This window comes from uncultured Cyclobacterium sp. (genome assembly GCF_963977555.1).
In the GTDB taxonomy this organism is placed as follows: Bacteria; Bacteroidota; Bacteroidia; order Cytophagales; family Cyclobacteriaceae; genus Cyclobacterium.
Map to the genome: position 1 here is coordinate 1 of NZ_CAXBPD010000005.1, position 351,370 is coordinate 351,370.

270 protein-coding genes and 1 tRNA gene are annotated in these 351,370 nt (G+C 37.4%); 106 read left to right on the forward strand and 165 right to left on the reverse strand.

Annotation, left to right across the window (positions count from 1 at the left end; genetic code table 11):
- Positions 1-860 precede the first annotated feature (860 nt).
- Both AAC073_RS07280 and AAC073_RS07285 read left to right on the forward strand, forming a co-directional pair.
- A complete protein-coding gene (locus tag AAC073_RS07280; protein WP_339923191.1) occupies positions 861-1,748 on the forward strand; it encodes a glycoside hydrolase family protein in 888 nt (295 codons plus the stop codon).
- A gap of 233 nt (positions 1,749-1,981) precedes the next feature.
- Complete coding sequence (locus tag AAC073_RS07285; protein ID WP_339923192.1) at positions 1,982-3,505, forward strand: sulfatase; 1,524 nt, start codon at positions 1,982-1,984, stop codon at positions 3,503-3,505.
- A 467-nt stretch (positions 3,506-3,972) separates the two neighbouring features.
- Here AAC073_RS07285 and AAC073_RS07290 read toward each other — a convergent pair whose 3' ends face one another.
- On the reverse strand, positions 3,973-4,725 hold the full coding sequence (locus AAC073_RS07290; protein ID WP_339923193.1) for a hypothetical protein: 753 nt from the start codon (positions 4,723-4,725) through the stop codon (positions 3,973-3,975).
- Positions 4,726-7,424: 2,699 nt separating this feature from the next.
- On the opposite strand from AAC073_RS07290, the gene AAC073_RS07295 reads away from it, so the two are divergent.
- Positions 7,425-7,568, forward strand: coding sequence for a hypothetical protein (locus AAC073_RS07295; RefSeq protein WP_339923194.1), 144 nt, complete (start codon positions 7,425-7,427; stop codon positions 7,566-7,568).
- A gap of 304 nt (positions 7,569-7,872) precedes the next feature.
- Here the strand turns inward: AAC073_RS07295 and AAC073_RS07300 are convergent, their stop codons facing one another.
- The 3 genes from AAC073_RS07300 to AAC073_RS07310 all read right to left on the reverse strand — a co-directional run bounded on the left by AAC073_RS07300 (position 7,873) and on the right by AAC073_RS07310 (position 10,184).
- Entirely contained in the window at positions 7,873-8,868 is a 996-nt protein-coding gene (locus AAC073_RS07300) for a polysaccharide deacetylase family protein (RefSeq protein ID WP_339923195.1), read from the reverse strand.
- Positions 8,869-9,153: 285 nt separating this feature from the next.
- Complete coding sequence (locus tag AAC073_RS07305) at positions 9,154-9,999, reverse strand: LPO_1073/Vpar_1526 family protein (RefSeq protein WP_339923196.1); 846 nt, start codon at positions 9,997-9,999, stop codon at positions 9,154-9,156.
- Positions 10,000-10,013: 14 nt separating this feature from the next.
- Positions 10,014-10,184, reverse strand: a complete 171-nt coding sequence (locus AAC073_RS07310) for a hypothetical protein (RefSeq protein ID WP_157466609.1) — start codon at positions 10,182-10,184, stop codon at positions 10,014-10,016.
- 386 nt (positions 10,185-10,570) lie between these two features.
- Here AAC073_RS07310 and AAC073_RS07315 point away from each other — a divergent pair, with 386 nt between their 5' ends.
- Both AAC073_RS07315 and AAC073_RS07320 read left to right on the forward strand, forming a co-directional pair.
- Positions 10,571-10,867: a hypothetical protein gene (locus AAC073_RS07315; RefSeq protein WP_339923197.1), complete on the forward strand. Its 297-nt coding sequence runs from the start codon at positions 10,571-10,573 to the stop codon at positions 10,865-10,867.
- Entirely contained in the window at positions 10,843-11,040 is a 198-nt protein-coding gene (locus AAC073_RS07320) for a hypothetical protein (RefSeq protein ID WP_339923198.1), read from the forward strand. Before AAC073_RS07315 ends, AAC073_RS07320 begins: the two co-directional genes overlap by 25 nt.
- Positions 11,041-11,637: 597 nt before the next feature.
- Here AAC073_RS07320 and AAC073_RS07325 read toward each other — a convergent pair.
- From AAC073_RS07325 to AAC073_RS07350, 6 genes are all read right to left on the reverse strand, one after another.
- Entirely contained in the window at positions 11,638-13,623 is a 1,986-nt protein-coding gene (locus tag AAC073_RS07325) for a GNAT family N-acetyltransferase (protein ID WP_339923199.1), read from the reverse strand.
- A 799-nt stretch (positions 13,624-14,422) separates the two neighbouring features.
- Positions 14,423-14,836, reverse strand: coding sequence for a hypothetical protein (locus AAC073_RS07330; RefSeq protein WP_339923200.1), 414 nt, complete (start codon positions 14,834-14,836; stop codon positions 14,423-14,425).
- 827 nt (positions 14,837-15,663) lie between these two features.
- Positions 15,664-15,969: a helix-turn-helix transcriptional regulator gene (locus tag AAC073_RS07335; protein WP_339923201.1), complete on the reverse strand. Its 306-nt coding sequence runs from the start codon at positions 15,967-15,969 to the stop codon at positions 15,664-15,666.
- Positions 15,953-16,291: a type II toxin-antitoxin system RelE/ParE family toxin gene (locus AAC073_RS07340; protein ID WP_339923452.1), complete on the reverse strand. Its 339-nt coding sequence runs from the start codon at positions 16,289-16,291 to the stop codon at positions 15,953-15,955. The genes AAC073_RS07335 and AAC073_RS07340 overlap by 17 nt, the downstream gene beginning before the upstream one ends.
- 267 nt (positions 16,292-16,558) lie before the next feature.
- Entirely contained in the window at positions 16,559-17,893 is a 1,335-nt protein-coding gene (locus AAC073_RS07345) for a hypothetical protein (protein WP_339923202.1), read from the reverse strand.
- 30 nt (positions 17,894-17,923) lie between these two features.
- Positions 17,924-20,374: a TonB-dependent receptor gene (locus AAC073_RS07350; RefSeq protein WP_339923203.1), complete on the reverse strand. Its 2,451-nt coding sequence runs from the start codon at positions 20,372-20,374 to the stop codon at positions 17,924-17,926.
- 361 nt (positions 20,375-20,735) lie between these two features.
- Here AAC073_RS07350 and AAC073_RS07355 point away from each other — a divergent pair, with 361 nt between their 5' ends.
- Positions 20,736-21,779, forward strand: a complete 1,044-nt coding sequence (locus tag AAC073_RS07355) for a c-type cytochrome (protein WP_339923204.1) — start codon at positions 20,736-20,738, stop codon at positions 21,777-21,779.
- 6 nt (positions 21,780-21,785) lie between these two features.
- Positions 21,786-23,147 (forward strand): hypothetical protein, encoded by a 1,362-nt coding sequence (locus tag AAC073_RS07360; RefSeq protein ID WP_339923205.1) that lies wholly within the window; start codon positions 21,786-21,788, stop codon positions 23,145-23,147.
- A gap of 181 nt (positions 23,148-23,328) precedes the next feature.
- Here the strand turns inward: AAC073_RS07360 and AAC073_RS07365 are convergent, their stop codons facing one another.
- From AAC073_RS07365 to AAC073_RS07375, 3 genes are all read right to left on the reverse strand, one after another.
- The gene (locus AAC073_RS07365) at positions 23,329-25,359 is read right to left on the reverse strand and encodes an LruC domain-containing protein (RefSeq protein ID WP_339923206.1); all 2,031 of its coding nucleotides are present in this window, start codon (positions 25,357-25,359) and stop codon (positions 23,329-23,331) included.
- A gap of 557 nt (positions 25,360-25,916) precedes the next feature.
- A complete protein-coding gene (locus AAC073_RS07370) occupies positions 25,917-26,726 on the reverse strand; it encodes a DUF6503 family protein (protein WP_339923207.1) in 810 nt (269 codons plus the stop codon).
- Between the two features lie 224 nt (positions 26,727-26,950).
- Entirely contained in the window at positions 26,951-27,697 is a 747-nt protein-coding gene (locus tag AAC073_RS07375) for an RNA methyltransferase (protein ID WP_339923208.1), read from the reverse strand.
- A 5-nt stretch (positions 27,698-27,702) separates the two neighbouring features.
- Here AAC073_RS07375 and AAC073_RS07380 point away from each other — a divergent pair, with 5 nt between their 5' ends.
- From AAC073_RS07380 to AAC073_RS07390, 3 genes are read left to right on the forward strand one after another with little or no spacing between them, the layout of a single operon-like run.
- A complete protein-coding gene (locus tag AAC073_RS07380; protein ID WP_339923209.1) occupies positions 27,703-30,132 on the forward strand; it encodes a BamA/TamA family outer membrane protein in 2,430 nt (809 codons plus the stop codon).
- Between the two features lie 22 nt (positions 30,133-30,154).
- Positions 30,155-31,063 (forward strand): oxygen-dependent coproporphyrinogen oxidase, encoded by a 909-nt coding sequence (gene hemF, locus AAC073_RS07385; RefSeq protein ID WP_339923210.1) that lies wholly within the window; start codon positions 30,155-30,157, stop codon positions 31,061-31,063.
- Between the two features lie 3 nt (positions 31,064-31,066).
- Positions 31,067-31,651 (forward strand): phosphatase PAP2 family protein, encoded by a 585-nt coding sequence (locus tag AAC073_RS07390; RefSeq protein ID WP_339923211.1) that lies wholly within the window; start codon positions 31,067-31,069, stop codon positions 31,649-31,651.
- On the opposite strand, the gene AAC073_RS07395 is transcribed toward AAC073_RS07390, so the two are convergent.
- Positions 31,638-32,225: a riboflavin synthase gene (locus AAC073_RS07395; RefSeq protein WP_339923212.1), complete on the reverse strand. Its 588-nt coding sequence runs from the start codon at positions 32,223-32,225 to the stop codon at positions 31,638-31,640. The genes AAC073_RS07390 and AAC073_RS07395 overlap by 14 nt on opposite strands.
- Positions 32,226-32,518: 293 nt before the next feature.
- Between AAC073_RS07395 and AAC073_RS07400 the strand changes: the two genes are divergently transcribed.
- From AAC073_RS07400 to AAC073_RS07425, 6 genes are all read left to right on the forward strand, one after another.
- Entirely contained in the window at positions 32,519-33,175 is a 657-nt protein-coding gene (locus AAC073_RS07400; protein ID WP_339923213.1) for a protein-L-isoaspartate(D-aspartate) O-methyltransferase, read from the forward strand.
- Between the two features lie 11 nt (positions 33,176-33,186).
- Positions 33,187-33,726: an acyl-CoA thioesterase gene (locus AAC073_RS07405; protein WP_339923214.1), complete on the forward strand. Its 540-nt coding sequence runs from the start codon at positions 33,187-33,189 to the stop codon at positions 33,724-33,726.
- Between the two features lie 32 nt (positions 33,727-33,758).
- The gene (locus AAC073_RS07410; RefSeq protein WP_339923215.1) at positions 33,759-34,319 is read left to right on the forward strand and encodes a hypothetical protein; all 561 of its coding nucleotides are present in this window, start codon (positions 33,759-33,761) and stop codon (positions 34,317-34,319) included.
- 1 nt (position 34,320) lies between these two features.
- Positions 34,321-34,644, forward strand: a complete 324-nt coding sequence (locus AAC073_RS07415) for a DUF3817 domain-containing protein (RefSeq protein WP_339923216.1) — start codon at positions 34,321-34,323, stop codon at positions 34,642-34,644.
- A 21-nt stretch (positions 34,645-34,665) separates the two neighbouring features.
- Positions 34,666-35,688, forward strand: coding sequence for a hypothetical protein (locus AAC073_RS07420; protein ID WP_339923217.1), 1,023 nt, complete (start codon positions 34,666-34,668; stop codon positions 35,686-35,688).
- Positions 35,689-36,296: 608 nt separating this feature from the next.
- On the forward strand, positions 36,297-36,791 hold the full coding sequence (locus AAC073_RS07425) for a DNA starvation/stationary phase protection protein (protein WP_339923218.1): 495 nt from the start codon (positions 36,297-36,299) through the stop codon (positions 36,789-36,791).
- A gap of 41 nt (positions 36,792-36,832) precedes the next feature.
- Here AAC073_RS07425 and AAC073_RS07430 read toward each other — a convergent pair whose 3' ends face one another.
- The 7 genes from AAC073_RS07430 to alaS all read right to left on the reverse strand — a co-directional run bounded on the left by AAC073_RS07430 (position 36,833) and on the right by alaS (position 46,857).
- The gene (locus AAC073_RS07430) at positions 36,833-39,283 is read right to left on the reverse strand and encodes a leucine-rich repeat domain-containing protein (protein WP_339923219.1); all 2,451 of its coding nucleotides are present in this window, start codon (positions 39,281-39,283) and stop codon (positions 36,833-36,835) included.
- Positions 39,270-40,109: a hypothetical protein gene (locus AAC073_RS07435; RefSeq protein WP_339923220.1), complete on the reverse strand. Its 840-nt coding sequence runs from the start codon at positions 40,107-40,109 to the stop codon at positions 39,270-39,272. Before AAC073_RS07435 ends, AAC073_RS07430 begins: the two co-directional genes overlap by 14 nt.
- Positions 40,106-40,684 (reverse strand): hypothetical protein, encoded by a 579-nt coding sequence (locus AAC073_RS07440; protein WP_020889401.1) that lies wholly within the window; start codon positions 40,682-40,684, stop codon positions 40,106-40,108. The genes AAC073_RS07435 and AAC073_RS07440 overlap by 4 nt, the downstream gene beginning before the upstream one ends.
- Positions 40,685-40,712: 28 nt before the next feature.
- Positions 40,713-41,180 carry a nucleoid-structuring protein H-NS gene (locus AAC073_RS07445; protein ID WP_339923221.1) on the reverse strand — a complete coding sequence of 156 codons (468 nt, stop codon included), beginning with the start codon at positions 41,178-41,180 and terminating at the stop codon, positions 40,713-40,715.
- Positions 41,181-41,541: 361 nt separating this feature from the next.
- Positions 41,542-42,660: a TlpA disulfide reductase family protein gene (locus AAC073_RS07450; RefSeq protein WP_339923222.1), complete on the reverse strand. Its 1,119-nt coding sequence runs from the start codon at positions 42,658-42,660 to the stop codon at positions 41,542-41,544.
- A 4-nt stretch (positions 42,661-42,664) separates the two neighbouring features.
- A complete protein-coding gene (gene gatB, locus AAC073_RS07455) occupies positions 42,665-44,149 on the reverse strand; it encodes an Asp-tRNA(Asn)/Glu-tRNA(Gln) amidotransferase subunit GatB (RefSeq protein WP_339923223.1) in 1,485 nt (494 codons plus the stop codon).
- A gap of 71 nt (positions 44,150-44,220) precedes the next feature.
- Positions 44,221-46,857, reverse strand: a complete 2,637-nt coding sequence (gene alaS, locus AAC073_RS07460; RefSeq protein ID WP_339923224.1) for an alanine--tRNA ligase — start codon at positions 46,855-46,857, stop codon at positions 44,221-44,223.
- A gap of 155 nt (positions 46,858-47,012) precedes the next feature.
- Between alaS and AAC073_RS07465 the strand changes: the two genes are divergently transcribed.
- The 4 genes from AAC073_RS07465 (at position 47,013) to AAC073_RS07480 (ending at position 50,345) form a co-directional block, all read left to right on the forward strand.
- A complete protein-coding gene (locus AAC073_RS07465) occupies positions 47,013-47,990 on the forward strand; it encodes a M23 family metallopeptidase (RefSeq protein WP_339923225.1) in 978 nt (325 codons plus the stop codon).
- A 158-nt stretch (positions 47,991-48,148) separates the two neighbouring features.
- Positions 48,149-48,502 (forward strand): MerR family transcriptional regulator, encoded by a 354-nt coding sequence (locus AAC073_RS07470; protein ID WP_339923226.1) that lies wholly within the window; start codon positions 48,149-48,151, stop codon positions 48,500-48,502.
- Positions 48,483-49,613, forward strand: coding sequence for a DNA-processing protein DprA (gene dprA / locus AAC073_RS07475; RefSeq protein ID WP_339923227.1), 1,131 nt, complete (start codon positions 48,483-48,485; stop codon positions 49,611-49,613). The genes AAC073_RS07470 and dprA overlap by 20 nt, the downstream gene beginning before the upstream one ends.
- Positions 49,614-49,685: 72 nt before the next feature.
- A complete protein-coding gene (locus AAC073_RS07480; protein ID WP_339923228.1) occupies positions 49,686-50,345 on the forward strand; it encodes a hypothetical protein in 660 nt (219 codons plus the stop codon).
- A gap of 167 nt (positions 50,346-50,512) precedes the next feature.
- Here the strand turns inward: AAC073_RS07480 and AAC073_RS07485 are convergent, their stop codons facing one another.
- From AAC073_RS07485 to AAC073_RS07560, 16 genes are all read right to left on the reverse strand, one after another.
- The gene (locus AAC073_RS07485) at positions 50,513-51,883 is read right to left on the reverse strand and encodes a M23 family metallopeptidase (protein WP_339923229.1); all 1,371 of its coding nucleotides are present in this window, start codon (positions 51,881-51,883) and stop codon (positions 50,513-50,515) included.
- 13 nt (positions 51,884-51,896) lie between these two features.
- A complete protein-coding gene (locus tag AAC073_RS07490; protein WP_339923230.1) occupies positions 51,897-52,460 on the reverse strand; it encodes a type 1 glutamine amidotransferase domain-containing protein in 564 nt (187 codons plus the stop codon).
- 353 nt (positions 52,461-52,813) lie between these two features.
- On the reverse strand, positions 52,814-53,938 hold the full coding sequence (gene dnaN, locus AAC073_RS07495; protein ID WP_339923231.1) for a DNA polymerase III subunit beta: 1,125 nt from the start codon (positions 53,936-53,938) through the stop codon (positions 52,814-52,816).
- 234 nt (positions 53,939-54,172) lie between these two features.
- On the reverse strand, positions 54,173-55,852 hold the full coding sequence (gene gldG, locus AAC073_RS07500; protein WP_339923232.1) for a gliding motility-associated ABC transporter substrate-binding protein GldG: 1,680 nt from the start codon (positions 55,850-55,852) through the stop codon (positions 54,173-54,175).
- Complete coding sequence (locus AAC073_RS07505; RefSeq protein WP_339923233.1) at positions 55,845-56,567, reverse strand: ABC transporter permease; 723 nt, start codon at positions 56,565-56,567, stop codon at positions 55,845-55,847. Before AAC073_RS07505 ends, gldG begins: the two co-directional genes overlap by 8 nt.
- A 4-nt stretch (positions 56,568-56,571) precedes the next feature.
- Positions 56,572-57,480: a gliding motility-associated ABC transporter ATP-binding subunit GldA gene (gene gldA, locus AAC073_RS07510; RefSeq protein ID WP_339923234.1), complete on the reverse strand. Its 909-nt coding sequence runs from the start codon at positions 57,478-57,480 to the stop codon at positions 56,572-56,574.
- Between the two features lie 325 nt (positions 57,481-57,805).
- Positions 57,806-59,005: a phosphoglycerate kinase gene (locus tag AAC073_RS07515; RefSeq protein WP_339923235.1), complete on the reverse strand. Its 1,200-nt coding sequence runs from the start codon at positions 59,003-59,005 to the stop codon at positions 57,806-57,808.
- A 38-nt stretch (positions 59,006-59,043) separates the two neighbouring features.
- Positions 59,044-60,006, reverse strand: a complete 963-nt coding sequence (locus AAC073_RS07520) for an L-threonylcarbamoyladenylate synthase (protein ID WP_339923236.1) — start codon at positions 60,004-60,006, stop codon at positions 59,044-59,046.
- On the reverse strand, positions 60,006-60,719 hold the full coding sequence (locus AAC073_RS07525) for a tetratricopeptide repeat protein (RefSeq protein WP_339923237.1): 714 nt from the start codon (positions 60,717-60,719) through the stop codon (positions 60,006-60,008). The genes AAC073_RS07520 and AAC073_RS07525 overlap by 1 nt, the downstream gene beginning before the upstream one ends.
- 82 nt (positions 60,720-60,801) lie before the next feature.
- Entirely contained in the window at positions 60,802-61,353 is a 552-nt protein-coding gene (locus AAC073_RS07530) for an NUDIX hydrolase (protein ID WP_339923238.1), read from the reverse strand.
- Positions 61,354-61,356: 3 nt separating this feature from the next.
- Positions 61,357-61,944: a hypothetical protein gene (locus AAC073_RS07535; protein ID WP_339923239.1), complete on the reverse strand. Its 588-nt coding sequence runs from the start codon at positions 61,942-61,944 to the stop codon at positions 61,357-61,359.
- On the reverse strand, positions 61,941-63,863 hold the full coding sequence (locus AAC073_RS07540) for an ATP-dependent DNA helicase RecQ (protein WP_339923240.1): 1,923 nt from the start codon (positions 63,861-63,863) through the stop codon (positions 61,941-61,943). Before AAC073_RS07540 ends, AAC073_RS07535 begins: the two co-directional genes overlap by 4 nt.
- Before the next feature lie 65 nt (positions 63,864-63,928).
- Complete coding sequence (locus AAC073_RS07545) at positions 63,929-65,905, reverse strand: ComEC/Rec2 family competence protein (RefSeq protein WP_339923241.1); 1,977 nt, start codon at positions 65,903-65,905, stop codon at positions 63,929-63,931.
- 358 nt (positions 65,906-66,263) lie between these two features.
- Complete coding sequence (locus AAC073_RS07550; protein ID WP_339923242.1) at positions 66,264-66,830, reverse strand: DUF3575 domain-containing protein; 567 nt, start codon at positions 66,828-66,830, stop codon at positions 66,264-66,266.
- A gap of 35 nt (positions 66,831-66,865) precedes the next feature.
- Positions 66,866-67,315, reverse strand: coding sequence for a GNAT family N-acetyltransferase (locus tag AAC073_RS07555; protein ID WP_339923243.1), 450 nt, complete (start codon positions 67,313-67,315; stop codon positions 66,866-66,868).
- Positions 67,312-68,274, reverse strand: coding sequence for a PhoH family protein (locus AAC073_RS07560; RefSeq protein ID WP_339923244.1), 963 nt, complete (start codon positions 68,272-68,274; stop codon positions 67,312-67,314). Before AAC073_RS07560 ends, AAC073_RS07555 begins: the two co-directional genes overlap by 4 nt.
- A 100-nt stretch (positions 68,275-68,374) precedes the next feature.
- Between AAC073_RS07560 and AAC073_RS07565 the strand changes: the two genes are divergently transcribed.
- Together AAC073_RS07565 and AAC073_RS07570 are read left to right on the forward strand one after the other, a co-directional pair.
- Positions 68,375-69,145, forward strand: a complete 771-nt coding sequence (locus AAC073_RS07565) for an SAM-dependent chlorinase/fluorinase (protein WP_339923245.1) — start codon at positions 68,375-68,377, stop codon at positions 69,143-69,145.
- A gap of 166 nt (positions 69,146-69,311) precedes the next feature.
- Positions 69,312-69,393, forward strand: a tRNA-Leu gene (locus AAC073_RS07570).
- A gap of 78 nt (positions 69,394-69,471) precedes the next feature.
- Here AAC073_RS07570 and AAC073_RS07575 read toward each other — a convergent pair.
- Together AAC073_RS07575 and AAC073_RS07580 are read right to left on the reverse strand one after the other, a co-directional pair.
- A complete protein-coding gene (locus tag AAC073_RS07575; protein ID WP_339923246.1) occupies positions 69,472-69,768 on the reverse strand; it encodes a hypothetical protein in 297 nt (98 codons plus the stop codon).
- A gap of 1 nt (position 69,769) precedes the next feature.
- Complete coding sequence (locus tag AAC073_RS07580; protein ID WP_339923247.1) at positions 69,770-69,940, reverse strand: hypothetical protein; 171 nt, start codon at positions 69,938-69,940, stop codon at positions 69,770-69,772.
- Between the two features lie 603 nt (positions 69,941-70,543).
- Here AAC073_RS07580 and AAC073_RS07585 point away from each other — a divergent pair.
- The gene (locus tag AAC073_RS07585) at positions 70,544-70,993 is read left to right on the forward strand and encodes a hypothetical protein (RefSeq protein WP_339923248.1); all 450 of its coding nucleotides are present in this window, start codon (positions 70,544-70,546) and stop codon (positions 70,991-70,993) included.
- A gap of 102 nt (positions 70,994-71,095) precedes the next feature.
- On the opposite strand, the gene AAC073_RS07590 is transcribed toward AAC073_RS07585, so the two are convergent.
- The 3 genes from AAC073_RS07590 to AAC073_RS07600 all read right to left on the reverse strand — a co-directional run bounded on the left by AAC073_RS07590 (position 71,096) and on the right by AAC073_RS07600 (position 73,996).
- Positions 71,096-71,824, reverse strand: coding sequence for a DUF4197 domain-containing protein (locus tag AAC073_RS07590; RefSeq protein WP_339923249.1), 729 nt, complete (start codon positions 71,822-71,824; stop codon positions 71,096-71,098).
- 89 nt (positions 71,825-71,913) lie between these two features.
- A complete protein-coding gene (locus AAC073_RS07595) occupies positions 71,914-72,873 on the reverse strand; it encodes a hypothetical protein (protein ID WP_339923250.1) in 960 nt (319 codons plus the stop codon).
- A 4-nt stretch (positions 72,874-72,877) separates the two neighbouring features.
- The gene (locus AAC073_RS07600; RefSeq protein ID WP_339923251.1) at positions 72,878-73,996 is read right to left on the reverse strand and encodes an MBOAT family O-acyltransferase; all 1,119 of its coding nucleotides are present in this window, start codon (positions 73,994-73,996) and stop codon (positions 72,878-72,880) included.
- Positions 73,997-74,583: 587 nt separating this feature from the next.
- Between AAC073_RS07600 and AAC073_RS07605 the strand changes: the two genes are divergently transcribed.
- A complete protein-coding gene (locus AAC073_RS07605) occupies positions 74,584-75,681 on the forward strand; it encodes an AI-2E family transporter (RefSeq protein WP_339923252.1) in 1,098 nt (365 codons plus the stop codon).
- A 119-nt stretch (positions 75,682-75,800) separates the two neighbouring features.
- On the opposite strand, the gene AAC073_RS07610 is transcribed toward AAC073_RS07605, so the two are convergent.
- The 3 genes from AAC073_RS07610 to AAC073_RS07620 all read right to left on the reverse strand — a co-directional run bounded on the left by AAC073_RS07610 (position 75,801) and on the right by AAC073_RS07620 (position 80,545).
- Positions 75,801-78,449 (reverse strand): HEAT repeat domain-containing protein, encoded by a 2,649-nt coding sequence (locus AAC073_RS07610; RefSeq protein ID WP_339923253.1) that lies wholly within the window; start codon positions 78,447-78,449, stop codon positions 75,801-75,803.
- 125 nt (positions 78,450-78,574) lie between these two features.
- A complete protein-coding gene (locus AAC073_RS07615) occupies positions 78,575-79,267 on the reverse strand; it encodes a phosphoadenylyl-sulfate reductase (protein WP_339923254.1) in 693 nt (230 codons plus the stop codon).
- 117 nt (positions 79,268-79,384) lie between these two features.
- A complete protein-coding gene (locus AAC073_RS07620) occupies positions 79,385-80,545 on the reverse strand; it encodes an MFS transporter (RefSeq protein WP_339923255.1) in 1,161 nt (386 codons plus the stop codon).
- Positions 80,546-80,820: 275 nt separating this feature from the next.
- Here AAC073_RS07620 and AAC073_RS07625 point away from each other — a divergent pair, with 275 nt between their 5' ends.
- The 4 genes from AAC073_RS07625 to AAC073_RS07640 all read left to right on the forward strand — a co-directional run bounded on the left by AAC073_RS07625 (position 80,821) and on the right by AAC073_RS07640 (position 87,216).
- Positions 80,821-81,582 carry a spheroidene monooxygenase gene (locus AAC073_RS07625; RefSeq protein ID WP_339923256.1) on the forward strand — a complete coding sequence of 254 codons (762 nt, stop codon included), beginning with the start codon at positions 80,821-80,823 and terminating at the stop codon, positions 81,580-81,582.
- Positions 81,575-82,525: a glutamate--tRNA ligase family protein gene (locus AAC073_RS07630; protein WP_339923257.1), complete on the forward strand. Its 951-nt coding sequence runs from the start codon at positions 81,575-81,577 to the stop codon at positions 82,523-82,525. Before AAC073_RS07625 ends, AAC073_RS07630 begins: the two co-directional genes overlap by 8 nt.
- A gap of 631 nt (positions 82,526-83,156) precedes the next feature.
- Complete coding sequence (locus AAC073_RS07635) at positions 83,157-86,240, forward strand: PVC-type heme-binding CxxCH protein (RefSeq protein WP_339923258.1); 3,084 nt, start codon at positions 83,157-83,159, stop codon at positions 86,238-86,240.
- An 88-nt stretch (positions 86,241-86,328) separates the two neighbouring features.
- On the forward strand, positions 86,329-87,216 hold the full coding sequence (locus tag AAC073_RS07640; RefSeq protein WP_339923259.1) for a TIM barrel protein: 888 nt from the start codon (positions 86,329-86,331) through the stop codon (positions 87,214-87,216).
- 159 nt (positions 87,217-87,375) lie between these two features.
- Here the strand turns inward: AAC073_RS07640 and AAC073_RS07645 are convergent, their stop codons facing one another.
- The 12 genes from AAC073_RS07645 to AAC073_RS07700 form a co-directional block, all read right to left on the reverse strand.
- A complete protein-coding gene (locus tag AAC073_RS07645) occupies positions 87,376-88,542 on the reverse strand; it encodes an MraY family glycosyltransferase (protein ID WP_339923260.1) in 1,167 nt (388 codons plus the stop codon).
- Between the two features lie 84 nt (positions 88,543-88,626).
- Positions 88,627-89,679: an NAD-dependent epimerase gene (locus AAC073_RS07650; protein ID WP_339923261.1), complete on the reverse strand. Its 1,053-nt coding sequence runs from the start codon at positions 89,677-89,679 to the stop codon at positions 88,627-88,629.
- Between the two features lie 37 nt (positions 89,680-89,716).
- Positions 89,717-91,390, reverse strand: a complete 1,674-nt coding sequence (locus tag AAC073_RS07655) for a capsule assembly Wzi family protein (protein ID WP_339923262.1) — start codon at positions 91,388-91,390, stop codon at positions 89,717-89,719.
- A 9-nt stretch (positions 91,391-91,399) separates the two neighbouring features.
- The gene (gene pssE / locus AAC073_RS07660; protein WP_339923263.1) at positions 91,400-91,861 is read right to left on the reverse strand and encodes a PssE/Cps14G family polysaccharide biosynthesis glycosyltransferase; all 462 of its coding nucleotides are present in this window, start codon (positions 91,859-91,861) and stop codon (positions 91,400-91,402) included.
- Positions 91,858-92,355, reverse strand: a complete 498-nt coding sequence (gene pssD, locus AAC073_RS07665) for a PssD/Cps14F family polysaccharide biosynthesis glycosyltransferase (RefSeq protein WP_339923264.1) — start codon at positions 92,353-92,355, stop codon at positions 91,858-91,860. The genes pssE (AAC073_RS07660) and pssD (AAC073_RS07665) overlap by 4 nt, the downstream gene beginning before the upstream one ends.
- The gene (locus AAC073_RS07670; RefSeq protein WP_339923265.1) at positions 92,355-93,221 is read right to left on the reverse strand and encodes a glycosyltransferase family 2 protein; all 867 of its coding nucleotides are present in this window, start codon (positions 93,219-93,221) and stop codon (positions 92,355-92,357) included. The genes pssD (AAC073_RS07665) and AAC073_RS07670 overlap by 1 nt, the downstream gene beginning before the upstream one ends.
- Before the next feature lies 1 nt (position 93,222).
- A complete protein-coding gene (locus AAC073_RS07675) occupies positions 93,223-94,410 on the reverse strand; it encodes an O-antigen ligase family protein (RefSeq protein WP_339923266.1) in 1,188 nt (395 codons plus the stop codon).
- Positions 94,411-94,421: 11 nt separating this feature from the next.
- Positions 94,422-95,378 carry a glycosyltransferase family A protein gene (locus AAC073_RS07680; RefSeq protein ID WP_339923267.1) on the reverse strand — a complete coding sequence of 319 codons (957 nt, stop codon included), beginning with the start codon at positions 95,376-95,378 and terminating at the stop codon, positions 94,422-94,424.
- On the reverse strand, positions 95,371-96,501 hold the full coding sequence (locus AAC073_RS07685; protein ID WP_339923268.1) for a Wzz/FepE/Etk N-terminal domain-containing protein: 1,131 nt from the start codon (positions 96,499-96,501) through the stop codon (positions 95,371-95,373). The genes AAC073_RS07680 and AAC073_RS07685 overlap by 8 nt, the downstream gene beginning before the upstream one ends.
- Before the next feature lie 24 nt (positions 96,502-96,525).
- Positions 96,526-97,413 (reverse strand): glycosyltransferase, encoded by an 888-nt coding sequence (locus tag AAC073_RS07690; protein ID WP_339923269.1) that lies wholly within the window; start codon positions 97,411-97,413, stop codon positions 96,526-96,528.
- Between the two features lies 1 nt (position 97,414).
- The gene (locus AAC073_RS07695; RefSeq protein WP_339923270.1) at positions 97,415-98,308 is read right to left on the reverse strand and encodes a glycosyltransferase family 2 protein; all 894 of its coding nucleotides are present in this window, start codon (positions 98,306-98,308) and stop codon (positions 97,415-97,417) included.
- Between the two features lie 134 nt (positions 98,309-98,442).
- Positions 98,443-101,064, reverse strand: coding sequence for an SLBB domain-containing protein (locus AAC073_RS07700; protein ID WP_339923271.1), 2,622 nt, complete (start codon positions 101,062-101,064; stop codon positions 98,443-98,445).
- Positions 101,065-101,097: 33 nt separating this feature from the next.
- Here AAC073_RS07700 and AAC073_RS07705 point away from each other — a divergent pair, with 33 nt between their 5' ends.
- Positions 101,098-101,226: a hypothetical protein gene (locus AAC073_RS07705; RefSeq protein WP_339923272.1), complete on the forward strand. Its 129-nt coding sequence runs from the start codon at positions 101,098-101,100 to the stop codon at positions 101,224-101,226.
- Between the two features lie 375 nt (positions 101,227-101,601).
- On the opposite strand, the gene gmd is transcribed toward AAC073_RS07705, so the two are convergent.
- The 3 genes from gmd to AAC073_RS07720 are packed head-to-tail and all read right to left on the reverse strand — an operon-like array spanning position 101,602 to position 104,736.
- On the reverse strand, positions 101,602-102,741 hold the full coding sequence (gmd, locus tag AAC073_RS07710; RefSeq protein WP_339923273.1) for a GDP-mannose 4,6-dehydratase: 1,140 nt from the start codon (positions 102,739-102,741) through the stop codon (positions 101,602-101,604).
- A gap of 41 nt (positions 102,742-102,782) precedes the next feature.
- The gene (locus AAC073_RS07715; protein WP_339923274.1) at positions 102,783-103,736 is read right to left on the reverse strand and encodes a GDP-L-fucose synthase; all 954 of its coding nucleotides are present in this window, start codon (positions 103,734-103,736) and stop codon (positions 102,783-102,785) included.
- Positions 103,737-103,740: 4 nt separating this feature from the next.
- The gene (locus AAC073_RS07720) at positions 103,741-104,736 is read right to left on the reverse strand and encodes a sugar phosphate nucleotidyltransferase (protein ID WP_339923275.1); all 996 of its coding nucleotides are present in this window, start codon (positions 104,734-104,736) and stop codon (positions 103,741-103,743) included.
- A gap of 349 nt (positions 104,737-105,085) precedes the next feature.
- Here AAC073_RS07720 and AAC073_RS07725 point away from each other — a divergent pair, with 349 nt between their 5' ends.
- Entirely contained in the window at positions 105,086-105,586 is a 501-nt protein-coding gene (locus AAC073_RS07725; RefSeq protein ID WP_339923276.1) for a UpxY family transcription antiterminator, read from the forward strand.
- 127 nt (positions 105,587-105,713) lie between these two features.
- Positions 105,714-107,501: a glycoside hydrolase family 15 protein gene (locus tag AAC073_RS07730; RefSeq protein ID WP_339923277.1), complete on the forward strand. Its 1,788-nt coding sequence runs from the start codon at positions 105,714-105,716 to the stop codon at positions 107,499-107,501.
- Here the strand turns inward: AAC073_RS07730 and AAC073_RS07735 are convergent.
- Positions 107,491-107,889 carry a hypothetical protein gene (locus AAC073_RS07735; protein WP_339923278.1) on the reverse strand — a complete coding sequence of 133 codons (399 nt, stop codon included), beginning with the start codon at positions 107,887-107,889 and terminating at the stop codon, positions 107,491-107,493. The genes AAC073_RS07730 and AAC073_RS07735 overlap by 11 nt on opposite strands.
- A gap of 188 nt (positions 107,890-108,077) precedes the next feature.
- On the opposite strand from AAC073_RS07735, the gene AAC073_RS07740 reads away from it, so the two are divergent.
- On the forward strand, positions 108,078-108,422 hold the full coding sequence (locus AAC073_RS07740) for a single-stranded DNA-binding protein (protein ID WP_339923279.1): 345 nt from the start codon (positions 108,078-108,080) through the stop codon (positions 108,420-108,422).
- Between the two features lie 110 nt (positions 108,423-108,532).
- Here the strand turns inward: AAC073_RS07740 and AAC073_RS07745 are convergent, their stop codons facing one another.
- The gene (locus tag AAC073_RS07745) at positions 108,533-109,519 is read right to left on the reverse strand and encodes an aldo/keto reductase (protein WP_339923280.1); all 987 of its coding nucleotides are present in this window, start codon (positions 109,517-109,519) and stop codon (positions 108,533-108,535) included.
- 153 nt (positions 109,520-109,672) lie between these two features.
- Between AAC073_RS07745 and AAC073_RS07750 the strand changes: the two genes are divergently transcribed.
- Complete coding sequence (locus AAC073_RS07750) at positions 109,673-109,969, forward strand: Dabb family protein (protein ID WP_339923281.1); 297 nt, start codon at positions 109,673-109,675, stop codon at positions 109,967-109,969.
- Positions 109,970-110,014: 45 nt separating this feature from the next.
- Here the strand turns inward: AAC073_RS07750 and hslV are convergent, their stop codons facing one another.
- Positions 110,015-110,557 (reverse strand): ATP-dependent protease subunit HslV, encoded by a 543-nt coding sequence (hslV, locus tag AAC073_RS07755; RefSeq protein WP_339923282.1) that lies wholly within the window; start codon positions 110,555-110,557, stop codon positions 110,015-110,017.
- A 90-nt stretch (positions 110,558-110,647) separates the two neighbouring features.
- The gene (locus AAC073_RS07760; protein WP_339923283.1) at positions 110,648-112,303 is read right to left on the reverse strand and encodes a pyruvate dehydrogenase complex dihydrolipoamide acetyltransferase; all 1,656 of its coding nucleotides are present in this window, start codon (positions 112,301-112,303) and stop codon (positions 110,648-110,650) included.
- Positions 112,304-112,425: 122 nt separating this feature from the next.
- Between AAC073_RS07760 and AAC073_RS07765 the strand changes: the two genes are divergently transcribed.
- From AAC073_RS07765 to AAC073_RS07775, 3 genes are read left to right on the forward strand one after another with little or no spacing between them, the layout of a single operon-like run.
- Complete coding sequence (locus AAC073_RS07765) at positions 112,426-113,394, forward strand: alpha/beta fold hydrolase (protein WP_339923284.1); 969 nt, start codon at positions 112,426-112,428, stop codon at positions 113,392-113,394.
- An 18-nt stretch (positions 113,395-113,412) separates the two neighbouring features.
- Positions 113,413-114,111, forward strand: a complete 699-nt coding sequence (locus AAC073_RS07770) for an SOS response-associated peptidase (protein WP_339923285.1) — start codon at positions 113,413-113,415, stop codon at positions 114,109-114,111.
- Entirely contained in the window at positions 114,111-115,013 is a 903-nt protein-coding gene (locus AAC073_RS07775) for an MBL fold metallo-hydrolase (protein WP_339923286.1), read from the forward strand. The genes AAC073_RS07770 and AAC073_RS07775 overlap by 1 nt, the downstream gene beginning before the upstream one ends.
- A 92-nt stretch (positions 115,014-115,105) precedes the next feature.
- Here AAC073_RS07775 and AAC073_RS07780 read toward each other — a convergent pair whose 3' ends face one another.
- Positions 115,106-115,906 (reverse strand): WecB/TagA/CpsF family glycosyltransferase, encoded by an 801-nt coding sequence (locus AAC073_RS07780; RefSeq protein ID WP_339923287.1) that lies wholly within the window; start codon positions 115,904-115,906, stop codon positions 115,106-115,108.
- A gap of 1,064 nt (positions 115,907-116,970) precedes the next feature.
- Here AAC073_RS07780 and AAC073_RS07785 point away from each other — a divergent pair.
- Positions 116,971-121,905 carry a malectin domain-containing carbohydrate-binding protein gene (locus tag AAC073_RS07785; protein ID WP_339923288.1) on the forward strand — a complete coding sequence of 1,645 codons (4,935 nt, stop codon included), beginning with the start codon at positions 116,971-116,973 and terminating at the stop codon, positions 121,903-121,905.
- 258 nt (positions 121,906-122,163) lie between these two features.
- Here AAC073_RS07785 and AAC073_RS07790 read toward each other — a convergent pair whose 3' ends face one another.
- The 9 genes from AAC073_RS07790 to AAC073_RS07830 form a co-directional block, all read right to left on the reverse strand.
- Positions 122,164-123,294, reverse strand: a complete 1,131-nt coding sequence (locus tag AAC073_RS07790) for a glycosyltransferase family 4 protein (protein WP_339923289.1) — start codon at positions 123,292-123,294, stop codon at positions 122,164-122,166.
- A 118-nt stretch (positions 123,295-123,412) separates the two neighbouring features.
- Positions 123,413-124,009 carry a hypothetical protein gene (locus tag AAC073_RS07795; RefSeq protein ID WP_339923290.1) on the reverse strand — a complete coding sequence of 199 codons (597 nt, stop codon included), beginning with the start codon at positions 124,007-124,009 and terminating at the stop codon, positions 123,413-123,415.
- Positions 124,010-124,294: 285 nt separating this feature from the next.
- Positions 124,295-125,212, reverse strand: a complete 918-nt coding sequence (locus tag AAC073_RS07800; protein WP_339923291.1) for a glycosyltransferase — start codon at positions 125,210-125,212, stop codon at positions 124,295-124,297.
- Positions 125,213-125,219: 7 nt separating this feature from the next.
- Positions 125,220-126,284 carry a glycosyltransferase gene (locus AAC073_RS07805; protein WP_339923292.1) on the reverse strand — a complete coding sequence of 355 codons (1,065 nt, stop codon included), beginning with the start codon at positions 126,282-126,284 and terminating at the stop codon, positions 125,220-125,222.
- A 142-nt stretch (positions 126,285-126,426) separates the two neighbouring features.
- Positions 126,427-127,755, reverse strand: coding sequence for a glycosyltransferase (locus AAC073_RS07810; protein ID WP_339923293.1), 1,329 nt, complete (start codon positions 127,753-127,755; stop codon positions 126,427-126,429).
- A 38-nt stretch (positions 127,756-127,793) separates the two neighbouring features.
- Positions 127,794-129,092 carry a hypothetical protein gene (locus tag AAC073_RS07815; RefSeq protein ID WP_339923294.1) on the reverse strand — a complete coding sequence of 433 codons (1,299 nt, stop codon included), beginning with the start codon at positions 129,090-129,092 and terminating at the stop codon, positions 127,794-127,796.
- Positions 129,093-129,279: 187 nt separating this feature from the next.
- Positions 129,280-130,647: an oligosaccharide flippase family protein gene (locus tag AAC073_RS07820; RefSeq protein ID WP_339923295.1), complete on the reverse strand. Its 1,368-nt coding sequence runs from the start codon at positions 130,645-130,647 to the stop codon at positions 129,280-129,282.
- A 729-nt stretch (positions 130,648-131,376) separates the two neighbouring features.
- Positions 131,377-133,668, reverse strand: coding sequence for a polysaccharide biosynthesis tyrosine autokinase (locus tag AAC073_RS07825; RefSeq protein WP_339923296.1), 2,292 nt, complete (start codon positions 133,666-133,668; stop codon positions 131,377-131,379).
- A gap of 7 nt (positions 133,669-133,675) precedes the next feature.
- On the reverse strand, positions 133,676-134,470 hold the full coding sequence (locus AAC073_RS07830; RefSeq protein ID WP_339923297.1) for a polysaccharide biosynthesis/export family protein: 795 nt from the start codon (positions 134,468-134,470) through the stop codon (positions 133,676-133,678).
- A 1,389-nt stretch (positions 134,471-135,859) separates the two neighbouring features.
- Here AAC073_RS07830 and AAC073_RS07835 point away from each other — a divergent pair.
- The 12 genes from AAC073_RS07835 (at position 135,860) to AAC073_RS07890 (ending at position 149,126) form a co-directional block, all read left to right on the forward strand.
- Positions 135,860-138,199 (forward strand): GNVR domain-containing protein, encoded by a 2,340-nt coding sequence (locus tag AAC073_RS07835; protein ID WP_339923298.1) that lies wholly within the window; start codon positions 135,860-135,862, stop codon positions 138,197-138,199.
- Between the two features lie 72 nt (positions 138,200-138,271).
- Positions 138,272-139,675, forward strand: coding sequence for an oligosaccharide flippase family protein (locus AAC073_RS07840; protein WP_339923299.1), 1,404 nt, complete (start codon positions 138,272-138,274; stop codon positions 139,673-139,675).
- 143 nt (positions 139,676-139,818) lie between these two features.
- Positions 139,819-140,958, forward strand: a complete 1,140-nt coding sequence (locus tag AAC073_RS07845) for a hypothetical protein (RefSeq protein ID WP_339923300.1) — start codon at positions 139,819-139,821, stop codon at positions 140,956-140,958.
- Positions 140,955-141,980: a glycosyltransferase family 2 protein gene (locus tag AAC073_RS07850; protein WP_339923301.1), complete on the forward strand. Its 1,026-nt coding sequence runs from the start codon at positions 140,955-140,957 to the stop codon at positions 141,978-141,980. Before AAC073_RS07845 ends, AAC073_RS07850 begins: the two co-directional genes overlap by 4 nt.
- Before the next feature lie 30 nt (positions 141,981-142,010).
- A complete protein-coding gene (locus AAC073_RS07855; RefSeq protein WP_339923302.1) occupies positions 142,011-143,117 on the forward strand; it encodes a glycosyltransferase in 1,107 nt (368 codons plus the stop codon).
- A gap of 8 nt (positions 143,118-143,125) precedes the next feature.
- Positions 143,126-144,109 carry a glycosyltransferase family 4 protein gene (locus tag AAC073_RS07860; RefSeq protein ID WP_339923303.1) on the forward strand — a complete coding sequence of 328 codons (984 nt, stop codon included), beginning with the start codon at positions 143,126-143,128 and terminating at the stop codon, positions 144,107-144,109.
- A 51-nt stretch (positions 144,110-144,160) separates the two neighbouring features.
- Positions 144,161-144,649 carry a PssD/Cps14F family polysaccharide biosynthesis glycosyltransferase gene (gene pssD, locus AAC073_RS07865; RefSeq protein ID WP_339923304.1) on the forward strand — a complete coding sequence of 163 codons (489 nt, stop codon included), beginning with the start codon at positions 144,161-144,163 and terminating at the stop codon, positions 144,647-144,649.
- A 35-nt stretch (positions 144,650-144,684) separates the two neighbouring features.
- Positions 144,685-145,164 carry a PssE/Cps14G family polysaccharide biosynthesis glycosyltransferase gene (pssE, locus tag AAC073_RS07870; RefSeq protein WP_339923305.1) on the forward strand — a complete coding sequence of 160 codons (480 nt, stop codon included), beginning with the start codon at positions 144,685-144,687 and terminating at the stop codon, positions 145,162-145,164.
- Between the two features lie 39 nt (positions 145,165-145,203).
- Complete coding sequence (locus AAC073_RS07875) at positions 145,204-146,229, forward strand: Gfo/Idh/MocA family oxidoreductase (protein WP_339923306.1); 1,026 nt, start codon at positions 145,204-145,206, stop codon at positions 146,227-146,229.
- A gap of 12 nt (positions 146,230-146,241) precedes the next feature.
- The gene (locus AAC073_RS07880) at positions 146,242-147,102 is read left to right on the forward strand and encodes a hypothetical protein (protein ID WP_339923307.1); all 861 of its coding nucleotides are present in this window, start codon (positions 146,242-146,244) and stop codon (positions 147,100-147,102) included.
- A gap of 36 nt (positions 147,103-147,138) precedes the next feature.
- On the forward strand, positions 147,139-147,987 hold the full coding sequence (locus AAC073_RS07885) for a polysaccharide deacetylase family protein (protein ID WP_339923308.1): 849 nt from the start codon (positions 147,139-147,141) through the stop codon (positions 147,985-147,987).
- 182 nt (positions 147,988-148,169) lie between these two features.
- The gene (locus AAC073_RS07890; RefSeq protein ID WP_339923309.1) at positions 148,170-149,126 is read left to right on the forward strand and encodes a beta-1,6-N-acetylglucosaminyltransferase; all 957 of its coding nucleotides are present in this window, start codon (positions 148,170-148,172) and stop codon (positions 149,124-149,126) included.
- Positions 149,127-149,172: 46 nt separating this feature from the next.
- On the opposite strand, the gene AAC073_RS07895 is transcribed toward AAC073_RS07890, so the two are convergent.
- On the reverse strand, positions 149,173-151,770 hold the full coding sequence (locus AAC073_RS07895; protein ID WP_339923310.1) for a malectin domain-containing carbohydrate-binding protein: 2,598 nt from the start codon (positions 151,768-151,770) through the stop codon (positions 149,173-149,175).
- A gap of 428 nt (positions 151,771-152,198) precedes the next feature.
- On the opposite strand from AAC073_RS07895, the gene AAC073_RS07900 reads away from it, so the two are divergent.
- The 5 genes from AAC073_RS07900 (at position 152,199) to AAC073_RS07920 (ending at position 157,371) form a co-directional block, all read left to right on the forward strand.
- Complete coding sequence (locus tag AAC073_RS07900; protein WP_339923311.1) at positions 152,199-153,197, forward strand: beta-ketoacyl-ACP synthase III; 999 nt, start codon at positions 152,199-152,201, stop codon at positions 153,195-153,197.
- The gene (locus tag AAC073_RS07905; RefSeq protein ID WP_339923312.1) at positions 153,170-153,787 is read left to right on the forward strand and encodes a hypothetical protein; all 618 of its coding nucleotides are present in this window, start codon (positions 153,170-153,172) and stop codon (positions 153,785-153,787) included. The genes AAC073_RS07900 and AAC073_RS07905 overlap by 28 nt, the downstream gene beginning before the upstream one ends.
- A 158-nt stretch (positions 153,788-153,945) precedes the next feature.
- The gene (locus tag AAC073_RS07910) at positions 153,946-155,529 is read left to right on the forward strand and encodes a hypothetical protein (RefSeq protein WP_339923313.1); all 1,584 of its coding nucleotides are present in this window, start codon (positions 153,946-153,948) and stop codon (positions 155,527-155,529) included.
- 45 nt (positions 155,530-155,574) lie between these two features.
- Positions 155,575-155,745: a Lacal_2735 family protein gene (locus AAC073_RS07915; RefSeq protein WP_339923314.1), complete on the forward strand. Its 171-nt coding sequence runs from the start codon at positions 155,575-155,577 to the stop codon at positions 155,743-155,745.
- A 159-nt stretch (positions 155,746-155,904) separates the two neighbouring features.
- Positions 155,905-157,371: a DUF6600 domain-containing protein gene (locus AAC073_RS07920; protein WP_339923315.1), complete on the forward strand. Its 1,467-nt coding sequence runs from the start codon at positions 155,905-155,907 to the stop codon at positions 157,369-157,371.
- A gap of 190 nt (positions 157,372-157,561) precedes the next feature.
- Here the strand turns inward: AAC073_RS07920 and AAC073_RS07925 are convergent, their stop codons facing one another.
- A complete protein-coding gene (locus AAC073_RS07925; RefSeq protein WP_339923316.1) occupies positions 157,562-158,485 on the reverse strand; it encodes a sugar phosphate isomerase/epimerase in 924 nt (307 codons plus the stop codon).
- 441 nt (positions 158,486-158,926) lie between these two features.
- Here AAC073_RS07925 and AAC073_RS07930 point away from each other — a divergent pair, with 441 nt between their 5' ends.
- Positions 158,927-160,423 carry a hypothetical protein gene (locus AAC073_RS07930; RefSeq protein WP_339923317.1) on the forward strand — a complete coding sequence of 499 codons (1,497 nt, stop codon included), beginning with the start codon at positions 158,927-158,929 and terminating at the stop codon, positions 160,421-160,423.
- Here the strand turns inward: AAC073_RS07930 and AAC073_RS07935 are convergent.
- On the reverse strand, positions 160,412-165,406 hold the full coding sequence (locus AAC073_RS07935) for a C25 family cysteine peptidase (RefSeq protein WP_339923318.1): 4,995 nt from the start codon (positions 165,404-165,406) through the stop codon (positions 160,412-160,414). The genes AAC073_RS07930 and AAC073_RS07935 overlap by 12 nt on opposite strands.
- 46 nt (positions 165,407-165,452) lie before the next feature.
- Positions 165,453-166,559, reverse strand: coding sequence for a PorV/PorQ family protein (locus tag AAC073_RS07940; RefSeq protein WP_339923319.1), 1,107 nt, complete (start codon positions 166,557-166,559; stop codon positions 165,453-165,455).
- A gap of 392 nt (positions 166,560-166,951) precedes the next feature.
- On the opposite strand from AAC073_RS07940, the gene AAC073_RS07945 reads away from it, so the two are divergent.
- From AAC073_RS07945 to AAC073_RS07980, 8 genes are all read left to right on the forward strand, one after another.
- Positions 166,952-167,290, forward strand: a complete 339-nt coding sequence (locus AAC073_RS07945; RefSeq protein WP_339923320.1) for a PadR family transcriptional regulator — start codon at positions 166,952-166,954, stop codon at positions 167,288-167,290.
- Positions 167,291-167,340: 50 nt separating this feature from the next.
- Entirely contained in the window at positions 167,341-169,245 is a 1,905-nt protein-coding gene (locus AAC073_RS07950; protein ID WP_339923321.1) for a PspC domain-containing protein, read from the forward strand.
- Positions 169,246-169,588: 343 nt separating this feature from the next.
- Positions 169,589-170,989 carry an MBL fold metallo-hydrolase gene (locus AAC073_RS07955; RefSeq protein WP_339923322.1) on the forward strand — a complete coding sequence of 467 codons (1,401 nt, stop codon included), beginning with the start codon at positions 169,589-169,591 and terminating at the stop codon, positions 170,987-170,989.
- A 50-nt stretch (positions 170,990-171,039) separates the two neighbouring features.
- Entirely contained in the window at positions 171,040-171,510 is a 471-nt protein-coding gene (locus AAC073_RS07960; RefSeq protein WP_339923323.1) for a carboxypeptidase regulatory-like domain-containing protein, read from the forward strand.
- Positions 171,511-171,641: 131 nt separating this feature from the next.
- A complete protein-coding gene (locus AAC073_RS07965; protein WP_339923324.1) occupies positions 171,642-172,214 on the forward strand; it encodes a sigma-70 family RNA polymerase sigma factor in 573 nt (190 codons plus the stop codon).
- The gene (locus tag AAC073_RS07970; protein ID WP_339923325.1) at positions 172,204-172,965 is read left to right on the forward strand and encodes a hypothetical protein; all 762 of its coding nucleotides are present in this window, start codon (positions 172,204-172,206) and stop codon (positions 172,963-172,965) included. The genes AAC073_RS07965 and AAC073_RS07970 overlap by 11 nt, the downstream gene beginning before the upstream one ends.
- Before the next feature lie 16 nt (positions 172,966-172,981).
- Positions 172,982-174,007 (forward strand): hypothetical protein, encoded by a 1,026-nt coding sequence (locus AAC073_RS07975; protein ID WP_339923326.1) that lies wholly within the window; start codon positions 172,982-172,984, stop codon positions 174,005-174,007.
- 21 nt (positions 174,008-174,028) lie between these two features.
- Positions 174,029-174,946, forward strand: a complete 918-nt coding sequence (locus AAC073_RS07980) for a DUF4097 family beta strand repeat-containing protein (protein ID WP_339923327.1) — start codon at positions 174,029-174,031, stop codon at positions 174,944-174,946.
- Positions 174,947-175,002: 56 nt separating this feature from the next.
- Here AAC073_RS07980 and AAC073_RS07985 read toward each other — a convergent pair whose 3' ends face one another.
- Positions 175,003-175,488, reverse strand: coding sequence for a hypothetical protein (locus AAC073_RS07985; protein ID WP_339923328.1), 486 nt, complete (start codon positions 175,486-175,488; stop codon positions 175,003-175,005).
- Between the two features lie 26 nt (positions 175,489-175,514).
- Positions 175,515-176,612, reverse strand: a complete 1,098-nt coding sequence (locus AAC073_RS07990) for a ferredoxin--NADP reductase (RefSeq protein WP_339923329.1) — start codon at positions 176,610-176,612, stop codon at positions 175,515-175,517.
- A 325-nt stretch (positions 176,613-176,937) separates the two neighbouring features.
- On the opposite strand from AAC073_RS07990, the gene AAC073_RS07995 reads away from it, so the two are divergent.
- Together AAC073_RS07995 and purB are read left to right on the forward strand one after the other, a co-directional pair.
- On the forward strand, positions 176,938-177,684 hold the full coding sequence (locus AAC073_RS07995; RefSeq protein ID WP_339923330.1) for a DUF4397 domain-containing protein: 747 nt from the start codon (positions 176,938-176,940) through the stop codon (positions 177,682-177,684).
- Positions 177,685-177,817: 133 nt separating this feature from the next.
- On the forward strand, positions 177,818-179,161 hold the full coding sequence (purB, locus tag AAC073_RS08000; protein WP_339923331.1) for an adenylosuccinate lyase: 1,344 nt from the start codon (positions 177,818-177,820) through the stop codon (positions 179,159-179,161).
- Between the two features lie 161 nt (positions 179,162-179,322).
- Here the strand turns inward: purB and AAC073_RS08005 are convergent, their stop codons facing one another.
- The 5 genes from AAC073_RS08005 to AAC073_RS08025 form a co-directional block, all read right to left on the reverse strand.
- On the reverse strand, positions 179,323-181,371 hold the full coding sequence (locus AAC073_RS08005) for an alginate lyase family protein (protein ID WP_339923332.1): 2,049 nt from the start codon (positions 181,369-181,371) through the stop codon (positions 179,323-179,325).
- 100 nt (positions 181,372-181,471) lie between these two features.
- On the reverse strand, positions 181,472-182,014 hold the full coding sequence (locus AAC073_RS08010) for a HEAT repeat domain-containing protein (RefSeq protein WP_339923333.1): 543 nt from the start codon (positions 182,012-182,014) through the stop codon (positions 181,472-181,474).
- 168 nt (positions 182,015-182,182) lie between these two features.
- Positions 182,183-182,353 (reverse strand): Arc family DNA binding domain-containing protein, encoded by a 171-nt coding sequence (locus AAC073_RS08015; protein ID WP_339923334.1) that lies wholly within the window; start codon positions 182,351-182,353, stop codon positions 182,183-182,185.
- A gap of 5 nt (positions 182,354-182,358) precedes the next feature.
- Positions 182,359-182,841, reverse strand: coding sequence for a hypothetical protein (locus AAC073_RS08020; protein WP_339923335.1), 483 nt, complete (start codon positions 182,839-182,841; stop codon positions 182,359-182,361).
- 3 nt (positions 182,842-182,844) lie between these two features.
- Positions 182,845-183,693 carry an SPFH domain-containing protein gene (locus AAC073_RS08025; protein WP_339923336.1) on the reverse strand — a complete coding sequence of 283 codons (849 nt, stop codon included), beginning with the start codon at positions 183,691-183,693 and terminating at the stop codon, positions 182,845-182,847.
- A gap of 436 nt (positions 183,694-184,129) precedes the next feature.
- Between AAC073_RS08025 and AAC073_RS08030 the strand changes: the two genes are divergently transcribed.
- From AAC073_RS08030 to AAC073_RS08045, 4 genes are all read left to right on the forward strand, one after another.
- Complete coding sequence (locus tag AAC073_RS08030; RefSeq protein WP_339923337.1) at positions 184,130-185,359, forward strand: MFS transporter; 1,230 nt, start codon at positions 184,130-184,132, stop codon at positions 185,357-185,359.
- A gap of 159 nt (positions 185,360-185,518) precedes the next feature.
- The gene (locus tag AAC073_RS08035; protein WP_339923338.1) at positions 185,519-186,637 is read left to right on the forward strand and encodes a mechanosensitive ion channel family protein; all 1,119 of its coding nucleotides are present in this window, start codon (positions 185,519-185,521) and stop codon (positions 186,635-186,637) included.
- A gap of 945 nt (positions 186,638-187,582) precedes the next feature.
- Positions 187,583-192,154 (forward strand): malectin domain-containing carbohydrate-binding protein, encoded by a 4,572-nt coding sequence (locus AAC073_RS08040; protein ID WP_339923339.1) that lies wholly within the window; start codon positions 187,583-187,585, stop codon positions 192,152-192,154.
- Between the two features lie 954 nt (positions 192,155-193,108).
- Positions 193,109-197,746, forward strand: coding sequence for a malectin domain-containing carbohydrate-binding protein (locus AAC073_RS08045; RefSeq protein ID WP_339923340.1), 4,638 nt, complete (start codon positions 193,109-193,111; stop codon positions 197,744-197,746).
- A gap of 214 nt (positions 197,747-197,960) precedes the next feature.
- Here the strand turns inward: AAC073_RS08045 and AAC073_RS08050 are convergent, their stop codons facing one another.
- The 24 genes from AAC073_RS08050 to truA all read right to left on the reverse strand — a co-directional run bounded on the left by AAC073_RS08050 (position 197,961) and on the right by truA (position 226,831).
- Positions 197,961-199,067, reverse strand: a complete 1,107-nt coding sequence (locus AAC073_RS08050; protein ID WP_339923341.1) for a glycosyltransferase — start codon at positions 199,065-199,067, stop codon at positions 197,961-197,963.
- A 14-nt stretch (positions 199,068-199,081) separates the two neighbouring features.
- Complete coding sequence (locus AAC073_RS08055; protein WP_339923342.1) at positions 199,082-200,044, reverse strand: hypothetical protein; 963 nt, start codon at positions 200,042-200,044, stop codon at positions 199,082-199,084.
- Positions 200,045-200,115: 71 nt separating this feature from the next.
- The gene (locus tag AAC073_RS08060) at positions 200,116-201,219 is read right to left on the reverse strand and encodes a glycosyltransferase (RefSeq protein WP_339923343.1); all 1,104 of its coding nucleotides are present in this window, start codon (positions 201,217-201,219) and stop codon (positions 200,116-200,118) included.
- A 21-nt stretch (positions 201,220-201,240) separates the two neighbouring features.
- On the reverse strand, positions 201,241-202,002 hold the full coding sequence (locus AAC073_RS08065; protein WP_339923344.1) for a WecB/TagA/CpsF family glycosyltransferase: 762 nt from the start codon (positions 202,000-202,002) through the stop codon (positions 201,241-201,243).
- A gap of 88 nt (positions 202,003-202,090) precedes the next feature.
- The gene (locus tag AAC073_RS08070; protein WP_339923345.1) at positions 202,091-203,296 is read right to left on the reverse strand and encodes a delta-aminolevulinic acid dehydratase; all 1,206 of its coding nucleotides are present in this window, start codon (positions 203,294-203,296) and stop codon (positions 202,091-202,093) included.
- 317 nt (positions 203,297-203,613) lie between these two features.
- Positions 203,614-204,702 carry a glycosyltransferase gene (locus AAC073_RS08075; RefSeq protein ID WP_339923346.1) on the reverse strand — a complete coding sequence of 363 codons (1,089 nt, stop codon included), beginning with the start codon at positions 204,700-204,702 and terminating at the stop codon, positions 203,614-203,616.
- Positions 204,703-205,092: 390 nt separating this feature from the next.
- Positions 205,093-207,255, reverse strand: a complete 2,163-nt coding sequence (locus AAC073_RS08080; protein ID WP_339923347.1) for a bi-domain-containing oxidoreductase — start codon at positions 207,253-207,255, stop codon at positions 205,093-205,095.
- 27 nt (positions 207,256-207,282) lie between these two features.
- Entirely contained in the window at positions 207,283-208,290 is a 1,008-nt protein-coding gene (locus AAC073_RS08085; protein WP_339923348.1) for a hypothetical protein, read from the reverse strand.
- Position 208,291: 1 nt separating this feature from the next.
- On the reverse strand, positions 208,292-209,623 hold the full coding sequence (locus AAC073_RS08090) for a glycosyltransferase (RefSeq protein ID WP_339923349.1): 1,332 nt from the start codon (positions 209,621-209,623) through the stop codon (positions 208,292-208,294).
- 44 nt (positions 209,624-209,667) lie between these two features.
- Positions 209,668-210,705 (reverse strand): hypothetical protein, encoded by a 1,038-nt coding sequence (locus AAC073_RS08095; RefSeq protein WP_339923350.1) that lies wholly within the window; start codon positions 210,703-210,705, stop codon positions 209,668-209,670.
- Positions 210,706-210,742: 37 nt separating this feature from the next.
- Positions 210,743-212,008: a hypothetical protein gene (locus AAC073_RS08100; RefSeq protein WP_339923351.1), complete on the reverse strand. Its 1,266-nt coding sequence runs from the start codon at positions 212,006-212,008 to the stop codon at positions 210,743-210,745.
- Positions 212,009-212,011: 3 nt separating this feature from the next.
- The gene (locus AAC073_RS08105; RefSeq protein WP_339923352.1) at positions 212,012-213,301 is read right to left on the reverse strand and encodes a glycosyltransferase; all 1,290 of its coding nucleotides are present in this window, start codon (positions 213,299-213,301) and stop codon (positions 212,012-212,014) included.
- Positions 213,289-214,665, reverse strand: coding sequence for an MATE family efflux transporter (locus AAC073_RS08110; RefSeq protein WP_339923353.1), 1,377 nt, complete (start codon positions 214,663-214,665; stop codon positions 213,289-213,291). Before AAC073_RS08110 ends, AAC073_RS08105 begins: the two co-directional genes overlap by 13 nt.
- Before the next feature lie 37 nt (positions 214,666-214,702).
- Entirely contained in the window at positions 214,703-217,069 is a 2,367-nt protein-coding gene (locus AAC073_RS08115) for a polysaccharide biosynthesis tyrosine autokinase (protein WP_339923354.1), read from the reverse strand.
- Positions 217,070-217,162: 93 nt separating this feature from the next.
- A complete protein-coding gene (locus AAC073_RS08120; RefSeq protein ID WP_339923355.1) occupies positions 217,163-217,963 on the reverse strand; it encodes a polysaccharide biosynthesis/export family protein in 801 nt (266 codons plus the stop codon).
- A 456-nt stretch (positions 217,964-218,419) separates the two neighbouring features.
- A complete protein-coding gene (locus tag AAC073_RS08125; protein ID WP_339923356.1) occupies positions 218,420-219,127 on the reverse strand; it encodes a sugar transferase in 708 nt (235 codons plus the stop codon).
- A 328-nt stretch (positions 219,128-219,455) separates the two neighbouring features.
- Positions 219,456-220,148, reverse strand: a complete 693-nt coding sequence (locus AAC073_RS08130) for a sugar transferase (protein WP_339923357.1) — start codon at positions 220,146-220,148, stop codon at positions 219,456-219,458.
- Positions 220,149-220,360: 212 nt separating this feature from the next.
- Positions 220,361-221,404: a uroporphyrinogen decarboxylase gene (gene hemE, locus AAC073_RS08135; RefSeq protein ID WP_339923358.1), complete on the reverse strand. Its 1,044-nt coding sequence runs from the start codon at positions 221,402-221,404 to the stop codon at positions 220,361-220,363.
- 118 nt (positions 221,405-221,522) lie between these two features.
- On the reverse strand, positions 221,523-222,062 hold the full coding sequence (locus AAC073_RS08140) for a hypothetical protein (protein WP_339923359.1): 540 nt from the start codon (positions 222,060-222,062) through the stop codon (positions 221,523-221,525).
- Positions 222,063-222,204: 142 nt separating this feature from the next.
- Positions 222,205-222,741, reverse strand: a complete 537-nt coding sequence (locus AAC073_RS08145; RefSeq protein WP_339923360.1) for a hypothetical protein — start codon at positions 222,739-222,741, stop codon at positions 222,205-222,207.
- 55 nt (positions 222,742-222,796) lie between these two features.
- Positions 222,797-223,321 (reverse strand): hypothetical protein, encoded by a 525-nt coding sequence (locus AAC073_RS08150; protein WP_339923361.1) that lies wholly within the window; start codon positions 223,319-223,321, stop codon positions 222,797-222,799.
- A 2-nt stretch (positions 223,322-223,323) separates the two neighbouring features.
- Positions 223,324-223,914 (reverse strand): hypothetical protein, encoded by a 591-nt coding sequence (locus AAC073_RS08155; RefSeq protein ID WP_339923362.1) that lies wholly within the window; start codon positions 223,912-223,914, stop codon positions 223,324-223,326.
- Between the two features lie 373 nt (positions 223,915-224,287).
- The gene (locus AAC073_RS08160; RefSeq protein WP_339923363.1) at positions 224,288-226,063 is read right to left on the reverse strand and encodes an ABC transporter ATP-binding protein; all 1,776 of its coding nucleotides are present in this window, start codon (positions 226,061-226,063) and stop codon (positions 224,288-224,290) included.
- A gap of 12 nt (positions 226,064-226,075) precedes the next feature.
- Positions 226,076-226,831, reverse strand: coding sequence for a tRNA pseudouridine(38-40) synthase TruA (gene truA, locus AAC073_RS08165; protein WP_339923364.1), 756 nt, complete (start codon positions 226,829-226,831; stop codon positions 226,076-226,078).
- Between the two features lie 101 nt (positions 226,832-226,932).
- Here truA and AAC073_RS08170 point away from each other — a divergent pair, with 101 nt between their 5' ends.
- Both AAC073_RS08170 and AAC073_RS08175 read left to right on the forward strand, forming a co-directional pair.
- Complete coding sequence (locus tag AAC073_RS08170) at positions 226,933-227,412, forward strand: DUF4293 domain-containing protein (protein ID WP_339923365.1); 480 nt, start codon at positions 226,933-226,935, stop codon at positions 227,410-227,412.
- Positions 227,413-227,470: 58 nt separating this feature from the next.
- Entirely contained in the window at positions 227,471-228,580 is a 1,110-nt protein-coding gene (locus AAC073_RS08175; RefSeq protein WP_339923366.1) for an aminotransferase class I/II-fold pyridoxal phosphate-dependent enzyme, read from the forward strand.
- A 9-nt stretch (positions 228,581-228,589) separates the two neighbouring features.
- On the opposite strand, the gene AAC073_RS08180 is transcribed toward AAC073_RS08175, so the two are convergent.
- The 5 genes from AAC073_RS08180 to AAC073_RS08200 all read right to left on the reverse strand — a co-directional run bounded on the left by AAC073_RS08180 (position 228,590) and on the right by AAC073_RS08200 (position 234,948).
- A complete protein-coding gene (locus AAC073_RS08180) occupies positions 228,590-229,051 on the reverse strand; it encodes a polymer-forming cytoskeletal protein (protein WP_339923367.1) in 462 nt (153 codons plus the stop codon).
- 131 nt (positions 229,052-229,182) lie between these two features.
- Positions 229,183-230,721: a YifB family Mg chelatase-like AAA ATPase gene (locus tag AAC073_RS08185; protein WP_339923368.1), complete on the reverse strand. Its 1,539-nt coding sequence runs from the start codon at positions 230,719-230,721 to the stop codon at positions 229,183-229,185.
- Between the two features lie 56 nt (positions 230,722-230,777).
- Positions 230,778-231,131 (reverse strand): hypothetical protein, encoded by a 354-nt coding sequence (locus tag AAC073_RS08190; protein ID WP_339923369.1) that lies wholly within the window; start codon positions 231,129-231,131, stop codon positions 230,778-230,780.
- A gap of 34 nt (positions 231,132-231,165) precedes the next feature.
- A complete protein-coding gene (locus AAC073_RS08195; RefSeq protein WP_339923370.1) occupies positions 231,166-232,998 on the reverse strand; it encodes an ABC transporter ATP-binding protein in 1,833 nt (610 codons plus the stop codon).
- Positions 232,999-233,277: 279 nt separating this feature from the next.
- Positions 233,278-234,948 (reverse strand): hypothetical protein, encoded by a 1,671-nt coding sequence (locus tag AAC073_RS08200; protein WP_339923371.1) that lies wholly within the window; start codon positions 234,946-234,948, stop codon positions 233,278-233,280.
- Positions 234,949-235,159: 211 nt separating this feature from the next.
- Between AAC073_RS08200 and AAC073_RS08205 the strand changes: the two genes are divergently transcribed.
- The 9 genes from AAC073_RS08205 (at position 235,160) to AAC073_RS08245 (ending at position 243,356) form a co-directional block, all read left to right on the forward strand.
- On the forward strand, positions 235,160-235,405 hold the full coding sequence (locus AAC073_RS08205) for a type B 50S ribosomal protein L31 (protein WP_020894084.1): 246 nt from the start codon (positions 235,160-235,162) through the stop codon (positions 235,403-235,405).
- A gap of 72 nt (positions 235,406-235,477) precedes the next feature.
- Positions 235,478-236,683: a putative sugar nucleotidyl transferase gene (locus AAC073_RS08210; RefSeq protein ID WP_339923372.1), complete on the forward strand. Its 1,206-nt coding sequence runs from the start codon at positions 235,478-235,480 to the stop codon at positions 236,681-236,683.
- Positions 236,684-236,695: 12 nt separating this feature from the next.
- Complete coding sequence (locus AAC073_RS08215) at positions 236,696-237,817, forward strand: hypothetical protein (RefSeq protein ID WP_339923373.1); 1,122 nt, start codon at positions 236,696-236,698, stop codon at positions 237,815-237,817.
- 56 nt (positions 237,818-237,873) lie between these two features.
- Positions 237,874-238,308, forward strand: coding sequence for a RimK/LysX family protein (locus tag AAC073_RS08220; protein ID WP_339923374.1), 435 nt, complete (start codon positions 237,874-237,876; stop codon positions 238,306-238,308).
- Positions 238,309-238,314: 6 nt separating this feature from the next.
- Positions 238,315-239,223, forward strand: a complete 909-nt coding sequence (gene rimK / locus AAC073_RS08225) for a 30S ribosomal protein S6--L-glutamate ligase (RefSeq protein WP_339923375.1) — start codon at positions 238,315-238,317, stop codon at positions 239,221-239,223.
- Positions 239,223-240,161, forward strand: a complete 939-nt coding sequence (gene hemC / locus AAC073_RS08230; RefSeq protein WP_339923376.1) for a hydroxymethylbilane synthase — start codon at positions 239,223-239,225, stop codon at positions 240,159-240,161. The genes rimK and hemC overlap by 1 nt, the downstream gene beginning before the upstream one ends.
- On the forward strand, positions 240,154-241,005 hold the full coding sequence (locus AAC073_RS08235) for a peptidylprolyl isomerase (RefSeq protein WP_339923377.1): 852 nt from the start codon (positions 240,154-240,156) through the stop codon (positions 241,003-241,005). The genes hemC and AAC073_RS08235 overlap by 8 nt, the downstream gene beginning before the upstream one ends.
- Positions 240,980-241,927: an SDR family oxidoreductase gene (locus AAC073_RS08240; protein ID WP_339923378.1), complete on the forward strand. Its 948-nt coding sequence runs from the start codon at positions 240,980-240,982 to the stop codon at positions 241,925-241,927. The genes AAC073_RS08235 and AAC073_RS08240 overlap by 26 nt, the downstream gene beginning before the upstream one ends.
- A gap of 40 nt (positions 241,928-241,967) precedes the next feature.
- Complete coding sequence (locus AAC073_RS08245) at positions 241,968-243,356, forward strand: sodium-dependent transporter (protein ID WP_339923379.1); 1,389 nt, start codon at positions 241,968-241,970, stop codon at positions 243,354-243,356.
- Positions 243,357-243,552: 196 nt separating this feature from the next.
- On the opposite strand, the gene AAC073_RS08250 is transcribed toward AAC073_RS08245, so the two are convergent.
- Together AAC073_RS08250 and AAC073_RS08255 are read right to left on the reverse strand one after the other, a co-directional pair.
- Positions 243,553-244,113, reverse strand: coding sequence for a polymer-forming cytoskeletal protein (locus tag AAC073_RS08250; protein ID WP_339923380.1), 561 nt, complete (start codon positions 244,111-244,113; stop codon positions 243,553-243,555).
- Between the two features lie 4 nt (positions 244,114-244,117).
- Positions 244,118-245,161: a ParM/StbA family protein gene (locus tag AAC073_RS08255; protein ID WP_262485380.1), complete on the reverse strand. Its 1,044-nt coding sequence runs from the start codon at positions 245,159-245,161 to the stop codon at positions 244,118-244,120.
- 338 nt (positions 245,162-245,499) lie between these two features.
- Here AAC073_RS08255 and AAC073_RS08260 point away from each other — a divergent pair, with 338 nt between their 5' ends.
- The gene (locus tag AAC073_RS08260) at positions 245,500-246,087 is read left to right on the forward strand and encodes a porin family protein (RefSeq protein ID WP_339923381.1); all 588 of its coding nucleotides are present in this window, start codon (positions 245,500-245,502) and stop codon (positions 246,085-246,087) included.
- Positions 246,088-246,103: 16 nt separating this feature from the next.
- Here the strand turns inward: AAC073_RS08260 and AAC073_RS08265 are convergent, their stop codons facing one another.
- The 11 genes from AAC073_RS08265 to rpsT form a co-directional block, all read right to left on the reverse strand.
- On the reverse strand, positions 246,104-246,676 hold the full coding sequence (locus AAC073_RS08265; protein ID WP_339923382.1) for an AraC family transcriptional regulator: 573 nt from the start codon (positions 246,674-246,676) through the stop codon (positions 246,104-246,106).
- Positions 246,677-246,868: 192 nt separating this feature from the next.
- Positions 246,869-247,447 (reverse strand): hypothetical protein, encoded by a 579-nt coding sequence (locus AAC073_RS08270; protein WP_339923383.1) that lies wholly within the window; start codon positions 247,445-247,447, stop codon positions 246,869-246,871.
- 546 nt (positions 247,448-247,993) lie between these two features.
- Positions 247,994-249,181, reverse strand: a complete 1,188-nt coding sequence (locus AAC073_RS08275; RefSeq protein ID WP_339923384.1) for a hypothetical protein — start codon at positions 249,179-249,181, stop codon at positions 247,994-247,996.
- A 223-nt stretch (positions 249,182-249,404) separates the two neighbouring features.
- A complete protein-coding gene (locus tag AAC073_RS08280; RefSeq protein ID WP_339923385.1) occupies positions 249,405-252,506 on the reverse strand; it encodes an efflux RND transporter permease subunit in 3,102 nt (1,033 codons plus the stop codon).
- Positions 252,507-252,766: 260 nt separating this feature from the next.
- The gene (gene rny / locus AAC073_RS08285; RefSeq protein WP_339923386.1) at positions 252,767-254,332 is read right to left on the reverse strand and encodes a ribonuclease Y; all 1,566 of its coding nucleotides are present in this window, start codon (positions 254,330-254,332) and stop codon (positions 252,767-252,769) included.
- 71 nt (positions 254,333-254,403) lie between these two features.
- Positions 254,404-254,688: a cell division protein ZapA gene (locus AAC073_RS08290; RefSeq protein WP_339923387.1), complete on the reverse strand. Its 285-nt coding sequence runs from the start codon at positions 254,686-254,688 to the stop codon at positions 254,404-254,406.
- A 1-nt stretch (position 254,689) separates the two neighbouring features.
- Positions 254,690-254,977 carry a hypothetical protein gene (locus AAC073_RS08295; protein ID WP_339923388.1) on the reverse strand — a complete coding sequence of 96 codons (288 nt, stop codon included), beginning with the start codon at positions 254,975-254,977 and terminating at the stop codon, positions 254,690-254,692.
- A 1-nt stretch (position 254,978) separates the two neighbouring features.
- Positions 254,979-257,390 carry a phenylalanine--tRNA ligase subunit beta gene (gene pheT / locus AAC073_RS08300; RefSeq protein WP_339923389.1) on the reverse strand — a complete coding sequence of 804 codons (2,412 nt, stop codon included), beginning with the start codon at positions 257,388-257,390 and terminating at the stop codon, positions 254,979-254,981.
- Positions 257,391-257,444: 54 nt separating this feature from the next.
- Complete coding sequence (locus AAC073_RS08305) at positions 257,445-258,062, reverse strand: DUF1684 domain-containing protein (protein ID WP_339923390.1); 618 nt, start codon at positions 258,060-258,062, stop codon at positions 257,445-257,447.
- A gap of 6 nt (positions 258,063-258,068) precedes the next feature.
- Positions 258,069-258,764, reverse strand: a complete 696-nt coding sequence (radC, locus tag AAC073_RS08310) for a DNA repair protein RadC (protein ID WP_040417010.1) — start codon at positions 258,762-258,764, stop codon at positions 258,069-258,071.
- 173 nt (positions 258,765-258,937) lie between these two features.
- Positions 258,938-259,189, reverse strand: a complete 252-nt coding sequence (rpsT, locus tag AAC073_RS08315; RefSeq protein ID WP_020892768.1) for a 30S ribosomal protein S20 — start codon at positions 259,187-259,189, stop codon at positions 258,938-258,940.
- Between the two features lie 164 nt (positions 259,190-259,353).
- Here rpsT and AAC073_RS08320 point away from each other — a divergent pair, with 164 nt between their 5' ends.
- Positions 259,354-260,424: a zinc dependent phospholipase C family protein gene (locus AAC073_RS08320; RefSeq protein WP_339923391.1), complete on the forward strand. Its 1,071-nt coding sequence runs from the start codon at positions 259,354-259,356 to the stop codon at positions 260,422-260,424.
- On the opposite strand, the gene AAC073_RS08325 is transcribed toward AAC073_RS08320, so the two are convergent.
- Positions 260,315-261,646: a pyridoxal phosphate-dependent aminotransferase gene (locus AAC073_RS08325; RefSeq protein ID WP_339923453.1), complete on the reverse strand. Its 1,332-nt coding sequence runs from the start codon at positions 261,644-261,646 to the stop codon at positions 260,315-260,317. The two genes, AAC073_RS08320 and AAC073_RS08325, sit on opposite strands and share 110 nt — an antisense overlap.
- Before the next feature lie 356 nt (positions 261,647-262,002).
- Positions 262,003-263,682 (reverse strand): energy-dependent translational throttle protein EttA, encoded by a 1,680-nt coding sequence (gene ettA / locus AAC073_RS08330; RefSeq protein ID WP_339923392.1) that lies wholly within the window; start codon positions 263,680-263,682, stop codon positions 262,003-262,005.
- A gap of 129 nt (positions 263,683-263,811) precedes the next feature.
- Between ettA and AAC073_RS08335 the strand changes: the two genes are divergently transcribed.
- Both AAC073_RS08335 and AAC073_RS08340 read left to right on the forward strand, forming a co-directional pair.
- Positions 263,812-265,062 carry a DUF349 domain-containing protein gene (locus tag AAC073_RS08335; protein ID WP_339923393.1) on the forward strand — a complete coding sequence of 417 codons (1,251 nt, stop codon included), beginning with the start codon at positions 263,812-263,814 and terminating at the stop codon, positions 265,060-265,062.
- A 76-nt stretch (positions 265,063-265,138) separates the two neighbouring features.
- Positions 265,139-265,360, forward strand: coding sequence for a DUF2795 domain-containing protein (locus AAC073_RS08340; RefSeq protein WP_010855875.1), 222 nt, complete (start codon positions 265,139-265,141; stop codon positions 265,358-265,360).
- Positions 265,361-265,406: 46 nt separating this feature from the next.
- Here AAC073_RS08340 and AAC073_RS08345 read toward each other — a convergent pair whose 3' ends face one another.
- The 5 genes from AAC073_RS08345 to AAC073_RS08365 form a co-directional block, all read right to left on the reverse strand.
- Positions 265,407-266,150 (reverse strand): LytTR family transcriptional regulator DNA-binding domain-containing protein, encoded by a 744-nt coding sequence (locus AAC073_RS08345; protein ID WP_339923394.1) that lies wholly within the window; start codon positions 266,148-266,150, stop codon positions 265,407-265,409.
- Entirely contained in the window at positions 266,147-267,190 is a 1,044-nt protein-coding gene (locus AAC073_RS08350) for a histidine kinase (protein ID WP_339923395.1), read from the reverse strand. The genes AAC073_RS08345 and AAC073_RS08350 overlap by 4 nt, the downstream gene beginning before the upstream one ends.
- Positions 267,191-267,204: 14 nt before the next feature.
- Positions 267,205-267,942, reverse strand: coding sequence for a DUF5668 domain-containing protein (locus AAC073_RS08355; RefSeq protein ID WP_339923396.1), 738 nt, complete (start codon positions 267,940-267,942; stop codon positions 267,205-267,207).
- A gap of 107 nt (positions 267,943-268,049) precedes the next feature.
- The gene (locus AAC073_RS08360; protein WP_339923397.1) at positions 268,050-268,742 is read right to left on the reverse strand and encodes a 2-C-methyl-D-erythritol 4-phosphate cytidylyltransferase; all 693 of its coding nucleotides are present in this window, start codon (positions 268,740-268,742) and stop codon (positions 268,050-268,052) included.
- An 8-nt stretch (positions 268,743-268,750) separates the two neighbouring features.
- Positions 268,751-269,401 carry a metal-dependent transcriptional regulator gene (locus AAC073_RS08365; protein WP_339923398.1) on the reverse strand — a complete coding sequence of 217 codons (651 nt, stop codon included), beginning with the start codon at positions 269,399-269,401 and terminating at the stop codon, positions 268,751-268,753.
- A 202-nt stretch (positions 269,402-269,603) separates the two neighbouring features.
- Between AAC073_RS08365 and AAC073_RS08370 the strand changes: the two genes are divergently transcribed.
- Entirely contained in the window at positions 269,604-270,422 is an 819-nt protein-coding gene (locus AAC073_RS08370) for a ZIP family metal transporter (RefSeq protein WP_339923399.1), read from the forward strand.
- 4 nt (positions 270,423-270,426) lie between these two features.
- Here AAC073_RS08370 and AAC073_RS08375 read toward each other — a convergent pair whose 3' ends face one another.
- The 11 genes from AAC073_RS08375 to AAC073_RS08425 form a co-directional block, all read right to left on the reverse strand.
- Positions 270,427-271,410 (reverse strand): D-glycerate dehydrogenase, encoded by a 984-nt coding sequence (locus tag AAC073_RS08375; RefSeq protein WP_339923400.1) that lies wholly within the window; start codon positions 271,408-271,410, stop codon positions 270,427-270,429.
- Between the two features lie 74 nt (positions 271,411-271,484).
- Positions 271,485-272,552 carry a M42 family metallopeptidase gene (locus AAC073_RS08380; protein ID WP_339923401.1) on the reverse strand — a complete coding sequence of 356 codons (1,068 nt, stop codon included), beginning with the start codon at positions 272,550-272,552 and terminating at the stop codon, positions 271,485-271,487.
- Positions 272,553-272,793: 241 nt separating this feature from the next.
- Entirely contained in the window at positions 272,794-274,422 is a 1,629-nt protein-coding gene (locus AAC073_RS08385) for a long-chain fatty acid--CoA ligase (protein ID WP_339923402.1), read from the reverse strand.
- 579 nt (positions 274,423-275,001) lie between these two features.
- Positions 275,002-275,466, reverse strand: a complete 465-nt coding sequence (locus AAC073_RS08390; protein WP_339923403.1) for a hypothetical protein — start codon at positions 275,464-275,466, stop codon at positions 275,002-275,004.
- A 54-nt stretch (positions 275,467-275,520) separates the two neighbouring features.
- Entirely contained in the window at positions 275,521-276,072 is a 552-nt protein-coding gene (locus tag AAC073_RS08395; RefSeq protein ID WP_339923404.1) for a TetR/AcrR family transcriptional regulator, read from the reverse strand.
- 71 nt (positions 276,073-276,143) lie between these two features.
- A complete protein-coding gene (locus tag AAC073_RS08400; protein WP_339923405.1) occupies positions 276,144-277,127 on the reverse strand; it encodes a serine hydrolase in 984 nt (327 codons plus the stop codon).
- A gap of 3 nt (positions 277,128-277,130) precedes the next feature.
- Complete coding sequence (locus AAC073_RS08405) at positions 277,131-277,271, reverse strand: hypothetical protein (RefSeq protein ID WP_339923406.1); 141 nt, start codon at positions 277,269-277,271, stop codon at positions 277,131-277,133.
- A gap of 80 nt (positions 277,272-277,351) precedes the next feature.
- Positions 277,352-277,750, reverse strand: a complete 399-nt coding sequence (locus AAC073_RS08410) for a hypothetical protein (RefSeq protein ID WP_339923407.1) — start codon at positions 277,748-277,750, stop codon at positions 277,352-277,354.
- Positions 277,751-278,050: 300 nt separating this feature from the next.
- Complete coding sequence (locus tag AAC073_RS08415; protein WP_339923408.1) at positions 278,051-278,356, reverse strand: EthD family reductase; 306 nt, start codon at positions 278,354-278,356, stop codon at positions 278,051-278,053.
- Between the two features lie 180 nt (positions 278,357-278,536).
- Positions 278,537-279,313 carry a hypothetical protein gene (locus AAC073_RS08420; protein ID WP_339923409.1) on the reverse strand — a complete coding sequence of 259 codons (777 nt, stop codon included), beginning with the start codon at positions 279,311-279,313 and terminating at the stop codon, positions 278,537-278,539.
- A gap of 132 nt (positions 279,314-279,445) precedes the next feature.
- Entirely contained in the window at positions 279,446-280,642 is a 1,197-nt protein-coding gene (locus AAC073_RS08425; RefSeq protein ID WP_339923410.1) for a hypothetical protein, read from the reverse strand.
- Positions 280,643-281,042: 400 nt separating this feature from the next.
- On the opposite strand from AAC073_RS08425, the gene AAC073_RS08430 reads away from it, so the two are divergent.
- The 10 genes from AAC073_RS08430 to AAC073_RS08475 all read left to right on the forward strand — a co-directional run bounded on the left by AAC073_RS08430 (position 281,043) and on the right by AAC073_RS08475 (position 301,305).
- Positions 281,043-281,672 (forward strand): sigma-70 family RNA polymerase sigma factor, encoded by a 630-nt coding sequence (locus tag AAC073_RS08430; protein ID WP_339923411.1) that lies wholly within the window; start codon positions 281,043-281,045, stop codon positions 281,670-281,672.
- Positions 281,673-281,705: 33 nt separating this feature from the next.
- A complete protein-coding gene (locus AAC073_RS08435) occupies positions 281,706-282,746 on the forward strand; it encodes a FecR family protein (protein ID WP_339923412.1) in 1,041 nt (346 codons plus the stop codon).
- Positions 282,747-282,872: 126 nt separating this feature from the next.
- The gene (locus AAC073_RS08440) at positions 282,873-286,418 is read left to right on the forward strand and encodes a SusC/RagA family TonB-linked outer membrane protein (RefSeq protein WP_339923413.1); all 3,546 of its coding nucleotides are present in this window, start codon (positions 282,873-282,875) and stop codon (positions 286,416-286,418) included.
- Positions 286,419-286,435: 17 nt separating this feature from the next.
- Positions 286,436-288,217 carry a RagB/SusD family nutrient uptake outer membrane protein gene (locus AAC073_RS08445; RefSeq protein WP_339923414.1) on the forward strand — a complete coding sequence of 594 codons (1,782 nt, stop codon included), beginning with the start codon at positions 286,436-286,438 and terminating at the stop codon, positions 288,215-288,217.
- Positions 288,218-288,253: 36 nt separating this feature from the next.
- Positions 288,254-291,277, forward strand: a complete 3,024-nt coding sequence (locus tag AAC073_RS08450) for a SusC/RagA family TonB-linked outer membrane protein (protein ID WP_339923415.1) — start codon at positions 288,254-288,256, stop codon at positions 291,275-291,277.
- Positions 291,278-291,295: 18 nt separating this feature from the next.
- Positions 291,296-293,002, forward strand: a complete 1,707-nt coding sequence (locus tag AAC073_RS08455; RefSeq protein WP_339923416.1) for a RagB/SusD family nutrient uptake outer membrane protein — start codon at positions 291,296-291,298, stop codon at positions 293,000-293,002.
- A gap of 26 nt (positions 293,003-293,028) precedes the next feature.
- On the forward strand, positions 293,029-294,093 hold the full coding sequence (locus tag AAC073_RS08460; RefSeq protein WP_339923417.1) for a DUF1735 domain-containing protein: 1,065 nt from the start codon (positions 293,029-293,031) through the stop codon (positions 294,091-294,093).
- Positions 294,094-294,367: 274 nt separating this feature from the next.
- Positions 294,368-296,815 carry a right-handed parallel beta-helix repeat-containing protein gene (locus AAC073_RS08465; RefSeq protein ID WP_339923418.1) on the forward strand — a complete coding sequence of 816 codons (2,448 nt, stop codon included), beginning with the start codon at positions 294,368-294,370 and terminating at the stop codon, positions 296,813-296,815.
- 209 nt (positions 296,816-297,024) lie between these two features.
- Entirely contained in the window at positions 297,025-299,511 is a 2,487-nt protein-coding gene (locus AAC073_RS08470) for a right-handed parallel beta-helix repeat-containing protein (protein WP_339923419.1), read from the forward strand.
- A 93-nt stretch (positions 299,512-299,604) separates the two neighbouring features.
- Positions 299,605-301,305: a right-handed parallel beta-helix repeat-containing protein gene (locus tag AAC073_RS08475; RefSeq protein ID WP_339923420.1), complete on the forward strand. Its 1,701-nt coding sequence runs from the start codon at positions 299,605-299,607 to the stop codon at positions 301,303-301,305.
- Between the two features lie 232 nt (positions 301,306-301,537).
- Here the strand turns inward: AAC073_RS08475 and AAC073_RS08480 are convergent, their stop codons facing one another.
- Positions 301,538-303,982, reverse strand: a complete 2,445-nt coding sequence (locus AAC073_RS08480; protein ID WP_339923421.1) for a hypothetical protein — start codon at positions 303,980-303,982, stop codon at positions 301,538-301,540.
- Positions 303,983-304,735: 753 nt separating this feature from the next.
- Here AAC073_RS08480 and AAC073_RS08485 point away from each other — a divergent pair.
- The 3 genes from AAC073_RS08485 (at position 304,736) to AAC073_RS08495 (ending at position 310,818) form a co-directional block, all read left to right on the forward strand.
- Complete coding sequence (locus AAC073_RS08485) at positions 304,736-306,874, forward strand: exo-alpha-sialidase (RefSeq protein ID WP_339923422.1); 2,139 nt, start codon at positions 304,736-304,738, stop codon at positions 306,872-306,874.
- A gap of 265 nt (positions 306,875-307,139) precedes the next feature.
- The gene (locus AAC073_RS08490) at positions 307,140-308,582 is read left to right on the forward strand and encodes a nucleoside hydrolase-like domain-containing protein (protein ID WP_339923423.1); all 1,443 of its coding nucleotides are present in this window, start codon (positions 307,140-307,142) and stop codon (positions 308,580-308,582) included.
- 148 nt (positions 308,583-308,730) lie between these two features.
- Positions 308,731-310,818 carry an acetylxylan esterase gene (locus AAC073_RS08495; protein ID WP_339923424.1) on the forward strand — a complete coding sequence of 696 codons (2,088 nt, stop codon included), beginning with the start codon at positions 308,731-308,733 and terminating at the stop codon, positions 310,816-310,818.
- A 94-nt stretch (positions 310,819-310,912) separates the two neighbouring features.
- On the opposite strand, the gene AAC073_RS08500 is transcribed toward AAC073_RS08495, so the two are convergent.
- From AAC073_RS08500 to AAC073_RS08510, 3 genes are read right to left on the reverse strand one after another with little or no spacing between them, the layout of a single operon-like run.
- Positions 310,913-311,377, reverse strand: coding sequence for a hypothetical protein (locus tag AAC073_RS08500; protein WP_339923425.1), 465 nt, complete (start codon positions 311,375-311,377; stop codon positions 310,913-310,915).
- Between the two features lie 53 nt (positions 311,378-311,430).
- Positions 311,431-312,090, reverse strand: coding sequence for a hypothetical protein (locus AAC073_RS08505; protein WP_339923426.1), 660 nt, complete (start codon positions 312,088-312,090; stop codon positions 311,431-311,433).
- Positions 312,074-312,565: a sigma-70 family RNA polymerase sigma factor gene (locus AAC073_RS08510; protein ID WP_339923427.1), complete on the reverse strand. Its 492-nt coding sequence runs from the start codon at positions 312,563-312,565 to the stop codon at positions 312,074-312,076. The genes AAC073_RS08505 and AAC073_RS08510 overlap by 17 nt, the downstream gene beginning before the upstream one ends.
- 204 nt (positions 312,566-312,769) lie before the next feature.
- Here AAC073_RS08510 and AAC073_RS08515 point away from each other — a divergent pair, with 204 nt between their 5' ends.
- Positions 312,770-314,293 carry a sulfatase gene (locus tag AAC073_RS08515; protein ID WP_339923428.1) on the forward strand — a complete coding sequence of 508 codons (1,524 nt, stop codon included), beginning with the start codon at positions 312,770-312,772 and terminating at the stop codon, positions 314,291-314,293.
- 149 nt (positions 314,294-314,442) lie between these two features.
- Here the strand turns inward: AAC073_RS08515 and AAC073_RS08520 are convergent, their stop codons facing one another.
- Positions 314,443-315,732 (reverse strand): sialidase family protein, encoded by a 1,290-nt coding sequence (locus AAC073_RS08520; protein WP_339923429.1) that lies wholly within the window; start codon positions 315,730-315,732, stop codon positions 314,443-314,445.
- A 314-nt stretch (positions 315,733-316,046) separates the two neighbouring features.
- Between AAC073_RS08520 and AAC073_RS08525 the strand changes: the two genes are divergently transcribed.
- Both AAC073_RS08525 and AAC073_RS08530 read left to right on the forward strand, forming a co-directional pair.
- A complete protein-coding gene (locus tag AAC073_RS08525) occupies positions 316,047-317,231 on the forward strand; it encodes a crosslink repair DNA glycosylase YcaQ family protein (RefSeq protein WP_339923430.1) in 1,185 nt (394 codons plus the stop codon).
- A 215-nt stretch (positions 317,232-317,446) separates the two neighbouring features.
- Positions 317,447-318,433, forward strand: a complete 987-nt coding sequence (locus AAC073_RS08530; RefSeq protein WP_339923431.1) for a metallophosphoesterase family protein — start codon at positions 317,447-317,449, stop codon at positions 318,431-318,433.
- A 153-nt stretch (positions 318,434-318,586) separates the two neighbouring features.
- Here the strand turns inward: AAC073_RS08530 and AAC073_RS08535 are convergent, their stop codons facing one another.
- The 13 genes from AAC073_RS08535 to AAC073_RS08595 form a co-directional block, all read right to left on the reverse strand.
- Positions 318,587-320,116: a DUF4394 domain-containing protein gene (locus AAC073_RS08535; RefSeq protein ID WP_339923432.1), complete on the reverse strand. Its 1,530-nt coding sequence runs from the start codon at positions 320,114-320,116 to the stop codon at positions 318,587-318,589.
- Positions 320,117-320,361: 245 nt separating this feature from the next.
- On the reverse strand, positions 320,362-321,009 hold the full coding sequence (locus AAC073_RS08540; protein WP_339923433.1) for a helix-turn-helix domain-containing protein: 648 nt from the start codon (positions 321,007-321,009) through the stop codon (positions 320,362-320,364).
- Between the two features lie 311 nt (positions 321,010-321,320).
- Positions 321,321-325,697 carry a PAS domain S-box protein gene (locus tag AAC073_RS08545; protein WP_339923434.1) on the reverse strand — a complete coding sequence of 1,459 codons (4,377 nt, stop codon included), beginning with the start codon at positions 325,695-325,697 and terminating at the stop codon, positions 321,321-321,323.
- A gap of 554 nt (positions 325,698-326,251) precedes the next feature.
- Positions 326,252-327,649 carry a M56 family metallopeptidase gene (locus AAC073_RS08550; RefSeq protein WP_339923435.1) on the reverse strand — a complete coding sequence of 466 codons (1,398 nt, stop codon included), beginning with the start codon at positions 327,647-327,649 and terminating at the stop codon, positions 326,252-326,254.
- Complete coding sequence (locus AAC073_RS08555; protein ID WP_339923436.1) at positions 327,646-328,017, reverse strand: BlaI/MecI/CopY family transcriptional regulator; 372 nt, start codon at positions 328,015-328,017, stop codon at positions 327,646-327,648. The genes AAC073_RS08550 and AAC073_RS08555 overlap by 4 nt, the downstream gene beginning before the upstream one ends.
- 910 nt (positions 328,018-328,927) lie before the next feature.
- A complete protein-coding gene (locus AAC073_RS08560; RefSeq protein ID WP_339923437.1) occupies positions 328,928-330,280 on the reverse strand; it encodes a TolC family protein in 1,353 nt (450 codons plus the stop codon).
- 4 nt (positions 330,281-330,284) lie between these two features.
- Positions 330,285-333,455, reverse strand: coding sequence for an efflux RND transporter permease subunit (locus AAC073_RS08565; protein WP_339923438.1), 3,171 nt, complete (start codon positions 333,453-333,455; stop codon positions 330,285-330,287).
- Positions 333,456-333,511: 56 nt separating this feature from the next.
- Positions 333,512-334,630: an HlyD family efflux transporter periplasmic adaptor subunit gene (locus AAC073_RS08570; RefSeq protein ID WP_339923439.1), complete on the reverse strand. Its 1,119-nt coding sequence runs from the start codon at positions 334,628-334,630 to the stop codon at positions 333,512-333,514.
- 5 nt (positions 334,631-334,635) lie between these two features.
- The gene (locus AAC073_RS08575; protein ID WP_339923440.1) at positions 334,636-335,109 is read right to left on the reverse strand and encodes a MarR family transcriptional regulator; all 474 of its coding nucleotides are present in this window, start codon (positions 335,107-335,109) and stop codon (positions 334,636-334,638) included.
- 332 nt (positions 335,110-335,441) lie between these two features.
- Positions 335,442-335,606 carry a hypothetical protein gene (locus tag AAC073_RS08580; protein WP_339923441.1) on the reverse strand — a complete coding sequence of 55 codons (165 nt, stop codon included), beginning with the start codon at positions 335,604-335,606 and terminating at the stop codon, positions 335,442-335,444.
- 16 nt (positions 335,607-335,622) lie between these two features.
- Complete coding sequence (locus tag AAC073_RS08585; RefSeq protein ID WP_339923442.1) at positions 335,623-336,036, reverse strand: hypothetical protein; 414 nt, start codon at positions 336,034-336,036, stop codon at positions 335,623-335,625.
- 226 nt (positions 336,037-336,262) lie between these two features.
- Entirely contained in the window at positions 336,263-337,183 is a 921-nt protein-coding gene (locus tag AAC073_RS08590) for a mechanosensitive ion channel domain-containing protein (protein WP_339923443.1), read from the reverse strand.
- Positions 337,184-337,310: 127 nt separating this feature from the next.
- A complete protein-coding gene (locus AAC073_RS08595; protein ID WP_339923444.1) occupies positions 337,311-337,883 on the reverse strand; it encodes a lipocalin family protein in 573 nt (190 codons plus the stop codon).
- A 290-nt stretch (positions 337,884-338,173) separates the two neighbouring features.
- Between AAC073_RS08595 and AAC073_RS08600 the strand changes: the two genes are divergently transcribed.
- The 3 genes from AAC073_RS08600 (at position 338,174) to AAC073_RS08610 (ending at position 341,552) form a co-directional block, all read left to right on the forward strand.
- Entirely contained in the window at positions 338,174-339,139 is a 966-nt protein-coding gene (locus AAC073_RS08600) for an exopolyphosphatase (RefSeq protein WP_339923445.1), read from the forward strand.
- A 75-nt stretch (positions 339,140-339,214) separates the two neighbouring features.
- The gene (locus AAC073_RS08605; protein WP_339923446.1) at positions 339,215-340,288 is read left to right on the forward strand and encodes an Ldh family oxidoreductase; all 1,074 of its coding nucleotides are present in this window, start codon (positions 339,215-339,217) and stop codon (positions 340,286-340,288) included.
- Between the two features lie 13 nt (positions 340,289-340,301).
- Entirely contained in the window at positions 340,302-341,552 is a 1,251-nt protein-coding gene (locus tag AAC073_RS08610) for a divalent metal cation transporter (RefSeq protein ID WP_339923447.1), read from the forward strand.
- Between the two features lie 311 nt (positions 341,553-341,863).
- Here AAC073_RS08610 and AAC073_RS08615 read toward each other — a convergent pair whose 3' ends face one another.
- Together AAC073_RS08615 and AAC073_RS08620 are read right to left on the reverse strand one after the other, a co-directional pair.
- Entirely contained in the window at positions 341,864-344,056 is a 2,193-nt protein-coding gene (locus tag AAC073_RS08615; RefSeq protein WP_339923448.1) for a Na-K-Cl cotransporter, read from the reverse strand.
- 255 nt (positions 344,057-344,311) lie between these two features.
- Positions 344,312-346,069, reverse strand: coding sequence for a DUF5060 domain-containing protein (locus AAC073_RS08620; protein WP_339923449.1), 1,758 nt, complete (start codon positions 346,067-346,069; stop codon positions 344,312-344,314).
- Between the two features lie 271 nt (positions 346,070-346,340).
- Between AAC073_RS08620 and AAC073_RS08625 the strand changes: the two genes are divergently transcribed.
- Together AAC073_RS08625 and fdhA are read left to right on the forward strand one after the other, a co-directional pair.
- A complete protein-coding gene (locus AAC073_RS08625) occupies positions 346,341-348,407 on the forward strand; it encodes a M13 family metallopeptidase (RefSeq protein ID WP_339923450.1) in 2,067 nt (688 codons plus the stop codon).
- Positions 348,408-348,859: 452 nt separating this feature from the next.
- A complete protein-coding gene (fdhA, locus tag AAC073_RS08630; protein WP_339923451.1) occupies positions 348,860-350,050 on the forward strand; it encodes a formaldehyde dehydrogenase, glutathione-independent in 1,191 nt (396 codons plus the stop codon).
- Positions 350,051-351,370: the final 1,320 nt, after the last annotated feature.

Consider the following 351,370-nt stretch of genomic DNA (forward strand, 5'->3'; position numbering starts at 1 on the left):
CCGCCAAAATCGATTGGCGTTTTTTTCACTAATCCAGTGGCTGAAGCCACTGGCTACAAAAATATCACCCCTGCCGGGATTTTAGTTGGCGTAAAGGTTAATGTGTGGTTTCAGTAGAGACCAGTTCCGTTGTGATTTTGTCAGAATTGTTGCGGAAAAATGACAATAATGCCGCCAAAATCCATTCACGTTTGGGCTTTCGGTTTCCGTGGGTTGACACCACACGGTTATTATTGTTGAAGCCCTGTAGGCTTCTCTGGGTGTGATAATATAAAGGCGATACTTTTACTATAAGCCTAAACACGAGTCCACTGCCTGAAACCCGTGACTGTAATATTGTGTCTCCTCAGGGCTTGTGAAGAAGGAAACATTCTATGACAGCAGGATTTATGCAAAAAAAGAATTGATTAGAAGGAAAAAATTTGATTGAATTTCCTGTAGCAGAAGAAGAACAAAAAATTTACCTTGCAACCGGCAAGGTATAAGCGGAGAAAATTGAGATTTAAGACATTGAAATTTGAAAACTTTTGATGTAAAGTTTGCTAATTGTAATGTCAGACCTCCCTAATTATTGAAATAGACTTCCTAATCGGCTTAAACTTTTAAAACCTATGAAAGGAACTTAAAGCCTAAATGAAAATTGATTATAAAAACTTCAAAAAAATAATAAAACACTCAATAATGCGCTTTAGCAAATACGCCTAACTCTTTTTATACTCTTTTTACTGCACTTACAAGCCACAAAGGGGCAAACTTCTCAAAAGATCAAAGGTCAGCTCAAAACCATTTCAGAGGACAATATTTTTCTTTCTGAGGAATACTTCAATTGGGGAGGCTCCATTCTGAAAGGGGAAGACGGCATGTATCACCTGTTTTATTCCAGGTGGCCAAAATCCAGCCAATTTACCGGATGGTTGCTTTACTCAGAAATAGCCCATGCAGTTTCTACTAAGCCTAGTGGCCCGTGGAAATACAAGGAAACAGTACTAAAAGGACGAGGTAAAGGGCATTGGGATGCTATAACAGCCCATAACCCTAAAATCAAAAACTTTGGTGGCAAGTATTATTTGTACTATATCTCTACCAATATGGGAGAAAATGACAGCTATTCCGACAAAGAACTCCAAGAAACCAGTACAACCGGCTATACTCATCCCAACTGGAAAATCTTACGCCCAAACCAAAGAACTGGTGTTGCCGTGGCTGAAAGCCTTGACGGGCCATGGGAGCGATTTGACAAGCCGTTGATAGAGCCATCAGGTCCTATCAGCACACTAACGGTCAATCCTGCTATTGACCAGGGGAAGGATGGAAGGTATTACCTCATTGTTAAGGGGGACAAACCCAATGATGAAAATTTTGTCCGCAATCAAGCCATGGCCATAGGCGATAGTCCCACAGGGCCATTCACCATTCAAAAAAAGCCTGTAATCGATTATATGGATACTGAAGACATGTCTTTATGGTATGACCAAACCAGAGAAAAATACTATGGGATTTTTCATTCCCACACTTTTATAGGTTTGGTAAATTCTGAAGATGGAATTCACTGGGAAAAAGCTGAGGAATATGAAATCATGACCAAAGCCATCCCAACTCAGAAAGGAGAAGACATCAAGCCCGACAGAATGGAAAGGCCTTTTGTGTACCAAGAACAAGGAATAGTGAAGGTATTGGGACTGGCCTGCAAGTTGGGAAACGACTCCTTTATTGTAACCATTCCTGTAAAAGAAAATGCTCAATATTAAAATGTATTTATTAACATTATTTCGGTATAATTTACTTTCCTATATTGGTAAGACGGATCCATTGCATTCTATGAAATTTTAAATGTAGCCGGTACCCGCCAAGCCCAGTTCAATAGGCTAATGGTCAATAAGCAGGGGTTGCGTATTCATTTGGATTAACCCCATTCGTAACATTGAAGGCACAGTTAAACGCATTCTATACTTTTTATTCCAACCCAAATAGCTATTGAATAATGATTAAACTACCGGTAAAAAAGATTCTATTAGGCCTTCTACTTGTAATGTCCTTCAGTGTACTAGAAGGATCGGATATTCCTACAAAGAAAAAACAACCGAATATCGTGTTCTTCTTTGTAGGGGACATGGGCTGGCAAGACACTTCGGTGCCATTTTACAAAGAAGTGACTGCACTCAACCAAAGGTATCAAACGCCAAATATGGAGCGCTTGGCCAGAGAGGGAATGAAATTCACACAAGCTTATGCCAGTGCAGTCTGTACTCCCTCCAGGGTAAGTTTAATGACGGGGGTAAATGCTGCCAGACACAAGGTTACCAATTGGACCTTAATAAAAGATGAATCCCCTGACAGTGACCACAAAGTGATAAAGTCCCCCGATTGGAATCTAAACGGCCTGAGCCCAGTCCCAAATATTCCTCATACCTTCTTTCATTCAGAGAATTTACCACTGCTATTAAGTCAAAATGATTATAGGACCATTCACGTGGGAAAAGCACATTTTGGGGCCTTGGGTACTCCGGGAGAGGATCCTCTAAACTTGGGTTTTAACCTTAACATTGGTGGGAATGCGGCAGGTGGACCCGGGAGCTATCTGGGTATCCATAACTTTAGCGGCGCTTGGAAAGGTTCCGGCAACCCTTTATTGGATTTGCCCGGCCTGGAAGCTTACCATGGGGAAGCCATTTACCTGACTGAAGCACTGACCAGAGAAGGGCTAAAAGCAATTTCAAAGGCAGTTGAGGATGACAAGCCTTTTTACCTGTACCTATCACATTACGCCAATCACCCACCTAGGGAAAAGGATGAACGTTTTTACCAAAATTACATCAATCAGGGACTAAATGAATTGGACGCCACTTATGCATCAATGATTGAAGGCATGGATAAATCCTTGGGAGACATTATGAATCACCTGGATAAACTTGGCGTGGATGACAATACAATTGTCGTTTTTATGTCAGACAACGGGCCCCATCCGCAGGTACCTCAGAACCTACCCTTGAGAGGACATAAATTAGGTCCATATGAAGGAGGAATCCGAGTACCGCTTTTGGTCAAGTGGCCGGGGGTAACCCTTCCGGGGAAAGTTTCAGAGGATTGTATTATCATTGAGGATATTTTCCCAACCTTTTTGGAAATGGCAGGATTGAATAGCCTGATAAATAAAAGTATAGATGGTCAAAGCTTTGTTCCTCTTTTGAAAGGGGAGCCTTCTAAATCCGCAGACAGAACACTACTTTGGCACTTCCCAAACACCTATTTTAGCCCACCGTATAGTGTGGTTAGAAAAGGGGACTGGAAGCTGATCTACTACCATGTGGATCAAAAATTTGAATTGTTCAATTTAGAAGATGACATCAGTGAATCCACAGAACTAAGCAGTTCCAACAGGGATAAAACCAAAGAAATGGCCGTGTTGATGACAGAATTATTGAAAGAAACCAAAGCACAAATGCCAACATTAATTGCTACAGGACAATTGGTACCCTATCCTGATCAGGTATATAGCCTGCGTTAAGAAGATTTTGTCAGCATTGTTGCAGAAAAAAGGGCAACAATACCGCCAAAATTGATAAATGTTTAATTCAATAATCCGGTGGCTGAGGCCACCGACTATAATCATATCACCCCTGCCGGGGTTTTTGGTTTGTCATAAAAGCTGATGCGTAGATTTGGTATAGGGCTATAACGTTGTGATTTTGTCAGCATTGTTGCAAAAAAAAGGCAACAATACCGCCAAAATCTATGACGTTAATTTCCACAATCCAGTGGCTGATGCCACTGGCTACAAAAATATCAACCCTAAAGGGGTTTTCTGTTGGCGCAAGGATTAATACGTGTTTTCGGTAAGGACCAGTCCCGTTGTGATTAATATCCTTTTGTGTTTGGCAGCTCGTGCCCATTTTTTAGAAAGCCTTAAAGGTTAATTTATGATAGTAAGATTAAAATCAATCCTCTCAGAAGTAAAGGGTGTTTTATAATTGGTTAAAAAGCCCGAGCAGCACGAATATAAGTTTTGATGGACTTGCTACCAATTGCCTGATGTCCATTTTCGAAGCCATGGGCCCAAGCAGTATAGCCATTTTGCTCAGTAGAACTCCAGTAATAATCAGCTGCAAAACCACCATAACCATTTAGATGTAGATTAGTGTACATCAAATATAACTCAGCCCGTGATGGTAAAAACCACTCGGTGCCAAGGGCTCGACATACTTCTGTGGCGGTACCTTCCATATTATCGCATTTAATTTGCATCGTGTTAGCCATCCCATCACCTACTCTTGCTCCTTCTATTGTTTCTGCATTACTATCCATAGGATCGTTCTCAACGTTATTTAACCCCTCAAAATCTATTCGGTGACAACCCCATTCTGAAGCCTCGCTCTGATCTGTCTTAGCTGCTACCATTCCCGTTCCATCAGTGGTGTTTAGGTAGAAGATTAATCCCTCTTTATAAGTCTTTCCATATAGACTATCTAAGAGAATCCCCCCATCAATCAATTTTTTTGGTGTTTGGCCTCCATCCAATAATGTTTGAATTTGAGTCGGATCAAATGAATCACAACTTGACCCGAGAAAGCCAATTGGACAGTCACAAAAGCCTCCATTACAAATACCTCCATTTTGACAGGTAAGCTCAGCGCAAGCATCTTTTTCGAATAGACTACAAGAAGGTATGGATAGGGTACCTATAAACAAGAGAACCATTGGCATATAACTCAATACGCTACTTTTCATGTGTTTTTATTATTTTTGAAACTGCCTATTTTGCTTTTTATTTTCAGCAGTCTACATTCATCTGACCTTCACATTTACCGAAACTCCTCTTAGAATAAAATTCTTTCTCGTTTATAAAATTGTGTAGGGCATAGAGATTCGTACCTGGTGGATTTTACACGCTAAAACTAACTAAGAATTTATTAACATTTAGCACATAAAAGTAATTGTTTTTTAAAACAGGTAATTTATTTCAGACACCAAGCAATGTAAAATACAAGTATAAAATTAATCCGATGCCGAATAAACACGACTAAAAGTTAGAAGATTTTGTCAGCATTGTTGCAAAAAAAAGGGCAACAATACCGCCAAAATCGATTGATGTTTAATTCACTAAACCAGTGGCTGAAGCCACTGGCTACAAAAATATCACCCCTACCGGGGTTTCTGGTTTCGTAAAGGTTATTATTGGTATAATTAGAGAATGGAAACGTTTTAATTTTGTCAGCATTGATGCTGGAAATAGGCAACAATGCCGCCAAAATCCATTTACGTTTGGGCTTTCGGTTTCCGTGGGTTGACACCACGCGGTTATTATTGTTGAAGCCCTGTAGGCTTCTCTGGGTGTGATAATATAAAGGCGATACTTTTACTATAAGCCTAAACACGAGTCCACTGCCTGAAACCATTGACTGTAATATTGTGTCCCCTGAGGGCTTGTGAAGTAGGAAACATTCTATGACAGTATGATTTATTAGGCATTTTCGGCCTTCAAAGATTATGGTTTTTGGTGCAGGATGGAAGATGTTAAGAAAATGAATTAGCTCCAACAAGGAAATCCACTCATTTTTAGCCTGGAGTCCTGCACCAAAAATCAAATGATGGTGATGTAAATGAAATATATTCCATACACCTTGTCCATCATTTGAAATGAGATTTGACAGCCTTGATTTTTTTGGTTCGTTTTTTTATCAAGAAAAAAATGAACAGTGGATATACAGAAAAATCACCCCATCCACCTACATTTCAGAAGGCAAGTCCAATCCATTATTATAGAAAACGATCATATGAGAGATTTTGTCAGCATTGTTGCAAATAAATGGCAACAATACCGCCAAAATCGATTGATGTTTAATTCACTAAACCAGTGGCTGAAGCCACTGGCTACAAAAATATCACCCCTTCCGGGGTTTTAGTTGGCGTAAAGGTTATTAAGTAGCTCAAAAAATGAATGAGTACGTTGTGATTTTGTCAGAATTGTTGCAGAAAAATGGCAACAATGCTGCCAAAATCCATTTACGTTTGGGCTTTCGGTTTCCGTGGGTTGACACCACACGGTTATTATTGTTGAAGCCCTGTAGGCTTCTCTGGGTGTGATAATATAAATGCAAAAATTCTATTATGAGACTAAATACTAACCCTCTGCATGAAATCCGTGCCTGTAATATTGTGTCCAGTCAGGGCTTGTGAAGCAGGAAGCCTTCTATAACAGCATGATTTATTAGGCATTTTCGGCCTTCAAAGCTTATGGTTTTTGGTGCTGGATGGAAGGCGTTAAGAAAATGAGTTAGCTCCAATTAGGAGATCCACTCATTTTTAGCCCGGAGTCCAGCTCCAAAAATCAAATGATGGTAATGTAAATGAAATATATTCCATGCACCTTGTCCATCATTTGAAATAAGATTTGACAGCCTTGATTTTTTTGGTTCGTTTTTTTATCAAGAAAAAAATGAACAGTGGATATACAGAAAAATCACCCCATCCACCTACATTTCAGAAGGCAAGTCCAATCCATTATTATAGAAAACGATCATATGAGAGATTTTGTCAGCATTGTGGCAAATAAATGGCAACAATACCGCCAAAATCAATTCATGTTTAATTCACTAAACCAGTGGCTGGTGCCACTGGCTACAAAAATATCACCCCTACCGGGGTTTCGGGTTTCGTAAAGGTTAATATTATCTTAATTAGAGAATGGATACGTCCTGATTTTGTCAGTATTGTTGCGAAAAAAAAGGCAACAATGCCACCAAAATCGATTGGCGTTTGGGATTTCTGTTTCCGTGGGTTGACACCACACGGTTATTGTTGTTGAAGCCCTGTAGGCTTCTCTGGGTGTGATAATATAAAGGCGATACTTTTACTATAAGCCTAAACACGAGTCCACTGCCTGAAACCATTGACTGTAATATTGTGTCCCCTGAGGGCTTGTGAAGTAGGAAACATTCTATGACAGTATGATTTATTAGGCATTTTCGGCCTTCAAAGCTTATGGTTTTTGGTGCAGGATGGAAGGCGTTAAGAAAATGAATTAGCTCCAATTAGGAGATCCACTCATTTTTAGCCTGGAGTCCTGCTCCAAAAATAAAATGATGGTAATGTAAATGAAATATATTCCATACACCTTGTCCATCATTTGAAATAAGATTTGACAGCCTTGATTTTTTTGGTTCGTTTTTTTATCAAGAAAAAAATGAACAGTGGATATACAGAAAAATTACCCCAGCCACCTACATTTCAGAAGGCAAGTCCAATCCTTTATTATAGAAAATGATCATCCGAGAGATTTTGTCAGCATTGTTGCAAATAAATGGCAACAATACCACCAAAATCGATTGATGTTTAATTCACTAAACCAGTGACTGAAGCCACTGGCTACAAAAATATCACCCCTACCGGAGTTTCGGGTTTCGAACAAGTTATTAAGTGGCTCAAAAATGAATGAGTACGTTGTGATTTTGTCAGAATTGTTGCAAATAAATGGCAACAATACCGCCAAAATCAATGGACGGTTGGGATTTCTGTTTCCGTGGGTTGACACCACACGGTTATTGTTGTTGAAGCCCTACAGGCTTCTCTAAACTTTGTAAAAAGAACGTTACAATATTGCTAAAATCGAGAACATTATTTTCTCGAAGTTGGAAAAATAATAAAAAAACAATCCAAGTGATTTTGTCAGTTTTGTTACAGAAAAAGGCAACAATACCGCCAAAATCGATTGATGTTTGGGTTTTCGGAATCCGTGGGTTGACACCACACGGTTATTATTGTTGAAGCCCTGTAGGCTTCTCTGGGACCGTTAAATTTGCTATTTCTACAATTTTGAAATTTGAAAACGAATTGCTGCCTCATTTAGGTATAATGAGCAATTATACCTCTTCCGGATTAAGGATTGAAACGCTTCATGATTTCTTTCCAGTTGGTGAAGATAATGCCTTCTTCTTCGAAAAACTGCTTCATGTCCGGATCAGCAAACATTTCCGCTTCCCAGATCCTTTGTTGCCAAGAGCCGGTAATGGTTTTCAACTGTTCGGTATCTGCGGAAGGGTGGAAAATAATTTCTGTCAACCCCGGTCTTAGGGAGCGGATCAATTCTTTAAAAGCTTCCTTTTTCTCTTCATAGGTATCTGCCTTTGGTGCACTGGTAAAGAAATCCAATTTGGGCAAGGTGTAAGTAGCCATAAAATCAACCACCTCATCGGTGATGGGGTAACCTCCTTGTCTAAAAATCTCCACCACTTCAGGGTTTGAAAGGTCGATGGCATTTGCAGGAATGCCATATTCCATGGCCATTTTAAGGTAAACGATGGCATATTTGGGATCTCCATACAAAGTACCCATATGGGTATCGATATGGTCTGGACGATATCCCAAGGCAAGGGATTTTTCAATCTGGGCCCTAACTTCTGTGGCCACTTCTTCGGCAGAAGCATGGGCAACCACTTCTTCTACAGAGCGCCATAATTTGCCCTCATCGTCAATAAGGCCTGGTACTTCCTCCGCAGGAGCCACAGATGACCAACGCCAGGTTTTCCATTCACTGGTCAATGCCAGATGCAAACCAAGGTCTATTTCAGGATGTTCTATGGCCCAGGCAATGATCTCTTCAAAATTAGGACAAGGAGGCATGGCAGCAGCAGATTGGATATCTCCGGCCAACAGCATTTCTTTGGCTGCAGTATTGGCTTCAGGACTCATACCAATGTCATCTGCATGCAGCATGATGACTTTTTTTCCTTCAGGATAGCCAAGTCTTTCCGCCCAATTGGCCGGGGTTTTGGCCTCTGTTTCTTGTACTTCTGCAGAAGTATTATTTTTACCACATGAACTTATTAGTAATAAGGATGCCAAAAAGAGGCTGGAAAACAACTTGATTTGCATAACTTTTTCTTTTTACTACTCAAAAAGAGGTATTTATGACTAGTTGAGGGAGGGGGAAAGTGAAATTGTTGTAATTCATGTAAGCCAAATATTCTTATTGTAATTTCTCTTCTGAGAAACTCTTCTAAAATTCAAATATCGATAGAATCTAATAACTTTGTATAAATTCAGCGTTTAGAGTAAATAGTCCAATTTCCATGCAACAAATACCAAATTTAATTATCGGAAATTTGAAATTTCAATACATTAATCAATAAGTTTAATCTTTTTAGCTTTTTAGTATGCTTAAAATAGCTTTTTAATATCTACATTAGAAAATTTTGAAAGATTTAACCACCCAATTAATTTACCAATTGCCATTAGGTGAAAATGATCAACAGCACATTTCTCGATTAAGTCTATTAATTTAAGTATACTTTCTAAATTATTTTCAGAACAATATACCTTAATATCATCTAATTTCATTCCTTTTAATTCAGGAGATTTCTTTAGGATGCTAGGAACCAACCTCATACCTTTAATACTAATGCCTCTCGATTCTATAGCACCCTTACATGCAATATATTGAATATCACCAGCTGTTACAGTTTCAGAATCTGAAATATGTTTTAAAGTAGATTGCAGGGTTAAATTTATTTGTACCGCAGAATTGTTACCCATTGAAGCATTACTCGATAAAACCATTAAACTTAAATAATCAATATGCTTTTTACTAAGCATTGGTATAATTTTTAGTGATTCACTTGAAATCAATTCAATGAGTTCTGGGCAATCTCTTGATGCGACTGTACAAAGAAGTTCAGTCAAAAGCTTGATATTACTTTTCTCACCTCGCCTAGCAACATTAATTGCAATTGATTGCATTTCATACTGAAGTGAAGGATCGGTAAATTTTTCCGCATCGATAACATCTTTATGCTTTCTAAATGAATACTCTAATTCTTCTAACAGTTTTTCAACCCTTTCATCGGCGGTTTTAGAAGCAATTTCTTGAACTTTTGGAAAATTTAATTGAAATAAATCAAGAAATATTGCTCTGATATCAGTATAATTTGGACCCAATACCAAATCTCTCTGAACTTGAATCCCTGTAGAATTATTACCTATTTGTTGTTTCTGTTTTTCCAGCATAATCAATATTTAACCTATGAAGAATAATCTCCTCCTACCTGAATTCCTTTACTATTTTTTCCGATTTTTTGCTTTTGTTTTATTGCTTTCTTAAACCCATTTCGTTGTCCAAGAAACCAAAATATAAATCCAGAAAATACTCCAGAAAACATCCATTCATAATTTGTTGAGAAAAATTCTATCATAATTTCAATACTAAGTTCATCCTATTCTTAAATTTTACCCGCAACGCAAATATTAGAGCGAAGATCCATTTTATTAATTAACCACAAAATTAACAAAGTTCTCCCTACTTTAAAAGCCTCGGAGGTGTAAAATTGAAATTTTCTTTCGTTATATAGAATTTAGTAATACATACTACCAAAGAAAGGGTACAAAAACATATATAAACTAATAATTCTATCAATATACAAATAGCAACTCACAAACAACCTTAAAACTACCCAAAAACGACCAATACAGTTCAACAATTAACCCTTTAGTATTTTTTACACTATAAAATTTGCATTTTATAAAACTAAAAAGTATTTTCATTGTAGTCATTTATATATATCCCAAAAAATTATAAGATATGAGCACAATGAACTCAGTTTCCATCAACATTCCGGAAGAAGACCTAACGGAAATTAATAATGCCATTGCTACTCTTAAAGCCAAACTGTCGCCTTACCTAATCGCCATTACTCCTGCAGAGCGGCAGACGGTACCCAAAATGAGTGATGGCACCATTCCCTTTGTGGAAAAAGCCATGGACTATGCACGGGAAGACGCACAGTTTCTCCCCCCTACACTGATTTGGATGAAGTCCATAAAGATTGGAATGCGGTTAAGAACTTGGTCCCAATGCTTAGGGATATCCAGCAAGTAGAAAGCAGCCTCAACGACACGGTGATGGTGGCTGGATCTGAAGCCTATTTGGGCGCACTCAGCTATTATAATTCCGTGAAATATGCCACCAAATTGAATGTGGCCGGTGCCAAAATCATCTATAAGACCTCAAACAGCGCTTCCAAAAATCCAGAACGTCCTCCACCAATGTAGCTGAAGGTTAACACGTAAAATCCGCAGCTTATTTCTCGAATTAATTGGTATTTATAGGGATAAAACCTCCCAGTTTTCACTTGACTAGTTTTAACGTCAGGTTTAATTTCAATAAAACCTGTAAGGTTTTCGGATTTGAGGGATTAATGAAAAGTTGCTAGACATAAAACCTTACAGGTTTGACTTGCCTAGTTTTAACGTCAACCTGAGTTGGATAATAAAACACAAAGCTATTAAAGAAAATATTAGTGACGGTTGCGATAAAATCCCCCTTAGTCCCCCTTTGGAGAAAGGGGGATTTGCCTTATCTGCTTTTACTGTGTCTATTTCAAGGAGGGAACTGCTTGACTCAATAACCCTAATTTTACCAGAAAGTATTCAAATCGAACTCAGGTGGTCAGATTGATTAGGAACAATACCTGTAAGGTTTTCAGATTTAAGGTGATGAATCAAAGGTTGCTACATATAAAACCTTACAGGTTTAACTTGCCTAATTTTATCCTCAGGTTGATTTTAACTAAACCTGTAAGGTTTGCGGATCTAAGTCAATTAATGAAAAATTACTAGATATAAAACCTTACAGGTTTGGCTTATCCATTATTTATTCTGGTTACCGGTATTGATTTGTTTGTTATTGATCAGGTTGATGTGCCTGATATTTTTCATTATCTCTATGCGGTTGATCAGGGAATCGATGATCATGTGGTAAAGTTGATCTCCCAGCACCTGGTCCTCCACCCCAAAGTCGATATTAGGGTTATCATTTACCTCTATTACATATACTTTGTCCTCCACAAATTTGAGGTCCACGCCATAGAGTCCGTCCCCAATAAGGGAAGAAGCTTTCACTGCCAGACTTACTATTTCCTCCGGCACCTGATCTATGGCTATTGTTTCATGGTTGCCAGACTTATCCTCTGCTTCACTGTTCCAGTTATAGATCTGCCAGTGATCCTGCGTCATGTAATATTTGCAGGCATAGATCGGTTTATTGTCCAGTATCCCTATCCGCCAATCGTAGGCAGAATACAAAAACTCCTGGCAAATTACCATATCGGTTTTCTTGAAGAGCAAGCCCAGTTCACGCTTTGCCTCCTCCTTATTGTTTACTTTTATCACGCCGAGAGAAAACGCACTATCGGGTTGTTTGAGTACTGCCGGGTACCTGATATTGTCCAGCAGCTTGTCTTCAAACATGTTCTTGGTCAAAGTGAAAGATTTAGGGGTGCGGATTTTATTTTTCTTAAATAATTCATCCTGGTAAATTTTATTGGAGCAGCGCAGAATAGACCAGGGATCATCTATCACCACCAGGCCTTCAGCAAAAGCAAGGCGGGAGAGTTCATAGGTATAATGGTTTACATTGGTGGTTTCCCGGATAAACAAAGCATCAAATTCGTTAATTTTATTGATGTCTTCTTTACCAATAAAAGAAACATACACCCCTTTTTTGTTGGCAACCTTACGAAATTTCTCAAGCGCTTCCTTATTTGAAGGCGGGTTAGCTTCAAAGGGATTGATCAAAATAGCCAAGTCATACCGGTAATTATTCAACTTGGGAAAATTGTACCGCTTTTTGTTAAAGTGACGCTGGGCGGCATAAAACAAGGTTTCTTTTTGTACATCATCCAGGCCTTTGAAGGTCAGCACCTTAATGTTTTTTATGATCCATTTATCTACCTTAATAAAGTTAATGGTAAACAAGGGCACCTCAAAAACCTGATACAACCTTGCAGCCAACACCTTATAAGCCTTCAGTGGCGTTTGTCCAAAATACAAATCAAGAGACAGGCTATTGCCTTCTTCTTTGCTAAGGATTTGGTTTACCTGTTCATTCAACTCAAAGGAAAGTGACTGCACCACATTGGCGATTTGCACATCTTTAATGGTAGAGGTACTTGGTATCACCCTTTGGCCCCGAGCAGAGGCCAAAAGAGAGACGTAGTAACCATAGCTTTGGTACTTGTAAGAACTACAGAGGTTAAAGACCCTGAAATTGGCATTGTTTTGATAGAGAGGATTATTTATATAGTCTTTGACAGATACTACTGTTGCTTTTAGCCCCGCATTTTGCCAGACGTAGGGCTGGTCGATCACGATCAGGTTTTTATTACCCTTATCTATTGCTTCTGCCCTAATTTTCATGCCCATCTTCAAGGCATCTTCACCGTTCTGATAATAGTTCTTCAATGTTTTGATCACTTCAAAACCCCTGGACAAATACCAGCCCGTGAGCTTGCTTTGGCCTTCCCTCACTTCCAGGGTAATACTCCTAAAATTATTAGAAAGGGCAAAAGCCTTGATGTATTCCAGAAATGCATTGCCTATCCCTTCCTGCCGGTATTGAAGTGCTACACTGATGGAATACAAGCGTAGCATGTGCTTGTACTTAAACAATACGGCCGAAGCGACAGGCTGATTATCGGCTGCATTCTCAGCAATAATCAGCTCCTGAAAAGAACTGCTCAGTCCTTTTTTGAGGTTTGCAGCTGAGGTTTGTTGGAATTCAGGAAATGATTCCTTCTCAAGGCTCAGGAGAAATTCCAGGTCTCCTGAACCGGCCTTACGAAAATTTAATTTCATGGATCCTATTTATGCTTGGCTACAATACATTCCCAAATTAACCCCAAATTATGCAAAAGCCCTTTTAATACTTACTAAGACCGCTTCAACCAAACTGATTGTCTTTCGTTTAGCAGTCTCCCGCAAATCTTGGTGGATAATGTGGGATAATGTAATAAAAGGTAAACAATTACTTACATACACTAGCGGAAAAGTTCATGCTCAGCTAAGTACGGATACCCCGATGAAGTGTTGTATAATTTCGAAATATTATGCGTCTTTGACCCAATTATTGAACGCCCCAAAAGCCGGCGTGAGGAAAAAGCACATCAACCTGCATATAACTGCTCGACGGAACTCTATCTTTAAACAGGAAACGACTCCCCTGTTCAATGGTACGGTTAAAAGCAATAAAGCCACATTCTAATTTATTGCCCTAAAATATGGGAGATTGCACCGGGTAATCATAAAGTTTTCGGGTTCCAAATATTTTAAGCGATTATTTTTATAAAACGCTTTATTTTAGCCCTTTACCCTTGTCAGTTTTTGGTCGAAAACATGAGTTCGGAGGTGGAAAATATAAGGTTTTACCTGCAAGGATCCATAAAAAACATTCAAGCCTGTCAGTTTTAGGTACTCCCCAGCAGTTCTCTATCAGTAATTTGGTGTTAGAAAGGGGTTAGGGGTACTTCGGAAGTACCTTTGGGTAGTTTGAGAATAGCTGGTTGGGGTTCGTAAATATCTGATTTGGGCTTTTTAACCCCGGACAAGATTAATACCCGAGAGCCATTATGAAACCTTTTAAAAGCATTTAGAAATCTTATCTTTTGATCACGCCTAACCAAAAGACAATAGCAATGGCCAAATGCCACCAGACACCTGGTTGCCACCACCAACTGATTATAATTTTATTCCAGCCCAATTCCCAAATCAAATTGGTATTTGGGTAACCATTATCAAACCCTTGAAAAATATTGACTAGAAATTCAATAATTACCGAGAAAAAAGCGCCGCAAAACGTTCCTAAAAATACAAAAATCACAAAAGGTGTCCTGACAAAGGTTGAAATAAATCCAATGTTCTGATTTTCAAAATCAATTTCAACAGTTTCTGTTTGTTCTTCTTGCGCTTCCTCCAGAGGGCCATTCCTTTGCTGTGAATATCCGGGCCTGGACCCAAGAAAGGCCCCAAACATAAGCAATACAATGAAAATTTTATTCAGCCTTGTATCCATTTTATAGAGTGGTTAATTGAATAATGCTATTGTTAAAATCAAGCACACAACTCTTCAATATAAATCGTGGCCATTTGAGAAACTATCAAGTAAAAATATAACCAAATATACACTTTGAGTAAAATTTCAGTACACATAGATGGATCTACTAGCATTTACCAACCCTTATTCTATACCGCTTATTTTCTGGTGTCCATGTTACTCCATTAATAAAGAATTTGGAATATTCATACTTGTCTAAGTTGATGAGGATATTCCAGAAGCATTGGCGGAGATTTTGTTAGCATTGTTGCGAAAATAGGCAACAATGCCGCCAAAATCAAGATATAATCATTTCACACCAAGGGCTGACACCCTTGGCTGGGATATTTCGCCCCTTCAGGGCTTAGTAGCATCATAAAAAATAAAATACGTATTCCTTAAAGAACGGTAGTTTTAAGAATCAAAATCCAATCAGTGAAATATCGATTTGGAATATAAGAACATTATGACAACATGATATATTAGGCATTTTTCAGCCTTCAAAGCTTGTGGTTTTTGGGGATGGATGTAGGGCGTTAAGAAAATGAGTTAGCTCCAACTAGGAGATCCACTAGGACTTGGTGTAATTTGCAATTATACCTTGCTATCTATATGGTTGAACTATAGAAAAATTATTTTAAAAAGGCCAATTGTAATGAACTGCTTCTAAAGTATCTCCAAAAATCATCCTTGCGCTAACATTGGCATTCTTCTATAAATACAAGGAATGTACACTGAAAAAAATAGCCGCAGAAATTAATAGTTTGGTCCAACTACTACCAGCACATTTTTTCATAAAGTACTGGTTAAAGTTTTACCGATAGCTCTATCGTCCCGCCCAATCCATTTTCAATAATTCTCTTGAGCGTTGATATTTTCACCTCTTTTAAATTATTCTCAATCTTAGATATATAGGATTTGGTAGTCCCGACTTTATCGGCCAATTCTTGTTGTGTCATTCCTTTATCAATTCTTGCTTGATGAAGCATTGCCCCGATTTTGAAAGACTTATACCCTTCTTCAAGCGCGTCCCTTTTTTCTGTTCCGGTTTTACCATAATGCACATCCTTAAACGCTTCAAGTGTCATTAAATCATTATTTTTCGTTTTCATAAGCTGCCTTGATTCTAAGTACCCTAGTTATCTCGTTCTTTGGCGTTTTTTGAATCTTTTTTTGAAATCCATTCATCAATACAACAAGTTTACCTGTATCAAAAAAACAAAATATTCTGAAAATATCGTCTCCATTTTGAACTCTAATTTCATAAAGTCCATCCGTATTTTTGATAAATTTCAGATACGTTTCCGGTATCCTTTCCAACTCTTCAATTAAGCCTAAAGCCCAAATAATTTTATCCTTAACTTTCTGATTTTGCTTGATGAAAAATTCTTGAAAGTGGTTTTTGTAAAAGACTATTTGGCGCTTTTTACGTATGTTTCAAATTTACCAAAAGTAGCCCTTTAGAGCAATATTATTTATACACACCTTATAATAGTAATTATCTGAGCAAAACAATAATTACGAGCTCAAATGAAGATTTTGTCAGCAATGTTGCATAAATAAGCAGCGATTCCTCCAAAATCAGGACTCAAGTTTAATTCCTATAGTTACTTAAAAATGTCTTCGAATTTGATTTAAACAAAAAATCCCCTGCACTTTCTTAAAGAAAATGCAGGGGATTTGAAAAAGTGCGGTTTTTATCTAGAATACACCGATGAAGTGATTTCCTGGTTTGTTGATTATTTTGGCGCCGATTGAAACCTCGTTGGTTTGGCTGTGAAGGACGTAGATATTTCCATCCTGCCCAAGAGGTGAAATAGGCAAAAGCAGATCGTCACCACTTACCAAGAATCCTTGGAATTGGTTGAACCTTACATCAGGATCATTCGGTAAACCCTGTACTATAGATGCTGTTTTCTGGTTAAGGTCCATGCGAACGACATATCCCTGATCTTCCTCACCATGACGGATCAGTGCATAACCAATACCATTGCTAACGTATTTCCATGCGTCCACATAGGTATCTGTTAATCCAAGTGCATCATCAAGACTCAACGCATAAGTATTATCATATTCGTTATTAGATCCAATTCTCAAGATATGAGAGCCATTGCTATCTCTGGTAGTGGCTTGGTAAATATAACCATCGTCAGCCAATTGATTGACATTACTTCTATAACCGGAACAGTCGCCATCGGCTTGAGTAGAAGTAATAAGAGTAGGATTTTCCAAAGAAGGGTAATCTACAACAAGTGTTTTGGAACCCAATCTATCCCATTCCGTTTCTCTCTCACCTGTCGAAGGATTGTATTTCCTCATCCAAGTACCGATCAGTAGTTTGTCTCCTGCCTGGTTTAAAACAGGGGCATCCAATCTGAAGATTGTGTGACCCGCAAGTTCTTCTTCAGTCGACAAGGGAAGTTCATATGATTTGTAACCCGAAATAAGTGTCTCTTGCATATCCAGGCCCAAAACAGTAGCTGTTCCTCTGTAATACTGATAATCAGCTGTAGGATCTGTAGCATTATTGGCCGCTATATTTGCTACGTTTACGGCAATACCTGTCTTATCACCATCATATAGTTTACTCCATCTTGGAGAAGTCCCAGCATACTGAGAAATATTGACTGTAACATCTTCCTGAACATAATTGCTACCTCCTCGGATATCAAACTTGGCATATTCACCACCATTCTCACCGCCATAGGCAATGTTAAACAAAGTACCTCCATCTTCAGAAACCTGCAATCTGGCAGTACGGTTTGATTTTACAGGTTCACCATCATCAAATACATCAAATTCCATTTCTGGGTCAATGGCATCTTCATAGCTTATCGCATATATATTGGTACCACCATTCCCATCTCCGGGAGCATCCCCCATAAATGCACCAACCAATGTCACCCATCGATCCGCTTCCAATTCATCGTCTTTTAATATCGGCTCATCCTCTTCAACACAGGCTCCAGTAGCGATCAATGCCACAGCCATACCTAAAGAAAGCAATTTTTTGTTTAAAATAAATTTTCTGAACATTGTTCTATATGTAATTGTATTTAACATGATTTATTTAAAATTACCTATTGTATAATTGAGCTTGACATAAAATGCTCTTCCCGGCTTTTGCACGGCAAAATTGTCATATACTTGTTTATCAAACATATTTTTGAGGTCAAGACTTACGGCTAATTTCCGATTTGGAAATGTGTAGGTTGCCCCAATGTCATTGATGTACTGCCTGGGCGTTCTAAAGTCTTCTATTTCCAGCCAGGTGGTGTAAAACCTATCAACAAACCCGAAATAATGGGACAACCTTAACAAGGAACCTGGCTCCAAGACATCTCTGAAAGTGTAATCCAATGAACTATTTATAGTAAAGAAAGGCTCGTTAGGGATCTGCTGCTCATAATTTGCAAAAACATTTCCGTTAGGGTCAAACTCAGTATTGAATTGAGAGTTGAATTTAGAGACGTTGGCAATAAGCCTAAGGGCATCTCCGTAAGCATACTTCACTTGCCCCTCAAACCCAATGGATTTGGTTTTACCCAAGTTTTCAAATGGATTGGTCTGGACAGCATCATTGATCCTTGGGTTTATCTGTTGGATAATTTTGTCTTTGGTATCTCTGATAAAGCCTGTACCGGAAAAAGAAAATGCATGAGACTGATGTTCAAACTCACCTAGTATAAAGCCGATGTTTAGGTTATTGCTTATCTCAGGTCGAATGCCAAGATTTTCAACAATATTATCACCAGGACTTCCAAAAATCTCTCCTTCAGAAGGCATTCTCACCGCCTTTTCCGCTGAGGCAAGTAGGGTCAAAGGTCTAATAACCCTGTAAGAGAAAGCCGCTCCATAGCCACTTGTGTTTCTACTACTGTTGGAACGGTCTTCCACTCGAGTTGTACTACCATTTTCTTCTACCAACAAGGGATCCATCTTCGCTATACCTTGAACATAGTACTTACCAAAAACACTCCCTTTTAATTTGGACTGCAAAATATCCAGTTCATAGCTAAGAGAAGTTATTGACTTCTGAAGATCACGGGTACCTATAAATTCTCTTTCAACATCACTTTTCATAAAGTCCTGTTGGTCTCTATCAATAGCGTAAAAAGATTGACCTAAAAAGACTTTGTGATTTGGGTTAATTGCATAAGAAGCCCCTGCACGAAAAGTAGCTATATTTCTATTAATATGGTTTAAGGTTGGTGCATCCTGCTGAGCACCGCCTGGCCGTAAAATCGGATCACCATTCAGTCCCAAACTTTTTTCGCCAAACCAATTGTAATTCCATTTGACAGTATCTGAAACAACCTCATTTCTTTTACTCAGAGAACCATTGAAATTGACATCAAAACCTTTTATACCAAAATTTTCTTTCAAATAAGTCAAGCCTAAAACATGTGACTGAGAAGTCCCGAAACGCCCTTTGTATGGTATTGACATATAAGTGCCATGTTGGATTTCATTGTAATCGTCGGATCCTGTATAGCTTACAAAAAATTGATCGGCCCATTTCACGTTGGTAAATCCAAAATCAACCTTTCCTCCAATCGAACGGTAAGCATCATTGAATCGCTTCGCCCTTACATAGTCATACCTTCCATTGGGAAGTATGTTTCTTACAAACTTTCCCCATACCTCATAATCATTGTCAGAAGAATTGGAGAAGGCGGACACCTTGGTAGTAAAACCTGTGGTCTCATCTCTATAAGCGGCATTCACATTACTCTGAAAGGTATTAAAAGAGCCATAGGAAACTGAGGCTGAAAGATTATTAACCACTCCCTTTTTCAAGATCACATTGATGGCACCGCCCAAGGCGTCATCTGCCAAGTGTGCTGGTATTACCCCTTTGTAAACTTCAATCCGCTCAATTAGTGCTGGAGGGATACTGTTTAAACTAAAAGAGGATCCATAGGTAGAGATAGAAAGTCCGTCAATAAAAATTTTTACGGAGTTACCGGACATTCCATTCAGATTATAGTCCACCCGAGAGCCCAATCCGCCATTTTGTCTAACGCGGATTCCAGCAGTCCTATTCAGTAAGTCATTGGTTTGTATGGATTGAAGTGCCGCTTGCTTTGTTTCTACAACTTCTACCGCAAAACCTGCGGTCTCTATTTCAGTCTTGACTGACTTTCCTTCCACAACGATCCCTTCAAGGTCAGTAGTAGATGCTGACAAAGAAAAATCAAGTTGTATTATAGTTTCTACTCTATCAATACTTATATTCTTGCTTAACTTCTCGTAGCCCATACTAGATAGCAAAAGCTCAAAATTACCTTTTGGTACATCCGAAATTTGATAGCTTCCATCTAAAGCGGAAATTGAAGTAAACGGGCTATCTTTTATCCTCACGATTACTCCAGGAATTGGATTGGATCCGGCATCAAGAATTCTACCCTTAACCGTTGCAGCTTGTGAGGATTGAGCAAAAGAAAATGTGCTATATATAAATAGAAAGGCAAGTACCCTTATTTGTCTTTCTAGTAAAAATAATAATTTTCTCATGCTAATTATTGAATTATTCTAAGGGTAAATAAATAAACCAACCCTTAATTTTTTCTCGTATTCGTTTTAATCTCCGTTAAAACGTTCGCGCTATTTAGACTTAGTCTAATCGAACACAATATTACAAAAAGGGATTTTTGATAGCAATACTTATTTAGATTAATTTTTAATAACAAGAAAGAAATTTTTAAAATCCAGAACAAGGCTTGATATTCATTGAATTAAAAAGTACCTAAATGCCATCCCTTCAGGCCTCATTTTAAAAGCCTTATCCTAGGTATCCATATTTCCTTATTGTGATATTAATCACCTTTTAAGGGAGGGACAAAGAATATATTTGTGTAAGGTTAAAAATTAAAATGTGAAAAAATCTTCCAAACCCATTATTGAATTACTGCGCAGCCTATATGGCTTGTCATTACTTTTATTTATTTTGATTTCATTTATTGCTGCGCTTCTAGTTGTAAGCCAATGGGAAATACCATCCCCTCCTCAGGAGAAAAAACCGGTGGCTCTGGTAAAATCTCCTAAAGCAAATTCCCGACTTATAAAAGAAAAAGGAATCTGGCAGGCGCCAGATTGGGCCAGCGTGGAAATAGCACCCAACACGGAACAAATTCGCTATGGCAGAGAATTGGTCGCACATACTTCGGAATACCTTGGCCCTAAAGGAAAGGTACAACAAATTTCAAATGGGATGAATTGCCAAAATTGTCATTTATCTGCCGGAACGGTAGCGTTAGGCAATAATTTCAGTGGGGTTGCAGCCAATTATCCAAGAATAAGGGCCAGGTCAGGCCTTACTGAAGACCTACCCAAAAGGATCAATGATTGTTTTCAAAGAAGCTTGAACGGAGAAGGACTCGAACCTGATAGCAAAGAAATGAAAGCCATGGTTGCCTATATGGAGTGGCTTGGCAAGGATGTTCCAAAAGGGGTAAAACCTTTGGGTGTAGGATTGTATAAAGTACCATTTCTGGAACGCTCCGCAGATCCCATTAGGGGCAAAACCGTTTATGACCTACAATGCTTCAGTTGCCATGGAAACGAAGGGCAGGGCTTAAAAAATCCTGCAGGAACAGCCTACCTCTACCCTCCTCTTTGGGGGTCGGGAAGTTATAATGACGGCGCAGGATTGTTTCGTTTATCTAAGTTCTCTGGCTATGTAAAGGCCAATATGCCTTTAGGAGCCACCTATGAAAAACCGCTATTAAGTGATGAAGAAGCCTGGGATTTGGCAGCCTATGTCAATTCCATGAGTAGACCTTCTAAGGATCTTTCGGGAGATTGGCCGGACATAAGCAAAAAACCGATGGACCACCCTTTCGGTCCCTATTCGGATGATTTTCCGGAGACACAGCATAAGTACGGCCCTTTCCAACCCATACTGGCAGTAAAAAAATAGGGCAGCATGAAAAAATTAATTCCGCTACTGATAGCTATATCCTTGTGGGCACCGGTTTATGGGCAACAAGATACTACCCTTTGGAAACCTTCGGTGAGCGTAGGGCTTCGCTCCTATTTCATGAGCACCTCCTATTGGGAGGATTATAAAAATGACTATGCCTTGGGCCAAATGGCCAGAATTGCTCTTACTTCGAAGTTGCCCTATCATTTTCAAGTAAAGGCCGAATACCTGGGATTTCTCAAGGTACTTGGCTCAGACTTTAGCGCGCTGGATACTCGCGTACCAAATCTAAACCGATATGAGGTAGGCTTATTTGATGTCAATCATTTGGATAGAACTGTTTTCGGCAAAATAGGAAACCTCCACCTGAATTATTTGCGAGACAACTTTCAGGCAAGTCTTGGGAGAATGGAAATAAACACCTCTTTTATCAATGCCCAAGATGGGCGTTTGAGTCCTACTTATATTGAAGGGATCTACTGGAATTTTCAGGTCAATCCTCAGGTTTCTATTTCCCACCACCTTATCACGGGGATTTCTCCACGGTCTACGGGTAACTGGTTCAGTGTAGAAGAAAGCATTGGTATGTACCCTGTTGGACGCGATGAATCAGGCCAACGTTCCGACTATTTCGGAAATACTCGGTCGGATTTCGCCAATATTATAGACGTGAAATTAAACCTTAAATCAGCCTCTTCACTGCTTTTAAACCATACACTGGTAAATAATATTTACAGTACCTACTTGGCCCAATGGGACAAAAACTGGGAGTTTCCTAACAGGACCTTTCAAGGAATCACAGGCCTTCAGGCTACTGTTCAACATGGCATAGGAAATGGCGGGAATGAAGATGTCGCCTTGAGGTACAAAAATCCTGAAGATTTCCACTGGATAATAAGTAGCAGAATCGGGGTAAAATCTAAAAAGAGCTTGTGGCATTTAAATTACAGCAAAATGCAAGGTAACGGGCGCTATTTAAGTCCAAGAGAATGGGGGAAAGACCCCTTCTATACCTTTATACCGAGAGAAAGAAATGAGGGACTCGGGCAAGTGGATGCGATCAGCACCTATTTTCAGTATGCTTTCCCTGAAAAATCATTACAATTGTACAGCTACCTAGGTGTGTATTTTTTACCTGATCCTGCTGATGCAATAAAAAACAAGTACGCTATGCCAAGTTATGCACAGGCTAACCTTGGCGTTCGGTACAATCCTAAAAAATGGATTAAAGGCTTCAACATGCATTTGATCCTGATGAGTAAAACGGCCTTGGACCAGCAAAACCTCCGCCCTGCTTGGGTATATAATAAAGTCAACCTATTCCACACCAATCTAATTCTGAATTACACATTTCCCAGCAATTAACATCCATACCCTTTAATCCGGCATCCTGCAAGTCCAGAACTTCATTTAAACGCTACATGTAGAAACACAAGGATCTTCTAGGATATTATCGGCGGTTAGAATCCTTTTTACTAAGGCAATAAAAACGCAAAAAGGCCTTCCCATATAAAGGGAAGGCCTCTTGTTAATGTTTATATTTGTTTTACTTTTTATAAATGGCATCTGAGTTAACCTGACCATTAGTATCCAAGTACCAATCTAGGTAAGACATTCCCCCAGATTTTGCCCACTCAGAAAACCTTGTATATGCTTTTGTGAAATCGACTTTTTCCTGTGTATAAGATATACTTTGAGGAATATGGAGCGCCCAATTGAACCCATTATTGCTTGTGAAGTATTTTCCTTCACCAATTGCACTAATATCATCGGCGGTATTGAACCATTCTGTGTCCATCAGGTCTGTTGGCTCTTTATCCATAAGGTGAACCTCTCTACCCCTATCCTGATTGATGATCATAAATGGATTATAAGGAGCAGCACCCAGGTCAGCTTTCCTAACTGATTCTTTGAATACTATTTTCACAACTATTGTATCTGCTTCATGTTGCGCATTTCCCGCATTGACATTGGCCATGATTGGTAGTTTATCATTTACATCATCCATAATTATTACGGTGGCCAATCTCTGCCCTTGCTCTACACCATTTGATAAAGTTTTGATTGTTCCAGTTTTCAACCTGGTACCCTCTACACTCAAAACCTGATCAGAAGACACTCCTAACTGTATGCCGAACCCATTTCGGTAGCCAGCACCTGTGGCACGCACTACTGTAATCAATTCAATCTCTTTGATGCGGTTATTCGCATTTGATATTTCATTGATATTGTAGTCTAGCACCAAATCATTCAAATCATAGTCACCAAAGCTTGGCCACAAGTCTTCAAATAACAAGGTTCCAAAGGTGTTTTCTCCGAGTGAATAATTATTAAAAGCCCTTTCAGGGTCTTCAGGGTATTCATCCTGACTGTCTGCTACGCCATCACCGTCTTTATCCTTCTCATCAGAGTCTATAGGAACGTAATCAGATAAATCTACACTTGTAATTGGATTCCAGGAAGCATAAAACATCACATCATTAAAGTCATGATCACAGCCATTAAAATCCCTGCGTATATCTTCCCATCCCATTAGTAATATTTGCTCTGTAGGATCGTACAAAAATACCATTTGATCCCTTACTGCCTCCTTCTTATTGTCTGTATTCAAATCTTTATCTGCATAAAAAACACCATTACCATAGGTTAAACTATTTTGCCAGCCATTTGAGATCAAAAACCAACCGATATAAGTATCTTTCTCAAAAGCTCCGTCTTTGGGTCCTGTTAATTTAACTTTGTCTCCAGGGCTCAATACACCCGCCTGAGCATTTGGGAAAATTATAGTCTTGTTTTTGATATCAGCTGCAGTTTTAGGTGCTTCCCCCTCTTTGTACCAATAATAACCAATGGCATTTCGATAACTTCCACCTGTATGGACATAAGTAACCCAAACTTCAGCATCTTCACTTACAAACAATTCTCTTTTATACTTCTCATTCAAGGCTTCAGGATTTGAGGACCTAATATCTATTCTTTCTGGAAGACTCGAGTTGATATTCTTCAATAACTGCTCAGAAATTTTATCTGCTTCTATCAAATACTCAGGCTTTCCATTGCTCTTCCAAGATCCAAGCGTTAGGAAATCATCATTGATGGAAGCTGTTCTTGCATTAATGTTCTCTTGATCAGTAGAAAAATATTCTTCAGGTAAAATACTAGGATTGGCAGCATCATAATGATAGTTAACCCGTCCACCTGAAACTGGCACAATTGCCATTGGTTCTACACCTATATAGTCAGAAGTTACAAACACCTGTTTTACATAGCTAGGAAGGTCCAATGTAATCGCCACACTTCCCTGCTCATCTAAACGGACAGTTTGCAATAATTTCCCGTCTTTCTGAGGGTTGCCATTGTATATTTTATATACCACATTTGATATAGGTGATTTATCTCTGCTTGCAGCAGAAAGATTAAAATCAACTGAAGAAGTAGTGGAAAAATCAAAATTTGCTGGAATATTAAGTCCAAGATTGTCTTCCTGAATTACTGTTTCAGAGATTTCATTGATTGGATCGCAGGCAAATAATGTTGCCACAATTCCAAGGGTCAGAAATAAGCTATTATTTTTCATATCTATTTAGTTTTAAAAATTTCTCTTTTCGTATGATACAAATGTATATACAATAGTAAAGAGACAGGGATATACTCGATAGACAGCGGTTTTCTATAGGTAAAATCAATATTTTAGTAGTTGAATTGGTTTCCAACATTTGATAGATTTAACCCGAATTAGGTTTAATCGTTCTTGTAGATGCATGAAGTAGTGCAAGGTATATGGCCCAGCCACTTGGGCCTCCAGTGACCAATCTCAATACCTTACTGACAATGTGGGAAAAATGAATTTTATGAAAATTAAACTTAGACCTAATATAAAATGGCACACATTAAAACCTGACCCTAACTAGCTCCTGAACCACAGGCCGACCTTGAACATGGGCTATCGCCTTCTGAGTAAATTACGTTAGTTCGGACTGCTTTCATAAGGCTTCGACCTTCACAAATCTATATATAACTAAATTGAGATAAATAGCAAATCAGAGCTATAAACATAAAAAAAAACCAGTCTGAATTCTCTACAGGCTGGTTTAAAGCTGAAAATCCAATTGGATTTTCAGAAAGTATTGCTATCTATTTTTCATCTTGCACAACAACAGCATTGGCTGGTACGGAATAAAAACCTTCTGGTTTGGCCTCTTTGGATAGACTAATATTGTTAAAATTAACCCTGTTCCTTTCCTCTCCTACAACACCTTCTTCAACTGTATGCCAAGCCACTGAGGTGGGAAGTAGAATACCATCCACCAAATCCCAATTATCATAGCTGATAAAATTGGCCCATTCAGGCTTTTTCTCCGACCCAAAAGTGGCTTTATATGCAAGCCAAGTCATTTGGTACGTTTCCTTATCATAGTACAAGTAATATTCATCGCTAGAAGAATCACCTACACCTGAATTAAAAGTAACTTTTATACCACTGTAACTTGTACCCAATATTTCTTTGTCCTCTGTTGCTTCATAATTCAAACCAGGATCTGCAAGAACAAATGGCATGGCATAAAAATAAAACATGAGGTTATGCCTAAAGAGTGGGTTTCCTTTGTATTCTCCTTCTTTGTTTAGAGACCAGGCCTTTTCGCCATCAAACCCCAACTCATAATCTGTAGTGATCGTTTTGTCCATTCGACGGTGCAGGTCAATAATTTGTTGTTCCCCTTCGCCAGGAGCCCCTATTTCATACCTCAATGTCTTTTCCTTTCTCCATTGATCGATGCCGCCATGCGCCTCTAGTACTTTCGCAAAATCCACAGGATATTCCTTCAAGGTCATTTCCTGCATCGGAACGTCAAGAGATCCTTCTTCATTGGTTTTTTGTTTTTGAGACTTTTCTTGACAGGCCACAAAGGCAAAAAGGAGAACCAATATAACTAACTTGTTCATAACTTCTAATTTGGTTTTATTTAATCAATGGATTTTGATTTCGGTTTAAAGTCCACGGCTTGGGCATCGTCGTTTGACCGAAGAAAGTTTACGTTTATTGCTACTTACCCTGTTGACAAAAAAGTCGCATGTATAAATATAGGGTATTTTTGTTCCCTGTTGTAATATTTAAAGACGAGTGTTTTTTTAGTCTGCTGTACCTACATACCTAGAAATGGATTCCCTTAGGGCATAATCCGCCTTAGGTTGTCACAAAGGACAGCAGTGGCAATGGCCACATTTAAGGATTCAGCCTTCCCAAAGGCAGGAATGGTTAATTTTTGGGTTACGATACCTTCGAGCTGGGTAGAAATACCATTGGATTCATTCCCCATCAGCAAAACCCCTTCAGCAGTACCCTTAAGCTGGTGCACATTCATTCCCTCCAAGAAAGCTCCATAGATAGGAACACCTAAACCTTGGAGTTTTTTTGTTAAATCTACATATTCAAAATTCATCCTGGTAAAAGATCCCATACTGGCATTCAACACTTTAGGATTGTAAATGTCGGCTGTATTGATTGAAAGCAACAATTTACTAATCCCATACCAATCTGCAATTCGAATGATTGTCCCTAGGTTTCCTGGATCTCTTATGTCATCCAAGGCTAGTATCAGTTCCCCTTTTTCTAATTCTACTGCGCTATTTTCTTTTATTTCTGCTACTGCCAGTGCTTGATCATTGGTAGAAAAAGTACCCAAAGATTCAAGTTCTTTAGGCTTCAATAGAATCTTAATACCTGTATAGTGGCTAAGCAGGGATGCGTTTTCGTCCTGGTACTTTTCTGTACAAAGCAAATGACTTACAGTGAAATTTGACAGCAACAATTCCGTTACATTCTTTGCACCTTCCACAAAAAAAGCGCGTTCTTGCTTACGGAATTTTTTCTGGTGCAAGGATTTAATAAACTTAACTGTATTTTTGCTTAGCATTAGTAATGAGTGTTGTTGTGAAGAAGACCAAATATATAAATTTTCTTTTCTTGATCCATTTAATGTGGAGTTGTTCCTTGACCAAAGGACTCCACGAAAATGAGCTATTGCTAACAGATGTAAATACTCAGGGCATTGACAAAAGCAATGCTGAAGCAATCAAAAACCTTATTCAGCAAAAACCCAACACCCGAATTCCATTATTGAATATTTCGCCAGGGGTAATGGTTTACAATTTAGGTAATGCATTTTATGACAGCAGCAAACTTGCCGAAAAACAATACCAAACGAAAAAGGTACTGCAAGAAACAGCAGAAAAAATTCGTCAGGGAAACACCTCAGGAAAAGTACAAAAAAAGTACAATAAGCTAAGCAGCAAGGTAAATAACCTGGAGAAAAAGATTGAATATGGCAATTGGTTTATGCGAACTGGGAACCCGAAAGTGATCTTGGACAGCGCTAAAACTGCCTCCTCTAAACAGCAAATAAATGTTTACCTGCAAAACAATGGCTTCTTTGATGCAACTGTTGACACAGAAGTTAAAAGCAAGTCAAACAAGGCGAAAGTAACTTATTATATAGCGGAAAAAAGTCAATATAAAATCGACAGTTTAATCAACACAACTTCCGACACTGTTTTAAATGAACTATTAAAAACACACCATAAGTATTCCCTACTGAAAAAAGGTGCTCGGTACAGTCAGTCCAATGTAACGAATGAGAGACAAAGGATAGAGGATTTGCTTAAAGCCAATGGTTATTACACTTTTGCCAAGTCCTTTATAGAATACAATGTTTACAAAGACACCCTTGAAAAACATGTAGTAATCGAACAGGTCATTAATAAACCAAAATCAGGAGAAAATCACCAAGTATATACGATTGACTCAATCACCTTTTCGATTGCACCTGCAAATGACCTGATTAGAGACAATCAAGTTATCACAACCTGGCAAGACATTCGCTTTTCGATGTATCAGGATAATTATTCAGAAAAAATCATCAGCTCCAGGATTTTTCAACATAAAGGAGAACGCTATAATAAGAATGCAGTCATAGAAACGCAGCGTCAACTGGCTAATCTTGATATGTTTCGTTTTGTAAATATCTCTTTTGATACTTTAGGGAATGGTATCACCACAAAAATTTTCACCCGACCCAACCAGAAATTTCAGATAACCAACCAATTGGGTGCAAGTGTAACCGAACAGCTTCCGGGGCCATTCTTCAGTCATTCCCTTCGCAATAGAAATATTTTCAAAGGCTTAGAAATTTTTGAATTTAATTTTAGGGCTGGATTAGAAGGGGTGGCTTCTGCCACTACTGAGGGGGGTGTTTATAGAAGTCGTGAATTGTCGACCTCTGCCTCCATCTTATTTCCTCAGTTTTTGATTCCCTTCAATTTTGGGACTTTGGAGAAATTCGGCCGATACAATCCCAGAACTCGTACCCTTCTTGGGTATAGCTATGTCAATCGACCGGAATATGTGAGAGAAGCTTTGAATACTATTTTGGCCTATACCTGGGCCACTAGAAATTTAAAGCAACAGTTTACATTCAACCTACTTGACGCTAACCTTATTCGTTCCTCTTTAGATTCATTGTTTAGGGTACGTTTGGAAGAAATTCAAGATCAAGGTAATAACCTGATTAACTCATTCTTACCCTCGTATGTAAGTAGCATTTCAGGGCAGGTTATCATCAATTTTAATCAGTATGGCTTATTCCAGAAAAAAGAGGCCTCACTTTGGCGACTATTCGCCGAGAGTGGTGGGACTACGTTCAATTGGATAGATCCTAAACGCTTTGGAGATAAAGATTTAAATTACTTTCAGTTTTTAAAATTTCAATCTGATTTCAGGAAATACATCCCATTGAGCAATAAAAGCACCTTTGCTTACCGCTTAAATCTTGGCCTTGCTAAGCCCTATGGTATTAGCGGTGGCGTATTGCCCTATGAGAAGTACTTCTTCGCAGGTGGAAGCACAAGCATCAGGGCATGGCAGCCCCGACGGCTCGGCCCAGGAAGTTTTACTCCTGAAACAAATGAAGATGGAACCTTCGATTATCGATTTGAGCAACCTGGAGAGATATTATTTGAAGCGATGTTCGAATACCGGAGAAAATTATTTGGCTACTTTGACGGTGCAATTTTTGTAGATGCCGGTAATACCTGGACCTTTGCAGTGGACCCTTCACGAGAAGGTGCCGAATTCAATGCCAATCGATTTTATAAGGAAATTGCAGTTGGAACAGGCATAGGTTTAAGAATGGATTTCGAATTTTTGGTCCTGAGACTGGACATGGGCATTAAAGCTTATGACCCTGCTAGGCCAGAAAAGGAAAGGTTTATTCTAGATAAACTTTCCCTAAAAAACCCTTTGGGAGAGAGCGGACAGCAAGTATTTAACATAGGAATAGGTTATCCTTTTTAACACCCCCAATTACCCTGTTAACATGGAAAAAGAGAACAAAGAGATTATAGCGAAAAGGTTCCGTAAGATACAGCAACACATATGTGAGGCTTTAGAAAAAGGCGATGGTATAGGCAAATTTGAAACAGATAACTGGGAACGAAGTCAAGGTGGTGGTGGAGCCACTAAGGTATTGGTCGATGGTGAAGTTATAGCTAAAGGAGGGGTGGCTTTTTCCGCTGTTCACGGCCCTACTCCGGAAAAAATTCTTAAAAAATTAGCTTTGGAGAAAGCTGATTTTTTCGCTACCGGCGTTTCTATCGTAATTCATCCTAAAAACCCAATGGTCCCTATTATTCACATGAATATCAGGTACTTTGAAATGAGCAATGGCACTTATTGGTTTGGGGGAGGTATAGACCTAACCCCTCACTATGTAGATCCAAAAGATGCGCAATATTTTCACAAGCAGCTTAAAGACCACTGTGACAACTTCGATGCTTCCTTTTATGGTAAGTTTAAAAAGTGGGCAGATGATTATTTTTACATACCCCACAGAGAGGAAACGAGAGGAATTGGAGGAATCTTTTTTGACAGGCTTACCGCCAATGACAAAATGTCCTTCGACGCTTTACTTTCTTTTGTTGAAGGGGTAGGCTATTTATTCCCTAAAATCTATTGCCACTTTATGGAGAAAAACCACAAGCTGGCTTATGGAGAACAAGAACTCAAGTGGCAAGCACTGAGAAGAGGCCGATATGTTGAATTCAATTTGGTTTGGGATGCTGGAACTAAGTTTGGGCTGGACACAAATGGTAGAACGGAAAGCATTTTGATGAGCATGCCTCCCATGGCAAACTGGGTTTACAATCAGGTACCTGAATTAGGGAGTAAGGAATCAGAAACCCTGCAACTGTTAAAAAAGGACATAAACTGGGTTAAAGAAGCATAATAAATGATCGAAAGTATTTTAAACTGGGATGAACAACTGTTTCTTTTTTTAAACCAAATTCATGCTTCTTGGCTTGACCCATTAATGTTGGCCATTACCGGCAAGTACATCTGGATACCTTTATATGCATTCCTATTGTACCTCATTTTCAGAGAATACAAAGGCAATGGACTTTGGTACCTAGTGGGATTGATAATCGTAATATGGATGGCGGACCAATTTACTTCTGGATTTATGAAACCTTATTTTGAAAGGCTGCGCCCCTGCCACGATCCCCGCTGGCAAGACATCATCTTAAATTATTCCGGATGTGGAGGCAGGTATGGTTTTGCATCCTCCCATGCTGCAAATACTTTTGCCTTGGCAGCATTCCTTTATAAAGTAGGTAAAAACAGAATCCCAGGGTTTAGTTGGTTATTCCTTTGGGCTGCTATAGTCTCCTATTCAAGGATTTATCTTGGTGTACATTACCCTCTTGATATTCTCGTAGGGGCATCAATTGGCGTATTTATCGGTTGGTTGATCTATTGGGCAACAGTCAAAGTAAAAACACTTTGGGAAAACCGAGCCAGCCTCAATACCCCTTGAGTACCCTATGAATGTACTTTCCTATAATGTCAAATTCAAGGTTAACGATATCTCCTGGTTGTAATAAGTGAAAATTTGTATTTTCATATGTATAGGGTATGATCGCTACACTAAAAAGTCCTTTTTTGGAATCAAAGCAAGTCAAGCTGGTGCCATTGACACAAATTGATCCTTTTTCTACAGTTACGTTTCCTATTTGAGCATCATAAGAAAAGGTAAAAACCCAACTTCCGTCTACAGTATCAACTGATTGCAATACTCCTGTTTGGTCCACATGTCCTTGAACAATATGCCCATCAAAGCGTCCATCTGCAGCCATGCACCTTTCCAAATTCACCAAAGCACCCTCCGTTAATTTTCCAAGGTTGGTTTTCTGAAGGGTTTCATCTATGGCCGTTACCCTATATTCATTTGCATTCACAGCTACTACAGTTAAACAGACACCATTGTGACTTAAGGATTGGTCTATTTTCAGCTCTGATGCAAGGCTACTAGTAACATCAAAGTGGATATTGCTCCCTTCTTTTGTTATCCTCTTGACTTTTCCTAATGATTCGATAATTCCAGTAAACATTTTTCTATTTCTTACGTGATGCTATAAAACGAACAGGTCGCGGATAATCAAATTTCCTTTAATTAATTTGAAAATTGGGCTTAGCTTTCTTCCTTCGCAGGATACCCCGCTGTAAATTTGATTTAGTATCTGAGCCAGCTCGTATTTATGTCCTTTCCCTCTTTGTTTAGCAACCCTTCCTAAAATCCGAACTAAACTAGAATACCAACGGATAAATTCCTGTTTCAATGACAAAGTAAGGCATTTTTAGCATTAACTTAGCAATTCAATCAGTATATGACAGGCCCAAACAAATGTTAAAACTGGAAGACAGCTACTTACATAAAGGCAAACGAAGAGAGTTAATTAAAACATTGCGAAACAAAGGCATTAGCAATAAGGCAATCTTGGAGGCATTCAACAATGTTCCCAGGCATTTCTTTTTTGATTCCGCCCTACTTAGCCATGCCTATGAAGACAAGGCATTCCCTATAGGAGAAGGCCAAACCATTTCCCAACCTTACACAGTAGCCTTTCAAAGTGAACTCTTAAACATAGCACCTGGAGAAAAAGTACTTGAAATAGGTACAGGTTCTGGATATCAGGCAGGGATTTTGTATTGTCTAGGAGCAAGGCTTCACACCATAGAATTTAATAAAGTATTGTACGAAAGGACGAAAAGATTTTTACCTAAAATAGGGGTAAAAGTAAAACATTATCATGGAGATGGAAGTCTGGGATTACCAGAGCAGGCTCCTTTTGATAAAATTATAGTGACCGCAGGTGCTCCGGTGGTTCCAAAAGCATTGTTGCAACAATTGAATATTGGTGGGGTATTGGTAATTCCAGTTGGAGACCGGAAAAAACAGCAAATGCTAAAACTCACGAAACAAACTAATAAAAAGATTTTAAAAGAGACCTTTGACAACTTTTCATTTGTCCCTCTATTGGGAGATGAAGGTTGGGAATAAACCCAGGGCTTATGAAAGAAACACACAAGCATGTTAAGGATTCGGAGGTCATCAAGACAGAGATGGTATTACCGAATGATACCAACACGTTGAACAATTTAATGGGTGGTAAATTAATGCATTGGATGGATGTCGTGGCTGCTATAGCTGCACAACGCCATTCTAACTCCATCGTAGTGACAGCTTCAGTGGATAATATTTCATTTAAAAGCCCTATAGCCTTGGGCAATGTAGTTACTTTACATGCTCAGGTTACCAGGGCTTTCAGTACCTCCATGGAAGTATACATAGAGGTAATAGCTGAAGACATTCCCGCCAACAGAAAATATTCCTCTCACAAAGCATTTTTCACCTTTGTGGCAGTAGACTCTGATGGAAAGCCTGCAAAAGTACCTGAACTGAGACCTCTAAATGAGCAAGAAGAAGAGCTTTATAAAGGCGCTTTAAGACGAAGGCAATTGAGGCTGATACTGGCTAAAAGGATGAATCCACAGGATGCAACGGAATTGAAATCGCTTTTTGACTTAGAAGAGATCAGTCAAAAGGAATAGTTTTTGTAATTTGATATGAAAATTCCTATAAAATGAATTTAAAAGAACTGTCTTTATTTCTGACGGATGAGCTCTTTGTGATCAAAGGAGAAGTCAATGAAAAACTTGCCGTCAATAAAATGGCCTCCAGATTAGATTTGAATACCTCAACGGATCAGGTTGTAGCGAGTGAACCAGATTTGCAGCCTATAGTAGTAGAGCACGATCCTGAACCTATCCCCTACGAAGGAGGATTCCAAAAATCAATTCTGATAATTTATGAAGGAGAGGAATTAAAAGAGAGCAACAGGGCTTTTCTACTCAAAGTATTTAGTGCTGTAAACCTTTCACTGAAGGACATTGCTTTGATGTCGGAGCATTCCTTAAAAGGCAGTAATGAGGACCCCTTGGAGCAATTAAACCCAGACAAGCTGATCGTTTTCGGGACCATTTACCATCACTTGATGCGTCTGAAAAAAGACAATTATCACATCACACAAGAGTCACTGGATTATTTCTTTGCGGATGATTTGGAAGGATTAGAAAAAAATGTATCTCTGAAAAGAAAACTATGGGATACCCTACAAGTATTTTTCAATATTAAACAAAAGTAAAATGACAAATGAAGAACGATTGGGCATCTTGCACCGATTTAGAATAGTAAGTATTACAGAAGGTATCTCCATGTTGGTACTGATTTTTATTGCAATGCCATTAAAATACATTTTTGATTTACCAGCAATGGTCACCTATGTAGGTTGGATTCATGGGGTGCTTTTTGTTCTGTATATTTTGGTCATGTTCCCTACTTCGCGGAAATTAAAATGGCCTTTCAGAATTGCTTTGATGGGGCTGATTGCCTCTATACTTCCATTTGGCCCTTTCTTATTTGACAGAAAACTAAAAAAACAAGAACGAATAATAGAAGATAAAATGTAATGGCCATCTAAAAAGTTAAATATGGCAGTTATTAGCAAAAAAAAGATCGTTTACCCCATAAGTGAAAACCTGAGGAAATACCTTGTTAAATATGGCCGTGAAGTAGATATTCCCATACACTACAAGGAATTGCTCAGGTATACTAACTCCATTGCCCTCTATGACTTTAAAGACAATGACACCTTATGGGAAACGGTATTTTACGATGAGTCCGACCGAAATGAGATCCATTATAAAGTAAAGAAAATTTACGCCTTGCTAAAAGCAGATGGTGACATGACTGTCATGCAGCACCTATATGTGGACAGGATAGACCTATGCACTTACGGAAATACACAACCCTTTAGGGTAAGGATTGTCAACCGTATCAATGATAATTTTGATTATTTCTATATCAAAAATGCCGATGCGTCTAGGGTATATGGCCTGGGATTAGAGCACCTATTGTCTCCCAATAGAATTGGCTACCTGGTATATAGGGATACCCTTATTGAAGAGCATATAGCAGGGATTCCTGGTGAGCAATTTATGAAGCAACAGCTTCATGACCCTCTGCTTAATCCAATCAGGTTGTCAAAAGAATTTGTAAAGTTCAATGAACGGTGCTTTGTTCGTTTATTGGGAGACATGCATTCTTCAAATTTTGTAATAGATGTAACTCCAGATTTTGAAGAAACACATTACAGAATACGTTCTATTGACTTTGACCAACAGTCCTATGAAGGCAAAAAGTCCATTTATCTACCACAATTCTTTAAACAAAACAACGCACTCATTCAACTGGGAATCAAGCACATTACCAAAGAATCCATGGCGCAATATCAAAAAGAAGAGCGAGCGCTGATTGCCACCAGGCTTACAAGTTCACCTAAAGAAATTACGGATATTTTGAATAGTATGGAGAAGGATGTTCTTTCTAAAGAGTCAAATATTGAAACCCTTAAAAATGAATTGGCCAGACATTATAATAATCCTGCCTTTCTACGCTGCAAAAACATGGGAGGGATTTTAAGAATGAGTCTAAATCAATTAATCCACAAGTAATATCTAGCCAGTTCTCACACTTCATAGCCCTTCTATTGTGGGACACAAAAAAATTTAAATTTAGTATTAAAGCAGTAAGGCCTGTTTTTACTGAATCGACAAGTCCAATGTGCATTCTATTATTGATCAACCAATTTAAAATGTAGCCAACTAGCAACTTTTTAATTAAGTCTTAAATTTGGCTGATTAGCTATTGGTCACTACTTCCAAATAATAGACGCCATTTTAATTCTAATGGACAGCCTAGGTTAGGGAATTAGCATTCCCTAAGAAAATTCTAACCTGAGTTCGACCTATTAACATGGAGAATCGTCTTCGGTAGGCTAATGAAGGGCTTTATGGGGAGAAAGCCTAAGAATACCCAGCAAAAGGTGACTGCCTCCCCCTTTCCAACCTCAGAAACCCTTTCAACAGAAATCGCGGTGACGCTATAGCCGCTTTTTTAGGAGGATTTTAAATCAAACTCAGGTTTATAGATATTAAAGCACTATAAAAGATAATTTCTTAGGCAAATTGAAATTTATCAAGGAAATATTATCGGATTGGCATAGTTTATGGGCATAACTGTACAAGAAAATTGAATAACTTATAAAGTAAAATCGAATATTATGAGCGATAAAGGAGAAAAACGAGTTTTTAAAAAACTAGGTTACAACAAGGACGATTCCGAAAAAATAGTGGCTTCGTTGAATCAACTTTTAGCCAATTATCATGTCCATTATCAAAAACTAAGGAATTTTCACTGGAATGTAACTGGTGGCGATTTCTTTGATCTTCATGAAAAATTTGAAGAACTATACGATGAGTCATTTGCAAACATTGACTTGATAGCTGAACGTATTAGAGTTTTTGGAATGACTCCTTACAGTCTTATGAAAGTTTACCTAGAAAAAGCTGACATTAAGGAGGTTGGTACGGACTTAAGCTCTAAAGAGATGGTTGAAGAAGTGCTTAGGGATTTTCAAATGCTAGTAGACAGCATGGATGAGTGTGCTATTAAAGTAGCTGATTTGGGTGACAAGGCTACTGAGGATATGCTCGTTGCATTTATCAAAAGTTTAGAATTACACCACTGGATGCTCACATCCTTCTTAAAGGAATAAAAAAAATCCCCGATTTAGTCGGGGATTTTTTTTTGTCATATTTAATAGTACCTCACTTCACAGTTTGGTAATTCATTTTGAAATTTTTCAACTGATCGAGAACTCAGCCTTGTATTAAAACAAACCAATCTTTCCAAATTCAGGAGATGGGTAATTTGCTTAACACTTCTCACCCCAGTACTGGCAATATCCAAGGTCCGAAGATCATAGAGCATTTCGAGTCCTTTAAGATTCGATATATTGGTACCTGACAAATTCAAATGCTTTAACCTCTTTAGGTCGCTTATAGGCTCAAGCTCGCTTACAGCAGTATTGGATACATTAAGTGTCTCAAGCACTAACAGTGGGCTTACTACAGTTAAATCTCTAAAAGGTGACTCTGTAATTTCAAGCAACTCAAGCTTCTCTAATCTGGCAATGGCTGAAGGATCCTGGAGCGGTACATTATTGATTTTTAATTCTCTTATATTAAAAAATACAAGAAGCGGTTCTAAATTTGATATATTATCCCCACCAATGTCCAGTTTGGCACTTGAAGTGGCTTTATGCAATGCCCAGGTATCGGGATTTTCTTTAAGATCATAATACCTTGAAAACAAACTTTTCCATTCGGGAGTCAAATTTTCCCACCAGGTCAACAAAGCTTCTGTTCTAAATATTACATTGGTTTGTGGCAACAAGCTAGCGAGCTCTTGTACATCCCAGTCTGGAACTTTCGTATTGTCCAAGTTAATAAAATCCAAAGAAGGTAGATTTTTAAGGGGCTCGACAGATTCTATGCTGGTTCCCTGAAAGGAAAGCCTTTTTAGCCCTGTAAGTTCTTGCAATGCATTGAGGTTATTTACTGCGCTATAATCGCCATCAATATGCAACAAATTCTTCATTTCTGCCAATGGAGAAAGGTCTTCTATCATGGTGTTTTTAAGTGATAAAAAGGTAACACTTTTAAACTTAAGCGCAGGCCTTAGATTTATCACTTTGCTATTGTCTAAATTCAGGGAATCCATGTTCACCAAAGCAGAGAGCGCTTCAATTGTAGGTTTGCCTTGTCCTAGAGCTGGTGATTTTTCAACAAAAACCTGGTTCCACCCATCAGGAAGTGTTTGCCACCAGGTCTGAAGATTTTCAACGTTGTGAATCAACAAAATGCCTCTATTGCTTCTAGCAAATATTTCCGCAGCATTCTCAGAGATACTGGTTCGGTCTGCATAGATCCTTTTTACAGATTTAGATCCATTTATTGGATTTAGCTGGCTGACTTCCGTTCCATTGATATTTACACGCCAAAGTGAAGGCAAAGAAGACAAAGGAGAAAGGTCAAGAATATTGGTTTCCTCAAGGTTAATCTCTTCCAATTCTTTCAACTCGGACAAAAACCCAAAATTGATCAGGTAGTTACCTCTAATATTCAATTCCTTTAGCTGAGATAGGCTTTTTAAGTTTTCTATATTATTGAAACCACTTTCATCAAGATCCAGCGTTTCGAGCTGAGTAAAGTGCTCCAACACTCCAAAACCTCTTAGTGGCGCTTTTGCGGCTTTGAAAGTCTGTAGATTTTTAAGACTGGTTAGTTCATCAATATTGGTCACTTTTGTACCTGAGATATCAAGGTATTTAAGCTTGTCGGAATATTTGATAAATTGAATATCAACCGTAGGTGTATTGGATATGTCCAAATAGGAAAGAAACGTGATATTGCTGATTGGGCTAAGTTCCTGAATCTGTGTATGACTAATGTCTACATAGGTTAAATCCCTAAACACATGTATAGGGGCTATATCTACCAACAACTTATTCCCTGAGAGGTCAAGTGTATCTAGCGCCGATATTTTGTACAACATATCTAGCTGAACAGAATCGTCGGTAATCGCAAATTTTTCTCTTAGTAATGTTTCCCATTCAAGAGAAAGGCCACTCCACCATTCCAACAGCTCATCATCTCGACTTAGTTTGGTCGTATAAATACTTGCGATTTTAAGTTCGTTAGAATTTCTGTCCAGATTAATTTCTACAAAACGCCGTTTGGTGTTTTCGATGCTCTCATTCTCGAGCCCCAGACCAGTTAGCGTTCTATCCAACGAAATCTCAAAAAACAGGTCCTCGTTATCATTTACTTTTGGTTTTACCTCTTTGATCTTAAACTCGAATGCAGCATCTTTGAAGAAAAACTCAATGTCTTTTAAATAAGCTACTACACTTTTATTGGTAATAACTTGCCTATCCAGTAGCAAATCGTCCTCTATCTGTACGTTCTCATCTCGGAAGATTTTTTTATAGCTTTCCCTAATAATAACATCTTTATCCCTGGCAGAGGTTTCACCACTACCTACGGTATTAAGAAAATATTGTAAGAATCGGACTTGATCTTCAGCCTGTTGGCTAAAATCTTTAATCTCCTGTTTGGTGTACCCTCCAAGATCCTGAGCCAGGACTTTTGGAGCATAACAAAAAAATAAAATCAGGAGAAATGCATTTACTTTAATCCCTGTCATAGATGTAGTTCAATATAATTTCTTTGTCGCCTTCCTCCAATTTAACCAAATTGGCAATCAACCACCCAGTATTAAAACCAGGCCTATTGAATTGTCCTAACTCAAAATACCATTTGTCAATTTGAAAAAAGTGGAATTTAGTATCTTTCACTGTCTCAAATTTCAATCTTTTACTTTTTATTTCAAATAGAAACAATGTAAGGTAATCTGGTTCAAAACCATCTGGGGTATAAGACTCCGGTTTAGGATTGTCTACAATCGCCCTCCTTAGGTTCATAAAACCCAATTCATGACTCAAAGGGTGAAGAAACTTTTTCTCGTCGCCTTTTGGTTTATCAAATGCGGCAGTAAATGGAGGGAAGTTTACATTTTCTATGACCCATTCGTATCCCAGTCCTTGAGGTTGTAACTTCAAAAACAATACCACATCTTGTCTTTTACCATTATAAGTAAAAACAGTATTAAGTTCAGCGAACCATTCTCCTCTGTGGAAATTAAGATATTGGGGGTAGGTTTCGGATGTTACAAAACCTATAAAATCTCTCTTTAGGTCATTGCTAATCCCTGAGGTTTCATTGTCGAAAAGAATATTAATAAAAGACTTCCTTAAGGCTAGATCATGGTATTTCTCATCACCTGGGTAATATCTTACATCTCCTTCTTTGCTTTCCTCTGCATTAAATCTTCTGAAAAATTGATTAACTTGTTTGGTAGCGGCAGCAAACCTGCCATCATCAACAATCCGGCCGGAGCTATTGAAAGTCTGCCCCGGCGCGGAAAAATTTGATAAGATTATGGTAATTAACGTAACAAATACTATTCTCATGCTGATGTTTCAGTCACTCTCACATCTCCCAACAACACATCCCAGAATTCAATAGTTCTACCTGAAATCTGAGTTTGTTTTTTCTCTACATAGATTGTAATGTCCTTCTTAGTGGTATCTCTGTAGTTTAACCCTGCTTCTTGTGAAGTTCCTTCAAACCTTTGGTAGATGGTAATAACACCTACGTACCTGCCATCAGGTTGTCTCTCCAAGTCAGAGATATAATGAATATCATACCAGCTGATGTTCACTCTGTCATAGTTCAAGGCCATTAGTCTTTCAAAATACCTTCTGATTTTGTAATAAGCAACCTCGTTGGTATTGACAGATGAAACACCCATCTCAGCATCAGGAGCGAAAAGCTCTTCGGCTCTATCCATGACCCTAGTAGCTTCAGAAAACTGCGTTTCTTTACTTCCGATGATACTGATGTATTTACTTAAATCTTTAACTTTTTCTAATGCAAGGGAATCAATTGCTTGCTTTCTTTGCGGGCTGATGCTTTCATCCTGTGCGAAAACGGAAATACTTGTTGCCAGGAAAAAGATAAGCAGGGATAAAATATATTTTTTCATAATAACTTACTTTCTATAGTTTTTTAAATTATCTTCTTCTTAATTCTAACTCGGTAACTTTTCCGGATCCATCCATTCTGATATCGCTGATAAAGTTCAGGTTCTTCTTGGTGTCTTTAAGATAGTTAAGGTACCTTTCAATCGTAGTAGGCTCATCGTAATCTTTCCTTCCAGATTCTTCATGAATCACAATTAAAACAGGTGTATCTTGATTAGAAAACATACCTAAGGCTTCTCTTATAGTATTGTTAGCACTTTGCAAACTTGAAGCATTGGCTACTGCATTAAAGTAATTTTCCAATTTCCCAACTGCTACCTCTTCAGCTGATGGCTGTGGAACAGGTTTTGGGGCTGGTGCAGGCTCTTCAACTGGTACAGGTGCAGGCGGGGCCTCAACCACTTTTTTCTTGCTTTTACAAGCTCCCATAGCTAATAGGACAAATAGCATTACAGTCAATGACCGCGTAAAGGGGAATTTTAGGTTCCTTTTTTTCATATGAATTGAATGGTTTTTAAGTTAATTGTAAAAGCCTTGTCTAAGGGTGGTTCTATTTACGTAATTCCACAGCTCCCAAGATTTTTACGATGTAGTAGATGATTGATTTAAGTGTTTTTTTAAGAATAGTTTGATTTTTTTAATCTGCACAATTTAACTAATGAACGGCACTAAAGTTGGTTTGTATTTAAATTTATCAAAATTAACGATCTGCGTTTTTTATGTAAACCTCCTCAATTATAGGTAATAATTTCTTAAAACGCACAAAAAGCTAAGAATTGATGATGTATTCATACAAAATGCTAATATATCATTATATATCGAAATGTATGAAAGTTTTTTTTAACGGTGAATACACAATTTAATCGAAAAGCTCAGACAACTTTTTTTCCAAAGATTTTCCTCTTAAATCCTTGGCAATAATGTTACCTTCAGGATCAAGCAAGTAAGTGGCTGGAATAGCATTGATTTGATACTTGGCTGCTGCTTCCGAATTAAAATATTTTAAATCAGAAACCTGAGTCCATGTTAGCCCATCTTCGGCTATGGCTTTCGTCCACATTTCTCTGGTTCTATCAAGAGAAACACCAAACACTTCAAATCCATCTTCCTTGTATTGGTTATATAGTCTTAACACATTTGGGTTTTCATCGCGGCAAGGTTTGCACCATCCAGCCCAAAAATCAATCATTACATATTTCCCCTTTAAATCAGATAAGTTCACTACTTTTCCTTCAGGGTTGGGAAGGGAAATTTCAGGTGCTGGCTGACCGATAGATAGCGCTCTCATTTCGTTCAGCTCCTGCTTCCATGTACTGATCAATTTCATATCTGGGTACTTGTCCCCAAGCGCAACTACTACACTGTCCATGAAATTAAAATCTTCTCCAGGGTCCAACATTCCTAACCCTGCCAATGCTGCAAAGCTTCCTTCCGTTTTCGAAATAATACCCTTCACTTTCTCGGCATGATTCATTCCCATAACCATCGCCTGTTCACGGATTTCCTGAACTTTGTCTTGGTCTTTCGCCGTCATTGCTTCGTAGAAAGCGGAATTCAACTCATTGGTCTCTTCCTGATATTTTACAGTCAACTCATCGATTTCAAACAGTAACTGGCTGTCTTTGGAGCCAGTAACATTGAGCTCCTCAGAATCAAAATCATAGTTTACTTCAACATCTTCCTCAAATAACGCCAATCGAATCGTCTTTTCTCCAAACAAATCTAGGTCATAAAAATTAGGATTGTCGACATTAACTTCATGGCTAAAGGAACCTCCATTACCAACTTTTATGGTATCAATTACTGAGATTTTATCCACATCATATTGGGATAGAATTACATCTCCTTCTGGCATATTTTTTAATTCCCCAGAGATGGTTACTTTGCCATCGAAGACTTCTTGCTTTCCTTCTCCGCATGCATAAAGCAGCATGGTTGACAACACTATCGAAAATACACTTTTGGTTAAGAATCTCATAACATTAATTATCCAATAATTCTGTTAAAATTTTGCTGGCAAGTTTAGGATCTGCTTTTCCTTGAGACTTTTTCATTACCTGCCCCATAAACATGCCCATAAGCCCTTTTTTACCAGACCTGTACTCTTGTACTTTTGCTGCGTTCTGGGTTAAAACCTCTTCGATCAAAGGTCTTATCGAATCCTCATTACTATCTTGAATTAAATTTAATTCCTTTGCAATCTCGTAGGGCGTTTTATCTGGGTGAGCGATTAACTCAGGGTAAACTTTTTGAGATGCTACTGTATAACTTACTTTCCCTTCGTCAATCAAGGCTATCAATTCAGCAATTTTTGATTCACTTAAAGGGAAATCCTCAATTTTTAAAGTCAATTCATTCAAATAAGACTTAATTGGACCCATCATCCAATTTGAAGCTGCTTTAAAATTATTGGTTTGCTGACACAACGATTCAAACCATAAAGCTATTTCCTTTTGATCAGTCAATACTCCTGCATCATATTCAGGAAGCCCGTAAGTATTCACAAATTTATCAAACAATTCGCGAGGTAACACTGGTAGCTCAGCCTTAATGGAGGTCAACCATTCTTCAGAGATGACTACCGGACTCAAATCCGGCTCAGGGAAGTACCTGTAATCGTTTAGGTCTTCCTTGGTCCTCATGCTTGCTGTAAGTCCAGTGGTCGCATCAAAAGTTCTGGTCTCTGAAATTATATTTTCACCATTTTCAAGTAATCCTATTTGCCTGTCGTATTCGTGTTCAACAGCTCTTACCACATTTCGGAAGGAATTCATGTTTTTCACTTCCACTTTCTTACCTAGTTCTTTATCTCCTTTAAGTCTCACTGAAACATTGGCGTCACACCTCAAAGACCCCTCTTCCATGTTCCCATCACACACATCCAGATAGACTACCAATTTCTTGATTTCTGATAAGAGGTTGTAGGCTTCTTCTGAAGAGCGCATATCAGGCTCCGTCACGATTTCTATCAGTGGTACACCTGCCCTGTTAAAATCTACGAGGGTGTCCACTTCTCCTGCTAAGTGCATGGATTTACCCGCATCTTCTTCCATATGGATTCGGGTTAGTGCCACTTCTTTTTTCTCTCCACTACTTAAAGTAATTGGGACGAATCCCCCTACACAGATAGGGTTTTTATCCTGAGTCAGTTGGTATCCTTTAGGTAGATCAGGGTAAAAATAATTTTTACGGGCAAATACATTTTTCCTAGTAATGGAAGAATTACATGCCAATCCCATCTTCACAGCAAATTCTACCGCTTTTCTATTTACTTTAGGCAAGGTACCAGGGTGCCCTAAAGTAATCACCGATATATTGGTGTTTGGCATCTTCCCATAGCTATTTGCATCAGAAGTGTACATCTTACTTTTAGTAAGCAACTGTGCATGGACTTCCAGTCCTATCACCATCTCATACTTATTCTTGAGGTTTTCTGCCGTTAAGGTAGTGGACTTCTCTTCAATCATCTTTAAATTATTACAGTTATCGTTCCAAAATGTCAGGGCATTGCCCAGAACAAAAATTGAATTCCGCTAAATTATTTTAAGGCCTGGTGAATTAACGTTTCAGCTTTGTCTAAAGCTATCGGTAAACCTGAGGAATCTTTTCCTCCTGCTGTTGCATAAAAGGGCTGGCCTCCTCCCCCTCCTTTGATCTCAACCGCTAATTCCCTCACCATCTTACCTGCATGTAACCCTTTGTTTTTTACAAGCAAATCGTTTACCACAATTGCTAATTGAGGTTTGCCATCAATATCTGCTGCCAATACAGCTACTAAATCTTCAATTTCATTTTTTAATTCAAAAGAAAGCTTTTTTAAGGCCTCAGCATTAGGCAATTTAATCAATCCTAATATTAAGTTGTAACCGTTGAAGGATTTTACCTCACTTTTTAACGTTTCTTTTATTTCATCGGTAGCTTTTAGGTTCAAAACATCGATTTCCTTCCTTAAAGAAGCCCTCTCTGTCATTAATCCTTCTATAGCAGCCACAAGATCCCTGGGATGCTTTAGCGTTTCTTGGATGTTTTCTAAAAGCTCAAACTGCCGTCTGACATACTCTTCAGCTCCAGAAGCCGTCACAGCCTCTATTCTTCGAACCCCTGCAGCGATTGAGCTTTCGGAAATAATTTTAAACATTCCTATCTCACCTGTGGAAGTCACATGGGTTCCTCCACACAATTCCACAGAAAAGGATGGGTCAAAAGTAATTACCCGCACCTGCTCTCCATATTTCTCTCCAAAGAGTGCTGTTGCACCCATTGCTTTCGCCGTAGCTATAGGTACATTACGTTTCTCGTCCAATGGTATATTTGTCCTCACTCTGCTATTAACGATATCTTCCACCTTAAGTATTTCTTCTGGTGTTAATTTTGCAAAATGAGAAAAGTCAAACCTTAAAACTTTATCATTAACAAGCGATCCTTTTTGTTGCACATGATCTCCTACTACCTGCTTCAAAGCCGACTGTAAAAGGTGAGTGGCAGTATGATTGCTTTTAATTAAACCACGCTTTTTCGCATCTACCTTACCAGTGAAGTCTGCTTCGGGGTTATTAGGTAATGTTTCTACCCAGTGAACAATCAAGTCATTTTCTTTAGTGGTGTCTACAACCACAATGGTTTCTTCATCATTTGAAAGGGTCCCAGTATCTCCCACCTGTCCACCACTTTCGGCATAGAAAGGCGTTTCTGTCAAGACCAGCTGAAACCTGTCCTTGTTTTTATCTTTGATCTTACGGTATTTAATGATTTGAGCTGTAGCACTTAAAGTATCATAGCCCACGAATACAGAGCTCTCTTCATCATTCACATTGATCCAATCACCCGTCTCAAGTTTGGATGCTGACCTCGACCGGTCTTTCTGAGCTTTCATGGCTACTGAAAAGCCTTGTTCATCAACGCTGAGGCCATTTTCCCTAGCTATCAAAGAAGTAAGATCCAATGGAAATCCGTACGTATCATACAACTCAAACGCCACCTCACCAGAAATGGTATTCTCATTTTTTGTTGCCAAGGTCTTTTGAATGTTTTCAAGGTTTTTTAATCCTTTATCCAAGGTCCTTAAAAATGCCAGCTCTTCTTCCTGAATAACTTTACCGATAAATTCTTGTTGCAAATTTATTTCAGGATAAAACTCTCCAAATTTCTCTGCCAATACCGGTACCAATTGAAACAAGAAAGGAGTTTTGAGGTCTAAAAAAGTATAGCCATATCGTACTGCCCTCCTTAGAATCCTTCTAATTACATATCCTGCTTTGTTATTAGATGGCAGCTGTCCATCTGCAATGGTAAATGATATCGCTCTTATATGGTCTACGATTACACGAAAAGCAATGTCAATTTTCTCAGCATCCCCATAAGTGAACCCGGAGATATTTTCCATTTTAGCTATAAATGGTGCAAATAAGTCAGTGTCGTAGTTAGAAGACTTTTGTTGGATTACCCTTACCAGTCTTTCAAGTCCCAATCCAGTATCAACATGCTTGGCCGGCAATTCTTTCAAATGGCCGTCTGCGAATCGGTTATACTGCATGAAAACCAAATTCCAAATTTCTATCACCTGAGGGTGGTCTTCATTGACCAGTTCCCTTCCTGGTGTCTTTTGAATTTCTTCTAAAGACCGCATGTCAAAATGAATTTCTGAACAGGGTCCACATGGACCTGTTTCTCCCATTTCCCAGAAATTGTCTTTTTTAGAACAATAAAGAATACTGTCCTTGTCTACTAATTCTTCCCAATAGCCAAAAGCTTCGCTATCTTCTTCTAATTTATCGTCTTTATCACCACCAAAAACGGTGATGTACAACCTATCTTTAGGCAATTGGTAAACTTCAGTCAGTAATTCCCAGGCCCAATTGATTGCTTCTTTTTTAAAATAATCACCAAAAGACCAATTGCCCATCATTTCAAACATGGTATGGTGATAAGTGTCTACACCTACTTCTTCCAAATCATTGTGCTTTCCGGAAACTCTGAGGCACTTTTGACTGTTAGTAACCCGAATATGATCTGGGTTTTCGTTCCCTAAAAAATAATCCTTAAATTGATTCATTCCAGCATTGGTAAACATCAATGTTGGATCGTTTTTCACAACTATTGGAGCAGATGGAACAAACTGATGCGCTTTAGATTGAAAAAAATCAATGAAATGGCTTCTTATTTGTTTGGAATTCATGTTTATTTACCTTAGAATGAATTACTTGGAATATTTAAAGTTTTTGAATTATCTTTGTAACCAAACTCCCAACTATCTACTTCCCTACAAAGTAGCTTAATCTCCTGGGTTTTTTCGGATTACAAAATTAGAAGTTTTAACGTACTATTTGTTAAATGAGTAGAATAAAATATTATTACGATCCCAAAACCTGCAAATACGAAAGGTATGTTAAGAGTAAATGGGATGTAACATTGAATGTATTAGGATTTCTATCCCTCTCCTCAATATTAGCTGTCGGAATACTTATCGTTTTCCATTATTATTTTGACAGTCCCAAAGAATTGATCCTGAAAAGGGAAAACAGAGAGCTCAATCTCTATTATGAACTCCTTGAAAAGGAAGTCGCTCAGTTAAATTCCATGATGGGGGATCTTCAGGAGAGAGATGATAACCTGTACCGCGTTATTTTCGAATCTGAGCCCATCCCAAGTTCTGTCAGAAATGCTGGATATGGGGGATCTGACAGGTTTAAAGAAATAAAAGAAAAAGGCCTTAACCAAGGTAAGATGATAATCTCTGTTTCCAACAAGGTGGAAACATTAAAAAAACAGCTTTTCATTCAGTGGGAATCCTATAATGAATTATCTGAAACGGCATTAAACAAGGAAGAGTATTGGGCTTCTATCCCCGCTATCCAGCCGATTCACAATGAAGAATTAAAAAGACTTGCTTCGGGCTATGGCATTCGACTACACCCTATTCTTAAAGTGAAGAAGATGCACACAGGGATTGATTTTTCTGCACCTAAAGGCACTCCTATTTATTCTACAGGAGATGGAGTGGTGGAACAGGTAAGAACAGATTTTGGAGGCTATGGCAAGTCTATCGTTATAGATCATGGCTTTGGTTTTAAAACCAGGTATGCCCACATGAATGATTTCAACGTGAAAGTCGGGAACAAAATTAAAAGAGGAGACAAAATAGGAACTGTAGGCAATACGGGCTCCTCCACAGCTCCCCACGTTCATTATGAAGTTATAAAGGAAGGGAAGTACGTCAATCCTGTTAATTATTTCTTTAAAGACCTAGAACCAACTGAATTTGATAAAATTCTGGAACTGGCCTCAAGAGAAAACCAATCGCTTTCTTAAGTCATTAAAACCAATAATAAAAAGCCCTTTCCTCACTATTTGGGGAAAGGGCTTTTTGCCTTAAATTAAGTTTGGCTGGTTTTATAGAATTATTAGCGGGAATTGTTTTCCAAATAAGGGATAATTTTTATATTTTTGATTGAAAAAATACCAAAGAATTGCCATACAAGGAAAAAGATATCGAAAAAAAATATTACTCTATCGGCGAAGTGGCTGAGAGATTTAAGGTAGCAACCTCATTGATTAGGTATTGGGAAGGGGAATTCGATATCATCAAACCCAAAAAAGACAAAAAAGGAAACCGCAGATTTACTATAGACGACATTGAAAAAATTCAGTTAATTTTTCACTTGGTAAAAGAAAAAGGTTACACGCTCACAGGTGCCCAGGAGATTATTAAAAGGGACATGCATAAGGTTCAGGACAAAGCAGCAATGATCCAAAGACTACATGAAATCAGAGGTTTTTTGACGGAAATCAAAAATAATCTGAATGAGCAGCAAGCAGAATAAGGATTACTTATACCAAGTAGCTCTCAGTTTGATTCCCAAACTGGGACCCAATATCTACAAGAAAATAATTCTACACTGTGACTCTGCAGAAGGATTTTTCAATTTACCCCGAGGCAAACTAGAAAGAATCCAGGGTATCGGTCCCAAGTTACTTGCTTACCGAAAACATAGAACCAACTATCTTAGCGAGGCAGAAAAGATAATAGATGCCGCAAACCAACATGAAATCCAAATTCATTGTTTCATGGAGGAAAATTATCCTAGTCGGTTAAAAGCCATTCCTGATAGCCCTCCACTTCTTTTTAGCAAGGGTAATTTATGTCCCAATCCAAATAGGACAGTTGGAATAGTAGGCACTAGAAAAGCCACCCAATATGGTAAAAATGTAACGCAACAAATTACGGAGGAACTGTCGAGGTTTCAGCCAACTATTATCAGTGGACTTGCCTACGGGATAGACGTGGAAGCCCATAGGGCTGCTTTGGCTAGAAACCTACCTACCATAGGGGTCATGGGTTCTGATCTTAACACCATCTATCCATCGATTCACAAAAAAATCGCCGAACAAATGAAAGAGAATGGCGGCTTGCTCACTGAGTACAAACTTGGGACAGAAATGAGCCCAGGCAATTTCCCCCAAAGAAACCGCATTATAGCAGGATTGGCAGATGCTTTAATAGTAGTAGAAGCGGCTAAAAAAGGAGGCGCTCTGATTACAGCAGAAATAGCTTACAGTTATAACCGAGAAGTATTTGCCGTTCCAGGAAACCTTCAGTCTAAATACAGTGAAGGTTGCAATGATCTTATCAGAAATATGAAAGCTGGGATTTACATGAGCTCAAAAGAAATCGTTGACTCCTTGTCGTGGAATATGGCTTCAGGCGAATCACCGGCTCAGCAGGTTTTTCCTGACACTTCCTTACTCGACCCACTTGAGAGCAAAATCCTGCAAAGAATATTTGATAAAAAAGAAGTAGAAGTAAATTGGCTCAGCCATGATTTAAATTTACCTATTAGTACGCTGGCCGTTAAGCTTCTCAATTTAGAATTCCTTGGTTTTGTTAAGGCTTTCCCAGGCAAAAAGTACCAATGGCTCCACAATAAACAATAAAAAAAGCTACCACCAACCGTAGCTGGAGATTAATGCTTATATTAGTCTATACTGACCAAAACAAATAAAACAATGAAAAAGGCACTTTACTCGATAATATTCTCCGTAATTGTCCTTATTGGATGTAATAATGAAAAAAGTGTAAACACCGATGATCTCCCCATGCAGATCGCTCAAGCCTACGGGTATGATCAATTAGATGAGGTTCAATCAATCTCCTATACCTGGAATGTGAGAAGAGACAGCGCGACGGTGATGGTTAGAGACTGGAAATGGGACCTTGTAAAAGGAGAGGTCAGCTACACTGATGCTGATACCAGTGCAACTTACCTTATTTCAGAAAAATCTGATCAAATTAAAGGAATTGATCATAAGTTTATCAATGACAAATACTGGCTTTTATTCCCTTTCCAACTGGCATGGGACGAAGGGTTTTCAACAGAAATAGCTGAAGAACAAAGTTCTCCTATCAACAATGAAACGACCACAAAACTTACCATACTTTACAACAATGAAGATGGTTATACCCCCGGAGATGCATATGACGTCTATGTGGACGACAATAAAATGATCAAAGAATGGGTTTTCAGAAAAGGGAATGCTGCAGAAGGACGTGCATTTACCTGGGAAAACGAGAAAGATTTTGGAGGCATCAAAATAGCCCTCGACCATAGCATGAATAATGGAGAAAAAATCATCTGGTTTACAAATGTTGAAGTAAATAAAAAGTAAGAGAGGTAGCCTTTCATTTAGTCTTACGAGCTTTTTGACAGTCACTTATTAACAGGCCCTTGAAGGGGTGAGATACCTCTTTAAGGGCCCTTTACATAAACTTAGGCTAATCTAATTTACAGTTAGAGGTCTCTTCACCGACCCCAAATAAAAACTATGGGTAAATATTAATTTGCCTGTATCCATATTTTTGCCCCTGTCTTTAACTGAACATGTACCATGTCTTTGAAATAACCCAAAACATTTCCCCTGCCAATAAAATAGTCGGCAGAAATAGGCCAAGATTTACTCCAATCCTGAAACACCAAGTCGACGGCTTTAACCTCTATTTCAGGGCTACTTTTTTCAGCTATATTAACAATAGTCTGATGTGCAAAGCCTATAGTCTGATCTGGCAACTTTACTCTAAACCAGGCACCACTTTTGCCCATGATATCGAAATACGTGTTTTGAGAATAGGTACCAATGATTTTTGAATTGAGCGCAGGCGAAGCGCGCAAATTTCCGGCTTTAACAGAAATCACACCATAATCCTTCAATGAAACAGTATCTGAAACGCTGATTTTTTGAGTGTTTTTCGGCGACTGTAAAAATGGCAATGGGTTTTTGGCTCCCCTTCCTTTCCTGTAAATACCGAAATGTAAGTGAGGGGCAGTTGTTCTCGCATTGCCGGTATTCCCTACCAATCCTAAAGTGTCACCTAGCTTGACACGTTGCCCAATATTTACCAACTGACTATCAAGGTGCGCGTAATAGTAGTTATAGTTACCGCTATTGAGCCAGATTACCTTACCTCCCAGTCTATTTTGATCAGATCTATTCACCCTGCCATCAGCAACAGCACGCACCGGTGTACCTCTTTTAGCGAATACATCAACTCCTTCATGTCTTCGACCGCCCCCTCTGGCATCTCCCCAGAAACTAGCAATTTGACCTGCATCCATGTTTGAGATGGGGAAAACGATGGATCCGGAGACTTTGATATTGACTTCAAGCATCCCTCCTCCCAATAGTTCAGGTTGAATTCTTAGTAAATGATTGGCATTTTCTTGTGCAGTATAGACTATGGTTCGCTGGTTTTGAGAGAATACATAAGGGGAATAACCGCTCAGTGAACTCCTGAATACATCTAAAAAGTAAACAGTACTACTATCGCTAAGTGCTTTGGCATTGATTGAGATCTTACTTCCCTCTTCAACTTCATATAGATAAAACACTGCCTCAGCTTTAGTAGGGTCAAAATAAACCATCTCAGTGTGAGGTAAATTTTGAGCTTGTAAATTACCTGCAACAGTAACCTGTCCATTTCTCATCCATTGCTGAATAATTTTGTATTCCTGAAGGTCAGATTTCTTTAAAGCATCAGAGTAGGCCACATAAGGATTTTTACCTTTAAAGAGTTTTTCGGTATGACAGGATCCAAGAATAAAAGTCAGCACGAACAAGGTGAAGAAATAGTGTAAACGCCAAGGACTAGACTTTGAATAATTTAACAACCGAAAAAGGAGTGACCTTTTATCGATTGTTAAATTAAACATAGAAATACGCTGATTACAATGTTTTCTGACCTTCATGCTTGCCTTCCTGAATTTCTTCTATCATCTTTCTATTAAATGCTTCCAGGTCTTTTGGTGATCTTGAGGTAACCAAGGCCTGGTCGCAAACACATTCCCGATCAATCCATTCTGCCCCTGCATTGATAATGTCTTGCTTTATAGATGGAAAAGAAGTCATTTTCCTTCCTGCCAATGCACCTGTCTCTAACAATACTTGAGGGCCATGACAGATCGATGCAACTGGTTTTCCCTTAGCAAGAAAATCCTTAATGAATTCAATGGCTTTTTTATTGGTACGCAGTTTATCTGGGTTCAGCACTCCACCGGGAATCAGTACTGCATGGTAATCGTCAGAATTTGCCTCATCGATTGTCTTATCTACGGTAAAATCTTCTCCCCAATTACCCTCTTTCCAAGACTTAATACTTCCTTTATTTGGAGAAATGACCTCCACAATAGCACCTTCATCTTCCAGTGCCTTTTTGGGAGAGGTAAACTCTATTTCTTCAAAACCATTTTCAGTAATTAAAGCTATTTTTTTATCAGATAATCTATTCATAATTATTGTTAGTTAGTTTTTGGCCTAAATTTTAAATGAAAAGTTCAAATTTCATGCTAAACTATTCCAATTGAAGAATAGTTTACTTACTAGGAGTAGTTTTGAGATGAATACAATTGGGATAAGTCCTGTATTGAACTATGGGACGATGTCAATTTCTCTAACAATCCCTTAAAAAAGTTATTCATTTGTAATGAATTGGAGTAGAAATGGAAAGCCGGTCTGGTTTTCTGATGAAGTGATTTTTTGGGCAAGGCTGAAATCCTTGGTAACAGATCACCAAGGATTTTAAAAAAAGCCACAAAAAAAGCCCGGATAAAACCGGGCTTTCAATAATCAAAAAGATTGTATTTTTATACGTAGTTACTCAACATCACTGGCATAACCAACATCAAAATGTCTTCATTTTCATTTAGATCAGAAGGTAAAATCAAGCCAGCCCTGTTTGGCGCGCTAAATTTCATTGTTACTTCCTTCGCTGAGATATTATTTAGCATTTCTACTAAAAACTTGGCGTTAAAACCAATCTCTATATCCTCCCCTTCGTGTTCGCAGGACAGTCTTTCGTTGGCTTCATTAGAAAAGTCCAGGTCTTCAGCTGAGATCTGTAATTCACTTCCTGTAAGCTTCAACCTAACCTGATGCGTAGTCTTATTGGCATATATGGCGATCCTTCTTAAAGAGCCCAAAAACTCTTGTCTATTGATCACCATGTCATTGTTATTGTCGGCAGGAATTACATTCTCATAATCTGGGAAGCGTTCATCAATTAACCTACAAATCATCTTGATGTTGTTGAACTTAAAATAGGCATTGCTGGTATTGAACTCAACACTAACAGGTACATTCTCCGTAGGAAGAGTAGACTTAAGAAGGTTCAAGGCTTTCCTAGGTACAATAATACTGGTCGCTTCAGGAGAAGCAATATCAACTCTTCTATAACGAATCAAACGATGTCCATCCGTGGCTACAAAAGTAGTATTGGTACTGCTCAGGTTTATAAATACCCCAGTCATGGCAGGTCTCAACTCATCGTTACTTGTAGCGAATATAGTATTGGCAATTGCACTACTCAAAACATCTGTAGACATTTCTACAGTAGATGCGTTAGTTACGCTCGGGATCCGTGGAAAGTCAGTTGCATTTTCTCCTGCCAATTTATAGCGCCCATTGTCAGAACTGATCTCTATACTATAGGTCTCCTTATCGATACTAAAAGTAACAGGTTGCTCAGGGAGATTTTTAAGCGTTTCAATCAATATTTTTGCAGGTACTGCAATATTGCCATCTTCCTTTGCCTCCACCTCAATCTCCGTCATCATTGAAGTTTGCAAATCAGAAGCCGTTACCGTAAGCTTACTATCCAATATTTCAAAAAGAAAGTTCTCTAAAATTGGCACAACAGGGTTGGTTGTTACCACCCCATTTATTGCGGAGAGATGCTTCAAAAGTGAGGAAGAAGAAACAATAAATTTCATATGTATGGTTTTTATAATTCAGTCACATTAAAAATTATCGTAGAATCCACGATACAATTCTGTAAAGCCAAATTTAGCGTTTTTAATCATTGCTTTGAACCAAATAAGACACAGATTCTAATTTCGATGGATTTAACAGGGTAAAGTTATAAATAAAATTACAAATGCCCTCATTAGGTTTTGATTTGATAGGATAAAATTAAATTGATTTTTAAAAATCGGCTTCAATCCCCATCATTTAGCGTATTTTCTTTTTCTAAGAAACTGTTTGAACCAACCAATCAGTATAACTACAATCACAGGCATGGCAACATTGATTACCTGCCACATCGACTTCTGTTGTTTTACTTTCACTTTATTTAGTGGCCTGATTTCAAAACTTTTGGATTTACTTGCAATTATTCCATTGGGAGCCACCATGTAATTTATGGTATTTTGTAAGAAGGTTCTATTAGCCGTTTTACTCTCAGCAAATGGATTGTTACCCAAAGGCAAAGGCCGATCGTCTTGAGGCCGTATCCAGCTTTTAATAACATCTGCATCGCCACTAATCAAAATCTTCCCCCCATTGCTTTCAGGAAGAAACTTATTCTTATCAAATTCGTCTGGTGCAAAACGATTTTTGAAAAAGGACGTGAACTTCCCTTCCAATAAATAAACCAATGGGAGACTTCCGCTATTGAACGCCCTTACATCAGGTTCATTGGCCATATCTTTAAAGGCAACTCTGGCCGGAGCACTTTCTCTTCGCGTGTAATCGCTGGAAAAAATCAAAGGCGTCTTTAAGACATTATCCGCTTTTACCGTATCTATAGAACTCACAAAACGAAACTCAACTACATCTAAACCTTTGGTGATCGGATGGTTGGCCATCTTTCCTGCCTGAACATAAAAAGGCCATGGCAAGGGAACTATCTGAGGTTGATTGCCATACTCTCCTGAAACTACCGGATAATATCCGAAATTCAAATCCTGAACAAGGTCCTTATTGATCCTAACCCCATACCGAAAAAGCAAGTCATCCAATCCTGTATCGAAAGGCATGGCCACAGTACCATTCCCGCCTGCATTTTCTAGATTTACGGCCATCTCATCCATTAGGAACAGTATATTCCCCCCATACATCAAAAATTGGTCTAGGAGGTATTTTTCTCTCACTCCATAGGCATTTTTGGGGCCAGCCACGATCAACACTTCAAATGTCAATAGGTCTTCAACATTTTTGGCCTGGTCAAATGGCACTTTATAAACCTCAAAATCTTCGTTAAGTGCTTCCACCATGCCATAGCCCTCATCCTCATCCATTTCACCCTGCCCGATAATTATTCCTATCGCCCGCTTATTTCTGGTGTATAAACGTTTTATCGCCTGTCCTATCTCAAACTCAAGATTCTCTATGGATAAGTTCAGGGTTTCCTCTGGCCCCATACCCAATTCTCCTTTCAATAACAACACACCGATTTCCCTGGTAGTGGACCTTAAAACAATGCCTGGAAATATAAGCTGCGTTGACTGAGCCCCATTCTGAGTGCTATGTAGGTTGGTAGGGTTAATGCCATAATCAGCAAGTTTTAGAACATAACGCTCACTGCTATCCGAGGCAACTTGAAGTGGATCCAGGTAATTGATAACAATCCCCTCTCGGCTATAGGAGCGGAAGGTTTTTAGAATCTGTTCTATATTTCTTTGAAAACGAATCATCCCAGGAGGAAGATCTCCTGCCAATAAGACATCTATTTCTAATGGGCCATCCATATCCTCCAGCACATCCAGACTAGCCTGGCCTATGCTGTATTTTCCTTCTTCGGTCATGTCCACTCTAAAGGAATACCATTTCTCTAGATTGGCAACCAAAAACCATATCAACACCAAAGCGAATGTCCCAAATATTATGGAGCTGTATTTCCTATTCATCCCTATCGATCAAAATCCAAGAACAAACCAAAAACGAAAGTATCATCCCCATAAAATAGTAAATGTTTTCAGAGACAATAACTCCTCTACCCATCTGTTCATAATGAAAATCGGTACCCAATCCTGCTAATAAAACTGCCAGATCGCCTGAAGCCACTACCGCCAATGCGCTTATTCCACCATAAAGCAAGAAGGATAAGAACACGGCTACAACAAAGGAAACGATCTGATTGGAGGTAATGCATGAACTAAACAACCCCACTGCAGCAAACAATGCTCCGACTAAGAACAATCCGATGTAGGCTCCAAAAAAACCCGCACTGTCAATATTCCCTATTGTGTCTCCCAATTGAACGATACTGAAATAATAGACTAGTGTAGGAATCAAAGAGAAGAATAGAAGGACCAAAGCAGCCAGGTATTTGGCTATTACAATTTGGTAATTTTTTAATGGGGAAGTTTTTAGCAATTCCCAGGTCCCCGTTTTCCGCTCTTCTGCTACCATCCTCATGGTGATGGCAGGCAGCAAAAAAATAAAAACAAAGGGAGTATAACTAAACAGTGGATCAAGATCAGCATAGCCATAGTCCAGAACACTAGTACCAGGAAACACCCATACTATTAAACCCAATGAAATTAAAAAAATAGAAGTAATCAGATAAGCAGACAGGTTACTGAAAAAAGCATTGACTTCTTTTATAAACAGGCTGTACATATCTTTAACTTTTGGTTAAGCTGTGAAAGACTGATTCCAGGTTTTTTTCTTCTAGCCTGATGCTTACCAAATTTAGGTTGTACTTTTGAATCATTTCAAAAATCTCAAGTCTCAGTTTTTTAGGATCTTTGCATGAAAAGACAATCAATCCTGGTCCTTTCCTATCTATGGTATTGTAAGAAAGACCTTTTAACCATTCCTCCACTATAGTCTCCTCTGTTTCTAATAAAATTACAGATTTTCCTGCGGATGCCTTTAGGTTTTGAAGAGAATCTTGGGCCACTACCTTGCCTTTATTGATAATAACCACTTTGTCACACAGAATTTCGACTTCCTGCATGATATGAGTACTCAAAACAAGTGTTTTATTCTTGCTAATCTCTTTGATAAGTTGCCTGATTTCTACCAGTTGGTTTGGATCCAATCCAGTGGTAGGTTCATCTAGTATAATGATTTCTGGGTCATGCACAAGACTTTTTGCCAAGCCAACCCTTTGCTTGTATCCTTTAGAAAGGTTTCCTATTCTCTTGTATCGCTCCTCAGTAAGCCCACACTGCGCCATCACGAGTTTCACCCTTTCATTTCGCAGACTTTTCTTCATCTGATAAAGCCCCCCTATGAAAGATAAAAACTCAGGAATGTACATTTCATCATACAAAGGATTGTGTTCAGGCAGGTACCCTATCAATTTGCTGATGGCAATGGGATGATCTTTTACAGAAATGCCATTGACCAGGGCTTCACCCGAATCAGCCTGCAGAAAACCCGTTATGATTTTCATCGTAGTCGATTTCCCAGCACCATTCGGCCCCAAAAAGCCCAACACCTGTCCAGGGTTTGCCTGAAAGCTGACATTATTGAGGACTTGCTGATCCCCAAAACGTTTTGATAGATGATGAATCTCTATGGACATAATTCAAGATGTAAATCAAGCCAGAAACAGGCAATCCTAATCCTATAAAGGGCAACAATTATGTATACGCTTCCAACGTTACCTTTTCAAAACCTGAAACGGGTATGCATTCTTGGATAGGTAGGTGATTACTCCAATTGCTACTGCAATAACAATGCTAGTGGAAAACTGAAATAAATAAAGCCGACACTATTAAAATTGGTAACGGTGTCACTTCAATTTCATTATATCAATAATCCTGAAAGTGTAGATTTTGCATAAAAAACCTTCACTTTCAGGATTAATTTACTCAGAAAGTGGTTCCTGAATAATTGTATTCGTTTTTTTAGGGCTCTAAAGCTTTTACACCTGGCAAGATTTTACCTTCCATCAATTCAAGCAGTGCACCTCCACCTGTGGATACAAATGAAACTTGTTCGCCATAGCCGAATTTATTAACAGCAGCAGCTGAATCACCACCACCTATAAGTGAAAAGGTTCCTTTTTCAGTAGCCTCCACAACTGCCTCTGCAATTGCTTTGGTACCTTTCTCAAAGCTACTCATTTCAAAAACGCCCATTGGACCATTCCATAATACGGTCTTGGAATCTTTTATTATTTGTGCAAATTTAACACAAGTTTCAGGCCCAATGTCTAAGCCCATCCAACCATCAGGAATCTGTCCTTTTTTTGCTGTACTTTGTTCAGCATCATTGGCGAAATCAGTGGAGATAACTGTATCATCTGGCAAAATCAGGTTCACATTTTTTTGCTTGGCTTTTTCTAACAGCTCTAAAGCAAGTGGCATTTTATCCTCCTCCAATAAGGAATCACCTATAGTGCCACCCTGTGCTTTCGCAAAGGTGTAGGACATGCCACCACCAATGATCAGGTTGTCAACCTTATCGAGTAATTTATCGATAAGAAGGATTTTATCTGAAATCTTTGCTCCTCCCATTATGGCTGTAAATGGCCTTTCTGGTGAACCCAATACTTTCTCAGCATTTTCCAATTCTGCTTGCATCAGGTAACCAGCCACTTTATCGTTGAAGAATTCAGCTACAATGGCAGTGGAAGCATGTGCTCTGTGAGCTGTTCCAAAAGCATCATTAACATAAATGTCCCCAAGTTTTGACAATTTTTCCGCAAAATCTTTGTCCCCTTTTTCTTCCTCTTTGTGAAAACGAAGGTTTTCTAAAAGCAGTACTTCACCTGGGTTTAAACTGGTAGCTAGCTGTGCTGCTTCACTTCCTATGCAATCCCTGGCAAACTTTACTGACAGCTCTAACTCTTTATTCAATTCCGTGACAATGTGTCTCAACGAAAACTTGTCTTCTGGACCAGATTTGGGCCTTCCAAGATGAGACATAAGAATGACAGCACCTCCATCCTTTAGGATTTTTTTAATTGTAGGTAATGCTGCATCTATTCTAGTATTGTCAGTTATCGTAAATTGATCGTCAAGAGGTACATTAAAATCCACTCTCACAAGTGCTTTTTTACCTTTAAAATCAACGTTATCTACTGTTTTTATTCGATTGTTCATGTTTTGTAGGTTTAATATATGCGTCAAAAATAAACATTTTATTTGGCAGCAGCCCGCCTTAGCCTATCATTTATTGCTTTTCCTAAATGTATTTCTGGCAATTCTTCAGCTAATATTAAGGTAGCATTGGTTTCATCCAATTTGCGCATGGCAGAAAAAAGATTTCTGGCTGCTTCGTCATAATCTCCAGAATTGCTTAAGGCTACTTGATGAGAGGCTGGCACTTCGGGAAAAGAACGCCTAAAGGACAAGATAGCAAGTCCTTCCTTTTCTTGTTGATACTGCTGCATTAATTCATCCAAGTCCCCTAAAACCATGGGCTTTCTAGGGGCATAATGACTTTTTAGCATTCCGGGAGATTGCGGATTACTACTTGATTGAGGCAAAATTAAAACTTTCCCAACAACCTCCTCAATGGCCCCAACGGAAACTCCCCCTAAGCGATAAATGATAACCTGCCCCTGCTCCATTCCAACAATGGTACTTTCCAGCCCCACTTCACAAAGCCCTCCATCCAAAATATAAGCCAATTTCTCTCCAAGATGGTGCTGGACATGGCTGGCGCTAGTAGGGCTAATGTATCCGAATGGGTTGGCACTTGGCGCAGCCAAGGGGAAATCTAACAATTCCAACAGGCTCTTGGTGAGCGGATGACTTGGCACCCTAACCCCTACCCTCCCCAATCCGCTAGTTACCAAATCGGGGATAATATTTTTTTTAGGGAGTAGTAAAGTAAGCGCTCCAGGCCAAAAGGTTTCAGCCAAGGCTTTTAATTCATCAGGTATAAATTCCACGTAATCATATAACTGTTCGATTCCTGCCAGATGAACAATTAAAGGGTCAAAACTTGGTCTGTTTTTAGATTTGAAGATTTGTAAGACTGCTTTTTCGTCCAGCGCATTCCCCGCCAATCCATAAACAGTTTCAGTAGGTATGGCTACGAGTTCCCCCGATGTCAATAATGCTGCTGATTTTATAATATCTTTACCAATCTCAGCCATTACTCATTACAGAATTCGTCCAACCAATCTTTCGCTTGGGTATATCCTAAGGAAAGTGCCGTTTGAAGGTGTTCACAACCTTCCGATTTTTTACCCAGTGCGCTCATTTCAGTTACTCCTAAAAGGTAAAAGGCCGCTCCGTTTCGTGTATCAATGGCCGTTAATGCTTCAAGTGTTGCAATTGCATTTAAAGGATCATTGTTTCCAAGAAGCGCTTTGGCCTTGTTAAACAATACTTGGGGTTGCTGAGGATCAGCATGCAATGCTTTATCAAAATCGATGAGGGCATCATCGTACATTTCAAGACCTAAGAGTGCAAGTCCACGATTGTAATAAATGTCTATCTGATTGAAATCAAGTCCATTTGCACGATTATAATCAATCAGTGCTTTTTTGTACTCCTCCTTTTCCATGTATACATTCCCTCTGTTGAAAAAGGGCTTGTAATTATTTTCATCCACTTCAATAGAGCGGGAAAAGGACTCAACGGCATCATCTAATTTGCCTGTTTGGAAAAATATCACTCCTCTGGCATTCCATGCAGGCGCATGTGCCGTATCTTTTTCAACTAATCTATTTAGGTGCTCAATTGCGGTATCAAAATCCTGTTTATCTAAAGCTCCAATACCAGCTTCAAACAATTCTTCTGAAGATGGCTGACAGGAAACAAGAAAAAATAGGGCTATGATGCTACTCCATATATTTTTATTCATTTCATTTTTTTTGCAAAGATAAGAATTACTTAGACCACAACCCACATAAGGATTGAACAAAATACAAGTACATCAAAATACCCTAAATGAGTATTTCAGATTTACTGGTTTTTTCTAACATTCTTAATATCGATTCGTTAAAACCTACCAATTCTGCTGTAAGGTCAAACCCTACCCAGGCGAGGTCCTTACTTTCAGGACTAATAATAAGAGGCTCATCCATTTCTGCCTCTATAAGAAACCTCACATCATAATGAAAATGCCTTTCATTTTTATCATTTGCAGGGATTACGTGCCTGTCTAGGTCAAAAATAGACTTGTCCACCAACCGTATGGACTGCAAACCACTTTCTTCCTCGGCTTCTTTAAGTGCCACTTCAACAAGGTTTTCATTTCCGTCTGCATGACCTCCCAACTGCAACCAACGTTGAAGTTTCTTATGTAGGGTTAACAGGGTATGGGTGCGCCGTTTATTGACTATCCATGCTGAGGCCGTAAAATGCCCGTTAATTCTTTCTCTTTTAAAGGCGTCAGGGTCATTTAAAAGATCCAAAAAGGCAGGAACCATGGCTTTTTCTTCCTCAAATGGTGTCCTGTAATTTTCTATCAAGCACTTTAGATTTTCTCTGTCCATATACTAATCTGCTTTGAATAATTTATCCATAAACTGGTCAAAAGATTTGGCTTCATGGTATTGCCTATCGGAATACAATGTAACCAGAACTTTAAGATAGTTGGGTTTATTGTCAAGGGAAATCTTCTCTATACTAACATTGCCAAATAGCTGATTTATTTTACCTGATAAGTCATCCACTGAGACAAGGGGTTTGAAATACAACTTTTCAGTAGTTCTTACCTGATCATTTACTTCATCAATTTTACGATCCATGCTTACCATTCTATAGCCCATCCCCAGCATTTTTTGGCCTAAACCAAAAAAGAGTTTAGTGAATGTACCTCTATATAATGGAGGTGTGTAGCTAACTGCAAAACCATTGGCATAGGAAGTATGATAATAATGAACCTCGGGATCTTTATTAATTCCAGCGCGTTTAAAATGATAATTGTCGTAAATCATTTTCAAAACATTTACCCCCTCTTCTCCAGCCAACCACAAGGACACTTCCTGCTCCTCAGGTTCAGTGCGGGTAAAATTCTCCCGGATTACGGCCCGATTGCTATTACCTGTAAATAATTTATCTAATAAATTGTCAATAAATTTCATTTCTTCTTGATAACACCATTTTTTTCGCTGGAAATCAACCCTTCGTCCTCCATTTCTCTGATCAAACCTACAGAAAAATCATCTAAAGTTTCATCGATCTCATAAAACAATTCCTCTAATGAAAACGCCTCTCCCTGTTCTAAAGTTTTAAGTATTTTTTGAATAAGATTTTTACTAATAATTGCCCTATTATTATCTTTTTTGTTTTGTATACAATTGTCACAAATACCGCAGTATAAATCATTTTTTTCTCCAAAATAGTTTACAATTTGAAGCGTACGACAAATTTTATTATTTTTAGCATATTCAATAATTTTCTGAGCTTTTCCAATTGCTTGTAGTCTTCTTTCTTTAATTCTTTTTTTATTTAATGGTAAAGATCCTGCGTCAAGTCTTGGTGTAATAAAGGTTATTTGGGGTTGGTCCTTTTTGCCAGAAAAATCCACCAATCCAAGTTCATCCATCTTTTTTAACATCCCAACCACTTCTTTCTCTGAAGTATTTAACAATTGTGCAATCTTGCTCTCTTTGATTCTGATATAACTCACAAATAGTTCTCCTCCATGCAATCTTAGCAATAGCTTTATCAAGTTATCCAATTTTGCATAAGCAATTTGCGCTTCATAAAGTTTGCTTTGCGAAACCAAAAAATGTAAAGAAGATGGAAGAAAAACGCTTTCTGAAAAAAGTAGAAAGGCTTCTTCCTGCAGTACTTTTATGGAGTTGTACGTTAGCGGTATAGCCAAATTATAAGACCTGGTAAAATCCAGAAAGTCAAAATCAAAACTTGTCATCTGGGCGCTACCAACCGCTAACCTATAATAATTTGCCAAGCATTGGTAAACCTTTTTGAGCATCTCCTCAGGGGGGTAGGCTATTTCTGCCATTTCTTCCAATGTAATACAATCTTGCTCCCTTACCAATAGCACAGCAAATGCCTTTATCCCATCTCGCCCTGCCCTTCCAGCTTCCTGATAGTAATTCTCCAGGTTTTCAGGAAGGTCAAGATGAATCACTGCCCGCACGTCGGATTTATCTATCCCCATTCCAAAGGCATTGGTGGCAACCATTACTCTTACCCCTCCCCTTATCCAATCCATTTGGCGCTCATTTCTAACATGCTGATCCAAGCCCGCATGATAGTAAGTCGCTGACAGGCCTAGTTGTTGTAGGTGCTGGGCCGTTTCTTTAGTTCCCTTTCTACTTCTGGTGTAAATAATAGCACTCCCTGGTACCTTTTGAAGAATCTCGACTGCTTTCTCTAATTTATTTTCGGCCCATCTAACAGCGTAAGACAAGTTATCTCTCCTAAATGATTTTACAAAAACGGAAGGTTCTTTAAGTTCAAGTTTTTCGATAATGTCTGTTCTCACATTAAGGGTAGCAGAAGCAGTTAATGCAACCACAGGCACCTTTGGAAAAAATGCTCTAATGTCAACTATTTCCAAATAGGAAGGTCTAAAATCATACCCCCACTGAGAAATACAATGGGCTTCATCCACAGCTATGAGGTTTATATTCATCTTTTTAAACCGTTCTAAAAATATTTCGGTTTTAAGCCTTTCAGGCGAAACATATAAAAATTTATAATCACCATATACGCAATTGTCCAGAAGGGTGTCAATTTCCCTTTTCCGAAGACCAGAATGGATAGCCATGGCTTTAATTCCGCGACCTTTCAACTGGTCAACCTGATCTTTCATTAAAGCGATCAAAGGGCTCACAACTAGACATAAGCCTTCTTTCATCATGGCTGGAACCTGAAAGCAAATGGATTTCCCTCCACCTGTAGGTAGCAATACCAATGCATCCTTTCCTTTAGCAATAGCTTCCACTATCTCACCCTGAAGGGGACGAAAGTCTTGGTACCCAAAATACTTTTTTAAAATTGCCAGTGCTGAAGTATCTAGCTTATCCATATTGTGGCAATGAGTCCTTTAGCATGAATGAAATTTTCATCCAAATTACGCTTCATCAAACCCAATCACAAGGGGGATTCCTTATTGTTGAAAGTTATTTTAACGGCTCCTTCAGAAATAGTACTTTCAAAGGGGAATTCTTCCTGGCCCCGCCATTTTCCATCCTTCCAAATACGCATTTGAATCCCTGTCAAATCAACAGGAAGAAAAGTGTCTTTATCCAAAAAAATATTCCTTTTTCCTGGTAGTAAAATTTTATAGTTTTCACCATCCTCCATAAGAGCAAGACGATTGATTGGCATCCCCATTTCCTTGATCCTGTGAGGCGTAATGCTGTATTTCAATTCAGTTGAATCAACCTCACTTTCAAATGTATACAATTGACCTTTGTGAAGATAATCAAATACACCTCCTTTTTTTAGGTTGTAAATGACCAAATAATCTTTCGAAACCCTTTCTATCCCAGCATAAAGTCTATAAATCCCAAATGCGAAAACCAAAATAATAATCGCCCTAAGGTGGTACTTTTTCCTTCCATCAATCCAATGAAAAAGAAAAAAGAGAATGCTCCAAAAAAGAATCATTTCAGGTAGGTGCAAAAAGAGGTTATCCATTTTAGCAAAGGGAAGGGCTTGCAGCCCAAAAATTCCAAAATTCAATAGGCGAATAGCCATCTCCATCAGCCAACCAAGAATTGATGCCAAAAAGGGTATAGCAGCAAACAACAAAAATGGAACACCAATGGACATGATAACAAATGCTGCAGGTATGGCCAGTAAATTGGTTAGAATAAAATAAGTAGGGAAAATATGGAAATAATAAACCGCAAGGGGAAAAGTGGTTAACTGAGCCGCTAGCCCCACACTGGTGATGTCCCAAAGGTACCTTAGCCATTTCTTTTCAGGGTGCCATAGTTTTCTGATCAGAGGCTGAAACAACAATATTCCCATTAAAGCTGCGTAACTCAACTGGAACCCTACAGCGTAAATTAAAAAGGGATCATAAATCAACAATACCAAAGCCGACAATGCCAAGGGATTAAATATCGAAGGGCTTCGAGATTTCATTTGAGCGAAGCAGATAAAAGTAAACATGGTCGCAGACCTTAGCACAGAAGGGGAAAGGCCGGTTAGGATTGCATAAAGCCAGATGATAATCATGATTGCACTTAGTAAGAGCACTCTTTTAAGTCCTTTCTTTTGGCTTGGCTTGAAAACGAGGAAGAAAAAGCCATATATAATCCCGACATGCAAACCAGAAACGGCCAAAATATGCATGGCCCCAGCAGTAGCATAGGCATCCTTTAAATTGGTGTCCATGTCAAATTTTTGCCCGAGCAATAAAGCTGTTGAAATCTGAACAGCATGAGGGTCATTAAGATAGGTGCTTATCTTATTTGCCAGGTATCCTCTCCAGGCGATGACTGTTGAGGACCATGAGGCTTTTTCAGGTACTGATAAAACGGTGAACTTCTCTCCTATAAAATGGGTAAAGTAAACCCCCTTTCTTTCCATATAAGTCGAATAATCAAACATCGATGGATTGGTAGGTGACGGAATTATTTGTGGACCTCCATTAATTAGAATGGTAGTCCCCGGTAGTAGTGGTTTTGAGTGTTGATGATAAATTTGAACTTGCCCACTGGCGGGCTTCCAACCTTCACTATTTTCTATGGCATAAACAAAAACCAAATTCCCCTTGCTATTTGGTTTGACTTGATCAGCCTCCTGGACTTCTGCTAAATAATTTTTTATTTTTGGGAAATGAACTAAGTGATCAGGCATTAATTCAACATCTCTGGAGGACGCCACAAACATGCCTGAAAAAACCAAACTTAGGTAAGCTAAAATAGGAAGAGTAACTTGAAAAAACTGCTTTCTTTCTGGTAGGTAGATAAAGGTTAAAAAGAAATATGCTGCTAAGCATAACAACAAGGCTGGCAAAAGCATTGTCCCCAGTGTTTCCTTAGTTAAGGGATAAATAAAAACTCCCAAAACAAAGAAAATAGTATACCTTATAAAAGGAAATTCATTGAATTTCATGAATTAAACCAAAATCGGTTAAAATCCTACTGCATACAATATCCTCTGATGTATCAATTCAGAAGCGCTGCCTATCTGCCATTAGAGATAGCCTTATTTCATCTATCTGCCCTAAAATAGGGATGGAGTAATAATAGGACCAATTCCATTGGAAGCAATTGAAAACAGTACAATTTTGGCTAAATCATTGTCACTCACAAATAGCAACAAAAAGGACAAAAAACAATTGTACTTGCAACTTCCCTTTCTCCTTGGTCAAAAATTCAGCCCAAAGTTTCAGAAAATAATTTAACCAACTTTGATCATAAAATCAACAAAACAAAAAAATTCAGGTGATTGACACCTGAAAATCAACTAATTAAAACCTAAATCCAACTGTAAATCCAGCATTGAACTCAACAGGATCAAATCGGTCAGACACTTCGTTATTAAACCCTCTGGCTATGCTAACATAAGGTCCTAAAGCAAATTTATCATTGTGCACCCATTTGTAACCACCACCAAAGCCGATGATAAAACTATTTAAAGAAGTTTCAATAATCTGATCATCTTCAAGTACCTCAGTAAATGTTCCGCTTCTGTACTTCAAAAAAGGAAATACATAAAATCCTGATGGGTTGGATTCTGTCACAAAATAGTAGTTGTATGCTAGCGTAGCACTTGTGGATTTGAAATCCTGTCCGTCACCTGAGTCAGAAACATAAGCAAATCGATCCATGAAAGTCATCCCGAAACCTATGGATTGATTTCGATCCAGAAAATGCTCGTACCCCAATTCAAGTGATCCTATAAAAATAGTGTTAAAAATATTTAACTTCACTTCATTTTCAGGAAGTCTCGGGTCTTCGATTGTTTGTGCATTAGCTTGAAAACTTCCCAAACCTACAACTACTACCAATACCAGGGCACCTATAAAATTTTTCATAAAAAAACTGTTTGCTTAAAAGTAAATATCTCTGTTTAAAATTTCTCTCCTGAGTTATACTGCATCAGGTAATGCTCAATCTCGCATTCTAGAAAAAGCTCGCCTTTTTTCTCAAAACCAAATTTCCCATACAAGCCTACCGCAGTCACTTGAGCGTGCAAATATATCGTTTTATTCTTATTTGATGGATTGGACAAAACATCTTCTAATACAGCTTTCACTAACATGCTACCAACACCATGACTTCTGTAAGGTTTTAATACAGCAAACCTTTCAAGTTTAATGCCAGTATTTGTATACCTCCATCTGGCCGTTCCCACTCCTTGTTCCCCTTCTTGAACAATAAAGTGGGTAGCCATGGTCTCAAATTCATCATACTCTTCCTCTGCCGCTACATTTTGTTCTTTTACAAAAACCTGTTCACGTATATGAAAAGCTTTTTCCAATGAAAGCTCATCTGTAATTTTGCTTATGGTTAAACTCATTTCGATGGAGGAACTTCGACTTCATTTTTCTCATAGGCTTCAATGATAGACTTCACAAGCTTATGCCTTACAACATCATTGCCCGAAAGATTCACCACGCCTATGCCTTTCACCCCTTTAAGAATTCTTAGCGATTCCCGAAGACCTGATTTTTGACGTGAAGGTAAATCCACTTGCGATTGATCTCCTGTGATAATCACCTTAGAATTAGGCCCCATTCTGGTTAGGAACATCTTGATTTGTTCCGCTGTAGTATTCTGTGCTTCGTCCAACAGAACGAAGGCATCGTGAAGTGTTCTACCTCTCATATACGCCAGCGGTGCTATTTCAATCACCCTATTTTCTTGGTAAAACCTAAGCTTTTCCGTAGGTACCATATCTGCCAGGGCATCATAAATAGGCCTTAAATAAGGGTCAAGCTTTTCTTGCAAGTCCCCTGGTAGAAACCCGAGATTTTCCCCAGCTTCTACAGCAGGTCTCGTTATAATAATCCGTTTAACCTCTCTATTTTTTAGTGCCCTTACGGCTAATGCCACAGCGATATAAGTTTTCCCAGTTCCTGCAGGTCCTAACGCAAATACAAGATCATTTTTAAAAGAGGAATCCACCAGTTTTTTCTGATTGGGCGATTTTGGCCTTACGATCACTCCTTTATTCCCATAGAGAATAATGGAGTTATTGCTTTCGGCCTTCACTTGAGGATTACCTTCTAACTCAATGTATTCTTTAACATTCTCTGGCGTGACTTGACCATAACGGCTAAAATGCTCCAGAAGCATGTTTAAGATGTCGTTAATCTTAAGAATTTCAGGTGCTCGCCCTTTAATTCTTATTTCATTGCCCCGGGAAACAATTTTGCTTTGGGGAAAGGCCGCAGAAATCTGCCTGATATTTTCATTTTCCGATCCTAAGAAGTCCAGGAGGGAAATATTTTCCAATGTTATGACTTTTTCTACCAATATATTTTCTTCTGTTTAGCTAATTCTAATAACAAATTAAAAATACCTATTTTTGTGCATCCTTAACGCAAAAGTACGAATTTTTAATTGACTTACTTATATGGCTTTGGTAACATTCATTTCGGATTTTGGTAACTCAGACTACTATGTACCAGTAGTCAAGGCTAAAATGCTATCCATTAATCCCCAATTGTCTATTGTAGACATAAGTCATGATATTGCCTTATACGACATTGCGCATGCCGCATTTTTACTTCGTTCTACCTTTAACGATTTCCCAAAGGGAACTGTTCACCTTGTTGCGCTAAATACTACAAGTAGCATAACAGATGGCTATATTGGCATCAAGCTAAACGAACATATTTTTGTAGGACCAAACAATGGAGTCCTAAGTATGTTGGCAGATCATGACCCTGGAATTATTGTGAAATTTTCAGACATCCACGTTAAAAACAGTTCCTTTCCTGCCAAGGATATTCTTGCGCCAATAGCTGCTAAAGTGGCTAGTGGCGCAGCCATACATGACTTTGGTGGTCCTTTGCAGGGCATCAAAAAAATGATGGGGCGTCACTTCAAGGCAAGCAAAAAACAAATCGTCGGCTATGTGTTACGTGTGGACATATATGGCAATTTAATCACCAATATCCCTAAGGAGGTTTTTGAAAAATTAAGTCCTGGAAAATTCGAGATCGTTTTCGGTAGAGAATCCGTACAACAACTCCAGACCAATTACAATGAAGTAGAACCAGGTGATTGCTGGGCTTTCTTCAATAGTTTAGGTTTACTGGAAATCGGAATTAACCATGGCCATGGGGCCGATTTATTAGGCTTGCGGTATGACAGTCCTATTTTAATCAATTTTGAAGTTTAATTTTTCAAATTTCTGATTAATTAAACCTTTAAAAATCAGCAGTTAGCCGAGAAAGGTCACGAAAAAGGCGAAAAATTCACAGTTGCAAGCTGTCATAATACTTGTTTGTGAAAAATTCTTTGCACATATTTGCATCCCAATCAGCAATGAATGGATAATGCCACAAGCCCAGGTGGCGGAACTGGTAGACGCGTTGGTCTCAAACACCAATGCCTTCGGGCGTGCCGGTTCGATTCCGGCCCTGGGTACAAAGGCTCACAGAAATGTGAGCCTTTTTTGTTGACTCCACCAACTTGGCTCTATTTACTGATGTAATTAATTAGTTTTTATTTGGGAGAATCTTTCCTTTTGGCTTTATCGAAATACACCCCATCCGTTTCCATATCAGAGATGCTGCGTTTTATAATTCTTTTTAGCTTCTCTCTATCCTTGCTGGGAACTTTATCCTCTTCAAAAAGCGCGCTCAAAGCGTTGAACAAAGCTGCCCTGCTTGGGCCTGTTGCCTTTTCATATTCCCAAGACTCTTCTTCCATTCGAATAAATTCCTGGACTGAAGTAATAATAAATACCACAAAGGATACCACTACCACTATTGTTAGAATAATTACATCTAAATTTTCCATTTTATCTTTTCATTTTAAATAGGATCAAAAAGCCAAGAATGGTAGGGCACCACAAACCAATGAAAATGGCCTTGAGGGGTTCATTTTCTACGAGAAAATAGTACTCTGATACCCCGATCAAAACTACTACCAATACGATAAGTACGATTTCGGACTTTTTAAATTTTTTCATGAATTTAAATATTGATTAACAAAGAGTTGCTTCCCTGATCAGACCAGAGCATAATCACTAAACCTAAGCCCATCATCAATATCCTGTGCTGGAATTAGTGCTTGAGTGGTATTAACAACTGAAAAGGAATAAAGTTTTTTACTGTACCCGATTAACAGTCAACAACTTCTCACTTAATAATTGTACTAAAGGAAAATGACTGCTATTTCAGCATCAATTAATTAAATGAAAAAACACGGCAAGCCTTCGTCTATAGGGTGGATAGTTTCAGTGGCAGACTTAGCCATAATAACTGTTAGAATTTCGTCTAAATCTATATATTTCGGAGTTTCCGAAAATCTTCTCATCTCTCAAAAAATAACACCAACCCAGTAATGATAAAGAATAGGATTAAAAACATTCTTGGTAAAACTGATGCTTATCCATCATCAGGCATATGGTCAAGACATGTTTAGATTCAGATCAAGAACTTGGAAATGCCAATACCTCTAGGTTCTGATTCCAGGTCATTTCAATTTTTAACGCTAGATAAAGGATGTTTTCTAATTTTCTTTCAATATTGCAAAGGGAATGGATTCCTCATCAAATAAATGAAAGTGAAGTATGAAGCTACTCAATCAATTTTGCCTTCTTCTAATACTATTTGCAGCAATGGGTTGCAATGGGTCTAGTAATTTGTCTTCAGAGCAATTGGATGGTTTTGAGGCCAAATTAACGGCATCAGATTTTTTCTGGCAAAGCAGGTATGGAAGCTACATTGATTTTCAGTTCCGAGAGAACGGAATCGTAAACGCACTTATCAATGGAAAGGCTGATTCCAAAGTAAGTGGAAAATGGTCATTTGACAACAGTATTGGAGAATTACAGATAGCCTGGGAAGGAGGAAGGCAATACACTTCATTTGTAAAGCATATTGATGATAATTGGGGCAAGATTACTTTTGAATCTAAAATCCATGAGTATGGAGACAAAACAATAACAAGGCTGAAGCTTTTGGACGACAGGTTTAGTGATCCCAAATTACTGGATATATCCCTCAATGGCGTTCGTTAACCTATTTTTGAACCAAAATAAAATCAGGTGTATTTATGTTGTTTATACTGCATAAATACACCTGTCTTCTTGAAAAATGAGATCACGTCTAACTTTTTTCTTTTACTCACTTGCACTATCCTGGGCAGAAAATACTCGCTTAAGCAAAGCGGTAGTTCTTTCTGCAGGGTTTTCACGGATGGCTTTTTCTTCTTGGGCTACCAATTGAAAAAGTCCCTGAATGGCCATTTGCGTTACATAAGCATTCAAATCAGGATCCAACTTTCGGGAAGTCGTGGGAAAGGAATTGTACCTTCCTACCAAATCTCCATAATAACGTGTGGCCCCTACCTGATCAAGAGATTCCTGGACATGAGGTTGAAATAAAGCGGTTAATTTTTCTGTTGTAGTCCTTTGGAGATATTGGGTGGCGGCATCATCCTGACCTTTCAAAATATCCCAGGCATCTGTAATGGTCATCTGCTTAATGGCTGCTATAAAGATAGGTTTCGCCTCCTTGGCAGCACTTTCTGCCCCCCTATTTATTGTCATTATTACCTTATCCACTTCAGATCCTAAACCAATATTTCTCAAGGTAGACTCTACACGCTGAACATCTTCTGGAAGAGCTATTCTTATCAAGTCATTTTTGAAAAAACCATCTTGGGTTGAAGCAAGGTTAGCCCCTTCTGTTACTCCTTTGATCAATGCCTCCTTTAATCCATTCCCAACTTCATTCTCTGTAAGTGCAGATTCACTGGCTGCGGCCAAAAACTTATTCACTTCAGCTGTAGTACAACCCACCATTGAAAAGATAAACATTACATAAAATATGTTGGATAAACGCTTCATTTTTATTTATTTAATTGAAAGTATTTTCAAGATCTCAGAAAGTCAATTATTATGCCAGAAGTTTAACATCTAAAACCTGAAAAAACCTTTTATTGTTTCACCTGATCCATTTTAGCTTTAATCTCCCGAATTAAAATCTCTTGTCCCTTGAGGCTCAAATGTCCATGGTCAATATAGTTGGACACATCTTTAGAAAAATCGGAAAATTCAGGACTATTGAAATTATAAGTGCTCATTAGCTCACTCTTTTCTACATTGGTCCCATCCAGAATATCCTCCCAATAATGATTCATTTTATCGCTATGAGCTTGGTATATAGGATACGGAACTGGGTGAAAATAAATGAAAGTTTGAATCTTATTTTGTTCTAATAAAGTCAATAACTTTTTGAAATCCCTTCTGTGATTGCTTCCGATTTCAAATTCATTTACTTTGACATTATTAACTTCCTCTGCTATTCTCCCAGCTACATCCTCCACCTTAAAGAGCGCTTCAAATGCATTGCTTCCATTTGTTCTATATTGATTTTTAGGATATTTGTTAGGCCATAAGTCAAAATCCCTGATGAGCCCCAGGCCATAGACCCTAAGAAGATTGACTGAACCATACGCCTTCCAGTAGGTATCGAGGTTCATAAAACCTGTCTCTTCAACCTTTGTATTTGCTGTCACATATGGATGAATACATACTATTGCCTCTTTAATGGTGCCATTGTTTTCCAATACGTTTGTTGCCAATGCCAAAACATTATTCATCCTTGCCCCCATTAAACTTACATTAAAATAATTTTTATCGGGGATGGATTCCGGATTGAGGTTGGCAGAAAGTGAAGGCCCAAGAATCATCCCATCAAAATGCTGTGGAACATGATTGAAAGTCATAAGGTATTTTGAAAACCGCTCTTCTCCATAAACCCGTACGTTATCTTTATCTCTGAATCCATACAAGCCAAAAACATCCAAGAAAACATTTAGAAAGACAAAAACCATTAAGGCCCCAGCAAAACTAAGCCGTAAAATCAGAAGATATTTTTTGAATTGTTTTTCCATCAACTTAAAAATCAAAGTATAAAAAGTCATTTTCGACAATGGAATTTAGGTAAATCACATTGATCAAAAACAACAATACGTTTAATATCAAATAGGTAACCGAAGGCTTAAGTCTTCTACCCATTTCTATGGCATTCGGCACAAAAAGCAACACTACACCAGCAATCCAAACGGGGAGGTCATAGTAGTTACTTACCAAATAAAAGTCAGCCACGCCAGTTACTTTACTAAACATTCTGTAAAGCATGGCTAAAGAATCGGCCCAGGAATCAGCCCTAAAAAATACCCAGGTAATGTTTACAAATAGAAAAGTTAACAATAGTGCTGGGATTTTCGGTAATGCCAAACCCATCTTAGACCATTCACGGTGAACTACAAGTGCAAGACCGTGTAAAAACCCCCAAAATAGAAAAGTCCAACCAGCACCATGCCAAATACCTCCTAATAGAAAAGTAGCCATTAGGTTTACTCCTGTTCTGAAATTCCCTTTCTGATTCCCTCCCAATGGGATGTATACATAATCCCTAAGAAACCTGCTTAAGGTCATGTGCCAATTTCTCCAAAAATCCTTAATACTAAGTGATTTATAGGGAGAGTTGAAATTTTGGGGAAGCCTTATATTAAATAAGAGCCCAAGTCCGATAGCCATAGCCGAATAGCCACTAAAATCGAAATAAAGTTGTAATGAATAGGCCAGGGATGAAGCCCATGCTTCCATTGACCCTAAGGAGGTAACATTGGCATATCCTTTGTTAGCTATTTGAGCGAAACTATCAGCTATTACTATTTTCTTAGCCAACCCCATCATGAAAATAAATATTCCTCTGGAAAGGTTGTCATAATTTAAATAAGTCAGGCGAGGATTCCTGAACTGTCCCATCATTTCAGTATGATGTACAATGGGTCCGGCTATTAATTGCGGGAAAAAAGAGACAAATAAACCGTAAGAAAACAAGTTTTTTTCCTTCTTCGTACCCTTATAACTGTCTACGAGGTAAGCTATTTGTTGAAAAGTATAAAAAGAAATCCCAAGGGGAAGTACCAAGTTAAGGTAACCTAAAGAAAGGTCGGGTATAAAATTAAGGTTATAAATTAAAAAGTCGGTGTATTTAAAGATTATCAACGCTAATAAATTAACGGTTATGCCAAAGACAAGCGTTTTTTTCTTTCCGGGGAAAATCTTTTTTGAGATTAAATAATTGAATGCTATGGAAAAAAAAATTAAAATAAGGTAGGCAGGGTTCCACCATCCATAAAAAAACAGCGAGCAAAGCAATAGCCAAAGACCTGTGAAGGGTGATTTAAGCTTAGGACCGAAAAAATAAAATACAAATAAGGTGATTGGTAAAAAACCTAAAAGAAATTCGAAAGAATTAAATAGCATTTTATTTGACGTTCAGCTAAAAAGTCTGGAAAATATAAAAACGTTCAACATTTTCAATACCGAGATGTAATTGAAGGTCTCGGCTTGAATTAGTAAGTATTAACTTGAAGAGAATCCATTTGGAGACCATCTTGACCTCAAATTGTCATTCAATTCAAACCTACTTACCTTATCACAAACATATTGATCAATTGTTAACAATAGGAGTAAATCTAACTAAATGTGGTGATTTCTTGAAATAAATTAAAAAAAAATAAATTTTCAGTTATAAAAATTACTTTGGCCTAAATATAAATATTTAATTATAAATTGAAATAAAGATACTTATGCAACTCTCCTTCCAAAAAGCCTTTTATCCGCTTGCTTTTGTTTTCCTCCTTTTATTTGCCATGGTATTGGCAAAGAGTGTTTTAATATCTTTATGTTTTGCCCTTTTACTATCCTTTATTCTCCACCCATTGCATAACATGCTAATGCGGAAAGGGATTCCCATTATTGTAGCTGCGTTTCTTGTTCTACTGACTTTTTTTCTTATAATAATTGGAGTGTTTACATTTTTCTCCGCAGAAATTATTTCACTTTCAGATGAATTGAGCAATTTTGGAGACAAATTGATGACGTTATTTACGGATTCAATAGGTTACCTGAACGAAAATGTGAGCTTTTTAGGTAATTTGGAAAAAGAAAAAGTCCTTGAAGACGCCAAAGCCTGGGCCAAGGACGGCGCATCTGAAATGTTGGGTACTACTTTTAGTAGCACAACCAGTTTTTTCACTGGCCTCTTCACCACAATTATATACACCTTTCTTTTTCTAATTTACAAAGAAGGACTGGTATCAGCCTTTAAACGTTTTGCCCCGGAAAACCATAAATCGGAATACCACCACATGCTTAAAAAGATTCAGTTGGTTGGCCAAAAGTATTTGTCTGGAATGCTTACCTTGATCATCATTCTAGGGTTTGCCAATAGTACCGGTTTATGGATTATTGGTCTTGACAATCCCTTTCTTTTTGGTTTTCTGGCAGCTTCTTTATCCATCATTCCTTATGTAGGCACTACAATTGGCGCCAGTATTCCAGTTCTTTATGCTTTTATGTCCAAGGATGAACTTTGGGTGCCATTGGCTGTGGCTATTATGTTTTGGCTTATTCAGGTAATCGAAAGTAATTTCCTAAGTCCGAAAGTAGTAGGGAATAGTGTCAACATAAATGCCCTTGCAGCTATTTTAAGCTTAATAATAGGTGCCTCTGTATGGGGTGTGGCGGGTATGATTTTATTTCTTCCATTTGCAGCCATGCTTAAAGTAGTATGTGATCATTACGAACCGCTCCAACCTTTAGGCATGTTATTAGGAGATGATCAATTCAATGATAAGGACAGCAATTCACCCTCTTGGTTTTCTAAGATTAAAGAAAAGTTTTAACCAGGCATTTGCTCGTTCATTAACTCCATCTCACAAAAAATAAAAATCAACCCTCTCAACGTTTGACATTTTAGCCAAATGCTGAGAGGGTTGATGTTTTTCTGGCCTATAGGTATTCCTTATTTTTGCTCAGAGAGATAGGTAATCAATGAAGCGAACTCCTCATAAGAAAGCGAATTGGCCAATCCTACTGGCATCATAGAGTTTTCAAGTTCCGTGCGCTCCTTTATATTATCCGTCAAAATAGTAAATGCTTGCCCAGCAATATTTCGGATAACAATACGTGCTGCACTTTCAGCTGTGACGAAGCCTACATAAGATTTGTCATCTTTGGTAGAAATCATTACTGTCGCAAAACCCTGAGAGATGGAAGCGTTTGGCTTTAAGATGGATTCAGCAATTTGCTCCCTGCTCATAATGCTTCCAATTTGCCCCATAAATGGCCCTTTCATTTGCTCATCAGCAGAAATACTGTGACATGCCTTGCAACCCTGTTGTTTAAAAATTGCCTCTCCTTTGACCGCCTCGCCTTTTACTTCCTGCATCGCCAAAAGAATGTCCTCTATGGATGATGCTCCTACCTGACCTTTTTGATTTTTTATCTTTTCTAAATCGACCTCAGGCTCTTCTATAATTTCAGTAACAGAAAATTCCCCTCCAAATTCGGTAATTCCCATCCTATTTTTCTCGTTAAGCATTGCAATCAAATCTTTCTCACTTTGAGAACCATTGTCCCAGAGTTTCTTGAATAGTTCTTTAATTTGTGTCGACTCCGACCACAATACTGATTTATAATAGGGACCATGTGTATCAGGCCTAGTTCCCCACCACCACGAACCATTATAGGGTGCTTCTTGGGTATAAAGTCTTGCCAAAGTAGTCATTATCCCTTGTTTCAATTCAAGTTCTTCCGTGCCAGCTCCATTGAATTTGGCGATCAAACCAGTTACAACTGATTTGGTATGCATATAACGCAAAGCCCATAGTCCTAATTTAGAATTTCCCGAACCTACTGCAGCTAAACTTTCTTCGTCCGCCTCTAAATTCACCAATGCTCTAACCGCTAAATGTGGCAAAATTATAGCAGCATTAGGTGTGGCATGAGGCCCTTCTTCCCCATATTTAGGAGCTTGGAAGGAGTCAGGAACTTGTGTATTTAACAAATGAGGAATAGCCGTTTTATCACCTATGCGGCCTAAGGCAATTATAGCAGCTGCTTTTACTCTTACAGAGGGATCTTTCAAAGCCTCCACAAATGGATCGATGGTTAACTTGCCTATAAAATCTTTGCGGTCAGTGATCGCTCGAATTACATATTCTTTGAGCTGCTCATCATTCATTAATGTCAACAAATCAGGGACAGCAGCTTGTCCTTTGAGCTGGGTATAAGCATACATGGCTGCAACTCTCGAATAATCAGCAGCTTTTTGATCGTTAGCCAATTCCCAAACCTCATTCGCAGCACTTTCAGCACCTCTTTTTATCAGTTCCTGTTGGGCATAAATCCTAAGTGTTGCGCTATTCTCTCTAAGCAAATCCACTAAATCATCAACATCTAAAGTAGGAAGATCTGGCACTTCACTGAATTCCAATACCTTAGGAACAACCCTGATCACATATCCTTTACCATCATTTCCTGAATAACCTGCTCCATCCCAGGCGGCCATAAACATTCTACCAGATCCATCAATGTCCAAATCTGTAACTTGAGGTAATTTAAAGAATGGTTCTTCTGCCTGTGTATAAGATGGGCCGTCTTCGGTCACCTTGTGTATGTAAACTTGACTTCTGCCCCAATCTGCCATCAGTGGGTTATTGGTGTATTTGGAAGGCCAGTGATCATCCTGAAGATATAAAGCTCCAGTGCCTGATCCACCTCCGACATCTACAAGTGCCGGTATAATTTCTTCAGTGAAATTTTTGAACAAGACAGGGTATCCATATTCCCCGGATTGAATTTGGTGAATAAAACGAATGTTCCATCCCCCCCCGTCATTGGTGTTTCCACGGGTAAACATATTCATGTAAGGATCTATGGCAACATCATAAATGTTTCTTAACCCATGGGTGTATACTTCCATTTCGGTACCATCTGGGCGAACCCTTAAAATACCGCCACCTAACATGGTTAATTCGGTGCCATCCCTATCAACTGCCCTATGAAAACCAAAATCACCAACTGCTATGTAAATCCATCCATCTATTCCTAGACGAATTCCGTTGGTAGCATGATCAGTCCCTCTACTTTGTAAAAATTTTGGCGAGCTAATGTGCTGTATTAAAGGCTTTGAAGGACCATCTGCAATTCCATCGCCATCTTTGTCTTCAAACACTACCAGGTCCATACCAGTTGCTAAACTGTCTTGCTTAGAAAACACTGTATGTAAAACAAACAGTTCATCTCCCAATGAAATAATCCCTCTTGGATTGTCTACCGTAGCAAAAACAGTATGTGTATCCGCCTGACCATCGTTGTCACTGTCTATTAATTTCACTATGCTCCCTTTACCTGGTGTTTTACCAAGGGAGCCAATGGCATCCACTCCTACATATACTTCTCCATAAGGAGATACAGCTAAACAAGCCGGACTTGGCGTAATGTCCGGCCCAGAAAAAAACTGTATGGCTAAATCTTCAGGCCAACCTAAAGCTTGGCTCAGAGAGTCCAAAGAGGAAGAGGTTTGGGATTCTATAATTTCAACTTTCTTTTCCGGCTTACAGGCCAAAAAAACCACCAGTAGAGAAAGTAATTGTAAAGATTTTTTCATTGGGTTTAAATTTTTATTTTAAAACCAAAATTATACAAAAAGCAAAGCCCATCCAATAGTAGGAATGGGCTTTGCGTTAAAAATACATTTATTAATATTATACAGAACCGATTAAAAGCCGATCCCTAAAGGTGAAGCCCACATTCGGTTTTCGGACTGTTGTTCCATCGTCCACTTCTATCTGCTCCCGGCACGGTACAATGCTTACACCCAATAGAATGATATCCAAAAGCAATTAGCGGATGAAAAGGCAATTCGTGTTTTTTGATATAAGCATCTCTTTCCTCCTCAGTAACATCTAATAACGGGTAAAACTTGAGAATCCCTCCTCGTTCTTCAAAAATGTCCAAAGTGGATCGGTGATCACTTTGCCAACTCATTAAACCAGAAACCCAGACTGAAAACCTACTTTTAATTAGCTCAAGTGGTTTCACTTTATTAATAGAGCAACACAATTCTGGATCAGTTTTCCATGTTGTATTCTTACTCGTAAATTCATGATCTTCTTTACCAGCACTGACGGATTCGACATTCAATCCGTACAATTCAGTTAATTTTTCTCGATACTCAAGGGTTTCAGAGAAATGATAGCCCGTATCAATAAAATAAATCTTTTGCTCAGAATTGCCTTTAGAAAATACGCTCAACAATAAAGCGGAGGTTGCCGCAAAAGAACTAGTGAGCATCACATCACCAGCGTCAAAATCATTGTATAACTGTTTCACGCGCTCCTCTACCGATAAATCTCGGTACTTTTCATTGAGGAATTTTATTTCTTCCTTAGAATAAATTTTTTTTGAAATCAAGGATTCCTGCATGCCAGGTATTTTTATTATTCTACAAAACCTACCGATTTGGTAGGTATTAATTTTTTGGTAAAAATAGTGATTAAATCCTAAAAAACAATAGCCTGAATTTTAAAAAATAAAAAGACCTTAAAAGGCCGCCTTAGGCATAAAACTTTTTTTACTTAAATAAACTAAAATGGAAACCATTAAGCCTACCAAAGACATCAATGCGAAAGAAGCCTTTAAACCTGTCCACTCAGCAATGAAACCAATTAATGGTGGACCTAGCAAAAAACCGAAAAAGGAAATGGTAGAAACCATGGCTATGGCAATCCCAGTTGGCAAGGAGGTGGAATTTGCCGCTAGGCTAAAACAAAGTGGCACGATCGCTGCCGTTCCTAACCCAACCATTAAAAAGCCGATAATGACCGTATAGACATAAGGATAAACTATAGATAAAACCAATCCAGAAAAAATCAATAGCCCAGAGCCTTTTAATACACTGATCATACCGAAACGATGTGCCAATTTATCTGCAGCAAACCTACCGATGGCCATAGACCCCATATAAGCAATGTATCCGGCAGGAACCAAATAGGCTGGCGCTAGTACAACCTTGTTCATATAGACCCCGGACCAGTCGAACATACAGCCTTCACACATCATTCCACAAAACCCTACCATTCCTAATTTAAGTAGCGTTTCATCAGGTTTCCTCCATACGAGTCCTTTTACCGAATTCGTTTTATCTTGTACTTCAGGCACAAATCCATTTCGGAAGGTGAAGATTACAATAACACCTACTAAGGAAACTATAGAATAGTGATGGAAAGGGGACATTTGCAAATAAACCATTAAGCCACCGATACCTGCTCCTGCAAAGCCTGCCAAACTCCATAAACCATGTAAGGATCCTAAAATATTCCTACCATAATCTTTTTCTAAGTTTAATGCCTGGGTATTCAATGAAATATTCATCATGTTCCCTATCATGCCAAAAATAAACACCATCACGGTCAGAAAAAGGGCATCCATTGAAAAGCCTATACCTACTAACACCAAAATATACATGGATAAGCCTACTATCACCACCATCCTGCTACCAAATTTGACTACCGCCCAGGCAGCGATAGGTAAAGCAAGCAAGGAGCCAAGAGGAAGTCCTAATAAAACGGAACCAAGTTGCCCTTCACTCAAGGAGAATTTTTGCTGAAAATCAGGAATCCTAGACGCCCAAGATGAAAAGCAAAGTCCTGTAAGGAAAAAGAAAGCGCCTGCTGAAATTCTTCTAGTTTTTAATTGCACCATGGATTCTAAATAATTCACAAAGGTAATATAGAAACCGAATGAATTGCAAAGGTCAAATTTAACTTTTTATGAAGCTTTAAATAAACCATAATTACTATTTTAAGGTTACTTGATTAACTAATCCATTATCAATTAATTCTTGAGATTCCACTCAGGCATTCCAGTTGGTACTATAGTACACATCTCAAAACCAAAATAAGATATGGAATTCGTAATTGCAGGCACCACCATTGCCATGGCCATCTTATTAATTAGAATTATTATTAAAAAAGTTTTTGATTGACACTTATGGATATCCAAAAGTGCTTGATTATACTTGTAAAAATGAATGCTGCATCGAATTAATTCGACCTATCCATGCCATGAATGTAACCAAGGAAATCGTATCTATTACTTTTTTTCAATATTCAAAAAGAAATCGCTGGTGGGCCTTTAACCAAATGCAATTGGCCCTTTCACCATTAAAAAAAGCCAAGGGCAAAAAGTTCTTTAAATTAATGGGGACAGGCGGAGGTTTTGGATTTTCTCTAAAGCCTGACCTCTCAACCTATGCTTTGCTAATGGTATGGGAGGATTTGGAAGCTGCTAAAAGCTTTAGTTTGTCTGAAAGTTACCTAAGATTTAACCAACAATGTGTAAGTAATTTCACTTATTGGATGCGCTGTATTCAAAGCCATGGCACTTGGTATGGAACCAAACCATTTACTCCCACAAATGAAACTACAAATGGGCCCATAATGGTGATTACCAGAGCCCGTGTTAAATTTAATAAAGTGTTCAGATTCTTAAATTATGTCCCTAAAACAAGCATTGCCATTGAGAAGGCTAAGGGATTGATTTATACAAAGGGCATAGGCGAGTGGCCAATAATTGAACAAGCTACATTCAGCTATTGGAACAGCCGTGAGCAAATGGAAAATTATGCCTACAACTCTGATCATAGAGAAGTTGTCAAAAAAGTTAAAGACGAAGGCTGGTATAAAGAAGAACTATTCGCGAGATTTATCCCGATTAACTTAAACGAAACACATGAATAAGGAGCCAACGAAATTCAATAAAACCAGATTGGCTCCTACCCCTAGTGGTTACCTTCACTTGGGAAATATTATTTCATTTTTAATCACCGTTAGCTTGGCGAAAAAGCATGGTGCCAAAATCCTTCTTCGCATTGATGACTTAGATCAGAAACGGGTTAAACAGGAGTACATAGAGGACATTTTTGACACAATCGATTTCTTAGAAATACCCTATGATGAGGGCCCAAGAAATTTAAAGGATTTTAACCAAAACTACTCTCAAGTTCATAGGCAGGCCTTGTACCATGCCGTTATCGAAGAATTAAAGGATAACAACTTTGTCTTCCCCTGTGATTGTTCTCGGAAAACGCTACTAAAAAGACACCCAAAAAGATGGTGCACAGGAACCTGTCTTCAACGCAACTTACCTTATAAGAAAAACCATACTTCATTAAGATTAGTAAGCCAAAAGGAGGTCCCTATCTTTTTAAACCGCTATCCAAAAGGTCAAACAAAATATCATTTACCTGGTGAAATGGAATTCTTCATGCTTCAAAAAAAAGATGGCTTCGCAAGCTACCAATTGGCGTCCTTGACGGATGACTTAAGCTATGGTGTTGACCTTATTGTTAGAGGCATGGATTTATTGCCTTCCTCTATAGCACAGGTATATCTCTCAGATCGTTTAAAGGACAAAAGCTACAGTAACTGTTCATTCTACCATCACCAGTTAATTAAAGAAGGAGGAAAAAAACTATCCAAATCCAATGGGAGCTATTCCATTCAGCAAATGCGCAATGCAGGAATGAAAAAAGAAGCCATTTATCAATTGGCCGCCAAAAACCTTGGAATGGAAGAGCCTATTTCAAACATCGAGGAATTTTCAAGTCATTTTCTTCTCCATTTCAACCAATCGTCAAAGTCAGGAATCATTAACCATTCACCACCATTCAAAGAGGATTGATAGCCTAGACCGCTAACTTTTTTACCTTCCCCCTGTAACGCTTATCAACATAGGGGTGCAATGCGTAGGATAATTAATAGGTGCATAGCCATGCCTCCAAGTGGCTTACTATCCTCAAACTAAATTACTTCAAGAAGAGGATGGTTGTATACTACTGCATCGCTAAAAACCTCTCCAAAACGACCCTCCTTATTAAACTATCCGGCAGAAACCGTCCCATGCATGTAGAAACTGGTTTCGGCCACTATAAGATTTTGGCCAGTATTCAATTCTGACCACATTACTTTCTGACTTTCTGCTATGGACATACCTAAGAGTACCGACCAAGGTACATGTTTCCCAACTTCCAAAATTGCAATTGCATTCCTGGCATAATTTGGAGCTGGAGTTGCTAGGAAAACAGCTTCTATTTTAGTCTTTTTATGACTTTTCTAGGAAATTACAGCCTTTTCAGCCACTATTAAATAACCATAAAAGGATGATCAAAATAACAAAGACAATGGAAAACCAAACAACTATTTGTATGAATGGTAAGCAAACCACAAAAAAATCACTTTAATTATTGGGTAAATAATATAAATTTCTCTTTATTAAAAGATTGTAATTAACAATAGACAATCCCACTTTACTAATGATAGCCAAAAAACGCCAATTAAGATTATCAGGGCTGCTTCTACTCCTATTCTTGGGGGTTTCCTGTAAGGAAAACAAAAAAGATCCTGAATCAATACGCTCTTTTGATATGCTATCAGAAGAAGAAAAACGAAATCCTGAAAATGCACTGCTAGGCATTACGGTGAATGAACAATTAGAGGCCAAACTCTTTGCCGCTGAGCCTACCCTTACAAATCCCACAAATATTGACATTGACCACAAAGGTCGCGTGTGGATCTGTGAGGCTTACAATTACAGACCAGCATTAACTGGAAATGAAACCAAACCAGAAGGGGATAGAATATTGATCCTAGAGGATACTGATGGAGATGGTGCTTCGGACAAAAGCACCGTTTTTTACCAATCTCCAGAATTAAATGCGCCTTTAGGTATATGGGTAATGGGTAATCAGGTAATTGTTTCCCAAAGTCCCTATGTATGGCTTCTAACGGATACGGATGGGGATGACAAGGCAGATAAAAAGGAAGTGATTTTTAAGGGAATAGGTGGAGAACAACATGACCATGGCATGCATGCTTTTGTATTTGGACCTGATGGAAAATTCTACTTTAATTTCGGAAATGCTGGAGGAACCATCACCGATAAAAATGGCGCTATTCTAAAAGATAAAAACGGCAAAGTCATTAATACTGAAAATTATAAACAGGGACTTGTCTTCAGAAGTAACCCTGATTTTTCAGAGATTGAAGTTCTTGGACAAAATTTCAGGAATAATTATGAAGTAGCTGTAGACTCTTATGGTACTATGTGGCAGTCAGACAATGATGACGATGGCAACAAAGGTGGTCGGATCAATTATGTAATGGAATATGGCAATTTTGGTTATAAAGATGAAATGACCAATGCAGGCTGGCGTGCTAATAGAACAAATTTAGAAAAAGAGGTTCCCTTACAGCATTGGCATTTAAATGATCCAGGTGTTGTGCCAAATTTATTACAAACTGGCGCAGGTTCCCCAACAGGCATGGTGGTATATGAAGGTAGGGCTTTACCAGAGGTTTTCTGGGACCAAATGATCCATACTGATGCAGGACCAAATGTGGTAAGGGCTTATCCTGTTCAAAATGACGGTGCTGGATACAAAGCCACCATAGAAAACATTATGAAAGGTGACAAGGACCAATGGTTTAGACCATCCGATGTAGGTGTAGCTCCAGATGGATCTTTAATGGTAGCTGATTGGTATGATCCAGGAGTTGGTGGTCACCAGGCTGGTGATTTAAACAGGGGTAGAATATTTAGAGTTTCTAGCCCTGGTGAGGATTATAAGGTTCCCACTTATGACTTAAACACCTTAGACGGGGCCATTGAAGGCTTATTAAACCCAAACCTATCTATGCGCTATCAAGCTTGGAAAAACCTTAAAGCAATGGGTAAAGATGCTGCACCAGCATTAGAGAAAGTTTTCAATGAAAACAAAAATCCAAGATTCAAGGCCAGGGCATTATGGTTACTTGCTAAAATAGAAGGAGCTAATAAGAAGTATATAGAAAAGGCATTGGAAAATGAAAATCCAAATCTAAGGATTACAGCATTTAGAGCAGCGAGACAAACGAACATTAACCTTGGGCCTATAATTCAAAAATTAGTTACTGATAAAGATCCACAAGTAAGGAGAGAAGTTGCTATAGCTTTGAGGAATTATGATGGAGAACAAGCAGCTTCCTATTGGACCACTTTGGCCTTGCAACATGATGGTGAAGACAGGTGGTATCTAGAGGCTTTGGGAATAGGTGCTTCAGGCAATTGGGATAAATGCTACACCACATGGCTGAATAAAGCAGGTAAAGAAATAATTAATAGTAAAGAAGGACAAGATATCGTTTGGAGATCCAGAACGGGGGAGGCAATCCCAGAACTAGCCCTTTTGGCATCAGATGCTAAGAAACCTTTGGAAGACAGGCTAAGGTACTTCAGGGCATTTGACTTTAACCCTGATCAAAAAAGAAAATCAAGTGCTTTATTAAAAATGCTAGAAAAAGAAAAAATAGCGAAAGAAGGTAAGGAAACAAATAAGGAGCTGAGAAAACTTGTTTTAACCCACATTGACCCTTCTAATTTTAAAGGATCACTTCTTGCACAAGAAGCCCTTAATAGCACATTGAATGAGACCTATGGCACTGAAGCTTACCTTGATCTGGTTCAAAAATTTAAAGTCACCTCAGAAAATCCACGTGTATTAGAAATGGCAATCCAAGAAAAAGATAACAACAACGGGAAAACTGCTGCAACCTTACTTCTAAGCCAAGGGGGGAAAAATTTAATCTTAAAAGCACTATATAGTGGAGATGAAAAGAGAATTTATCCAATAATTACAGCTTTAAAAGGAATTGGAACCAGCGAATCATTGTCTATTATCGAAGAGATCGCCTTTAACTCTGAATTACCTATCATCATCAGAAAAGAAGCAACTTCAGCAATTGGCGGTAGTTATAGTGGAGAAGATCGGGTGCTGAAATTACTAAGAGAGGACAAACTACCAGAAGACCTTATTGCATCGGCTGTTTCGGGAGTTAGCCGTGCTTGGAGGAAAGATATCAGATCAGAGGCGGCAAGTTATCTGGACAATTCGATGGATGAAGACAACCCACTTCCTTCTATGAACGAATTAATGGCGATGGAAGGTAGCGGAGAAAAAGGGCTTGTGGTTTTTAAAAACAATTGTGCCGTATGTCACCAAGTAGGAAGCACAGGTATGGATTTCGGTCCGAAACTATCTGAGATTGGCAGTAAGCTGTCTAAAGAAGCTCAATTCATTTCTATTATTCATCCTGATGCTGGAATTAGTTTTGGATATGAAGGATACCTTATCAATATGAAAGATGGAAGTACTTTGGGTGGAATCATTAGCAGTCAAACAGAAACTGATATTGATATGAAACTACCCGGAGGCAGCTCAGTGTCCATTAAAACAAGTGACATGTCTTCCATGAAACAAATGGAGAGTTCCATGATGCCATCCGGATTAGAGAAATCGATGAGTACTCAGGAGTTGGTAGATTTAGTAAGCTACTTGATGTCTTTAAAGAAGGCCAGCTAAGTATGATATTATTAGTAAGCAATAAATTTAATCCAGACTAAAACGACTTTATAAAAAAAACAGGGCGATTGTTCTAAAAAAAAATGACATGAAAAATCTTAAAAATAGACGAAAGGTGTTAAAAAAAATAGCCAGTACAGGGCTGGCAAGTATGCTTGTACCTTCATTATCCCATCGACTATCAGCGGCGGAATCAAGTTTACCGATGACCTTAAAAGGAAATGTTAATCATTCTGTATGCCGATGGTGTTACAATGACATTGAATTTGAAGACTTGTGCAAGGCTGCTGTAGACATTGGTTTGAAATCAATCGAACTCGCAGGGCCTGAAGAATGGCCAATTTTATCCAAATATGGACTTTACTGTGCCATGCCATGGGGAGCTGGCTTAGGCATAGAGAAAGGTTGGAATAATCCTGAATTACATGATGAATTGATCCAAAGTTATTCAGAAGTAATTCCGAAAGTAGCTGCCGCTGGTTACAAGCAAATTATTTGTTTTTCAGGCAATAGAAATGGCTTGCATGATAATATTGGCATTACAAATTGCGCCATGGGCCTGAAAAAAATCATGCCTATTGCAGAAGAACATGGCGTAATAATGTGTATGGAACTGCTCAATAGTAAAGTAAATCACAAAGATTATCAGGCTGATCATACTGCTTGGGGAGCTGAATTGTGTAAAGAAGTGGGCTCTGACAACATGAAATTACTGTATGACATTTACCACATGCAAATTATGGAAGGTGATGTAATAGCAACGATAAAAGAGTACCACCCCTATATCTCCCATTACCACACAGGCGGAGTACCTGGTCGAAATGAAATTGATGAGAGTCAGGAATTATTCTATCCTGCTATTGTGAAAGCAATTTTGGACACGGGCTATTCAGGCTACATCGGACAGGAATTTATTCCAAAGAGAACTGATAAATTGGCTTCTTTAAAACAAGGTGTTGAAATTTGTGACCTTTAATTTCGCTGAGAAGTAAAATAGAGTTACGGCAGAAGCAGTTTCTTTGCCCTATTACTGCTGAAATTTTAAAATAATCAGAACCTAAAAAAATTGTTTATAAACAAAAAAAGGCGTTGAATTATCAACGCCTTTTTTGGAAATTTAAAAAAAATTTTAGAATTAATTCATGTTAATTTTATTGTTGGAAAAGATATTCTTTGCAATAGACGGTTTGCGTTTGTTTTGACGTCGTTTAACTTTATCGGCATTTTTACCGGAAACTGAAGGTGAATTTTTACAATTAATTTTCACTTTCTCTAAAGTCTTCCTATCCATCCAAATGCCTAAAACGGTGGCGATGATTGCAATAGTAGGTAGCAAAACGTGGTCACTAAGTGAATATCCGAAAAACACTATGGAAATAAATGATAATTTGACAACCACCAAAACCAAGGATACCTGGTCATGATGCAATCCCATTCTAATCAAAAAGTGATGAACATGACTTTTATCTGGCTTAAGAGGGGATCTACCATTCATCGTCCTTTTAATAAATATCCTAACAGTATCATATACCGGGACAATTAAAAAAGCAAGACCTGCTGAAAATGGTGCATTTAACTTTAATCCTTCCCAGGGAGCCATCAGTCCAGTTTTATCTACAAATAAAATAACTAACACAGTAAGGCTAAATCCAACACTAAGGGAGCCGGTATCCCCCATAAATATTTTAGCCGGGTGCCAGTTAAATACTAAAAATGCTAAAATCCCACCTACTAAAGTAAAAGAGATTAGGCTATACGAAATCATCCCTGCAGTATAAAACCAAAATCCAAGAATACTCAATGTTACCAGACTTAAAGAACCCGCTAAGCCATCTGCACCATCTATAAGATTGAATGAATTGGTAAGCACTAATATCGCGAAGAAAGTAATCGCAACACTAATAAGGTACGGAATTTCATATACCCCCATAAAACCATACAAGCTTGAAATCCTGATATCGGCCATTACAATCACAAAAAAGGCTGGAATTGATTGCCCAATCAGTTTCTGCAGGGCTGTTAATTCTATAAGGTCATCTCTTAAACCAACTGAAAACATAATCGCAAGCCCTACTAAGAAATAGCGTGTTTCAACGATTTGATCAAAACTAAGCCAAGCGAACAGGCCAACGAAGGTGGCGAAAACAATGGCTATACCCCCCATTGATGGGATACTTCCAGCATGGATTTTCCTTCCACCCGGTGTCTCAGTAAATTTGATTTTTTTAAGAATCAAAATCAGGACTGGCGTCATTAAAAAACCAAAGAAAAATGAAGTAACTGTTGCCAGAAAAATATTCATAGGAAAAAGATTTTCACAAAAATACACATTAAGACCTTACAATATTAAAATTTTGTGATAAAATTTCATAAACACCATAAAACCTCAAACCTTATAATAACTTCTATACCACTCAACAAATTGCCCAACGCCATAATTTAATGGCGTATCAGGCTTGTAGCCAAGCTCTTTCTCTAGAGGAGTTGTATCTGCGAAAGTAGCAGGCACATCTCCCGGTTGAAGTGGAAGCAAATTAACATTTGCCTTAACCCCCAAACAATCCTCTATTTCCTTAATAAAATCCATTAATCGAACAGGATTAGCGTTTCCAATGTTGTAAATTGCATATGGAGCTTTAGATTTGCTTACATCCCCTGTTTCCAAATTCCAATTCAAATTAGGTTTTGGAGGATTATCCAACACATTTAAAACGCCATCTACTATGTCTCCTACAAAGGTAAAGGCCCGACGCATCTCTCCATAATTAAAAACCTGAATAGGTTTTCCTTCAATTATAGCTTTAGTAAACAGAAATAGTGCCATATCTGGTCTACCCCATGGGCCATATACTGTAAAAAATCGTAAACCGGTTGTAGATAGACCAAAAAGATGACTATAAGTATGCGCCATTAACTCATTTGACTTTTTAGAAGCAGCATAAACAGAAACAGGGTGATCTACATTTTGGCTGGTAGAAAAAGGCATTTCTGTATTCAGACCATAGATGGAACTGGAGGAAGCATATGCCAGGTGCTGGATTTCATGATGCCGACAAGCCTCCAAAATATTACCAAAGCCAACTATATTGGATTGTATGTACACGTCAGGATTAGTCAACGAATACCGGACCCCGGCCTGTGCCGCCAGATTGACTACTTTATCAAATTTTTGCTCCTTAAATAGTTGGAATAAACCCTCTTTATCTTCAAGTTTTAACTGAACAAAAGTGTAATTAGGATATTTGATACTACCTATAGCCTTACCATAACTAATGTTATTTGGCTCAATCCCAGTCACTCTTAGCCGATCATTCTTCAGACTTACGTCGTAATAATCGTTAATACTGTCTAATCCTACTACCTCGTCCCCCCTCTCAATAAGCTTTTTCGCCAAATGCATGCCAATAAAACCTGCGGTCCCCGTCACCAAAATTCTCATTATACTTTCTTGTAATTTAAATTAAGAACAGGTTGTCTTACTTCTGACCACCCAATAAATACACCAAATTAATTGTTCCATGAAAAGACATTAAGTCTTGGCCTTTAGGGAATGACACAGTGCTTGCAGGATCACTTTGCCACTGGTAATTTGTTCCATTCACTAATTGAAATTGGGACCCTAATAAAAAATTCTTCCATTGCTTATTTGCCAACAGCCCAATAGTCAGGTCAACCCATGGGAGCATTTCTTCATCCTGCCCAAAAGCTCTATAATAAAAATCTTGATGATTGGCGATCCGCTCCACCATTATACCCAATTTGTTGAAACCTTCAACAACGGCAACTTCAATAGTTTGACTGTTACTTCCAGTGCCAATTCCTGCCCCAAGGGCTTTACCTCTATTGGTAAAACCTCTTACTTGGTAATGGGTGGCCCAAGAAGTTCTTCCTCCGAGCGCTTCATAGCGTATATACCTATTCACAGATTCCTGCTGGTTAAGAATTTCACCTCGGATTTGAAGGTAGTTGTTTTCTTTACTTAAAGAGAACAACTTTTGGAATCCCAGTAAATAAGCTCGCGAGTGCTCTGGATTTAGGATTGCATCTCGCCAATTTAAGGCATGGTCTCTTCTTCCGTATTCAGCATAGATTTCAAATTTCGCTTTTTTATTAAGAAACCTTAGGAAAAGTGTCGCCTGCTGGTCTCTTGCCTCACTATCAAATGCCACAGAGTTTCCGTCTTCGAAATACTCTATTTTCTGAAAAGCATCGAATATCGGTAAATAGTCTCGGAACTGAGTTCCCCTTTTAGCACTGTACTGTTGAAAAGTTCTTATAAAACCCAGGTACAACCCAGGAACCCACTTGGGTTGATAATTTATAGTAATTGCATTTAAGTAACGCCAATCCTCATCCAAAGGGAGGAAGTAACTTTCATTGAGCATTTCATTTTGGGAGGCATTCATGCCTGAACTCTCTAGTCTACCTGCTATCAATTGCCCTTCAAAATGTCCTAAAAAGGTTTTCAAAGGGCGATGAGAGTTTAGTGTCAGGTGGGGAAAACTTTCCGCATTTCCAGAAAAAGTCAAGGAGTTCCACTGACCTGGCCCCCACCAGATGGTACGCGTAGAAACGCCCGTTTCAAAACCACCAAATCTTGCAGTTATGCTAGATTGTCCCCACCAAGCCCTATTGGAATTGCCATTTCCAAGCAGCTCAGGTCTGTCATTATTATTCCAATAGTGAAAACGATCCTTTAAAACCTGGCTGGAGAAATTACTACCAAAGCCCTGGTAACTTTTATTTTGAGCAAAAACATATTCAGGCTGGAGTTGCACATGAAGAAAACCCACACGACCATAGATTCCAGTGCTGATGTATTGTTCATACCCTCTACCATTGGGCATCCCATACCCTCCATACCCATAAGGCCTTTTGCTATTGTAGCCCATATTAAATTGCACTGGTAAAAGCGAAATTTCATAACTCTTTTTTGAGTTATTTTCAGGGTGAGAAAATAAACTATTAACGGAAAGGTCTGGCCTTAAGCCTGCTTGCTTCAAGGAGTCAATGTCATTAGAAAGCAATTGTTTCCTTCTTCCATATTCTTCCAGTAAAGGACTCCCTGGTGCTAATTGCTGAGAGAAAGAATGCCCTATGCCCAAAAACATAAAAAGGGCAATTAGCCAGCAGAGATTTAGGTTTTTCATTGTCATTAATTAATTATCAAGTTTACCTAAGCTAAACAACATAATTTCCCTTGTTTTATCAAAATCATATTTTTCAAAAGGAACTAATTCTGTTTCAGTAACTTTTTTAATTGATTCAGCCAATAAAGAAAAATCCTTCACAGTTATAGCGTATCCACGACTCCCCATATGATCGGCAATATCCAATTGATGATTATCAATCCTTTCAGTGTTAGGAACAATTATAATTTTCTTATTGATTTCCAACAATTTATAAATGGTCCCTGCTCCAGCATGACACACCACTATATCGCTTTCATTGTAATAGGTATCGATGTCTGATTTAAAAGTATAAAATGGGAAATTTTTAGGCTCATATTTCCCACCTGCTATTTGGAAGGTGAACTCGATAGAGCTACTGGCAAAGGTTTCATCAATATACTTAATTAGGGAATCAAATCTAGTTGTCCCTACTGTAACTAAAATTTTCATAACAATCCCGAGTATATTGCTTTAGGGTAAAATTTTACAAGTGATTTATTTTGAATATAGAATTTATCAGCAAGCCTATACATTACTTTTCCTGCATATGATTGTGTTTCAAACCGAGACCAAGTTTCAATAAAAATAATTTTTGAATTTCCCCTTTTAAATAAAATTGAAAATGGAATAGCCAAACCTGGGCCGGTTGAGATGACTGAAAGGACCTCGTATTTCTTCCTTATCTTTAAAAAACAAGCAATGAAATTATAATACTTTTTAGGGATTTTCACCAGGCTCATTAATGAAAAATACTTGTTTCTAAAAGCTGGTTGCTCAAAGGATTCTATGATTTTGGAATTATTTATGGATACGCCACTTTCTGTAATCCCAATAAAACTTATATTTAAATCCAAACCTTCCTTAGCAATATTATCTAAGAACTTTTCCATTTGAGTTTTATGTCCTCCTGAGCCGTAAATCAATAATATTACTTTAGATTTCATTACTTCCCTATTATTTTATAAAAAAACCTATTTTTAAAATATTTAATGGCCAAGGGATCTTCTATTCTACTGATTTTTTGCCGTTTTGAGTCATTATAGCCATTGATGTATTGTTTGGCATCAGCTTTCTTGCCCTCAAGGTACATTCTGGCAGCACCAGCTAAAACATACAGGTAAGGCACATGCCTCATGTATGCCGACTTTCCATAATACTCATAACCAAACTTAGCTCCCCGCTGCCTGAGACTCACTTCAAGTTCAGGGAAGGATTGTACTTTCCACCCCATCATTATGGCCTTAGCAGCAGATACGGAATCCTGGGAAACAGAAATTGTATAGTCTGTTTGATCTAAGCATTCCCTTTTCCATATCCTAAACCCACTAGGTGCAAAACTTTTATTAACATAACTTGTGATAATTTCAGTACCATAATCCTCTTGCTGTTTTGCAGCAGAGGCGATCCCTAATTTAGGATTAGCTTCAAATTTATCAAGTATAGCCCTATAGTAAGCCACTTCCGGAACAACGTCGCTATCAAGTATGCCTATATAATGAAATTTTTCATCTTTCTCATGAGCATAAATTTTGTTTAGTCCGAATTTGATAATCCTGCTGTACTTTGGCCCGAGGGCGTAAGACTTGTCCTTATCTTCATAGTCAACCACGAGAATTTCCGTATTAGCAAGCGCTTTTCCATGCTTTTGCTTCTCTTCATTGAAAACCCTGACAGTATCATCGGTACTACCATCATTTATAAATACCCAAAGATCAGGTTTTCTGGTTTGTCCAGCCATTCCTTTTACCAAATTGGGGATATTCTTGGCTTCATTCTTTGCCGGTGTCACTATTGCAAGTTTACCTTTCATTTTACTTTAACACTTTTGATTCCTTTTGCTTATCTCCTTTGTGGATAATGGCAATAATTGACAATAACAACCACCATAATGTACTTAATACGACAATATTACCTACAATCATACCTAAAAATATAGCTGCTAAAGCAGCATAAATGGCATAATAAAAATGTGAATGTTCCTCATCCGCATTTTTCTTCACCCTATTCAGACCATAAAACATGGCAAATAAGAATAAAACTAATCCAAATAAGCCAAATTCTAATAAAATGCGAACGTAATCATTGTGTGGCTCCCGAATACTACTCTCCAAAAAATACGGACTAATTAAGGAGGCATACTCTAAGCCCATCCCTGTGTAAAGTCCATCTTTTTCTAAAAGTTCATCGTACATTAACTTCCAGGTAACTATCCTCCACACCAACGAACTACCGCCTCCAGCTTGATTCTCTGCCAACCTATCTGAAATGGTAGTAACATCTGTTAATTCTTTTACTCTATTTTGCATTAAAAATCCAGCCGCCCCAATAAAAATAGGGAATAAAAATATGGCAACTATCTTTTGCCATCGTTTGGCATAATGTGATAAAAAAAGGAAAACGACTAATAATAAACTAATCACCCCCCCCATTCCTCCTAAGAAAGAGGATAGAAGAAACACAAAGAGGGCAGGCAAGTACTTTTTGTATATGATCAATAAGATCGAAAAATATGGAACAAGAAAATAACTAAAATGATTTGAGTTTATAAAGGTTCCACTTGGCCTGGCCATTCCTAAGACCAAAAATTGGTAGATGGCTAAGGTACTCTGGATTATTACAATAACCGTATAGAGATTAAAAATTTGCTTAAAGGATACTTTGCTATAATAGGCTACTATAAAAATCGAAAAGTAAGAAAAATACCTAATAACTCCTCTAAAAGTGAAAATCGGTTCACCATGCAAAACCACCGCATTCAAAAATGCATAACCGACGAGCAGGAAAAATAGGGATGAATAGAATAATAGGTATTTTGGAATCTTAAGTTTAAAAACGAGAAGGAGGAAAAACCCACCGAGTAAGGCCAGGCCAATGATGGCACCAAGACCGGACCTATCCATAAATACCCTCAAAAAAAGCAGTGCCATCAATAGCACAGAAAAGAAATCCCATTTTTGGATTTCTTTAAGTGATACTTTGTTAGGAATTGAAAATTTCAATAGGTTGATAATTAATCGTATTTACCCTTACTAGTCAATCGGTAAAGATTCTTGGTTAGTCTTGACGGAAGAAATGAAAAGAAGGTGATAACTACGCCTTTTTTTGTAAGAAATTTCCATTTCACCTTTCCCCATAAAGACTCGGGTTGCTGCCCTACACGTAAAGTTTGCAACCACCTGCTAACCACTCTAGCATTCAAAAATTGATACAAAAGTCGGACTATTTTCTTATCGGTAGCATTTTCAGCTAGTCTTGCTACGGTGGCGAATTCACAACCTAACTCAAACTTTTGTGATTTAGTAACCATATTCACAGAATCTCGATGATAAATTACGGTTAATTCCGGAGACCAAATAGCAAGCTTACCATAATAAATAGCTCTTAACCAAGTATCCACATCCCCACCTCTTTTACACCTTCCTTCAGGAAATCCTTCAATTTCACGGAGAAGGTCGGCTCGAAATCCAACGGCTCCAGTCCAAAAAGGTGGTGCTCCATTGATGCTATTCTGTAAGAAAATAGGGAGAGTTATTTCATGAATCCCTTTTGTGATGTGCTTTAAATTATAAGCGTTTGGGAAAAATCTACCCGCCTTACTCTGTTCAAAATTATCGGTCCACGAAGTTGCAATAATTTTAGCCTTAGGTTGTCTGTCAATTAATTCTTTGAAAGTGGACAAATGATTGTCCAACCATTCATCATCCGCATCCAAAAATGCAACCCATTCGTATTTGGCCTTCGTTATCCCTAAGTTTCTAGCAGCATAGCCTCCAGGACCTGGCTCGGTTCTAGAAAACAACTGTATCCGTCCATCTGGATATGATTTTGCTTTTTCATAACTCCCATCAGTAGACCCATCGTCTACCAATATTAGTTCCCACTCTTCGAACTTTTGATTCAATACCGAAGTTATGGTTCGATCTAAATGAGGAGCTTTATTATAAATTGGGATTATAATGCTAAACATGCGAAAAATGAATTATTAGCATTCTTACTACCAAGAGGCCAAAAAAGAACAAAACCCCAACAATCCCTCCTAAGACAAGAAAGACAATGCTCAATAAAAAAAACTTGGGTTCACTAGGAGAAGTAGGTAATTGTGGTTTTTGAAAAACCGTCATTAAAGGGGTAGCATTTTGCACTTTAATTCTTGTTTGTTCCATCTGCTGTGCTAGGGAATTATAAAGACTAAATTCCAAGTTAAAATCTGCCAAAAGTCTGTCCTCCTCCGTTTTTAACAACTGGGAATTTATCCCTCGATTTCCATCCCTGAAATTTGCCAATTTTTTCTGGGTCTCTTCCACCCTACTTTTTGCTTCTTGGGTTCTTTCTTTTATAAATTCAAAGTTCTTAACCTCCTTATCTAATATTATCTTAGTTAAATATTCTTTAAGAAATCGACTTAGAATCTCATTAAGCTGGGCACTAGCCAATGGTTCTGGCATCTTTGTTTGTATAATTAATAGTCGTTCTTCTTTTTCAACCTCAATCCTCGTTTTTAGTTGGGCTATGGTTTTTCTTTCCTTTGTATCGAATGCTAAAATAGCTTCATCTTCATGAGAAATTGGTTCCTCATTATTATCAACGTCCAAATTCTCATTGGAAGAAAAAATTGATTTCAATTTATTCGGAAACCTAGCCAAATGATAATAAAAATTATGTTTTTCATATTCGTTAACGAAATGAACCAAGGAGATGCTATCATTAACCTCTTGCAGAAAAACTTTTTCATACAAAAGCTGCTTTAAAAAGTCACTTTCCATAACAAGCTCTGGGATCAATTCCGGAGGTAAGGCTTCGTTATTCTGATTTCCTATGCCTAGATTTCCTAAGCCAGTAATAGACGCTAACCCACCTAGTGCTTTAGAATTTATACCATTTGACTGCTCCATTAATAACTTGGAAGTTGTGGTATACTCGTCAGGGGAGGTTAGAATGTAAGTCAAGCCTAAAGCGAATATAATCATGGCCACGACAATAATCCACTTTTTAAAAGCAATGATTTCATTGATCAAATCCTTTATTAAGATTTCTTCTTCATGGAGGGATTTTCTGATAAAGCTATCCATGTGGGAAATATTTTTTTTCATTAGAAGCAATTTTGCTTGGTTTTATTATTTTTTATTGGCCCACTGCAGCTTAAGTAATTGTTTGACGCCAACCAATTCAACGTACCAACGAATCATCAGCACTTGAATGTAATCAGAGATAGATTCAAACTTAATATAATTTATTCTCAAAACTGGAGGCATGACCCGTTTAAATAGTATTATCAGCTGTTTTCCAAATGCAAGGGAAGAATACGTTTCTTTATAATAACCTAAAATTGTGCGTTGCTTTTTGATGGCTATCTTCATTATTGATTCTCGGGAAGGGTGGTGTATTGTTGCCAGCTCAGCATAAGCTATTTTTTCACCCAAAGCACTCAATTTAAGATTCCAAAAAAAATCCCCTCCGGACATTAATCTTTCATCGAAATAACCATATTTATCAAAAAGCAATTTCTTAGCGAAGAAATTACCTGTTACTGACTTTTTAAATACTTTAACATTTCTCTCTTGTTGAAAGGCAAGGTATTTTTCATAAATGAAAGCGTAACGGCTTCCATTTTCAGGTTGAAATATTTCTATCTTTCCTCCAACCCGAGAAGCCCTAGATCTTTCTAATTCTTTTACACCTTCGAAAAGCCAATCTTTATCTGGAATACAATCTGAATCAGTAAAAGCTAGAATACTCCCTCTCGCTTTTATAATACCTGCATTTCTAGCGGCATAGGAGCCTGGCTTTTTCTCTTCTATAATTTTATATCCTTTGAATGATAGATCAGAAGGCAGGAGATCATCGGGGTCATTATTAACTATTATTACCTCAAATTTATGTGAAGGATAGCTTTGCTGCTCCAATGCTTCCAAACAAAGCCTTAATCTATTCCAATCTCTATAAGTTGGAATAACTACGGAAACAATTATTTCGCATCCAACAATTTCTTCTAAATCCTCCATTTCATTTTTCTACGCTACGCTGTTTAAAAAACATCTTATTAAGAAATAATGAGCTAAGTAGCATGGAAGATTTAAAAACAAATTTGACTGACCTTTTTCGGAAAAAGGATACAATTAAATGTGAAATTAATCCTCGATATGCTTTGAAAATCAATCCTGCATATTGCCTCCCAGCATTTTGAGATAATTTGCTATAAAAAAAATAAGAGGATTTAGATTGGTCTAAATCGGATAATTCTTCATGTTGCTTTTTAATTGAAGAATCATGAATTCTTCTTCGGGACAAAACTTCATTAATCACTAAATATTCTGGTCCTGTCAGCATTATTCTAGTATAAAACTCACGCTCTTGTCTTCTGTCAAGACTTGTATCAAACTTTAACTCAAATCCATCCAAAAATTCCCTGCGAAACAATGGCCCAGGTGTTAGGAAATACACCCTATACCTCATGAAATTCCAAAGGTTATCTTTTGGTAATTTCAGTTTATACTCCGGAGTAGGCAAATTTCCTTTACTGTTAAACTCTCCCATTTTTGCTACAACGAAAGAAGCAGTATGATTTTCTTCAAGAAAACTCACTTTCCGCTGTAGCATGTCACGCAACATTAGGTCATCAGAGTCAAAAAACTGTATGTACTCTCCTATTGACAAATCTATCCCATAATTCCTACAGGAGGGTGCTCCTTTATTAAGCGATAAAGGTCTACAATATACCTTTATTCTTGGATCTGAAATAGCAATGGACTTTATAACTTGGATACTTTTATCCGAAGATCCATCATCTATTAAAATGCATTCCCAATCACTAAAAGTCTGATAGATAATACTCTCTAGTGTTTCTTTTATCAGTTTTTCCCTATTATAAACTGGGATAATTATGGATACTTTGGTCATAATTATTTAAAAGTGTCTCTGTCCTTCATTTCCATGTGCCCAATCATCTATTGAAACAATACCTGATGACTTTTTATATTATAAAAAGTGAGTTACACAATGTGTCGCACAAAACTGAGAAATTTACTTTTAACCTATCTGGAAAGTCTATCAATCAAAATACCTAAAGTAGCAAGACTTGAAGCGATACCTATCCAGGCCTGAACAGACATAGGCTCCCGTTTAGGTTTCTGAGGCACAATGATTTCAGCACCAGGTTCTATTTTTGGGAAAAAGTTGAAAAATAGAAATTTATTTGTTCTGTGAACGTCTCCATTTGCATAAACAACATAGGACCTGGATTTTCTAGCTTGCTCCGTAAATCCCCCTGACCTTGAAATGTAATTTCTAAAACCTCTTGAGATGTCATACCTAGCCGTAGTAGGATACAAGACTTCCCCTCTCATCCTTACCGTTTGTAGCTCCTTAGGAATACTTATAACATCCCCATCTTGCAAAATTAAATCATATTTAGAGCCAGGTTGAGAAAGAATCTTTCCCAAATCTATACCAATTAATTCTTTGTCCCTAGTTGCAACCTCCATTACAGTGCTGTCTGCCTCCTCAAGAAACTGGTACCGATCTTCGGAAAAACTATCCGCTTTATTAGCAATTTCATTTTTTTTCATTTGCTCCAAGCTTAGTAATTTCATCCTATCATCTAGTCTTTCCAAAAGTTTACCTTCCGCTTCGGCATTTTCGATCTCATCCTCACGGATTGTGTTTTTATACAATGATTCTAACTGGTCAAGTTTTATATTTTCTTCCGTTTTGGTTTTATAAAACTCAGTTCGCCTAATCAATGTCGCTCCTTTGGGATAAGCATAATTATTCAAACCTCCGGCCCTTTTAAGTACATCTGAAATTCTTTCATCTCGTTTTTCGAGTGTAAACCCTCCAGGATAAAAAACCTCCCCTTCAACATAGGCTACTTTTTCCACTTGGAAGCCAGGACTTTTCCTAACAAATACATGGTCAAATGGCGCTAAAATAACTTTCTTCTCCTCCTCACTTATTCGTAAATTTTCATCGATAGAAATTGTTAAAATCTCAGCAATTTGTCCACCTACCTCATCCTTTACTCTTCTCGCTATTTCTATATTGGCATTGGAAGCCGATTCTTTAAATCCTCGGGCTTTTATTATCAAATCAGCCACGGTCATATTTTCACCAAACTGAAAAACCCCTGTCCTATTTACTTCACCAGAAATCTGAACATAATATTCCTCCTTTAGGTCATATTTACTAGGCACATTAAGTATGTCTTCGCGCATAAGTAAAACGTCTTCCGCTTGTCCAGAAATAATCGCTCCCAAGTCAAGGGTAAGTACTTCCATTGTGAAATCAGGATTGGTCCTATACAAGGTTCCTCTGTTAGAAAAGGCATCACCTCTCAACCCTCCTGCTATTTCAATAAGTGCCTTAACTGTCATGCCCTCGGAAATTGCAAATTCACCTGGTCTGAAAACCGCCCCTGAAACTTGGGCACGATTGTCATAGCGATCAAGAATCTCACCTACTGTGAATAAATCTCCGTCTTTGACAGCAAATGTTTCGAAATCTTTGCTGTAAACATTGTCTACTCTCAAGTCTTTATCTGTGGCTCTCTTAACGACTAGAAGCTCTTTGTAGGCATCACTCTTAAATCCACCTGCAAAACTTATAAGGTCTTGGATGCTTTCGTTACTTTTAATTTCAAATAAACCAGGGCGACGAACAGGGCCTTCAAGTTCTACTCTGATTTGAACAGGTGGAACAATTACTACATCATTGTCTTGTAAAATAATGTTGCCCTTTTCATTGCCCCTCGCTAAAAATTCGTAAATATCTGCCTGTCCTATTAATTTACTTTCTCTATACACTTGAATGTTTCTAAAAGAACCTGTTTCATTAGGCCCTCCTGCTAAGTAAAGTGCGTTAAATACGTTAGCGAAAGACGGCAAAGTATAGGTCCCAGGTTGATTCAACTCTCCAGCCATTGTTACCTGTATACTACGAATATTCCCCACTCTCAATTGCAAAAACGTGTTAGGGTTTTGACCAACTAATCCTGAATAAATTTGACCTAATGATTTTTTAATTCTTGACTTGGCACTTTCTACAGAAGCTCCACCAATGTTCACCGGCCCTACATTCGGTACCAAGACCGTACCCTCAGGAGATACTGTCAAATCAAATGCAGCTTGGGAAGCGCCATAAACGTCTACCAAGATCTGATCACCTGTACCCAATACATAACTTTCGGGAGTGGGTATATTTAAATTGGGATTAAAGTTTAATTCCTGATTATGAAACAAGGTATATCCGTAAATTTTCTTTTGTTGTGGACTGAGATTATAGTAAGGATCTGAAGTCCTTAAGCTGTCGAATACGTCACTTTGAATCCTTTCCCCTACAACTTCCCTCTGGTTCGCCTTTCCTGCGCTTCTTTTTCCAGTATCTTCAATATTCCCAGATTTTAACGCTGCAATACGCATTCTCAACTTATTGATTTCTGAAGCAGGCATCCCCTTTTCTCTGGCCATAGCCTCCAGTTGAAGTTCATTCATACCAGATGACTCGGCTCGTGTGATCAATTGCTCAATTTGAGCATCAGAAAGTTCATCTACTTTAAGGTTTTGAATATTTTGGATAGACTGACTGAAACCTATAGAACCAATAAAAAAACATAATATTATTGGTGTAAATTTTAAATTTTGGATGAATTTTTTAATCATCTTCTAGAATCTTTTATTTAAAACGAGGGGAATATGGCTGACTATACCAGTAAAACCTATTACCAAAAACATACAGCTTCGCCACCTCAATTACATGAAGTAATAGAACATCCACTAAACGAGACGGCCCAATTGCTCGAATTTTTAGGCAGTTTCATTTAATACCACAAAAGTAAGCAATACCTATGGAATTAACCTAACGAGCAATTTTTAAATCCATAGTCATGTAATTTGAATTTTAACGTTAAAGCATAACTATCATTTTCTAAAATAAAGACTATGAACGGTCAACAAAAGCTTTTAACAGTACTCCTGTTAATGTTTTGAAAATATTGACCCAGCTTACATTAAAGAATTTCTAGAAGACTTGTCTTTACACTGTCACAACAATATTTTATTTCATGGAAAAAAAATGCTTGTTACTAATTATTGTAAATGTAATTAAGCAAAAAAATAAAGCTGAAATTTCAAAAAAAATGAGCAAAACAATAAATGCTTTGCCCATTAAGTTCACAAATTACTTTTTATTATAAATTATTATTCAGCCTGATTTAATATTTTATGACCGCCTTTCATAAGGTGAACGTCTCGCTTGAACAAACCTACATCTGAAAGCACCATGTCTTCTACCAACATCTTAAGGTCATACTTTGGTTTCCAATTTAATTTTGTCATTGCTTTGTTTGGGTCGCCAATTAGCAAATCTACTTCTGTTGGTCTAAAATAAGCAGGATCGACATTGACTATAACATCACCTACTTTCACTTTAAAGTCTGTAGTTCCTAGAACTTCAAAAGCTTTATCTTTGTCAATCGACTCCAAAATACCTTTTTCTTCTAAACCTTCTCCCTGAAACTTCAAGGTAAATCCTACTAGCTCAAAAGCCATTTTTATAAAATCCCTCACTTTGGTAGTTACACCAGTAGCAATCACATAATCTTCCGGCTCCTCTTGTTGGAGAATTCTCCACATGGCATCAACATAATCTTTGGCATGTCCCCAATCTCTTTTAGCGTCCAAATTACCCATAAATAGGTCTTTCTGAAAACCTAGTGCTATTTTGGCTACTGCTCTTGTAATTTTTCTAGTAACGAAAGTTTCACCCCTTAGAGGGGACTCATGGTTAAACAAAATACCGTTACAAGCATACATTCCGTAAGCCTCTCTATAGTTTACAGTAATCCAATAGCCATAAATTTTCGCTACAGCATATGGAGATCTTGGATAAAATGGTGTAGTCTCAGATTGTGGAACCGCCTGCACCAAACCATACAATTCAGAAGTAGAAGCTTGGTAGATTTTGGTGGTTTTTTCCATCCCCAACAGTCTTACTGCTTCCAAAATTCTCAAAGTCCCAATACCATCAGCATTTGCAGTATATTCAGGGGTGTCAAAGCTTACTTTTACGTGACTCATTGCCGCCAAATTATATATTTCATCAGGTTTGGTTTCCTGTATAATCCTTGTCAAATTCATTGAATCTGTAAGGTCACCATAATGAAGAAATAGACGTTTGTTTTCTTCATGCGGATCTTGATACAAGTGATCAATCCGTGCCGTATTGAATAAAGAGGCTCTCCTTTTTATTCCATGAACAATATACCCTTTAGACAATAATAGTTCCGCAAGATAAGCCCCATCTTGCCCTGTAATACCTGTGATTAACGCCGTTTTCATAGACATCTAAATTAATGACATGTTAAAAATATATTTTGTAGTTATAGTTTGACCTGTTTATACTGGCCAATATTCTTTAAGAACCAGTCGTAGGTTTCCGTGATACCTTCTTCAAGTCCAATCTTAGCTTTCCAGCCCGCATTAGCCATTTTACTTACATCCATAAGCTTGCGTGGCGTTCCATCAGGCTTTTCACTGTCCCAATTTATCTCTCCTTTATGGCCAGTGATTTTCTGAATTAATTCTGCAAGGGATTTGATTGTCATATCTTTTCCCGTTCCAACATTGTACAGGTTATCCTTAAAGCTATTCTCAACTGCAAAAACAACAGCTTCTGCCATATCATTTACATGCAAAAACTCTCGCATAGGAGATCCAGAACCCCAAAGGGTAACTGGCGAATTCCCATTTTCTTTGGCTTCATGAAATTTTCTAATCATAGCAGGCATCACGTGAGAAGTTTCTAAATCAAAGTTATCAGAAGGCCCGTAAAGATTGGTAGGCATAAGACTAATAAAATCCTTACCAAATTGCTTTCTAATAGCATCACAAGCTTTAACACCAGTAATTTTAGCCAAGGCATACCATTCGTTCGTGGGCTCAAGGGAAGAAGTAAGTAAACTTTCCTCTTTTAGTGGCTGAGGAGCAAGTTTTGGATAGATACAAGAGCTTCCAAGAAAAATGAATTTCTCGACACCAAATTGATGTGAATAATTAATCAGGTTGTTTTGGATCAACATATTATCCATAAGAAAGGTATAGGGATAATCATTATTGGCCAAAATACCTCCCACCCTGGCTGCTGCATCAATAACTATTTGTGGTTTCTCTTTTTCAAAAAAGGCCTTTACAGACAATTGGTTAGTTAAATCCAAATCCTTACTACTGTAGCCGATTAAATTTTTATAGCCTTCACTTTCAAGAGATCTTTGAATTGCAGAACCTACCATACCTCGGTGCCCCGCTATATAAATTTTAGCATTTTTATCTACCATGTCTTTAATTTAGTAATCCAGGGTTTTCCTTTTCTAATCGTTCATAAACTTTTTTAACATCCTGAGCATTACTTCGGTTCAGCACAAGGATAGCATCCTTAGTTTCTACCAAGACAACATCTTCCAAACCTACGAATTCAACGTGCTTATTAGAACCCACTACAAGATTTTCACCTATTCTTTCTTTGCTTCCGACAGGATAATAATCAAATAGTGCTTCGAATGAACCCATATCTGACCATGAAAAACTTGAAGGTACAACTTTAATCTTTTCAGAACGCTCCATTACAGCATAATCTACACTTATTGAAGGTATTTCCATACTTAAATCTAGAGGTAAAAACCCATTAGTTGAATTTTCCACGGCTAACTTTGAAGCCTTTAACACCTCTGGCTCATATTTCCCCAACTCAATTAAGTAAGTACCTGCTGAAAAACAAAACATCCCACTGTTCCATAAAAAGTTACCTTTTTTCAAATAGGCTTGAGCTTGCTCTAATTCAGGTTTTTCTCTGAAGCCAAGCACATTATTCCCTTCATGCTCGATATAACCAAAACCTGTTTCGGGCTTATTAGGGATTAACCCAAAAGTAACCAAAAATCCATTTTTTGCCATATTTACCGCTTGGTTGAGCGAATCATTGTAAACTTCCTGATCTCCAATCAAATGATCGGAAGGTGTTACCAACATTATCGCATCTTCCGGAAGAGACAAGGCTGCAAATGCAATAGCTGCAGCTGTGTTTCTTGGTGCAGCCTCTATAAGCTCAATATAACCAGAAGTGCCTATATTATTTAAAATTTCTCGAGAAAGCTTATAATTATCTACTCCCCCTACCACCATAACCTGATTACAGACTTCTGAATTTCTAACAACAGTTTTCTCAAAAAGTGACTTTCCTTCGAAAATTGGTAAATATTGTTTTGGTCTACTCTTTCGGGATAGGGGCCACAATCGACTGCCTACGCCTCCCGATAATACCACATTGACGACTTTCATTTATTTGCATTTTGACTGTTATTGGCAGAACATGACCTCTTCACCTGTCTGACCACAAAATATAATCTATTAAAACTTAATATTGGTTCTTTAATCTTTTTCAAAAATAGGTGTTAGCAATAAAAATACCAAATAAAACTAGGTTCTTTTAAATAATCTCACAAAAGTAAATAAAAAAATCAACAGTGTAAAATATAATATAAATCACATTTTTTATCAATCAAAAAACATTAATAGTGGTTCAAACCTTACTTAACTGGTGTTGGTTTTAAAAAATCAATAATTTTATAAATGTATATTTGAACTATGCCCGATATTTTCGGTACTTTCGGATTTTAACCCTCAAAGTATGACCGAAAAGCTTAATTGGTATGTTATGTATACCGCCCCAAGAGCAGAAAAAAAAGTTGCGCTTAGGCTCCAAGAAAAGGGTACCGAAGTATACCTGCCGCTGATCGAAGAGATAAGGCAATGGAGTGACAGAAAGAAAAAAGTTCAAAGACCGCTCTTTAATGGCTATATTTTTGTACACACTAGCAAAGAAAGATTGTGGGAATCCCTACAGGTAACGGGTGCTGTAAAGTTTATCAACTTTTCCGGAGAGCATTCTTATATTCATCAAGAGGAAATTGAAACCATCCGCCGAATTATTGAAACTGGCGTTTCTGTGGAAGTGGAGACTGATACTATTGAGAAAGGCGAGATGGTGAAAATACTAGGGGGCCCATTGCAGGGTTTCCAAGGAGAATGTATAAAAAAATCAAATCAGGATTATTTTATCATCAGAATTCCAAGTATTAATCAAAGTGTACTCGTGAACGTCCCAAGGAAATATTTAGAAATCATCTGACAATATATTACCACATCACTAAAAAAAACACAATATTTTTAATAACTTGTCTCTTCTAATGGGGTTTTTAATTTCATTTTGTTAAAAAACACATTAATCCGATCATTTTAAAACATACCGCAATTATATGGAAAAGCATACCTATGGCACCGGACTTATTGGCAATTGCAGCTACATCGCTCATATTGAAAAAAATACGAACATAAGCTGGCTATGTATGCCTAGGTTTGATAGTGATTTTTTATTTGGTAGTATGCTCGATAAAAATCGGGGAGGTGAATTTACGGTATTGCCTCCTCACGATAATTATACTTCACGACAGGAATACCAAGAGAATTCAAATGTTCTGGACACTTACATAGAGACTGCTGAAGGCGAGGCTTACAAAGTCACGGATTTTGCTCCCAGGTTTTTTAATTATGATAGGTATTTCAAACCTTCAATGTTAATTAGAAAAATTCAACCGCTAAAGGGAGAACCCAAAATAAAAATCAATTGCAAACCAGTATCCGATTATGGTAAGAACACTTTAAAAGCAATTCCAGAGAGCAATCACATACAATTTTCAGGAAGGGACCAAGAAATAAGACTTACGTCAAATTGCTCCATAACTTATATTATGGAGGAGCAGGCTTTTCATCTTCAAAAAACAATTTACCTGGTACTTACCTATGGTAGTCCATTGGAAGCACCAATAGAAAGCACTGTCGAAAACTTTTTAATCGCCACCCTAAAATACTGGAGAAACTGGGTTAAATCTACTAGTATACCCAATTTCCATCAGCGATTGGTCGTCCGTTCATCTTTAGTTTTAAAAATTCATCAATATGAAGATACAGGAGGAATCATAGCCTCCTCCACCTCTAGTTTACCAGAATCTCCAGGTTCAACAAGGAATTGGGATTACAGGTATTGTTGGATGAGGGACGCCTATTACACCCTGAACGTGTTTAACCATCTTGGTCACTTTGAGGAATTGGAAAGGTATTTTGAATATTTGCAAAATCTACCAACAGACAAAAGGGGTAGGTATCAGCCATTGTATGCCATTTCGGGATCATCCAAACTTATCGAGGTCATTTCTGATCTGGACGGTTATAGAGGAGAGAAACCTGTTCGGTTTGGCAACGATGCTTACACACATATCCAAAATGATTTATACGGACAAGTACTAGTAAGTCTTCTTCCACTTTACGCTGATAAAAGATTTGTTGAGTCTGAAAAAAGCCATTCTAAACCTTTTATACATAACCTTCTTAGCAAGATAGAAGAAACCATGGATGAAAAGGACGCTGGACTATGGGAATTTAGAAATTTAAAACAAGAGCATTGTTACACTTTTCTTTTCCACTGGGCTGGCTCATGTGCTGCCATTAAAATTGCAGAAAGAATGGGAGATACGGAAATGAGAGACAAAGCCCTAGAACTTAAAAACAAAGCCATTCAAAAGATAGAAGCCTGTTATATTCCTGAAAGAAAAGCCTACGCGCAAGCCATTGGCACCAAACACATGGATGCAAGTACTTTACAGCTGATCACTATGGGGTATTTTGGAGATGATATTGAAAAGGCAAACAATCACCTCAAAGCTCTGGAAGAGGACTTACTAGCCAAAAACTTTTTGTTTTACAGGTATAAACATCAAGATGACTTTGGCGAGCCTGAAACAACTTTCTTGATTTGTGCATTCTGGTATATTGAAGCTTTGGCTTGTGTCAATCGTCTTGATGAAGCAATGGAAGGCTTTGAAACACTCAGCAAATATTGTAATCATTTGCAACTCTTTTCAGAAGATGTAGACCAGCACACTGGTAGCCAATGGGGCAATTTCCCGCAAACATATAGCCATGTAGGCTTACTTAATGCAGCTTATAGAATAGACAAAAAACTGGACAAGCCTAATTTTATCCTTTGATAAAATTAGGCTTGTCCAATGGCTCACTTTTCAGTCTAACAACCAAAATTATATCCTGATCTAGTTTTAAATACCCATAATCATAACAATAAATATAAATGTTGCCCTTTTTATTGGTATAGGAATGCGTTCCATATTTAAATAAAAACCCGCTTTCCAAAAGCTTTTCTCGTGAAATTTTAGCGGTATCGTCCTCCTCATTGAGAATTCCGGCAAGAATATTTCTGTTCTTTTTTAAGGCATTGTTAATGTTTCGAATCAGGTTATTACTTCCCGACTTCATTTTATTATTGTAGTGATTCCGGCAATAATCATCGCAAAAGCGTTTGTCTGACCTCCCACTCAATGGGGCGCCACAGTCAACACAATTCTGATTTTGATTCGACATCCTTTTTAAATATGCTTAAACAAACTTAATATAAGCATAAAAAGGATTAAAAAAACGTTTGTAAATGTTTACAAACGTTTACAAACGGAAATAAACGAATACTATCGGATTAAATTTAAGCCTGCTGGCCAACTTTGTACTGTTCCAAATCGGGATATGTTTTATCAATAACGCTAAACAATAAAATCATGAACAGTATCAGAAACAATGTACAATTGATCGGTAGACTCGGTGCAAAAGCAGATTACAAAACAGTAAAAGGTGACACGCCAATGGTGAAATTAAACCTTGCTACAAATGAGGTGTATAAAAACAGTAAAGGTGAAAAAATTGAAGACACTTACTGGCACAATTTGGTGGCTTTTGGAAAACCTGCTGAAATCATCCATAAGTATACCGACAAAGGATCTGAAATATGCATCCAGGGAAAATTAGTCAATCGCTCCTATGAGGACAAAGAAGGACAGAAGAAATACATCACAGAAGTCCAGGTAAATGATATTTTGCTTATGGGCGACAAACCCCATACCTGAATAATTTTAAAAACCCAAAATATGCAATAGGTAAACTATTGTATATTTTGGGTTAAACCATTTTAACGGATGATATAAATCAAACCAGATTCCTTATTGTTACTTAAACTTTACCATTGACCATGAACTTCAGACCTGAAGTACTTGTCATAAATAGCTTTTACGCCATCCATTTCCTCTGGCGTTAATTCTGGTAGAGCTTGGGCTAGAACATTTGACTTAACCTGATCAACCCTTGAGGCGCCTGGAATAACCGTTGAAATGGCATCAAACATCAAAATCCACCTTATAGCCAATGAGGATAAATTCTTATCGGCTCCTAAAAGCCCCTTTAACTCTTTGACAGCTTCAAGTCCTTTACGGAGTTCCACACCTGAAAAAGTCTCCCCTTTGTCAAATGACTCCCCTTTTCTATTAAAAGTCCTGTGGTCTTCTGGATGAAACACCGTTTCAGATGTAATTTTACCTGACAATAACCCACTTGCCAAAGGCACCCTTGCAATAATCCCACAATCTTTTCGAAGAGCCAATTCAAAAAGTTCTTCAGTTGGTTTTAACCTAAACATATTAAAGATTACCTGTATTGTTGCCACATTGGTATAATCCATTGCCTTTATGGCTTCAGTAACCTTCTCTACACTTACGCCAAAATGCTTTATTTTTCCTTCCGATTTCAATTCTTCAAAAAGGCCGAAAATTTCTGGCCTATCAAAAACCATTGTAGGTGGGCAATGCAATTGGATCAGATCAAGCGCCTCTAATCCTAAATTTCTTAAACTTTTCTCAACAAATGTTCTTAAGACTTCTGGCGTATAGCCTTCATTGTTATGCGGCTGAATTTGACGTCCACATTTTGTTGCCACATAAACATTCTCAGTCCTTTCTTTCACCACCTTCCCTACTGCCTGTTCACTTAGACCAGCATCATATACATCCGCAGTATCTATAAAATTAATTCCTTGGTCAATTGCCTCATTGAGAATTTTGTAAGCTTGTTTATGATCAAATCGACCACCCCATCCGCCTCCTACTTGCCAGGTTCCAAGAGAAACTTCAGAAACTTTCATTTCAGTCTTACCAAGTTTTCTATATTTCATTATTCCTTAGTTTCAGTATTTTTTAAACTTATCTATTTATATTTATTACTTAATTAAGGAGAATATGCCAAATTGCATGACATAACCTTATAATTCAATGAGGTTAATTTAGCAACTTGCTCCTATGTTACCCAATACAAACAAAAAAACATTATGATTGTACACCAAGTATATTTCTGGCTACACCAGCCAGAAAAAGATTTGAACGCTGTAATAGACGGCTGCAAAAAAATAGCGCTAACCAAAAGTGTAAAAAGCCACTCTATAGGCAAACCTGCCGCTACTGAGAAGCGTGAAGTGATCGATGACAGTTACGATATCGCCTTGATGGTTAACTTTGACAGCATTGAGGACCATGACGCCTATCAAGAGGACCCTATCCATCTTCAATTTATCCAAGACCACAAAGACAAATGGGCCGCTGTTAAAATATACGATTTCGAAGTATAAAAAAAGGGAGGATTTCTTAATTTTAGAAGTCCTCCCTTTTTCTTTTTAATTGGTCACTCTCTCAATTATCAAATTGTGATTGGTGTAAATACAAATATCAGCAGCAATTGTTAAGCTTTCTTTAACCATTTCCTCTGCTGTTAAATTTGGCGCAAATTTCTTCAAAGCCCTCGCTGAAGACTGTGCATACATGCTTCCAGATCCTATCGTGGCTATACCCATATCGGGTTCCAAAACATCTCCTGTACCTGAGATGATAAGGATATCCTCAGCATCCGCCACTATCATCATGGCTTCCAATTTACTTAGCATTCTATCGGTACGCCATTCTTTAGCCAACTCCACAGCAGCTCTTTTCATATTATTACTGTAGGCGCCCAATTTTTCTTCAAATTTTTCCAATAAAGTAAATGCATCTGCAGTAGATCCAGCGAAACCTGTAACAATTTTTCCACCCTGTAATTTCCTTATTTTATTGACACTGCTCTTAGCTATAGTATTTCCCATTGTGGCTTGACCGTCAGCTCCTATAGCCACTTTACCATTGTGCTTTATTGCGACCACTGTGGTCGATCTAATTTTTCCCATTTTAGTTTTTAAAGTATTTCTCAATAACCGTACTAAAAACAAAAAGTCCTATTTCTAGGACTTTTTGACATATTTTATTAATCAGAAATGTCAGATCAACAATCTAACAGGCTCTTCAAGTAAACTTTTTAACGTTTTAAGGAATGAAGATCCAACAACGCCATCTACAACCCTGTGATCACAAGAAAGGGTAACTTTCATCACATTACCTATCTTAATTTCTCCATCTTTCACTATTGGTGTTTGTTTTATTCCTCCAATTGCCAAAATACAGGCATCAGGTGGATTAATAATGGCCGTAAACTCTTCTATTCCAAACATACCAAGGTTAGAAACAGTAAAGGTATTTCCTTCCCAATCCTTAGGTTGCAATTCTTTATTCTTGGCTTTACCAGCCAAAGATTTTGCCTCTGTAGAAATCTGAGAAAGTGATTTGCTGTCTGTGAATCGAATAACTGGAACCAATAGGCCATCATCAATTGCAACAGCCATACCGATATGAACATGATCATTGTACCTGATCTTGTCTCCCATCCATGCCGAATTCACTGCAGGATGTTGTTTAAGCGATGCTGCAGCTGCCTTAATAACCATGTCATTGAATGAAATTTTGACCGGAGCAACTTCGTTCATACTTTTCCTAGCCTCTATTGCGCTGTCCATGTTGATTTCCATGGTCAGATAGAAATGAGGGGCCGTAAATTTACTTTCGGCAAGTCTCTTAGCAATTACCTTTCTCATTTGAGAGACTTTCACATCGGAGTAAGACTCTTGACCAATGGCCGCCCCACCACTTGGTGCTGATTCAGTAGAAACTTTAGAAGGAACAAAGTTCTCGATATCTTTTTTAATAATTCTACCACTATCACCTGATCCTTGAACCTGTGAAATATCTATCCCCTTTTCACTCGCCATCTTTTTAGCTAGTGGGGATGCTTTGATTCTTCCATTATCAGCAGAATTTGCATTGGTATTAGCCGATGCATTATCTTTTTTACCTTCATCTACTTTAGGTGTAGCTTTCTCTTCTTTTGGAGCTTCAGTCGAAGCCGCCTCACCACTGGAAGTTGATTTTTGTTGGTGAGCTTTAAGTAAGGTTTCAAAATCAGCACCTTTCTCACCAATTATGGCAATTACACCATTCACTTCAACAGCATCTCCCTCCGCTACTCCTATGTAAAGGAGAGTACCATCATCGTAGGATTCTAATTCCATGGTGGCTTTATCAGTCTCCACTTCTGCCAGAACATCGCCAGATTTGACCTCGTCACCTTCTTTCTTCAACCAGCTGGAGATAGTCCCTTCCTGCATGGTATCACTCATTTTCGGCATTGTGATTACTGTAGCAGCAATTCCAGAAACGTCTATATCAGTAGCCTCAGCTTTAGGTTTTTCTTCAGCCTTATCTTTAGAATCACCATTAGAGTCATCATCACTATTATCATTTGGCGCAGTTTCACCATTACCTCCTGATTCTACATCCTTTAAAAGATCATCTATATTTTCGCCTTCTTCACCCAATATAGCAATGACTCCGTTGACAGGCACAGCATCTTTTTCCTTAACCCCTATAAAGAGCAAGGTACCTTCATCGTAAGATTCTAGTTCCATGGTCGCTTTGTCAGTCTCCACTTCTGCCAGAATATCTCCGGGTTTTACTTTATCACCTACCTTTTTCAACCATTGTGCGATTACCCCTTCTTCCATGGTATCGCTCATTTTGGGCATTCGTATTATCTCGGCCATAAGTTAAATTATTCGAATTCATATTTTCAGCAATTCAAAAATAGTTCTTAAAATATGTTTATTCAAATTTAATAATAGTATTTTCACGTAAGATAGATTTTTAGATTGAGTAAAACCAAAGAATGCCAGTAGTTAAACCATCAAATTACAACCGTAACCAGCTCCTTTTCAATGGTCATCTACAAACCATTTATCCAGCTATTTTTAGAAAAAAAGTTGTATTACCGTTTAAAAGAGAAAGAATTAAAACTCCTGACGGTGATTTTCTAGACCTAGACTGGCTTAAAAAGGACAATGAAAGGTTGGTCATCCTAAGTCATGGGCTTGAAGGCAATAGCCAAAGACCCTATATGGCAGGTATGGCCAAGGCCTTTTTTGACTCAGGCTATGATGTCTTAAATTGGAATTTAAGGGGTTGCAGTGAATCAATGAACACCAGGCCTATTTTTTACCATTCAGGAGCAACCTATGATTTAGATTTGGTGGTGTCACATGCAGCTAAAAGGTATACTTCTATCAATCTAGTGGGATTTAGCTTAGGTGCGAATATTACGTTGAAATACTTAGGGGAGGAGAATTGGAAAAGTAGGCACAATATTAAAAAAGCAGTCGCGATTTCTGTACCGATGGACTTAGGGGGATCATGTGATAAGATAGATAGCTTTACAAATAAACTATATGCTTTTAACTTCTTGCTATCTTTAAAACAAAAAATAAAACTGAAAGCATTGGTCTTTCCAGATAAATTTTCAATTAAGAATCTTTCTCATATTAGAACTATCAGGGCTTTTGACAATGAATTCACAGCTCCGCTTCATGGTTTTATCGACGCCGATGATTATTACAATCGATGTTCAGCTCTTCATTTTTTGTCAAAAATAAAGCATCCTACTTTGATTTTAAACGCTCAGAATGACCCATTTTTAAGTAAATCTTGTTTTCCTTCAATGAAGGATGGGAATTTTGAAAATCTATTTACGGAATACCCGAAACATGGAGGACATGTAGGTTTTAGTCCAAGATCAGGACAAGAGCGTTTTTGGTCAGAAACCAGAGCATTGGCATTTATCCAAAGTGAAAAATTAAATTAGGATTTTGAAATAATAATTATGTGTGGAAGATATTCGCTCGCAAAATCAAAAATAGAACTTGAAGATAGGTTTCAGGCAGAAATGCTGGAAGATTTCAAGCCTAGGTACAACATTGCCCCTTCGCAATTAGTACCTGTAATCACTTCAGATAGCCCGAAAGGGTTTTCACATTTTTATTGGGGAATCACTCCGGCATTCGCCAAAAATAAACCTGTCGCCAATAAGCTCATCAATGCTCGGTCAGAAAGTATTACGGAAAAAATATCCTTTAAAAATGCTTTTAAAAAGAATAGGTGCCTAGTACCGGCAGATGGTTTCTATGAATGGAAAAAGGTAGGTAAAAAAACCAAGGTCCCCTACAGGTTTGTCTTTCTAAATGAATCTTTGTTTTCTTTTGCTGGGATTTGGGAGGAATATGAAACCGAAAAGGGAGAAATAGCCCATACTTTTACGATACTAACGACTCGCCCTAATCTCTTGACTTCTGAAATTCATGATAGAATGCCAGTTATACTAACGAAAGAAAATGAGGATAAGTGGCTAAATCTAAAAAGCAGTGAAGCGGAACTTTTAAGTATGCTAAACCCTTATCCTGACGACCAAATGACCAAATACACAGTATCTCCTATGGTTAATCAAGTGGTCAATGACAGTCCTTTTGTGATCAGAAAAACGCTACCTATGGATCAATTTGGCAACTATACTCTTTTTGGTTAATGAATTCTATTGAAATTATCGACTTGAAATTTCAGCAAGCTGAAAAAACAATTGCAAGCTTTCTTATCAGAGGAGCAGGTAAACCAGTATTAGTAGAAACAGGCCCACACAGTACTTGGGGTGAATTAAAAAGTAGCCTTGATAGATTAGACATAAAGCCAGGTGATCTTGGTGCATTGCTTCTTTCTCATATCCACTTTGATCATGCGGGTGCCGCATGGGAGCTAGCTAAAGAGGGCGTAAAAATTTACCTCCACCCTATGGGGCTACCCCATTTAGCAAATCCAGAAAGGCTTTGGAAATCTGCAGCTAAGATTTACGGAGATGACCAAATGGACAAGCTATGGGGGCCAATGGAAACAATCGATGAACGCTTGCTGGTTCCTTTGGAAGATGGTGAAATGGTAACAATTGGCGATCTGACTTTTACTGCCATACATAGTCCAGGCCATGCGATTCATCATATTGCATGGAAGTTGAACGATGTTATTTTTACTGGTGATGTAGGAGGCGTTAAAATAAACAATGGGCCGGTGGTGCCGCCCTGCCCACCACCTGATATTAACATTGAGGACTGGAAATCATCCGTTGAAAAAATCCTTGATCATCATCCAAAAAAGCTGTACCTAACCCATTTTGGCGAAATCACTAATCCACAGGAACATTTAGCACAACTTATTGAGGTACTTGACGAATGGGCAATGTGGATGAAGGTACAATTTGATAAAGGCAGAGATCTCGAAGAAATCACGCCAGATTTCATGAATTACACATCGCAACAATTAAACCGTCACGGTGCGAGTAAAGACCTTCAATCCCTCTATGAATACGCAAACCCTAGCTGGATGTCAGTGAGTGGATTGATGAGGTATTGGAAATTGAAGGCTGAAGGGAGGATTTAATTGGCAATAGACGCCAATTCATTTTTTACTAATATATAATCGGATGAGATTTTTTAGAAAAAGAAAAATTATCCATTTTTATTTGGCTTTTATTATTCCATTTTATCCGAGAATTCCTTCATATTTTTAAAGCGACCTTTTTCTTCTTTTTTGCTAATAGTCCTGCTAAAGTATTCAAGAAAAAGGTCTTTGAAAAAAATAGGCCCATAATACCCGTACCTAACCCACATCCTACTTGGCTCTTTGGCAAAACGTACCAACCATTCCAACCCACAGTTTACCCATAGTTTACTTGGTCTTCTAACTGTTCCTGCATAAAAATCAAATACAGCACCAATAGAACAAATGACTGGGACATTGAGAAACTCTTTATTGGCAAATGCCCACTTTTCTTGTTTGGGTGCTGTCATTCCGACAAACAAAATGTCCGGATTAAAATCATTAACAGCATCAATCATTTGTTGATTTTCTATCGAGTCAAAAGAAGATTTAAAAGCAGGGGAGAAAAGTCCCACCTGAATATTCGGGTATTCCACATTACTTTTAATTTTAATAATATTTAAGGTGTTTTCTGTAGATCCCAAATAGAATACTCTTCCTCCTTTGGAATTAAGTTCACCTAATAAATATTGGTGCAAATCGGCTCCAGCAATCTTTTTAATTATAGTTCCATTAATTAGCCAATTAGCCAATACAATAGCAATGCCATCGGGTAATACAACATCAGCCCCTAGCAAGGATGCTTTAAATTCAGGATCTTCTTTTGTTAAACAATATGAATATTGATTTAGGGTTTGAATCAGCATTTTTTTTTCGCTGGGCAAATTGACTAATTCTTGACTAAATATTTGATACTCGTTAATTCTATTTTTCGGGTACGCCAGTTTTATCATAGGTAGAAAATTTAGCAAATAAACTGAGGGATTTGAATCCTTATTGTATATCACTCATCTATTTTATAATTGCAGTATACTTTCATTAGTAAATCAGCAATTTTTTAGTTGGTCTTCAAATATATAAAAATTCCTTAAACAATTCGTTTTACACACTTAAAAATGTAGAATAAATGCCTAAAAATGTTTCCTCAATATTCCTGATTGATCGAAATTAACCATCACTCAGCTTGAGTCTAACACAATATTCAAATTTAAGGACTTATTTCCCTCTTTATTGATCATTTCTATATCCTAAGTTTGACATGAACTGCTCATTACATTAGCCCTATTTTGTTATACTTTAAAATGGAAACATTCAAAAAACATTCACTTATATTCTAAACCATTAAAAAGAGCGCTTGCTATTTGAAGCTTTCCACAACAGTGATTTACTTAGGTTTTTGAATCAGGTTATAAAACCCCTTTTTTCTTCTTGGTAAAAAACTACCTTGTTAATTTTCTCAAATCTAATATTAAGATTAAAATGTTTGAATTGCCTTATATATTCTAAGAACATTAAAGTACATTATTCTTCGAATTCGGCATTTCCTAAACATTGAAAGAAAAGGAAATGGTTAAAATTAGCAAGATCATCATTTCCATTTCCTAGGTTCTACCATTTGGAAATGGTAGAACCTAGGATTGAAGAACTAAACTAATTATATATTTCGCTTATAAATTTAAATTAGTTTCTAGGAAAGGATTTCATCAGTTACAATAAAAAGGGGGTATAATGCAATTAATAAATCATTAGTAATAATTCATGATTTTAGAAGATAAATCATAAATTTATTTAACAATAATTATTTGCTTAAATCGAATTTTATAAATTATATTATAGGTATAAACTATTTAAATAGAATTACATTTTGCACAATACAAGATGCATTATTTTTATTTCTTTTGATTAAAATACTATTTTTAAATGATGAAGATCAAAAAAGGTGTGACGTAATTGGATTCAAACCAACCTGCTTGAATTAATATTTTCATGATCCAAATGGTCTAATAATAAGCGAAAAATGAAAAATATTTTAAAAATATCACTTACTCTTTTAATTCATTCTTTAGTTGCAACTTTTTCAATGGCAGCAGATTTTCACTTTTCCGAATCCATAGGTGATGATTCTAGAAGTTACGCCGAGGCTCAAAATCCAAATACACCCTGGAAATCCATTGAGAAACTAAATAAAATCTTTACCTCTCTAAAACCGGGTGATCAGGTACTTTTTCGAAGAGGAGAAACTTTCAAAGGTAGCATCGAAGTAATTCAATCTGGTGAGCCAGGAAAGCCCATTGTTATTGGAGCATATGGTAATGGCAGTAAACCCGTTGTTACTAGCATGGTAGAAATTAAAAACTGGAAATCTAAAGGCAATAATCTTTATGAAGCTCATGTTGAAGGAATTTCTGGGGACTTGTCTATACTTACAATTGCAGGAACACCACACCCTTTAGGAAGATACCCTAATTACACCGAGAAAAATGCTGGATACCTGAACATTGATTCCCATAATGGGGAGGATAAAGTTTCTACAAATAAACTAAATACTCAAAGCAACTTCACTGGTGGAGAAATAGTAATTAGAAAAAACCGTTGGATAATAGACAGGCATCTTATTACTTCTCATTCTTCATCAACATTTCAATATGATCCCAAAGGAAGCAAATACAAGCCACAAGTTGATTATGGTTTTTTTATTCAAAACCATCCTGCTACTCTGGATGAGAAAGGAGAATGGTATTTTGACAAAATTGCTAAAAAGCTACTGTTGTACTACCCAAATGACAACCCCTCAAAAGCCCTCGTGAGCATTGCTACTGAGGATTTTTTAGTAGATATCCGGAACAAAGTCAGGTATATTGAAATAAAAGGGCTGATTTTTGAAGGTTCAAATCAAAACAACATTGTATTAGAGAATACGGAGAGTATCAGCATTACGAATTGCGAAATAAGATACAATGGAAAAAACGCGGTCCACATCATAGCGAGTCCCAATTTCACTTTACAAAATTCCCTATTACAACATAGCTACAACGGTGGTGTTTTTTTACATTGGAGCGACAATTACTCAAAAAAGAATAATAACGCGATTATATCAAATAATGTAATTGAAGACACCTTTAAATTTCCTGGAATGGGAAGAAACAGTGATTCAAACGGGATTGCAATTTATATGAGCGAATCAGCGAATAATGGACTAATTGAATTTAACAAAATTTTTAATACTGGGTATATTGGAATAAATTTTAATGGCAACAACACCATTGTGAAAAATAATCTTTTAGATACATTTTGCACGAATAAAGATGATGGTGCCGGTATTTACACATGGACAGGTTCGCTTAATACGAAAAATACCAACAGAGAAGTAAAAGACAATATCATCATGAATGGTATTGGCGCGAATGACGGAACTAATAATGCAAACTCTCTAAACAATGGGGTTGTAGAAGGCATATACTTGGATGACAATACTAACGGGGTGGAAATTACAAGAAATTCTATTTCCAATATAGCTAATAGTGGAATATATATTCATAATGCCAGTAATCTTAAAATATCAAATAATCATGTTTATAATACCCTAAAATCATTATGGATTGTTCATGATCATATGGGAGAGCCTATCAGAAACCTTCAAATTAACGGAAACCAATTTCTAGCTGTTAATCGGGATCAAAAAATGATCCAAATAAGGTCAAAGGAAAACGACATATCTAAAATGGGCATATTTGAAAAAAATGTCTACGCTCATCCCCTTAGTCAAAACAATGCATTTTTGGTTCAATCGACCAATTCTTCAGGTAAAGTAATCTGGAAAGAATTTGATTTAGAGCTATGGGGAGAAATTTTTCAACATGACCAGAGTTCTAATACTGGCCCTGTTGAAATCCCTAATTATATTGTCAAATCATTAAGTGGAGTTAGTAAAATGTCAAATGGTGATTTCAGATCACCTTTAAAAGATCTCTATTGTTGGTCTCCTGATAATAATTGTAATATCCAGATAGAGGAAAAAGGCACGGAGGGAGGAAAAGCATTAAGGATAGATTTACCGAGTGCAGGTATTGTTGCTTTCAATGCTGGATCAGTAACTAAAGGAAAAGTATATCAATTTACATTAGGGGGAGTAGGTTCTTCAACAGGGTTAGTAAAAACCTATCTGAGACAAAGTCATAGCCCTTATCATATCATATCAGAGAGCCATACTATTAAGATCACTGAAATTCAATCAGATTATTCGGTTTTGTTTACCAAAATAGAAAATGAAGACGACGCTGTCATCGTAATTGAAAGCCAGGATTCCCAGAATTCATTTTGGTTAGAGAACATGGCTCTTCAAGAAGTAGAAGCCCAGATTCCAAATCCCAATGAATACTTTCTATTTGAATTCAATGAAACTTCTCAGCCTAAAATGGTATCAGTCCCAGGTTCCTATGTGGATTTAAAATCAAATTTAATATCCGAAACATTGACACTTGCCCCTTACTCATCTATTATTTTAATTAAAAAATCTGATAAAATTTCAGAAGTGTCAATTCCCAATATTATTTCAAACATAGAATGGATTAATCCAACCCCCGATTTGAATATAGTTGAAGGAGATTCTATTACTTTAAAAGTAGAAGTGGATAAGGATAAAAGGGATGAAGTGGAAAAAATTAATTATTTCTTTGGTGAAAAACTAATCATTACAAACTCACAGGATCCTTTTTCCTACACTTGGAAAAATGTACCCCTAGGTAAACATTTCCTTTATGTAGAAGTCTTTGATAAATACGGAAGAGTTATCACCTCTGACAGCACTTATGTGGAAGTCAGAAAAGAAAATGTAGCACCTTTAATCATTATAGAATCTCCTACTCAAGACACTACCATTTTGGAAAAAGAGTCCTTCGAAATCAAAGTTTCTGCAATAGATTTAGATGGCGAAATAGAATTAATTGAATTTTATGCCAATAATGAACTACTCGGCAGCACGAGCAAAACCAACTACAATTTTAACTGGAACGCAATTCCGGAGGGGAATTATGAAATTACAGTAAAGGTTACAGATAATGAAGGCCTAGAAAGTATTACTGAACCCTTAAACCTTTCTGTACAGAAACCATTAATTATTTCTTCAGATGAAGGAAACTCATCAACAGAGTATAGTTTGAATGTCAATTTGGGATCCAATGCTGAATTTAACTGGGAATCTTTAAATTTCAATGGAGAAAAGATCATTTCTAATCTAATAGATGGAACAACATCCACTTTTTCGGTTTCAGGTAATAACCAAGAGCAAATCTTTCAAACAGAACGATTTGGTAAAAACTTTACCCTATCTATTCCTGTACCCAACGGAACCTATACAGTAAAAACCTATCACAGTGAACTCTGGTTTGGAATTGGAGGACCGAAAAGTAATTCGGGACAGCGAGTTTTTGACATTAGCCTTCAGGATGAAGTAGTGAAAGAGAAGTTTGATCTCTTTAGTATTAACAAGAATCAACCCATAACTCTTACTTTCAAAAATGTAAAAGTAACTAATGGAAAATTACTACTAGGTTTGAATGCTCATGTGAACAACGCCAGTATTAGTGGTTTATCCATTTACAAAGAAGGCGAAATTGACCTTGAAGTTCAAGAATATTTGAAGCCAATGCTGAGATTAAATACAGGACATGTAGACAACGTATCCTATAAAGGTGACATTTATACATCAGACTATAAATTCTCAAATTATTATGAGAAGTCGTACACCTATCATAACACTCAGGCTAGTGAGATAAAACTCTTCCAATCGGCGAGAAACGGATCAAATCTAAAATTTTCCATACCAATACCGAATGGGACTTATACCATAAAAACCTACCACAATGAATTGTACTTTGGATTTTTAGGACCTGAAGCAGAAGAAGGCAGAAGGGTATTCGACATAAATATTGAAAATGAAACCGTAAAGAAAGGATTTGATTTGTTTCTAGAAAATAAAAATCAACCGACTAGCCTAACATTTAAAAAAATAAAAGTTACAGATGGACTTTTAAATATTGATATTTTAGCAAGTAAAAACAGGGCTACTATTTCGGGCTTTGCTATTTACCAACACAAAGAGGAAGAAGAAGAAATAGCGACTAAAGACTATACGTTTTTTCTAAACACAGGTGGTAAATCTAATGAAAAATTTAGCGGATATACATTCATAAGCGAAACAACTAAAGATAGTACGTTTCATAACTCAACTTCTTCGACTTATTCTAATAGCAAGGCAACCGAAAATAAGTTGTTCCAAACAGAAAGAAATTCTAAAAACCTAACTTATAGAATACCTGTTCCGAACGGTTCTTATTCCATTTTCACGATGCACAACGAATTGTACTTTGGTCATGCCGGCGATTATGCTAGAGCGGGAAGAAGGGTATTCGACATCAGTATAGAAGGGGAATTGGTTGAAAAAGCTTTTGACATTTACGTGAAAAATAACAACCAACCTACAGTGTTAGAATTCAATGAGATCCATGTAACAGATGGAATCCTTGATATAGAAATGTTAGCTTCTCAAAACAGAGCTTCAGTGTCAGGCATTGCAATTATGGCCGTACAGGAAGGCAATAACTTACAAGCAGAAAATCTTAGAAGTAACTGGGAATTAAACAATTTTGAGATCCCAAGTAAATTGACAAATAACAAAATTCAGAATGAATCCTCAAACACAGAGAACTTAATATACCCTAACCCAGCAAAGGATATGTTAAACATATTATTGAATTCTGAAATAACAGAAGGAAGGATCATGATTCACGATATGAACGCAAAACTAATAAGTCATTTTGAACTCAATTTGTTAATTACGGATAAAAATAGGTATATCATTCCCTTAGAAAATTTATCTGCAGGAATGTACCTAATAACAATTTCGGATAGACTGGAAGTAGTTAAAAGACAACGTTTTACAGTAAGTCCATAAAGAATAAAAAATTAATGTAGAAAATCAACTATTTATCTAAAATTAAATTTAAATGGGATTAGATCGAAATTTTAATCGTTAATTACATTTAACTTACTTTTAACGTTGATAGAAATTTTAAATAATTAAAAGAAAAAAATTAGTGAAATTATAAATTTAATATAGAAGATAAAACGTTATTTATATATCAGTCCTATAAAAAATTCTATTTGTAAAAGTATTTGCGGAAAAAAATCATTAACATTAAATAATCAATATTTATGATTTTTGTAAAACATCTTTCAAAATCTTTAAAAGTCGGTTTTGAAATATTTTATCGGTAAATTCTTTTTCATACTTACTTCTACCAGCCTTTCCCATTCGTTGACGTAAAATTGGATTTTCAACCAAAGATTCAAGCGAGATAGCTAATAAGTTGGGATCCTTTTGAATTGTTAGAAATCCGTTTACCTCATTCTCAACGATATCCTTAATTCCTCCTTCATAAGTGGAAACAATTGGTAATGAATAACTCATTGCCTCTAATAAAACTAATGGAAAACATTCATTATTATAATAGGTAGGGAATGCAAAAATATCTGCATCTAAAAAAGCTTGTATTTTATCTGATCCATATTTTTTCCCCTCGTAACTTACCAAATCTTCTAATCCTAATTTAGCTTTTCGTTTATTAAATTGGGAGGACGACACATCTCCTTCGCTACCAATTACAACACATTTGAATGCAACACCTTTTTTCTTTAATATTGATAATGCCTCCATCAAAATAAATACTCCCTTTGATTCAATTAAATTTGACAAGAATAATATTGAAACAATTGGAAGTTTATCAACTGAAATATCTTTATTTAAATTATGACAAATGTTCATATTTTCATCTTTTACACCATTTGGGCATACATGAACATTTGAATTTGGGACAAAAAGACTTATATCAGAATATAGATGTTGAGATAAAATAATTACATCAGATCCTTTAAATACATAATTATAAACAAAACGATGTATAACATTATCTTTTTGACTAATTACACCTTTATTGTGAAGATGATAAAGTGGTTTTACAGAAAACACTTTCAATAATAAAACTAAAATAAAATCTTTATATAACGCAGCTCCAGTTACAGTCAGTGCAAAATAACAAATCTTAGGACGATGAATAAGTAGATACTTAAAAACCCTAAAAAAGGTATTAAAAAAAACTAAAATTTTACCTAAACTAATTTTACCTGACTCAGTTACCTGATTGGATGCAAGTAGATTAATGTAGAAACAATCATATAACCTATTAATTACAGCATTACTTTTAATATTCAGACCAACAATTGAGGAACCATGAAAGGGAGGAGGAAGATGAAGAAGAAAAAGAATTTTTGGATTATTTTTCATAAATTATCATGAATAATATACTTAAAGGAAAACATATAGAAGAGAATAAAGAAGCATTAATCATCACTTAGAAACAAATATAATTAAAGACTATTAAAAATTATCACATATACCAGGTTTAACTAAGAATAATCTTTCGATCCCCATTTACATATTCTTTTATTTTTTTAGCAGGCATCCCTCCTATCAAAATATTTGGTTCAGTAAAGCTTTTGGTTACAACAGCCCTAGTAGCTAACACAGAATTATCAGATACACTAACGCCTTTAAGTACAGTTACATGAGAGGCAATCCATACATGATTTCCTATATAAATATCTTTTGCAAAGTTAATTCTTTTATTTGAAATTGAATTAATAATAGAGTGTGAGTCCCCAGTTCTTAAATCGATATCATATGCAAACATACAATCACTTCCTATACAAATTTTTGAGTAAGGTTCTGTTATGGCAATATGGGAATCCTCAATAGTAGTAGAATCTCCTATAATACCTTCACAAAATTGGCCCTCGACCCAAATCAAACCGGATCGATTAAATCTAACTTTATTGTTAATAAACACAGTATTGTTATTACCTCTATTATAGAATTTAACATTATTTAAAACAGATAAATCACCAATAACTACTTTGTTATTATTACCAATTATATCGAATGAACAATTATATAATATAGATAAATTTGCAATATTTATAATATTATCTTTACCTTTCAAAACTATTTTAGATGTAGAAATTTTCTGATCAATGAATATAATTCTCAAATATTTTTCGAAAAAAGGGTGTTTTTTAGCGAATTATTTTACACGTTCCTTCATATTAATGCAGAAAATTTTATACTAATTATAAACGAAGATGAAGTTTAATTGAATAATAAATAAAACCTTAAAAATATTAACGAATAGAAAAATAAAATTAATATATAAAATTATTTAAAAATAAAAATGGATACAAACAATAATCTAACAGAAGATATCAAACCAAAAAACAAAATTGAGAGATTAATATTTGGTAATTAACATATCATTAATTGTATTAAGAATTTTCCTCCTAGTTAATTGGGGTAAACTAAATGGTCTTCGCATTTGTCGTTGCAAGCTGGGAACGATTACTTCCGGAGAACAAAAAACAAAATCAAAATTTTGCCCATTATCCTGTGGAGTTTTTGTAAAATCAATTCCAGATGTATTAGTAGACTCGACATCAAAACCAATATTCTTGGTTTTGGAAATGACAGGATAAATAACTTTTAAGTTACTTTCAGAAACGTGTACTTGCATCTGAATATCCCAGGTTGAAATTTTTCCACTAATTTGCTTTTTCAGCATCCTATACAAATCATATCCCTCACTATTTAAACGGCGCTTGAATCCAGGCGAAGATTGCATTAAACTAATCAATCCACTTTTGTCCCAAATTACATCTTTCACCCTATTAGACCAGCTAGCCCACCCATAGGAGCAAAATCTTTTGAAAACCATGCTATCATATTTATAATTGCCCTTATGAATAGCATAACTGAAGCCTGATACACAAAAAACAGATTCTTGATCTTGATAAAAAGTTAACGCCTCAAGCATATATTTCAAGAAATTGGGAGTAACAACTATATCATCCTCAACTACAATAAACTCATCAAAATTATTACATAAATAATTAAACGCAGTAATAAAATTAGGACCAGTAGTCATATTTTTCTCTCTAAAGCACTTGTGAACTTTTTTAAACCCAGTGATTGAATCAATAAACGATCTGGTTTCAAGAACAGCCTGTTTGTCCTTTTCATTTTTATAACCATCACAGAAAAAAACAACTTCAAGAGAAGCACATTCTGAATTCTTGAGCAATGCTTCAATACTAGCTTTTAGTTTAGCTGCACGCTTGTAACAAAACACTGCAATAACTGTAGATTTATTCATAGTGGTATTATTCTCTGTTGATACTATTTTCCAGGTAATATCTATCAATTGAATTTTTCATCTTTTGATAGTTTTTTATCCAATTGTGATTTTCTAAAATAAAATTATATGAATGATTGATCTTTGATTCGACTAATTCAGGATTAGTTTTGATAAATTCGATAACATCAATTAATTCATTTAAATTTTTATAAGTAAAGTATCCATTTTTCAAACTCTTGAAAGCATACATATTATGTTCTAATCCTACTACAATTTTTTGGTGGGCCATAGCATCTAACACTTTGTTAAGAATTCCACATTCCTTTCTAAGCGTAGTGATGTAAATATCAATTCCGTTGAAGAAATCCCACAAATCATCAATTTCACCAAGATGTTCTATATTGTGTTGTTTGAAGAGATTAAGCGTAAAATCATCGGCACCACGTCCTGCGGTAATAATCTTTAGACCAGGATAAATTTTCTTTAATTCTGGTAGATAGTCCGTAAAAAACCAATTTACATCATTATAATTACCAGCTCCCCAGTAAGAAAGTATCCCCAAAGTGAAATTAAAAGTTTTAGATTGTTTTTTTGTCAAATCAGGGAAATCCGCTCCATTAGTTATTACTTCAATATTGGAACAATTGAATTTATTTTCTAAATAAGATGCATCATGTTCTGAAACAACAATTACTTTATCAAAACTACGAATTACCCTTTTTTCTACAAAATAGTATTTCACATAACGCAGGCTAGCTCCAATTAAAAATTTATTAAAAAATAATTTACGTTGAATATAAAACCTCATCATGCTAGCAAAACATAAGGTGGTAGAATCCATAAGAAAGGTTATTTCTCCCTTTCTAAACCTTTTCAAATAAAGATTAGAAGCTACAATTCCGAAAGGAATAATTTTATGATTATCTTTTACTTCTTCTAAGGAGTTAATTGTTTTTACATTATCAAAGACATCCTTAACTTTATCTATAATCTTCGAAAACCCTGGAAATTTTTCATTCACTTTGTCCACGAAAAAATAGTACGCCGAATCATAACCATCAGATACCTTTATTTTTGATTTTATATTCATTTTACCCATGACCAATTTTATTATTAAAATTTAATACTATAAATTTATATTAGAAATTTCCATATCAAATAAAATTCATGCATTGACAAAAGTTAAAATGATAAGATAATTATGAAATTGATTATATTAATAAGAATAAGTTTTAAAATTTAATTAAAGAGCAAATAAGCTGTTTAAATTGTTTTGTCACTATATTAGAATCATGATTTTTTTCAGCTACATTGATTGCATTTTGAGCAATCCTTTCTCTCTCTTTCTTATTTTCAACCAAGTTTATAATTCCATCACTCAACAAAGCAACATCATTTTTCGTAAATACCTTTGCCCAATTAAATTCTTGAGCATATTTAACCATAGCTGTTTCTTCAGGAGCGAGAACTATAATCGGTGTACCACTTATCATATACTCAGAAACTTTTGTTGGCATAGAGTACTTAATATACCTTATAGAATTTGACATAAAATCATAGGGTAGCACAAGAAAATCGGCTTCAGAAAATTTTCTTGGCAAATCATTATATTGGACAAAGGATCTATGTTCGACACACATATATTTATCGAACCAATTTAACTTTTCTTGAGTCTGTAGGACAAATCTCATATTAATACCAAGTTCTATATTTACTTTAGTTACAGCCTCAGCAATTAATTCTAATGAACTTTCTATACCAACTCCCATTCTCCCTGCATACAAAATTTCACATGATTCATTTATTTCATAATTACTTCTTTGATGTTGTTTCCAAAATTCAATATTAATAGGATTATGAAATGTAATAAAATTTTTGTCGTATCTCATTTTATACTCTTTTGCCATTTCATCACTGATACCCATTAGAACATCAGCTCTATTGAATAATAATTTCAACTCATCATCAATTTTATTATGCCAATACTTTTTAAAAAGCCCAGTTGAACTTATAAATGATGGCCAATCATCCATAATATGAATTATCAAAGGTATTTTCAAGTAGGTATGAAGCTCTTTTGTGAAAAGAATTTCATCCCTTGCTTGAACCTGTATATATAGAATATCTGGATTGAATTCTTTTAGCCAAAGACTAAATTCATCTGAAATGTTAATGGATGAAAGTTTATGGAAAATTCCAAAATATTTTAACAATGGATAAAACAAAAGGTCAACAATACTTTGTCTTAAGTTAGGTTTTTGGTAAATATTTGGCGTATGTTTAGAATTATTAGTTTCCAAATTTTCTTTATCAATATCAATTATCCCAGAGCTGAATTTTCGCTGAAATTTATTGAATGGAAAGATCCATTTATTTTCATTAATTCCAAGTTGGTAATATGAATCGCATATGTCAGTATTTAGGTTCCTAAGCATATGCCCAGTTCCTACAACAGCAATTTTGTTTTTATCCCATCCACGAAAAAGATTTGATAAGGTAATTCCACCTCCTGTATTTTGATTGAACGGTTGACCGAAAATTAAGACTTTAGGCAATCCCATAGCATTAGCAAGGTTAATAATTAATAAAGTACTCTGTTTTAGATTGAAAAAATTACTTTTCTTTTTCTAATCAGACTATCATTCGATAGAATTCTTAATAAAACACTTTCAGGTATCTTTCGAATCGATTTTGAATAGCAAATTCCTACCGATATCCATACTAATATATGATTTAAGCAAAAACTATAGACATTAGCCGGATACAATTCCAATACCCAAATTAAAATCCAAATAGCAGCAGCCTTAGAAAGAAGATTATTTGAATAAAAAACACCTTTCACTATTGCAGGAATTAATATAAGCAATAAAAGTCCGAGACTAATCACTCCTCCCTTTAAAATAATATTTAAATACTCTGTTTCAATCATTTTCCGATATCCTGAATTATCATTTAAATCTATACCAGAACAATAGTATTTTCCATTAATTCCTTTACCTATAATCCAATCGATATTATTCATATCTTCATAGAGACAATCTTCGACATTAGTTCGTGTATCTTCATAAACCCTTTCGGTTAACAAACTAAAGACACCATTTTTATTTTCATTATAAATTTTAATCCCGTACAAAAATATAGAGGATCCCAATATAAGAGAGAAAATTAATATTAAGAATTTCCTCTTCCCTATACTAAGGTAAAACATGAAAGTAAAAAGTAGTGGGGTTATATTCATGAATAATAATGTTCTACGTGCACGTATTATTGCAAAAACCACACTTAGAGTAATTATTAAAGCAGCAAAAATTTTCTTTCTATTAGAATGATATAAAAACGTAAGAAATATAAACCCAATTGGCACACTTAAAATTTTAGTGAAGTGTTCAAAGGTAAACTTTGTATCGTTATTTATATAATTTAAATTCATTAAATTATTAAAGAACAATACAGTATAAATTATAAACAAAATTCCTAAAATAAAGATAACATTATAAATTTTCTTATAAATAAAAATATTTTTTGGAAATAGCAATATCAGTGGGACAAAATAACGAAATACACCTCCATCCACATCAAATAAATAACTCTTTAAATCCTCATATTCAAAGGAAAATCCTCTGGAAATAACAGATAATTGCCAAGAGCAATAAATAATAAAAACTATTTTCAAATATTTATTATCAAACTTCCAGTGGATTAAATTTATAGCGGTTGGTAAAAATAATAAAATGCCCAATAATTGGGATAATTGACAAATAATATAGCTAACGGTAGTTGTTGTAGATAGAGTGAATCCAGCAAAATAAATAACAACACCTAGCCAAAATAGATCAAGGGTTTTATTAATTTTATGATTAAAAATTAAATCTAAAAATTTTACTGAATTATTTAACATTTAAATTATTATTTATGACAGCTAAGATATTTAAAGTTGCAAACTTATTAATTAATTTAAACATAGAATTAATTATAGTAAAATAATAAACAGAAGTTCTAATAGATAGGTTTATTCGAAAAAATAAATTTGCTTAAATACAATTTTTAAAATAACAACAATTATCGAATAATAAAATCATTTATTCTTATCTTATCCAAATACCCTTTTTATTTTTAATTATAACTTGGTAATATTGTACTGGTGCCATTATCATACCATTCAGGTTAGCGACAACTGAAGCTATAAATAATGAATAAACACCCATATTATAGTGATGAATAAATATATAAGCAGTAATCAAATATATAAATGGACTAAACAGACATATTAAAAATTGGATCCTTAAAGCACTAATACCATTTAAAAAGATTACATATTTGAGTCCAAATATATGAGTATTTACAAAAATAAAGCCCCAAAATGAAAGAGAAAAACTTATATCCACTTTACCTTTCCCTAGCCATAACTCATAAAAATTATTTGAAAAAATCAGCATAAAAACAGATACTAAAAACACAAGTACATTGAGATAATTATATTTTCTAATACCATTTTTAATCCATTCAAGATCTTTGTTAAAATATGCTTCAGTTGATGCAGACCAAAATGGAGTTACAAAAATTATAAAAACCATACTAAGTATCGAAAAAAATTTATATACAATATTGAACGAAGTCACCTCTGCTGGTCCAAAATTTCTTGATATGAGAATATTTGCAGTTTCGAGTTGCACCACTACTGCAAATTGAATAACGAAAAAGGTTAACCCTAAATTAAAAAGACCTTTTGCGTAAGAAAAATCTATTTTAGAAAACCTAGGTTTATATTTTTTATATTTTTTTCTGAATAAAATTATATTAGCAGAAATTAATGTAATGATTGGTGATAAACATAAGGCAATACCAAGGTAAACCAAAGAGCCTTCAGTAGTTCGAAGTAAAACAAAAATTATCCCTAGTGAAAGTATTTGAGGAATAGCATCTATTAGTGAAGCTTTTGCGGGCTCTTGGTCTGCAAGAATAATGGCATTAATTACTTTTAAAATGAAAGACAAACAAAAATAGGTCACCACAATAATAACCAATAATGATAATTCTGGTTCAATTGTGGCAGATAAGTTAAGCATTTTAGTCCAACTCAAATAAGGATTTAACAATAGAAATAAAATCCAAAGTCCACTGAAAATTAAGGCCAAAATTGCATAGGTTGTACTTACATAAATCTGAGCAGTTGCGGTATCCCCTTTGGCTTTTGCCTCAGCAAACTTATTCCGTAAACCATGAGTTAAACCAATATCAAAAAAACTAAACCAACCGATTATAGAACTAATTGTCAGCCATATACCATACTGGGATGAATTAACGTAATTAATCGTCAATGGTATTAAAACTAAGCTTGATCCAACACTCATCCCTTTAATAATAAATGAAGCCAATATGTTTTTCTTGGCTTTAACACTTCGTTCTTTGCCCTTAATAAAAAATTTTGTAAAAAACTGAAAAATATTTTTCATGAAAATAAAAGAGATATTTTAAACTAAATTATGTATTAACTTTAATGTATTTGCGGATTAAAACACAAATCCAAAACTTATTATTAATTTATGTTATTGGAACTTTTGATATTTAATCTAAGTACTATGTCTTATGACATGATATAAAGATTAGCTCAAATTATAGTAAATCAAAAACGAATTATTGCAAACTTTGATATTAAATGATATAGGAATCTTTCTAAAGATCACCCCTACATAATCAATTAATTTTGAAATAATTAAAATTTTCGAAATTTATTTTGTTAAAAATTATATACTACAATAAATAATTCTTTCTTTGATGAATATAGTAACTTAGTTCTAAATATATCTTAGAACTAAGTTATCCCTCTTAAAATTGATTTGTTGTAGATATATTTTAATAAGTAACAGTTCTCAATTAATAAATTGTTAAAAAATAAAACGTTTATAAAAAGTTAAATACCATGTCTTTATTCCATAATATCATGCTAGATAATAACTATTTTGTTGGTAGAATCTATTTAATTTTTAAAACTTAGTCCTTTAAATTTCGTGATAATCATAATAAATTAGTGGCAATTATTTAACACTTTTTAAACAGAAATAACCAATATTTACATGCCTATTAGTTAACTACAATTAATTCTAAAGATATATTTAGCAATTACTATTTATATGCTTACATTCCCTTATGATTAACACTAGATTGTATGTGAATTATAATATTTACCTTTTATTATATCCATATCCCATCTGTTCGCTAATCAACTTATTATCGTTTAAAACAATACTTAAATTATTGATATTTTTATTTTTCAATTCACTTAAAACAACCCTGAGTAATCGTTTTTTAGTGATATTGCAACGTGCAATAATCAAATTTAAACTAGCGAATTTGAAAATAGTTAGTGCATCTGACACCTGAGCTAAAGGTGGTGTATCAATAATAATATATTCGTAATTCTTTTTGAGGAAATCAAATAGGTCTTTTATAATTTCTTTTTCCATCAAATCCAAAGGATTTGATGGAACTGGTCCCGAATGGATAATATCGAGATTTGCAAACTCACTACCATGAATTATTTCATCCATCGTTATTTCATCGTTTAAAAATAGACTTAATCCTGCGGAATTTTGTGTATCCCCTATAATCGAGTTAGGGTTGCGCAAATCGAAATTAAGTAAAATGGTTTTCTTTCCCATTTGTGCGTATGAAGCGGCAATATTGAGCGCATTAAATGTTTTTCCTTCACCAGATACACAGGATGTAACCAAAATTATTCTGTCGACACTGCTTCTAAGTGCAAAATTAATATTAGTGCGCAATGTTCGAAATGTTTCTGCTGTTTTGTCATCGGGAGAAGTAACGAATACATTATTCTCCTGTTTGTTGTTGTGATGAAAAACTTTGCCGAGAATCCTAGCATTTGTAATAGCTTCAACATCCTCCTGTGAAGAGATTGTGTTTTTTAGACTTTCCTTTGCATAAATTAATCCAGCAGGAAAACCCAAACCGAGCATAATGGCTATAGCTAATATTATTAATTTCTTTGGGGACTTTTCTGTACCTGAATAGGCACTATCTATTATCCTGGCATCTGTTAATGTAGCTGCATAGCTTAATGATAATTCCTCCTTTTTTTGTAACAAATAAATATAAAGATCTTCTTTAATTGTTTGTTGCCTTTTTATGCCGATCAATTGTCTTTCCTGACTGGGAATACTCCGTATTGAAGATTCATATTTTAAATTAAATGATTCTAATTCCTGCTTAATATTAACTAGGGCTAATTTAGTATTGACAATATTATTTTTTATTGCCTCCCTTGTAGCATTGATTTGACGATTTAAGGGATTAAAAACAGGATTGTTTTCTGGAGTAGTGGCTAGAAGTTCAGCCTTTTTATTTTGGAGTTGGGATAATTGTTGAATAAGTTGATTTAGGCCTGGGTCTGAAATCCCTACTACTGAGGGTAAATTTTCAGCTTTTTCAGAAGTGTTTAAAAAAGTTTCTATGCCATCTATTACATTTAGTTGCACATTGACTTCATTCAACCGGGTATCATTTGCTTGAACATTTTCAAGGTAAACTTCTGATTGAGAAGTTATGTTTGTTAACCCCCTGCTTTTTCTAAAATTCTCAACTTCTGCTTCTGAGGTATTCAATTCTCCAGAGAGGGATGCTAATCTTTGGTCTATAAAGTTAAGAGTACTTTGGTTTTTTGTTGCCTTCGCAGCTATAGACGCAGAGTTGTAATGCTCGATCAGAGTATTGAGAAAATCTTTTCCCCTTTGCGCTAATTCATCCGAAACCATTAAGCTTACTACTGGTGCATCTTCATTTAACATTTGGACTTCCAAGTTTTCCTGAAAAAAATTCGCAGTTCTTTCAGGACTTGATACTGAAACTTTTATTGTTTCTCCAATGAAATCCTCTACATTGTTAACAGCCTCAAGTTTCCAAGCACCAAATTCATTTTTATAATCCTGATTAAAATTATACTCCTTATTTTTGTCGATAGCGTCATGTAAAATAAAAGTTTTATTATTCTTTATTAAAATCTCAAATTCTACGTCTTCATCACCCACTAATTGATTCAACATTTTAAGTTGAACTGGACTTTCTGAATACAAATCCCTTTTTTTATAGCCACTTTTTATTTGATACCTTGTTGCTAATTCTAAAGCATTCACAACCTGAAGAATCAAATTGCGGGACTTTAATACCTCAATTTCATTTTCAACTAGCTTAGAAGATTGGTTTACTTCGATTTCCTGTAATGATGCTTTTTCATTACTTGCTTTCCTCTCATCCTGGATTAGTAATGTCGCCTTAATTTCATATTCTGGTTTGTAAAAATAAATATAAACGATGGCCAACGAAACTGTCACTAAAAGACTGATCATAAAATATCGCCAATGAAACATATACTTGGTCAAGAATTGGCGAAAATCAAACGAATCTTCATGTTCAAAATTATTGAGATTGGAATACATATCGTTTTCTTTGATACTCATTTAATAACTATCTGTAAAGGGTAGAAAAGATGATTGCCACTACAGACATGGCAGATAATAAAATAGTAGCATTTCTGTATCCCCGATCCACGGTGGCAAACTTTGTCTTATCAGGCTGTACATAAAGCACGTCATTATTTTTTAGGTAATAATAAGGGGATTCAAACATTTTCTTTGAAGTCAAATCAACCGGGATATATTCCCTTTTTCCTTCAAACTCTCTAACAAGCATAATTTGACGTACTGCAGTAATTTGAAGATCTCCTGCTAGACTTAAGGCTTCGGCAATCGTGATTCTTTCGTTCTGAACATCGTAAACCCCTGGTTTCAAAACATCACCAAATACCGAGATTTTGAAATTGAGTATCCGTATATTTACTACTGGTTCGCTGAGATAAGTAAGTAAAAGGTTTTTTAAATTATTCCGAATCTCTGCAGTGGTAAGCCCTGCTACTTTCATGCTGCCAATTAGGGGAATTTCGATATTCCCTTGTTGATCCACCAGATACCCAACTACAGGATTGTCTGCAGAATTATCAAAATTATTCCCATTGACTCTATTTAGGTTATAATTGAAAATTGCAGATGCTTCCGGATTTAAACTACTTACATTTATACCCAAAATATCCTCTGGTTGGATGGTCAGTGGTGAATAATTTTCGATTTGTTCAATGGTAGGATTTATTTTATCCAAATCATGAAAATAGGGTATTTTTCTATAAGTACTACAGGAACAAATAATCCACAAAAGAATAAATGCGTAGAAATTAATTCGTTTTCTAATAATTTTTTGGATAAACATTTCTTTTGTTTTTCAAAATAGGTATTTAATTAACAAAGCTTCGCCCGGTCAGTCACACAATATATGCTGACTTCGGAATAGGTAATATGACTCCAATTCTTACTCAGAATGATGGAATGAACACTATATTTAATAGCTAACAGGTTTTTACATTCCAATAGGCAGAATCTCCAGAAGATTCTTAACCTTTTCACTAAATAAACATAAAAATTTGTTGATATTTAACGTTTTTTTATATTTGAAAAGCATTATTCTAGGTGTTTAAGTCATAAATGTATAAAAAAACTTTTTAACCTGAAGCCTTTCTTTTTAAAAAATTTTAAAGAATCCTGATTTTTTCAATAGTGTCCAAGTTACACTTTAAAAATGTAAGTAAATTATTTAGCAGACAAGGCTAGCATGGTCTTTATTATCCGAAAAACAAGTAAATCCATGATTAATTTTCAAATTAAAAATGATAGCTATTCTTAATTAAATATAGGATAGAAGTGAAGTCAATCTGAACTTAATCTAAGGAAATTCACTACTTAAAACCCTAAAGTCATTTAACCTTTCTTTACAATTAATAGCTATAATTTACTCCGCGAAACTTCATTAAGGCTATTAGTCAATACTTATATACCTTATTTATTAAGCTATTAATCACCTCATTTATAGTAGAAATACAATCTGCCATGAGCCACCGGAATCTTAACTAAAAAGACTTTTTTATCGGAAAAAATTAAACTAATGATTGTATTTATGATCCTTATTACACCACACTATATATTGCAACCATTCCTACCCACAATTTTCAAACTAACCCGAATTTGAACCGTAAATATAAAAATTATTAAAGAAATTACTTTTGAAATAAAATATATAATTTATCATAAAAAGTCTATATACAGATAGTAAATAATACAAATTTTATTTTTAATTATAATTTAAAGATAATGACTTTATATCAATTAATCATTTAAGGGTTAAATATGGATTATTTTAACAATTTAATATTTATTTTATTCGGCTATTAAACAATACACAACCATATTTAATGGTTGAATCATCATCTTCAAATTCTTTTTATTGTAAAATAAAATAAATTAAGAATTTAATTTCTTTTATCATTCAAAAGTTTGTCATAAATTGAAATGTATTTCACATGCACAAAATTGAAATTTGCAAACCTTTGTAAGGTATATTGAAATCGGCATCACAAACAACCGCTTTTTTTAAAAATTCTATAATTAAAGTATACCCTTCTATTCAAGATTAACAAATCAGTTTTGATAGAAGCTATCTTTTAATCAAAAATTTAAATCACATTTCTGTGATTGACCTGACGAAGTTGTATCCATTTGAAACAAATCGATTCGAATTGTATAAAACATTATTTTAATAAATAATATGAACATAAAAGAGTTTTTATCTCTAGAGGTAGATTTAAATAAATCCACAAGCCAACCTTTAGAATTTTACTTAAAAAAATATTTGAGGCTTTGGTATTTTTTTATTTTAAGTGTATTCATATGCATCACTATAGGAATTATTCACTTATACCTAACTCCCAGTCAATTCGAAATTGCATCTACATTACTAATTAACTCAGTTGGAGAAAATAAAAGTGGCCTAACCTCAAATGCTGTTTTGGATGACCTAGATGGCTATCAAATTTCTCATATTGTTGAAAATGAGGTCGAGGTACTGACCTCAGTGTCTTTAATTCACAAGACACTTCAAGAATTGTCAATGTATATTAACTTTTATGTAGAAGATAATTTTCATCGGAATAAAGAAATTTATGGAAAAGAAGTACCTATAAACATTATTTATCATCAATTAAGTGATCGTCCAAAATCACCTAAGGACATGGTTGTTTTGGATATAATTGATAAAGAGAAGTTTATATTAGAGATAGATGGCATTAAAAACCAGTATTTCTTCGGTGAAAAAATTCTGGTTTTTTTTGGTGAGATCACAATTTACCTTAAAAATGATTTTGATTCCTCGTATCCAAGGTCTTTGCTATTGTCCTATAATAACCTGAGAAAATTGTCTTACGAATACCAGGATTATATCAATGCTACACCTACGAATAAGTTATCGACAGTTATTTCACTTTCCCTATTAGAACCTAGCCCAGAAAAAGGTGAACAAATTCTATCAAAATTAGTAGAGGTTTATAATACTGAAGCTTTAAAAAAAATTAATTCAACAGCTGCAAACACCTTGACTTTCATTGACCAACAATTGGTTAAGCTAACTTCAGAATTAACGGAAATAGAAAGAGATGTTGAAAATTACAAAAACAAAAATGCTATTTCTGATTTAAGTGCTGAAGCAATGCTATACTTAGAAAATTCAAATGAAGCCAAGCAGAAACTATCAGATTATGATATAAATTTAGAGGTATTACAGAATCTTGAGGAGAATTTAAGCATAAATAATCCATCAGTAATGGTTCAGGGTTCCTTATTAATTGATGATACTAATCTGTCCGATCTTGTCAATAAATACAATGAGTTATTAAGGGAACGCAAGAGGCTACTTACTGGGATAACATCAGACAATCCTTTGGCAAAAACTATTGACAACCAAATTTCAAATCTAAAAATAGACTTAGTAGAAAACATTAAAAGTAATAAAAACAGCATTCAGATTGCTAAAAAAAGACTCGAAAGCAATGAATCAGAAATTGAACAACGCGCCAACAGAGTTCCTGAAATAGAGAGGGAACTACTTGAGATTACCAGACAGCAAACATCAAAACAAGAAAATTACCAGTTTTTGATGAAAAAAAGAGAGGAGGCCATCTTATCGCTAGCTGCCACTTCCGTATCCAATGCTAGAATCATTGACCCTCCTATGGCTAGTCTATACCCTACTAAACCTAAAAAGAAACTAATTTTTATGCTCGCATTATTTATCGGTGTTAGTTTTCCAATTGGATTTATTTTTCTTATTGAACATTTCGTTGAAAAAATCCGCATAAAAGAGGACTTGGAGTCGTTAACTAAGGTTCCAATAATGGGTGAAATTTCATCTTTAAAAAAACAAAAAAACCGTCACAACAGCCCTTCTAGTAATTTTTTAGTCAGAGAACAAATAAGCCTCATCTGGTCTAATATGAAATTTCTGTCCAGTGATCAGGAGAATCAAACAATACTGGTTTCTTCAAGTGTAGGGGGAGAAGGGAAAACATTTTTCAGCATTAATTTAGCAAAATCTATTGCCAGTTCCGGTAAACGAGTAGTAATCTTAGAATTTGATTTAAGAAAGCCAGCTACTTTTCAGCAGTTAGGAATGAGAAAACTCAAACCTGGTATTGCTGAATACCTATTGGACGATAAGTTTAAAACTCATGATATATTACAACTTGCAGATGACTATGCAAATATCTTCCTGGTTAATGCTGGAAAATCTTTGAGTGACTTGACTCAAATCATGAACAGCCCAAGATTGGCTAATCTATTTGAAGAGTTGAGAGAAAAATTTGACCACATAATCATTGATAGTGCTCCAATTGGCTTAGTTGCAGATGCTTTCGCTCTTTCACCATTCATAGATATGCTCGCATACGTAGTTAGGTATTACCAAACAAAGCCGAGCCATATTAAACTAATAAACAACATCTCTCAAAAAGACAAGTTTAAAAACGCTGTCTTAATTTTAAATGATGCTAAATCTGAACACACCTATACCTACGAATACGGTTACTATTATGATAAAAAATATGCGAAAACTTGATTGATCGCTCCCAAAAAAATAAGTTATTGTTTACAATGGATGGCATAATTAAGTATTCTAAGCAGTTTTTTCATGATTGAAAAAATTATTAAAAACAAGGTTTTTCAAAACTTCTCATTCCTTACTATTGGAAGCATACTTTCCCAGCTGATCGGTTTACTAACTGTACTGAAGATTACCAAAATTTTACACCCTGATGATTACGGGCTTTATACGTTCATATTGGCTCAGGGTACATTACTATTAACAATTGGGGACCTAGGTATACGCAACATCATTATCAGATCAATAGCTCGTGATCCCTTGCAGTCAAAAGACCTGGTATATAACGGTGCAATTCTACGGACAATGGCGCTTTTAATACTCGGCAGTTTTTATTTATTGTATAATCATTTTCTGGGAAACCTCAGTAACCAGGAATTTATTTTTGTGCTGTTGTTTGCTTTTGTATCCTGTTTTGGAAAACTATTTGAAACTGCTTTTTTGGGACACCAGAAAATGTTACCTCCATCGATTATCAACCTTGTATTTAGCATCTTATGGTTTCTTTTTGTTTTTCTATTACCTGCACATTTTATATCAATAGCATCATTGTTTTATTCCTTTTTATTCTTAAACCTATTAAAAAGTCTGGTATTTATTAATATCCTAAAAAAGCAAAACCTTATTCTAGGAAAAATGAGAGGCTTCCTCCCTTCCTCCATTGCAACGCTTAAAGAAAGCTGGCCTTATTTGGCATTGGTTTTGGTAATGTTGCCCTATACCAAATTAACAAACAACTTTTTAGACATCAACTCGAATAGAGAACAGATAGGTTATTTCAACCTCTCTGAAAGACTTACGGGACCAATCTCATTTGTAATGGATTTTGGATTAGTAGCAATATTTCCCAACCTATCTGCATTATGGTTTAGCAATAAAGATAAATTCAAAAAGTTCATTATTACTGGTTTTCAATATTATATGCTATTGGGAATGGTTCTATGCTTTTTATTCACTCTTTTCTCCAAAGATTTTTTTATAATAATTTTTCCTGAATCTTACCTTCCTGCGGTTACGGTTTGCCAACTGATGGTTTGGTACTTATTCTTAACCTCTGTAGATAGTCTAATTGGTACTGTTCTAGGCGCTACAAATAATGAAAAAACTATTCTACGCCTAGGTATTGTTCATTCCATTTTGTCTACACCTGTTTTATTCTTTAGCAGTCAATTCGGTGCCTTCGGTCTTACCGCTGGAATGGTTTTATCATTTACGGTTTTTCAGTTTTATTTATGGTATGTTTTAAAGAAGACCCTCTCCATAAAAATCGAGAAAAAAAACCTAATGTGGGTAATAGCAGGAATATTGTTTGGTTTTTCCTATTTCCTTGCTAGGGACTTTGGGTTCGTATACAAACTTATTATTAGTACTATTGTTCTGAGTTTGACGGGTATTTATCTATACAGGAATTTCATAACATTTAGGTCTGCATGAAATCTAAATTGATTGTACTATTCCTTTTTTTATTGACTATTATTAGTCTAAATTTTTTTGACGCGAAATTCTTAAACCCAAAGATTCTAAATTATTTGGAATTTTTGGCCGTGATGAGTACCGTATCAGTATCTAGCTATTATATGTTTGATAGAAAAGGTGGTTTTGTCTTACCTGTCCAATTGATCTCTTTTTCCATCTTTTTCGCTATCGTAATGGCCTATTACTCTTGGGATCAGAGCTTTAAAGTTAGTCTATTAGAAACCTCTCAATATCTACTATGGCCTTTATTCTTTTTTTTGCTACATGTAAAAGTGCCAATTAACACCTTGGAAAAAATAGTAATGACTTTAGGTATGGTTTACGTAATGCTATATTTCTTCCAATTTTCAAACCCATCTACGGTCTATTTTGGCAAGCCTATTTCAGGTGGAGATGAATTCTCGGAACAAAGAGGTGTTGTTAGAATTATTTTCCCCGGTGCTGGTATTTTTATACTTTCTATCTTTATTGCAATTACTAAAATCACCCAAAATTCAAAGAAAAAATGGTTTTATATCGGTTTTGCTGTTTTGGGATTAATCATTCCTGTCATGCAAGTAACAAGACAGTTTATTGCAGGTGTTTATTTGATCTATTTCTATCATTTTTTTAAAGGGCAATCACTTGCCAAAAAGTCAATTATAGTGGCTGCATTTGTGGGTGGTACTGTATTACTAATTAACTCGGACATCCCAATGATTAAAGGTGTCATAGAAACGCAGCAAAGAGATACCAAATTAGGTGAAGACTATATCCGGGTACAGGCAGGTAAATATTTTTTAACGGATTTCTCACCAAATACTATAAGTAAGTTTTTTGGGAATGGTCCACCAAGTTGGGGAATTTCAAAGTATGGTAAATTTGAAGAAAGGTTAAGTAACACCCATGAATATTTTCTTTCTGATGTAGGAATAATAGCTGTATACGCGATGTTCGGAATTTTTGCCATTATTGGATTTATACTGATGTGGTACCAAAGTTTTGTACTTGATGTCCCAAAGCAATTTGTATACGCTAAATACTATTTATGGTACCTGTTATTCACAAGTTTCACCTGGTACTCTGTTTATCATTACCATTATGTTATAGCAAACATTTTTGCACTATACATCTATCATAAATCCTATATGGATCAAAAAAAATGGGATCTGATTAAAAATTCATTAATTAAAACACCAGAGTTGGCAAAGGAGAAATATATAGTGGAATACCAAAAAGGTAAAAACCCGCTAAAAATTTGAATAAACTGATTTTATCTGTAGTCATGCCTGTATATAATGGAGAAGCACATTTAAAAGAAGCAATTCAAAGTGTACTTAACCAATCCTTTACAGATTTTGAATTGATTATTATTGATGATGGCTCCGTTGATACATCAGCTAGTATAGTTAGTGAAATTTCTGACCCAAGAATTCGCTACATTAAAAATGACTGCAATAAAGGAATTTCCTATTCAAGAAATAGAGGAATAAAAGAAGCAAAGGGAGATTTTCTGGCATGGATGGATTGCGATGACCTTATTTCTCCAAATAGGTTTGAAATCCAACTAAAATTCATGACACAAAATCCATCGGTAGGTATTTGTGGCACATGGCTTACTAGATTTGATTCGCAGTCAGTTAATACAGCAAAATCACCTGCTGACCATAACTCTATAAAAGCCTTACTCTTGTTCAAGCCCGCAATCTGGAATGCAACTGCTATTAACAGGCTAGATTGGATAAAAAAAGCAGGACTTACTTTTGACGAAAGGCTTACAGTTGCTGAAGATTTTGACTTCTACTGGAAGGCATGTAGGGAATTCCCAGTAGCAAATATACCTAATGCGCTTTATCAATATCGAGATTCGGAATCCAGTATAATGAAAAGCTTTGATAGCAAAGAAGAGCAAAGCTTTGCCATCCACAAAATTATTTATCAAAGATCTTTGGTCGAATTAGGTATAGAAGTTGAAGAAAAACACCTAAGAATGCATAGAAACATCGGGTCTACCCATCTGTTTGATTCAACATCAGAATTTAAAAATGCATTTTATTGGTTAATTTATCTTCAAGAAAACAACCGCAAAGCAAAAATTTATGAACCACAAGCTCTTGCAAAAACGCTAGGGCAGATCTTCTATTTCACAGGAAAAAAATCTTCCCAGGCAGGGTTACCTGTATTTTTCTTTTACTTAAAAAAGAGAAACCTTTTCACCCCTATGGGATTTACACCTACACTAAAGCTTTTCATTAGATGCCTGATCAAATACAATAGGTTTTAATTCTTTATTTAATTATTCCATAAGAATTTAATGAAAAAAATATTATTCGTAACCAAATCACAATATGGGTATCATATTGATCCTTACAAGTTTGGTTGTTATTTGAAAAATGACTTTCAAATCACCCACATCAGTTGGGATTTTGGCCTTCCAAAAATAAAAACCAATGGAATTAATACACTATATATTTCCAGAAAGGGGTATAAGCTTATAAGATTAAAACGGTTTTTAATACAATTATCCAAAGAAATAAAAACCCAAAAGTATGATCTTGTTTTTCTAGTATATTTTCCTGGTTGTTCTTATTTATTATGGAATAATTCTAAAGTAATTTTTAACATTGACATTCGAACAGCAACTGATACGAAAAGCAATTTTACAAACTTCTGGAAAGATGCAATTTTGAAATGGGAGTGTTCACAATTCAAACACCTTTCTATCCTGAGTTATGGTCTTGCTAAGAAACTGGCCTTTAAAAAATTTCACTATTTACCGCTAGGAGGGGAAAAGTTTTGTTATAAATATAAAACTTTCGACCAACTTAACATGCTTTATGTGGGCACTTTGGAAAATCGTGATCTACTGACTTTCGTTAAAGGGCTTCACCGATTTATCCGATCAACAAATAAGGTATCTCCAACTATTTCTTTCACAATTATTGGAGATGGACCAGGAAATGAGCGTCAGGAAATTGAGGATTACATCAAAGAAAACCATCTAAATGAAACAATTAGAACATTAGGATATATACACAATGATCAATTGAATGCCTATTTCGAAAAGGCAAATATTGGGGTATCCTACATTCCCATCACTCCCTATTACACCCATCAGCCTCCCACCAAAACTTATGAATATTTATTATCTGGTTTACCAGTATTAGCTACTGCAACTAATGAAAACATTAAAATCATAGATGAATCTTGCGGTATTCTTATTCAAGATCATGAAGAGGATATAGCTCAAGGTATTAATCGCCTGACAAGACAATTAAAACATTACGAATCTGAAAAAATCATGCAAATATGCCTTAACCAGTCATGGGTAAATATCAGCAGAAACAATCTTAGACCCTATTTAGAGTCGATCATTACTAAGCGCGAATATCAAAGTAAGTTAACCTCAAGATATATTTAGAAATAGTAATGATTAAAACCCTTTATATCACTAACATGTACCCTACACGGAATCATCCTGTAGATGGTATTTTTATTCAAGAACAAATCCTAGAAATCGCTAATTTTATTCCATTAAAAAAAGAAATTTTCTTGATTGATGCTGTTCACAAAGGGAAATTAGAATACATTAAATCAATTTATACTATCTCAAAAACCATTCAATCAAAAACTTTCGATATCATTCATATTCATTATGGCATATCAGGACTATTCCTTCTTTTCTTCAAGCCTAAACCCAAAGTATTTTTAACCTTACATGGAAGCGATATCCAGAGAAGAAAAACAAATAAATGGCAAGTATGGCTAACAAAAATAATCCTGCCAAAAATCGACAAAGTATTTGTCCAGAATCAGTTCATGAAAGAATTGGTAAAGCCATACAACTCAAATGTAGAAGTGATTACTTGTGGCGTAGACACATTTTTTTTTAAACCCGACTCCCAAGCTAATAAGCAGAAAAACTATAAATTAATTCTTTTCCCTAGTAGCCCAAACAGGGAAGTAAAAAACTATCCATTATTTATTAAAATATTTAATAGGATTAAAGAAAAGAGTTCCTTCCCCGTTGAATTTGCCTGTATAGACAAACTTAATAGGACGGAGGTTAGAAATTTATTAAGTAGGGCCGACTGTTTACTACTTACTTCAAAAACAGAAGGATCTCCCCAGGTAGTCAAAGAAGCACTCTCCTGCAATTTACCAGTTGTATCGGTCCCTGTGGGTGACGTAAATGAAATTATTAGCGGGATACCTAACTGTTATGTTGGCGCTTCTCATCAAGTAGAAGAAATGTCTGACCTAGTTATTCGAGTATTTAAAGCTGAGAAAAAAGACATAAGAAATGTTTTTTTACAAAAGGAAGAATACGATTATAAGTCAATAGCGCACTCCATATCGGCTCACTATTTACAAAGTTTAGAGAAAACAAAAATCCCTAAATCAAGGATCTAAGCACTCTGATTTCATTGGGCATTATTTTAAAGATTATTAATTGCGGCAATCATGATTCCAACCAACAATAAAAAGAAAATAATACTCATTTGTTCAGATGGCGGTCATCTGGCACAGATTATGGAATTAAAGGACTGGTTTATTAATTATGACTATTTAATTGTAACTGAAAAATCTCCTTCCACTCTCTCCTATTCCAATCATTACAACATAAAATTTCTCAAAGGAAGATCTAAAGGAAAAAAAAGAAACCTTTCGTTTTACTTACATTTATTTATTAATTTTTATCATACGGTAAAGATAATTTTTGGACATTTTCCAAAAGCAATCATTACTACGGGAAGTCACACAGCAGTGCCCATGTGCTTGGTTGGGAAAGCTATGGGAATAAAAGTAGTTTGGATTTTATCCTACGCCCGAATAAAATCCCGAGCAGCCTCCGCAGACTTCATCTACCCCATTGCTGATAAGTTCATTATTCAATGGCCAGAGCCTCAGAAATATTACAAAAAGGCAATCTATTTAGGTGGAATCTATTAATCCCAGTCAAAAAGTCTTCAATAAACCCCAAACCAATGATATTAGTACTGCTAGGAACATTTCCTGCCCAATTTGTACGCCCTCTTCAAGCCATCGATTTATTATGCAAAGAAGGAGTAATTAAAGAAAAAGTGATCGTTCAAAGTGGTTTTACAGAATTCTCATCGGAACACTTAATTTTCAAGGCTTTTTTACCTGTTGAAAAGCTGGATGAGCTCTATAAGGAAGCGCGAATTATCATTACCCACGCTGGATCAGGGTCCATCATTAAAGGACTTAAATTAGAAAAGAAAGTCATTGCTATCCCAAGATTATCCAAATATGGTGAAGTTGTGGATGAGCATCAAATGGAAATATTGACCGAATTTGAAAAGGAAAATTATCTTTTAGGGTGGAGAGAATCCGACAACCTGGAAGAACTATTAGCTAAAATTGAAGATTTTGAACCTCAACCATTCATATCAAAAAAACAAAATATCATTGACTTTTTAGACGAATACATAGGTAACCTATGAAAACCCTTAAATAATTTAATAATTAAAACCCAAAATTAGATGATAAGAACCGGAATCATTGGCTTAGGTAAAATGGGGATTTCCCATTGTGCTATACTTGGAGCTCATCCAAATGTGGATCTAGTGGCCGTTTGTGACAATTCTTCACTTGTAGTTGAAGCCTTTAAAAAACACACTAATTTCCAGTGTTTTTCAGATTACAAAAAAATGATTACCCAGATGAATCTGGAATGCATCGTAATTGCTTCTCCGACAAAATTTCATGCGGAAATGGTTCATTATGCCCTTGATAATAATCTCCATGTTTTTTGCGAAAAACCCTTAGTATTGAACCCTGATGATGCTGAAATTTTAGCCGACAAAGCAGAACAAAAAAGCCTTGTAAATCAGGTAGGATATCACAACAGGTTTCTGGGAACTTTCAACGAGGCTAAAATCCTATTGGAAATGAATGTGCTTGGAGAAGTGTATCATTTCACTGGAGAATCTTATGGTCCTGTAGTTCTTAGAGAAAAAGGCAGCACATGGAGATCACAGAAGGGACAGGGCGGAGGTTGTTTATATGACTATGCTTCTCATACCATAGATCTTATCCATTTTATATTGGATAAACCTGTCAAGGTTTCAGGAACTCAGTTAAAAAATATTTTTTCTAAAGACGTTGAAGATGCAGTTTATTCTAACCTAACGCTCAGCAATGGAATTTCTGGTCAGTTATCAGTTAACTGGAGTGATGAAACTCATCGTAAAATGAACACTCAGATAACGATACTAGGAAAAAAAGGTAAAATTATAGCAGATGCAACAGAAGTCAAAATCTATTTAAAAGAGTCCAATAAACTATTCGACTTACAGAAAGGATGGACCATTAAATCTCTTACGGAGCTTACCAATTCTGTGGAGTATTACTTAAGAGGTGAAGAATATTCTTCCCAAATAGATCATTTCATAAAATGCATCAAAAACGCCCAATCTTCCAACCACAGCACCTTTCGCAGTGCTTCTTTTACAGACCAACTTATATCTAAATTAATTATTGACAATAATTTACAAACCCAACATTAATCAACAAGCCTTATGGAAAGAATAATTTTCGGTGACAACCAATTTTTTGGAGTCAACCACAGTTCGGACGAAAAAGCAAGAGCACAGACCTTCAAGTTTCAGGAAGATCTTGCCATTATGAATGTTTTGGATATCGCTTTAGATGAAGGCATAAACACATTTATGTGTACTACCCACGATAGAATAGGCGCTATATGTGACGTAGTAAGAAATAATGAGAAATATAAAGACTTTAAAATGTATCCATGTATGCCTTATGCTCACAAATATGCCAATGCTGTAACGGAGTTAGGCTATGTAGGAACTATAAAACAATTTGTTCCAGGTAATATTTTAAGCACTTTCGCAAAGGGAGGGTTGGCATTTATGAAAAAGGATTTTAATGAATTGGCCCGGCTAATGATTGATGCAGAAATGAAAATGTTTCACGGTATTAACACACCGATTATATGGGTACAAAACATTATTACTGACTTGTTACTTGGGTTAGGCATGACCGATTTTCTGGTTACTTTTTACCATCACATCAGAGAGAAACATCAAGCTGAACCTGGGTTCATAACAATGAACTTACCATTATTACTAGACACTCTTGAGAAAGCAGGGATTCAAAACCCTATTGTGTGTGCATCTATAAATAAAATGGGCTTCCGAATGCCTGGTGGCATAAAGAAATACGAAGAAGTCATTGCCCAGAAAAGGTGTCGATTAGTGGCCATGCAAGTACTGGCCGCAGGATCAATCCCTCCACAAGAAGCTTTTGATTATGTATGCTCACTTGAAGGAGTAGATTCCATACTTTTCGGTGCTTCATCCCAGAAAAACATCCATCAGTCAAAATCCATTATTGATAACCATTCTGTTTTGGTTTGATTTTTAAAAGAATCTATTAAAACCTATAATATAGTTATGAAGAAACTCCTTTTTGCTGTGTTAAGGTATTCTGGACTTCCAGCTTTTTATCGACAATTTATTCAAAAGAGAAAGGTATCTGTATTGGTATTTCATGACATTGATTTAGAGACTGCTGAACTTACCTTCGAATACCTTTCTCAACATTATAATTTCATCCCTTTAAATGATTTAATACAGGCTATTGAAACAAACGAGGAGAATATCCTTCCTAAGAAAGCGATGGTAATAACCTTCGATGATGGGCATGTTCGCAATTACCAATTGCTTCCAGTATTTAAAAAATACCAAGTTCCAGTTACAATATTTCTATGTTCAGGAATTATTGACACCTTTAGGAACTATTGGTTTTTGCACGAAAGGGATACAAAAATCCAGAAGCACTTAAAAACCATTTCCAATAAAGAACGGTTGGATTTTTTAAGTCTTTCAGGATATTCCAATGAAAAAGAATATAAACATCAAAATGCCTTGTCAGCTAGCCAAATTTCCGATATGACACCCTATGTAAATTTCCAATCCCATACCGTATTTCATCCCATTTTAACCCAATGTGATGATGAAGAGTCAAATTGGGAAATAACGAAGGCAAAATTCGCTTTAGAAAAAAAATTAGAACGCCCAATTAATGCAATCGCTTACCCTAATGGCAACTATACAAAACGAGAAATATTATTCTCAAAAAATGCAGGATACCAATGTGGATTAACAGTAAAAGCAGGATTTAATTCTATAAAAAGTGATCCATTTGAATTGAAAAGACTAGACCTAAATGACTCAAATGACATTAATGAGATCATTGTAAAATCTTCAGGTATCCACAGTCTTTTCAATTTTTCAAATTAAACCCGAAACTTATATTGAATCATCTATTTCATGAATTAACCAACTGAAATAAAACGTTTTAGTTGATTTTTTGGTCCAGGATAAAGCCACGGTTTTATACAGTCTCCAAATAGACAAATTTTCTTCTGGTTACATCAGCTACTGCGAATCCAGTCTACGATTCCTATTTACACCAACTATTAATGAATATAAACTATATAGTTCTTGTTCACAAAAACCCCTACCAAATTAGGAGTATAATTACAAAATTAAATCATAAGGACACCTGGTTTTACGTTCATGTGGATCAGAAAACAAACATTGCCCCTTTCCAAGCTTTGTTACAAGAAATACCCAACGTTACACTTATTCCTGATGAATTGCGGGAAATTTGTAATTGGGGAGGAATAGGAGTTGTGAAAGCATGCCTTGCAATATTTCGTATGATAATTGATAATGGAAGGGAAGGATATGCCGTACTCCTCAGTGGCCAAGATTACCCAATTAAATCAAACACCTACATTGCTGAATATTTTAAAAAACATTCTGGAACAGATTTTATTACTTGCTTTTCGCTTCCCAGCTCAAACTGGTCATTTGAAGGTATGAATCGGTTGTCACATTATAAAATAGATTTATCGAACAAAAGGGGGGATTTTATCCAATTACCATCTATATGGTCTAAGGAATTTTATAATTTCCAGTCTTTTAAAAAGCTCTTAAAATTAACCCTAAGTAAAAAAGGTCGATACTTATCTAAACTATTACGTAAGAAAAAATTTCCAAGTTATATCAAACCATACGGTGGTGATACTTGGTGGGCATTGTCCACAAATACTATTGACAAAATCCTCCAGTTTCTGGAGATACACCCGGACCTGTTGAATTTTATGGCTTTTTCAAATTTACCTGATGAAATGATATTTCAATCAATTGTCATAGAGTTATATGGGGAAGATTATAAGAACATTAAAAATTCAGTTACCTACTCAAATTGGTCTGGACTGGATAAGTCTTCACCGGAAATCTTTACTCCCGAGGGTTTAGGGAAAATTAAATCCATTTCTCCAGACATATTATTTGCTAGAAAATTCGATTTGGAAAAACACCCCAATATCTACGAATTAGTAGAAAATACCACCTCAGAGCTTAAGGAGTAAAGTAAGCAAACTGCTCACTCTACTCCTTAAAACACCGATTCCATTTTTATTTCTCAATAATAAACCGCAATCTTTCAACTGAATTATCTGTGCCTATTATGCTTAAAAAATAAACACCTGCTTTAATTCCTGATAAAGAGTAAACATAGCTATCATTCACCATAGTAAGTTCCATAGGGCTTATTTGTTGTAATAGATTACCAAATGAATCATGAATATAAAACTCTTTGAAGTTCTCGATATCCCCTCCGACATAGATCTGATCTCTAGCTGGATTAGGATAAATACTAGTTGCAATTTTTAAAATACTAGAAGTATTTTTCTCCGAATTATCAGCTAAATACTCCTCTAATGGCACCATACGGAGATTATTCTCAGCAGATAAAGAAACTCCTATTATACTAATTCCTGAAATGGTTGCTCTATTTGAAGAGGCTTTAAGTGAGATATTAAGCTCACCGTCTATCACTTCTACCACATCAAAATTAAGTTCAATAGGTTGGTTTTTACTTTCAATAAAAAGATCAAAATTATCCTTTACTAACTTCCCTTCTAATTGGATATCAAAAACTCTTTTCCCTGCCTGACTTGGTGGCCCCCCTTTCCCATACCATAGCTCATTGTGAAATGTTTTCACTTTATAAGTTCCATTTGGAACTTCTATACTATAATTTAACTTTTGTCCGTGTCGCTCAGTTTGAAATAAAGCGTCTTTACTTGCAGAGGTGTTTTCATAGGTAGTAGGTGAATCAAAAAAGTCATACTGCCCAACCTCTGCTTGAAATTCATTCGCTTCGTAAGTAGCTGATATTGCAGAACCAGTGTTTAACAATAATTCAAAGTTATTTTGTCCTGATAAAGCAGTTGATGGCTTTTCATTCTGAGGAATTAAAGATATTCCTGAAATAGTAGCATTATTAGACTTGGCTTTAAGCCTGACATCCATGTATCCATCAAGAACCTCTACCTCCAAAAATTCAATTTGTGTTGGTTCATTGTTGTTAACTTTAAACAAGTCTACACCTTCTTTCGCAAGATTTCCTTCTAAATAAATATCAAAAACCCTTTGCCCAGCCTTAGGTGAAGGACCTTTTTGCCCAAACCATAACTCATTATGGTGAGATATTACCTTATATTTTCCATTTTCCACAGGAATCTTTAAGTTTAAATCAGATGAAAACCTTTCATTCTGATAAAGCTTCTCACTTCCTGCATCTATATTACTGTAAGTACCAGATGACCCCACGATAACCTCATTCCCAGGATCTGCCATAAAAACAACATTCCCTAAAGTGGTAGATAAATTACCTCCGAAATTATAAAATATGCCATCTAATACATTTCCTTCCTGACCTTCTAGATTGGACTCTTCTTGTTCTCTCGGTAATGGAATTACTTCTTCAATGACAGAAATTGTAACTTCTTCTGAGTTACTAAAGGAATTTCCAGAATCCCATACTTTTGCTCTAATTTTATACTCTCCTGCCTTTAACTCTGAGGTTGTAAAATTATAAGGCGTTTCACTTGTAGCTCCTAACCATGTATTATTACCAAAAAATTCTACTTTTGAAACCGAAAGACTTGGATCAGAATTTGCCTCTGCTTTAAATGTTATGGTCTCTCCTTCTGTAATTTGGAAAGATGCTGAAGGTGAGACTATTTTCACCTTTGGACCTATAACTGGGGTAGGTTCAGTTTCAACAATTTCAGCAGGAAAATTAATCGAAAGATCGTCAATATAAATATTGGTAACTTGAGGATATGTTTTATCTGAATAAGCATTAATACTATACATATTGACATCCACTTCCGGTCTAAGGGTATTTCTAAGTCCTGTGTCAATAATTAAGTTATCATCCTGCCAAACCAGAACTCTACCCTTTTCGCCTCTATCTTGTATAATTCTAATCTGAACTTTCACCCATTTATTTACAGGTAAATCAACTCCTTCTTGAGCCTTCCACACCTTATCGGAATTACTTCCCCAAAACTTTTGGAGGTCTGATAAACTTAAATAATTAGCCCCTCCACTACCTGCTCCACCTCGAACTTCAAGGCCGAGGACAAAATGCGGCAAGTTGATTTGATCAGGACCAGTTCCTGCACCACCTTTAGCAAATTTCACTCCTTTGGTTTGAATTAAATTAAACCAATCATTATTTCTATCGAAATCTATCCTTTTAGGAAAATAAAAATATTGCGTAAAAATTAAATCTTTGTGATCAGATATTTCTTCCCACCTATAATTTCTTGTAGCATGACCTCCACCATTTGAGGTATTAATAGACATTTTTAGTGCATATTTTCCAGACTTAGCAACATCAGAACTTACGACACTATTGCCATTATTACTATTAAACTCACCTCCTCCTCCATTAATAAGCCACTCGCTCTGGTCACCCTTTTCATGCCCTGAACTCCATAATTTGCTTCCTAAGGCATTTGTCAATGAATCTTTTCTATCAAAAAAATCAATCGTACTGTAATATTCATTTTTCAAGCCATTTTTAATTAAAAAGTCGCTGCCAAATGAAATATTAATGAAATACACGGTCAAAAAAGCCGTTGCTACACTTATTAAAAAATAATTTTTTACTTTCTTAAATACGCTCATATTATTTTCTTTTTCTAATTTACCTGACACTTTCTGAAATTTGGCAGAAAAAATGATCCTTACAAATCAATTATTGTATTTTGGATATTGGAATAATATATTTTGCATTTTATATACACCAAATTTACCTTCTGTCAAATAGCTAATTCTCACTAATAAACAGTATTTTATTTCATTTTACAAAATACCAAAAATTACCAAGCATCTTTTTCAACATTTTTACTTATTTATTTCACAAGTTTTAAAGTCATATAACATTTAAGGAATTGTGAAGATCAAAAAACAAGCTTCATTTGACACCAATATTATTTCATTAAAAGGGTGATTTTTTTTTCAATCTATGGGAATTATTTACTGGGATTAAGCTGGGTGCTACCATTCCGTATTCACAATTGATACCAAAATTGATTTTTCAATTAAATTCAACATATTTGTTACCAAATAATATCACTTACAAAATGCTGAAATCAATTATAGCAGGTGCTGGACATTATTTACCGGAAAGAATTGTAACCAACGATGATCTTTCCGAAATGATGAATACCAATGACGAATGGATAGTAGAAAGGACCGGAATACACGAAAGAAGGTGGTTTACTCCTGGCGTTGATACTGTTACCAGTATGGCAAAGAACGCCTCCATTATGGCCATTAAAAATGCTGGAATAGCAACCAAGGCAATTGACTTTATCATTTTCGCCACTATTACTCCTGATTATTTTATTCCTGGTAATGGCGTATTGCTTCAGAGGGAACTTGGTCTTCAAGGAATAGGCGCTTTAGATGTGAGAAATGCCTGTTCGGGCTTCATCTATGCCCTCTCAATAGCCGATCAATTTATTAAAACCGGCATGTACAAATACATATTGGTTGTAGGGGCTGAAATTCAATCTTCCGCTTTAAATAAGAATGATGAAGGAAGATCTAGTGCTGTTATTTTTGCCGATGGAGCGGGTGCTGTGGTTTGTAGCGCATCTGAAGATGAAAATAGAGGTATTCTCTCAACCCATTTGCATGCAGATGGAGATTTTGCGGAAGAACTTTACGTAAAGGATCCTGGAAGTAGTAGAGAAGTAAGGCTTTCCCAAGAACTAATAGAAAGTGGTTCTTTTAATTTATCGATGAATGGCAATACTGTTTTTAAACATGCTGTTTTAAGATTTAAGGAAGTAATAGAAGAAGCTTTAGTAGCCAACAATATTGAAAGCAAAGACATTGATTTATTGATCCCTCACCAAGCCAACCTAAGGATAAGTCAATACATTCAAAATAAAATGGGGCTAAAAGACGATCAGGTTTTTAACAATATTATGTATTACGGCAATACCACTGCTGCAACCATTCCAATTGCGATAAGCGAATCGCTTCAACAAAACAGAATTAAAAAGGGTGACCTTGTTTGTTTGGCAGCTTTCGGAAGTGGATTTTCATGGGCTTCTGCGCTAATGAAATGGTAGAAAACAATCAAATTAGCGCTCCTTTTGACCAACTCTTAAAACTTACCGAAGACCGGGAAATATTCCAAAAAATTAGCCAAGCCAAGAAAGAATTTGTTGCGATTTTATCTGTGGTAGGCAATGGAATTGCTTATGCTACACTTGATGGTATCCATAAAAACCATAAAGGAATAAAGATAAGTCAAGGAAATGAATTAGAAAATTGCCCCTACCAGGTTCTTGATGTTTTTCGTGATTTTGACATTAACCATGGATTAAATATTAGGGTTTTACATTGGTGGGGAAGAGGAGCCTATATATTGGTTTACCTTGGAGCCAACCACCCAATACTTCAAGCTCCAGGTGATTTGGTCCATTGGATAAAAGTTAATTCCTATGAGCTAACCAATACCAAACTCTTTGGCTACAAGCAAATCATTGATGAAGGACAAATAATATCAGGCGAAAAACTCGAGTTGAAACAGTTAATTAATCACCTGAGCGGCGGCAAACCTTTTCAAATTTTTAAAGAAATCCCTGTAAAGGACAAGGTATCTCTCGTAAACCACCTGGGAAAAGAGATTGAAAAAATATTAAATTGGATGAGTTGAAAGTCAATTCTTTCTCAGGTTAATTCATCCTATAATGTTACAAATTGAAATAATATTAAACTTTCCCCTATCTAAATATAATTTTTTAACTATATAATGTAAATTGGAACCAAGATTGTGTGCATTCCGTATGACTTTATAAAATTGATAAAATACTCATGAAATATACATTTTCCTGGCTTTTGGTGATTTTTTACGTGTCTTCTTCTTTTGGACAAGGCCAAGTGGTGAACCTGTACAACAACGATTCCACCCTGATGGGCAATGGTGTAATGCTCAACAGTAAAATGGATGGGTTATGGAAGTTTATAAATCCTAAAACCAATAGCTTAATCCAGCAGGGCAATTTTAAAAATGGCTTAAAGGACGGGCAATGGATTATTTATTTCTCCAACAAACAAAAACACATAGTCGCTGATTATAAAGACAACAAAAGAAATGGGTCCTTTTTAGAATATGATCTTGGTGGTGCCTTAATAAAAAATGCGGTCTACCAAGACAGTGTACTAGTAGGCCCTTATAAAGAATATTACGGCAATCAAAGTAATTCGGGTTATGCAAACCCTAAACAAGTAAAAACTGAAGGGAATTATTTGGATGGTAAAAAATCTGGAAAATGGATGTTTTATTATGATAATGGAGAAACTGCGGTAGTAATAAATTACAGAGAAGGTTTAAAAGAAGGCTCCTATAAAGAATACGATCCCTTTGGACAATTAATCGTAGATGCCAATTATTCTGATAACCAGCCTGACGGGGAGTTTAATAGATTTTCTCCTTCAGGACGAATTCAGGAAACAGGTGAATACAGTTCTGGCAGAAGAGTAGGCAAATGGGTGAGCTATTTCCCTGACTCAAATATAACAGAATCGGAAAAACTCTACGATGAATCAGGTCATAAATCTGGCACTTGGAATTATTATTACGAGAACAGAAGGATGGCGAGAATTGAGCGCTACGAGAACGATATTCCTGTTGGAAAATGGGAAGAGTTTTTCACAGATAAATCTGTTTCCAAACAGGTAACTTATGATTTGGGTGTCCCAGTAGGAGATTACATTGAAAACCATGTCAATGGAAAACCTTCTGTGAGAGGGCAGTACGAAAATGGCTTTAGATCTGGAGTCTGGAAAAGCTATTACCCTGAGGGCAATATTTATTCGTTAGGAGAATATAAAAATGATTTGAAATCAGGCCTGTGGAAATATTTCAACAAAATTGGAATACTGATAGCTGAAGGAAGCTACCAACTCGGCAATGAACAAGGTCAATGGTTTTATTACTATGATGGAGGTCAATTGAAATCAGTGGGGAGTTATTTACTTGGTCAGGAAGATGGCATGTGGGGTCTTTTTTATGACAACAAGCAACTAACTCAAGAGGAGACCTGGGATTTTGGCCGACTATTAAATGTAAGTAATTACAACAGTTTTGATGGAACCAAAACATTAAACTCTGGTACCCTTTCGGATGGAAATGGGACTAGAATTACTTATTATGTCAATGGGGCAAAGGAATCTGAGGGTAACTATAAGTCTGGAAAACCTGATGGCACATGGAAATATTACCATGACAATGGTAGACTTGCCTCTGAGGGCAATATGGAAGAAGGTAAAAAAGAAGGATCTTGGAAATATTACACGCGTTCAGGTAACCTTGAAGACATTTTAAAATTTGAAAATGATGAGATTTTAGCTGAGGAAGCTCCGGAAGCCAGTGACCTTTTTCAAGATTTTAATTAAATAAAAAACAAATCAGTGTGTAGAAGGTTAGATAAATAAAAAGATATGTTTGGCCTATTTAAAAAGAAATCACCGATTGAAAAACTTCAGGAAGAATATAAATCCTGTATGGAAAAAGCACATAAAGCCTCCCATCACGACCGGAAGCTCTCAGACAGTCTAATGGCTGAAGCTGAAGTCATTGCAAAAAAAATAGATGCTTTAAAGGCTAATTAACGATTATATTCGATAAAATATCCCAATCTAGGCTCAGAAAACATTTTTAATTGGGAGTATTACCTTTTTCATTTGGCTTCAAAGCCTATCATGATCTTGATAATTAAAAACTTGGAACACTTATTGCCAATGTATAGTTATCACAAATAATGATGTGCCATGAAAAATTCAAAAAGTAACCGGACACCATTTTCAGTTTCATTCAAATTCCTAACCCTAGGTTTGTTGATGTTCATTGTAGGCAGTAAGCAGAATGTTGATGCTAATCCTATTTCTGTTTCATTTCAAGTATTTTATGATGAGTTAAGTCCCTATGGGGATTGGATAGAAGACCCGAATTATGGATTTATTTGGGCCCCATATGTAGACCAATCTTTTCAGCCCTACCGGACAAATGGACATTGGGTAATGTCTACTTATGGCAATACTTGGGTATCTCAATATGATTGGGGTTGGGCACCATTTCATTATGGAAGGTGGTTTTTCAGTGACTTTTACGGATGGGCATGGATTCCAGGCTATGATTGGGGACCTGCTTGGGTCAATTGGAGATCAGGTAGAGGTTACTATGGCTGGATGCCACTTGGGCCTCAAACTTATTTCTATAGCACCGCAGGCTATTATAACCATTCGCATTGGGTATTTGTGCCAAGACGTAGGTTATTGAGTAGAAGGATCAACAGGTACTATATGCACGGAAGGAATGTTAATGTGATTTATAATCAAACCACAATTATTAATAATACCTTTGTGCATAATAATAACAGGTACATTTCTGGACCTAGTCGTTCCGAATTGCAACAGGTAACAAGAGGTAATGTCCCAGTTTTCGAGGTGAGACAAGGCAGAAGGCCTGGAAGAACTTCCTTGGGCAGAAATAGTATTAATGTCTACAGGCCTCAAGTCTCTACAAGATCCTCTTCGAGAAATGGGGCTAGTGTTAGACCTAACAAATACGTGAACGCTAAAGAGTATAGCAAAACCCGAGCGGCATCGGCTAGGCCTTCGAATAGCAGGTCATCAACGGTAGTTTCTCCAAGAAGTTCGAACGTACGGTCTGAAGCCTTGAGAAATAGCAATACGCCTTCAACACGTTCAGCTCGAAGTGCTGTAAATGCTAACACCGAAAGGAACAACACGCCACAGAGAAGCGTTTCACCTTCAACGAACAGTAGGTCAAATAGTAATATTGGCAATACTAACTCCAGAAGTAGAAATAGTAATGCCAGCCCGAATAGCGGTGTCATACAGAGGAGGCCAACGACTGCTCCTTCAAGAAATGAACAACGTACCGTTACTCCAAATTATCAACAAAATAGAATGGCTACACCAGTACCTTCTCAGAGAAACAGCGGGGTAAATACTCAAAAAAGGGAGACGAGACAAAGTACGCCTACACAAAGGAAGGTTATAAAAAGTACACCTAGCCGTAGTAATGCTAATACCCGAAAAGTGACTCCTACAACAAGGAGCACGAATAGGGTTAAAAGCGCACCACAAAGATCCAATTCAAGGGTTAATTCAAGTAGCAGTCGGACTCAAACAAGAAGTACCCCAAGAAGTACTACAAGAAGTTCGGGAAATACTTCTACTACGAGGTCAACCAGATCTTCTAGAGGCAATTGAAAGGTATAAAATATGGTTAAACATATTTGACTTGAAACAGATAAGCTATTAAAGAATTAAATCTCTTCCTTAGAGATGGTAAATCAAGCAAAAACTTACCCTAAAAGAATCATATAAACCATTTAAAAACGATAATTAAAAAGGCAGCTTAAAAATAAGCTGCCTTTTTAATTATAAATCAATGTGAAATTCACGAAGCTGCTTTGACTATCGCTTTCATTTTAGCCAGGCCAGTTTTGGCTACATGTAGTGGCTCTTCTTTCCAATATTCCCGGTTGAAAAGCTCTAATGACAATACTTTATCTCCTCCCATCTCTTTAAGGTCTTTGACAACCTCAACCAATGGACCTATTCCATCACCAGGGTAAATCCGGTCTTTGTCTTCCTGTTCTTCCCTTGGAATGTCTCCTAAAAAATCATTCATATGAAAAATCTCTATGGATTTGCCATTAATTAATTTTAGTCCGTTAAATCCTGAACCTCCTCTGAATAGATGGTATATATCTGGAAGCAAACGGACATCAGGGTCATTGGCTACAGCAGCCACCATAAGTATCTGCCCTAAATGATAGAAAGGCTTAAACGCACCCCAAAATTCCAACTGAGGCATCACTCCTGTTTTACGACCTAAATCCAACAAATCCTTGTATTTATTCCCTGCCAATACCAAATCTACAGGTGCTTCAGCTCCAAAACCAGGTGCAGCAACCCGATGACAACCAATGGCTGATAACAAATTCATTTCTTCTTCCATTTGCAGAAAGCCTTGCTTGCTTTTTTCTTCATCTGCCGCCATCCAAGGGGCAAAACCTATGGCATTTTCAACCTTGAGACCACTGTCCTTAATAATAGAAGATAAAGCCGCAGTGCTATTCCCTTCAGATAGGTATTTTTTCAAATCCTGAATCCAAATCTCAATCCCATCATATCCAGCTTCTGCCGCTATTTCTATGTACTTGACTATTCCAGGGTCCTGGCCTCTAATAGTACTAGTATTCAAACAATAAGTAAACTTACCTTTCTTTTTAGGTGCAGCGAAAGTAGAAACAGGGTGGATGGCAGCCAAAGATCCCAATCCCAAAGTTTTGATTACATTTCTTCGATTATTTTCCATTTTTTTGTTTCTTAATTGATTGGGCATTTCAAATTACAATGTAGAAAAGTGCTTTTGTTCTCAAAAGGCCTCCTAAAACTACAAAAATATATGGCAATTAGTAGGAAAAAGATGCGTAGAATACTTGCCCAAAACACAAGGCTTTTAAAATAAATGAAATAACCTATAATCACCTAACAACCGATGCTGAAATGCGCTCCAAAATCATCATCCTTATACGCGGCACAAAATTGGTCATTAGCTGGTGTTATAAAATCTATTTTTTTCCACCTGATTAATATTAATAACTTTAACGGGAATTGATAAACGAATTTAGAAGCAATGATTAAAAATCAAATGTCCCCAATGGTATTCGCATTCATCACAATGGAAATATGGATTAACCCAAATTAATGTACTTCATGAAATTTCACAAAACCTCATTTCATCAAAAAAATAATTATGTGTGAAATAGATCCAAATGCGGAAAAAAATCAATCCAAAAGTACAATTTACCCTATATTATTCCTTTTTTCAGCTATTTTATTGGGTGGTATTCTCGACTTCTGGAAATATGGACCTTATATAACTCAGGACACCATTGGTTACTTTAATATGATCCAAGGAAAGGGTGCTGATTTAACAACATTATCCCCTTTTTACGGCTTTATCCTCTCAATATTTCCCTTTACTCTTATTTCTATTTTCGATAGAATAATAGCATCAAGTGTACTTGTGTTTTTTTTAGCATTTTACCTGATTATAAAAATCTCCAATAAATCCGAACAGAATAGTACTAGTTATATGCTGGTTTTTGGAATCAGCCTATTTTCTTGGTGGTCCTTTAGGATTTTGGGAAGTGCGCATGCTGACAGCCATTTTTACATTATGTTTTTGCTTTGGGTATATCTTTTTGTTTGGAAAAAAGAAAAAAGCAAAAGGCACTTTTTATTCCTCTGCGGCCTTTCTGCATTAATGGTTTGGGTTAAACTAAACACATTGTTTCTAATTCCGCTGCTAACCCTATGGGTATTTATAAGCAAAGAAAAGTGGTGGATTTATGTTATCGGGTCAATAATTATTTCATGGCTTACCTACAAGTGGATCTTCCCTGAAAACATTTTAGACCTACACCTATCCCACCAAGTAATTCTTCTCCCTGATCAAGTATCTCCTATGGTTCTTCTTTATGAAAACATATCTTCTTGGTTTCAGGTGAATATTGGAATCATTCTTTCGGATCTTGTTACCGAACGTTTACCATTACCGTTCGCCTTTTCCCTTGGCTGTTTAAGCATTGTTTTACAATCATTTTACCTAACAAAATATCGGGAAAACTATGACAAACCTATTTTCAAGCTTCTTTTAATTAGCCTTGTTTACAGCTTGTTTTTCATCAGTTTTCAGCAATTCATTGGCTACAAGGAAATTAACTTTAGAACCTTATTCCCTCACCTTTTAGTACTTTCCATGGCTTTCTGGATGTACCTGATTCAGAACCATAGAAGAAATGCGATTTTAATAATTGCATCACTCATTACTTTCCATACCTTGGTAGGTCACTATATGATTTGGCAAAGAAATGATGTTTCTTCTCTTTTCTTGGCGAAAGAATTTGATAGGAGTAGTGAAAAAAAATCAATAGAAGAAATATTGGGAACTCAGCATCAACAGATTACCACTGACTCGCCTGAGAGAATTATGCTATCATTTTCAACGATGGATGTTTTCCAAATAGCACCCGAAAACCAATTCATCGAAGGGAAGAATTATCCACTTAATGAAAAAGAAAAAAAAGCAGAATACCAAAAAAACATTACCTCCCTATTAAAAGGTTCTGCAGTTATAGTTCTTTTTCATACAGACAGTCTTAAAATAGAACTAAACAATACCCCACAGATCAGTTCGATTACGGAAAATAGCATGGTGATCTTTTATCTAGATCAATCAGCGAAGTAAATACATTTTGCCATAGCCCTTCTTAAAGGCTTTGTCTGCTGAAGTATTTCTATGCTCCATGAATTGGCCATTTCTCCTAACCAGAACCCTATATATATAGACACCATTGGCCAATTGATCCCCAAACTCGTCTTTTCCATCCCATGCATAGTCTGTAATATTGTTTCCTATAGTAATTGGGCCAAGTTCGTCTTGAAAAATTTCTTTCACCACTTTGCCTGTTATGGTCATAATTTGAACCTTAATTTCATCAGGAATCTCTGCTCCAGTAAGGGTGAATACGAACCTCACACTACTGCTAAAGGGATTTGGATAGGGATAAAAATTAGTAATCTGACTTTCATTAATTACTTCGAAACTAACCTCATAAGGGACTGTACCCGCACTATTTCCTGCTCCATCGCTGGCATTAATTCTCAATGTATAAACACCATCAGCTAATGGACCAGGCTGAAATTCTATGGTGAAATCTGAAGTCTCCGTTGCTTCAAACCATTTAACCCTAGCATTGCTAAAACTTACTTTCTCAAAATCGCAGCCTTCACAAGGCTCTCGGAGCATTAATTCCATCCCCAAAGTATCCTGTTTTAAAGCAATTTTGTTCTCATCCTTTACTTTAGTAGAAATAATGACTGTTGGAGATACTATGTCTCCATTCATTATATATTTCCCATCAAAGTTCACATCCAAAACAGGGTTTAAATCGTCTCCTTTCACCTTAAAAAACTTGGGCAAATCCATTACATTATTCGTATAAATTTGCTCTGTTAATATTCTAGGATTGACAAATACGTTCAATGAATTATCTCCTGACTTACCTTTTGAATCAAAATCAATCGTGAAAACCGATGACTCACCAGCTCTCACAGCGGGTATTTTAGTCGTCTCCCGGGTTATCTTTCGCTGATCAATATTATAAAAAGAGTAATCTACCTGTATGGAATCAAAGAAATCATGTTTAGAAATATTGATAAATTCAAATGCCAACTGATCCTGCTCCCCTTCATTTAAAATCACTTCTTTCCGTTGATCTTTTAATATCAATACACCTTCAGCAACTCCGGTATAGGCCACCTGCCATTTAGACAACTGGGGCAATCTTTTGTCAGGTAAGTCTTCCAAGGAATAGCGTAACCTTAGGAAGGGATAGCTTGAGGCATCAAAGCTAGAAAGGTCTACAGTTTCGACATCGACATCTTGCAGCAAAGGCACTTCTCCACCATCTGGAGTCACCCCTACCACATCCATAGCACTTAGTGAAGGCTCAAACAAGTCTTTACTTTTCACCTCATTAAAAAAACTTACCCAATCAGACGCTGGCCCTACTTTTGGGGATAAAATGCTACCTGTAGGGAAGTAACCTTGAATATCTGTCTCAAAGGAAATTACCTGAGCATCTCGTGATATATCATTATCAATTGTGGGTACAACCTCAATCGCCTCTCCTGCTTTCATCCCTTTTCTTCCAAAAAGTATATAGGGATCACCCGTTTCTAAATTCCTCAAAGTTGCTTCGTTTGCACCTAACTCCTTTAACTTTATATAGGCTTCATCTGGCCAATCTGAAAAAGTCACGCGTCCAACAGAAAAAATAACGACGTAATCATCCTCTTTCATGCCATCCACAAAATCGAGAAGCATCGTTCTCCCCTCTCCCGTAATGTTTACATTGGAAATACTTTGAATAACTTGTGGCACCCTTCCACAAGATCGAGAATCTAACACATCAATGGTAACCAAAGGAACAGGTAAATAGGGCTCCAAAGTCCGGTGATCAAAAGCCATTAAGCCAAGCGTACCATTAGGGCAAAAACGATTAAAAGTGTCTAAAATATAAGCCACCCCATCGAGCATAATTTGTGTATTCTCCACACTGTATCCATCATTTTCTGATCCAAAGGTAAAAATATCGATATTTAGAGCTGTCTCTTGAAACTTCCAATTTTGATCAGACAAAGAGATATTCACATTGTAAAGTTGATTGTCCAAAAACTGCGGTAATTTCCTTTGTGTCCACCCTTCAGGACCTTCCTCAATATAAGAAAAACTGCTTTCCTTCCATGAAACATCTTCCCCTTCTCTAGGCGCTGAAAATTTTGTGCGCCAGTAATAAGTTAGTGAATCTACTTTAGGAATACCTTCGAATAAGTTCACTTCCCACCGGGCCAAGTTATTAGTCGTTATTCTGACTTCTTGTCTCTTGGGACTGGAAAAGTCGGAGGCAGTATCTAACTGAATTACTAAATTCCTTTGTTCAGTAGCCAAACCAGGGATTTGAGCAATTAATTCTAAATTGGTCTCATTTACGATACCAAAATCTATCGGAAATAAGTTTAGGGTTCCACTCAATGGAACAAAAAACGTTACGGAAACAGTGTTATTGGCATAAGTCATTTCTTCAATCTCCCGACTTTTATTCACAGTAATAGTAAACACATTGTCTCCAAATGAATTTATACCAGAATTAGGGATGGCAAGAAACAAAGTATCCAGCCTAAATATAGGCTCAATAGCACTTACTGGTAGGGTTATGACTGAGCCGTCAGGCAATTGACGCCTGACATCAATGCCCACTTCTCCCAAATCAACAATACCTAAATTTCTAATTGGGATGGTCAATTGCAAAGTGTCAGAGAGCGAATTCAGGACTTGATCATTGACACCGCCCAATTCTACTTCCTCTGCGTAAATGGCATAGTCAGCCTTATTTGCCGGGAAAATTCTAGCGGCAGGATCCCCCAACATAATTATTTGGTTGGCATGTGATTGGTTAACTTCCGAAGAGCCATACCTGGAGTAGAACAATTTTTCTGCTTTAAGCTTAACTTTACCCAAATTCTGGTAAATCATACTTGAATCCGCAAATGCAGTATTGTAAAAAGATTCGCTAAACCTTCTCAAATAAACATCTATGCCTATATCTGCATGTGCCAAAAAGTTAGAAGCCCCACGATCTGGGGTAATGATCCAATCCTCACCAAAGGTATAAGCATCGCCAAATGCATTTCCTGCATCGCATCCATTTAGAAGTAAAACTGGATATTTACCTTTATTCCTATACCCCATCTCACTGACACTCGCAAAACCAATGTCTATATCAGTGGTAGAAGGGGCTGCATGCCCGAAAAAAGTCACAAGACTGACCCCATCATTTACCTGTTCTGAAATATTAATCAATTCTGTGGTTTCATTTGACCTTTTTCTAATGGTCTCGACATTTCCTCCTAAATAAACATCCTCTGCGGTCACTTTAAAACCATTAAGAAAATTATAAAACCGCTCTAGCTCAAAAGCTGACCTCCCACCACTTAGGTGCATCAGGTTTTTTTGCCATGTTTCAGAAACGCCAAGTGCATCTTTTTCCTTTATTTTATCCAGGTAGGCGGCAACATCATTGGGAGTCCTGGCAGGTATCCGGCCTACGCTTATTTTTCTCTCCAGAGGTTCGGAGGAGTCCAAACCTATCACAAAACGATTGTCAGAGTAAGGAAACCCAAAAGTTGGAACGAGTTCTTGAAATGTGAAAACAGCAGGATTATTCCTATAATAATAGGTGATACCTGAGGACCTTCTTGTATTAATCATCCCATAAGCCCTTCCAATCAACAGAAGGTTTTCAGGGACATATTTTTTTTGATAGCTTTCCAAGAAGCGCCTAATTCCTAAGGGAGACTTTTCTCCAAAGGAGAACTGATCATATAAATCCTGAACATTGACAGTAAGTGTGTCAAAACCTCCCCCTAAAGGCGTAGCCCTATAGGAGGCATATGCGCCTACCGGATCTCCATAATTGTCCGCTGGCTTTCTTAAGATTTCATGGGATACAATAATAAAGTTGGCTTGTTGATTGAGCAAATCTCTAAACCTTAGCTTTTTTAAAACATTTAATTCGATTATATTTTTTTGATTTTGGACAAAAACCTTACTTGGCCCAGCGCCAGTTGGAATTCTTAATTCATTGCCTAACTGTCTAATTTCTAACCTTATAGGATTATTAATATCTGTAATATTGAAGGCATTATAATCCTCATCTGCCTCTTTTATAACTAATTCTTTATCTCCATCCTTAAATTCAAAGGTCTTCGTTTCAAATTCTCCCGAAAAATTCGCTGAACTATAATTTACTTGGGCATAGTTAACAGAAAGGTTATCAAGACCATTGTCCACTCCCATAGCAGTTATTTTAATAAAAAAATCACCGGTTTCAGAAAAATCAGTTAATTGAAGCGCTTCTGTCACCACTAGATTTTCATAATCTTCAAAAGTAAATTGCCCTATTTCTCTCAAGCTGTTTGCTGTAGGCCCTATGGAAACAGAGGCCTTGTGAGAACTTTCAGACCGACCAACCAAACTAAGGGATAACTCGGCTGGTGAATCTCCATTCACTACTTGTCCAAGTTTATCAAATATTAAAGTTCTACTTCGTCCCCTAGAAATTATTGTTGAAGTCCAACCCTGCCCCTGGTCATATTTAGACAATCGAACACCTGGAAAATACTCCCTTCCCATGGTATATTGTTCTGAAAATTGCTGGAGGGCTTCTAACCTATAGTTGTTTACTTGGTCCATTCCTTCTCCTGCCGAAGATAAGACCATGCGTTTCCCCACTTCTCCAGGAGCGATGGTAAGAAAATAAGCAGTAGTATCATTATAAGTATTATAATGAGGGTTTGTCATCCAAGATTCATCCTCATACAATAGTTTATCCAAGGTTCCATCATTCCTTTTGCCTACAAACTCCAAATAATCATTTTGATCAAAGGAACCGTCTTGCTGACCACTAACATACACAGCTACTTCCTCACCCCTATGAAAAACCTTAATTTCTCGAGGATCCAAACCCTCCATGGAAACCCCTGAGGCAGAAAGAGTGGTATAGCTCAACCTGTAAACACCATCAGCGTAAGTGGGTATTTTATAATAATCACGATCATAATTCAACCATTGACTAGACTGCCCATTTACAAAAAAATGCGCAAACATACACGCCAGCAATAAGGCAGTGCGGAATATCCTGGTTTTGTTTTTTCTACAAGCCATCATACAACCTAAAACCAGGCTTTAAGGGATTAAGAGAAACTTTCACGCTAAAAACATGAGAATAGGGAGTTTCTGATATACTTCCAATATCGGTAAGCGCATAGTCTACTAAAACGGCTTCACTTACCCTGAATCCTAGCCCAAACCCAGGTTGGACCGAAGTATATTTAGTGCCATCAAAATCTTTCAAGGATTGCATATTCCCAACCCCAACTCTAAAAAAAGCGGATTGCCGATAATCCAGCTCCACACCAAACTTGGGCGACAAATTAAAGAGATCGCTACCATATAAGGTATTTCTTTGTCCATCAAAAGTAAGATCCAAATCCAGCACGGTCAATAAATCAACCTCGCTAGTAAGCTCGAAACTCCGAGATAGGCTTAAAGTGGCTCTGGGCAGCGTCAGCTCTATACTATTGATAGGTATTTCATTTTGTGTTTGAGCGTAAATTTCCCTCACCAGTTCAGCATTGTGAGACCAAGCGTTGAAGGTGGTGGTAATGTCTCTGGCCATCAATCCTATTCGCCAACCATTTTCTATATAAATGGCGCCGAAATCTAATCCAAACCCCCAAGCTTTGGCAAATTTTCCGACATTCCGGTGAATCACCTTGGCATTAACACCCATTTTAAAATAATCGCTTATGTCACGTGCAAAAGACAGCACCAAAGCATAATCAGCAGCATTAAAAAACTGTATATTATCATAATTCAATGCCCCATTGGCATCGTATAAAAACCTCGTGTCAGGAATATCATCTACACCAAACCTAATAAGAGAAATAGCTATCTGATTGTCTTCTTGAATATTTGTGGAATAACCTGCAAAATCAAATTTTGCAATTCCTGCAAAATATTCTGCATGCATTAACGAGAATTCGTGTTCATGCTTGATACCCAATAAGCCGGCAGGATTCCAATATGCAGCTGTGACATCGTTCACTGCAGACACCTGGGCCCCTGCCATTCCTAGAGCCCGGGCCCCAATTCCAATGTTCATGAATTCGTTGGAATATTTGGGAGCAATTCCCTGTGCACCTACAGCTCCAGACAGCAAAATCCCCACCAACACACAAAAATTTGCCCTACTAAACATGAGTTTAAATAATAATTCTTTCGCAAAGTAAAAAGAAAATACCATTGTAAATATTTTGAAATTGAAAAATTATGGAGGGTTTTGTTCGGGATTGTCCAATTGCGAACAATAAACTGTTCGATGCCATCACTATCACCTCGGAATTATTGAGGAGCCTTTTTAAATTAAAAAAAAAGGAAATAATTACCACATTAATTAATTCTACTGTAATCTGCTTTTAAAACGAAAAATAACGCATTTTAACACAATTACTGACATAAGATTCACCTTAGAATACATTGGAATTTGGTATTACCCACTAGTCAATAATAAGTTGGTATTATTTTTCTAACTGAAATTTATAATTATCAAAAAAGTGACTTTAACAAAAACATTTCTTTTAATAAAAAAACATGAAAGCTTCAAACACCCAAACCCAGATGCGGAAAGGGATATTGGAATTCTGCATATTACATATCATCTCTCGAGGAGAAGTCTATGCCACTGATTTGATAGAAGAGCTAAAAACTGCTCAAATGTTAATTGTAGAAGGAACCTTATATCCCGTATTAAATAGACTTAAAAACAGCAACCTGGCTTCATACAAATGGGTGGAATCTGATTTAGGTCCTCCCCGAAAATATTATTCTATTACGCCTGAAGGATTGGCGTTTTTAAATGATCTTCAAAAAACATGGGCAGCTCTGGATACCTCCGTCAATCAAATTATTACGAAAGCTAAAAAGGAATAGCTTCTATCAAGCTATTACAATTTATTTTCTTGACCTTAGTCATTTAAATCATGAAAAAGACAATCAGCATAAATATCAGTGGCATCCTTTTCCATATTGAAGAAGATGGATATACTGCATTAAAGAACTATTTAGATGCAATCAACCAACATTTTTCTCATTATGAGGGCAATCAAGAAATCATTACCGATATCGAAAATAGGATTGCAGAAATTTTCCTCAGCAACCTAAAAAACAACAAGCAAGTTATCACAGCAGATAACGTCTCCAATCTTATCCAGAAAATGGGTACAATAGCAGATTTCAAGGCTATTGAACAAGATATGGGGACAGAAGAGCCCCAAGCGGAGGAATCGGGCAATGACTTTTATAAATATGTAACGCCCCCAGAACAAAATGCAGGTAAAGGATATAAAAAGTTAACAAGGCTCGTCAATGGCAAAATTCTGGGTGGCGTTTGTGCAGGGTTTGCGCACTACTTCTCCATCGACCCATTATGGACAAGGCTCATCACCATATTATTATTATTTAGCGGAGGCTTACATTTTAATGGACTTCATCTTCCATTTTTTTCGGAAGGATTTGAAATAGACACAGCAATTGGCTGGTGGACAATAATAGCTTATATATTATTATGGATCATACTCCCTGTTTCCTATGACAAACCGGAAGACAAAAACATAAAAAAGCTATACAGAAACCCAGATGACAGGGTCTTAGGAGGTGTGGGTAGCGGTTTATCTGCCTATTTTGATATTGATGTGATTTGGGTTCGCCTGGCCTTTGTAGGATTAACCTTTGCTGGTGGGTCTGGGTTCGTACTTTATTTTATCCTATGGATTATCACGCCCATGGCCAAGTCCATTACTGAACGAATTGAAATGAAGGGAGGAGCGATAACTTTGAGCAATATTGAAACTACCATTCAGCAAAATTTATCCACTGAAAATCCTAAGGAGGAATCCACCTCAAAAAAATTATTGCTCGCTCCTTTCCGGTTTTTAGGTCGCGCAATAAATCTATTGGGAAAGGCCCTTGGACCATTCGGCGCATTTTTATTGGCCATCGTCAGGGTTATTTTTGGCCTTTTCATTTTCACCTTGGGAATGATTATTTTAATTGTCCCACTTGCCTTTTTGGGGCTTTATACTGAGATGCTTTCCAACAACGATTGGTCAGGTATGTTTGACGGGTTCCCGATCAATACCATTGCCGAACTACTCCCTGTATGGCTGGCCATTGCACTATCCATAATTGTGTTTATTCCGAGTATCGTATTGGTACTATTAGGAATAAGTGTTTTGATTAAGAGGAACCTGATAGATGGTAGGTTTGGCTTGGTGATCTTTGGTATTTGGATTATGTGTATCCTAGCAGGGGCTTTCCAAGCACCAAAAATAATAGGCCAGTTTAAATCTGAGGGAAGTTTCACGGTAGACCAAACAATGGACATGCCTGAGGAAATTCTTGTATTGACCGCGGATAGGAGTGGAATCGACGAAGGTGAACTTGGCCTTGTAAAACTCCAGCTGAAAGGGCATGAAAAAAATGAAATGCTTGTCAATCAGAAATTTATTTCAAAAGGCTCTAATAATAAGGATGCCATTGAGAATGCTTCAAAAGTGTCTTATGAATTAGTCCTTACAGATAGTGTACTGGTTTTTGACAAGAGCCTTTCTTTTCCTGATTCGACCAAATTCAGGATGCAGCGTTTGGATCAAACCTTGTACATTCCTCAAAATAAAGCTTTTGTTGTTGACCGAAAACTACTGTCAATAATTAAATACAGCTTTGGCCAGGATGGGTACAAAAGCAGGGATGTCAACAACCGGAACTTTTGGGTGTTCAATGAAAACGGACTACTTTGCTTAAACTGTACCAATGACCATAAGCAATCGCCAGCTGACAGTGTCTCCCGGTCCATTTATAAGAATAGTTATTTTATGGAAAAATAGTCATCCAGCTGTTTGACTAGTGGAAATTGCCGTAAAAAGTTATCCTTAAAATTTGCCCGCCGGATTATTTTATGAGGAAGAAAGAAACAAACCCCTATTGAACATTGACATTCAAAACAAGTAGCTAATTTGTAGTGAATTAGCCGCTTGTGTTTAAGTATAACATACATTCCTATAGACCGTCATTACTACAGCGACACCAGTAAAAAACAGTTTTAGAGTTAGCCAGTAACTTCCTTCCTTTAAACTTAGGATTAAAAAGAATAAAATTATATTTTACATAGGAAACATAGCCTAACCCAAGAAATGATATAGGCCGACAAAAGCTCAAATTGTTAAAACCATGGATGTAAAAGTAAAATTCCTAGGAGCTGCTGGCACAGTTACAGGTTCAAGATTTTTCTTAGAAATAGGCGCACTTAAAGTTCTTGTGGATTGCGGTTTGTTTCAGGGCATAAAAGAGAACCGGTTAAGAAATCGAGAAACTTTCCCAATAACACCAGATTCAATAGATGTAGTCTTATTAACCCATGCTCATATTGACCATTCAGGATACCTGCCCAAACTTATAAAAGATGGCTTCAAAGGCCCAATTTACCTTACTGAAGCTTCACTTGAATTGGTGAAGATCTTGCTATTGGATGCTGGGAAATTGCAGGAAGAAGAGGCCAAGTTTGCAAGAAAAAAGGGGTACTCCAAACATGAAAATCCCGAGCCATTGTTCACCAGAGAAGATGCGGAAAACGTCTTTCCTAACTTGCACCCCATATCTTTCAACCAAGAAGTAAAAATCAATGAAAGCTTAAGTTTAGTTGCCTATAATGCGGGGCATATCCTTGGTGCAGCCATATTAAAATTGCAAATCAAAGGCGATCAACAGGAAAAAAGCATAGTATTTTCGGGCGATCTCGGACGGTTCAAAGATCCAATTTTAAATCCCCCCGCTGAAATCCCATTTGTCGATGTATTGTTTTTAGAGTCCACATATGGGGACCGAGTCAATGAATCAAGCGAAATAGACAGGCAGTTGGGAAAAGTAATTCGAGAAACTTGTAATAATGGCGGCGTTGCCCTTATACCTTCTTTTGCTGTTGGTAGAACTCAAATGATTCTTTTCTACCTCCATCGTCTGCAGCAAAAAGGGTTTATACCTCAGGTACCTATTTATATTGACAGCCCTATGGCCATTGATGTTACAGGCTTATACAAGAAATTTCCAGAATACCACCATTTAGCACCCTCTTTGGAAAACCATGAATCCAATCCATTTCATCACAAAAACCTCCATTATTATAGGGACCAGGAATCCTCTATTAGCTTAAACAATGTAAAAAGCCATGCTATAATCATATCTGCAAGCGGCATGGCAACTGGAGGCAGGATTTTACACCATCTTTACCACCGTTTACCAAACAAACAGGACAGTGTAGTGTTTGTAGGCTATCAAGCCGAAGGCACCAGAGGCCGTAAAATCCTAGAAGGAGATGAAACATGTTGGATTTATGGCATAGCCATTCCTGTCAAGGCGAAAACTTATTTTATTGATGGATTATCGGCACATGCTGACCAAAAAGAGTTGGTAGATTGGTGCGACAATTTCATTACAAAACCAAAATTCACCTTCTTAATTCATGGTGAGCCCAAGGCCCGTGAAGAATTGGCCGGAATTTTGAAAGAAAAATATGATTGGAACACCATAAATCCAGAATACCTGGAGTCCTTTGTATTATTCACAGGTATTTAAAGATAAGGTCTGCATTTCAATAATGGTAAACGAACTTTAATTGAGTCCTGATGAATAAATTTTCTAGTTTAATATATGTCTGTATTCTGTCCTTATTTTTATTCAGTTCATGTAAAACCAATAAAATAAGTACCCAGGGAATTAAAGGGCAAATTTTTTGGGTAGAGGGAAATCAAATGCCTCAGGCTACAAGTGAGGGCTCTAAATCTGTTTCTCCTGCGGCTAAAAAGCCCGTTAAAAGAACAATTCAAATCCATCAACTCACACACATTAATGAGGCTAGTTTAGGTGATTACCTATTTGGAAACATTGAGACCCCTCTAGTTGCCTCGGTGGAAACTAATAATGAGGGTGAATTTTCAGTAAAACTTCCGCCTGGCAAATATTCGATTTTCACTGTAGAAGAAAAGGGGTATTTCGCTAGTATCTTTGACCTAGACAGCTATATTCACCCAGTGAAGGTGGAAGAAAACGAATGGAGTAAAATTGAAATAACCATAGATTATAAAGCTTCTTTCTAAATTTCAATTTATTGATTATCAAATTTTTACCTTAATAAAACTTTAATTATTTAATTTTTGTTAATTTTTACACCTTTGGCATGCAACCTTTTTTAACTCAAAGGTATCTACCTTATTGAAAGCAAAAAAAAATGTCGTCCAAAGAAAACTTTACAGATAAAGAGATCGCTCTGATCAAAGGTTGCCTTAAAGGAGACAGAAAAAGCCAAAGAGGTTTATACGACCAGTTTTCTGGAAAATTTCTAAGTATTTGTTTGCGTTATATTAAAGACCACGACCTGGCTCAGGACGTGATGGTGGAGGGATTTATGAAGATATTTCAAAATTTAAACACTTACAGGAGTGAGGGAAGTTTTGAAGGATGGATGAAAAGAATAATGGTAACACAAGCTTTACTTACCCTTAGAAAAAACAAGAAGTTGCTTATGGAAGTGGATTGGGAGGATCAAAACCATATTGCTTCTCCAAATCTGATTCTTGGTAATATAGAAGCGGAAGAGTTGTTAAAACTAGTTGCCTCCCTTCCTGTTGGCTATAGAACGGTTTTCAACCTCTATGCCATAGAAGGTTATACACATAAAGAGATTAGCGAGTTATTAGGAATCGCAGAAAATACCTCCAAGTCTCAACTAAGCAGAGCCAGGTCACTTCTACAAAAGCAAATAGCTCCCAGTTCATTAAAAATAAAAAGCGATGGCAGATAAAATAAATAATTTAGACAAATTGTTTAAAAGCACTTTAGCCAATCATGCCGTTACTCCTAACCCGGAAGTTTGGGATAAATTGTCTTGTCGGTTGGACAATAAAGAAAAACCTGTCATGCTCATCTGGTGGAAATGGGTAGCAGCTGCGGCTGTGGTTTTAATTTCATTTTGGTTGATGTATAACCCTTTAGATCAAAATTTGAAAAACATCGCTACTTTATCCGTAAGTGACACCAAGTTAATTGAAAAAGCACCTTTCAGTATCCCTCCTATTAGGAAACTCATAAAGAAAGATAATATCAATTCAATAGATGCAAATTTACAAACACATGCCAATAAAATAGAAGCACAGAAAAGCTCCACTGCCAAAAGAGATGAATCTTTAGCTGTGGTAAAAAAGGCAGAACCAAAAAGTGACCGCTCTAGGGAGCAACTTCATCAGGTTTTAGAAGACATTGACATTCCAAAAAGGAATGTTTTAACAACAGCCTCTATTGATCAACATACTTTTGATCCGAACATAGCTTTGGTGGAAGAAGAGAAAAAGGATACCAAAATTGATTATAGCGTAAAGATAGTCTCGAATGGCTATGCTATCCAGCCAGAAAAAGAAAAGCTGGTGGAAGAGCTTGAGAATAAAATAGGTGGCTTTTTCACAAAAGTCGATGAGGGTTTTGGAGGCTTACAAGATGCCAAAAACAATCTATTCGCTTCTCTTACAACAAAACGTGATAAAAGAAAAACTAACTAACTATATATTTAGAAATATGAAAAGATATTTAATGCTCTCAATACTTATTGCATTGGTTCAGGTGGCATTCGCATTCCCGACAATTCCAGAGGACAAACCTCTGAATGACAGCATCATTGTTGAGTTTGGAAGCTCAGGAAAAATGGTATTTGTAATTGATAATCCTGATGATTTCGAAAGATTAAAAAAAATGGACATCAATCAAATAATAAAAGAGCTTGATTTGCCAACTTCCTCGAAAAATGGTGAGCTCACTGTTGTGGAGATTAAACAAAAAGACGGCCATAAAGAAATAGTAACCATTTATGAAGACACAGACGAGACCGAAGTAACTGTAGGAAGATACAAGGTAATTGTGGATGAATCAGGTAACCGTACCAAAGTAAAAATAATCACCGGTCCTAAAAAAGAAAAAGATCCTGACTTCCGAACTTATATCAATACAGATATAGGTATTAATACACTATTTGAAAATGGAAATATTCCAGGAGATGGGAATGCTTACAGCCCAAAAGGCTGGGGCAGTTGGAACATTGGTTGGAACTGGATGGCCAGTCAAAAACTATCCAAAGGTAAATATTGGGATTTCGGCCTTGGGTTGAGCTGGTACAATTTCAAACTTGACAATCCCAATTATCAAATATTGGGAACAGAAAACGGTGTAGCTTTTGTCAACCGAACAGACGTCAATGGTTTTAAAAGTAAGGTATCGGCTTCGTATTTAAATGTGCTTACCATGTACAGGTTAGACTTTGGTAAATTAAATGATAGTGGTCGAGATGGCCTTCGCGTGGCCATTGGCCCTTACGCTGGATATAGATTGGGAGGAAGAAGTAAATTTGTCTACAGAGAAATCGGTGGTTCGGGTCGTAAAAAAGACAAAACATCTGCTGGAGGCTATTTAAACAATGTCAGGTTTGGAATCAGAGGTGAAATAGGTTTTAGAAGCGTAACTTTCTTTAGCACCTATGACTTTAACCCTTTGTTTCAGCAACCTTTAAACCCAAATCTTCATCCCTTTAGTTTTGGGCTAGTATTTTAATAACTCACAACCCAAATCACCATGAAGTCACACAATAAATATTTCTTTCTATTCATTACTTTATTATTTATAGGCATTGAATCTTCTAAAGGTCAGGAAATTATTAATAAGTCTTTTTCAGAAATTCAAAAACTTGAAATAAAATCCGGTGCCATTGAAATTCAATATGAAGGAAAAGAGAATGCCAAGCAACTCGATCTTGAGGCTTTTCTAGGCCAAGAAGAAAATGCAGATAAAAATCTTGTTATGATAACGGTTGGCAACACTTTAAAAATTGCTTACAATGGCTCCAATGAACACAGAGGCAGTAAAAAGTACATCAAAATAGACGGCCCTGCTAGCATGCAACTGTCTGTTAAATCAAGCTCAGGATCGGTAGTAATATCTGGGGTAAATGCCCCCTCCCATCAAATTGAAGCAAGTTCAGGACAAGTAAAAGTTTTTGATGTCAAAGGCGACATCCTTTTGAAAGCATCTTCTGGGAATATCCAATTGGCCCATTTAATGGGAAACGTGGATTGCAAGGTCTCTTCTGGAAATGCTTCAATAGAAGATGTAAGAGGCAATTTGAATTTCAAAGCTACTAGCGGACAACTAAAGGCCAATGCCATTTCCGGACTGCTTAATGCACAGCTTACATCTGGAAACATGAAATTGAACCAAATAGGAGAACTTGGTCAACTGGAAATAACTTCCGGTAATATTAAGGCAGAACATGCCGGACTTGGAACAACCACAAGTATGAACGGATCATCGGGCAACATTCATATCACTACCTCAAGTGATTTGAATGATTATAATTTTGAGATGAGAGCCGGAAGCGGAAACATTAAGGTGGGAAATCGCTCAGGCAATAAGTCTATCCACATTCAAAATGGTAAAAGCTCTACGATTAGCGGCAAGGTAGGATCAGGCAATATTTCCATTCAACAACTTTAAATTGAAAATCGCCAATCCTTTGTAAATGTAAAACAAAAGATTGGCGATTGAATTTATCAGTCCTGTTCATCCCTTTTCTGGATATCCATCACCATTTCCTTCTCTTCTCCTTTTAAATGTAACGCATTTACCACCCTATTGGGCATGGGTTTAGACAAGGAAACAAATATTAAGGTTACCGCATAAGCTATAGTGAACCCTTGATTTTCATAAAAAAATAGCCCAAAAGCACTCAATAAGCCTATCCAAAACAAATGCCAATACTTCAAAAAGATAGCTCTGCCATAACCCTTGACTTTCTGATTGATGTCATCAGAAGTTTTTCTAATGGCCTTAATGCGATTGGTATAGGCAACTTGCTGCATTAAAAGCATTGCACTAACAAGCCCTAAAATCACATAGTTAAATACTTGGGGAAGCTCTGGCAAATTAAATTCCAGGTTACCACTTGAAACGTACATATACGCAAAAGCAAATACGGGCAAGGGGATAGCTATTAATATCAAAACATTCCGTTCTAAAACACGGAAGTCTTTTTTCATTAATTTAACTTGATTTTCTGAATTCATCAATCGATTTGAATCTTTACCTCCGAATTAATTGGTTTGGCTGAACAGCAAAGTACATAACCTTCTTCAATTTCATTTTCGCTTAATCCCGCATCCTCATCCATTTTCACTTCACCGGAAAGCAATTTCCCTCGGCAGGCAGTACAAAGCCCACTCTGACATGAATAAGGCATGTTCAAGCCCTCATCCAATCCCGCTTCCAAAATGGTTTTACCAGGGGTTACATCGAAGGAATATTCTTCCCCTTCTAATACTATTTTAACAGGTCTGTCAATTACGCCCTGAAGAGATTCCTCCTCTAAGTTTTCCACTTTATCCAGGTGGAAATTTTCGCTGTGTATAAATTCCTTTTTCACCTCAAGGCGAGTCAAACTTTCCTGAGCAGTTTTCATCATCCCTTCTGGTCCACAGACAAAAAAGCGTTGATTTTCAGAGAAAGAATTAAAATGGGTGGTAAAAAACGCATTCACTTTCGCTTGATCCAGCCTTCCTTTTTCACCTTCCCATCCTGGTTGAGGCTGTGTCAGATTGTGAGATACATGAAGTTTCTCAGGATATTTTTCAGCAAGTGCCTTTAATTCCTTATCAAAAATAATCATGTCCTGTGACCGACTGCAATACAATAAGTGTACAGTAGATTTTGGTTCATTGACCAGAATCGATTTGATTATACCCATAACAGGCGTAATTCCACTACCACCAGCAAACATCCCATATTTTCTCTGGTTTTGAGAATGGTAATCTGAAACAAAATGCCCCAATGGCTTCATTACCGTAACCCTCTTACCAGGAACAAAGGTATCATTAACAAGGTTTGAGACCAGGCCTCCTTCCAGTCTTTTAACAGTTATGCCTGGAAACGGGTCAATAAAGGGTGAAGTTGATAGACTGTATGATCTCCTCTCCTGTTTCCCATTAATCTCAACAATAAGGGTAAGAAATTGACCTGGTAGGTATTCCATGATAGGATCCGGCTGATCAAAGTAGACAGTTACCGTATCAGATGTTTCTTTTACAGTTTCTCTAATTCTAAGCGTAAGGTAATGATCATCTTTTTCGAGATCATTTTTTTTATTTTTAAAGAGTTTAAACAGCATTCTTATATTCGGAATAGTTTGTAAAGCAATTCATGCAAAATTAACATACTCTTTTCCAATTACCTATTAGGAGAAAAAATACTTAGCAAACTTTAACCTGAAAAAAAGCATTAGCTGATATTAATCATGTCTATTACCCTTCAGAATCAGTTAATATTTGCCTTTGTCAAGCTCATCCCACAAATTCCTTTATAGGATTAAGTTTACCTCATCGATGCTCCCAGATAATTAATTGACCAATTACCTTTAACTTTTTTTCAGCACGATGTAGCACTTGAATACTTCTTCTCGTACTGGCATTACAAGACTAAACAACTATAACAGTATGAATGCAAAAATAAATAACTTGAAGAAATGGCCAAGGTTAAGGGGAAAACAATTCCTAATGTTGTTGATGATTCCGTTTACTTTTTCTTGCTTGGACGTGAACGATGATGACCTTAATCAATCTCCGAATACCCCCACCGCATATGTTTCCTTCTACAATGGAACCAATGCCACCGCTGACATCAAAATCAAAGTAGACAGTACGGTTTATGATAGAAAACCATTTGATTTTGGCAACTATATTGACTATTGGTATTTTTATACCGGTGACCGAAATTTTTCATTTATTGACATTGAATCGGGCCAATCGGTATTGGATACAGCAGTGAAACTTGAAGTAGAAAAGGTATACTCTTTTTTCATGGCAGAAAAAGAAGATGACTTTACTACGCTATTTGTAGAAGACAGCCTAGAATTGCCTGTTAGTGGAAAAGCACTTGTTCGGCTTGTTCATTTGGCATCAGATGGGCCGGAAGTAACTTTATACCAGAGAGACAAGGAAGACGCTATCATAGAAGGCCTTCCCTACATGGAAATCACTGATTTCATCAATGTTGATCATGGTGAAACAGACTTAATCCTGAAATCTCCTGGCAATGACCTTGATGAACTGGTACGCCTAAATGATGTAAACTTGAGGGAGGGAAGAATTTACACCCTTGTGGTCAGAGGGAAAGTTCAGGCAGCCAGCAATTCATCTGAGGCACTCCGAATTCAATTGATACGAAACTATCCCAACTATTAATTAATACAACAATGTTTATTTTAAGGGACTTCTGGAGACAGAAGTCCCTTTTATTTTATATTAATTCAATGATAGCCTCGTCTTTTGAAGAATAACAATTATTTTTGTCCCTCAATTGAATTATACACCTATTATGAAACTCAATCCTCTTACCGCAATCTCTTCAATAGATGGCAGATATGCCTCTAAAACCAGCCCTTTAATGGCCTATTTTTCTGAATATGCATTGATTCGGTACAGGGTGAAAGTTGAGATTGAATATTTTATAGCACTTTGTGAATTACCGCTGCCTCAGCTAAGCAGTGTAAAACCGGAACAATTTGAGCGAATCAGATCTATAGAAAAGGAATTTACTGAAGCTGATGCGCAGGCCATCAAGGACATTGAAAAAGTAACCAATCATGATGTCAAAGCAGTAGAGTATTTTTTGAAGGATAAATTCACAGCTTTGGGACTAGAAGGTGTAGTAGAGTTTATTCACTTTGGCTTGACCTCTCAAGACATCAACAATACTGCTGTGCCCATGATGTACAGGGACGGCATTAAGGCGGTCATAATGCCTGCATTGCTACAGGTTCAAGAAAAAATTCAAGCGCGTGCTGAAGAATGGAAAGCCGTACCGATGTTGGCCAAGACACATGGGCAACCAGCATCCCCTACTCGACTAGGCAAGGAATTTGAAGTATTTGTTAGCCGCCTATCTGCGCAATTGGAATTGCTAAATGCGATCCCTTTCGCTGCGAAATTTGGTGGCGCAACTGGCAATATGAATGCACACCATGTCGCTTTCCCAGAAATTGATTGGAATAACTTTGCAAACGATCTGGTTTCTAAAAACTTGGGATTGAGTAGAAGCTATCCAACCACCCAGATCGAGCATTATGATCATTTTGCGGCACACTTTGATGGCCTGAAAAGAATCAATACCATACTTCTTGATTTTAGTAAAGACATTTGGCAGTATGTTGCCATGAATTACTTCAAACAAAAGATAAAAGCTGGAGAAGTAGGCTCATCTGCTATGCCACACAAGGTCAACCCTATAGATTTTGAGAATGCAGAAGGCAACTTAGGAATAGCCAATGCTTTGTTAGAACACTTATCTGCTAAACTCCCCATCAGTCGTCTGCAAAGAGACTTGACGGACAGTACTGTATTGCGTGTTATAGGAGTACCGTTGGCACATATGCAAATTGCTTTCCTATCCCTTGACAAAGGAATTGGAAAACTGGAATTGAACCAGTCGGCCATAGAAAAAGATTTGGATGAGAATTGGGCAGTAGTAGCTGAAGCAATTCAAACGGTTCTCAGAAGAGAAGGATTCCCAAAGCCTTATGAGGCACTTAAAGCACTCACTCGAACACACGAAAAAATCACACAAAATTCAATCAGCGAATTCATTGGTGGCCTTGCTGTTTCGGAAGAAGTAAAGACAGAATTAAAGAAAATAACGCCATTTAATTATACTGGACTTTAATCCATTAAACACTGTATTAAATTTTCGATTTCCTTTAACCCGCTGATTTCTATCAAATTACACAATAAAGGCTTGTTTCTACCTAAGAAACAAGCCTTTATTGTATTGGAATTAAGTCACTCTAAAAAAACGTACAAACAATTCTTCTAGCAAATCAATGCTTATCGTTTTTCAAATCTTAAATCTTCACTCTTTTCAAAAGGAACAGTGAGGTCCCAGGTATCGCCCTTAAAATTTACTTCTAATTTCAACCCACTATTGGTTTCAGCTACAATTTTTGCTCGCGTCACGAGCCTATCACCATTGCCAGCCGAAGGGATTAACAACCACACGAAAGTTGAGCCTTCCGCTATATCACTGGTATAAATACTAGCAATATTTGGTTCGTACAGGTTGTATTCAGGACTATACCAGCCTTGAATTTCCGGTTTTTCCTGACCTTTAATCATCTCTATGTCAAATGAGGTATTGCCAACAGGCATCACCTCAAGGCTTCCTTCAGCATAACTTCCTACTACAGAATTGCCAAATTGTTTGACCTCCGCATCAGGATGCCAATGCCACAAAGTACTGATTGACCTTGCTTGGTCGGTAGAAATTTTATCTACCACCACCCAGAATTCACCTCTAACATAAAAAAGGCTCCTATTATGGTTTGCTTGTCCTTCCAGTCCAATGAATTCTCCAAAGGAAGAAGAGGCAAAATCATACTCCTCGGTGATTTCTACTGTATTGCTGTCAACTGGCTTCTCTACCAACCGAGGTCCATCCTTTTGAACTTTACCGTCAATTAAAACTAAATTATGTCCTTTACTACTAAGGGCATAAGGACGGAATTTTTCAGCAACTTCACCGGTATAGGCATACCTTCCTGCATCTACAAGAAAGTCTTTTCCAAAAGCTGAAACGGACAAATGCAATTTATCATTGTGCTGGTGACCGCTTCCCCAAGGACCAATGTCAAAAAAGGACCAATGAGCCATGGAATCATAACCACTCCTGGAAATTAGTTGACCTGCCCAAGGCAACAAATAGGATGGCCCCTCCATTGGTTTTTCACCCTTACTCCCATTACTAGCCAAATAGGCCCATTCTGGGTGATTGTATTTTTCAGCAGCGCTTAAAATAATAGCGCGATCACTACCTCTGTCACCATCGTTATTCAATATTCTATGTCCATCTGGCCTAATCGCTTTTGCAATGTACCCGTACATGTCTTCAATCGTTTGGTTAAAATATTCCGGAAGCTCCCTTCCGGCTTCATCACACAGGGTCTTAAACAATTCAAAACTTACCATTGACACATTGTGATAATGGGAAGAAAGTTCTGTTTGAACACCATCTGGGTAAATCTGCCCTCTCATACTTTCAGTCATTGTTTCTACTGCATAGTCCATCCACTCAGTAGAAGCTTTGTACTCCGGAAAGTAAGCGACTACGGTAGCGAGGGAGGATATTTCCATTGTCAACCAATTGTTCCCTCCATGGAAATTCCTATTGTAATGGGCATGATCAGGAAGGCTACTTAAGATTAACAACCTGGTGGCTGGAGAGATATAATCACTTTCAAGCATGCCGTAAAACACCCTTGACCAGACCTTTACTCGGGCGGCTACCTCAAGTCCTCGCCAAATAGATTCTCCTTTTTTTTCAGCTGGATAAGGCATGCTGGCCAAAATAAAATCTCTTAAAAACAGGTCCATGTATTCGGCATATTTCGGGTTTCCGGTTTCAAAGTATGCCCCCATCACATTGGAAAGTTGGGTATGGCGATTTGAAAGCCAGGCCCATTCTTTGTCATTGTTCGGTCCTTTATAATACCAGTCCCGATGGCCATTCTCAAGTAAGGGTACTTTTCCTTTTACATTTTGAATTGTAAACACATCATTTAAAATAGTATCAGTCCCGGTTATATTATTAGCAGTTACTTTAGGTAAAGCCTTGCGCAAGCCTAATGCATTCTGAGATGTTTTATAATAGGCCAATAATTCGTTTGCAGCTCGCTCCCAATCCCCTTTAGCGCTTGCCGCTTTAACTTTCTCTAAACCCTTTAGGTCTAAATCCAAATGATCAAATATTCCTTTTACTGTCTCAGGATAAGACTGGTATAAATCTTTCACTGTTGTAATGTCTTTCCAGTTTTGCTGTGCAAAGGACACCTGAAATACTAGTGAAAATAAAATCAAAAAAAGGCAATTCTTGGTTTTCATTGGGTTCATTATTTTTCAAATTAGGTAAAACTTCACTATAGTGATTTAAGCATTAACGGAAGTAGTAAATGCTTAATTACTCAGAAAGTTGGGGATATTACTACTCTTCTTCTTCAAGGATTTCCTTCAATTCTTTTAAGATTGTTCCAGCTTCGGCTTTTATCAATTCAAATCCATCATTATTTGAGGCATTGTTAAGAAAATGATTCCAATGCTTTTCTGCTTTTTTTAAGGTTCTAGGAGTAATGTCAAACTCTGCATAGTCAAGGTGGACCTTTGCGAGTGATGAGGATTTAAAATTCCCAAAAATGTAAATGCGAAATAGGTCTACAAACTTATCAATGATATCAAATTCTTCTACCAGAGACACCAACCCCCCATTGTTTTGCTGATTGGCAGGAAGATGAATCACTTCAAAAAGGGCATCCAAAGTAGCAGATTTATTGTCCATCATGGCAAGCACTCTTGTAGCCAGAAAAGCGTCATCCATATCACCGGTTTTTAGCACATGAATCAATTTTTCATGTACTTCACTACCACCAATTCTAACCAGTTGATCGCCATATTTCATGGGTTCTTCCTTCGCTTTATCAAGAAGGTTGTCTATTAATTTATAAATATTACTTTTTTCAACACTTTCCATATACGTGTAATAATTCGTTCATAACGGTAGCAAGCTAAACAACCTACTTATCTCCACTGCTGTACTCTTTAATTTCGTTTTTCAATGAAGTATTTAATACCCTTTCAACAAGTGTATTAAAAAATCATATTTGTCATTACGGTCCTATTTATTTAAAAACTTTCGATTTCACTTGTCTTCCTCTTTTGATTTCGGTAACCTGCCTGCTTTTTTTAAAGCGTCATGAATCAACCATTCCAATTGTCCATTAGTGCTTCTGAACTCGTCTGTAGCCCATTTTTCCATGGCTTTCATCAGCCGTTCATCTATGCGCAGTGCAAAAGGTTTTTTCTGTGCCATAAATATTACCTTTCACGTCTCCATTCTTCCCAAGCCTCCAGAATTTTACCTGGATTACGGGTACTCCATACAAAACTACTACCTTTCACTGAGACCCTCACTACATGTGGGGTACTGAATAAGTATTTCCACTCCCCTTTTAGATCATAATGAAAGCCCAAGCCTCCGCCTGCCCATATTGAGGCTTTCTTAATTTGTTGAATATCCTTTATCTCCTCCCACTTGTACTTTCTCCAGGTATTAATAAAAGGAGGACTTTTATAAGAAAGACCAATGGCGTCTAACCTGATCACAAGCTTCATACTAACGATCAACCAACCAATAAGAAAAGAAGCAGACATAACAATCGCCAATCCCATATAAATCGAAGGATCTCCTGCCTCCACCAAGCCATTTAGTAAAGCCACGACAATTACCAACAGATGGATACCAAAGAATAAAGGAACAAACCAAGTGTCCTTTAATGCTTGCGACTCATTGTATACCATAGCCTAATGATTTAATGAGCCTACATTTACAACTGGACTTGCGTTTTTATCCGAACACAATACCACCATTAGATTACTTACCATTGCTGCCTTTTTATCATTTTCAAAATCGACAATCCCTTTTAGTTTAAGATCCTCCAGAGCCATCTCCACCATCCCCACTGCTCCATCTACTATCATCCTTCTGGCAGCCACAATTGCGGTTGCCTGCTGACGCTGCAACATGGCAGATGCAATTTCTGATGAGTAGGCTAAATGAGAAATTCTAGCCTCAATAACCTTGATACCTGCATGCTGCAACCTAGCACTTATCTCATCTTCAAGGGATTTGTTAACATCTTCAACTCCTGAACGGAGGGTCACTTCTGCATGCTCGTCTTCAAAATTATCATAAGGATAAGTTCCTGCCATTTTCCGAACAGCAGCGTCAGCTTGCAAATGCACGAAATTCTCATAATCATCAACATCAAAAGAGGCCTTAAAGGTGTCAGCGACTTGCCACACCACAATGGTACCTACCATTACTGGGTTACCGATTTTATCATTCACTTTTAAAGGTTTATTCTCAAAATTACGAACCCTTAAAGAGATTTTCTTTTTCGTCATGAAAGGTATTACCCAAAAAAAACCGTCGTTTTTTACCGTTCCCTTGTAGGAGCCGAAAAGCAAAAGTACCATTGCCTTATTTGGTTCAACAATAAAAAACCCTGGTAAAATAAAAATCAGTACGATTACACCAGGCACAAAAAGAAAGGGGATTTTACCCATAAATGCAAATACAAGGAAGGCCAGCACGCAGAAAGCCAGGAATACCATAAAGTATCCAGATTGAGGTTTAATTGTCTTTTCCATATTGTTTAGATATTATTTTGATATCATTTCAAATTTAAAAAAATAAGTCATAAATACAAAAAATATTTCCGTACGGCTTTTTCTTACAACCTGATTTACAAGCATAAAAAAAATAGAAAATAGGCAAAGACTATTCTTAAATCTCCATAACACCCAGAATCCAACGGGTAGAAAATTCCATAAAAACACAATCATCAAAGATAAAACCTTACAGTTTATGGAAAGAAATAGCCACCACATAAAAGCTATTCGAATAGAAAAAAGAATATCAAACATGTAAGACACATACATTCAAGCGATTAAATGTATATTCAGCAAAATTTTAATGATAATTTATACAAAAGGACAGAAGGTAGATTCATTTTTTTTTATATTGTCCAATTATTTTGAACAACCATCTAAAAAAAAAGTATATAAACTTCTAAACCCAAATTCAATGAACGAAAACATTAACAAAAGCGCACTCTTTAACGGGAGTTGCTTTGCCCTGATTACCACCGCTTTTACCTTTAGTATTCGAGCTGGTATTCTACCTGAGCTTGGCGAAGAATTCGGATTATCCGCAACCCAATTAGGATTTATTAATTCAATGTGGTTTTTAGGTTTTCCTATTTCCATGATTATTGGTGGTATTGTTTACCACTCTTTTGGACCTAAAAACATAATGAGAGTGGCATTTGTAGCCCATACTCTAGGTATTTTATTGACCATTTATGCTGGTGGCTATACCACCTTATTGATTTCCACTTTATTCATAGGATTTGGAAATGGTTGTACGGAAGCAGCATGTAATCCTATGATTGCCGACATGTACTCCGGGGTGAAAATGAATAAGATGCTCAACAGGTTCCACATGTGGTTCCCAGGTGGTATAATGATAGGCGCCTTAATTTCTACTTTCATGACTGGATTGAACTTAGGATGGGAAGCCCAAATGTGGATCACCATGGTTCCAACTGTTATATACGCTTATTTATTCTTTGGGAAAGCATTTCCAAAAGCAAAAGTGGAAGGTTCAACCTCTCTCCTTAATAACTTTAAAGCTTTATTTAGCCCAGTTTTCTTATTCCTCTTCGTTTGTATGGCACTTACTGCCATTTCAGAATTTGGACCTCAACAGTGGGTGAATATCATTTTGGCCAACAGTGGTGCAAATGCCATGATCATATTGGCCTTGACTACCGGAGTAATGGCAGTAGCAAGGTTCTTTGCAGGACCTGTTGTAGCCAAACTTGGTCAAACTGGTGTTTTATTATTAGGAGCTATTTTAGCCACAATAGGCATATACCTTTTCAGTATTGTAACTGGACCGGCAGCCTATTTCGTAGCTGTAATATTTGCCCTGGGAGTAGCTTATTTCTGGCCTGTCATGGTGGGTGCAGTTGCGCAAAGAGTTCCACTTAGTGGCGCATTGGGCTTATCTATCATAGGTGGTGTTGGTATGTTTTCTACTGCGATATTCCAATCTATAATCGGTGGGTGGATTGATTCAGCCAGAGCTGAATCAAGTGCAGAAGGTTTAACTGGAGATGCTTTAGAACTAGCCGCCGGACAAGCCACGCTTCAAAACATGGCTTTCTTCCCCATAATACTAATTGTTCTCTTTACAATTTTCTTTTTCTGGCAAAAAAACTCTAAAAAGACAGATGCAGTAAGTCCTGTATAATCTCAGGAAATTCATTATAAAAATAAAAGGAGTCACAATATTTGTGACTCCTTTTATTTTTACCAAAAACCATATTTAAAGTGCTTTTTTTGAACCATTCCTATGAAATATACGGTTATACTACTTTAAAATTCCATAAACCACCAAACCACCACCAATATGTTAGACGATTACCTATCAATAGAACTCTGGAACAATACTACAAAGGATTATTTAATGGCGATGGGCTTTATTGTTCTTGGTATTCTAATTGTTCGAGTATTTAAAAAAACCTTATTAAAGAAACTCAAAAAGCTGACTCAAAGGACGGATACGCATTTCGATGATTATTTGGTTGAAGCCATAGAAAAATTTGTTATCCCTGCCCTTTATATTTCTATTGTATTTTTCGGAATAAAAACCCTAACGATTTCTGATAATTTAAGAAACATTATTTCCAATACTCATACAGTAGTACTTGCCTATTATATTATAAGGCTTGTTTCCAGGGTTCTGATATTATTGTTAAAAACCTGGGTAAGCGAACAAGAAAATGGCCAAGAAAAAGTAAAGCAAATAGGCGGCATAATCCTTATTATCAACGTATTGATATGGGGAATTGGTTTTTTATTCCTCTTTGATAATCTAGGCTATGACGTCACTGCTATAGTCACAGGTATGGGTATTGGCGGTATTGCTGTAGCTTTAGCTGCACAGAATATACTAGGTGATTTATTCAACTATTTTGTAATCTTTTTCGACCGACCTATCGAAATTGGAGACTTCATTGTTATAGATGATAAAAACGGAATTGTAGAGAAAATTGGCATTAAAACAACCCGAATCAAAACACTTTCCGGGGAACAACTTGTCGTCGCCAACAGTGATTTAACAAGCTCTAGAATTCACAATTATAAAAAAATGCAAAGGAGGAGAATCCTTTTTGCCGTAGGAGTTAGTTATGAAACCAATACAAACGATCTAAAACAAATACCAGAGATACTTAAGGAAATCGTTAACCATCAGAAACCCATAACCTTTGACAGGGCTCATTTTAAAGAATTTGGAGATTCCAGCTTAAACTTTGAAGTGGTTTATTTCATAGAAGATGCTGCCTACAACACTTATATGGACATTCAACAACAAATCAACTTTGAAATTTTTGACAAATTCCAATCTATGGGTATATCCATTGCCTTCCCTACACGTACCTTGTATCTCCGAAATGAAAATGATCAAAAACTTAAAATAGAATCGGCGTCAAATAACGTTAGCAAAAGCACGGAAATGGATAATTAGTTTGAATGGAATCCTAAAAGGAACAGTGGGAGGTGCGATTTATCATTGCTTAAATAATCAACTTAAGCTTCTATTAGAACTATTATTCCGCTAACGATTGATCATAGGTTAACACCTCCAATAATTCAAGTGATTAACCTCAAAATAAATTAAAAAATTAGGCAAGAATTAAATCGATAAGGGCTGTAAAGTTTTAAAAGTTAAATGAATTTAATTCTAATATTTTTATTCGAATGGCGGAGCTATTATAATGGCTTGAAACATTCTGTAAGGTCACCAACAACCTCAAAATGTCCATCCCTACTTCTAATTGGATTGCCACTACTTGTTTTAATTAACAAACTGTTAAACTAAATAGGTATGATTTCCAAAGAATATTATAAACTAATCCGTTAATACAGCAATACAAAAATTTGCTTAATATTTTTTCGCCAAATGTTTATTCTTTCACCAATAATTTCATAAACTTGTTGAAGAAATAAACAGTTTGTGGGAACTAACCCCACATACTTAAATAATTAATTGCCCAACAATCAAATCTGAAAAAATAATTAAAATAATCAAACATTATTAATTTGCATGTTAAATGCATTTTAATTAGTATTACATGCTTAAATATAGATGTGAAATTAATTATAAGCCAATTTACGTCTCTAAAAGCAGTATTTGAAATTATTTTATTTAGACATAAAGCCAAAAGTAAATTTTTGGTACGAAATTTCATTGCACAATCATGCCATCGCAAACATTTAATTACCCAAGCGATAGCAAAAAATAGAGTGAGAATAATCAAGTTAGAAGAGAGGGTTCATGTGGAGAAGGCCAACTATTATATTCCACTTGAATTACCTGCCCGAATCTTAGGATTTCGGGTGATAATTTATATTTATTTTCAAACCTAAGTTGCTTATATATTAACCAACCACCAATTAAATACGATTACAAATGAATACCACTTTACCAAAACTAATTCTGTGTTTCGGTCTTTTCCTCCTGAGCATTATGGCCAATGCTACAAACTATTATTTTTCCAATCAAAGCGGAAATGACTCCAGGAGTGCTACAGAAGCTCAAAACCCCGACACTCCCTGGAAGAGTATTAACAAATTGAATGCCATTTTCTCTAATTTAAAGCCTGGTGACGGTATTTATTTTAAAAGAGGAGAAGTATTCTATGGCACTATCAAAGTAAAAGAAGGAGGTTCTCCCGGTAACCCCATTAAGATTGATGCTTATGGCTCTGGAGCGAAACCAATAATTACCTCCTTCGAAAAAGTAACAGGATGGAAATCTATTGGAAATGGCCGGTATGAAAGCACAAACGCTTTTTCAAACTTTGAATCTAATATAGTTACGATAGGCGGGCAAATTTATGAAAGAGGAAGGTACCCAAACAGCGATGCTTCAAACGGTGGGTACTTAACAATCTCTTCCTCATCAGGTAACTCTTCGGTCACTAGCAATGAACTGTCTTCGGGATCGAACTACAGCAACGCTGAAGTAGTAATTAGAAAAAACCAGTGGATTCTGGACAGGCATCAAATCAACTCCGTTTCTGGAGGTAAAGTAAATTATAATGGTTCAGGGGCATATTCTCCTTCAGAAGGGTATGGATTCTTCATACAAAACCACCTTTCCACCTTGGATAAATTTGGCGAATGGTTCTATAATAGCAGCAGAAAATTAAACGTCTATTTTGGAAATACAAATCCAAATAACAGAGAGGTTTTGGTAAGTACCTTAGAAAATCTGCTTGTCAAAGACTACAATGTAGATCATATTTTAATCCAAAACCTTCACTTTAAAGGTGCCATAAAAGATGCTATCTATATTGGTGAAGGCAAGGACATTGTTCTAAACAACTCTGAAGTCGAATTTTCTGGAGAAAATGGTATTACTTCGTTGAACATTAGCGACTTGGTTATAAAAAATTGCAGAGTTAATTATTCATTGAATACTGGATTGAATTTGAGGTACGGGAATGACAATGCCGTCATAAGAGACAATATTATTGAAAACAGTTTCCCATTTAATGGTGGTAGCCAAAATCAAGACAATAATGGTAATGGTATTTTGATATCTGGGAATAACATTCTTATTGAAAATAATACTATTAAGCAAACAGGTTTCAATGGCATTCACTTTAGTGGAAATAATATTTCAATTAAAAACAATTTAATTCAGGAGTTCTGTCTTTTGAAGAATGATTGTGGTGGTATCTATACTTTTGGAGGCAAAACGATTACTAACTTCAGCAATCGGGTCATTGAAAGCAATATAATTTTGGATGGTCTATCAACGAATAATGGCACTCCCCACCACGAATCTGCAACCCATAATCCACAGGGTAGCGGAATTTTCCTAGATGACAATGTAAATGGTGTAACAGTAATTAAGAATACCATCGCCAATACAAATTACTCAGGTATTAAGGCTTCTAATAACTTCAATGTTACCGTTAAAGAAAATACATTTTACAATTCCTATATTCAAGCCCTTGTTGGCAACAGCGATAGAGGAGCCGACACCAGAAATGTGAATTTTCATGAAAATGTATTTTTCTCCAAATATTCTGATCAATATTCTTACCGAATTAATTCCTTTAAGGACGATTTAGCTAGTTTTGGTAGTTTTAATAATAATTATTTTGCCAGACCTCTTGGTGACAATCATAGTATTTATCTTTCTTATTATAAAAACAATGAAAGAGAAATCAAGATTCAGGATTTGAATGAGTGGAAAAAAAGTTTCAATAAAGACCTTACTTCTTCTATATTCGAGCAAAATGAAGTCAAACCATTTAGCCTCATTAAGTTTTTAGGAAGTTGGCTTTATGATAATATATCATTTAGCAAAAGTATTGATGATTTTAACTGTAACGACTGTACCCAGTCATGGGATTCGAATGGAATATCAGGTGGGTCCATTAAAATCAAGAGCCCTGATTATTCCTCAGCATTGGTGAGGATAGGAAGCGTTAAACAGGACAAAAGTTATGTTGTAAAATTTAAAGCAAAAAGCAATAAAAGTGGATCTTTAAGAGTTGTTTTAAGGTATGCAGGGTCCCCATGGGAAGTTATTTCACCCAGTACAGCGGTGGAGTTAGGCACAGATGTTAAAGAATATTCTGTATTAATTAAACCCTATGCAGATGTTGAAAGTCCGGTAGTTATGTTTATTTCAGATGTTGGTAATTGGGAATACTGGATTGATGATTTACAAATTAAAGAAGCCGATGTAAAGGTTACCAATCCAAATGATGTGTTTTTGTTTGAGTACAATGCATCTAAATCCTCAAAATCTTTGACTTTGGACGGGACTTTTAAAGATACTAAAGGCAAGTCTATTTCAGGAAATATTCAAATAGCGCCTTATTCGTCTGTTTTATTATTAAAAACATCAGATATAAGTACAACCCCACCAGCTACTTTACCTCCACCTGTTGAACAAGAAATAAAAATATCCTCGCCAAGCACCAACAGTAGTTATATTTTAGGAGAAGAGATAAATATCGGAGCTGAAGTAACTCCAGATATTGAGAATATAAATAAGATTGAATTCTACAATGGGGATAAATTAATAGGCCAGACTACAAATCATCCTTATAAATTCACATGGAAGAATGGTACTGAAGGAACCCATCAAATAAATGCTGTTTTGATTAATAATAACAATAATAAAATAGCAACTTCATCTCCTATTTCCATTAAAATAAATAGTGCTGAAGCCGATGGAACTCCTCCTTCTGGTGATGCTTTTTCCCTTCATATAAATATGGGTTCAAACGATAGTAAATCTTTTGATGGAAAAGAATTCACCAATTTAAGTGCTACCGATATTAAAACGGGAAATTACAATAGCCGAGATTTAGATGGAAGTATATATGGTTCTGCCGATTTCAATGAAGAACTTTACTATAGAATACCTGTTCCCAACGGCACCTATACCCTCCAAACATATCACCAAGAGATCCATTTCGGATTAGATGGAGTAAGCGGAGGAAAAGGGAAACGAGTTTTTAGCATTAGCGTTGAAAATCAAACTAAATACGATAAACTAGATTTATACACCTTAAATGGCAATAAAGAGGTTTTACTAACTCATGAAAACATAGTGGTTACAGATGGCTACATGGACATAAGCCTTACAGCCTCTACGAACAATGCTATAATATCTGCGTTTTCCATTATTGAGAAAGGCGTTTCCAATCCTGTTCAGCCTGTCGAAGGAGCGAAATACATAAACGTTGGAGGGCTACTCGATGTAATGCATGAAGGCAATAAATTTGTATCTGATTATTCCACAAAATATTATTCTAATTCTGGAACTTCAGAAAACACCTCAGCAACGGATTTCCCAATATTTGAAACGATTAGATTTGCGGAAAACTTGACCTATAACATACCTGTAGAAAATGGAGTGTATAGAGTAAAAACCTACCACATAGAGAATTATTTTGGTGCCGCCCACCCAGATGGAAAACCTGGTTTGCGAGTGTTTGATATATTCTTGCAGAATCAATTGGTTAAAAATAACCTTGACCTTTATGAACTAAGTGGTAATAAGGAAACCATTTTAGTTTTTGATGAAATAATCGTAAGCAATGGAGAACTTAAAATCGAACTTAAAGCCTCTGTCAACAATTCACTATTATCAGGAATAGCCATCATACCTATGAGCGGCTTATATGATCAATTGGAAAAAGATTCTTTCTTTGTAAATGTAGGGGGTGAAGTGGATACCTATTATAAAGATATAAATTTCGTTTCTGAAAGTAGCATTACGCAAATACCTTCAAATTCACTTAAATACAATGTACCTGAATCTAGTTCAGACCAGCTTTATCAATCTAATCGCTATGGAAAGGAATTAGGTTATAAATTCCCGGTTTCAAACGGTACATATACTGTGGTCACCTACCACAATGAAAATTATTTCGGAGAGATTTCTAATTTCACTGGACCAAACAATAGAGTCTTTGACATCCATATAGAAAACATTAAAGTAAAAGACAATATTGACCTTTACTTAGAAAACTCAAACCGACCAGTTGCGCTTAGATTTGAAAACATTAAAGTATCGGATGGTATTTTAAACCTTAACCTAAATGCCATCAAAAACAATGCTTTGCTATCAGGAATAGCCGTATTCCCAAGTACTAAGGAAAATGCTGGCAATTTGAATTTAAGACAGATTGTAAGTGAAACGGAAGAAATTTCTTCACTTAGTGAATTGAGGGAAAACGCAGTTACCTCCAATTCCTTCAAGAACAAACTGTATCCCAATCCAGCTGTTACTTCTACTACATTAGAATTAGGACAGGATCTGGGTAGGTTCTACATCAGCATTCATAACTTCAACGGTCAATTGATTGATTACTTTGATTCTGAAACGCTTGTAAATACGGATGGTAATTATAACATACCTGTCCACCAGCTTAAGCAAGGTGTATACATTGTAACCCTTTCTACAGAAAGCGAAGTATTGGAGAGGATGAAACTCTCTGTAACACCATAAAAAAACACTTTTTCTTTAAAAGGCCTTGAAAATTTCAAGGCCTTTTTTTTTGCCTATTTTTTTAAACTGGACAACATGCAAAACATTGTTTCAGATTTCCAGCATATACCCTTTGAGTTTGGCAATAGCACAGCCTCTAGGCCTTACGCTAACAAACTCAAACATGCAATAGACCATCTATTATGTGCTGATCCGAGGCGGTAGAGAAAATTAGCTACTTCGTTCCTGTTTTTAATTTCACCATAGCGATGCTATGCTAAACCTCCAACAAGCCTGATTTTCTTGTGGCTTCAACCCTCCCCGTAAACACAGGACAGGCGCCACAATTCCTATTGCATAACCCAGGTTTGAACTCTCCCAAACTCCAAAAGGCCGTTGACTACATAGAAGACGCCCACCATCTTTTTGAATACATAACCATTACTTATCCACTCTGTACAAAGCAGTTACACCACATTTTTATACTTTAAAAAATAGAAACTTTTATTAAATGCGCTTTTCTTCCCTGTTAAATTGATGAATTCCTTCATCCTCATCAGATGGATTGGACGAAATTTACCTACTTCTCTTCCATTACGGAAAATAATTTAAGGAAGTGAAAAAAAACTTAAAAAATTTTCCACTTCCATTTTTTAGATCATCGACAAAATTTAGAATTCCAAAAGCAATATTCAATTCACCTATTGAAATTATTCAATATTTCCTTTCCTCTAGATGATTTCCGGAAACACTTAAAGTTTGTATTTAAGAATTTTATACCGTTTATTATTGAAATGAGATTCATATTTAGAATTTCATTTTGATATATATGAAAATCAAAAAACAAGATTCTTTTAATCGAAATGCCGTTTTAAGACTTCATAAATCAAAAAAAGTAGGATAAAATTAACAAACACCTGAAGAATAAGGTGGATGCAAAAATTGAAAAGAATATAAACTTTAAAATAGAATAAAATGAAAGCGTTATTTTTCTCCATTTCCTTTCTTATTTCCCTAGCCTTATCTATCACGCAAGGGTATGCTACAAATTACTATGTTTCTCAAGAATCAGGAAATGATTCACGATCATTGGCAGAGGCACAAAACCCTGCCACACCATGGAAATCGATTGACAAAATCAATTCTCTTTTCCCATACTTGAAAGCTGGTGATGCTGTTTTTTTTAATAGAGGGGATATTTTTTATGGCACCTTACACATTCAAGCATCAGGATCTACCACCTCTCCTATTAAAATCGGAGCTTACGGGTCTGGAGCAAAACCAGTGATCACTTCTTTGAAAACTGTGAATGGTTGGAAGTCTATTGGAAACGGCGTTTATGAAAGTACTTCATCCATTAACACCAATACGGTAAAGGTTCTTTTAATCAATGGAGAAATTCATGAGATGGGAAGATACCCTAATAGTAACATTGCAAATGAAGGTTATTTAAACATCGAGGAAACAAGTGGTAATTACTTAATTTCCAGTAGCGATTTGAGTGGTTCATCTAGTTGGAATGGCGGAGAAGTTGTCATCAAAAAGAATCAATGGATTATTGATACTCATCAAATCTCTTCACATAGTGGAAATCAAATTCGTTACGATGGTTCAAGCAGCGCATATAAAGCTGAAAAAGAATTTGGTTTTTTCATCCAGAACCACATTAAAACGCTAGATACTTTTGGAGAATGGTATTTTAACCCATCCACTAAAAAAATAAATGTTTATTTCGGTAATAGCAATCCTTCTTCCTTGAAAGTAGAAGTAAGTACTTTACAGAACTTACTGATCAAAGACTATAGGGACGAAAACATTCATATTGAAAACATTCAGTTTAAAGGGGCAAACAACGATGCAATAGAATTAAAAGGCGGAAGAAATATAAGAATAAGTGATTCTGAGATTAGTTTTTCTGGTGAAAATGGCATCCTTGCCTTAAGTGTATTGGACTTGATAATCGAAAGAAATAAGGTCACTAATACCTATAACAACAGTATGTACCTTAGGTATGGCAATGATAACGCAATTATCAGAGACAATGAGATAAAAAAGACTGCTTTGATCGCTGGTAGAACTCAAAATGAAGACGCTGCAGGAATTGGCATATTTGCTTATGGTGAAAAAATATTGGTTCAAAACAATGCCATTATCAATTCTGGATTCAATGGCATACAATTTAATGGTAACTATACGGTAGTAAAAAATAACTTTGTAGATACTTTCTGTCAGATCAAAGGTGATGGCGGTGGGATATACACTTTCGGTGGAGTTCAATACCAAGGTTATAGAGGCAGAAAAATCGAAGGTAACATCGTTGTTAACAGTATCGGAAGCAAAGGTGGCATTCCTGATAAGGGAATTAATTACAAGCCTTTAGCTGAAGGTATATTCCTTGATGACAATTCCAACAACATTGAGATCACTGGCAACACCATTGGAAACACTGAAAACTCTGGTTTGAAAATGTCCAATTCCAACCAAGTCTTGGTTTCAAACAATACATTTTTTAACTCTCATTCTTCCATTACTGTTGGTAACAGCGTAATCGGTGAAGACACAAGGGATGTCAGTATCTTAAATAATCAGTTTTTTGCAAAGACTTCTGATCAAAACTCATATGCTATCAAAACCTACAAAGATGACATTCAATCAATGGGTAGTTTTGATAAAAATTACTTTTTTAGGCCTCTTGGTGATGAGTTCAGTATCCAAAATGAATATGTGAAAAATGGCAAAAAAGAGGCTGCCATAGACAACCTTGAGCAGTGGAGTGATAAATTTGGTAAAGATAAAAACTCGGTAAGTAATTCAGTAGCGCTATCTACTTATACTGTCAATAAAAAAATCGGTTCTAGCTTATATGCTAATTCTTCCTTCGATCGAAGTGTAAGCGATGTATACTGCAGCAATTGTACTAGAGAATGGGAAGTCAATAGCAAAACAAATGGTGGCGCCCTTAAGATCAGCGGTTCAGGATCTAGCGCAGTGAAAGTCAACCTAGGACAATTGAAAAAAGACAAAACCTATTTATTGAAGTTCAACGCTGTGGCCAACAAAGTAGGAAACATTTCGGCTTATTTAAGGTATACTGGTACTCCTTGGGAGAAATTATCTGCCATGACCACTTTCGAAGTAAATACTAGCCTTAATGGTTTTGAAGTGCTTGTTTCTCCCTATGCTGATGTAAATGAAGTATCTCTGTTGATCACCACTACTGAAACGAACTTAACCTATTGGATGGATGATTTGGAATTTGTAGAAGTTGAGGCTTCTTTTATCAACCCTGAAGAAGAAATCGTATTTGAATACAACCCTACTAAAAGCAGCAAAACTATCGCCTTGTCTGGTGAATATGTAAACGCAAAATTAGAAAAATTCTCAGGACAAGTTACGATTCCTGCTTATGGTTCAGTAGTGCTCATCCGAGTTGCCAAAGGGACTGAGATTGAAGATAAAATTGAGATCATCAAAACGCCAAGTATCGATTTGGCCGTGAAGGAGGACCTGGGTCAGATTACTGAAGGAGACAAAATTACTTTGACCAGTGAGGTAACTAACCTAGACAACAATATCGCAAAAGTAGACTTTTATTGTGGTTTAAAATTGGTAGGTTCTTGTGATGAACTACCTTTCGAAGCAGTTATAGCAGAAATTCCTGCTGGAGGAAACTATGTTTGGGCTTCTGTTACAGATAAAGATGGAAATGTTAGTACTTCTTCGGAAATTGAATTTACGGCTGAAAAGAAAGCAGTAGCCATTGTCGAAAGTACACCTATAGAAAGTGGGTCAAGCCAAGTATTGGAAGGGTTTTATTATCATGTTGGTTATGAAGAAACAATAGCTTTCAATGGTCAGGACTTCGAAAAACTAAACAATGAATATTTAGTGACTTCAGGATCAAATGTGTCAGTAAACAATAATGCTAGTGATGACGTTTTATTCCAATTTGGAAGATTTAACAAAACGCTTTTATTTAAAATACCTCTAGAAGATGGGTTATATACGATTAAAACGTATCACAATGAATTGTACTTTGGCCAAAATGGAAGATCCGAAAGGGCTGGACAAAGGGTATTTGATATTGCCATCGAGGGAAAAGTAGTCAAAAACAATCTTGACCTTTACCTGGAAAACAAAAATCAGCAAACTATTCTTTCTTTTAGTAATGTAGAGGTCACTGACGGATTCCTTAACCTGGACCTTAATGCTTCGGCAAACAACAGCCTCATATCTGGAATTGCTATTCTTCCTATGGTATCAGAGACTCCTAAAGCGCCTGAAAAAACCCAATTTACTAAATACCTTAACACTAGCTATCAGGATGCTGTTACTTTTCAAAACAACGTTTTTGTAGCTGGAAGTGAATACATAGACTCACCAAATTCGAAGACTTACACCAATGTAAGTGCTAGCAGCGAAAAAATCTTTCAGTCAGAGCGATATGCTTCTTCATTGAAATTCCTAGTACCAGTAGAGAATGGGACGTATACGGTAAAAACCTTACACAATGAGTTGTATTTTGGAAAAGGTGGGGCTTCAGCCAGAGAAGGCAGAAGGGTGTACGATATCCTGTTGGAAGACAAGGTAGTTAAAGACAATTTCGATCTTTTTACCTACAACAATAACCAACAGACAACCCTTACTTTTGAAGGAATCGAAGTAAAAGACGGCGTATTAAACCTGCAATTGATCGCAAGCGAAAACAATGCTTCCATCTCTGGTATATCGATAATTCAGGAAAGCAAAGAGGCCGCTGAGACCTCTGGTTCTGAACACCTTTTCTTTTTAAATACTGGTGGAAAATCAAATGCAACTTTAAATGGCATCACTTACCTTGCTGAAGCAAATACGGAACAATATTACAACCAAGGGACTGGCCGTTATGATAATTCTAAAATAGCTGTAGAACCTCTTTTCCAGTCGGAAAGAAGTGGTAAAAATCTGAAATACACCATCCCTGTCCCCAATGGCACATACACTGTCTTTACCATGCACAATGAAGTATGGTTTGGATATGCTGGAGGTACTTCTAAAGCGGGTCAGAGAGTCTATGACATTTCTCTTCAAGGCGAGGTATTAAAAAGCAAATTTGACCTATTTGTTGAAAACAACAATGAACCAACTTTATTGTCCTTCGAAAATATCGAAGTAACAAATGGTGCTTTAACCTTGGAATTAAATGCTACAGCAAACAATGCAAGTATCTCTGGAATAGCAATCATTGGAAGTGAGGCAAAAAGTGGGAGTATAGCTACTAATTTAAGAACTGCTCAAAACTCCTTTAATAGAGGCTATAAAGAAATGTACAAAAGGGGTTATAAAGAAATGAATGTCTTCACTGAAACAGTTACTTCTGATGAAATTCGTATCTTCCCTAACCCTGCTAAAGGAAGAGCTACTTTGGAACTTAATGCTGAAATTGGTCAAGGAAGAGTTCTTATTCACAATATGAACGGTCAATTGGTTAGCCATTTCGATCTAGGCGGGATCCAAACTTCAACCAATCAGTTCAATATTCCACTTGACAATCTTTCTCAAGGCGTCTATCTCGTAAGTATTAGCAACGAGCAAACCATCATTAATAAGCAAAGGCTAATCGTCAATCCTTAATAAAGCAATTACCATAAAAAAGGTCTCTGAATAAATTTCAGAGACCTTTTTTTTTGATCATAAAGAAACCGGTATAAAAGGATTAATTAATGTTAGTCGGTTGAGCTGAGCACCATTTCAAATGGCTGTAAAGTCGAAAGTAATAATTTGTCTACTGAGATAAAATATTAGTAATAAAACCAAAACACAACTAGGTAAATCCACAAGTTGAAAATTATTTTCGCTTTAGAACTGTTTTAAAAACCTCCGCCATTTGATCGGCGAAATTTTGAATATTGTATTTTTCCAGATGGAGCCTTTTCGATGTTTTGCCCATTTCATCAAGGTTTATTTCCCCACCAATCATACGCTTCAGTTTTTTGTTCCACCCATCAGCCGTATTATCATTTACCCAAAGTCCTATTTTTTCTTCCTCTATATCGATATCCAAAAAGGAATGCTTCGTCATCAACACTGGTTTACCAACAGCCATTGCATCTAATAAAACAGTCAAGCCATAAGTGTTGCCTTTCTCTCTTATCTCCTCTTTTAGTGGGATGATTATAAATGACGAATTCACATAGGCCTTTAAAAGCTGATCATAGGGCACCCAAGTCGTGTCTACAGAAACATTTGAGGGTAAATTTACCGATGCCGGTATGGTTTTAGGAGTACAGTAAATTTTCAAATTAAAGGGCAATCCTTCGAAAGCCTTTATAAGTATATCGTAGTCCCGGTCAGCAGTACCAGCACAAACAGCATAAGGTAACGCTTCACTATTCTTATCCGCTTTAATCCCCTCATAAAAGGCTACATCTGCCCCCCAACTGACTGAAAAACATTTATTTTCCTTTTCATCCTTATCATAGTTCAAATCCCTTTGGGTTTTTTTCATCAAATTTCTTGAGAAAAATGCAAAAGCGTCAAATTGTCTGAGTTGCTTTATTCCTAATTTATTAAGAATTGAATCCTTTTTTTTATAATAAATGAAATTTTGATGCGCTAAGCCTACAAGTGGTATTTTCACAACCCCAATCATACTCAATAAGGTCAATAACCTGTTGGTAGAAACTGGATAAGGCATGTACACCAAGTCATAATTTTTCAAAATCGCCAAAGCCCTTACCTGTTGATCCAAGAAAGAAATTTTAAGATATTTACCAATTTTGTCAAGCCACTGGTGCTTTTGGTGTTTGTGGATATCCACAATAAAATCTCCTGATTTCTCTAATTCAATCTTCCCCATTAGGTAATGACTTGGATTGATTCCCTTTTTCCAGTTGTCATAGATTTTCTCAAAGGAATAGGAGTTGATTAAAAGTATTTTGATCTTATTCTCCATGAATATAATTCAAATTATGTAAGCTCCAATTCTTCAATCTTGTTCACAATATATTGGGCAGTAGCTTTTTCGGAGCATTTTTCCTCCCACCATAAAAGTGTTTCTTGATGTAGCGCCTCAAGCTTTTTTTCATCTTTCAATAACTCCCGAGCAACTTTACACCCCTCTTCCCAATCTTCAATCTGAATCAAGGGAGAATTGGCATAAAAAGGAGTATCCGGTAATGGTTCAGAAATAATGACACAGCCCGCTCTCATGGCTTCAAAATGCCTGAAACATTCCGTCATGAAATAACCCTTTGGACACAATACTATTTTAGAGTCAGCAAGAACTTCCCCATATTTTTCAGGAGAGAAACCGGCCTTAAAACCGTTGTTAAAAATTACAATCGATTTGGAGAAAAATGAGCTGAAATCACTTCCAAGTTTCAGCAAAAATTTCCTGTAGTAATCATGTGTTAAAAGGTTTTCAGATGGCAAAATAGAACCCCATTTCGAAAATACACGGTAAAAATTAATTCTGTTCATGTTAAGGTTACCCCTAAAAAAAACATTGTATTTTCTTTTATTGATTGGTTTATTTGGGAGTTCAGGAACTGCATTTACATAACCCAAAGCCATAGGAAAAACATTCTTTGCTACGGCTTTCATGCCAATATAAGATTTAAAAATGGCGAAGTATTTATCAGAAAAAACACTGGGGTCTAAGGCCCTTTCATCCGAAAAATAAAGCAAGATTTTTTTCTTGTTTGACTTATATTCTCCACTAGGTGGCATAATATCGGTGCCAGAATCAGGATTCTTCTTATTCACACGGTGTTTAGAATAAATGAAGAATTCGAATTCATCAAACCTTTGAAGCATAATACCTCTTAATTCATCAATTACTTTCTTGATGAACTTCGATTCATTCAACTCCTCAAATCTATAATCTGATTTGTCCTCCATTGAAACATTGGTGAGACCAAATAATTTCATATCTTAAATATATATTTAATAGTATAAAATGATAAATAGATTTAAAAAATCAAAATATTAACCTAATATAACTAACTTAAACGAATTTTAAACACTGCCTTTTCTAATTTTTCCCCAAATAATTCCGAATTAAACTTTTGCAAGTATACCCGACGAGCATGGTCACTCATTTGGCGAAACATTTGTTTGTCTTTCGCTAAAAGCTCAACTGCATCCACCCAACCATCTACATCTCCTTTATTAACAGTAATTCCAAAACCTTCTCTTGCAGCATCAATATTAATCATTGGGTTTTCTGTAATTATCGTTGGCTTTCCTAAAGCTACCACATCTTGTAAACTTGTCATCCCTTGGCAACCCTCTTGGCTCTCAGGGTACTTAAGGGGTATTAATATAGCTATAGATTCCTTGTAAAACTTAAGCAATTCCTCATAGGGTATAAACGAAGCATTAATGGTTACGTTAGCAGGTAGCTCCTTTACATCTGGTTTGGAATTAGGCGTGCAAAATATCCTTAGTTGATGGTCCATTTTCCTAAATGCCTCGATTAATGTCACATAATCCCTAGCAGTATGACCTGCACTTATAAAATAAGATAACCTATCTTCTTTGGAACTTACGACTTTATCATAAAACCTGGTGTCTGGCCCCCATTGTGCCGTCTCAATTTTATCTAAATCATACTTATGCGTAACATTTAGTGCCTTTACTGTGTGTTCCATCAGCTTTTCGCTAAGGAAAATAATACCATCATATTGAAACAAAAACTTCTTACTTAACCACCTTAAAAATGAATTTGAAGAATTCATTTTCATAAAAGGTTGGTGTATGGTTACTAAAATTGGCTTCCTATATAAACCCACCATTTTCAAGAGAATTAAGAGCCTCGTGTTTGACCAGGAATAGGGCGCATACAATATGTCAAAATGCTTGCCATAGTTCAATAATCTCAACTGCTGGTCTAAGTGTTTAACGCCAACCCAATTACCTATCCGATTAATAAAAGGGTATTTTTCATGTTTAAAAATTTTAACTTCGACCTTTCCTCTTGCTTCCAGCTCCACTTTACCCCACACATGGTGACTGCCACTTTTGCCCTGTTCCCAAAGCGTATAGGCATTCTCCATGCTATAATTGTTGACCAACAGTAACCTTGGTTTTCCCTTGTTTTCCAAAATTTTAATGGTTAGGTTAAATTAGGTTTTTCTTTTATTACTAGGGAAAAACCTTTCTGTAAGTAGCAACTTCACAAACGCGATATTTGTCGTAAGGTAACGCTTCCACATTCTTCCAGGCTCCTGCATTGTTCGATAAAACCACTCGAGACAAATGTTTTGCATCCATACAGGTGCTCTTTTCACTTTACCCGATACCACATCGAAACTACCTCCCACTCCCATTATAAAGGGAACATCCATAACCCCTTTGTATTTATTCAAGAAGATCTCCTTTTTAGGTGAACTCATTGCAACAAATAAAATATCAGCTTTTGAAGCTTTTATTTGCTCAGCGATACCTAGTTCTTCTTCTTTTCCAAAATAACCATTTCTATAGCCTCCTATAATATCGGAATTGTATTGTTCGGTGTAAATTTTAACAACCTTGTTTACCACATCTTCCTTCGCTCCAAGAAAAAAGATTTTATAGTTTTCTCTGGCAGCTAAGCCAACCAAATTATCCATAAGGTCTATTCCCGCTACTCTTTCTGGCAAGTCTTCACCAAGGAAACGTGCTGCCCAGACGATAGATTGTCCATCTGCATTAATTATATCACACTCAACTATAGAAGCTTTCAGTTCCGCATCTTTTTGCGCATTCACTAGTTTCGCTGCATTTACTACCACATGGTGTAAATTCTCATTTTTTTTTATGCTATGATCTATTAATGCTACTGTTTCTTCCATGGTCAAGGAATCTACAGGCACATTACAAATACTAATTCTTTTTACCTCTTTCATCAGGTTGCTCTTTATGTAAACTTAACAAGTTATATTCTTTAATTATTATCATTAAAATCACCTCCTAAAACCTCCACTTATTTGGGTATCAGGATCCCTTATTAGGGTTAGCATTTTTATAAAAACCAGGCTCCTTTTTAAATAAGACGGTAAATGATAAAAACATCCATGCTTGAGCCCAACGCATATAGGGGATTTTAGATGTGAAGTGTTTATTGATTTGATAATAAAAATACCCTTTTGGGGACTGCATGTTTTCAATGGTCCACTCCATCACTTTCACAGCCATTTCTCTGTGTTTATCAAACTTCCCTAGCTTATCGAGCGTAATTAGTAACTGGGTAGGGGCATGAATATCCACTGGAAAAGTACTGTTGTTATAATACTTTGAAATACCTTCTGATGTAAAAAAAGTCTTGATATAGTAATCAAATCCTTTATTCCTATACTCATCAAATGAATGGTCACCCGTAAAGCGAGCATAGTCTGACAAACACTCAAGGTTATAGCCTGTATGAAAATTATCAATCCAATGATGAAAAGGCAAAGTGCCATAACTCCAAGCTCCATTTTCCTTCTGGTAGCCACAGGCAAAATTAACTGCTTTTTTGGCCTCGTCAAATAATTCTCCCTCCTTTGAGATTGAATAGACCCTGCTCAATAAACGGGCTCCCAAAAGTGAAGCATTGAAAACAACGCTTTTATCTAAAGGAGAATAGGAAAAAGAAAAATCACCCTTATCATCATAAGTACGGTAAAGATCTTTCAATACAAAATCACAAGCACTTCTTGCCGCTATGTAAAATTCTTCTCGCTTTGTGATAGCATAGGCATCAAGTAAAGCGCAAGCGATGAATGTTGTAGCAACAACCGTAGGGGTATATTTCGGTTGAAAAAAAGCCCTAGCCTGCCAGTCAAAATTGTATCCCCAACAACTGCCACTCCACCCTTTGGTTTGGAGGCTCAATATTTTATCACCGAAGAAATTAATCTTACCCAAATATTCAGACTGAGGATCAATTTCATACAAGTTACAATAGCTGGTCAAAAACAAGCCCAATGCCTTGGGATTAAACTCCTTAGGAACTCCTACAAGTGGCCTAAGATTCATAGGTGCTCGTTTGAAAAACTGGGTCCAGGCCAGTTTCGCAATGCGAGATTTCGATAGTAAAGGGATGGACTGAAACAGTTTGCTATTCAAACTGTCATAAGGATCGTACCCCTTGTATTCCTCCTGCGAACAAAAAGCGGCCAATTGCTCAAAGGAATTAAAAAAATCGTTTGCTTGACTCATTTTTACTTTGTTTGATGGCATTTATATATTTATTTCAATTGGCATTGTTCTAAAACCAGTGCTTCTGTATGGATATTTTTTTTTGAAGTACAATTCAACCTTAATCATGAATTCATCCCAATTGAATCAGTGGAGACAAATCGATAAATAGGGTTTAGAAAACCTTCAACCTTAGCACAAAAGTGGTACAAGGAGGAAAATAGGTTTATCACAATTGAAACTTTATACCAATTGATGCTGGAAATGGACAAACCACTCAGCCTAGTAACTACCCCCTCACGTCCATACCACATTTAAGCGCTACTTTCTACAAATTATTAATAATACTTCTCTATATACCCTAAAAGTTGATCCACCCTTTTACTCCAAGAATTATTTGCAGCAATTGCGATTCTTTCCTTAATCAACCCTTCATTGTTGTCGCCAAATGCCTTTTTCACAAAAGACACAAACTCCTTGTCATTATTGGCTTTATATACCGTTCCTTCAGGGAATTCCCAATGCCTCACATTCGGTAAATTTGTTATTACTGCAGGTCTACCTGTTGCCAGGTATTGCCACATTTTATTTGGCGTTCTTCCCGTATTAGGATCGTCCATATAATAGGGAGCAATGGCGACATCCATTTCTAACAACTTGAGACTTAAAGGATCTCCAGCCATAATCCCGTGAGCGATCACCTTGCTAGACAAAGGCAAGTGATCAAGGAAATCATCCTTAATTGGCCCAATCAAATGCAATTCCACATTATCGATCTCCAATATTTTATTAATCAAGGCTAAAGGCGTCTTTTTCTTATCGATAAAGCCAAGCAAAACCACCCTTATCTTTCCATCCCGCTTATTCAATGTCAAATGGGAGGCATCCACCTTTGGGAACTCTGGGGCGCCAAGAGGTAACTCATAAGATTTAGGATTAATCTTACTAAAGTCATCCACTAATTTCTTTGCCGTAGCCAATGAAAAGGTAGACGTCTTAATCAAGCGTGTCTGTGTAAATGTAGCATAAGCTTTCATCCATCCAGGCACTTTTACGTTGTTAATGAAATCATCATTGGCCATGTAAATAAATTTCTCAAAATATTGACCAACTAGGTGTCCACCGAATTCGGTGCAAATAAAAATCACATCCCTGCCCTTAAATTGTTTTCTAAGTTTCGTGAATAACCAAACCTGATAAGCCTCATTCAATACAGGCATCCTATACCTTAGCCTAAAACTTGCTGGGAAAGATGGTGTAACCAATTCAAAGTTATCATTTACCTGAGTGCTTTTTAATCCAGGAATCCCAATGGTATTTGATGACACAAAGGTAACCTTAAATCTTTTTGCAAGTGCATGGGCCAATTGGTGTCTTGATCGAGGTGGTCCGTCCCATTCTGTGTTGGTATAAACAATAAATTCCATTGATCTTGTTATTATTTTCTTCTAAAAAATATTCAACCGTTCTACAATTATGTTACTTATAAGCGCATTAAATTAAAGGCGTTTGAAAACTCGGTTCAGCTTTTAGCCTCCAGCGGTTCGACCCAATTCAGAAAATTTAACCCCAAACAAGTTAATTCAACTCAATTCTGTAACAAAGCACTTTCTGAGTTAAGTCAGTAAATACGACGATAAACCATAGTGCAAAATTCGAGCGAATGTCTTTTATCTTTTATTTAAATTTCAAAAACCTATGGATGCGCCCCCTAATAGGCGACACATCCTTTGATTTTTTGAAATGATTTAAGTCTAAAATAGAATTGCGATAAGCTTAGTAATGCAAGCCTATCCTATTTTGCTTGTATTATTAATTTAAGAATAAACCTCTTCCAGTTTAATCTCTTGAGGCAAACCTGTAGAAAGACTATCCAAAATTTTAAATGTAGTCAAGGTAGTCAAGCAAATTGATTCAAAAGAAATTGGACTTTCCTTACCTTCTTTTACATTATTTAAGAAGTTATGCACCTCTTCTAAATGACCTTTTCCACTAGATTTTAGCTTGATTGGTTTGTTTTCTTTATGCAAAGTTCCTGCTCTGAAATCCTGAATGATTCCCACTTTCCCACCAGAGAAAACTTCAATATTCTCTTTTGGAAGTGACTTATCACCATTACCAACATAAGTAAGGTTACCAACAGATCCATCACTGAATTTGATGGTTACTGCCATATTATCAGCTGAAGTAATTTGCTCATTTGAAGTATTGATCGATTCTGCGTAAACTTTAACAGGATCTGAATCAGTGAAATATTGCATTAGGTCAATAAAGTGGCAAATTTCCCCTACAATGCGTCCTCCTCCAATTTCTGGAATCTGGGACCAATGATCCTTAGGAATAAAACCTGCGTTTACTCTTATATTAATGACAAGTGGCTCTCCCGTATTTGTAAATTCTTTCTTCAATTCCTCCGAAATTGGGGCAAAGCGCCTGTTGAACCCTACCATCAATGACTGATTGGCTTTCTTTTTGGCCTGAACAACTTCCTTCAGTTGTTCCATATTCATAGCCAAAGGTTTTTCAACAAAAACATTTTTACCCGCTTTAAGGCTGTCTATTACATAGGGAGCATGAGACACATGGGGGGTCGCTATAAAAACGGTATTAATTTCCTTTTTATTGAATATATCCTTCGCGTCTGAAGAGCAGAAATTGAATTTAAATTTATCTGAAACGCTTTTAGCGGTTATTCCTTTAGAGGTAACTACTCCATCTAAAGAACCACCCCATGATTTGACATTTGGTATCAGGTAACTTTGAGCAAAACTCCCAGCTCCTATGAATCCAGCATTTATATCCTTTAAAGGTTCATTATTAACCTTTGTTATAGATTGAAACTTGGATGCTGATTCCTGATATTTAAGGAGTATGCCGATATGTGGCTCCTGAACTTTTCCCATTACGATATCGTAAGCTTTTTCAGCTTCGTCGATATCAAACAAGTGAGTTATTAGAGGTTTGATGTTAATCGCTTTCGCAGCAATAAGATCCAAGAAAGCTTCCATATTTCTTTGCTCCGTCCAGCGAACATAGGCAAATGGATAATCCTTCCCTAATTCCTCATAATCCACATCATACCTACCTGGGCCGTAAGAACATGATATTTTCAATTCCAACTCATTTTTGTAGAAATAAGGCTCCCGGGGAATATCCATCTTCACAGCACCTACTACGATAATTGATCCTTTCTTACGGGCAATTTCAGTGGAAAGTACGATAGGGTCATTTGTAGGTGTTGCTGCAGTTATGATAATCGAATCAAAACCTCTTCCATTTGTAAAGTTCTGACAAGCAGCAATCAAATTTGAATCGTTTCTATGCATGGATTGCCCAGCACCAGATTCTTTTGCCAAGGCGATAAGCTTCTCAGACATGTCTATACCAAAGACAGCACAACCATTGGCTTTTAAAAGTTGAACAGTAATTTGGCCAAGAAGTCCCAAGCCTATAACGCAAACTTTTTCTCCCAATTTCGGATCTGCTTGTCTTACCCCTTGCAGAGCAATTGCACCCAAAGTGGTGAAGGCAGCTTCATCAGAGCTTACATTATCTGGAATTTTTGTGACTAGATTTTGAGGTACAGAAATCACCTCTGAATGGGAGGCATAATCAGCACCTGCACAGGCAACCCTATCACCAGGTTTAAAAGTACCATTGCTATCCATGGACGCAATAACCTTTCCAGAAGTGCTATACCCTAATGCCTTTAATGAATCTAGCTTGGTTTTCACCTTCTCCATTGTGGCTTTAAAACCCTCTTTTCTAATATTTTGAATCACCTGAGCAACCAAGTCAGGTCTTTGTTTGGCTTTCCCTATCAGACTTGCCTGAGCTACCTTTACCGTACTTCTTTCAGTACCGGCACTGATCAGTGAATATTCGTTTTCAACCAATACCATACCCTCAGAAATTGCTGGTACAGGAACCTCGTCCACATAAAGCTCTCCAGTCTTAAAATTTTGAATTACTTGTTTCATCGCTTTAAAGAATATATTAAATAATGTTTAGATACCTGTGATTTTTTCTATTTTCTCTACAAAATTATACCAGGTGTTTTGCTTCATAAAAGTATTTCTATCCGCTTCTATTTGCGCATCAGCTGGGTCAAATTCGGATATTATCTTGGGTATTTCATTAAAATCTTTGTAGGTGTGCATAAAAGCCAGGTTCTCCATGTCTTTGAAAGCGCCGTGATCTGGCCCTAACACTACGGCACCCATTCGGATGCTATCCACTAAAGATCCCGAGCTAATTACGGTTTGGGACTTGTAAGTAAATAATGTAAATCGAGATTGATCAGAATAAACAGCGATCTCCTCTAGACTTAGCAATTCATCCTTATAATCAGCACTTTCAGGCAATATAGAAAGAATTTTACTTTTATATTCCTGATCCGTACATCTTCCTATTATTAGTACTTTTGCCTCTCTAAGCTCTGGTGTACTTTGTAAGTAGGACAAAAAACTATCTATGCCCTTATATGGGAAAATACTTCCCCAAATAAGGAAATCATACTTTTTCTCTCCTATACTGTAATCCCTCAACTTCTCTGTAAATGGATGTGGAATTACATGAATTTTCGCTAAAAAGTTCGGATAAGTCAATGCCACAAAATCCTTACCCGCATTAGAATGGGTAATGATATAATCTGAATGTCTCATCAGTTTATTGAACATGTCCCTAGTGACTTCATTTTCACCCTTGTGGTGAGAACCTTTATTATGCAAAACCCATACAATCTTTTTTGAAAACAATTTCGCCATCCCCAAAAACACACTGAAAAGCGATTTCTGAAAGCCACCAAACTTTTTCTCTGGTATGGTTTCTGCCCAATTAAGAATAAATACTTCAGCCTTAAAGAAATGAGTGAAGAAACTAAGGATTCCACGATTAGGAGCCTTGGCATTAACTACCTGGTGTTTTTTAGACAGCGCTTCCTGGAAATTGAAAATATAAGGATTGGGAGATCCTATTACCTTATCTATTTTTGGATATAAAAAAATGGCTGCCATTTTAAGCTGTTTTTACGTTATTGTCCAGCGCTACTAATTCAGATAGCTCATCTTTAAATTGCTTTCTCACTTTGCTGGCATCATGTCTTTCCTCCGCCAATTTTATTGCTGCTTCAGCTATTTTCTTCCGCAAATCTTTATTGTTGATCAGTTCCATTAAGCCATTTCGTAATTCCTTAACTTCATTTTTTGTCACAACCTGTGCCCAATTATAATCCTGAGCATAAGTAACCAAAGCTGTGTCCTCAGGTGCAAAAACCAAAATTGGGGTACCACAAATCATGTATTCTGATGCTTTGGTAGGCATAGAGTATTTTATGAAGGCATTGGCAGATGGCGTGAAATCATAAGGCAAAAATAGCAGGTCCGCCTCTGCAAAACGACTTGGCAAATCTTCATAAGGGACAAACCCTCTATGAACAATGCAATTGTATTTTCCAATCCAGTCAGGCTTCCTGCCTACCTGAAGTACCAATTCTATAGGAGTAGTTAATTCTTTGTTCAAATCCTCCAAACATTTGGCCATTGTTTCTAGAGAGCTCTCTATGCCAAGGCCCATTCGCCCTGCATACAGGATTTGAACTTTATCTCCTAACTCATAGGTTCGGCGTTGACTTTTGCTCCAAAATGAGAGTTCAATGGGATTATGATAGGTGGAAAAAGTAAAGCCATACCGCTCTTTATAAGCCACTGCCATGGGCTCACTTATACTAAAATGTCGGGCGCAATGAGCCAACATTTCTCTAAATTCTTTATCTACCACATTGTGCCAGTATCCACCTATAAGACCCGAACCTGGCAATACCTCTAACCAATCATCCATCATGTGAAACACCATTGGTTTCTTCAAGTAACGCTGAACGAGAGTACAAAAAGTAACGGCTTCTCGTCTCTGGGCCTGAGCATAAATAACATCGGGATTGTACTCATCAAGCCAAGCTTTAAGCTCGGGGGAAAGTTGTATCGTCGAAGCCCAGTTCAAAACTCCCATCCAGTTTAATGTCGGATTGATGTAATTATTAAGCAGCGTAACGCGAAGAGGCGATTTCTCTATGGTTTGAATATTTTCCTTCTTCTTGTCAATTTTTATAGTGCCTGAGGGGTATTTCCTTTTCAATAAACTCAGTGGAAACTTCCATACATGCTCTTTATGCCCCAATTGATAGTATTTGTCACAAATATCCAGTTGCGTTTTTTCATTAAAAAGATGACCTAAGCAAACTACTGCAAGGTGATCCTTTTTCCAACCTTTGAATAAATTTGACAATGTTATCCCACCGCCGGAAACATTATTAAATGGTTGGTTAAGAATTAATACTTTTGGAAAAGGCATAAATTGATCAACTGATTAAAAATAATAAATGTGTTCTAGATTTTTTAAAGCTCACCGCTTTGTAATTTTTTCATGAACTGATTAAATTCGGTCTTATTCCCCGTATAATAGTCTGAATAATGATCCATGAAAACTTTAAAAACTTCCTTTGGCGAATTTTGTAAATCATAATTTGATTTATAATGCAGAAGTTTTTCCTGTAATCCTTCTTGCCCCTCATATACAACGAAACAATCAGCAAGCTCTCCAGGACCGTGCACCTGAACGTCATCATTTAACCTCCAAGCCATCGCCCAAGACGTATCAGGAGTAAAAACATATACACCACAACTCAGGCACTCAGCAATAGGCAGACCAAAAGACTCAGGAAATTGCAAAAAATAAAACGTCGCTTTTTTATACACTTCCCTGATTTCATCGATGGTATAATTACCCGACAATTCAAGGTAAGGTATTCCTACGGCTTTTAAGGCCTTTATCTGTTCATTTCTAGCCTCTTCATACCCTTCTCTATAAAAATCTATAATGGCTAGCAATTCTTTTTTTGGAGTAGGAACCAAGCCGGTACTTTGCAAATTTATCCCAATTTGACTCCACGGTGCCTTAGGCTTACTTCTTATCTCTGTCACTTCCGAAACAGACAAATGCCAATCAAATATATCTTCCAAGTGGTGACCACCCTCTCCTAGATAGGAAATCATAGTCGGCGCATTACCTAAGTAATAAACCCCATGATATATCATAGGTATTCCCTTAAGCTTTTTCTTTAGCTTTACAAAATCGTAAGTGTAACTGAGGTAACACTTAGGACTGGTTTCCACTATTACAACTGCATCGTACCCCTTAAGTTTTCGCAAAAAGAGCTGATCTTGAATATAATTTAACATTTGATAAGCCTTCCAGGAGAAAAAATTGTAATTTTTAGCCACCTGAGCATGTTTCAAAAGCCTTTTGAATACAAATATTTTATGAAAAACCTCAGACTGAATGCCTTCAAGCTGAGAAAAAGAACTTTGTAGGCAATCTGCCAATATTCTAGGACTTGAATAATTAGGTTTTGTAACTATCGCTATCTTTTTCATAATAAAAATTAAATATTTTCAATTAAACGCCTCAATATTAACCAAAAGGTTTAAAATAGGCCACCATTGTTTCCTCTGAAATACCTCGTATAAAAGGAGAATAACAAACACCTGCTCCTAACCATACCAAAAAATAATTCATGGTAAAAACTTGAACCGTTGAAGGATGGGTATTTATTAGCCAGAATAAAATCCAAAAAGCAAAACCTTTAGTCAAATTGTTTTTAGAGTGAAAAATCCCTAAAAATATGGCAGGAATTATAATTAACAATAATAGCACCAAGTTTACCATTCCCCCTTTTAAAATCATATTGAGGTAATCCGTTTCTACAGTACCCCTGTAATTTCCTTCTCCCATGGTAGGACAATAATATTGTCCTTGCATACCCCTTCCTACTATCCAATCTAACCCTTCCATGTCTTTATAAAAATAAAGTTCTATCCCCCCTCTAGTATCCGTAACTCCCCGATCCTGAAGGTAATATAAAGCTTCCATTTCAACATTCAAAAAGACATAAATACCTCCTATGATGGCTATAAAGAGCATTCCTATAATTATTGATCCTGAAAGAATTTTGGATTTCGAATTAAGAAAATAAATAAGCCCTGCTATTAACAATCCAAGCACACACATTAACAGCAGGCCTCTTCTAGCTCTAATAACCCCAAGTAACAGCATAACCAATATTGAAATTACAGCTATTAGGTTTTTGGTCTTGGAATGGTACATGAACGTAAAAAGGATAAACAAAACACTTATCCCCAAGGATTTGGTAAAGTATTCAACCACACTGCGATTTCGATTGTCAGGGATCACTTCGGTCAGAATATCTCTGAACATCAAACTGAATAATAAAAAAATAACCCCTAAAATAATAATCGCAGAAAAGGTTTTTTTGTAAAGTAAAAAGCTCTTCCTGAATAAGACCAAAAATGGCACGAAATAAAACATCCCGCCAAACCATGGGTTTAAAAAGATTAGTTTTAAATCATCCTTATTGAATGAAAAGCCCCTAAATAATATTACCATCGCCCACAAGGCAAATAGAAAGAAGAATATTTTAAAGTATTCCGATTCAAAAGCAGGCTTGAGCAGATAGGCTGCTGAAGCAAATATGGCTGCCAGTCCCAATAATTGCAGGGGCTGAAATATCATGAATGGCATTTCTTTCGTAGAAAGAATCGTCGAACTAGCTATGTAGGCAATAAAGCCTAACCAAAAAACATTAATAGCTATCAGTTCATACCTGTCATAATGTAAAAACCGCTTTAATGAAGCATTATTTTTCTCTACTTTTTCCACAGATCAATCCTTGGTGGCTTCTTTCATTAAGGCCAGGTGCTGGTTTACAATTTCACTTTTTTGAAATTCAGGTAGCAAGTATCCTTCCAATTTATTTGATAGACAATACTTCAAACCTATAGAAAGATCTTTTTCATCTTTGTATTTCGCTAAATATCCATTTTTCAAGTGATCAATCATATCAGGAATACCTCCAACGTCGAAGCCAACAACTGGAGTACCACATGCAAGACTTTCAAGAATGGTGGTGGGAAGATTGTCTGCAAGGGATGGGGCGACAAATACATCCGATGCATTGTATACCAAGTTTGTGGTATAATCATCCCTAATAAAACCCATAAATTCACAAGGGAATGGAATAGATTCCTGTATCTCTTTGTTTGGACCACTACCGAAAATCAGCAAACAAATGTTAAGATCCGGATGATTTTCTTTTAAATCTTTAAGTGCAGCCATAAGGTATTTCCAACCTTTATAAGGACTAGTGATTTTATTGGCACCAAAGGAAATAACATGCTGATACTTATCAATATTTAGAATTTTCTTGGCCACCTGTTTATCGAATGGCTTAAACAAATTGGTATCCAAAGGATTAGGAATTCTAAATACGGGTTTGTCTTTTAACAAAGCACCTTCATTGGCAAGATTAAACAACCACTTACTCGGTGCTACGAAAAACAAATTGTCGTATTTATGATAAAATTTAAACTTTTCCTCAAACTGTTTATAAGAGAGGTCTTTTTCCTTATCGTCTGGGAACATGGGACAATTTCCACAGTGACTCAAAAATTTTTGACATTCAAAGCTATGAAAACAACCTCCGGTGATGGTCCACATATCATGCATGACCAAAATCATTGGTTTATTTAGTTTAGCGATTTTTTCTAATCCTTCAATACTTAAAAATCCACCTAAAATCCAGTGAACGTAGATGTAGTCAGCATTTTGAATCCATTCATGAGTGGTCACATCACTTCCAAAAAGAGATAGTGCAAAACCACCCGAATTTTTAGCCATTTTTCTGGTATAAAAATCCTGAATTCTCTGGTTTAGTTTTCGAATAAAGATGCCTTTTTTACCAATACGCTGGATTTTTGGATCTCCCGTAACATTGGAAGTCAAGGATAGTACAAAAGAATCAAGCCCACGTTCCAAAAATGCTTCATGGTACCGCAATACATAATTCCCAGAAGGACTCGAGCCGTATTGTAAATGAACTACCCGTTTCTTTTTTTCAATGTTATGCAATTGATCTGAATTTTCAATAACCTTATTGCTGTCTACCTGATCCATATCCCTTTCTTTTTCCTATAAATGATGAAGTAATATTGGAGTGGGGCAATAATTATTCCATTAAAACTGGCAATAAGGGAGGAAATAAATAGTGCATGCACCCCCATACCATAATAATCTATAAGTAAATAAGCGGAGGCAACAAAAATCACCGGACTTATTAAACTTGCCCAAAATTGAATTTTTAAGGCACTAATTCCATTAAGGAAATTCACAAAAATACTAGCAAACATAAAAGAAGAGAAAAACACTAAACCCCATATTGACAAGGTAAAGTCAATATCCACTTTTCCTTTCAACCAATATGTATAAACAGTATCAGATATAAATAACATGACAACTCCTGCTAACACAAATAAAACACCTATCTGCAAGTATTTAATTGTTGCCTTTTTTATCCAACTGATATCATTTTTAAAAAAGGCATCTGTAGAAGCTGACCAAAATGGTGTCAAAAATATCCCAAACCCCATACCCAAAACGTTAAAATACTTATAAACTACATTGTAAGTAGTTACCTGATAAGGGCCAAAACTTTGGGCAATAATAATGTTTGAGGTTTGGTATTGGACCAAACTCGCTATTTGAATAACAAAAAATACCAACCCCAAACTAAAAAGGTTTTTGGATTGGGAAAAGTTAACATGAGAAATAGAAGGTTTTAAATTTTTATAATTCGTCTTGAAAAAATAAATATTAGCGAAAATTAAAACGGCTACAGGTGCAACACATAGTGCCATTCCTAAATTAATCAGTGAGCCTTCTGTTGTTTTCACTAAAACTACTATGACCAATAAAGAAATAATCTGGCCGAAAAAATTAATTAATGACGCCTTGGCTGGCTGTTGGTCAGCAGTAACCAATGTATTAATTATTTTCAATACGAATTGAAGACAAAAATAGGTAAATATGATGATTGCAAGTATGGACAATTCCATTCTCATCTCTGAGGATGCATTTAAAATATTTACCCAATCTAAAAATGGGTTAACTATCAAGAAGACGAGCCACACCGCCGAAAAGACAATTGTCAACACAGCGTAAGTAGTACTTATGTACATTCTTGCAGCTTCATTGTCTCCCCTGGTCCTAGCTTCAGCAAATTTGTTTCTCAAACCATGCGTCATCCCAACATTAAAAAAGCTAAACCAGCCTACAATAGAGCTCAAGGCCAACCAGATACCATAGCGAGTTGGGTTTATATAATCGATGGTCAAAGGTACCATAACCAAACTAACCGCAATACTCCCCCCCTTGATAAAAATTGAGCCAACAATATTTTTTTTCGCAAGAACGGTCCTTGCGTTACCTTTGATAAGGTGCTTCTTCAAATACTGATAAATGGATGAAAACAGTTTATTCATTTGTTATGGAAAAATATAAATAACAGGCTAAAAATAATTAAGCATTGCTTTTTGACGACTTTTTATCTTGGCCATAGTAACCATAAGAATAGCCGTAATACCCATTTGTTTGTTTTGCATCATTCATTACCAATGAGGTATTTCTAAGCTTATTTTTGATATCAATATCCTCCATAAACATTAGGTTTTCCTTTTTGGTATAATTGTATCGAATCAAAAACAATGTTCGATCACAGTACGGTGCCAGATTAAAAGCATCTGTGACTGTACCTACAGGGGCGGTATCTATGATAATGTAATCAAACTGCTCTTTTAACTCATCTATAAGCACCTTAACCTTGTCTCCTAGGGTCAGCTCTGCTGGATCCTCGGGGATATTACCACAACCTATTAAATACAGCCCGTCTACCTTTTTGAAGTCGAGGATAATGTCTTCGATTTTCACATCATCATTGGACAAGAAATCGGCTATCCCTAGATTGGTTTTCATTTTTACACTCTTAAGAAGGGCAGGCTTGCGAAGGTCAAACTCCAAAACCACTACTTTCTTTTTGGCTATACTTAAGCTAGCTCCAAGGTTAAGGCTAAAGAAGGTCTTACCTTCCCCGCTAATACTTGATGTAACCATAAGGACCCTATCATCCTTACCTTCCGAAACAAATTTTAAATTGGTTCTTAAAAGCCGAAATTGCTCCGCTATAGGTGTCCTTCTTTTTTCAGAAATAGCTAATAATTCACCTCCATTTGGATAGTTACTTATTTCTGACAAAATAGGTATTTCCGTGATGTCCTGAACTTGAGATTTATGTACAATTTTACTATTTAGCGTATTTTTAATGTATATAAATCCAAACGGACAGATAAACCCTACTATCAAGGCCATCCCCATAATTACCATTTTATTGGGTTTTACTGGGGAACCGCTAGAGGCTGCTTTATCTATAACTCTGGCATTTGATACAGTTGTAGTGGCTAGAGATAGGTTGGATTCCTCCTTTTTGGATTGCAAATAGTTATATTGTTCTTGCTTTCTGTTTTGTTCTCTTGTTAACTCTAAAAGTCCTCTCTCAATTTCCGGAACATTAGATATTCTAGCATTAATTTGTGCCAGATCACTTTTTAAATTTTGACTTTCAATCCTCAGCCCATTTTTAATATTGGCAATATTGGTTCCAATATTGTTTTTTAAAGACTCAAGCTGTCCAATGATCGTTGCCACAACTGGGTTATTGGGCTGAACAGTCCTTAATAGACGCTGTCTTTCGTTTTGAAGTCGGTTAAATTCAACTACCAAACCTGTTAGTGTCTCATCGATAATGGAGAGGTTAGAAGCCACTTCAATACCGGTACTTTCCGGATCTTGCAGATAATCTTCTAGATAATTCAAAACTTCTGTCTGCGTCTTAATTTCCGAAAGCTGCGTTTCAATGTCCTTACTCGCTTGAACCATGAGGGAATTTTCTGTTCCCATATCTGAAATATTATTCAATCTCCTATATTCCTCAACACGTCTTTCAGTATTATTCAAATCCTTCATTAGGGTATCTAACTGGGAATTAATAAAATCAATCGTATTGCTGGCAGTTACGTTTTTTTCTTTTACGGCTTGAAGATTGTATTCTTCTATTAACTTATTAAGAATCTCTTCCCCTTTTTTCGGCACTGCATCTACCAATGAAATATTGAATACAGAGGCAAACCTCTGTGAAAGATTCACTTGGATCCTTCCTCTATACATTCCCGCTACCTGATCTTTATTCTTAAAATAAATGTGTAGTAGTTCCGGCATTTCGCCTAGGTATGATTCTGCTTTATCGATTTTGATCTCTCCATACCAGTTGTCAATAAGTTCACCGTACTTGTAGACCTTTTCACTATCATTTTTCTGAAGCAAAATAAAGTGATCGTCAAATAACTTTACAGTAACTCTAACCTCTTCAGGATATTGGCCAACATCTGGCTTTTTTAATAAAGTTTTTACAGATACAGGTACATCTTCTCCATACAATTCCCTCATTCGGGAATACTTATCCTCGGTGTAGAAAAAATAATCCAATGGCAACTCCTCCACGGCATCTCTCATCAAACTGTAGGAGCCAAGGATCTCCATTTCATTTTCTACTAGTTTATTCGATTCGTAAGCCTCTAACTCACTATAAACGGTATTTTGCGCAAAATCAGAGCCTCCATCTACCTTGATAAGGATTGAGCTGGACACGCTGTACAATGGGGTGGAAAAGAACAAGTAAGCTAAAGCCAAACCCACAAACAAAATAATGGATAGCACAAACAACCACCAAAATTTCACATAGCTTAAAATTATTAATTTAAAATCCATAGGTCTTGCGTCTTGGTCTATAAATCCATCCAGTAATAGGTCAGATAAAATATCAGATTTTTTCATAAGGTTCATTATTTGAACCAATGGTTTATAACCAGGTTAACTAATTTAATTATTCTATTAAAAAAAGCTCATCCAAGCTTTGTTCAAATCATATTACTCGTTAAAAATATAACGCAAATTGAACATCAATGAAACGCCGAATGAAACTAAAATACTCAAAACTGTCAGCGATCGCTGGTTAGTACTGGCCTGAACAGACTTAATTTTGTCAGGCTCTACATACAAAACATCGTTTTGTTGCAACATAAAATAGGGTGAATTTAAAATTGCCTTGTCATTTAAGTTTAATCTTATCGCTTTCCTTGTACCATTTTGGTCACGAATCAGCAACACATTCTCTCTTTTGCCATATTGCGTCATGTCTCCTGCAAGACCTAAGGCTTCCAGGATACTGATTCTATCAGTTGAGAGCGTAAAAGTATTTGGGTTGGCAACTTCCCCAATCACGGTGATTTTAAAATTCAAATATTGAATATTGATAATTGGATCCTTTACATACTCTTCAAGTATTTCTGTCATTTTATTACCGGCCTCTTCTCTTGTGAAGCCTGCAATATCAATTTTACCAACAACAGGGAAATTGATTTGTCCATTTTTATCCACCAGATACCCTTCATTTGTAGGCAATTCTTGGTTCATCATTCTATTCTGAGAATCATTAGATATTACCCCTGAATTAAAAAGTAAATTTGATTCTGGACTTTGTGTACTAACAACGATTTTTATTAAATCACCTGATTGGATAATTGGTTCTTCTACTTGACTAATATCAGTAGTGTAACTGCTACCTGACTCTATATCACTAAAATACACAAGGTTTCTTTTCGCACATCCAAACAACCCTGAGAAGAGTAGAATAAAAGCCAAACTAGAGAATAAATTATTGTTTTTCATTTTAAATAAAACTGTTTAATAGATTTAACCTGCTGAATGATTTTTTTGGGGAAAAAGTAAAAAGTTATAATAGTTCGATATTTCCTTAAACACCGCGCAAGTTACTTAATTATCAGAACAATAAGAACTGAGATGAATAAATTTAATTGAATAAAATCTGGTTGCAATGTACCAAACACCTACTTGAAGCTTTAAAAAAACATCAAATATCTACCCTTTTAAGTTCATCAATTGTTATGTTTTTCGAGATACAATCAATTTATAATCAGATAAAACCCAAATAAATGCATTTTATCTGCTTGAGGTGAAAGCCTCACCTTTTATGATTGAATATTAAATATCCCTTAAAAAAACTTACAATTTAAATCTGTTATTGTACTTAAAACTGCTAACTCAATTGATAAAAACAGTTTAGGACTGAAGCTGTCATTTCCTTATGCTGCCATTAAAAAGAACTTAATATGCTTTATCGCTCTTGGTCATCAATGAAACTGCTGTATCAATAATAATTTTAATATCAAATATAAGACACCATTTTCCTACATAAAAGTAATCCAATCTGAACCTAGAATGTAATTCATGAAAACTAGAAATCTCACCTCTAAAACCTTTGCTTTGAGCAAGTCCAGTGATACCAGGTTTTACCTGATGACGAGCCATGAAATTATCGATTTCTTTTGCAAATTCTAAATTCATGGGTACTGCCTGAGGTCTTGGACCTACAATTGACATATCCCCCAATATTACATTGAAAATCTGAGGCAATTCATCAAGACTAGACTTTCTTAAGATTTTACCAACTCGAGTAATCCTTGAATCATTAACGGTAGCCTGCTTGATATCCGCATCCTTATTTTTGACCATTGTTCTGAATTTATAACAATAGAACAACTGATTGTTTTTGCCGTGTCTCAATTGCTTAAAAAACACACTGCCATTTGAATCCAATTTAATCAAAATAGCAATGATTGGAAATAACCATGACAATACAAAAACCAGTGTAAAAAAAGAAAAGGCTAAATCAAAAATCCTTTTTAATAAATTTTTACTGTAATTATCGTTTTGACCATACAGAATGTTGATTTCTCTTGCCTGCTGATCATTAACAAAATTTTCCTCTTCTAGGGTTCGACCAAATTTTTGGTCTACTAAAACATTTTCCATCTCTAACAATCTTTACGAATCCTCTCCAAAAACTTATTACCTATCTAAAAAACATTTATGTATATCTGAAATACATTTTTACAAATATATAAAGCATTTTTCACAATGCAAGGATTTGAGAGAAAAAAATTAATTAAAAGTCTTTTTTTTGTATTTAAAATTCATTTTTGTGACTCTAAAAGTATTTTGACAGGCCCATAACTTTAATTTGATTTAAAAAAACGCGTGAATTTGTGAATTGGGGTATTGAAGAAAAATAAGTCATAAACTTATTTGACACCTTTGTAAAATTGTATCAGTATAAAATCAATATTTAGCTAGCTACAAATTAGTAGCCAGCTCCATCCTTACTAAAAATAGCACCTGCTGTCAAGAAAAGTATTTTGAAATCTAAGGCTAAAGACCAATTTTTGACATAAAAGTGATCTAACTTAATCCGACCATAGATATCATGAAAGCTCAATATCTCTCCCCTAAAACCTCTAATTTGGGCTAGCCCTGAAATACCTGGCTTTACTGAATGCCTAAACATATAATTATTAATGTTTGTAGAAAACATGTAATTCATCGGTACAGCGTGAGGCCTTGGCCCTATTACTGACATGTTGCCTAACAACACATTGAAAAACTGAGGAATTTCATCCAAACTAGATTTTCTTAAAAATTTACCAACCCTTGTAACTCTCTTGTCATTTCTTGAAGCTTGTTTGGTGTCTGATTCAAGATTTTTAATCATTGTCCTGAATTTGTAACACCTAAAAGTTTTATTCCCCCTACCATGTCTCAACTGCTTATAAATAATAGGGCCTTTAGAGTCAAGTCTAATTAGAATCGCAATTAATGGAAACAGCCAAGGCATTACAAGAACAATAAACAGTAAAGAAATGATCATATCAAATCCCCTCTTAACCATTAAATTAAAATTATCACTTAGAAAGATTTTACCCTCAGGAGTAATATAACCGCTGAGTCTATTTGATAAAAATTCAGGCTCATCGCTTTTTTGTAAAAATCTCTCCATTATAATGAACTGTGAATCACCTATATAAAAACTATAACTCGTTTTACTGTATTTAAAATACAATAAAGCAAATATATTCAGCAAAAACGAAATTAACAAATATTTTGACAGATTTATAATCAGACAGTTAGGCTATTAAACAACAAAAAAGGTCCGCCAAGGAATTTAATCCGGCGAACCTTATTTTTTTGAAAAGGTATTGCTATTGCACTTTATTCCCTATCTTTTGCCTTCTTATAATCTTTTACTGTTTGAATAAATAGCCTCACTTTATCTGGAGAAATATCTGGATATACGCCATGACCCAAATTGGCTATATGCCTATTCCCCTCGAATTGATCAAGCATCTTGTTGGTTTGTGCAACCAAGACCTCATCCGCAGCATATAAAGCAGCCGGGTCAAGATTACCTTGCAAAGTCTTCTCTCCATTCAACTGTTTGCTAACAGTAGCAATGTCCATATTCCAATCAAGTCCAACTACCTCACATGGGAGGTCTTTTATATCTTCCATTGCAAAATAAGCACCTTTAGCAAACACAGTCACCGGAGCTTCTGTAATGGCCTCACAAATACGTCTAATATATTTCATGGAAAACTCACGGTATTGATATGGAGGCAAAACACCAGCCCAACTATCAAATACCTGAATCACGTTCGCTCCTGCTTGCACTTGAGCTTTCAAGTATTTGATTGTGGTTTGAGTAATCATTTCTAATAATTGATGTGCCAGGACTGGATTTTGATACAGCATTGCCCTTGCTTTGGAGAAGGTCTTGCTTCCTGATCCTTCTACCATATAAGCGAAAATAGTCCAAGGAGCACCTGCAAACCCTATTAAAGGAACTCTGCCATTTAACCCTTTTTTAGTCAGTCTGATGGCTTCCAATACGTAGTTTAAAGATTCAGCTGGATCTGCTATTTGCAAACGTTTTAAATCCTTTGCAGATCCAATGGTATCAGGAAACCATGGCCCCTTCTTCTCGATCATTTCATATGGCAATCCCATGGCTTCGGGAACAACCAGAATATCTGAGAAAATAATTGCTGCATCTACTCCTAAAAGATCCACGGGTTGGATGGTAACCTCAGCCGCCAATTCAGGCGTTTGTGCCAACTCAATAAAACCACTTACACTTTCTCTAACAGCTCTGTATTCTGGTAATATACGTCCTGCCTGACGCATTAGCCATACTGGAGTTCTTTCTACTTTCTCTCCCTTGATGACCCGTAAAAGTAAATCATTCTTTATTTGCATACCGCAAATATAATCCAACTTACCACAAAAAAGAAAAACCTGACTTAAACAATGAAGGCCATTCCTGAAAACGCAGAAATGGCCTTAACTTCTATAAAACTATTAATGTTAGAATTCCTTAATCCAGTTTTAAAACATCCGCTTCACTCACCCCTAAAGCGCTTGTAACTGCCTCATAATCGTTCAGGTCTATTTTAGCATTGCTTTGTAAGAAATCACCAGGCAAATAAACGATTCTTAGATAGTGATTTAATGTCCAATCTTCCGGAATCTCAGTCAAATTGGTATTTGCAGTCATAAATACACTGAAAAAATCTGCGGTATATTGGTAGTTATAACTTAAAGTAATTCCATCAGCTAAAAAAACAGTATTTGGAAGTGGTCTCCAAAGTGGTTTATCCTCGATAACGTTCCATAGCATGAATACAAGCAGGTTGTCAGCATCTCCAATTTCAAAGTCAAACCCTGCAGAAAAATTATTCTCTTCAGTGAAGTCAACCTCAGCCTCAACAACTAAATTTAATAATGAAAGTCCAGGTTCTCCGTCCTCTCCATCAACTCCTGCAACACCAGGAGGTCCTTCTGGTCCTGCAGGACCTTCACATGCAGGTAAAACCATTATGGCTACCATAGCAAATAGGTATACAATTTTTCTCATAAAATTTTATTTTTCTTATAAATTACACCATGCATTTTATGAAAGATAATGTGTAAAATCCCTAATTACAACAAAACATAAAAAAAACAGCCTACTTAAAAGTAAACTGTTTGAATAAGTTAACAATGAATTTCAACTGATTTTAATTCAATCGCTTTCGTTGGATATCCTTTTCTTCTACACCCAACATCTCCAAAACTGCATTATGATCTGAATAATCCATTCTCAGGTCTATTCGATCAGCTGGTAAAATTAATATCCTAAAAACTTGACTGTCTGTATAACCTGACTCCAACGTATTTAGATTGAAATTACCATTCAGGAATATGGCATAATCATATAAAGTGAAATCAAAATCATAAGTAAATATTCCATTGTCATGAAATACTACCTGAGGCATTAATCTCCACACATCATAATTATCTTGGTTAACCTCTGCCAACCTGTAAATCAGCACTTTGTTAGATTCCAGTATGTCAAACCCATATTCTCCACTAATTCCAAAATTTCCAGATTGATTAAAATCTCCCTCTATTTCAAAAACTTCCCCAACGATGTATGTCCCATCGGCACCAGTAGGTCCTACTGGTCCTACAGGACCTTCACAGCTCCACATAAAAGAGGCTGCTGTAAGAACCAATACTAACTTCATGCTTAATAAACGACTGTATCTGTTCATAATTATTAATTTAAATGCTATTTTTTTTTATGAAACCAAAACCATACCAAATCTTTTATTCTATGGAAAAATCAACAGGTGCCCAAACCTCCACATGATTACTCGATATTATTTTATCAATAAAAATTCCAGTAACAGATAATCCATTTTCTTGAGCAAACGCTTCAATAGCCTTCTTCGTTTTTTCCGGCCCAGGCATAACAAAACGACTCATTTTTAATGAAGCAACAATCACTTTTTGACATTTCACCGATAGCTGCGTCCATGGGATTGATCCTTTTTGATCCACCACGCCTGACTCATACCCAATAAAAACATGTAGGGAATCTCTTTTTCCCTCAGGTTCTATATAGTAAATGGTATGCAAAGGCTTGTTTTTTCTCGCTGCCTCTACTTCTCGAAAATATTCGCCTATAGTTTCGTCTTGAGGAATACCTAAATAATCCAAGCCTACTAAATTCAAATCGGAACAATTATTCAGCTTTAACTCAATGGGGTTAAAACCTCCCAAATAAAAATAAACTGAAATAAGTGCAAGCACTGAGGCACCTAAAAATGGTAAAATAATTTTTCTTTTCATTATTAATTCCCAAATAAATACCTGGCACCTATGGCACCCTGAGCTTTTAGATGAAGTCTATCTACAATTTCAGTCATAAAACCCACTTCTAAAAAAATACTTATTGGCAGATCCTTAAAATAATAGGCCGTTCCCAGGAAAACTTCAGGACCGAAATCCATATTGGTGCGACTTTCTATCACTTCAGGTGTATTGGGTGATGCATTTGGTGTGGTATAAAAGTAATCTATATTAACCGATCGAAACTGTAATCCCAAACCGGCGTACACAGTGAGATCCCCTTCCGAAATATTAAAATCATCGCTAAAAGACTCCTCATATATCCCACGGGCATGAAGGGAAAATGCACCAGATACCTGATGCCCAAAATAACGGGCGGAACTTACAGGCCTATTGTTTTCAAAAGTCCTTCTATAATATTGACTACTGTTCTGACTTCCTCTTCCCAAGATAGCTTCAAACGAAAACTTGTCTTTTACAGGTGTTTTATAGGTAATACCATAAGGATCCCCCATTCTAATTCCCAATTGATGTTGTTGCGCATAGGAAGCAAATGAAAACAATATTAAAAGTAATGATAATGCGTATTTCATGTCCATTAACTAATTTTGAATTACTGTAAACCTAAACAAGCGGTAGCCAAACTATTCATATGGACAGTTTAACGAGAAAAGCCAGGAAGGACTACAAATGCTATTGCGAAATCTTATTTTTAACGATGTCATACAAACGCTGATACAATGAATTAAGTTACATTTTAGCCTGTTTTAAACAAAAGGATTTGAAACAATTGACCAAATCATATGAGCCTCAGACCTATTGCAAATTGAGTTAAACAACAAGGCAAAGTTCAGCTTGTGAAAAATTACGTTTTCAAATCTTGGCTTTTCAAACCTTCTAATCACATCTCATCATATAAGCGTTTTTTACGAAAGAAAGGTGAGAAGAAATCTTATGGTTTCAGGATCAATCTACGACAGCAGATTTTAATTGCATTTGATGTAACTGGGAATAGTAACCTTCTTTCTTTAACAAAACATCGTGCGTGCCTTGCTCAACTATCTCCCCTTTATTCAATACAATAATTTTATCCGCCTTCTGGATTGTAGACAATCTGTGGGCAATGATAATCGAAGTTCTACCTTGCATCATTTTCTCGATAGCTCCCTGAATCAGTTCTTCTGTCTCAGTATCCACAGATGAAGTGGCTTCGTCCAAGATAATAATCTCTGGATTATACACCATTGCCCTTACAAAAGAGATCAATTGGCGTTGGCCTACAGATAAAGTCCCTCCTCTTTCCTTCACATCATACTCCAATCCACCAGGGAGTCGCTCAATAAATCTTCTCGCTCCTACTAGTTCTGCCGCATATAGCACTTGTTCCTTTGTGATGTCGGGATTACCCAGCGTTATATTATGAAAAATAGTATCTGAAAACAAAAACACATCCTGTAGAACTACACCAACATGTTTGCGCAAGGTTGCTAAATCATAATCTTTTACAGGACTTCCATCAATGGTTATAGATCCTTTATTAATGTCATAAAACCTACTGATGAGGTTTATGACAGATGATTTGCCCGCCCCTGTAGCACCAACAAGCGCTACAGTTGTTCCATGTTTGACCTCAAAGCAAATGTCCTTTAACACCCACTCTTCCTCATTATAGGCAAACCAAACTTTATCAAATGCAATATCCCCTTTTACGCGCTCAGGCCAAATATTTCCTTCATCGGGAATTTGATCATTGTTTTCAAGAATACTGAAAATCCTAGATGAACTTACCACTCCCATCTGAAGGGTATTAAATCTATCAGCAATCATTCTTATAGGTCTAAAAAACAACTGCAAGTACATTATAAATGATATAAGTACCCCAACTTTGATTTCCATATCAAAAACACCAGTGGCTCCATACCAAACCACCATACCGATACCCATTGCCTGAATTATTTCAGATACCGGGTAGTAAATAGAATAGTACATAACAGACTTAAGATGCGCCTTCCTATGTTCCTTATTGATGGACTGAAATTTTTGGTATTCCCGCTGTTCCCTATTGAATACTTGAATAATATTCATTCCTGTAATGTGCTCCTGCAAGAAAGAATTGAGGTTGGAAACAGCGTTTCTTACATCATTAAAGGAAACTTTTACTTTTTCTTTAAAAATATACGTGGAAATAATAAGTAGCGGCAGCGTACATAAACTTACAAGAGTAAGTTTCCAATCTACCCAGAACATCACAGCTAAAATAGCAACCAATTGCAACAAATCGCCAATAATCTCAGCCAGTCCCTGACTAAAGACATCTGAAAGGGTTTCTACATCAGAAATATTTCTGGTCACCAACCTCCCTATAGGCGTATTATCGAAATATTTTAAGCGCATTTTCAGCAAATGCTTGTATAACTTCACCCTAATGTCCCGGATGATAACCTGACCTATCCATCCAGATAGATACGTGTGACCAAATTGAACTAATGCATGTAATACCAATAAACCTATTAGCAAGTACATCATCTTTAATAGACCAGGAGCGTCACCGAGCGTAACGTAATCATCAATGGCCATTTGGATCAACAAAGGCCGAGTGGGAGCCAATACTGCTAATAGAAGCGTAAGTGATACCAAAATATAGAACCTTTGTTTATAAGGCGTTACAAAACTGTAAAGCTTTTTTAAAACTTTGGTGTCAATTATATCACCACTTTTTACATTTTCTTTGTCAAGTCCCAATATGCTTAAAGTTTACTTATTTATTTGGTCTGTATAATTCACCTTACTCAGAAACAAACCTTGAGGAGGGGCAGAAATCCCTGCTAAGTTCCGATCTTTATTGACGATTATTTCTGTGACCCCAGCACTGTCAAGGTGCCCTCTGCCTACTTTGATCAGAGTTCCTACTATTGCCCTCACCATTCCTCTTAAGAACCGGTTGGCCTGTATATGAAAGACCAAACCGTTACTTGTTTGTTCCCAATAAGCATGATTAATTTCACAAATAAATGTTTTAACATTCGTTTTCCTCCTACTAAAGCACTCAAAATCCTGTTTGCCAAGGAGTAATAAAGCTGCCTTAGACATGGCTTCAAGGTCCAAATCATAATAACAATGCCAGGCTTTTCCTGTCATAAAAGGGTCTTTTCTAAAAGTAATGTGGTACTCATACCTACGAAAGGTGGCATTAAATCTAGCATGAGCTTTTTCATTCACCTGAAAAACATCGAAAATAGCAATATCTGGGGGCAATAAGCCATTTATTCTTTTGAGAAAATATTCACTTGTGAATTCTATGTCTAAATCAAAATGGGCAAATTGTTGCAAAGCATGCACACCGGCATCCGTACGCCCACTCCCCATTACGCCAATAGGTTGGCGAAATAGGGTAGACAAAGCGCTTTCCAATTCTTCCTGAACAGAATTAGCATTTGATTGTTTTTGCCAGCCATGATAGTTGCTGCCATCATAAGAAAGTTCTACGAAATAGCGGAGAGATTCATTCATTTCAACTGCAAAGATAAAAATATACCCTAATTTCAAGTTCGATTTTGAATATTCCTTGCGAAAATTCAAATAACCCATTTTCTTTGTCAAAAGATTAAAATATGATTCAAAGAGTTCAAAGTGTATTTCTGCTATTGGTAGCCATCGCAATGGTTACCTCCACCGTGGCACCTATATGGGTACAAGTAGACCCCATGCAAACCCAATCTATGGAAATGACAGCTTGGTATACCACCGTGAAAGATATCCCAGAGGAAAACATCATTTCTGAAACCGGAAATATTTATATCGGAATATTGGCACTATTGGCGGCCGCAATCGCTATTTTCAGCCTGTTACAATATAAAAATAGAAAAAAACAATTGCTCCTTAATATGATCAATGCCCTTTTGATGGGGCTAACATTGGGTGCGGCTGTCTATACAAGCTATAAAGCCAATGAAAACTTCAATCCCGCTGTAGGAGGGGCATTTTTAATAGGCTTTTACAGCATAGTATTTGGTTTGATATTGAATTTGGTAGCCAATAGGTTTATCAAAAAAGATGAGATGCTAATTCGCTCGGTAGATAGAATCCGATGAGCTAATATACCCGCTGTGGGAGGTAACAAGTAAAGTAAAACGCAATACCAGGGCCAATATGAAAATTGAAACTATTGCCGTACATGGTGGAAATGTAGTAACTGACCAATTAAAACCGGTTATCCAACCCATTACTTTGTCTACCACTTTTAAGCATCAGGAAGACAGCATGCTTTACACAAGACTGGAAAACCCCAACAGAAAATCTCTGGAAGCAGTGATGTCAACACTCGAGGGGGGGGCTGATGCTGCTGCATTTTCATCAGGAAATGCAGCAGGAAATGCTGTTTTTCAAGCACTGCCTGCCGGATCTCACATCATCGCACCTGATGACATGTATCATGGGATGAAAATGTTACTTCAAACCGTATATGCTGGAAAAATTGAGGTAGACTTCATTGACCTAACCCAGTCGGAAAAAGTCATACAAGCAATAAAATCTAACACTAAACTTCTATGGATAGAGACACCATCAAACCCACTGCTTAAGATTTCAGACATTAGATCTCTGGCCTCAATTGGCAAAGAAAATAATCTTATCATAGCATGTGACAGCACCTTTGCCACCCCTATTTTCCAACAAGCACTTGCATTAGGAGCACATTTAGTCATGCACAGCAGTACCAAATACATCAGTGGGCACAGTGACATTCTAGGAGGAATATTGGTATCTAAAGAGAAAAATGTTTTTTGGGAAAGCATTAAAAATGTCCAAAAATTAGCTGGGGCGGTCCCTTCTCCAATGGACTGCTACTTATTGACACGAAGCATTAAGACATTGCCTTATCGCATGAGGGCACACAGCGCTAACGCTAAGAAAATCGCTGTATTTTTGGACGGGAAGCAGGAAGTAGAAAAAGTTTTTTATCCGGGCCTACCAAGCCATAAAGGTTTTGAGACGGCCAGAAATCAGATGTCAGATTTCGGAGCCATGTTGTCTTTCCTAATCAAAGGAAATGCTGATGAAGCTGACAGTTTGATTGGAAAATTAAAGTATTTTAGTGATGCTACTAGTCTTGGAGGGGTAGAGAGCTTGATAGAAAGAAGGTCTAAAGTTCAAGCAAACGACTCAAGCATTCCGGATCAATTGATAAGAATGTCTGTAGGTATTGAAAACTGTGATGACCTGATAGCAGACCTTGATCAGGCATTCAAAGCTACTTTCTAGGAGGTAATATTATTCTTCCATTTTGGCCAGTGACTTATCAAATAGCCTTTGAGAAATAAGGGGATTTGAAGCATGAATTGAAGTTTTCTTCTCCTTTAATTGACTTAAATACTTCTCATATTTTGTCAGAAGCACTTCCATGTCTGCACCGGATTCTATTTCAATTTTTTCGGAGTAAACTTTACCCCGCATTTTGGCTTCAGAGGTAAACCTAGCCAACCCTTCAATAAAAAGGTCGCCCGTAACTTCGCCCATCACACAAATTTCAGAAGCTTTTATATCTCCTTTTACTTTACCTGAAATGCCTATAATTATTTTTTTGGGGGTTGTTACATCGCCACATACATCCCCTTCTATTCTGATATCACTTACCGCCTCTATATCTCCTTTAATCGTTAATCCAGGAGCAAATACCGAAGTAGAATTTGCCATCTGCATTTCTTCTTGAATTTTCGTTTCCTTAGTCCACATAAAATCAACTCAATTATTTTGACACTTTTCAATACCACCTTTTCAAATTATTCCTCAGATGATCAGGCAAATATAAGCAAAACCTAATTGATTTCTTTATCTATACCTGGGTAGTCAAAACCTTTTGGAATTTAACCCGCCCATCCATCTCTATCGAGACTCCGGTATTGGATGGCTTCTGCCAGGTGTTCCACTTTTATTTCATCTGATAAAGAAAGGTCTGCAATGGTTCTTGAAACCTTTAATATTCGGTCATAAGCCCTTGCGGAAAGACCTAGCCGGTCCATTGCTGTTTTGAGCAAGGTTTTGCCAGCTTGATTAATCTTCACCACTTCCTTTACCATATGCGAAGGCATCATCGCATTGCAATGAACCTCCGGACTATCAGCAAACCTTGCTTGCTGAAACTCCCTGGCACTCGTCACCCTTTGCCGGATGGATTTACTGGATTCGGATTTCCTGTCCGAGGTCATCTCATCAAAATTCACTGGAGTCACCTCCACATGAAGGTCAATTCTATCCAATAAGGGCCCACTTACTTTATTAAGGTACTTCTGAACTACCCCGGGGCCGCATACACACTCTTTATCTGGATGATTATAATAACCACAAGGACAAGGATTCATACTGGCAATCAACATGAAATTTGCAGGGAAATCTACTGTGACCCTTGCCCTCGATATTGTCACTTTTCTTTCTTCAAGTGGCTGTCGCATTACTTCAAGAACTGTTCGTTTAAACTCAGGGAGTTCATCCAAAAACAAAACACCATTGTGCGAAAGAGAAATTTCCCCTGGCTGTGGGTTCCCTCCACCTCCTACCAAGGCCACGTCGCTGATGGTATGATGTGGAGACCTAAAAGGACGTTGGGCGATCAATGATGAACTGGCACCAAGTTTCCCTGCTACAGAGTGAATTTTGGTAGTTTCTAATGCTTCCTGGAGACTCATCGGAGGCAATATTGAAGGCAATCTTTTGGCAAGCATGGTTTTACCTGCTCCTGGAGGACCTATCATGATCACATTGTGGCCGCCTGCGGCCGCTATCTCCATGGCTCTTTTAATATTCTCCTGGCCTTGTACATCTGCAAAGTCAAAAGCACTCTCTTCTATGGAGTCATAAAAAAGGGTTCTTGTATCCGTCACCATTGGCTCAATCACTTCTTTTCCTTCGAGGAAGTGAATGGCTTCTTGAAGTGTTTCCACGGGTATGACGTCAATATTATTTACAATGGATGCTTCCTTTGCATTTTCCTTAGGGAGGATAAAGCCTTTGAAGCCCTTCTTCCTAGCCTCAATGGCAATAGGAAGTACTCCTTTGATTCTCCTTAACTTACCATCTAAGGCAAGTTCACCCATGATCAGGTATTTCTCCAGTGCTGGAAAGACGACTTGCTCCGAGGCTTGCATGATACCTATGGCTATAGGAAGATCATAAGAAGAGCCCTCTTTTTTTATGTCGGCAGGAGCCAAATTTATCACAACTTTTTGCCGAGGCATCCGGTAGCCATAATACTTAAGGGAAGATTCTACCCTTTGTTGACTCTCTTTTACAGCACTATCAGGAAGACCAACCATAAAAAAACTTGTCCCCTGACCTACATTTACCTCAATGGTGATCAACTTGGCATCTACTCCTGAGACTGCACTACCAAAAGTTTTGGCTACCATTCTTGAAAGTTTATGATGAAAATTGAAAATTCATTCCAAGCCTTAAAACAAACCTTCTACTTGAAATTCTCTCTTGGTTTGATAGATGAGGGCTCAATATCATCTTTAACTCCCTCGGGTTTCTTTTCTGTTTGGCCGATTTTTTCTCCTCTTTCAAGATCAAATACCAAAGCTTTAAGGTCCTTTTTTTCCAATTCAATTTTCTTAATTCGACTATTAAGGCTGTTGGTATACCCCCAGTCCGTTCCCCAAGTAATAAGATAGATCACCAAACCGGCCAATAACCAGGAGACTACCTCTCCTGTCATCGGAGTACCTCCCCACATTTTCTCATAAGTGAGAAAATAAACCAAACCTATACCGAAAAACAAAGCTGTTAAAAGCTGAAATACACTGTTGATTTTTTTCATAACGCGTTCTAAAAGGATTTCTTTACACAATATACTAAACAGACTGCATTTGGGAAAGTTTATTATACAATCCACCTTTTTGGATCAATTCTTCATGAGTACCCCTTTCCACTATACATCCACTCTCTATCACCAAAATTTCATCCGCATGTTGGATGGTACTCAATCGATGGGCAATGACCAAGGAGGTTCTGTTCTTCATCAAATTTGCCAAGGCATCTTGTACCAAACGCTCAGAGGCAGAATCCAAAGCAGAAGTGGCTTCGTCTAAAATTAATATCTCAGGGTTTTTCAGTACCGCTCTGGCGATACTTAAACGTTGTCTTTGCCCCCCTGATAACTTACCACCTCTTTCGCCAATATTTGTCTCATAAGCATTTTCAAGTTCCATGATGAAATCATGGGCATTGGCAATTTTAGCTGCTTCTTGTACTTTCTCCAAGGATATATTTTCCATCCCAAAAGCGATATTATTGAATACAGAATCATTAAAAAGAATGGATTCTTGGGTTACTATTCCCATTAATTTTCTGACACCTGGAATCTTGTAGGTACTAAGTGGCACCCCATCTATTTTTATCACACCTTCGGTCGGATCATAAAACCTGGGCAATAGATCTGCTAGAGTAGACTTCCCTCCACCCGAGGGGCCTACTAAAGCAATTGTTCGCCCTTTTTTTAATACGAAATTAATATTATTAAGCACCGATGTTTCCTGGTAGGCAAAACCAACGTTTTCAAAAACCACAGAATTTGCAAACGCTTTTAATTCTTTAGCATCTGGTGAATCTACTATCTTAGGTTTTGTATCTACTACATCAAAGATCCGTCTGGCAGATGCCAAGCCTCGCTGTATACTACTTAGTGCTCTGGAAATCTCCTTTGCTGGGTTTAACACTTGGGTAAATAGTATAATATAGGCAATAAACTCACTCGCACTGAGCGCCGAAGTATTGTTAAGCACTAAATTACCACCATAAAGTAAAATCCCGGCAACTACTGAAACGCCCAAAAACTGACTAATTGGTGATGCCAGTTCATTTTTCCTAGCCATGGACACATTCACTCTAGCGTAGTATCCGGTCTCAGCTTCGAATTTATTTTGTACAAAATTCCTTGCTCCAAAAGCCTTTACCACACGCATGCCCCCGATGGTTTCATCCAAAATATTCACTATTCTTCCTAAAGACTCCTGACTTTGCTCTGCTTTTTTCCTCAGCTTCTTGGTGATATAACCAATGATGGCGCCTGATATAGGTATCAATAATATTGTAAATAAGGTAAGTTCATAGGACATGAAAAACAATACAGCGAAGTAGAGTATAATCGTCACAGGCTCCTTGAAAATCACTCTTAAAGACTGTACAATACTGTTTTCAACTTCCTGAATATCATTGGTCATTTTGCTAATCAAATCGCCTTTTCGTTCATCAGAGAAATAACCGAGATGCATATTACTAACTGCCTTAAATATATGCACGCGCATTCCCTGTATAATATCTGCCCGAACTTTGGCTAAAACCACCCCAGAGAGGTAGGCAAATAAATTACTTAGGAAGACTGATATTACGATGATAATACATACGTATACCAAGGTCCCGAACCTGCCATAAACATTGGCTATCTCAAGGAAATAATAGTTAAACAAATGCATGAAATAATTCACGCTAAAGGAAAACTCCGGCTTGTTTGCATAAACCAGTAACTCATCCTTTCCCACCTGCTCAAAAATCACATCAAAGAGTGGTTTTAAAAGAGTAAAATTCAACAGCCCAAAAACAATAGCCAATAACGCATAGGATATATAAAGAGGAAAATACCTCCTATAGGGGCGCGCATAGGCTAAGATTCTCAAATATGTATTCATAAATTAACTAATTAAGCAAGGTGAAAAACAGCTATTTATACGTTTCAATTATTCATCCAACCGGATTGAACCTGATACGTGCTATCTCTAGGCTTTTAATGCCTGAACGAAACAGGCAACAAACATTTTCAGGCTTGTGAGCTCCTTTCAAAATTGACTCTCCTATCCTATTTGAGGGCTTCAGCATAGAAAAGCCAATTGAAAGTTGCCAAATAGCCCGATCAAGTGCGCAATTTACTATTTTTTAACAGGAGGAATCGGGATTTAAGAAAATTGGAGTTAAAAATGTTGATCAAATCGCCCCATATTTAGCCTTAATGCCAATTGTCCATAGGAAGTTTTTGAAGACAACTCTCCATCAGCGTAGTCTCGCCTCAAGGTTTGAGACAAATCAAGGAATAAATTTTGTCGCAACATGAACTGTGCATGGAAAGTAGCCATTTTTACCTGGTTTTTAATTCCTTGACCTATATAATTACCATATAAGCCTGTGCTGGTTTGCAGTCTGCTTTTTAATGGGTCACCACCGAAGTTATCAGTTTCGGTAGGGTCAGTACCATACATCTGGTACATAAAAGTCCCACGCAAGGTTAATCGTGGCAGGGGTTGAAATGCCAGCACTGCCAAAGCTTCCCTGAAGTTGGCTCCTCTTGGATGAGTCAGGGGAATACGGTAGTTGGTGTAGGACTGATAATCAAACTTCTCTTGAAAAGTAAATGGTCTTGCCTGATTGTATTCCAATTGTAAATCAAGATTGTCAACACCTGCTACATCTATATATTTATAGCCCAGTTGCACCCCATGTTTGTTTCGACTTGAACCCTCTCCAGAAATGCTAAAAAACTCATCAAAGACAAACTCATCAAGAACAAACTGGCCATAAACCTGCATACCCTTAGCCGGATGCCATTTGACATCCGTTCCAAGCATTACCTTATCAGGAGTGCCCAATTGATGCTCTACCCACCTATAAAAAATTATTGGGTTAAAATAATTCCAATCCGCTTTGCTCGCCATCACAGATTCAAAAATGCCAACGTTTATTTTTTCACCAAAATTGACCCCAAGTCTATGAAATGAAAACCACTTCTGAGGATATCTCCCATCCGTTGGAACGCCCCTAGAGGTTATGATATCAGCGGTCATTTGGCCCCATAAATTCGTAAAATCAACTTTCCCAATCTTTGTATTAATTCTCAGGAATAAAAAAGGGTTAGAAAAATCTGAGAGGACAAATGACTTTAGGCCTTCCCCTATAAAATGGCTATCATGTCCCATTTGCACATGAATATGTTTGGTAGCTTCTAAGGAAAAATGTCCTCTGGCAGAGAAAAAGTTATACCCGTCATCGCCATATCGTTTCCAAAAGCCCTGCCCTGGAATAGCTCCATGGCGTTTCACATAACCATCCACCCAAGTAGGGAACACCAGATCGGTAGTAGCTAATGTAGAGTGGAAACCGATTTTCCTATCAATGCTTCCATGAATGGCAATCCCCCGGGTATTTCTAAATGAAACCCTGTCAACCCCAGACTCCAATCCGCCTTGAAAATATAAAACAGGGTTAACATGCACATCAAAAACCTCATCTCTATAATAATAAAAGTCCGAGGGCCTTTTATAAATGTGCTTTCCCAATGGGCGTTTAGAAAACGCCAAAGAATCGGTTGTGTATTCCCAGTTGTCTTGTAGTAGGAAGTTGAGATTAAAGGCATCTTCCCTGCTAAGGTTGGTAGCTTCTTCATTGTACTTTTCAAGAAATCTAGCCACATTGTCCCTTTGATAAGGCTTAGTTCCTGTGTGGAAAAACTCATTAAAAGCACCGTTTTTTATTTCGTACCTTTCCAAAAGATTATAATAATCCCTATTGAATGGTAACAAAGGACTTTGTGCCTGAACATTTGAAAGTAAGAAAATCAAAAACGCGAAAAAGGGAAAAAAATACCTCATAAAAACCGTATTTTATACTGATTAGCCTCAATTTTCTGAAAAATAGTCTCTTGAAGATCCTACTGAAAACTAGTCTATTGACTGATTTGGCTGATTCTGGCATAAAATTAACGAAGTATTTTATATTTGAAAGAGAATATTTTGGAGAAAATTATAAAAAGGGGTAAATTTGTGCCTCAATTTGAAGAGGATAAAAATAACAGGCTATACAATGAAAAAAGAAATCCATCCTAATTACAGAGACGTAGTTTTTTTAGACACTTCCAGTGATTATAAGTTTATGACCAAATCTACCATTGAAACCGAGGATAGTATCACTTGGGAAAATGGCGAAGATTATCCATTGGTAAAGGTAGAGGTTAGCTCTGCTTCACATCCATTCTATACTGGCAAGAAAATGCTTTTGGATACTGCTGGTAGGGTTGAGAAATTTAATAGAAGATATAAGAAAAAGTAAGTTTTTCATATTATTCTTTGAGATAAAGTCTATCAGAAGCATATTTCTGATAGACTTTTTTATTTTTGTAATATGGACAACATTGTTTTATTTGATGACCCCAAGAGCAGAGGAAATCTCTTGCCTTTTACATTTACCCGCCCTGTATCGGAAATCAGGATTGGCATTTTTAAAATCAGTGAAAAATGGCAATCCCTCCTACACGCTAAAGACCTGGGTTTTTTGACGCAGCATTACCTGCAGGCCAAATTTCCCCCTCTTGCTGTTAAAGCGCTGTACATTAATGGTGCCTTGTGTCCGGATGAGGACTTGGTTAACGCAATTAATGAACTCAAGGGAAATGAGGCTCTTTGGCATCAAGACACTTTATTGGCCGCATTTTTTGACAGTCCCGAGCAGTTTCACAGTGATCATTTGCCCGATAAAAAGCGGATTGATTATGATCCGGAAATAAAACTACTGAGCAAAACATGGCAGATATTTCAGTGGAATGGTGATGAAATCAGGAAAGACTTTAACATTATAACAAAACGAAGGGTGTCTTGGGGAACGGATGACCCCCATACCCACATGTACAATGAACCTGGAATTTTTATAGAAAAAGGAGCCAAAGTCCGTGCGTCTATACTAAACGCTACTAATGGTCCCATATATATTGGCAAGAACACTGAGGTTTCGGAAGGATCCATGATTAGAGGACCGTTTGCCTTATGTGATGACAGCATCATCAGCATGGGTGCCAAAATCCGTGAAAACACAACCGTTGGTCCTGGTTGTAAGGTAGGTGGTGAGGTTTCCAATACCGTTTTTTTCGGGTACAGTAATAAATCCCATGATGGCTATATTGGCAACAGTGTAGTAGGAGAATGGTGTAATTTTGGTGCGAATGCTGTTGTTTCCAACATGAAGAACAACCTTATGCCTGTTAAAATATGGGATTATACCAAAGGGGGATTTGGAGACACTGGCCTACAGTTTTGCGGCTCAATGGTAGCAGACCACACAAAATTGGGAATAGGCACCACACTTAATACAGGTACCGTAATTGGTGTTGGGTCCAATGTATTTGGAGAGGGGTTTCCCAGAAAATTCGTTTCCTCATTTGCATGGGGAGGAGGAGCAGCCGGATTCAGCACCTTCAAGCTCATGAAATTCGAAGAAACTGCACAAAGAGTAATGGACTTGAAAGGAAAAGAGTTTAACGAAAATGAAAGGGCAATTTTGCAAAAAGTATTTGAAGTCACCAGGCCTTACAGAATTTGGGACAAAGAATTTTAAATAAAAAAATACATGCTTTTTTCAGAAATACCAGGACTAGAGGAAACGAAAGTCAAACTTATAAAGGCGATACAAAACGATCATTTGGCACATGCATTATTGTTCCATGGAAAAGAAGGAAGTCCCAACCTTCCTTTAGTATTGGCCATGGCTACCTATATCAATTGCGCTGATCCAGGAGCTGAGGATGCATGCGGGAAATGCCCCTCATGCCTAAAAATGGAAAAATTAGTCCATCCAGATCTGAATTTTGCCATGCCTCTGCCCGCGGCGAAGAAAAAAGAAGACGAAGAAACGACAGACCTTCTCTCCTCTTGGAGGTCTTTTGGACTAAAGAACCCTTATGGAAATCTTCAAGATTGGAATTCTCATCTGGCAATTAACAAACCATTGAGCATTACCAAAGGCACCGCCAAACAGATTGTCAAAACCCTCTCTTTGAAATCTTTCGAAGGCGGGTATAAGATGATGTTAATATGGGCTCCTGAAACCATGCACCCTTCGGCAGCTAATGCACTCTTGAAAATATTGGAAGAGCCACCTGCCAAAACCTTGTTCCTCATGGTAACTCAACATCCGGAAAGCCTGCTGACTACCATACTCTCAAGGACCCAAAAAATTCACGTGAGAAATTTTACTGATGATGAAATTAAAAACTTTTTGATAGAAAATGGTTTATCGACAACTGTGGCAGCACAGCAAATTGCCCCTCTCGCTGATGGCAATTTAAGAGAAGCCATGTTGCTTTCCCGAAATACAGAAGATAAAAACACTTTGATCTTTAGAGATTGGCTTAGAAACTGCTACTCTGTTAAAATACAGGAAATCGTTAATTTTGCAGACCAAATTACCAACTTCACAAAGGAAGGTCAGAGGTCCTTACTATTAACAGGAATCAATGTCATACGGGAATCTTTATTAAACAAAGCGCAGCTTAACGAATTGATGCGAACAAGTGATGAGGACAGAGAGTTTATAGTAAAGTTCAGTAATTCTGTTCTGACTGATGAAAAATTGTCTAATATTTATACGGCCTTGAATGAGGCGCATTACCATATTGAAAGAAATGCAAACCCGAAAATTCTATTTTTAGACCTCGCATTTAATCTGGCTCGAATTATGAAGGCTGCTTAATGCAATAATATCCTAACCACCTTCACTATTACTCAAGTAAAGCTTAACTTTAAGCCATGGAAAAAATTATTATTGGGAGAAAAGAAACAATTGATCTTCCAGAATGGGGCATTAAAGCCATCAATGCAAAAGTAGATACGGGCGCTTACAATTGTTCCATCCATGTCTCCTCAGCAGAAGAAGTGGAAGTAGGAGACAAAAAGATGCTGGAAGTAATTCTTCTTGACCCTGAAGACAAAGGCTATACGGGAGAAAAAATAAACATTAGCAATTACAAGGTAAAGAAAGTAAAGAATTCCTTTGGTCAAATTGAAAAAAGATTTTTAATACACACCACCATAATATTAGGGAATAATAACCTCCAGGTGGCGTTTACACTTTCTGATCGTGCCAAAATGAAAAATGCTGTATTAATAGGAAGAAAAATTCTTAAGGGCAGATTTTTGGTTGACGTTGAAAAGGTAAACCGTGCTCCCAAGGAAAAAAAATAAACGACAATGAAAATAGCCATATTATCCAGAAATCAACAGTTATACTCCACTAAGCGCCTAATGCAGGCCATTCGAGAGGCAGGTCATGAAGCCTTGGTCATTGACCACTCCGCTTGTGATTTGGTCATTGAGCAAACTGGCCCTTATATCATCTATAAAGGTGAGAAACTGACCGGCATCGATGCCATAATCCCAAGAATAGGAGCATCCGTGACTTTTTACGGAACGGCGGTCGTCAGGCAATTTGAATTGATGGGTGTGTTTTCCGTAATCGAATCTCAGGCAATTGTTCGTAGTCGAGACAAGTTGCGATCCCTTCAGATTCTATCTAGAGAGGGATTAGGAATGCCTAAAACGGCATTTACAAATTTCTCGAAAGGGGGAGAAAAACAAATTGTAGAAATGGTAGGAGGCGCTCCATTAATTATAAAATTGCTCGAAGGAACACAAGGTCTAGGTGTAGTTTTAGCGGAAACAAGAAAGGCTGGACAGTCAGTAATCGAAGCTTTTCATGGATTGAAAGCACGTATTATTGTTCAGGAGTTTATCAAGGAGGCAAAAGGTGCAGATATTAGAGCATTTATAGTAAACAACAAAGTGGTAGGAGCCATGAAAAGACAGGGCGCGGAAGGAGAATTCCGCTCCAACCTCCACAGAGGAGGTAAAGCAGAGGTGATCAAACTGTCCCGTGCAGAAAAATCAGCTGCCTTAAATGCCGCCAAAGCACTTGGCCTTTCTGTTGCTGGGGTAGACTTACTACAGTCAGATCGCGGCCCATTGATATTAGAAGTAAATAGCTCTCCTGGTTTGGAAGGAATAGAAAAAGCTACAGGAATAGACATAGCAGGAAATATCGTTTCATTTATAGAAAATTCTGTTCAGAAAAGAAACGCAAAAAGGAAATCGGATTCGTAATGAAGTCAATTAGATTAGGAACAAGAGGAAGTAAATTGGCTATGTTTCAAGCCAATTACGTTGCAAATTTATTAACCAAAAGTGGCATCCAAACTACCATTCTCCCAATTGAAACCAAAGGGGATAAAATTTTGGATGTATCCATTTCAAAAATAGGAAGCAAAGGGGTTTTTACGGAAGAGTTGGAGACTAAATTGGCCGCTGGAGAAATAGACATCGCCGTGCATAGTGCCAAAGATTTACCATCGCGCCTTCCTAAAGGATTCGAGGTAATCGCCTTTACGGAGCGAGAAAAAGTAAACGATATCATTATTAGCCATAAAACTGATTTTCCTGACTTAAGCGACAGCAGTAAAACAATAGTGCTGGGAACTTCTGCCACTAGGAGAATAGCCACATTAAAGTATTTTTATCCACATGTCAAAACTGTTGATATCCGAGGCAACTTGCAAACACGGGTAGCGAAAATGGAAAGCGGTGTTTGTGACGGCCTTCTCTTAGCCTATGCTGGTGTTCACCGTATGGGGTACGATTCTTTAATTAAAAAAGAGCTCCCTGTCACAGAGTTCACTCCTGCTGTAGGTCAAGGCAGTATAGGAGTGGAAATTCATGAAAGTTTGGATGCTGACCTAAAAGCAATCGTGAAATCAGCCGTCAATCACAGAGCATCTTCAACTTGCCTGAAGGCAGAAAGAAGTTTTCTAAGGATTCTTGAAGGAGGATGTAGCATACCTGCATTTGCATTGGCCAAATGGGATGGAAACACCCTATTACTTGAGGGTGGTTTAATGCAGATTGATGGTAAAGAAAGATTATTTGCTTCCTATAGTGGAAAAGAAGAAGAGGCTGAACAACTTGGTGAAAGGCTAGCCGAGGAGATTAAATCACGTGGCGGAGACAAATTACTGAAAGAAATTAAGCAAAGATTAAATGGCTAAACATTCATTTATAAGGATACTTACAAGCGCAATTTTAATAATGGTTGCGAGTTCGTGTGCTACAGAAAAGGACTACCTTATTACCATCGATACGAAATATGGTAAAATGTATGCCATTCTTTACGATGAAACGCCAGTACATAAAGAAAACTTTATAGACTTGGCGAGTGCTGGAAGGTATGATTCAACCTCATTTTATAGAATTATTGAAGATTTTATGATTCAAGGAGGAGATGTTTTCAATAAGGAAAAATTGGACCAAGAAGACTGGTACACACTCCCTGCAGAATTTGATAAAAACTTGATTCATGAGAAAGGTAGTTTAGCCGCGGCCAGGCAAGGAGACAATATCAACCCTGAAATGAGATCTAGCGGTTGCCAGTTTTATATCGTAGAAGGTAAGGTATATGATGAAACAGCACTAACGACTGATATAAAGAAACTCCAGAAAGTATTTTTCAAATACCTTCAACTTGACAGCAATTCTGAGTTACGAGATAAATACAGCGACCTTTATCAAAAAGGCGAATATGACAGCATAAATTCATTAATGCTTTCCAATAAAATAGTGCTGGAAGAATTTTTTAACTTAAATTTGGGATTAGACAAAAGAATAAATCAGATTCAAGCTTATACTACAGCAGGAGGCACCCCTCATTTGGATGATACCTATACTGTCTTTGGAAAAGTTATAAGAGGTCTGGATGTTTTAGAGGAGATAGCATCGTTGGAGACAGCTGGAAATAGTATGCCTATTACACCCGTTTACATGAAAGTAAATGTAGAGTTAATATCAAAAAAGAAAATAGCTAAAGAATATGGATATCAATATCCTCAAAAGTGAAAAGCCTAAAATACTAATCACAGGAGCAAATGGTTTACTTGGGCAGAAGATCGTAAAAGAAATCCTTATAGAAGGAAAATACACCGCAATAGCTACAGGTAGAGGTGATTGTAGATTGCCAACAGAGTGGGGTGGGTACGTTTATGAAGAAATGGACATTACCAAACTATCAGAAGTAATGGACGTATTTAAAGTCTACAAACCTGATTATGTTATTCACGCAGCTTCAATGACAGACGTGGACAGATGTGAAGTAAATCGGCATGCCTGTTTTGAACAAAATGTAACGGCAACCGCGAATATCATGAAAGGTAGTGCACACGCAAAATCGCATTTGATTTTTATTTCTACCGACTTTATTTTTGATGGTAAGAATGGCCCATATGATGAATTGGCCAAGCCAAATCCGATTAATTATTACGGAAAAACAAAAATAGATACTGAAACTGCAATACATGACTATGGATACTCCTGGTCTATTGTCAGAACCAATTTAGTTTATGGAATAGCGCATGACATGAGTCGGTCTAACATTATCCTTTGGGTCAAAAAAGGACTGGAACAGAAGAAAGAACTTAGCCTAGTCGACGACCAATTCAGGACACCAACACTTGCTGAAGATTTAGCCAATGGCTGTCTCTTGATAGTAGAAAAAAATGCCACAGGAATTTTTAATATTTCTGGGGACGAACTATTAACCCCTTATGACATGGCCATCAAGACGGCCAATTTTTTTGAGCTTAATACTGAAGGGATAATGAAAACAGATTCCAGCATTTTCAAACAGGTAGCTGCCCGACCTTTAAGAACTGGGCTCAATATTTCCAAAGCAAAAAATATTCTGGGCTTCAAACCTAAAACTTTCACTGAAGGGATTGCAATTTTAGCAAAACAAATTAAATTAGCTAATTATAAAATGTAATCATTTTTCACTTTGAACCCCCATCAACTCACCCAATAATATGCAAAACTCTAGTAAAACACCCTCGCGCGGACAATGGGGATCATCGTTTGGTTTTATCATGGCTGCCGGCGGATCAGCAGTGGGATTAGGTAATATTTGGAGATTCCCCTACATAACTGGACAAAATGGCGGTGGTGCTTTTGTATTTGTTTACTTGATTTGTGTCCTTTTGATAGGATTACCATTGCTATTGAATGAAATTGCACTTGGTAGAAAATCTGGAAAAAACCCAGTTGGAGCAATTAAAGAAACGGGGGGGAATAGGTTTTGGCAATCGTCAGGAGTTTTGTGTGTGGTGGTCTGTTTTGCGGTGCTTAGTTACTACTCTGTAATTGCTGGCTGGACCATCGGATACATATTCACCGAACTGATAAATTTACCTGTAGACTTTGAGGTATTTATCCAGACGCCACTATATGTGGTACCACTGTGCATGATCTTCATACTACTGACCATCAGCGTAGTACTTGGCGGAATTTCAGGAGGAATAGAAAAAGCAGCAAAATTTTTGATGCCCATTTTATTTCTAATAATACTTCTAATTGCAGCAAGGGCAGTAACATTACCTGGCGCATCTAAAGGAATTGAATATTACCTTTCTCCAGACTTTAGTAAAATAAATGGCAAAGTAATCTTATCAGCACTTGGCCAGGCTTTTTTTAGCTTGTCTGTTGGTTGGGGCCTGATGATCACCTTCGGTTCCTACCTGCCTAAAGGAAATAATATCATAAAGTCTTCTTTGTGGATAGCAGGAATGGACAGTACTGTAGCCCTCATGGGAGGCTTAATGATCTTCCCAGCACTCTTTGCATTGCTTCCTGGAGTAAGCCCTGATGAAGGACCAGCTTTAGTATTCAATGTACTCCCGAGAGTTTTCGACCAAATTGAGCCATTTGGAAATATCATTGGTGGCTTGTTCTTTCTACTTTTATTGGTAGCAGCACTTACCTCAAGTATTTCCATGCTGGAGGTACCAGTTGCTTATTTTATAGACGAAAGAAAATGGTCAAGAAAAAAAGCAACCTGGACGTTGGGAATTGCCGCAATGTTTTTAAGTATTCCTTCTGCTCTTGCATCAGTAAAAGGTAATTTCTTCAACCTTATCCACCTAGATTTCTTTGGAAACGATATAATAGGCTTTTTTAACCTTATGGATTTCTTCTTTGGCACCTTGGCCATTGTGATAATTTGCTTGATGTTAAGCGTTTATTCAGGATGGGTCAAAAATGTAAAAGTTTTTGCTACAGAGCTGACCATTGGAGCACCTGCATTTGAAGGCTTCCCAAGAAAAGCTTGGATCTTTTTTATTAAATGGATTTGTCCTATCGTAATTATTTTCGTTTTACTCAATATGATTGGCGTATTTGGTGCTCCAGAAAAAGTATAATTTTAATCCTTCGCTTTTAGCAAGACTTTAGTCTTATTGGCTAAAACAAAAAAACTAAAAAGGCAACCAGATTGGTTGCCTTTTTAGTTTTTTCATAGAATCGAAATAATGAGTGATGGGGGTGAATACTCAGTTCTAAAGTTTTACAATTCGTTTTTGACAAAGTTCAAAAACCTTTTTGCAACCCTTAATTAGATCACCATGTTCTCGGCAGGTCCTTATTATCATCCTCCATTCCTGAAGAAGGTGTACTTGTATAAGTCCTTACCTGCGGTTTTGAAATAGGCTTCACTGGCACTTCCTTCTTCTCTACCGCTTTTTCATCTAGCATTGAGTAAAGCTCCTCTCTGCTCACTGAATTGATTTTGCTAGATTCAGAGGCTTCCTCAACCGCTTTAGGTGTAACTACCTGAACGCTGCTATTAATTTGAGCTCCTTTATGTATGTGTACAGCACTGGTAATGATACTGCCTGAAACCCTTGCATTGGCATAAACGGTAGTGTCCCCTTTGATATATAGATCACCGACCACCTCGCCGTTGATACTGATTTCTTCAGCAATGATATCGCCAGTTATGGAAGCTTTTTCTCCAACTACCACTTTTTTGTCTGTCCGAATACTGCCCACAAGTATACCATCTGCTCTGATATCACTTTTAGAAATAATATCTCCTGTAAGTTCAAACCCCAACGATAAAACGGTTACTTTACCTACATTGGGTTCTTTATTTTGTTGTTTGTTGGATCCAAATTTCATATTATCAATCTCCTTTATCTTGTTTAAAAGTCGTCAATATTGTAGAACTATTTCCTAAGTCAAGTCCTACTGCTTTATCCTTAGCACCTCCATTAATGGCTAAGCTATTGAAGCAATAACCAATGGATGCCATTTGCTCAGGTGATTCAGGAACATGAACATTCAATAAGCCATCAAATTCATCCTTAAACAAATTAACAAGCTCACTGTAATTTGCACCTCCACCAGCTAAATAAATGTCTGCTGATTTCGTAAAATCACTATCAGAAAAAGCTTTTCTCAAAGATGGAGAGATAACGTCATTGTAATATTGAGTTATCACCTGCTTTCTAAGTTCTTTTAGGTCTAAACGTTTTCTGTTTAGAATAATTGTTCCTTCACTAAAATACTGATCAATCTGATGTTCTGTTTTCAGATCCAAATAGTTGTCTTTTTGAAGCTCACGTGTAATAAGGTTTATCGCATATCTTAAACCAAAAGTAGAAACACTGGATCGCTGAACCAAACCACCTTCTGTACTCAAAATGGCCTCCATAGTACCGTAGCCCAAACTGATCATGAAAAAGTTTTTGGGAGCATCACTGTAAAGTTGTCTAACAGCCATGCTACATCCCACAACCTCAGGTATGACCGCCACTCTATCCACTTCAACAGCCATTTTCTTCTTACCTCCACCACCAAAGGTTTGGGTATCGTACTCTATAATATGCTCATTTTCAAGAAGTCTGTAGGCATTTTCTTTAAAAACCTGAAAGGTAGAAAAAGGAAAACCTGTGGTAACTGTAATTGGACTACCTAACTTTTGCGAGGCCAATAAAAGACCTGCTTTTAAAAAGATTCTATAATCGTTCTCCTCTGGAGAACTGTTAATATTTCTATGAGGAGATGTTCCTTCGGATAAAGCCAAATCCCCAACCAAATATCCTATATTGTCGTGATATATTTTAAGCCCTGAAACTAAATCTCTTGCCACATTCCTGAGCTCAAGATTACTACTTTCCAATACACTTGGGTACTTTATTACTTCTATCATGGAAATTAATTTTATCCTTTTTTAAAACAGTTATCCTTTTTTTCTTATAAACAATCTCAAAAACTAACGACTTACTGAATGACCTTTCAAATTTACACCATAAAACGTAACGTTCAAGATCAGATGTCAGGACACAAGTAATGAACCTTATGTTTAAAGACAAATTAAAGGAACCTTAGCGAAATAACAAGCTTGATCCTCAAGTTTATGTTCATTTTTTTGTAAAAGGTTAAAAATAAAAGATTTTCTTACAAAGTTTGATTTTTTTTACCTAACGAAAGCCAAAATTCACATTTACCATTTGAATTTTATTAGTTTTGTTGTTCAACCAAATCATAAATGCTATGAGACGGATGTCAATTATAATCTTATTCCTCTCCCAATTTCTCACCTGCCCACCATTACTGGCCCAAGAGTTTTCCATAGGACCGAAAATTGGTATTTCTCAAGGGGACATTTCAGTGAACGGAAGTTCTTACAGTAGTGGCAATGATAAAATAGGCTACCATGCAGGACTTTTTGCCAGGCTTGGGGGAAACCATATCTTTATTCAGCCTGAAGTATTGTATACCAATACAGGTGGGGAATTTACCAGTACACAAGGGAACAACACGGTCAGCTATACGGCACAGTTTGACAAAATAGACGTACCCATTATGGCGGGGTTCAAAATCGCTGAAGTCTTTAGACTACAAGCAGGACCTACTTTAGCATTTATAATAGACAGTGATCTTTCTTCAAGTTCAGCCTTAGCCATAGAACCGGACTATAAAAAAACAACGATTGCCTATCAGGCAGGCATTGGTTTTGACATTGCCAATCTGATAGTGGATTTAAAATATGAAGGCGCCTTGGGAAAACTTGCAGATTCTTACGCAGGTCTACCTACAGATCAAAGACAAAATCAGTTAATTTTATCCCTAGGGATCCGGCTATTCTAATAAAGTTGTCAAGACACTAATTTTTACCTGTTATGCTATCAAGGTATTTGCGGGGTTTTTCAGCGGATTTTTTAAATTCACTCGGTGTGAGGCCCGTGATTTTCTTGAACTGAGCAGAAAAATATTGAACACTGGCATAACCGAGTTTCCAAGCCGTTTGACTAATATTGACTTCTTCAAAACTTAGCCATTCTTTTGCCTTTTCTATCTTTAACTCAATGAAGTATTGCGCTATAGTTTTTCCTTGAGAATTATGAAACAATTGGCTAAGTCGACTATAATCAATCCCTACTTTTTCGGTCAACAATGGGGAAATTGGAGCGTTGAGTGCAGATGGCTCTTTCTCGAAAAGTTGTATTAAGGTGAATTTCACCGTTTCTACCCAAACCATCTCCCTGCTTTTGGCAATGGAAAAACCCAATCGGTACAATTCTTTTTCAAATTGCTGAAATTGCCGTGGTTTTAGTTCATGTTGGAAAACCGCTGATCCGAGTTTCACTTCAGCAGAAAGCCCCAAATCACTTATCACATCCTCCACCGCCATTACACACCTGGGACAAACCATATTAGTAATAGGAATTGTAAGCATTCTTAAACAACAATGCTTTTAGCAAATAAATTTCAAAAGCCAATTGACCTTTATTATAAAAGGACCGCATTTTTCGCTACAGTCTGATAGCTACCTGTAAATCATTTGCTTTACAAATTTAAATTAAAAAAAAAGAGGCTGATTTTTCAGCCTCTTTTCGGTAATTAGTGGTAAGTAATTAATAGTCTTTATTTAGTTGACAAAAATAAATTTGCCCTCTCCGTTTTCTTCTACTATTTTAACGTCTATATTTTTCATAGACTCAAGGTTTGTAAACTTGAATTTCTTTCCAAAAGTCAAGCCTGTAATCGCTTCTGTGTAAATCAAATTTCCATTGTCGTAAATTTCAATTGATTTTTTTGCTCCGTTCAAGTTGCTCATTGTAAGGGCAAGTGTCTTATCATTGACTTCTATCATTCTTGCAAAAAATGTTTTCTTCATTTCTTGAGAATCAAGAACAATATCAAAATCAGACAGCTTTCCATCTTTACCATTGAACACTTCTAATTGATAACTACCAATATCCAGTTTGTTCAAGTTGTAATTTTTGTAAAACACTTTTTCAGCATCAATTACATCTCTAAAAATAATTCTATTCGTTTTATCCTTAATGGCAACAGTTACCTTACCCTCAGGTATCTCCAGGTATTTTAATTGAAACTTGTTATCACCTACTTTTTCTAGGGTAACGATAGGATTCTCAACAGGTGCAGTGGCAAAAACTGTTGATGATAGTGTGAATGCGAGAATTGTAGCAATAATTAATCTCATGATCGTAAATTTTTAAAGGTATGTTAGCTTTAAAAACCTCTGCCAGGAACTTCCTAACATTTCTTTATTGAGGCTAATTACTTTGGGCAGGTAATTGAGCTAGAAATAGCAATCGGGGGTCTTTGAGGTATTTTCTCTTCTCTCAATCAGTCTCTTGGATACTGCTCCAACCCTAGGCTGGCAGTATTGCGCTTTTAGCTTGTATATGAACTGATTATTCGGAAATTTCAATACTTCATAGAACCCTTTTGGCTCCTTCTATTTTTATGACTTACGTAAGTATGAAACAAATGTAATTGAGCAATATCTAAATTACAAATATCTCAATAGAAATATATTAAAATTAACTATTACATAACATTTAGCTAAAATATTATGTATTCCAAAATTCCATTTTAGCTAAAATGCCAATCAACTTATGGATACAAAGACACAGTTTCAACCCTATTATTTCAAAAAATCAAAATTTAATTTTTTTTAGTTATTTTTAACACCATAAAAACCTATTTGAGCAAACTAATTAGTAATTATGGTTTATTTTTAAACCTACTTATTCAATTCCAACTGATAAAATACATTGTACTCCCTTTCCACCTTGGGATCTAGGTTATCATTTACATAAATTTCACCTGATTCTGTGGTAAAATCCAGGACACCTGGAACAGGCAACCCCTCCACTACCCCTATTTGTTTGCCGTCCTCAATTACCAGATAAAAGGTCTTAACAAATTTCTCTTTGGCTTCCTGAAACTCTGGCAACTCATCTACCCTGACTGGAGATTTTGCCAATAAACGTTCTAAAATGTCTTCTGGAATCCTGGTTTTAAACTCCGCAATTATCCTGTCTCCTACAAACCCAAGTGCAGTAAACCGAGGGTATGAAGAAGTATACTCTTCTTCTTTAGCAATTTCCGGGATTATTGGAGGCCTATACTTATGCGTAAGGGCTACCTCATGTAAAAGGACAGGTTCATTTCCAGAAAAATCATGAATAAACAATTGATTACTCACTCTAGGGAGCACAGCCATCAGATGCTTGCCTCTATGATAAGCAATAAATGGTTCTGAATTCCCTACATACTTTCTTTCCTTCCTTGGCACCCATGTTTCTGGATAGGCATTAAACTGCTTAAGAAGTTGATCTTTTACCCTATAGGTAAATATCGTTTTTACGGAATCATAATACATAGGTTTGTCCCGGTTACCTTTGGACAAAGAACTGGGATTAAATAGATTATTCTCAATTCCCATGAGCATCTTCTCATTCTCCTTTATAAAACCTCTATAAAAAGTTTCATAATGACTCACCGTCACCCTAAAAAGACCTAAACTAATAGATTCTAAAACTTCTGTTTTTTCTCCATCCAGATTAAAGATTTGAAACCTGTATAAACCATCTTTAGCTGCCCATTCCTCTTCTCCTATAAAGTTATAACCAAAAGCACCATTGGCCCCTATCCCATTAGGACCTTCATTCAACACATCATAGACTTTAATTACTTTTCCATTTTTACTGATCAGGTAAGGCTTTCTACTTTTTCTCCCTCTCATTAAAAAAGATTCGCCGGACAATTGCTGATCATCCATAACCAGTGGTTCAAGTACGTCAACCATGACACTGTCGGCTATGATAAAGGACATTTTGCGCTCTGGCCCTCGCTCTTCTTCTGAATTCTTGGATGAACAAGCACAAACAATCAATAGGAGAACAAAAGAATTTCGAAGGAATATCATTTGGTAAATTTAAGTTTAGGCCTTTATCTGGAACCCTAAAAAGCCATTCATTATAAACTATATAATACAAGACAATGAAAGGAAGCATTTAAAATATTAAAGCTATCATCAACCCGTAATTAAATGACGACAAACTTACTATGTTATAACAGCAAAAAGTAAATTATTTTAAATCTCTGGAACCTACTTGAAATTTAAGAGGTATTAATTCAATTCACAGGATTTAACCATTTCTCTTCCATAGGAATACTGGAAGGGCCAAAAATACCCCCACCATACTAAACACCAATCCACCAATCGTACCTATAGCCAATGAAAACCAAAAAATCTCGCCTTGCCCCTCCATTACAAAGGGTATTAATCCAAAACAAGTAGAAAGGACCGTCAATAATATAGGCGTGGCTTTCCCGCCTACCGCTTTTAATACATTTCGGTTATAGTTTCCTTTGCTACGGTTATTAAGGTCATTGACGATGAATATGGCAGCATTCACTGCTAAGCCACCAAGCATTACAAAAGCAGCATACCCTCCTTGATCAAAATAGAAGTCGAACAATGAAAATATCAGGAACAAGCCAATAAAGGAGATGGGAATAATAAAAATGATATACAGAGGTTGCTTAAAATTTTCAAAGAGAATAGAACAAATAAAGAATATCCCAACGATCAGCACCAACAACAAGCCATACTGCCTTTTGGCTTTATCATAATTCCAGTTATAGCTTTGTTTGCTTATTGAATAACCTATCGGCATACCAGCTTTCATCTCTTCCATGACTTCATCCAGGTATTCCCCGCCAAACTTTGCAGATCCCATATAATCAAAGGACACCAAGCGAATATACTGCCGGTCCTCCTTATGAAGCGCATTGGTGGTACTTTCTTTATTTAGCGAGCCAAAACCTGACACCTTGAAAATCTTGTCTTCACTCGATATCAAACTACTATTCTCAATATCAAACTTTGAAAAACGATCTGATTCTTTTTCTTTTACTACAACCCCATACTTATTATTGTCAACCTCCAAAAACAAAGAAGGCTGCTCATGTTGAGACAAATCATTAAGTGCATTTACCACCTCATATTGATTGGCTCCTGCCATCGCCAACAGCTTCTGATCAAAGCGCAATACATATTCCTCCGTCTTTTTCTCGTTCCAACCTCGGCGTTCATTGGTATTTACCTCCTGAATTCGTCTATGGGACAATAACTTTTCGGCCAAAATTTCCGATTGTTTTTCAAGTTCAGAATAATTATACCCCCTCAGTTCTGCCCTAAAAGAAGGGATTCCTTCACCACCTGGACCTGTGGAAAAACCTTGACCAACACCATATATCCCCCATCGAACACCACTCCAATCAGTTGACTTCATTGCGAGTTTCCCCTTAAGTCTGTAAGGCAAAGCAGAGGTTTCATGGGCTTCTTTAAAGGTTATTTCTATCCGCGCATTCTGTCCCGAACTTACGGTGGTCACAAATTTGTCCACTCCTTCCACTCCTTTAAGAAAAAGTTCAAACTCAGTCATAATAAAGTTCATTTGGGCCAAGGTATTCCCAAATGGCAAGGTAGCATTGACGTAAAGCCGGGTTCTTTCCGCCTCTCTGTAGGAAGATTTTTCAAATACTCCACGAACAAACATTCTGAAGGATCCCCCTAGAGACTTGTCAACATAGGGTCTAATCTCCTCCTGATAATAACTATTTCCCACTGTTTTATTGTACCATTCCTGCCCTTCCCAGGTTGATGGCAAATAAAAAACCGGCAACCCAAATAATAAAATCAGCAAGACTATAAAAGACTTTCTAAACTTAGCCGTAAACCCTATAAACCTACTAAACCGAGAAAAAGCTACCACACGTTTTCTTAACTGAGGCATGGTAAGTCTTTTGATTGCCTTTTGTTTTTCTCCAAAAAGCAAATCATACATGGCCGGAGTAAACAGTAAGGCGACCAATAAAGAAACACCTAGCATTACGGCTACCACCACAGAAAACTCACCAAGATTTCGCCTATCGTCTTCTGGCAACAAAAAGACCATTAACAATGCCACAATGGTGGTAAGTGAGGCCGCCAAAAGGGCTAAAAACACTTTCCTATTTTTATGCTTGTGCAAATGATCAATCATAATAATGGCATTGTCGACAATCAATCCAAAAGAAATGGTCAAACCCGCCAATGAATACATGTGAATGTTCACTTTTAATAAATAGAGTATAATCACTGTTAGGCTAACATTAACGATTATACCTAAAAACAAGGTCAGTAAATATTTGAAATTACGGTTGATTAAAAATATAAACACCACCAAAATTAAAATCGATAAACCTGATCGTTTGTAAATTTTCTTTAGCTCTTTATCTAAAAAGGAAGTGTCATCAAATTCCAGCCTTACATCGAATCCCTCTGGGAGATTTACTTCGGAGGCAACCATTAATTCTTTTATCTTTTGTGCCAGCAGCACCTTGTTTACGCCATCCCTATTGGTAATAGTGAGGTTAACTGAATTGTTTCCATTGATCCTGTAGAACCTCTGGGGAGCAGATTCTTGAAGGGTAAGTGTCGCCACATCTTTAAGGTAAATGGCTTTCCCTTCCACCCTTCCTAACAATAGGTTCTCCAATGCAGTTTTATCTGCAATCGACCGATCAATCTCCAAAAACATGGAATCACCAGAATTATTCATGGCCAGGCCTGGATAGTTTCGGCCAAAGGAATTCCGTATTCTATTCTCCAAACTGGATCTGGAAAATTTTAAAGATTGAAGTTTTTGTATGTCATAAATAACGTACAAGTAAAGCTCATTTGCCCCTCGAATCTCTATGGTTTCAATTTCTTCTAAGCTATTCAATCCTGTTACGAGAATATCCTCGGCAATTTTTTTGATTTCAAAAGAAGCAAAAGGTCCATTGATGCTATAAGTTAGAATGGGTTTTTTTTCTTGGATGCTCTTTTGTGAGGACTGGGTAACATTTGGATAGCTGACCTTGCTATCCAATGAAGGAAAAACCTGACGAATCAATGCTGCGACTTCAAATTTTTTGTAGTCCATGTCAGTGTTTTTGTCAAAGCGCAACTGAATATTCCCAGCGTTATAATTGGATTCTGAAGTAGTTTTTTTCAGCTCTGACAATTGGGTAAAGGCACCTTCTAAAGGGGAAGTGGCTAGCTTTTCCACCAGTTCAGGTGATGCATTACGAACACCATAGCTTATATTTAATATGGGCTCCTTTTCTGGCGGATTCAGATCCACAGACAATTTAGGAATCAATGCAATCCCTATGATGGAGACCACAAAAAAGAGAATAACTAATCGAAAAGGGGTCATTTTAATCCTTTATGTAAAAACATAGCTCCCTAAGCAAAAATAGTTTAGGGTAATTCTATTAAAACTAAAAAAATAATTTTAAAATCAAAAATAATAGCCTAATTATAAATAGGAATTCATTTTAAAAGAAAACAACAAATAGATACCTCCTTTAAACCTAAAACAGGCTGTTTTACATTGAATATTTAAGAAAAAAAAGGGCAATTATCCTCAATGAATAATTGCCCTTTAACCAATTTAATTTTAGTAGCTGTCAGCTATTATTTGGCATAATTTACTGACCTCATTTCTCTAATTACAGTAATCTTTATTTGCCCAGGATACTGCATTTCTTTTTCGATTTTTTGAGATATTTCAAAAGACAAATTACCAGCAGTAGTATCGCTTACATTGTCAGCATCTACCATTACACGTAATTCTCTACCAGCCTGCATCGCAAAACACTTATTTACTCCCTCAAAACTCAACGCAAGCTCTTCTAGGTCTTTAAGCCTTTTGATATAGCTATCCATAATTTCCCTACGTGCTCCTGGGCGTGATCCGGATATTGCATCACAAGCCTGAACAATAGGTGATAACATAGAGGTCATTTCTATCTCATCATGGTGAGCTCCGATAGCATTGATAACTTCAGGATGCTCTTTGTATTTTTTAGCAAGCTCCATACCCAAAATTGCATGGGGCAATTCCGCTTCTTCAGGGTATACCTTACCAATATCGTGAAGCAAACCTGCTCTTTTGGCCATCTTTGCATTAAAGCCCATTTCAGCTGCCATAGTAGCACAAAGCTTGGCCACTTCTCTGGAATGTTGCAAGAGGTTCTGACCATAGGAAGACCTGAAACGCATCCTTCCAACCATCTTGATTAATTCTGGATGCAATCCATGGATACCAAGATCGATACAGGTTCTTTCTCCAATTTCAATGATTTCCTCATCAATATTCTTTTCGGTTTTAGCGACTACCTCTTCAATTCTTGCTGGGTGGATTCTTCCATCCTGAACCAAACGGTGTAGAGACAATCTTGCGATTTCTCTTCTGACAGGGTCGAAGCCGGAAATTATAATTGCCTCAGGTGTATCATCAACGACAATCTCCACACCTGTGGCCGCTTCTAGGGCCCTGATATTCCTTCCTTCTCTACCGATGATCTTGCCCTTAACATCATCGCTTTCAATATTAAATACCGATACACAGTTCTCTATTGCATGCTCTGTAGCCGTTCTCTGTATGGTATCCAAAACAATTTTCTTGGCTTGTTTGGTCGCACTTAGTTTTGCTTGATCCAGGATATCTTTGATATGAGATGAAGCCTTGGTTGCTGCTTCATCTTTAAGCATTTCTACGAGCTGCTCTCTTGCCTCTTCTCTGGTCAGTAAGGCTACCTTCTCGAGGTCAGTTATGCGCTGGTGCGTAACTTTATCAAGTTCGTCTTTACGCACTTGCACGGCGTGCAATTGAGCATTGAGGTTTTCTTTTTTACTGTCCAACTCAGCCTCTTTGCGCTTGATTTGTTCCATTTCCTTGGAAAGGATCTGCTCACGTTGCTTGAGTTTATTCTCATTGGTAATGAGGATATTTTTCTTCTTCCCTACTTCCTCTTCAAAATCTGATTTTAGACGAAGGTATTTCTCCTTGGCCTCAAGTATCTTGTCTTTCTTTACGCCCTCTGCTGTTATTTCAGCCTCACGAACTAAACTTCTGGCTTTCTCGCGGGCCTCATCCTCAATTTTCTTACTGTTATTTTTAATAATTAATCCTGCCAGGACTGCCCCGATTAAAACGCCCAATGCGCCGGATATTATAATGTATATTGAAATTCCCATAGATATATTTGAGTTTATCTACCGGATAGAATGGGTAACTGCATTGTTGGAACGAAATAAACTACACTACATTAAAGCAATGATTCAAGATTTTGGTTGACATGTTGAAGCACTTCCTTCACATGCTCGCTACCTTCGGTATGGTCATCCTTTATTTCAAGGAATTCCACCATGCAATCGAAAGCCACCATTGCCAGCAAATCCTGGCGATCCTCCAGACCAAATTCCTCTCTGTACTTTTTTATCTTATCGTTAATTAATTTACCTACTCGTCTGATTCGGGCTTCCTCATCGGTTTTCACTTTCATGGGATATTCTCTATCCCCAATCTTAATTCTTATAGAAAGTGTATCCATATTATTCAGACAGGTAAGTAATAATTTTATCGATTTCTTTTATATAGTCATCAATTCTCCCCTTCAATTCAGCAGACGCTTTATTTTCTACCGGTATGTTTCTTACAATTTTACTAATTTTAATTTGATTTTTAAAATCTTCGAGAGCTTCTTCCTGGTCGAACAGTTTCTTTTGATAGACTAATAGTTGATTTTTGAGGGCAGAATTTTCCTGTTCAAGTAATTTTACTTTTCTTCCTACCTGTTCAGATAGGGTTTCTAATTTTTGAAGCTCCTCGTAAACCTTCATATTATTTCCTGATCAAAGCACCGGCATTTTTCTCAAAGGTGTGCATTAATTTCCCCATGGTTTTGTCTATAACCTTGTCTGTTAGGGTTTGTTGGTTGTCTTGAAGGTAAAAACTCAAAGCATATGCTTTCTTTCCTTCTTCCAATTTATCCCCCTTATACATGTCAAAGACGTTTATTCTTTTCAATAATTTACCACCAGCTTTTGTGGCCATTTGTCGAATTTGATCAAATGTGATCTCCTGGTCAATAACGAGAGACAAATCTCTTCTAACTTCAGGAAATTTTGATATTTCTTGAAATTTCCCCTGAGATTTAGCCAGTTTACTAAGTATTTCCCAATCAAGTTCCGCAAAATACACTTCTTGCTTCACATCAGCTAACTTACAAACCTCAGGTGCAAGAAGGCCTATATTTCCTAAAGATTTGTTATTTACGAATAATTCTAAACCGAATGAAAAAGGACTTGATTCCACAATGTTTACATCGGGCTGTGGCATATTTAATTTTGTCAACAAACCCTCCACTATACCGTACAAATCTGTAAAGCTTACGGGCTTCACGGCTCCCATCCAATTTTCACGGGTAGCATTACCAGTCAGGAAAAAGGATAGTTTTTTCCCTTCATCATAACCTTCTGAAGCTTTCGCATATACCGATCCAAACTCATATAGTTTTAAATCCTTCTGTCTCCTATTGATATTGTGGGCCAAGACCTCTAAACCTGTAAACAACAGGTTTTGACGAAGTACACCCAAGTCTTCACTTAGTTTATTTAAAATAAGGACATCCTTTTCTTGATCCAGAAATGCAGCTTTTTCTGCATATTCTGATTTTGTTAGAGAATTGGTCAAAATCTCGCTGTAGCCTATGCCTGCAAGCATTTCTGAAACCCTGTATTGCAACTTGTTGATGTCTTTTTCAGGGTGCTCAGCAAGGAAATCTGCTTGATAATTGTCTTTTAGAGGGATAGATTCAAACCCATAAATTCGAAGTATTTCCTCAATGATATCTGCCTCTCTGGTAACGTCTACCCTATAAGGTTTTACCATGGCTACAAAGCCAGCATCGGTTTCATTGGTAACTTTAATTTCTAAGGATTCCAGTATTTGCTTAATTCGCTCCTTACCAATTTCTTCTCCGATCAATCTATCGACATGTCGGTAACTGACAGGGATTTCGAAATCAGCAGCAGGATTTGGATAGAGGTCCACAATCGGCGAACTAATATTGGCACCAGTTAGCTCTTTGATAAGTAATGCTGCCATTTTCAAGGCGAAAGCAGGCATATTTGGATCTGTTCCTCTTTCAAAGCGAAAGGAGGCATCAGTCTTGATCCCATGAAATTGAGCTCCCTTTCTGACAACGTCAGTACCGAAACAGGCACTTTCCAAGAATATTGAAGTGGTTTGATCACTAACTCCGGAATCAAGTCCTCCTAGTGTTCCGGCAATACAAAGCCCCTCCGAATTGTCACAAATCATCAATTCTTCTCCAGACAGTTTTCTTTCTTTACCATCCAAGGTGACGAACTTCGTCCCAGCAGGCAAACGTTTTACCTGAATTTCATCCCCCTGAATTTTTGCTGCATCAAAGGCATGAAGCGGCTGACCAAGGTCATGCAGTATAAAATTTGTGATGTCTACTACATTATTGATGGGTTCCAGCCCGAGGGCTTTCAGGTAATCTTGAAGCCATTTGGGAGACGGTGCTACTTTTACATTGCTAAGGGTAAGCCCTGAATACCTGGGACAATCTTGACTGTCCGCCACGCTAACTTTAATTACCCTGTCTGAGTTATCTATTTTAAAAGCCTCTACATCTGTGAGAACAAGGTCTTTGTTTAAAAGCGCTTTCAAATCTCTGGCTACTCCCAAATGCGATGCTGCGTCTGCGCGGTTTGGAGTCAAACCTATCTCTAGTACTTCTGTTTCTTTGATATCAAACAATTGAGCGACCCCACTTCCATTAGGAAGATCAGTATCTAAAACTAAAATACCAGCATGACCTGTTCCCAGACCAAGTTCGTCTTCGGCACAGATCATTCCTAAAGAAACCTCTCCTCTGATTTTGGCTTTTTTTATTTCAAATGATTCTCCAGATGAAGGGTACAAGGTGGCTCCCACGATTGCCACAGGCACCTTTTGACCTTTAGCAACATTTGGAGCACCGCAAACGATGGGCACTATCTCAGTCCCAATGTCCACTGTGGTGAGACTAAGTTTATCTGCATTTGGATGAGGTTCGCAGCTCAGCACTTCTCCAACTACTATGCCCTTAAGGCTTCCTTTTACTGATTCGTATATTGATATCCCTTCTACTTCCAAGCCTCCTGCAGTAAGCAGGTCGCCAATTTCTTGAGTGGACTGATCGAATGGTATATAATCTTTGAGTCGATTGATCGAAATTTTCATTATTACGGTTTTGACTAAGATACAAATTTACAATAAATGACCTCTACTGAAAGATTATTTTTCGTAATTTTTCTCCCCTGCCCTTATAGGGATATCCAAAATATTTTCTTTAGGTGGGATGGGGCAAGCAAAATCGGGATTATAGGCGCAGTAAGGGTTATATGCGAGGTTAAAATCAATGGTAATGGAGGAAGATCCATCTTGGCGCAAATTGATATACCTACCTCCACCATAGGTTTCCTCAGTACTTGTCCCGTCAGCAAATGCTAAAAAAAAGTTTCTTAAATCAACTTCATCCTCTGCTTGTAGCAGTAAAAGTTTGATAGTTTCACCATTGAATTCAAATTCCACGAAAGAATGTCTTATGTACCTTTCTAAGGTGCCGTCTGACATAGGGATTTCAACTATTCTTTTTCTAGGCACCGGTACAAGCCTCCCCCTTACTTTAAAGGATGGATCGATTGGAAAAAAATCCAGTGAATCAAGCGCTTTCTTTTGCTCGTCTTCTAATGGAGAATCAATATTAAACTTCAAAAACTTAAACTGACGCTCTCTTTCCGCTTTAATATTTTCAATATAAAGTTCAGGATCAGTAGTACCAGTAAAGGTATACATCAGAGAACCAAGGACTACCGACCCTACTAAGGCCAGCAATAGGTATTTTTTATTCATAGTAATTTAGATCATGCTTTCATCTGCAAAGCTAAAATAGCCAACATCTGTGAAAATCACATGATCTAATACCGGAAGCTCTAAATTTTTACCAACCAGGCAGAGCCTTTTTGTAAGACTAATGTCAGCAGAAGAGGGCTTTAAATTGCCTGAGGGGTGATTATGCACCAGGATAATGGCGCTTGCTAAATATTCCATCCCAAATTTAAAAATCAATTTGGGATCTGCTATAGTGGCAGAGGTTCCACCTTGGCTTATCAATTGCTTTTTGATGACCACATTGCTACGGTTTAAAAATAACACGTAGAAATATTCCACTGCCTCGTCAAGCAATTCTGGTCGCATAAGGGCATAGACATCTGCCGAAGAGGTGATTTTTGCTTTCTTCTGAGGTTCTGCTCCCTTCCTTCTCCTTCCAAGCTCTAAAGCACTTACTATGCTAATGGCCTTGGCTTCTCCTATCCCTTTAAATTTCTTTAAATCATTTACAGACAACCTGGCCAATTGAGCCAAATCATTGTTTACACTTTGTAAAATGTACTTAGAAAGGTCTACCGCACTGAGATTTCGGGAACCCGAACCTATCAAGATGGCGATTAATTCCGCATCTGTCAGCTGGGCTTTTCCTCGCAACAATAATTTTTCTCGGGGTCGATCCTCCTCAGCTAGGGCAGATATCCTGATTGACCTGTAATCATCCATAGGCAAAAAACGAATCCTTTCAGTTAATAAAAAAACTTTGAAAATGATATCATTAGTAATCAAAAACCCTAAATACTTGATTAAGTAGGGAATACCATTAAAAATAAGAAAAAATGGCCATAAAAAAAACCCTGCTAAAAAGCAGGGTTTAAATATTTTATACAAACAGTCTCTTATAGAGCGTTAACAAACTTGGTCAATTTAGACTTTTTGTTCGCAGCATTGTTCTTGTGAAGAACGTTTTTCTTAGCCAGTCTATCCAACATAGATGTAACCTGGTTCAAAAGTTCCTGAGCTTCCGCCTTGTCTTCAGTATTTTTCAATCTTTTGATGAAAGTCCTGGTGGTTTTGGCCTGGTACCTGTTTCTTAACCTTTTGGCTTCATTTGCACGAATTCTCTTTAAAGCCGACTTGTGATTTGCCATATTATATATAATTAACTTTTCCTTTTTTGCTTCTATTGGATCGCAAATTTAGCTGATTTATTTTTAATTGCAAAACAATTAATCAAATATGCCCAAATAGAAGGTTTCGCAATCTACATTTTTTTCACTATTTTGAGTTTGTGATAGTGTATTTCTTATTGAATATGAGACCGGTTCTGTTTTTATTTCTTTTTCTAAGCAGCAGCTCCAATGAGCTTTCAGCCTGGGGTTTTTATGCCCACCGGTTGATCAATAAGCAGGCTGTATATTCACTCCCTCCTGAGTTAATTGTTTTTTTTAAACCGCACCTTGGCTATATTTCTGATAAAGCAGTAAACCCGGACAGAAGAAGGTATGCTGTAAAAGGCGAAGCTGAAAAACATTATATAGATTTAGACAGCTATGGGGACAGTGCTGTTTACAAACTTCCCCGATTCTGGTCAGAAGCCAAAGCTATACATGGGGAAGACAGTTTGAGAAAACACGGAATTTCGCCATGGAGCACTTTTCAAACGTTTCAAAATCTTATTTACGCCTTTGAGAGAAAAGACGCGCAAGCTATTCTTAGATTAGCCGCAGACCTTGGTCACTATTTGGGGGACATCAATGTACCTCTTCACAGTACAAAAAATTACAATGGTCAGTTCTCCGGCCAATATGGCATCCATGGTTTTTGGGAAAGCAGGCTTCCTGAATTGTTTGCTAGCGAATATGATTTCTTTGTAGGCAAGGCTAGTTACCTTGATTTTCCTCAAGTAGAGATATGGAAGGCGATAGAAACCGCCCATTATGCGTTGGACTCTGTCTTTGGCTTCGAAGAGTCCCTGACAAAGACATTTCCTGAAGACAAAAAGTACAGTTATGAAGACAGAGGAGGTATTACCACCAGGGTTTATTCCAGAGAGTTCAGCAATGCCTATCACCAAAAATTAAACGGTCAGGTTGAACGGCAAATGAGAAACACGATAAAGTTGGTTGCCGATTTTTGGTACAGCGCCTGGATTTTGGCTGGTCAACCAAATCTTGGGTACCTGAATCCAGACAGGATCCAAGTACCCAATGAAAAGGACAGTATTTACGTCCCAAATGATTCATTGCAATACATCAGGGAGCACAGAACCTATTTTATTTTTCCAAAACCACTTTTTTGGAGGAATTCAGGTAAGCCTTTATACTACTTGCAAGTCTTTCGAAAGTATTGCGAAAGACGTCCTCGTTTTCTTCCAATAGGGTAACTCTAAACCCTCTCAAATCAGAACAAAACGAACTTACAGGAACTACACATATTTTTTCAGAGGCTAGCAAATTATAAACAAACCTTTTGTCATTTGGCATATCCTTTTCTTCAAGCCACTTGGCCAAATGTACTTTTATTGCCTTGTCATCCACTTGAAGAAATTGATCTTCGTCCAGCACACCTTCATCAAAAATAACAGTATTGTAAAATGCACCTTTCGTTTTGTTGAATTTAATACCTGCTACATTACCCAAAACCTCTTCCATAATCCTACTTCTGGTACCTATAGCGGCATTGGCAGTAACCCTGTATTCCTTATAGGCAGGATGACTCATAATCTTGGGTATGGCCAGCTGAGGCAAAGTGGTTGAACACACCTCTATCATTTTGGCATTTTCCAGGGTGGTACATAACTTCGTAAATTCCTCGGAAGTATGTTTGTTATAAAACTCCATCCAACCGCACCTGGAACCAGGCCATGGAAATTCTTTAGAAATCCCTTTCAATGAAATACCCGGCAAATCATCTCCTAGAATTTCAGCAAGGCTAATGGCTTCATAGCCATTATAAGTAATGTTTTGATAAATCTCATCTGCGATCAGGAGCAAGTTAAACTCTCTGGCAATCTCAACAAAACGATCCAATACTTCCCTTGGGTAAACCATACCGGTAGGATTGTCCGGATTAATAATCAGGATACCCACTACTGAGGTATTGTATTTCACCTTATTGTATAGATCTTCCATATCAGGATACCAGTTATTGTCTGGATCCAGCTTATAGGTAAGTGGTGCAGAATTGGCATGTGCCGCCTCTGCCGAACTGTGCGTAGAGTAAGCAGGTGAAGGACCAATGATCCTGGCTGTGGGGGTTAGGAACTGGTACAGCTTGGCAATCCCATCTCCTAAGCCGTTAAAGAACAAGACGTCTTCAGCTCCAATTTTAACACCGCCTTTCTCATTGTTTAAATCTGCTAAAAATCTCCGTGTGGCCAGCATACCTTTGCTATCTGCATAGCCATAGCTGTGATCATCCTGGACGAGATCGGAAACGATTTCCTTCATCCAAACAGGAATGGTATTGTTCTTCTGTATAGGGTCCCCTATATTCTCCCAGGTAATGTCATACCCAAGTTCTTCGATCAGTCTTGCCTTTTTGACAATTCCTCTGATCTCGTAATTCAACTCTTCGGCGCCTGGGCGCAATAGCAATTGTCTCATCATAATAAACGCGATGCTTACTTTAAAACACAAATAAACAAAAAAGGGAAATAAACTGAACGATTATTCGAAAAAAGGAGGGCTTAGGAGTTCAATCTTTTAAATGTAACTGATCACTGACCCCAAAAACCCAGCCCTTAGGCAGCTGAAAGAAGCCATGGCTAGCCCATACCTCTATCCCTACTCCAATTTTCTAAAATCAAATTATAAAAACTCCTTACCTATTGTTGAAAATTTGGCTTCTTCCTGTTAGAACAAACGCCTGCCCTACTTCTGATCCAACACCAATTGGGTATAAACAAAAAATTCCCTTTGCCACGTCAAATCGCAACAAAGGGAATTGCAAGTAATTACTATTATTTAAGCTTTTTGTATTTAATCCTTTTGGGCATTAAATCACCTAAGCGTTTTTTCTTGTTTTCTTCGTAGTCTGAGAAATTCCCTTCAAACCAATAAACATTACTGTCACCTTCAAATGCAAGGATATGCGTACATATCCTATCCAGGAACCAACGGTCGTGAGAAATAACTACTGCACAACCTCCAAAATTCTCCAAGGCTTCTTCCAAGGCCCTAAGGGTATTGACATCCAAGTCATTGGTAGGTTCATCCAATAACAAAAGGTTTCCACCCTTTTTCAAGGTCATGGCTAAGTGAACACGATTTCTTTCGCCACCTGATAGCACACCAACTTTTTTGCCCTGATCAGATCCTCCAAAATTAAACCGACTTACATACGCCCTAGCATTCACTTCCTTATTCCCCAATTGCACAAATTCGTTGCCCTCGGAGATGGTCTCATATACTGTTTTATCAGGTAGGAGGGTATCATGTTCCTGATCAACGTAAGCTATCTCTACCGTTTCTCCAATTTCAAAATGCCCGGCATCTGGCTTTTCCTCTCCAGTGATAAGATTGAAAAGTGTAGACTTACCTGCACCATTTGGCCCAATTACACCTACTATACCTCCCTGAGGGAGTGAAAAAGTAAGGTCGTCGAATAGTAATTTATCTCCAAAAGCTTTTGATACGCCTTTGACCTCAATCACTTTACTTCCCAATCGTGGGCCTGGTGGGATGTACAATTCAAGCTTGGATTCCTTCTCTACGGCATCTTGCCCTATGAGCTTGTCATATGCGTTTAATCTGGCCTTGCCCTTTGATTGCTTGGCTTTAGGAGACATCCGGATCCATTCCAACTCTCTTTCGAGTGTCTTCTGTCTTTTAGATTCTGTCTTCTCTTCCTTCTTTAACCGGTCTTGTTTTTGTTCCAACCAGCTAGAATAATTTCCCTTCCAGGGAATCCCCTCTCCTCTATCCAATTCAAGGATCCATCCTGCAACATTGTCCAAGAAATAACGGTCGTGAGTTACTGCTATCACAGTACCTTTATAATTCTTTAAGTGTTCTTCCAGCCATAGCACTGATTCTGCATCCAAGTGATTGGTAGGCTCATCAAGCAATAACACATCTGGTTCTTGTAGGAGCAAACGGCAAAGTGCCACCCTTCTTTTCTCACCACCTGACAAGTTTTCTACCATTGCTTCAGCAGGAGGAAGCCTTAGGGCATCCATTGCTTTTTCCAGCATGGTTTCCAACTCCCAAGCGTTCACTGCATCTAGTTTTTCCTGAACATCTCCTTGCTTATCAATCAATTTTTGCATGGCATCCGGGTCATCCATAAGGTCTGGATCCATGAACTTTTCATTAATTTCCTCAAATTCCTTGAGCAAATTAACAGTCTCACTTACAGCCTCTTCGACAACCTCTTTCACTGTTTTGGTAGGATCCAATACTGGCTCTTGCTCCAACATCCCTACTGAATAGCCAGCGGACCACACTACCTCTCCTTGAAATTCAGTTTCCATTCCTGCTATAATTTTAAGCAAGGAACTTTTCCCTGAACCATTGAGTCCAAGCACACCAATTTTAGCACCATAAAAAAACGAAAGATAGATATCTTTAAGTACTCTTTTCTGCGGAGGGTACACTTTTGAAACTCCCGCCATAGAAAAAATTATTTTTTCATTACTCATGGTTTATTTCCGTTTAATTTAAACGGTAAAGATGGTAAAAAATCGGCTTTCTTAGGATAAATGGAGCATATTTAATTAATTTGCAGAAATCCATACCACCACTAAATATTTACAACCAATCTTTTAATCATGACTGAGCATCCATTTGGATATATAATAGAAGGAAAAATTTATCTGAAAGGCTTTTTAGGCCAGGAAGACCGCGTGATAGGAGAAGTAAAAGAAGATGAGGCTTCTACCTTCCGTTATTTCGAAGATAGATTTGAAGCTGTAGCGCAAAAGGTAGAAAAACTAAAAGCCGATATTCAGGAAAACCAAAATAAAGGTTCTTTCCTAATGAAACTTATACACCTTAAATCCTCTCTACTGACCTTTGATGGTTTGGGGGATTTTCCTGCCCTAATAAAAGAACTCGAAGGCCAAGAGGCCATTTTAGAGGAAATCATTCAATCCAACAGGCATAAAAACCTAGAGATAAAAAAGGAACTTCTTAAAGAAGCTGAAACGTATAAAGAAAGTACTGACTGGAAAGAGACCTCGGAAATATTCAAGGAACTGAAGCTTAAATGGTTAAAAACCGGGCCAGTAGAAAAAGAATTGGAAGAGGAGATAAACGAAAAATTCCAAGGGATTCTAGACGTTTTTTACGGCAATCGCAAGAATTATTTTGATAGCTTGGCCTTACAGGCAGAACAAAATATTAAAGTTTACGAAAATCTTCTAGAACAAGCGAGAGAGGCGCATGACATGGCTGATGTAAAGACAGCCTTTGAAATCAGTAAGAAGATTCAAAAAGAATGGAAAGTTTCAGGCAGGGTTCCTGCTTCAAAAAGACAGCCCATTTGGGATGAATTCTCCAAACTGAACAATCGTATTTTTAGCAAATTCAAAAGAATGAGTCAGAATATCCCGACAATTAGCCCGGGACTTATGATTAAGAAGATTGAAAAATGGTCTGAAGAAATGAGGCAGATGTCTAAAGGAGAGGTCAATGACTACAAAGTCAATCAGGCAAAAAAGCTGCAAGCCGAATGGAAAAAACTTCCTCCAAAAAAACCCAGGAATGCACAACAAAGTATTAGCACTTTCGTATTCTTTTCAGAAATCATTTTTGAAAAATCATTTCTTGACAATCTTTGCCATTCTAAATATGAAGGATTTGCGGAGAAGTCTGATTCTGAGCAAAATACCTTAAAAGTAAATTTATTAAAAGACCTTATTGCCAGGGATCAGCGAGAGCTAATTACCGTTACGGAAAATGCTGAAAACTTTAGAAGCCAGGAAGGGGAATTTGATCATATCATGCGAAAAAAGATCGGTGCCCATAAAAGAAAAGTTGATGTGAAAAACAGCATTTTAAAAGAACTTACAAACAATTAATCCGTAAATGTTTTAGTTTAAGAAAGTATTTCTATTTTTGCACCCCTTTAAGGGGATCTTTAAATTTGTGTAGATTATGTATTGGACTTTAGAACTTGCCTCCTATTTGGAAGACGCTCCGTGGCCAGCCACCAAGGATGAGTTAATTGATTTTGCTATTCGCTCTGGAGCACCTTTAGAGGTTGTCGAAAACCTCCAAGAGCTCGAAGATGATGGTGAACCTTACGAAAACATCGAGGAAATATGGCCTGACTATCCAACAAAAGACGATTTCTTCTTTAATGAAGACGAATATTAAGCACTAAGCCTTCTCTTTTAAAAGTGAAGGCTTTTTTCACTACTTATTATATCCGTAAAGCTTTTTTCAGCTTTACCATTCCTTTTTTACTGACCGGTAATTGGGAACCATCTTTAAGAAAAATCAGATAGTTTTCTTTTTGATAGGGCTCTATTTTACTTATCGTTGAGATATTCACCAAGTGAGAACGGTGAATACGAATAAATGCTTGTGGATCAAGATTTTTTTCGTAGTAAGCCATCGTTCCTGATTTAAGATAAAGCTTGCCCGCCGAATTAATCTTAACATAATCACCATCGGCACTAAAGGAGGCTATATTATTGGCATTTAATACTTCTATTTTATTACCAGTCTTTACTACGACTCTTTTTAAAAACCCTTCCTTTGGAAGGTCTTCATTTATTTTAGATAGCTTGGATTGGGTAATTGCTCCACCATTCTCAGCAAAGCTCACCCGCTGTATGGCCTGAGCCAGTCGGTCTTTGGAAAATGGTTTTAAGAGGTAGTCAATAGCCTGCAATTCAAAGGCCTTTATGGCATAGGTATCATAAGCTGTGGTAAAGATTACTTTAGGAGGATTTTCCAACAGCTCCAATAATTCAAATCCTGTGATCTTTGGCATTTCTATATCCAAAAAAATTAGGTCAGGTTTAAGCTCCCCTATTCCTTTGAAGGCCTCAAAGCCATCATTGAATTTACCCACTACTTCGATTTCTGGAAAATCACTCAAGTAATCATGAAGTAAATCCTGGGCCAAGGGCTCATCGTCAACAATCAAACAACGTATCATTGTATCTGTGGTATTTTTAAAGTGGCTGTAAATTGTCCGGCAGTAACTTGGTGCGTGAGTAAATCTTTCCGCCCAAAAACAAGAAATAACCTTCGATGAAGACTTTCCAAACCAAAGCCGGTCCCAGGTGCATTTCCTGAAGTGTCATCGCAAGGATTTTGCACGGTTATTAATAGATCATTGCCTTCCTGGCTAACGTCAATCCGTATTAAAACATCACCCGTAACCCCATAAAGACCATGCTTCACCGCATTCTCGACCAGTGTTTGCACCATTAAGGAAGGTAATTTCAATGGGGAAGCTTTCTCTGGCAAATTGATGGCATACTTTAACCGATGGCCAAACCTGATTTTCTCCAACTTCAGGTATTGACCAATACTCTTCATTTCTTTTTCTACAGGCTCCCATTTCTTAGGATCCATTTTGAGGTTATCTCTATAAAAATCCGCCAGACCTTGAACCATCACACGCGCTTTCTCAGGATCTCTTGCCAACAAGGCATTGATAGAGTTCAGACTGTTGAAAAGAAAATGGGGCTGCATTTGCTGCCGCAGGTAATGAAGTTCTGCATCATTGGACAACTTCTGACGGGACTCCTCTTGCTGAAGCCTATTGAAATCTTTGGTACTGGATTTATTTGACAAAACAGAAAAGCCTATCAAGTGAAACAACAGGGTGGCTACGGTAACCCTTACAGCTAGAGAGGCATTGAATAAGGCAAGTGGCTCAGTATAGTTCAACCAATTAGCGTCCCATAGTAGCTGATTGGAAAAGGTGAGTAAACTAGCTATAATAAGTGCAAATAAGATTGTTGGCCAGCTTTTAATTTTTCCAACAGGATAATAATTTAACATTAATTTCATAAGAATGGCTCCTATACCAAATGTAATGGTACTCAAAATCGCATCTGCGATACTCCATTCCATATTATTTTGCCAGTAGAAAGTACTTCCAAAGACTCCTGAAAATACCATCAAAAGAAAAACCACATGGTCGCCCAAATTATCATTGATCATAAAGGATTCATGTGATTTTTCCATTGGAGCCTTAATTTTTAGTAGGATGATATTTCTATCCCTCCAAATATAACAGACCCTGTAAGAATCAATCTCTTGTCGACATTTTGAACGCTTCCTTGCTGAGTATATCTTTTGTCATCTATACCGGCAGCCAGGTTACTCACACCCATCTGAACATCCCAATTTGGAGGCACAATTAATTTCAAGCCGCCAAAGGCAACGGAGACTTTCAAAACTGCTTGATCTTGAATGTCTGCATGCATTAAATCTATATCGGCACCACCGAAAACACTGGTTATTTCTCCTCCTTTAAAATCCTTGGACATAACCTTTCGCTTTATCCCGGTAAGAAATGCGTCAACTTTGATATAATTAGAACTGTCGTGACCCAATGAACCAACACCCTCAGCTATGCCTTTGTCAAAGCCTTTTTCCCATCCTTGCATATTAGAGGTTTTGTCCCTGTTTTTCTTTACAATTATGTACAAACCCAATACCATCAAGCCTATAGGGAACAGCAAAGACCCCATATGATAGGGTAGAAAAAACGAGTCTTTTAATAGGAAAATACTACCTATTAGAATTAAAACTACTGAGCCAGTATTCTGAAACCTATTCCTGTAGCCTGTATAAATCCCTATTGCGATTAATATCATCGGCCAGGAAAAAATCCAAAAGGGGATAAAAAAACCCAATTGCTTTAGCAAAAGCAATGATCCAATGACTAGAATTATTACACCTAGTGCAAAATTTCCATTTCTCTTTCCATTCATATTTTAAGTATTTATTTGATGGATGAAAGGTAGGCCTAGAGACTTCGAAAAAATAAAACTATTCGACTAAACTTAAAACTTTGCAGATAAACGACCTGATTTTCCTGTTAATTAGTTTTAGATTCCAATAAATAATTGGCAAAACTCAGGTCTTCTGGCGTCGTAAGCTTTATATTTTCTTGATTTCCAGCAATTAAATGTACTTCCCAGCCCATATTTTCATAAACTGTAGCATCGTCTGTAAAGAATGGTTCCTCATCAGATAGGAAAGCAGCTTTTATTTTTTTTAACAGAAAAGTCTGTGGCGTTTGTACCAGCCTAAATGCATCTCTGTTTTTATATTGGGAAATTCCATTGGTATCCACCTTCCTGATAGAGTCTTTTAGGGGAATTACGGCTATGGCACTTCCGTGAAGGCTGGCTTCAGCAAAACTAAGCTGAATCACTTTTTCAGAAACAAAAGGTCGCACACCATCGTGAATTGCCACCAGGCCATCTTCCTCGGCAATGTTGTTTAGCCCGTTTTTGACCGAGTTAAATCTACTTGAACCTCCTTTAACCAACCTATGTGACACCTTAAAAGAATGTTTTTTGCACAAATCCTTCCAATATTTGAATTGGCTTTCTGGCAAAACTAAAATTAGGTTTATCGTAGGGTCATAAGCATTAAATTTAATTAATGTATGCATTAATACGGGCAATCCACCTATAGGTAAAAATTGTTTGGGTATCTCTCCTCCCATCCTCACTCCAGCTCCGCCAGCTACTATAATGGCATGTTTTTCATTTCGCTTTACCATAGTTGTTATCAACTAACCAATAGTTTAGAACATACCAGTGCAGATAGCACTTCAGTCTTCCCTCCATAGGAAACCTTCATGTTTTTGTCATACGCTTCAACTTCCAGAATCTCTACTTCCACCCCTAGCGCTAATCCTTTGCTGTTGAGGTATTTTAAAAACTCATCTGTCGTCTTGCTCAAAGCCTTTAAAGTCACCAATTCTTTTGGTTGGCAATCTGTCAATAACCGGAATTTCTGAGTGGCAAACTCGCCGCTACTAGACGGAATCGGAGAACCATGAGGATCCCGCTCCGGAAAACCTAAAATCTCATCCATCCTATCGAAAAAGGCAACTGATTGAATATGCTCCAATTGCTCCGCTATTTCATGTACCTCTTCCCATCCAAACCCCATCTTCTCAACCAAATACATTTCTGTAAGCCTGTGCTTTCTTATGATCATTGCCGCCATCTTCCTGCCTTTCAGTGTAATTTTAAGCGGCTTGTACTTTTCATACTCCAGTAAACCCATTCCAGCTAACTTCTTAACCATACTGTTAACCGATGGAAGACTGACTTCTAGCGCCTGAGCTATACTTGTTGTATTAACGTCATCAGTCGCTATGGCTTGATTAAAGATCACTTTCAGGTAATTCTCTATAGATTGGCTATTGGTCATTGCTGTAGTATTTCATAACAAAGATAAAAAAATATTGAAATAAATTTGTTAGCCAAATCTAACTATTTAAATTTGCCATGGCTAAATAAAAACTGAACTTAGCTAAACAAAATTAGTTATAAGTGATATTCATAAGGTTAAGGCATGTTCGAGGACGGATCTAACTTGTCGCAAGAAAAATCTTTTTAAAATAAAAAAAATTATGTTCGATACCATTGTTGACTACTTAAGTAGTATATCCCCAGCTTATGCTGCATTAATAGCTACCACATTCACCTGGTTTGTCACAGCCGTAGGTGCTGGGTTTGTATTTTTCTTTAAAAACATAAACCGGAGGGTCATGGACATTATGATGGGCTTTACAGGTGGCGTGATGGTTGCGGCAAGTTTTTGGAGTCTTTTAGCTCCGGCCATCAATATGAGTGAAGGAGAGAATTTTGTTAAGGTAATGCCTGCCGCTTTGGGTTTTCTTGGTGGGGCAATATTTATTTTCATTCTTGACAAGATTTTGCCACATCTGCACGTAAATTTCAAGAAAGTAGAAGGTATAAAAACCCCATGGCAAAAAACAACGCTCTTGGTGCTTGCCATAACGATGCATAATATTCCCGAAGGACTGGCCGTAGGCGTATTGTTTGGCGGTGCCGCCGCAGGCATTCCAGAAGCCTCTATCGCAGGAGCAGTCATTCTGGCGATAGGAATAGGCTTACAAAATCTTCCTGAGGGAGTTGCAGTGGCTGTTCCACTCAGGAGAATGGGAATGAGTAGGAGGAAAAGCTTTATGCTGGGACAATCCTCTGCCTTGGTGGAGCCAATAGCAGGTGTCCTCGGTGCAGTGGCCGTCACAATATTCACCCCCATTTTGCCCTATGCTCTGGCCTTTGCCGCTGGGGCTATGATCTTCGTAGTAATAGAAGAAGTAGTGCCTGAATCCCAGCAAGGAGGCAACACCGATTTGGCCACTATGGGCTTCATCGGTGGTTTTATCATCATGATGGTTTTAGACGTAGCCCTCGGTTAAAACCTTACTGTTTGCCTTGCCGTACCTCTGGATTAACAGGATATGGTAAAGGATCTCCTTTCAGTCCTGCAATGATATTCTCAACTGCACAGGTAGACATTTTGTCCCTTGTTTCCTTCGTAGCCGAGCCAATATGTGGGAAGACAACTGCATTTTCCATTTCCAACAATGGGTTATCTTTGGCCATAGGCTCAGGATTTGTAACATCCAATCCTGCACCCCAGATAATTTTCTTGCTTAATGCTTCGATAAGGTCTTCTTCCTTGTGTACACCTCCACGGGCAGTATTGATAAATATTGCTGAAGATTTCATTTTTTTAAACTGCTCCATCCCAAACATTCCTTGTGTTTCGGAGGTAAGCGCCGTATGGACAGAGACGACATCACTCTGGGCCAAAAGCTCATCCATGCTTACTTTTTTAGCTCCAAGTTCCTTTTCTGCTTCGGCATTGGTGCTGCGGTTGTGGTAGAGAATTTTCATACCCCAAGACTGGGTAACTATTTTAGCAAGCTCTGTCCCTATCCTTCCCAAGCCAACAATTCCAAGGGTTTTCCCTGCTAAATCAAAGCCCAAGTCCTGGGTCGGCTGGGAGGCACCCCATTCTCCTTGTTTTATTTTATTGTGAAGGTAAAGAGCCTTTCGGGCAACTGTTAACATCAGTAGCAGGGCCGTCTCAGCCGTAGCTTTATTTAAAACATTTGGCGTATTTCCCACGGGCACCCCATTTTCCGTAGCGGCTTTAATGTCTACTCCATCGAAACCTACTGAATGCAGTGCTACAACTTTCAGGTGTTTGCATTCTTTGAAAAAATCAGCATCCAGCCCCGCCTGCCCAACACTTAAAAAAGCATCATGCCCTTTACAGAACTGAATGGCTTGGCCTCTATCCAATATGGGCTTTTCCTTCCATACGGTATAATCAATTCCTGCTTCATTCAGCAATTTAAATCCTATTTCGGGGATAATCTTATTTATAAAAACTTTCATAAACTTTGTGTTTAGCAAAAAAAAGGTACTCATAAAATCAATAAAGACGGGTAAACACCCGTCTTTATCGGTGTTTACTTAACGTATCGGAAATCAAATTTTTGATCAAAATCCTTTAAAAAGGCAAGCATTAAGCCAATGACATTATTGATATCCTCTTTACTGGCTGTTTCAACAGTGGTATGCATGTATTTTAGTGGCAAAGAAATCAAGGCCGCTGGTACACCTCCATTAGAGTAGGCAAATGCATCTGTGTCAGTACCAGTACTTCTTGAAGAGGCTGATCTTTGAAAAGGAATTTCTTCTTTTCTGGCACTGGCTATGATTAAATCCAATAATTTTTTATGTACCGCAGCTCCACAAGTTAAGACAGGACCTTTTCCAGCAGTGTAATCACCACTTGCGATTTTACTGTACATTGGGGCGGTAGTATCATGACATACATCGGTGATAATAGCCACATCAGGTTTGATTCTGGCAGCTATCATTTCTGCACCCCTTAAGCCTATTTCTTCCTGTACAGCATTGACGATATACAATCCAAAAGGCAATTTGACATTTTCTTCCTTCAACATCCTGGCCACTTCTGCAATCATATAACCCCCAATTCGGTTATCGAGGGCACGACCAGAATAAAACTTTTTATTCAATTCGGTCAACTCATCTTTAAATGTAATGACACAGCCCACATGCACCCCCATTTCAAGTACCTCATCTTTTGATCTAGCCCCTATATCAATGAATATATTATCCATTTTAGGCGTTTCTTCTTTTGCCTTGTCCCTCACATGAATGGCTGGCCAGCCAAAAACACCGGGTACAATTCCTTTGTCCGTATGAATATTGACACGCATCGATGGGGCGATCATATGGTCTGACCCACCATTCCTAACCACATAAATGTATCCTTCTGGGGTAATATAATTGACAAACCAACTGATTTCATCCGCGTGTGCCTCTATGACAACCTTGAATTCTGCTTCGGGATTGATGACACCAACAGCTGACCCATAGGGATCTGTAAAATAATCATCAACAAAAGGCTTGATATAATCCAACCAAATCTGTTGCCCTGAAGCCTCAAAACCTGTTGGTGATGCATTGTTAAGGTATTTGTAAAGAAATTTCTCGTTAGTATCCATATCTAAATTAAATTGTATTGCCTACTTAGTCACAAAATGGCTGCCAATAAACCTTTCCCTGAACATAATTCAGACAAAGCCATTTAGGAGCTAGCATTGGGATAAAGTTACACACAAGAATGTTAGGGTAAAAATTGTCCCGTACACATTCTTAAGAAGTAGTAATAATTTCTTGGTTATAGCTTTTTTCAAGTAAGCTAATCCACTATGGCTTCCACATTTAGTCTAACCAAGATTGGGGTCAAGAAAGATTTCCTTCAGCAAAAAGCCTTCTAATTTCTTTCTTGTCAAACTTTCCTGTGCTGGTCTTTGGTACTTCGTTGATAAAAACAAATGCTTTAGGAATCTGGTACTTTACAAAGTCCCTTGATAAAAATGCAATTAATTCTTCCTCCAAAACCCCATCGTCCTTGTCCATCAAAACCATAGCAGCCAAAGGCACTTCAACCCATTTATCGTCTGGAATTCCAATTACTGCAGCTTCCCTAATTTTAGGATGTGCCATTATTGCTGATTCTAGCGCCACGCTGGAAATCCATTCCCCTCCGCTTTTTATGAGGTCTTTAATTCTATCCTTAATTTCCATGTACCCACCCTCATCTATTGTACTTACATCCCCCGTTTTAAACCAGCCATCTTTTGTGAAATTTTCATTGTTATTCGTTTTAAAATAAGCGCCAACGATCCAAACTCCTTTTGTTTGTAGCTCCCCTATGGAAATACCATCATTAGGAGCAACCTTGCCATCCTCTGTCACCACCCTTAACTCTACACCAGGAAGAGGAATGCCCTGATTGGCTCGAACGGCAACTTTTTCTTCGTAGGATAAAAGATCATGTTTTGGCTGAAGTCTACTGACTGTTGCCAATGGAGAGGTCTCGGTCATTCCCCAAACTTGAACTCCTTTTATCCCGAAGTCTTTATCAAAAGCTTCAATAAGGCTTTTTGTAAGTGCAGAACCGCCAACAAGGTACTCCTCTAGTGCTAATTTTTCTTTCGGTGGATTTATTTTCAGAGCATGATACACACCCAGCCAAATGGTTGGGACACCATTGGCTTTATTTACTTTTTCTTTCAAAAGGATGGTAATGATTTCTTCAGGTTTTAGATTAGATGAAGGAAGCACCATATCTGAACCCGACAACAAGCAGCTATAGGGTAAACCCCATGCCATCACATGAAACTGGGGGATTATGAGTAAAACGACATCTCTATTACTAAAATTAAAAGCATTAGGGGCGATAATAGCGGAGGCATGTAGGTAGGTAGATCTATGAGAATACAAGACCCCTTTTGGCAGCCCTGTGGTTCCACTTGTATAACAAATACAGCAAGCGTCATTTTCATTGATTTCAGGCCATTCAAAATCCTGGGATTGTTCTGCCAGCAAATCTTCGTAATACAGGGTATGTGGCAAGCTGGTATTGAATCCTTTTGGCGCATTTAGTAAGACAAAACATTCAACAGTTTCCAGTAAGGGCGCTATTTTTTCTAGTAGAGGGACCAGCGTAGCATCCACAAAAATCACCTTGTCTTCAGAGTTATTGATAATGTACTCCGTTTGGTTGTCAGACAATCGAATATTTATTGGATGGCAAATTGCTCCTACGCCAGATATCCCATAATACAACTCTACATGCGTGCCATGGTTCCATGCAAAAGTCCCTACCATGTCCCCTTTTGTGATTCCTAATTTTTGAATCAAGGCATTGGCTAACTTTTTACTCCTATTGTACATGTCACCGAAAAGATACTCATGACGTCCTCCATCTGGTAAATAAGAGATAATCTTTTTATGTCGATAGACACTGTTTCCAAACTCAAGAATAGTATTTGTCGTGAGCGGATAATTCATCATTAAGCCTTCCATTCCAGAAATTTTTGGGTTTATGTCATTTTAAATTCAACGCTAGCTACTTTCTGTACTTCTTAAGAGTACCGGTTAAATTGTGAATAAATACAAAATCACAATCTTTTAACAAATTTCACTATACTAATCTACTGATTTTTTGAAGGGTACAAAATTAATAGTGGATACGTGGTAGAATACCCATTTAATCAGGCATAAATGATTGCATTGCCCTAACAATCACCTTTATTATCAATTTCTGTTCTAGGTTAAAGATAAAATGCTAACAAGCCTTACTTCAATGACCCCATACTTTATTCAATTGGCACTTAGATAGCAAGGCTTTCACCATGTTTAGCTCCTTCTCACTACCAGGTTAAATGCTCAATAAATAATGCATCTAAGGTTTTCAATGACCCTCATATCAACAGGCTTGAAAGCTTTCCTTACTCATCAAATTAGGTAAGAAAGCTGTTAGAGAACCCACACAAGTTATAAAATAAGGCCTAAGTGCAATAAATACTTTATTACGCTTAAGCCTTATATATGCAAAATACCCGTAAAACTTATTAAGGAAAAATTTAAATTTAATCCCTGAACTTATAAAAAGTATTCTTTTACTTGTTTCAATAGTTTATGCCCATCAGGATCTGCTTGCGTTTTTAATTGACACAAATTTTCAGCCCATTCAGATGTCCGAATTCGAAGAGGGGGATTTGCAAGTTTGGCTACATGGAGGACAACAGCTGCCACTTCTACGCTAGTCTGGTAAAGGGAAGGCCTTTCCTTATCCTTGGCTCGATTTTGTGCCCCTTCAATGTATTTTTGAAATATTGGCGCATAGACACCCGTCGCCATTTCTCCTTTTTCATTGACTGTTTTGGCTACCGCATTGTTCATGAACTCGGTAGCTATTCCTCCGGGTTCAACTAGTGAAAACTGTATATTGAAAGGCTCGCTAATATAAGATGCAAGCGCTTCCGTAAAACCTTGATTTGCAAATAGAATAGCACTTTCAAACCCTACTCCTGTAGATGTTCCGGTAATTAATACGTTCTTTTTCATGGTTTTTAGTATTTATGGAATGAATATTCATTCCAATTTTTAAGTAAAAAAAAATTATTCCTTAATCGCATCCCACACCATATGCATTTGATTTTTAAGCGTGGGAACTTTAGTTGAAGATTGCGTAAAATGATAACGCAAATAGGACATGATTGCTCCTCCTATAAAAATAAATATTTCATCTATTGCTATATTTTTAATTATCCTTTCTTCTTGCCCTTTTTGCACCAACTTGTATACAGGTTCATACGAATTTTCACCCTTTCTAACACTGTCTTTAGTAATAATGGGTGAGGCTTGCAGTTGTTCCATAAACTTAAAGTAGACCGGTTGGTCTATAAAGAACTGTATAACTGCTGTGAAATAATTTTCAAATTGAGTCTTGATGGGTTGATCTGATTTAAAAGTAGCGAACATCGATTTCTCCTTTTCTTTTATAGAAACGTAAATCTCGTTTATCAATATTTCTTTATTGGGAAAATAATTATAAATCGTACCCATTCCTGTACCTGCAGCCTTGGCAATCGCCGACATGGGCGTATTATGAACCCCATTATCTGTAAGGAGTTTCAATGCTGATGACAATATGGCCTCTTTTTTATTCACTGTACAAAGGTAAGTAATTTGGAATGAATATTCCAAATTACTTACCTATTTATTTTTAGTTTAGCTTAAAATCAATAAGAATTAGTAGCTGCTTTTGGCTCTTCTCCACCTATGGTATTCATTAATTCCGGAGCCATACTTGTGATCGCATTGGTCAACTCACCTAAAGCTGATACATTGGAAAGGATTATCACACCATTTTTGGCTTTCACATCTATAATCATTGAAGAGGTATAGCCTCCGGTTCCTCCGTTGTGCCAATTCCAAACAGCTCCCGATTCGGTTTGGATAACACTCCAGCCTAAGGCCATGGAATAATTCTCGTTTATCTCAAAAAATGCTGTTCTTGATAGCGTCAGTTCTTTGTTTGAACTATCAAATTGAGCTAGTGCAAACTTTGACATGTCATTGACCGTAGACAAAATTCCACCGGCTCCCATAAGTACCGACATGTCCCAATTGGATACCTCCTCCCCTTTATCATTCAGTCCCTTAACCAACTTGTCCTCTATCTTGCTCCTCAAAGTAGTTGATGCCTTCATCCCGTACTTCGAAAAAATCTCTTTTTGAAGTAACGTTTCGTATGTCATCTTCGCTTTATTACTTAGCACATAGCCGAGCATTCCTACACCGAGATTAGAGTAATCAGAAACCGCACCAGGTTTATGTTTCATTTTCAATTCTTTTGTCAGGTAGGTTTTCAGTTCTTCTTCCCCAAAATCTTTATAAGGATTTTCCAAACTTACATTTTCAAGGTTTGCTGGAATTCGAGGAAGTCCGGAAGTATGGGTAGCCAATTGCTTAAGCGTAATTTCCACACCGTCTTTTAGTGGGTAGTGAAGGTAATCGCCAATTTGATCTTCGATATTCACCGTGCTATCCTTCAAAAAATTGGCAAGCAAAGTTCCGGTAAAGACTTTAGTGATGGATCCTATTTCGAAAACCATGTCTTGATTTTGAATTATCATTGTTGAATCCTGAACGCGTTTGACTCCAACATAATTAACCTTCCCATTTTCAATAAGGGCTATGGCAACCTCAGCTTGATTTGGCAATGCTTACGCCTTGTCAAATATTAATTCATATTGGGCTTCAGCCAATTTTTCTAATTCTTCAACCTGAGTTTTAGATTCTTTAGAGGGGGAATTTCCACAGCCATAGACTACAAACATGATAAGCATTTGAAAATACCTCATCATTAATTTTTTGAGTTAAGGACCTCCGATAGAGGAATTTTTAAGCACTTTTCTAACCAACACATACGAATAAAGCCGCCAATTTAAATAACCAATTTGCTATCCTTTTTAACTATGATAATACATAGAATTGTTGAAACAAGGGTCAGGAACGTTCCAAGAATCAACTCCAATAGGCTTTCCGAAAAAAGATTACCTATGGTATTCAATCCAAAAAACGCTGCAAAAACCCAAATGAATGCATTTATAATTTTATTCTCTTTTTTTCTTTCAATCAGTTTGAGTTTTACGAAGAGTATGGTCAATAGGAATATATTCAATAGTATTGAGATGGTTTCAAAAGTTTTCATCTCCTCCACCGACTTAAGTCTTCCAGCCCAAACTTTATCGTAGGGAATAAATTCAAAAAAGACCAAAAAGTGAAACACTAAAACTACTCCAAGTAAGCAAAACATAATCACTAACGCCTTCCTCTTATCCATTTACCAATATTTTCAACTTTTTAAAACAATTAGAAACGATATACCTTAATACTAATTTACTAAGAGACCAAACGGTACAAATTAGATTTTTAAATCTTTAGCAAACAGAAATCAAAAAAGAACGGGTTTCCATGATCACCTTTACTGTCCTTAAACCACACCTAATCCACTATATTTTGTCGACATGGATGCACAAAATGCAACAATACCCTAACATTAGAATAAATCGCTTAAGCCCTGCACTCCACTTTGGATAGATTTATTCATTGATGTATTTCTAATTCATAGATTTGTTCCAAATTAACTTTGAACCTCTCCGATCATAACATCAACGCCGCCGCTTGCGAAGTTGGGAATGTCATTAACTGCAGCTTGTCCTTCAGGAGATGCCATTTGTTTTTTTAGTTCTTCGATGGTTTCAAAATACAATTCTGCCATTCTGTATTGGGAAGGTTTTCCACCATCTGGTGTCCCAGAAAATTTTGTAAATTCCACCTTACTTAGGCCTTTAATTTTTGCGGCGATGGGAAGGTGAGTTTCAGCATAATATTCCTCAAAAGCCTCAACATCTACAGGGTGACCATACATTACAACTAATTTTACCATAACTTATTTTTTTTGTGTTAGTTAGATTTATTTAAAGTAATAATAAAATTGGCTGAATACCCAGGATATTGAATAAAAGCCTCAATTCTTCTGAAAATATCTTACCATTATTCTCAAATTGAAACAATACCTCTTGCAAGAAGTTGAATTCGGTCCGCTAACCTGACAAGGTTATAAAAATCAATAGTCGAATGTATATTTAAAATTGCCAAGGCAAGGATGATACCCAGGATCGATCCCAAAATAATTAATTTTCTTTTCGATCAATTTATCATCAATATAAAGGTTTTCTTCAATAATATTCTCTCGATCAAAGATTTTAATCAATCTCTTTTGAGCATCATATTTATAGGTTTTAAAATAGATCAATCCACCATTGACGGTTTCCTTTTTTTCCTCTATTAATAAATTCTTGGCAAATTTGTAAGTTGTGACATGATGCTTTTCAGCATTTTTAGTGTAATCAATTTTGGTCTTCAACTGTCCGTTGGTATACTCATAGGTATTGAATCCACCCCAGCTTTCCCATTCTTTCACCAATAAATTATGCTCAAACTCTCTGGGGGCTTCGCTTACACCTTCACTTACCATATTTCCATTACCATCAAAGTCAGTGAATTTGAATTTGATATTCACCAATTGATTCATCTCATTGTAAATGAATGTCTTTTCAGATTTTCGGTAATCTGATTCAAAAATTTCATACACCAATTGGGCCTCATTGTTGTAGGTGAAATTAGTAGTATAAAGTATATCACCATCGACAAGGGTAGTTTCTGAAATCAATTTTCCCATGTCATATTCATATTCCACCCTTCTCAGGCTTTCATTAGAATTCACTTGGCAAAAGACATTCATTGCACTTGGTTCAGAAAGCAATGGCAGTTGATAATTTTCCTCAAGCGCACAACTTGAGAAAATTAATAGAATTATTAATAGATTTAGAAATGTTCTCATTCTGATTAAATTTTGGATTCAATAATCAAGACGTTAAAACAATACTACTTGCCACAAACATTATTATTTTACTCTCCTAAAATGGGGTATGCTTATGCTATTGCTATCACTACAAAAATGTTTGATAGCCTTTCAATCCATAATTATTTCAATTTCCATTTGATTCCATTTGTAATAGGTACTGTGGTTATTTCCAGCATCAGACCAGATCAAGACCATCTTTTTGCCATCTTTGCTAATCCATTTTGGACTTAACTTCATACCATAAGTACGGTTTTCCTTGTCATCGGGATAAAAAGAATCTTTGTAATAAAATTGTTTCCATGACCCCCAAGGGTTCTCTGAATACCAAAACCCAATACTTCCTGGAAGTGGGCAATCCCTACACCAGCCATCCCAGTATTCCTTTGTTGGATCCTTTACTCCATAGCTGGTCATGACATACAGATCCAAACCGGCATTGTACACGACACTCGGAAACCAGCTGGACCACATCCATTGTTCACCTTCACCTGCCTCAGGATACTGAATAGTAGCCCCTCTCTTGCTCATGTCTGAAGTCCAAGTTGGTTGATTGTTTCTGATTCCTTGGAAATATTCATAGGCATCTTTTTCCAGTATCTTTTCCTTATGCACCCTAGCCAAAGCCAGGTTTCTTGGATCATGTTGTTCGGGAGAATACATATAAATATACTCATCCTTAGCAGCCGAGTTGGCTTTTCCATTTTGCAAAAAAGCAATCCAATTGAAAGCATACGCCTCTTTCCCCTCCTTAGGCCGTGGATCTTCCTTATGGAAAAAAAAGGCTGTTGAATCTAACTGCTGGTAAGATTTGTAGTTTTCCAAAGTACCATCCCAACGGTAAACCGTTTTACCAAAATCTTTTGTATATAATAGTCTGTTAGCAGTGGCTCTTCGATACCAGGTGTCTGTTTCACTTCTCCAAAGCCACACGTAAATAGTGCTGTCTACAGCCAAAGTCCCGTAACCATACAATGGAGAATCGACTAAGCTAATGGGCCAGCCGGGCATTTTTTTAACCTCATCATTAGAAAAGTTCTGGTCCCCTGAAATCTGTAACAGCATTGAACCCTCCCAATCGGCCAAGCTGTTCAATTTATCTGAGCTCCCCCACCATCCATTCCCATCATCTAGAATTGTATATACATTGTCATCTATGGCCCAGGTCTGGCACCAGTTGTCCCCAAAATTCCCTTTACGCTGAAGTGTTGTAGCATCAAAACGCACCCCAATCGGATTGGTCTGCGAAAAGGCAGTAAATGTGCTCATTATGAGCAAAAGAACTATTAAATATTTTTCTATCTTCATATTGGTTTAATAAATAGTAAAACTTGTGCAATTGATGCTAAAAAATTAAGGTAGTGCACCCACCTTTTTTAATTGAAGGACATTGGTCAAATATTATTTTTCAACTGTTTAGTACAACCTTCAGCAAAACACATAAAATAACGGTGCGCTCACTAACTGTGAGCAGACAACAAAAGCATTAAACAGGCAAAAGTTAATTTATAACCTTGCCTAGTTCTCATCCGAGGTTAAAATTATTATTTTTTTCACAAAGCACAACCCCTTAACAAAACCCTTGTCATTCTGAAAAACAAACACATCAAATATTGATTTTTAAAAAATTAATAAAACTTTATGGGGTCATTTAACTACTTGGCTTCCTCTTTATATTATACAGCCTAAAAATTCATTAAATCAACCAATGATTAATTCAAAACATACCAAAAATGCAGAAATTTCTACTTTAAAGCATGATAACTCTATTAAACAATATGAGAGCAGAACAGATATGGACATTTGGAGTGCTTTTAATAAAGGGAATGAAGCCGCATTCAATTACATCTACCGAGTTTATGCTCCATCATTGTTTCAATATGGGGGACAATTTTCTAAAGATGAGGCAATACTACAGGATTGCATACAGAATATATTTATTGAATTAAGGCGAAAGAGAGGCCATTTGACAGAGGTAAGCAATATAAGGGCCTATTTATACAAGACTATGCAAAGAGAAGTGGTACGAATGATAAAGCGAGAGAAACGCACTTCTATTCTATCGTGTGGGCTAGACGAGAGGATTTTCCCTATAGAAATCTGCCATGAAACCAAACTCATCCAACAGGAATATGAAATTGAAAGGAAAGAAATAATTGTCTCGGCCATGAACCAGCTAAGTCCCCGTCAAAGACAGGCCATCCTGCTACTTTATGAGGAGGGGATGAATTTTAAGGAAATTAAAGAAGTGATGGAATTTAGTGAGGTAAAGTCGGCCAGGAAAATTATCTACAGGGCTTTGGCTTCACTAAAAGTCATCATCAAGAATAAACAGTAGAACGAATTAACCAGTGGTTTTTATCCACTTTATATGAAATACGAAGATTACACTATTGACAATTTCTTAATGGATGATTTTTTCATTCATTGGGTGAAAAATCCAAACGAGAATAACCGCCATTTCTGGGAAAAATGGCTTGAGCAGCACCCCGAAAAACGTGATATGGTGATGAAAGCTGCCATTATTATAAGTTCTGTTCACTATGAGTCAAAGCCTTTAATGGGAGATAGACGCTATGTAGAGGCATTCGAAAATATTTTAAAGGCAGACAATGATTCGGAATTAAAAAAAACAGAAAGAGGGGCAAAATCCCTGAATTTTAAATTTCCCTGGAGAATGATGGCTGCCGGGGTGATGATTCTTTTTTGCCTGGGGATCAGCTATAAACTTATTATTAATCCTTCTAAGGCTGAACTTTCAGAATCCGATAGGGTGACAATGATCAAAAGAGTTAACCCTGCTGGTAAAAAATCAATTTTAACATTATCTGATGGATCGAGGATATTCCTGAATTCAGGAAGTGAAATCAGCTATCCCTCAGGATTTAATGACAGCCTAAGACTGGTAAGCTTGAGGGGCGAAGCCTTCTTTGAAGTTCAAAAGGAGAAACGGCCTTTTGTGGTAAAAACAGGGCAGACCAAAATAAAGGTTTTAGGCACCTCCTTCAATGTCAACCAAAAGCAGAATGGTGCACTAACGGTGGCCCTAGTAACTGGAAAGGTGATTATCAATGACCAGAAAGGAAACGAGATGCAACTTGCCCCTTCTGAGATAATGGTAAGAGGCGAAGACGGGGCCTTTCACAAAACCGGATTTGACCCTTTGACCCTTATAGGGTGGAAAGATAAAATACTGGTTTTTAGAGAAAATTCTTTTGTTGAGGTCAAGGAAAAAATAGAGAACTGGTTTGGAGTGACCTTACACTTAGAAGGGGAAATTGATACTAACATGACTTATTCAGGAACTTACAAAGAAGAAAGCTTGGAAAATGTTTTGAGAGGAATGCTTTTCACCTCAGGATTAGCTTATGAAATTGAAGATAAAATGGTGACAATTAAAAACACCAAATAACATGAAAAATGAAAAGACAACACCCGTTCCGTGGGGGAACGAGCGTTGCCAAAATTAAGCCATTGTTTCTTCTCAAAATGGACAATGACCTACATTCAAGTCGTATAACTTAAACTAAACAATAGTATGAATAAAAATGTACTTAGACAATTAATAATGCTGTCAAAAAGATTATTATACGCTTTTCTGGTGCAGTTATTTATGTGCACTATTTTATTGGCCAACACTGGGAATGCTCAGCGCAATTCAATTGAGGACGTGAGGCTTACCTTACATATCGATGGGAAAAGTTTAGCTAAATTCTTTCGCCAAGTAGAAAACAAAACTGAATTTAAATTTACTTATAACCATTTTCTAGTAGACCTTGATCAAAAGGTTACTGTTGTGGATTCTAATACAGTATATAAGGTATTGGAATCTATTTCACAACAGACCCAATTAAGCTTTGTACAGGTGAATGAGAATATTCATGTAAAGCCTGCCATTAACAAATCAAATCAAGGGACAATAATCACTCAGCTGGCCGATGTAACCATTTCCGGAACGATTAAGGACACTAAAGGTGAGCCGATACCTGGCGTAACCATCTCATTACCAGGGGCCTCAATTGGAACCGTAACTGACTTGGAGGGCAGGTACAGTTTAACCATTCCTGAAGAATCCACTTTGGTATTTTCTTTTATAGGTTATGAGACCCAGAGAATACCAATTGGAGGAAGAAGCGTAATTGATGTTACTTTACAGGAAGATATATCCTCTTTGGATGAGGTAGTAGTGGTGGGTTATGGAACTCAAAAAAAGGAGAGTCTTGTAGGAGCTATTTCGAAAATTGAAGGGGACAAAGTTAGATTAGGTGTTCAAGGTGCTGATCTAGGAACATCACTTAGAGGATCTACTCCTGGTTTGACAAGTATGATTTCAACCGGTGTACCGGGAGGAGTAGATTATTCGGGAAGGAATGGTGAGAATGCCCAGTTATTAATACGTGGACAAAGCACTTGGAACAATTCTTCTCCGCTTGTTTTAGTAGATGGAATTGAGCGTGACATATTGAATGTAGACCCCAATGCAGTAGCGTCTATATCTGTTTTAAAAGATGCTTCTGCTACAGCTGTTTTTGGTGTGAAAGGTGCTAATGGTGTTATTCTCATTACTACGAAAAGAGGAAGTGAGGGAAGAGCTGTTGTGACCTTCGATAGCAAAACAACATTTAAAAACATTTCAAGAATGCAAGAGGGACAGCGGCCAGCAGATTCTTATCCCGCTGTGCAGACAATGAATAATGCAATTTTAAACGAAGTACAACTTAGACCTAATAGTTGGGACTTTATCTATCCTCAGGAATGGGTGGAACATTTCAGAACAAATGAATATCCTTACTATTTTCCAAATGTAAACTGGAGAGATGAAAATTTAAAAGATTACACTATTGATCAGACGTATAACTTAAGCGCCTCAGGAGGAACAAAATTCGTTAAATATTTCACTACTGTTTCCTACCTGAATGAAACAGATATGCTTAAGACGTTAAATGTTGATCCAAACTCAACTATAGAAAATGATTTTAAACGCCTTAATATCAGAAGTAACCTGGATTTCCAGCTTACCCCTACTACGATGTTCAGGGTTGGTTTATCAGGATACTTTTTTGACCAGGGAGTTAGAGGCGGTGGCGACAGTGCATGGAGAGGCGTTTGGGAATCTTCCCCTGAAATATTTCCAGTAAAATATCCGGACGGAACTTATGCTCGTGATGAAGGTGCGTACCTAATGACTAACTCAGTATATGACTTTGGTTATTCAAGTGCCCAACACTGGGGAGGCACAGGACTAAATACTGATTTCACACTGGCACAGGATCTAGGTTTTATTTTAAAAGGACTTTCTGTTGAAGCTAAATTGGGATATGATAACTCGTCACGTACCAGCGGGAAGACCACCTATTTGGATGGCCCATTAACCAAATATATCTCGAAATCAATTGTTGATGACCCAAGATTTAGTGCCAATCTCAGTGGCACTGCATTAAGTGAATTAGAGGAGGAATATACTACCTGGAACATTGCAAGGAGGACTCCTGGTGCTGACGGATACGATTGGACTCCGTTTCCCACGCGTACTTTTTCTCAGAGTATCTTGACAAATAGTACTGTGCGTTCAATTTTATATCAATTTCAAGCAAACTATCAAGCTGATTTTGGCAAGCACAATGTCACTGGCTTGGCATTGGTGAGCAGAGCAGAAAGAACAATAGGATCTGTTTTTCCCACTTACCGCGAAGATTGGGTCGGACGAGTAACTTATGGGTATGATGATCGCTATTTATTAGAAGCCAATGCAGCTTATAATGGTTCTGAAAAGTTCGCTCCAAAATATCGCTTTGGGTTTTTCCCCTCAGCAGCCATTGGATGGATAGTTTCCAACGAAGCATTTTTTGAACCGATTCGACCTATCATGAATACGCTTAAATTCCGATATTCTAATGGTAAAGTGGGTAGTGATGCAAGTATTGATCGATGGCTCTACACCAATAGTTATATCGTTAATCCAGCAGGTGGCACTGGCATGGAGTTCGGTGCCCCTTATACCGTTTCTTCACCATTCCCCTATCGGTATGAAGGAACGATAGCAAATCCTGACATTCAGTGGGAAACTTCCCATAAAATTGACTATGGTATTGAAGCTGCATTTTTTGACAATAGACTGCTTTTTACCTATGACTATTTCACAGAACACCGGAGTAATATATTTCTATCTGGTGGAGACAGGGTTTTACCAGCATTTTACGGTGCTGACCCTGTTGCTGCAAATGTGGGTATTGTGGATATAAAAGGCTGGGAAATTGAAACAGAGTTCAGGAATCAGGCTACAAGAAGTTTTGGTTACTGGTTTAAATTTGGGGCCTCCTATGTGATTGACAATGTTGTCTTCAAGGGTGATCCTGAATTAAGACCAGCTTATCAAAAACAGGAAGGATTCCCGATGGATATACGTAGGGCTACTTTAAATCAAGGAGACCATAGTTTTTACAGTACCTGGAATGATATTTATAATTCTGTGGGAACAGAAAACAATAGTGACTTACTCCCTGGTGACTTTAAGACGCTTGATTATAACGCTGACGGAATCATTAACGCTGATGACAATGTACCCGCTGATTATCCCATTAGACCCCAACACACCTACTCGCCTTCGGCAGGAATATCCTTTAAGAATTTTAGCGCCAGCATAGCTTTTTACGGGGTATATAATCTTTCTTCCGGCTTAAACTGGAGATATTCCGGATCAAGTTTTGGGTCCAGTGTGGCAAGGATTGCAAACCACTATGTAGACAATATTTGGTCACCTGAGCTTGAAAGATTCGGCGAAGATGCAATGAATGCCTCCAGCAGATTTTCGAGTAGAGGAAGACAGGGATTTATCAATTACCCGCGTTATTACCTGAGGTGTGAAAATGCTGAAATAAGTTACAATATCACCGGACAGAATGTTCAACTATTAGAAAAACTTAACATTTCTAATGCCCGGATTTCTTTATCTGGAAATAACCTGTTTATGTTCTCACCTGTCTATCTCGATATGGATAAAGTAAGTCAGCTTTCAAACGTATCAGACAGGCACATGTATCCCGTGCTAAGAAGAGTCAATTTGGGAATGCATTTAGAATTTTAATAGAAAACTCAAGTTTTATGAAAACAATTTTAAAACCTCATTGGATTCTTTCAATTTTTCTTTCTTTCCTATTCATTTCTTGTGAAGAATATCTTGATAGAACCCCCGAAGCGGATATAACTGAGGAAGATATATTTGGAACATTTGAATCCTATATGGGATATGCGGATTATAATTATGCAGAAGTAGTGGACCTATTAGGTCAGTATGCGCCTTATGCCCCCTATTGGGGAGGGGAAGGCATTTTTATCTTTAGTGACAAGGTTACAGCTGCTAATAAAGGAGAATATTGGACTTTAATTGGCCGTGGCCTAGTCAACTATTATTGGGTTAATAATCGACCAAGAATTGGAGATTGGGATAATTTTGGGGAAGGTGGTATTTGGTATGGTGGGTGGAGAGGAATACGAAGGTCCAATACCGCTTTAGAGAACATAGATTTATTACAAGGATCTGAAGAACAGAAAAATATAATCAAAGGTCAATCCTATTTTTTCAGAGCTTGGTTTCACCAGCAAATTATTGAAGGATTTGGAGGTATGCCTTATGCAGACGTCATCTTTGAAGGTACAAATGTCCCCAAACTTCCGCGTCTTTCTTACCAGGAAACTGCGGAAAAAATTGATGCTGATATGGACGAAGCAATTGCGCTTCTTCCGGTCAATTGGGATAACACTGTTCTGGGTCGAGATAGCCAAGGAACCAATACCGGCAGGATAACTAAAGGTGCTGCCATGGCCTTAAAAGGGAGGTTTTTACTTTACGCAGCTAGCCCCCTTATGAATGGCTTTTCAGGTAATGGTTTCAATTACAACGAAGAATTTAGCAAAAGATCTGCCGCTGCTAGCTGGGAGGTGATAAAAATGGCCGACGAAGGTGTGTATTCACTTGTTCCTTGGGAAGAGTACAGCAGTCTTTTTCATAATAATAACGATGGCACAAATGTTTGGACATCAGAAACACTTTGGCTTAAGCCAACTAAAGAAATTGGCTCTCTAATGTGGTCGACTGCAAGACTGCATTGGCACCCTACGTATTTGGGTGCTGAAGGAGGAATGACTACTGCCTCTCAGAATTTTGTTGATCGATTCGAGATGGCAGATGGCACCCGATACAAAGTAGAATATGATCAAGACGACAATAAACGTTGGAAAAACAGAGACCCTCGATTCAAAGCCAATATAGCAGTCGACAGAGATAAAGTGGGCGATAATGTAAATTCGGTCTGGCATGGATACGTTGGAGATGAACCTACAGCTAGGCCAGGTAACCAAGCTTCAAGTACCTACCTAATTAATAAATTCATACCCTATGGAATGAATACTTTTGACAATGAGTGGAGAAATTTTCAATTCAGACCTTCCCTTATCCGGCTCGCAGAAGTTTACCTTAATTACGCTGAAGCTGTTGCCGCAGCATACGGCCCACTGGGCACAGCCCCTGGGGCCCATCTTACAGCTGTAGATGCAATTAATATTGTTCGCAATAGGGCTGGAATGCCTCCTGTAACAGAAGCAGCAACCGGTTATGATAATTTTATGGATCTGGTTCGGAATGAAAGAAGTGTGGAATTGGCTTTTGAAGGCAATGGCTATTGGGTTGATATCCGCAGGTGGTATATAGGACACCTTCAAGAAAACAAGCCGCTTTACACTTTAGATTTTGATAAAAATTGGACGTTTTTTAACAGGAACCTGCACACGCTCAGAGTATTCGACAATCCAAAACACTACTGGTTGCCAATTTATCGCGAGCAAGTACAGTTATATCCTGAATTTGAACAAAATCCTGGTTGGTAATTCTCCCTTTTACGATACATGAAAAAAATAATAGATATGAAGAATATATCAAGGGTTATTTTCTTAGCATTTGCCTTAGTTTTAATTTTTCAGGTTTTTTTATTTGCGCAGGTGCAAAGAAAAATGATTGTTAAGGACAATGAAGGGAATCCCATATCAGGCGCTACCGTAACTTACGGCGAAAGAAATGAAACAGTTACAACTAATACAGTTGGTGAATTCTCTATAACAGCCACTCCAAATTTTCAAATTTTTGTTGAAGCTGAAGGTTATACAGAAGGTTATTTTAATTATTCACTAGATGAGAATATACTTATCTTAACAAAAGCACCATTTCAAACAGGTGGGAATGACCTTGTCAATGTCCCGTTTGATATTCTAACTAAACGTCAAATTCCAGGAGCTGTTGGAACACTTAACGTCCCTGAAATACTTGATTATAGCCAAGAAAATAGTGTAAGTGATATATTAAGAGGTAGAGTATCAGGATTGCTCTCTTCGTATAATATTAGAGGAATGGGGAATCCGTTAATTGTTATTAATGGTATTCCAATCGATAATGTCTACCCTGATTGGAGTAATTTGGGTAATGATGAGATTTTTGCGCAGGAAATTCAAGACATCTCAGTTTTAAAAGATTTGTCATCTGCACTATTATATGGCGCAAGGGCTAAAAATGGCGTAATTCTTATCACTACTAAAAGAGGGACACCAAATAAAAAAGTCCTAAATTTCAATTTCCAAACAGGGGTTAATAAACCAATCTCCTATCCTGAGTATCTTTCATCATCAGATTACATGGAGCTTTACAATGAGGCTTCTGTTAATGATGGCCTAGCACCAAGGTATTCACAAGAAGAGATAGAAGGAACAAGACTAGGAAATAACCCGCTACGCTATCCAGATCAGGATTATTATAATTCTACATTTCTTAAGAATAGTTCATCCTACCAAAATTTTAATGCGAATATCGCCAACGGAAATGAGGTAGGACAGTTTGCTGTAAATATTGGGTGGAGACGGAACAATGGATTAATAAATGTCGGAAAACAAGAAAAAAGCGACAGGTTTAATTTAAGAACTGCTGTTGATTACGAAATTACTGATATTATAAAGCTTAAGTTTAATAGTTCGTTTATCCTTAATAATTCCAACGCACCACGGTATTCAGGTAATTTTTGGTCAAGAAGTGACTTTTGGGAGATTTCATCTACCTATCTCCCCAATTTATACCCCCTCTTGATCCCAGCAAGTGCAGCCACTGAATTTCCAGAGTTAGTTGCAGGTGCTAATTTGGTCGACGGTCAATATTTATTGGGTGGTACCAATAATTACCAAAACAATGTATATGGCGATTTACTCTTCAATGGCACAAGCAAACAATTTAGCTGGTTAATGGACATTAACACAGGTCTTGAGTTTGACCTTGAAGGCATCACCGAAGGCTTAAAGGCTTCTGCCCTCGTTAGCTTCAATAATTATAGCTTCAGTTGGGAAGAAATGCAAAACGATTATGCTACTTATTCCCCCTCTTTCATAGAAGGTAGTAATACCCTTGCAAACATATCAAAGATTGGTAACGATGTTAGAGTAACGGATCAAACCGTAATTGATGGTTATTTTTACAAAGGATATGCTTTTTATGGCAAAATTGACTACTCCAGGATATTTAACGAAGTCCATGAGTTCAATGCAAACGCATTAATTTTCTCACAGGTCAATACTCGTGAGTCACTTTGGACACCTAACAGATATGGGCATATTGGTTTCCGGGCAAATTACATGTACTCAAACAAGTTCATTGCAGAATTTACCGGAGCCTATGCCGGTTCACAAATATATTTTGGTACAAATGACAATAAATATGCTTTTTCCCCCGGAGTTGGTTTAGGCTGGGTGCTCTCAGAAGAAGACTTCATCAAAAACAATCCTTCAATTAACTATTTAAAACTAAATGCCAACTGGAGTATCCTAAATACTGATGTAAATGTAACAGATGATAAAATTACTTATGATTATTATCGCGCTCAAAGCACTTTTAGTTATGCAAATGGGCAAGCATCCAATGCAAGTCAAAGAATATATCCTGGAAACCCCAATCTATTATGGGAGAAAATGATGAACTATAACATTGGATTTGAATCCATGCTTTTAGAGTATCGATTAGGCATACAAGCGTCCTACTTCTATTATAAAAATTATGATTTCGTGGTTCAAAGAGCCAATACACTCCCTGACCTTATAGGGGTAATTCCCTATAGTAACTATGGAAGTGAGCAAACTCAGGGAGTTGAGCTTGGGATAAATCATGTTTCAAAAGTAGGAGGCCTTAAATTAAATATTGGTGCCAATTTGGTTTATTCCGTACCTAAGATCCTTACCATTGATGAACCATTCTATGCGGATGAATACCGTATGAGGGCTGATAAGCCAATGGATGCAAGATTTGGATATGTTGCGCTGGGTTTATTCAAGGATCAGCAAGACATTGATAACCATGTTGACCAGTCATTTGGTGTGGTACGTCCAGGGGACGTTAAATACAAAGACCTAAATAGTGATGGGATAATTGATGTAAATGACCAACAGATGATTGGAAACTCCACGTCAAGAGTTGAGATGGGCTTACATTTAAAATTAAGCTACAAATCCTTTGAGTTATTTGCACTTGGACGAGGACAATTTGGGGCAGAGGGCGCCTACTCTGGCTCTTACTACTGGGTCAGGGGAGATGATAAATATTCAAACTTTGTATTGGACCGTTGGACAGCTGAAGCGCCTAATGAGGCAAAATACCCTCGATTAACAACTACAACTGGCTCAAATAATTTCAGAAATTCTACCTACTGGCAATATAAAACTGATAGGTTTTCATTACAAACCGTCCAATTAAACTATACCGTTTCTGACATGAATTTTATAGGTTTAAATGAGGCGCGTTTCTTCCTCAGAGGAGACAACTTAGTAATGCTCTCAGGGATGACCGATGTATTAAATCTAAGGATAGGAAGTGCCCCCAATATGCGATCATTTTCTACCGGAGTTAATTTACAATTTTGATAGGTGAAAATAAATAAGATGAACAAACTAAACTATTTTGTATTGTACCTGGCATTTATAGGCTTGATTTCTTGTGATGACTATTTTCTTCCTGAACCAGACAATACCTACACTGACGATATTTTGCTAACGCGGCCAAGCTTTGTTGAAGGGCTTTTAATGCAGGGCTATACGGGTTTACCTAATGGCTATAGCTTTAACTTTGAAACTGCTACCGATGATGCAGTCACCAATGACCTGACTTCGGCTTACCTGCGTTTGGCAACTGGTGAGTGGTCTTCTCAGTATGGCGCTACGGGTTCATGGAGTGAGGACTATACGAAAATATATTACCTGAATAAATTTCTAGATATTTATGAATCGGCGGATTATGCCGTTGATATCTCTAGACCAGCTTCAGATAATGACATCCGGAACGCGCTTTATTTAAAAAGGTTAAAAGGAGAAGCATATGGCTTAAGAGCATGGTATAAATTTGAGCTCTTAAGGGCTTACGGTGGAAAAAGTGCTGATGGAGATCTCTTGGGGTTTCCAATAGTAGATAAAACACTTTTGCCGGAAGACGATTTGGAATTACCTCGAAATACCTACGCCGAATCTGTTACTAGTATTTTATCGGATATAGATATTGCCATTGCCAATCTGCCCGAAGTATATGAAAACTCAGGCGATGCCAATTACGATGCGGTTATGGGAAATAAACTTGATGGCCGAATGAATGGAAAAGCTGCGAAAGCTTTGAGATCCCGAGTGGTGTTGCAGGCCGCCAGCCCAGCCTTTTCAGAATCAAGTGGTGTAACCTGGGAGGAGGCTGCAAAAATATCAGGTGAATTTTTATCTGAATTGGGCGATTTGTACCAGGAAGGTATCGCTTTTTATTCCACCATTGATAGTAAAGAACTGATTTGGAATCAATCAAGACAATTAACCCTCGGATGGGAAAATCAGAATTTTCCCCCATCGCTTTTTGGGTCTGCAAGAACAAATCCATCTCAGAACCTTGTTGATGCATTTCCCATGAACAATGGATATCCTATAAGCCATGAACTTAGCGGTTATGATCCGGAAAATCCTTATAAAAACAGGGATTCAAGGCTAAACACCTATATTATTTACAACGGTGCTGAATTTAAAGGTAATACAATCTTTACCTATGAAGGCCAATCAATAGATGGAATTCGAGCGCAGGAAAATTCTACACGCACAGGCTATTACTTGAAAAAACTTATGGATGAAAGTGTAAGCCTTAGGCCTGGAAATCAGGTTTCTACGAATCACATCTATACCCTCTTTCGAGAAACAGAAATACATCTGAATTTCGCTGAGGCAGCTAATGAAGCGTGGGGACCTAATGGGGATCCTAATGGTTATGGGTTTACAGCAAGAACAATTGTAAAAGAACTACGCGCTCGTGCAGGCATATCTTCAACTGATACCTATTTGAATGGTATAACTTCAATTGAAGAAATGCGGGCCCTTATACGAAATGAAAGACGTCTGGAGTTATGTTTTGAAGGTTTCAGATTTTGGGATATACGTAGGTGGAATGATGTGGCTACCATGCAAGAACCCGTTAAAGGTGTTTATATTTCGAATTCTGAGAATACCTTTTCCTATGATTATAGGGAGATAGAAAACCGTATTTATGAGCCCTTCATGATATATGGACCCATACCATACAATGAAACACTTAAGTACAATCTAAAACAAAATAACGGGTGGTAAAGTACAATTCACTAATCGGCTATAGCATGAAAAAGATATTGATATATTTAATGATAGTCATTGGAACAATGGCTTGTAAAGATCAGGAGTTTGGGTTTTATGATTATGATCATACTGCTGTATATTTCCCAATACAGCTTCCACTAAGGACACTATCTATTGGAGAAGATAGGATTGATAACACCCTGGATAAAGACCTTCAATTCGACATTGCTGTGTCTATTGGTGGCTTGTATGCCACAAATAAAAACGATTGGACTGTGGATTTCGTAATTGATAATTCCCTCACTGATAGCGTATACAAGATTGACAATGGTGATACGCATAAGGTTCTTCCCCTACCTGCAGAATATTACACTTTAGATGCCCCATCGTTGATTACCATACCCAAGGGTTCATTTAACGGAAGTGTTAGGGTTCAGCTGACCAATGCCTTTTTTGATGACCCTTTAGCTATTACTGGCGCCTATGTTTTACCATTACGGATCACAAACACTTCGGCTGATAGCATCTTAGTTGGGGCTCCTGCAAATGCTGATATACAGAACCCAGACAAAAGAGATCTGAATGATTGGGAGGCTGGGAAAAGCCCTAAAGACTGGGTTTTATTTGGTATAAAGTATATTAATGGTTACCATGGATCTTATCTACAAAGAGGCCAAACCATTATTTACTCAGGAACCACTGCTATTGACACCGTTATTTATAAGGACAGACATGTTGAAAGAGATAATATTGTTTTCCTTAAAACATCCGGTAAAAGCACAGCTTCCACTAATTTCATAAGTCAAAATACCAGCGGAACCGGAGGATATGCAATGAACTTGGAATTCGCCAATATGTGGGGAACCCCCAGTGGAGATATTGTCATAAGCCCAAGTGAAGGGTCATTATACGAAGTTACCGGAACGGGACAATTTTTAGACAAGAGTACCAGCACGGAATCCATTATTGGAATTGACATGCAATCGATGCGTTTGAATTATACTTATGAAGCTGATGGGAATACTTATGTAGCTTCAGATACGCTGGTATTTAGAGATAGAGATTTGAAATTTGAAGAGAATTCTATCCTAATCGCTGAAGACTAATTACTTAAAAAACATTAATTTGAATTCCTCGGTGATTGACTTTAATCATTCTTAAAATGTCTTGTAACACCAGTGCACCTAAAAATAATTCTTTAGGTTGATTCAAATAATCTTAAATAACTAAAAGATTATTCATAAACATTACTGTTGCATTATTTTTTTAACTGGCCTGTAGGAATTCAGGACGAGACCTAGGGAATTTCATTGCTATACCTTGGCTTAATTAGCTTAAAATCGGATACAATCATAAATTAATATTTTAAATTACAGTAGAATGAAGCATGCTTTTTTGTCATGTATAATATTCTTTTTTTCATTGAGCCTATCCGCTCAAAGTCCTGACATTGACTTAGTGTTGAAGAAAGGGGATCTTGAAATTAAACCAAGTTTTAACAACTGCAGTTATTATTTTTATCCCGAAGGAGTATCTGAAAAGGAATATATCGTTGATTTTCGCCGCAAAGGAACTGATACATGGCATGCTACATTCACGACCATTAGCGACCTTCCTGTTGGGGTTTGGAAAGGAAGTATTTTTGGATTGGAAGAAGATACTGAATGGCAATTACGTGTGCGTTCCTCACTAGACAGCAGCCAAATTGTTTTTCAAGAAGATTTTCGTACATGGACTAGTAACCCACCCATCGCAAAGGTAATCGACTTGAGTAAACTAACTTTGGATCCTAAGGGAGGGATTGTAATTACCGATAAGGGCCAGCCTTACGGGTGGGTGAAATACACCGCTCCAATAGGGTGGGTATTGAAGCGGGAATACATAGACAGGGACGCTCAAACTGCTGCCATACTGGTAAAAAATGCAAAGTATGTAATTCTCGAAAACGTAAGGATTGAAGGAGGATACAACCATGGTATAGAGGTATTTGAATCGGAGTACATTCGAATTATCAATTGTGATATATCGGGATGGGGTCGCCTTGGCAAACAGGTGTTTACAAATAAAGATTTTCGAGGCAACAATAGTCTTGGTAGATACCTGGACTCAAATGGAAAAGTAATCAATTATGACGCCGGAGTAAAAATTACGCATAGCTTGGGTACGGTTATAGAGCGGTCCTATATACATGATCCTCGCCTCAGAGCCAATTCCTGGATGTTCTCTCACCCTACCGGACCTAGTGCGGTATATGTATGGAATTCACGAGGCAGTAATGTGATTCGATACAATGACATGATAGGAAGTGACGAACATCGATGGAATGATGTGATAGAATCTTCCGAAAATGGCTCTGCAACAGGGGGTTTTTACAGAGATAGCGACATATATGGGAATTACCTGGCTTTCGGCAATGATGACAGCGCAGAACTAGAGGGAGGTGGGATGAATATTCGTTTTTACCAAAACAAAGTAGAGGGCACCTTAATGGGTGTCAGTACGGGAGCTACTATTCTAGGACCACAATTTGTGTTTGGCAACCTAATTACAAACCTTGGCGATGAAAGCGGTTTAACATTTAACTTCTTTAAAAATGGCCATGGGAATCCCCAAGGAGGTAGAAGGTACTATTTAAACAATACCCTTTATGGGCGCCACACAGCACCCTATCACAGTTATCACAATCCAATTCCCCACCGCCAAATTAGTTTTATGCGAAACAATATTTTTTCTTCTGCCAATCAAAGCCCCGTTAACTGGGCAAAGTGGGACGATTTTGACAATGATTTATTTTGGATTGAAAATGACCTTCAACTTTCCCGGGAGCTACTATTGGGATACCATGGAAATGGGCTGGAAATAAATGGCATGGCAGGCGATCCGCAAATGATAGATCCGATAAAGGGAAATTACCAGCTAGCCGCTAGTAGTATCGCTGTAGGCAAGTCAGTCGTTCTTGTTAATATCACACTTGATGGAGAAAACATGGGTGCTTTTATAAATGGTGTAAATACGCTTCCCTTTCGTCCATTTGCTTTATCTGCCTATCCGCAGGAGTTAAACTTTATCAATCCTGTTCAGAGAACAGTAATGGAAGTAAGCCTAAGCTTACCAGCTTCCGAAAAACAGGCCGTCAAATTTGACATCCTCAAGAACAAGGTTTCCAATTGGTTTCAAGTAAGCCCTTCTTCAGGGGAATTGAATCCCGGAGAATCTATCAAACTCAGGATCAAACTAGATAAAAACAAACTGTATGGCCGACCATTATTCAGAGGGGCATTTATTGTCAGAACGCCGGATGGACTCTCACGTCCGATCTCACTATATGCAAAGGGTAAATTTAAGGAAAACCTAAAACCTTCAGCTGCTCCCAATACGGTTTACATTGAAACTGCAAATCTACCGGGCATGGCAGCATTCACCAAAACAGCTGATAATTCCTCAGTTTCTAAGGGCAAATACATTGAGCTAAATGAGGATTCAAAAGAAATATCGATGGAAGCGGAGTTTATTATTAAAAAGCCCGGAAAATATTTTTTACTGATGAGAATGGCTATAAAGGAAAATCGAAGGTCTCGTAAATTCCAGTTAACCTTGGATAACAATCATGAAGAAACTTTTCAATATCAACCAGGTTATCGCTGGGGTTCCGTAGATGAAAATGACTTTAGAGTCATGTTTTTGCAAGAGATTGGCGTTGAATTACAAGCCGGAAAACATCAGGTATCGATGAAGGCTATCGACGGAAACATAAACCTCAATCAGGTGATAATTACAGACAATCCTGAAGTGTTCTTTGAACAGTATTGGTATCAAGAACAAGAATAGATGGTTGACGAAGGTCATGACAATCCAAATTCATAAGCATTATAATATGATTTTATCGCTCTTTCAGATGAACTTTTAAGGCGATTATTTGGGTAAGCAGGCTAGGTTCTGCTTGATAAGGAACATTGCTACCTAGCCCGTACTCCTATTACATTTTCACTATTGTTTCCTGCGATAGCGAATTGTAAATATAAAGACAAATATATACTATGAAAAAGATTTTATTTGCAATTGAATTGGCCTTCTATATTGCCTTTTTTAATAATATTGACGGACATTCGAAAGAAGCATTTAGAACTAATTCGGTACTAGATAGCTTGATTGGTAGAGACTTTTACACCAATAAAAAGATGAGCCTTGAGGTTTTTGGCTTAAATCAGAACCCCATACCAAGACTTCGAAGCCCTTACATCTTACCTCCTGCTACCATGTATGTCTCCCCCAGTGGTAGTGATAATAATGATGGCCGAAGTGTCGATACTCCGTTCAAAACCATCACCAAGGCAGCAGCGACTGTACAACCCGGAGATGTGATTTATTTGCGAGGAGGCGTTTTTCCTATAAAAGCAACTTTCCATATTTCAGGAACTTCTTCTCAAAAAATTGTTTGGGCTTCCTACCCGGGAGAGTGGGCTATTTTTGACGGCTCTGAATTGCCCAAGGCACCTCAAAGTAAGCATTTCCTAACCGTGAAAGCCAACCATAATGTATTTGCTAATTTCACAATTAGCAATGGCCCCCATCGTGGCCTCATCGTTTTCGGATCAAACAACCTGATAACTGGTCTGGTATCCCATGGGCACAACTTCACCGGAATCCAAAACTACAACGGTAATAATAATGTATTTGAGTGGTGCGTTGCTTACGACAATTACGACACAGTTCCAATGTCAGGGGATCCAACCAAGGCAGGTAATAATGCTGATGGAATCGGCATAACAACCGGTAAAGGAAATATCATTAGATGGAATTTGGTTTACAATAATTCAGATGATGGAATTGATGTATGGGAAGGTGAAAATTCTCTGGTTGAACACAACATGGCTTATGATAACGGCTATGGACCGGAGGGTAATGGTAACGGATTCAAAGGCGGTGGACCAAGCGGAGGAAATAATGTCTTCACAAACAACGTTGCCTTTCACAATAAAAAGAGAGGGTTCACTGATAACAATGCAACTAATGTTTTCTTTATAAACAATACCGCATATAACAATAACAAAGGAGACAACACAGGGACAGCCAAGTATGGAGCAAGTTTCCAAGCTACCCAACCTTCTGGCAACATTTTCAAGAACAACCTTACCATACCCGGTACCGGGAATACCCTGGACATCAGCCCTAATTCAACCCAGGAAAATAACAGTTGGAACCTAAACATCATTGAACCTCAATTTAAAAGCACAATCCGTAACAACCACAATTTCCTTCATCTTTCTCCAGACAGTCCTGCAATTGGAGTTGGTGAGGGTGGGGTGAACCTTGGAAGCGATGCATCAACTTTGGACTTGCTTCGTCTGTACGCAGCAGGAACTTCATCAACCCCTATAAACCTTGGCCCTCAGGAAATTAGTCAAACAGCACTCGGATCCGGACAACGGAACCTTTTCGTATCCCCTACAGGAAGTGGATCAGATTGTTCGCAGGAAAGCCCTTGTAACCTAAAAATAGGAATAAGCAAATCACAAGCTGGAGATGTTGTATTCCTAAGAGGCGGGCAATACGACTTACCATTGGAGAATATCCAATTCAATAAATCGGGCAAGCAGGGCAACCCGATAATTTACGAAAGCTATCCGGGTGAGCTTGCTATTTTTGATGGGGCCGATCATGCAAAAGCAGCAAAGGTTCGCATTAGCCTATCCGGAAGTTGGGTAGCGTTGCGCCGAGTAGAAGTAAGAAATATGCCACAAACTGGTCTTCGCATAACTGGCAATCACAATTTGATGGATGGAATTCATTCACATCACAACTCAGGGACAGGAATTCACATTTTCAGTGATTACAAGGCCTACCCTTACGGTGCTGAAGGGTCCTTCAACACTGTTAAGAATTCACTTGTTCATGACAACTCGGATGCAGGTTTAACCTATGCGGATGACAATTGGGGCAATAATGGTGGCGACGCCGATGGTATTAGCATTTCTTCAGGAGATGGAAATAGGGCTATTAATAACCTTATCTACCACAACTCAGACGATGGTGTGGATTCATGGAGATCCACAAATACTGAATTTGCATACAATATCATCCACTCCAATGGAATCGCCAATGGTAACGGAAATGGCATAAAGGCCGGCGGAGTTAACCAAAGCTTCAATACTTATGTGCATCACAATATTTCGTTTAACAATAGGGCGACAGGAATTGACTTCAATAGTGGTATAGATGTGTTGTTTTATAATAATGTATCCTATAACAACCATATGGGCTATACCTTAGGAAAAACCACCACCACCGTTAACAATATTGAATTTGGCAATATGGCTCCGAGCTACAGAAGCGGAAATCATCACCACAACAGTTGGAATTTGTCCGACTATACAGTCTCTGAAACCGATTTTATAAGTTTGGATCCGAACTCGGTAGGTTTTCTGAAATTAAATGCCAAGTCAGGCTTATTGAATATTGGGTTTGATGTTGGATTTCCATTCAATGGAACGGCTCCGGATCTTGGGGTTTATGAACAATACTAAATTTTTACACTTTGCATTACCTATATTGCTAATTCAGGAAAAAATAGATTTAAATTTATACCTACCTTAATTATCATTATCTTAAACTCTATCATGAAACCTTTCAACTTGATCTTTTTATTGGCTGCCTTATTGTTTTTGCATGATGGGTATTGCCAATCACCGGGCGAAAATACCCCCAATCCATATACTGTCTCAACCTATGAATGTGCCGGCTTGTATTGGACAACACCTGAATCAGGAAATTGCACTGTAAAATATAAAAAATCATCAGATTCAGATTGGACAAAAGGATTAGATCTGGTGTACGATGACAGAGATGGCCAATACCGAGGGAGCATTGTAGGACTTGATCCTAATACGGAGTTCCAAGTAGAACTATCGAGTGATCAAGCTAAAACAGCCATGAATTTCACTACACGAAATGATCAGTTTCCAATTGGAAAAACAACCTACCTACCAGAAGGTGAATCTACTGATCCCGTCATTATTACCGAATCCGGAACTCCTGAAGGCTACCACTTGGTAACAGTACCTGAAAACACCAGTTCCGTACTCAATATGGGCAATGTAAGCAATGAGGGCATACAAATTGATGCCGATTATGTGATCGTCCGTGGTGTAGAAATTCGCAATGCAAAGGTAGACGGTATTCGCATAAAGAAAGACAGGCACGATATTGTCATTGAACAATGTTATATCACTTTCTGGGGGAGGATAGGCGGCCCCATCACTTATGGAAACCTAGAAGGAAGCACCGATAGCGGTATCAATGCAGAAAATGGCACTTGGAATTTAACCATCCAAAGAAACCTAATTGAAGACCCCAGAGGGGCATCAAATGATTGGGAAACAGGTCATCCTGCAGGACCTCAAGGCATTACCATTAGCCAAAGCTTGGGAGGAAATGTGATTCGTTATAACGACATTCTATCCACCGAAGATCATGGATTTAATGATGCCATCGGAGGTGGTTCAAATTATTCCAATGTAGGCAACATGAACCGGGACTCGGATATATATGGCAATCTAATCCGTAGTGTATGGGATGACGCCATCGAAGTCGAGGGAGCCAATATGAACGTAAGAGTATTTGGCAATTATGCCCATAAATTTTTCAATGGTATCGCCACGGCTTCTACCACCAAAGGCCCGATATATATTTATAGAAATGTGGTAGGAGAAAGCAGAGTAGGACATCGTAACCCTATTGGAGGGTCTTTTATCAAAACTGGAGAGCGTGAGCCTTATGCCGGAGGTAGAAGGTATGTTTTACACAATACGATTGTTCAACCTAAGGGTGTGTCCCATGCTTTCTCCGGCCATGGCATTTCCAACACAATCACTAGGAACAATATCTTTGATGTGTCAGGAAGACTGGCAGCTGACCGCGAGACAGTTGACGATAGCGATTACGACTACGATTATTTTTCAGGCCTATCAATGGGAGTAGCCAAAGAACAAAATGGCATAAAATTCAGTACCACACCTTCTGCAACCAGGCTCTATCGGACTTCATATTCCTTGGAATATTATCCGCGATCTCGGATCAACTCTATCGTCTGGGGAAGAAAGCCCTATCAATTCGGTGAGGTCAAAAGAGCCATTACGGATCCGGTGGTACAAATCAGCAACCCATTGATTGATGGCGGTATCGAAATCCCGGGATTTAATGCTGATTTCGAAGGGAATGCTCCAGATGTGGGAGCTTTTGAGGTAGGAAACACCCCACTGGAATTTGGTAGACGCGCTTATTTGGCCCATGATGAAGGTTGGCCTGCTTGGGAGAAATAGATTAGCGTTGGTTAAATTTGAAGCATGTAATTAAAAAGACCCCAACAATAAAGGATCAAATGCTGAAACCTTTGCTTCAGCACCTTTCAGAGACGGCTCCGAATCAACCTATTCTCAGTAGTTTAACTTTTAAACCTTTAATTGCAGGAGTAAGATGGGAAAATGCAATAGATAGTCTATTGCATTTTCCCATCTTCACCTCAATCAGATAAAAATGATGAAGCTATATTTCTTATTCACCAATTATAATATAACTTCCAGATGCACCTGAAAACTTGACTTCAGTATTTGAAATATCTTCCGTGTCCACAGATAAATCTCCTGTACATATTACCAATGGTCTGGTTTTAAAAGGTTGCGTAAATTCCAGCGTTTCTCCCCCAAAGGCCAATCCTGTCAACCTTCGCTCTAAGCTGATATTTGACCGGGAATCATAGGTAAAAAGACTTAACACTTCTACAGCGGCATCTTTTGCTTGAATACGAACCTTATGTAGGCCAAAACCTAAATTCAATATCCCTTTGCGATTTTCCAAGTAATTCACTTTTTCATCAGTATCGATGAAGCCTGTATTACAAGATTGGGACATGACTAGTTTATCATCAACAAAAACAGCTAGTGAACCGGCATCCGGATTATCTACCCAAGCCACTGAAATGTCCGTACCAACCACTTCTATTTCAATGTATTCTTCGGGTTTAAGCCTAACTTTCTCTGCACCATATGGAGCTCCCCATTCCGAATGGAAGGGCACTATTACATGTCCCATTAAGTTCCAATTTGGATTTGAAACGGAAAAAAAGCGTCTGTTTGGATTTATTTTGGAATCCACATAGGTTAATTTGGCATTCTCTCCTGCTATTTCTAGAATATGCCTGTCTCCCAAACTGGTTCGCCCATACCGAAACATTGAATTGCGAAGGTTGTAGGATGGACTTGATTTTCTCGATTCAAACTTTACCCCATCAACATAGGGAACAGGAGGTTCACTGTCAGTTTTTCCCCAACTATTAATCGCATTGTCTTCAAATATGAATCTATTGGTATTTATTCTTGAACTGGTAGAATCAAAAGTCAGCATGTCCCCTTCCCAACCGTAGGTATTCGGATGAAGCCTTTCAGGCAATTGGAGCTGAGCTTGACCAGGGGCGATCGGATTCCAGCACTCAAATGCTTTCTCCAGTTGTTTAAACCATAAATAATGGCTTGCTGCTTGCGGATGACCATCTAAGGGAGTAAGAGAATACTTATTTGCCCACCTTGTAAGGTCATCAGCAATTTTTGGATAATCCATATATGGGATCTGGTACCTTAAAGATAGCGCCTGAAGGTCCACTGTATTTGGCGTATATCTACCCTGATTCTGATAAGGGCTAAACAAGAATTCCGTATTGGGATAATTTTGCTGAATCCATCGTATAGCTCCCTCAAAAACAGCAACCTCATCTGGCGTATCCGTTTTCTCATTGGCGCCACTCCCAAAAATTACGAGGTCGGGTCTCGCTCCTTCATTGCGATTAAAAAGATCTGGATATAAACTTTCCCAGCTTTCCCCCTTCTTATGACCATTCAATCCAGGATCGGGTGGTATTGATAATGAAAAATACTCTTGTAATCCTGAATGTGATTCACCAATACTTGAACCATCAGCTGCCATGAAATTAAGACATATTTTGTCCGCGGTTACGTTGAATTTTCTCATAAGCTCAAGCTTTAGCCTTCCCGCGTAACTGTAATAATGCCTCCACTGTCCAATATAGCCATCAAGATCCGGTCGCCCCGCTTTACCGGCATCAAAAATATCCTCTGAAAGAGGTTGCTTATAGGTCTCAGATTCCGGATTTTCATCATATAGATACATTGGAGGATTGGCACTACCCCGGTCAATGCTTGATCCCATTACGACAATGTGAATTGCTTCTCCCTTCCATAATTTTTGAATTGTTCTTGGAAGGTACCTGTAGCTGGCAACCATCTCCCTAGAAGGGTGCGTAATGTTATCATTCGAGTTTTTTACGCTTAGCTTTGGAGCGTAAACCCAGACGGTATCGGATAAACTTAAATTCTCGAACTCAACTTGAATCCCAACCGTATTTATGTCTTTTGAACCTGACTTATTTCCAACACTTGCTTTTCCAATAATCGTAGCATTTTCTACCAGAATGTTAATGGTCCCAGGTTTTTCCATTGATGCGCTATATTCTTTAGCTACAACCAGCTCACCTCTCGAGTGCTTGGGAAAACTACGACTGTCTTTCATTCCAAAGTCCTTAGGACTCCACTCACCATCTTCACTATCAGTTTTTATCACTTTGATGGCAGATTTAATCTGATTTGCCTTTTTTTGGTAGCCATATACGGATAAACTCAATTCGTCCCCATAAGCCAGACCTGCCTCGGGAAGGGTGAAAAATTGCCATATCTTTTTACCAGGACTTATTGCTACCAAATTATGGGCTGAAAAATCAGGTCTTATGGGTATGGAAACATGAGATTCACGCATTACTTCAATATCACCCCATGCCTCAGTGTTCCAGAAAGCTACATTGTGTGACTGAAAATCTGAAGCTTTCCCTGTTCGGTGACTCATGAACGAATGGAACTCAAAAGATGGATTTAAAAGCAGGTTAGCTACTTCTTCAATGCTTCTGGTAGACGAGGGTATTACCTCTTTCATAGTCAGGGCGCTTAGGCCAAGGCATAGGAATAGTATTGGTATTTTCAGTGTATTCTTCATTTGGTGCTTTTATAGGATAATTTTTAATTCTCAGTTTATGAACCCTCCACTTCACTAACCTCAGTAGCAATGAATCATACTAAATCTTGCCCTGAAAGAATTTTCATTAAAATTTTATTTCATTAAAAGCAATAAAAATACAAATAAAAACTGGTTCAAATAAATAAACGAAACACGAAATAAGACTTTTCCAAAGTAATGTGACCAAATAAATAGAATCCATTCGAATTTTCCTTAACCTCCTGACTTCTGTGCTGAAAAAATGATCATGTTTATACTGTAAGTAAAGTAAAATCCATCAATCCTCGCATAAACATAAGACAATTGAGCAGTAGCAATTAAACCGACTACTCATAAGGCTGTTCTTAAATTACCTACATAAATAAAAATTTGACACAAAAAATGTCTAATAATGCGTAATGGTTTTCTTAAAACTATGAAAAACTCCCAGCCAAGCAGAACCCCTGGACCACCCATCCCAAATCAGTCGATTTGGGACTTATATTTCTTATCTTGTATTGACTTTGAGGAAGTCATATGGCTCCCTCAAACTGTACCGTTTTAAATTGAATACTTCCAAAAGTAGTCATCGAATAAAAACAATTGTATTTAATCTTTAACGGTTCGGAAAATACATCCTTATTAAATTAAATATTCTGGAACAAACACTGCTTCAAATTTAGTACTTAAATAATGAGTAAAACCACAAATCAAATACCACCATTAGGAATGACAGGGCATTTGCTTCTAATTGGTCTGACAATACTGTTTATTAACCTTTCAAGCTTATTAATTGCACAAGGCCAAAACGTACCTGGCACCTATACTGATATACGCTCTTCATCTGACAATCCCCGTAACAGTGAAGGTGATTTTATCACGCTTAAAGATGGAAACATCTTATTTGCTTACACCCGCTTTATGAATTCTACCAGTGATCATGCACCTGCTCAGATTATGGGCAGGTTTAGTGAAGATGCTGGCAAGACCTGGTCCGAAAAAGACCAACTAATCGTTGAAAAGGAAGGTGATCAGAATGTGATGTCCGTCTCATTTTTAAGATTACAGAATGGAAACATAGCTTTATTTTATGCCAGGAAAAATTCATTAGAAGACTGTATACCTATGGTGCGCATATCAAGTGATGAAGCACAGACCTGGAGTGAACCTAAGCCGGTAATCACTGACCAAACAGGTTATTTTGTATTAAATAATGACCGTGTTATTCAGTTGAAAAGTGGTAGGATTTTGGCACCCGTATCTCTACACAAAACACCAAATTCTGATTGGCGCCACAGAGGTGAACTCAGATGTTTTTATTCGGATGATATGGGCGATACCTGGAAAAGGGGACAAGTACTGCCGGCACCCGTTAATGTGATCACTCAGGAGCCCGGCGTAGTGGAGATGAAAGACGGGAGGATCATAATGAATATTCGGACAAATCAAGGCACACAATACAGTTCAATTTCACTTGATGAAGGCATCACCTGGAGCCTCGCGAAAAAAACCATTATACCATCTCCAATTGCTCCCGCTTCACTGGCTAGATTGAACGGAACTGGGGACCTAATTTTGGCCTGGAATAACAACGGCAAATCAGGACCAGGATATTTCAAATCGAAAAGGACCCCGCTCACGGTGGCTGTTTCCCGGGATGAAGGTCAATCCTGGGAAAATATTCAAAATCTTGAAGAGAGTATACATGCCTCTTACGCCTATACTGCGATTCATGAAGTAGGTGATCATATGCTCTTCAGTTACTATGTCAAGCATGACGACAAACCAGGCTATGACCTTCGCATCAGACGTATGTCTAAAAGAGACTTATATGCTACCCGTAAAACGGACCCGGTATTGATTGTTGCCAATAAACATTCCAATACTTTATCTTACCTGGATCCAGTTAAAATGGAAGTTTTGGAAACCATTAACATAGGAAACAACCCTCATGAAATTACGATATCACCGGATCAACGATTTGCTTACCTAAGTAGTTATGAGGCACCTGGAGATAAGATTTTTGTAGTTGATTTGATGAAAAGGCAGCAGGTTGATACGGTCCATACTGGAGCGTATGTTCGAATACATGGAGCTGCTTTTTCACCCGAAGGAACACATGCTTATTTTACAGCCGGCCAAACTGGATATGTGGTCGAAGTGGAAACTGGTACTAATACGGTTTCACGTACCATTCCTACCGGGGGTGAAATTTCACACATGGTATACCTCGCACCTGATGGGAAGTATCTTTTGACTGCCAATATTTCTTCTGAAAATATTTCGGTTATCAACAGGGAATCCGGCGTATTGGAAACATTAATTCCGGCCGGGAGGGGAGTGGAAGGAATGGCTTTTACCCCAGACGGAAAATTTTTATGGGCATTGAACCAAACAGGAGGCAGTATAACAGTGATAGATTGGTTTTCCAGAACGGTTGTAGCCGAATTTGAATGCCCGGGGATGCCTGTTCGTATCAAATTCTCTAAGGATGGTAGCAGGGCTTACGTAGCAGGCTGGGAAAAGAATGGAACTTTGACGGTTATTGATGTAGCTTCCAAAAAAGAAATAAAAAGGATTCCCGTTGGCAACTTTGCTATAGGAGTTGAAATCTCCCCCGATGGTAAATATGCTTTTGTAGGCTGTGAAGATGCTGGAAAAACAAGCATTGGCAAAGATGGTGAAGAAACTCTTGAAGGATTTAAAGCCAAGTCAGACGGTGGGCATGTAGTAGACCTTCACAGACTGGAGGTTGTAAAGATAATAGAAACAGGTTTAGGGCCTGACCCCATGCAAATGTGGTGGCCCCCTAGTAAACTGGTTGAAAATTGAATTTCAGCGGCCAAAAAAAAGCCCTTCCGGTTCATAGTGATTTAAACCCTGTTAAACTGAGGCAACAATTATAAACCCAAACCATGAAATTTATCTTTTTGACGATCGTACCACTGAAAGCAACATATGAGAACCGATTAAAGTAGGACCTATACCCATTTTAAATGACGTCTCACTAAACGAAACCTTTTCAAATATTCTTTCGCCTTGATCAAAATATGCACAATAATACTGAACCGTAATATTAATTCATTATATTTTAAATATGAAAAACGTCCCTTACAAAATACTCACTTACATTGTCTTTTTATTTTTAATTTGTACTTCCTTCTATGCAAGAGCTACTGTAAAACCAAGAGTGTTTGTATTGACAGACATAGAGAATGAGCCTGATGATGCCCAATCTCTTGTCCGCTTTCTATTGTATAGCAATCAATTTGATGTTGAGGGATTGATCGCCACTACGTCTACCCATCAGCGGGATAAAACAGCAGCCTGGAGATTAAAAGAGATTGTAGAAGCGTATGGAAAAGTACAGGCAAATTTAATGAAACATGAAGTAGGGTTTCCGACAGCGGACTATCTTTTATCACGTATTAAATCAGGACTTCCTAAATATGGAATGACTGCCGTAGGTAAGGGAAATGACTCTGAAGGAAGTGAATGGTTGATCAAAGTGGTGGACAAGGAAGATGAAAGGGCAGTTTGGGTTCCTGTCTGGGGTGGTGCCAACGTTTTGGGGCAAGCCCTTTGGAAAATTAGGCAAACGAGAACGAAAGAAGAACTTGATAAATTTGTTTCCAAACTTAGGGTTTATGCCATTTCCGATCAGGATGATTCTGGCGTATGGATTCGCAATGAATTCCCTGATCTCTTTTATATTGTAAGTCCAGGTGAGGATTATATTCATTCTACCTGGAATGGAATAGGAGGAGAATCCTATCGGAAATATGCTTCTGGAGCAGATGCCTCCTTGGCAGAAAACCCTTGGCTCCGAAAAAACATCATGCAAAATCATGGTCCTCTAGGGGCTCAATATCCAGAAGTAGAATACATCATGGAAGGAGACACACCCAGCTTTTTGGGTTTGATAGACAATGGATTGAATGTCGCTGAGCGACCAGACTATGGAGGCTGGGGTGGCAGGTATGAACTTTACAAACCTCACTTTCAACCCTACAGAAATTTTGACCACCAAGAACCGGAGCAAAGAGCCATATGGACAAATGCCATAGATGAAGTAATGGGTAAAGATGACCGAATTTACATTAACAATCAAGCGACAATCTGGCGTTGGAGAGAAGCCTTTCAAAATGATTTTGCCGCCAGAATGGACTGGTGCATAAAGTCCTATGAGGAGGCAAATCACCCTCCATTGGTCAAGGTGGATAAAACGACAAACATTACCATTTACCCTGGAGAAGAAATTCAGTTTGATGCCAGTGGAAGTACAGATCCAGATGGTGATTCTTTGTCTTATCAATGGTTTAATTACAAAGAGGCAGGTACTTTTTGGGCTTTTAACTGGTACAAACCACTCACCATCTCAAATCCAAATAGTGCTAAAGTTACATTAGAAATAGGTGAACGGATTGAACTTACCAAAGCCCAAACTACTCATTTAATCCTTGCTGTGACGGACAATGGAACTCCTGCCATAACAAGGTACCAGCGAATAATAATTAACATTCTACCCAAAATTAAATAACCCCACGAAGACTAAATCGCTTCATATTATCCAGGAAATTGCTTTGAAAAATCAGCCTGGGCTGGATAAAATAAAGCCATTAGATAGGCAACAGACTGTATAAAACACTCCTTTTACTTAAAAAAATCTTTCGCAAAACTTTTATGTAATGAAAAACAATCGAAGAAATTTTATCAAATGGTCTGGGTTATCTGGATTTGGAATAGGCTTGGCACCTTCATTAATTTTAAAAGCGGAGGCTCAAAAACGCCCCACTCGTTTGATAGAAGAAAAGGATGCCAATAAACCTCCCCATCGTCTACCCACCATGATTCAGAATTACTACATCGATAAAGTGCGGAAGGTATCGAAAAACCACAGTGACCGAATTTATGGGTTAAAGACAAAAAATGAAGCACTGGAATACCAGGCTGAGATCAAAAATAAAATCAAGGACTGCCTTGGTCCTTTTCCGGAAAAAAACCCATTGAATCCAATCGTAACTGGCAAATTGGATAGGGATGGCTTCACTGTGGAGAAAATTATTTACGAAAGTAGACCTGGCTTCAAGGTTACAGCCAATCTTTACATTCCCAAAAACAACGGCCAGCCCATGCCAGCGGTACTCGGAACTTGCGGCCATACTAGAGAAGCCAAATCAAGCGCCTACCAGTATTTTGCGCAAAGTCTGGCCAGAAAGGGATATGTTGTTTTGATTATAGATTGTATCGGTCAAGGTGAACGCTTGCAATACCCTACTCCAGGTCGTGAAAGTGCCACTAAGTGGGGGGTAACGGAACACATTTATGCCGGCAATCCACTGACTTTGGTTGGGGATTCAATGGCTGGTTGGTTTGTCTGGGATGCCATTCGTGGGATTGATTATTTGTTTACCCGTCCTGAAGTTGATCACCAACACATTGGGGTTACCGGGAATTCCGGTGGAGGCACCCAAACCACCTGGCTTTGTGGCGTTGAACCACGATTGACGATGGCTGCTCCTAGTTGTTTTGTCACCACAATACGCAGAAATCTGGAGAATCAGGAAGTTCAGGACGCAGAGCAGTATGCACCAAAAGGCTTGGCCAAGGGCTTGGATCATTTTGATTTCATTGCTGCTATGGCGCCAAAACCGGTAATGCTTATTACCCAAGAAAAGGACTTCTTTGACACTCGGGGAACGCAAGAGACCTTTGAAATGCTACAACATTTTTACAAGTTATTGGGTGCGGAAGGAAATATTCAGTTGTTTAGAGGTGAGGACTACCATGGCTATCATCAGCCTGCAAGAGAGGCCATGTATGGATTCTTTAATCAAGTGACCAAAGTCAATAATGATAGCAAAGAACCTGAATTCGAATTGGAAAAAGACGAAGACCTGTGGTGTACTCCTGCAGGACAATTGTCTAAGGATGCGTCTAAGACAATCCCTGAGATCCTTAAGAAGCAATCCCAAGAGTTGAGGAAGAAAAGAGGAGAAGTTTCATCAAACAATTTAAAGAAGGCTTTGACTGAGGTTTTAAGCTTGCCCAATAAATTTGAAGTCTCGGACTACCGGATTTACAGAGGAAGAAAAGAAACATTGTTCCCTCGAAATTTTGTAACGGATATGTTTGTAGAAACGGAACCTGGTATTCACAATGCTGTCTATCGTCTCACAGAGGAAAACATCTACTCCAGACCACATGGCAGTCCGGAAAAAGTTATCCTTTATGTGTCCCATCTAGAAATGGATGATGAGTTAATCAATGATGAAAAGATAAGAGAAATTCTATCTGATCATTCTGATCATGCAATTTACGCCTGTGATTTGAGAGGAATCGGCCAAACTCAGCCAAACACACATGTTAGTTATTCTATTCCTCACAATAGGGAGTATTTTTATGGCATGCTTTCAAATATGATGGATGAACCATTGATTGGAAAAAGAACCTATGATTTATTATGCATTTTAAATTGGCTGGAGACTACAGGTCATACCGATATCACTATTCTGGGCAATGGCTGGGGTTGCCAGCCCGCCACTTTTGCTTCTGTTTTAAATGAGAAGGTCAAAAAAGTTATCTTAAAAAATGCTTTGAGCAGTTACAGCGACGTTGCCGAATCCACTTTCTACAACTGGCCTGTTTCAGCCTTTCCTATGGGTGTGTTGAATCATTTTGACCTACCCGATTGCTACCGTGAACTCGAACGAAAAAACCTTGAAATACTGGGAGATTGGGATGCCATGGCTGGTGAGAAAGCGTCATTAGGTTAATTATCCTCCTAAAAATTTAGGCGCCTTTTCTGTTTAGGCCACTGCCAATAATAGACGCTAGTGTTTGCCTCAATTCTTGTAAAAGGGTTTAGCATCAAACAACCCTTCCCAGCCTTTTAGCATCTGCATCTTTTCTTGCGCCATAAAGGATCCCGAAGAGCATTCCCAAACTTGTCCCCATCGACAAACCCATACTTGATCCTAATTGGGAGTCAATAGCCGTTTCATACATAATCCCTATGGCTGTACCGATCAAAAGACCATATACCATTCCTATTTCAGTAAAATGCTTTTCGGTAGTGAAATAAAACTCCTCTTTTAGAAAGGCTTTAAATTCAGACAGCTTTTGTTTATAATACTTCTTTGCATTGCTTGTCGATGCCTCTAATTGCAAGGAGGCAAGTTCTTCTTGTATCAATGGGGACTGCCTTTCAGACAAATCTTTGCTTTCCAAATTTTCCAAGATTCGGATAAAGCTCCTATAAATTTTTGTCTCCCGCTTACTGTTAGTTGTTTTTAATAATTTATTAAAAACTTCAATTGCCTCTGTAATGCTCATGGTTTTAAATGTTTATTGTTTGTAGCTAATCTGCTCGGTTGAAATCTTTTATTTCATTCGGCCCTTAAGTCTTCCATGTCTAAAATCAATTCGTCAAGTTTTTTTATTACCCTTCCATAGACCATATTCAAATCCCATTTGTAAATCTTCCCTCCAAATAAGGCTATAATGACAAGAATTAACACCAAAGCAAATAAACCTATTAGTGGCATTCCAAAAACCACATACAGGTCAGGATATTTCAAAACAAGTTTGTTCATTATCGTTTCGCTTACTTGCTCCCCATTACTGGTCGAGAACCAAAACCCCATTATGACAGAAAGGATAATTAGGGGATAATAAACCCTCGCCATTTTTATATTTACAGATACTTGATCCTCCAACCAGCCCCTGAAAGATAAAAGGTATTGATAGCTGTTGACATTTTCATCAATACCATCCAAGCCTTTCGCCAGCCTTTTATTTACTATAAATACCCCACTTGAAACCAAGAATAAACCAATGCCCATGATGGGGATTCCTACAAAGAAAGATGCTCCTAATACCACAATGGAACCAATCACAATAGCGGTCAAATTAATTTTAAACATCCTTTTATACTTGTCGATGATATGAATAGATTTTTTGTTGTAGAGGTTAGTAACCTTTGGACCAACGAATGCCTCATTTTTCAAAAAACCTTCTTTCCAAATTGTTTCAATTGACTTTTCCATTTAATCGTTTTTTTAACCGTCCTTTAATTCTTTTAATGCGCACACCTATGTTATTGGGACTAGTCCCAATAATGTCTGCTATTTCCAAGTACGACTTTTCTTCCAGATAAAGTAATATAACCGCTCTGTCAATCTCAGACAATTGCCTAATGGCATCGTACAAATGATTTAGAGCCTCATCTGAAAATGCCTGGCTATCTTCAATGACCTCTTCAGGCAAGGCATCTGAAGCAAAATACTGGGAGCTGTTTTTCTTTTTCTTCAGCATGGTCAGACATACGTTCAATGACAACCTGTAAACCCAGGTGGACCACTCGGACTGTTGGCGAAAGTTGTCTCTGCTTTTCCAAATTTGTAAACAGACCTCTTGGTAATAATCTTCAAAATCCTCTTGGGTATTGGTATATGCCCGGCATATCTTAATGACTATTGCTGAATAGGGTAATATTGAAGATTTGTAGAAGTCGCTGCTCACTGTTTTTTCTTAGTTAGTGGCGAGAATTAAATATTATTACACTATAATGAAATATTTTTGAAAAAAAGGTGTTTTATTGGCTTTTGGGCCATAATAGAGATGAAAAATTTTAGCAACTGATTATAGGCTATTGCTTTAAAGATAGAGAATGTGACTTAAATTAATACCAATGAAAAAAAAATCCAGGTTTAATCCTCCAAATAAATGTTAACACACAGCCGAAGTTTCACATGCAAAGGTTACCTTCTAGACATAGGTTTCTGCAAGAGCAGGTTTAAAACATCATTCTTTCTAACCCTTTTCTCATTGCTATCTTTGCAGGTTCAAGCGCAAGACAACAAAGGAATGAATGTTCTGTTTATGATCTCTGACGACCTTACAGCTACAGCATTGTCGAGTTATGAAAATGGGGCTAGCCATACCCCAAACATAGACAATTTGGCATCGGAAGGGACGCGTTTCACAAAAGCCTACTGTCAATACCCAGTCTGTGGTCCATCCAGAGCTTCCCTAATGTTTGGCTACTACCCAAATGCAACTAAGACCTATGGCTATGTAAGTGGTCGTGAAAAAGTGGGCCCGGACCGCCTGTCATGGGCTCAGCTTTTCAAAAACAATGGCTACTATACGGCCAGGGTAGGGAAAATATTCCATATGGGATCGGTTGATGTCTTGAAAGGCAGAGATGGCAAGGATGATCCGGACTCTTGGACCGAACGATTTAACAGTCCGGCCCCAGAAGTTCATGCAAAGGGAGAGCACGAATTGGTTCAAAACAATCCTTTTGGTTTACTTACTTTATCTAAGGACACCAATTGGAATGGAGGCAACCAGCTCCATATTGTCAAGACGGAGGAAAATGAGATTCAGACAGATGCAGAAACAGCCAATAAAGTTTCGGAGCTCCTTCGCCAGCATAAAAACGAGCCATTTTTTATCGCAGCAGGCTTTTTCCGCCCCCATGTACCATTTGTGGCACCCAAATCATCATTTGCCAACTATCCACATGAGCAAATTGTAATGCCTCCAAAGGTTGATAACGACTGGGATGACATTCCTGAACAAGGGATAAATTATGTGAACAGCGTAAATGGAGAAATGACAGTCGAACAAGAGAAAAAAGCAGTTGCTGCTTACTATGCCTCCACCTCCTTTTTGGATGACCAGGTCGGCAAGGTTTTGCAAACATTAAAAGAAGAAGGACTCGATGAAAACACTATAGTTATCTTTACCTCTGACCACGGCTACTTTTTAGGAGAACACCGATTCTGGATGAAAGTCGGACTGATGGAGGAATCTGCCAGGGTTCCATTGATCATCAAAATGCCTGGACAAGCCCCTGCAGTGTGCCATTCTTTTGCTGAATTAATTGACCTTTATCCAACCATTTCAGAATTAGCAGGGTTACAAGCTCCAAGTACTATACAAGGAAAAAGTTTGGCCCCGCTGATTGATAATCCTACGTTAAAAGTCAGAGATTTTGCGTTTTCCGTTTCTCAGCGAAATGGTAGTATGGGGTACTTAATTCGCTCGTCCGACTGGGCCTATATTCAATATGGAGAGCAAGCTGAAGGCGGCATGGAATTGTATGACATGAATTATGATAAGGGGCAATATAACAACCTGGCTTTGTACCCCAAATACACCAATGTTGTATCAGAAATGCAAAGCCTGTTGAAAGATAAACTAATTGAAGTCCGAACCAACGACTTGGGTATTCCTTATTAGAATCATCAAACCAAATGGTGTAAAAAGTTACAAAATATCTTGGCCCAAATTTTTATAGGGTTGACCATTCAGATTGTAAATCATAGTAAGGTGGTTCCCATAAAGAATTGACAAATCTTTCCGTTGGATCAAAAAATGAAATTTTCTTCTTATAAGTCTGCATCCCAAATGGTGGCAGCAATATGGTGAAGGTCCTCTTTGGTAGACCAATAATAAAGGGCAACCATTTTACCATCCTCACGCTTTAGTAATAATGGATAACCAAGATCAATGGTCTCCATATCCTCAGAACCATACCCATCTCTCAATATTTTCGGATTGCTCCAGGAGACACCTTCATTGTCACTGTACACCACCATCATGGTCCCTGGCTCTTTTCTGTTCCCAAATATTGCCACAAGTCTTCCCTCATCAGTTATATTAAGTGTGGGAGGATTACCATTTCCAGCCCCAGCATCTCCTACTTCGGATAGAAAAGTCCATGAATTTCCATCATCTTCAGAAACATAGGCATCAACCCAATTATGCCCTTCATATCTCCTGCGCATAGCACTTATCAACTTCCCGCTTGCTAATATAACCGTCTGAGACATTACTGCACGGCATTGGTCTGGATGCGGATTTAAGGCTTCATCTTCTTCTAAGTTCACTTTTATTGAAAGATCTGCTTTCTCTTCGTCAAAGGGGGGCACCACCCAGCTTACGAACGAAAAGGTTTTTCCACCATCAATTGTGCGCATACTAAAAAGTCTGTCCGTTCCGAATTGGTCTTTTTCACGCACAGACATGAATACAAGGCATTCATCCTTTCCTTTTACCACATAATCTGTTCTTGGCGTTAACTCTGTCTGAGCAGGAAGCGTAGTGTTCTTCAATTCAGGCCAGTCCCGAATATTATCAACACCAAGTCGATAGGGGCCACTCCATGACTTACCAGCATTATAGGAGTAAAAGAAGTGTCCTCTCTGATCATCAGCTCCGTGGTAAGAGGTTCCCACCATACGCATGGCAAACTGAGGATGAGAAAAATTTATCGGATTATCCAAGGTTAGAAGTTCCGGTTCTTTGCCAAAGTCACCCACATAATTTTTTGGATCATAACCTTCCCAGGTCTTTCCCATATCAGTACTCCGAGCCAGCCAACTTTCCTGATTTCCTCCTATGTTGTGGTTGTCTTTGATAAGTTCATAATCTCCACGGGTAAAACCAACTAGCATGTTCACACCATCCGCAGACCAGGCGCCATTATTTGCTGGCCAACCGAGAAATTTACCCTCTTCTTGGTAAACCACAACATGTTCCGCATTTTGAACCTGCTGATAAGTTTTTGAATTTATACTTTCTATTTGGGCATTTACAGTTTGAAAATACAGCAGAAACAGTATTACAAAAAGTACTGGTGTGCTCCGCTTTGGCAGTTGAATAAAATTTACCTTCATTGGTTGTTTATTGTTTTTAATGGGCTTACTGTATTTTTTCTTTCTGTGTAGATCAAATACCCTAAATAGCAAGTACGCTTTGGCTTAATAATAGCGAATAACAAACTCCCGATTAAGGCATCTTATCACACTTATTTAATACCTCGATTCCACACGATGTGACTATTCCTAATTTTGATCCAGAGCTCAAACATAAGTGGAGAAAATGGTACAATCCGTAAAAATTAAAAAACCTTTTAACTCAAAATTTCATCCGATTCTTTTTTTAAGGCTAATTACTATATTTATTAATTCAAGTAAGGCCCAAAGACTTAATGAGTGAAACCCTTTCCATCCAAGAAGCCCAAAAACTGGTATTGCTGTCCCACAATTTACCTCCTTCTCAACAAAAAGGAAAAGCGATAGAACACACCTTATCAAGCATAGAAAATCTTGGTTATATTCAGATTGACACGATTTCTACTGTGCAACGTGCACACCATCACACCTTATGGAGCAGAAATCCAAAGTATCAAAACTCGCACCTTGAGGAACTGGTAGCAAAGAAAAAAGTATTTGAGTATTGGTCGCATGCAGCAGCTTACTTGCCGATGAAAGACTATAAATACAGCCTACCCCGAAAAAACGCCCTTTTGACTGGTGCACAAAAGCATTGGTTTAAGAAAGACATTGAGCTGATGAAATCGGTAATGAATAGAATAGATAAGGAGGGGCCATTAATGGCAAAAGACTTTGTTCACAAGGAAAAAGTAAGAGAATGGGGAAGTAAACCTGCCAAACAAGCACTGGAGAATTTGTACATGCAGGGAGAATTGATGATCTCCTACCGCAAAAACTTTCATAAAGTATATGACTTAACCGAACGTGTCTTACCAGAAGGTATCGATCGCAGTGTTCCCACACAGCAGGAATATCTGCGATATTTGATTAAAAGTTACCTCCGTGCAAATGGCATAGGGCAGGCCGCTGAGATTTCTTATTTGCTTAAAAACACAAAACCATTTATTACCAAGGCATTGAATGAAATGCATTCGAGTGGTGAATTGTTGCTGGTTACAGTAAATGGCTCCGGCTATTATACTTTTCCTCAATCCCTAACATTGTTAAACAAGCCACTGAACAAAGCAAAATTGAAAATTCTTTCCCCTTTTGATAATTTACTTATTCAACGCAAGCGCATGCAAATTCTGTTTGATTATGACTATCAAATTGAATGTTATATACCCGAAAAGAAACGCAAATATGGTTATTTCTCCTTGCCGATATTGTGGAACGGCAAGTTAATGGCTCGAATGGATTGTAAAGCAGACAGAAAAACATCCATTTTGCATATCAATCATTTGGCATTGGAAGAAGGAGTAAAAGATCGGGCTGCCTTTGCCATTGCTTTATGTAATGAACTTAAAGGCTTCACCCAGTTTAACAACTGTTCCGAAATTCAAGTACACAAAACAAGCCCCTCTGATTTTAAAACTGATCTGCAAGGCATGTTGAAATGAGTAAGACATCCTACTACGCCAACAATAAGTACCTCTAAAGAATTTTTCCTCATTTTCAGAAAAAAAAACATAGCATGATAGACCATCGACTGGTTTGTAGGGTAATAATTATGGTAATTCAATGGATGAACCATTGTCAGTTGCCAATTAAAGCCAATCTTAAACAATACTGGTTTTCTTAATTTTTGTTAGTAAAATTCTCATCGTTATCATTTATGAAATCGCTTTTAACCTTTTTTGCCCTTCTCATATTTACTACTACGGCTCAATCACAACAACTCGCTAACCTGAAGTTTAACAAAAACAATAAATTTAAAGTCGTCCAATTTACGGACACCCATGTAAACGTAGAGGCAAGTAAAAATCTTGAAGTATTTACCACCATAAAAATAATACTTGAAATTGAAAAACCAGACCTGGTGGTTTTGACAGGAGATATTGCCACTGACGGAAACCCCAAAAAGACCTATCAAGCATTTGAAAAAGTATTTAAGGAGGCAAAAATGCCTTGGATAGTAACCCTTGGAAACCACGATTCTCAAGCCGATCTCTCCAGAAAAGAAGTGGCAGAGTTACTTCAAAGTTTAGACTATTGCTTGAATAATGATAGGGGCGAAACCTATGGAAATTCCAATTTCATTTTTCCCGTTAAAAGTCAGGAGAATACATCCGAAGCCCTTGTTTATATAATGGATTCAAATGCCTACAGTACGTTAAAACCTCAGGTGGACGGATGGGGCTGGTTTGATCAATCCCAAGTCAATTGGTACAAAGAAAAGAGCCAGCAATACACCAAGGCAAACAATAATGAACCTTTACCAGCAATTGCATTTTTCCATATTCCTTTGCCTGAATATTACCAAGCATGGAGCAATAAAGAAGTCAAAGCCATCGGTCAAAGAAAAGAAGATGAATGTGGACCAGAAATCAACACTGGCATGTTTGCAGCCATGCTGGAGTCTAAAGACATCATGGGTACCTTTGTCGGACATGACCATAACAACGATTATATCGGTGTTCATCACGATGTGGCCTTGGCCTATGGAAGGGTTACCAAAACGAAAACATATAGAAAAGCCCCTGTGGAAGGAGCTAGAATCATTGTTTTGACAGAGGGAGAAAGAAAATTCGATTCCTGGATCCGTGAAGTAAACGGAAAAAAGGTTTATCCCTGTACCTGGCCAGATTCTTTTGCTAAATAGGTTCAGATTTAAAAGAGAGGCTACCCACATATTGGGTAGCCTCTCTATGTTAAAAGGTAACGGATTTAATCGTTTCATCTAAAATTTAATTCTCTTAAACCAAGAATATAAACCTTCCGAAAAAATTAAAACCTGAGAATTAAAAAAGAATTTTTAAAAGCCTAAGCCGACAGACATGGAAACCACATCAAAATTGAAATCAGCAGTTTTGGTTATTTTTGCCGTATTCAGGTTGATCGTATATATACCGTAAGCACCATCCGCTTTAATTAGCGCATAAGCAATTCCTGAATCGCCACCAATATCAAATCCATTCCCTTCAAAAATACTGGTTCCTAAATCGCCTATTTCTACCAATACACCATCATTTGGTGGATCTTGTTTGAACAATTTGTTGACCTTACTGTCAAGCACAAATAATTCAGTGGTAGATGCATTAGGAATATTATTGGTATAAGCAGCTCCATTTACCATAGGATCTCCTGGCTTCAGGTCTCCATCTATAGCCACAACAGTTCCTAAATCGGGATGGAGTCTGAAATTCTCTCCTGAACTGGTCACCAACCTGATTCTATCTACGGTAGGATTAAAATCAAACCCTACACTTTGGGCGGAATGGAACATTGGATCTAACTGAGAACCTACTTGGGTCAATGCCCCATTGGAAGTGTTAACTGTATATAACCTGCTTTGATTACTAATTCCAAAAAGAGAACCATTCATTGCACGAAAATCCAAGCCTATGATGTGCTCGCCATCCATTAATCCAGTAAGGGCCACTTTATCATCTCCAGGATTCATAGGATTAAACCTAAACAAGTAATCATCTATAGAGGTCGCATAAGCCACTGGATCCGTCTTAAAAGCAATACCCAAAACTGGAATGGAAAAATCACCCAACCAATCTGCATTTCCATTATTCAAATTTATTGTGTACAATTTGGATATACCTTCATTTAAAGTGACCGCAAAGGCATTTTTATTATCCGGACTTATGTCCAAATTTCCCATACCCATAAAATCTTCTCCCAGGTCTCCAACTTCTTCTAAGCCGCCATCATTAGGAGGAATCTGTAAGTAAAGTTTATTGGAAGAAAAATCTATGTCATAGAGTTTAGTACTGGTAGCTCCTGCCATTGAGTTGGTATATGCCACTGCTCCTATTAGCGGCTGATTACCTCCATTGATAGAACCGTCTTCAGCTACTACTGTTCCAAGTTCAGGATGCAGCCTGAGGTTCTGACCACTTTGCGTGACCAACCTAACCCTATCCACTATTGGGTTGAAATCGATGGAAGCATTGTCCCCCATTATTCCAAGAGAGAAGGAATTTTCTCCTAATGAAGTCGCTACACCTGATTGTTCGTTGATAATGTATAACCTGCTGGACATACCTAGTCCATAAAGCTGGCCAGTAGCAGGTCGGTAATCTATACTAATTACTTGTTCACCGGAAGGCAAACCAGAAATAGATAGGGTTTTACTGGGGTTTTTAAGACTTTGGGCATTGAACCAAGCGATTTTATTGTCATCTGTCAAAGCTGTAAACGATACATCAGGAGCCATTGTAGAGGGATTTTTGACTGGATTTTTGTCAAAAATCTCATCACAAGACATCAAAAAAACTGATGTAAAAGCATAGAATAATGCTATAAACAAGGAATTACACATGTATTTTTTCATAAAAATATTTGTTTAGGTTATATTTTTATGGAGTAACGAAACAAGTAGGGCGATTGGATCGGGCAAGATGAAAAAAATAATTTTTGCAGCATTTAATTTTTTAAAAACCCATTCATAAATGGGCTATATCACTAATAATAAGCCATTTAAATATTTATAATTTATATGAAAAGTATACTTGGCCAGATGAAACATCAACCTATGTTTTAGCAGAAAAGATGAATGTGGATTTTCAAATTACTATTTCAATCTCTTTCAACAACAAAAGTTTTGGTCAACTTATCATAAAGGTTTTGGTTTTTATTGTCCCAAAGCAACCATATCATCGGAATTAAAAGGATGCTTGAACCGAATTTTAAAAACTCACGAATAGCCCCTTCAAAGGCTTTCTTATAATCAGCTCCAGATTCAGCGCTGATGACTTTTAAATTGTAAATCTTGTGACCTAAATTCCCTGAAAAAACCGGATACAATACACCTCCAATAAAAAGTGAAAAAAGAGCATAATGCTCAACTTTTACAAATGCCCCAGTAATAGCGTGTAAATCTTTGGTAAAGATTTTAAATAGCACAATCGGCCCTATAAAAATTACGTAAAAGATGATAAACTCTGTCAGATTGGCTAAAAATCTGATTCCTTTAGGAGCTAATTTGTATCCGTGAACCAAATCTGATTTTACCCTATTTTCATTGTGCTGTTTATCACTATTCAGCACCTCTTCTATGTTTAACTCAAGGGCTTCACAAATTAAACTTAAAGTTTTACCACGAGGGTCACTTTCTTTGTTTTCAATCCGCTGAATTGTTCTCAAATTCACTTTAGACATTTCTGCTAATTCCTCTTGAGTTAACCCTTTAGCTTTTCTTGATTCACAAATTATTTTACCAATCACACCCATATTTTTTTTATAATTTCCTTCAAAGTTATTTAAGAAAATATATTTTGATAGCGGTTAGCTTACGGCATTCTTACGACATTTTAACCCAAAGCATGCTACAGGTCTTTTGTCATCCGTTGTAATTAATTTATAATCAAATACTTATTCACCCTACCCCTCTCACCATAGCCTCGCTATGGTAAAGTCTCCAAACAGCCTAATTTTATTAAAATCACAACTTTCCTCTGATAAGAGATCAGCACAGGTAATTCGATACCTATCTAAAACTGGTTTAAAGCAAGCTGTTGGGACCCTATTAATATAAATTACTTTTCAGGAATATAAATATCGAAAATAGCTCCTTTATTTATTTCACCCGTTGCCAAAATAACACCTTCATGATTTTCAATTATTCTTTTTACAATAGCCAACCCTATACCTGTTCCTGAATAGGCGTCTTTACTATGCAAGCGTTGAAATACTTCAAAGATTTTCCCATGATACTTCTGATCAAAACCAATTCCATTATCGGCAAATCTTATATGGCAGTAGCGTTGGTGATTATTTAATGATTCGATTCCAGTTTTCTTTCCTTCTATAGTTTCACAATTAATTTTTATAATGGAAGCATGATCCTCCTTGGTGAACTTAATAGCGTTACTTACCAAATTAACAATTACCTGCCTGAATTGGACAAGTACAACTTTGACTTTGCTTAGGTTTTCGAGCTCAAATGTCACATTGTTTTGCTCCAATTCTTCACTTAAAACCTCTTTCGTGTCTTCAATAATTTCTATTAGATCGACAACTTCATAATTTAATTCTTGGTCATTGGTCCTGGAATAGGCAATGAGATCTTGAATTAAATTTTGCATACGAAATGCGGATTTATGCATTTTCGTAAAATATTTCTGGGCGTTTTCTGACAATGCCGCATATTCCGATTCTAGAATCCGAGATGCAAATATCTGGATTTTACGTAATGGTTCCTGCAAATCATGACTAGAGATATACACAAATGACTGCAACTCCTTATTCATTTTTTCAAGGTCCACATTTTTATGTTGCAACTCATTTGTACGCAATTGAACCATCTTCTCCAGTTCATTTGTAAACATTTTTTGCTCTTGAATATCCGTACTTGTGCCCACCCACATTTTTATGGTTCCATCTGCATCCTTTTGCGGAATTGCTCTGCTTAACTGCCAGCGATACTCACCATCGTACTTGCGAAAACGATGTTCAAACAGAAAGTCTTTTCCAGAATGTACCGCATTGATCCATTGTTTGATATTTTCCTCCTTTTCATCAGGGTGCACAATCTGTATCCATTGATCGTTGTACAATTGTTCTGGGGTTAATCCTGAATAATCAAATACGGATTGATTAAAATAATTAATATTTCCATTTGGTTCTGCTGTCCAGATGAACTGTGGCATGGAATCGGCCAACAAGCGAAATTTCTCCTCCCTCAATAATAACCGTTGATGAAAAGTTCTTTCTTCCGTAATGTCCCGCACGGTCCCAAGCATTCTTTCAGGTTTGTTATTCTCATCATAATAAACCTTGCCTTTTACGTCTTTCCAATGAAGCGATTGGTCTGCCCATACAATTCTAATTTGATAATGTAAAACCCCAACTTCATAAGCTTTTTCAAATGCCTCGGCTCTAAGCTTGACATCATCAGGATGCACATGGGTAATAAGCTCTTCCTGAGTTAAATTCTTAGTATTCGAAAAGCCTAAAATATCAAAGCAACGGTCAGAGCCAGTCATGACTTGAGTCTTAATATTAAGATCCCAAATACCCAGTTCGCTGGCTTCAATGATAAGTTTGAGTTTGTCCTCATTCTCCTCAATAAGACGCTTTGCCTTTACAGTGGCTGTTACCTCAGTGGCTACCACCATAATTCCTGTAATCGTATTTTTTTCTTTTAATGGATGGTAAACAAAATTGTAATAGCCTATTGCTGCTTTGCCATGACGATTTATATTTACAGGGAATTCATATCCATAAAAAGCATTACCCGTTTTATAAATATCGGCTATAATAGGCGCTATGGTTTTCTCCACTTCTGGCAATGATTCAAATAGTGGTTTGCCCACAAATTGCTCTTCCGACTTGTCTACTATTTGTAAATAATTTTCATTTGCTATATCAATCACATTTTCAGGTCCCCGAAAAATCACAATACCGAGTGGGGCTTGCTTTACTGAATTCCGGAATCTTTTATCACTTTCCTCTACTTTTTGAAATGCATCATAGACATCCTGTTCGGCTTTTTTTCGTTCCGTAATATCACGTGCAATGGCAAACAGCATCGTTTTCTTGTCTACCTGAACACCTCCCATGTTAATTTCTACTGGATATACATGGCCTTGTTTGTTTTTATGCATGGTTTCAAAAGGAGGAATTATTTCCCTTTGTGCACGCCTAAAGGCCTCTCTGTATTTTTCATCATTAAAAATAGTGTCTACATCAGGCACTTTCAACAAGGACATTTCTTGCTCAGTATAGCCCCATTTCTCTAGAGCAGAATTATTAAGATAGGTAAAACTCCCGTCTGCCTCCATCAGGATAAAGGGATCGGCAGCTGTATCAGCCATAAACTTAAAAAGTTTAATTTCTGAAAGTGCTTCTTCTACCTTTTGCTTGGCCTCATGTATTTCGGTCACCTCCGCTGCTGTATTCATTACGGCATAGACACGACCAGAAGCATCCAGAATTGGCGTAAAATTATAGTTATAATAATAAGATTTTAATTCTCCATTTATTACAATGTCCACTTTTTGATTTTTAGCCTTAAAAGGCATCCCTGTGCGCAATACCTGACGAATCTGATCAAATATTTGTTGGTTCTCAAACTCAGGAAGGATATCGGAATATAATTTACCAACAACATCATTCCCTTTTCCCCATGCGTCCATAATGGATTGGTTGGCAAGAGAGATCCGCATTTCTTCACCTACAAAAACCCCTATAGGAAATGGCGCACTCTCCACTAAAGACCGAATGCTTTGTTCGCTTTCTTTAATTTTATTATTCAATATGGCTTGGGAAGTGACCTCTGAGGCAATTATGCCAAGGCCATCAATGTTCCCATCCATATCACGCTGGGGATATACAGTGAAATTGAAATAATTCATGGTCATCTTACCATGTTGCAAGATTTGAACAGGCGTCTCAAGGGCCGTAAAAGGAATTCCTGTTTTATATACTTTATCATACACCTTAGCATACCCTTGTTCGGCCAATTCTGGTAAAAGCTCAAAATAAGGTTTCCCTAAAACGTCTTCTCCTTTGCCCCAATATTTTAAAATGATATCATTGGCAATCGTTATCACTAAATCCTTTCCGGATAAAATAGCAATTGAGGATGGGGAAGAGTGGATGAGATTATGATAACGTTTTTCACTCGCTTCTACTGTTTTTCTTGCTGCTACCTGGGGTGTAACGTCATAACCTATGGCCATGATGCCATTGATTTTCCCGTCCGTATCATACAAGGCCTCATAGGAAAAATGGATATAAACTGTTTCCAAAACACCATTTCTTAAAAGTTGAACCGGCCTTTCGGGCGTGGCAAAACGTTTCCCTGTGCGGAAGACATCGTCCAGTAAATCTTTAATTCCCTGGGAGGAGATTTCTGGCATTGCTTCTAGTAGCGGCATATTGAGCATTTCCTCTTCCCTTCTACCCCATAGTTCCAACGCATATTTATTGGCAATCTCTACAATGTAATTGGATCCCCTGAATATTGATATGGCTACGGGTGCCTGCAGGATCATAAGCCTGAGGCTTCTTTCACTTTCTTCTATTTTTTTTCTTGCCAATACCCGATTAGTCACGTCTTGTAAAGTTCCATTTAACCGGTAAGCAATTTTATCTTTATTAAATATGGTTTTTCCTTTTGCATGGACGATGGTTTCTTTTTTAGTTACCGCATTTACAATTGTATATTCGATATCGTAAATACCTCCAGAGGAGTATTTCAAAACTTCACTAATGGCTTGTGATACTCGCTCTCTATCTGTCTCTGCAATAGCAGCAATGGACTGTTCAAATTCGATCTGTTCATTGGGAGGAAAACCAAACCAAGCCTTCAATCTGTCATTGCCTGAGAGCGTATTGGTCAATGGGTTGTAATCGTATGTACCTAACTGAGCAGCCTCAATAACAAATTCTAAGTCATTTTTATTATCTATAAGGTCGCTTTCAATTATTTTTTTTGATGTTGTTTCAATTACTGTTACCAAGACTCCTCCCACTTCCCCAGACGCTAATCTAATAGGACTATAAGCAAAATCGAAATAACAATTTTCAATGTATCCATTTCTGTCTAATGGCAGCATTAGATCCGGAAACCCTACAGCTTCACCTTCCATTACCCCGTCGAACATAGACCCAATGATATGCCAAATTTCGGAAAATGTTTCCCTAGTGCTTATACCTAATGCTTGAGGATGTTTGGTAGCACCTAATATAGGACGATAGCCATCATTGTAGATTTGCGTATATTCTTTTCCCCATGCGATGTACATACCAAAAGGATTGTCTAACATGACGCTTACCATGGTTTTTAAAGGTTGCGGCCATGTACTTGGATCACCAAGTGGTGTGTTGCCCCAATCTCTAGCCCTGATGAGCTTACCCATTTCTCCGCCTCCTCTCAAAAAAATATTGTCTTCCGTTTCAGTATCCATTTAATCCTTAAAGATTTACAAAATAAAACTTTCTCTTGAACGCAGAAGTGAGGTTTTGATAGCTGACCATAATATCGCATTTCCCCTTGGCAAATTATTCCTTGCCATAGTTCCAGTTAAAAAGCTTAAAATGATCCCAATACCCCATCGCCAAATATTAAAGCTATTTCAAATCTGAAAATGAAGCCCTACTTCGCCAAGGTTATAGTATTTAACACCACTAAAATTAGCAATAAAAAGCATACTACAAGCGCACAGACATGAAATTAAAGCACAAGCCTTCTCTCTTAAGATTTGCGCTGGGGCTTTTACTTCAGTGAAAAGTATAGGCATGAGGCGGAAATAATAATCGTCTTTTCTCTAATCTTTGAAACCTGGGCATAACATAAACGAAAAATGCAAAAAGAGGATGATTAACCCCTTTTTGCATTTTCAATGATTATACAAGTTCACTTCTGCTAACAACCGATATAATTGTCGGCTATAAAATTCTAGGACTTTTCATTGTGCTTTTATTTTTAGATTGACAATACAATTATTTTTATAACACCCAGTTATTGACTTACTCGAAAGTTCATATAATATTTATTTTGGCCTACTACCACCCTTTTATAATAGGAGGAATAATGAGCATTCGTCATTAGATCTACTTGATAAAAATGTTTACCATAATTTGTAGCATTCTTTTCAAGTTTGCTAACAAATAGTTGCCCAAAATCAGTATTGGTGTAACCATTCAACTCTTCATTATTGATTCGTTTCCCGTCTATCCAAACGCCAAACATTTTAGGATCCTTCCAGTCCTCAATTTGTTGCTCTGTGGGAATTGATTTTTTCATAGGTGGAGGTAAGGGCCTAAACACTATGATTTGGTGTGCCTGTTGCTCCTTATTCATTAATAAAAACAAGGTTTGTAATCTTTCCTCGTCATCCTTAGAAATTTTGTATTCCACAGGACGTCCTTTGTCATTTTTTGCTTTGTCCACCATTTCATTGTACTCAGCAAGTTGGGCAGGGGTAGCCCCGTCCGTCGTAGATGGAACGACAATTTGTTTTGGCTGGACAGCCTCGGTTTCCTCTTGTGCAATGGTTATTGTGCTGAAAAAAAACACTGCAATACCCAAAAGAGGGACAATGGCTAATTGCCTGCACAAACTGTTTCGAAATGATTTGGTTTTTGTCATCATAAGTAATCGTTTTTTGGTTATAGAATGGTTAAATGAACTTGTAATAAATGATCCTGCTTGCTCACTTATTTTTTCAAGCAGCAAAATCTTATAGGCTTTAACATCTGTATATTCCTTAATAACTGCCTCGTCTGCTAAAAATTCATGGTTCAGCATTATGGCCTTCCGGTAAAGAAATATAAAGGGGTTAAACCAAAATAGAATTTGGACGATTTCTATGATCAAGATATCCCATGAATGCTTTTGTTTTACATGTACCAGTTCATGAAAGATAATTTCTTGTTCGATATTCCCACTCCTGTAATCATCCGCATTGAGGAATATATAGTCTAAAAAACTATGTGGCCTTACACTTTGGTCTAAAAGAATGAGCTTGCAGTTTCTAAATGGTATGATAGCATTTGTCCATGCTTTGTTTAATATCGCTTTCAGGTTTATTGAAAACCTGAAAAACATAATGGTTGTAATGGTCACGTAGATGGTCAATGAAATAAGAAATAGGTAATGGGTCTCATTAGAAGCCACTATTTGTTGCGCATTCTCAGCCCCTGAAAAAAACACCGATTCAGTGATTACTTTTTCGACTATTGGTAACGCTTGCAGCTCCTGGGTAAAAGTAATGAAGGGGACAAAGAAGGAGAATATCAAACTGCCAAGTAGGTAAAACCTATTGAATCGGTGCATTCTTTCTTTCTCTAAAATCACTTTGTAGAAAACCGCAAACAATGCAGAACATACAATTATTTTGATAAGGTAAACTGTCATTTTTCCTTTCCTTTAATTTCCTGATCTACAATTTTTTTAAGGTCTTCTAATTCAGCTATGGTAAGGATTGTAGCTGTGGTAAAAAATGAGGCAAACTGCAGCGGTGAATTGTCAAAGAAATTTTTTATCATTCCCTTCACATGCTTAGAAAAGTAATCCACCTTCTTTACCAAAGGATAATACTCCCGAGAATTTCCAAACACCTTATAGGCAACAAAACCTTTGTCTTGCAACCTTTTTAACAAAGTAGCAATCGTTGTAGTGGCAGGTTTTGGATCAGGGTAAGATTGAATAAGGTCTTTCATGAAGACTTTTTCCTGCTTCCAAATTAACTCCATCAATTGCGCTTCTTTTTTCGGTAATTGCATAGCTCTATATCTTAATACATAATTCTACAAATGTAGAATTACTTTTGTAAAATCACAAACTTATAACTAATTATTTAAAATTTATTTTTAGATCGTACTATACTGACAATGAAGCAACATGCCTGAAAAAAAATAGACCTATTAAGTTTATTGACATACAAAATGTTAATCATAAACCTTCAAAAAGGACAATTAATCGTTCTCAATTCCCGATTAAAAAACAAGCCATATAAGCATACCCCGAATTGGCCAGGCAATTGGTTGTTAGGCTAGGTTCATTACAAAAAAACCTTCACTACAGAGCAATGGGCATCTACTATATGGACAAAAACGAAGAAGAAATATTTCTAATGCTAATAGAGAATCCAATTAATGGAAAATCAGAATCATTTTTTTCTGTAAAAAAAGGGCAAAATAATGATCAATTACTAGTTGTATTTTCCATTTGCTGGTCGGTAAAGCGCCTCATCCAAGCAATGCCAAATTTGTCTTTCAACATCCCAAAGTAGTCTCCCCAAAATGAATTATGAAGCGGCGTAGTAATTTGCCCTCCATCTGTTAGTGCAATAAATAGGCTGTAACCTTTAATTTAGGGCAGGCCCTGATTGAGAAACTTCAGGGCAGGTTCGATAGTAGCTATGATTTACAAGCTGGAAGCAATATTTCAAACCTTACGATTATTGAGTATCCCCTGGATTTTCTGGATAAATATAAAGTGTAATTATTTTCTATACAGCAAAGGCTAAAAATGCAAAAACCACGGGCAAGAGCCCGTGGTAAAAAAGGTTCATCCAATTGAATTTTGAATTAAACGCTAATCTTTTTGTAAACATTGAATTGAAATAGCCCTATAAGTTTTTCTTCGGCTCACCATAGCGCTTAGATCTCCCTCCCCCAAGAATACCTGCGTTTAATCTTCTAACAGAATACCAGCAAGCTGTTTGAGCTTCAATTCTTCATACTTAGCGTTGTATTTGGCAATGCTTTGGTTGTTTTGTGCATTTAACAAGTTTAACTGCGCTTGTCTAAATTCTATGGAATTGATTTGTCCTTGTTTGTACAAATCATCGCTGCGCTCAAAGTTTTTGGTGGCTGTTTGCAGGTTTGCCTTTTCGGCATAGTAAACAAACAAAGAGTTCTGATACGAACCATAAGCATTGAGCACATCTCGCTTCACTGAGAACTCGGTCTCCTCTTTTAATATTTGTTGCCTTTTTATTTCTACACGAGCATTTTGACTCCTTACACGTGTGCTTCCCCCATCGAAAACATTCCATGCCAAAGAAAGTCCCGCCTGAGGACCTAAATTGTAACTACCCGTAACAAAAGCCCCTGCCGGATTTTGATTTCCTGAATAATTGTATCCCGCATTCAAAGACAAAGCAGGAAACCAACCAGATTGACTCGCTTTCAAGGCAAACTCGCTATTGCGCAATTGACTGTTGGTTTGCTGTATGGATACATTTCGGTTATAAGCCTGGTCTATCAAATCTTCTTTTGTTCCCGGCATGGCAAAATTAACCGTAGTATCTACTGCAAAATCTGTTTCAATTTCTCTACCCATAATTAGGTTTAAATTACGCCTCGAATTTTCTAACTCCTGAATGGTATTGAGTAAATTGATACTGTCATTGTTTACATCCACTTGCGCATTCAACACATCTATCTGAGTGGTTTGCCCATACTCAAAACTATATTGGGCACGTAGCATTCTTGTGGTTGAAATGCTTAGTGCATTTTCTAAAATGCTAACACTTTCGGTTAATTGCGCCGTTAAGAAGTAGGAATTGGACAATTCTAAAATCGTATTCTCAATAATTTGTCTGGCTTGCAATTCAGAAATATTGTACAATTCCTTAAGTTGCTTGTAGTTGTACATTCTTCCATAGCCGTTAAACAACACATAATCTACACCTACTGAAGCACTGTAATTATAGGCATCGGTTGGGTTGTAATTTATATCCCCATTGACCGTTTGGTTTTGACCTTGGTAACCAGAAATACCTGCATTTCCATTGGCAAATAGGGTAGGTAAAAAACCCGTGTTATAAATACTCTGATTGTTATCAGCTACTTCTAAAGATTTTTCGGCTACTTTAATATCGTAATTATGATCGAGTGTTAAACCCATAGCTTCTTCCCTCGAAAGCATTTCTTGACCTTTTACTACTGTGCTGGAAGAAGTAAATACCAGATAGGCAATAAGGGTAAACAGTAGCAGCTTGGGCTGCACAATTGTGCTATTGTCTCTTTGTATGCTCATTATTTTATGCATTATGAGTTGATTCATCGTTTTCGTGTAGCTCTTCTAGTTCCTCAATTGCAGGCTCTACAGATTCTTTTGAAGGCTTCTTCCCTTCCCAAAGCCAAATTGTGTATACTTTTAATCCATTGCCAACAGATAGAAGCATTGGCAACATGATCAAGGTAAGTATGGTGGCAATGGCTATCCCGTAAGCAATGGCAATGGCCATAGGGATTAAAAATTGGGCTTGTCTACTTTTTTCTAAAATAAGAGGGGATAATCCAGCTATGGTTGTAAGCGATGTTAAAAAGATGGCGCGAAACCTAGATTTTCCCGCTTGGATAAGCGCATCATCAAAACTGAAACCTTCCTGCAAATAGTTGTTGAATTTACTTATAAGCACCAATCCATCATTCACCACAATACCTATAAGTGCTATGATACCAAGTAGGGAAAGCATATTGATAGGAAAGTCATGCAGCCAGTGGCCCCAAGCGACGCCGATCAAACTAAATGGAATCATCACCATTAATAAAACCGGCTGCAAGTATGAGCGGAAAGTAAACCCGATTATGATTAAAATTAAGAAGATGATAATAGGAAAAACCTTGCTGGCAGAGGCACTGATTTTTCCTGCTTCGCGGTTTTGGCCTTCATACAAGGCAGATACCGTTGGGTATTTTGATATGATTTCAGGCATGATATTTTCTCTCACATCTGTAATGATATCCGATGAACTCTCTTTTGGATCTTTCAAGTCTGCCTCAACTTTGATTTCACGCTTTCCATCCAAGTGATTGATAGTAATTTCTCCCCGTTCAATATAATAGGTTGCAATTTCGCTAAGTGGAACACGATTTCCAGATGCACTTACGATGTGCATATTGTCGAGATTCAAAATTGACGAACGACCTTCTCTTTCATATCGCACCCAAACAATTATTTCGTCTTGCCCTCTTTGGAACCTTTGCACTTGCAACCCATTAAAGCCCGCACGTACCTGGCCAATCACATCGCTAAGGGTAAAGCCCAATAAATAAGCTTTATCCTTCAATTCAACATTAATTTCGTTAATCCCAGCAGGGTCATTGTCGCTGATATCACGCAACAGGGTGTTTTCTTTCAATTTTTCTTTAAGCTCTAATTTGGCAGCTTTAAGTTCCTCAATATTGTAGCCCAATAAAGAAACAGAAACAGGTTTACCACCAAAGCTTGCTCCCGCATCAAAGGTTAGGCTCTCAGCAGAAGGATATTCCCCTGCTGCTTGTGCAATAGAACCAGCAATTTCAGAAGCTGTAAAGTCACGTTCCTCTCCTGGTAGCAGGTTTATTTTTAGCGAGGCATTAGCCGTTCCAGGACCAATTCTTTTAATAATGCTTTGAAAAACATCTTTGCCACCTGTCTGCTGGGCTGTGTACTCTTTGTTCACCTCAATGGCCACTTGTTCTATTTCAGAAATAATGGAGTCTGTCACCATAGGGTTAATTCCCTGGGGCATTTTTAGGGTAACATTCACCTGATCTGAAGCAATTATCGGAAAGAAGGTAGTCCTGATAATTCCGCCTTCCATTGCTCCCGTGGTAATTACGAACAAAGCAATAAGAATTGAAAATCCTAAAATTTTAAATTCCATAAAGAAATGCAGTACGGGGCTATAGAGTTTGTCACGTAAATAATCTAAGAATGTAGTGGCCCTTTCATTGAACCAATATATTTTTTGATCCTTAGAAAGCGCTTTGGAGTGGGCAATGTGTGCCGGAAGAATCACGAGTGCTTCAAAAAGTGAAAATGCCAAGGTAAGAATTACCACTATAGATACCTCGCCAAAAAACTCTCCCAGCCTTCCGTCTAGATAAAAGAAAGTCGAGAAGGCCACCAATGTGGTAATGATCGCTGAGGTAATGGCCGGCAAAACTTCCATGGTTCCATCTATGGCCGCTTGAACACGGGTCTTCCCTTTTTCATAATGATGAAAAATATTTTCAGCGATTACAATACCGTCATCCACCAGAATCCCAATTACGATAATCATCCCAAATAGGGAAAGTACATTTATCGTAATGTCAAAATAAGAGGCTACCATAAACATTCCCATAAAGGAGATGGGAATGCCAAAAGCCACCCACGCTGCCAGTCTAGGCCGTAAAAACAAGGAAAGAAAAAACAATACCAAAGCAATTCCCTGTGCACCATTGACCAATAAAAGTTTGGTACGTTCCACAATTATTTGAGACCTATCATTGGTTACATTCAACTGAATATTGTTATGGGTTTCGTTAAATTCTCCCGCATAAATGGTGGCATTTTCAGCCGCTTCAATTAAATCTTCATTGTTGGTAGTGCTTATTTGAAAAGAAATAGAGGATTGATTGTTGAAGTAACTTCGATCGGGCGTTTCGGACCATGCATCTTCCGTAATAGCCACATCTTCCAAAGTCACAATGGCACCATTCTCTTCTGTTTTTAAAATAATATTATTAAGCTCCTTCCCGTAGTATGAACGATTGTTTACCCGTATAAGATAATCTTCCGCTTCGGTTTTAATGGCGCCACCAGTCACCAGAATATTGTTATTGGCCACCGCACTGGCCACATCGCTGAAGGTTAAATTATAGGAACGCAAAACCTCTTCGTTGACTGAAACTGTGATTTCTTCATCAGGAAAGCCTGTAATGACTATCTGAGAAATACCATCTATACCACGCAGGTCATTTTCAATTTCTCTGCCAATTGTTTTTAGTGTTTTCAAGGGGATGTCTTTTCCACTCAATTCCAGTTCAATGGCCACATTTAAATTTTCGTTTTTGGCCACAACTGGCGGCTCCATTTCTGCTGGAAACGAAGGTACTTTGTCGACCGCATTTTTTACGTCAGCCAATAAAATATCAATGTCGTAACCTTTTATGGCCTCCACATTAATGCTTGCAGTATTTTCTGAGGAGGCAGAAGTAAAGCGGTCAATACCTACAATACCTCTTAAATTGTCTTCAATTTTTAAAACCACGCCTTCTTCCATTTCTTCTGGAGAAGCACCTGGGTAGCTAATGGTGATGTCAATAAATTTAGAATCTTGTAAAGGGAAGAAACTAGATTTGAGCGATAACATCCCGAAGGCGCCCAATACCACTACTGCTAGAATAATGACATTTACGGCAACTGGGAATTTAATAAAATGTGTTATTATTGATTTCATTGCTTAACTCAGGATTAATGAAAAATTGTACCAATAATGCAAAACAGAAACCACCGTTATTGCTCGTTGTAAATGGAAACTTTCATTCCCGGATAAGCACCTGTAGGCAATTTGGACAATGTTTTCTCGCCATCGGCTAGCCCTCTTATCACTACTGATTTTTCGTTGTAATAAACAGGCTCTATTGTTTTTTGAACAAGCAAAGAATCTTCAACTACAAAAACCTGATTTTTATCAAAAATCACACTTCTGCTCAACTCGTAAGCATTTTCTATTTCTGTTGCCATAATATTGGTCTTCACAAACATTCCTTCTTCTAATCCGTCACCACGAAGTTGAATGTACACGTTGGTAGTTTGCGTTTCACTATTCACCAATCTGTTAATTCTTGTAATCTCCCCTATCCACTTTTGAGATCCATTATTGGTTGAGCTTACGTCTACCTTTTGGCCAATTTTAAGAAGGCCAATCATGCTGGCATTAACGGGTGCTTCAATTTCAAAAATCGATGGCTGGATAAAAACACCCAATTTTTGTCCAGGTCTGATCAGCGAACCTGGCGTTACCAAAGCCTCCACTAGCACACCATCAAAGGGAGCTGTAATATTGTATTTACCCAGCGTCAATTCCATGTTTCGCACACTATAATAGGTGGAATAAATATTTCGTCCAGTGATAAACATTTTTTCTTTATCCGTTGCTGGTTCTGGCAAAGAAGGAAGGGGACTATTTACCTCAATTTGCATTAGAAAGTCGTTCCACTTTGAAAATGAGGAAGGATAGTCCAGACGAAGATCCGCCAAGGCAGCAGTCACCAAATTTTGCAGGCTACTTTTTTGTGACATCAATCCAGCCCGATAAACATCAGACTCAACTGCAACCAAAGCGCTACCTTTTTTATATGTAGCCCCTTCTTTAAAACTGCCTACAGGCGAAGTCATAATACCCTGCACTTCAGCATAAAGCTCCACCCTATTCTTGGCTTCCAAACTTCCGGTGGCTGTCAATTCTAAAGGCAATGTCGAATTTTTAATGGTTTCTGTAAACACTGTAGCCGTATAAATACCTTTGTTCTTTACAGGTATTTTTTTACTTTCTTTCAGAAGATTAGAAACAAAAAAGCCAACAGCCAAGATTAAAACACTTACGCCAATTATTATAATTTTTCTTTTCATACATATTAGTTGCTATTGCAACCACTATTTAAATTCTCAATATTTTCTTTCATTTTATCCAGGGTCCTTGCTGTCTGCTCCAGCTCCTCTTCCGGTATGTTTTCTTGAATTTGTAATACTAACTTTCTAAAGACAGGAACCGTATCCTGAAACACTTTTTCACCATGCTTTGTAAGGTGAACCATATTGATCCTTTTATCAGTAGGGGATGGTATTCTCGCAACAAGATTTTTCTTTTCTAAGGTATTGATAAACCTCACCAAAGAAGCCTTGTCTCTTTCCGTTATAAAGGCCAAATCATTCTGTGGCAAAGGCCCTTTCATGGACAATGCTTTAAGCACGAGCATTTGCTTTTTTGTCAAATCAATACCTGCCTGCTTCAGGTTGTTATTGATAAAAATATCAATGTGTTTTACAGTTTTACCGAGCCATGGTAAAATACCATACTCTGTATTGTCTCCATTACATTCTTTATTCATTTTATTAGAATTTGATGCAAATATAACAACGATAGTTGCATATGCAACAAATTGAATGTTAATATTATTTTAAGGGAAAAAATCTAACTGGTGGATTGGTTTCCTAAAATCAATTACTAAATAAATAATGCTGGTGTTGAAATTAGGTGGGGAATTCCTTTTTTATTCAAAGCAAGGTTAAAAAACATCTATTGTATGTACTTATGCACCATAATAAGCCGCAAAACTTTCATCGAAACCACAATAAATCAGGCTGATTTTACCCATATCCTCAGGCTTAAAAGTCTGGGTTTGAGCAGCCTGAAGTGTTTTCGTTTACTAAAAGCTTATTTTTATTCTGTATTAACAATACCATCAGCCATCTCCTGGCCGTCAGGTTTTTCAAACCAACTTTCCATAAAGTAGAAATTCTCTTTGCCTACCTCAAATTCAAAAGTTACTCCTTTCAGGGTATTTCGTTTCTTTACCTTGAGTCGGATTTCTTTTGATATGTCCAAAAAATGGGGTTTTATTTCATAGCCTTTCAACGTGCAAACTCTCTAAATTTTTCCCTATGCTCGAAATTCGACAGTCCCAATCCGCCATGTAATTTTCACATAACGTAATTTTTTCATCTACAGATTTATTCAATGGCACAAGTTCGTAGTTGCTAGGTTGGTATTGGAAATCTAAATTTTCATCTATTTGATTGGGTGTGAATGTTAAGGTTTCTCCGTTATCCTCCCATGTCCCGCTTACATAACCATTGTCCTGACTACAACCATGATAACTAAATCTAAATGTGCTGTCCTTCATAAGGACTAAAGACTTGCCATAAAACCCAAAATCTCCACAATAAGACTTGAGTACCTGTTGATATTGTTTTTGGCTGGTAAGGAAGAGTAAAATCCCAGAAAATATTGCCACAAGTGTAAAGGTCCCGATCAAATTTAAACTTCTGTTCGAGTGCTTTGTTTTTTTGTTATTTGAGAAATACCGACTCATTGTGTCCAACACCAATTGGTAACCAAGCTTTCATTACACTTGCCGCAAGAATACCTCGCTACAATTCATCTCCTAATTTAGTAGTTTATTTTTATAATGAATAGCTTTAAAGAAATTGTCACGATGTAGGTAAATTCAAACACTATTTCCGCATTTGCCTTTCTTGAGGCTATTGGTTGGCTTCTTTTCCAGAATTCACTTGCATCGTTTCTTGTGGAAACACCTCATTCAATTTTTCTCCACCCTTGATTCCAAAATCCAATGTTCTGATTGGGAACGGAATCATTATATCCTCTTTATCAAAAGCTTTTTTGATGGCTATAATCGCTTCACTTTGACTTTTCAAGAATTCGAGTTGACTTTTAAATTCCACCCAAATCATAATTCTAAAATCTATAGAGCTGCTCCCAAAAGCCAAATAAACAAGGTCAATGTCCTTGTTTTTGTTAATATTAGGCGTGTTTCTCACAGATTCAATGGCTATGTCCCTTACACGCTCCAAATCTTCACCATAAGATACCCCTACATTTAGGTCTATTCTTTTATAGGTATTTTCTGAATCATTTACCAAAGGGTTTTGAAAAAGCATTTTATTGGGAATAATCACTTCCTGACCCTGAAACGAGGTGATTTCTGTCGTGCGTATTCCAATATGTTTTATGATACCGCTGTGTCCTTCACAATGAATGACTTGCCCAATTTTAAAGGGACGCTTGATGGCCATAAAAAATCCAGCAATAAAATTGGTGGCAATGTCTTGAAAGGCAAAACCCAATGCCAAACCAATGATCCCTGCACCAGCAAGTAAAGAAGATACTGTTTTATCAAGGTCTAATAAAGTCAATGCCGCAAAAGCACCTATTGTCACAACCATTACATAAATGACCTTTGAAATTATTGAAGTCAGAGATTGATTATTAATAGCCCTATTGAGTAATTTTTCACTAAGGTTCCTAATTAATTTACCGGCAAAAACAAATGCTATTAGCACCACTATTGCCAACACCAGGTTGGGCAGCATTTTAACCAGCAACTCCGACCAGCCAATTAATTTTTCAACAACAATATCATAGTAATTATCAATCTCCATGGTTTTACTTTATTAAACTATCAAATAAATATATCCTCCTTTAACTTTCCCGAATTTTCAGAAGGTTAAATTGGGATTCCCGTATTTTTAACTGCTATTGCAAAATAATGTTTTAAATTCATTGAGGCTATAACTCTTCCCACTTTTGAAATGTTAACGCTTCATTTACCTTGTTGTGTTCTATCCAAATCAGCTCGGAAGTATTGTAGCCAATCTTCTCGGCAATCATTAAGTATTCCTTCGTTACCTCTTCAGGGATCATTTTCTCACGAGAAAGTATCCACAAATATTTCAGGCTTTCCCCTGCGATCAAAGCATACTTATAATCGTCGTCAATGGCGATCACATTGTATCCAGAATAAAATGGGCCAAAGAAAGAAACTTTAAGCTTTGCGATATTTTCATCACCTACAAATTTTGCTTTTCCTAATGCCTGCGTCCATTTTTCTTTTTTGGTATTGTACCCTTGATTGTCAACCTTAATGGTCCCATTGTCATTCAATGAGTACTCAGCCGTGGTGTTGTTCAAATTTTTTTCAAACTTAAAATCCATTCTGGCAATTTCGTACCACTTACCTAGGTATCTGTCTTTATCGAAAGGTTTTACTGCTTCTGCACCTTTCGGTATGGTCGCACAAGAAAAAAGTCCCATCACAACAAAACCAGTTAATATTGGATACATCAATGCGTTAACCTTCATACATTTTCAATTAATTGGCAGGAGTTTTATGCTGATCACAAGTGCAATTGTCGTGCCTGTTCATATACTGAGCATAAATACTACCCTTTTACACGTCCAAATATTTTGACCCACAACAACCAATAATACTGTTCTAAAACAGGTTTAAATTATTGATATTTATGATTTTTCAATGTTTGAAGTTTATTGGAGTTGCTTTTAACATCATTTTTTTGAATATAAAACCACTTGCTATCAACATTTTTAGAGAAACTTTATATATTCGCACAAACTTTTGAAAGCCAGGTTTTATGAAGAAAAAGGCGGCAGTTATAGACATGGGTACCAATACCTTTCATTTGCTAATGATAGCATTTGATAGCAGTGGTTTTGAGGTTATTTACCAGGAAAAAGTTCCTGTAAAAATCGGGCAGGGAGGCATCAATCAAAACATTATCCTTCCGGAAGCAGAAAAACGAGGCCTACATACCCTTCAGCATTTTCAAAACCTCATAAAGGGAGAAGACATCTCCCGAATTTTTACCTTTGCTACAAGTGCTGTCAGAAATGCTGACAATGGGCTTGACTTTATCAAAAAGATAAAACAACAAATCGGCATTGAAGCTCAAATTATAGATGGCGAAAGAGAGGCAGAGTTGATTTACAAGGGCATTCGCCTAAGTGGTTGCCTAAATGTAGAAAATGCCTTGATGATGGACATCGGAGGAGGTTCAGTAGAATTTATTATCGGCAATGAGGAAGAAATTCTCTGGAAAGGTAGTTTTGAAATAGGCGGGCAAAGACTATTGGACTTGTTTCATTATCATGACCCTATATTACCTGAAGAAGTGGAAAAACTTTCTACTTATCTATCCAAAAAGCTGCTACCACTTACCAATGCCATAAATGAACATGCTCCAGAACAACTGATTGGTGCTTCAGGGACCTTTGATACTTTGACAGACATGTACTTGGCCGCAGAAGGAAAGAAAAAAGACAGGAAAATCATCAAGCACATTTTACCAGTAACAGCTTTTAAAGCAATGGCAACAGACCTCTTGCTGCTAGACAAAGCAAAACGACTTAAAATCCCAGGAATGATCCCAATGAGAGTGGACATGATCGTCGTGGCTTCCTGCCTGATTCGCTTTATTACCCAACTAGTTCAAACAGACCAACTGATTTGTTCTACTTATTCCTTAAAAGAAGGGGCCGTTTCGGAAGCCATGGTAAAAGTGACGGAGAAAAAAAATACTAGCCTCGCTACCTCGCAATAAATTAAGGAAGTTCTTCCAATACGCCTATACTTTTTGCATTTTTGTGGCAGTGATCACCCAATAGCTTGTTCAAAAATGAATTTTACCCACCATCAATTAGAAAAGTTTACCATAGCTGTTTTACAAAAAATAGGATGCCCTGCAGCAGATGCGAAAACAGCCGCTACAGTGCTTCTTTCTGCTGACCTTCGAGGCGTAGATTCACATGGTGTCGCCCGATTATCTGGCTACGTAAGGCTATGGGAAGCCGGAAGGATAAATCCGACGCCCAATGTTAGGGTAGTGCATGAAACCCCAAGTACCGCTGTGGTAGAAGGAGATGCGGGCTTAGGTTTAGTAGTCGCTCCATTTGCCATGAAAGTAGCCATCGAGAAAGCCAAAATAGCAGGCACCGGTTGGGTGTCGGTCAAAAATTCCAACCATTATGGCATTGCGGGTGTTCATGCCATGCAAGCGCTGCAACATGACATGATTGGCATTTCGCTAACCAATGCAAGCCCCTTGGTTAGCCCTACTTTTTCAAAAGAACGCCTTCTGGGCACCAACCCGATATCAGTGGCCATTCCTGCGAAAAACCAGCCACCTTTTGTGCTGGACATGGCGACCACCACTGCTGCCAATGGCAAATTAGAAATTTTACAAAGGAAAAAAGAACAAGCCCCTAGCGGTTGGATTCAAGACAAGGATGGCCAATCGACAACAGATCCACTAGGCGTCAAAGATGGAGGTGCGCTTTTGCCCCTAGGTGGTGACAGAGAGCATGGCTCTCAGAAAGGCTATGGCTTGGGGGCTGTGGTAGATATATTTTCAGCTGTGCTATCCGGAGCCAATTATGGCCCTTGGGTTCCTCCTTTCGTCGCATTTTTGGAACCACACCCTAATCCTGTAGGAGAAGGTTTGGGACATTTCTTTGGCGCGATGCGTGTGGATGCTTTCAGACCTGCAGATGAATTTAAAGACCATATGGACAATTGGATCGGCCGATTTAGAGAAGCTACACCAATAGATGGGCATGAGAAAGTATTGATCCCGGGAGACCCAGAACGTGAATTGGAAGCGGAAAGAAGAGCAAATGGTATTCCATTGCTAACAGCAGTTGTAGATGATTTACGTGACTTGGGTGATAAATTGGGCGTTGACTGGGAATAATCCACCGATATCATTGAAAATAAAACATTTCTTACAGACATTAGGACCAGGAATTCTCTTTGCAAGCACAGCCATTGGTGTTTCCCATTTGGTGCAAAGCACTAGGGCAGGAGCCGAATATGGCTTTGGTTTGGTAGGCTTCATTATAGCCGCCAATCTTTTTAAGTGGCCATTTTTTGAATTTGGCTCTAGGTATGCGTCTGCTACAGGGGAGTCCCTGATAGATGGATACCAGAAAATAAGCCCATGGTTTTCCCGCTTGTTCCTGGGCATAAATCTTGTTTCTATGTTTTTCGTGAATGCTGCGGTAAGCTTGGTGGCAGCAGGTTTTTTACAAAATTTATTTAACATTGAAATGGCCCCTGCCTATTTCTTTGTCCCCTCTATCCTATTGCTACTTACCTCCTTTCTATTCCTTGCCTTAGGTAGGTATTCTCTGCTCGATTCAGGCATCAAAATCATTGGAAGTTTTATGGTTGTAACTACGCTTTTGGCTTTCTTTATTGCCCTTGCCAATGGCCCTAAGGCACCGACACAAAACTTTTCCATTTTCGCTCAACTCACACCTCATTCCCTGCCTTTCGTAATCGCTTTAATGGGCTGGATGCCAACAGCCATTGACGCATCCACTTGGAATAGCCTGTGGACCATTGCACGGATCAAGCAAAGCGGATACAAACCCACCGTTAAGGAATCTGTTTTTGAATTCAATATTGGTTATTGGATTTCCGCCATCTTGTCCATATGCTTTGTAGTGCTTGGTGCTTTCCTGCTTTTCAATACTGGAAACACCCTGCCAGATAACAATGTCGCTTTTGCCACTGGCGTTGTAAATTTATATGCTACCCAATTGGGTTCCTGGACATTTTTGATCATCGCTGCTGCGGGTTTTTCCATTATGCTCGGTACCTGCATAGGGGCAATGGATGGCTATGCCCGATCCACGGCCAGGGTAATTGCTGTAATGCGCAATCAGGAAGAAAAAAAATCAGATTATTTGCTGTGGTTGGTATTAATTACCTTTGGGGGAATGCTCGTCATTACATTTTTTATGGCCTCATTCAATCAACTAATAGGTCTAGCCACTACTATTTCTTTCCTTATTGCACCAATAATCGCCATCCTTAATTACAAGCTGATTTTCAGCCAGCACCTTACAAAAAAGCAACAACCAGGGGAAGCCATGCGCTGGCTTTCTATTGCTGGAATAGGCTTTCTGTTCCTCTTTTCTTTTGTGCTTATTTATTTCAATTGGTTTAAATAGCCCTGCTAATATTCTTGGCATTAATATGAAATGGCTCGATATTCCTGACTCGTCCTAAAAAAAATTTAAAGCTTTTTGTTTAAATACTGGTATAGGTTTACAATCCCGTATAAACCCCTCCCGACATTGGCTGGAAAAGGCTCCGCGCCATTAATTAAGGGGGAATTACGGAAATGGGAATATTAAAGTGATTTTGTATCATTGTAATGGACTGATAAAATGCCAAATCAGTAATGAAACCACCATGCCTGAAAGCACACCCCCCCCCTTTTCTTCAAAGGGGGGATTTCTACGTAATCTATCTAAAAAAACTAAATCAATACTTTATCAAACTCCACTTCCTGTCCAGCCAGTACAAAAACCTTCGTTGGTAAGGATTTGGTACGTTCTTTTAACGTCACATAATAATCTTCAAAAGCGCCTTCCTCCTCCGGCACGGCCAATCCCATCATGATCAGGTCACTGTTTTTGGATTCTTCAGCCATAATATCCCAAAACACCCTGCCGTCAGCAACCAGAATTTGGTAATCGAAACCAGTTCGCATGCTTTCAAAAATTCTATCTAAGTTGTCCTTCGCACCACTATAAGCCTCCTTATTGGGTACGACCATTTTCACATTCACAGAAGCCTGTTGCCATTCTCTGCTGTTTTTTAATAGATAGGCCAAGATAATCATCAGACTACCATTTTTCTTTAATCCACCCCACCAGATATCTATTACCTCCTTTTTCTTAAAGCCTACATTACCTTCATCCTGAACAATGATTAAATTTTTTCGGGATTTAAAAAAGTGCCGTATCATTTCTGAATAGGGAAGTAAATTCCTGTTTTCTCGCGTATCCCCCAACAATATGGTATTGGGAACCAACTGCCCTAAACCATAGGAATTGACCATGTGAGTGGCACCAGTAAAAGGATCTGAAGCCCTTACTACTTTCACCAATGCCTGCACATTCTTATTACCCAAATAGTCCGAAATTCTATTCTCAAAATCTTTGACCTTTTCTTGAGGTACATTATTTTCAGACACAATCGTGGTCACTGTAAACAGGGCGTTTCCATTTGTAATGTCATCTGCAAGTTCGATCAAACGCCATCTTTTACCTAGAGAACCTGACAAAACAAGGATATTCGGACGCCAGCTTTTGGCATTGCTTTCTTTTTCTAACTTGAACAAGGCATACCTGATAATGGAAGAGAACACTCCTCTCCCCAAACCACCCCAGGTGGCCTCAATTTTCCTTCTTTTTAGCCATACAAAAATGATCGCTATCACCAAGAAAGCCATGAATGTAGCCAAGGCATTGATCAATAACATCACGCCGGCACAGCCAATTGCCCCCAACAGTGAAAAGATCCAATGTACTTTGAATTTAGGTCTAAAAGAGGCACTACCTAAAAGCCGCTCGGTGGCCGCTGTGATATTTAAGACAGCATAGGTGGTTAAAAAGAACATGGTAAGCACCGGAGCAATAAGGTTTAGGTTCCCAAAATATACCGTTACCAGTGTCAAGACAATGGTAAATAATGTAGCTGCTCGAGGTATTTTCTCTTTGCCATCTACCCGGCTGAAAATGCTTGCCCATTTTGGTAATATTTTATCATTAGCCAAAGCCTGCAATACCCTGGGCGCGCCCAACAAACTCCCAGTGGCACTTGACAAAGTAGCTCCCCAAATCCCAAGAACAATAGCCCCTCCCCATATAGCAATCTGCTGCATGATCAATGGATTTTCGATCAGCGTAGAAGCATCTGCCCTGCTGGCCAAAATAATAGGCAAAATCATGTAGATCACATAGCCCACACCTATGGCCATAAAAGTACCTTTGGGTATGGATTTGGCGGGATCTTTTAAGTCCCCCGACATATTCACACCTGCCATTATACCTGTCACCGCTGGAAAGAATATGGCAAATACCTGCCAGAAATCAACAGACTGGGCGGCCGGAACTCCCCAAAGCTCAATCTGAGAATCCTCCAAGGGGCTTCCTAGTGCCAATGACAACAAGGAAATAGCGATCAATCCCATGATAAAGAATTGAGACTTAATGGTAGCTGTGGTAGAGAATAAAGCCAGGGCTCCCAAAAACAAAGTCGTAATAATGCCCACCCATTTTATGTCTAAAGCAGGAAATATAGCGACAATAGATTCTGAAAATCCTATTACGTACAAAGAAACCGAAAATGCCTGCGCCAGGTACAAAGGTATTCCTACTGCTCCACCAATTTCCGCTCCCAAGGACCGACTGATCAAGTAATACGCCCCTCCACCTTTCACTGGCGCATTTGTAGCGATAGCAGAAATAGACAATGATGTCAGGAATGTAATGGCTGTAGAGAGGGTGACTATCAATAAGGTCCCAATCAAACCTACATTCCCTACCACCCAGCCAAATCTCAGGTACATGATCACACCCAAGATCGTTAGCAAGGAAGGGGTAAAAACACCTCCAAAAGTTCCAAGCTTGGTGGAACTGCTTTTATTTAAATTTCTGATGTTCATAAGAATAATCTACTTTTTAAATAACGGATTTCAAGTGGAGTTTTTCATTTTCATTCCAAACCACCGCTACTGATGCAATTTCTTTCAAATCAGTTAGGCCTTTATCAGGCAATCAAAACAACAACTTTACCTTCACCAAGGATTGTCGATTTGTGGCATAAATTTCAAAATAAAAACAACACCACTTATTGCGAATCCTATTTCAAAACTCGGGTTTATGTAAAATGGAAGGTGATTTTGGATTGAAAGTTTAAATTATTCTTTCTTCTTTTTCAACAAGACCACCCAGTCTAAATCAGGTTGGCTTGGCGCTTTCCCCAAAGCTGTCTTTTCTTCCCCTGAAACGTTCTTTAAAGCTTCATTCTGGGACCATTCTCCTGATCTGGGATTAAACCAATGGATTTCAAACATCTCAGAAGGTAAATTGAGTTCCCCTTCACCACCCTCTCGAAGATAAACCACAAATACTTCCTCGTCAACTGAAAGTACCCAGGAATTGTTATCCTCAGTAGGCATGGGGTTTAGCTGCTGATAGGGGATGCCACTCTCGGTGAAAAAGTTTTTGGCATGATTCATTATTTCATAATAGGGCTGGTATTTTCGGTAATCTTGGATCACTAGATCTTCTCCTTTGCCAATATATACTTCCATCCCAGCTGCTCCTGCCATAAGGGAGGCCCAAAGAGAGTGCTTTCGCCATACATCCAAGTCAGGATACTCAGGACTGGTATAGGGCTCGTCATAGGTGACCACCCATGGGTGACCTGCTGCAGCAGATTCATTTCTCCAATGCAAAATACGTCCATACCCATGGTTTACATCTTGATAATTCCCTTGAAAGCTAATGCCTGAATAGGAAGGATCTCCCAGCAAATCTTCAAAAATAGCATCTGTATTTGATGGCCCATTATGGACGACGATTAATTCATCGTAAGGCAATAAATCACTTAGATAAGCTGCAAATTGTTTTCTCTGGTCTGTGGTAATAGATTTACCATAAGTAGGGTCTTTTTCCCAACCATTTTCCTCTCCTATATTCCAAGTTACCGCGTTTAGGTAACCAAACCTAGCTGCCAATTCCCGGTAAAAAAGCTTTCTGCTGTCTGCAAAATCGCCCCCTTCTTTGTGCTCAAAATAGGATTGATTTTCTTGCTCTGATAACACGAATTGAGTCATTATCCCTTCTTGCATCATGTAGTCAAAAAGATATTGCCATTGGTCAAGTTTCGAAACATCGTATTCGTAATAATTATCCTTGCCTTTCCATGGAAAAGCTGTTTTCCCATCCCCATAAGCATTCATCAATAAAAAATAATGGGTGTTAATGCCTTGACCTTTCAGGTAATTGATGACCCCAACTATACCTTTGCCTTTCTCTCCTTGCCATAGAAGATCGCCTTCTTTCCAATCGGCTATATGGTCCTTATAAGCCCTATCAGCAGCTGTCCCATCAAAATCCTTGTATTGAAGCAGCACCTCAGGGGCATTCGCTCCCATTTTAAAAAAGTAATCGCCATTGGTAAATTGTAGGAAATGCTCCCCTATATATTGTAACTTCCCCTTGCCCAGAAACCCAGTTTGGGATTCATCTGCTGCCGTTACTGTGAAACTCCCTTTTTCCCCATCAAAGGCCAAGCTTGACCCTTCGGTGTTTTCAGAAGCAAGCGCAATTTTATCCCCCTCTAAAAAACTAACTTCATACTTCCATTCCCCCTCTTTCAGAGGCAACAAATGTGCCCTCCAGGTATTTCCACTTTCAGCACCCGTTTCTCCTGCATCTCCATCTGCTGCAAAATAGCCAGGAACAACAATGCGACCACCATCGGGGTCAGTAAAATACATTTCCATTCGATAATTCAGAAATGTTGTTTCCGCCTCTTTAAGCTCAGGGCCCTCCCAAGAAAAGGTCATTTTCTGGTAAGCTTGATTATTACCTGCAATCATTGGTTCCTGTCCACAGGAGCTTAACAGAAACCCTATGAAAAATAAGCACATCAATGATAAATAACGCATATCTTCAAATTTAATGGTTGGAATGAGCACTAAATATAGGAAAAGCAGGGACTAATTCATAAACTGATTTTCTATCTAATAAAAACCTGGTCAAGTAAGAGTTGAATCTGCTAACTCAGGAATAACTGCTTTATAATAGCTAGTCAATAGCAATAATTTTTCAACCATTGCTATGCTACTTTTACAATGCATTGCCCAACTTTTTTGACAGATAAATCGTGTATCTTTGTTCTTAGAAAATAAATATAATTGCTATAAAACAATTGGAAACATGAAAAACCTTAGCCATATAACAGCGGTGGCGCTATTGGCCTTTTGCACAACAATGGCCTGTTCACCTAAACAAGAGAATACGACCGAAACAATTGAGACCATTAACACCAGCTACATGGACACTACCATCCGCCCTCAGGATGACTTTTTCCAGTATGTCAACGGAAGCTGGCTGGCCACAACTGAAATACCGGCCGACCAAGGTAGGTGGGGCAGTTTTTTGGAGTTGAGAGAGCTAAGTATTTCCGGCGTAAAGCAGGTAATGGAAGCTGCCAAGGCCAATATAAGCGAATACCCTGAAGGATCTGACCAATACAAAGCCATTGCCTTCTATACCATAGGAATGGATTCTGTTTTGGCAGAAAAAAGAGGACATGAGGCATTGCTCCCTTGGTTTGATCAAATCGATCAGATAAAATCCAAGGAAGACTTACAATCCTTTTTGGAAAAAATCTATCCTGCTGGAGTAGATCCATTCTTTAATATTTATGTCAGTACAGACGCTAAAGACTCAGACCAAAATGCCCTCTACATAAGTCAAGGTGGATTGGGATTGCCTGACAGGGATTATTATGTAGATGAGGGCAACGAAAAATTCAAAGAAATCAAAGCCAAATATGAGGCCCATATTTCCAAGGTCTTTCAAATGCTCGGCAATTCGGAAGAAGAGGCCAAAAACCTAGCATCAGATGTGCTAATGCTTGAAACAAAACTTGCAGCAGCCAGCAAGACCAGGATTGAAATGCGTGATTCTGAAGGCCGGTACAATAAATACTCCCTGGAAGAACTCCAGCAAGCCACTCCTTCATTGGATTGGTCCAATCTAACCAAAGCACTTGGAGCCAATACCGATGAGGTCATTATAAGCACCCCTGATTTTATGCTTGCCCTGGAAGAAGTATTTAGCGATTCCAATTCAAAAATGTGGCAAAACTATTTGAAATGGCACTTGGTACGTGTGGCTTCCCCCTATATGAATCATGCACTGGTACAGGCAAATTTTGATTTTTATGGCAAAGAACTGCAGGGCACCGAGCAAATGAGAGCCCGCTGGAAAAGGGTATTGACCAGTGCGGAAGGCGCGGCAGGCGAAGCCATTGGTAAATTGTATACAGAAGAATTTTTCCCAGAGGAGGCCAAAGAAAAAGCCAATGAAATGGTCAGCAATATCTTAGAAGCCATGGGAAATAGAATCCAACAACTGGACTGGATGAGCGAAGAAACCAAAGCTAAAGCCATGGACAAGCTGGCAACTTTCACGGTAAAAATCGGCTACCCTGATACTTGGGAAAGTTATGCTGCGCTGGAAGTGGATGACAACGAAGAAACCGCCTCGTACCTGGGCAATGTAATCGCAGCCAATAAATTCCAATTCAAAAAAAACATGGACAAACTGGGCAAGGAAGTGGACCGGTCTGAATGGTTCATGACACCTCAAACGGTAAATGCCTATTACAATCCTACCTACAATGAGATTGTATTTCCAGCGGCTATACTTCAACCGCCATTCTACAATTACAAAGCAGATGCCGCGGTAAATTATGGTGGGATAGGCGCTGTCATAGGGCATGAAATTTCGCATGGTTTCGATGACCAGGGTAGCCGTTACAGCCCTGAGGGAAACCTGGAGAATTGGTGGAAGGAAGAGGACCTAGAAAACTTCCAAGAAAGAACCGGACAGCTGGTCGCCCAATATGACAACTATGAACCATTGGAAGGACTAAATGTAAAAGGTCAACTTACGCTGGGGGAAAACATAGGGGACCTGGGAGGTGTATTGGTGGCCTATGACGGCCTTCAAATGCACCTGGAGGAGAATGGAAATCCGGGAGAAATAGATGGATTTACTCCTTCTCAAAGGTTTTTCCTTTCTTGGGCTACCGTATGGCGCACCAAAAGCCGGGAAGAAGCACTTAGAACTCAAATTCAAAACGACCCGCATTCCCCAGCCCAATACCGCGCCAATGGACCTTTAGTCAATGTGGATGCCTTTTATGAGGCTTTCAATGTAAAAGAAGGGGATAAAATGTATGTAGCCCCGAGTGAGAGGGTTAGGATCTGGTAAATTGTGAACGACTTTTCCTTATTATTCAAAAGGCCCTGAATTACATCAGGGCCTTTTTGATTTTTAATGAGCCTATTATTATCCTAAAGCAGTCGTCATCCAATAATTAACATTTTTAAAACGCAGAAATCCAGATGACTGCCTCCGATGCAGCAACCCGGGGTGCTGTATTGGTAGCCATGGGTAAGCCGACGAAGGAGGTGCAACCCGGGGATTAAAGCAATTGATATTTGTAGGGAATTAGCCTGCAATAAGGTCAACAGTGAAATCACCTTTTCGCTAATGCAAGTGACCCCTAGCCCGAGAATTATAAAAACTGTCATTAATTCCCTGCTCTTGAGTGTGCTTTTTTCAAAAAACAGTCAAATTAATATACTTTATAGGATTTTTTAACTAATTTCTAAACCGAAATAGTATCGATTAAAACAATTATCATCTTAACCCAAAATAATATGTGTAAAAATCACGGCGTAGCCTATTTAGAACCCGGTAAGGTAGAGGTTCAGGAAATCGATTACCCTAAATTGGCCATAGGCAACAGAAAATGTGAACATGGTGTCATTTTAAAAATTGTATCAACCAATATTTGTGGCAGTGACCAGCACATGGTAAGGGGCCGTACCACCGCTCCAAAAGGACTGATCCTAGGTCATGAAATCACCGGAATAGTCATTGAAGCAGGCAGAGATGTCGAGTTCATCAAAGAAGGAGATCTCGTATCCGTACCATTTAATATTGCATGTGGAAGGTGTAGGAACTGTAAAGAACAAAAAACAGGCATTTGTCTTAATGTAAACCCTGCCCGTCCTGGTGCCGCTTATGGCTATGTGGACATGGGAGGCTGGGTTGGTGGTCAATCCGAATATGTAATGGTGCCCTATGCAGACTTCAATTTATTGAAATTTCCAGACAAGGACCAGGCCATGGACAAAATCAGAGACCTTACCCTACTTTCAGATATCTTTCCTACAGGATATCATGGAGCCGTCACAGCAGGCGTTGGCCCAGGATCCATCGTCTATGTAGCCGGAGCAGGGCCTGTTGGCTTAGCTTGTGCAGCATCTTGTCACCTATTAGGGGCGGCAGTAGTGATTGTGGGAGACATGATTCCTGAGCGGCTTGAACAAGCCAGGAGCTTTGGTTGCGAAACGGTCGATCTTAGAAACAAAACGCCACTTGCAGATGCCATCGCAGAAATAACAGGTGAACCGGAAGTGGATTGTGCGGTAGACTGTGTGGGCTTTGAAGCCAGAGGGCATGGTGGAGATGCTGACAAAGAAATGCCTGCTACGGTATTGAATGCAGCCATGGACATCACCAGAGCAGGAGGAAATATCGGTATCCCCGGTTTGTACGTGACAGGTGACCCTGGCGCTTCAACGGAAGCAGCAAAAGAAGGCAGCCTTAGCATCAGATTAGGGTTGGGCTGGGCCAAATCCTGTAGCTTTCATACCGGCCAATGTCCTGTTATGAAATACCATCGCTCATTGATGAATGCCATCTTATACGATAAAATTCAAATCGCAAAGGCAGTCAATGTTCAAATAATATCTTTACAGGAGTCTGTTCAGGGCTATAAAGACTTTGACGGAGGTGCCGCCAAGAAATTCGTAATTGATCCTCATGGGATGATTCCGAATTAATTCAGTCAATTTGCCATACGCTAGAAAAGCCACCGAAACTTAGTTTCGGTGGCTTTTCTTATTGAACCGACCTAGAAAGCAAAGAGACCCGGGTGAAAATAAATAAATGGTATGCTAATCAGTACAAGCCACCTTAGATGGCGGGATATTTGGGGTTAAATTACACTGTTTCACATAGGTTATGAACGAACCTCAAAAACACCGTATGTGTGGCATTTTTGTAGCCAAGGATGTAAAGCCTTGGTAAAAACGATACTCAAAACCCGATTTTAGCGGTATTGTTGCTTTTTTTTTCTGCAACAATGCTGACAAAATCTCTTTTATCAGAATCATAAAATATTATTCATAGGGGAAATTAACCTTTTGAGATGGTTTATTGACTTTTTCTAATGGTTACCCTTTTCTTTTCCTGTTCATTTTTGGCTTGATCCAAAAACGAACCAAAAAAATCAAGGCTGTATGTAAATCTTAACGCAAAATGAATCACTCCCTGGCTAAACAAAAAAAACTCGGCCGAAAAGGCCTCAAACAGTTTTTTGTTTTTAACGCCATTGAGCAATCCATTTTACTAATTTCCATAAGGCCGAAAAAAATAAATAGAATTGAACAAGCTTATATAGGTAAAGCTATATAGTCTAGCTATTTAACCTACCCTAGAATTCATTTTCACTTGACATTACTCCCTATGGTAATATTGACGGCAAAACTTAACGAATCCCAACAACCCCAGAGGGGTGCCATTTTTGTAGCCAAGGCTGTCAAGCCTTGGTCAAAACGATTAATAAAACCCGATTTTGGCGGTATTGTTGCTATTTTTCTGCAACAATGCTGACAAAATCCCTTTTTACAGGATCATAGAATGTAATCAACATTATTTAATGGTAGCAAAATTTAACCTTTTTATGTGATTTATGGACTTTTTCCAATGGTTACCCTTTTCTTTTCCTGTTCATTTTTGGCTTGATCCAAAAACGAACCAAAAAAATCAAGGCTGTATGTAAATCTTAACGCAAAATGAATCACTCCCTGGCTAAACAAAAAAAACTCGGCCGAAAAGGCCTCAAACAGTTTTTTGTTTTTAACGCCATTGAGCAATCCATTTTACTAATTTCCATAAGGCCGAAAAAAATAAATAGAATTGAACAAGCTTAGGCTGCTAAAGCTATATAGTCTAGCTATTTAACCTACCCTAGAATTCATTTTCACTTGAAATTACTCGCTATGGTAATATTGACGGTAAAACTTAACGAATCCCAAAAACCCCAGAGGCCATATGTTTGCAAGAGGAATAGCATAAGTTTCAGAAAATCATTAGTTTAA

What these genes read in the sequence shown, in the direction of transcription:
- AAC073_RS07980 (WP_339923327.1), top strand. Translation starts at nt 174,029, where the DNA reads ATGAAGTCACACAATAAATATTTCTTTCTATTCATTACTTTATTATTT.
- AAC073_RS07680 (WP_339923267.1), bottom strand. Translation starts at nt 95,378, where the DNA reads ATGTTTAGCATTATAATCCCAATTTATAATAAAGCTCCTCATTTAGAT.
- AAC073_RS07940 (WP_339923319.1), bottom strand. Translation starts at nt 166,559, where the DNA reads ATGTTTAGTAGGGCAAATTTTTGTGTGTTGGTGGGGATTTTGCTGTCT.
- AAC073_RS08020 (WP_339923335.1), bottom strand. Translation starts at nt 182,841, where the DNA reads ATGGTATACAATGAGTCGCAAGCATTAAAGGACACTTGGTTTGTTCCT.
- AAC073_RS08250 (WP_339923380.1), bottom strand. Translation starts at nt 244,113, where the DNA reads ATGAAATTTGGATCCAACAAACAACAAAATAAAGAACCCAATGTAGGT.
- AAC073_RS07530 (WP_339923238.1), bottom strand. Translation starts at nt 61,353, where the DNA reads ATGGACAGAGAAAATCTAAAGTGCTTGATAGAAAATTACAGGACACCA.
- AAC073_RS07745 (WP_339923280.1), bottom strand. Translation starts at nt 109,519, where the DNA reads ATGAAATATAGAAAACTTGGTAAGACTGAAATGAAAGTTTCTGAAGTT.
- AAC073_RS08190 (WP_339923369.1), bottom strand. Translation starts at nt 231,131, where the DNA reads ATGAAAAAAATCAACAGTGTATTTCAGCTTTTAACAGCTTTGTTTTTC.
- AAC073_RS08485 (WP_339923422.1), top strand. Translation starts at nt 304,736, where the DNA reads ATGAGTAAAACCACAAATCAAATACCACCATTAGGAATGACAGGGCAT.
- AAC073_RS07930 (WP_339923317.1), top strand. Translation starts at nt 158,927, where the DNA reads ATGTGTGAAATAGATCCAAATGCGGAAAAAAATCAATCCAAAAGTACA.
- AAC073_RS08275 (WP_339923384.1), bottom strand. Translation starts at nt 249,181, where the DNA reads ATGATATTCCTTCGAAATTCTTTTGTTCTCCTATTGATTGTTTGTGCT.
- AAC073_RS08410 (WP_339923407.1), bottom strand. Translation starts at nt 277,750, where the DNA reads ATGGATAAGAGGAAGGCGTTAGTGATTATGTTTTGCTTACTTGGAGTA.
- AAC073_RS07935 (WP_339923318.1), bottom strand. Translation starts at nt 165,406, where the DNA reads ATGTTTGCGCATTTTTTTGTAAATGGGCAGTCTAGTCAATGGTTGAAT.
- gldA (WP_339923234.1), bottom strand. Translation starts at nt 57,480, where the DNA reads ATGTCCATAGAGATTCATCATCTATCAAAACGTTTTGGGGATCAGCAA.
- AAC073_RS07550 (WP_339923242.1), bottom strand. Translation starts at nt 66,830, where the DNA reads ATGAAAAATTTTATAGGTGCCCTGGTATTGGTAGTAGTTGTAGGTTTG.
- AAC073_RS08040 (WP_339923339.1), top strand. Translation starts at nt 187,583, where the DNA reads ATGAATACCACTTTACCAAAACTAATTCTGTGTTTCGGTCTTTTCCTC.
- AAC073_RS07845 (WP_339923300.1), top strand. Translation starts at nt 139,819, where the DNA reads ATGTTTGATAGAAAAGGTGGTTTTGTCTTACCTGTCCAATTGATCTCT.
- AAC073_RS08445 (WP_339923414.1), top strand. Translation starts at nt 286,436, where the DNA reads ATGAAAACAATTTTAAAACCTCATTGGATTCTTTCAATTTTTCTTTCT.
- AAC073_RS07770 (WP_339923285.1), top strand. Translation starts at nt 113,413, where the DNA reads ATGTGTGGAAGATATTCGCTCGCAAAATCAAAAATAGAACTTGAAGAT.
- AAC073_RS08515 (WP_339923428.1), top strand. Translation starts at nt 312,770, where the DNA reads ATGTTAACACACAGCCGAAGTTTCACATGCAAAGGTTACCTTCTAGAC.
- AAC073_RS07820 (WP_339923295.1), bottom strand. Translation starts at nt 130,647, where the DNA reads ATGAAAAATATTTTTCAGTTTTTTACAAAATTTTTTATTAAGGGCAAA.
- AAC073_RS08535 (WP_339923432.1), bottom strand. Translation starts at nt 320,116, where the DNA reads ATGAAAAAATACATGTGTAATTCCTTGTTTATAGCATTATTCTATGCT.
- AAC073_RS08175 (WP_339923366.1), top strand. Translation starts at nt 227,471, where the DNA reads ATGAAAATTGAAACTATTGCCGTACATGGTGGAAATGTAGTAACTGAC.
- AAC073_RS08220 (WP_339923374.1), top strand. Translation starts at nt 237,874, where the DNA reads ATGGAAAAAATTATTATTGGGAGAAAAGAAACAATTGATCTTCCAGAA.
- AAC073_RS08440 (WP_339923413.1), top strand. Translation starts at nt 282,873, where the DNA reads ATGAATAAAAATGTACTTAGACAATTAATAATGCTGTCAAAAAGATTA.
- AAC073_RS07545 (WP_339923241.1), bottom strand. Translation starts at nt 65,905, where the DNA reads ATGAAATTCAATGAATTTCCTTTTATAAGGTATACTATTTTCTTTGTT.
- AAC073_RS07435 (WP_339923220.1), bottom strand. Translation starts at nt 40,109, where the DNA reads ATGAGAATAGTATTTGTTACGTTAATTACCATAATCTTATCAAATTTT.
- gmd (WP_339923273.1), bottom strand. Translation starts at nt 102,741, where the DNA reads ATGAAAACGGCGTTAATCACAGGTATTACAGGGCAAGATGGGGCTTAT.
- AAC073_RS07690 (WP_339923269.1), bottom strand. Translation starts at nt 97,413, where the DNA reads ATGGAGGATTTAGAAGAAATTGTTGGATGCGAAATAATTGTTTCCGTA.
- AAC073_RS07540 (WP_339923240.1), bottom strand. Translation starts at nt 63,863, where the DNA reads ATGGATAAGCTAGATACTTCAGCACTGGCAATTTTAAAAAAGTATTTT.
- hemF (WP_339923210.1), top strand. Translation starts at nt 30,155, where the DNA reads ATGGAAAAAGAGAACAAAGAGATTATAGCGAAAAGGTTCCGTAAGATA.
- AAC073_RS08210 (WP_339923372.1), top strand. Translation starts at nt 235,478, where the DNA reads ATGGACAACATTGTTTTATTTGATGACCCCAAGAGCAGAGGAAATCTC.
- AAC073_RS07405 (WP_339923214.1), top strand. Translation starts at nt 33,187, where the DNA reads ATGAAAGAAACACACAAGCATGTTAAGGATTCGGAGGTCATCAAGACA.
- AAC073_RS07585 (WP_339923248.1), top strand. Translation starts at nt 70,544, where the DNA reads ATGAAGCTACTCAATCAATTTTGCCTTCTTCTAATACTATTTGCAGCA.
- AAC073_RS07650 (WP_339923261.1), bottom strand. Translation starts at nt 89,679, where the DNA reads ATGAGAATTTTGGTGACGGGGACCGCAGGTTTTATTGGCATGCATTTG.
- AAC073_RS07735 (WP_339923278.1), bottom strand. Translation starts at nt 107,889, where the DNA reads ATGTCGAATCAAAATCAGAATTGTGTTGACTGTGGCGCCCCATTGAGT.
- pheT (WP_339923389.1), bottom strand. Translation starts at nt 257,390, where the DNA reads ATGAAAATTTCGATCAATCGACTCAAAGATTATATACCATTCGATCAG.
- AAC073_RS07375 (WP_339923208.1), bottom strand. Translation starts at nt 27,697, where the DNA reads ATGCTAAGCAAAAATACAGTTAAGTTTATTAAATCCTTGCACCAGAAA.
- AAC073_RS08380 (WP_339923401.1), bottom strand. Translation starts at nt 272,552, where the DNA reads ATGGATACTAACGAGAAATTTCTTTACAAATACCTTAACAATGCATCA.
- AAC073_RS08005 (WP_339923332.1), bottom strand. Translation starts at nt 181,371, where the DNA reads ATGAAAACCAAGAATTGCCTTTTTTTGATTTTATTTTCACTAGTATTT.
- AAC073_RS08065 (WP_339923344.1), bottom strand. Translation starts at nt 202,002, where the DNA reads ATGAAAGAGGTAAAAAGAATTAGTATTTGTAATGTGCCTGTAGATTCC.
- AAC073_RS08350 (WP_339923395.1), bottom strand. Translation starts at nt 267,190, where the DNA reads ATGGAAAAATCACATGAATCCTTTATGATCAATGATAATTTGGGCGAC.
- AAC073_RS08185 (WP_339923368.1), bottom strand. Translation starts at nt 230,721, where the DNA reads ATGGTAGCCAAAACTTTTGGTAGTGCAGTCTCAGGAGTAGATGCCAAG.
- AAC073_RS08595 (WP_339923444.1), bottom strand. Translation starts at nt 337,883, where the DNA reads ATGAAGGTTAACGCATTGATGTATCCAATATTAACTGGTTTTGTTGTG.
- AAC073_RS07670 (WP_339923265.1), bottom strand. Translation starts at nt 93,221, where the DNA reads ATGAAAGGTAAACTTGCAATAGTGACACCGGCAAAGAATGAAGCCAAG.
- rimK (WP_339923375.1), top strand. Translation starts at nt 238,315, where the DNA reads ATGAAAATAGCCATATTATCCAGAAATCAACAGTTATACTCCACTAAG.
- AAC073_RS07575 (WP_339923246.1), bottom strand. Translation starts at nt 69,768, where the DNA reads ATGGAAAATTTAGATGTAATTATTCTAACAATAGTGGTAGTGGTATCC.
- AAC073_RS08425 (WP_339923410.1), bottom strand. Translation starts at nt 280,642, where the DNA reads ATGAAGATAGAAAAATATTTAATAGTTCTTTTGCTCATAATGAGCACA.
- AAC073_RS08045 (WP_339923340.1), top strand. Translation starts at nt 193,109, where the DNA reads ATGAAAGCGTTATTTTTCTCCATTTCCTTTCTTATTTCCCTAGCCTTA.
- AAC073_RS07445 (WP_339923221.1), bottom strand. Translation starts at nt 41,180, where the DNA reads ATGAAAAAAAGGAACCTAAAATTCCCCTTTACGCGGTCATTGACTGTA.
- AAC073_RS08470 (WP_339923419.1), top strand. Translation starts at nt 297,025, where the DNA reads ATGAAAAAGATTTTATTTGCAATTGAATTGGCCTTCTATATTGCCTTT.
- AAC073_RS08520 (WP_339923429.1), bottom strand. Translation starts at nt 315,732, where the DNA reads ATGAAGGTAAATTTTATTCAACTGCCAAAGCGGAGCACACCAGTACTT.
- AAC073_RS07580 (WP_339923247.1), bottom strand. Translation starts at nt 69,940, where the DNA reads ATGAAAAAATTTAAAAAGTCCGAAATCGTACTTATCGTATTGGTAGTA.
- AAC073_RS08365 (WP_339923398.1), bottom strand. Translation starts at nt 269,401, where the DNA reads ATGACCAATAGCCAATCTATAGAGAATTACCTGAAAGTGATCTTTAAT.
- AAC073_RS08435 (WP_339923412.1), top strand. Translation starts at nt 281,706, where the DNA reads ATGAAATACGAAGATTACACTATTGACAATTTCTTAATGGATGATTTT.
- pssD (WP_339923264.1), bottom strand. Translation starts at nt 92,355, where the DNA reads ATGAAATCTAAAGTAATATTATTGATTTACGGCTCAGGAGGACATAAA.
- AAC073_RS07805 (WP_339923292.1), bottom strand. Translation starts at nt 126,284, where the DNA reads ATGAATATAAAATCAAAAATAAAGGTATCTGATGGTTATGATTCGGCG.
- AAC073_RS08120 (WP_339923355.1), bottom strand. Translation starts at nt 217,963, where the DNA reads ATGAAAAACAATAATTTATTCTCTAGTTTGGCTTTTATTCTACTCTTC.
- AAC073_RS07415 (WP_339923216.1), top strand. Translation starts at nt 34,321, where the DNA reads ATGACAAATGAAGAACGATTGGGCATCTTGCACCGATTTAGAATAGTA.
- AAC073_RS08345 (WP_339923394.1), bottom strand. Translation starts at nt 266,150, where the DNA reads ATGATACGTTGTTTGATTGTTGACGATGAGCCCTTGGCCCAGGATTTA.
- AAC073_RS08530 (WP_339923431.1), top strand. Translation starts at nt 317,447, where the DNA reads ATGAAATCGCTTTTAACCTTTTTTGCCCTTCTCATATTTACTACTACG.
- AAC073_RS07390 (WP_339923211.1), top strand. Translation starts at nt 31,067, where the DNA reads ATGATCGAAAGTATTTTAAACTGGGATGAACAACTGTTTCTTTTTTTA.
- AAC073_RS08035 (WP_339923338.1), top strand. Translation starts at nt 185,519, where the DNA reads ATGTTAGACGATTACCTATCAATAGAACTCTGGAACAATACTACAAAG.
- AAC073_RS07410 (WP_339923215.1), top strand. Translation starts at nt 33,759, where the DNA reads ATGAATTTAAAAGAACTGTCTTTATTTCTGACGGATGAGCTCTTTGTG.
- AAC073_RS07615 (WP_339923254.1), bottom strand. Translation starts at nt 79,267, where the DNA reads ATGCAGGAATCCTTGATTTCAAAAAAAATTTATTCTAAGGAAGAAATA.
- AAC073_RS08110 (WP_339923353.1), bottom strand. Translation starts at nt 214,665, where the DNA reads ATGAATAAACTGTTTTCATCCATTTATCAGTATTTGAAGAAGCACCTT.
- AAC073_RS08325 (WP_339923453.1), bottom strand. Translation starts at nt 261,646, where the DNA reads ATGAGACAATTGCTATTGCGCCCAGGCGCCGAAGAGTTGAATTACGAG.
- AAC073_RS07840 (WP_339923299.1), top strand. Translation starts at nt 138,272, where the DNA reads ATGATTGAAAAAATTATTAAAAACAAGGTTTTTCAAAACTTCTCATTC.
- AAC073_RS07535 (WP_339923239.1), bottom strand. Translation starts at nt 61,944, where the DNA reads ATGAAATTTATTGACAATTTATTAGATAAATTATTTACAGGTAATAGC.
- AAC073_RS07480 (WP_339923228.1), top strand. Translation starts at nt 49,686, where the DNA reads ATGAAAAAGGCACTTTACTCGATAATATTCTCCGTAATTGTCCTTATT.
- AAC073_RS07975 (WP_339923326.1), top strand. Translation starts at nt 172,982, where the DNA reads ATGAAAAGATATTTAATGCTCTCAATACTTATTGCATTGGTTCAGGTG.
- AAC073_RS08575 (WP_339923440.1), bottom strand. Translation starts at nt 335,109, where the DNA reads ATGAATAAAGAATGTAATGGAGACAATACAGAGTATGGTATTTTACCA.
- AAC073_RS07640 (WP_339923259.1), top strand. Translation starts at nt 86,329, where the DNA reads ATGAAAAATCTTAAAAATAGACGAAAGGTGTTAAAAAAAATAGCCAGT.
- AAC073_RS07920 (WP_339923315.1), top strand. Translation starts at nt 155,905, where the DNA reads ATGAAAAATTCAAAAAGTAACCGGACACCATTTTCAGTTTCATTCAAA.
- AAC073_RS08290 (WP_339923387.1), bottom strand. Translation starts at nt 254,688, where the DNA reads ATGGATACACTTTCTATAAGAATTAAGATTGGGGATAGAGAATATCCC.
- AAC073_RS08605 (WP_339923446.1), top strand. Translation starts at nt 339,215, where the DNA reads ATGAATTTTACCCACCATCAATTAGAAAAGTTTACCATAGCTGTTTTA.
- AAC073_RS08130 (WP_339923357.1), bottom strand. Translation starts at nt 220,148, where the DNA reads ATGGAGAGATTTTTACAAAAAAGCGATGAGCCTGAATTTTTATCAAAT.
- AAC073_RS07335 (WP_339923201.1), bottom strand. Translation starts at nt 15,969, where the DNA reads ATGAAAACGAAAAATAATGATTTAATGACACTTGAAGCGTTTAAGGAT.
- AAC073_RS08560 (WP_339923437.1), bottom strand. Translation starts at nt 330,280, where the DNA reads ATGAGCATACAAAGAGACAATAGCACAATTGTGCAGCCCAAGCTGCTA.
- AAC073_RS07440 (WP_020889401.1), bottom strand. Translation starts at nt 40,684, where the DNA reads ATGAAAAAATATATTTTATCCCTGCTTATCTTTTTCCTGGCAACAAGT.
- alaS (WP_339923224.1), bottom strand. Translation starts at nt 46,857, where the DNA reads ATGAATTCCAAACAAATAAGAAGCCATTTCATTGATTTTTTTCAATCT.
- AAC073_RS07880 (WP_339923307.1), top strand. Translation starts at nt 146,242, where the DNA reads ATGGAAAGAATAATTTTCGGTGACAACCAATTTTTTGGAGTCAACCAC.
- AAC073_RS07900 (WP_339923311.1), top strand. Translation starts at nt 152,199, where the DNA reads ATGCTGAAATCAATTATAGCAGGTGCTGGACATTATTTACCGGAAAGA.
- AAC073_RS08010 (WP_339923333.1), bottom strand. Translation starts at nt 182,014, where the DNA reads ATGGAAAGTGTTGAAAAAAGTAATATTTATAAATTAATAGACAACCTT.
- AAC073_RS07525 (WP_339923237.1), bottom strand. Translation starts at nt 60,719, where the DNA reads ATGAATAAAAATATATGGAGTAGCATCATAGCCCTATTTTTTCTTGTT.
- AAC073_RS08600 (WP_339923445.1), top strand. Translation starts at nt 338,174, where the DNA reads ATGAAGAAAAAGGCGGCAGTTATAGACATGGGTACCAATACCTTTCAT.
- AAC073_RS08265 (WP_339923382.1), bottom strand. Translation starts at nt 246,676, where the DNA reads ATGCTTACAATTCCTATTACTAATATGGTTTGTCCCAGGTGTGTAATG.
- AAC073_RS07995 (WP_339923330.1), top strand. Translation starts at nt 176,938, where the DNA reads ATGAATGCAAAAATAAATAACTTGAAGAAATGGCCAAGGTTAAGGGGA.
- AAC073_RS07825 (WP_339923296.1), bottom strand. Translation starts at nt 133,668, where the DNA reads ATGAGTATCAAAGAAAACGATATGTATTCCAATCTCAATAATTTTGAA.
- AAC073_RS08205 (WP_020894084.1), top strand. Translation starts at nt 235,160, where the DNA reads ATGAAAAAAGAAATCCATCCTAATTACAGAGACGTAGTTTTTTTAGAC.
- AAC073_RS07645 (WP_339923260.1), bottom strand. Translation starts at nt 88,542, where the DNA reads ATGAATATTTTTCTGGCAACAGTTACTTCATTTTTCTTTGGTTTTTTA.
- AAC073_RS08070 (WP_339923345.1), bottom strand. Translation starts at nt 203,296, where the DNA reads ATGAGTCAAGCAAACGATTTTTTTAATTCCTTTGAGCAATTGGCCGCT.
- AAC073_RS08420 (WP_339923409.1), bottom strand. Translation starts at nt 279,313, where the DNA reads ATGAGAACATTTCTAAATCTATTAATAATTCTATTAATTTTCTCAAGT.
- rpsT (WP_020892768.1), bottom strand. Translation starts at nt 259,189, where the DNA reads ATGGCAAATCACAAGTCGGCTTTAAAGAGAATTCGTGCAAATGAAGCC.
- AAC073_RS08370 (WP_339923399.1), top strand. Translation starts at nt 269,604, where the DNA reads ATGTTCGATACCATTGTTGACTACTTAAGTAGTATATCCCCAGCTTAT.
- hemC (WP_339923376.1), top strand. Translation starts at nt 239,223, where the DNA reads ATGAAGTCAATTAGATTAGGAACAAGAGGAAGTAAATTGGCTATGTTT.
- radC (WP_040417010.1), bottom strand. Translation starts at nt 258,764, where the DNA reads ATGGATGATTACAGGTCAATCAGGATATCTGCCCTAGCTGAGGAGGAT.
- AAC073_RS07925 (WP_339923316.1), bottom strand. Translation starts at nt 158,485, where the DNA reads ATGGAAAATAATCGAAGAAATGTAATCAAAACTTTGGGATTGGGATCT.
- AAC073_RS07990 (WP_339923329.1), bottom strand. Translation starts at nt 176,612, where the DNA reads ATGCTGTTTAAACTCTTTAAAAATAAAAAAAATGATCTCGAAAAAGAT.
- AAC073_RS07835 (WP_339923298.1), top strand. Translation starts at nt 135,860, where the DNA reads ATGAACATAAAAGAGTTTTTATCTCTAGAGGTAGATTTAAATAAATCC.
- AAC073_RS07860 (WP_339923303.1), top strand. Translation starts at nt 143,126, where the DNA reads ATGATTAAAACCCTTTATATCACTAACATGTACCCTACACGGAATCAT.
- AAC073_RS07360 (WP_339923205.1), top strand. Translation starts at nt 21,786, where the DNA reads ATGAAAAAATTAATTCCGCTACTGATAGCTATATCCTTGTGGGCACCG.
- AAC073_RS08200 (WP_339923371.1), bottom strand. Translation starts at nt 234,948, where the DNA reads ATGAGGTATTTTTTTCCCTTTTTCGCGTTTTTGATTTTCTTACTTTCA.
- AAC073_RS07620 (WP_339923255.1), bottom strand. Translation starts at nt 80,545, where the DNA reads ATGGTGCAATTAAAAACTAGAAGAATTTCAGCAGGCGCTTTCTTTTTC.
- AAC073_RS07765 (WP_339923284.1), top strand. Translation starts at nt 112,426, where the DNA reads ATGCCAGTAGTTAAACCATCAAATTACAACCGTAACCAGCTCCTTTTC.
- AAC073_RS08025 (WP_339923336.1), bottom strand. Translation starts at nt 183,693, where the DNA reads ATGGAAAAGACAATTAAACCTCAATCTGGATACTTTATGGTATTCCTG.
- AAC073_RS07425 (WP_339923218.1), top strand. Translation starts at nt 36,297, where the DNA reads ATGAGCGATAAAGGAGAAAAACGAGTTTTTAAAAAACTAGGTTACAAC.
- AAC073_RS07515 (WP_339923235.1), bottom strand. Translation starts at nt 59,005, where the DNA reads ATGAACAATCGAATAAAAACAGTAGATAACGTTGATTTTAAAGGTAAA.
- AAC073_RS07905 (WP_339923312.1), top strand. Translation starts at nt 153,170, where the DNA reads ATGGGCTTCTGCGCTAATGAAATGGTAGAAAACAATCAAATTAGCGCT.
- AAC073_RS08490 (WP_339923423.1), top strand. Translation starts at nt 307,140, where the DNA reads ATGAAAAACGTCCCTTACAAAATACTCACTTACATTGTCTTTTTATTT.
- AAC073_RS08555 (WP_339923436.1), bottom strand. Translation starts at nt 328,017, where the DNA reads ATGCAATTACCGAAAAAAGAAGCGCAATTGATGGAGTTAATTTGGAAG.
- AAC073_RS08500 (WP_339923425.1), bottom strand. Translation starts at nt 311,377, where the DNA reads ATGAGCATTACAGAGGCAATTGAAGTTTTTAATAAATTATTAAAAACA.
- AAC073_RS08480 (WP_339923421.1), bottom strand. Translation starts at nt 303,982, where the DNA reads ATGAAAGAGGTAATACCCTCGTCTACCAGAAGCATTGAAGAAGTAGCT.
- AAC073_RS08105 (WP_339923352.1), bottom strand. Translation starts at nt 213,301, where the DNA reads ATGGATCAGGTAGACAGCAATAAGGTTATTGAAAATTCAGATCAATTG.
- AAC073_RS07610 (WP_339923253.1), bottom strand. Translation starts at nt 78,449, where the DNA reads ATGAAAAAATCTTTACAATTACTTTCTCTACTGGTGGTTTTTTTGGCC.
- AAC073_RS07700 (WP_339923271.1), bottom strand. Translation starts at nt 101,064, where the DNA reads ATGATTAAAAAATTCATCCAAAATTTAAAATTTACACCAATAATATTA.
- AAC073_RS08270 (WP_339923383.1), bottom strand. Translation starts at nt 247,447, where the DNA reads ATGAGATTAATTATTGCTACAATTCTCGCATTCACACTATCATCAACA.
- AAC073_RS07720 (WP_339923275.1), bottom strand. Translation starts at nt 104,736, where the DNA reads ATGAAAGTCGTCAATGTGGTATTATCGGGAGGCGTAGGCAGTCGATTG.
- AAC073_RS08260 (WP_339923381.1), top strand. Translation starts at nt 245,500, where the DNA reads ATGTCAATTATAATCTTATTCCTCTCCCAATTTCTCACCTGCCCACCA.
- AAC073_RS07715 (WP_339923274.1), bottom strand. Translation starts at nt 103,736, where the DNA reads ATGGTAGATAAAAATGCTAAAATTTATATAGCGGGGCACCGAGGTATG.
- AAC073_RS07325 (WP_339923199.1), bottom strand. Translation starts at nt 13,623, where the DNA reads ATGAAATTAAATTTTCGTAAGGCCGGTTCAGGAGACCTGGAATTTCTC.
- AAC073_RS07630 (WP_339923257.1), top strand. Translation starts at nt 81,575, where the DNA reads ATGAATAAGGAGCCAACGAAATTCAATAAAACCAGATTGGCTCCTACC.
- pssE (WP_339923263.1), bottom strand. Translation starts at nt 91,861, where the DNA reads ATGAAAATTTTAGTTACAGTAGGGACAACTAGATTTGATTCCCTAATT.
- AAC073_RS07310 (WP_157466609.1), bottom strand. Translation starts at nt 10,184, where the DNA reads ATGATAGAATTTTTCTCAACAAATTATGAATGGATGTTTTCTGGAGTA.
- AAC073_RS07305 (WP_339923196.1), bottom strand. Translation starts at nt 9,999, where the DNA reads ATGCTGGAAAAACAGAAACAACAAATAGGTAATAATTCTACAGGGATT.
- AAC073_RS07400 (WP_339923213.1), top strand. Translation starts at nt 32,519, where the DNA reads ATGTTAAAACTGGAAGACAGCTACTTACATAAAGGCAAACGAAGAGAG.
- AAC073_RS08455 (WP_339923416.1), top strand. Translation starts at nt 291,296, where the DNA reads ATGAACAAACTAAACTATTTTGTATTGTACCTGGCATTTATAGGCTTG.
- AAC073_RS08140 (WP_339923359.1), bottom strand. Translation starts at nt 222,062, where the DNA reads ATGAGAAAAATTGTATACCTATTTGCTATGGTAGCCATAATGGTTTTA.
- AAC073_RS07655 (WP_339923262.1), bottom strand. Translation starts at nt 91,390, where the DNA reads ATGAAAAACCTAAATCTCTGCTGGCTAATTGCCCTTTTTATGTTTTTG.
- AAC073_RS08150 (WP_339923361.1), bottom strand. Translation starts at nt 223,321, where the DNA reads ATGAAAAGAAAAATTATTTTACCATTTTTAGGTGCCTCAGTGCTTGCA.
- AAC073_RS07915 (WP_339923314.1), top strand. Translation starts at nt 155,575, where the DNA reads ATGTTTGGCCTATTTAAAAAGAAATCACCGATTGAAAAACTTCAGGAA.
- AAC073_RS08180 (WP_339923367.1), bottom strand. Translation starts at nt 229,051, where the DNA reads ATGTGGACTAAGGAAACGAAAATTCAAGAAGAAATGCAGATGGCAAAT.
- AAC073_RS08075 (WP_339923346.1), bottom strand. Translation starts at nt 204,702, where the DNA reads ATGGAATTTATTGTTTATACCAACACAGAATGGGACGGACCACCTCGA.
- AAC073_RS08280 (WP_339923385.1), bottom strand. Translation starts at nt 252,506, where the DNA reads ATGACCCCTTTTCGATTAGTTATTCTCTTTTTTGTGGTCTCCATCATA.
- fdhA (WP_339923451.1), top strand. Translation starts at nt 348,860, where the DNA reads ATGTGTAAAAATCACGGCGTAGCCTATTTAGAACCCGGTAAGGTAGAG.
- AAC073_RS08235 (WP_339923377.1), top strand. Translation starts at nt 240,154, where the DNA reads ATGGCTAAACATTCATTTATAAGGATACTTACAAGCGCAATTTTAATA.
- rny (WP_339923386.1), bottom strand. Translation starts at nt 254,332, where the DNA reads ATGGGAATTTCAATATACATTATAATATCCGGCGCATTGGGCGTTTTA.
- AAC073_RS07430 (WP_339923219.1), bottom strand. Translation starts at nt 39,283, where the DNA reads ATGACAGGGATTAAAGTAAATGCATTTCTCCTGATTTTATTTTTTTGT.
- AAC073_RS07290 (WP_339923193.1), bottom strand. Translation starts at nt 4,725, where the DNA reads ATGAAAAGTAGCGTATTGAGTTATATGCCAATGGTTCTCTTGTTTATA.
- AAC073_RS07855 (WP_339923302.1), top strand. Translation starts at nt 142,011, where the DNA reads ATGAAAAAAATATTATTCGTAACCAAATCACAATATGGGTATCATATT.
- AAC073_RS07420 (WP_339923217.1), top strand. Translation starts at nt 34,666, where the DNA reads ATGGCAGTTATTAGCAAAAAAAAGATCGTTTACCCCATAAGTGAAAAC.
- AAC073_RS07775 (WP_339923286.1), top strand. Translation starts at nt 114,111, where the DNA reads ATGAATTCTATTGAAATTATCGACTTGAAATTTCAGCAAGCTGAAAAA.
- AAC073_RS08390 (WP_339923403.1), bottom strand. Translation starts at nt 275,466, where the DNA reads ATGAAAAAGAACGTATTAATTACCGGAACATCTACAGGAGTAGGGTTT.
- AAC073_RS08240 (WP_339923378.1), top strand. Translation starts at nt 240,980, where the DNA reads ATGGATATCAATATCCTCAAAAGTGAAAAGCCTAAAATACTAATCACA.
- AAC073_RS07320 (WP_339923198.1), top strand. Translation starts at nt 10,843, where the DNA reads ATGCTTAGGGATATCCAGCAAGTAGAAAGCAGCCTCAACGACACGGTG.
- AAC073_RS07395 (WP_339923212.1), bottom strand. Translation starts at nt 32,225, where the DNA reads ATGTTTACTGGAATTATCGAATCATTAGGAAAAGTCAAGAGGATAACA.
- AAC073_RS08550 (WP_339923435.1), bottom strand. Translation starts at nt 327,649, where the DNA reads ATGACAGTTTACCTTATCAAAATAATTGTATGTTCTGCATTGTTTGCG.
- AAC073_RS07705 (WP_339923272.1), top strand. Translation starts at nt 101,098, where the DNA reads ATGGCTGACTATACCAGTAAAACCTATTACCAAAAACATACAGCTTCG.
- dprA (WP_339923227.1), top strand. Translation starts at nt 48,483, where the DNA reads ATGAGCAGCAAGCAGAATAAGGATTACTTATACCAAGTAGCTCTCAGT.
- AAC073_RS08450 (WP_339923415.1), top strand. Translation starts at nt 288,254, where the DNA reads ATGAAGAATATATCAAGGGTTATTTTCTTAGCATTTGCCTTAGTTTTA.
- AAC073_RS07960 (WP_339923323.1), top strand. Translation starts at nt 171,040, where the DNA reads ATGAATAAATTTTCTAGTTTAATATATGTCTGTATTCTGTCCTTATTT.
- AAC073_RS07985 (WP_339923328.1), bottom strand. Translation starts at nt 175,488, where the DNA reads ATGAAAAAAGACTTCCGTGTTTTAGAACGGAATGTTTTGATATTAATA.
- AAC073_RS07315 (WP_339923197.1), top strand. Translation starts at nt 10,571, where the DNA reads ATGAGCACAATGAACTCAGTTTCCATCAACATTCCGGAAGAAGACCTA.
- dnaN (WP_339923231.1), bottom strand. Translation starts at nt 53,938, where the DNA reads ATGAAATTTATTGTTTCTTCTTCCTCACTTTTGAAGCATCTCTCCGCA.
- AAC073_RS08340 (WP_010855875.1), top strand. Translation starts at nt 265,139, where the DNA reads ATGTATTGGACTTTAGAACTTGCCTCCTATTTGGAAGACGCTCCGTGG.
- truA (WP_339923364.1), bottom strand. Translation starts at nt 226,831, where the DNA reads ATGAATGAATCTCTCCGCTATTTCGTAGAACTTTCTTATGATGGCAGC.
- AAC073_RS08415 (WP_339923408.1), bottom strand. Translation starts at nt 278,356, where the DNA reads ATGGTAAAATTAGTTGTAATGTATGGTCACCCTGTAGATGTTGAGGCT.
- AAC073_RS08090 (WP_339923349.1), bottom strand. Translation starts at nt 209,623, where the DNA reads ATGCCTTTTCCAAAAGTATTAATTCTTAACCAACCATTTAATAATGTT.
- AAC073_RS07950 (WP_339923321.1), top strand. Translation starts at nt 167,341, where the DNA reads ATGAAAAAGACAATCAGCATAAATATCAGTGGCATCCTTTTCCATATT.
- AAC073_RS07505 (WP_339923233.1), bottom strand. Translation starts at nt 56,567, where the DNA reads ATGTACAGCCTGTTTATAAAAGAAGTCAATGCTTTTTTCAGTAACCTG.
- AAC073_RS07810 (WP_339923293.1), bottom strand. Translation starts at nt 127,755, where the DNA reads ATGGGATTGCCTAAAGTCTTAATTTTCGGTCAACCGTTCAATCAAAAT.
- AAC073_RS08625 (WP_339923450.1), top strand. Translation starts at nt 346,341, where the DNA reads ATGAAAAACCTTAGCCATATAACAGCGGTGGCGCTATTGGCCTTTTGC.
- AAC073_RS07685 (WP_339923268.1), bottom strand. Translation starts at nt 96,501, where the DNA reads ATGAAAAAAAATATTTCCCACATGGATAGCTTTATCAGAAAATCCCTC.
- AAC073_RS07565 (WP_339923245.1), top strand. Translation starts at nt 68,375, where the DNA reads ATGGCTTTGGTAACATTCATTTCGGATTTTGGTAACTCAGACTACTAT.
- AAC073_RS08215 (WP_339923373.1), top strand. Translation starts at nt 236,696, where the DNA reads ATGCTTTTTTCAGAAATACCAGGACTAGAGGAAACGAAAGTCAAACTT.
- AAC073_RS07365 (WP_339923206.1), bottom strand. Translation starts at nt 25,359, where the DNA reads ATGAAAAATAATAGCTTATTTCTGACCCTTGGAATTGTGGCAACATTA.
- AAC073_RS07605 (WP_339923252.1), top strand. Translation starts at nt 74,584, where the DNA reads ATGCAACTCTCCTTCCAAAAAGCCTTTTATCCGCTTGCTTTTGTTTTC.
- AAC073_RS08055 (WP_339923342.1), bottom strand. Translation starts at nt 200,044, where the DNA reads ATGAAATTATTTGGTCTCACCAATGTTTCAATGGAGGACAAATCAGAT.
- AAC073_RS08050 (WP_339923341.1), bottom strand. Translation starts at nt 199,067, where the DNA reads ATGGAGAATAAGATCAAAATACTTTTAATCAACTCCTATTCCTTTGAG.
- AAC073_RS07725 (WP_339923276.1), top strand. Translation starts at nt 105,086, where the DNA reads ATGACCGAAAAGCTTAATTGGTATGTTATGTATACCGCCCCAAGAGCA.
- AAC073_RS07345 (WP_339923202.1), bottom strand. Translation starts at nt 17,893, where the DNA reads ATGTTCAGAAAATTTATTTTAAACAAAAAATTGCTTTCTTTAGGTATG.
- pssE (WP_339923305.1), top strand. Translation starts at nt 144,685, where the DNA reads ATGATATTAGTACTGCTAGGAACATTTCCTGCCCAATTTGTACGCCCT.
- AAC073_RS08570 (WP_339923439.1), bottom strand. Translation starts at nt 334,630, where the DNA reads ATGAAAAGAAAAATTATAATAATTGGCGTAAGTGTTTTAATCTTGGCT.
- AAC073_RS07285 (WP_339923192.1), top strand. Translation starts at nt 1,982, where the DNA reads ATGATTAAACTACCGGTAAAAAAGATTCTATTAGGCCTTCTACTTGTA.
- hemE (WP_339923358.1), bottom strand. Translation starts at nt 221,404, where the DNA reads ATGCAAATAAAGAATGATTTACTTTTACGGGTCATCAAGGGAGAGAAA.
- AAC073_RS07695 (WP_339923270.1), bottom strand. Translation starts at nt 98,308, where the DNA reads ATGACCAAAGTATCCATAATTATCCCAGTTTATAATAGGGAAAAACTG.
- hslV (WP_339923282.1), bottom strand. Translation starts at nt 110,557, where the DNA reads ATGGGAAAAATTAGATCGACCACAGTGGTCGCAATAAAGCACAATGGT.
- AAC073_RS07380 (WP_339923209.1), top strand. Translation starts at nt 27,703, where the DNA reads ATGAGTGTTGTTGTGAAGAAGACCAAATATATAAATTTTCTTTTCTTG.
- AAC073_RS08475 (WP_339923420.1), top strand. Translation starts at nt 299,605, where the DNA reads ATGAAACCTTTCAACTTGATCTTTTTATTGGCTGCCTTATTGTTTTTG.
- AAC073_RS08525 (WP_339923430.1), top strand. Translation starts at nt 316,047, where the DNA reads ATGAGTGAAACCCTTTCCATCCAAGAAGCCCAAAAACTGGTATTGCTG.
- AAC073_RS08320 (WP_339923391.1), top strand. Translation starts at nt 259,354, where the DNA reads ATGAGACCGGTTCTGTTTTTATTTCTTTTTCTAAGCAGCAGCTCCAAT.
- AAC073_RS08505 (WP_339923426.1), bottom strand. Translation starts at nt 312,090, where the DNA reads ATGGAAAAGTCAATTGAAACAATTTGGAAAGAAGGTTTTTTGAAAAAT.
- AAC073_RS07780 (WP_339923287.1), bottom strand. Translation starts at nt 115,906, where the DNA reads ATGATAAAACTGGCGTACCCGAAAAATAGAATTAACGAGTATCAAATA.
- AAC073_RS07635 (WP_339923258.1), top strand. Translation starts at nt 83,157, where the DNA reads ATGATAGCCAAAAAACGCCAATTAAGATTATCAGGGCTGCTTCTACTC.
- AAC073_RS08375 (WP_339923400.1), bottom strand. Translation starts at nt 271,410, where the DNA reads ATGAAAGTTTTTATAAATAAGATTATCCCCGAAATAGGATTTAAATTG.
- AAC073_RS08170 (WP_339923365.1), top strand. Translation starts at nt 226,933, where the DNA reads ATGATTCAAAGAGTTCAAAGTGTATTTCTGCTATTGGTAGCCATCGCA.
- AAC073_RS08015 (WP_339923334.1), bottom strand. Translation starts at nt 182,353, where the DNA reads ATGGCACAGAAAAAACCTTTTGCACTGCGCATAGATGAACGGCTGATG.
- AAC073_RS08030 (WP_339923337.1), top strand. Translation starts at nt 184,130, where the DNA reads ATGAACGAAAACATTAACAAAAGCGCACTCTTTAACGGGAGTTGCTTT.
- AAC073_RS07595 (WP_339923250.1), bottom strand. Translation starts at nt 72,873, where the DNA reads ATGGAAAAACAATTCAAAAAATATCTTCTGATTTTACGGCTTAGTTTT.
- AAC073_RS07590 (WP_339923249.1), bottom strand. Translation starts at nt 71,824, where the DNA reads ATGAAGCGTTTATCCAACATATTTTATGTAATGTTTATCTTTTCAATG.
- AAC073_RS08405 (WP_339923406.1), bottom strand. Translation starts at nt 277,271, where the DNA reads ATGATGAGGTATTTTCAAATGCTTATCATGTTTGTAGTCTATGGCTGT.
- AAC073_RS08545 (WP_339923434.1), bottom strand. Translation starts at nt 325,697, where the DNA reads ATGGATACTGAAACGGAAGACAATATTTTTTTGAGAGGAGGCGGAGAA.
- ettA (WP_339923392.1), bottom strand. Translation starts at nt 263,682, where the DNA reads ATGAGTAATGAAAAAATAATTTTTTCTATGGCGGGAGTTTCAAAAGTG.
- AAC073_RS07740 (WP_339923279.1), top strand. Translation starts at nt 108,078, where the DNA reads ATGAACAGTATCAGAAACAATGTACAATTGATCGGTAGACTCGGTGCA.
- AAC073_RS07485 (WP_339923229.1), bottom strand. Translation starts at nt 51,883, where the DNA reads ATGTTTAATTTAACAATCGATAAAAGGTCACTCCTTTTTCGGTTGTTA.
- AAC073_RS08305 (WP_339923390.1), bottom strand. Translation starts at nt 258,062, where the DNA reads ATGAATAAAAAATACCTATTGCTGGCCTTAGTAGGGTCGGTAGTCCTT.
- AAC073_RS08615 (WP_339923448.1), bottom strand. Translation starts at nt 344,056, where the DNA reads ATGAACATCAGAAATTTAAATAAAAGCAGTTCCACCAAGCTTGGAACT.
- AAC073_RS07295 (WP_339923194.1), top strand. Translation starts at nt 7,425, where the DNA reads ATGAATGAGTACGTTGTGATTTTGTCAGAATTGTTGCAAATAAATGGC.
- AAC073_RS07955 (WP_339923322.1), top strand. Translation starts at nt 169,589, where the DNA reads ATGGATGTAAAAGTAAAATTCCTAGGAGCTGCTGGCACAGTTACAGGT.
- AAC073_RS07370 (WP_339923207.1), bottom strand. Translation starts at nt 26,726, where the DNA reads ATGAACAAGTTAGTTATATTGGTTCTCCTTTTTGCCTTTGTGGCCTGT.
- gldG (WP_339923232.1), bottom strand. Translation starts at nt 55,852, where the DNA reads ATGAATAGGAAATACAGCTCCATAATATTTGGGACATTCGCTTTGGTG.
- purB (WP_339923331.1), top strand. Translation starts at nt 177,818, where the DNA reads ATGAAACTCAATCCTCTTACCGCAATCTCTTCAATAGATGGCAGATAT.
- AAC073_RS08360 (WP_339923397.1), bottom strand. Translation starts at nt 268,742, where the DNA reads ATGGTAAAGCGAAATGAAAAACATGCCATTATAGTAGCTGGCGGAGCT.
- AAC073_RS07520 (WP_339923236.1), bottom strand. Translation starts at nt 60,006, where the DNA reads ATGGCTGAGATTGGTAAAGATATTATAAAATCAGCAGCATTATTGACA.
- AAC073_RS07330 (WP_339923200.1), bottom strand. Translation starts at nt 14,836, where the DNA reads ATGGATACAAGGCTGAATAAAATTTTCATTGTATTGCTTATGTTTGGG.
- AAC073_RS07750 (WP_339923281.1), top strand. Translation starts at nt 109,673, where the DNA reads ATGATTGTACACCAAGTATATTTCTGGCTACACCAGCCAGAAAAAGAT.
- AAC073_RS08465 (WP_339923418.1), top strand. Translation starts at nt 294,368, where the DNA reads ATGAAGCATGCTTTTTTGTCATGTATAATATTCTTTTTTTCATTGAGC.
- AAC073_RS07760 (WP_339923283.1), bottom strand. Translation starts at nt 112,303, where the DNA reads ATGGCCGAGATAATACGAATGCCCAAAATGAGCGATACCATGGAAGAA.
- AAC073_RS08620 (WP_339923449.1), bottom strand. Translation starts at nt 346,069, where the DNA reads ATGCGTTATTTATCATTGATGTGCTTATTTTTCATAGGGTTTCTGTTA.
- AAC073_RS07875 (WP_339923306.1), top strand. Translation starts at nt 145,204, where the DNA reads ATGATAAGAACCGGAATCATTGGCTTAGGTAAAATGGGGATTTCCCAT.
- AAC073_RS07300 (WP_339923195.1), bottom strand. Translation starts at nt 8,868, where the DNA reads ATGCAAATCAAGTTGTTTTCCAGCCTCTTTTTGGCATCCTTATTACTA.
- AAC073_RS07890 (WP_339923309.1), top strand. Translation starts at nt 148,170, where the DNA reads ATGAATATAAACTATATAGTTCTTGTTCACAAAAACCCCTACCAAATT.
- pssD (WP_339923304.1), top strand. Translation starts at nt 144,161, where the DNA reads ATGATTCCAACCAACAATAAAAAGAAAATAATACTCATTTGTTCAGAT.
- AAC073_RS07910 (WP_339923313.1), top strand. Translation starts at nt 153,946, where the DNA reads ATGAAATATACATTTTCCTGGCTTTTGGTGATTTTTTACGTGTCTTCT.
- AAC073_RS07885 (WP_339923308.1), top strand. Translation starts at nt 147,139, where the DNA reads ATGAAGAAACTCCTTTTTGCTGTGTTAAGGTATTCTGGACTTCCAGCT.
- AAC073_RS08460 (WP_339923417.1), top strand. Translation starts at nt 293,029, where the DNA reads ATGAAAAAGATATTGATATATTTAATGATAGTCATTGGAACAATGGCT.
- AAC073_RS07970 (WP_339923325.1), top strand. Translation starts at nt 172,204, where the DNA reads ATGGCAGATAAAATAAATAATTTAGACAAATTGTTTAAAAGCACTTTA.
- AAC073_RS07830 (WP_339923297.1), bottom strand. Translation starts at nt 134,470, where the DNA reads ATGTTTATCCAAAAAATTATTAGAAAACGAATTAATTTCTACGCATTT.
- AAC073_RS08355 (WP_339923396.1), bottom strand. Translation starts at nt 267,942, where the DNA reads ATGAATGGAAAGAGAAATGGAAATTTTGCACTAGGTGTAATAATTCTA.
- AAC073_RS08495 (WP_339923424.1), top strand. Translation starts at nt 308,731, where the DNA reads ATGAAAAACAATCGAAGAAATTTTATCAAATGGTCTGGGTTATCTGGA.
- AAC073_RS07280 (WP_339923191.1), top strand. Translation starts at nt 861, where the DNA reads ATGTATCACCTGTTTTATTCCAGGTGGCCAAAATCCAGCCAATTTACC.
- AAC073_RS08085 (WP_339923348.1), bottom strand. Translation starts at nt 208,290, where the DNA reads ATGGCAGCCATTTTTTTATATCCAAAAATAGATAAGGTAATAGGATCT.
- AAC073_RS07800 (WP_339923291.1), bottom strand. Translation starts at nt 125,212, where the DNA reads ATGAATAAATCTACAGTTATTGCAGTGTTTTGTTACAAGCGTGCAGCT.
- AAC073_RS08125 (WP_339923356.1), bottom strand. Translation starts at nt 219,127, where the DNA reads ATGGAAAATGTTTTAGTAGACCAAAAATTTGGTCGAACCCTAGAAGAG.
- AAC073_RS08095 (WP_339923350.1), bottom strand. Translation starts at nt 210,705, where the DNA reads ATGAAAAAGATAGCGATAGTTACAAAACCTAATTATTCAAGTCCTAGA.
- AAC073_RS08385 (WP_339923402.1), bottom strand. Translation starts at nt 274,422, where the DNA reads ATGGAAGGCTTAATGATGAATTATCCGCTCACGACAAATACTATTCTT.
- AAC073_RS08295 (WP_339923388.1), bottom strand. Translation starts at nt 254,977, where the DNA reads ATGAAGGTTTACGAGGAGCTTCAAAAATTAGAAACCCTATCTGAACAG.
- AAC073_RS07465 (WP_339923225.1), top strand. Translation starts at nt 47,013, where the DNA reads ATGAGTAGAATAAAATATTATTACGATCCCAAAACCTGCAAATACGAA.
- AAC073_RS08155 (WP_339923362.1), bottom strand. Translation starts at nt 223,914, where the DNA reads ATGAAATACGCATTATCATTACTTTTAATATTGTTTTCATTTGCTTCC.
- AAC073_RS07730 (WP_339923277.1), top strand. Translation starts at nt 105,714, where the DNA reads ATGGAAAAGCATACCTATGGCACCGGACTTATTGGCAATTGCAGCTAC.
- AAC073_RS07965 (WP_339923324.1), top strand. Translation starts at nt 171,642, where the DNA reads ATGTCGTCCAAAGAAAACTTTACAGATAAAGAGATCGCTCTGATCAAA.
- AAC073_RS07815 (WP_339923294.1), bottom strand. Translation starts at nt 129,092, where the DNA reads ATGTTAAATAATTCAGTAAAATTTTTAGATTTAATTTTTAATCATAAA.
- AAC073_RS08145 (WP_339923360.1), bottom strand. Translation starts at nt 222,741, where the DNA reads ATGAACAGATACAGTCGTTTATTAAGCATGAAGTTAGTATTGGTTCTT.
- AAC073_RS07945 (WP_339923320.1), top strand. Translation starts at nt 166,952, where the DNA reads ATGAAAGCTTCAAACACCCAAACCCAGATGCGGAAAGGGATATTGGAA.
- gatB (WP_339923223.1), bottom strand. Translation starts at nt 44,149, where the DNA reads ATGATTGAAGAGAAGTCCACTACCTTAACGGCAGAAAACCTCAAGAAT.
- AAC073_RS07490 (WP_339923230.1), bottom strand. Translation starts at nt 52,460, where the DNA reads ATGAATAGATTATCTGATAAAAAAATAGCTTTAATTACTGAAAATGGT.
- AAC073_RS07555 (WP_339923243.1), bottom strand. Translation starts at nt 67,315, where the DNA reads ATGAGTTTAACCATAAGCAAAATTACAGATGAGCTTTCATTGGAAAAA.
- AAC073_RS08195 (WP_339923370.1), bottom strand. Translation starts at nt 232,998, where the DNA reads ATGAATACATATTTGAGAATCTTAGCCTATGCGCGCCCCTATAGGAGG.
- AAC073_RS08590 (WP_339923443.1), bottom strand. Translation starts at nt 337,183, where the DNA reads ATGGAGATTGATAATTACTATGATATTGTTGTTGAAAAATTAATTGGC.
- AAC073_RS07785 (WP_339923288.1), top strand. Translation starts at nt 116,971, where the DNA reads ATGAAAAATATTTTAAAAATATCACTTACTCTTTTAATTCATTCTTTA.
- AAC073_RS08245 (WP_339923379.1), top strand. Translation starts at nt 241,968, where the DNA reads ATGCAAAACTCTAGTAAAACACCCTCGCGCGGACAATGGGGATCATCG.
- AAC073_RS08335 (WP_339923393.1), top strand. Translation starts at nt 263,812, where the DNA reads ATGACTGAGCATCCATTTGGATATATAATAGAAGGAAAAATTTATCTG.
- AAC073_RS08080 (WP_339923347.1), bottom strand. Translation starts at nt 207,255, where the DNA reads ATGAAACAAGTAATTCAAAATTTTAAGACTGGAGAGCTTTATGTGGAC.
- AAC073_RS07350 (WP_339923203.1), bottom strand. Translation starts at nt 20,374, where the DNA reads ATGAGAAAATTATTATTTTTACTAGAAAGACAAATAAGGGTACTTGCC.
- AAC073_RS07790 (WP_339923289.1), bottom strand. Translation starts at nt 123,294, where the DNA reads ATGAAAAATAATCCAAAAATTCTTTTTCTTCTTCATCTTCCTCCTCCC.
- AAC073_RS08565 (WP_339923438.1), bottom strand. Translation starts at nt 333,455, where the DNA reads ATGAAATCAATAATAACACATTTTATTAAATTCCCAGTTGCCGTAAAT.
- AAC073_RS08115 (WP_339923354.1), bottom strand. Translation starts at nt 217,069, where the DNA reads ATGAAAAAATCTGATATTTTATCTGACCTATTACTGGATGGATTTATA.
- AAC073_RS08430 (WP_339923411.1), top strand. Translation starts at nt 281,043, where the DNA reads ATGATTAATTCAAAACATACCAAAAATGCAGAAATTTCTACTTTAAAG.
- AAC073_RS07450 (WP_339923222.1), bottom strand. Translation starts at nt 42,660, where the DNA reads ATGAGATTCTTAACCAAAAGTGTATTTTCGATAGTGTTGTCAACCATG.